This window comes from Pseudovibrio exalbescens DSM 16456, from assembly GCF_000422785.1.
Taxonomy (GTDB): Bacteria; Pseudomonadota; Alphaproteobacteria; order Rhizobiales; family Stappiaceae; genus Pseudovibrio; species Pseudovibrio exalbescens.
Map to the genome: position 1 here is coordinate 173,015 of NZ_AUGS01000002.1, position 345,726 is coordinate 518,740.

Annotated in this window: 316 protein-coding genes, 6 tRNA genes, 1 other RNA gene and 3 riboswitches (1 of these 326 running past the window's edge); of the genes, 165 read left to right on the plus strand and 158 right to left on the minus strand. The window is 55.1% G+C overall.

The genetic code is table 11. From position 1 onward, the window contains the following. Nucleotides 1–1,476, plus strand: partial view of a type I secretion system permease/ATPase gene (locus G512_RS19875; RefSeq protein ID WP_051268844.1) — the 3' portion only. 777 nt of this gene lie to the left of the window's left edge; 1,476 of the gene's 2,253 nt are visible here — the last part of the coding sequence; its start codon lies beyond the left edge, outside the window; it ends in the stop codon at nt 1,474–1,476. A gap of 95 nt (nt 1,477–1,571) precedes the next feature. Here G512_RS19875 and G512_RS0103300 read toward each other — a convergent pair whose 3' ends face one another. Beyond that, nucleotides 1,572–2,876, minus strand: a complete 1,305-nt coding sequence (locus tag G512_RS0103300) for an HlyD family type I secretion periplasmic adaptor subunit (protein ID WP_028480467.1) — start codon at nt 2,874–2,876, stop codon at nt 1,572–1,574. Nucleotides 2,877–3,106: 230 nt separating this feature from the next. Beyond that, nucleotides 3,107–3,316, plus strand: a riboswitch (cobalamin riboswitch). A gap of 160 nt (nt 3,317–3,476) precedes the next feature. Here G512_RS0103300 and G512_RS0103305 point away from each other — a divergent pair. The 4 genes from G512_RS0103305 to G512_RS0103320 all read left to right on the plus strand — a co-directional run bounded on the left by G512_RS0103305 (nt 3,477) and on the right by G512_RS0103320 (nt 8,045). Then, nucleotides 3,477–5,330 carry a TonB-dependent receptor plug domain-containing protein gene (locus tag G512_RS0103305; RefSeq protein WP_036488368.1) on the plus strand — a complete coding sequence of 618 codons (1,854 nt, stop codon included), beginning with the start codon at nt 3,477–3,479 and terminating at the stop codon, nt 5,328–5,330. Between the two features lie 65 nt (nt 5,331–5,395). Then, on the plus strand, nt 5,396–6,265 hold the full coding sequence (locus G512_RS0103310) for an ABC transporter substrate-binding protein (protein WP_028480469.1): 870 nt from the start codon (nt 5,396–5,398) through the stop codon (nt 6,263–6,265). Next, nucleotides 6,262–7,263, plus strand: a complete 1,002-nt coding sequence (locus G512_RS0103315; RefSeq protein ID WP_028480470.1) for a FecCD family ABC transporter permease — start codon at nt 6,262–6,264, stop codon at nt 7,261–7,263. Before G512_RS0103310 ends, G512_RS0103315 begins: the two co-directional genes overlap by 4 nt. Continuing rightward, nucleotides 7,260–8,045 (plus strand): ABC transporter ATP-binding protein, encoded by a 786-nt coding sequence (locus G512_RS0103320; protein ID WP_028480471.1) that lies wholly within the window; start codon nt 7,260–7,262, stop codon nt 8,043–8,045. The genes G512_RS0103315 and G512_RS0103320 overlap by 4 nt, the downstream gene beginning before the upstream one ends. A gap of 11 nt (nt 8,046–8,056) precedes the next feature. On the opposite strand, the gene G512_RS0103325 is transcribed toward G512_RS0103320, so the two are convergent. From G512_RS0103325 to G512_RS0103335, 3 genes are read right to left on the minus strand one after another with little or no spacing between them, the layout of a single operon-like run. Then, nucleotides 8,057–8,476: a Fur family transcriptional regulator gene (locus tag G512_RS0103325; protein WP_028480472.1), complete on the minus strand. Its 420-nt coding sequence runs from the start codon at nt 8,474–8,476 to the stop codon at nt 8,057–8,059. Beyond that, the gene (locus G512_RS0103330) at nt 8,469–9,299 is read right to left on the minus strand and encodes a metal ABC transporter permease (protein ID WP_028480473.1); all 831 of its coding nucleotides are present in this window, start codon (nt 9,297–9,299) and stop codon (nt 8,469–8,471) included. Before G512_RS0103330 ends, G512_RS0103325 begins: the two co-directional genes overlap by 8 nt. Next, complete coding sequence (locus G512_RS0103335) at nt 9,289–10,101, minus strand: ATP-binding cassette domain-containing protein (protein WP_036488372.1); 813 nt, start codon at nt 10,099–10,101, stop codon at nt 9,289–9,291. The genes G512_RS0103330 and G512_RS0103335 overlap by 11 nt, the downstream gene beginning before the upstream one ends. A gap of 112 nt (nt 10,102–10,213) precedes the next feature. On the opposite strand from G512_RS0103335, the gene G512_RS0103340 reads away from it, so the two are divergent. Continuing rightward, nucleotides 10,214–11,257 carry a zinc ABC transporter substrate-binding protein gene (locus G512_RS0103340; RefSeq protein WP_028480475.1) on the plus strand — a complete coding sequence of 348 codons (1,044 nt, stop codon included), beginning with the start codon at nt 10,214–10,216 and terminating at the stop codon, nt 11,255–11,257. A gap of 67 nt (nt 11,258–11,324) precedes the next feature. Here the strand turns inward: G512_RS0103340 and G512_RS19880 are convergent, their stop codons facing one another. From G512_RS19880 to G512_RS0103370, 6 genes are all read right to left on the minus strand, one after another. Next, nucleotides 11,325–12,416 carry a capsular polysaccharide export protein, LipB/KpsS family gene (locus G512_RS19880; protein WP_028480476.1) on the minus strand — a complete coding sequence of 364 codons (1,092 nt, stop codon included), beginning with the start codon at nt 12,414–12,416 and terminating at the stop codon, nt 11,325–11,327. Between the two features lie 151 nt (nt 12,417–12,567). After that, nucleotides 12,568–14,109, minus strand: a complete 1,542-nt coding sequence (locus G512_RS0103350; protein ID WP_143181376.1) for an FGGY-family carbohydrate kinase — start codon at nt 14,107–14,109, stop codon at nt 12,568–12,570. Nucleotides 14,110–14,125: 16 nt separating this feature from the next. Next, a complete protein-coding gene (locus G512_RS19885) occupies nt 14,126–15,043 on the minus strand; it encodes an ABC transporter permease (protein WP_178378246.1) in 918 nt (305 codons plus the stop codon). Nucleotides 15,044–15,113: 70 nt separating this feature from the next. Beyond that, nucleotides 15,114–16,085, minus strand: a complete 972-nt coding sequence (locus G512_RS0103360; RefSeq protein ID WP_028480478.1) for an ABC transporter permease — start codon at nt 16,083–16,085, stop codon at nt 15,114–15,116. Further along, entirely contained in the window at nt 16,078–17,568 is a 1,491-nt protein-coding gene (locus G512_RS0103365) for a sugar ABC transporter ATP-binding protein (protein ID WP_028480479.1), read from the minus strand. The genes G512_RS0103360 and G512_RS0103365 overlap by 8 nt, the downstream gene beginning before the upstream one ends. Nucleotides 17,569–17,720: 152 nt before the next feature. Continuing rightward, complete coding sequence (locus G512_RS0103370; RefSeq protein ID WP_081657351.1) at nt 17,721–18,707, minus strand: substrate-binding domain-containing protein; 987 nt, start codon at nt 18,705–18,707, stop codon at nt 17,721–17,723. A gap of 120 nt (nt 18,708–18,827) precedes the next feature. On the opposite strand from G512_RS0103370, the gene G512_RS0103375 reads away from it, so the two are divergent. After that, entirely contained in the window at nt 18,828–19,853 is a 1,026-nt protein-coding gene (locus G512_RS0103375) for a LacI family DNA-binding transcriptional regulator (RefSeq protein ID WP_028480481.1), read from the plus strand. 103 nt (nt 19,854–19,956) lie between these two features. Here G512_RS0103375 and G512_RS0103380 read toward each other — a convergent pair whose 3' ends face one another. Together G512_RS0103380 and G512_RS0103385 are read right to left on the minus strand one after the other, a co-directional pair. Next, nucleotides 19,957–21,162, minus strand: a complete 1,206-nt coding sequence (locus tag G512_RS0103380) for an acetyl-CoA C-acetyltransferase (protein WP_028480482.1) — start codon at nt 21,160–21,162, stop codon at nt 19,957–19,959. A 10-nt stretch (nt 21,163–21,172) separates the two neighbouring features. Beyond that, the gene (locus G512_RS0103385) at nt 21,173–21,907 is read right to left on the minus strand and encodes a beta-ketoacyl-ACP reductase (RefSeq protein ID WP_028480483.1); all 735 of its coding nucleotides are present in this window, start codon (nt 21,905–21,907) and stop codon (nt 21,173–21,175) included. 298 nt (nt 21,908–22,205) lie between these two features. Between G512_RS0103385 and G512_RS0103390 the strand changes: the two genes are divergently transcribed. The 6 genes from G512_RS0103390 (at nt 22,206) to G512_RS0103415 (ending at nt 28,931) form a co-directional block, all read left to right on the plus strand. Further along, complete coding sequence (locus G512_RS0103390; protein WP_028480484.1) at nt 22,206–23,141, plus strand: LysR family transcriptional regulator; 936 nt, start codon at nt 22,206–22,208, stop codon at nt 23,139–23,141. Between the two features lie 136 nt (nt 23,142–23,277). Next, nucleotides 23,278–24,864 carry an acyl CoA:acetate/3-ketoacid CoA transferase gene (locus G512_RS0103395; protein WP_028480485.1) on the plus strand — a complete coding sequence of 529 codons (1,587 nt, stop codon included), beginning with the start codon at nt 23,278–23,280 and terminating at the stop codon, nt 24,862–24,864. 43 nt (nt 24,865–24,907) lie between these two features. Beyond that, on the plus strand, nt 24,908–25,327 hold the full coding sequence (locus G512_RS0103400; RefSeq protein ID WP_028480486.1) for a MaoC family dehydratase: 420 nt from the start codon (nt 24,908–24,910) through the stop codon (nt 25,325–25,327). 47 nt (nt 25,328–25,374) lie between these two features. Further along, entirely contained in the window at nt 25,375–26,577 is a 1,203-nt protein-coding gene (gene fabV / locus G512_RS0103405) for an enoyl-ACP reductase FabV (RefSeq protein ID WP_028480487.1), read from the plus strand. A gap of 204 nt (nt 26,578–26,781) precedes the next feature. Continuing rightward, nucleotides 26,782–27,984: an MFS transporter gene (locus G512_RS0103410; RefSeq protein WP_028480488.1), complete on the plus strand. Its 1,203-nt coding sequence runs from the start codon at nt 26,782–26,784 to the stop codon at nt 27,982–27,984. An 11-nt stretch (nt 27,985–27,995) separates the two neighbouring features. Next, a complete protein-coding gene (locus G512_RS0103415; RefSeq protein ID WP_028480489.1) occupies nt 27,996–28,931 on the plus strand; it encodes an alpha/beta hydrolase in 936 nt (311 codons plus the stop codon). Nucleotides 28,932–29,190: 259 nt separating this feature from the next. On the opposite strand, the gene G512_RS0103420 is transcribed toward G512_RS0103415, so the two are convergent. After that, nucleotides 29,191–29,267, minus strand: a tRNA-Arg gene (locus tag G512_RS0103420). Between the two features lie 346 nt (nt 29,268–29,613). Here G512_RS0103420 and G512_RS0103425 point away from each other — a divergent pair. Both G512_RS0103425 and G512_RS0103430 read left to right on the plus strand, forming a co-directional pair. Beyond that, nucleotides 29,614–31,617, plus strand: coding sequence for a bifunctional metallophosphatase/5'-nucleotidase (locus G512_RS0103425; RefSeq protein WP_028480490.1), 2,004 nt, complete (start codon nt 29,614–29,616; stop codon nt 31,615–31,617). A gap of 309 nt (nt 31,618–31,926) precedes the next feature. Continuing rightward, nucleotides 31,927–32,358 (plus strand): hypothetical protein, encoded by a 432-nt coding sequence (locus tag G512_RS0103430; RefSeq protein WP_143181375.1) that lies wholly within the window; start codon nt 31,927–31,929, stop codon nt 32,356–32,358. A gap of 25 nt (nt 32,359–32,383) precedes the next feature. On the opposite strand, the gene G512_RS0103435 is transcribed toward G512_RS0103430, so the two are convergent. The 9 genes from G512_RS0103435 to mutM form a co-directional block, all read right to left on the minus strand. After that, nucleotides 32,384–33,241 carry a carbohydrate ABC transporter permease gene (locus tag G512_RS0103435; protein WP_051268848.1) on the minus strand — a complete coding sequence of 286 codons (858 nt, stop codon included), beginning with the start codon at nt 33,239–33,241 and terminating at the stop codon, nt 32,384–32,386. Continuing rightward, nucleotides 33,238–34,116 (minus strand): carbohydrate ABC transporter permease, encoded by an 879-nt coding sequence (locus tag G512_RS0103440; RefSeq protein WP_028480493.1) that lies wholly within the window; start codon nt 34,114–34,116, stop codon nt 33,238–33,240. The genes G512_RS0103435 and G512_RS0103440 overlap by 4 nt, the downstream gene beginning before the upstream one ends. 68 nt (nt 34,117–34,184) lie before the next feature. After that, nucleotides 34,185–35,474 (minus strand): ABC transporter substrate-binding protein, encoded by a 1,290-nt coding sequence (locus tag G512_RS0103445; RefSeq protein ID WP_036488375.1) that lies wholly within the window; start codon nt 35,472–35,474, stop codon nt 34,185–34,187. Between the two features lie 74 nt (nt 35,475–35,548). Beyond that, nucleotides 35,549–36,640: an ABC transporter ATP-binding protein gene (locus G512_RS0103450; RefSeq protein ID WP_028480495.1), complete on the minus strand. Its 1,092-nt coding sequence runs from the start codon at nt 36,638–36,640 to the stop codon at nt 35,549–35,551. Next, on the minus strand, nt 36,637–37,467 hold the full coding sequence (locus G512_RS0103455; RefSeq protein WP_051268850.1) for a DeoR/GlpR family DNA-binding transcription regulator: 831 nt from the start codon (nt 37,465–37,467) through the stop codon (nt 36,637–36,639). The genes G512_RS0103450 and G512_RS0103455 overlap by 4 nt, the downstream gene beginning before the upstream one ends. Nucleotides 37,468–37,551: 84 nt before the next feature. After that, entirely contained in the window at nt 37,552–38,196 is a 645-nt protein-coding gene (locus G512_RS0103460; RefSeq protein ID WP_028480497.1) for a GntR family transcriptional regulator, read from the minus strand. Nucleotides 38,197–38,336: 140 nt separating this feature from the next. Then, nucleotides 38,337–39,764: an NADP-dependent phosphogluconate dehydrogenase gene (gene gndA / locus G512_RS0103465; protein ID WP_028480498.1), complete on the minus strand. Its 1,428-nt coding sequence runs from the start codon at nt 39,762–39,764 to the stop codon at nt 38,337–38,339. A gap of 166 nt (nt 39,765–39,930) precedes the next feature. Then, nucleotides 39,931–40,875 carry an L-lactate dehydrogenase gene (locus G512_RS0103470; protein WP_028480499.1) on the minus strand — a complete coding sequence of 315 codons (945 nt, stop codon included), beginning with the start codon at nt 40,873–40,875 and terminating at the stop codon, nt 39,931–39,933. A gap of 98 nt (nt 40,876–40,973) precedes the next feature. Next, complete coding sequence (gene mutM, locus G512_RS0103475; RefSeq protein ID WP_028480500.1) at nt 40,974–41,870, minus strand: bifunctional DNA-formamidopyrimidine glycosylase/DNA-(apurinic or apyrimidinic site) lyase; 897 nt, start codon at nt 41,868–41,870, stop codon at nt 40,974–40,976. A gap of 124 nt (nt 41,871–41,994) precedes the next feature. Between mutM and ubiE the strand changes: the two genes are divergently transcribed. The 3 genes from ubiE to G512_RS0103495 all read left to right on the plus strand — a co-directional run bounded on the left by ubiE (nt 41,995) and on the right by G512_RS0103495 (nt 45,328). Then, complete coding sequence (gene ubiE, locus G512_RS0103480) at nt 41,995–42,798, plus strand: bifunctional demethylmenaquinone methyltransferase/2-methoxy-6-polyprenyl-1,4-benzoquinol methylase UbiE (RefSeq protein ID WP_028480501.1); 804 nt, start codon at nt 41,995–41,997, stop codon at nt 42,796–42,798. Nucleotides 42,799–42,804: 6 nt separating this feature from the next. Continuing rightward, the gene (gene ubiB, locus G512_RS0103485; RefSeq protein ID WP_028480502.1) at nt 42,805–44,388 is read left to right on the plus strand and encodes a 2-polyprenylphenol 6-hydroxylase; all 1,584 of its coding nucleotides are present in this window, start codon (nt 42,805–42,807) and stop codon (nt 44,386–44,388) included. Between the two features lie 277 nt (nt 44,389–44,665). After that, entirely contained in the window at nt 44,666–45,328 is a 663-nt protein-coding gene (locus G512_RS0103495) for a TetR/AcrR family transcriptional regulator (protein ID WP_028480503.1), read from the plus strand. Nucleotides 45,329–45,490: 162 nt separating this feature from the next. Here the strand turns inward: G512_RS0103495 and G512_RS0103500 are convergent, their stop codons facing one another. After that, nucleotides 45,491–46,114, minus strand: a complete 624-nt coding sequence (locus tag G512_RS0103500) for an alpha-ketoglutarate-dependent dioxygenase AlkB family protein (protein ID WP_036488378.1) — start codon at nt 46,112–46,114, stop codon at nt 45,491–45,493. 135 nt (nt 46,115–46,249) lie between these two features. On the opposite strand from G512_RS0103500, the gene G512_RS0103505 reads away from it, so the two are divergent. From G512_RS0103505 to pnp, 29 genes are all read left to right on the plus strand, one after another. Then, nucleotides 46,250–47,749 carry an FMN-binding glutamate synthase family protein gene (locus G512_RS0103505; RefSeq protein WP_028480505.1) on the plus strand — a complete coding sequence of 500 codons (1,500 nt, stop codon included), beginning with the start codon at nt 46,250–46,252 and terminating at the stop codon, nt 47,747–47,749. Between the two features lie 242 nt (nt 47,750–47,991). Next, entirely contained in the window at nt 47,992–49,914 is a 1,923-nt protein-coding gene (dnaK, locus tag G512_RS0103510) for a molecular chaperone DnaK (RefSeq protein WP_028480506.1), read from the plus strand. A gap of 414 nt (nt 49,915–50,328) precedes the next feature. Beyond that, on the plus strand, nt 50,329–51,459 hold the full coding sequence (gene dnaJ / locus G512_RS0103515; RefSeq protein ID WP_028480507.1) for a molecular chaperone DnaJ: 1,131 nt from the start codon (nt 50,329–50,331) through the stop codon (nt 51,457–51,459). 69 nt (nt 51,460–51,528) lie between these two features. Next, nucleotides 51,529–52,137 carry a class I SAM-dependent methyltransferase gene (locus tag G512_RS0103520; protein ID WP_028480508.1) on the plus strand — a complete coding sequence of 203 codons (609 nt, stop codon included), beginning with the start codon at nt 51,529–51,531 and terminating at the stop codon, nt 52,135–52,137. Between the two features lie 65 nt (nt 52,138–52,202). Beyond that, entirely contained in the window at nt 52,203–52,793 is a 591-nt protein-coding gene (locus G512_RS0103525; RefSeq protein WP_028480509.1) for an NADPH-dependent FMN reductase, read from the plus strand. A gap of 111 nt (nt 52,794–52,904) precedes the next feature. Then, nucleotides 52,905–53,474 carry an ATP-dependent protease subunit HslV gene (hslV, locus tag G512_RS0103530; RefSeq protein WP_028480510.1) on the plus strand — a complete coding sequence of 190 codons (570 nt, stop codon included), beginning with the start codon at nt 52,905–52,907 and terminating at the stop codon, nt 53,472–53,474. A 79-nt stretch (nt 53,475–53,553) separates the two neighbouring features. Beyond that, nucleotides 53,554–54,861 carry an ATP-dependent protease ATPase subunit HslU gene (gene hslU / locus G512_RS0103535; protein WP_028480511.1) on the plus strand — a complete coding sequence of 436 codons (1,308 nt, stop codon included), beginning with the start codon at nt 53,554–53,556 and terminating at the stop codon, nt 54,859–54,861. A 90-nt stretch (nt 54,862–54,951) separates the two neighbouring features. Next, the gene (locus G512_RS0103540; RefSeq protein WP_028480512.1) at nt 54,952–55,446 is read left to right on the plus strand and encodes a universal stress protein; all 495 of its coding nucleotides are present in this window, start codon (nt 54,952–54,954) and stop codon (nt 55,444–55,446) included. 166 nt (nt 55,447–55,612) lie between these two features. After that, nucleotides 55,613–56,173 carry a NifU family protein gene (locus G512_RS0103545; RefSeq protein WP_028480513.1) on the plus strand — a complete coding sequence of 187 codons (561 nt, stop codon included), beginning with the start codon at nt 55,613–55,615 and terminating at the stop codon, nt 56,171–56,173. Between the two features lie 129 nt (nt 56,174–56,302). Further along, entirely contained in the window at nt 56,303–56,983 is a 681-nt protein-coding gene (tsaB, locus tag G512_RS0103550) for a tRNA (adenosine(37)-N6)-threonylcarbamoyltransferase complex dimerization subunit type 1 TsaB (protein WP_028480514.1), read from the plus strand. Beyond that, complete coding sequence (gene rimI, locus G512_RS0103555) at nt 56,980–57,468, plus strand: ribosomal protein S18-alanine N-acetyltransferase (protein WP_028480515.1); 489 nt, start codon at nt 56,980–56,982, stop codon at nt 57,466–57,468. Before tsaB ends, rimI begins: the two co-directional genes overlap by 4 nt. Before the next feature lie 77 nt (nt 57,469–57,545). Further along, nucleotides 57,546–57,962, plus strand: coding sequence for a Fur family transcriptional regulator (locus tag G512_RS0103560; RefSeq protein WP_208974925.1), 417 nt, complete (start codon nt 57,546–57,548; stop codon nt 57,960–57,962). Between the two features lie 5 nt (nt 57,963–57,967). Continuing rightward, nucleotides 57,968–58,858, plus strand: a complete 891-nt coding sequence (locus G512_RS19890) for a lysophospholipid acyltransferase family protein (RefSeq protein WP_036488380.1) — start codon at nt 57,968–57,970, stop codon at nt 58,856–58,858. A 57-nt stretch (nt 58,859–58,915) separates the two neighbouring features. Continuing rightward, entirely contained in the window at nt 58,916–60,328 is a 1,413-nt protein-coding gene (gene miaB / locus G512_RS0103570; protein ID WP_028480517.1) for a tRNA (N6-isopentenyl adenosine(37)-C2)-methylthiotransferase MiaB, read from the plus strand. Between the two features lie 114 nt (nt 60,329–60,442). Continuing rightward, on the plus strand, nt 60,443–61,480 hold the full coding sequence (locus tag G512_RS0103575) for a PhoH family protein (RefSeq protein WP_036488537.1): 1,038 nt from the start codon (nt 60,443–60,445) through the stop codon (nt 61,478–61,480). After that, nucleotides 61,467–61,976: an rRNA maturation RNase YbeY gene (gene ybeY / locus G512_RS0103580; protein ID WP_028480519.1), complete on the plus strand. Its 510-nt coding sequence runs from the start codon at nt 61,467–61,469 to the stop codon at nt 61,974–61,976. The genes G512_RS0103575 and ybeY overlap by 14 nt, the downstream gene beginning before the upstream one ends. 39 nt (nt 61,977–62,015) lie before the next feature. Then, nucleotides 62,016–63,167 carry a transporter associated domain-containing protein gene (locus G512_RS19895; RefSeq protein WP_051268852.1) on the plus strand — a complete coding sequence of 384 codons (1,152 nt, stop codon included), beginning with the start codon at nt 62,016–62,018 and terminating at the stop codon, nt 63,165–63,167. A 36-nt stretch (nt 63,168–63,203) separates the two neighbouring features. Beyond that, nucleotides 63,204–64,823 carry an apolipoprotein N-acyltransferase gene (lnt, locus tag G512_RS0103590; RefSeq protein WP_051268853.1) on the plus strand — a complete coding sequence of 540 codons (1,620 nt, stop codon included), beginning with the start codon at nt 63,204–63,206 and terminating at the stop codon, nt 64,821–64,823. Between the two features lie 182 nt (nt 64,824–65,005). After that, a complete protein-coding gene (locus G512_RS0103595) occupies nt 65,006–65,413 on the plus strand; it encodes a helix-turn-helix domain-containing protein (protein ID WP_028480521.1) in 408 nt (135 codons plus the stop codon). Between the two features lie 127 nt (nt 65,414–65,540). Then, nucleotides 65,541–66,725: a methionine adenosyltransferase gene (gene metK / locus G512_RS0103600; protein WP_028480522.1), complete on the plus strand. Its 1,185-nt coding sequence runs from the start codon at nt 65,541–65,543 to the stop codon at nt 66,723–66,725. Between the two features lie 51 nt (nt 66,726–66,776). Continuing rightward, nucleotides 66,777–67,475: a tRNA (guanosine(46)-N7)-methyltransferase TrmB gene (trmB, locus tag G512_RS19900; protein WP_036488383.1), complete on the plus strand. Its 699-nt coding sequence runs from the start codon at nt 66,777–66,779 to the stop codon at nt 67,473–67,475. A 221-nt stretch (nt 67,476–67,696) separates the two neighbouring features. Continuing rightward, nucleotides 67,697–68,284 carry a ribosome maturation factor RimP gene (gene rimP / locus G512_RS0103610; RefSeq protein WP_028480523.1) on the plus strand — a complete coding sequence of 196 codons (588 nt, stop codon included), beginning with the start codon at nt 67,697–67,699 and terminating at the stop codon, nt 68,282–68,284. Between the two features lie 90 nt (nt 68,285–68,374). Then, a complete protein-coding gene (gene nusA, locus G512_RS0103615; protein ID WP_028480524.1) occupies nt 68,375–70,066 on the plus strand; it encodes a transcription termination factor NusA in 1,692 nt (563 codons plus the stop codon). Between the two features lie 122 nt (nt 70,067–70,188). After that, a complete protein-coding gene (locus tag G512_RS0103620) occupies nt 70,189–70,836 on the plus strand; it encodes an RNA-binding protein (RefSeq protein ID WP_073833134.1) in 648 nt (215 codons plus the stop codon). A gap of 7 nt (nt 70,837–70,843) precedes the next feature. After that, complete coding sequence (infB, locus tag G512_RS0103625; protein WP_028480526.1) at nt 70,844–73,663, plus strand: translation initiation factor IF-2; 2,820 nt, start codon at nt 70,844–70,846, stop codon at nt 73,661–73,663. A gap of 79 nt (nt 73,664–73,742) precedes the next feature. Then, nucleotides 73,743–74,162 carry a 30S ribosome-binding factor RbfA gene (gene rbfA / locus G512_RS0103630; protein WP_028480527.1) on the plus strand — a complete coding sequence of 140 codons (420 nt, stop codon included), beginning with the start codon at nt 73,743–73,745 and terminating at the stop codon, nt 74,160–74,162. A 27-nt stretch (nt 74,163–74,189) separates the two neighbouring features. Then, on the plus strand, nt 74,190–75,134 hold the full coding sequence (gene truB, locus G512_RS0103635) for a tRNA pseudouridine(55) synthase TruB (protein WP_028480528.1): 945 nt from the start codon (nt 74,190–74,192) through the stop codon (nt 75,132–75,134). Nucleotides 75,135–75,358: 224 nt separating this feature from the next. Further along, the gene (gene rpsO, locus G512_RS0103645; protein ID WP_028480529.1) at nt 75,359–75,628 is read left to right on the plus strand and encodes a 30S ribosomal protein S15; all 270 of its coding nucleotides are present in this window, start codon (nt 75,359–75,361) and stop codon (nt 75,626–75,628) included. Nucleotides 75,629–75,894: 266 nt separating this feature from the next. Beyond that, on the plus strand, nt 75,895–78,012 hold the full coding sequence (gene pnp, locus G512_RS0103650; RefSeq protein WP_028480530.1) for a polyribonucleotide nucleotidyltransferase: 2,118 nt from the start codon (nt 75,895–75,897) through the stop codon (nt 78,010–78,012). 95 nt (nt 78,013–78,107) lie between these two features. On the opposite strand, the gene G512_RS0103655 is transcribed toward pnp, so the two are convergent. Beyond that, nucleotides 78,108–79,010 (minus strand): DMT family transporter, encoded by a 903-nt coding sequence (locus tag G512_RS0103655; RefSeq protein WP_228130470.1) that lies wholly within the window; start codon nt 79,008–79,010, stop codon nt 78,108–78,110. Nucleotides 79,011–79,245: 235 nt separating this feature from the next. Between G512_RS0103655 and dapB the strand changes: the two genes are divergently transcribed. Next, the gene (gene dapB, locus G512_RS0103660; protein ID WP_028480532.1) at nt 79,246–80,061 is read left to right on the plus strand and encodes a 4-hydroxy-tetrahydrodipicolinate reductase; all 816 of its coding nucleotides are present in this window, start codon (nt 79,246–79,248) and stop codon (nt 80,059–80,061) included. Nucleotides 80,062–80,177: 116 nt separating this feature from the next. Further along, the gene (locus G512_RS0103665) at nt 80,178–80,798 is read left to right on the plus strand and encodes a 2,3-bisphosphoglycerate-dependent phosphoglycerate mutase (protein ID WP_028480533.1); all 621 of its coding nucleotides are present in this window, start codon (nt 80,178–80,180) and stop codon (nt 80,796–80,798) included. Nucleotides 80,799–80,871: 73 nt separating this feature from the next. Here the strand turns inward: G512_RS0103665 and G512_RS0103670 are convergent, their stop codons facing one another. Together G512_RS0103670 and G512_RS0103675 are read right to left on the minus strand one after the other, a co-directional pair. Beyond that, nucleotides 80,872–81,876 carry an adenosine kinase gene (locus G512_RS0103670; RefSeq protein ID WP_028480534.1) on the minus strand — a complete coding sequence of 335 codons (1,005 nt, stop codon included), beginning with the start codon at nt 81,874–81,876 and terminating at the stop codon, nt 80,872–80,874. A 60-nt stretch (nt 81,877–81,936) separates the two neighbouring features. Next, on the minus strand, nt 81,937–82,827 hold the full coding sequence (locus tag G512_RS0103675) for a prephenate dehydratase (RefSeq protein ID WP_028480535.1): 891 nt from the start codon (nt 82,825–82,827) through the stop codon (nt 81,937–81,939). Nucleotides 82,828–83,355: 528 nt separating this feature from the next. Between G512_RS0103675 and G512_RS0103685 the strand changes: the two genes are divergently transcribed. From G512_RS0103685 to G512_RS0103710, 6 genes are all read left to right on the plus strand, one after another. Next, the gene (locus G512_RS0103685; protein WP_028480536.1) at nt 83,356–83,901 is read left to right on the plus strand and encodes a c-type cytochrome; all 546 of its coding nucleotides are present in this window, start codon (nt 83,356–83,358) and stop codon (nt 83,899–83,901) included. Nucleotides 83,902–84,139: 238 nt separating this feature from the next. Continuing rightward, nucleotides 84,140–85,999 carry an extracellular solute-binding protein gene (locus G512_RS0103690; protein ID WP_028480537.1) on the plus strand — a complete coding sequence of 620 codons (1,860 nt, stop codon included), beginning with the start codon at nt 84,140–84,142 and terminating at the stop codon, nt 85,997–85,999. Then, nucleotides 85,999–87,876: an extracellular solute-binding protein gene (locus G512_RS0103695; RefSeq protein WP_028480538.1), complete on the plus strand. Its 1,878-nt coding sequence runs from the start codon at nt 85,999–86,001 to the stop codon at nt 87,874–87,876. The genes G512_RS0103690 and G512_RS0103695 overlap by 1 nt, the downstream gene beginning before the upstream one ends. Nucleotides 87,877–87,891: 15 nt before the next feature. Then, nucleotides 87,892–88,995, plus strand: a complete 1,104-nt coding sequence (locus G512_RS0103700) for a microcin C ABC transporter permease YejB (protein WP_028480539.1) — start codon at nt 87,892–87,894, stop codon at nt 88,993–88,995. A gap of 80 nt (nt 88,996–89,075) precedes the next feature. Then, nucleotides 89,076–90,185 carry an ABC transporter permease gene (locus G512_RS0103705; protein WP_208974941.1) on the plus strand — a complete coding sequence of 370 codons (1,110 nt, stop codon included), beginning with the start codon at nt 89,076–89,078 and terminating at the stop codon, nt 90,183–90,185. Nucleotides 90,186–90,197: 12 nt separating this feature from the next. Beyond that, on the plus strand, nt 90,198–91,838 hold the full coding sequence (locus tag G512_RS0103710) for an ABC transporter ATP-binding protein (RefSeq protein WP_028480541.1): 1,641 nt from the start codon (nt 90,198–90,200) through the stop codon (nt 91,836–91,838). Between the two features lie 34 nt (nt 91,839–91,872). Here the strand turns inward: G512_RS0103710 and G512_RS0103715 are convergent, their stop codons facing one another. From G512_RS0103715 to G512_RS0103740, 6 genes are all read right to left on the minus strand, one after another. Next, nucleotides 91,873–92,334, minus strand: a complete 462-nt coding sequence (locus tag G512_RS0103715) for a methyltransferase family protein (RefSeq protein WP_028480542.1) — start codon at nt 92,332–92,334, stop codon at nt 91,873–91,875. 77 nt (nt 92,335–92,411) lie between these two features. Continuing rightward, nucleotides 92,412–93,323 (minus strand): alpha/beta hydrolase family protein, encoded by a 912-nt coding sequence (locus G512_RS0103720; protein ID WP_178378244.1) that lies wholly within the window; start codon nt 93,321–93,323, stop codon nt 92,412–92,414. Between the two features lie 164 nt (nt 93,324–93,487). Continuing rightward, the gene (ftsY, locus tag G512_RS0103725) at nt 93,488–94,867 is read right to left on the minus strand and encodes a signal recognition particle-docking protein FtsY (protein ID WP_028480544.1); all 1,380 of its coding nucleotides are present in this window, start codon (nt 94,865–94,867) and stop codon (nt 93,488–93,490) included. 29 nt (nt 94,868–94,896) lie between these two features. Beyond that, on the minus strand, nt 94,897–96,165 hold the full coding sequence (gene mtaB, locus G512_RS0103730; protein ID WP_028480545.1) for a tRNA (N(6)-L-threonylcarbamoyladenosine(37)-C(2))-methylthiotransferase MtaB: 1,269 nt from the start codon (nt 96,163–96,165) through the stop codon (nt 94,897–94,899). After that, nucleotides 96,162–97,067 (minus strand): diaminopimelate epimerase, encoded by a 906-nt coding sequence (dapF, locus tag G512_RS0103735; RefSeq protein WP_028480546.1) that lies wholly within the window; start codon nt 97,065–97,067, stop codon nt 96,162–96,164. Before dapF ends, mtaB begins: the two co-directional genes overlap by 4 nt. A 125-nt stretch (nt 97,068–97,192) precedes the next feature. Continuing rightward, entirely contained in the window at nt 97,193–97,747 is a 555-nt protein-coding gene (locus G512_RS0103740) for a L,D-transpeptidase family protein (protein ID WP_051268921.1), read from the minus strand. Between the two features lie 175 nt (nt 97,748–97,922). Between G512_RS0103740 and G512_RS0103745 the strand changes: the two genes are divergently transcribed. Beyond that, entirely contained in the window at nt 97,923–98,606 is a 684-nt protein-coding gene (locus G512_RS0103745) for a response regulator transcription factor (protein WP_028480548.1), read from the plus strand. 24 nt (nt 98,607–98,630) lie between these two features. Next, nucleotides 98,631–99,143, plus strand: a complete 513-nt coding sequence (locus G512_RS0103750) for a cyclic nucleotide-binding domain-containing protein (RefSeq protein WP_028480549.1) — start codon at nt 98,631–98,633, stop codon at nt 99,141–99,143. A 78-nt stretch (nt 99,144–99,221) separates the two neighbouring features. Here G512_RS0103750 and leuD read toward each other — a convergent pair whose 3' ends face one another. Continuing rightward, on the minus strand, nt 99,222–99,827 hold the full coding sequence (gene leuD / locus G512_RS0103755) for a 3-isopropylmalate dehydratase small subunit (protein WP_028480550.1): 606 nt from the start codon (nt 99,825–99,827) through the stop codon (nt 99,222–99,224). A gap of 43 nt (nt 99,828–99,870) precedes the next feature. Beyond that, on the minus strand, nt 99,871–100,818 hold the full coding sequence (gene argC / locus G512_RS0103760) for an N-acetyl-gamma-glutamyl-phosphate reductase (RefSeq protein ID WP_028480551.1): 948 nt from the start codon (nt 100,816–100,818) through the stop codon (nt 99,871–99,873). A gap of 383 nt (nt 100,819–101,201) precedes the next feature. On the opposite strand from argC, the gene G512_RS0103765 reads away from it, so the two are divergent. Then, on the plus strand, nt 101,202–106,010 hold the full coding sequence (locus G512_RS0103765; protein ID WP_028480552.1) for an NAD-glutamate dehydrogenase: 4,809 nt from the start codon (nt 101,202–101,204) through the stop codon (nt 106,008–106,010). Between the two features lie 34 nt (nt 106,011–106,044). Here the strand turns inward: G512_RS0103765 and coaA are convergent, their stop codons facing one another. From coaA to hisB, 7 genes are all read right to left on the minus strand, one after another. Next, nucleotides 106,045–107,010: a type I pantothenate kinase gene (gene coaA, locus G512_RS0103770; protein WP_028480553.1), complete on the minus strand. Its 966-nt coding sequence runs from the start codon at nt 107,008–107,010 to the stop codon at nt 106,045–106,047. Nucleotides 107,011–107,051: 41 nt separating this feature from the next. After that, nucleotides 107,052–107,375, minus strand: a complete 324-nt coding sequence (locus G512_RS0103775; protein ID WP_028480554.1) for a phosphoribosyl-ATP diphosphatase — start codon at nt 107,373–107,375, stop codon at nt 107,052–107,054. A 61-nt stretch (nt 107,376–107,436) separates the two neighbouring features. Next, nucleotides 107,437–108,216, minus strand: coding sequence for an imidazole glycerol phosphate synthase subunit HisF (hisF, locus tag G512_RS0103780; RefSeq protein ID WP_028480555.1), 780 nt, complete (start codon nt 108,214–108,216; stop codon nt 107,437–107,439). Continuing rightward, nucleotides 108,213–108,956 carry a 1-(5-phosphoribosyl)-5-[(5-phosphoribosylamino)methylideneamino]imidazole-4-carboxamide isomerase gene (gene hisA / locus G512_RS0103785; protein ID WP_028480556.1) on the minus strand — a complete coding sequence of 248 codons (744 nt, stop codon included), beginning with the start codon at nt 108,954–108,956 and terminating at the stop codon, nt 108,213–108,215. The genes hisF and hisA overlap by 4 nt, the downstream gene beginning before the upstream one ends. A 43-nt stretch (nt 108,957–108,999) precedes the next feature. After that, entirely contained in the window at nt 109,000–109,653 is a 654-nt protein-coding gene (gene hisH / locus G512_RS0103790; RefSeq protein ID WP_028480557.1) for an imidazole glycerol phosphate synthase subunit HisH, read from the minus strand. A 41-nt stretch (nt 109,654–109,694) separates the two neighbouring features. Next, complete coding sequence (locus G512_RS0103795) at nt 109,695–110,192, minus strand: DUF2628 domain-containing protein (RefSeq protein ID WP_028480558.1); 498 nt, start codon at nt 110,190–110,192, stop codon at nt 109,695–109,697. 24 nt (nt 110,193–110,216) lie between these two features. Further along, on the minus strand, nt 110,217–110,810 hold the full coding sequence (gene hisB / locus G512_RS0103800; protein WP_028480559.1) for an imidazoleglycerol-phosphate dehydratase HisB: 594 nt from the start codon (nt 110,808–110,810) through the stop codon (nt 110,217–110,219). A gap of 228 nt (nt 110,811–111,038) precedes the next feature. Here hisB and pyrF point away from each other — a divergent pair, with 228 nt between their 5' ends. Beyond that, nucleotides 111,039–111,758, plus strand: a complete 720-nt coding sequence (pyrF, locus tag G512_RS0103805) for an orotidine-5'-phosphate decarboxylase (RefSeq protein WP_028480560.1) — start codon at nt 111,039–111,041, stop codon at nt 111,756–111,758. Between the two features lie 3 nt (nt 111,759–111,761). Here the strand turns inward: pyrF and G512_RS0103810 are convergent, their stop codons facing one another. Together G512_RS0103810 and secB are read right to left on the minus strand one after the other, a co-directional pair. After that, nucleotides 111,762–112,178, minus strand: a complete 417-nt coding sequence (locus tag G512_RS0103810; protein ID WP_036488394.1) for a hypothetical protein — start codon at nt 112,176–112,178, stop codon at nt 111,762–111,764. Between the two features lie 143 nt (nt 112,179–112,321). Further along, nucleotides 112,322–112,813 (minus strand): protein-export chaperone SecB, encoded by a 492-nt coding sequence (secB, locus tag G512_RS0103815; RefSeq protein ID WP_028480562.1) that lies wholly within the window; start codon nt 112,811–112,813, stop codon nt 112,322–112,324. Nucleotides 112,814–113,033: 220 nt separating this feature from the next. Here secB and G512_RS0103820 point away from each other — a divergent pair, with 220 nt between their 5' ends. Further along, nucleotides 113,034–114,371, plus strand: a complete 1,338-nt coding sequence (locus G512_RS0103820) for an ActS/PrrB/RegB family redox-sensitive histidine kinase (protein WP_036488396.1) — start codon at nt 113,034–113,036, stop codon at nt 114,369–114,371. Nucleotides 114,372–114,482: 111 nt separating this feature from the next. Then, a complete protein-coding gene (locus G512_RS0103825; RefSeq protein ID WP_407636261.1) occupies nt 114,483–115,043 on the plus strand; it encodes an ActR/PrrA/RegA family redox response regulator transcription factor in 561 nt (186 codons plus the stop codon). A gap of 87 nt (nt 115,044–115,130) precedes the next feature. Here G512_RS0103825 and G512_RS0103830 read toward each other — a convergent pair whose 3' ends face one another. The 6 genes from G512_RS0103830 to ffs all read right to left on the minus strand — a co-directional run bounded on the left by G512_RS0103830 (nt 115,131) and on the right by ffs (nt 119,507). After that, nucleotides 115,131–115,772 (minus strand): septation protein A, encoded by a 642-nt coding sequence (locus tag G512_RS0103830; protein WP_028480565.1) that lies wholly within the window; start codon nt 115,770–115,772, stop codon nt 115,131–115,133. A gap of 80 nt (nt 115,773–115,852) precedes the next feature. Beyond that, nucleotides 115,853–116,305 (minus strand): GNAT family N-acetyltransferase, encoded by a 453-nt coding sequence (locus G512_RS0103835; protein WP_028480566.1) that lies wholly within the window; start codon nt 116,303–116,305, stop codon nt 115,853–115,855. Nucleotides 116,306–116,310: 5 nt separating this feature from the next. Beyond that, nucleotides 116,311–116,922, minus strand: coding sequence for a recombination mediator RecR (recR, locus tag G512_RS0103840; RefSeq protein WP_028480567.1), 612 nt, complete (start codon nt 116,920–116,922; stop codon nt 116,311–116,313). Nucleotides 116,923–117,015: 93 nt separating this feature from the next. Continuing rightward, nucleotides 117,016–117,336, minus strand: coding sequence for a YbaB/EbfC family nucleoid-associated protein (locus tag G512_RS0103845; protein ID WP_028480568.1), 321 nt, complete (start codon nt 117,334–117,336; stop codon nt 117,016–117,018). 76 nt (nt 117,337–117,412) lie between these two features. Then, nucleotides 117,413–119,302: a DNA polymerase III subunit gamma/tau gene (locus G512_RS19905; RefSeq protein WP_036488399.1), complete on the minus strand. Its 1,890-nt coding sequence runs from the start codon at nt 119,300–119,302 to the stop codon at nt 117,413–117,415. Between the two features lie 107 nt (nt 119,303–119,409). Then, an RNA gene (gene ffs / locus G512_RS22340) (signal recognition particle sRNA small type) lies at nt 119,410–119,507 on the minus strand. 189 nt (nt 119,508–119,696) lie between these two features. Between ffs and nudC the strand changes: the two genes are divergently transcribed. From nudC to G512_RS0103895, 9 genes are all read left to right on the plus strand, one after another. Beyond that, on the plus strand, nt 119,697–120,635 hold the full coding sequence (nudC, locus tag G512_RS0103855; RefSeq protein ID WP_036488542.1) for an NAD(+) diphosphatase: 939 nt from the start codon (nt 119,697–119,699) through the stop codon (nt 120,633–120,635). A gap of 45 nt (nt 120,636–120,680) precedes the next feature. Then, the gene (locus tag G512_RS0103860; protein WP_028480570.1) at nt 120,681–121,298 is read left to right on the plus strand and encodes a histidine phosphatase family protein; all 618 of its coding nucleotides are present in this window, start codon (nt 120,681–120,683) and stop codon (nt 121,296–121,298) included. Between the two features lie 67 nt (nt 121,299–121,365). Then, nucleotides 121,366–122,040: a sulfate transporter family protein gene (locus tag G512_RS0103865; RefSeq protein WP_028480571.1), complete on the plus strand. Its 675-nt coding sequence runs from the start codon at nt 121,366–121,368 to the stop codon at nt 122,038–122,040. Beyond that, on the plus strand, nt 122,037–122,546 hold the full coding sequence (locus G512_RS0103870) for a GNAT family N-acetyltransferase (protein WP_051268858.1): 510 nt from the start codon (nt 122,037–122,039) through the stop codon (nt 122,544–122,546). Before G512_RS0103865 ends, G512_RS0103870 begins: the two co-directional genes overlap by 4 nt. Before the next feature lie 341 nt (nt 122,547–122,887). Then, the gene (gene sdhC / locus G512_RS0103875) at nt 122,888–123,286 is read left to right on the plus strand and encodes a succinate dehydrogenase, cytochrome b556 subunit (RefSeq protein ID WP_028480573.1); all 399 of its coding nucleotides are present in this window, start codon (nt 122,888–122,890) and stop codon (nt 123,284–123,286) included. A 13-nt stretch (nt 123,287–123,299) separates the two neighbouring features. Next, nucleotides 123,300–123,683, plus strand: coding sequence for a succinate dehydrogenase, hydrophobic membrane anchor protein (gene sdhD, locus G512_RS0103880; protein WP_028480574.1), 384 nt, complete (start codon nt 123,300–123,302; stop codon nt 123,681–123,683). Between the two features lie 4 nt (nt 123,684–123,687). After that, the gene (gene sdhA / locus G512_RS0103885) at nt 123,688–125,553 is read left to right on the plus strand and encodes a succinate dehydrogenase flavoprotein subunit (RefSeq protein WP_028480575.1); all 1,866 of its coding nucleotides are present in this window, start codon (nt 123,688–123,690) and stop codon (nt 125,551–125,553) included. Between the two features lie 24 nt (nt 125,554–125,577). Then, nucleotides 125,578–126,417 carry an FkbM family methyltransferase gene (locus G512_RS0103890; protein WP_208974926.1) on the plus strand — a complete coding sequence of 280 codons (840 nt, stop codon included), beginning with the start codon at nt 125,578–125,580 and terminating at the stop codon, nt 126,415–126,417. A 63-nt stretch (nt 126,418–126,480) separates the two neighbouring features. After that, complete coding sequence (locus G512_RS0103895) at nt 126,481–127,263, plus strand: succinate dehydrogenase iron-sulfur subunit (RefSeq protein ID WP_028480577.1); 783 nt, start codon at nt 126,481–126,483, stop codon at nt 127,261–127,263. A gap of 55 nt (nt 127,264–127,318) precedes the next feature. Here G512_RS0103895 and G512_RS0103900 read toward each other — a convergent pair whose 3' ends face one another. Then, nucleotides 127,319–127,984: an outer membrane protein gene (locus tag G512_RS0103900; RefSeq protein WP_028480578.1), complete on the minus strand. Its 666-nt coding sequence runs from the start codon at nt 127,982–127,984 to the stop codon at nt 127,319–127,321. Nucleotides 127,985–128,096: 112 nt separating this feature from the next. Further along, entirely contained in the window at nt 128,097–128,696 is a 600-nt protein-coding gene (locus G512_RS0103905) for a TetR/AcrR family transcriptional regulator (RefSeq protein ID WP_028480579.1), read from the minus strand. Between the two features lie 211 nt (nt 128,697–128,907). Between G512_RS0103905 and G512_RS0103910 the strand changes: the two genes are divergently transcribed. Beyond that, a complete protein-coding gene (locus G512_RS0103910) occupies nt 128,908–129,258 on the plus strand; it encodes a carboxymuconolactone decarboxylase family protein (protein ID WP_028480580.1) in 351 nt (116 codons plus the stop codon). A gap of 179 nt (nt 129,259–129,437) precedes the next feature. Continuing rightward, nucleotides 129,438–130,199 (plus strand): DNA polymerase beta superfamily protein, encoded by a 762-nt coding sequence (locus G512_RS19910; protein ID WP_162143360.1) that lies wholly within the window; start codon nt 129,438–129,440, stop codon nt 130,197–130,199. A gap of 96 nt (nt 130,200–130,295) precedes the next feature. Here G512_RS19910 and G512_RS0103920 read toward each other — a convergent pair whose 3' ends face one another. Further along, nucleotides 130,296–130,673, minus strand: coding sequence for an MAPEG family protein (locus G512_RS0103920; RefSeq protein ID WP_028480581.1), 378 nt, complete (start codon nt 130,671–130,673; stop codon nt 130,296–130,298). A gap of 300 nt (nt 130,674–130,973) precedes the next feature. Between G512_RS0103920 and G512_RS22000 the strand changes: the two genes are divergently transcribed. The 10 genes from G512_RS22000 (at nt 130,974) to G512_RS0103970 (ending at nt 143,592) form a co-directional block, all read left to right on the plus strand. After that, the gene (locus G512_RS22000; protein ID WP_051268862.1) at nt 130,974–131,435 is read left to right on the plus strand and encodes an arsenate-mycothiol transferase ArsC; all 462 of its coding nucleotides are present in this window, start codon (nt 130,974–130,976) and stop codon (nt 131,433–131,435) included. 177 nt (nt 131,436–131,612) lie between these two features. Continuing rightward, nucleotides 131,613–132,146, plus strand: a complete 534-nt coding sequence (locus G512_RS0103930) for an AprI/Inh family metalloprotease inhibitor (RefSeq protein ID WP_028480582.1) — start codon at nt 131,613–131,615, stop codon at nt 132,144–132,146. Between the two features lie 208 nt (nt 132,147–132,354). After that, nucleotides 132,355–133,512, plus strand: a complete 1,158-nt coding sequence (gene zapE, locus G512_RS0103935; protein WP_028480583.1) for a cell division protein ZapE — start codon at nt 132,355–132,357, stop codon at nt 133,510–133,512. A 189-nt stretch (nt 133,513–133,701) separates the two neighbouring features. Beyond that, the gene (mdh, locus tag G512_RS0103940) at nt 133,702–134,664 is read left to right on the plus strand and encodes a malate dehydrogenase (protein WP_028480584.1); all 963 of its coding nucleotides are present in this window, start codon (nt 133,702–133,704) and stop codon (nt 134,662–134,664) included. A gap of 68 nt (nt 134,665–134,732) precedes the next feature. Continuing rightward, a complete protein-coding gene (sucC, locus tag G512_RS0103945) occupies nt 134,733–135,932 on the plus strand; it encodes an ADP-forming succinate--CoA ligase subunit beta (protein WP_028480585.1) in 1,200 nt (399 codons plus the stop codon). Further along, nucleotides 135,932–136,846 (plus strand): succinate--CoA ligase subunit alpha, encoded by a 915-nt coding sequence (gene sucD, locus G512_RS0103950; RefSeq protein WP_028480586.1) that lies wholly within the window; start codon nt 135,932–135,934, stop codon nt 136,844–136,846. Before sucC ends, sucD begins: the two co-directional genes overlap by 1 nt. Before the next feature lie 177 nt (nt 136,847–137,023). Then, nucleotides 137,024–139,993, plus strand: a complete 2,970-nt coding sequence (locus tag G512_RS0103955) for a 2-oxoglutarate dehydrogenase E1 component (protein ID WP_028480587.1) — start codon at nt 137,024–137,026, stop codon at nt 139,991–139,993. Between the two features lie 65 nt (nt 139,994–140,058). After that, nucleotides 140,059–141,600 (plus strand): 2-oxoglutarate dehydrogenase complex dihydrolipoyllysine-residue succinyltransferase, encoded by a 1,542-nt coding sequence (gene odhB / locus G512_RS0103960; protein ID WP_028480588.1) that lies wholly within the window; start codon nt 140,059–140,061, stop codon nt 141,598–141,600. A gap of 90 nt (nt 141,601–141,690) precedes the next feature. After that, entirely contained in the window at nt 141,691–143,094 is a 1,404-nt protein-coding gene (gene lpdA / locus G512_RS0103965) for a dihydrolipoyl dehydrogenase (RefSeq protein ID WP_028480589.1), read from the plus strand. Nucleotides 143,095–143,208: 114 nt separating this feature from the next. Continuing rightward, nucleotides 143,209–143,592, plus strand: a complete 384-nt coding sequence (locus G512_RS0103970; protein WP_028480590.1) for a hypothetical protein — start codon at nt 143,209–143,211, stop codon at nt 143,590–143,592. Nucleotides 143,593–143,602: 10 nt separating this feature from the next. Here the strand turns inward: G512_RS0103970 and G512_RS19920 are convergent, their stop codons facing one another. The 6 genes from G512_RS19920 to fsa all read right to left on the minus strand — a co-directional run bounded on the left by G512_RS19920 (nt 143,603) and on the right by fsa (nt 148,348). Then, nucleotides 143,603–144,025, minus strand: coding sequence for a hypothetical protein (locus tag G512_RS19920; protein WP_028480591.1), 423 nt, complete (start codon nt 144,023–144,025; stop codon nt 143,603–143,605). A 66-nt stretch (nt 144,026–144,091) separates the two neighbouring features. After that, entirely contained in the window at nt 144,092–144,733 is a 642-nt protein-coding gene (gene thiE / locus G512_RS0103980) for a thiamine phosphate synthase (RefSeq protein WP_036488404.1), read from the minus strand. Beyond that, a complete protein-coding gene (gene thiM / locus G512_RS19925) occupies nt 144,733–145,533 on the minus strand; it encodes a hydroxyethylthiazole kinase (protein WP_036488407.1) in 801 nt (266 codons plus the stop codon). Before thiM ends, thiE begins: the two co-directional genes overlap by 1 nt. A 58-nt stretch (nt 145,534–145,591) precedes the next feature. After that, nucleotides 145,592–145,686, minus strand: a riboswitch (TPP riboswitch). A 64-nt stretch (nt 145,687–145,750) separates the two neighbouring features. Beyond that, nucleotides 145,751–146,710, minus strand: coding sequence for a tyrosine recombinase XerC (locus G512_RS0103990; protein ID WP_028480593.1), 960 nt, complete (start codon nt 146,708–146,710; stop codon nt 145,751–145,753). Between the two features lie 54 nt (nt 146,711–146,764). After that, nucleotides 146,765–147,499, minus strand: coding sequence for an endonuclease (locus tag G512_RS0103995; RefSeq protein WP_036488410.1), 735 nt, complete (start codon nt 147,497–147,499; stop codon nt 146,765–146,767). Nucleotides 147,500–147,694: 195 nt separating this feature from the next. Continuing rightward, entirely contained in the window at nt 147,695–148,348 is a 654-nt protein-coding gene (gene fsa / locus G512_RS0104000) for a fructose-6-phosphate aldolase (protein ID WP_028480595.1), read from the minus strand. 151 nt (nt 148,349–148,499) lie between these two features. Between fsa and G512_RS0104005 the strand changes: the two genes are divergently transcribed. The 6 genes from G512_RS0104005 (at nt 148,500) to G512_RS0104030 (ending at nt 155,860) form a co-directional block, all read left to right on the plus strand. Next, on the plus strand, nt 148,500–150,713 hold the full coding sequence (locus G512_RS0104005) for a primosomal protein N' (protein ID WP_208974927.1): 2,214 nt from the start codon (nt 148,500–148,502) through the stop codon (nt 150,711–150,713). 213 nt (nt 150,714–150,926) lie between these two features. Next, nucleotides 150,927–151,487 carry a F0F1 ATP synthase subunit delta gene (locus G512_RS0104010; protein ID WP_028480597.1) on the plus strand — a complete coding sequence of 187 codons (561 nt, stop codon included), beginning with the start codon at nt 150,927–150,929 and terminating at the stop codon, nt 151,485–151,487. After that, a complete protein-coding gene (gene atpA, locus G512_RS0104015; protein WP_028480598.1) occupies nt 151,487–153,016 on the plus strand; it encodes a F0F1 ATP synthase subunit alpha in 1,530 nt (509 codons plus the stop codon). The genes G512_RS0104010 and atpA overlap by 1 nt, the downstream gene beginning before the upstream one ends. A gap of 32 nt (nt 153,017–153,048) precedes the next feature. After that, complete coding sequence (locus G512_RS0104020) at nt 153,049–153,933, plus strand: F0F1 ATP synthase subunit gamma (RefSeq protein ID WP_028480599.1); 885 nt, start codon at nt 153,049–153,051, stop codon at nt 153,931–153,933. Nucleotides 153,934–153,957: 24 nt separating this feature from the next. Next, on the plus strand, nt 153,958–155,382 hold the full coding sequence (atpD, locus tag G512_RS0104025; protein ID WP_028480600.1) for a F0F1 ATP synthase subunit beta: 1,425 nt from the start codon (nt 153,958–153,960) through the stop codon (nt 155,380–155,382). Between the two features lie 79 nt (nt 155,383–155,461). Further along, nucleotides 155,462–155,860, plus strand: a complete 399-nt coding sequence (locus G512_RS0104030; protein WP_028480601.1) for a F0F1 ATP synthase subunit epsilon — start codon at nt 155,462–155,464, stop codon at nt 155,858–155,860. A 92-nt stretch (nt 155,861–155,952) separates the two neighbouring features. Here G512_RS0104030 and G512_RS0104035 read toward each other — a convergent pair whose 3' ends face one another. The 4 genes from G512_RS0104035 to G512_RS0104050 form a co-directional block, all read right to left on the minus strand. After that, on the minus strand, nt 155,953–156,159 hold the full coding sequence (locus G512_RS0104035) for a hypothetical protein (protein ID WP_028480602.1): 207 nt from the start codon (nt 156,157–156,159) through the stop codon (nt 155,953–155,955). 341 nt (nt 156,160–156,500) lie between these two features. After that, nucleotides 156,501–158,135: an NTP transferase domain-containing protein gene (locus tag G512_RS0104040; RefSeq protein ID WP_028480603.1), complete on the minus strand. Its 1,635-nt coding sequence runs from the start codon at nt 158,133–158,135 to the stop codon at nt 156,501–156,503. After that, nucleotides 158,135–159,184: an XdhC family protein gene (locus G512_RS19930; RefSeq protein WP_036488414.1), complete on the minus strand. Its 1,050-nt coding sequence runs from the start codon at nt 159,182–159,184 to the stop codon at nt 158,135–158,137. Before G512_RS19930 ends, G512_RS0104040 begins: the two co-directional genes overlap by 1 nt. Before the next feature lie 111 nt (nt 159,185–159,295). Then, nucleotides 159,296–160,906 carry a phosphoenolpyruvate carboxykinase gene (locus G512_RS0104050; protein ID WP_028480604.1) on the minus strand — a complete coding sequence of 537 codons (1,611 nt, stop codon included), beginning with the start codon at nt 160,904–160,906 and terminating at the stop codon, nt 159,296–159,298. Nucleotides 160,907–161,318: 412 nt separating this feature from the next. Here G512_RS0104050 and G512_RS0104055 point away from each other — a divergent pair, with 412 nt between their 5' ends. The 14 genes from G512_RS0104055 (at nt 161,319) to G512_RS0104120 (ending at nt 180,427) form a co-directional block, all read left to right on the plus strand. Next, entirely contained in the window at nt 161,319–162,017 is a 699-nt protein-coding gene (locus tag G512_RS0104055) for a response regulator transcription factor (protein ID WP_028480605.1), read from the plus strand. Between the two features lie 17 nt (nt 162,018–162,034). Then, nucleotides 162,035–163,858, plus strand: a complete 1,824-nt coding sequence (locus tag G512_RS0104060) for a sensor histidine kinase (protein ID WP_028480606.1) — start codon at nt 162,035–162,037, stop codon at nt 163,856–163,858. A gap of 2 nt (nt 163,859–163,860) precedes the next feature. Continuing rightward, nucleotides 163,861–164,316 carry an HPr kinase/phosphorylase gene (locus G512_RS0104065; RefSeq protein WP_051268865.1) on the plus strand — a complete coding sequence of 152 codons (456 nt, stop codon included), beginning with the start codon at nt 163,861–163,863 and terminating at the stop codon, nt 164,314–164,316. A gap of 106 nt (nt 164,317–164,422) precedes the next feature. After that, nucleotides 164,423–164,827, plus strand: a complete 405-nt coding sequence (locus G512_RS0104070; protein ID WP_028480608.1) for a PTS sugar transporter subunit IIA — start codon at nt 164,423–164,425, stop codon at nt 164,825–164,827. An 8-nt stretch (nt 164,828–164,835) separates the two neighbouring features. Next, nucleotides 164,836–165,120 (plus strand): HPr family phosphocarrier protein, encoded by a 285-nt coding sequence (locus G512_RS0104075; protein WP_028480609.1) that lies wholly within the window; start codon nt 164,836–164,838, stop codon nt 165,118–165,120. Nucleotides 165,121–165,318: 198 nt separating this feature from the next. After that, complete coding sequence (gene ahcY / locus G512_RS0104080; protein WP_028480610.1) at nt 165,319–166,719, plus strand: adenosylhomocysteinase; 1,401 nt, start codon at nt 165,319–165,321, stop codon at nt 166,717–166,719. A 362-nt stretch (nt 166,720–167,081) separates the two neighbouring features. After that, nucleotides 167,082–169,472, plus strand: a complete 2,391-nt coding sequence (locus tag G512_RS0104085; RefSeq protein WP_178378243.1) for an ATP-binding protein — start codon at nt 167,082–167,084, stop codon at nt 169,470–169,472. A 46-nt stretch (nt 169,473–169,518) separates the two neighbouring features. Continuing rightward, a complete protein-coding gene (gene tsaE / locus G512_RS0104090; RefSeq protein ID WP_028480612.1) occupies nt 169,519–171,030 on the plus strand; it encodes a tRNA (adenosine(37)-N6)-threonylcarbamoyltransferase complex ATPase subunit type 1 TsaE in 1,512 nt (503 codons plus the stop codon). A 33-nt stretch (nt 171,031–171,063) separates the two neighbouring features. Continuing rightward, nucleotides 171,064–171,798, plus strand: a complete 735-nt coding sequence (locus G512_RS0104095; RefSeq protein WP_028480613.1) for a nucleotidyltransferase family protein — start codon at nt 171,064–171,066, stop codon at nt 171,796–171,798. 44 nt (nt 171,799–171,842) lie between these two features. Beyond that, the gene (addB, locus tag G512_RS0104100) at nt 171,843–174,956 is read left to right on the plus strand and encodes a double-strand break repair protein AddB (protein ID WP_028480614.1); all 3,114 of its coding nucleotides are present in this window, start codon (nt 171,843–171,845) and stop codon (nt 174,954–174,956) included. Next, entirely contained in the window at nt 174,956–178,426 is a 3,471-nt protein-coding gene (gene addA / locus G512_RS0104105) for a double-strand break repair helicase AddA (protein ID WP_028480615.1), read from the plus strand. The genes addB and addA overlap by 1 nt, the downstream gene beginning before the upstream one ends. Nucleotides 178,427–178,533: 107 nt before the next feature. Next, a complete protein-coding gene (gene trxA / locus G512_RS0104110) occupies nt 178,534–178,854 on the plus strand; it encodes a thioredoxin (RefSeq protein ID WP_028480616.1) in 321 nt (106 codons plus the stop codon). A gap of 174 nt (nt 178,855–179,028) precedes the next feature. Next, the gene (gene grpE / locus G512_RS0104115) at nt 179,029–179,679 is read left to right on the plus strand and encodes a nucleotide exchange factor GrpE (RefSeq protein ID WP_028480617.1); all 651 of its coding nucleotides are present in this window, start codon (nt 179,029–179,031) and stop codon (nt 179,677–179,679) included. A 115-nt stretch (nt 179,680–179,794) separates the two neighbouring features. Continuing rightward, nucleotides 179,795–180,427 carry a trimeric intracellular cation channel family protein gene (locus tag G512_RS0104120; protein WP_028480618.1) on the plus strand — a complete coding sequence of 211 codons (633 nt, stop codon included), beginning with the start codon at nt 179,795–179,797 and terminating at the stop codon, nt 180,425–180,427. Nucleotides 180,428–180,436: 9 nt separating this feature from the next. On the opposite strand, the gene lhpI is transcribed toward G512_RS0104120, so the two are convergent. The 5 genes from lhpI to G512_RS0104145 all read right to left on the minus strand — a co-directional run bounded on the left by lhpI (nt 180,437) and on the right by G512_RS0104145 (nt 183,603). Then, the gene (lhpI, locus tag G512_RS0104125) at nt 180,437–181,399 is read right to left on the minus strand and encodes a bifunctional Delta(1)-pyrroline-2-carboxylate/Delta(1)-piperideine-2-carboxylate reductase (protein WP_028480619.1); all 963 of its coding nucleotides are present in this window, start codon (nt 181,397–181,399) and stop codon (nt 180,437–180,439) included. 31 nt (nt 181,400–181,430) lie between these two features. Beyond that, nucleotides 181,431–181,781 (minus strand): LapA family protein, encoded by a 351-nt coding sequence (locus tag G512_RS0104130; protein ID WP_028480620.1) that lies wholly within the window; start codon nt 181,779–181,781, stop codon nt 181,431–181,433. A gap of 15 nt (nt 181,782–181,796) precedes the next feature. Next, complete coding sequence (locus G512_RS0104135) at nt 181,797–182,099, minus strand: integration host factor subunit beta (protein ID WP_028480621.1); 303 nt, start codon at nt 182,097–182,099, stop codon at nt 181,797–181,799. Further along, on the minus strand, nt 182,092–183,102 hold the full coding sequence (gene sppA / locus G512_RS0104140; protein ID WP_028480622.1) for a signal peptide peptidase SppA: 1,011 nt from the start codon (nt 183,100–183,102) through the stop codon (nt 182,092–182,094). The genes G512_RS0104135 and sppA overlap by 8 nt, the downstream gene beginning before the upstream one ends. A 195-nt stretch (nt 183,103–183,297) precedes the next feature. Then, nucleotides 183,298–183,603 carry a chorismate mutase gene (locus tag G512_RS0104145; protein ID WP_028480623.1) on the minus strand — a complete coding sequence of 102 codons (306 nt, stop codon included), beginning with the start codon at nt 183,601–183,603 and terminating at the stop codon, nt 183,298–183,300. Between the two features lie 1,076 nt (nt 183,604–184,679). Between G512_RS0104145 and G512_RS0104150 the strand changes: the two genes are divergently transcribed. Further along, the gene (locus tag G512_RS0104150) at nt 184,680–185,828 is read left to right on the plus strand and encodes a GNAT family N-acetyltransferase (protein WP_028480624.1); all 1,149 of its coding nucleotides are present in this window, start codon (nt 184,680–184,682) and stop codon (nt 185,826–185,828) included. A 42-nt stretch (nt 185,829–185,870) separates the two neighbouring features. Here G512_RS0104150 and G512_RS0104155 read toward each other — a convergent pair whose 3' ends face one another. The 6 genes from G512_RS0104155 to aroA all read right to left on the minus strand — a co-directional run bounded on the left by G512_RS0104155 (nt 185,871) and on the right by aroA (nt 193,765). Then, nucleotides 185,871–187,013 carry a glycerate kinase gene (locus G512_RS0104155; RefSeq protein WP_028480625.1) on the minus strand — a complete coding sequence of 381 codons (1,143 nt, stop codon included), beginning with the start codon at nt 187,011–187,013 and terminating at the stop codon, nt 185,871–185,873. 10 nt (nt 187,014–187,023) lie between these two features. After that, the gene (locus tag G512_RS0104160; RefSeq protein WP_028480626.1) at nt 187,024–188,289 is read right to left on the minus strand and encodes a GntP family permease; all 1,266 of its coding nucleotides are present in this window, start codon (nt 188,287–188,289) and stop codon (nt 187,024–187,026) included. Nucleotides 188,290–188,421: 132 nt separating this feature from the next. Further along, on the minus strand, nt 188,422–189,639 hold the full coding sequence (locus tag G512_RS0104165; protein WP_322782949.1) for a sugar diacid recognition domain-containing protein: 1,218 nt from the start codon (nt 189,637–189,639) through the stop codon (nt 188,422–188,424). A gap of 244 nt (nt 189,640–189,883) precedes the next feature. Next, complete coding sequence (gene rpsA, locus G512_RS0104170) at nt 189,884–191,581, minus strand: 30S ribosomal protein S1 (RefSeq protein WP_028480628.1); 1,698 nt, start codon at nt 191,579–191,581, stop codon at nt 189,884–189,886. 205 nt (nt 191,582–191,786) lie between these two features. Continuing rightward, on the minus strand, nt 191,787–192,413 hold the full coding sequence (gene cmk, locus G512_RS0104175; protein ID WP_028480629.1) for a (d)CMP kinase: 627 nt from the start codon (nt 192,411–192,413) through the stop codon (nt 191,787–191,789). Then, nucleotides 192,413–193,765: a 3-phosphoshikimate 1-carboxyvinyltransferase gene (gene aroA / locus G512_RS0104180; RefSeq protein ID WP_028480630.1), complete on the minus strand. Its 1,353-nt coding sequence runs from the start codon at nt 193,763–193,765 to the stop codon at nt 192,413–192,415. The genes cmk and aroA overlap by 1 nt, the downstream gene beginning before the upstream one ends. Before the next feature lie 207 nt (nt 193,766–193,972). Between aroA and G512_RS0104185 the strand changes: the two genes are divergently transcribed. The 3 genes from G512_RS0104185 (at nt 193,973) to G512_RS0104195 (ending at nt 194,685) form a co-directional block, all read left to right on the plus strand. Then, on the plus strand, nt 193,973–194,362 hold the full coding sequence (locus G512_RS0104185) for a TIGR02300 family protein (RefSeq protein WP_028480631.1): 390 nt from the start codon (nt 193,973–193,975) through the stop codon (nt 194,360–194,362). Between the two features lie 115 nt (nt 194,363–194,477). Further along, nucleotides 194,478–194,553 (plus strand) — tRNA-Ala (locus G512_RS0104190). Nucleotides 194,554–194,609: 56 nt separating this feature from the next. Next, nucleotides 194,610–194,685 (plus strand) — tRNA-Ala (locus G512_RS0104195). A 26-nt stretch (nt 194,686–194,711) separates the two neighbouring features. Here G512_RS0104195 and G512_RS0104200 read toward each other — a convergent pair. Continuing rightward, nucleotides 194,712–196,136, minus strand: coding sequence for a cryptochrome/photolyase family protein (locus tag G512_RS0104200; RefSeq protein ID WP_028480632.1), 1,425 nt, complete (start codon nt 196,134–196,136; stop codon nt 194,712–194,714). Nucleotides 196,137–196,648: 512 nt separating this feature from the next. Between G512_RS0104200 and G512_RS0104205 the strand changes: the two genes are divergently transcribed. The 8 genes from G512_RS0104205 (at nt 196,649) to G512_RS0104245 (ending at nt 203,968) form a co-directional block, all read left to right on the plus strand. Continuing rightward, a complete protein-coding gene (locus G512_RS0104205) occupies nt 196,649–197,959 on the plus strand; it encodes an extracellular solute-binding protein (protein WP_028480633.1) in 1,311 nt (436 codons plus the stop codon). A 132-nt stretch (nt 197,960–198,091) separates the two neighbouring features. Then, nucleotides 198,092–198,973, plus strand: a complete 882-nt coding sequence (locus tag G512_RS0104210; RefSeq protein WP_028480634.1) for an ABC transporter permease subunit — start codon at nt 198,092–198,094, stop codon at nt 198,971–198,973. A gap of 10 nt (nt 198,974–198,983) precedes the next feature. Then, nucleotides 198,984–199,826, plus strand: a complete 843-nt coding sequence (gene ugpE / locus G512_RS0104215; protein ID WP_028480635.1) for a sn-glycerol-3-phosphate ABC transporter permease UgpE — start codon at nt 198,984–198,986, stop codon at nt 199,824–199,826. Nucleotide 199,827: 1 nt separating this feature from the next. Next, nucleotides 199,828–200,931 carry a sn-glycerol-3-phosphate import ATP-binding protein UgpC gene (locus G512_RS0104220; RefSeq protein ID WP_028480636.1) on the plus strand — a complete coding sequence of 368 codons (1,104 nt, stop codon included), beginning with the start codon at nt 199,828–199,830 and terminating at the stop codon, nt 200,929–200,931. Nucleotides 200,932–201,097: 166 nt separating this feature from the next. After that, the gene (gene hutW / locus G512_RS0104230) at nt 201,098–202,465 is read left to right on the plus strand and encodes a heme anaerobic degradation radical SAM methyltransferase ChuW/HutW (RefSeq protein ID WP_208974929.1); all 1,368 of its coding nucleotides are present in this window, start codon (nt 201,098–201,100) and stop codon (nt 202,463–202,465) included. 44 nt (nt 202,466–202,509) lie between these two features. Continuing rightward, nucleotides 202,510–203,010 (plus strand): heme utilization cystosolic carrier protein HutX, encoded by a 501-nt coding sequence (gene hutX / locus G512_RS0104235; RefSeq protein WP_028480638.1) that lies wholly within the window; start codon nt 202,510–202,512, stop codon nt 203,008–203,010. 212 nt (nt 203,011–203,222) lie between these two features. Then, on the plus strand, nt 203,223–203,651 hold the full coding sequence (locus G512_RS0104240; RefSeq protein WP_028480639.1) for an Hsp20 family protein: 429 nt from the start codon (nt 203,223–203,225) through the stop codon (nt 203,649–203,651). A gap of 56 nt (nt 203,652–203,707) precedes the next feature. Next, entirely contained in the window at nt 203,708–203,968 is a 261-nt protein-coding gene (locus G512_RS0104245) for a BQ00720 family protein (protein WP_028480640.1), read from the plus strand. A gap of 130 nt (nt 203,969–204,098) precedes the next feature. On the opposite strand, the gene ptsN is transcribed toward G512_RS0104245, so the two are convergent. From ptsN to G512_RS0104285, 8 genes are all read right to left on the minus strand, one after another. Next, nucleotides 204,099–204,569 carry a PTS IIA-like nitrogen regulatory protein PtsN gene (ptsN, locus tag G512_RS0104250; protein WP_028480641.1) on the minus strand — a complete coding sequence of 157 codons (471 nt, stop codon included), beginning with the start codon at nt 204,567–204,569 and terminating at the stop codon, nt 204,099–204,101. Nucleotides 204,570–204,636: 67 nt separating this feature from the next. Further along, complete coding sequence (gene hpf, locus G512_RS0104255; RefSeq protein ID WP_028480642.1) at nt 204,637–205,224, minus strand: ribosome hibernation-promoting factor, HPF/YfiA family; 588 nt, start codon at nt 205,222–205,224, stop codon at nt 204,637–204,639. 219 nt (nt 205,225–205,443) lie between these two features. Next, entirely contained in the window at nt 205,444–206,973 is a 1,530-nt protein-coding gene (rpoN, locus tag G512_RS0104260) for an RNA polymerase factor sigma-54 (RefSeq protein WP_028480643.1), read from the minus strand. 74 nt (nt 206,974–207,047) lie between these two features. Then, complete coding sequence (gene lptB, locus G512_RS19935) at nt 207,048–207,845, minus strand: LPS export ABC transporter ATP-binding protein (RefSeq protein WP_208974930.1); 798 nt, start codon at nt 207,843–207,845, stop codon at nt 207,048–207,050. 23 nt (nt 207,846–207,868) lie between these two features. Further along, complete coding sequence (locus G512_RS0104270; protein WP_036488426.1) at nt 207,869–208,420, minus strand: LptA/OstA family protein; 552 nt, start codon at nt 208,418–208,420, stop codon at nt 207,869–207,871. After that, nucleotides 208,417–209,085 (minus strand): LPS export ABC transporter periplasmic protein LptC, encoded by a 669-nt coding sequence (gene lptC, locus G512_RS0104275; RefSeq protein WP_051268867.1) that lies wholly within the window; start codon nt 209,083–209,085, stop codon nt 208,417–208,419. The genes G512_RS0104270 and lptC overlap by 4 nt, the downstream gene beginning before the upstream one ends. A gap of 177 nt (nt 209,086–209,262) precedes the next feature. Beyond that, on the minus strand, nt 209,263–209,883 hold the full coding sequence (locus G512_RS0104280; protein WP_028480646.1) for a ribonuclease D: 621 nt from the start codon (nt 209,881–209,883) through the stop codon (nt 209,263–209,265). A 239-nt stretch (nt 209,884–210,122) separates the two neighbouring features. After that, nucleotides 210,123–210,209, minus strand: a tRNA-Leu gene (locus tag G512_RS0104285). 205 nt (nt 210,210–210,414) lie between these two features. Here G512_RS0104285 and G512_RS0104290 point away from each other — a divergent pair. Beyond that, the gene (locus G512_RS0104290; protein ID WP_028480647.1) at nt 210,415–211,395 is read left to right on the plus strand and encodes a complex I NDUFA9 subunit family protein; all 981 of its coding nucleotides are present in this window, start codon (nt 210,415–210,417) and stop codon (nt 211,393–211,395) included. Between the two features lie 133 nt (nt 211,396–211,528). Here G512_RS0104290 and G512_RS0104295 read toward each other — a convergent pair whose 3' ends face one another. Then, a complete protein-coding gene (locus tag G512_RS0104295; protein ID WP_028480648.1) occupies nt 211,529–212,341 on the minus strand; it encodes an undecaprenyl-diphosphate phosphatase in 813 nt (270 codons plus the stop codon). A 151-nt stretch (nt 212,342–212,492) separates the two neighbouring features. Here G512_RS0104295 and G512_RS0104300 point away from each other — a divergent pair, with 151 nt between their 5' ends. After that, a complete protein-coding gene (locus G512_RS0104300; RefSeq protein ID WP_028480649.1) occupies nt 212,493–213,185 on the plus strand; it encodes a glutathione S-transferase family protein in 693 nt (230 codons plus the stop codon). An 18-nt stretch (nt 213,186–213,203) separates the two neighbouring features. Beyond that, nucleotides 213,204–214,361: a tRNA epoxyqueuosine(34) reductase QueG gene (gene queG, locus G512_RS0104305; protein ID WP_028480650.1), complete on the plus strand. Its 1,158-nt coding sequence runs from the start codon at nt 213,204–213,206 to the stop codon at nt 214,359–214,361. On the opposite strand, the gene G512_RS0104310 is transcribed toward queG, so the two are convergent. The 16 genes from G512_RS0104310 to rplU all read right to left on the minus strand — a co-directional run bounded on the left by G512_RS0104310 (nt 214,358) and on the right by rplU (nt 228,042). Next, complete coding sequence (locus tag G512_RS0104310) at nt 214,358–214,858, minus strand: RNA pyrophosphohydrolase (RefSeq protein WP_028480651.1); 501 nt, start codon at nt 214,856–214,858, stop codon at nt 214,358–214,360. The genes queG and G512_RS0104310 overlap by 4 nt on opposite strands. Nucleotides 214,859–214,903: 45 nt before the next feature. Further along, nucleotides 214,904–216,052 carry a divergent polysaccharide deacetylase family protein gene (locus G512_RS0104315; RefSeq protein ID WP_036488436.1) on the minus strand — a complete coding sequence of 383 codons (1,149 nt, stop codon included), beginning with the start codon at nt 216,050–216,052 and terminating at the stop codon, nt 214,904–214,906. An 83-nt stretch (nt 216,053–216,135) separates the two neighbouring features. Further along, nucleotides 216,136–217,464, minus strand: coding sequence for a S41 family peptidase (locus tag G512_RS0104320; RefSeq protein WP_028480653.1), 1,329 nt, complete (start codon nt 217,462–217,464; stop codon nt 216,136–216,138). Beyond that, the gene (locus G512_RS0104325) at nt 217,461–218,813 is read right to left on the minus strand and encodes a murein hydrolase activator EnvC family protein (RefSeq protein ID WP_143181374.1); all 1,353 of its coding nucleotides are present in this window, start codon (nt 218,811–218,813) and stop codon (nt 217,461–217,463) included. The genes G512_RS0104320 and G512_RS0104325 overlap by 4 nt, the downstream gene beginning before the upstream one ends. A gap of 220 nt (nt 218,814–219,033) precedes the next feature. Continuing rightward, nucleotides 219,034–219,516, minus strand: coding sequence for a 23S rRNA (pseudouridine(1915)-N(3))-methyltransferase RlmH (gene rlmH, locus G512_RS0104330; RefSeq protein ID WP_028480655.1), 483 nt, complete (start codon nt 219,514–219,516; stop codon nt 219,034–219,036). Between the two features lie 96 nt (nt 219,517–219,612). Next, entirely contained in the window at nt 219,613–220,020 is a 408-nt protein-coding gene (rsfS, locus tag G512_RS0104335) for a ribosome silencing factor (protein ID WP_028480656.1), read from the minus strand. 156 nt (nt 220,021–220,176) lie between these two features. Beyond that, nucleotides 220,177–220,833 (minus strand): nicotinate-nucleotide adenylyltransferase, encoded by a 657-nt coding sequence (locus tag G512_RS0104340; RefSeq protein WP_051268869.1) that lies wholly within the window; start codon nt 220,831–220,833, stop codon nt 220,177–220,179. Then, nucleotides 220,830–222,107: a glutamate-5-semialdehyde dehydrogenase gene (locus G512_RS0104345; protein WP_028480658.1), complete on the minus strand. Its 1,278-nt coding sequence runs from the start codon at nt 222,105–222,107 to the stop codon at nt 220,830–220,832. The genes G512_RS0104340 and G512_RS0104345 overlap by 4 nt, the downstream gene beginning before the upstream one ends. Before the next feature lie 46 nt (nt 222,108–222,153). Next, nucleotides 222,154–223,278, minus strand: coding sequence for a glutamate 5-kinase (proB, locus tag G512_RS0104350; RefSeq protein WP_028480659.1), 1,125 nt, complete (start codon nt 223,276–223,278; stop codon nt 222,154–222,156). Next, on the minus strand, nt 223,279–224,322 hold the full coding sequence (obgE, locus tag G512_RS0104355; RefSeq protein ID WP_028480660.1) for a GTPase ObgE: 1,044 nt from the start codon (nt 224,320–224,322) through the stop codon (nt 223,279–223,281). A gap of 147 nt (nt 224,323–224,469) precedes the next feature. Then, nucleotides 224,470–225,024: a GNAT family N-acetyltransferase gene (locus G512_RS19940; protein ID WP_051268871.1), complete on the minus strand. Its 555-nt coding sequence runs from the start codon at nt 225,022–225,024 to the stop codon at nt 224,470–224,472. A 19-nt stretch (nt 225,025–225,043) separates the two neighbouring features. Beyond that, nucleotides 225,044–225,577, minus strand: a complete 534-nt coding sequence (locus G512_RS19945; RefSeq protein ID WP_051268873.1) for a GNAT family N-acetyltransferase — start codon at nt 225,575–225,577, stop codon at nt 225,044–225,046. 60 nt (nt 225,578–225,637) lie between these two features. Then, a complete protein-coding gene (locus G512_RS0104370; protein WP_051268877.1) occupies nt 225,638–226,195 on the minus strand; it encodes a GNAT family N-acetyltransferase in 558 nt (185 codons plus the stop codon). A gap of 190 nt (nt 226,196–226,385) precedes the next feature. Continuing rightward, on the minus strand, nt 226,386–226,997 hold the full coding sequence (locus G512_RS0104375; RefSeq protein ID WP_036488563.1) for a GNAT family N-acetyltransferase: 612 nt from the start codon (nt 226,995–226,997) through the stop codon (nt 226,386–226,388). Nucleotides 226,998–227,152: 155 nt separating this feature from the next. Then, the gene (rpmA, locus tag G512_RS0104380) at nt 227,153–227,422 is read right to left on the minus strand and encodes a 50S ribosomal protein L27 (RefSeq protein ID WP_028480663.1); all 270 of its coding nucleotides are present in this window, start codon (nt 227,420–227,422) and stop codon (nt 227,153–227,155) included. A gap of 47 nt (nt 227,423–227,469) precedes the next feature. Further along, on the minus strand, nt 227,470–228,042 hold the full coding sequence (rplU, locus tag G512_RS0104385) for a 50S ribosomal protein L21 (RefSeq protein ID WP_028480664.1): 573 nt from the start codon (nt 228,040–228,042) through the stop codon (nt 227,470–227,472). A gap of 589 nt (nt 228,043–228,631) precedes the next feature. Here rplU and G512_RS0104390 point away from each other — a divergent pair. Beyond that, a tRNA-Ser gene (locus G512_RS0104390) sits at nt 228,632–228,721 on the plus strand. A gap of 607 nt (nt 228,722–229,328) precedes the next feature. Here G512_RS0104390 and G512_RS0104395 read toward each other — a convergent pair. Next, on the minus strand, nt 229,329–229,760 hold the full coding sequence (locus G512_RS0104395; protein WP_143181373.1) for a hypothetical protein: 432 nt from the start codon (nt 229,758–229,760) through the stop codon (nt 229,329–229,331). Between the two features lie 1,255 nt (nt 229,761–231,015). Here G512_RS0104395 and guaD (G512_RS19950) point away from each other — a divergent pair. The 4 genes from guaD (G512_RS19950) (at nt 231,016) to G512_RS0104415 (ending at nt 236,217) form a co-directional block, all read left to right on the plus strand. Beyond that, the gene (gene guaD / locus G512_RS19950; RefSeq protein WP_036488445.1) at nt 231,016–232,353 is read left to right on the plus strand and encodes a guanine deaminase; all 1,338 of its coding nucleotides are present in this window, start codon (nt 231,016–231,018) and stop codon (nt 232,351–232,353) included. 60 nt (nt 232,354–232,413) lie between these two features. Continuing rightward, nucleotides 232,414–233,700 carry an MFS transporter gene (locus tag G512_RS0104405; RefSeq protein ID WP_081657357.1) on the plus strand — a complete coding sequence of 429 codons (1,287 nt, stop codon included), beginning with the start codon at nt 232,414–232,416 and terminating at the stop codon, nt 233,698–233,700. 83 nt (nt 233,701–233,783) lie between these two features. Then, nucleotides 233,784–235,175: an MFS transporter gene (locus G512_RS19955; RefSeq protein ID WP_051268879.1), complete on the plus strand. Its 1,392-nt coding sequence runs from the start codon at nt 233,784–233,786 to the stop codon at nt 235,173–235,175. A gap of 154 nt (nt 235,176–235,329) precedes the next feature. Continuing rightward, a complete protein-coding gene (locus tag G512_RS0104415) occupies nt 235,330–236,217 on the plus strand; it encodes an AraC family transcriptional regulator (protein WP_208974931.1) in 888 nt (295 codons plus the stop codon). Here G512_RS0104415 and G512_RS0104420 read toward each other — a convergent pair. From G512_RS0104420 to G512_RS0104450, 7 genes are all read right to left on the minus strand, one after another. Continuing rightward, nucleotides 236,207–236,542, minus strand: a complete 336-nt coding sequence (locus G512_RS0104420; protein WP_028480668.1) for a PTS fructose transporter subunit IIB — start codon at nt 236,540–236,542, stop codon at nt 236,207–236,209. The two genes, G512_RS0104415 and G512_RS0104420, sit on opposite strands and share 11 nt — an antisense overlap. 89 nt (nt 236,543–236,631) lie before the next feature. Then, nucleotides 236,632–237,309 carry a fructose-6-phosphate aldolase gene (locus G512_RS0104425; protein WP_028480669.1) on the minus strand — a complete coding sequence of 226 codons (678 nt, stop codon included), beginning with the start codon at nt 237,307–237,309 and terminating at the stop codon, nt 236,632–236,634. A 19-nt stretch (nt 237,310–237,328) separates the two neighbouring features. Next, nucleotides 237,329–238,183, minus strand: a complete 855-nt coding sequence (locus G512_RS0104430) for an SDR family oxidoreductase (RefSeq protein WP_028480670.1) — start codon at nt 238,181–238,183, stop codon at nt 237,329–237,331. A gap of 2 nt (nt 238,184–238,185) precedes the next feature. Then, complete coding sequence (locus G512_RS0104435; RefSeq protein WP_028480671.1) at nt 238,186–239,088, minus strand: [formate-C-acetyltransferase]-activating enzyme; 903 nt, start codon at nt 239,086–239,088, stop codon at nt 238,186–238,188. After that, on the minus strand, nt 239,054–241,354 hold the full coding sequence (locus tag G512_RS0104440; protein ID WP_028480672.1) for a formate C-acetyltransferase: 2,301 nt from the start codon (nt 241,352–241,354) through the stop codon (nt 239,054–239,056). Before G512_RS0104440 ends, G512_RS0104435 begins: the two co-directional genes overlap by 35 nt. A gap of 91 nt (nt 241,355–241,445) precedes the next feature. Beyond that, nucleotides 241,446–241,766 (minus strand): PTS fructose-like transporter subunit IIB, encoded by a 321-nt coding sequence (locus tag G512_RS0104445; RefSeq protein ID WP_028480673.1) that lies wholly within the window; start codon nt 241,764–241,766, stop codon nt 241,446–241,448. A gap of 48 nt (nt 241,767–241,814) precedes the next feature. Beyond that, on the minus strand, nt 241,815–242,885 hold the full coding sequence (locus G512_RS0104450; RefSeq protein ID WP_028480674.1) for a PTS fructose transporter subunit EIIC: 1,071 nt from the start codon (nt 242,883–242,885) through the stop codon (nt 241,815–241,817). 452 nt (nt 242,886–243,337) lie between these two features. Between G512_RS0104450 and ptsP the strand changes: the two genes are divergently transcribed. From ptsP to G512_RS19965, 8 genes are all read left to right on the plus strand, one after another. After that, nucleotides 243,338–245,845 carry a phosphoenolpyruvate--protein phosphotransferase gene (ptsP, locus tag G512_RS0104455; RefSeq protein ID WP_028480675.1) on the plus strand — a complete coding sequence of 836 codons (2,508 nt, stop codon included), beginning with the start codon at nt 243,338–243,340 and terminating at the stop codon, nt 245,843–245,845. Nucleotides 245,846–245,958: 113 nt separating this feature from the next. Continuing rightward, nucleotides 245,959–246,990 carry an oxidoreductase gene (locus tag G512_RS0104460; RefSeq protein WP_028480676.1) on the plus strand — a complete coding sequence of 344 codons (1,032 nt, stop codon included), beginning with the start codon at nt 245,959–245,961 and terminating at the stop codon, nt 246,988–246,990. A gap of 8 nt (nt 246,991–246,998) precedes the next feature. Then, nucleotides 246,999–247,481 (plus strand): heme-degrading domain-containing protein, encoded by a 483-nt coding sequence (locus G512_RS0104465; protein ID WP_028480677.1) that lies wholly within the window; start codon nt 246,999–247,001, stop codon nt 247,479–247,481. 399 nt (nt 247,482–247,880) lie between these two features. Beyond that, a complete protein-coding gene (locus tag G512_RS0104470) occupies nt 247,881–248,654 on the plus strand; it encodes an SDR family oxidoreductase (RefSeq protein ID WP_036488451.1) in 774 nt (257 codons plus the stop codon). Nucleotides 248,655–248,809: 155 nt separating this feature from the next. After that, nucleotides 248,810–249,904 carry an ABC transporter ATP-binding protein gene (locus G512_RS0104475; RefSeq protein WP_208974932.1) on the plus strand — a complete coding sequence of 365 codons (1,095 nt, stop codon included), beginning with the start codon at nt 248,810–248,812 and terminating at the stop codon, nt 249,902–249,904. 50 nt (nt 249,905–249,954) lie between these two features. Beyond that, complete coding sequence (locus G512_RS0104480; RefSeq protein WP_028480680.1) at nt 249,955–251,307, plus strand: ABC transporter substrate-binding protein; 1,353 nt, start codon at nt 249,955–249,957, stop codon at nt 251,305–251,307. Between the two features lie 53 nt (nt 251,308–251,360). Then, entirely contained in the window at nt 251,361–252,269 is a 909-nt protein-coding gene (locus tag G512_RS19960; protein ID WP_051268882.1) for an ABC transporter permease, read from the plus strand. Beyond that, a complete protein-coding gene (locus tag G512_RS19965) occupies nt 252,266–253,117 on the plus strand; it encodes an ABC transporter permease (RefSeq protein ID WP_051268884.1) in 852 nt (283 codons plus the stop codon). The genes G512_RS19960 and G512_RS19965 overlap by 4 nt, the downstream gene beginning before the upstream one ends. A gap of 7 nt (nt 253,118–253,124) precedes the next feature. Here the strand turns inward: G512_RS19965 and G512_RS0104495 are convergent, their stop codons facing one another. The 3 genes from G512_RS0104495 to rocF all read right to left on the minus strand — a co-directional run bounded on the left by G512_RS0104495 (nt 253,125) and on the right by rocF (nt 256,264). Further along, nucleotides 253,125–254,096, minus strand: a complete 972-nt coding sequence (locus G512_RS0104495) for a hypothetical protein (protein ID WP_028480681.1) — start codon at nt 254,094–254,096, stop codon at nt 253,125–253,127. 166 nt (nt 254,097–254,262) lie between these two features. Beyond that, nucleotides 254,263–255,312, minus strand: coding sequence for an ornithine cyclodeaminase (locus G512_RS0104500; RefSeq protein WP_028480682.1), 1,050 nt, complete (start codon nt 255,310–255,312; stop codon nt 254,263–254,265). Nucleotides 255,313–255,343: 31 nt separating this feature from the next. After that, on the minus strand, nt 255,344–256,264 hold the full coding sequence (gene rocF, locus G512_RS0104505; RefSeq protein WP_028480683.1) for an arginase: 921 nt from the start codon (nt 256,262–256,264) through the stop codon (nt 255,344–255,346). A gap of 120 nt (nt 256,265–256,384) precedes the next feature. On the opposite strand from rocF, the gene G512_RS19970 reads away from it, so the two are divergent. Beyond that, complete coding sequence (locus G512_RS19970; protein ID WP_051268887.1) at nt 256,385–256,858, plus strand: Lrp/AsnC family transcriptional regulator; 474 nt, start codon at nt 256,385–256,387, stop codon at nt 256,856–256,858. Nucleotides 256,859–256,899: 41 nt separating this feature from the next. On the opposite strand, the gene G512_RS0104515 is transcribed toward G512_RS19970, so the two are convergent. The 3 genes from G512_RS0104515 to G512_RS19975 form a co-directional block, all read right to left on the minus strand. Then, on the minus strand, nt 256,900–257,520 hold the full coding sequence (locus G512_RS0104515; protein WP_073833102.1) for a DUF4339 domain-containing protein: 621 nt from the start codon (nt 257,518–257,520) through the stop codon (nt 256,900–256,902). 212 nt (nt 257,521–257,732) lie between these two features. Beyond that, a complete protein-coding gene (gene maiA / locus G512_RS0104520; protein WP_028480685.1) occupies nt 257,733–258,383 on the minus strand; it encodes a maleylacetoacetate isomerase in 651 nt (216 codons plus the stop codon). A gap of 29 nt (nt 258,384–258,412) precedes the next feature. Continuing rightward, a complete protein-coding gene (locus G512_RS19975; protein ID WP_051268888.1) occupies nt 258,413–258,874 on the minus strand; it encodes a MarR family winged helix-turn-helix transcriptional regulator in 462 nt (153 codons plus the stop codon). A 321-nt stretch (nt 258,875–259,195) separates the two neighbouring features. On the opposite strand from G512_RS19975, the gene fahA reads away from it, so the two are divergent. From fahA to G512_RS0104565, 8 genes are all read left to right on the plus strand, one after another. Then, the gene (gene fahA / locus G512_RS0104530; protein ID WP_028480686.1) at nt 259,196–260,467 is read left to right on the plus strand and encodes a fumarylacetoacetase; all 1,272 of its coding nucleotides are present in this window, start codon (nt 259,196–259,198) and stop codon (nt 260,465–260,467) included. Nucleotides 260,468–260,483: 16 nt separating this feature from the next. Next, nucleotides 260,484–261,434 carry an MBL fold metallo-hydrolase gene (locus G512_RS0104535; RefSeq protein WP_028480687.1) on the plus strand — a complete coding sequence of 317 codons (951 nt, stop codon included), beginning with the start codon at nt 260,484–260,486 and terminating at the stop codon, nt 261,432–261,434. A gap of 30 nt (nt 261,435–261,464) precedes the next feature. Next, nucleotides 261,465–263,066, plus strand: coding sequence for an FAD-dependent oxidoreductase (locus G512_RS0104540; protein ID WP_028480688.1), 1,602 nt, complete (start codon nt 261,465–261,467; stop codon nt 263,064–263,066). A gap of 13 nt (nt 263,067–263,079) precedes the next feature. Next, nucleotides 263,080–263,271, plus strand: a complete 192-nt coding sequence (locus G512_RS0104545; RefSeq protein ID WP_028480689.1) for a DUF2783 domain-containing protein — start codon at nt 263,080–263,082, stop codon at nt 263,269–263,271. A gap of 54 nt (nt 263,272–263,325) precedes the next feature. After that, nucleotides 263,326–263,868 (plus strand): VOC family protein, encoded by a 543-nt coding sequence (locus G512_RS0104550; RefSeq protein WP_028480690.1) that lies wholly within the window; start codon nt 263,326–263,328, stop codon nt 263,866–263,868. A 107-nt stretch (nt 263,869–263,975) separates the two neighbouring features. Then, nucleotides 263,976–265,004: a TRAP transporter substrate-binding protein gene (locus G512_RS0104555; protein WP_102868075.1), complete on the plus strand. Its 1,029-nt coding sequence runs from the start codon at nt 263,976–263,978 to the stop codon at nt 265,002–265,004. Then, on the plus strand, nt 265,001–265,513 hold the full coding sequence (locus G512_RS19980) for a TRAP transporter small permease (RefSeq protein WP_208974933.1): 513 nt from the start codon (nt 265,001–265,003) through the stop codon (nt 265,511–265,513). Before G512_RS0104555 ends, G512_RS19980 begins: the two co-directional genes overlap by 4 nt. Nucleotides 265,514–265,516: 3 nt before the next feature. Next, a complete protein-coding gene (locus G512_RS0104565; RefSeq protein ID WP_028480692.1) occupies nt 265,517–266,833 on the plus strand; it encodes a TRAP transporter large permease in 1,317 nt (438 codons plus the stop codon). 75 nt (nt 266,834–266,908) lie between these two features. Here the strand turns inward: G512_RS0104565 and G512_RS0104570 are convergent, their stop codons facing one another. Then, complete coding sequence (locus G512_RS0104570; protein WP_028480693.1) at nt 266,909–267,916, minus strand: proline racemase family protein; 1,008 nt, start codon at nt 267,914–267,916, stop codon at nt 266,909–266,911. A gap of 145 nt (nt 267,917–268,061) precedes the next feature. On the opposite strand from G512_RS0104570, the gene G512_RS0104575 reads away from it, so the two are divergent. The 3 genes from G512_RS0104575 (at nt 268,062) to G512_RS19985 (ending at nt 270,315) form a co-directional block, all read left to right on the plus strand. Then, the gene (locus G512_RS0104575; protein ID WP_028480694.1) at nt 268,062–268,511 is read left to right on the plus strand and encodes a YqaA family protein; all 450 of its coding nucleotides are present in this window, start codon (nt 268,062–268,064) and stop codon (nt 268,509–268,511) included. A gap of 115 nt (nt 268,512–268,626) precedes the next feature. Next, complete coding sequence (locus G512_RS0104580; RefSeq protein ID WP_028480695.1) at nt 268,627–269,502, plus strand: PI-PLC domain-containing protein; 876 nt, start codon at nt 268,627–268,629, stop codon at nt 269,500–269,502. A gap of 138 nt (nt 269,503–269,640) precedes the next feature. After that, complete coding sequence (locus G512_RS19985) at nt 269,641–270,315, plus strand: GntR family transcriptional regulator (RefSeq protein ID WP_051268892.1); 675 nt, start codon at nt 269,641–269,643, stop codon at nt 270,313–270,315. A gap of 30 nt (nt 270,316–270,345) precedes the next feature. Here the strand turns inward: G512_RS19985 and ubiV are convergent, their stop codons facing one another. The 3 genes from ubiV to ubiT all read right to left on the minus strand — a co-directional run bounded on the left by ubiV (nt 270,346) and on the right by ubiT (nt 272,856). Next, a complete protein-coding gene (gene ubiV / locus G512_RS0104590) occupies nt 270,346–271,242 on the minus strand; it encodes a ubiquinone anaerobic biosynthesis protein UbiV (protein ID WP_028480696.1) in 897 nt (298 codons plus the stop codon). Nucleotides 271,243–271,245: 3 nt separating this feature from the next. Beyond that, nucleotides 271,246–272,232 carry a ubiquinone anaerobic biosynthesis protein UbiU gene (gene ubiU / locus G512_RS0104595; protein ID WP_028480697.1) on the minus strand — a complete coding sequence of 329 codons (987 nt, stop codon included), beginning with the start codon at nt 272,230–272,232 and terminating at the stop codon, nt 271,246–271,248. An 87-nt stretch (nt 272,233–272,319) separates the two neighbouring features. Next, entirely contained in the window at nt 272,320–272,856 is a 537-nt protein-coding gene (gene ubiT / locus G512_RS0104600) for a ubiquinone anaerobic biosynthesis accessory factor UbiT (RefSeq protein ID WP_028480698.1), read from the minus strand. A 149-nt stretch (nt 272,857–273,005) separates the two neighbouring features. On the opposite strand from ubiT, the gene G512_RS0104605 reads away from it, so the two are divergent. From G512_RS0104605 to ggt, 4 genes are all read left to right on the plus strand, one after another. Then, complete coding sequence (locus G512_RS0104605) at nt 273,006–274,529, plus strand: UbiD family decarboxylase (RefSeq protein ID WP_028480699.1); 1,524 nt, start codon at nt 273,006–273,008, stop codon at nt 274,527–274,529. Next, nucleotides 274,526–275,095 carry a UbiX family flavin prenyltransferase gene (locus G512_RS0104610; RefSeq protein WP_028480700.1) on the plus strand — a complete coding sequence of 190 codons (570 nt, stop codon included), beginning with the start codon at nt 274,526–274,528 and terminating at the stop codon, nt 275,093–275,095. The genes G512_RS0104605 and G512_RS0104610 overlap by 4 nt, the downstream gene beginning before the upstream one ends. 139 nt (nt 275,096–275,234) lie before the next feature. Continuing rightward, a complete protein-coding gene (locus G512_RS0104615) occupies nt 275,235–275,543 on the plus strand; it encodes a hypothetical protein (RefSeq protein ID WP_073833132.1) in 309 nt (102 codons plus the stop codon). 266 nt (nt 275,544–275,809) lie between these two features. Next, nucleotides 275,810–277,525: a gamma-glutamyltransferase gene (gene ggt, locus G512_RS0104620; RefSeq protein WP_051268931.1), complete on the plus strand. Its 1,716-nt coding sequence runs from the start codon at nt 275,810–275,812 to the stop codon at nt 277,523–277,525. 110 nt (nt 277,526–277,635) lie between these two features. Here ggt and guaD (G512_RS0104625) read toward each other — a convergent pair whose 3' ends face one another. The 3 genes from guaD (G512_RS0104625) to G512_RS19990 all read right to left on the minus strand — a co-directional run bounded on the left by guaD (G512_RS0104625) (nt 277,636) and on the right by G512_RS19990 (nt 280,398). Then, nucleotides 277,636–278,961, minus strand: coding sequence for a guanine deaminase (gene guaD / locus G512_RS0104625; RefSeq protein WP_028480703.1), 1,326 nt, complete (start codon nt 278,959–278,961; stop codon nt 277,636–277,638). 136 nt (nt 278,962–279,097) lie between these two features. Then, nucleotides 279,098–279,619: a glycine cleavage system protein R gene (locus G512_RS0104630; protein WP_028480704.1), complete on the minus strand. Its 522-nt coding sequence runs from the start codon at nt 279,617–279,619 to the stop codon at nt 279,098–279,100. A gap of 203 nt (nt 279,620–279,822) precedes the next feature. Beyond that, nucleotides 279,823–280,398 (minus strand): cytochrome b, encoded by a 576-nt coding sequence (locus tag G512_RS19990; RefSeq protein WP_051268900.1) that lies wholly within the window; start codon nt 280,396–280,398, stop codon nt 279,823–279,825. 135 nt (nt 280,399–280,533) lie between these two features. On the opposite strand from G512_RS19990, the gene G512_RS0104640 reads away from it, so the two are divergent. Then, complete coding sequence (locus G512_RS0104640) at nt 280,534–281,304, plus strand: RibD family protein (RefSeq protein WP_051268902.1); 771 nt, start codon at nt 280,534–280,536, stop codon at nt 281,302–281,304. Between the two features lie 14 nt (nt 281,305–281,318). On the opposite strand, the gene G512_RS0104645 is transcribed toward G512_RS0104640, so the two are convergent. Genes G512_RS0104645 through G512_RS0104660 form a run of 4 tightly spaced genes read right to left on the minus strand, consistent with a single transcriptional unit; the run spans nt 281,319 to nt 284,486 of the window. Continuing rightward, nucleotides 281,319–282,128 carry a hypothetical protein gene (locus tag G512_RS0104645; RefSeq protein ID WP_028480706.1) on the minus strand — a complete coding sequence of 270 codons (810 nt, stop codon included), beginning with the start codon at nt 282,126–282,128 and terminating at the stop codon, nt 281,319–281,321. Next, nucleotides 282,125–283,189, minus strand: coding sequence for a glycosyltransferase family 4 protein (locus G512_RS0104650; protein WP_036488460.1), 1,065 nt, complete (start codon nt 283,187–283,189; stop codon nt 282,125–282,127). Before G512_RS0104650 ends, G512_RS0104645 begins: the two co-directional genes overlap by 4 nt. Further along, nucleotides 283,182–283,604 carry a 6-pyruvoyl trahydropterin synthase family protein gene (locus G512_RS0104655; RefSeq protein WP_028480708.1) on the minus strand — a complete coding sequence of 141 codons (423 nt, stop codon included), beginning with the start codon at nt 283,602–283,604 and terminating at the stop codon, nt 283,182–283,184. The genes G512_RS0104650 and G512_RS0104655 overlap by 8 nt, the downstream gene beginning before the upstream one ends. 18 nt (nt 283,605–283,622) lie before the next feature. Continuing rightward, nucleotides 283,623–284,486 (minus strand): zinc-dependent alcohol dehydrogenase, encoded by an 864-nt coding sequence (locus G512_RS0104660; protein WP_081657361.1) that lies wholly within the window; start codon nt 284,484–284,486, stop codon nt 283,623–283,625. Nucleotides 284,487–284,760: 274 nt separating this feature from the next. On the opposite strand from G512_RS0104660, the gene mdoH reads away from it, so the two are divergent. Further along, nucleotides 284,761–286,545, plus strand: coding sequence for a glucans biosynthesis glucosyltransferase MdoH (gene mdoH, locus G512_RS19995; protein ID WP_036488463.1), 1,785 nt, complete (start codon nt 284,761–284,763; stop codon nt 286,543–286,545). Nucleotides 286,546–286,624: 79 nt separating this feature from the next. Here the strand turns inward: mdoH and G512_RS0104670 are convergent, their stop codons facing one another. Both G512_RS0104670 and G512_RS0104675 read right to left on the minus strand, forming a co-directional pair. Then, nucleotides 286,625–287,797, minus strand: a complete 1,173-nt coding sequence (locus tag G512_RS0104670) for an OpgC family protein (RefSeq protein ID WP_073833096.1) — start codon at nt 287,795–287,797, stop codon at nt 286,625–286,627. Between the two features lie 78 nt (nt 287,798–287,875). Further along, nucleotides 287,876–289,261, minus strand: coding sequence for a tetratricopeptide repeat protein (locus G512_RS0104675; protein ID WP_028480711.1), 1,386 nt, complete (start codon nt 289,259–289,261; stop codon nt 287,876–287,878). Between the two features lie 385 nt (nt 289,262–289,646). On the opposite strand from G512_RS0104675, the gene G512_RS20000 reads away from it, so the two are divergent. Next, nucleotides 289,647–290,858: a YeeE/YedE family protein gene (locus tag G512_RS20000; protein ID WP_073833093.1), complete on the plus strand. Its 1,212-nt coding sequence runs from the start codon at nt 289,647–289,649 to the stop codon at nt 290,856–290,858. An 18-nt stretch (nt 290,859–290,876) separates the two neighbouring features. After that, entirely contained in the window at nt 290,877–291,332 is a 456-nt protein-coding gene (locus tag G512_RS0104685) for a DUF302 domain-containing protein (RefSeq protein WP_036488469.1), read from the plus strand. A 36-nt stretch (nt 291,333–291,368) separates the two neighbouring features. On the opposite strand, the gene G512_RS0104690 is transcribed toward G512_RS0104685, so the two are convergent. From G512_RS0104690 to G512_RS0104700, 3 genes are all read right to left on the minus strand, one after another. Beyond that, nucleotides 291,369–292,994 (minus strand): thiamine pyrophosphate-binding protein, encoded by a 1,626-nt coding sequence (locus G512_RS0104690; RefSeq protein WP_028480713.1) that lies wholly within the window; start codon nt 292,992–292,994, stop codon nt 291,369–291,371. Further along, on the minus strand, nt 292,994–294,265 hold the full coding sequence (locus tag G512_RS0104695; RefSeq protein WP_028480714.1) for a CaiB/BaiF CoA transferase family protein: 1,272 nt from the start codon (nt 294,263–294,265) through the stop codon (nt 292,994–292,996). Before G512_RS0104695 ends, G512_RS0104690 begins: the two co-directional genes overlap by 1 nt. A 212-nt stretch (nt 294,266–294,477) precedes the next feature. Beyond that, nucleotides 294,478–295,281: an ion channel gene (locus G512_RS0104700; RefSeq protein ID WP_228130472.1), complete on the minus strand. Its 804-nt coding sequence runs from the start codon at nt 295,279–295,281 to the stop codon at nt 294,478–294,480. A gap of 374 nt (nt 295,282–295,655) precedes the next feature. On the opposite strand from G512_RS0104700, the gene G512_RS0104705 reads away from it, so the two are divergent. The 3 genes from G512_RS0104705 (at nt 295,656) to G512_RS20005 (ending at nt 301,067) form a co-directional block, all read left to right on the plus strand. Next, nucleotides 295,656–296,807, plus strand: coding sequence for an efflux RND transporter periplasmic adaptor subunit (locus G512_RS0104705; protein ID WP_208974934.1), 1,152 nt, complete (start codon nt 295,656–295,658; stop codon nt 296,805–296,807). Further along, nucleotides 296,807–299,962: an efflux RND transporter permease subunit gene (locus G512_RS0104710; protein WP_028480717.1), complete on the plus strand. Its 3,156-nt coding sequence runs from the start codon at nt 296,807–296,809 to the stop codon at nt 299,960–299,962. The genes G512_RS0104705 and G512_RS0104710 overlap by 1 nt, the downstream gene beginning before the upstream one ends. 247 nt (nt 299,963–300,209) lie before the next feature. Further along, nucleotides 300,210–301,067 carry a hypothetical protein gene (locus G512_RS20005; protein WP_073833091.1) on the plus strand — a complete coding sequence of 286 codons (858 nt, stop codon included), beginning with the start codon at nt 300,210–300,212 and terminating at the stop codon, nt 301,065–301,067. Nucleotides 301,068–301,119: 52 nt separating this feature from the next. Here G512_RS20005 and G512_RS0104720 read toward each other — a convergent pair whose 3' ends face one another. The 16 genes from G512_RS0104720 to G512_RS20015 all read right to left on the minus strand — a co-directional run bounded on the left by G512_RS0104720 (nt 301,120) and on the right by G512_RS20015 (nt 317,197). Continuing rightward, nucleotides 301,120–301,899, minus strand: coding sequence for an ABC transporter ATP-binding protein (locus G512_RS0104720; protein ID WP_028480718.1), 780 nt, complete (start codon nt 301,897–301,899; stop codon nt 301,120–301,122). Beyond that, nucleotides 301,896–302,651 carry an ABC transporter ATP-binding protein gene (locus G512_RS0104725; protein ID WP_028480719.1) on the minus strand — a complete coding sequence of 252 codons (756 nt, stop codon included), beginning with the start codon at nt 302,649–302,651 and terminating at the stop codon, nt 301,896–301,898. Before G512_RS0104725 ends, G512_RS0104720 begins: the two co-directional genes overlap by 4 nt. Before the next feature lie 9 nt (nt 302,652–302,660). Next, nucleotides 302,661–303,881, minus strand: a complete 1,221-nt coding sequence (locus G512_RS0104730; protein WP_028480720.1) for a branched-chain amino acid ABC transporter permease — start codon at nt 303,879–303,881, stop codon at nt 302,661–302,663. Nucleotides 303,882–303,884: 3 nt separating this feature from the next. Further along, a complete protein-coding gene (locus tag G512_RS0104735) occupies nt 303,885–304,916 on the minus strand; it encodes a branched-chain amino acid ABC transporter permease (RefSeq protein ID WP_028480721.1) in 1,032 nt (343 codons plus the stop codon). Between the two features lie 112 nt (nt 304,917–305,028). Beyond that, nucleotides 305,029–306,390 carry a substrate-binding protein gene (locus G512_RS0104740; RefSeq protein ID WP_028480722.1) on the minus strand — a complete coding sequence of 454 codons (1,362 nt, stop codon included), beginning with the start codon at nt 306,388–306,390 and terminating at the stop codon, nt 305,029–305,031. Between the two features lie 355 nt (nt 306,391–306,745). Then, nucleotides 306,746–307,684: a 2Fe-2S iron-sulfur cluster-binding protein gene (locus tag G512_RS0104745; protein WP_028480723.1), complete on the minus strand. Its 939-nt coding sequence runs from the start codon at nt 307,682–307,684 to the stop codon at nt 306,746–306,748. 125 nt (nt 307,685–307,809) lie between these two features. Then, the gene (locus G512_RS0104750; RefSeq protein WP_028480724.1) at nt 307,810–308,625 is read right to left on the minus strand and encodes a methyltransferase; all 816 of its coding nucleotides are present in this window, start codon (nt 308,623–308,625) and stop codon (nt 307,810–307,812) included. Between the two features lie 143 nt (nt 308,626–308,768). Further along, nucleotides 308,769–309,278: a hypothetical protein gene (locus G512_RS0104755; protein ID WP_028480725.1), complete on the minus strand. Its 510-nt coding sequence runs from the start codon at nt 309,276–309,278 to the stop codon at nt 308,769–308,771. A 154-nt stretch (nt 309,279–309,432) separates the two neighbouring features. Continuing rightward, the gene (locus G512_RS0104760) at nt 309,433–310,128 is read right to left on the minus strand and encodes an orotate phosphoribosyltransferase (RefSeq protein ID WP_028480726.1); all 696 of its coding nucleotides are present in this window, start codon (nt 310,126–310,128) and stop codon (nt 309,433–309,435) included. 36 nt (nt 310,129–310,164) lie between these two features. Further along, nucleotides 310,165–311,220: a dihydroorotase gene (gene pyrC / locus G512_RS0104765; protein ID WP_028480727.1), complete on the minus strand. Its 1,056-nt coding sequence runs from the start codon at nt 311,218–311,220 to the stop codon at nt 310,165–310,167. Between the two features lies 1 nt (nt 311,221). After that, a complete protein-coding gene (locus G512_RS20010) occupies nt 311,222–312,493 on the minus strand; it encodes a Zn-dependent hydrolase (RefSeq protein WP_036488473.1) in 1,272 nt (423 codons plus the stop codon). Beyond that, nucleotides 312,490–313,431, minus strand: coding sequence for a dihydroorotate dehydrogenase (locus G512_RS0104775; RefSeq protein WP_028480728.1), 942 nt, complete (start codon nt 313,429–313,431; stop codon nt 312,490–312,492). The genes G512_RS20010 and G512_RS0104775 overlap by 4 nt, the downstream gene beginning before the upstream one ends. Next, on the minus strand, nt 313,425–314,270 hold the full coding sequence (locus tag G512_RS0104780; RefSeq protein WP_028480729.1) for a dihydroorotate dehydrogenase electron transfer subunit: 846 nt from the start codon (nt 314,268–314,270) through the stop codon (nt 313,425–313,427). Before G512_RS0104780 ends, G512_RS0104775 begins: the two co-directional genes overlap by 7 nt. A 9-nt stretch (nt 314,271–314,279) precedes the next feature. Continuing rightward, the gene (locus tag G512_RS0104785) at nt 314,280–315,560 is read right to left on the minus strand and encodes a TRAP transporter large permease (protein ID WP_028480730.1); all 1,281 of its coding nucleotides are present in this window, start codon (nt 315,558–315,560) and stop codon (nt 314,280–314,282) included. Further along, nucleotides 315,560–316,072 (minus strand): TRAP transporter small permease, encoded by a 513-nt coding sequence (locus G512_RS0104790; RefSeq protein WP_028480731.1) that lies wholly within the window; start codon nt 316,070–316,072, stop codon nt 315,560–315,562. Before G512_RS0104790 ends, G512_RS0104785 begins: the two co-directional genes overlap by 1 nt. A 90-nt stretch (nt 316,073–316,162) precedes the next feature. Continuing rightward, nucleotides 316,163–317,197, minus strand: a complete 1,035-nt coding sequence (locus G512_RS20015; protein WP_036488476.1) for a TRAP transporter substrate-binding protein — start codon at nt 317,195–317,197, stop codon at nt 316,163–316,165. Nucleotides 317,198–317,630: 433 nt separating this feature from the next. Between G512_RS20015 and G512_RS0104805 the strand changes: the two genes are divergently transcribed. Continuing rightward, nucleotides 317,631–318,269 (plus strand): nucleotidyltransferase family protein, encoded by a 639-nt coding sequence (locus G512_RS0104805; protein ID WP_081657373.1) that lies wholly within the window; start codon nt 317,631–317,633, stop codon nt 318,267–318,269. Between the two features lie 137 nt (nt 318,270–318,406). Continuing rightward, on the plus strand, nt 318,407–318,979 hold the full coding sequence (locus G512_RS0104810; RefSeq protein ID WP_162143361.1) for a nucleotidyltransferase family protein: 573 nt from the start codon (nt 318,407–318,409) through the stop codon (nt 318,977–318,979). A 31-nt stretch (nt 318,980–319,010) separates the two neighbouring features. Here G512_RS0104810 and pabB read toward each other — a convergent pair whose 3' ends face one another. The 5 genes from pabB to G512_RS0104835 form a co-directional block, all read right to left on the minus strand. Then, nucleotides 319,011–320,810, minus strand: coding sequence for an aminodeoxychorismate synthase component I (gene pabB / locus G512_RS0104815; RefSeq protein WP_028480735.1), 1,800 nt, complete (start codon nt 320,808–320,810; stop codon nt 319,011–319,013). 150 nt (nt 320,811–320,960) lie between these two features. Next, the gene (locus G512_RS22005; protein ID WP_051268908.1) at nt 320,961–322,442 is read right to left on the minus strand and encodes a methyl-accepting chemotaxis protein; all 1,482 of its coding nucleotides are present in this window, start codon (nt 322,440–322,442) and stop codon (nt 320,961–320,963) included. Between the two features lie 306 nt (nt 322,443–322,748). Further along, nucleotides 322,749–323,210, minus strand: a complete 462-nt coding sequence (locus G512_RS22010; RefSeq protein ID WP_051268909.1) for a MarR family winged helix-turn-helix transcriptional regulator — start codon at nt 323,208–323,210, stop codon at nt 322,749–322,751. Between the two features lie 158 nt (nt 323,211–323,368). Next, on the minus strand, nt 323,369–324,016 hold the full coding sequence (gene msrA / locus G512_RS0104830) for a peptide-methionine (S)-S-oxide reductase MsrA (RefSeq protein WP_028480736.1): 648 nt from the start codon (nt 324,014–324,016) through the stop codon (nt 323,369–323,371). A gap of 85 nt (nt 324,017–324,101) precedes the next feature. Continuing rightward, the gene (locus G512_RS0104835; RefSeq protein WP_073833129.1) at nt 324,102–324,419 is read right to left on the minus strand and encodes a hypothetical protein; all 318 of its coding nucleotides are present in this window, start codon (nt 324,417–324,419) and stop codon (nt 324,102–324,104) included. A 271-nt stretch (nt 324,420–324,690) separates the two neighbouring features. Between G512_RS0104835 and G512_RS0104840 the strand changes: the two genes are divergently transcribed. Further along, nucleotides 324,691–324,780, plus strand: a tRNA-Ser gene (locus G512_RS0104840). A gap of 71 nt (nt 324,781–324,851) precedes the next feature. On the opposite strand, the gene G512_RS0104845 is transcribed toward G512_RS0104840, so the two are convergent. Beyond that, complete coding sequence (locus G512_RS0104845; RefSeq protein WP_036488482.1) at nt 324,852–325,796, minus strand: GlxA family transcriptional regulator; 945 nt, start codon at nt 325,794–325,796, stop codon at nt 324,852–324,854. A 101-nt stretch (nt 325,797–325,897) separates the two neighbouring features. Here G512_RS0104845 and G512_RS0104850 point away from each other — a divergent pair, with 101 nt between their 5' ends. The 7 genes from G512_RS0104850 (at nt 325,898) to G512_RS0104880 (ending at nt 334,316) form a co-directional block, all read left to right on the plus strand. Then, nucleotides 325,898–326,791 (plus strand): BKACE family enzyme, encoded by an 894-nt coding sequence (locus tag G512_RS0104850; protein ID WP_028480739.1) that lies wholly within the window; start codon nt 325,898–325,900, stop codon nt 326,789–326,791. A 54-nt stretch (nt 326,792–326,845) separates the two neighbouring features. Next, on the plus strand, nt 326,846–328,399 hold the full coding sequence (locus G512_RS0104855) for an ABC transporter substrate-binding protein (RefSeq protein WP_028480740.1): 1,554 nt from the start codon (nt 326,846–326,848) through the stop codon (nt 328,397–328,399). A gap of 84 nt (nt 328,400–328,483) precedes the next feature. Then, nucleotides 328,484–329,983: a carnitine 3-dehydrogenase gene (locus G512_RS0104860; protein WP_028480741.1), complete on the plus strand. Its 1,500-nt coding sequence runs from the start codon at nt 328,484–328,486 to the stop codon at nt 329,981–329,983. A gap of 1 nt (nt 329,984) precedes the next feature. Next, on the plus strand, nt 329,985–330,941 hold the full coding sequence (locus G512_RS0104865; protein WP_028480742.1) for an ABC transporter permease: 957 nt from the start codon (nt 329,985–329,987) through the stop codon (nt 330,939–330,941). A 6-nt stretch (nt 330,942–330,947) separates the two neighbouring features. Then, nucleotides 330,948–331,769 (plus strand): ABC transporter permease, encoded by an 822-nt coding sequence (locus G512_RS0104870; protein WP_036488484.1) that lies wholly within the window; start codon nt 330,948–330,950, stop codon nt 331,767–331,769. Between the two features lie 11 nt (nt 331,770–331,780). Then, nucleotides 331,781–333,403, plus strand: a complete 1,623-nt coding sequence (locus G512_RS0104875; RefSeq protein ID WP_028480744.1) for an ABC transporter ATP-binding protein — start codon at nt 331,781–331,783, stop codon at nt 333,401–333,403. 1 nt (nt 333,404) lies between these two features. Continuing rightward, nucleotides 333,405–334,316 carry an alpha/beta hydrolase gene (locus G512_RS0104880; protein WP_036488486.1) on the plus strand — a complete coding sequence of 304 codons (912 nt, stop codon included), beginning with the start codon at nt 333,405–333,407 and terminating at the stop codon, nt 334,314–334,316. Between the two features lie 102 nt (nt 334,317–334,418). On the opposite strand, the gene nrdF is transcribed toward G512_RS0104880, so the two are convergent. The 5 genes from nrdF to pfkB all read right to left on the minus strand — a co-directional run bounded on the left by nrdF (nt 334,419) and on the right by pfkB (nt 340,056). Further along, nucleotides 334,419–335,396: a class 1b ribonucleoside-diphosphate reductase subunit beta gene (gene nrdF, locus G512_RS0104885; protein WP_028480746.1), complete on the minus strand. Its 978-nt coding sequence runs from the start codon at nt 335,394–335,396 to the stop codon at nt 334,419–334,421. 21 nt (nt 335,397–335,417) lie between these two features. Beyond that, entirely contained in the window at nt 335,418–337,565 is a 2,148-nt protein-coding gene (nrdE, locus tag G512_RS0104890; RefSeq protein WP_028480747.1) for a class 1b ribonucleoside-diphosphate reductase subunit alpha, read from the minus strand. Next, nucleotides 337,520–337,951: a class Ib ribonucleoside-diphosphate reductase assembly flavoprotein NrdI gene (nrdI, locus tag G512_RS0104895; RefSeq protein WP_028480748.1), complete on the minus strand. Its 432-nt coding sequence runs from the start codon at nt 337,949–337,951 to the stop codon at nt 337,520–337,522. The genes nrdE and nrdI overlap by 46 nt, the downstream gene beginning before the upstream one ends. A gap of 4 nt (nt 337,952–337,955) precedes the next feature. After that, nucleotides 337,956–338,177, minus strand: coding sequence for a glutaredoxin-like protein NrdH (gene nrdH, locus G512_RS0104900; protein ID WP_028480749.1), 222 nt, complete (start codon nt 338,175–338,177; stop codon nt 337,956–337,958). A gap of 98 nt (nt 338,178–338,275) precedes the next feature. Continuing rightward, nucleotides 338,276–338,466: riboswitch (cobalamin riboswitch) on the minus strand. Between the two features lie 642 nt (nt 338,467–339,108). Further along, on the minus strand, nt 339,109–340,056 hold the full coding sequence (gene pfkB, locus G512_RS0104905; protein ID WP_028480750.1) for a 1-phosphofructokinase: 948 nt from the start codon (nt 340,054–340,056) through the stop codon (nt 339,109–339,111). 198 nt (nt 340,057–340,254) lie between these two features. Here pfkB and G512_RS0104910 point away from each other — a divergent pair, with 198 nt between their 5' ends. Continuing rightward, the gene (locus tag G512_RS0104910; protein WP_143181370.1) at nt 340,255–341,466 is read left to right on the plus strand and encodes a hypothetical protein; all 1,212 of its coding nucleotides are present in this window, start codon (nt 340,255–340,257) and stop codon (nt 341,464–341,466) included. A gap of 60 nt (nt 341,467–341,526) precedes the next feature. On the opposite strand, the gene pheT is transcribed toward G512_RS0104910, so the two are convergent. Both pheT and pheS read right to left on the minus strand, forming a co-directional pair. After that, nucleotides 341,527–343,944, minus strand: a complete 2,418-nt coding sequence (gene pheT / locus G512_RS0104915; RefSeq protein ID WP_028480752.1) for a phenylalanine--tRNA ligase subunit beta — start codon at nt 343,942–343,944, stop codon at nt 341,527–341,529. A gap of 39 nt (nt 343,945–343,983) precedes the next feature. After that, nucleotides 343,984–345,066, minus strand: coding sequence for a phenylalanine--tRNA ligase subunit alpha (gene pheS, locus G512_RS0104920; RefSeq protein ID WP_028480753.1), 1,083 nt, complete (start codon nt 345,064–345,066; stop codon nt 343,984–343,986). A gap of 457 nt (nt 345,067–345,523) precedes the next feature. Here pheS and G512_RS22750 point away from each other — a divergent pair. After that, nucleotides 345,524–345,726 (plus strand): hypothetical protein (locus G512_RS22750; RefSeq protein WP_028480755.1); only part of this gene is annotated, 203 nt, incomplete at its 3' end.

Below are 345,726 nucleotides of genomic sequence, written 5' to 3' on the forward strand. Positions count from 1 at the left end.
CAGGAGCGTCCGGAGTCGACGGGCGTCTTTGCAAACCACATTTCACAGTATGAGTATGTGCGCGAGTTCTTCACGGCCAGCACCCTTTCTTTGCTGGTAGATGTGTGTTTTCTGTTCCTGTTTTTGTTTGTTATCTACCTTCTGGGTGGGTGGATGGTGATTGTCCCCGCGATTGCCGTGGTGCTTGTAATCGTCTCAGCCCTTGTACTTCAGGCGTTTGTATCCCGGTATCTGGCTCGAGCCCAATCTGATGCGGCCCAGCGACATGGTTTGTTGGTTGAAAGCCTGACGGCCATGGAGACGCTGAAGAGCCTGCGAGCAGAAGGCTACTTTCTGGCCAAGTGGGAGCGTTTCATTCAGGAGGGCAGCCGGACCCAGTCGCAGATCAAGGCTTACAGTTCGCTGGCCGTGAACATTGCTCAATTTCTTCAGCAGATGACAACGGTTTGGGTGGTCGTGGCTGGTGTGTATCGCTTTGCCGAAAACGAAATTACTATGGGCGTGATCATCGCAATTGTCATGCTTTCCGGGCGCACGGTGGCCCCTTTGGCGCAGATGACAACCATCTTGACGCGCGCGCGCTATGCTTTTGCCGCGCTCAAAACGTTGGATGACGTCATGGGCCAGCCCGACGAGCGGGTTGGTATGAAGGACTATGTCAACCGCGTAGTGCTTGACGGAGAGCTGGAGTTCCGCAACGTGTCCTTCCAGTATCCGGCTGTGGATCGAACCATTTTGAGTGAGGTATCCTTCCACATCAGCCCCGGCGAGAAAGTCGGTATCTTGGGCGCTATTGGCTCGGGCAAGACCACCCTGGCACGTTTGGCTTCCGGCCTTTATACGCCAACTTCCGGAGAGGTGCTCGTGGATGGCGTGGATGTGCGCCAATACCATCCCTATGAAGTCCGCAAGGCTGTTGGGCTCGTGGTTCAGGAGACGGATCTGTTTCGTGGGTCGCTCAAGGAAAATGTTCTGGTCGCCAAACCCGGGGCAAGCGATGACGAAATCCTTTTTGCATGCCGGATGGCAGGTGTCGATGCTTTCGCGGCGCGTCATCCCATGGGCTATGACATGCCGGTGGGCGAACGGGGCAGTTTCCTATCCAGTGGTCAAATACAATCCATTGCTCTGGCTCGGGTGTTTCTCATCTCGCCGCCAATTCTGTTTCTGGATGAGCCTTCCAGCGCGCTGGATCTGGCAGCAGAAAAGGTGCTGATCCGGCACCTGAAAGAGGCCATATGGCCGGACCAGACTCTCATTCTCGCGACCCATCGGCAGGCCATGCTGGCACTCGTCAATCGGTTGATCGTTCTGGATAATGGGAAGGTTGTAGCTGATGGACCAAAGGATCGGGTGCTTGCGGCCCTTGCCGAGCGCGCCGCAGCCCGGGCGGTGCAGGATCTGTCTGATACTTCAAATGACTTTGGCGAGGATGATGACCAGGAAGAGCCCCCGCGACAGTCAGGACAGGCATAAGGGGAGTCGCGCTTTTTGAAGCGATTACGGCGGACCCTTGAATGGATCGGTGCCACCACGGTATGACAAAGCGCTTCAAGCGATGGGCAGCTCCCTCACCTTTCACGTAAAGCTGTACTTTGCGCGGTAATCAGCGGTTCCATCAGATAGGCCAGTATGGTTTTCTCACCGGTCAGAATATCAACTTGCCCAAACATGCCCGGCATCAAGGGGTGCTTCTGACCTTCCAGTTCCAGGTAAGCGTTTTCGGATTCCACGATCACGGAATAAAACGCTTCGCCGGTATCCTCATCATGAATAACATCCGCGCCGATCGTCGTTACCGTACCATCCAGACCGCCGTAGGTTGAAAAGTCATAGGCGGTGATTTTTACCGTCGCCGGTTGCCCCGGATGTATGAACGCGATGTCCTTTGGGTTCACTTTTGCCTCGAACAACAATCGGTCGCCGATGGGCACGATTTCAAGTACGGGCGTGCCGGCACGCACAAAGGCGCCATTTGTATTGACATCAATCTTGTTCACGATGCCATCCACCGGCGCATAGGTGTCGGTTTGGGCCAATTTGCGCCGGGCGGCACGAATGCTCTCGGTAATAACCGAGAGTTCGGAAATACGCTCGGTCAGTTCATTGAGAATGTCTTCTTCTTCCTTGGATTGGATCTCGGCTTTTTGAGCTTCAATTTCGGCAAGATCCGCATCAAGCCCAACAAGGCTTTCGCGTGCGGTGCTTTGTTGACGGCGAATATCGGCAATTTCGCGATCCAGGCGCAACAAATCCGTGCGCGGCGCGATCCGTCGCTCCACCAATGGTTCCATCATGGTGCGCTCGGCCTTGGCGATTTCAAGACTCTCCTCCAGACCGGCAATGTTGGCGCGGATCTCTTGCTGTTTGCTGCGCTTGCTTTGCAGCCGCTGGTCCAGTGTTTCAAGCTGGCGCTGCAGGTTCACGCGCTTGCTGCGAAACAGGCGAAGCTCATTTTCACAAACCTGCTGCGCGCTTTCCGTAATGTCCTCAGGACATTCGAAGGTCTCATCATCCCCAACGCCCGCTACTTCAAGCCGAAGGCGTGCGATTTGTGCGCGCAAAGCGCGGCTTCGTGCTGTCAGCTCGCCAAGTGCGGCGGAGTTCGTCGTATCATCAAGCCGAAACAACAAGTCACCCTTTTTGACGCTTTGCCCTATTTCGACAAAGATCTCCTTGATGTTGCTGGTCTCGGAAGCTTGGATCACCTGCGTTCGCCCAGCTGGTATAACCGTGCCCTCGCCCCGTGTAACCTCTTCAAGCCGCGCATAAGCGCTCCACGTCAACCCAACCACTAATAAAGCGATGATGAGAAAAATGATGGCGTTTGCCATGCGCGGAGGACGGTCGTGTTGGTCGCTATCCAGAACAATCATGCGAGATCACGCTTCTTATTGTTGTTATATTTGCCCCAGCGTAATCAAAAAAGGTTTCCATGTCATTTCAACAGCGCGTCTGTCTGGCGCTCGAATCCCAAAAGGCCGACTGTCGTTGTGGAAAGAGAAATGGACGAGGATTGCGCGGATTTAGAATCAACCTAAGGACATGACAAAAAACAATAATTTAAAATCACTTAAGAAATATTGACAAATATGTGGCAATCCGGTTTCCTTGCCTCGCATTTGGTTCCCACAAGAAAGATGGGATGAAAAGGGAATGCGGTGCCAACCACTGGTGTTGAAAGCCGCAACTGCCCCCGCAACTGTAGGCGATGAGCCAAAGCTCGCAAAAGGCCACTGAGCGTCACAGCTTGGGAAGGCGGAGCATGAGGCGATGACCCGCAAGTCAGGAGACCTGCCGAATGCCGTCACTATCCCTCAACGCGGGGTGCGTTCAGGGGCGGTCTCTCCGTTCAAGTGGCAGTCGAACCGCGGTTGTTTGAAACGCGCTGCAAACTAGGGGCCAGCGCGCCGATCAACCTAACGTTAGAACTAACAAACGCAACACGGCTGTGTTGCGCATGGTGGAACTTGGACATGACGAAACGAACCGTATTGCTGGCCGGTGTGTCTCTGGCACTCCTCGGGGGCTCGGCGCTGGCGCAATCACAGGAAACGTTTGGTACGATCGAACTTGACGAAATCATCGTCTCAGCGAACAGGGCACCGTCCGAGGCTGCCAAAACCGGCTCTACTGTACTGGTCGCAACGGCCGAAGATCTGGAGCAAGCAGGAGACATAGAGCTTCAGGATTATCTTGCCCGATTGCCCGGCATCACTGTCTCTCAAAACGGCCCACCGGGCACTCAAAGCAACCTCAGGATCCGAGGTCTGGGCCTAGCGTATATTCAGGTTCGGATTGATGGCATTGATATTTCCGATCCAACCGGGACTCAAGTAGCAACTAACTTCAGCAACCTTCTTGTTGATGACATCGAGCGCATTGAAATTTTGAAGGGATCTCAAAGCGCGCTCTATGGTTCTCAGGCCATTGCTGGTGTCATTGATATCACGACAAAGCGAGCCGCCGCCGGCGAGGTTACTCAGTCTGCGCACTTGGAAGGCGGCAGCTACGCTACACTCAACGGGTCTTACGGTATCGCCGCCGGTTTTGAGCGAGGCGAGTTCTCACTGAACGCGCAGCACTTCAAGACCAACGGATTTTCGGCGTTTGACGAGGATGAGTATCCCGGTGCTGAGGCCGATGGGTATCGCAATACAACCTTATCGGGAAGAGGTTCCTTCCTGCTGACGGATCAGGTTGAGTTGTATAGCGCTCTTCGCTACTACGATACATCTGTTGAGTATGACAATGACTATTCAGGCGGCGCAAATGCGCCCGTTTCGACGGATACCATTCTATTTGGCGGGCGAACGGGTGCAAAGGTAGCGTGGTGGGATGATCGCGTATCCAGCGACATCTCGGTACAAGGGATGCAGACGGAACGCAAATACTACACTGATGATGTTTTCCAGTTCTATTTTAAGGGTAAACGCTTTTCGATCGAAAGTATCAATACCGCTGAAATCACAAGTAGTTTGGACATCACTGTTGGTACTAATTACAATAAGGAATATGCTGAAGGCACTTATGGTTTGGATGCAGATATGCATACTGCCGGTGTCTTTGGGCAGATTGACTGGTCTGCAACTGATGTCCTGAATATGTCGTTGGCGGGGCGATTGGACAACCATTCGGACTTTGGTACCTATGAGACATTCCGTTTGAGTGCTGCCTTCAATCCAGATTACCAAACCACAATTAGATCAAGTATTGGTACCGGTTTCAGAGCGCCGTCATTGTATGAACTTTATGATCCGTATGCCGGTGATAGTACTCTTGAGCCGGAAGAAAGCTTGAGTTTTGACGTAGGGGTAGAACGCTCATGGATGAGTGAACGTCTCTCCACCTCAATTGGTTACTTCTATATTGAAACTGAAAATCTGATTATTAACGATGCCGGAACGGCCTACAAATACGTGCAGGTTCCCGGAACTAGTACTAGCCAAGGTGTTGAAACGTCTGCTCAGTTCACGGTAAATGACTATCTGGCGTTAACGGCAGACTATACCTACACTTGGGCAGTTAATTCGGATGACGAGCGTCTCGCCCGAGTACCGCGCCATGACGTTGGGTTGGGTGCCGTCATTGAGCCGACTGATAACTGGCGAATTGCCCTGCAGGGTAATTATGTTGCGGATACTTTAGCAAACGATGGCACTGATCTGGAAGATTATTTTCTGTTGAACGGCAATGTGGCTTACGAGTTTGATGAAGGCCCAGAGCTGTATGTAAGAGCAGAAAACATTCTTGATCAGGATTACCAGACTGCCAAGGGTTATGGCACTGCAGGGTTTTCGGTATATGCCGGTGTAAGAGCCCAATTCTGATCTCTTCAACAAAGGCTAGGGCTCCAGACCTCTGGAGCCCTGCCAGAAAGCGGAACGGCGCGTTCGTGAAGAAACATTTTCGACGAGCACTGATTGTTGCAAGTGCGCTGGTTTTCGTGGTCTTTGCACCTGTTTCTGGTGCAATGGCTGCGGCCCAGCGGGTTGTTTCCATGAACCTGTGCACCGACCAGCTCTTGATGCTTGTTGCGGATAAAACTCAAATCGCATCCCTGTCACACTTGGCACGTGATGAAACGCTGGCTGTCATGAGCGCCCGGGCGAGGAACTATCCGGTGAACCATGGTCGGGCGGAAGAGATCTACCTCTCACGTCCCGATCTTGTGCTGGCGGGGTCCTACACTCAGTTCAACAGCATCAACATGCTGCGGGGGCTCGGTATTTCGGTAGAACAGTTTGCTCCCGTCCGTTCGCTCAAGGACATTCCGGCAAACTTGCGTCGTATTGGTGCGCTGGTTGGCCGCGAGGCCCGTGCAGAGGCCTTGGTGGCTGCGTTCCAGAGCCAGTTGGCCGAGGCTCAACGAACCGAGCGCGCTGAAAACGTTCCGGCTGCCATCTACTATGCCAACAGCTATACCGCTGGCCAGGGAACGCTTATGGATGAAGTAGTGGGTGCGGCCCGGCTTGAAAACATAGCTGATCGACTCAGCTTGACGGGAACGCGAAGTTTGCCCCTTGAACTCCTTGTGATGGAAAGCCCGGATGTTCTCGTAACCGCACGAAAGACCGGGCATCCTCCGGCGCTTGCCCATGAAGTTTTGCGGCACCCTGCCCTGCGCCGCACCATCCATCGCCAGGGGGAAGTTGCAATCCATACGAAATATACAATTTGTGGCTTGCCGTTTATAACGAGGGCAATTGAAATGCTCACGAAGGCAGGAGACGTGGTGGCAAGTCAGGCGGATAGTCGTAAATGACGGCTCGTATACCCCATTCAGCTCTGATTATCGTCTTGAGTGTCGGTGTTCTGCTCGGCTTTGGTGTTTCTCTGTCCGTTGGCCCAGCGCAGATCGGACCTCTGGAGGGGGTGAAAGCGCTGTTTGCAGCTGATGGCAGCCCACAAGCCGTCGTGATGCAGGATATTCGGCTGCCCCGCGCTATCTTGGGGGTGCTCATTGGTGCCACACTCGGGCTATCCGGGGCCGTGTTGCAAGGATATTTGCGCAATCCGCTTGCAGAACCTGGTTTGATCGGCGTGAGTGCTTCCGCCAGTCTCGGCGCGGTGATCGCCATTTATACCGGGTTTTCTCTTGTGTTTCCCCTTGCCCTGCCATTGATGGCGCTCGCGGGGGCCGCTGTTGCCGGCGGGGTTTTGAATGCTCTGGCAGGCCAAAGAGGTCATACCCTTACGCTGATCCTTGCGGGTGTCGCGATTTCGAGTATTGCAACCTCGTTGACGTCGTTGGCACTGAACTTGTCGCCAAATCCGTTTGCGGCCATGGAGATTGTGTTCTGGATGCTGGGTTCATTGGAGGACCGGTCCATGCAGCATGTCTGGTTGGCCCTTCCCTTGATGGCTATCGGCTGGGCCATGATGCTGTCGCTCGCCAAGCCGTTGGATGCCTTGACACTGGGCGAAGAAGCTGCGGCCACTTTGGGTGTGAACCTGCGCCGGCTCAGTCTTGTTGCCGTGATAGGCACAGCTGCCAGTGTAGGGGCTGCAACGGCAGTGGCCGGTGCCATTGGCTTTGTGGGGCTCGTCGTGCCGCATTTGATGCGCGGCGTCGTTGGGCATCAACCCTCCCGCCTGTTGCTTCCAAGTGCGTTGGCCGGTGCCATTATGCTCACAGTCGCAGATGTTGGTGTGCGGGTCATTGCACCTCAAAGTGGTCTTAAACTGGGAGTTCTTACTGCACTCGTCGGTGCGCCTTTCTTCCTGTGGCTGATCCTTTCCAAACGCAGGAGCTTGTTATGAGCCGGCTCAAGGTTTCCGGATTGACCGTTCATCGCGGCCAACGCGCGACACTGCGTGACGTGAGCTTTGAAGCATCCGGTGGCGAGCTGATAGGTGTGGTTGGGCCAAACGGGTCTGGCAAGTCCACCTTGATGAAGGCCATTCTCGGATTGCTCCCCCATGGAGGCGAAACCACGCTGGAGGGGGACGCCATCCAGACTCTCAGCCTCAACCAGCGGGCGCGCAAAATCGCATATCTTCCGCAGGACCGGGAGGTGGCGTGGGGGGTGTCGGTGGAACAATTGGTGGCTTTGGGCCGGGCGCCTTACACCAGTGCGTTTGGTGCATCAAATACGGCAGACCAACAGAAGGTCGAATCCGCCATGATGGACATGGAAGTGATGGATCTGCGTGCTCAGGCCGTAAATCGGATTTCGGGGGGCGAGTTGGCGCGGGTGTTGATGGCGCGAGCTCTGGCGCAAGATACGCCCTTTTTGCTGGCTGACGAACCTAATGCGGGGCTGGATCCAGCCCATCAGCTGCACCTCATGAGCATCTTACGTCGTATTGTCACCAAAGGGCAAACCATTCTGGTTTCACTGCACGATCTCAATCTGGCGGTAAGATGGTGTAGCCGGGTACTCGTGATCCGTGATGGTACATTGCAGGCCGATGGCGCACCCAAAAACACCCTGACACCTGAACTGCTGGCGAGTGTTTTCGGTATTGAAGCCTTTTGCGGCGAAGCCTCTCAGGGGGGCACGGTCATTATTCCTGTCCGTCGTCTGGACTCCGAAACCTGAAGATTCCACGGTCAGGCCTTGGCTACACAGTCCTTGCACAGACCGCGCAATTCGATCGTGGTTTTTTTTAACATGAAGCCGGTTTCTGCAGCCCAGCTAGTCAAATCTTCGGCTATTCTAGCCTCAGAAAACTCTTTCACACTGCCGCATTGCTCACAAATAGCAAAGGCGATGGATTGATGGTTCTGGCAGCTGGGATGCCGGCAGGCAACAAACGCATTCAAGCTCTCAAGACGGTGGACCAGCCCCACATCCACCAGTTTTTCCAGGGCGCGGTAGACCTGCAACGGGGCGCGAAAGCCTTGGTCCCGCAACTCGTCGAGAATGGAATAGGCACTCAATGGCCCATCTGTTTTCTCAAGGCGTTCCAGAACCAACCTCTGGTTCTTGGTCAAGGGTTTGGTGTCGTGTGTGTGCTGGTGTTCAGCCATCATTGCTCTCCTTCTGGGCGAAGGATAAGTGCCCTTTAAGCTGTTTAATCGGCCCGAAACTCAGAATAAACAGTAAAAGCGCGACCACGACAATCGAAGGCCCGGTAGGAGTGTCCCATTCCAGTGAACTGAACAACCCGCCAACGACCGCCATGGCGCCACACACGGCTGCCAATATGGCCATTTGCTCAGGTCCCCCGGACAGTCGGCGGGCCGTTGCTGCGGGAATGATCAGAAGTGCTGTGATGAGCAAAACCCCGACAATCTTCATGGAAATAGCGATGACCGTTGCCATCAACAACATGAAGATCGAGTTTGCGAATTCTGGTCTCAAACCCTCAGCTTCTGCCAGCTCGTAGCTGACGGTTGAGGCGAACAGGCTGCGCCAGATAAAGCATAGCACCACGAGAGTAAGAGCGCCGCCGCCGTAGATAATGGCAATGTCCGCCTTTGACACGGCCAGAATATCGCCGAACAGGAAGCCCATCAGATCCACCCGTACCCAGGTCATGAACGCCAGACAAACCAGCCCCACAGCCAGCGCTGAATGCGACAGCAAGCCGAGCAAGGCATCTGCCGAAATCGTGGCCCTGCGTTGGAGAGCCAGCAACAACATGGAAATCAGAGCACAAACCAGAAAGACCGAAAGCGTGATGTTGATCTGAAACAAGAACGCCAATGCAACACCCAACAACGCGGAGTGGGCAAGTGTATCGCCAAAATACGCGAGGCGCCGCCAGATGATGAAACAACCCAGAGGGCCTGCAACGATCGCAACACCAAGTCCGGCAACAAGAGCGCGGGTAAAGAAATCATCCAGCATGGCGATGCTCTTTCGGTTCTGCAGATGAGGTACCTGCCCCGGGACAGCGATCCGAAATCGTCCCATCTGAATGCATGACACGGCCATCCGCCAAGTGCGTGTGATCATGATGGTGTTCGTAGATGGCCAACGTTTCACTTGCACGAGGGCCGAATAGCTCCCGATAGGCTTGAGAGCGTGATACTGCACCCGGAGCCCCTTGACAGCACACATGACCGTTCAGGCACACGACACGATCTGTTGCCGCCATGACGATATGCAAGTCATGAGAAATCAGCAGCACACCGCAGTTCAGCTCTTGTCTGATCTCGGCAATCATTTCGTACAGCGCTATTTCACCTGTGTAGTCAACACCTTGAACCGGTTCATCGAGAACCAGAAGATTGGGGCGCCGGGCGATGGCGCGCGCCATGAGTACTCTTTGAAACTCACCGCCAGACAGGTTCTGCACTTCGGCATTGCGCAACTTGCCAACGCCAGTCCGCGCTAATGCGTCATCCACGTCCTGCGCTGACAATCGTCCGGTCAACTTCAGCAGGCGGTCCACGGTCAGAGGCAATGTCCAGTCGATCGACAGCTTTTGCGGGACGTATCCCACTTTCAGGTCAGCGCGTCGCCGTGCGTGCCCTTCAGAAGGTCGCCGGATGCCCAACGCCAGTTTGGCCGTTGTGGACTTGCCGGAACCGTTAGGGCCAATCAACGTCACGATTTCGCCGGGACTGATGGTCAAGTCCACGCCGCGTACCAACCATCGTCCGTCTGCTTTCAGGCCTGCATTGTCTAGGGTAATCAGGCTATCCATGCCCGCTCTTTCCAAAAAACATAAAAAGGAACTTGGCAAAGCATATGGCACACGTTATATCATTTCGCAATAGACGTAATAGTATAACATTAACAAAAGCTATGAGGTATATATGTCCCGTATTCTCACACCGGTGCTCGCAAGCGTCTCTTTCCTTGGACTTGTAGCGGGTGCTGCAGCCGCGCCTCAGGTCGTCACCACAATCAAGCCCATCCACTCTCTCACCGCTGGAGTGATGAAGGGTGTTGGAGCACCGACACTCCTGATTGAGGGTGCCGGGTCTCCACATGCTTATAGTTTGAAGCCTTCTCAAGCGGCGGCATTGCAAGATGCGGACTTGATTGTCTGGATGGGGCCTCAGCTGGAAACATTCTTGACTAAGCCTTTGGAAACCTTGTCCGGCGGAGCTCATACGCTAACACTGGCGCAGTCCGACGGTGTAAAGACCCTGGCCTTCCGGGAAGGGGGATCTTTTGAACGGCACAGTCATGATCACGATGAGGAAGCACATGACCATGACCATGGCGATCACGAGGACCATGATCATGAAGGTGAGCACGGCCATGAGGCGCACGATCATTCCGATCATGATGAGCATGCGGATGAGCACGCCCATCATGACCACGACCACGATCACGACGGTGTTGATCCACATATGTGGCTCGACCCAGCAAATGCCAAAGCCTTTGTCAGTGCACTGGCTGAAGAACTGTCAGAGATCGATCCGGACAATGCGGCGACGTATGAAGCCAACGCACAAGCACTGCAGGGCAGGCTGGATGGCTTGATGACACAGGTGTCAGGTGAGCTCGCGCCTGTGCAAGGAAAACCCTTCATCGTGTTCCATGATGCTTATCAGTATTTCGAAAATCGCTTCGATATCTCCGCAGCCGGCTCCATCACGGTCAGCCCAGAACGCGCGCCGGGTGCTGAACGGGTAGCTGAAATTCAGCACCGTATTGAGGAGCTTGATGTCAGCTGCGTTTTCTCTGAACCACAGTTTGAGCCCAAGATCGTTCGTGTGCTGGTTGACGGAACGCAGGCCAAGGCAGGTGAATTGGATCCGTTGGGCGCCACTCTCGATGCGGGAGAAAACCAGTACTTCGAGTTGATAAACGGTCTGGCTGCAGGTTTGACGGAATGCTTGGCAGACTGATGCTTAGCCTGGCTTTTTGATAGGGCGGCGGCTTGTCCTCTCTCGGAGGATATCGCCAGAGTTCCAATTAAGGGCGGTGGGGGCGCTGCAAATGACGGTACACCCACTGCTCTGCCTTGCGCGGCAAAAAGCTGAATGACCGCCTCGGAGTCGCCATTTGCTGCCCGCGCAAGTAGGCCACCTGCTCAATGGCTTCATGAACGTCAACTGGAGTACGTTTCCAGTGATCGAAGTAGTGCGCGTAGCCCAGATAAGCCGCGTGTATTATTTCGGGTAAGGAACGATCGCCGCGAGATATGTCATTTTTGCCAGTTTTGTCCTGAGTTTGACCCCAGCCCGCATAAAACGGCAGTCCCCAGCACCGCACCGGCACACCTGCCATCAGCGCTTCCATGCCCAGTTGGCTGGAGACGGTGAACACGGCCCGCGCCTTTTCAAAGAGTCGCCATGGCGAAACAGGATCCTGAAGCCAGACGAGGCGCTCATCCCGCCAATGGGTGCCAATATAGCCGTGTTTAAGGCCCGCCATCACATCCGGGTGTGTCTTGACGATAAGCGGCAGTCCCTCCGTTTCCTGCAGTGCCGTCTGTATCATGTCTTGGAAGTGCTCGGGTAAAGCTAAGGCACCGGGAATTGAGGCATCTCCTTGGGTTTGGTCAACAATTACAATGGCGCTTCCGTCTCTTAGCCGTTTAAGGGCGTCTGGCAATGTGTCTGGCGCGACATTGTTGTACTTTGAAATGGAGCGATCGGTTAAATGGGCGGCTACGGCCTCGGCGCTTTCGGCTTCAGTCGCACTGACATGGCCGGTTGCGATCAGATCAAACAAGCGGCTCTCTGATCGGGCGTCATAAAAGATGCCGGTCTTGTCCAGAAGCATGGAAGCGCTGGGCTCTGCAATGCCTGGTTGGACAGAACGCACGAACGCATCTTCGAAAGCCCAATATGGCAAGCCTTCTTTCTCGGCTCGCCGCCGTGCGATATTTGCCGAATCCTTGTAGCCCCATCCCCCAATGGCGATGGTGTCTGAATGGAGTGGCTGTTTGGCGCGATAAAACTGGATGCGGCATCCACTCAGGTATTCGATTTCTCGGCGGTGCGAGAGCATGCCGGAACTGAAAAGCGCAATGCTTCCTGTCTTCGAAATGTGTTTGGTCAAGTCGTCTTGCCTACGCCTATCCCCTTGAACTGCCTGTATTGCTAGCCCGTTCCGAGACCAAGATCAATTCTTGGCGGAAAACTGTAAACGGCACAAAAAAGAGGTGCGCGACAGCACACCTCCTATGTGATTGGTAGACGGGAAGCGCCGGTCACGCCTTGTATAGTGCCTTGAACGTGTCATAGCGGCGGGCGTGCATGGCAGCTCGAACTGGATCGGGCGTGCGAACATCACAGGCAACGCGTATTTTGGAAATCGCGCCTGAAACCCCCAATTCGCCATTGAGCGGCGCCAGAGCTGCTATGGCGGCTCCCAGTAGCACAGGCTCTTCAGCTTGGGAAATAACTACATCGCATCCGGTTGCATCTGCATAGAGCCCGACCAACAGCTCGGACTTTTTATGCCCTCCACTGAGATGAAGCGTGTTGATGGCATATCCATGGTCATTCATGCGATCGATGATGAGCTTGGTGCCATAGGCAATGCTGGCTGCTGCTGCCCAGTACACTTTCAAGAACGTCTCGCGCGGCTCCTCAAGTGTCAGACCCAGAATGGCACCGCGCATGTCGGCATCGGCAAACGGGGACCGATTGCCGAGCAGATCAGGCATGACATGGACGCGCCCTGCGATATCCGGATCACTTGTCATGCGGTCAAGCAGTGTTTCGGCCAACGCGCCATGACTGTTCTCTGGAGCCTTGGGATCGCCGGAAAACAGGCCGATCACATGATCCAGAAGAGCGCCGGTCAGGCTTTGTCCACCTTCATTGGCCCACATGCCGGGTGTGACCGCACCAAAATATGGCCCCCACACGCCGGGGACCTCATTGCGGGCCGGACTGAGAGCAATGTGACAGTTGGATGTGCCAGCAATAAGTGCCATTCGTTTTTCGGGTGCGTCTTCTGCGTGAAGGCCTAACGTTCCCAAAGCACCTGAGTGCGCGTCAATCAATCCAACGGCAACCTCGCAGTCCGTCGTCAATCCCAAATCGGCCGCCGCTGCATCAGTAAGCGCACCTAGCGGGGTGCCCACAGGCCTTGCCGTGTCTGGCAATTGACCTTTCGCAAGCAAATCCTCAAGCCCCATGTCCGCAAGAAAAGCGGTATTCCAAGCGTTGGCGTCTGGGTCAAAGGTCCACTTGCAGCCCAGAGTGCACACCGACCGCTCAATTGACCCGCTGCACTTGTACGTGAGGAAATCGGCAAGATCGCCCGCATAACCGAGCCGCTCCCAGAGATCGGGGCGATGGCGCTTCAACCACATGAGTTTGGGTATCTGCATTTCCGGGGACATGCGTCCGCCCAGATTGTTCAAAACGGAGCTTTGGCTTTGAGTCACCTCATCCGCCTCAGCCGTTGCCCGATGATCCATCCAAACGATGATGTCCCACAAGTCTTCACCGTTGGACAAGCACAACGGAGCGCCCGCGTTGTCGAGCAGAACGAGCGAACAGGTCGCGCTGAAGGAAATGCCCTTCACCCGAGCCGGCTCTACCCCGGTTTCATGCATCACGGCCTTCACACTGGCACACACAGCTCGCCAGATGTCGGTGGAACTTTGTTCGGCCCATTCACTTTGCGGATGGGCAATCTTGATTGCGTGTTGAGCGGTTCCGTGCATCACGCCCGTATGGTCGAACAAGCCTGCGCGGGCGCTTCCTGTCCCAACATCTACACCAATGACGTAGGTCATACTCACCTCTGGCTGTTTAGTTCTTGTTCAGGAAAGGAGATCTCAACACCATGACCAGCAGCAGAAACCCGCCCCAGATTGCGGTGGAGAGATGCTGGCTTGCACCCAAAAGGTTCATGCCGGAGGCCACGACTTGCAAACTCATCAGCCCAACGACCAGCGGCAGAACCCGACCGAAGCCACCGAACGGGTTGGCGCCAGCCAGGAAGCAGGCCAATACGGTAATGAGCAGGTAGGAATCACCGTGTCCCACACGCACCGAGTTGAAACGCGCCAGCATGAGAATGCCTGCCAAGCCGGAAATTGCACCGGACAGACCGTAGACCAGCATCAGGGTCTTGTTGACATTGATGCCGGAGTACTTCGCGGCTTCCGGATTGGAGCCGGACATGTAAATGCTGAAGCCCTCTTTGGTGTACTGCATGATGTACAACAAGATGCCGGCGGCCCCGAGAAAGATCAGCATGGGTACAGGGATGCCAAGGATGGACCCGTGGCCGATGAAGTTGAAAGCTTCCGGCATGCCGGAGATGTCGCCGCCTCGTGTTAGCAGTTCACCCAGACCGCGCAAGAAAATCATGGCGCCCAATGTCACAAGAATGGGGTGAGCGCCCACATAGGCAACCATCGCGCCGACGAGCACCCCTACACCGGCCCCGACGCCCAGCCCAACGACTAGAGCTGCGGGAACAGACGCCCAACCGGCAGACATAAGGAACCCCTTGACCAGAAAGGCAGCGGCCAATCCGCATATGTTGGCGGAGTATGTGACCGCAAGGTTGAGCCCGCCGGAAATGATCGGAACAAACATTGCCAGCGTTAAGAGCCCCAACTCCGGCAACTGGTAGGCCATGGAGCGGAAAATGCCGGGAGACAGAAAACGGGGCGCAACCACGCTGAAAAACGCCAGACAGAGGGCCAGAAAGCCGAGCATGGCCAGCAACTCCAGCCGATCACTGCTGCTCTTGCGGAAAAACTGAAGGAACCGATTGTTGTTCATGGCCCTACCCTTCCACTTTGGTGCTGCGCTTGGGCAGCAAGCGGTCGATGTTTGTTGCGGTGATTGCCATCAGGATAATGATGCCCACGATGGCCTTGAAGGCGAAGGGGGTTATGCCCAGCAGGTTCAGGCCGTTCTGGACGACGGCGAGTAGCATGACACCCAAGATGGCGCCAATGACCGTGCCCCGTCCGCCGCCAAGGACAGCACCGCCCAGAACGACAGCAGCCAGAATTTCAAGTTCACGTCCATAAAGCGCATTGGGCACTACTTCCTGAACGATGTGCGCTTGCATCAGCCCGCCAATACCTGCGCACAGGCCGAGCCAGCCGTAGGCAAAGGCTTGAATGAAGGCGATGTTGATGCCGGATCTGCGCGCTGCTTCAGGATCGGAACCAAACCCAATGATCATGCGGCCAAACCCCATCCGGGTCATGAAAAACCACGTTACGAACGCCAGAAGCACCGCCACCACGATGGGTAGATACAAACTGGCATCAGATAGTTCCAGAACCGGAATGCGGTAATAGAGCCAATCGGGAATGTTGTAGATCGACCGGCCCCGCGTGAAGTACATCAAGAGGCCGAAAAACAGATTAAATGTGCCGATGGTGACGATGATTGAAACGATTCTGAATCGGTGAATGAGAAACGCGTTCACCAAGCCCAGCATCAAGCCGCAACCCGCCGCCAAAACCAATCCAATCGCCCAGTTTCCGCCTCCCATGGACAGAACCAGAGTGACCACAACGTATTGCACTACGGAGGCGGAGATCGAAAACGAGATGTCAATCCCACCGGAAACCAGCACGACGACCAGACCCACTGCAAAAATAATGTTCACGGCCTGATTGTTCAGAAGGTCAAACATGTTTTGAACTGTAAGGAAGCTGTCGGTCGTCAGGCTGAGTAGCAGACCCAGCACCACGATAACGGCGAGCAGGGATCCTTCGACGCTTTTTAGGCGGTTAAGCATTGATGATGCCCTCCAGCTCTTCTTCGCTGACATCCGTTGTCTTGAACGACCGGGAAATACGGCCTTCTTTCAAAACAAGCGTACGGTCCGTGTTGTGGTAGATTTCGCTGGCTTCATCAGAGATGAGGATGATGGCCATGCCTTGATCTGCGAGCTGCCGGATAATCTCGAAAATCCCAGCCTTGGCGCCCACGTCCACGCCAACGGTCGGAGAGTCCAGCACAAGCACTTTCGGTTCGGTTGCCAACCATTTGGCAAGAACGATCCTTTGCTGGTTGCCGCCGGAAAGCGATGAAACCGGCAGAAGCGGATCGCTGACCTTGGTCTTGAGCTTGTCAATCCAGGTGTCGCAGAGCGCGCGAATGCTCTTGGGGCTGAGGAAAAAGCTTGGGTTTGATAGCTGTTTGAGAACAGGCGCTGCCGTGTTGTCCGCAATGGATTGCTTCTGGTCGAGGCCAAGGTTCAATCGGTCCTCGGAAACATAGGCGATGCCGGCGTCAATCGCGTCGCGATTGCTTTTGAACTGCATTTCCTGCCCATCGAGCCGGATTTCTCCGCTATCAGGTTTGGTCATGCCGAAAATGGACAAGGCGATCTCGGTCCGTCCCGAGCCCATAAGACCCGTCAAACCAAGGATTTCTCCCTTGCGAAGGTCAAAACTGATGTCCTCGTATTCACCGCGCCGTGTCAGGTGCTTCAGGACCAGAATGCGGTCCCCGTTGACCTCACCCGCACGCGGTGTCTGATCCAGCTCTTTGCCCGTCATCAGGGTCGAGAGCTTTTTTTGCGTCATTCCCTCCGTTGGAAAGGTCCCGACAAGTTTGCCGTCTCGCAGCACGGTGACGCGTTCGCACACATCCAACACCTCAGCAAGGCGGTGGCTGACGAAAACAATCGAAATCCCCTGTGCGGACAAACGACGCACGATGGAAAGCAGCGTCTCTGTTTCTTTTTGTGTCAGCGATGCGGTCGGTTCATCCATGAAGATGATCCGCGCTTCTGCTTGAATTACACGACAGATGGCAACCAGTTGGCGTTTGGCGATGCTCAGATCACCAACGCGCGCGGTCGGATCCAGTTGGACGCCCAACTCGCCAATGGTTTTGCTGGCCTGCTCGATCTTTGCCTGACTGTCGATGCCCTTCAGGGGATGCGCAACGAAGCTATCGAAACAAATGTTTTCGGCAACCGTGAGATCTGGAAACAGTGCCAGATCCTGCCAAATCACGTGAATCCCAAGGCGTTTGGCGCTTGAGGGCGAGATTTGCCCAACGGACTGCTGGCCCGAAAACTCGAAGTGCGCGCCGGGCTCTGGCTGGTACACTCCATTGATGATCTTGATGAGGGTACTCTTGCCGCACCCGTTTTCGCCTGCAAGGCAATGGATCTCGCCCGGCTGCAGTTCAAATTCGACATTGTCGAGTGCGGTAAAACCACCGAACTTTTTGGTGATCGAAGTCGCACGAATTGCAAGTTCTGTCATGGTCGCCTTCTCGGCTGCGCACAACTGTCCCGTTGGCCGGGCTTTTACCCGTCCTGCAGTTGATCGTGAGAAGTGGATGGAAGCGCGTTCGGAGCCATCTGTCTTGGACAATGACGGCTCCGAACAACAGGGTCTTGGCCCTCGGGAGTGTTTTAGAGGCCTAGCTCAGACAGACCGTCAACGGAGTCCTTGCCCAGTTCAAGAGGCTTGTTGGCGTAGATGTTCTTGCCATCCACTTCAACAGTACCCAGCACCGGCACATCATCGCCGTCCTGCACCGTGTCGCCCATAACGAGCATGGTGCCCAGCTCGACAAACGCCTTGCCCGCTTCAATTGGGCTCCACACGAAGCCGCCTGTCAGCGCATCTGAATGAACCAGACGACGGCCCTGGCCAGCGGAGAACAATCCGACAACGGCAACTTCGCCCTCAAGACCACGTTCCTGAACAGCGCGTGCTGCACCGATCGGCCCCTGGCTACCAAATGCCATTACGCCGGCAAAGTCTTCATTGGCGCGTAGCAGGTCAAGCGTCGTGGTACGGCTATCATCAACACTTTCAGCAACGCCAAAGCGGTCCGCTGCCTGCTTCATGTCCGGACACTTTTCTTCGAGCCGTGTCACGGCTGCATCTGCCCAGGCATTGTGTGCTGGAACCGTCAAACCACCAACGTAAACCGCATAACTGCCTTCACAACCGGTAGCCTTGGCGAACATGTCCGCGTGGGCTTTGCCGAAGTTTTCAGCAGACACGAGTTCAAAGTTGAAGTCCTTGTTCTGGCTTGCCTCGGATTCGTGGGTAATAACTTTAATGCCCGCATCCATGGCACGCTTCAGAACGGGTTCCAGGACCTGTGCGTCGTTTGGTACAACGCCGATAACATCAACACCGCGCGCGATCAGATCTTCAATGGCGCGAACCTGCAGGGCAGGATCTGCGCTGGTCGGACCAACCATGAAAGCGTCGACGCCGAGTTTGTCACCTGCTTCCTCGATACCTTGTTCCATGGCATTGAACCACGGAATGCCACCGACCTTAACAACAACACCGATTGTTGGTGTGTCGTCGGCCAATGCTGGCGCGGCCAACATCGACACGGAAACAGCAGCGGCACCAAGTAGCTTAGAGATAGTCTTCATTGGGTCCTCCCAAACCGTTCAAAATCAGTACTTTACACATGCACCATCGAAGGTGCATATTGCGCTTGGCCGCATTTCTTGTCAAGCATCAATCCAGAGAAATCGCGGAAGGGAGGTGATATGACTGACAGTCGAAGTGATAAACGTCCGACGATTTATGATTTGGCGAAGTTAACCAACACCTCCGCCAGTACTGTTGGCGCTGTCCTCAACGGAACCTGGAAGAAGCGCCGCATAAGCCAGAAATTGGCAGACCAGATTCGCAAGGTTGCCCGCGAACAAGGCTATTCACCCAACATGCAGGCCCGTGCTCTGCGCACCGAACGCTCCGGCATCATCGGCATGATTGTGCCCATGTATGACAACCGATACTTTGGCGCGCTAGCGCAGACCTTTGAACAGCGCGCCCGCGAGCGCGGTCTGTTTCCGATTGTTACCTGTACACGTCGTGACCCGGAACTGGAGATCGAAGCGGCACAGTCCATGCTGGCGTATCGTGTTGACCACATTGTCTGTACCGGCGCCACCAATCCGGACAAGATTGCCGAGATCTGCGGCGCACAGGGAGTAAGCACGATCAATGTGGATCTGCCGGGAACGAGCTCGCCTTCAATCATCTCCGACAATTACAGTGCGGCGCTGGAACTGACAGCGGACATTCTTGGTCGTCTCGGCTTTCCCTGTGCCGGGCGGGACAGTGATGTCGTGTTCATTGGTGGGCGAGCCCATGATCACAACACCTCGGAGCGTATTCGTGGTTTTCGCATGGCGCACGCGAATGCAGGAGCGACCATAGCGCCGGAGTTCGTGCGACCGTGTGGCTACGCAGCTCATAAAGCGGAGCGAAGCTTTGATGCGTTTGTTGAAAAGGTAGGGCGCCTGCCCAGCGGGATTTTTGTCAACTCAACCATTTCTCTCGAGGGCATCGTCAATTGGTTCAAGCGCGCGGGTTTGGAAAAGCTGGAACAGGTTACGCTTGGCTGTTTCGACTGGGACCCCTATGCCGCGCTGTTGGGGCGCAACACCACAATGGTGCGCCAGAACGTACCAGCGATGATGGACATGCTTTTTGAAGTTCTGGAAGATCCGGACAAGCGCGGCTCGGGTGTGACACAGATAATGCCGGACATTATTCGTATGCCCTGAAGGCTGCTTCAACAAAAAGCCCTTGTCGAAACGGGCGGTTTCGACAAGGGCTGGCTGGGCAGCAGCACTTGCTGCTGGGCTGGAAGAGCCGGCGATGTGGAGACTAGACTTTCTTCAAGACCACAGCAGTGCCCATGCCACCACCAATGCACAAAGAGGCGAGGCCATATGTGAGTTGGTTACGCATCATGCCGTAAAGCAGCGTTGTCACGATTCGTCCGCCAGAGGCGCCCAGTGGATGCCCGAGCGCAATGGCACCACCAGTTACGTTGGTCTTGTCCTCGAACCAGTCGAGGGTCACATCGTGCTCCTGAGTCAGGCCGTGCATGACAGCCAGCGCTTGCGCTGCAAACGCCTCGTTCAGTTCAAGGCGCTCCATGTCCGCAAGACGCATGTTGGCCCGCTGAAGAGCCTGAGCAATGGCTGGCACTGGGCCGTAGCCCATAATGGCCGGATCCACACCGCCTTGGCCATAGCTGACCAGTTCGGCGAGCGGGGTCAGACCATGTTTTTCGACGGCCGCCTCTGAAGCAAGAACAAGTGCTACGCCGCCATCGTTGATCCCGGAGGCGTTGCCCGCGGTCACGCTGCCATCCTTTTTAAAGGCAGGCTTCAACTTGGCCAAGCCTTCCATGGATGCATCAGCGCGAGGATATTCGTCCCGATCGAATACAGAAATGGCCTTGCGAGTTTTGACCTCGATCGGCGCGATTTCATCAGCGAAGACACCAGCTTCAACTGCGCTACTGGCTCGTTTCTGGCTTTGCAGCGCAAATTCGTCCTGATCATCGCGGGTCAAGCCGAACTTGTCTACCAGGTTCTCCGCGGTCATGCCCATGTGGTAGTTGTTGAACACATCTGTCAGGCCATCCTTGATCATGGTGTCTGAAAGACCCTGATTGCCCATCTTGTGGCCCATGCGGCTCTTACCCGGCAAAGCAAAGGGGGCCTGAGACATGTTCTCCATACCCGCCGCAACGACGACGTCCGCATCTCCTGCTTTGATATGGGCGGCAGCATCCATCATGGTTTTCATGCCACTGCCGCAAATCATGTTAACCGTATAAGCGGGTACATGATCCGGGATTCCGGCGTAGATTGCCGCCTGTCGACCAGGGCCCATACCCTGATCCGCACCCAAAACGTTGCCGACAATGACCTCGTCCACCTTGTCGGCTGACAGGTTGCTTTGGGAAAGAGCAGCTGCAATCGCTGTAGCGCCCAGCTTGGGTGCTGGCACTGATGCCAGCGATCCCATGAAGCTGCCAATTGCGGTGCGCTTGGCTCCTACAATGAAAATCTTTGTCATCACGATCCCCTTAAATCACCAGGCCGCCGTCAATTTTCAATGTCTGCCCGGTAATGAAGCGGGAGCGATCACTTGCCAGAAACAGAACGCCTTCGGCAATGTCCTCTGCCTCGCCCATGCGACCAAGCGGGGTTTTGCTTTTCATGTGGTCGATGACCTTTTCCGGAAGGTCTTTTGTCATTGGGGTCTTGATGAAACCGGGTGCCACGCAGTTGGCGCGGACCTGCGCACCTTTGCGAGAAAACTCTTTGGCCCAACCTTTGGTCATGGCAATCACACCGCCCTTGGTGGCAGCATAGTTGCTCTGACCAATATTGCCGTCGGTACCGACAACGGATGACATGGTGATCACGGAGCCGGCCCCGCTTTCCATCATCAGCGGTGCAATGGCTTGCGTCATGTTGAACACGCCCTTCAGGTTCACGTCCACCACGATATCCCAATCGGATTCACTCATCCGGTCGAGCAGATTGTCGCGGGTAACGCCGGCATTGTTCACCAATACGTCGACGCGACCATGATCGGCTTTCACCTGCTCCACAAAAGCGACAACGGCATCACGGTCGCAAACGTTCAGCGCGACAGGTTGCACGTTCTGGAACCGGTCACGATAGTCCTGCATGGCGTCTTCGTTCATGTCGCAGGCATACACCTGCGCTGCATGCTGATCGGCAAAGGTTTCGACAATGCAGCGACCAATGCCCTGAGCGCCGCCGGTTACGATACAAATCTTGTCCTGGAGCATAGTGATATCACCTCTTCTGAATTCCCGAGCAATTCCTGATCGCTCTGAAGTTGTTGGTGATATTCTTGACATGAGCGGCCGCGAATGATTACAGGCACCTTCGCAAAACAAAAATGAAGAAATGGGATGGCCGAGATGACCCATGAAATTCCACGTTTTAGTCTCTTTGAAAAACGATATGCCCTGCGACAATTCCCGAACTGTACGAAGCTGCTAATTCCACTAATCTTTCCAAAGGGGTGAGTGTACCCGTAAAGGATGCAAAAGAGCCAAAAAAACTAAAGGATTGCGAGGTCCCATGCTCGATAAGATCGTCTATTTTCTGCACGTCGTGCGCACTGGATCTTTTTCCGATGCCGCCCGCCTCTACGGCATTTCGGCCAGCGCCGGCAGTCGCTGGATTATCGAGCTTGAGGAGAAAATGGGTGTGAGCTTGCTCAAGCGCTCAACGCGGAAGGTTGTTGCAACCGAAGCCGGGCAACGCCTCTATGAGCGTTTCAGTGATGTCAACGCCGAGATTGAAGATATCTTCACCGAGATCACAAACTTTGGCAAGGAAGAGCGCGGCACGATCTGTGTCGCTGCCACGCCTTTGTTTGCGCGCTACTTCCTGGCCCAAATCGTGGGGGAGTATCTGCTGGATCATCCCCACGTGGATTTTCGCGTGCTCCAAACTGCGTATGAAGTGGATATGGTTGAAGAGGTAGATTTCTTCATTCGCGCCAATGCGACCTATCAAGGCTTTCAGGAGAAGGACAGCTTGCTCGTCAAGCGTTCGCTTCTGAAGTATCCGCTGGTTGCATGTTGTTCCCCAGAGTATGCCGAGCGGTACGGGGTACCCACGACGCCTGAGGATTTGCGAAAGCATAACTGCCTGTTTGCCCGTACCTTGGTCGGCGGCAACAAGTGGGTATTCGAATACCACGGTGATTGCACGGCGGTGGAAATTGCGCGGACTGTCGAGGTGGATGACAGCGAGATCATCAAGTCGATTGCCCTGACCGGTGGGGGTATAGCCTATCTGCCGATTACGTTGCTGCGCGAAGAGTTGGCTGATGGCCGTCTGATCTCGATCCTCAGCGATTACATCGATGCCGAGTTCGAGTTCAACTTGTTCTTTCGCCGTCGACGGCAGATGCCACTCATGTGCACCAACTTCAAGAATTACCTTATCCGGCGTACCCGTGAACTGGGCCACAACGAGGCAGGCGAGCAGATACTGCTCACGTGCTGATTGTCCCGTTTGTGCAATTGTCTTTTAGGTGATTGCCTGTTTTTCTTGGTTCTGAACCCTTCTATCCTTCATGCAGGAAGCAAAAAGATGGTGCGAGTTTATTGTGACTTGCATCTACATAATGAAGGGTCACGGGATGCAAGTAAAAATCTTGACTCCAGAGGGAGCGGCTGCGCTTATTGAAGATGGCGACAAGGTAATACTTGGCGGTTTTATTGGTGCGGTTGTGCCAGAAGCAATTGAGCGCGCCATTAAGGACCGGTTCTTTGAAACCGGTCACCCCAGAAATCTGGAGCTTTATTTCACGGCAGGGCAGGGCGATGGTCAGGATCGTGCCAATAATCACCTCTCCCACAAGGGGTTGGTGAAGATGGCGCTGGGCGGGCATTGGGGATTGATCCCCCGCCTTCAGGATCTGGCCAATCAGAATGAAATTGAAGCCTATAACTTCCCGCAAGGGGTTATCGCGCAGTTGATCCGTGACAGCGCGGCAGGCAAGCCCGGTACGCTTACTCACGTCGGTCTAGGCACTTTTGTGGATCCGCGCATCGATGGCGGCAAAATCAATGAGGCCACCAAGGACGACCGAGTGAAGGTCGTCGAGATGGAAGGACGGGAATACCTGTTCTACAAGCGCATTGATGCCAATGTGGCGTTGCTGCGCGGTACTACTGCCGATCGCAACGGCAACGTCACCATGGAAGATGAGTGTCTGTTTCTTGAAAATCTTGCTGCTGCGCAGCTGGTTTCCAATATGGGCGGCAAGGTTATCGTTCAGGTGAAGAGGATCGTTGACGCTGGCGAGTTGGATCCGCAACAGGTCCGTATCCCAGGCATTCACGTGGATGCTGTCGTTCTCGCCGACGATGACGCACATATGCAGACATTCGCCGAAGCCATGAACCCGGCTTATTGTGGTCGGGGTACGCGGCTGAGGCGCAACTCCGGACCGCGGCCTCTGGATGCCAAAAAAATTATCGCACGCCGCGCTGCGATAGAGTTGCGGGAAGGATCCGTGCTCAACTACGGCATCGGCGTTCCGGAAGTCATTGCCGAAGTCACGGATGAAGAAGGTGTAACGGACAAGATGATTGCAACGGTTGAGCCCGGAGCAATCGGTGGTACCCCGGCAGGTGGGTTGAGTTTCGGCGCATCCGCTTTCCCGGAGGCCATCATCACGCAGGATCAGATGTTTGACTTCTATGATGGCGGCGGCGTGGATCAGGCTTTCCTCGGGTTGGCGGAGTGCGACCGGAATGGTGACCTGAATGTCTCTCGTTTCGGAACGAAAATCGCCGGGTGTGGCGGCTTTATCAACATCACGCAGAATGCCAAGGAAGTGTATTTCTGCGGCACGTTCACGGCGGGCGGTTTGAAAGTCGATGCAGGTGAGGGGCGCTTGTCCATCGTACAGGAAGGACGCATCAAGAAGTTCCTCGCCAAGGTGCAGCAAGTGACTTTTTCTGCCGATCAGGCCCGTTTGAACCGCAAGCCGGTACTCTACATCACGGAGCGTGCGGTTTTCCGGTTGATTGATGAGACACTTGAATTGATCGAGATCGCGCCGGGCGTTGATCTGGAGCGGGATGTTTTAAGCCAGATGGCGTTCCAGCCCCGTGTCAGTGCAGATCTGAAGTTGATGGATCCACGGCTGTTTGTCGATAAGCCGCTTGGTCTGACCCTCAAACCGTTGACCGAGGAAAAGGAAGTGGCTCTGGCGTAAACCAGAGCCCCACGGTCATTGCTCTCTTACATGGAGGTCCGTCATGAGCTACACGCTGGATCAGCTCCACATCGGGCAGAAAGCCTGTTTTGAAAAGACCATTTGCGAAGCCGATATTCAGGCATTCTGCGGTATCAGCGGTGATGTCAATCCGGTACACGTCAGTGATACGGCCGCCAAGGCCAGCGTTTTTGGCAAGCGAGTGGCCCACGGCATTCTGGTGTCTGGTTTGACATCCACGGTGCTGGGCATGCAACTGCCGGGACCGGGAACCATTTATCTTGGCCAGGAAATGCGCTTCAAAGCGCCGGTTTACATCGGCGACACCATTCGGGCGGAAGTTGAGGTTATTGAAATCAATAGAGAAAAAAAGATAGCCAAGCTGCGCACCACCAGTTTCAACCAAAATGACAAGGCAGTCATTGAGGGCATCGCGACTGTTCGCCCTCCTGAACAGGCCTGACGGCCTGTTCATCGTCACATGCACAAAGCCCCAACAAAGAGTTTCTCATGATTATCAAACCTGTAATCAAAGGGCAGGTGGCAAAGACCTGCCATCCAATCGGCTGTAAAAAGGCGGTTGAAGAACAAATCGACTATGTTCGCCAAGCTGATCCGATAAAGAATGGACCAAAGAAGGTGCTCGTTTTGGGTGCATCTTCTGGGTTTGGTCTGGCCTCACGTATTTCATTGGCGTTTGGTGGTGCCAAGGCCGACACTATTGGCGTTGCTTTCGAGCGTGGGCCGTCCGAGGCCAGCGTGGGGAGCGCCGGGTGGTACAACGCCTTGTACTTCCGCGAAGCGGCTGAGCAAGAGGGTTTGATCGCCAAGAATTTTATCGGCGATGCATTTTCCGCGGAAATGCGCCAGCAGATTATCGACTACATCAAGACTGAGTTTGGCGGCACCGTGGACTTGGTGGTCTATTCACTCGCCACGGGCGTGCGTCCGGATCCGGAAACGGGGCAGAAAATCCGCTCCTCACTCAAGACCGTTGGCGAGCCGCTTACCGGATATACTGTCAATTTGGAAAAGGACTGCTTCGATGAGGGCGTTCTTGAAGCAGCCGATCCGCAGGAAATCGAAGATACTGTCCGCGTAATGGGCGGTGAAGACTGGGCCGAGTGGATCAAGGTGCTTTCGGATGCCGGAGTGCTCGCCGAAGGCTGCCAGACGGTTGCTTACTCCTATATCGGGTCGCAAATCACCCGCCGGATCTATCACGAAGGCACGCTTGGGCATGCCAAGGAGCACCTGCACAAAACCGCTGATGTGCTTGATGAACAATTGCGCAAGATAGGCGGGCAGGCTCATGTGGCCGTATGCAAGGCATTGGTGACCAAGGCCAGTGTTTTCATCCCGGCGTTCTCACCCTACATCCTCGCCCTTTTCAAGGTCATGAAGGAATTGGGTTTGCATGAAGGCTGCATTGAACAGATGCAGCGATTGTTTGCGCAGCGTCTCTATACCGAAACAGGTGAGGTGCCAGTGGACGACCAGCGCCTGGTGCGGGTTGACGACTGGGAGTTGCGCCCGGATGTACAAGAGAAAGTGCAAGTCATTCTCAACGAGATGGGGCCGGACAATTTCCCGGAATTGGGGGATTATGAGGGCTACAAGAATGACTTCCTGAAATTAAATGGTTTTGGCTTTACTGACGTCAACTATGACGAAGAAGTCTCTATTGAAAACTTCGCGTCGCGTCAGCCTTAATCCAAGTTACCATACGTAACAATTTGGCTCGGGCGCAGTTTTCCGGGCCATTTTTATTTGTTTAAGCATAAATACCTATATCTGGATTACTGTACTGTACTCAATACACCTTTCCATAATCGGGAAAATGACTTCAGAAAAAACGGTATATGCTTCGTCTTACTCCTTCGATTTAACTCAAAAGGGACAAGGGAGGTTCCCGTCATGATCCGAAAGCACATAATCGAGTTTGTGATCTTTATGACTTACGCGCTCTTTGCGATGTCATGGGTTGCAGGCAACATGATGACCACGGATATTATGGCTTACTTTCAGGTGGAGGGCGTGACCGCAGCTACCTGGATGACCAACGCCATTACCATCGCCAAGATCATTGGCAACCTGATTGCGGCTTGGTTCCTGGTCAAACTCGGCCCCAAGAAGGCCTTTGCGTTTTCCTCGCTGCTGATTGTAGCAGGTGCGCTCGGCGCCTTCGCCACCAACTATCCGCTCTACGTGTTCTCTCGCCTCATCATGGGCTTCGGCGGTGCATTTGTTATTGTCTACTTTAACCCAATTGTAGTTAATTACTTTACTCCCGAAGAACGCCCGATTGTGAATGGCTTGAATGCTGCTGCATTTAATGCAGGTAACCTTTTGGCGTTGCTGCTTACGGGAACCTTGATGGCGCATCTCGGAACCTGGCAGAACGTTGTTCTGGGAATTTCCTTGGCCAGCGGTGCGTTGTTGGTGATCTGGTGGCTTATTTCAGAAGACTTTGAACTATCCGGCCCGAAAAATGCCGCTGGTGAAGTCCAGAAGGCCTACACCATGAAAGACGGCATCAAGGACCCGGTAAACTGGCTGTTGCCATTTGCCTACTCCGGACTGCTGTTCTGCTACATCGCGGTGTTCTCCTTGTTCCCGCTGGTGCCTAACTTCGCCGTCGCTTCTCAGTACCTGGCTTCAATCATGATTGCCGCTGGCATGGTTGGCACGCTCGTTGGCATCATCGTGGCCAAGCGGTATCCACTGCGCCTGCCTGTCATGCGTTGGTGCGGTCTGGCGATGACCTGTTTTGCAGCACTGATGATCGTTACCTCCAGCCCGATCATCGCCACCGCTTCAGCATTCCTTGCAGGTTTCTTCCTGTTCGTTCCGATGACCTGTCTGGTCACGCTGCCTCAGGAACTGCCAGGCATGACACCAGGCCGTATCACAGTGATCTTCGCGATGTTCTGGTCCATTTCCTACGTCGTCGAAACCGTTCTGATGTATGTGGCAGGCGTTATGGCTGATACCACTGGTAATGTGTACTACGCCGCGGCGTTCGCAGTGGCTTGCTCCATCACCATGTTCGTTGCAACGTTCTTGCTGCCTGAAACGGGCAAGAAGGAACCGGAAGCAGCCGCGCCGGCAAAAGCATAAGGGGTGAAAAAATGCGTGAAGTCAGTCCAAAACTCGTTCCGTTTCTCGAGCAGTTCAATGAAACCGTTGCCAAGCTGGTTGCCAGTGGTTTCAAGCCCAACGCAACAAACGCACGTGAAGGTCTTGCCAATCTGACAAAGACCTACACCACCGAAAGCCCAGCGGTTGCTCTGATTCAGGACGACCTGATCTATGCCGAAGGCTACAATGTGCCTGTGCGCATCTTCAATCCGGCGCCAGATGAAGAGCTACCGGTTCTGATTTACTATCACGGCGGTGGTCACATGGCAGGTAGTGTCACGGTGTATGATCCGATCTATCGAAAGATGGCGGTGAATACAAAACACATCGTGGTGGCCCCTGAATATCGGTTGGCTCCGGAAAATCCATATCCCGCTGGCGAGGAAGACGCTTATGCCACCTTGCGTGGGGTTTGGGAAACGCTGGACCGACGAGGTATGAAGTACAAGCGCGAATTGTCTATTGCTGGTGATTCCGGTGGCGGCGCGCTGTGTACCGCAGTGGCTGCGCGGGCGCAGTTTGATGCCGGTGTTACGATCAAAAAACAGGCGCTGGTATATCCATCCGTGGACTACACCATGAGCACAAAGGCCATTGAGGAAAATGCTGTTGGCTACCTTTTGCACTCTGCGAAGTGCGCTTGGTATTTCGACAATTACTTCAAGAAGAGCGAGTGTCGTAAGGCGGCGTCGCCGCTATTTAAGGACTTTACAGCTCATCTGCCTGAAACCTTTGTGGTAACTGCTGAATTTTGCCCGCTGCGCGATGAGGGCAAGCTGTACTACGAAAAGGTCAAGGAGGCTGGCGTGCGAGCCGAGTTGTTGAACATGGATGACATGATCCACACGTTCATGAACCTTGAAGACCTCGTCAAAGAAGAATGTCAGCAAGTTTATGCGCGTGTGAACGAGTTTCTGAATAGCTGATCCTCCCAGGACAGGCCGTAGGTCTCGCGCCTGCTCCAGCCCGGCCTTTCCGCGCTTTCGAGTGCGGGAAGGCCTTTTTTGTATCAGCTCCCCGCCCTATTGCTGTGGCCATCTGGTTATGAAGGCAACCTTCCGCTTCACCGGTTCGAGGTGCCAAAGCCGCGTGCCACATTGGCAAGGCGCAATAACTCATTTCATGCGCTGCGATTGTCACGGAAACACCAGTGCGCGACTAGTCAATCAAGGCTTTTGGGGAGAATGGCGCACCCGATAGGATTCGAACCTATGGCCTCTGCCTTCGGAGGGCAGCGCTCTATCCAACTGAGCTACGGGTGCATTCGTCGGTGCGGTTGATACGCGCCGGAAGCGTTCTCGTCTTTAACCGATCCGAACCGGTTGAGCAATGTCCGAATTTCAATGAAACACCAGAATGTGGATAGCAGCCTGCTTCACAGATCCGGCATGGTCAAACAGGGGCCTTGCCAACTGCCGTAGCCCGGTTCCCAAAGCAGGGTCCATGCGCTGAGCAAACAGCACCTTTGGTGAGAGCACTTCATGCCTTTGGGACAGGTGTGCCCTTTAAACGTGCAGCTTCATAAGTTTCACCAAATTGTTGTAAAAATTTCACGCAAGTGTTGTGTGCCCGCCGTATGGCCTTCCCTTTAACAAGGGGAGTTTGTTCATGACTAAGACACTTACTCGGCGCGGGTTTCTCGCCACTTCCAGCAGTCTGGCGCTCGGCGCTGCGTTGATGCCGTCTTTCATCGTTCGGGCCAATGCCACGCCAAACCCAGGCGAACTGGCCATGGTTCCCGCAGCGCATAACCCGAATGGCGCCTTTGACCGTGTCTTCCTTCTGAAGGGGGATGCGTTGGGCGGCCCCATCAAGGCCATCGTCTCCGAAAATGGCGAACAGGTCCCGGAAGCCACGTTGTCCGAAGGCGAGCAGCGTGTTCTGCGCTTGTTGCACTTCAACGACATGCACAATCACCTGACCGAGTTTCACGGCAAGCGGGGCGATACGCATCGCTTCTCCCAAATCGTGAAAATGGTGAAAGACGCCAAGGCCAATGCGCAGGACAACGAAATCGTCCTGTTCCTGTCCGCAGGCGATGATCATACCGGATCCATCTTTGACGAATTGATGGGCTGGGCGCCAGACGAGTTCGTGGTGGATGCCGGCTATCGGGCCTACTCCGAGGCGGGTGTGGACATTTCCGTGCTCGGCAATCATGAGTTCGACCGCGGCGCGGAACAGTTGCGCATCGGTCTTGAGAAGGATTGTACGTTCCCGGTTCTGTCTGCAAACGTGTTCGGCTCCGATCACATGAAGCCGAACGAGCACTATGCGCCGGCGGCCGTTGCTGAAGTCAAGGGACTGCGGATCGGCTTCATCGGCCTGACCACCGCAATCGACACCCGTGTCGGTCAGCCAAGTGACCCCAATCTGGCTGTTGCCAGCCCGGTTGAGGCGATCAAGAACCTTTACCCGGCCGTGGAAGCGGTTTCCGATGTCGTGGTCATTTTGAGCCACTGTGGCTATGGCAAGGGCCAGCACACCAGTGGCAAGGCCGCAACGGCCCGCACCATTGGTGATGGTGATTTTGCCATCGCAGAAGCTGTTGGCCCCATGATCAAGAAGCCTGCGGTTCTCGTGGGCGGCCATTCCCATACTCTGTTGAATGAGGAGGGCATGGATCAGGGCAATATGGTGGAAGGTTTGCTGCTGACGCAGGCTTTGGCCCATGGCAAATATCTGGGTGACATTTCCATGTCCATCGCAGCCCACAAGGGGCAAGAGGGCTGGTTCAATTCCGTTGCTGTGCATCCAACGAAAAAGCGGGATCAGAGGGTTGCCTCCGATGACCCGAACTTTGCTAAGTTTGAGCAGCCGTCAGATTATGATGTGGCCTTCGAGCAGGCTGTGATCGCGCCAATGGTGGAAAAGCTGGATGAGAAACTGGCTGAAGTGATTGGCACGGTCTCGGATGATACTTTGGTGAACACAAAGCGCACGATCGCTGACCGCTATGTAGGCGAGAGCGCTCTTGCGAACTTCATGAACGATACACTCATCAAACGTTCCGGAACATTCCCGGGCGGTGCGGTTGATTTTGCCCTCTTCAATGCAACTGGCCTGTCCACGGGTATCCATCAGGGCGATCTGACTTTCCGTGAGTGGTTTGATGTCATGCCGTATGCAGACGCCGTTCATGTTGCAACAATGACTGGTGCTCAGCTTCGCGACTTCTTGAACAACAACGCCAAGCGCCTGTTGCGGCCTGAAGAAGTCCAGGCGACAGACCTTACCGGCTTCGTGTCACGCGGCTTCCTGCACTTCTCCTCTGGCATTCGCTACGAGATCGCGTTGGGTGAAAGCGCAGAGGACGCGCAGGCGATCAATATCACGCTTCATGGCAAGCCCATTGAAGAGGTGTTGGATCACGAGTTCAAGATGGCATTCAACACCTACATCTCGTTGGGCGGGTTCGGTGAAAGCTGGAACGGAAAGCCTATTGGCGGTGGTGTTGCAGGCAACATTCCAAGCATGGATGTGCGCAAGCTGTCTTTCGACCACACGGGCCTAGTCTACCGCAACGAGATTATCGCTGCGATCCGTGAGATGGAAGTGATCTCGCCGGAAACGGGCGTCGTTCTGGACGAGCGTCTGGTTGTAAAGGCCTGACTGGTCCAGAACCGGGGCGGCCTTCGAGTCGCCCCGACTTGAATCAAATCAAAACTTGCCAAGGCGGCGCTTTCCCCATTGCCCCGCCTTGCGCACAAGAAATATGACAGAGCGACGACCTGTCAGGTACGATTTCTGCCTCAATGTGCGCTTATACGCCCCGCTTCGTTTGAAACAGGCGGTTTGCCTAGCCTCAACCTGCACCCTTTGTTAACCCTGAATATGGAATAACGCTGCGCCGTCCAGCCCTTGGAGGTGACCCGCGGCGTGGGTGTTTCTGAAAGCACGACAAAGAAGATGAAGCGCACAATGCATTTTAAAACGCTTTTATCCGCAGTGGTGGTGGCCATTGGCCTTGCCTTGCCCGCAGGCGGTACAGAGGTGCCTGTCATCTGGGGCGACAAGCAGGAAATCCTTCATGTTGTCGATGAGTTGAAGCTGGCGGACGACAAGCGCATGTTGGTCCATGCCATTTTGGAGGATGCGCGCGTAACGGCGCGGCGCATCTATCAAGACGTTGGAGCGGAGCTGGGCCAGCCGACCACTTTGTTGCAACGCGTTCAAACGGCCCCTCGCTTGGCGGATTTGGAACGCGATACAATGGATGATCTTGCTTCGGTTCTGACCGAAGAGGAAATGGGCGAAGTACGGCGCAGTGCCTTGCTGGTGCATTCACGGAACCAGCAGGAAAAAAGCCGCCGCGATCAAGAGACCACGGCGGCTGCGTATCACGCGCTTTGAAAGTGGCGCCAACCGGCGCTCGAACCTATTTGATGCCCGCGCGCATGAAGCTTTGAACGAACTGTCGCTGGAACAGCAGGAAGGCGATGAGCAGCGGGCCAGACGTCATCAATGTTGCTGCGTTGATCACTGACCATTCAACGCCGGAGTCAATCGCAGCGAAGATGGAAAGCCCCACTGTTACGGGTCGAGTTTCTACCGAGTTCGTGATGATCAACGGCCACAGGAAGTTGTTCCAGTGGTGGCTCACGGACACAAGGCCGTAGGCCAAATAGGTCGGTTTGGCCAGAGGTACGTAAACGCGCCACAAAACACCCAGCGGGCTGGCCCCTTCTACTCGGGCGGCTTCGTCCAGTTCCATGGGGATGGTCTTGAACGTCTGGCGCAGCAGAAAGATGCCAAATCCTGAGGCCATGTAGGGTAGGCCGATGGCGGCAATGGTGTCGATCAGGCCCAACGTCCGGATCATCTTGTAATTCTCAACAATAAGAATATCCGGCATCACCAGAAGCTGAAGCAGCACCAGCGCGAACAGAAAGTTTGACCCCGGAAACGTGAACCGCGCAAATGCATAGGCGGCGAGCGTACACAGCACGAATTGGCCGATCAGGATCATGGTGACCAGAAGGGTGGTGTTGAGGAAATAGCGCGCAAACGGCGCTGCTGCCCACGCCTTTTCGAAGTTCTCCAGCGTGATGGGTGCAAACAGGTCAAAGTTCGCTTCATAGGCCGCCGGGTGAAAAGCCGTCCAGATGGCGTAAAGGAGCGGTGCCGCCCACAACAAGGCCAGTGTCCATGCGCCTATGGTATTGAGCAGGCGATCATAATCTATCCTGACACGGGTACGGGAAAGCCCTTCAGGGGAGGTCAGTGTCTGGCTCATCGGTAATGCACCTTCCGGTCCATGAAGAAAAACTGTCCAAGGGCGATAAGGGAAAGCAGCGCCAGAAGCACAACGGTCAATGTGGCGGCATAGGCCGTATCCCAGAACTTGAAGGCCACCTCGTAGATGTAGAACAGCAGCAGCGAGGAGGCGTTGTCGGGTCCGCCGCCGGTCATGGTGAAGATATGGTCCACCATGCGGAACGAATTGATCACGGCATTGATGGACACGAAAAGGGTGGTCGGCATCAGCAGCGGGAAAGTCACGCGCCAGAAGAAGGTCGTACGGCTGGCACCTTCAATGGCCGCGGCCTCACGCAAGGAGGGCGGAATGGTCTGCAGCGCGGCCAGATAAAAAATCATGAAAAATCCGGCCTCTTTCCAAATGGTCACCACCATCATGCAGATCAGCACCGTATCCTGCGATCCCAGCCAGCTGTTTTGCGGCAGGCCAAAAAACCCCATGCGGATCTGGTCAATCAGGCCGAAGCCCGGCGTGTAAAAGAACAGCCAGATGTTCGCGACGGCGATCAGGGGCAGCACCGTTGGCGCGAAGAAAGACATGCGCACCAGACTGCGGCCTTTCAGGCGGTCATTGACCCACAGCGCCATCAGCAGTGACAAAAAGATGGATGCGGGAATGGTGGCCAGTGCATACCAAAGATTGTTGGTCAACACCTTCCAGAAGGTGGGATCGTTGATCAGTGTTTCATAATTGCGCAAGCCCACGAACTTGGCTTCGCGGCGCCCCCGCGGTGTTGAAAAGAAACTGTTGAACACCGTTGTCAGCGCCGGGTAGTGGGTGAATGCCATCAGCATCACCATAGCGGGAAACAACAGTAGCCAGCCATAAACCCATTGCAGGCGTTTGGTCATGGGGCTTTCCTTGCAGCAACGCGGTTGGAGAAAAAAGGGAGCCAGCGGCGGCCGGCCCCCTTCAGGTGTTAGCGGTAGTCGGCCAGAATGCGATCCGCCTGCGCTTGAGCGTCCTTCAGCGCTTCTTCAGGGCTCTGCTCGCCGGTGATGGCTGCGTGCAGAGCGTCATTGAAGATGCGGGTAATGCGCTGGTTCTGATAGGTGGACAGTTCGGCAACGGCGTGTTCCAGCTGCTCACGAGCGACGAGAGCCTGCGGGAAGTCCGCCACATAAGCCTTCATTTCGTCGGTTTCCCAAGCTGCGGGAGACGGAGCCACATAGCCCGTTGCCATGGACCACTTGGCGGCTTGCTTCGGCGCAGTGATCCACTTCACGAAATCGACGGAAGCTTCCTTCTGCTCGTCGGTGGAGTCCTTGAAGATGTAAAAGTTGCCACCGCCGGTTGGGGCGCCGCGACGCTCGTTGGCTGGCAGCATGGCAACGCCGAAGTCGAATGGCGCATTGTCGCGCACATTGGTCAGGTTGCCGGTGGAGGTCCACATCATGGCCGTATTGCCTTCAAAGAACGCTTTCGGCGTGGAGCCCCATTCGATGATGCCCGGTGCCATCACTTCATGCTTGGTGGACAGATCGACCAGGTATTGCAGGGCTTCGACCACTTTCGGATCGTCAAAGTTGGTCTGGTTGCCGTCGGAGTTGGCAAGAATAACGCCGTTCTGGGTGGTCAGGCCCTGAAACAGCCAGTATGGGAACCCGGAGGATGGGATACGCACGCCCCACTGGGTCACGTTGCCGTTCTCGTCTTTCTTCACCAGCTTTTGGCCGAATTCAACCATCTCGTCCCAGTTGGCTGGTGCCTTTTCCGGGTCAAGGCCAGCTTCGGCGAAAGCCTCCTTGTTCCAGTAAAGAACCGGCGTCGAACGCTGGAACGGGATGCCGTAGGTCTTGCCACCGGTCTGGGAGTTTTCCATGAAGGCCGGGTAGAATGAGTTCAGCCATTCCTTGTCTTCAGCGGAATTCGCAATGTCGTCAAAAGCAACAATCACGTCTTCCTCGATCAGGGTAAACATGTCCACGGACAGGATCACGGAAAGCTGTGGTGGGTTGCCCCCGCGTGCGGCCGTCAGGGCCTTGGACACCGTATCCTGATAGGAGCCGGCGTAGATCGCGTCGATCTCCACGTCCGGATGCTGCTCCATGTAGGTGTTGGTCAGTTCTTCAATGGTCTGGGCGGCCTTGCCGCCAACCGCTACGGGAAAATAGAATTCCAGTTCAACAGCCTGAGCGCTTGCCAGAGTGCCGAGAGAAAGTGCAGCGGCGGATGCTGCGAGGGTTACGGACTTGAAAATGGATTTCATGGATGTATATCCTCGATTTGCCTCTAGGGTTGGGGCATTCCTGTGCGTCGGCGGTGGCATCACCGTGCGCACGTTCAAGCCGGATCGAGTTGCAGCTCTTCCGGCTTGAAACTACACCGGCGCTTGCCGGTATCCTTGTGAAAAGTCAGGGGTTTGGCCGGATCCCAGGTCAGTTTGAGATCCTCTCCCGGCTTTAGCGATGTTTGGCCCGGTACGCGCGCAACGAGCCGCTCACCGCTCACATCAAATGTTGCCAGCGTATCCGCGCCCAGATACTCCAGCGCCGCGACGCGGGCGTGAACGCCGTTTTCCTGTGACAAGTGAATGTCTTCCGGGCGCAGGCCTGCAAGGGCGGTGTCTGGGGCGTCCGGTAAAACGGCTCCCGTGTCACGGCTCGCTTCCACCAGCGCTGCCATGGAGATGATGTTCATGGGCGGCGTTCCAATGAACCGTGCCGCAAAGACCGTTTCGGGATAGGTATAAAGGTCGTGCGGGGTTGCGGCTTGCTCAATTTGTCCGTTGTTCAGCAACACGACCTGATCCGCCATGGTAATGGCCTCGGTCTGATCGTGGGTTACATAAACCATGGTCAAACCGAGTTCCTGTTGCAGCCCGCGGATCTCCACCCGCATTTCATGGCGCAACTTGGCGTCCAGATTGGACAGCGGCTCGTCCATCAAGCAGATCGGCTTTTGTGACACGATGGCGCGCCCCAGCGCCATGCGCTGTTGCTGGCCCCCTGAAAGCTGCGAGGGCTTGCGATCCAGCAGCGCGCTAATTCCCAGAATGTCGGCGGCTTTCTTCAATCGCTCGTCCCGTTCGGCGCGTCCAACGCGGCGGACCTTCAAGCCAAACAGAATGTTTTCCGCAACACTCAAATGCGGAAACAGCGCGTAGTTTTGAAACACCATGGCCAGATTGCGTTCGGTGGGCGAGGCGAAGGTGACATCCTTGCCTCCGATCAGAATTTGGCCAGCGCTTGCCTGCTCGAGACCGGCGATCAGACGCAACGTGGTGGACTTGCCACACCCGCTGGGTCCAAGCAGCACGGTGAAAGATCCGCCCGGAATGGACAGCGAAATGGAATCGACCGCCTTCAGGCCACCCCAGCTTTTGGTCAGGTGAACCAGTTCCACGCTTTTCGGGTCTGCAGTAAATGCACTCATGTTTTCCTGTCCCCGTTGCAAATCACCAGTTCTGCGGGTGAGCGGGCGATGATGGCGGCAATCTCTTCCGGCGGCTCCTGATCCACGAACACTTTCGTCACATCCGTAATCCAGCCACCACGCACATGGGCATGGCGTCCGAATTTGGAGTGGTCGAGCACCAGAAACGATTGCCGACAATTCGCAAGAATGGCTTGCCGGGCCGACACCTCGTCCTCATGGAAATCCAAAAGCGTTCCGTCCGGATCGACGCCGGCGACACCGAAAACGCCAATGTCGAACTTGTAGCCCTTGAAGAACTTTTCAGCTTGCAGTCCAAGAACGTCCCGGTCTCCATGGCGCAGCCGTCCCCCGGCAATGGTGACGTCGGTAAGGGGGTTCTTGAGGGCGGCAATCGCCACGTTGATGTTGTTGGTGTAGACCTTCAAGCCCTCGTGGGTGTCCAGTGCCTGCGCCACCATTTCCGGCGTGGTACCGATGGAAAAACCCAGGCTGGCCCCGTCCGGTATTTCGGCTGCAACCACACTGGCAATTTTCGCCTTGGCATCCAGATTGAGGATTTTGCGGGCGTTGTAGGCAATGTTGTTCGGTGTTGCCGGTTCATCAACGCCGCCATGAACGCGGCGCAAAAGGCCCAGTTCGCTCAGGCGGTTGATGTCGCGCCGGATCGTTTGCGTGGTAACTGCAAACTTTTCAGCAAGCAGTTCCACGCTGACAAACCCACGCGATTTTACCAGCTTCACGATCTCGGACTGGCGCGGGGTCAGATGTTGGTTGGAATTCGTCAGGTCACTCAAACCAGTCACACCACGTTCTATGAATTTCATATGAACATTGGCATGTTCATATGAAACTAATGTGATGGTTTGCTGAACTTTTGATTGCGCCAGAAGCGCGTTGCCACCCAGCCCTTAGGAAAGCTGGGTGAAAAACTTCAGGCGTGCCTTGTGGGCTTCGGCAATATGGTGCCGAGCTGCCTTTTCCGCTCGATCCAGATCCCGCTTTACGATTGCGTCTACAATCTCGCCATGTTCGTCAATGGCTTGTCGGCGGCGGTCATCATCTGTCAGCGTGGTTCCGGCCAGCAGCAGCAATGACAACCGCATGTGGTCAATCTGCTCCACCAGGTAGCGGTTGTGTGATGCCAGATAGAACCGGCGGTGAAACTCTCGGTTGGTCCGTATCAGACGCTCGGCATCTGCCAGATGCTCCTTGTCGGAAGCCACCATCTCCTCAAGAATTTCGATTTCGGCAGTTGACGCATGCTGGGCGGCAAGGCGCCCTGCGGTGCCCTCCAGAACTTCTCTCAGGTAATAAAGCTCGCTCACCTGATTATGGTCGAGGGAAGGAATGACCATGCCCCGGTTCGGCTCATGTACCGCAAGCCCTTGTGCCTCCAGCCGCTTCAGGCCCTCACGAATGGGGGTCCGGCTCACGCCAAACGTTTCGGCAAGTTCAGCCTCACGCAACCGGCTGCCAGGCTTGAGCTCCCGAGCCTCAATGGCTTTGATCAGTCGGCGATAGATTTCTGCCCCATTCGGCGAGTTCGAGACCACGGTCCAAGTTTCCCTTTATACCAACGACAGGCGCAAGCATCGCGTCCAGCACCCCAAAATACAACTGATTTTAGCAAAAAAGCAGGGTACCTCATCGGCCCCTGCTTTAAAATATGCTGTGCCTTGTTTTGCCAGTGAAATCAGGCGCCGCCTGCGGGCCAAGGGCCATGGAAATCGGTGCCCGGCTTGTCTGTGCGTTCAAAGCCATGCTGACCGAAGAAGTCACGCTGGCCCTGAATGACATAAGCGGCTGTCCGCTTTTGGCGCATCATGTCGAACGAGCCCATGGCGGCAGCAAGGCCGGGCATGGGTATGCCGGAGCCAATCGCCTTGGCCAGAGTTTTGCGCAGGCCGGGAGCGGCGTCCTTCATGCGCTCTGCAATGGTTGGTGCCAGATACAAAGACTGCAAATCGGGCTTCTCATCGTATGCAGATGCTATTTCATCCAAGAACCGAGACCGAATGATGCAGCCTTGGCGCCAGATCCGGGCAATGGTGCCCATTGGCAGGTTCCAGCCGTTTTCCGCCCCGCCTGCAGCCAACACGGCAAAGCCTTCCGCATACGCTGCGATCTTGCCGGCAATCAGGGCCCGTTCACAAGCGTCAATGCCCGCCTGTTTGTCGTCCCAGGTCAGCGGAGTTTCGTTGTTTGGATAGATCTCGGCGATTTCCTGGCGCAACACGCGGTTGGCCGAAATGCACCGCGAGGCAACCGCTGCGTCGATACCGGTTGCCGGTACACCAAGGGCATGGGCCTCAACTGCAGACCAACGGCCGGTGCCTTTCTGCCCAGCGGTGTCCAGAATGACGTCGAGGATCGGCTTGCCGCTTTCCTCATCAATCACATCCATCACATTGGCGGTAATCTCAATGAGATAGGAGGCCAGAGGGCCTTCATTCCACTTCTTGAACACGGCCGCCTGTTCTGCGATCGACAGGCCGAGGCATTTGGTCAACACCTCATGCACTTCAGCAATCATCTGCATATCGGCATATTCGATGCCGTTGTGCAAGGTTTTGACGAAATGGCCAGCGCCTTCCGGTCCCATCAACGCGCTGCACGGCTCGCCGTTGTGCTTGGCAGAAATGGCATCCAGAATGGGCTGGATCCGCGCATAGGCCGCATCAGAGGCGCCCACCATGATGGAAGGACCGTGGCGTGCGCCCTCAGCGCCACCGGACACACCCATGCCAACAAAGGTAAAGGGCGTGTCAGCCAGTGCGCGATAGCGGCGATTGCTGTCATGATAGTCGCTGTTACCGGCGTCGATGAGAATGTCATTTTCCTCAAGGAACGGCTTCAATGCTTCAATCTGCTGATCGACGGCCTCTCCCGCCTTCACCATCATGATGATCGGGCGCGGTGCCTTGATGGCTGCCGCCAGCTCTTCAAGGCTGTAGCAGGCGATGAACTGATCTTTCAGGTGTGCAGCGTTCTCCATGAATGCCGTGGTCTTTTCCGCGGTTCGATTGAAGACGGCAACCTTGTATCCGTTATCTGCAATGTTCAGGGCCAGATTGGCACCCATTACCCCTAGTCCGATGAGGCCGATATCCGCCTGTGTCATGTCAGAACTCCTAGCCTTGTTCTTGTCGAGAACCGTCATAGTGTGCGGTTCGGCTTTCTAGCCTTCCTGCGGCTTGTGCGCACATTCTTTTCGTCGCTGTGGCATAGGCAAAAAAAGGGGCCTTGCCAAGAGCCAAGACCCACCTTTCGTCATCGATAAACCACCGTTACAGGTTCGAGGCGGACAAAACCGCATCCGCTGCGGCCTTGAGCGATTCCGCGCTCTCTTTCAAAAGGCTTTCCTCATCCTTGGTGATGGACGGGAACAGCGTGGCCTCAATGCCTTTTGCGCCCACAACACGGGGTACGGAGAGCGCGATGTTTTTCACCCCGACGATCTCCGGGTTCACCATGCTCAAGCTGATCACGGCATGCTCGTTGTTCAGGATCGCCTTCACAATTCGGCTGAGGCCGGCGCCAATGCCGAAGTTGGTTGAGCCCTTGCCTTCAATGATGGAATAGGCTGCCCGGCGCACCTTGGTGTCGATGGTTGCCTTGATTTCATCGTCAAGCGGGCGGCCAATCTGTTCTGCAAACTTGTGAGCATTGGTGTTGCCAGCTTTGGCTCCGGACCAGATCAGGACCTCACTGTCACCATGTTCGCCCATCACTTCCGCATGAACCGAAATCGGCGAGATGCCAAGATGTTGGCCAAGGAGTGTGCGGAAGCGGGCCGTGTCCAGGATCGTGCCCGAGCCAATGACGCGCTGGGCCGGGAGGCCAGAAATTTCCTTGGCGACGTTGGTCATGACGTCAACCGGATTGGCGGCGATGACCAGAATGGCGTCTGGGGCATATCTCAAAACATTGGGAATGATTGAGCCAAACACTTCTGCGTTGCGGGCCAGCAGTTCGATCCGGCTCTCGCCGGGTTTCTGCCCAACGCCGGCGGCGATGATGACAACCTTTGCCCCGGCCAGTTCCGTGTAATCACCCGATCGCACCTTTACGGCATGCGAAAACGGGGTCGCGTGCCAGATGTCTTCTGCTTGGGCTATCGCCAGTTTGGGATTGTAGTCGACCAGAACCAGTTCATTGCCCACGCCGTTTAGAACCATCGCGTAGGCGGCCGTGCTACCAACAGCCCCAACACCAACAATACCAACTTTCATCACAGTCTCCAGAGAGTTATCCAACCTTGCCGAGGCGCTCGGGTTGGTTGATGGGATTATTAAACCTTAGTCTAGGCAAAAGACGAAGGCGTGACAAACTATCCCTGACAGGAACTGCAGAAAAACGTTGATCGACCGTTTTGAACTTCGCGCAAAATTGTACCGGAACAGTCGGATTTGCGGCACGGTGCGCCTTCCTGATCATAAACGGCAAACCGGTGTTGGAAGTAGCCCAGCGAGCCGTTGGTCTGGACATGATCGCGCAGGCTGGAGCCGCCCGCCTCGATGGCTTCCTGAAGCACATCGCGAATGGCTGTGGCCAAAAGCACGCGTTTTTCCTTCTGTTTTGGGCCGCGTCCGCAAATGCTGCTTGCCGGGGCTTTGGGGTTCAGTCCAGCACGCCACAGGGCCTCGCATACATAAATGTTGCCAAGACCGGCAATGAACTTCTGGTTCAAGAGCGCCGCTTTCAAACTGGTTTTCTTGCCCTCGAACAGGGTGCGCAAATACTCCCCGTCCAGTTCGTTGCCGAGCGGCTCAATGCCCATGCCCGCAAACAGTTTGTGCGCGTGAAGGTCAACGCGAGGGATCAGATCCATGAAACCGAACCGGCGCGGGTCATTATAGATGATCCGGCTTTCCAGCGCAGCATCCGGATTGACCAGATGAAACACCACATGGTCGTGCTGGGGCAGCTTGCTCGCAGGATAGTAGGTGTCCACCAACGGCGTGCCGGATCCGGTCAGTTCGATCCGGAACGAGCCGGACATGCCCAGATGCATGACCAGCACATCGCCGCTCTCCAAATCTCCGGTAAGGTATTTGGCCCGCCGACCCAGGCTCGTCATGCGGATGCCGGTGAGCCGACCCACAAAGTCCTCCGGGAACGGAAAGCGCAGATCGGGGCGTCGTTGTTCAACCCTCGTTATGATTGATCCTTCAAAATAGGGTGCGAGACCACGGCGAACCGTTTCCACCTCTGGTAATTCAGGCATGCTTGATCCAAGTAATGAGAGGATTCGTGCTCCGGTTGATACCGGGGCATATCTGGGCCGCAACAATAGCGCTTCGGAACATCATGTACTATGGTCCGCAGCGAATTGGAGAATAATGGGTAATATGGCGCGCGATACTTCCTCAACCACTCGCAGTTCTGTGAGTGATCCGGCAGAAATGGCCACCAGTTTCGGGTTTACAACCGTTCGGGACGGTGAAAAGCAGGCGTTGGTGGATGATGTTTTCCACAAGGTGGCTTCTCGATACGACCTGATGAACGACCTGATGTCTGGCGGCATGCACCGGCTGTGGAAGGACGCGATGGTCTCTGTTCTCAATCCGCCAACCCATGGCGCACGTCCTTGGCGCTTGCTTGACGTTGCCGGCGGTACGGGGGATATCGCCACCCGCATCGTCGAGCGATCAGACCGGACAGCCGGGGCAACCGTTTGCGATATCAACGGTTCCATGCTGGGCGTTGGCAAGGAACGGGCGCAAAAGGCGGGGCTGGGCGATCACATCGAGTTTGTGCAGGGCAATGCGGAAGATCTGCCGTTTCCAGACAACCATTTTGACGCCTATACGATTGCATTCGGCATTCGCAACGTACCGCATATCGAAAAGGCGCTGGGCGAAGCGCATCGCGTCTTGAAACGCGGCGGCCGGTTCTTGTGTCTGGAGTTTTCTCAGGTCGATGTCCCGGCGCTGGACAAGGTTTATGACCTGTTTTCCTTCCATGCCATTCCAAAGATGGGCGAGTGGGTTACTGGTGATGGCGATCCGTATGCCTATCTCGTCGAGTCGATTCGCAAATTCCCCAATCAGGAGCGGTTCGCGGAGATGATCCGTCGTGCCGGTTTCCAGCGGGTGACCTATCGCAATTACACCGGTGGCATTGCCGCACTGCACTCTGGCTGGAAGCTTTAACCCACCATGCTGAAATCCATCTTGCCGTTTTTCCGCTTGATCATTGCCGGTTACGTCATGGCGCGCGAGGGGGTGTTCGGCCTTGCCTCGCTGCCCGACATGCCGCCGGCCGCTCGTGTGGGTTTGCGGATTGTACGGCTGGTCGAGCGCCGCGGCGTGGAAAAAAAGGCCGCGGCGGCGCGTTTGTCCGATGCGTTGAACCGGCTGGGGCCTTCCTACATCAAGCTGGGGCAGTTTCTGGCGACGCGGCCCGATGTGGTCGGTCGTGAGGCGGCAAATGAACTCTCGTCCCTGCAGGATAACGTCCCGCCTTTCGACACTCGTTTCTCCATCGAAACGATCAAGGATCAGTTCGGCGTTCCCCACTCCGAGCTGTTTGAAGAGTTCCATGAGCCCATTGCGGCTGCGTCCATCGCGCAGGTGCATTCGGCCATTGTTCTTAACTCTGCCGGTGAACGTGAGAAGGTCGCGGTCAAGGTGCTGCGCCCGGCTGTGGAACGGCGGTTCCAGCGCGACCTGCAAAGCTTCTATCTGGCCGCCCGGTTCGCCGAGCGCTTCATAGCGGCCAGTCGCCGCCTGCGCCCGATTGCCGTGGTGGATACGCTGGCGCGCAGCGTGTCGTTGGAGATGGACTTCCGCATGGAAGCTGCCGGCCTGTCGGAGATGGGCGAAAACAGCCGGGAAGACAAAGACTTCCGCGTTCCGGAGGTGGATTGGAAGCGCACCTCTCGCTCCATCCTCACCATGCAGTGGGTGGACGGTATAAAGCTGACCAATCTCAAAGCCATTGAAGAATCCGGCCACGACTTGCCCGAGCTGGGCAATCGCGTCATTCAGAGTTTCCTGCGTCATGCATTGCGGGATGGCTTTTTCCATGCGGACATGCACCAGGGAAACCTGTTTGTGGAGCCCGACGGAACTCTTGTGGCCGTGGATCTTGGCATCACGGGGCGTCTGGATGTGGCCGAGCGCCGATTCTTGGCAGAGATTCTCTACGGGTTCATCCTGCGTGATTACCGCCGCGTGGCCGAAGTGCATTTTGAGGCGGGATACGTACCTGGGCATCAAGACGTGGATGTTTTCGCGCAGGCCATTCGTGCTATTGGCGAGCCCATTCACGGCCATGATGCCAGCGAAATCTCCATGGCCCGCCTGCTGACACAGCTGTTTGAGGTTACCGAGCTGTTTGACATGCACACCCAACCCCAGCTCATCATGCTGCAGAAAAACATGGTGGTGGTGGAAGGGGTCGCCCGCACCTTGAACCCACATCTGGACATGTGGCGCACGGCCGACCCTGTTGTGCGGTCATGGATACAAAGCAATCTCGGGCCCGGCGGCAAAATCTCCGATCTTGCCTCCAGCTTCGGTGTGCTCAGTCGCATGGCAACCAGCTTGCCGCTCCTTGCAGATCGCGCCAGCAAGCTCTCCGGCGAGTTGGAGACCATGGCACACAAGGGGCTGCGTTTTGATGAGGCCACCGCGCAAGCAATTGGGCGGGCTGAGGCACACCACAGCCGCTCCGGGCGCTGGGCGCTTTGGGTCATTGCCGTTTCCATGGCTGTTTTGGCCTACACTCAATTGGGCTGAGTCGGGCTTTCCCATCAACAAAAGCGCTGTGAAAACAGTTTGGCGATATGCTGCAGGCTATTGCCAAACTGTCTCTTGTTTTCCTCGAATTCTCATATAGTTACGTTGCGTTTTCAGCCTCGTTGGGGCCGGGCAGTAAGCTCCCTTACTATTTTAAGTATGAATTGTAGGCGGGTTTAAAATGCTCAAAACCTGCTAGAACGGAACTATTCAAAAGTTGCCTTAGCGGAAGCATTGTGAATAAACTGTTGGGATAAGCGCTGCGTGGAGAGAGATCGTGCCAGACCAGTCCGAATTGGGAACGCGAGCAAGACTGTTGGACAGTGCGGAACGCCTTCTGGCCGAGAAGGGGTTGGCGAACACATCAGTGCGCATGATCACGGAACAGGCAGACGCCAACGTGGCCGCCGTCAACTACCATTTCGGCAGCAAGGAAGATCTGGTTCGCGCCGTTCTGAAACGTCGCCTGCGCGATATCGACGACATGCGCATGCAGCGGTTGGACGCGTTGGAAGTTGGCGGACGCAAACCCAATCAGGAAGAGGTCGTTCGGGCGTTTCTTGAGCCGTTGATCGTTCAAGGCATTTCTCGGGAAACGGGCGAACTGGTGCCGTTCGTTGTGTTGATCCGGCAAGTGCTGTCAGACCCGGAAGCCGGCCAGAAAATCATGCAGAGTTGGGAGCCGTCCACCGTCGTGGCGCGAACGGCCCAGGCATTGGCGCGGGCCATGGGTACACAGGTTCCGACCGGCGCGCGCGCGCAACTTCTCATGATGCTGATGCATAGTGCCGCGTTGGAAGCGCTCTACGTGATCACGGGGGCAACCAAATTGCCTTACGACCAGTCCATGGAAACGGATGAAGTGGTCGAGAGCACCATTCGCTATGTCACCAGTGGCGTTGAGGCCTTTTTCAAACACGATGTTCTGGAAGAGGCCTGAGGAGTGCGCCCTTCGCGGATGACCTGAAATCCGGCCACAAAGCGTTCTCACAGGCCCCCCCTCAGGCAGGGCAGGCCTGTCCAGTTGCTCAGGCAGAGCGCGCTTCGCGGTCTGGAAGGAATACAGCGTGTCAGAGCGGATTGCAGCGCGTTGGAGCCTGCCTCAAAACGGGGTGACACGGCGCAAGGTCAGGTTCAGCCGACCGCCCCCCTTCAGCAGGGTTGAGCTGTCTGGATACACTCTGCTGATACCGTGATAGCAAAGCCGTGCAGGGCCGCCAAAGACAATGACATCACCGGAATTCAGGGTAATCGGCAAGGTCTTGCCGCCGCGCTTTGTTCCTCCGATACGGAACACGGCTGTATCTCCGAGGCTGATAGAGACCACCGGCGCGTCAAAGGTTTGCTCGTCCCGGTCTTGATGCAACCCCATCTTTGCCGCTTCACCATAATGGTTGATCAAACAGGCTTCCGGTTGTGCCGGGCAGTCAGCCACCTGCTGCCAGATATCCACCAACCGAGGCGGCATGGCCGGCCACGGGGTCCCGGTTACCGGATGCCTGTCCTGATATCGATATCCGTTGATGTCGGCAACCCAACCTAGCGGGCCGCAGTTGCTCATCTTGACCGAGAGCGGTTTGCCGCTGCGGGGCATGACGGGCTGAAACAGCGGCGCTTGTGCGACGACACCTCGTATGTCCTCCACGAGCGCGTTTTGAGCGGCTTGGTCCAGAAAGGATGGGAAGAAGTGAAAACCATCCGGCAGGTGCGTTTGGGCTTCTTGCATGCGCTCGCGTCCCCTCCTGTGTTCTAGGGCCTTATGGTGGTTGCTTCGTCCAGCATGCAGCAAGTGCCAGCGCTTGCATACCGAAGGTTGACAGGTCTTAATAGGACACGGCAGTCCGCAAACTTCAGAGGTCCCATGGATATGCTTCCTCCTGTCATCATTACCATCTTGAATTTATTTGCCGCTCTTTTTGCGCTGGCACTGGTGTTGGCTATTGGCACTCTCGTCACGCTTTACATCATAGACCGCCGCCAACATGCCGATGCCATTCGCCACAATTTTCCCGTGGTCGGCCGGTTTCGACGCCTGTTCATGACCCTCGGCGAGTTCTTCCGGCAGTATTTCTTCGCCATGGACCGGGAAGAAATGCCGTTCAATCGGGCAGATCGCAATTGGGTCGATCATGCCGCGGATGGCAGCGACAACACGCTGGCCTTTGGATCCACCAAAATTTTGACGGAGCCGGGCACTGCCATTTTCGTGAACACGCCCTTTGCGAAAATGGAAAAGGAATATGCCACACCCGAGCCGCTGCGTATTGGGCCCTACGTGCCCCAACCCTATGATCCGCCGAGTTTTTTCAATATTTCGGGCATGAGCTATGGCGCGCTGTCACGTCCCGCCGTGCAGGCTTTGTCCAAGGGGGCACACCTTGCAGGCTGCTGGATGAACACGGGTGAGGGCGGCCTGTCGCCTTACCATCTGGAAGGCGGCGCCGACATCGTTTTTCAAATAGGCACTGCAAAATACGGTGTGCGCACGCCCGACGGCGATCTGGATGAGGAAAAGCTGCGCAAGATCACCGGCTATGACGCGGTCAAGATGGTGGAAGTCAAACTGTCTCAAGGGGCCAAGCCCGGCAAGGGCGGCATGCTGCCAGCAGAAAAAGTTACGGCGGAAATTGCAGAAATCCGAGGTATTCCGGAAAACACCCCTTCGTATTCCCCCAATCGGCACAAGGAAATCGGCAGCGTTCCTGAGCTGTTGGAGTTCATTGCCCGGGTCCGGAATATCGCCGGCAAGCCGGTTGGCATAAAGGCGGTGATTGGCACATCTGACTGGTTGCATGACATGTGCGAGGAAATCCATCGCCGCGGCATCGAGTCTGCACCAGACTTCATCACCATCGATTCTGCAGATGGGGGCACCGGAGCCGCCCCCATGCCCCTGATGGATAACGTGGGCCTCACATTGCGCGAGTCCTTGCCCATGGTGGACGATATTCTCAAGGCGCATGGGCTGCGCGAGCGCATTCGGTTGATCGTGTCCGGCAAGCTGGTGGTGCCCTCAAAGGTTGCATTGGCCTTGTGTGCGGGCGCTGATTTCACGGTCTCGGCGCGAGGCTACATGTTCGCGCTCGGCTGCATTCAGGCACTCAAGTGCAATCGGAATACATGTCCCACCGGAATTACCACTCACGATCCGGCGTTGCAGGCCGGTCTGGACCCGGCGGACAAGAGTGTACGAGTGGCACGTTATTGCGAAACTGTGCGCCGTGAGGTGGAAATGATTGCCCACTCTTGCGGCGTGGATGATGCGCGCAAGTTGTCCCGCGAACATGTGCGTGTGGTGCAGGCCAACGGGTTGTCCGTTCCCTTGAGCGCTCTTTTCCCTCCGACGAAGGTGCAGGTTTGAGTTGTTTTCACAAGCGCATGTGAATTTTCCAGAAGGTGGTAACACACATATGGCAATTGACCACGTTATATGCCGGTCAGGCACTTGCGAGCGAAAACGACCCCCCTTATATACGCTGTGACGTTTCGGCCCGCACAAGGGCGGGTCAAAAAATCTGTAAGTGGGGACCGGCTGTCGCATGCAATGCAGCTTTATCCGAACGCCCTTTGGGTTCGGTCGGTCTGCCGAAAGGAGAGTAGAACATGGCAAAGGTCATTGGTATCGACCTCGGCACGACAAATTCGTGCGTATCTGTAATGGACGGCAAATCCGCGAAGGTGATTGAAAACGCCGAAGGCGCGCGCACCACACCTTCCATGGTGGCATTTACCGACGACGGCGAGCGTCTCGTGGGTCAGCCGGCCAAGCGCCAGGCAGTCACCAACCCAACCGATACGCTCTTTGCCGTCAAGCGCTTGATCGGGCGGCGCTATGATGACCCGACCGTCGGTAAGGACAAGGATCTTGTTCCTTACAAGATCGTCAAGGCCGACAACGGCGACGCTTGGGTAGAAGCGGAAGGCGAAAAGTACTCGCCCTCTCAGGTGTCCGCATTCATTCTTCAGAAGATGAAGGAAACAGCCGAATCCTATCTTGGTGAGAAAGTGGAGCAGGCGGTCATCACCGTTCCGGCTTACTTCAATGACGCCCAGCGTCAGGCCACCAAGGACGCCGGCAAGATTGCTGGTCTGGAAGTTCTTCGCATCATCAACGAGCCGACTGCCGCCGCGCTGGCTTACGGCATGGACAAGGACGACGGCAAGACCATCGCAGTCTACGACCTCGGTGGTGGTACGTTCGACGTGTCCATTCTGGAAATTGGCGATGGCGTGTTTGAAGTGAAGTCCACCAACGGGGACACCTTCCTGGGTGGTGAAGACTTTGACATGCGTCTCGTTGACTATCTGGCTGAAGAGTTCAAGAAGGATCAGGGCATCGACCTGAAGCAGGACAAGCTCGCCCTGCAGCGTCTGAAGGAAGCTGCGGAAAAGGCAAAGATCGAGCTGTCTTCTTCTTCTCAGACAGAAGTAAACCTGCCGTTCATCACCGCAGACCAGACAGGTCCGAAGCACCTGACGCTGAAGCTGACACGTGCCAAGTTCGAGCAACTGGTGGATGATCTCGTTCAGCGTACCGTTGAGCCCATGAAGGCGGCTCTCAAGGACGCTGGCATTGCCGCAGGTCAGATCGACGAGGTTGTTCTCGTTGGTGGTATGACCCGCATGCCTAAGGTTCAGGAAACCGTAAAGAACTTCTTCGGCAAGGATCCGCACAAGGGCGTGAACCCGGACGAAGTTGTGGCGATGGGCGCAGCGATTCAGGCTGGCGTTCTGCAGGGCGACGTCAAGGACGTTCTGCTTCTGGACGTAACGCCGCTGTCTCTCGGCATTGAGACACTGGGCGGTGTGTTCACACGTCTGATCGACCGCAACACGACGATCCCGACCAAGAAGAGCCAGGTGTTCTCCACGGCTGAGGACAACCAGACTGCGGTAACTATCCGTGTGTTCCAGGGTGAGCGCGAAATGGCCGCGGACAACAAGCTGCTTGGTCAGTTTGATCTGGTCGGTATTCCGCCAGCACCGCGCGGTGTGCCGCAGGTTGAAGTCACTTTCGATATCGACGCCAACGGCATCGTGAACGTGTCTGCCAAGGACAAGGGCACCGGCAAGGAACAGCAGATCCGCATTCAGGCATCTGGTGGTCTGTCCGATGCCGACATTGAGCAGATGGTGAAGGATGCCGAGGCTCATGCGGATGAGGACAAGAAGCGCAAGGAACTGGTGGAAGCCAAGAACCAGGGTGAAGCCCTGTACCACTCCACCGAAAAGTCCTTGAAGGAATACGGCGACAAGGTCAGCGCAGACGACAAGTCCGCGATTGAATCCGCTCTTGCCGCGCTCAAGACCTCCATGGAAGGCGACGACCTTGAAGACCTCAAGGCCAAGACGCAGAACCTTGCGGAAGTCTCCATGAAACTGGGTGAGGCCATGTATCAGGCTTCTCAGGAAGCTGAAGCTGGTGAAGGCGCCGACGGTGACGACGGCGATGTTCAAAAGCCGGTTGATGATGTGGTCGATGCGGACTTCGAAGAAGTGAAGGACGACGACAAGAAGTCGAACTGATCGAGCATCAACGCCCCGCGAGAGTTTCTGGCGGGGCGTCTTGCTTCAAGGTGGCTCTGGTCCGGCGCCAGATTCGACGGATCGAGCCATTTTGAGGTCTACTGAGATTTCGGGGCTTCAGGCGTTGGCAAGGATGATACCTGTTGAGCCCCGTCTGCTCTCTTGGGCTTGTACTTTCGGGAAGCGCTTGCCATATGCGGCATCAGATACTGAGCTGTGCATGTCCGGTCAGGCCAGTCACGATGAGCAGAGTTGATTGACGGGGACAGGTCCCCGAAACCACGAGCAGATGTCGGTGCGGGTGAACGCCTCACCTGTTATTGGACGCGGGCCCGGTTATCGGACCTCTTGTGAGGACGGGCAGCGCGCGGCTTCGTGCCGGACCTTTGCTGCAGTGTTGGAGCGAATTTAAGAATGTCGAAACGGGACTATTACGAGGTGCTCGGCGTATCGCGGGAGGCGGACGATAAGGCCTTGAAGAGCGCCTATCGCAAGCTCGCGATGAAGTACCACCCTGACCGCAATCCAGGGGATGAAGAGGCTGAGGCCAAGTTCAAGGAAGCCAACGAGGCCTACGACACGCTGAAAGATCCGCAGCGCCGTGCCGCTTATGACCGCTATGGTCATGCCGCGTTCGAGAACGGCGGCTTTGGTGGCGGGGCCGGTGCCGGGCCGCATGGGGCTGATTTCGCCTCGGCCATGTCCGATATTTTTGATGAGTTTTTTGGCGGCGGTGCACGCCGTGGTCCCGGTCGCGGCCGCGGGGCGGACTTGCGTTACAATCTCGATATCACGCTGGAAGAGGCTTACACCGGCAAGGAAGTCGAGATCGAGGTTCCCACTTCCATCACCTGTGACAATTGTTCCGGGTCCGGCGCAAAACCGGGTACCCAGCCCACCACCTGTAACACTTGTGGCGGGGTGGGGCGCGTACGCGCGGCGCAGGGCTTCTTTACCATGGAGCGAACCTGTCCGACCTGTCAGGGGCGCGGCGAGATCATCACGGACCCCTGTGAGAAATGTGGCGGAACGGGACGCACGACGCAGAACCGCACCTTGTCCGTCAACATTCCGGCCGGCATTGAGGATGGCACGCGCATCCGTCTGGCAGGCGAAGGGGAAGCCGGTGTGCGCGGCGGGCCGGCAGGGGATCTCTACATCTTCCTGTCCATCAAGCCCCATGAGTTCTTCCAGCGCGACGGTGCGGACATTTTCTGCCGGGTGCCGATTTCCATGACCACAGCGGCGCTGGGCGGTCAGTTCGAGGTGCCCAGCCTGGACACGGCCACCGCGCGGGTGAAGGTGCCTGAAAGCACTCAGACAGGAAAACAGTTCCGTCTGCGCGGCAAGGGCATGCCAATCATGCGCACCCACCAGCATGGCGACATGTACATTCAGGTCGTAGTGGAAACGCCAACCAAGCTTACAAGGCGTCAGCGGGAACTGCTGCAGGAATTCGAAAGTGAGTCTTCGGGGGAGAACCATCCGGAATCGACCGGGTTCTTTGCCCGCGCCAAGGAGTTTCTTGAGAACCTGAAGGGTTGATCTGAACCGCCGCGTCGTGTGTAACACAATGGTGATGATCGCATAAGTAACGCGTTGAGGGAGAAGTGCATGTCGAGCGAGATAAAGGGTCGAAAGCCGGACGCCTTGAAAAAGCTTCGAAAAGACATGCAGTTCATCCTTGAATGGGCCGAGTCTCCGCTTACGGTTGGCGCGGTTGCCCCGTCGAGCCGCTATCTGGGTCAGCTGATGGCCAGCTACATACCCAAGGATACGGATGCCCCGGTTCTGGAACTGGGTCCGGGCACCGGCGCCGTCACGAAGGCGGTGCTGGCCAGCGGCCTGGCTCCGGAGCGTGTGATCGCTTTGGAGTACAGTGCGGACTTCTGCCGAACGCTGGAAGACAAGTTTCCGCAGATCTCGGTTGTGCGCGGCGATGCCTACGATATCGGTACGTCCCTGCCAGATGTACAGCCGGGTACGTTGAGCGCCATTGTTTCCAGTTTGCCGTTGCTCACCCGGCCCTCTGCACAGCGGGTGTCATTTTTGCGCCATGCTTTGTCATATCTGGCACCGGGCGCACCCTTCATCCAGTTTTCCTATTCTCTGGCGCCGCCCGTATCCGTGAAAGGCACGGACATGACCGTCGAGCGCTCGCAATGGATATTGCGCAATCTGCCGCCCGCCCGTGTTTGGGTTTATCGCCGCCCTTGCCATTGAAGGCCTCATTGCCTGATGGTCTCATGCCAGTCAGACTCCGACGTTAACAGGAAGGAAGCCATATCATGACCCCCAAGTTTCTCGTTGTCTCCGGCTCCACCCGTGCAAAATCCTTCAATAACCAACTCGCCGCGTTGGTCGGCAAGTATCTGGCGCTGGAGAACGCGGAGGTGACGCGCCTCAATCTGGAGGACTATCCGCTGCCGCTCTATAACGGCGATCTGGAAGATGAAAAGGGTGTGCCTGAAAACGCGGTGAAGTTGAAACGGTTGTTCGAGACCCATGACGGCATCTTCATTGCCTCGCCGGAATATAACAGCTCCATTACCCCCTTGTTGAAGAACACGCTCGACTGGATCAGCCGTGTACGCGACGAGGGAGAACAGCCGCTTTCGGTCTTCCGCAAAAGCATTTATGCCGTTGGCGGCGCCTCGCCGGGCCTGCATGGCACCATGCGCGGCCTTATTCATCTGCGCACGGTGTTGGAAATCGGCCTTGGCTGCACGGTGCTGCCGGACATGATCACGGTAAACTATGCCGGCAAGGCTTTTGCCGAAAACGGAGATCTGGCCAACGAGCAGACCCAGCGCCGCCTGACCCTGCTTGTGGAGCGGCTGCACAAGGAAGCTCAAAGCCGGATGATCCGATCTGATTGAGAAATCTCGGCTCTGGCAATTGGCAGCGGCGTCTGCGCTGCATACATAAGACACCAGTGACTTGATAACGGATAGGTTTTAGAACTGCACAACAGCAGTTGGAGTATTTTGATGAGTGAACAACGTGAGCCGCAACAGTGGCATGGCACAACAATCCTCACAGTGCGCAAGGGCGGCAAGGTCGTCATCGCTGGTGATGGGCAGGTCTCGTTGGGCCAAACCGTGATCAAGGGCTCGGCCCGCAAGGTGCGCCCACTGGCCAAGGGTGAGGTCATTGCCGGCTTTGCTGGCGCAACGGCGGACGCCTTCACGTTGTTCGAGCGGCTGGAAGCCAAGCTGGAGCAGTACCCCGGCCAGTTGATGCGTGCCTGTGTTGAACTTGCCAAGGACTGGCGCACGGACCGCTACCTGCGCCGGCTCGAAGCGATGATGCTGGTGGCCGACACCAAGATCACGCTGGTGCTGACCGGGACGGGCGATGTGCTTGAGCCGGAACAGGGCGTCATGGGCATTGGCTCAGGCGGCAACTACGCGCTGTCCGCAGCGCGGGCGCTGGTCGATACAGATCTGGATGCAGAACACATTTGCCGCAAGGCCATGGGCATTGCCGCCGACATTTGTGTGTACACCAACAACAATCTTACCATTGAAACCCTGGAAGATACCTCTGGCGCTTCCTGAGAGCGCAAGGCGTGAAGGATTGTAGGAAACAGCAGGCTGGGTCGCACAGGCACCTGGCCGTGCCGGGAAAGATGATAGTATGACGAATTATTCCCCACGCGAGATCGTATCTGAGTTGGACCGATACATCATTGGTCAGCACGACGCAAAACGCGCTGTTGCCATTGCGCTGCGCAACCGGTGGCGTCGTCAGCAGCTCGAAGAAGGCCTGCGCGAAGAAGTTCTGCCCAAGAACATCTTGATGATCGGGCCAACCGGTGTCGGCAAGACCGAAATCTCGCGCCGTCTCGCCAGACTGGCCAATGCCCCGTTTACCAAGGTGGAAGCAACCAAGTTTACTGAGGTTGGCTACGTGGGCCGGGACGTGGAACAGATTGTCCGTGATCTCGTAGAATCCGGAATCACGTTGGTGCGCGAGCGCAGCCGCAAGGAAGTGGAAGCCAAAGCGCATCTGCTGGCGGAAGAACGGGTTCTGGATGCCCTCGTAGGTCAGGGGGCAAGTCCTGCAACCCGTGACAGTTTCCGCAAGAAACTGCGTGAAGGGGAACTGGACGAAAAGGAAATCGAAGTGGAAGTGCGCGCCCAGCCGCAAATGCCCAGCTTCGATATTCCCGGCATGCCGGGTGGCGGCAGCATTGGCGTCATGAATCTTTCCGATATGCTCGGTAAGGCCTTTGGCGGGCAAACCAAGACCAAGCGCACAACGGTGCGGGACAGTCACCAGCTTCTGGTCACGGAAGAATCCGACAAGCTGCTGGACGAGGAAAAGATCGTGCAGGAGGCCATCAGCCTCGTGGAGAACTCGGGCATCGTCTTCCTCGATGAAATCGACAAGATCTGTGCCAAGGATACCCGCGGCGGCGGGGATGTGTCCCGAGAAGGTGTTCAGCGTGATCTGTTGCCGCTCATTGAAGGCACTGTGGTTTCAACCAAGCACGGACCTGTAAAAACGGACCACATCCTGTTCATCGCTTCTGGCGCGTTCCATGTGTCCAAACCGTCAGATCTTCTACCGGAACTGCAAGGCCGCCTGCCCATTCGCGTCGAACTCAAGGCGCTCACCCGGGATGATTTCCGCTGCATTCTCACGGATACGGAGGCCAGCCTCATCAAGCAGTACGTGGCTCTGATGGGGACTGAAGAGCTCACGGTAGAGTTCACTGAGGACGCCATTGACGAGATTGCGACCCTTGCCGTGGATCTGAACGCCAATATCGAAAACATTGGCGCGCGCCGCTTGCAAACGGTCATGGAACGTATTCTGGATGATATCTCTTTCACTGCGCCTGATCGGGCGGGGGAAACCGTGGTCATCGACGCAGAATATGTCCAGCGCAATATTGGTGATCTGGCAAAGAATATTGATCTGTCGCAGTTCATCCTTTGATCATCGCGCCGTACTGACGTAAAAATGAGCGGGCGAGGGAGACCGGTGGGCTAATCCAGCCCGCCTGTCTGAAGGGATTGGAGCGGAACAATGGTAGCCATTCGAAAAGCCAATGAAGAGGGGCATCGACGCAAATTCCTTGTCGTTGTCGACGAAACCCCGGAGTGCGGCCGCGCCATAGTTTATGCAGCGCGCCGAGCCGCAAGCACCGGTGGGGTCGTCGTATTGCTCTATGTGATTGCGCCAGGTAATTTTCAGCATTGGCTCGGGGTGGAAGACATCATGCGCGCCGAAGCTCAGGAGACCGCGGAAACAACACTGGCCAAGGCCGCTGAACGCGTCCGGGCAGCAGCTCGCACCGAACCGGAAATGGTCATTCGTGAAGGGCAGCGGTCCGACGAGATCATGAGTTTGATTGATGCCGACGCGGATATTGCCACTCTGGTGTTGGCAGCTGGAACTTCCAAGGAGGGTCCGGGACCGCTTGTTTCGTCGATTGCCGGCAAAACCGCCGGGTCTTTTCCAATTCCGATCACCATCGTGCCCGGAAATCTGGACGATGATGCACTGGCAGCACTGGCGTAGGCGGGCATTCTCCCCATATTATGGGTAGAACTACGCAGCAGACGGAAAGTTGATTGGAAAACCGTTCTTGAAGCTGGCAGTAGCAATAGTAATTATCTAAGAGAACACGATCTGCGAGGACAGCTTTGTCATTAGAGGCTGTCTCCAACCCCTTTTGGAAGGCGCTATGTTTATCCAGACCGAAGTGACGCCAAATCCTGCGACCCTGAAGTTCTTGCCGGGACGGGTGGTCATGTCCGAAGGAACCCTGGACTTCCGAAGTGCAGAGGAGGCCGCGGTATCCCCGCTGGCGGAAAACCTGTTTTCCATCCCGGGTGTGGTTGGAATCTTTTTCGGCCATGATTTCATCACCGTAACCAAGGATGACGCCGATTGGCAGCATTTGCGGCCGGCGATCCTCGGCATGATCATGGAACATTTCATGTCCGGTGCGCCGCTTTTGCGCAACGATGCCGCTGGTGACGATGATACCGGTGACGAGTTCTTTGACGAGGGTGACGAAGACACCGTTACCATGATCAAGGACCTTCTGGAAACGCGTGTGCGCCCTGCCGTGGCTCAGGATGGCGGTGATATTACCTTCCGGGGCTACAAGGAAGGCATCGTCTATTTGAGCATGCGCGGAGCTTGTGCTGGCTGCCCGTCATCGACAGCTACGTTGAGCCACGGTATTCAGAATCTGATGCGTCATTTCATTCCGGAAGTGCAGGAAGTTAGACAAATTTAGATTTACTCTAAGGTAACTTTGGGTAAAGCCCTACCCATTAAAACTGTCGGGGATAATACGATCAAGACTTATGGGCTAGAACTTAATGGTTGCTCGACAAAAACTGCGGCGGACGGTAAGCCGAATTCTATGAAACTGCTTGCGATTGATACAGCACTGAGTTCCTGCGCTGCCGCCGTTTTAAACTTTGAAAACGGGGAGGAAACTCTTGTCGCCCAGAGCGAGGATCTGGGCCGAGGGCATGCCGAACGTATCATGAGCATGGTCTCGGGGGTGATGGCAGAGTCCTCGACAACCTTCAATGGTCTTGACCGTATTGTGGTCAATGTTGGTCCGGGCAGTTTTACCGGTTTGCGTATAGGACTATCGATTGCGCGCGGCTTTGGTCTGGTGCTTGGCAAGCCTGTCGTTCCGGTGACAACGCTCACCGCCATTGCGGCAGAAGTGCTTGTTCATCCTGCCAACGATCGGCCGTTGCTGGTGGCACTGGATGCGCGTCGCGACGAGGTCTATTGCCAGTCCTTTACTCCGCAAGCCACCCCTCTGGGGGAGGCCAAGGTGTCAACCGTCAAGGATCTGGCGCACGACTTGCCAGACAATACGTTGCTTGCCGGATCTGCGGCTTTGGCCATTGCCAAGACCTCAGGCATTGATACCGAAGCCGTTCGGAGCGAGGCAGCTCATGCAAACATTGAGTTTGTTGCTCGCCTTGGATTGAATGCGCCCGTGCCGCAGAAGGCCCCCATGCCGCTCTATCTGCGGCCGCCCGACGCCAAGCCCCAGGAAAAGGGAAGGGTCATTCGGCAATGAGCCTAAGCTGGTTCAAAACCCAGCTCCCGGTCATAGAGGAAGCCCAGCAACACGATCTGCCCGAACTTGCCAACATCCATTCTGCATGTTTCACACATGGATGGGGAACGGCGGAGCTTGCTTCGCTGTATGGCCAGATCGGTGTATTCTTCTTGGCAGCCTGGGTCGGGTCCACGCCGCAACGGCGCGAGCTTGTGGGTTTTCTCGCTATCAGATCGGTTGCAGGAGAGGCCGAAGTGCTGACGATTGCCGTTCATCCTCGTCATCGAGGGCGTGGCATCGCGCGCAAGCTGATGCATGACGGGATATTCCGCCTTTATTCCGAGCGCGCCGAAGTGCTATTTCTGGAGGTGGATGAAGCGAACACGGCGGCCGTCACGCTCTACAAAAAACTGGGGTTCAAGCAGGTCGGTGTGCGCAAAGGCTACTATTCTGCGAGCGAAGGCAGTGGGACAGCGCTTGTCATGCGCTGCGAACTCCGGTAATCGCAGGGCAGTCACATTGAACTTCGCCACGTACAACCGGCATTGAGGTACGGAATTCCATGGTTGCTGAGAACGAAATGACACTTATTGAGCTCTGCGCCCACAAGGGTATGCGCATGACCGATCAGCGCCGCGTCATCGCCGATGTCATTCAGGCAGCCGAAGACCATCCCGATGTGGAAGAGCTGTACCGGCGTGCCGTTGAGATCGATCCCAAGATCTCCATTTCCACTGTTTATCGCACGGTCAAGCTGTTTGAGGATGCAGGCATCATCGAGCGCCATGATTTCCGGGATGGACGGTCGCGCTATGAACCAGTGTCAGAAGAACATCATGATCACCTGATAGATCTGAGAACCGGCAACGTGATTGAATTCCGCAGCGAGGAAATCGAGCGCATTCAGGAAGAAGTGGCGCGCAAGCTCGGATTCAAGCTCATTGATCATCGGTTGGAATTGTACGGCGTCCCCCTGTCTGACGATAAAGAGGCCTGATCTACATGCATTCAGCCAAAGCAGTTGTCATTATTCTTGCTCTGACAATTGCAACGCTGGTCCTGATCCCCCTGCAATGGATCGCAATGCGCCTGAACCTTCGACTGCAGCGGTTTCTTCCCTTGCTATGGCATCGCATTGCGCGACGGTTGATGGGATTGCGGGTCCGCCAGCGTGGGCACATGGTGACCCATCGTCCGCTTCTGGTGGCCGCCAACCATGTGTCGTGGCTGGACATTGTCGTTTTGGGACAGACCGCACCTCTCAGCTTCATTGCGAAATCTGAAGTGGCCTCTTGGCCTGTTTTTGGCCTTTTTGCCAAGTTACAACGCTCGGTCTTCGTCAACCGCAATCGCCGCAGCCATACGGGCAAGGTAACGCGGGAAGTTGCGGATCGAATGGCCCAGGGCGACGCCATGGTGCTGTTTGCAGAAGGGACATCGAGTAATGGCAATGAGGTGCTCCCGTTTCGCTCAGCCTTGATTGGTGCTGTCCATCATGCCATGGACCAAGGGGACGGGGATAAAGCGTGGGTGCAACCACTGGCCATCAGCTATACCCACTTGCAGGGCATGCCGATGGGGCGCTTCTGGCGACCGCATGTCGCCTGGTATGGCGACATGGAATTGCCGGGGCATCTGTGGGCGCTGCTAAAGGAAGGCGGCCTTGATGTGCAGCTTACATGGGGCGAGCCCATTCCGCTGGACGGGGCGTTCAATCGCAAGCAGCTCACCCAGGCTTTGGAGCGCGATGTGCGCACCATGGCTACGGCTGCGCTGACGGGCGCAGAAAATACGCATTTCGTTCAAACGAACGCAAATGAACGCACCGCCTTCTCAAGCGGGCAAAAAACGATTAAAGCTGACGCAAACGAAGACGCGGAGGTCGCCAGTTAGGGCGGCTGTCCAAGACACCAGTTTCAGTGCCGAACTGCCGGGCACCCTGAGGACTAAATGGAACATCTGAACCAAGAAAAATCTGCCGAAGCCGACGTTCAAGCCACTCCGGAGGCCAGCGCCACGAAGGCGTCACGCAAGGTTTTCGTGAAAACCTATGGCTGTCAGATGAATGTGTATGATTCAGACCGGATGACCGACGCGCTGACCAATGACGGATATGAAGCGACCGACGCCATGGAAGAGGCGGATCTGGTCATTCTCAATACCTGTCACATTCGGGAGAAGGCCGCGGAAAAGGTGTATTCCGAGCTTGGTCGCATTCGCAAGCTCAAGGAAGAAAAAGCCAAGGATGGCAAGCAGATGATGGTCTCCGTCGCGGGTTGTGTCGCGCAGGCTGAAGGGGCAGAAATCTCGCGCCGCGCACCGGTCGTGGACCTTGTGGTTGGCCCGCAGAGCTACCACCGATTGCCCGAACTGCTGAATCGCGCCTCCAACGGATCCAAGGTTGTTGAAACAGAGTTTGATATCGAGGAAAAATTCGAACACCTCGCCAAGCCGACAAAGGAAGCGGTTCGCAAGCGGGGTGTCACCTCGTTCCTAACCGTTCAGGAAGGCTGCGACAAGTTCTGTACTTTCTGTGTGGTGCCTTATACCCGCGGCGCGGAAGTCTCCCGCAGTGTGGAGCAAATTGTCGGTGAGGCCCGCCGCTTGGCCGGCGCTGGCGTCCGGGAAGTGACGCTTCTTGGCCAAAACGTGAACGCCTGGCACGGTGAAGGTCCGGACGGACGCGAGTGGGGCCTTGGGGAATTACTGTTCGAATTGGCCAAGGTCGATGGCATCACCCGCCTGCGTTATACCACATCGCATCCACGAGACATGGATGATGCGCTGATCGCTGCACACCGTGATCTGGACATTCTGATGCCGTACCTGCATCTGCCGGTGCAGTCCGGTTCTGACGCCATCTTGAAAGCCATGAACCGCAAACACACCCGCGATGAATATTTCCGTCTCATCGACAGAATTCGTGAGGCACGTGAAGACATCGCCATGTCAGGTGATTTTATTGTCGGTTTCCCCGGTGAGACGGACCAGGACTTCCGCGATACGATGGATCTGGTGGAGCGGGTTGGCTATGCCTCCGCCTTTTCTTTCAAGTACAGCCCGCGTCCGGGAACGCCTGGGGCACTGTTGGAAGAGCAAGTTGAGGAAAGCGTTAAAAGTGAACGGCTTAGCGAGCTTCAGGCGCTTCTGGCTCAGCAGCAACAGGCATTCAATGCGTCTCTTGTCGGCCAGAACATTGAGGTTCTGTTCGAGAAAATGGGCCGCCGGGAAGGCCAGTTGGCGGGTCGGTCTCCTTGGTTGCAACCCGTTCACGTAAATGCGCCCGCCGAGCTTTACGGTGAAATGGCCACGGTAGAAATTGTCAGCAGTACAGCAAATAGTCTGGAAGCCAGACTGATTTAAGGGCATGATGAAACGGCGCGATGAGCGCAGGTTATACGGAGGCATTGATTGAAGGGCACAGCCCAAGCCAAACCTGCTTCGCAGGCGAACATGCGACCCGCAGCCGCGTCAGATATGATGCATGTGGTTCTGGCATTCGAGGACAACCGACTGGTCGGCGACCTGTTCGGTCAGTTTGATCAAAATCTGGCGCTCATTGAACAGCGTATCGGCGTTGATGCCGTGGCACGTGGCAATCAGGTCACGATCCGCGGCAGCAAGTCTGGCTGTGAGCAGGCAAAGCTGACGCTGGAGGCCCTTTATGCCCGTTTGCAAAAGGGCCACGAAGTGCATCCAGGCGATGTTGACGGCGCGATCCGAATGGCGGAAGCGGCGGAAGCGCAGTTGGAATTGCCGACCATCGAGCAGCCCAAATCGCGCTTGGCCTTCGCGCAGATATCCACGCGCCGCAAGACGCTGATCGCCCGCACACCCACGCAGGATGCCTATATCCGTGCCATGGATCGCTGTGATCTGACGTTCGGTGTGGGACCAGCCGGAACAGGCAAGACCTATCTGGCCGTAGCCTATGCGGCGGCGCTTTTGGAGCGCGGCGAGATTGACCGCATGATCCTGTCTCGCCCGGCTGTGGAAGCGGGCGAGCGCCTGGGCTTCCTGCCCGGCGACATGAAGGAGAAGGTGGATCCATACCTGCGCCCGCTTTATGATGGCCTGAGCGACATGATGTCTCCGGAAAAGTTGGAGCGCGGTTTGGAGAGCGGCATGATCGAAGTCGCGCCGCTGGCATTCATGCGCGGTCGTACGCTTTCCAACGCGGTTGTTGTGCTTGATGAAGCACAAAACACCACGTCCATGCAGATGAAGATGTTCCTCACCCGTCTTGGTGAGAATTCCAAGATGATTGTGACCGGAGATCCGTCGCAGGTGGACTTGCCACCGGGCCAGATGTCGGGGCTTCGCGAGGCCTTGAAGATCCTGAATGGCGTGGAAGGCGTCTCCACCGTACGTTTTTCCGAAACGGACGTGGTACGCCACGAACTGGTTGCCCGCATCGTTCATGCCTATGATGAAGAAGGGCGCCGTCGTTCCGAGGCACGAGAAGCCGCCAAACAGGAAGAAAAGCAGGAAGAAACCGTCAATGAGCGCAAGTGAGTTGCCGGTTGAGCTTGATCTGCTCATCGAAACCGATGGCTGGGCCGACGAGGACAAACTGCGTGGTTTGTGTGATCGGGCAATCGCGGCAGCGTTCCGCGGCGCCGCGCTTGAAGTGGTCCCGCACTCTGAGATTTCACTTGTATTCACCTGCGATGAGGCAATACAACAGCTGAACAGGGAATGGCGCGGTAAAGACAAGCCGACCAACGTGCTTTCGTTTCCCGGCGGAGATGAAGATGAACCGCCGTTTGGACCGTTGCTGGGCGACATCGTTATCGCTCGGCAAACTGTGGAGCGGGAAGCCGCAGAGATGGGTATCCCATTTGATGACCATTTAACCCATCTTCTGGTGCATGGAACACTTCACCTTTTCGGTTTCGATCACCAAATAGACGAGGAAGCCGAGGAGATGGAGCAGTTCGAGCGAGAGATCCTCGCCTCGATTGGCGTTCCGGATCCATATGCAGATGCGCCATTGAGCGCTGACACGTAACCCCGTCGGACACACGTCCACGGTACCTATGAGAAAGAGATGACAGGTTCTGAACCGCGAAGTACCGACGGAGGGGAGACCTCCTACGGAAATGATAATAACCCGGAGGACTCGAGTTCGTCCGCGCAGATAGCCGCTGACGATCAGGCCGAACCACCAGAGATCAAGCCCGGTTTTTGGGCCGGGCTGACAAATCTCTTCACGTCGTTTCGACGGCATCGCCGGAACAAGGCGGGGTCTTTGCGGGAAAACCTTGAAGACGAGCTGTCGCGCGAAACGCATGGCGATGACACGGCCTTTACGGCTGACGAGCGCGAGCTTCTTGCCAATATCCTGCAATTGCGCGGCTCTCGCGTCGAAGACGTGATGATCCCGCGGGCCGACATTCAGGCCGTGGAAGACACGGTGGCCATTGCCGATTTGATGGAATACTTCAGAGAATCCGGGCATTCCCGCATGCCGGTTTATCATGAAAACCTGGATGACCCACGCGGCATGGTGCACATCAAGGACTTGATGGCCTACATTGCCGAGCAAGCCGGGGCACCCAAACGCAATGGCCGTAGAAAGAACGGCGAGCGTCTGGAAAACGGCAGCAACGGCAAGGACACCGCAGCAGAGGTTATGAATCTGGCCACTGTGGATCTGTCCCGTCCCCTGTGCGAGACCGGGCTGGTGCGTCCTTTGCATTTCGTTCCGCCCTCCATGTCCTCTTCAGACCTGATGAAGCAGATGCAGGTAACACGCGTGCAGATGGCTTTGGTTATTGATGAGTACGGTGGCACCGATGGCCTTGTTTCGTTGGAAGATATTGTCGAGACGGTTGTTGGCGACATTGAAGACGAGCACGACGAAGCCGAAGAAGCGATGATCACTTCTTTGCGCGACGGAGTGTGGGCCGTTGATCCGCGGATCGATCTGGATGACCTGGAAGAGGAAATCAAGACTGGCTGGGACCTTGAGGAACTGGCCGAAGATGTCGACACGCTGGGCGGGCTGCTGTTTACTCTGCTGGGACGGGTGCCGGTACGCGGCGAGTTGATTTCAGATCGGCATTTGCCGGGATATGAATTTGAAGTGATGGACGCGGATCCGCGTCGTATCAAACGCTTGAAAGTTTACAAGCGCCGCCATGACCAGCGAGCGGCGGCTGTACGGACGCGAAGCAAACGTGCAGAGGCCGCCGAGTAGGCGGCCTCTTTATTTGTTGGGGCAAGTAAGAGACAGATGACAACCTTGACGCTTTTTGCCGAGCGGCTGGCGCAGCCGTTTCTGTTGTCTTGGGGGCTGAGGCGCGCCGGGCTCTGCTTTTTGCTGGGAGTCATCGCAGCTTTTTCCATGCCTCCGTTCGGTTTGTTCCCTCTGCTGATGCTGGTGTTTCCGGCGCTGGTGTGGGTGCTGGACGGTACGCGAGTGGCTGCACAGGGCGATACTCGAAAAAAGGCGCTCGGCTTCTTTGCGGTCGGCTGGTGGTTTTCCTTCGGTTTTTTCCTCGTGGGGTTGAGCTGGATTGGTGAAGCCTTTCTCGTAGAGGCCGACGTTTATGCGTGGATGATGCCGTTCGCGGTGGTCATTTTGCCAGCCGGGCTAGCGCTGTTTTCTGCGTTCTCGCTCAGTCTGGCCAGTTTTGTCTGGGGAGCAGGTCCCAACCGCGTCGTGGCGCTGGCCGTCGCGCTCACACTCTCAGATTTTGTTCGGGCGCACGCATTTACGGGCTTTCCATGGAACTCCTGGGGCTATGCTGTTGCTCAAAACGACAGTCTCATACAGCTGGCGGCCTATCTCGGCTTGTTTGGACTGTCGTTTCTCGTGGTTTTGGTGGCATCTGCCCCTGCTGCACTGTTGAATGGCAAAAAAGAAGGGCGTTCCTTGCCGCTGCTGACGGTGTGCCTACTACTTGTGATAGGGGCAACAAGTCTCGGGTTTTGGCGTTTGAACACCACCGAACTTGAACTTGATTCAGTAGATATTGTGATCATTCAACCCAACATACCGCAAAGTGAGAAATGGAAACCAGAAAACCGGAACCGGCTGTTGCCTGCGTATCTTTCCCAGACACGGGACGCATTGGCCGATAGAGAAGCGGGGGCAAACCCAACCCTGGTTTTCTGGCCCGAATCCGCATTTCCATTTCTACTGACACAGGAGCCTGGAGCGCTTGCTGCGATTGCAGACATCATTCCACAGAATACTTACCTTGTGACCGGAGGTATTCGGTCAGGCTATCAAGGCGAGGGAAACCCTGTTTTTTATAATAGTGTTTACCTCATTGATAACGAGGGAATCATAAGTGATGTTTATGATAAGGTTCGCTTGGTCCCCTTCGGTGAATACTTGCCATTGCGCACGGTTTTGCAATCTATTGGTGTGGATCGCTTGGTGCCCGCTCCCAGCGATTTCACACCAGGCTTTCGCTACAGATCGATGGACATACCCGGCATTGGCCTATTCCAACCATTGGTCTGTTATGAGGCAATTTTTCCTCAAACTCGCCTTGAGATCGCTGAAAGGCCTCAATTCATAGCAAATATAACCAATGACGGCTGGTTTGGGGAAAGTTTTGGTCCCTACCAACATCTCATACAGGCGCGTATGCGCGCCGTTGAGCAGGGAATCCCGGTGATACGTGCAGCGAACACAGGTATATCCGCAGTGATAAGTCCGCTTGGAGATATACTATCGCAAGTTGCTTTGAATTCGACAGGATCTATTAAAGATCGCCTGCCAAAACTACTGAGGCCTACACTCTATGCGAAGTGGGGTGACTGGATTTCTGTACTATTTATTCTAGGTTGTGTTTGTCTCCTATTGGTATTTGGAGCGCTTTTACCTGCTCGTAGAGATTGACGCGAGGCGGTAAATGTCGTCAACATAGGCTTGCGTGAAAGTCACCGACCAGTTCGCGAAATAGGCGAAGTGTGTTGCTGACAAAATGCACTGCCAAATAACAACGAAAGCCTCACAAGAAGGTTTTTTCAAAAAACACTGACGGTAATCGACCACAACCATGACAGAAGAGGGCCGTAGCAATGGCCAGTAAGAAGGCACCAAATCCCATCGATGTTCACGTCGGCAGTCGTGTTCGGCTGCGGCGTATGATGCTTGGCATGAGCCAGGAAAAGCTCGGTGAGAGCTTGGGCATCACTTTCCAGCAGATCCAGAAGTATGAAAAAGGCACCAATCGCATTGGCGCCAGTCGGTTGCAGCACATAGCGACGATTTTGAAAGTGCCTGTAGCATTTTTCTTTGAAGACGCGCCGGGCTCTCCTGAGGAAGCGCAAGGGGTAGGGGATAATCCGCAAACCACCTATGTCGTTGATTTTCTTTCGTCTTCCGACGGCTTGGCGCTGAACAAGGCTTTTGTGCGCATTGAAGACCCGAAGGTACGCAGGAAGCTGGTGGAGCTTGTCAAGAGCTTGGCCGGTGAGGATGCGTAGTTTTCACGATATGTGGCGACTGTGGAAACTTAGGCTTGACCTTCGGTAGGCCCTTGGTTCATTAAAGACGAGGCGACGGGGTTCCGTCGCTTCTTTTTTGTTTATCTTCCCAGAAGGACGTTTGCCAATGGCTCGTCAAAGCTATTACTTCACCTCGGAGTCCGTCTCCGAGGGACACCCTGATAAAGTATGCGACCGTATCTCGGACGCAATTGTGGATGCCTTCCTGCGCGAAATGCCGGAAGCGCGTGTTGCCGCTGAAACCATGGCAACCACAAACAAGTTGATCATCGCAGGGGAAACCCGCGGTCCCGCTTCCATTACAAAAGAATATCTGGCGCATCTGGCCCGATTGGCTGTTCGCGACATCGGCTACGAGCAAGACGGTTTCCATTGGGAAAACGTTGATATCGAAGTGCTGTTGCATGACCAGTCCGTCGATATTGCTCAGGGCGTGGATGCAGCCGGCGAAAAGGATGAAGGTGCCGGGGACCAGGGCATCATGTTCGGTTACGCATGCCGCGAGACCCCGGAACTGATGCCTGCTCCGATCCTGTATTCCCACAAGATCTTGAAGCTGCTGGCCGAGGCCCGCAAATCCGGCAATGAGCCAACGCTTGGCCCGGATGCGAAGAGCCAGGTCACTGTGCGTTATGAAGACGGCAAGCCTGTTGCTGTTTCTTCCATCGTGCTGTCGACCCAGCACATTGATCCAACAATGACGTCGGCTGATGTGCGCGACGTGGTTGAGCCATACATTCGCGCGGCGTTGCCTGCTGAATGGATCAAGCCGGAAACGGTTTGGCACATCAATCCGACGGGCAAGTTCGTGATTGGTGGTCCCGATGGTGATTGTGGCCTGACGGGTCGCAAGATCATCGTGGATACTTATGGTGGCGCAGCTCCGCATGGCGGCGGCGCATTTTCCGGTAAGGATCCGACCAAGGTTGACCGTTCTGCGGCGTATGCGGCCCGCTATCTGGCCAAGAACGTGGTTGCGGCTGATCTGGCGGACCGGTGTACCATTCAGTTGTCCTACGCGATCGGTATTGCAGAGCCGCAGTCCGTTTTTGTAGACACTCACGGTACCGGTAAAGCCTCCAATGAGGCGATCGAACGTGCTCTGCGTCAGGTCATGAGCCTTACGCCGCGGGGTATTCGTCAGCATTTGAGCTTGAACAAGCCGATCTACGAGCGTACAGCAGCCTACGGCCACTTTGGTCGTGAGGCAGAGCAGGACGGCGGCTTCTCTTGGGAGCGTGTCGATCTGGTGCATACGCTGCACCAACTGCTGGAAAAAGAATACGCTTAACTGCGAAGGAAATTCCCCGGTCGGTCTCAGGCCGACCGGGACAAAAATGCAATGACAGATCATTACTCAGGCTCTTTCTTTGGCCGCCGGGTCGGCAAGCCGTTACGGGATCGACAGGCCCGATTGCTGACCGATTTTCTACCCACCATCGCAGTTGATTTGGAACAACCGGCTCCGTCAAATCTCGCGGAGCTTTTTGATGTTCCCGTCAAAGAAGTCTGGCTTGAGATCGGCTTTGGCGGATCTGAGCACCTGCTGCATCGAGCGCGCGAAAATCCTGAGATCGGGTATATCGGTTGTGAGCCATTTCAGAGCGGCATGGCCAAGGCGTTGACGGGCATTGCCGATGATGATCTCAAGAACGTACGGTTGTTTTACGATGATGCAGTAAAACTGTTGGACTGGATGCCGGCGGGTGCGGTCGATGGCGTCTATCAGCTTTATCCAGATCCGTGGCCCAAGAAAAAACACTGGAAGCGGCGTTTTGTTAATCCGGTAAATCTGACCCGTATTGCTCGCGTTTTGAAGCCCGGTTGCCACTATCGATTTGCCAGCGACATTGATACCTATGTGGACTGGACTCTGGCTCATTGCCGGGACCATCCGGCTTTCGAGTGGACCGCAGAGCGGCCTGCAGATTGGCGCACCCCGTGGGCGAATTGGCCGGGAACGCGGTATGAGCGCAAGGCCATACGCGAAGGGCGCATCGGTCGGTATTTGACTTTCTTGCGGGTGCCGGATCGTCCTTGAACAGGAAGGACGAACACCGATGTCTGGATCGGTGTCTTTTTTGTTGCATCCCTCAGGTAAATGACTATATTGCGCTCAAGAGTTCTCATCCGGCTCGTAAAGAGCGATAGGAGAGTGGGCCCGGACGGACCCGCTCTTTTTTATTACCTGAGCCGGTCAGAAGGCTCAGGTTGATACTCAGGGGGCGTCAAGGCCACGGCCCAAAAGCAAAAAGGTGAGAAGTGGAAGATCACGATCCGAGAATTGTAAAGGAACAGGGGCTTGAAGCCCGTGTTGCCGCAATTGTTGAGCCCGTCATTGTGGATCTCGGCTATCGGCTCGTGCGTATCCGGGTGAACGGGAATAACGGATGCACGCTGCAAATCATGGCGGAGCGTTCCGACGGCACCATGAATGTGGATGGGTGCGAAGAAATCAGCAAAGCTGTGTCCCCGGCACTGGATGTGGATGACCCTATCAGCGGGGCTTATCATCTTGAGGTTTCCTCACCTGGCATTGATCGGCCGCTTGTGCGCGCCGGTGACTTCGAACGTTGGTCGGGGCATCTTGCGAAAATCGAAATGGCGGTTCCGCAAAAGGGGCGCAAGCGGTATCGCGGGGTCCTTGCCGGCGTTGAAGATGGCTGCGCATTGGTCAATTTGCCGGATGCGCCGGACACGGAAGAAAACCCGGCCCGGTTGCCTCTCGACGAGATTGGTGAAGCGCGTCTGGTTCTGACTGACGAACTGATCGAAGCGGCCCTGAGTGCCGACAAGGCGGCGAAAGCTGCGCGTGGTGAAGACGTCGACGACGACAGCTATTACCACTGAGGTGAACCGCCCTTAACGGGCAGGCTCAGTGAGCCGGAAGATTATGGACGAAGGCCTGCGGCACGCAGGCGTGGAAGGAGTTGATGAGACATGGCCATCAGCGCAAACCGACTGGAGCTGCTGCAGATTGCAGATGCGGTTGCCCGTGAAAAGTCGATTGACCGCACGATTGTGATCGATGCTCTGGAAGATGCCATCCAGAAAGCTGCGCGGTCTCGCTACGGTACCGAAACGGAGATCCGGGCCGAGATCAATCCGAAGACCGGTGAGATCCGTCTCCAGCGTTTGCTTCTGGTCGTGGAGCACGTTGAAAATGTCTCAACGGAGATCGCTCTGGAAGATGCCAAGGCGCGCAATCCGGAAATCGGGGTTGGCGACTACATCGCCGAGCCGCTTCCGCCGCTGGACTTTGGCCGCATCGCTGCTCAATCCGCCAAGCAGGTCATCGTGCAAAAGGTGCGCGAAGCCGAGCGGGATCGTCAGTACGAAGAGTTCAAGGACCGCGTTGGTGAGATCATCAACGGCGTAGTCAAGCGCGTCGAATACGGCAACGTTATCGTAGACATGGGTAAGGGCGAAGCGATCGTCCGTCGTGATGAGTTGATCCCGCGCGAGATCTTCCGCAATGGCGACCGCATCCGCGCCTATGTTCACGACGTTCGCCGCGAGCAACGTGGCCCGCAGATTTTCCTGTCCCGCACGCATCCGCAGTTCATGGCCAAGTTGTTCATGCAGGAAGTGCCGGAAATTTATGATGGTGTCATCACCATCAAGGCGGTTGCCCGTGATCCGGGATCTCGCGCCAAGATCGCGGTCCTGTCCAATGACAGTTCCATCGATCCGGTCGGCGCCTGTGTGGGTATGCGCGGTTCTCGCGTTCAGGCTGTCGTGGGCGAGCTGCAGGGTGAGAAGATCGACATCATCCCGTGGAATGAAGATGCGGCAACGTTTATCGTGAATGCGCTGCAACCGGCTGAAGTGTCGAAAGTGGTTCTGGATGACGAATCCGAACGGATCGAAGTTGTCGTGCCTAACGATCAGCTGTCTTTGGCGATTGGTCGTCGCGGTCAAAACGTGCGTCTTGCCTCTCAGCTGACAGGCTGGGGCATTGACATTATGACCGAGACGGAGGAGTCTGAGCGCCGTCAGAAAGAATTCCAGGTTCGTTCTGATCTGTTCCAGGCAAGCCTTAACGTTGACGAGATGGTCAGTCAGTTGCTGGCATCTGAAGGCTTCACCTCCATTGAGGAGGTGGCTTACGTCGACAGCGACGAAATTTCTTCCATTGAAGGGTTTGATGAAGAAACCGCGGAAGAAATTCAGGAACGCGCACGCGAGTTCTTGGAAGAGCAGGAAGCCGAGCTGCGCAAGCAGCGCGAAGAGCTGGGCGTCTCCGAGGTTCTGACCAATGTGCCGGGCCTGACGTCTGCCATGCTTGTTGCGCTTGGCAAGGACGACATCAAGACAATCGACGATCTGGCTGGATGCGCTGCGGATGACCTGATTGGCTGGACCGAGAAGCGTGATGGCGAAACGGTTCGTGTCGACGGCACCCTCTCAGGCTTCGAGCTCTCGCGGGCCGACGCTGAGTCGATTGTGATGGCAGCGCGTGTTGCAGCCGGCTGGATCGAACCGGAAGAACTCATCGAAATGAACGCGGAAGAGGACTATGACGGGTCTGACGACGCTGCGGCTGATGAGGTCGAAAGTGACGTGGGTGTTGACGCGGGCGATGTTTTCGAGCAAGAGAGCGTTGCAGAACAGGACAACACGGATAAATAAACGAGCTGATTGTGCGCGGCGGGATGGAAATCCGCGCTGCGCACCGGCACAGGAAGGCCACTCCAGCCCGCAAGGCACGGCGTTGCTGGGCAGGCACACAAACGGAATTGGGTAAGGCGTACGTGGCGAAGAAAAATGAACCGACCGAACGGAGCTGTGCGGTCACCCGCGAGGTGCTCCCGGTAACTGATCTTCTTCGGTTCGTACTGGCGCCCGATAATACCGTGGTTGTTGACGTTAAAGGCACACTTCCCGGAAGAGGTGTGTGGGTTACGGCGACGCGGCAGATGGTGGAAGAAGCGATCAAGAAACGCGTCTTCGCCCGTGGCTTTAAGGAGCAGGTAAAAGCCGAAGAAGGTTTGGCCGACCAAGTCGAGAAGGTACTGGAACAGAAGGCGTTGAGCGCGCTGTCGATCAGTCGTAAGGCCGGTGAGTTGATCACGGGCTTTTCAAAGACTGAAGGGGCTTTGAGAACCGGACGGGTGCTTGCTCTGCTCCATGCCACGGATGCTTCGGAGGATGGCATTAAGAAACTGGCGGCCATCGCCGCTTCGATGAATAGCAACGGCGGAACACATGCGGTGCTCCGTCTGTTTACCTCGGCGCAAATGGATTTGGCATTGGGCCGGGACAACGTGATACATGCTGCATTGCTGGCCGGTCAGGCTGGTCGGAATTGCCTAAACCAGGCGCAGAAGCTTGCGCGGTATAGAGGGCCTTCCGATCACTCCGGGTTAGCCGGTACAAAGGGTGCAGTAGCGCAGGACTGAAGGCAATATGAGCGATACCAAAAACACTGACGACAAACAGGGCACCGGCGAGCGCAAGACGCTTGGCCTCAAGCGAGGCGGCGTTGAGAAAGGCACTGTAAAGCAGAGCTTTTCACATGGCCGCTCGAAAGCCGTCGTCGTGGAAAAGAAGAAGCGCCGAGTCGTCGTGCCGGGCAGCGAAGGCTCAGCAGCATCTGGCGCCGCTTCAACCTCCGCGCCGTCTGCCCCGAAGCAGCAGGAAAGCCGGTCTCAGGACCAGCGCCGGGGTGGCGAGGGCCAGAAACGCGGCGAAGGCCGTGTCGGTAACCGAAATAATAACCAACGTGGCGGGCAACGCCGCGGCAATGGCGGTGGAGCCGCGCCAGGCGGTCAGCGCACGTTGACCAAAGGCGAAGCTGATGCACGTCTTGCCGCGCTGCGCGAAGCTCAGCAGCGTGAGGTGGAAGACAAGAAGCGCCGCGCTGAAGAAGAACGCCAGCGTGTAATCGCGGCTGAAAAGGCTCGCCAGGAAGCTGAAGAGAAGGCCAAGCGCGACGCTGAAGAAGCGGCTGCAAAGGCAAAGGCGGAAGCTGAGGCCAAGGCCGCTGCTGCCGCGCGCGGCGAAGAGGAAGCCGCTGCGCCGAAGGCGGAGGCCGCGCCGAAATCTGCCAAGGCGGAAGCTGGAACACCAGCCGCACCAAAGCCTTCACGTCCCATCAGGGATGGTAAGCCGCCGCGTCTGGACGGACCTCGGGGTGGTGCGCGCAAGAGTGATGCTTCCAAGCCAAGTGGTGACAACAAGCGCCAAGGACCGCGTCCTGCAGCAGCTGCTGTCGCGTCTCCGGCGGATCTTGAAAGCGCCAAGGAAAACACGGCTAAGAAGACACTCAAGCCGGTCAAGAGCCCGAAAAAGCCGCAGCCAGCTGCCAAGCCTAACCGTGGCGGGGATGATCGCCGGCGCTCCAAGCTGACAATTACAAGTGCGACGGGAGATGATGAGGGTCGGAGCCGTTCATTGGCCTCCATGCGTCGCCGCCGTGAAAAGGAAAAGCGTCAGGGGGCTCAGCAACAGGTTGTTCGCGAGAAGGTGAGCCGCGAGGTAATCCTGCCCGAAGCAATTACCATTCAGGAACTGGCGAACCGTATGTCGGAGCGCGCCGTTGACGTCATCAAGATGCTCATGAAGCAGGGCCAGATGATGAAGATCAACGATGTGATCGATGCAGATACGGCTGAGCTGATTGCTGAAGAACTCGGGCACACCGTAAAGCGGGTCTCTGAAGCAGACGTTGAAGAAGGCTTGTTCACCTCGGATGACAAGCCGGAAGACATGAAGCCGCGTCCACCGGTAGTGACCATCATGGGTCACGTCGATCACGGTAAGACCTCGTTGCTTGATGCGTTGCGAAAGACCAATGTGGTCTCGGGTGAAGCGGGTGGTATTACCCAGCATATCGGTGCCTATCAGGTTGAGCAAAACGGCCAGAAAGTGACGTTCATCGATACTCCGGGGCACGCCGCGTTTACGGCGATGCGTGCCCGCGGTGCAAAGTCGACCGACGTCGTTATCCTGGTCGTGGCCGCGGATGACGGTGTGATGCCTCAGACGAAGGAAGCGATCCAGCACGCGAAGGCGGCGGAAGTGCCGATTATCGTGGCGATCAACAAGATCGACAAGCCGGATGCAGATCCAAGCCGGGTACGTAACGACCTTCTGCGCGAAGACATTGTCGTCGAATCCATGGGCGGTGACGTGATCGATGTTGAAGTTTCTGCCAAGCAGGGCTTGAACCTCGAGAGACTGATCGAGATGATCCTGTTGCAGTCGGAAGTGCTTGAACTCAAGGCCAACCCGGATCGCTCTGCGGAAGGTACCGTGATTGAAGCCAAGCTCGACAAGGGGCGGGGTCCGGTTGCTACCGTACTGGTACAGAAGGGTACCCTGCGCGTTGGCGATATCCTGATTGCCGGCACCGAATGGGGCCGCGTCCGCGCAATGCTCGATGAAAACGGCAAGCAGGTCGAAATCGCAGGTCCATCCAAGCCGGTCGAGATCCTTGGCTTCCAGGCAACGCCCGCAGCTGGTGATATGGTGGCCGTGGTCGAGAACGAAGCCCGAGCTCGCGAAATCTCTGATTATCGCCAGCGTCAGAAGCGCGAAAAGCAAGCTGCACGCATTGCTGGTTCTCGCGGTTCTCTGGAAGCCATGATGAAGGGCCTTCAGGAAGACGGGAAGAAAGAATTCGCGATCGTGGTCAAGGCCGACGTTCAGGGGTCTGCGGAAGCAATCCAAGCCTCACTTGAAGAGTTGGGCAACGACGAAGTTGGCTGCCGCGTGATTGCGGCAGGTGTCGGTGGGATCACCGAGAGCGACATCACGCTGGCGATGGCTTCCAAGGCGCCTATCATGGCCTTTAACGTACGTGCCAACAAACAGGCTCAGGAAGCTGCCCGTCGTGAGGGTATCGAAATCCGCTATTACAGCGTGATTTACGACCTGATTGACGATGTGAAGGCCACCATGTCCGGCATGTTGGCGCCAGAGCGTCGGGAGACCTTCCTCGGGTATGCGGAGATCAGAGAGATCTTCAACATTACCAAGGTTGGTCGTGTTGCTGGCTGTTTGGTTACGGAAGGTGTGGTTCAGCGTGGGGCACAGGTTCGTTTGCTGCGTGACAACGTCGTGGTGCACGAAGGCGAATTGGGTACGCTGAAACGCTTCAAGGACGAAGTGAAAGAAGTGGAATCCGGCGTCGAGTGCGGCATGAACTTCACCAACTACAAGGATATGCGTGTTGGCGATGTGATCGAGTGCTTCCAGGTGGAAGAAGTCGCCCGCTCTCTGTAATCCGGAGCCTTGTCAACTGACACTATACGCCGGCGGGACGCCTGTCCCTGCCGGCGCATTACACTGAGAAGTAATAAGAATGGCAAAAGCACGCGATGAGTTTGCAGGTCAGCCTTCACAGCGCCAGCTGCGTGTCGGCGAGCTTGTTCGCAAGGAACTCAGTGACATTTTTTCCCGTGGGCAACTAAGTGATCCGGATCTTGATGGGGTCATTCTGACCGTGCCTGAAGTTCGCATGACGCCAGACCTGCGTTGGGCAACGGCACTTGTCATGCCGCTTGGCGGGGCAAATACCGACAACGTGGTCAAGGCCCTCAATCGCAGCGCGAAATATTTTCGGGGTCAGATTTCCCGTCGCTTGACGTTGAAATACATGCCGGATCTGCGTTTTGTTGCCGATACGCGGTTTGATGACGACGACCGCATCTCCCGTCTGCTACAGGATCCGCTGGTCAAGCGCGATCTGGACAACGAAGACGGCTCCGACACCGACGACTGATACAACAAACAACAGAGCACCCGAAGTATGGCGCGGCAGCAGCGACGTAAACAACGCTATCCGGTGAATGGGTGGCTTGTGCTTGATAAGCCCCTTAATCTCACGAGTAACGAAGCACTTGGAAAGCTCAAGCGCATCTTTCATCCCGAAAAAGTCGGCCATGCCGGTACGTTGGATCCTCTGGCCTCCGGCTGTTTGCCCATCGCCTTTGGTGAGGCGACCAAGACCGTTCCGTATGTCATGGAGGGACGCAAGGTTTATCGGTTCGAAGTGACCTGGGGCACCCAAACGACCACCGACGATTCGGAGGGAGAGGTTATGGCAACGTCGGATGTGCGCCCGGATCCGTCGGCTATTGGTGCCATTCTGCCTGACTTTACCGGCACAATCCAACAGGTCCCCCCCAAGTTCTCCGCGATCAAAGTGAATGGGAACCGGGCGTATGATTTGGCCCGCGATGGCGAAGAGGTGGAGCTTCAGGCTCGTCCCATCGAAGTGCATCGTCTGGATTTGATCGAGTGCAAGGACGAAAACCGGGCTGTGTTCGAAGCCGAGTGTGGCAAGGGCACATACGTGCGCGCGCTGGCACGCGACATGGGCGAGCGTCTCGGTACTTGCGGGCATGTCACTGACCTGCGTCGCCTTTTGGTTGGACCGTTCGGTGAACAGGAGATGGTGGACTTTGACGAGCTGACAGCAATTGCGGCTGATGGTACCTCGGAGAACCCTCTTGAAAACCCGGAGCTGATGGACTGCTTGTTGCCTGTCGAGGCCGGACTTTCCCAATTGACCAACGTGGTTGTGAGTTCTGACGCAGCGGCTCGTTTGAAGCGCGGTATGTCTATCATCCTGCGCGGTGCCAATGCGCCCCTTGGACCCGAAGAGATCTACGTGACCTCTGGTGGTACCCTGATCGCTTTCGGAGAAGTGGCACGAGGCGAGTTCAAGCCAAAACGGGTGTTTAATCTCTAGAGGGATCCAAAACAGAATTCGCTGGCAATTCGACGTGTTTTCCTCCATAGTCCCGCCGCTGGGTGAGGAGCACTTGCCCGGGCGATTTGTGCCAACCTGACCATGCTGGACGACATCTCGGCATGGCCAATGGCAGCACAAGGCTTCGATAGGAAGCAGGCCACTCCGGTGGCAAACAAGACCAAAGTCTGCTTGGCAGACTGATAACGAAAAAGGACAAAGCGATGTCGATTACTCCTGAACTCAAGGCTGAGTTGATCAAGGAATACGCCACTAAAGAAGGCGACACCGGTTCTCCAGAAGTACAGGTAGCGATCCTGACGCACCGCATCACGGCGCTGACCGAGCACTTCAAGGACCACAAGAAGGATAACCACTCCCGTCGTGGTCTGCTCAAGATGGTAAGCCAGCGCCGCAAGCTGCTGGACTACGTCAAGGGCAAGGACGTAGAGCGCTACCGCTCTTTGATCCAGCGTCTGGGTATCCGCCGCTAAGGTGGCAAAGGAAAGCGCGGCGGCTGCAAGCCCGCCGCGTTTTCGTTTCATGGGGTTGGTGGCACAGGGCAGGATTGCCAGTTCCTTCGCATCGTCGAAGAAACTCGTCGTCTTGCCTGAGAATGACCGCCCTCTCCCGACGAGAACGGCGTATGCGGGGTGTCATCATTGAGGAGCACACTGCGCACGTCAGGCAATAATATGACGGTTCCGCATCAAGGGCCCCGAGGGGGCTGGCCGCGCGGAACGAATGTTAGGAAATGAATATGTTTGATATACATCGCGTGGAAGTAGATTGGGGCGGACGGCCCCTCGTTCTGGAAACAGGTAAGGTTGCCCGTCAGGCCGATGGCGCTGTCATGGCCTCTTATGGTGAAACCAAGGTGCTCGCGACTGTTGTCGCCGCCAAGGAACCAAAGCCTGGTCAGGATTTCTTCCCGCTGACCGTGAATTATCAGGAAAAGGCCTATGCAGCTGGCCGCATTCCAGGTGGCTACTTCAAGCGTGAAGGCCGTCCGTCAGAGCACGAAACCCTGACGTCCCGTTTGATCGACCGCCCGATCCGTCCGCTGTTCGCCGATGGTTTCAAATGCGATACGCAGGTTATCATCACCGTTCTCAGCCACGATCTGGAAAACCAGCCGGACATTCTGGCGATGGTGGCCGCATCTGCAGCCCTCACCATTTCGGGTGTGCCGTTCATGGGCCCGATTGGCGGCGCGCGCGTTGGCTACATTGACGGTGAGTATGTCTTGAACCCAACCGTTGATCAGATGGAAGAAACGGAACTTGATCTGATCGTTGCGGGTACGGGCGATGCGGTTCTGATGGTTGAATCGGAAGCTCAGGAACTGTCTGAAGACATCATGCTTGGCGCAGTCATGTACGGCCATCGTGAGTTCCAGCCGGTAATTGATGCGGTCATCAAGCTGGCCGAGCAAGCTGCAAAAGAACCCCGTGAACTGAACCTGCCGGATCATTCCGAGCTCTTCGCAAAGATCAAGGAAATGGCAGGGGAAGAGCTGGGCGCAGCTTATTCCATTACCCAGAAGACCGAGCGCAAGAACGCCGTGGATGCCGTGAAGGCGAAGGTCGTTGAAGCTCTGGTTACCGACGAAGAAGGTGCACCGGAAGGCACCGTCGTGTCTGACCTGTTCAAGAAGCTGGAAGCGGAAATCGTCCGTGGCCGCATTCTGGATACGGGTAGCCGGATTGATGGTCGTGATCTGTCGACCGTCCGCCCGATCATGTCGGAAGTTGGTATCCTGCCACGCGCCCACGGTTCTGCCCTGTTCACCCGTGGTGAAACGCAGGGTCTGGTCGTTGCGACCTTGGGTACCGGTGAAGACGAACAGTATGTGGATCAGCTGGAAGGCACTCGGAAAGAAAACTTCCTGCTGCACTACAACTTCCCGCCCTATTCTGTCGGTGAAACAGGTCGTATCGGCTCGCCGGGTCGTCGTGAGATTGGTCACGGCAAGCTGGCATGGCGTTCGATCAACCCGATGCGTCCGGCACACCATGACTTCCCGTATACCCTGCGTGTGGTTTCCGAAATCACCGAGTCAAATGGGTCGTCCTCCATGGCAACCGTTTGCGGTACGTCGCTGGCGCTTATGGATGCAGGTGTTCCGCTCAAGGCTCCGGTGGCCGGTATCGCCATGGGTCTCATCAAGGAAGGTGACCGGTTCGCGGTTCTTTCTGACATTCTTGGTGACGAAGACCACCTTGGCGACATGGATTTCAAGGTTGCCGGTTCTGAAAATGGCGTGACCGCCCTGCAGATGGACATCAAGATCGACGGTATTACCGAAGAGATCATGAAGGTTGCTCTGGCACAGGCGAAAGAGGGTCGCGTTCACATCCTTGGCGAGATGGCAAAGGCCATTACCGAGGCGCGTGCCGAACTGGGTGAACATGCTCCGCGTATCGAAGTGATCCAGATCCCGGTTGACAAGATCCGTGAAGTGATCGGTTCCGGTGGGAAGGTCATCCGCGAAATCGTTGAAAAGACCGGTGCAAAGATCAACATCGAAGACGATGGCACCGTCAAGGTTGCATCCGCAGACGGCAAGGCAATCAAGGCTGCGCTGAACTGGATCAACTCCATTGCTGCTGAACCGGAAGTTGGCGTGATCTACGAAGGCACGGTTGTGAAATGCGTTGACTTCGGCGCATTCGTCAACTTCTTCGGCGCACGTGACGGCCTTGTTCACATTTCCCAGCTGGCACCCAAGAAGGTCGCCAAGGTCACTGACGTGGTCAAGGAAGGCGACAAGGTATGGGTCAAGCTCATGGGCTTTGATGAGCGCGGCAAGGTCCGCCTCTCCATGAAGGTCGTTGACCAGGAAACCGGTAAGGAAATCGTCAAGGAAGAAGAATAATCCTGACGTTTCTTGCTGATGCAAGTTGAAGAAAAGGCCAGTCCGGTTTCGGACTGGCCTTTTTTGTGGGACAGAAGCTGGCTGATTTGCCGTTGTTACTCGATCAGGGCTGCTTGTTTTCGTTGACGGCGCGCTGTATGGCGGCCGTGCAGCAAGATGAAGCATCCACTGGCAACGATAATGGCAGAGCCGGCCAGCATAGTGGCGTTCGGGCTTTCGTTGAAAACAAGCAAACCAAACACAAGTGCGAACAGCAACCGCGCATAGCGGAATGGCGTTACCACAGAAACCTCTCCGGTCCGCATGGCAAGGGTCAAGGAGTAGTAGGCGCCGATACCAATCAAGGTGGCCGAAGCAATGGCGAACCAACTGAAACCATCGGGCCATACAAAGCCACTTGAAAAGGCAGCATAACCGGCTCCCGTAGGCACAAGAACCGCAAATCCATAAACACCAAGCTGGGCATTGGAAAGAGCCGGGGGCGCTGCTCTGGTCGCCAGATCGCGGCCCGCGAAGCCGAGCATACCAATGAGGGCGAGCAGGGACGTGAGTTCGAAAGATGCGGGTGTGGGCTGTATAACGAGCAGTACGCCAGCGAATCCGATAAATATGGCGACCCATCGAGCAAGCCCCACCCGTTCCTTGAACAGCACGGCCGCACCAAGCGTGACCGCAAGCGGTGTGGCCTGCAAAATGGCGGAGGTGCTGGACAGGGTTGTAAAAGCAAGCGCAAGAATAAAAAACAGCCGTCCAGTGATCTCGAACAGGGCGCGTACCAATAGTGTGCGCGATATCGCTTCGGAAATCAGAACCTTTTCACCCTTGCTGGCTGCCATGAGCCAGAAACCCAGCATGCCTCCTGCTCCAAAAAGCATGAGGATTTGGCCAGGCGGAACCGCTGCTGCTGCAAGCTTTACAAACATATCCTCCACGGCAAAGCCAAGCATGGATAGCATCATCCAGAGGCTACCTTTCAGATTCTCCATTTGAGGTGTCATGTGCAATCCCGAGTGGTGCAGTGTGGCAGCAATGATGGAGCGAGGGGTGATGCGCTCCGGCGAGACTTTGAAACCTAAGGCATCCTTACGTTAATATCTACGTATAATTGAGAATACACCATGCGGCAGGTTCCTGCGTCGGGTGTGGCCGTTGTGTTTGATGTCAAACACGCAGACTGCTATATCCTTCTAGATCATTAGTAGAAACAGGCTCCTACAAACGCGGGGGATGAGTATGAGCGACATGCGATTGGTTGTAGTAGGTGCAGCGGGGCGCATGGGGCGCACGCTCATTCGTACTGTGACAGAGATGGAGGGCGCTGTGGTAACAGGTGCCCTGGAGAGGGAGGGCTCCGCTTTTCTTGGGCAGGATGCAGGTGCTCTGGCTCAATGTGGGGCATTGAATGTGCCGTTGACCAGCGATGTCGAAACCGCCTTCGCTGATGCCGACGGTATTCTGGACTTTACCGCGCCGCAGGCAACGCTCGAGTTTGCCAAGGTCGCCGCCAGAAAAGGTCTTGTTCACGTCATCGGCACTACCGGTATGACCTCTCAAGACGTGGAGGCTCTGACCAATGCGAGCGAAAGCGCACGCATCGTGAAATCCGGCAATATGAGTTTGGGCGTGAACTTGCTGGCCGGCCTTGTGAAAAAGGCCGCAGCTGCACTGGATGCAGACTTCGACATCGAAGTGCTTGAAATGCATCATCGCCACAAGGTAGATGCACCTTCCGGTACAGCCCTCCTTCTTGGTGAGGCGGCCGCACAGGGAAGAGAAATAAATCTTGAAACTCAATCAGTTCGCACTCGTGACGGAATCACGGGTGAGCGGAACCGCGGTGACATTGGTTTTGCCACGCTGCGGGGCGGCTCGGTTGTAGGTGAACATACGGTGATGTTTGCAGGTGAAGGAGAGCGTATAGAACTCTCGCACATTGCAACGGATCGGCAAATCTTTGCCCGGGGGGCAGTGAAGGCGGCGCTATGGGCTGCCAAGCGCGAACCGGGCCTCTACTCAATGGCCGATGTGCTCGGCCTGAATGACGGGTAGGGAGGCCGCATCCTCCTCCGCTGCGCGGCGAGGAGAGTGGTATGCAAGACGGGACGTGGAAGTGGGTTTCCAAGACACCCGCTTTCACACATACACAAGCTCCTTAGGAGAAAAACATGGAACGCCTTTTGGTTCTCGTCCGTCATGGACAGAGTGAGTGGAATCTGAAAAACCTGTTCACCGGCTGGAAAGACCCGGACCTGACGGAGCAGGGTGTCGCCGAAGCAACGGATGCCGGCAAGAAGCTGAAAGAGTTGAACATGGAGTTCGACCTGGCTTACACCTCCGCTCTGACACGCGCCCAGCACACGCTGAAGATCATTCTGGAGCAGCTGGGGCAGGAAGGTCTGCCAACAGAACGCGATCAGGCACTCAATGAGCGTGACTATGGCGATCTGACCGGCATGAACAAGGACGAAGCCCGCGAAAAGTTCGGCGAAGAACAGGTTCACATCTGGCGTCGTTCCTTTGATGTGCCGCCTCCAGGTGGTGAAAGCCTGAAGATGACCGCAGAACGCACGCTGCCTTACTACAAGGAGCACATTCTACCGAAGGTTATCGAAGGCAACCGCGTCATCGTCGCGGCACACGGTAACTCCCTGCGGTCCCTGATCATGGAGTTGGAAGGTCTGACGCCGGAACAAATCCTGGCTCGCGAACTGGGTACTGGCAAGCCAGTCGTCTACCGTCTGGATGAAAACGGTAAGGTCCTGTCCGTTCAGGATTTGGCTGACTAAAGCAGATGCCCTTGATGATGAAAAAAGGCGGCCCGGTTGGAGCCGCCTTTTTTGTTGTCTCGTGCTTGATAAATCAGAGCTCGAAGCCTGATTGTTCGGCCAGGGCCTTCAGGCCTTGCTCCGGGCGCGCGCCAACATGGGAGATGACCTCGCCTGCGCACAAGCATCCTAGCTCACCGCACTGAGAAAGATCGTATCCGCGCGCCAGCCCGAACAGGAAGCCAGAGGCAAACAGATCACCCGCGCCTGTAGCGTCTGCAATCCGCTCCACCGGTGTTGCCGGTACTTGGACTGTTTTTTCACGTGAGATGACCATTGCGCCTTCACTACCAAGTGTCAGGGCAGTCAGCCTGCAATCCTGACGTACGGCAGCGATGGCGGTGTCCAGATCAGCGGTCTCATAAAGGGCCTTGAGCTCATGCTCATTGGCAAACAGCAGGTCCACGACCTGTTCTTTGATCAGCGAGATGAACTCAGTGCGGAAACGATCAACGCAGAAGCTGTCGGACAAGGAAAGCGCGACATGACGATCAGCCTGGTGCGCAATTCGAGAAGCTTCCACAAACGCCTTCTTGGCGTCCTCCGGATCCCACAGATAGCCTTCCATGTAAGTGACTGCCGAGGCTTCAACCACATCCTTGTCGATGTCGGCCGGGCTCAAGGTCGTTGCTGCACCCAGATAGGTATTCATGGTGCGTTCGCCGTCCGGCGTTATCAGCACCATGCTGCGGCCCGATGCAAGATCACTCCCGGCCAGAGGCTCTGTCCCGAAATGAACACCAGAGCCGCGCATGTCGTGGCCGTAATTTTCACCGAGTTCGTCGTTTGAGACCTTGCCAATATAGGCGGGTTTTCCGCCCAATGAAGCAATGCCGGCCGCTGTGTTACCCGCACTGCCACCAGAAATCCGCACGGTCTGCCCCATCAGTTCATAGAGGCGAAGCGCTTCCTTGGTGTCAATCAGGCGCATGGCGCCCTTGTGCAGGTCTTGCTCGACGAGGAAGTTGTCCTCGACATGAGAAAACACATCGGTAATGGCATTGCCGATGCAAAGTGCATCATATTTCAGTTCAGACATACTCGATCCCTGTTGGGCGCCTCAGGCGCACGCCTTGATCGCACGCCTGAGGGGGCGTGGTCAGATGCCTGGGCTGGGCCGAAGCGCCCGGTTCTCTTCTGGTTCTTGTATCTTCTCGCGGAACGGGCTGGCGTTGTAAACACCTAGCACTTTCAGTTCGGCTGAATAAAAAGCCAGTTCTTCCATGGCCAGCGCAACAGACGCATCGTCCGGGTGACCTTCGATGTCGGCATAAAACATCGAGGCAAAGAACTGTCCCTCGAGCTGATACGACTCAAGTTTTGTCATGTTGACGCCGTTGGTAGCGAAACCACCAAGGCTTTTGTACAGGGCCGCGGAAACGTTGCGGACCCGGTAAATGAACGTCGTGATCACAGGTTGCCCGGTGTTTGCAGCTCTTTTGTCTTCCTTGGACAGGATGACGAACCGGGTCGTGTTATGCGCGGCATCTTCAACGTCTCGCGCCAGAATTTCAAGGCCGTAGACTTCTGCTGCCAACTCGGGAGCCAGTGCGCCCCAGGTTTTGTCCCCTCGTTCGGCCACCTGTCTGGCAGACCCGGCAGTGTCCGCCCCCACGACAGGCATGATATTATTGGCCCGAATGATTTTTCGGCATTGTCCCAGACCCATAACGTGACTTTGCACGTGTGTGAGGTCTTCCAGTTTGGCGCCCGCAGGGGCCATGAGCTGGAACCGGATCGGCATGAAATACTCGCCAATAATGTGCAAATCAGACCGGGGCAATAAGTGGTGGATATCTGCAACGCGCCCGGCCACTGAGTTTTCAATGGGGATCATGGCGAGTTCAGCTTCGCCGCTCTCCACCGCATGGAAGCAGTCTTCAAATGTCGGGCAGGGGATGGCTTCAAAATCGGGGTAGACCCGATTGCACGCCATGTGAGAGTTGGCACCCACTTCTCCTTGAAAAACGATTTTTCTCTGCTCAGACATTGTCAAACTCACTTGAATTTTCTTGGATAGTGTCTCTGTTTAACGGGTATCGGACTTGATGCGAAACAGTTTCTCGAAATGCACAGCTTGGTTTTTTCTCAGTTCCATCTGTTCCAAATCACCACTTACCAAGCCGAACTGGGGAAAGCTGTGTAAAAATACTGTGGCAAATCCGCGCAATTGGGTGTGGTTGGGGATGATGCTTTTTGACACCGCATCGTGCAAAACATGATGAGGAACAAGGCCTTGTGTCGTCTCCGCCAGGCAGCAGCAGGATGGTCGTAACTAATTATAATTATTATAACAAAGGCGAAGGTTCTGTCCTCTATCGATATGGGCAGCAGCGACCGGTCGAAGCGCGATGCGGCAATGCGTGTCTGCCAAAAGTGCTAGGAAAAACACTAATAACTCTATAGACAAAGCGCGGAATTTCCCTGTAATTTCCAGCCCAAATTTGTATCGCCAAAAATGCGTGACCTTCTGGGGGAGGTTCGCGCGTCGTAGCCAGGAATATCGGAGCTTATCGGGATGGATTCGTTTGAACTGAACAAGATTGCTGGGGCAATTTTGTTCGCCTTGGTCGCTGTCATGGGCTTTGGGGTAATTTCCGACATCATTTTTGCGCCACACCAGCCCGAACAACGCGGCTACGAGATCGCTGTTGCCACCACGGGTGAAGACGGAGCTGAGGCCGAAGCCGAACCGCAAGTTGAGCCCATTGAGGTGCGTTTGGCGTCCGCATCGGCAGATGATGGTGCCAAACAATTTAGAAAGTGTGCCGCATGCCACTCCGCCGAACAAGGTGGTGCCAACAAGGTCGGGCCTGCGCTGTGGGGCGTTGTCAATCGCGCGCCAGCCACGCACGAAGGCTTCTCTTATTCCAGCGCCATGCAGGAATTCGCTCAGACCCATGATGCCTGGACGTTCGAGCAACTGGATGAATTCATTGCAGCGCCGCGTGATCATGTCCCGGGCACGACGATGGGCTTTGCCGGACTGCGCAAGCCGCAGGATCGCGCTGCGCTCATTGCATATCTGAATTCATTGTCAGAAAATCCGGTGCCGGTTCAGTAATACGGCCAATAGAAATATCAGATTATTGAAGAGGCCGGTTTTGACCGGCCTTTTTTATTGGCTAGTCGTCATGAAATGGATGATTAATGCTTGGGTTGTACCCTTAAATTTCGTTCATGTGCGTGAAATGCATTGTTTCATGCAGGCGGGAACGCATACACTACGTTGATAAACATAAGCGTGGCCACAGAACCGCGTTAGAAGCAGTCTTCTGGTGGAACAAAATGGAGGGTAATCAGTGCGCAGCTTTTTTGCGAGTGTTGTTCTTTGTCTTACCTGCGCGCTCACAGCTTTACCGGCAAGTGCTGCCGAAAACGAGGAGCTACCTTGGCGTCATGGCGCTGCTCTTATCGGTGCACTTAAATACCCGGAAGGCTTTAAGCATTTCGATTACGTCAATCCAGAGGCTCCAAAGGGCGGAACGGCGCGCCTTGCTGGCACGGGAACCTTCGATACGCTGAATGTCGTCGCCCAAAAAGGCACCCTGCCTTTGGGAATTGGTTATATCTACGATCAATTGATGGCAGATTCACTGGATGAGTCCTCCGCGCAATATGGGCTGATTGCCGAAGCTCTGCAGTATCCCGATGACTATTCCTGGGTGAAGTATCGGCTCAATCCTGCAGCACGTTGGCACGACGGAACGCCGATTACCGCCGAAGACGTTGTTTGGTCCTTTGAGCAATGGACCACGCATAGCCCGCAACGCAAATACTATTATCGCAATGTCGTATCCGCAGAAGCGACTGGCGAGCGTGAGGTCAAGTTTACCTTTGATCAGTCTGGCAATCGGGAGTTGCCGAAAATCCTGGGGCAGCTTTTTGTCATGCCCAAGCACTGGTGGACGGGAACGAACGCTGACGGCAAACCGCGCGATATTTCTGCTGGTACCCTTGAGCCGCCACTGGGTTCGGGGCCCTACCGCATTGGAACAGTCGTGCCGGGGCGCTCTATCTCTTATGAACGCGTAGACGATTATTGGGCCAAAGACCTGAACGTGAACCTGGGCAAATACAATTTCGATGAAATTCGTTACGAGTTTTATCGTGACGAGACGGTTGAGGTTGAGGCGTTCAAAGCTGATCAGTTCGACTGGCGAATTGAGCCGACAGCAAAAAACTGGATGACAGCGTACGATGTGCCCCCAGTCCAGCGGGGCGACATCGTCAAGGAAGAGTTTGACCAACCTTCTCGCGGGCGCGGACTGATGCTTGGTTTCATAGCCAACACACGGCGGGATAAGTTGTCCGATCCGCGTGTACGCCGGGCTTTGAATTACGCATTTAATTTCGAAGAAACAAACCGAACCATTTTCTTTGATCTGTATGACCGAATTGACAGCTACTTCTTTGGAACCGAACTGGCGTCCTCGGGCCTGCCTGAGGGGCGGGAACTTGAGATCCTGAATGAGGTGCGTGATCAGGTCCCACCGGAGGTGTTTGCAGAACCGTTCACCAATCCGGTTGCAGAAGATCCACGGCAGGAGCGGAATAATCTGCGCAAGGCGTTGGAGCTGTTCAAACAAGCTGGGTACGTCCAAAAGGGGCGGCAGCTGGTGAACGCGGAAACGGGAGAACCGTTTACCCTCGAGTTTTTGTTGAATGGATCGCGATTTGAACGCATTGGGCTGCGCTATCAAGATACCTTGAAAAAGATAGGTATTGAGCTGACGTTGCGCCCGGTCGACTCGTCCCAATACGTCAACCGGGTGAGATCCCGAGACTTCGACCTGATTTATACTGGATGGGCTCAATCCCTCTCCCCAGGCAATGAGCAACGGACTTTCTGGGGTTCAAGCGCGGCGGATGTAGAAGCTTCGCAAAATTACGCCGGTGTGAAGGATCCTGCGATCGACCACCTGATTGATCGGATCATTCTTGCGACCGATCGTGATGAGCTGATTGCAGCAACGCGCGCGCTTGATCGCGTGCTGCTCTGGCACCATTTCGTTGTTCCGGGTTGGACATCTCTGGATACGCGCGTCGCACACTGGAACCGGTTTTCCCACCCAGAACAACTGCCGGAATACGCGATCGGATTCCCGGAGGTGTGGTGGTATGACGAAGCAAAGGCCGCCAAGGTAGGAGCGCCGAACTGATGATTGAACGCATATTGGTGGACCGACGTCAGCTTCTAAAATATGGCGGTGCCGTTCTGGCAACCGGGATGTTGCCGAAAGGCGTACTGGCCAAGCGGGGGCCGCAGACCAATCATGGCCTCTCCTATTTCGGTGAGTTGAAGTATCCAGATGGGTTTGAGGCGTTTGATTATGTCAACAAGGATGCGCCCAAGGGGGGACGCATTGTCACGACACCGTCCAGTTGGGTCTACAATCAGAATCCGCAAACCTTCAACACCTTCAATAGCTTTATTCTGAAGGGAGATGCTCCGCCGCGCATGGAGTTGTGTTTCGACAGTCTGATGACATCAGCCCTCGATGAACCTGACTCCATGTATGGCTTAGTGGCGCGGAGCGTCGATATATCGGCAGACGGCAACACCATTGTCTTCAATTTGCGGCCCGAAGCGCGTTTTCATGATGGGTCACGGCTGAAAGCAGCGGATGTTGCTTTCTCGCTCAATACGTTGAAGACGCAAGGCCATCCGCAGATGCTGCAGGTCTTGTCGGAAATGGACGAGGCCGTTGCGCTCTCGGAGGATCGAGTGGAGGTGCGCTTTTCGGGGCGTCAAAGCCGTCAGTTGCCGTTGCTCGTGGCGGGTATGCCGATTTTCTCCAAGACGTACTATACGACGTATCGGTTTGACCAAACCACACTGACGCCGCCCTTGTCATCCGGGCCATATAAGGTGGGCCGGCACGAAATCGGCCGCTTTGTCGAGTATGTAGCGGTTGAGGACTATTGGGCGAAAGACCTGCCGGTCATGCGCGGCCACAACAACTTCCATGTGGTTCGGGTGGACTTTTTCCGGGAACGCCAGGCGGCCTTCGAGGCCTTCAAGAAGGGCACTGTTACCTACCGTGAGGAATTTGTTTCTCGAACGTGGGCGACGGAGTACAACTTCCCGGCGCTGTTGGAAGGCCGAGTTTCGAAGCGTGTGTTCCCGGATGGCCGCCCCTCTGGTGCCCAAGGCTGGTTCTTCAACACGCGTAGGGAAAAGTTCAAGGATCCGCGCATTCGCGAGGCCATTGGCATGGCCTTTGATTTTGAATGGACTAACTCTGCGCTGTTTTTCGATCTCTACACTCGTACCGAATCCTTTTTTGAAAACTCCCCCATGAAGGCCGAAGGCGTGCCAACGGAGGCGGAGTTGGCGCTTTTGGAGCCCTATCGGGATCAACTCCCATCGCAAGTGTTTGGTCAAGCGGTAAAAGCGCCAGTTTCGAATGGTACCGGTCAGGATCGTGGTCTTCTGCGCCGTGCTCAGCGACTTCTGTTGTCAGCTGGCTGTGAGCAGCGGGATCAAGTCATGTATGGCCCGGATGGGAAACCGTTCACCTTTGAATTTCTCTCCAACTCACAGTCTTTCGAGCGTGTTGTTCTGCCATTTATCAAGAATCTGCGTTTGATGGGAGTTCAAGCGACATTCCGAGTTGTCGATCCCGCGCAGTATCAGTCTCGGCTGAACGACTTTGATTTTGACATCTGTGGACGGCGCTACGCCTTCGTAACACCGACGTTGGGCGACGGAATTCGACAGATCTGGGGATCAAAGGCGGCTTCAATTCCCGGCACCTATAATTTAGCCGGAATTCAAGACCCTGTTGTCGATGCGCTGATCGAGAAAATCCTTCAGGCGCAAACACGTGAGGACATGAATACCGCCGCACGGGCGCTGGATCGGGTCTTGAGGGCAGGTCACTACTGGGTGCCCCAGTGGTACAAGCCGACCCACAACGTTGCTCTTTGGGATATGTTCGGTATCCCCGAGACCAAGCCGACCTATGGCTTGCCGGTTGAGACAACCTGGTGGGTCGATCTGGAAAAGGCCGTCCGTATCGGCAAGGTGGACTAAGGAAAAGACTGGCATATGGGCGCTTACATTCTGCGTCGATTGCTTTTGATGATACCGACCCTGATCGGCATCATGGCAATCAACTTTATCATCATTCAGTTTGCGCCGGGTGGCCCGGTGGAACAGGTGATTGCCCAATTGCAGGGGAATGACGTCTCTGCTACGGCACGCATCTCCGGAGGCGGCGGAGACATGGCTGGCGCTGGCGAAGCGGTTGGCGGTGAGGGGATCAACTCAAAGTATCGCGGCGCACAAGGGCTGGATCCGGAGTTCATCAAGGAGCTGGAAGCCCAGTTCGGATTTGACAAGCCTCCCCTTCAACGCTTTGGCCTGATGCTTTGGGACTACATGCGCTTTGATTTCGGCGAGAGCTACTTTCGTGACATTGCGGTGGTTGATCTCATCGTGGAGAAACTGCCTGTCTCGATTTCACTGGGCCTTTGGATGACGCTGCTGTCCTACAGCATTTCCATTCCGCTGGGCATTCGCAAGGCAGTCAAGGATGGTAGTTCCTTCGATGTCTGGACTTCCGGTGTCATCATTGTCGGCTATGCGATCCCGGGTTTCCTGTTTGCCGTTTTGTTGATTGTGCTGTTTGCTGGTGGGTCATTTTTCGATTGGTTTCCACTACGCGGCCTCACTTCTGAAGGCTGGGCAGATATGTCGTGGCCGGAAAAGATCATCGATTACTTCTGGCATCTGATCTTGCCGCTTACTGCCATGGCTCTTTCAGCTTTTGCCACCACAACGCTTTTAACGAAAAACTCTTTCCTAGATGAGATCCGCAAACAGTACGTGCAAACAGCCCGCGCCAAGGGGCTGACAGAACGCAAGGTGCTGTATGGGCATGTGTTCCGCAACGCTATGCTCATCGTTGTTGCGGGGTTCCCTGGCGCGTTCATTTCGGCGTTTTTTGCCGGCTCGCTGTTGATCGAAACCATCTTCTCACTGGATGGGCTTGGGCTATTGGGCTTTGAATCGATCATCAACCGTGACTATGCGGTGGTCTTTGCCACACTTTATATCTTCTCGCTGCTGGGTCTGGTCGTGAACCTTATATCGGATCTGACCTACACCTGGATTGACCCGCGCATTGATTTTGAAAGCCGGGAGGTCTGACAGCGGATATGGATACAGAACTGCAGAACAGACTGGAAAAACAGGGGTACGAGACCATCGCTCCTCTGGCCGAAGAAACGATGCCACCACCGCGGAAAGGCTTGTCGCCGATCAACAAACGTCGGTTGGAAAACTTCAAGGCGAACAAGCGGGGCTACTGGTCCTTCTGGATCTTCATGGTGCTGTTTGTGTTGGCGTTGTTCGCCGAATTTCTGGCAAACGACAAGCCCATTCTCGTTTCCTATAAAGGGGAGCTTCTTGCGCCAATTTTCGTTGACTATCCGGAAGAAAAATTCGGCGGTTTTCTAGCGGTAACTGACTATCGGGATCCCTTCATTCAGGATGAAATCAACGCAAATGGCTGGATGATCTGGCCGCCAATCCGGTATTCCTATCGCACGGTCAATAACGAGATACCGGTGCCTGCACCTGCGCCGCCCTCTTGGATGATGGATAAGCAGGAGCGCTGTTCGCGCTATCCAATGGGTGTGGACGATCCAAATTGTGTTTCAGGGAACTTCAACTGGCTAGGCACGGACGACCAGGGCCGAGATGTCGTGGCACGGTTAATTTACGGCTTCAGAATATCCGTATTGTTTGGTCTTGCGCTCACTCTTGCTTCTTCGGTCATCGGTGTGGCAGCAGGTGCGGTTCAAGGCTACTACGGCGGTTGGATTGACCTTGGTTTTCAACGCTTTATCGAAATCTGGACCGCAATTCCCACGCTCTATCTGATCTTGATTGTCTCCTCTGTGCTAGCACCGGGTTTCTGGGTTCTCTTTACCATATTACTGGCGTTCTCATGGGTGGCGCTTGTCGGCGTGGTACGAGCAGAGTTCCTGCGTGGCCGGAACTTCGAATACATATCTGCTGCCCGCGCGCTGGGCGTTTCCAATCCTGTCATCATGTGGCGTCACCTTTTGCCCAATGCCATGGTGGCGACCCTGACCTTCATGCCATTTATCTTGAACGGCTCCATTTCAACCTTGACCGCCCTCGACTTCCTTGGTTTCGGCTTGCCGCCGGGGTCCGCTTCGCTCGGTGAAATGCTGGCCCAAGGCAAGAACAATCTACAAGCGCCCTGGCTTGGCATTACCGGTTTCCTCGTGTTGTCGATCATGCTGTCATTGCTTATTTTTATCGGAGAAGCCGTGCGCGATGCCTTCGATCCACGTAAGAGCTATCAATAGGGGAGCGGCGCCATGACCAAAACAAACCAATCCCCTTTGCTGGATGTCCGCAATCTCTCCGTCGCGTTCGCGCAGGGTGACGCGGACACGACCGCCGTGGATCGCATTTCATTTTCTATCGGAAAAGGCGAAACACTCGCCCTTGTTGGTGAAAGCGGTTCTGGAAAATCTGTCTCTGCCTTGTCCGTCTTGCGATTGCTTCCGTATCCGGCCGCGAGCCATCCAACGGGTGAAATCCTGTTTGAGGGCAAGGATTTGCTTACCGCCAAGGATGATGACGTTCGCAAGGTCCGCGGCAATCGCATCTCCATGATTTTTCAGGAGCCGATGACGTCTCTGAACCCTCTGCACACCGTCGAGAAGCAGGTGTCGGAGATACTCAAGATCCACCGTGGACTGAGCGACACCGCGGCTCGCGAGCGCGTACTGGAGCTGCTGAGCCAGGTCGGTATTCCAAACCCGGAAACGCGGCTACAAAGCTACCCGCACCAGCTGTCCGGCGGGCAGCGCCAGCGTGTCATGATCGCGATGGCGCTTGCAAATGAGCCGGACCTTTTGATTGCGGATGAGCCGACCACCGCGCTGGATGTTACGGTGCAGGCGCAAATCCTGAAACTCTTGAAGGAACTGCAACAGCGCACCGGCATGGCGATGCTGTTCATTACACACGACTTGGGTATTGTTCGGAAAATCTCTGATCGCGTTTGTGTGATGACACAGGGGAAAATCGTCGAGCACGGTACGGCCACGGAGATTTTTGAGGCGCCGCAACACCCCTATACACGACATCTGTTGGAAGCCGAACCAAAGGGCCAGCCGCCAAGAACAGATGCAACAAAGCCCATTATCATTGAGACCGAGAACCTGAAGGTCTGGTTCCCAATCAAACGCGGTTTCTTGCGCCGCACGGTGGATCATGTAAAGGCTGTCAATGGCATTGACGTGACCCTCCGAGAAGGGCAAACGCTCGGAATTGTCGGCGAAAGCGGTTCTGGCAAAACAACCTTGGGACTTGCGATACTGCGCATGATTTCGTCGCAAGGCGCTATTCGCTTTCAAGGGGCCAACATCGAACAGGCGTCATGGAAAGACATGCGCCCACGTCGCCGTGACATGCAGATCGTGTTTCAGGATCCGTTTGGTGCGCTCTCCCCTCGTATGTCGGTGGCCGACATTGTGGGCGAAGGGCTTAAAGTTCACTGGCCATCCATTTCACCCGCTGAGCGTGATTATCGTGTAGCCAAGGCTCTGGATGAAGTCGGGCTCGATCCGTCCAGCCGTTTCCGGTATCCCCACGAGTTCTCTGGTGGACAGCGCCAACGCATATCCATTGCTCGAGCCATGGTACTTGAGCCGAAATTCGTGATGCTGGATGAGCCGACTTCGGCACTGGATATGAGTGTTCAGGCCCAAGTTGTTGATCTACTGCGCGATTTGCAAAAGGCCCACGATCTGGCGTATCTGTTCATTTCTCACGACTTGAAAGTGGTCCGTGCACTTGCCAATGACGTGATCGTCATGAAGTCAGGACAGGTTGTGGAATCGGGGTCGGCCGACAAGATCTTTGACCAGCCCGAGACGGAGTACACAAAGGCATTGATGGCTGCAGCCTTCCGCATGGAGGCGGTAGAAACCTCCGCCATCTCGCAGTGACCAATGTTGGCACACTTGAGTGAAGGGCTTGGGGTCAGACCCAGCGACGTACACGACGTGCATAGTCGTCGTAGTCACTGCCAAACTTTGCTTTCAGCGCGCGTTCTTCCGGGGTGATTTGAAATTGGTTCATATAGGCCACAAACACGATGAGGCCGGTGAATGAAGCCATGCTGGATAGAAAGATTGCCCAGCCCAACAGCATGAGAAGCAACCCCATGTACATGGGGTTGCGGGTATACTGGTAAACACCAGAGGTCACCAGCTGTCGTGCGTCTTCCGGATGGTGTGGATGAAAGGTTGTTTGGGCCCGGCGAAACTCCAACAGACCGGCGATGCCCAAGGCACTGCCACTCATGACACACAGGATCAGTCCCAATAGCGCGACGGATTGTGGTAGCGGATATCCGGGAATGCTGATCGCCAGCGCCCACATGAGGGCAAAACAGATACCACCAACAACGACCGGCGGAACTTTAAGTTCTAAAAATTTCATAATGGAGCCATGCCAAAGAAAAAGCCTGCCTCCACAATAGAAGCAGGCTTTTCAAAAATGCAAGGCGTATGAACGCTTTAGTCGGTGGCTAGTGCATTGCCAATCCAGGCCGTGATTTCTGGAACAAGTTGCTGATCGATGACCTCAGGCCCTTCCGGTGCACTCCAAACATGGTCCGTATCAAGAAGAATGAGCTTTTCATCGCCATGATGGTAGTTCATCCAGGCTTCGCCAGCATAGGGCTGTGGGGCAACGACCTGATCTCGATCACCCATGACCACAAGCAGCGGTCCTGGGTAGCCGGAAATGGCGGCTACAGGGAAGGTTCGCACCATTTCTTGATAAAATGCAGCCTTCAACGTGGTTTCAGCGCCCCAAGGGAGTTGCGCCGTGATAGGCGTGTCCGCAGGCTCTTCGAGAGCCGCCTTGACCTTATCAAGACCCAATAGGCCGCTGTAGGTCATGAGGGGGTGGGTGACCGGTGCCAGCAGAACAACCGCATCTACCAGCTCGTTCTCTTGAACCGCATGGGCAGCGGCGAGCCCCCCTTGGCTCCATCCCAAAACAACGACACGCGAATCCATGAACTCGTCCTGGGACTTGATCCAGTCGATGGCAGAGGCGGCGTCTGCAATCTGGCTGGAAAATGTAGTGTCAGCCCAATCACCTGCGCTATCTCCTGAGCCGCGAAAATCGATGCGTAGGCTGTTGAAGCCTCTTTCCGCAAACTGTCGTGCCATGCGTGAAAAAACGCCTTCTTCGGTGTCTTTGACATGCAGTTCATCACGCGATCCGGTAAAACCGTGAAGCATCAGGATGATGGGTGCATTCGTAGCGGTTTCGGTTGTTTCAAGTGTACCGACGATCTCTTGCCCCGCCGATGGAAATCGTACGATGGTTTCGGCTGCACTGCTGGTTGTCAGCGTCATAAGGGTTGCAGCCACGAGCGTCGCGACGCCCATGGTGGTTTTGGCAAAGAGCGATTGCATGAGGAAACTCCCTAAAAAGCAGTTCTTGTGAAAATAGCTTAAGAACTCACGCCATATACTAGCTACAGCTGAAAGCGGCGCAAGTTGGGGGAGTCAATGATGCCGTAATGTAAGTGGCAGTATGCGCCTCATTTAACGTCAGGGTGCTTCACGCTTTAATAGGGTTATTCGGCCATGCCTGCGATGGCTTGGGCAAATTCCTTTGCCGAAAACGGCTCAAGGTCATCCATGCCCTCGCCCACGCCAATGAAGTGCACAGGCAACCCGTGCTTGGCGGAAATGGCGACAAGAATACCGCCGCGGGCAGTTCCATCCAGTTTGGTCATCACAAGTCCGGTTACGCCTGCGACCTTGCCGAAAATCTCAACCTGATTGAGTGCATTCTGGCCCGTGGTGGCATCCAGCGTAAGAAGGACGGTGTGCGGTGCCTCTGGAACCTGTTTTTTTATCACGCGGATAATCTTCTGGAGTTCGTCCATCAGTTCGGAGCGGTTCTGCAAGCGGCCAGCCGTATCAATCAGAAGAACGTCTACATCGGTTTCAATAGCTTGCTTGACTGCATCAAAAGCCAGACCTGCCGCATCGGCGCCCGTGTCGCGGGCTATGACATCGGCGCCTGTGCGATCTCCCCAGATCTTCAACTGCTCGACGGCTGCGGCGCGGAAGGTGTCTCCTGCGGCCAGCATCACCTTTTTGCCCTCGCTGGCGAGTTTGGAAGACAGTTTGCCGATCGTGGTGGTTTTGCCGGTGCCGTTCACACCGACCATAAGTACCACGTGGGGCTTGTGCCCTGTGTCCAGATTGAGGGGGAGTGCGACCGGTTCCAAAACGTTTTCAACTTCTTCGGCAAGAATCTGGCGCACTTCCTCGCCGGAGATCTCCTTGTTGTAACGCCCATCTGCCAATCGTTCCGTGATGGTCATGGCCGTAGCTACGCCAAGATCCGCCTGAATGAGAATATCTTCGAGCTCTTCAAGGGTTTCCGCGTCCAGCTTCCGCTTTGTGAAGATGGAGGTAATGCCTTCTGTCAAAGCGTTGGAAGAGCGAGAAAGCCCGGCCTTCAGGCGCTGGAACCAAGAGAGCTTTTCAGATTCTTGGTTCAGGTCTTGCCGAGGTTCTTCGGTTTCCTCAGCGCCTTCGGCTTCTGGCTTTGCTTCCGCCGTTTCAGCTTGCTGTGCGCTCTCGGTTTCGACAAGTACAGAAGAACCTTCAGATTCTTCTGATTGACCAATCGTGTTGTCAGCGCTCACTTCTACAATTGAGGCTGTCTCTGATTCAGCAGATGCTTCAGAGGTTTCGTCATATTCGGGAGTTTCGCTGTCTAGCGAAGCGTCTGTCGCGTCACTTGGCGAAGCACCGGTGGGAAGCGCTTCGACTTCTGAAACCTCGGCTGCGGAGGTCTCATCCGCATCGATTGGCGCCTCATCCGTCTGCGGTGCAGGGTCCTGACTGTCCAGCGTGTCCAGTGCCGGCTCGTCAGCCGTCTTTTCTTCCGTTTTGCCGCCAAACAGGCGTGAAAAGAAACCTGACTTTTTCTCGCTCATACCCTACTGCAGTCCTTTAGAAACAAAAATCAGAGCGGATTGCCAATGACTTCGGCAATCAGATGTCTATGGGTATGACCCTTAATCCGTGCTTTGACAAGGGAGCCTGGCGTATTCGCGTCAAGTTCCACTTCTGTGAAGAGTTCCGTTCGTCCCAGCCCCTCTTTTTCAACCAGCACTTCACGCTCTTTTCCCAGTTCTGATTTCAAGTGTTGCAGCACGGCTTCCTCACCCTTTGTACGCAAGCGTGCGGCGCGCTCCTTTATGACTGCGCGATCCATCTGCGGCATGCGCGCCGCTGGAGTGCCGGGGCGGGGCGAAAACGGAAAGACATGAAGATAGGTCAAGCCACATTCATCAACGATGCGCAGCGTGTTCTCGAACATTTCTTCGGTTTCCGTCGGGAATCCGGCAATTATATCCGCACCGAATACCACATCCGGGCGCATTTTCCGCACATCCTCGCAGAATTTTATTGTGTCCTCTCGCAGGTGGCGGCGCTTCATGCGCTTCAGGATCATGTTGTCCCCGGCCTGCAAAGACAGATGGAAATGAGACATCAAACGCTGGTCTGTGGCGATCACTTCCATCAAGGCGTCATCGGCTTCGATGCTGTCGATGGATGACAGGCGCAGCCGCTTCAGGTCGGGTACCAGCTTGAGGATTTTGGCAGTCAGTGAGCCCAGTGTCGGCGTACCGGGCAAGTCTGACCCATAGGAGGTGATATCGACTCCGGTAAGAACAATTTCACCATAGCCGTTGTCAACTAGACGCTTGATCTGATCAATGACCACGCCCATGGGGACAGAGCGAGAGTTACCACGGCCGTAGGGAATGATGCAGAACGTACAACGATGATCGCATCCGTTTTGCACCTGTACAAATGCGCGTGCGCGGCCTTCCAGTCCATCAATCAGATGTCCGGCTGTTTCCCGCACACTCATGATGTCGTTGACCCGGACCTTTTCGGTTTCTTCAATCCCGAACTGTGCCACGCGGCCATAAGATGCCCGCTCCAGCTTTTCTGTATTGCCGAGCACGAGGTCCACTTCGTTCATATCGGCGAAAGTGGCGCTTTCTGTTTGTGCGGCGCAGCCCGTGACGATGATCTTTGCCTCCGGATTTTCCCGGCGTGCTTTTCGGATCGACTGGCGGGCCTGTCGCACAGCTTCGTTGGTAACCGCGCAAGTGTTTATCAACACCGCATCCTTCAGGCCGGCCGCCTCAGCCTCGCGCTTCATCACTTCGGATTCATAGGCGTTCAAACGACATCCGAATGTTACGACATCAATACTCAATTTGCTGGCTCCGCAACCGCGTCTCCCGCTGCGGTCTTCTCGTAGGTGAGGCTGTCCAAGTCCAGCAGCCCCTCAAAATCTATCATTGTTTCACCGGTCATGAAGATGTGGCCGGTGTCCTCCCGCCAGTTGATTTCCAACTGCCCACCCGGCAGATGAACTGTGGTCTGGCGTCCTGTCTTGTCCAGACGGGCTGCAGAAACGCCCGTCGCGCACGCCGCTGTTCCGCATGCCTCGGTCAAGCCGACACCGCGCTCCCATACCCGCAGGCGAATTTCATTTGGTGCAAATACATGTGCCAGTGAGATGTTGGCGCGTTCTGGAAAAATCGGGTGGTTCTCCAGAAGTGGACCAAAACGTTCCAGTTCGTAGGCCTCTACATCGTCCACCCAGAATATGGCATGGGGGTTGCCGACATTGACAACCGAAGGTGAATGCAGCGCAGGGTCATCGACCGGCCCGACTTGCAATTCAATTCTGCGCGTATCTGCAAACTCTTCTGCAAGTGGAATGTCTTGCCATTCGAAGCGCGGTTTGCCCATATCCACGCTCACCCGCGTCTCGCTGGCTGTCGCAAATGCCTGCAACAGCCCTGCATTCGTTTCTATGGAGACTGATGGAGCATCAGCTTCGCTCATGAGCAGGCGCCCTATGCATCGTGTGGCGTTGCCGCATGCATCAACCTGGCTGCCATCACGGTTATGGATCCGCATGAATCCGCCAGCGCCCGCCGGGGATGCTTCGACGGTAATCATTTGATCAAACCCGATCCCGGAGGTGCGATCGCCAATGGCTGCAATTTGTTCACGCGAAAGGTGAAGTGGCTCTTGCCGCGCATCAAACACGACAAAATCGTTGCCCAAGCCGTTCATCTTCAAAAATGGAATGCGCGTTTGCGCCATTGTGCAAGCTACCTGTTTGCCGGATTCAAGGTCGAGCGCCCTATATGGCTGAAAAACGCTCGGATTTCTAGGGGCAAAGCCATCACAAAACAAGCGCCATATGACGTTAGGTCATGAGACGATGGTCAACCTTCAACCTGCATTATCGCCCCCGGCTTGATCACTGCGAGAAGCTGTTGCATGTGTTCCGGATAGATGGCAACGCATCCGGCCGTCGGCGGGTAACCGTCACGTGCAATATGAAAGAACACGGCGCTGCCAGCACCCGGCACGACCGGGTACATGTTGTAGTTCATGACAACGACCACATCGTAGAGACGATCTTCCCGCCACATCTTCTCATGACTGTCGTCAAACGGCACCGTGATCGGCCGATTGTAGCAGGGGTGGTCTGGCGCGTCGCACCATCCCGCGTTCTGTATCAGCGAATCATGTGGCAGATATATCGGGTCCAGTTGGACGCGGTCAGGCCGGCTGTAGACATTCAGCAGTTCGAACCGTCCCACAGGTGTCACGCCATCGCCCTCTGTTTTACGGCGACTGATGCCGGATTTCCCCAAGGCACACGGAAAAGTGAGCTCACCGAAAGCCAGTTCGCCATGATGCGGCTCAGGACCTACTGAGCGCACGCGTAGGATTTGCGGGTTTTCTGAATTGAGCGGGACGGTAATAGGCAACATGTATGGGCAGGGTGCTTTCGGCAAGAACAAGGTAATTGCGCCTTGGAATAACTTTCTCTTCACCACGGCGTGAAACAGAGTTTATGGCGCAATCTTGTTTAAGGGCTGATTTTTTCGAGCTTTTTCTCGTTTGCTCAGGTTAGTATAACTATAAATATAGTCCAAGGGTGAACTGATGACTGCACGCAAAATACTGATCGTTGACGACGACAATGACCTTCGTGATGCGCTCGTGGAGCAGCTTTCCCTCTATGAGGAATTTGAAACGGTTGAGGCGGCGACGGCAGCCGAAGGTTTGAAGGTTGCCAAGAACGATCATTTCGACCTGCTTATCATGGATGTGGGGCTACCCGATATTGATGGTCGTGAGGCTGTGAAGCTGTTGCGTAAAAGTGACTTTCGCGCACCCATCATCATGTTGACTGGCCATGACACAGACAGTGATACCATTCTTGGCCTGGAAGCAGGGGCCAATGATTATGTCACCAAGCCCTTCAAGTTTGCTGTGTTGTTGGCGCGCGTCCGCGCCCACCTGCGCCAGCATGAACAAAGCGAAGACGCGGTTTTCACCATCGGACGGTTCACATTTCAGCCCTCCGCAAAGGTGCTGGTGGAAGACAACGGCGCCAAGGTGCGGTTGACCGAAAAGGAAACCTCGATTCTGAAGTTCCTTTATCGTGCGGGCGAAAAGCCCGTGACACGCGATGTGCTCCTCCATGAAGTCTGGGGATATAACTCAGGCGTGACAACGCATACGTTGGAAACCCACATCTACCGTTTACGCCAAAAAGTGGAGCGCGACCCTTCGAATGCTGAGCTGTTGGTAACCGAGGCTGGTGGATATAAGCTTGTGCCTTAGGCTGTTCCCGAGTAATTCAAAGCTATGAGTCTTGCAAATGACATAAGCGTCCTGAAACGCGTGCCCATGCTTTCCACGTTTTCTGAAGACCAGCTGCGATTGCTGGCCTTCAGCGCTGAAAGCATGTCTGTGCCCAAGGGCAGGAATGTGTTTGAAGAGGGGGAAAGAGCCGAAGGCGGGCTGGTCATTTCTGAAGGGTCTGTGCGGCTTGAAACGGGCATGGGCGATCATGCTGTGCAGCATGGAACCTTTGGCAAGGGAACTTTGCTGGGAGAAAGCGCCCTGCTTGCTGAGGGTTTTCGACCTGTGCGAGCTGTCGCGGTAGAGGACACGACGTTGATCCGCATTCGCCGCGCTTTGTTCGCTCGCATGCTCAATGAGTTCCCCGAGATTGCTGTAGAATTGCTTCGAACGCGGGCAGCGAAGTTCACCGAAACGACTGAGGCGTTGCAGCGCGTTGCTACACGGTTGGACTACGTTGAGCGACTTGATACGGCGCGGCGGGAAGAAAACGCAAAGCGCCGTAAGTCTGATTGACACGCAGACACGTTAAAACCCCGAAGCCATCTCCGGGGTTTCTTTTTCAAACACTCTCTTAAATGACGACGCAGAGGCTTAATGCCATGGATGGCTTTGGGCCATCTTGTCTTCGTGTGCGTCAATATGAGCGGCCTTTTCGAGTGTCAGCCCAATATCATCCAAACCATTCAGCAGACAATGTTTGCGAAAGCTGTCGATTTCAAAATGAATGGCGCCCCCATCCGGTCCGCGAATTTCCTGTGCTTCCAGATCCACCGTCAGTGTCGCGTTTGAACCCCGCGAAGCATCATCAAGTAGTTTTTCATGCTCTTCGGGTGTTACGACGATCGGAAGAATGCCGTTCTTGAAGCAGTTGTTGTAGAAGATATCGGCAAAGGACGTCGAGATCACGCAACGGATACCAAAGTCCAGAAGAGCCCAAGGCGCGTGCTCACGTGAGGAACCACAGCCGAAATTATCTCCGGCCACGAGGATCTTGCTGTCTCGATATCCTTGTTTGTTCAGTACGAAATCAGGATTTTCGGATCCATCCTCGTTGGTGCGCAGTTCATGAAACAATGCCGTGCCGAGCCCTGTACGCTTGATCGTTTTCAGAAACTGCTTTGGGATGATCATATCGGTATCGATATTTACCAGCGGCAACGGGGCCGCAACCCCTGTCAATTTGTCGAATTTTTCCACGAGCAGGTTCTCCTCGGATCTCTGGAATGATGAGCCTAACGGGTTATCCCGCGGATAGGCCTTGTTTTTGGTCGATGCCCAGCATCAGGTTCAAGTTTTGTATTGCCGCGCCAGACGCGCCCTTGCCCAGATTGTCGTAGACTGCCATCAGAAGGGCTTGCGCCTTGTCGTCATTGGCAAAAACGTGGAGGCGCATGATGTTGGTGCCGTTATACGTCTCCGGATCAAGCTCTGGGGTTTTATCTAGGTGCTCAAGGGGCGCCACTTCTACAAAACCACGACCTGAGGGATAGTAGTCGGCAAGGGCGGCATGCAGCTCGGCTGCCTTCGGAATGCGGGGCAGGGTAGAAAGCTGCAGGGGCACGGAGGTCACCATGCCTTGTGCGTAGTTTCCTACGGCCGGCTGAAACAACGGCGCTCCTTTAAGCCCGGAATAATGTTGCATTTCGGGCAAGTGTTTATGATTGAAGGTCAGACCATATGGCATGTACGGGGCCGGGTGGTATTCTGCCTCGTACGTTTCCATCATCTGTCGCCCTCCACCGGAGTAACCAGAGATGGCATTCATGACGACGGGATAGTCGGCGGGCAGAAGCCCGGCGGCAATAAGGGGGCGCACACAGGCAATCAGGCCCTGCGGATAGCATCCGGGATTGGCTACGAACCGTCCCCCAGCTATGGCGGCTTCTTGATCTGATGCCATTTCGGCAAAGCCATAAACCCAGTTGGGATCCACGCGGTGTGCTGTGGAGGCGTCGATCACTTTTGTCGTTGTGTTTTTGATGAGCGAGACACTTTCCACTGCAGCCGCATCGGGCAGGCACAGAATGGCAATATCCGCTGCGTTGAGCAGCTCGGCGCGTGCGTCAAGATCCTTGCGTTTGGACGGATCAATGCTGAGCAGTTCGACATCACGTCGGCAAGCCAGACGCTCACGGATTTGCAAACCCGTCGTTCCAGCTTCTCCGTCAATGAAAACACGTGCTGTCATGGCAGCTCAACTCCTTGGCTCGAGGTAATCTTGTTCCAAGCCTTTTACACTTAACTAGCTGAATTGTCATACAGGGCTGCGCAAATGTGTAGCGGCGTGTGCTCAAGTCGCCATTGAGTGGGTCTCAATCAAAAAATACGGTGATCAACTTAGCCACCTCCCTGTACAGATGTGGCACCTCCTCTTGGACTGCGATAGCCTCCAAGGTGGAGTCTTGGCCTGAGAGCGAGGAAACGCAAACATCTCAAGGCCCTGTGGCTTGATTGTGCTGATGGGCACGACCACTTGAAGGCTCTGTTTGACGAGCTGCTTCACGGCTTCTGGGCGTTTCGTGTCCGGCGTTGTGAATGCAGTCACACAAGAACGGACGAGAGGCCCTGAAAATGTCCGATGCCGCTGCGCTCGCGAAGGAAACACTAATCGACGATACATGTGCTCTTCTCAAGGATGAGGGTGATGCTCTGCCCCGCTTTGCCTGCGATTTGTTCGCGCACGCGGATGCCGAAGACATCGCCCAATATGACTCTGAAGAGCTGTCGTTGCTGGCCAGTGCGACATGGGCAGACTTTCAGCAGCACCCACTGGGTACACAGCGGATCGGTGTGTTTGATGTAGCAGGAAAGAGACAAAGCTCGCGCCTGAATAATGTCACTATCGTCGAGATCTTGAACGATAACATGCCGTTCCTTGTGTCATCGGTCATGGGCCATTTGACAGTAAACGGATATGAGCCTCAGCTTGTGCTTCACCCGCTTTTTGTGGTGGAGCGGGACGAGCAAGGACAACTTCAAGAGTTTCATGGCACCCATGGACCCAGTGGCCCGTCAGCCCGTCGAGAAAGCCTGATCCATATCCATATTGCGCGGCTTGATGTTGAAGAACAGCGCCTGGCGTTGGAGGAAGCCCTGAAAAAGGTGCTTCAAGATGTGCGTTGCGCCGTTAAGGACTGGCAGCCCATGCGCGGGCGCCTTCAGCAAGCGATTGAAGACTATACCAATACCCGAACGCCGTACTCCAAGGCACAACTTGATGAGGCAATCCAGTTTTTGGAGTGGATGGCCGCTGACAATTTCACGTTGTTGGGTATGCGGGAGTTCATCTTCGAGGGAGGCGTTGAGCAGGGTGATCTGTCGTTCGTGCAGGGTACCGGCCTTGGTCTGCTTGCTGATCCTGAGGTGCGGGTGCTTCGTCGTGGTTCCGAATTTGTCGTAATGACTCCAGAGATACGGGATTTTCTGCTCAATCCTGAACCTCTGATTATCGCCAAGGCCAATGTGAAGAGCCGTGTTCACCGCCCTGTGCATATGGATTACATCGGCGTTAAGCTGTTCAATGAAGAAGGTGTCCTGACCGGTGAGCTGCGCATTGTTGGCTTGTTCACCTCCACAGCATACACCCGCTCAACTTCCTCAATTCCATACATCCGCCAAAAGGTGGCGCAGGTTATGAAACTCCATGGCTTCGACCCCGAAAGCCATAGCGGGCGTGCCTTGCGCAACGTGCTGGAGGAGTATCCCCGTGACGACCTCTTCCAGATTGATCAGGAAACGCTCTACGAGTTTTCCAAAGCCATTCTGCAGCTAGGGGAGCGCCCGCGCATTCGCGTTCTGTCTCGCCGAGACAAGTTTGACCGGTTTGTATCGATCCTTGCCTTCATTCCACGCGATCGCTTTACCACAAAGATTCGCCAGCGGGTTGGCGCATACATGGCAGATGTTTTCGACGGGCGGGTGTCTGCCTGGTACATTTCGTATCCGGAAGGGCCGCTCGTTCGTGTGCACTACATAATAGGTCGTGATAGCGGGGTTACTCCAAACCCTGCGCAAAACGAACTGGAAAATGCCGTTGCTCGGATCATCAGCTCCTGGGAAGATCAACTCTCGGAAGCCTTGCGGGCCATGCACGAACCAACGACGGCGCGCACCCTGTACCATCGTTTCAATGGCGCTTTTGATGGCAGCTACACCGCTGTCACCGATCCAGAGACGGCGCTTGAGGATATTCGGTGCCTGGAACAACTGGGCCGACGGCGCCCGCTTTTGATCCGGTTTTATAAACGTGATCCTGAAAATCTGCAGCAGCTCTCGCTGCGCACCTATCACACGAATAGCCCATTGGCTTTGTCGTCGCGGGTTCCAGTATTGGAAAACATGGGCTTTCAGGTCATTAACGAGCGGACCTATCGGGTAAATCCTGCTGACTGTGACATGTGTTATCTACACGACACGACGCTCACTGTAGCTGGGGAAACCCGCCATGATTTCCGTGAAGAGGATATTGAGCGCCTTGGTGCGTTATTTTTGGCTGTATGGAACGGCCTTGCCGAAAGCGACGGATATAACGCACTGGCCCTTAACGCAGGTCTCGCTTGGCGGGATATTGCTGTATTGCGAGCGCTTTCCAAGTATCTGCGACAAGCTGGTATTCTGTATTCCGAAGATTACATGTGGGGCGCGCTGAACCGCTATCCGGCCATTTCGAGGGATCTGGTTGACTACTTCCACACGCGTTTTGACCCCACGATGGATGAGGCAGCACGCGAAAAACAAAGCAGCGAACTGCGGGATCGCATCGTCACGGCGCTGGATTCAGTTGAAAGCCTCGATGATGACAGAATCATCCGCCGGTTTCAGAATCTGATTGATGGATTGTTGCGTACGAATTTCTATCAGTTGGATGATAATGGACTGCCTAAAAGCACGTTTGCGTTCAAGCTGGCACCCCACAAGCTTGAGAGTTTGCCAAAGCCTTTGCCGTATCGTGAGATGTTCGTGTACAGCCCGCGGGTGGAAGGCGTGCATATGCGATTTGGCACAGTCGCCCGTGGGGGATTGCGATGGTCGGATCGGGCTCAGGATTTCCGCACAGAGGTTCTGGGTCTCGTCAAAGCCCAGCAAGTCAAAAACGCCGTAATTGTGCCTGTGGGTGCGAAGGGCGGTTTCTTGCCGAAGCAGTTGCCAAAAGCGGGTAGCAGAGAAGAGATCTTTGCTGAAGGAACTGAGGCCTACAAAATCTTCATAGGGTCGTTGCTTGACCTTACCGATAATCTGGATGGCGATGCCATCGTTCCACCTACCGAGGTGGTGCGGCACGATTCTGATGATCCGTATCTTGTTGTTGCAGCTGACAAGGGAACGGCAACCTTTTCCGATACCGCCAACGGAATTTCGCAGGGGCGTGATTTCTGGCTCGGCGATGCATTCGCCTCGGGTGGGTCCGCTGGTTATGATCACAAGAAAATGGGCATTACCGCACGGGGAGCTTGGGAAGCAGTAAAACGCCATTTCCGCGAAATGGATCGGGATATTCAGCGGGAGCCCTTCACTGCGTGTGGCGTCGGCGACATGTCCGGCGATGTTTTCGGCAACGGAATGTTGCTGTCAAAAGCAACCCGTCTGGTTGCTGCGTTCGACCATCGTGACATCTTCATCGATCCTGATCCGGATCCGGCGGTGAGCTGGGAGGAGCGCAAACGGCTGTTTGATCTTGGGCGCTCTTCTTGGCAGGACTACGATACCTCCCTGATTTCTGAAGGAGGGGGCGTGTATTCGCGCAAGGCAAAACACATCGAATTGTCAGCTCAAGCGCAAGCCCTATTGGGACTGGCTTCTGCAAAATGCTCGCCGCAGGACGTAATGACGGCGATCTTGAAGATGAAAGCTGATTTGCTTTGGTTTGGTGGTATCGGTACCTATGTGCGGGCCTCCAGTGAAACGAACGCGGATGTGGGAGACCGCGGCAATGATTCCATTCGCGTCGCAGCATCAGACTTACAAGTGAAGGTGATTGGTGAAGGGGCCAATCTGGGTATTACCCAAAAAGCGCGTATTGAGTTCGCGCGCGCCGGAGGGCGCTGCAACTCCGATGCTATCGACAACTCGGCGGGTGTGAATTCGTCGGACATGGAAGTCAACATCAAGATCGCGCTGGGCGCAGCAGTGAAGGCGGGCCTGCTCACCTTGGACGATCGAAATGCTCTGCTGGCAGACATGACCGAGGATGTCGCCAATCTGGTTCTGAGAAACAACTACCTTCAGACCTTGTCCATATCACTGTGTCAGCGGCGCGGTTTGGAAGACACGGGTTATCAAATCCGTATGATGCGTCAGCTCGAAAGGCAGGACTTGCTCGACCGCACTGTCGAGGACCTTCCTGATGACATGACGATCGAAGAGCGGATGAAACAAGGCGAAGGTTTGTCTCGTCCTGAGATCGGCGTGCTGTTGGCCTATGCCAAGCTTACTCTCTATGACAAACTCCTGCAGAGTTCGGTTCCTGATGATGATTATCTGGCAAAGGAACTGTATCGCTACTTCCCGCCCCAGATGAGGGAGGAATACGCCAAGGAGATTGAAGGGCATAGGTTGCGCCGGGAAATCATCTCGACCATGTTGGCCAATTCCATTATCAATCGGGGCGGCCCAACTTTTGTTATCCGGCTAATGGATCAGGCTGGCGCCACAGAAGCAGAGATCGCTACGGCGTTTTCGGCGGTTCGTGATGCGTATGGACTGACTGACCTGAATGAACAGATCAACGCACTCGACACTGTTGTTTCCGGCGAGGTTCAATTGGATCTTTATGAAGCGGTACAGGATCTGGTCCATAGTCAGGTCCTTTGGTTCCTGCGCAATGTCTCCTTTGAAGACGGCATCGAGGCGGCCGTCAATCGTTTCCACACTGACGTTGAAAGCCTGTCGCCGCGGCTGGAGGCATTCCTCCCGGACGCAGATGCCAAGTCACTGACTGAAGAGACTGAAAGACTTGTCATGGCTGGAGTGACGGCGCAGATCGCGGGACGTGTCGCGCGGCTTTCTGCGGAGGTCATGATTCCGGATATCGTGTTGGTGGCGGAAAAAACGGGCCACAAAACCGAGGATGTTGCTGCCTGCTTCTTCCAACTGGCTGAAGAGTTCAGTTTCAGCCGCATTGATGAGCTAAGCCGCGATTTCAGCATCCGAGATTACTATGACGGTCTGGCGATGGATAGAGCAAGGTCCATCTTGGCTGAAGCCCATCGAACTTTGACTGCGCAGGCGATCGTGCATGCCGGTGGCTTGAACGGGTGGCTGGCTGACCGGCATGAAAAGGTTCAGCGAACCAAAATGGCTGTTCAGGAAATTTTGGAAAACGATTTGTCTGTTTCCAAGTTTTCTGTTGCCGCCAGCATGCTTGCTGAACTGGCAAACTAACTGAAAAAGGGCGCTTCGGCGCCCTTGTTCCCTATCAAATCTTGCGTAGCGCAACCGATGTGATTTTGTGCTCCGCGCCTTTGGTAATGATTAGGTCCGCGCGCGGTCGTGTGGGCAAAATGTTGTGTCGCAGGTTTTCCAGATTGATGTTCTGCCACAAGTCCTGCGCAATCTCCTGCGCCTCGGAATCCGTTACCTTGGAGAACTTGTGAAAGTAGGAGTCTGGATCCTGGAACGCTGTCTCTCGCAAACGCATGAAGCGTTGCAGGTACCAGTTTTGCAGCGCTCGTTCTTCCGCATCAATGTAGATTGAAAAGTCGAAGAAATCCGAAACGAATGGGACTGCCTTGGCATCCCGCGACAGGTTGGAAGTTTGCAGGACGTTCAAGCCCTCGACAATCAGAATGTCTGGTTGGTCAATGGTGATCGTTTGCCCTGGAATTACGTCATAAAAGAAGTGGGAATAAATCGGTGCTTGAACCGACGTTTTGCCGGCTTTGATATCTGTCAGGAATTTGAGCAGGGCCGGACGGTCATAGCTTTCCGGAAAACCTTTACGACGCATGAGGCCCTCGCGCTCCAACACAGCGTTCGGGTACAAAAAGCCGTCGGTTGTCAGAAGATCCACTTTTGGGCTTGCTGGCCAGCGCCGCATCAATGCCTGAATCAGACGGGCCGTCGTGGATTTACCCACGGCAACCGAACCAGCAACGCCGATAATGAAAGGCGTTTTGCGCCCATTCGTACCCAAGAAACGTTTGGTGGCACGGTGGAGCTTCTGTGTCGCTTCAACGTAGTAGGCGAGCAAGCGCGATAACGGCAGATAGATTGTTTCCACCTGATCCATGGAAACATAGTCATTCAAGCTCTGGACGTTGCGAATATCGTCCGCTGTGAGGGTCATCGGTGTATCCGCACGCAACTTGGCCCATTCAGCCTCCGTGAATACGGAGTAGGGGGACAAGTCCAGCTCGGACACATTGGATACGTCGTGTTTCATAGCTGCGTTGCCATTCGATTGGGCGCGCTTGTAACTGCTGACTAATCGCCAGCGCGAGAGGCCTTTTCCTGTAGTCCCGTCTGCCCGGTGCGGGATTCCAGTGTCGCCATGACATCCGACAGCGGAACATCACTTGCCTTCAAAAGTACCAGCAAGTGATACAAAAGATCGGCAGCCTCGCCCGTTAGCTCCTGTTTGTCCGGTTTTACCGCGGCTATGGCCGCCTCAACCGCTTCTTCCCCCACCTTTTGGGCGCATTTCGCAACGCCCTTTCCAATGAGCTTGCGCGTGTATGAAAGCTCGTCGTCGCTCATAGCGCGCTGCGCCACAATAGCCTCGAGGTCCTCAAGGGTAAATTTAGTCATAGGGATAGTGCCCTTTCGGTGGTTTGCACCGGTATCAAGTATACGTGGCCGGTGATCCGTCTCAGCTGTCCGTGCGCATTGGAATACCTGCGGCTTCCATGTGCGCCTTGGCTTCCTGAATGGAGTAGGTTCCGAAGTGGAAAATGGAGGCCGCCAACACTGCTGTCGCATGGCCATCGCGCACACCTTCCACCAAGTGATCAAGGGTTCCGACGCCGCCTGATGCAATCACCGGCACGCTAACTGCATCCGCAATGGCTCTGGTCAAGGAAATGTTGTAACCAGCTTGTGTGCCATCACGATCCATGGAGGTTACCAGCAACTCTCCGGCACCAAGTTCCACAGCCTTGCGGGCGAACTCGACCGCATCAATGCCTGTGGGTGTGCGCCCGCCATGGGTGAAGATTTCAAAGCGCTCATCTTCGCCTTCGGATGAAACGCGCTTGGCATCAATGGAGACTACAATGCATTGACTACCAAATTTTTCTGCCGCTTCGCGGATGAAATCCGGGTTCTTTACCGCCGCGGTATTGATGGAAACCTTGTCGGCACCGGCATTGAGCAGGCGGCGAATATCCTCTACGGCGCGTACGCCGCCGCCGACAGTGACCGGCATAAAGCAGGCGGCCGCAGTTCTTTCCACCACATCGTAAATGGTCTCGCGATCATCACTGGAAGCCGTGATATCGAGAAAGGTAAGCTCGTCTGCTCCCGCCGCATCGTAGGCTTTGGCTGCCTCTACTGGATCCCCAGCGTCAATCAGGTCAACAAAGTTGACACCCTTGACGACGCGGCCGTCTTTGACGTCGAGGCATGGGATGATGCGTGCTTTCAAGGTCATGCCAAACCCTCCCGGCTTTTCTTGATCAAGGCGAGCGCTTCAGCAGGTTCCAGACGACCATCATAGAGGGCTCGGCCGGAAATGGCACCTTCAAGAATATCGCAATCGGGTTGGATCAGTCGTTCAATATCTTCAATGCCAGCCAGGCCGCCTGAGGCAATGACCGGTATGGTAACGGCATGGGCCAGTTCGAGGGTTGAAGGAATGTTAAGACCTTTCAACACGCCGTCGCGGTCAATATCGGTGTAGATGAGGGCGGCTACCCCCGCATCCTCAAACTGTTTTGCCAGTTCGATGGCGGTCAACTCGGATGTTTCCGCCCAGCCTTCTACCGCCACTTTGCCACCTTTGGCATCAATGCCGACAGCGATACGATCAGGGTAGCGCTTGCAGGCTTCGCGCACCAATGCCGGATCACGCAAGGCAACAGTACCCAGAATGACCCGTGCAATACCTTTGTCGAGCCAGCTTTCGATATGCGCCAGGGTGCGTATTCCGCCCCCCAATTGCACTGGATTTGTCGTGGCGGCGAGAATGCTGTCAACGGCCGCTCCGTTGCGGCTTTCACCGGCAAAAGCACCATCGAGATCTACGACATGCAACCACTCGAAGCCTTGATCTTGAAAGGCTTTTGCTTGAGCGCCGGGATTATCATTGAATACCGTCGCCTGATCCATATCGCCAAGTTTCAAGCGAACGCAGTGGCCTTCCTTGAGATCGATTGCGGGAAAAATGATCATACCTGTTGTCCTTTGGACCTAAATCTTAAGGTCGAGGGCCGGTTCACGGGGCCCAGCTCAGAAAATTGGAGATCAGTTGCAGCCCCAGTTTCTGGCTCTTTTCCGGGTGAAACTGCGTTCCAATCATGTTGTCGCGCCCGACCATGGCCGTGAAGGTGCCACCGTAGGAGAAACTCGCCAGACAGTGTGCCGGATTGGATACTGCGAAATGATAGGAATGCACAAAGTAAGCGTGTTGGCCGTCCGGACCTGTCTTGATGCCGTTCAGCGTTGGGTGCGTTTCCCCATGAACGTCTATTGTATTCCATCCCATATGCGGGATTTTGAGGGCTGGGTCGTCCAATTCCATCGTGGTGACGTCACCGGGGATCCATCCAAGCCCTTCGCTTGTTTCAAACTCAAGCCCGCGCTGCGCAAGCAGTTGCATCCCCACGCAGATGCCAAAAAAGGGTCGACCACGGGCAATAACCGCTTCCTGAAGAGCCTCTTCCATTCCCGAAACAGCTTGAAGCCCACGGCGACAGTCGGCAAACGCACCCACGCCCGGCAGTACGATACGTTCAGCTCGTGCCACAACCTCCGGATCAGAGGTGACGACAATTTCGTCTCGGCGCTCATGACTATGGGCGACGTGCTCAAAAGCTTTTGCCGCAGAGCGGAGATTGCCGGATCCATAGTCAATGATTGCGACGCTCATCAAGCGTATTCCTTCTGTACTCAGATAAAAAGGTGTTCAAGCTAGGAGTTCAATGTCAGGCCAACGATGCTTTGCTCGCCGAAACGCGGCGTTATCGGGCTCCTGCGGTTCGTCGCTGTAGCTGGCTCATCTCCTTGAGAAGTAGGTCTTTCTCGGGGGGATAGCCATTTGTCGAAGAACCGAATTTCGGCTTCGGCCCGGTTATCAGCGCTGATAATGCCAAGCATCTGCCAGCCTTTGCGCTCAAGCGACCACTGACGCAGGGAGTTACCCTCCAGGGCAAACAAGATCGCAAATGCAAGATATAGCGGCACGGACATTGAGCCCGGCAGCTGCCCGACGGTGAGCTGCAGTACGGTAACCACCACCAGATAAGCCAGAAACACCCACCACATTCGACGATACAACATCCAGATGAGCGGTATAAGCAGCGCACCCCAAGACAAACCGTCCCGGACAAATGTTATTCTGCGCGCGCTGGCTTCAGTCAGTGTGTCCGCTGTCACCTCTGGCGGCGCCATCACAATAAAGGTCGCCACGTCTAGTTCTCCCCGCTATGGATGTCAGCCGCCCAACTGACCCTTGGTGGTCGGCACACGGCCCGACTGCCGCGGATCTTCTTCCATGGCAACACGCAGCGTTCGCGCTACGGCCTTGAAGCAAGTTTCCGCTATGTGATGGTTGTTTGTACCGTACAGCGTTGCGATATGCAAAGTGAACCCGGCGTTCATCGTAAAAGCCCGGAAGAACTCTTCAAACAGTTCCGTGTCGAAATTGCCAACTTTGTCCTTTGTAAACTCTACGTGCCACACAAGGAACGGACGACCGGAAACATCGAGCGCGCATCGGGTCAGCGCCTCGTCCATTGCCAGATGTGTATCGGCGTAGCGTGCGATGCCGCTCATATCGCCGAGGGCTTGTTTGAACGCCTGCCCCAGCGCGATGCCGACATCCTCAGTGGTGTGATGGTCGTCGATATGGGTGTCGCCGTTGGCGCGAATGGTCATGTCGACCAGCGAGTGACGGGAGAGTTGCTCCAGCATATGATCGAAGAACCCGACGCCTGTGTTGATGTCGTAGGTTCCTGTTCCGTCAAGGTTGATGGAAACACTGATCTCGGTTTCCTTCGTCTTGCGCGTGATGCTCGCCTGGCGCATGGCCCATCCTCAGCTTGTCTGGCAAATAATCTTTGTGAAGTCAGCAAGAGACGCGCCGTTGTAGCAGCCTGTCGGTGAACTGAAAATAGCTGAATGTGAAAAACACTGTCCCGAGGGTGAGCGGATGCGTTCCAATCGCATGAACACGGGAATAACGGCACTGGCTTTTCGGCGAAACCAGTGCTACGACCACAGCCGTTTATCGATCCCTCAGCCGCGGAGAAACCCATGTCCTTCAAACCAGCTACTGCCAAAGATCGCCTTATTCTCGCGTTGGATGTGCCGACCGTTGATGAGGCTCGAACCATTATCTCTCAAACGCAGGGCTTGATCGGCACCTACAAGATCGGCATGCAGTTGCAGTTTGCCGGGGGGCTGGCACTTGCGGAGGAGTTGGCCGCTGAGGGGCACTCCATTTTCCTTGACGTGAAACTGCTCGATATCGACAACACCATTGCCAGTGCCGTCAAGAATGTCGCCAAGATGGGCGTCAAGTTCATGACATTGCATGCCTATCCTAAAGCTATGCGTGCGGCTGTTGGTGCGCTTCAAGAGGCGGGGAACAAGGATCTTTGTTTGCTCGGTGTGACCGTTCTGACCTCAATGGATGAAGCGGACCTCAAGGCCGCAGGATACGTGGGGCCTATTGCGGATCTTGTTGTCCAGCGGGCCGCCGCAGCGGCTGAAACGGGCATGGGCGGTATCGTGTGTTCTCCAGTAGAAGCCGAGAAAATGAGAGCAGCTGTCGGCGACAAGTTGGCAATTATTACTCCGGGTGTGCGCCCTTCAGGCTCTGATGCTGGCGACCAGAAACGCATTATGACACCTGCTGACGCAATCAGGGCCGGATCGGACTACCTCGTTATAGGCCGCCCAATTGTTCAGGCTTCCGACCGGCGCGCGGCAGCGGAGGCGGTATTGAAGGAAGTCGAGGCAGCGGTAAGCTGAGAACTAGCGGATATAGAGATAGGTTGAACACAGATTCCGCTGAGTATCCTCTGACGTATCCGGAGGGGTGGGGCCACGGAAGACACGCAGTTCCAAAGCTTCCTGCCCTTCCAGCTTCACGATTTTGAATTGCAGAAAGCCCGTATTCACCCCGTTGGAGCAAAGGGTGCGCCCGCCGTTGAACTTGAGGTTGGTGGCGTTCGTGAAGGCATAGGTGGCTGTCGTACGATCACCTACCGCTTTGATGGGCAAGTGCTCTCGGTCGCTGAATATCAACTGGTTTTCGGTGATGTGCAAAGATCCTGTCACCGCTTCCGCCGTGAAGTTGAACGGACGCCATTGAGTGTTGGTCAGGTCTGAGGCAAACGAAATAGAGCTGCAACTTGCCAACATGGCAATCATGATAACAAAACGGAACAAAGGTCACCTCTTGTCTCGGTGGATTCAACGAGATGACCCTACGGAATATTGCTTTCGATTTTCCTAGAAAACACGATCACATGTGAAACAAAAAAACCGCGCTGGAGGAGCGCGGTTTTCACTAACAGCTTCCGAGCGCAAAATCAGTTTGGTTGCTGGCCGTTCTTCTTCTGCTCTTCTGCAGCACGAGCCAGATTCTGACGATAAAGAGCGGCAAAATCGATTGGGTCCAGCATCAGCGGCGGGAAGCCACCGTTGCGAGTCGTATCCGCCAGAATGTTGCGAGCAAACGGGAACAGCATGCGCGGGCATTCAATCAGAATGAACGGATGCATGTGCTCTTTTGGAACGTTGCTGATCTGGAAAACGCCAGCATAGATGAGCTCCACGGCGAACATAACCTGTTCAGATGTGTTGGCCTTGGCATTCAGGGTCAGCACAACCTCAAACTGGTCATCGCTCAGTGGGTTGGCGCCGACGTTCACGTTAATATCCAGCTTTGGCTGTTCACCCGGCTGCAGAGACTTTGGAGAGTTTGGGTTCTCGAAAGACAAGTCTTTGATGTACTGCGCCAGAATGTTCATGCCTGGAGCGGCTGCCTGGCCCTGTGCCTGAGCTTCCTGATTGTCACTCATAATATAGTTCCCGTTTCACGGTTGAGATCGGTATGTACAGCAATTCCCCTCGGCTGCACATCAAGCCTGTCGCGTGGCTAGCATGACCTCACAGCCGATACAAGGCTGTGTGTTGATTTATGCTTCCAAACAACTGGACTCTTTTGTAGTCGTACCATCAGGTATACTGCTTCTGGGCACATAACAATTCTAAAGATCCGGATTTCTGGAGCCGAGCCTGATGGCCTTCGCGACGACTGATCAATCCCGCAGCTTCGATCTGCAGGTTAAACTGGATACGCTGGTTCGCTTGCGCTGGCTGGCGATTGCTGGCCAAACCATATCGCTGATCGTTGTTTATTACGGTCTCGGCTTTCCCTTGCCCATTGGCTACTGCTACGTCTTGATTGCGGTTTCGGCGTGGCTGAATGTGATTCTCAAGATTCGCTGGCCCGCCAGTACTCGGTTGCACGAAAATGGTGCGGCTCTTCAATTGGCCTACGATATTCTCCAGTTGGCCGGCCTTCTTTACCTGACCGGGGGGCTGGGAAACCCGTTTTGCTTTCTATTGGTGGCTCCCGTAATGGTCTCGGCGACGGCGTTGTCGTTCAAGAACACCATTATGTTGGCCTCTCTGGCAGGGCTCTGCGCGACGGTGATTGGCATCTTTCACATGCCTTTGCCATGGTATGGCGGCGAAACCTTGCAGATGCCACCAGTCTATACCGTGGGGATATGGGTTTCCCTGTTATGCAGCATGTTCTTCATGGCTACCTACGCCCTGCGTATCGCAAGCGAAGCACGCCAATTGTCCAATGCGCTGGCTGCCAGCGACATGGTGCTTGCGCATCAACAGCATCTTTCTGCACTTGATGGTTTGGCAACAGCGGCTGCGCATGAGTTGGGAACGCCCCTTGGAACCATCTATCTGACAGCCAAAGAACTGGCGACGGAGTTTGAAGAGGGAGACCCGCTGCGCGAGGATGCTGAACTGGTGTACATGCAGGCACAGCGCTGCCGTGACATCCTGCAAAAGCTTACGTCGCTGTCCAGTGATACCGATCAGCATTTTCAACGCATGCCTCTTTCTCAGCTTTTGGAAGAAGTGTCACAGCCGCATCGCGGTCTTGGTATCCATATCGATGTTGTCTTGGAAGGGGATGGGCCGGAACCTGTTGGGCAACGAAACCCCGGAATTGCGTATGGGCTGGGAAATATTCTTGAGAACGCGGTCGATTTTGCCCGCCGAACGGTCGAACTGAAAGCCACCTGGGATGATGAACAAGTGGAGATCACGATTGCCGACGATGGACCTGGCTTTGCTCCGGATGTGATGGCCCGAATGGGCGAGCCCTACGTGTCGAAGCGCGGACTGGCCAAGAAAATTCAGCCCTTGGGGAAAAATAAGTTTGATAAAACAAAGGAACAGTCGGCAGGTGGCCTTGGTTTAGGCTTCTTCATTGCCAAAACATTGCTTGAACGGACGAGCGCACGACTGAGTTTTGGCAATCGGAAACCGCCTAAAACAGGTGCAATTGTTCGTATCAGATGGCCGAAAAATGCGATGGATCAATCATAAGCTGAAAAAATGCCTTAGATTAATTCTGAGGTGACTGACATGTCCATTATCGCGGAACAGGCCTTCCCAAGCTTGGGTCAGTCATTATAAGAAGGACCAAAGCAGAGCAACGTGGACCCATTGGAAATGAATGAAACTGAAACTGCACCCCTGGGCCGTCTTCTGATTCTCGATGACGATAAGGCGTTTCAGCAACGCCTTGCGCGTGCCATGGAGAAGCGCGGCTTTCACACTGAAACCGCAGATGGTGTCAAGGAAGCGCTGAGCAAAGTTGCTGCCGAAGCGCCGGACTTTGCTGTGTGCGACATGCGCCTTGAGGACGGCAGCGGCCTTGATGTTGTTGAAGCCATTCGCATGAAAAAACCGGAAGCGCGGGTCATAGTGCTTACGGGCTATGGGAATATTGCAACGGCCGTTACTGCGGTAAAGCTGGGCGCGATCGACTATTTGTCCAAACCGGCAGATGCTGACGATATTTTTGCCTCGCTAATGCGCCGCCCAAACGAGAAAGCGACACCACCAGAAAACCCGATGTCTGCAGACCGAGTGCGGTGGGAACACATTCAGCGTGTTTACGAACTGTGTGATCGCAATGTTTCTGAAACGGCTCGTCGCTTGAACATGCACCGCCGAACGCTACAGCGTATCTTGGCAAAGCGAGCACCACGCTGAGCTGCAGCGCGAACACTGTTTGCGCGCGTTATGTGTTTAGTGCAGGCTGTGAGGCATCGCAGCCTGCCAGATCTCGTGGGCGATGTTTCACTCTGCCTTTGGGGTATTATCCAGGCTGTGCTTGTTGATCAAAGGTAATTGCGCAATCGTGAATGCCATTGTGATCGGCATGAAACCAAACACTTTGAAATCCACCCAAAAGTCGGTGGAGAAGTTACGCCATACGATCTCATTGATCACGGCGAGAACGAAGAAAAAGATGCCCCATCTTAGGGTCAACTTGCGCCAACCTTCATCATCAAGCCGGAATGCGCTGTCAAACACGTAGCCGAGCAGAGATTTGCCGAACAGCAAGCCGCCCAGAAGAATGCTGCCAAACATGACATTCACGATAGTGGGCTTGAGTTTGATGAAAAGCTCATTGTGCAGATAAAGCGTCAGGGCGCCAAATACCAGCACCACAATGCCTGAAACCATTGGCATGACTGGCAAGGTGCGTATCAGGTAGTATGAAAATCCCAATGAAATGGAAATAGCGATCATGAAGGCCGCTGTTGCCAGAAAGATCGGCTGGCCCAACCCAGCCAGCACGGGGAAGCTTTCCATCAACTGTTCACCGCGCGTGTTGGCAATAAAGAACACAGCCAGAGGTCCAAGTTCCAGCGCCAACTTCAAGAATGGCGCAACTTCTTTGTGGCCCTTTTCGTTGGGCGCGTGTTCAAATTCCATCTAAAGTTCTTCCCCCTACCAGACTGTCTGATCTGGCAATGAATATTGGTCGTGTTCCGGACACCTTCAGCCTTATGGCGCTAAACTGTGTCAGTAATTTGCAGTTGGAGCAATGGGAAGGGCTTACCCTGTCCTTCTGTTCCGATCTGACAATTTTCCTGAAGCCTTGGTTTGAATAGGATGCAAGGGCGTTCAGGATTTTGCTCATTCACATCCACTTTGGTTGCGCCGTCTTCGATGATTGCATGGTTCAGCAGCGCTCGGCCAATGCCTTTGCCGCGTATATTGGCATCAATGAAAAGCATTTCGATTTTGGTATCCGCAGTGGTGACAAACCAAAGGATCGAGCCTCTCTCGTCAACGGCGCAGTTCGGTGAGACTGCATAAAAATACCTGTCGTGAACAAGCGTTTTGAGCAAACCAATGTCAGCTTCCGACAAGAAAGTATGGGTGGCGCGAACGGGTCGCTCACCGACCTCTGCAATCTCCTCATACTGATCTTCTTGCTGCTGAATTGCAGCGAGTGTCTGCATTTTTATTAGAAGTTGGTTCGGGCTCGCATCGCCTGTGACAGCGTACCTTCATCTAGATAATCTAGCTCTCCCCCGACAGGAACACCGTGGGCGAGCCGGGTCACGCGAACTCCGTCAAAGCGAGCCAGTTGGTCGGTTATGAAATGAGCTGTCGTCTGTCCCTCGACGGTCGCATTGACTGCGAGAATAACTTCACTGACGTTTCCTTCGCTCACACGCTCCACAAGCTTGGAGATGTTCAGGTCATCAGGGCCGACGCCATCTAGTGGGGACAGGGTGCCATTCAAAACATGATATTGCGCACTAAGCGCGGAAGCGCGTTCCAATGCCCATAAATCAGAAACATCTTCAACAACGATAATGACGGAGGCATCCCGTCTTGGATCGGTGCAAATGGTGCATGGATCGGAGGTATCGACCGTCCCACAGGTTGAACAAACACACACCTGATCAACGGCAACGCCCATGGCCTCGGCCAGTGGAATAAGCAGTTGGTCTTTCTTCTGTACCAGGTGCAATGCGGCCCGTCTGGCTGATCGCGGCCCGAGGCCGGGCAGTTTTGAAAGAAGCTGGATCAATCGTTCGATCTCTGGACCGGCAACGGGGCGGGTGCTCATGGGGTGTCTTCAGCTTTCAGGTCATGCGCAGGGAGCAGGTTAGGGACGGGCGTTTGGCAGCCCGCCCTGCGTGAAAGGGGCGTTTCTCGCCGCTCAAAATGGCAGTTTCATTCCCGCCGGCAGGCCCATGCCCGACATCAGTTCCTGAGTCTTTTCCTGCACCAGGGCTTCGCCCTTGGCTTTTGCGTCATTATGAGCTGCAAGAATAAGGTCTTCCAGAATTTCGGTCTCCTCTGGTTTTACCAGAGACGGATCGATTTTCAGTGCTGTCATCTCGCCTTTTCCGTTCAGCGTAACGGATACCAAACCGGCTCCGGACGTGCCCTCAACGGAGAGTTCGTTCACCTTGGCCTGCAGTTCGCCCATTTGCTCTTGCATCTGCTTGGCCTGTTTCATCATCTTAAGAAAGTCCATCGGACAACTCCTTTTCAAAGGGCAATCGAAGGTGCGAAGGCGGTCGTTGTGTCAAGGTCCGCTTTGCTCGCCAGCCTTATAGTTCTTCTTCCATATCGATGCCTTCGAGCCCGTCGTCAAGCAGAAGCGAAGGGTCGAGTTCATGCTCATCCTCATCCTTTTTGAGCACTTTGACATCAACCACCTTGGCCCCCGGAAATGCTTTCAGAAGAACCGAGACCTCAGGATCTGAGTGCGCTTCGGAAACCAACTGGCGCTGATTGGCTTCTTTTTCCTCGAAAAGCGTCGGGCGCCCTTGTTCGCGGCTGACCACGACAACCCAGCGGCGTCCGGTCCACTCTGTCAGCTTTCGCCCCAATTCTCCAGCAGCGTCCGGTGGTGCCTCTTCGGATGGTTGCACTTCAATGCGGCCCGGTTCGAAGTTTACGAGACGCAAAGAACGCTCAATGGTCACCTTCATGGGTATGTCGCGCATTCTGGCAGCGCATTCGGCGACGTCCTGCCAACTGCGCAGCGCGATCTTTTCGTCCGGCTCCGGAACTGGCGCAGATTGCGGCTTTAAAGCAAGTGCGGATCCGGTGCCAGAAACCGAATGCAAATGAGGTGCCGGTGCGTTTGTTTCGCTTGTTGGCGCACTGTTGTGCTGGTGTGAGCGATCTGCGGCGGCGGTTGCCTTGTTGGCGGTTGAGGCGGTGGGCTGGGAAGACGAAGCAGCACCGCCTGTGCTTTGTGCCTCGCCCGCCTTAAAACCCCCGGATTTTAAGAGCCTGAGCGCTTCCTCCGGATCGGGCAGGTCCGCTGAATAGCACAACCTGACCAGAACCATATCCGCTGCCGCCAGCGGCTTTGGCGCGTTTTGTGTTTCGTTGATGCCTTTAAGCAGTATTTGCCAAGACCGTGACAAGACACGCATGGAAAGCTTGCTCGCAAAATCCCGTCCGCGTGTACGTTCCGTCTCTGTTACTGTTGCATCATCGGCCGCGCGCGGAACCGCCTTGAGGCGCGTTACAAGATGCGTGAAATCGGCAAGATCCGATAGAACAACAGCCGGATCGGCGCCGACATCGTATTGGGCTTTCAGCTCTTCCAGAGCGTTGGACACGTCACCACGCATTACATGTTCAAACAAGTCGATGATACGTGAACGATCCGCCAGACCCAACATCTGGCGAACATCCTCTGCTTCAATCCTCCCAGCTCCATGAGCCATCGCTTGATCCAGCAGAGATAGCGAATCTCGGGCTGATCCTTCGCCAGCGCGTGCAATCAGCGCCAGCGCTTCCTCGGAAATCTCGATTCCTTCATTGTCGGACACGCGGCGCAGCAGGTTCTGCAGAGTGCCGGACTCAATGCGACGCAGATCAAATCGCTGGCATCGCGAGAGCACCGTCACCGGCACCTTGCGAATTTCTGTCGTGGCGAAAATGAATTTCACATGTTCTGGTGGTTCTTCCAGTGTCTTCAGCAAGCCATTGAAAGCTGCATTGGACAGCATGTGCACTTCGTCGATAATATAAACTTTGTAACGGGCATTAGCAGGCCGGTACCGTACCGCCTCGGTGATCTCTCTAATATCGCCAATACCGGTGTGTGAGGCGGCGTCCATTTCAATCACATCAACATGCCGCCCTTCCATGATGGCTTGGCAATGGATGCCCGGACGATCGAGATGGATTGTCGGCTGGTTGACTTCACCCGGGATTTCGTAGTTCAGCGCTCGCGCCAAAATCCGCGCTGTCGATGTCTTGCCCACACCGCGAACACCTGTAAGCATCCAAGCTTGTGCAACACGTCCGGTTTCAAACGCATTTTGCAGCGTTTTGACCATTGGCTCTTGGCCGCATAGATCCTCAAAGGTGCTTGGACGGTATTTTCGCGCCAGCACACGATAGCCAGCGCCATTATCACCCAACGGGGTGCTGGCTGCAGAAGCTTGGCTGGTCTGGTCTGTTTGCAAGTCGTCCATAAGGCCCCGCATTAAAAGCTGCAAAACCGGCAGCAATCATGGTCCCGGCCATTCAAGACGAAGACCGGCCGCTTGTCGAGTATGGGCGCGGGGAACAAAATAAGAAGGTGGGAGGCTGGCACGGTGACCCGTGCCGATGCTCGTTAGGGCTGCTTCCTTCCGGACCTGACCCGGTTGGCGAGTGGCTCGTCCACCACCAACCTCCCGAAGCCCTTGTATGGTGGTTTTTTGTCCCAAATGCAAGCCTGCTTCTGCCCCATGTGGACGATTTGATCGAAAGGAAAAGGCAGTTTTTGTCATCGGGGTTGCATGGGCGTGCGAGAAGGAGTTCATTGGAGCGCCGCGCAAACCCGAGGAACCAGATGCGATGAATGGACTATGGACACCGCAAGAAATGTCCCGTTTTCAATGCTTTTCCGCCAATCCGCTTGATAGGCAGGCTGCATTGAGATCCAAGCCGGGATCAATGGCGGCGTTTGCCAACCAAGAAGACGTTGTTTTTGTACTGGCGAGCGGGGGGCATTTTGTCTTTCAGAAAATCAGTGAAAAGATGACCTGCTTCCTGAGCCGTAGTTCGCTCGAGCGTTTTCTGCCCGTCTCGGATGAGCACATCTTTCTGGGGCTTGATGATGCCAGAAATCGGCGTCCCGTATTCGCGGTTCAGTTGATGCAGAATCCGGAAACATTGATGGAAGCCGTCTTTGCGGACCCTCAGTATGAGTTGATTCCGCTTCGCCAAGCTGCTGTTCAGCAACGGGTTTCCCACGAGGATTTTGGCGTGTTGGCTCAGGCCAACGCGTTGTTGAACTGGCACTACACGCATCCGCGATGTGCACGTTGCGGCGGTGACACCAAGATGGCGGAGGGCGGATACCGCCGTGATTGTGTGGCGTGTGATGCGCAACATTTTCCGCGCACAGACCCTTGTGTCATCATGCTGATTCAGAACGAACGCGGAGAAGCGTTGCTCGGCCGACCTCACAACCTGCCGGAAAACTTGTTTACTACCCTGGCTGGTTTTGTGGAGCCCGGGGAGACCTTCGAGGATGCCGTCCGACGCGAAACCTTTGAAGAATCCGGTATTCGCGTGGGTGAGGTTCGGTATGTCGCATCACAACCGTGGCCGTTTCCTTCCAACATCATGATGGGCTTTCACGGCAAGGCCATTACGACACAGTTGAACGTTGACTACGAAGAAATGTTCGATTGTCGATGGTTTGACAGAAGTGAAGTTGAGAAAATGCTCAGCGGCACTGCAGAAACTGGACTGTTTTGCCCCCCGGAAATCTCAATAGCTCATCAATTAATCAGACTATATGTCCAAGGATATTGATCTTCCCTTAGGTTAATATCTCGCGCGGTACAGGGGGAGGGCCGAATGGCTACATGCATGTATTTGACGCATCCGAATGTTGATATTGATCCGGCAGTGCCGGTAACGAATTGGGATCTGTCGGATGTGGGCATTGCTCGCTTGCGAAAGGGGTTGCGCCAGCCTTGGCTCGTCTCTGTTGATCACGTCATTACCAGCACAGAGAAAAAGGCGCTGGAAACAGGTCGGCTGATTGCCAATCACCTCGGTATAGATAGTTGGGCCGTGGAGGGACTGCACGAGAATGACCGGTCCTCTACCGGCTACTTGCCACCGGAAGAATTTGAAAAAGTGGCGGATGAGTTTTTTGAACGTCCCGCAGTGAGTATCCGTGGATGGGAGCGCGCGTTGGACGCACAAAGCCGGGTCGTCGCCGCGGTCAAAAAGGCGCTCGCCGAATTGCCAGATACTGCGTCAGTTCTGTTTGCTGGTCATGGTGGAGTGGGAAGCTTGCTGCGATGCCATCTCATGGATGCTGGCATCACGCGGAATTTTGATCAACCCGCCGGTGGTGGGTGCTATTTCTTTTTTGATCCAGAAGACTTGGAGAAAAAATCCGCAACTTCTGAAAGCACCGCATGGCGTCGTATCGAGCAACTGACCGATAAGGTCGTGAAGGCCTGAGGGGTTGTGATTGCGCGCATCCACGCCTATCTCTGATTTTGTTCCGAAATCCGAAGAGTCGTGAGTAATGTTAGCTGCCGCAATCAAGTCATTCTCTCAGGTGTTTCAGCCTGAGTATCGTGCCATTCTCTGGAAGTCTCTTGGCTTGACGATCGGTTTGTTGGCAGTGCTTTGGATTGTCATCCAAGGGCTGTTTGCTGGTTTCGTAACTCTTCCTTACCCATGGTTGGAAACTGTTCTTGGAATCCTGACGGGGCTTGGTGCCTTCATCGGTCTTGGTTTTCTTATCGCGCCGGCATCGGCCATTTTCGTAGCGTTTTATCAGGACGATATTGCGGAGCTCGTTGAACGGCATGATTACCCATTGGATCCTGCCGGCAAGGCCATGCCGCTGCTTCAGGGGCTGTCCATTGCTGCCAAGTTTCTTGGTGTCGTGCTACTGGGCAACTTGCTCGCGCTCGTTTTGCTGTTGGTTCCCGGCATCAACATATTCGCGTTTTTTGCGGTTAACGGGTATCTGCTCGGCCGGGAATTCTTTGAATTCGCGGCAATGCGCTTCATGAGTCCAGAAGATGCACGAGCGTTGCGCCGCGCCAATGGTGGTCTTGTTTTTGTTGGGGGGCTGTTGATCGCGTTGGTGCTATCGGTCCCGATCGTCAATCTTGTGACTCCCATTTTTGCGACAATCTTCATGGTTCATATGTTCAAGCGGCTGCAAGGTCGGTCGGCGGTGGTGGCATGAGCCATCGCGATACCGATCCATCAACCGCCTGCTTTCGCCCATTTGACCCTCAGCGGGATTTGCAATGGGTGCACGCACTCAATCAAGCCAATGGAGACAAGCTGTCGTTTTTGAGCACTGAAGAACTCCTCGAACTTATCGCTTCAGCCAGCTACGCGCGAGTAAGTGATGATTGCATGGCCTTTTTGATCGCCTTCGAGGAGACGGATCTTTATGACAGCCAGAACTTCAAATGGTTCCGGCATCGCTATGCATCATTTACCTACGTTGATCGGATTGCAGTTGATCCGCGTGCGCAGGGGCAGGGAGTGGCGCGATCTCTTTACGAAGATTTATTTTCCTTCTCGAAGCGTCGTCACAAGCCGTTTATTGGATGTGAGGTAAACTCAGATCCGCCAAATCCTGCATCAATGGCTTTCCACCGCTCGCTGGGATTTGAGCAGATTGGCTCTGCCGTCATCAGTCAGGGGCAAAAAACCGTTTCCTATCTGGCAAGAGCGCTCTAAGTAATCAATGAAGGCGTTGATGGAGTGTTGTTGCATTGCATATCGCGGAGTCATGAGTGCTGAATAATTTCGATTTAATTCAGAAATGAAATTCATGAGAAAAAATCTCATGTTTTTGACGCGGTAGAAAACGGGTTTTTCCTGATTCTTCCCACAGCATTTAAGTTCTCGATTCTTTGCTAACCCTCTGATTTTGTATGGTGTCTACGTTTAACGATGAAGTTAGCCGTTCGGATGCTTTGACGCACTCATCCGTTAGAGTTATTAGACACCAGTGCAACGCCTTGTTTTATTTACGCTTACGTCAACGCAAGCGAATGCAAGGGACGGGAGAGAGTTTTATGGCGAATGCTGATTTGAAGGCCAACCGGCCGTTGTCGCCTCATCTTCAGGTCTACCGTTTGATCCTGACGATGCTGATGTCGATACTGCACCGCATCACCGGCGCGGGCCTGTATTTTGGGACGGTGCTTGTCGCGTTTTGGTTGGTCGCCGCTGCATCGGGGCCGGAATACTATGAGTTTGCGAATGCCGTCTTTGGGTCATGGTTCGGTCGCCTAGTATTGTTCGGGTTCACTTGGGCCTTGATGCATCACATGCTGGGTGGTCTGCGCCACTTTATTTGGGACATGGGCCGGGGCTTCAAACTGGAAGCGGCCAATTGGATGGCAAAAGCCACCATTATCGGGTCCGTTTCCCTGACAATCCTGCTTTGGATTATCGGGTACATGGTTCGCTGAGGGGAGAGAGCTAATGACTGACATGCGCACGCCTCTTGGTAGGGTACGTGGCCTTGGTTCCGCGAAAGATGGCACCATGCACTTCTGGCGCCAGCGGGTTACGGCCGTCGCCAATGTGTTCCTGATAACCTTTTTTGTCTTTCTGATCATTTCCCTTCAGGGTGCTGACTACCAGACATTTGTCGCAACGATGCAGAATCCGCTCATTTCGGTGCTGATGCTGCTGGTCATCCTTGTCGGCTGCTATCACATGAAGCTGGGGATGCAGGTGATCATAGAAGACTATGTCCATTCCGAAGGCATGAAGCTGATGGCGTTGATGGGCAATATCTTTTTTTCATCGTTTATCGCACTAGCTTCCGCCGTAGCAGTGCTCAAGATCAGCTTCGGAGGCTGAACACATGGCTGGAACAACCAGTGAGGCTCAAGGACCGGGCACAAATGGTCGTGCCTACGAGTTCATAGATCACACCTTTGATGTTGTTGTCGTAGGTGCAGGCGGCGCTGGACTGCGCGCCACTCTCGGCATGGCCGAGCAGGGATTGAAAACGGCCTGTATCACCAAAGTCTTTCCAACGCGGTCCCACACGGTCGCGGCTCAGGGCGGTATTGCGGCGTCATTGAAGAACATGACGCCAGATAGCTGGCAGTGGCACATGTACGACACCGTGAAGGGGTCTGACTGGCTTGGCGACACTGACGCAATGGAATATCTGGCTCGCGAAGCGCCTGCCGCTGTTTACGAGTTGGAGCATTACGGAGTTCCATTCTCGCGCACGGAAGACGGCAAGATTTACCAGCGCCCGTTCGGTGGCCACATGCAAAATTTTGGTGAAGGTCCTCCCGTGCAGCGGACGTGTGCCGCCGCCGACCGGACCGGCCATGCCATTTTGCACACCCTCTATGGTCAGTCGCTCAAGAACAACGCCGAGTTCTATATTGAGTACTTTGCTCTGGACCTGATCATGTCTGATGACGGTGTGTGCCAAGGGGTGATTGCCTGGAATCTTGATGATGGCACCATTCACCGTTTTTCAGCCAAGATGGTTGTGTTGGCAACTGGTGGATATGGCCGGGCCTATTTCTCTGCAACCTCTGCACATACCTGTACCGGGGATGGCGGTGGCATGATAGCTCGCGCCGGACTGCCCTTGCAGGACATGGAGTTTGTTCAATTTCACCCGACTGGCATTTATGGCGCTGGGTGTCTGATCACTGAAGGTGTGCGCGGAGAAGGCGGCTATCTGGTCAACTCGGAAGGTGAGCGCTTCATGGAGCGCTATGCGCCCTCTGCCAAGGATTTGGCATCACGTGATGTTGTGTCGCGCTGTATGACACTCGAGATTCGGGAAGGGCGCGGTGTTGGCAAGAACAAAGACCATATCTTCCTGCACCTTGACCACCTGGACCCGGATCTGCTGGCTGAACGTTTGCCTGGAATTTCAGAGAGCGCTCGCATTTTTGCTGGCGTTGATGTTACCAAGGACCCAATTCCTGTTCTGCCGACAGTGCATTACAACATGGGCGGTATACCGACCAACTACTGGGGCGAGGTCCTGAACCCGACCGCAGAAGATCCAAATGCGATTGCGCCAGGGCTTATGGCCGTCGGTGAGGCCGGATGTGCCTCGGTTCACGGCGCAAACCGCTTGGGCTCCAACTCCCTGATCGATCTTGTCGTGTTCGGCCGCGCGGCTGCCATCCGGGCAGGCGAAGTCATCGACAGGGAAGCTCCCGTACCAACCCCGGACGAGGCGTGCTGCGACAAGATCATGGCTCGGTTCGACAAGCTGCGTCATGCAGACGGCGGCACTCCTACCGCGAAGTTGCGCGAGAAAATGCAACGCACCATGCAGGAGGATGCGGCTGTGTTCCGGACGCAAGAGAGCTTGGAACAGGGGTGCCAGCGGATTTCGGAGCTTTGGGGTGAGATGTCTGATCTCAAGGTGTCTGACCGGTCTATGATCTGGAATTCTGACCTGGTGGAAACTCTTGAACTTGAGAATCTGATGGCGAACGCGATCACCACAGTTTACGGCGCAGAGGCTCGTAAGGAGAGTCGTGGCGCGCATGCGCGTGAAGACTACAAGGACGGGCCGCTTGATGGCCGCGACGATGAGAACTGGCGTGTACACACTATCTCCCAACTTTCCGAAGACGGGAAAGTGACGCTGACCTATCGTCCCGTGATTGAGGATCCGCTGACGCCCTACGATAAGGGTGGGATCGATCCGAACAAGATCGCGCCAAAGGCGCGTGTCTACTAACCGCCGAACCGGAGTGATACGCCCGTGACCAGCACTGCGCCGCATATTGATACGCAGTCACCGTTTGGCACCTACAGGGTGAGCGAACGGGTGCGTTTTATGTGGCGCCTTGCGGATCAGCACAAGTTCTGGCGATCTGTGCGAAAGATGGTTCGCCGGGCTAGTGCAGCGCTCTATGGAGGTCCCTATGATGCGGAAGTGGAGGGGCTGCGTTTCCGGTTGTACCCAGGTGAGAATTATGATGATCGGAAGATTCTTGCCAAAGGGCGTCTCCCTGAAAAAGAAGAGCATCGGATTATCGCGGATTTTCTGACGCCGGGGAGAACCTTCGTGGATGTCGGAGCCAACGTGGGCACCTACTCCTTGTTTGCCGCGAAGGCGGGAATGAATGTTGTTTCCATTGAGGCCAACCCGGTTACGGCCGAGAAACTCACGTTCAACGCGCGGGCGAACGGCATGGCAAACTTGAAGGTCGTCGAGTGCGGTGTGGGCGCTGTACCTGGCACTTTCAGTCTGTGGTTGGAGCCCTCAAACTCGGGCTTCGCCACCATGGTCGAAGATCTCACTACTGGCGAATGGGCTGGGAACTGGAAGCCGGTTTCTGTTCCTGTTCAGCCGCTTAAGGACATTTTGGCGGAAGAGGAGGTCGAAGAAGTCGACCTCTTGAAAATTGATGTGGAAGGGTTTGAGGATAGAGTTCTTTTGCCCTTCTTGCGCGGGCGGGACAAGACGAGCTGGCCGCGTGCGATCTTGCTTGAAACCAATTGTCGCGAGTTCTGGGAGGAGGACTGTCTTCAGTTTCTGGAACACGGCGGTTATCGGGTTCATGCGCAAACAAAAGATAATCTGGTGCTCTCCCGATAGATAGGAGAGCAGAACAGGGGCCTTGACGCGAAAACAGGCCTCAGCAGACGCGGAGCAAGTAAGATGGTTCAACTAACGTTGCCTAAAAATTCCCGCATGGGAGAGGGCAAAGTCTGGGAGAAGCCGGAGGGAGCCACAAACCTGCGTGAATTCCGGGTTTATCGTTGGTCACCTGACGATGGACGCAATCCCCGCATCGATACCTATTTCGTCGATATGGACGAGTGCGGACCCATGGTGTTGGATGCGTTGATCTACATAAAGAACAACATTGATCCAACCCTGACGTTCCGCCGTTCCTGCCGCGAGGGCATTTGCGGGTCCTGCGCAATGAATATTGACGGGACCAACACGCTGGCGTGTACAAAGGGCACCGATGAGTGCACCAGCGAAGTGGTCAAGATTTACCCCTTGCCGCATATGCCGGTTGTCAAGGATCTGGTACCCGACCTGACGCGGTTTTACGCACAGCACCGTTCCATCGAGCCGTGGTTGAAAACCACCACCCCGCAGCCCGAAAAGGAATGGCTTCAGTCTCACGAAGATCGGCAGAAGCTGGATGGTCTTTACGAGTGCATTCTATGCGCATGTTGTTCCACCTCTTGCCCAAGCTATTGGTGGAACGGTGATAGATACCTCGGTCCTGCCATCCTGCTACAAGCTTATCGCTGGTTGATCGACAGTCGCGATGAGGCAACGGGCGAGCGTCTGGATGATTTGGAAGATCCCTTCCGTTTATATCGCTGCCACACCATTATGAACTGCGCTCAAGCCTGTCCGAAGGGATTGAACCCCGCCAAGGCAATTGCAGAGATCAAGAAGATGATGGTTGAGCGTCGCGTGTGACGTTTGTTACCAAAAGTATTACGAGCCGTCTTTGTACAAAGGCGGCTCGTAACAGTCAAAAAGTCTCGAAGTGGTATGAAACGCCAAGACGTACCATGTCGTTCGTTACATCTTCGCTGAAAGACGTGCTTCCGATCTGAAAGGTCTTCGATCCGAAGTCGATATGCTGGTAGTCTAGGCGCACGGCCAGACGTTCGGTTATGAAGGCTTCCACACCTGCGCCAATCATCCAACCCGTCATTTGCGCTGAGTCGCTGTTGCTGCCAAAACGCCGGTTTTCGGCCGTGATTCGGCTCGTAGCCACGCCTATGTTCGCGTATCCCAACAAGAAATCGTAGGTTATTCCGGCCCGCAGCTTCGCTGCCAGCATATAATCCGAATCGAGATCAAGGCCAGAACTTGAATGGCCGCTATACCCCCAATAGCTTGCCTCCAGTTCGGGGCCGACGAAGAAATTGTCATACACAAAATTGTAGCCAGAAAATATGCCGCCCACGGCGCCGTCATAACCACTGCTTGAATCAAAGCGGTCTTGACCACGCAAGTGGGTATAGCCGACATGGCCGCCGAGATAGGTTCCGGACCAATCGTAAACTGGTTCTTCAATCACGAAATCGGTGACGATCATGTCATCGACCGGGTCCGCTGCATGTGATGAAGTACAAAAGGACAAGGTGATTGTTGTGGCAGCCGCAAACGCAAGCACTTTTGAGCGACGCATAAAACCCTCACTTCGGATTTGACTCCGATGTTTCAGGTCGAACCCCATGTTTGACCTTACGCTAAGGTAGATGAATTCATTTTATAAAGCGTTGATGTGGTTGTCGCTGAATTTAGCGACGCTCAATGCCCTTTAGAAGCATTCGGATCACGTTGACGCATTGTTCTCGTAAAATGGAGTAGTCTGTATCACTCCATAACTGCGGAAACCGGAACTTGGTTGTAGCCGCTTGTATCGTAAGGGCTGCCTTTTTGGTGTTTCGAATTTCGAACTCATCCGCAAGAACGCCGGATTTGAGTATTGTTTCAATTGGATAGCGGGTAAGCCTCAATAACTCTTCGGTATGGCGGGGGCGTTTCTGCATGATGATTTGAAGGCAGCCCAACATGCCTTTGTGTTGCTGGATAAGTTTATGGGTCTCTTCAAGCTCCAATAAAAGAAGCATGCTCAGGCGAGCCGCCGCGCTCGCGTTGGGGTCAACAGCCGTTTCCAAACGGGCTACGAGTTTGGCTATCTCGGCATCAACCACCGCGCAAACGAGATGTAGTTTGCTTGGGTAGAAATTGTAGATGTGAGCCATGGAGATGCTGGAGCCTTGGGCTATTTCGGCAATGGACGTCTTAGAGTATCCATTTTTTAAAAAGGCAACTCGCGCCGCCCCCAAAACATCGGCTGCGCGTCCACGGGCTGCCAGAACTTCACCAATGGCCATGACATTCTCGTCGCGAAGTAAGAAACAGATGAGCAGTAGCGCTGAAACAGGGCCATTCAGGTGCGTCGCTGATGTGCCCCTAGGATTTGTTATATACGAAAAAACTCTTAAACCCTAGGCGGTTACTCAAGCAATTTGTGCGTAGTATTCCCATTGTGGAGGGCAGTGCCTCGGTTTATATTAGATCCACCTAAAGTATAAGGAGATACCCATGTCCGTTGATAACTGGAAAGAGTTCCTGTCACAGACCGATGGTCGCCTCGCCGAAATGCGCCCAGGCATTCAGGGTGTTATGAAAGGCTTCGGTGAAGTTGCCAAAAATGCGATTGCGCCCGGAGCTCTTGATTCCAAGACAAAGGAACTGATTGCATTGGCAATCGGCATCGCTGCGCGCTGCGATGGGTGTCTTGGCTATCATGCCAAAGCGGCAATTAAATACGGCGCAACCCGTGAAGAAGTGATGGAAGCCATCGGTGTTGCTATTTACATGGGCGGTGGACCCTCGGTCATGTACGGCGCAGAAGCGCTCTCCGCGTATGATACATTCAAGGACGAAAAATAACCGGGAGTCTTTTCCCGCTGATTATCCCAATCAACGGCATCGCCCGCCTGCGCTCTTGCTCTTGGCATGGCTTATGGTTAAGTCCTGCTATGAACCAAGGTGTTGGCGGGTAAGCTGTGAGCGGGCCAGAAAACGACGAGCCAAACAAGACAACAAGCTCTGCTGAGGTGAACCGGCATTTGGATCGGTTGGCCGAAGCACACTCGATTTGTATCTTGCATGCAGCGAATCCACACCTGCTTGTCCAAGGGACCGCCGCCGTTGGAGGGCTGCCGACCAGCCGCTTCGTATTTGTTCGCTCGATTGAGCATTATCTCTCCTTGTTTCCACGAGATGAGCAACTGGAAGACGAAGGAATAGATCCGACGGATATTTTGGGCTGGGATCTGCGCAAGGCATTGATTGCCACGTTGCAAGGGGACCCAACGGCTTTGGAATGGCTGCGGATCGAACCATGCGATCTTTCCCTCCCGGGCTTTCGCGATAGATTCGTCGATTTTGCTTTGGAGCACGGGGATTCGGTACGTTTTGCGCTGAGCCATTTGAATCGGCTGATGTGGTTTCATCGTCGATACAAGGGTCATCCACAGGGTGAAATGGTGCCGGAGAAGATCATTGCATTGCTGCGCCCGGCTCTTTCGCTGCGGTGGTATTCTCAACACAAGCTGGAAGGGCTGCCACCTGCCCAGTTGCGCGGTTTGCTTGATGACGTCTTCATCCGGCCTGTGTTGCGTGGAGAAATCATGGAGCTGCTGGATCGGCAGAAAAATGGCGAGTTAAAAGACCTTGAACAAATTCCACCTGCCATAGGCGAATTGTTGCTGGCAGAAATTGAAGCAGGGCCTGCATTAGCCACTCGCAAGAAGCGTCCCTTCACCAGACATATTATGCAGGAAGCCGACCGCTTTTTTCTGAAATGGGCTGTTGCTGGAAAGGGTTGAGCCAGCTGCTCATTGAAACGTCGAAGATCCAGCAGTTTTCACCAATACCTATACAGAATGCGAGTTGTAAGTGATTTACCGCGCTGAGAGACGCTGCTAACTCCAAACCGGTGTCGTGAAAATCGCGATGGTGGCGATGAAGCCGACGGACCAAGTGAGTGAGCGCAGCGGGGCTTTGTCAAGCAAGTAGCAAAGGATGTAAAGCACCCGCATGGAAATGAATAGTCCGCACAGTCTGTTGATCCATTCCGGATCGCCGCCTTGCCACAGCCCGACAATCACGGCGATGGCGAAAAGGGGAAAAGCTTCCAGACTGTTCTTGTGGGCTGACAGTGCGCGCGCTCGAAAAGGATCTGCCCAGTACTGCGGGTCACGCGGGTTCGAATTATCAAATTCACGGGACCACTTGCCGGGTAGCAGTGCCACTAGCGGAAGCAGACCGGCGGCGAGTATCAACCATACGGCTAAGGGCATGTTAAGTAACTCCTTTTCTGTTTTTATAAGGGTTTCAAGGTAATTAGGTGCGGGAAAGTATTCGGCAAGGTCTAAGCGGTATGTCTTTTTGTATGCAAGTTAAAATCGCATCCCCGGAATATCGACTGGTAAAATTAACTTTGATTTGAGTCGACTTATATTTTCCCCAGCGTCTTGGTGCGTTTTTTCAGTTTTGGTTTTGAGTGTCACAGAACCGAAGATTAACCACGTTACACCCGGCGCCAAGAAACGATGCGGTGCCCACTGATAGCACCTGCAATCAAGATATGGAGAGATTACATGGCTGTCTCAAATCTCCTCTTTGTCTGTGTCGATAATTCTTTGCTCAGTCTCATGGCGGAAGCCTATGTCAATGCAAAGTCCAACGGTCTTGTGCGTGCGTTCTCGGGAGGCCCCATGCCGGCTTCCGAAATGAACAGTTTCGGACGAAGAGTCCTGATCGACAACGGGTTTAGTACGGAGGGCCTGGAGCCGAAATCCTGGAATGTGTTTGCTTTACCCCATGCTCCGCAACCTGATTATATTGTTGAGTTGCAGAGCAATGGCGTGATGGCTGAGCAGCCTCAGTGGGACAAGGCACCTCTTGTGTCCCGTTGGCAGGTTTTGTCATCCGACGCCCGAGCACAGAGCTTGTCGGAAGCGAAAGAAACTTTCCGTCGGTTGCGCTCTTCTGTCGATCGGGCGTTGATATCTGGCCAATTTGAAAAGCCGGAGGCGCTGGCGTGGCGCAATGCCAGCTAGCTTGAGCTCGAAGTTGGTTTTGTGCCATGCTGGCAAGCGAAAGACGGAGTTGTCAAAGGCGTGCGCCGTCAACACGGAAATGGGTCACTCTGTTACCGATCTGTTTACCTTTTTCCGATCATACTGTAGACCATCATGGTTAATGCACGCTGAAATTGAGGCAGGGTGAAGGACACAATGAACCGCGGTTTGACAATTGCACTGGTTTCCGCGTTGGCCATCTCGACCATGGCCTGCCAGCGGACCACCTACACGCGCAGCTATGTATCGCCACTGCCTGCAACGCCATCAACGCCTGTTGCTGGCGACTCTCTGTCGCCACTGGATCAGCAGCCGGGTGCGGGACAAGGTGAAATTACATCGCAGCCTCTTGACGGTAATGGACAAGAGACACAGGTTGCGTCCGCACCCAGCGGTACTACGACCGGCAGCTCCGTTGGACGAACAGACCTTCTTGGCGGATGGGATGTGTCGTCGGGCGCTGATAGCTGTAAGCTCTTTATGACGTTGACCACGTGGAGTGGTGGTTATCGCGCGAACACGCGTGGCTGCTCTGATGAGAATCTGTCGCGTATCGCCGCTTGGGATCTGAATGGCAGTCAGGTTGTTCTAAAGGATTCGGCAGGCTCGGATATTGCGCAGCTTGCTGGTGGCGGCGGCTCGTTTAGCGGAACCACAAATACCGGTGTCCCGATTACCTTCCGTCGCTAAGCGCTGTACAGATTGTTGACAAGATGAAACCCGGCCTGCTTGAGCCGGGTTTTTTGTTGGGTCCGGCATGTATAATCACGCCTAAATCGATCCATCCTCATCGAATGGTCTTGATTGCGCTTCAACCTAGGTTTTAAGCCTAATTGTGTTTCCGCATGCTGGGTGGACCCACCCGGACCGAAATACAACTGATGAGGACGAGGGCCGAGTGACAGAAGCGATACCAACAACGGTAACCGTCAAGGGACGGTACCAGGCTATGGTCGATGCCGGTGAGATTGAGGCAGATGCGGCTCAGATTGCAGTCGCAAGACATCTTGATGATTTGAATGCTGCACTGACCGAAGCGCGTATTACCACAAAGAAAAGCGCTTTGGGTTGGCTTTTCGGGAAGCGAAAAACAGCGGTTGCAGCACCGAAGGGTTTGTATATCTGGGGCTCCGTCGGTCGCGGCAAAACGATGTTGATGGACTTGTTTTATCAAGTTGCGACGGAACCGAAGAAGCGCCGGTCCCATTTTCATGAGTTCATGGCTGAGACACACGCTCGTGTATTCGAAGCGCGCAAAGTTCTATCTGAAAAAAACGGGAAAAATTCAGATCCTATCCTGCCTGTCGCGGAGGCGATTGCCGAAGAAACTCGGCTTCTATGCTTTGATGAATTTACTGTAACAGATATCGCGGATGCGATGCTGCTTGGTCGCCTGTTTACCAAGTTGTTTGAGCGCGGCGTTGTAGTTGTGGCGACCTCAAATGTGGACCCTAATGATCTGTACAAGGATGGGCTCAATCGCAACCATATCCTGCCCTTTATTGAGTTGTTGCAGCAAAAGGTAGACGTTCTGAAACTTGACTCGCGAACGGATTTCAGGCTCGAAAAGCTCAGTGGCACCAAAGTGTATCTGACACCTCTAGATGATCATTCAGAGCAAGCACTTACCGATGTTTGGCGGAGTCTGACGAATAACGTTCCACCGCACAGTGAGACCTTGGAAAACCTCGGTCGGGAGATTCCGGTGAACAAAACGTGCGCTGGTGTGGCCTGGTTTACATTCGACGAACTTTGCCGGCAGCCTCTGGGCGCCTCCGATTTCCTGCGCATCGCTCAAGCGTATCACACGATCATCCTGCAGGGGGTCCCGGTTCTTGAAGCGCGCCGCCGGAATGAGGCTAAAAGATTTATCAACCTCATCGATGCGCTTTATGACAACAGGGTCAAGCTCGTCGTATCAGCGGATGCCGAGCCGAACGAGTTGTACGACGCTCCCACGGGGACGGAAGTTTTCGAGTTCGAGCGGACAGCGTCCCGCCTGATCGAAATGCGGTCCGAGGAGTACCTTGCAGACGAAGCGGGAATCGAAAACTGAATAAAACAGGAAATTTTCATTTTTGACGATTCTAAACTGGATATTTTGTCCGATTTTTGTGCCATATAAGGGAAATAACGCGGTTTGGTGATCGGTTTGCCTTGCACACCTGCGTGAAAACAGCTATCGCACGGCGATAAATAAGCGTCTTTACGGGCGTTTGAATTACTTAAACGGGAGCTGATGAATATGGCACGGAACAAGATTGCTTTGATTGGTGCGGGTCAGATCGGGGGAACACTGGCCCACCTGGCAGGGCTTAAGGAGCTGGGTGACATTGTTCTCTTCGACATCGCCGAAGGGACACCGCAAGGCAAAGCGCTCGATTTGGTCGAGTCCTCGCCCGTGGATGGTTTTGATGCCAAGCTTGCTGGGACCAATACCTATGAGGAGATAGAGGGCGCTGATGTTGTCATCGTGACCGCTGGGGTTCCGCGCAAGCCGGGTATGAGTCGCGACGACTTGCTGGAAATCAATCTGAAGGTGATGGAACAGGTGGGCGCAGGCATCAAGAAGTATGCGCCAAACGCCTTCGTCATTTGCATTACCAACCCGTTGGACGCAATGGTTTGGGCATTGCAGAAGTTCTCTGGCCTGCCTGCCAACAAGGTCGTGGGTATGGCCGGTGTTCTGGATAGCGCTCGCTTCCGTTACTTCCTTGCCGAAGAGTTCAACGTTTCCGTGGAAGACGTGACCGCCTTCGTCATGGGTGGCCATGGCGACACAATGGTTCCCATGGTGCGCTATTCAACTGTGGCCGGTATTCCGTTGCCGGATCTGGTTAAGATGGGATGGTGCACGGCCGAGCGTCTGGAAGAGATCGTTCAGCGGACCCGTGATGGTGGTGCTGAAGTCGTTGGCCTTCTTAAAACTGGTTCTGCGTTTTATGCCCCCGCCGCTTCTGCGATCCAGATGGCGGAAAGCTATCTCAAGGACAAGAAGCGCCTGTTGCCATGCGCTGCGCATCTTGAAGGCCAGTACGGCATCAAGGACATGTATGTCGGTGTGCCGTGCGTAATTGGCGCCGATGGCATCGAACGTGTTGTCGAAATTGAGTTGAACAACGATGAAAAGACGATGTTTGACAACTCAGTGAATTCGGTCGAAGGGCTGGTTGATGCCTGCAAGAAGATCCAGCCGGCTCTTGCCTAACATTTCATGTTTCTGGACGGGGCGCAGCCAAGGGGTGCGCCTCAAACACCTAGCGATAGGCACAGCATATGAATATCCATGAATACCAAGCAAAGGCCGTGCTGAAAGAATACGGTGCACCTGTTGCTGAAGGCGTTGCCATTTTTTCCGCCGATGAAGCCGAAGCCGCTGCAAAGCAGCTTCCTGGACCGCTTTGGGTCGTGAAGTCGCAAATACATGCGGGCGGGCGCGGCAAGGGCAAGTTCAAGGAGCTTGAAGCCGACGCAAAAGGCGGTGTGCGGTTGGCCAAGACAATTGAAGAAGTGGTGGCCAACGCCAAGGAGATGCTTGGTAACACACTTGTAACGGCACAAACCGGCGCTGATGGTAAGGTGGTAAACCGTCTCTACATTGAAGATGGCGCTGATATCGCCCGTGAGCTCTATCTCTCACTATTGGTAGACCGGTCATGTGGCCAGGTAGCCTTTGTGGCTTCCACCGAGGGCGGCATGGATATTGAGGAAGTGGCCGCCTCAACACCCGAAAAGATTCTAACCCTGCCAATCGATCCGCTTGAAGGCGTGACCGACGAAAAGGCTGCGCAACTGTGCGATGCGCTTGAGTTGGACGGAGACGCTCGCGCCGACGGTTTGAAGCTTTTCCCGATTCTGTATACGGCCTTCGTTGAGAAGGACATGGCCCTTCTCGAGATCAATCCGCTGATTGTCATGAAGGACGGTCACCTACGGGTTCTGGATGCCAAGGTATCATTTGATGGCAACGCCTTATTCCGCCACGATGACATCATGGCCTTGCGTGACAAGTCTGAAGAAGACGAAAAAGAGATCGAAGCCTCCAAATACGATCTCGCCTACGTGGCTCTGGATGGCAACATCGGTTGTATGGTCAATGGCGCAGGCCTTGCCATGGCGACCATGGACATCATCAAGCTCTATGGCGCTGAACCTGCCAACTTCCTCGATGTTGGTGGTGGTGCTTCCAAGGAAAAAGTGACTGCAGCGTTCAAGATCATTACTTCTGATCCAAACGCAAAAGGCATACTTGTAAACATTTTCGGCGGTATCATGCGCTGCGATGTCATCGCGGAGGGCGTATTGGCTGCGGTTAAGGAAGTTGGCTTGCAAGTGCCTCTTGTAGTTCGTCTTGAGGGCACCAATGTTGAGTTGGGTAAGAAGATCATCAACGAAAGCGGTCTGAATGTAATTCCGGCCGATGACCTTGACGATGCAGCGCAGAAGATTGTCGCTGCGGTGAAGGAGGCCGAATAATGTCCATCCTCGTCAACAAAGACACCAAGATCATCGTTCAAGGCCTTACGGGTAAGACCGGTACGTTCCATACCGAGCAGGCATTGGAATACTACGGCACCAAGATGGTTGCAGGCGTGCATCCTAAAAAGGGCGGGGAGACCTGGTCCAGTGGTTTGGAAAGTGCCGCGGAGTTGCCGATTTATGCTTCTGTGAAGGAAGCCAAGGAAGCGACCGGAGCCAACGCATCGGTGGTTTATGTTCCACCAGCGGGTGCGGCTGCGGCGATCCTCGAAGCAATTGATGCCGAGATCCCGTTCATCGTCTGTATCACGGAAGGCATTCCGGTCGCCGACATGGTGAAGGTAAAGGCTCGCCTCGATGCGTCCAACTCCCGCCTTCTAGGACCTAACTGCCCAGGTGTGCTGACCCCTGAAGAGTGCAAAATTGGCATCATGCCGGGTTCCATCTTCAAGAAAGGCTCCGTTGGCATCGTTTCCCGCTCGGGCACGCTTACTTATGAAGCCGTGTTCCAGACCACTCAGGAAGGGCTCGGTCAGACTACAGCCGTTGGTATTGGCGGAGACCCTGTAAAGGGGACCGAATTCATCGACATGCTGGACATGTTCCTGGACGACCCGGCAACAGAATCCATCATCATGATTGGTGAAATCGGCGGATCAGCCGAGGAAGAGGCCGCGGAATGGCTTCAGGAACAGGCTAAGAAAGGCCGCAAAAAGCCCATGGTTGGCTTTATCGCAGGCCGCACAGCGCCTCCAGGTCGAACCATGGGTCACGCCGGTGCAGTCATCTCCGGCGGCAAGGGGGGTGCTGAGGACAAGATTGCAGCGATGGAAGCTGCGGGTATCCGCGTTTCTCCATCGCCCGCAAAGCTCGGCAAGACGCTGGTCGAGCTTTTGAAAGAAAAAGCATAACCGTCCGCGCGCCTTGACGCGAAGCGGGAGGAAACGTGCTGGTGGCGCGTGTATGTGCCACCAGCTGGTACTGAGAGGTAGCGAGGACCCAACCACGCTGCCAGTCGCGGGTCAGGGCTGATGAGGGTTCACCAGCCCCTAGGAAAGAAGGCGGATGAAAAGTCCGCTTGATAAAACATGGCACGGCAGGACGCGAACAATGTTTTCGCTTTGACGTCGTTTCTCTACGGCGCCAATGCTTCCTATATCGAAGAGCTCTACGCTCAATTTCAGGAAAACCCACACTCACTTTCCGAAGAGTGGCAGGACTTTTTTGCCACGCTTCAGGACAATCCTGAGGATGTTGTCAAGGAGGCGCGTGGCGCTACTTGGGGCAGGAAGGATTGGCCTGTCCACGCCAATGGCGAGTTGATCTCGGCGCTTGACGGCGATTGGCCTTCGGAGAAACAGGTCAGCGACAAAATCAAAGCCAAGGCGGCCAAGTCCGGCATCGATATGGCTGAGGAGGATGTTCTTCAGGCGACGCGCGACAGTGTGCGGGCGCTTATGATGATCCGAGCCTATCGCATGCGTGGTCATTTGCATGCCGATCTGGATCCTTTGCGCCTGGCTGTGCCCGGTGATCATGAAGAGCTGCATCCTGCCACCTACGGCTTTTCAGAGGATGATTGGGACCGCAAGATTTTCCTCGACAACGTTCTTGGAATGGAGTTTGCCAGCATTCGGGAGATGCTGGACATTCTGAAACGGACTTATTGCTCGACGCTGGGCGTCGAGTTCATGCACATCTCCGACCCTGCGGCCAAATCTTGGATTCAAGAGCGCATTGAGGGGCCTGACAAGCAGGTAGCCTTTACGCCAGAAGGCAAAAAGGCAATCCTTAACAAGCTTATCGAAGCGGAGGGCTTTGAACGGTTCCTTGATGTTAAATACACCGGCACCAAGCGGTTTGGCCTTGATGGCGGCGAGGCCCTGATACCCGCCCTGGAACAGATCATCAAGCGCGGCGGGGCTTTGGGCATTGAAGAGATCGTGCTTGGAATGGCTCACCGCGGGCGTCTGAATGTTCTTTCTCAAGTGATGGGTAAGCCGCACCGTGCTATCTTCCACGAGTTCAAAGGCGGCTCCTACGCGCCCGACGACGTGGAAGGCTCCGGTGACGTTAAATACCACCTTGGTGCGTCCTCAGATCGCTCATTTGATGATAACAACGTTCACTTGTCCCTGACAGCCAATCCGTCTCACCTTGAAATTGTTAATCCGGTGGTCTTGGGCAAGGCCCGTGCCAAGCAGGACCAGTTGTCCAACTGGGTCGAAACGACGGAGGTCACCCGGACTTCTGTCTTGCCACTCCTCATTCATGGTGATGCAGCCTTTGCTGGACAGGGTGTTGTAGCGGAGTGCTTTGGGCTGTCAGCTCTGCGTGGCCACCGTACGGGTGGATCAATCCACGTGATCATCAACAACCAGATTGGTTTCACGACCAATCCACGTTTCTCGCGTTCCTCGCCGTATCCATCCGATGTCGCTAAGATGATTGAAGCGCCGATCTTCCACGTAAACGGGGATGATCCGGAGGCTGTCACGTATGCAGCGAAAATTGCGGTTGAGTTCCGTCAACGGTTTGGGCGTCCCGTTGTGATCGACATGATCTGCTACAGGCGTTACGGCCACAACGAAGGAGATGAGCCAGCCTTCACCCAGCCGATCATGTATCGCAAGATTCGCAAACACGCGACGACCTTGCAGATCTACGCCGATAAGCTCGTGAAGGAAGGTCTTGTTACGGCAGAGAGCGTTGATGAGACCAAGGCGAACTGGCGCACCCATCTGGACCGGGAGTTTGAAACCGGTATGGCCTACAAGCCAAACAAGGCAGATTGGCTGGATGGCAAATGGTCCGGGATGAAGGTCGCGAAGAATCAAGATGATCCTCGCCGCGGTAGTACAGGAATTGATCTCGACAAGCTGAAGGATATCGGCAAGAAGCTCACTGAAATCCCGAAGGATTTCAATGCTCATCGCACGATCCGACGGTTCCAGAACAATCGTGCCAAGATGATTGAGACTGGTGAGGGCATCGATTGGGCGACGGCTGAAGCACTGGCATTCGGCGGGCTGCTCAGTGAAGGTCATGCCGTGCGCTTGTCTGGACAGGACTGTGAGCGTGGAACCTTCTCGCAGCGCCATTCAGTTCTGTACGATCAGGAGAACGAGAACCGCTATATCCCGCTAAACAATCTCACAGAAGATCAAGCGCGATATGAAGTGATCAACTCCATGCTTTCGGAAGAAGCGGTCCTCGGCTTTGAGTACGGTTACTCTCTGGCCGAACCCAATGCCTTGACCATGTGGGAAGCTCAGTTTGGCGATTTCGCCAACGGGGCACAGGTTTTGTTCGATCAGTTCATCTCATCTGGTGAGCGTAAATGGTTGCGCATGTCCGGTCTCGTTTGTCTGTTGCCACATGGGTATGAAGGCCAAGGTCCAGAGCATTCGTCGGCACGACTGGAGCGCTTCCTTCAAATGTGTGCAGAAGACAACATGCAGGTGGCAAACTGCACAACACCAGCAAACTATTTCCACATTCTGCGCCGCCAGCTAAAGCGTGACATCCGTAAACCTTTGGTTTTGATGACACCCAAATCCTTGCTGCGTCACAAGCGTGCCGTGTCCAAGCTGGAAGAGATGGCGGCTGACAGCTGCTTCCACCGCTTGCTCCATGATGATGCCGAGACCAATCCGGGATCAACGGTTGCCCTGAAGCCAGATGACCAGATCCGCCGTGTGATCCTGTGTAGCGGCAAGGTCTACTATGATTTGCTGGAGGATCGCGAGAAGCGTGGTATCGACGACGTTTACATTCTGCGTGTTGAGCAGTTGTATCCGTTCCCGACGAAATCACTCTGCGTTGAAATGGCTCGCTTCAAAAACGCCGATGTGGTTTGGTGTCAGGAAGAGCCAAAAAACATGGGGTCTTGGTTCTTTGTTCAAGAATACATTGAGTGGGTGCTGGAACATGTCAACGCCAAGGTAGGTAGGCCGCGATACGTTGGGAGACCCGCTGCCGCGGCAACGGCAACCGGCTTGATGTCCAAACACCTGGCTCAGCTGCAGGCTTTCCTCGACGACGCTTTCGCCGAGTGACTTCAACGCAACATCACTATGTCCGTGAGGCCCTAGTCGGCCCTGAATTGAAAAGAGATTGAATTATGGCGACGGAAATTCGCGTGCCCACTCTGGGTGAATCCGTAACCGAAGCGACAATTGCGCAATGGTTCAAAAAGCCGGGGGACGCTGTTAACGCAGATGAGCCGTTGGTTGAACTTGAAACCGACAAAGTCACGGTTGAAGTGCCGGCTCCTGCCGCGGGTACCCTCGAAAACATTGTGGTGAACGAGGGAGACACCGTTGAAGTTGGCGCGCTGCTGGGTGCCATCCTTGAAGGAGCTGGCGCACCTGCTGCAAAAGCAGAGGAGAAGAAGGAGGAAGCCAAAACCGAGCCTTCCTCTGGCGGCGAAAGCCTCAAAGCAGCAGATCCAGTCAGTGTAGTTGTTCCATCCGCCGGTGAAAGCGTAACTGAAGCCGAAGTCGGAGAATGGTTTGTCAAGGTTGGCGATACAGTTAATGCCGATGACACGCTGGTCGAACTTGAAACAGACAAGGCGGCGCAGGAAGTACCGAGCCCAGTTGCAGGTACTGTAGTCGAAATCTCTCAGGAAACCGGGGCAACGGTTGAGCCGGGTCAGGTGCTGTGTAAGGTGGCTCCGGGCGACGGCGCGGCTGCTCCTGCTTCCGATACATCTGAAAAGGCTGCCAGCGCAAAACCAGCGGCTGCGCAACCGGCACAGTCGACAGCCATGCCGCCGGCTCCGTCTGCGGCTAAGATGATGAATGAAAAGGGGTTGTCTGCTGATCAGGTCGCGGGGTCGGGTAAGCGCGGCCAGGTACTCAAGGGCGATGTAATCGCTGCAGTTGCGTCTGGTATAAACGCTGCACCGCAAGCTTCACAGTCGCCAGCATCTGCTCGCGCCCCTTCCGCGCCTGAAGACGAGGCGCGTGAAGAGCGAGTCCGTATGACCAAGTTGCGTCAGACGATTGCTCGCCGCTTGAAAGATGCGCAGAATTCGGCGGCCATGCTCACCACTTACAACGAAGTGGACATGAAGCCGATTATGGATCTGCGCAAGCAGTACAAGGATATCTTCGAGAAGAAGCATGGCGTCAAACTCGGTTTTATGGGCTTCTTTACGAAAGCCGTCACCCATGCGCTCAAGGAAATCCCGGCAGTGAACGCCGAGATCGATGGGACGGATATCATTTACAAAAACTACGCGCATATCGGCGTTGCCGTTGGCACAGACAAAGGCCTTGTTGTACCGATTGTTCGTGATGCGGATCAGATGTCCATAGCTGAGATTGAAAAAGAGATCGGCAATCTGGGGCGCAAAGCTCGCGATGGCAAGTTGGGTATGGCCGACATGCAGGGTGGAACCTTCACCATTTCCAATGGTGGTGTTTACGGTTCTCTGATGTCCTCTCCAATCCTGAATGCGCCGCAGTCTGGCATTCTGGGAATGCATAAGATCCAAGAAAGGCCGGTTGCAATCAATGGTGAGGTCGTGATCCGCCCAATGATGTACCTTGCGCTGTCCTACGACCACCGCATCGTGGATGGCAAGGAGGCCGTGACCTTCCTTGTACGCGTTAAGGAAAGTCTGGAAGATCCACAGCGTCTGGTGTTGGATCTTTAAGCCCTTGCTGCTGCCATGCCCGGCATTCAGACGGGCATGGCATTTCTTTTCCCGTATTTCGGGCTCACGCTTTTTAATAGGGATTTAAATATGTCCTACGATCTCGTGGTTATCGGCACTGGTCCCGGCGGTTATGTGTGCGCCATCAAGGCAGCACAACTCGGTCTCAAGGTGGCTGTTGTCGAGAAACGCAAGACGCATGGTGGCACCTGTCTCAACATTGGCTGCATCCCCTCCAAAGCACTTTTGCATTCCTCTGAAGTTTTCGAGGAAGCTACTCATAATTTTGAGCAACTCGGTATCAAGACCTCCAAGCCCAAGGTGGATTGGAAGGCCATGCTGGCCAACAAGGATGGTGTAGTTGAAAGCAACGTGACGGGCATCGATTACCTGTTCAAGAAGAACAAGGTGGAGACGCATCACGGTACAGGTCGCATTCTGGCCCCCGGAAAGGTTGAAGTTACAGGCGAGGACGGTTCTAGTTCCATTCTCGAGACTAAAAGCATCGTCATCGCCACTGGGTCAGACAGTACGCCTCTGCCCGGCATCGACATCGACGAGAAGCAGGTTGTCACCTCTACAGGCGCGCTGGAACTTGAAAAAGTGCCCGGCAAACTCGTGGTCGTGGGCGCTGGTGTCATCGGCTTGGAGCTTGGATCGGTTTATGCGCGCCTTGGCTCGCAGGTGACGGTGGTTGAGTTTATGGACAAGGTTCTGGGGCCAATGGATTCGGACGTTTCCAAACAGTTCATGCGCTCTCTCAAGAAACAGGGCCTGGCGTTCAAAATGTCATCCAAGGTAACGGGTGTCTCCAAAAAAGGTCGCGGCCTTGAAGTAACCGTTGAACCTGCTGAGGGGGAAGCTCACGCCGAAACGCTCGATGCTGATGTGGTGTTGGTGGCTATCGGACGCCGTCCTTATACCGAAGGCCTTGGGTTGAAGGAAGCGGGTGTCGAGCTTGACGACCGAGGCCGGGTCAAGACGGATACCCACTTCAAGACAACTGTCGATGGTATCTACGCAATAGGCGATGTGATTGCCGGACCAATGTTGGCCCACAAGGCAGAGGATGAAGGCGTTGCTCTTGCTGAAATTCTGGCCGGGCAGGCGGGCCACGTGAATTACAACGTGATCCCGAACGTGGTCTATACTTCACCTGAAGTTGCGTCGGTTGGCAAAACCGAAGATGAACTGAAGGCAGAAGGCATCAAGTACAAGGCGGGCAAATTTCCCTTCACGGCCAACGGGCGCGCAAAAGCCATGCTCGCCACTGATGGCATGGTGAAAGTGCTTTCAGACGCTGAAACGGATCAGGTTCTGGGCGTTCACATCATTGGACATGGTGCTGGCGACATGATTCATGAGGCTTGTGTCCTGATGGAGTTCGGAGGGTCCTCTGAGGATCTGGCGCGTACCTGCCATGCCCATCCAACAATGTCGGAAGCGGTAAAGGAAGCGGCAATGGCCGTTTATGACAAGCCCATCCATATGTAACGCTTAAATATTATTGAGGGCCGGGTTCCCGGCCCTTTTTACGTTTGCTTCGACGGTTCACCTTAGGTTCATCAAACCACGGCTATAACTACTTAGTGTTGTATGGAGGGGGCGATGGCCAAGAAGAAAAGCGCAGTTGGAGATTATATTTTATACAAATCTCTGCAAAGCGATCGTCGTACAAATCGAGAGTCGGCCAGTCAAACCGGTACCCCGATTCTTGATGTGTTTGACGACAAGATTGACAGGTGGGTAGATCGTATCCCCGCCTATATGTATTTGGTTTTGGCTGCGGTTGGTGCTGCGCTCGCCTATATATTGCTCGCGGGTTCGGGATCCAGTTGGCCGGCAGAAGGTAGCTTGTTGTTCGGTGCAGTTGTGGGTCTTGCCATTATCCCCATTTTGCGAACGGCCTATGAGTTGTTCAAATATGTCATTGTCATAGCTCTCGGACTGGGCCTGTTCTTCATCTTTGCCGGTGAAAGCTTTTTCGGCTGAAGCCGTTTCACTAATCGCGTAGCAATATGAAATTGCGTTGGAGGTTCTTGGATTCATTACCATGAACCGTTGTCTTCATGAACACCTCAAGCCGGTTTTGCCCGGGGCGCACGTTCAAACGTTGTGATTTGAAGATACCGCCATATTCCAAGAGGATCAGACCGGAGTGATGGAGATAGCCATCGCTCCAGCCCCAAGAGCAATCTCGGGGCCGGCAGGAGGTTTTCACGCGTGCTTTAATGTAGGGGCTTTGGTATTCGCAGGATACCTCAAGCTCGATGCTGCTCAGATCGTGAAGCTCTGGATCCGGATTATACCACTCGCCTGCCACGAATGCCGGGCAGGCGCTGTTGTCCGACGCGGCTTCAGTCGCCTCTGAAAAGGCGATGCCCGCAGCAACAGCGGTTGAAAAAAGAAGTGCCTGTCCGATCATATTGCGCTCCCCCACACCAACGGAGATTCTGGGGGATAGAATAACCCCCAAAATCTAAGGTGTAGGTTAAGCGTAACGTTGTTTTGCGGATTTGACCAGTTTCGCAAGGTCAGCTGATGCGCTTCCAGCATCTACAGCTCCGCAAATGGCTGAAATCACTGCAACGCCATCGGCTCCGCATTCAATAACCTCGTGGGCATTGCTGTGATTGATTCCCCCAATCCCGACCACCGGCAGCGTACTTTGCTTGGTAAGACTTGCGAAACCATGCATGCCCAGATTGTCAGCATCATCTTTGGAGCCGGTCGGATAACAAGCACCAACGCCAATGTATTGCGTTATTTCTGCGTCGATTGCATCAAGGTGCGACTGGGTAGATACGGAAACTCCCAGGATCTTGTCCGGACCAATGAGCCGACGTGCATCTGCCGCACACATGTCATTTTGGCCCACATGGACCCCTTCTGCATCTGCGGCCATGGCCACATCGATGCGATCGTTGATGATGAGCGGGATACCCTTTGGGACAAGAATATCTCTTAAACGCCGTGCCAATGCGACTTGATCCCGCGTTGCGCCGGATTTATCTCGCAGTTGTACAAGGGTCGTCCCGTTATTGACTGCCGCCTCTACGATCGAAATGGGATCTTGCCCGGCACAAGCCTGAGGTCCAAGAATAAGGTAAACGGAGAGATCAAAAGCGTGCATCAGAGTTCGCCCATGTTGCCGCGCTCACGAATGAGCTTCGTATTCAGATGATAAAGTTGATTGATGATATCAGTTTGCAAGCTTGCCGGGCCGGCGGCGCCTTTGGCGGCAACTTCGCCAGCGACCCCGAGATACAAGAGGCCAAAAGCAGCTGCTTCGACAGGGTCTTTCGTGGCAGCAAGAGCGGCTCCGATCAAAGCCGTTGCCGTACAGCCAAGGCCTGTAACAGCAGGCATCATGTCGTGGCCATTTTTTACGGTCACCGTTCGGGTGCCATCGGTGATGTAGTCGGTGGGACCGGATACAGCGACGGCCGCGCCAGTTTCTTTGGCGAGTGATTTTGCGGAATCGAGGGCAGTTTCTGAGCTGTCCGTACTATCGACACCCTTGCCGCCAGTTCCCAAACCTGCCAGTGCCATGATTTCCGATGCATTGCCTCGAATGACAGCAGGTTTGAAGGCCAGCAGTTCCCTTGCCAGATTGCTCCGGTAGGTAAGAGGGCCAACAGCCACGGGATCAAGGATCCAAGGAACGTCAGCCTGTTGGGCGGCCTCACATGCCAGCTTCATTGCTTCTGCTTGTGCGGGCGTAATGGTGCCCAGATTGATCACCAGTGCACCTGCGACGGAGGCTAACTGGGGTGCCTCCAGTGGTGCATCGACCATTGCTGGGGACGCGCCCAAGGCAAGCAGCGCGTTTGCAGTTGTGTTGGCCACAACGACATTTGTCATGTTGTGTACCAACGGGCTTGAATCACGAATGGTGGTGAGTGTCTCACAGGCGCGCTCTATCAAGGTCATCAAATGTTCCTTTGTGCGCGAGGAGAGCGAAAGAGGGTCAGCTCAGGTATGTGTTTACCTGTCTGCCATGTGATCGCTCCCTTCGCTGGCATTATCCAGATCAGGTCATACGGGTATGATCTCAGCCCAACAAGGGCACCCCGGTTCACGCCATGAATCTAAGGGATCGTCCTTTTGGTTTCAATAGGCCTGCATTTTCGATGGACGATGTGGGCCATCAACGGCGCGGATGTGACTTGTCGTAGGCATCCAAGAGGCGGGCACTGTTTACTTCCGTATAGATCTGCGTGGTTGAAAGGCTCGCGTGTCCAAGGAGCTCTTGAATAGAGCGCAAATCACCTCCGCCAGATAACAGGTGGGTTGCAAACGAGTGGCGCAGGGCATGGGGGGTCGCTGTGTCTGGAAGGCCGAGCGCGCTGCGTGCTTTCTGCATGGCAAGCTGGATCATTCTCGGGTTCAATTTGCCGCCGCGTACGCCAACGAATAGCGGGCCCTTTGCCGCCAAATCATGTGGGCACTGCTCTTTATAGTCATCAATTGCATCAATCACGACCGGCAGAAGGGGCACAAGTCGTTCCTTGCCTCCTTTGCCTCGGATACGCAGTGAGGTGTCGCCATGCTTGGGGGCTGTATCCGGTGTTAGTGCCAAGGCCTCGGAAATACGCAGACCACACCCATATAGCAGCGTAAACACGGCCGCATTGCGAGCCGCCACCCACGGTGTATCTTCGAACGACAAATCTTTGCTGACAATTGCCTTGGCGTCTTCGGCCCCAATGGGCTTGGGTAAACTGCGGGGCAGGCGCGGGGTGCGTACTGCCGCAGCACCTGCTGCATTCACCTGACCGCGTTGTTCAAGAAAAGTGAGCAACGAGCGAATCCCTGCCAAGCCGCGCGCCAGTGTACGTGTTTGCGCCCCGCTCTGACGTCGGCGTGCAAGAAAGCCTCGGAAATCTGCTGGCTTCAAATCCGCCAGATCCATAATGCCCGGGGCGCCGCCCAAATGATCGGTCAAGAAGCGCAGGAATTGTTGGACGTCGCGTTCGTAGGCAATCAAGGTATGATCGGAATAGCGTCGCTCAGAGCCCAGAAAGTTGAGCCAGTCTTCGAGCGCGGCATTCAGATCCGGCTTGGCAATCACGAGCAGATCGTCGGATGAAAAGGATGAAGCTACCATCAGGATAATGTGACCCAAAACCGTCTAGGAACCGTTACCTATCAACCACCGACGCTAGAAACCAGAGGCGACGAACGGGTTTGTAGTTCCTTGTATTTCAACAATCCGGCGATCGCGTTCGAGTTCCCAAGCCGATATGGGATCTGCAACATGCCATTTTTCGAACATCTGTATTTCTGGATCGCTGAGGTTCATTCCGTAGGTACTGCGCATGTAGAAATAGGCCCGTGCGATGTCTCCTCTTATCGCCTCAGCGGGCTCCATTAAATCTTTGGCAAAGTCGATCTCAAAGTCGCAAGCGCCGTAGGATCTGGGCTCACCTGGCAATTCGGCGATCCGATAGTTTGAGCGATCCCCGTTCAATTCGCCCACTGCGGGGACCAGATTGTGAAGGTCGGCTTCCATCATCTTGAACTGAGGGTCAACTTTGCGACAGCAGCGCCGACCCTTGTAGGTCTTGCCCTTTGAAGTGACACATTCGGGATCGCCGTCTGTCCAGCAGGTGCGCCATGAGCCAAAGCGTGAGGCTGGAACAACGTGCTCCCATTCAATGCGTTTCCCACGCTTTGCGCTTTTACGCGGCGTGTAGCCACAAATGGTGCTATCTACTTGCTTCTCTTGAGAATAGTTGCAACCGCAATAAAAGCTCTTGCGTTCCTCGCTGCTGCGGTAAATTGAGCGTTCCAGATGCTTTTTCGCGGTGCTGAAAGAAAAGTCCGGTTCCGCCAATGTAGTTGCTGGAAAGAGCCAAACAATCAGAAGCCCAAGAGAAATCCGCAGGAGTGCCATCTATCTGATACCTGTTGCCATCACAAGCGCTGAGGCGCGCGCAAACAGGTGGACGCACATGGTTTAACATCGTGTTAAGGAACTGGAGTGGTTTATAAACACCCCCACTTCTTATGTGTATGACCTTTGCAATAAGCAAAAAGCGCGGCCGTTTCTGGCCGCGCTTTTTAGCTTGAAGCTTCTATGAGAAATTGTTCAGAGAATGCTCTGACCGGTTTTTTCCCAGTCCTTCATGAAGGCTTCAAGGCCCTTGTCGGTGAGCGGGTGCTTTACGAGTGATTTCAGGGTCGCAGGTGGAATTGTAGCCACATCTGCCCCGATGAGAGCGCAGTCCTTCACATGATTGACGGTGCGGATCGAGGCTGCGAGTACTTCGGTTTCAAAGCCGTAGTTGTCATAAATCTGGCGGATCTCGGCGATCAGGTCGAGACCTTCGATATTGATGTCATCGAGCCGCCCAATGAATGGAGAGATGAAAGAGGCGCCAGCTTTCGCGGCAAGTAAGGCCTGATTGGCAGAAAAGCAGAGGGTGACATTCGTCTTTACGCCTTTGTCGGCAAGTGCGCGGCACGCCTTCAGGCCGTCAAGTGTCAAGGGCAGCTTCACGCAAATATTGTCGGCAATTGCTGCCAGCTCGTTGGCCTCTGCCAGCATTGCTTCCTTTTCCATGGCAACAACTTCAGCTGACACGGGGCCATCAACAATATCGCAGATCTCTGCAATCACTTCTTTCATGGGCCGACCGGCTTTCATGATCAGCGATGGGTTGGTGGTCACACCGTCCAAAAGTCCGGTTTCCGCGAGCTCCCGAATTTCTGCTGTGTCAGCAGTGTCGACGAAGAATTTCATGCCTAATCTGGCTCCTGTTGTCGTTATCTGGCCTCGTCCCGCGGTTAGATGGGGAGGGGACCTAGAAATCTCTCTATCAAGCGCCTTCTTTCGCCTAAACTAGCCGCAATCGGCGTTTTTCAATCAACAAGCAAGCAAAAGGACCTGAGGCTTGGAAGGAACTGCGGAAATCTTTGGCGACCTGCCTTTTGAAAATCAAGGGCAAATTGTACCTGTTCTGGTGCCGGTTGCCGTTGCGGGCCCGTACTCCTACAAGGTCCCGGAGGATATGCAGGTTCGCCCGGGCTCAATCGTTCGCGTACCGCTGGGCTCGCGCAGTGTGATCGGCGCTGTATGGGACGGTGAAGCCGACAAATCCGTGAATCCAAAAAAACTGAAGTCAATTCAGCAGGTATTCAGTGCTGATCCGTTGCAAGAGGACCTGCGTCGTTTCGTTGACTGGGTGGCGAACTGGACGCTCGGCGCGCCCGGCATGGTGTTGCGCATGGTGCTTCGGTCCGAAGAGGCGCTGGAGCCGGAAAAACAGGTTTTGGGGTTCAGGCGAATTCCGGGGAAAGAGCCCGAACGCAAGACTGCGGCCCGTCAACGTGTGCTGGATCTGTTGGATGACGGAATGGCGTGGACCAAAGCAGGCCTCTCCGGAGCTGCGGGGGTTAGTCCCTCCGTCATCGATGGGTTGAAGGATCATGGGGTGTTGGAAACCACCTTGTTGCCTGCAACGCCTCCGCTGCCAGATCCGGACCCCACGCTGCCCGGCCCCACTCTGACCGATATGCAGAAAGAGGCCGCCGAGAGACTGGTTGCCGCCGTTGGCAACGGGTTCAAATGCTTTCTGATTGATGGCGTCACGGGCTCCGGCAAGACTGAAGTGTATTTCGAGGCACTCGCTGAAGCGCTCCGTCGCGGCCAGCAAACACTCATTTTATTACCGGAAATCGCATTGACGAGTCAGTTTCTGGATCGTTTCGAGCGTCGGTTTGGTGTGCGACCGGCTGAATGGCACTCTCAGGTTCCCGCGCGCCGCCGAGAACGAACATGGCGCGGCGTCGCGAATGGCGAGGTGAAGGTCGTTGTGGGTGCGCGTTCGGCGCTTTTCCTGCCGTTCTGCAGTCTTGGTCTTGCCATCGTGGATGAAGAGCATGATGGCGCTTACAAACAAGACGATCGAGTGCCCTACAACGCGCGCGACATGGCGGTGGTACGCGGGCACATCACAGGGTTCCCTGTCATTCTTGCCAGCGCCACCCCTTCGGTTGAGAGCCGGGTAAATGCACAGCTTGGTCGGTATGATCTGATCTCGCTGCCCGAACGGGCGTCCGGTGCAGCCATGCCTGAGCTGGTTGGCATCGACATGCGAACGGACGGACCAGAGCGTGGGCGATGGTTGGCCCCTTCCCTGGTCAAGGCTATGCAGGAAACCCTTACGGCTGGCAATCAGGTACTTTTGTTCTTGAATCGGCGGGGTTATGCACCGCTGACGTTGTGCCGAACGTGTGGTCACCGGTTCCACTGCGAAAACTGCTCGGCTTGGCTCGTCGAACATCGCTTTCGTGGGCGCTTGGTTTGCCACCACTGTGGCTATTCGCAGCCCATACCGGACAAGTGTCCAGAATGCGGTAAGCCTGATTCCCTCGTCGCATGTGGTCCCGGCGTGGAAAGAATCGGCGAAGATGTCGCAGATCTGTTTCCCGAAGCCCGGGTTCTTGTCTTGTCTTCCGATCTCCCAGGAGGAACTGAACGAATCAAGAGAGAGATGGACCTGATCGAACGCGGGGAAGTGGATATCGTTATTGGCACCCAGCTTGTGGCAAAGGGTCACAACTTCCCCTTGATGACACTTGTTGGCGTCATTGATGCGGATCTGGGCTTGGCGAACGGCGATCCGCGTGCGGCAGAAAAGACCTTTCAACTCTTGGCGCAGGTCACAGGACGTGCCGGGCGTATAAATGGCGGCGGCAAGGGGTTTTTGCAGACCTACAACCCGGATCAGCCGGTTATTCAGGCGTTACTCTCCGGGAACCCGGAGTCCTTTTATGATGTAGAGATTGAGTCGCGAGAGCATGCAGGGTTGCCGCCTTTTGGCAGACTCGCTGCTCTTGTCGTCTCAGGCCCCGACAGGGTGTCGGCAGAAAGTTATGCACGACATGTCGTAAGTGTCGCGCCTGTTGATAGTCCCGTCTCCATCTTGGGGCCAGCAGAGGCCGCTATGGCTCAAGTGCGTGGTCGTTTTCGGTTCCGCATATTGGTAATTGCCCGTAGAGGGTTTGATTTGCAAGGGTTTCTGCGAGCTTGGCTGCAACGCGTAAATCAGCCTAAGAACAATATTCGTCTACAGGTGGACATAGATCCGCAGAGCTTCATGTAGTCTGCCAATGCCAATACTAACCTGAGGCTGTGCGTTGGAATACTTAGCCCGTATTGCATGGCTGCCATGCCTGTGCTATGCGAAGCGCGGCTTTAAGGATATGGTATACCTTATACCTTATCCGAAAATCTGAATTACATGCGACTTTTCAAGGTGTTGGAATCTTGGCGAGTCTCGCTACCAACCTTGAATGCGCCGGAGAGCACGGATCCAGTGACTGACAACGTATCTCTCATTTCAGGCGTGGCCTTGCGTTACGCTTCCGCCCTGCTAGAGCTCGCAGAGGAGCAGAATGCTGTTGCGGAAGTCGAGGCTGCTCTCGATCGTTTTGATGCTCTTATTAAAGAGAGCTCAGATCTAGATCGCCTCATCAAGAGCCCCGTTTTTAGTGCAGACGCGCAAACTAAAGCGCTCACCCCTATCTTGGAGAAGGCCGGCATTTCTGGCCTCACCGCAAATTTTGTGAAGTTGGTTGCCAAAAATCGGCGCCTCTTTGCGATCCCAGGTATGATTTCAGCCTTCCGTTCGCTGCTGGCCGCAAAACGCGGCGAAGTTACCGCTGAGGTGACTTCGGCAACCGAACTTTCGGCTGATCACACTTCTGCTCTGCGCGAAGCGCTCAATGCTTCCACGGGCAAGGACGTTAACGTAGTAGTGAAGGTAGACCCATCCATTATTGGCGGCCTCATCGTGAAGGTGGGCAGCCGGATGATCGATACCTCGCTACGTACCAAGCTCAACTCTCTTAAGTTCGCGATGAAAGAGGTCGGCTGATGGATATTCGGGCCGCGGAAATTTCCGCCATCCTAAAGGACCAGATCAAGAACTTCGGTCAAGAGGCCGAGGTTACTGAAGTAGGTCAGGTTCTTTCAGTAGGCGACGGGATTGCCCGCGTTTACGGTCTGGACCAGGTCCAGGCGGGTGAAATGGTCGAGTTCCCTGGAGGAATCCGGGGTATGGCACTCAACCTAGAAACAGACAATGTCGGTGTTGTTATCTTTGGTAGCGACCGTGACATTAAGGAAGGTGACACCGTTAAACGGACCGGTGCCATCGTGGACGTGCCAGTGGGCAAAGGCCTGCTGGGTCGCGTTGTGGATCCTCTCGGCAACCCGATCGATGGTAAAGGCCCGATCGAGGCAGCAGAGCGTCGCCGCGTAGACGTTAAGGCGCCGGGCATCCTGCCGCGTAAGTCGGTGCATGAACCGATGTCCACCGGCCTCAAGGCGATCGACGCCCTGATCCCGATTGGTCGTGGTCAGCGCGAGTTGGTGATTGGTGACCGGCAGACCGGTAAAACCGCGATCATCCTCGATACCTTCCTCAACCAGAAGCCGCTTCATGCGTCTGATGACGAGCACGAAAAGCTCTACTGCATCTACGTAGCCGTTGGTCAGAAGCGCTCCACGGTTGCTCAGTTCGTGAAGGCTCTGGAAGACGCCGGCGCAATGGAATACTCCATCGTTGTTGCTGCTACTGCGTCTGACCCTGCGCCTCTTCAGTACCTGGCGCCATTTGCCGGTACGACCATGGGTGAGTATTTCCGTGACAACAGCATGCACGCTGTGATCGGTTACGACGACTTGTCCAAGCAGGCCGTTGCTTATCGTCAGATGTCGCTGCTTCTCCGTCGTCCACCAGGACGTGAAGCATTTCCTGGCGACGTTTTCTACCTCCACTCTCGTCTTCTCGAGCGTTCCGCTAAGCTGAACGAAGACCATGGACGTGGTTCTTTGACTGCGCTGCCAGTGATTGAAACACAGGGTAACGACGTGTCGGCCTTTATTCCGACCAACGTTATCTCCATTACAGATGGTCAGATCTTCCTCGAGACAGACCTGTTCTTCCAGGGTATTCGCCCGGCAGTGAACGTCGGTCTGTCCGTGTCGCGTGTGGGTTCGTCCGCTCAGATCAAAGCCATGAAGCAAGTTGCTGGCCCGATTAAGGGTGAGCTGGCGCAGTACCGTGAAATGGCGGCATTTGCGCAGTTTGGCTCTGATCTGGATGCCACGACTCAGCGTCTTCTGGCCCGTGGTGCGCGTTTGACCGAGCTGCTGAAGCAGCCACAGTTCTCTCCGCTGAAGACAGAAGAACAGGTCGTCGTGATCTACGCAGGTGTGAACGGTTATCTCGATAACATCCCTGTCGAGAAAGTTCGCGAGTTCGAAGAAGGCCTGCTGCGCTATATGCGTGCAGAACAGTCTGATGTTCTTTCTCTCATCTGGGAGAAGAAGGCTCTGGACGACGAACTCACCGGAAAACTGAAGGCGGCAATTGACGCTTACGTCAAGACCCTTGGTTAATCGAAGCAACGGGATAAGGAACGGGGGCGCCCATGGCGAGCCTTAAGGACCTAAAAAACCGCATCGCTTCGGTCAAAGCGACGCAGAAAATCACCAAGGCCATGCAGATGGTGGCCGCGGCTAAGCTGCGTCGTGCTCAGGAGGCCGCTGAGGCATCTCGTCCCTATGCTGAACGCATGGGGACAGTGCTCGGCAATCTGGCCGCCGGAGTACAGGGACGAGACGATGCGCCGAAGCTGATGGCAGGCACGGGCAAGGAACAGGTACACCTGCTTCTCGTCTGCACCGCAGAGCGTGGCCTTTGTGGTGGCTTTAACTCCTCTATTGCCAAGTTGGCTCGGGAGCATGCCAAAAAGCTGATTGCCGAAGGCAAGACGGTTCAGATCGTCACCATCGGCCGGAAGGGCTTTGACGCCCTGAAGCGTGATTTAGGTCAGCACATTGTTGAAAAGATCGAGCTGACTGAAAAGAAGATCGAGTTCGGACGCATCAAGCAGATCGCAGATCAGATCCTCACCATGTTTGAGGAGGAAAAGTTCGATGTCTGCACGTTGTTCTACTCGCGCTTCCAGTCAGTGATTAGTCAGGTTCCAACCGCAAGCCAGATCATCCCGGCGACATTTGATGTCGAAGACGATGACAAGGCAGCGTCCGGAGCAACCGCGCTTTACGACTACGAACCGGGCGAACAAGAGATTTTAGAAACTCTTTTGCCTCGGAACATTAGCGTACAGATTTACAGCGCGATTCTCGAAAACGCTGCGTCTGAGCAGGGTGCGCGCATGACCGCAATGGACAATGCGACACGCAATGCGGGTGAGATGATCGATAAACTGACACTGAGCTACAACCGCCAGCGTCAGGCTCAGATCACCAAGGAACTGATTGAAATCATTTCAGGCGCAGAAGCGCTCTGACCGAGTTGAGACGAGGATTTAGTGATGGCTGACATGAAAGTCGGACGGGTCACGCAGGTAATCGGCGCTGTTGTCGACGTACATTTCGATGGCGAGCTTCCTGCGATCCTGAACGCTCTGGAGACTGACAACGGCGGGAACCGTCTGGTTCTCGAAGTTGCGCAGCATCTGGGCGAAAACGAAGTACGTACGATCGCGATGGACGGTACCGAAGGTCTCGTGCGCGGTCAGGAAGTCAAGGACACCGGCGCACCGATCTCCGTGCCGGTTGGTGACGGCACACTTGGCCGTATCATGAACGTGATCGGCGAGCCGGTTGATGAAGCTGGTGCTATTCCAGCGGAAACAACCCGTGCGATCCACCAGGATGCACCGGAGTTTGTGGAGCAGTCCACGGAAGCTGAAATTCTGGTCACCGGCATTAAGGTTGTGGACCTTATCGCTCCTTACGCAAAGGGTGGTAAGATCGGCCTGTTTGGCGGTGCTGGTGTTGGCAAGACCGTTTTGATCATGGAGCTGATCAACAACGTGGCTAAGGCGCACGGTGGTTACTCCGTCTTCGCTGGTGTTGGTGAGCGTACTCGTGAGGGTAATGACCTTTACTGGGAAATGATCGAATCTGGCGTGAACAAGGAAAAGGGTGGCGAAGGTTCCAAGGCTGCTCTTGTTTACGGTCAGATGAACGAGCCTCCAGGAGCTCGCCAGCGTGTGGCTCTGACCGGTCTGACGGTTGCAGAACACTTCCGTGATCAGGGCCAGGACGTACTGTTCTTCGTGGACAACATCTTCCGCTTTACTCAGGCTGGTTCCGAGGTGTCCGCACTTTTGGGTCGTATTCCGTCTGCTGTGGGTTATCAGCCAACGCTGGCAACTGACATGGGCGCGATGCAGGAGCGCATTACGACCACAACGAAGGGCTCGATTACCTCCGTTCAGGCCGTATACGTTCCAGCCGATGACTTGACCGACCCGGCGCCAGCATCCACCTTTGCTCACTTGGACGCGACGACGGTTTTGAACCGCTCCATCGCGGAAAAAGGCATCTATCCAGCTGTGGATCCGCTGGATTCCAACTCCCGTATGCTTGACCCACGCATTGTGGGTGACGAGCACTACGAAGTTGCTACTGCCGTTCAGGAAACGCTTCAGCGCTACAAGTCTTTGCAGGACATCATTGCCATTCTCGGCATGGATGAATTGTCTGAAGAGGATAAGCTGGTTGTGGCACGTGCTCGTAAGATTGAGCGCTTCCTGTCCCAGCCGTTCTTCGTGGCTGAGGTGTTCACTGGCTCTCCAGGCAAACTGGTTGCGCTTGAAGACACCATCAAAGGCTTCAAGGGTCTGGTCAATGGTGACTACGACCACCTGCCAGAAGCTGCTTTCTACATGGTTGGTTCCATCGACGAAGCGGTTGAAAAGGCTGCCAAGCTGGCTGCCGAAGCTGCCTAAGCTCGGTCTGGCGATCGAATGAACAGAGCGACGGTTGATTGTGACCGTCGCTTGTAGAGACGGACAGAGGAAGAGCTAAATGGCTGATACGTTTCAGTTTGAGCTGGTTTCACCAGATCAACTCTTGCTTTCGGAAGCGGTGACGGCAGCTGTCGTTCCGGGTACTGAAGGTGAGTTTGGTGTTGGTGCCGGCCACTCGCCGTTTCTGTCTACCATGCGCCCGGGCGTCGTTCGCGCGACCGGTGCAAATGGAGACCAGCACGAGTATTTTGTTCGCGGCGGTTTTGCTGACGTCTCACAGTCCGGTGTGACTGTGCTGGCTGAGCAAGCCATTCCGATGAGCGAAATCAATGCGGCTTATCTCGATCAGCAGATCCAGAACGCTGAAGAGGATGTCGCCGATGCGCGCGATGACATTGAGCGCCAACAGGCTGAGCTGGTGCTGTCACAGTTGCAGGAAATTAAAGCCGCACTGTGAGAAAAGGCTTTCAAACAAAAAACCCCGGCAATTTGCCGGGGTTTTTTTGTGGGATTCCTACAAAAGCAGAGTTGTTCGACCAACCACTGCTACTAGGCAGCCAGACGCCGATTGTACGGAACAAACTTTGTTTGGCTGGCGCGGGCCTTGCGCTGTTCTGGCGTCTCATAAACAATCGTACGGTGATAGGCACAATAGGAGCCACCTTCATTCGAGTTGGTGCAAGGGAATGTGTAGTTTCCGCTGTCGCCTTCAGTCCATTTGCATTGGCCCGGGCGCGGCATAGTCAGGGCAGTCATGAGCGTGCTAGCCTTCTATTTTCTTGAACAGCTTTGAAACGGACCATCAGTCGCACGAGGTGCCGAGCGGACAGGAAGCCGTTTGCAAGCCGTATTCTTTTCATGAAATAAAATTCAAGGCGCGACTGCTTCAAGCATCGCGCCCTTGATTGATCGCGAAGATAGATAGTTCACACCAAGATTTCCAGAGGCAAATACAGCCCAATAGAGCGTCCAGGTGTCGCGGTTCAGTTAAGTAGCTGAAGAACTTTTACTCTTTTGAGCTAATATATTATAATATTTCTGCAATATGCAGGCTGCTGTGTCACAGAGCTGTTGTCATTGCCGCATTTCCGACAGAATCAGACATCTTTCTTTAGAGAATAAGCACCTGTTTTTGCGCCAAACGCTTCAAGCGCGGATGGATCATCCAAGTCGAGTCGCGCGGCACGTCCCATTTCAACCGTATAAACTGCCTCTTGGTACTTTTCCAGCAATGGACGGCCGCCGATGTCTCCTTTGAGCGTCTTGAGTTCTTCAAAAAAGCGCCCGTCCCACACAACAGGATTGCCTCTTTTGCCATTGCTGCTGGCTACGCCTATAAGTCGGCCGCTTTGTGGCTCATATCCCTCAATCAGATCGTTAATATGAGATGCAGCAATCTCCGGCATATCGCCGAGCATAATCACGGCGCAGCTTGTGTCCGCAGGTAAGCTGGATAACCCAACTGCGAGCGAGGTTGACAACCCCCTTTCCGCATTGGGATTGGAAACAACGGTTACCGGTAGACCTTGAAGGGCACGTTTGATGGCATCTATCTGCTCTCCCGCGACCACATGCACGGGGTCAGCGTGACTTTCGATTGCGCTAAGTGCAACCTTGCGGATGATGGGAACGCCTTGTACTTGGGCAAGTAGTTTATTGTGCTCGCCAGTGCGTCGCGATTTGCCCGCCGCGAGAATGACCGCCGCTGGGGGCTTGGATGCTGCGTCACTAGCTGGCTGCTTTTCGCGGGGTTGTGGCCGCGAGTAAATCTCCTTCAGCAAACCGCCAACACCCATTGCTTTGATTTGACCAGCTGTCACGGGTAAGTTTGCGAGTACTCTATTGAGAACCCAGTCAAAGCCGTTCTCTTGCGGGCTTCGCGCGCATCCAGGCGCTCCAATCACGGGCCTTCCATCCAGCATTCCTAGAAGTAGAAGGTTTCCGGGATCCACTGGCATGCCGAAGTGCTCGATCCTGCCGCCTGCCTCCACAAGGGCGGCGGGGATGACATCATGTATATCAACAATGGCCGAGGCCCCAAAGATGATATAGCAATCCACCGGGGCGTTTCTCAGATCTTGAAGTTGTTTCCGCAAGGTTTCTTTTTGGTGAGGCACTTCTATGTGAGTGCCAACGACTGAGCCCGAGGGTGCCAAGCGCTCCTCCAATGCCTTTAGGGTCTTAGCAATCGTGCTTGGTTTCAGGTGTGGCAGGCTGCTTGAAATGACAGCAACTCGTTTGTTTTCGTAGGGCGCGATTTTCAGGCTGTTTTTTACTGCATCACACGCGGCTTGCAGGTGGTGACGGTGCGCGGCGAAAGGGATGATTTTTGCCGTTCCGATCATTCGGCCTTTTGTTACCGCTGTGAACGAAGGCAGGGTTGCCAGAGTGATGGCCGGATCCACCATGTTTGCGGATAGAATGGCCTCTTCATCCAGCACGAGCATACCACTGCATTCGGCATAAATATTAACCCGTCCGGTAAAGGCCTCTCCGCACGTCGTATTTGTTCCTTGTGCGCTGCCTGCAAAAACCGTGGCTGCCATATCTTCATGCACATCCTCATCTTCAAGGCGTGCAACAGTCAAGTGGGTGACACCGGCCTGTTCAAGCCGTGTAATGTCGTCATCGTCAAGAAGGTACCCTTTTTTATAAGTTAGACCCGGGTGCTTGATTGAATGGGCCAGATAACACCCCGTGCACTGATGAATGGGTAGCTCGCCAAAAAACATCAGCCGACCTCCTTCCGCGGCTTTGGTCCGCGTAGTTCTTGAATAATCTCTGCCATGATGGCGACTGCTATTTCTGCTGGGGTGGTCGCACCGATGTTGAGGCCGATTGGCGCTTTGATACGGTCCAGTAAAGCTGGAGATGCCCCAGCTTCTGCAAGACGGTCCAAGCGCTTGGCATGTGTTTTGCGGCTGCCGAGAGCGCCAACGTAGAAGCAATCGGTCGTCAGAGCCGCCAGCAGCGCGGGGTCATCAATTTTTGGATCATGCGTCACCGCTATGAGAGCTGTGTGAGGGTCCAAAGGTGCCTTGGTGAAGACTTCTTCCGGCCATTCTGGGATCAGAGATACATGCCGAAAGCGTTCCGGCGAGGCAAATGCGGTACGCGGGTCAATGATTGACAAATCGAACCCTGCTGTACGCGCAATTGGCGTCAACGCTTGACTGATATGCACGGCACCAATAGCCACAAGTCGAACTGCAGGCGTGAAGAAGTTAAAGAATGTGTCGAGGCCATTCGCATTATGAACGCGAACTGAGCGACCGCTTCTAAAGCCTGTATTTAGGGCATCCTGATGGGCAGGGAGGCCAGCAGATTCTTCGGGTTCAATGATTTGATCCGCACCAGTAGTCAGATCAATCATCCGGCAAGCAGGTTTGCGACTTCGACGCAACTTATTCAGCTTGGAAAGCCAGTTTCCATCTTGCAATGGTTCGACCCGAACGATTATGCGGCCGCCACAAGAAAGGCCAACCTGCCAAGCCGTCTCGTCCGCAACGCCGAACTCCAACATCCGCGCGCGCCCGTCTTCAAGAGCATCCAGCGCTTCTGTTACCACCTCGCCCTCAACGCACCCCCCGGAGACAGAGCCTTCAAAGTGTCCGGTATTGTCAATGAGCAAGTGACTGCCTACAGGTCGAGGCGCAGAGCCCCAGGTTTGGATGACGGTAGCGAGCGCGCAAGTACGGCCTTTGGACAACCAGATTTCTGCGGTTTCCAATATATCCTTAAAGGCCGCGTCTCCGCAGGTGCTCTCTTGGCGTTGACCCATTTGCTCCCTCGCACTGTGCCGCATCAAATGCCGCATTGCCGCGTGATATCATAGCCTAATAAAAACGCCGGGCAGGGCCCGGCGCTATTATCCAATCGTTGTGATTGGCGACTATTCAGCCGCAGCCCGAGATCCCGGGCCTGCACTCAGAACATCCTGCTCAACTGTCTCTGCAAATTGTGTAAAGTTCTCTATGAACATGCCAACCAGTTTGGCTGCTTGAGCATCGTAGGCCTGAGGATCGCTCCAAGTCTCGCGTGGATTCAGGATTAATGGATCGACGCCATCTAAGCGTGTCGGTACAGCAAAACCAAAGCTGGGGTCTGTGCGATAGGGCGCGTCTTTCAAGGAACCATCCAGCGCAGCCCTCAATAATGCGCGGGTGTCCCTGATCGGCATGCGATGTCCAACCCCATATGCCCCGCCGGTCCAGCCGGTGTTCACCAGCCAGCAATCTACACCATGCTTTTGGATGAGCCTTTTCAGAAGTTCACCATACTCGGAGGGGTGTCGAGGCATAAAGGGGGCGCCAAAGCAGGTAGAAAATGTTGCCATTGGTTCCGTGACGCCGCGTTCTGTGCCTGCAACCTTAGCTGTGTAGCCGGACAGGAAGTGGTACATGGCCTGCGCACCCGTCAGCTTGGCGATGGGCGGCAATACCCCAAATGCATCCGCAGTCAACATGATGATGTTCTTTGGGTGACCGGCTTGCCCTGTTTCGCTTGCATTGGGAATGAAGTGGATTGGATAGGCGCAGCGTGTGTTTTCGGTTTTGGAGCTGTCGTTGAAATCAGGGCGACGCCGATCATCCACCACAACGTTTTCAAGAATGGTCCCGAAACGCTCCGTTGTCGCGAAAATTTCTGGCTCAGCTTCCCGAGATAGCTTGATGGTCTTGGCATAACAGCCACCCTCGAAATTGAAGATGCCGTTGGGCCCCCAGCCATGTTCATCATCTCCAACAAGCGTCCGGCTCGGGTCTGCCGAGAGTGTTGTCTTGCCAGTACCTGAGAGGCCGAAGAACACGGCGGTGTCCCCGTCATCGCCTGCGTTGGCCGAGCAGTGCATGGGCATGATGCCCTTGTCGGGCAGTAGGTAATTGAGCACTGTGAAAACAGACTTTTTCATTTCGCCGGCGTAGGCCGTGCCGCCAATCAGCACGATTTTGCGTAGGAGGTCACAGGCGATCACCGTTTCACTGCGACATCCATGGCGATTTGGGTCTGCCTTGAAGCTGGGAAGGTCGATGATTGTCATCTCCGGCACAAAGCGGGAGAGCTCCTCACTTTCTGGCCGCAACAACAGATTCCGAATGAAAAGCGAGTGCCACGCAAGTTCGGTGTAGACACGCACCGGAAGCGTATGGGCTGGGTCCGCGCCACCGCGCAGGTCCTGCGCAAATAGCTCCTGGCTTTCTGCATGCGCCAGCATGTCCGCTTTTAGCCTGTCAAAGTCTTCCCGGCTTATCTCAGCGTTGTTTTCCCACCAAACAGTATCGATGGTGTTCTCGTCTTTTACGACAAACTTGTCTTTGGGGGATCTGCCTGTGTGGTCACCTGTTTCTGTCAGTAGCGCACCACCGGCAGCCAATCGCGCTTCTCCGCGCTTCAGCGCTTGCTCGTAAAGTTCCGGCTCGCTTAGGTTCCAATAAAGGCCTTTCAGGTTCTTCAGCCCAAAAGCCTCACATCCACAATCGGAATTTCGTGATCCGAACTCTACCATTCTGTTGACGTCCTCAGTCACTCACCCAACTTTACCTAAAGTTTTCATGGGTCGCTGATAGGTGAGTTTGAATTGATATCTCTGGCGACGAGAGAGGACCGTAAAGTATGCCGAACAATGCAACAAGACCGGCGAAAGTTGTTAAAACGATTGAAATTTAAAATCAGTGAGTGCGAGACGATTACTTTTTTGTTAAATGGATTTAGTTGGCTTCTGGGCCGAAAATTCAAACGGGATTCAATAAGACCTTTTATCCGAAAGGCCTAGAATACGGATGAAGAAGCTGAGGCGGCTGTGGATTATATTTTCCGCTGATCCAGCCTTTTGCCTTATTTCACGAGTATTTGTCCACACTGCCTAAATCGGGTAATCATTGGGAAAAGTCATGTTTTAAGAGGATCGGGCCCCAACTATGCCGACCATTGCTCTGGTTGATGACGACCGCAACATTCTAACCTCAGTATCGATCGCACTGGAATCTGAAGGATACAGGGTCCAGGCCTACACGGATGGGGCATCTGCTCTTGAAGGGTTGCAGAACGACCCACCGGATCTGGCTATTTTTGATATCAAAATGCCGCGTATGGACGGAATGGAGCTGCTTCGCCGTTTACGTCAGCGTTCTGATCTTCCAGTCATCTTCTTGACTTCAAAAGATGATGAAATTGACGAGCTCTTTGGGCTCAAAATGGGGGCTGATGACTTTATCCGCAAACCGTTCTCTCAACGCTTGATGGTAGAGCGTGTGAAAGCGGTTCTTCGTCGCGTTCAGCCTCGGGACGCCGCCGCAGCAGGCAGTGAAGGCGATAAGCTGTTGGAGCGCGGCCATCTGGTGATGGATCAGGAGCGTCATACCTGTACATGGATGGGCAAACCGGTGACGTTGACGGTTACAGAGTTTCTCATTCTGTTCGCGCTGGCCCAGCGGCCAGGCGTCGTCAAGAGCAGGAATGCATTGATGGATGCCGCCTATGACGATCAGGTGTATGTGGATGACCGAACGATCGATAGCCATATCAAACGGTTGCGCAAGAAGTTCAAGGTAGTCGACGATGACTTCGACATGATCGAGACATTGTACGGTGTCGGCTATCGGTTCCGCGAAGGCTGATTGGAAATCAGTGGTTGATGACAACTGAGCAGGCGTCAAAAACGCACTCACATGAAGAAAACCGGGCTCGACGCGCTGCAGATGCGGCGCGTCCGCGCCTGTTTGGTTGGTTGCGCCGGCGACAGGTGCGCCGGCGTATTCTGACACGCTGGGCATCCGTGCTGGGTACCTATGTGTTTTCTTCTCTGACCCGGCGTATTCTCGTTCTTAATCTGGTGGGCCTCTTTGCCATGGTTGTGGGTATTTTGTACCTCAACCAATTTCGCGCGGGGTTGATTGACGCGCGTGTGCAGTCACTTTTAACCCAAGGTGAAATTATCGCTGGCGCCATTGCCGCCTCGGCCACCGCGGACTCAAGCCAGGTCACCATTGATCCCGAGCAACTCCTGCGCCTTCAGGCAGGTGAAAGCATCAATCCGGGCTCATCACTGAGCAGCCTTGATTTTCCCATCAACCCCGAAGTTGTGGCGCCCATTCTACGTCGGTTGATTTCGCCAACAAAAACGCGCGCCCGTATCTACGATCCAGATGGCACATTGCTGCTGGACAGTTCGCACATCTATGCGCAAACACAGGTTTTCCGGTTTGATTTGCCACCTCCGAACGAGGAGAGCGAGCCCTACTTTCAGAACCTTTGGCAAAAACTGAAGTTCTGGATGCGGCGCGGCGAGTATCCGATTTATAAGGAGTTGGACGAAGCCAGTGGCCTTGATTATCCCGAGGTCGCTGCGGCGATGGCAGGCTCACCCGCAAGTGTGGTGAGGTTGTCCCCTCGGGGCGAAATGATTGTCTCGGTTGCAGTGCCGGTGCAGCGCTTCCGTGCTGTTCTGGGTACGTTGTTGCTGTCCACTCAGGGCGGAGATATTGATGATATCGTGGCGGCGGAGCGCAACGCGATTATCAAGATCTTCGTGGTGGCGGCTGTAGTGGTCATGGTGTTGTCTGTGCTTCTGGCTGGCACAATCGCCGGACCGGTTCGGCGATTGTCCGAAGCTGCGCAGCGCGTCCGATATTCCAGTAAATCGCGCGAAGAAATCCCCGAATTCCCCGGCCGTTATGACGAAATCGGTCATCTTGCCCGTGTACTCAGGGAGATGACGAACGCGCTTTACAATCGCATGGATGCGATCGAGAATTTCGCAGCAGACGTGGCGCATGAGTTGAAAAACCCACTCACCTCGCTACGCAGCGCGATTGAAACATTGCCTCTGGCAAAGAATGACGCTTCGCGCGAGCGGCTCATGGATGTGATACAGCATGATGTACGCCGGCTTGATCGTCTGATTTCAGACATTTCGGAGGCCTCTCGCATTGATGCGGAGCTGGCCCGTGCCGATTCTGAAGTCTTTGACATGGCAGTGCTGTTACGAACGGTTGCCGACATCGCCAATGAACGGTGGGGCGAAGATGTCGCCAGGGTGCGAGTTGAGGTTGCGCCATCCAAGCTGGATCACCCCTATGAAGTGTTTGGAAAAGATGAGCGTCTAAGCCAGGTCTTCAACAACCTGATCGATAATGCTCGTTCATTTTCACCCGCTGACAAGACGATCGACATTCATGTGGAGCGCCACGGTGATCAGATCGTCGTAATGGTCGATGACTATGGACCGGGCATCAATGCTGACGCCATAGAGCGAATTTTCGAGCGGTTCTACACCGACAGACCGGCTAAAGAGGGCTTTGGCAACAACTCAGGTCTGGGGTTGTCCATTTGCCGGCAGATTGTTGAGGCTCATGGTGGTACGATTATCGCTCTGAACAGGCGGACGGAAGTTGCTGGGTCTGGCGATATCGAAGGCGCGCGCTTTACCGTTACACTGCCTGCCAAAAGAGGCGGTTGATAATGACGCATACTCATCACGGCTCCTGCATCGTTCTGGGAGAGGCTGGTGTGTTGATTCGCGGCGCATCTGGTTCCGGAAAGTCCGGTTTGGCCTTGGAGCTTATTCATCGCGAGCAAGCCGCAGGCCGGTTTGCCTGTCTTGTTGCCGATGATCAGGTTGTTCTGGAGGCGTGCACAGGCAGGGTAGTGGCGCGATGTCCAGAGGGGATTGAGGGGCTTATCGAACTGCGGGGGCACGGTCTTGTGAAAATTCCTCACCTTAAACGTGCGGTGGTGAGATTGCTTGTTGATATTGAGCCTGTTTGTAAAATAGAACGGCTGCCTGAGCCTGTGGATCAGGCTCAGGAGGTGTGTGGTGTGTCACTACGACGGCAAGCGGTACCGGCAGAAGACTTTCCTGCGGCGGTTCGGCTGGTTCAAGCAGCGCTCCAGCACCACACGTTGCCAATAGATTAGGCGATATGGTGACCTCGTGCCGATTTTCCTTGCACTGCGGCGCGGGCTCTTAGAAAGTGGGGGACCAGCACAGTGTAGTGCTGGTTCGAAATCTCGCAGGAATTGAATGATAGGTCTTGTTCTAGTCACCCATGGCCGTTTGGCCGAAGAGTTTAAGGCGGCACTCGAGCATGTTGTCGGGCCGCAGTCCGGGGTGTCGACGATTTGCATCGGCCCAGATGACGACATGGAACAGCGTCGTCAGGATATTCTTCAGTCTGTTGAACAGGTTAACGACGGCTCAGGTGTTGTTTTGCTGACGGACATGTTCGGGGGCACGCCATCAAATCTGGCTATATCCGTAATGAACGGGACCTCCATTGAGGTTGTGGCTGGGGTAAACCTGCCCATGCTCATCAAACTGGCGAGTGTGCGGAATGATCTGTCCTTGGCAGAAGCCGTAGAAGAAGCACGTAACGCTGGTCAAAAATACATTTCCGTTGCCAGTCAGGTGTTGTCTGGTCAAGGCTGAAGAGAAGAATGAATACAATTCCAGTTCTTGAACGCGAGCTTGAGATTGTCAATCAACGCGGGCTGCATGCGCGTGCCTCTGCCAAATTGGTGAAACTTGTTGAAACCTATGATGCAGAGGTCATCGTCTCCAAGGATGGTCAAAGTGTCGGCGGAACCTCAATCATGGGTCTGATGATGTTGGCCGCCGCCCCCGGGTGCTGCGTTCATGTGCGCGTTTCCGGGCGGCAACAAGATGAAGCCATGGCCGCTATTGTGGCTCTTATCGAAGATGGATTTGGCGAACGCGACTGATTTTTCGGTCGCTTTTTTTATGGCCGGATTCGCTTGCGAGTGGCGGTATAACCCTGTGTTTTTCAAATGATATAAAGAAACCTTTATATCTTTATTGCTTTCTCCTTCTCTCCTACGCTATAACCCGTGTCGAGCACGGCCCATGAGGCCGAATACCACCTCGAGGCACCTTTACAGCGTGCAAATGGGAAAGACTGGATGACTACTTTTTCAGATTACAAAGTTAAGGATATCTCGTTGGCCGATTGGGGCCGCACGGAAATTGAAATTGCTGAAACGGAAATGCCGGGCCTCATGGCCTGTCGGGAAGAATTTGGCGACAGCAAGCCGCTGAAGGGCGCGCGTATTGCTGGTTCCCTTCACATGACAATTCAAACCGCGGTTCTTATTGAAACGTTGGTTGCGCTGGGCGCGGAAGTCCGGTGGGCATCCTGTAATATTTTCTCTACGCAGGACCAAGCAGCAGCAGCTATTGCCGCAGCTGGCATTCCGGTGTTCGCCGTTAAGGGGGAGACGCTGGAAGAGTATTGGGAATATGCCGACAAGATCTTTGATTGGGGCGATGGCGAAACGGCCAACATGATTCTGGATGATGGTGGCGACGCAACACTCATGATTCTGCTGGGTGCAAAGGCCGAGAAGGATCCATCCGTTCTTGAGAACCCGTCCAATGAGGAAGAAACGGCCCTCTTTGCGACAATCAAGCGCCGTTTGGCGAAGGACCCGACCTACTACTCGAAGGTCAAGGCGAAGATCAAGGGCGTTTCTGAGGAAACGACGACCGGTGTTCTGCGTCTCTACGACATGCAGAAAAAGGGTGAGTTGCCGTTCCCGGCCATCAACGTGAATGACTCCGTAACCAAGTCCAAGTTCGACAACCGTTATGGCTGTCGTGAATCGCTGGTTGATGGCATTCGTCGCGGTACGGATGTCATGATGGCAGGCAAGATTGCTGTTGTTGCTGGTTATGGTGACGTTGGCAAAGGTTCCGCGCAGTCGCTCGTTGGCGCTGGTGCGCGTGTGATCGTTACCGAAATCGATCCGATCTGCGCATTGCAGGCGTCCATGGATGGCTTCGAAGTCAAAACCATGGAAGAGGCCGTCAAGGAAGGCGATATCTTTGTTACCGCAACGGGCAACAAGGATGTGATCACCGCCGACCACATGCGCGAAATGAAGGACATGGCGATTGTCTGTAACATTGGTCACTTCGATAATGAAATTCAGGTTGCTTCTCTGCGCAACTACAAGTGGCGCAATGTAAAGCCGCAGGTGGACATGATCGAATACCCGGATGGCAAGCGCCTGCTTCTGCTCTCTGAGGGCCGCTTGGTCAATCTTGGCAATGCAACCGGTCACCCGAGCTTCGTGATGTCTGCAAGCTTTACCAACCAGGTTTTGGCGCAGATCGAGCTGTACACCAAGGGTGAGCAGTACAAGAACGAAGTATATGTTCTGCCCAAGCACCTTGATGAAAAGGTTGCTCGTCTGCATCTGAACAAGCTTGGCGTTACTCTGACCGAGCTGACGCCGGATCAGTCCCAATACCTTGGTATTGAGAAAACCGGTCCGTTCAAGCCGGAACACTACAAGTACTAATTAACAGAATCACACGTCCCATCTCCAGATATGGTAGGTGGGGCGTGCTGCGTCACTACTAATTGTAGTGGATGCCACACAGTGCTCTAATATTTGTTTACTATTTGTAAAGAACCTCTTCTTCGCGATTCCGTATCGAGTTATCTTGGTTAGCGAATCAGTCGTGAGTGTAGCCAGTTGCGCGACTTATTCGCGGTTCGGTTTTCGGACCTTGGCGGCGGAAAAGGGGGCACAGAATGCCAGCAGGCTGGCAACAACACGCACGTCGTAACGTGCTGTGGCGAACTAGGATTCGACAATTAGCAAATCTCTTTGGTGTTGGCGCGTTCGCTTTAGTTGGTGCAGCCGGTTTCTCCCAAGCGATGGATTTTCTGCCTCAGTTCTCCGGTAACTCGGTGGATGCGCTCAAGGTTGTGTGGCTGGCGGCGATCGCTGGTGCGATCATGTTTGCGGTGGCGTCGGCCATGCTTATGGTGCGCAATCGTCGTCGCTTGGAAGGCACAATTGCCCAGCTTCGTCAGGCGCGTGCGAGCGCTGTGGCGCGTATTGATCGGCTGGAGAACATCCTCGAAACAGAAGATAGTCTGATGCTCGTATGGGAAGGCGCAGAGCGCGTTCCCGCCGTCGCTGGGCATTTGCCTGAATCGCTCAACTTTCCAGAGGGTATTGACCAGCTTCTGGAATATGAAGGTTGGCTGGAGACCAAATCGGCCGAAGCGTTGCGTGCCTACCAAGACCATCTGCGCACTCATGGTGAACCGTTCAGGCTTACACTTTGCACCACCCACGGTGTTTATCTGGAAGCGACAGGCCGTACGGCTGGAGGAGCGGCGGTTTTGCGTTTGCGTGATCTGACCGGCGACCGTCAGGCCAATGCGCGGTTGTCCGAGCAAAACGAGCGCTTGCAACATCAACTCAACGGCGTGCGCGCTCTTTTGGATGCACTGCCAGGTCCTGCGTGGCAACGCGATGAGAATGGGCATCTCATCTGGGTCAATACAGCTTATCTGGATGCAGTTGAAGCCAATACGCTCAGTGAAGTTGTTGGCAAGGGCATTGAGCTTTTGGATGCCAAAGGGCGCATGAAATTGTCCACCTTGCGCGACGTTCGGGGAATATACAGCTCGCCCATGCCAGTTGTCGCGGCGGGTGAACGCCGTGTCTACCAGGTTACGGATGTACAAAGCGACATCGCGACGGCGGGTTTGGCGCAGGATATCAGCGAGCTGGAACGCGTTCAGAACGAACTGCGGCGGACACTTGAGTTTCACACTCGCACTTTGGATGAGCTGCAAACGGCTGTGGCAATATATGGGGCCGATCGTCGGCTCAAGTTCCACAACGCGGCGTATCGATCCCTCTGGGAACTGGATCCGGCACTCCTGGAGAGTTCTCCAGAGGAGGGCGCTGTTCTGGATGCCATGCGCGCCGCACGCAAATTGCCGGAGCAGGCTGATTACCGTTCTTGGCGCGCCAAGCATTTGGAAAGCTATCAGTCGCTTGAGGCTCGGGAGTTCTGGTGGCATCTGCCAGATGGACGGACATTGCGCGTTATTGCCAACCCGCACCCACAGGGCGGTGTTACCTATATCTACGAGAACGTGACCGAACGTCTGGATCTGGAAAGCCGTTACAACGCCCTCATCCGCGTACAGGGCGAAACACTTGATCACCTGTCCGAGGCGGTCGCCGTGTTTGGGTCCAACGGTCGGTTGCGTCTCTGGAATCCGGCTTTTGCGCAAATCTGGCAGTTCTCCGAGCCTGAACTACAGAACGAGCCTCATGTCTCCAGCCTCGTTGAAAAATGTGCGCACTTGCTGCCTGACATGGATACATGGCGAGAACTGGCGGGTGGTGTTACCGGTCTGACAGATAGCCGTACCAACCTGTCAGGGCGCATGGAACGCGTTGACGGGATGATCATCAACTACGTGACTGTGCCATTGCCCGACGGTGGAACACTGCTCACGTTTGTAAACGTTACCGATACCGTGAACGTGGAACGCGCGTTGATGGAGAAGAACGAGGCACTCGAAGAAGCCGACCAGTTGAAAAATACTTTCATTCAACACGTGTCTTACGAGTTGCGTTCGCCGCTCACCACGATCATTGGCTTTGCACAACTCCTCTCGGATCAGAAGTTTGGCGATTTGTCGCCCAAACAGGCCGAGTACATGCAATACATCCTGTCATCCTCTTCATCCCTGCTGGCTATCATCAATGATATTCTTGATCTGGCAACGGTCGATGCCGGCATCATGGAGCTGAATGTTTCGGACGTGGATGTTGCGGGAACGGTCGCTGAAGCGATTGCGGGGCTGCAAGACCGATTGGAGGAGTCCCATATCGCGCTGAACACACATCTGCCTGAAAACATCGGTACGATCCGCGCGGACGAACGACGGTTGCGCCAGGTTCTTTACAACCTCATTTCAAATGCTGTGCGGTATTCTGAAGAAGGTGGGCAGGTTGATGTAAGCTGTGTTCGGGAGACTGATTTCGTGCGCTTTTCTGTCGAAGATCACGGCGTGGGCATTCCCGAAGAATTGCTGCACTCCGTCTTCTCTCGTTTCGTGGGTCGCGGAGCAGCAGGTAGCCGGCACGGCGTGGGGCTCGGCCTTGCAATCGTGAAAAGCTTTGTTGAATTACATGGCGGAACCGTCGATATCAGTTCTCGGGAAGGTGAGGGGACTACGGTCACCTGTACTTTCCCGCTGGAGCCCAAACTGTTGGATCTTCAGGCAGCAGAATAACGCGCAAAGGCGCCCGAACGGTTCCGCAAGAGGCCATCAGCACCAAATGAATATTAACCTCCACTCTCAGGCAGAGACCGAACGTCTCGCCGAAGACATTGCAGAATTTCTCAAACCCGGTGATGTCATTGCGCTTTCAGGGGATCTGGGGACGGGAAAGTCTACTTTTTCGCGCGCGCTTTTAAGGTATCTGGCACAAGATGAGGCGCTGGAAGTGCCCAGCCCTACATTCACGCTTGTTCAAACTTACGAACTGGAGCGATTGTATGTGGCTCATATGGACCTGTACCGGCTAGAAGATCCGGAAGAGGTGGAAGAGCTGGCGCTTGATGATACTCTGGAGCGCGGCGCAGCGCTTATCGAGTGGCCGGAAATGGGCGATCCGACCTTTTGGCCGGAGGCATTGGAAATCAAACTTTCTGAAGGGCCTGATCCGGATACTCGGATTGCAACACTGAAGGCGCAGGAAGCCACTTGGGCGCGACGGCTTCAACGACTGGCGGCCAGACGTGCGCTGCTCGAGAACTCGGCTTGGATGGCCCGTCCTCGTCACCATTTGAAGGGCGATGCTTCGACCCGCAGCTATCTGCGTTTTAATGGAGAGGCCGGCGGTGCGGTGCTCATGGACTATCCGCCGCGCGCACACGAGCCGATGTTGGCGTCAGGCAAAACCTATGCCCAAACCGTCTATCTTGCGCATTCAATTGATGATTTTCTCTCGATTGGTCATGAGTTGCGAGCTCGCGGTGTTCGGGTGCCGGAGATATATGCAGTGGACCGCGCCAACGGGCTGGCGCTCATGGAGGATCTGGGGGCAACGTTCATAGCTGAACAGGGACAACCCATCGAAGAGCGCTATAAGTGTGCACTTGATGTTCTGGTGCATATGCATCAGCAGAGCTGGCCTGAAATCGCACAGCATGGCCCCTCGAACCACCGGCTTGGGTGCTATGACCTTGAAGCGTATCTGACCGAGGCCGAACTGTTCCTGCAGTACTACCGCCCTCACATCGAGGGGGAGCCGGCCACAGATCACATGAAGGCGGCGTTCAGAGATGCATGGCAGCAAGCCTTGCAGGCCCTAAATGATCTTCCCCAGACATGGGTCATGCGCGACTATCACAGCCCCAATCTTCTATGGCGCTCTGACGCGAAGGGATTGGATCGTGTCGCGCAGATTGATTTCCAGGATGCGTTGATAGGTCCTATCGCTTATGACGTGGCCTCTCTGATAATGGATGCGCGGCTCACAATCGGGCCCGAGCTTCAGGAAACGCTTGTGAAACACTATTGCAAGCAGGCATCAGCATGCCTACCTGAATTTGACGAAACGACTTTCCGTTATGGCGTTGCCGTTTTGGCTGCGCAGCGAAATACCAAGATTCTGGGGGGCTTTGTGCGGCTGAATGCCGTATTTGGCAAGCCAGCTTACCTTGCACATTTGCCTCGGATCCGCGACTATCTTGCTCAGGCGTTGTCGCATCCGGGTCTTTGCAACCTGAAGTATGTTTATGACGTCATACTGCCGTCAAACCCTTTGCGGCACAGTGCTCCCTGATTCATGATGGATGTGCTTAGAAAGAATAAAGGAATGAACAACAACCAGAACCCGCGACCAGACCGAGCCATGGTCCTTTCGGCTGGCATCGGCAAACGGATGCGTCCGCTGACAGCGACGACGCCCAAGCCGCTGATTGAAGTCGCGGGCCGCTCAATGCTGGATTACACGCTGCAGCGTTTGCGCGATGCGGGCGTGGAAACGGCTGTTGTCAATGTGCATTATCTCGCTGATCTGGTGGAGATTCATGCCAAGAGGTTCAAGGGGCTGACAGTCGCCATTTCGGATGAGCGCGACACGCTTCTGGAAACAGGTGGGGGCATCAAGAAAGCCTTACCACAGCTTGGGGGCAAGCCGTTTTATGTGACCAATTCCGATAGCATATGGATTGAGGGCGTTCGCCCAAATCTGGATGTCCTGGTGGAAGCGTGGCAGCCCGAGAAAATGGATATCCTGCTTCTGATGGTGCCGAGTGTGAATGCGATTGGTTACACGGGTAAGGGCGACTTCACGATGGATGATGAGGGTGTCTTGACACGGCGCGATGAGCGCACCGTGGCGCCCTTCGTCTATTCGGGCACAGCGATCATGAAACCTGAGTTGTTCGAGAATGCTCCTGAGGGATCGTTTTCCTTGAACGTTCTGTTTGACAGGGCAATTGAACAGGGACGCTTGTTTGGTGTTGAAGGAGATGGCACATGGCTTCATGTGGGCACGCCGGAAGCATTGGTTGATGCGGAAAAGGCCATTGCAGAAAGCGTGAACTGAGCCGTACAAAGGGATCTGTTTTTGACTTCCCGAAGGCGGCTGTTTTGACCAAGCAAAACCTTTTTACCATCGCGCCATCCGTTCCGTTTTTGGAAACGCTGGTGGGCGCATTGCTATCCGGGGACTTGATCCCCGGGTTCGATGCAACCGCCAGCCCGATGGCTTTAAGTCAGGTTACCCTATACGTTCCAACCCGCCGTGCGGCCCGCACCTTGCCGTCTCTGCTTCGCTCTGCCATGGGAACGCGGGCTGTATTGCTGCCCAGGATCTTGCCGCTGGGCGATGTCGATGAGGACGAACAACTGCTTCGCTCCGAACCAGACGGCGAGCCTCTGCCTCCTGCCATGTCGCTGATGGAGCGGCGTCTTGCCATGACTCAACTTGTCTGGGCATGGAAAGGGCAATTGCGTCGTGAGCTGTTGGGGTTGGACAACAACAACACCTCCGCGTTTCCCGCCTCATCTGCGGATGCCGCCTGGCTGGCCAGCGATCTGCTTACCTTGATGGATGAGGTACAAACCGAGGAAGCCAGTTGGTCAGATCTCACCGGCCTCGTGCCGGAAAACCACGCCCAGTATTGGCAGATCACACTCGAATTTCTGCGCATCGTAACGGAACAATGGCCCGCGTTCTTGGCAGAGGCCGGGTATATTGATCCCAAGGCGCGTCGCTCGGCCTTGATCCGGCGTGCGGCGCATCAATTGAGCACGACACCCCCTGCTGGCCCTGTCATTGTTGCCGGCGCAACCGGCTCCGTACCTGCAACGGCAGAGCTGCTCAAGGCTGTCTTGAACTTGCCCAACGGGGCCATCGTGTTACCCGCGCTTGATCTGGAGATGGACGAGGTCAGTTGGGCTGCTATAAGCGGGACAGGGGATAAAGAGCCCATTCCGGGCCATCCTCAATACAGTTTGAACAAGCTGTTGCAAACTTTGGGGCGTACGCGCTCGGATGTTCAGCCACTTGGTCAGCCAGCAACGCGTGACCTTTCCATCCGCGGCAAGATTGTGAACGAAGCTCTCAGGCCTGCCGAGACAACAGACGCATGGCAGACGTTTTTCGCGAGCTCGGAAGCAGCGCTGCGTCAAAACAGTTTTTCGGGGGTCGGTGTCCTGTCTGCATCCAGCGAGGCCGAGGAAGCATTGGCTGTGGCGTTGTGCTTGCGCGAAGGAATCGAGCAGGGCAAAAAGGTTGCGCTGATCACGCCAGATCGGACCTTGTCCCGCCGTGTCGCAACTGAACTGGCGCGCTGGAGCATTGCGGTTGATGATACAGCTGGACGGCCACAGGATCAGACCCCGTCGACCATTCTCGCGCTTTTGACGGCCAAACTGGCGCTTGGCGGTGTTGATCCGGTTCAACTTCTGGCCTTGCTCAAGCACCCACTGACACGCCTCGGATTGCCCATCAAGGAAATTCGGGCAGCAGCACGCGCGTTGGAGCGTGGTGTGTTGCGTGGTCCATCGCCACGAGCAGGGTTGTCAGGCTTGCGCCAAGCAGTTTCGGCAGCCCGCAAAACGGAAGATTCCCGTCATACGCCACGTTGGAAAAAGCTCGTTGAAGCAGACTGGCAAGCCATCGACACCTTGCTGATCCGGCTGGAAGAAGCCCTGGGGCCTTTGGAGGCTCTGTTGGAGGCGGAAGGGGATGTTGATGTGCGTTACATTGCCAAACTTCACACTGATGCAGTGGTGAAAATAGCGACGCAGGAAGACGGCTCGACCGATGAATTGTTCAAAGGGGAAGCCGGTGCCGCTTTGGCGGACACGTTGACTTCGCTTCTTGATACACACGCCAGCAGCCTTGCAATTCCTGCAAGCGAGTGGCCCGGGGTATTTGCGGCACTCGTTTCAGGCAACGCGGTGCGTTCGCGTTTGCCTGCAGATCCTAGGGTTCATCTTCTGGGCCCCATGGAAGCGCGATTGCAACACTTCGATCGGGTGGTGCTGGGAGGATTGAACGAGGGCGTGTGGCCGCAGCGCACGAGGAATGATCCATGGCTCAACCGCCCCATGAAAGGCCAGATCGGGCTGGATCCGCCTGAACGCCGTATCGGTTCCTCCGCTCATGATTTCATGTGCTCAATGGGCGCGGAAGAGGTGGTCTTGTCTCGCGCTGAACGAATGGATGGAGCACCCGCTGTGGCCTCACGCTGGTTGCAGCGCATCCTGACGCTCGCAGGGGATGAAGTTCGTGACCAAATGCTGGCACGCGGCAGACCATATGTAGAAATGGCGCGAGTGCTGGATCGCGCAGAAGTGGCTGTGAAGCCCGCCGCCCGACCCGAACCTCGGCCCCCGATTGAAGCGCGGCCAAAGCAGCTATCCGTGACACGGGTCGAGACGTTGATCCGGGATCCCTATGAAATCTACGCCCGCAATATTCTCAAGCTTGAAGAAGTGGATCCGATTGGTGGTGAGCCCAACGCTGCCGACAAGGGAACGATCATTCATGATGCGCTGGCTAACTTTCTGGATGCATGGGACGGCGCATTTGATGAGACGGCTATTCGGGCCTTGTTGACGGAGGGCGGCCGGTTGTTCCGACCACTTGATGCTTTTCCGGCGATCCGGGCGCTTTGGTGGCCACGGTTCGAAAAAATCGCGGAAGGGTTCGTAGGCTTGGAATACGGACGTGCTCCAGACATTGAACAGCGTTTTTTGGAGGTGTCAGGTGGGGCAGAATTTCAGCGCTCGTCTGGGCAGGCTTTTCGTCTTACCGGGCGCGCTGATCGCATTGATTTGAAAGCCGACAATTCGCTGGAAGTCATCGATTACAAAACCGGGATACCTCCTTCTCAAAAACAGGTGGATGCATTGCTATCTCCACAGTTGCCTTTGGAGGTGGCCATGATCCGGCGTGGTGGTTTTGAAGGCGTACCCAGCGATGTGCCCATCAGTTCGATCCTCTACATTCACCTCAAGGGGGGGCGTCCTGCGCTTTCCGTAGAACGCCGTGTTCCGAAGGAACGCAGTGTGGAAGAGCTGGCGGAGGAGGCCTGGACACGGCTCGAGCAGTTGATCACCGCCTATGACAACCCTGCTAAAGGCTACTTGTCTCGTGCGCGTGTTTTGCGCGAACGGCAATTGGCGTCAGCCTATGATCATCTCGCGCGGGTTCAGGAATGGTCTCTTGGGTCCGAGGGGGGAGACGAGTGATGGATATTCCAGCCAAGACCCTTGAAAGTCAAGCCAAAGCGGCAAACCCTGTAAACTCCGCTTGGGTTAGCGCCAATGCTGGTTCCGGCAAGACTTTCGTGTTGGCACGGCGGGTGATCCGTTTGTTGCTGAACGGAACGGATCCTTCTCGCATCTTGTGCTTGACCTTCACTAAGGCTGCTGCGGCGGAAATGGCGACCCGTGTGTTCGACATCCTGTCGGGCTGGACGCGTCTGTCGGATGAGGAATTGTTCAAGGAACTTGAGGTAATTGAGGGGCATGCGCCGAGCATGGACAAGGTTGCCCGCGCGCGCCGTCTGTTTGCACGGGCCCTCGAAACCCCTGGCGGCTTGAAGATACAAACCATTCATGCGTTTTGCGAAGCCTTGTTGCATCAGTTTCCTCTGGAAGCCAATGTTGCCGGACACTTCAATGTGCTTGACGAACGCATTGCCGATGAATTGTTGGCGGAAGCGCGGGCGCGTGTTTTGCACCGTGCTGAGGTGGAGCCTGAGACGGCACTGGGGCATGCGCTTGCATTTTTGATTGAACATCTCGCAGATGCGGGCGTTGAAAGCGCGCTTTCGGAACTGATTGGCAAACGCGATGCCTTTTATCGCTGGATCGTGGCCGCCGGGTCACTGGAAGCCGCCCTGGTGGAGTTGGAGGCCAGCTTTGATCTCACGCAGGACGATACGCTGGAAGGTGTTGAAGCGGCTTTCCGTACGGAGTGCCTTCTGTCCGCCGACGAAGTGAAAGCCTATGCAGAGGCGATGCGGACAGGATCGAAAACGGATCAAGGTCGCGCCGATGCGATGCTCGCGGCTTTGTCTTGTCAAGGTGTCGGAGACTGGAAGCAGAAGTGGTTGGATATATTCCTGACGAAAAACCTTGAGCCTCGCAAAAGCTTGGCAACGAAGAAGGTTCAGGAAGCGTACCCTCATATGCTTGAACACCTCCTGCAAGAACAACAACGCCTGCAGGATCTTATCGCCAAGCAGGCAGCAGTTTTGACCGTGGCAGGCACCAAAGCGATCGTCGTTCTTTCGGATGCCGTGTTGCAGCACTACGAGAAAGACAAGATCCAGCGGGGATTTCTCGACTTTGAGGACCTCGTCGTACGGGCGGCAACGCTCTTGTCGCGTTCGGATGCCGCGCAGTGGGTGCAATACAAGCTTGACCAGGGGCTGGACCACATACTGGTGGATGAAGCGCAGGATACCAGTCCGAGACAGTGGGAAGTCATCAGCGCGCTGGCCGATGAGTTTTTCTCTGGCGATGGGGCGCGCGAGGGTGTGAGAACCATTTTTGCCGTGGGGGATGAGAAACAGTCCATCTATTCCTTCCAAGGTGCTGTTCCTGCTTATTTTGCCAAGATGCGGGCCTTCTTCCGTCAGCGCGCGACGGAGTCCCAACGAGCTTTCGAGCCGATTGAGCTGAACTTGTCCTTCCGATCCACGCCCGATGTGTTGGGTGCTGTCGACCGAGTTTTCCGAGAACCTGAAGTGTTCAAGGGTCTGTCACAGGATTCCGTAGCGCCTGTTCATGAAGCAATCCGGCGCCATGATCCCGGCTTGGTTGAGATCTGGCCCCTTGAAGAGCATCAGGATATCGAGGAACCGGAAGATTGGACTGAGCCTGTTGATCGGATTGGCGACAGCAACCCGATGATGCGGCTTGCTAAGCGAATTGCAGCCCAGATCAGTGATTGGGCAAATGCCGGTATAGCGTCACCCGGTGATGTACTTGTGCTGGTTCGAAAACGCGGCCCGTTTGTTGAAGCCTTGAACCGGGAGTTGAAGCGGCTGGATGTGCCAGCCGCGGGCGCGGACCGGTTGGTTTTGACGGATCATATCGCCGTACAGGATCTCGTTGCGCTGGGCCGGTTTATCCTTTTGGCAGAAGACGACATGTCGTTGGCGTGCACTTTGAAAAGTCCGCTGTTTGGTTTGTCAGATGACGATTTGTTCGAGATCGCGCATGAAACGCCGGGTCGCCCTCGTCCCGGAACCCTTTGGCAAATGCTGGTTAAAAAGTCGGATCATTCTGACAAATGGCGCCGTGTAAGGGCGCAGCTGGAAGAATGGCGGGATCGCGCAGATTTCGTGCCGCCTTTCGAGTTCTATGCGCGTATCCTCGGCGCGGACGGTCATCGTTTGAGCTTTCGGAAGCGTTTGGGCTCTGAGGTGGATGACGTGTTGGATGAGTTCCTGTCATTGACCATCGCGTTTGAGCAAACCGGCACACCCGGGCTGGAGGGGTTCTTGGCATGGCTGGCTGCGGCGCCAACGGAAATCAAACGTGAGCTCAATGCGGCTTCCGGCATGGTTCGCATCATGACGGTGCACGGCGCCAAGGGCCTCGAAGCACCCTACGTGCTGCTCGTTGACAACGGTGCGCCGCCTGTTTCTGCCCATCATGATCCCATCATGTTGCCTAAGTCGCGCAGCGGTGATGAGAGTGCTGCAGATGCCTTGGTGTGGCTTCCAAACAAGTCCAATAGAACGCCGTGGCATGCTGAAGCGCTTGAACAACGTCGCGCCGCACAGGAAGAGGAATACCGGCGTTTGCTCTATGTGGCGATGACCCGGGCGAAGGATCGTTTGGTGGTGTGTGGTTGGGCTCCCAAGAGGGGGGCTCATGAACACTGCTGGTATTCACTCGTTCACTGCAGTTTGAGTGATGAGAGCCGACCAGTCAGCGACGCTGCGGGAAATCAGATTGCGCTGCGCTGGACCCGTGATGGTGTCGAAAAACCGGAACCTCGGCTTGGTGAAGCTAAAAACGCAGAACAACGTGAGGCCATCGTGCTGCCCGAGTGGGTTGGTCGCCCCGTTTCATCGCCAAAGCGCCTTCGGACTCTTAAACCGTCCGCTGCATTTGAAGAAATGGACCAGAAGCAGGGCATTGAAAAACCATCCCCTGAAATGGCGCTGGAAGCCGCACGGCAACCGGAAAGCTGGCCGTTGGTGCGCGGGCGTCTGGTGCACCGGCTCCTGGAAATTCTGCCTGATTTGCCAGAAGTCGAGCGCGATGCAGCCATGACCCGCTATCTTTCGGCGGCACTGTCGGAAGAGTTTGCTGAATATGAGGGGCGCCTTCGTCAGGACGTGGTGCAGGTGCTTAACCACCCCGACTACAAATGCCTTTTCTCGGAGCAAAGTCGTGCCGAGGTGCCAATACAAGGGCTTTTGATTGACGAAACGGGCGCTGATGTTGAAGTGTCAGGCGTAATCGACCGCCTTGTAGTGATAGAAAACGAAATCTGGATTGTGGACTACAAGACCAACACACAAGTCCCGCAAACTGCCGCTTCAGTGAGTGAGGATTATGTCGCCCAGCTCGCTGTTTACCGGAAACTGCTGTCCAGCCTTTATGGTGATAAGAAAATTCGCGGCTTTTTGCTCTATACCTGTGGCCCCGTTCTCCTAGAAATAGAGGAGGCGCAGTTTTCACGTTTTGTATTTTAGGGATTTCTTATTAACAGGGTTGCTTGACGGCGCTGGTTGGCGTTCCTACCTTGAACCCAACGGACTCGCCCTGACGGGTGATGCACACATACTGAACGAGGCACGATATGGCGACTGTAAACGTCAGCGATGATACCTTCGAAACTGAAGTTCTTAAGAGCTCCACGCCGGTTCTGGTTGATTTCTGGGCGACCTGGTGTGGACCGTGCAAGATGATTGCGCCGTCATTGGAGGAAATCTCCGATGAAATGTCTGATAGCGTCAAGGTCGCCAAGGTGGACATCGATGTGAACCAGCAATCCGCGATGAACTATGGGGTTCGCTCAATCCCAACGATGATCCTGTTCAAGGATGGCGAACCGGCAGCAACGCTCGTTGGTGCGCAGCCAAAAGGCAAAATTGCAGAGTGGATCAAGCAGTACGCCTGATCCCGCTGAGGATTGCGAGATAAACCTGTTTGTTTGCAGAGTCTCCGGTCACGGCAGTGGCCGGAGGTCTTTTGTTTTAAGCAATCATCGCCTAAATAAACAGTCGAGCCTGCTGGTGCAGGAACCGTGTCTTGCATGTGCTCTTTGCTGAGCCTGTAAACGAATGGGATAAGGATGACAAACGAAAGCAAAAACCCCGAGGAGCAAGTAGCACCGGAAACTCCGGAGGTTTCGGAAAGCGCTGAAGCTGCAGAAACTCCAGTTGAGGAAGGGGTGCTCGAGTTTGAAGACCCGGCCGAAAAACTGGCCGCAGAGAATGCTGAACTGAAAGAGCGCGCCCTGCGTCTGATGGCGGAAATGGAAAACCTTCGCCGTCGGACCGAAAAGGAAGTCAAAGATGCCAAGGCCTATTCCGTGGCCGCTTTCGCGCGCGACATGCTGGTGGTCAACGACAACCTGGGTCGCGCCATTCAGGCGGTGCCGGAAGAGGCACGTGCCGAGGCCGATAGCAGCTTGACGGCGTTAATCGAGGGCGTAGAGATGGTTGAGCGTGACATGCTGAACCAGCTTGAAAAACACGGCGTCAAGCGGATCAATCCCGAAGGTGAAAAGTTTGATCCGAATTTTCATCAGGCCATGTTTGAAGTTCCCAATCCGGAAGTTCCCAACGGAACGGTCGTTCAGGTCGTTCAGGCTGGGTATGTAATCGCAGATCGCGTTCTGCGTCCGGCTATGGTTGGTGTCTCCAAGGGTGGGCCAAAGACTCCGGTGAATAACGGAGAAAAGCCCGCTGAACCCGGTTCAACTGTCGATAAAAGCGCTTAATCATTGACTTTAGTCTAATCTTACGTAAAGCGGGGCTTGTTGGCTCCGCTTTTTTATTTGGTGCAGAGCTTTTTAGGATCCGGGACACTGTCCCCTAGCAATAAAGCATCAAGCTATGATCGCCTGGCAATATCTCGACTATCTGGGTGTTGCCGTGTTCGCCATCACCGGTGGGCTGGTGGCAGCGCGGCTGCGACAGGATTTTATCGCCTTCTTGTTCTTTTGCACCCTGACTGGCATTGGCGGAGGAACGCTGCGCGATCTTCTCCTGGGGGCTCCCGTGTTCTGGACCCAGAACGAATCCTATCTCATCGTCTGTGCAGCAGCCTCGGTATTGATGTGGTTTACGGCCCATTTGTTTGAGCGCATCGACAAGCCAGTGCGGTGGATGGATGCTGTTGGCATTGCCGCCTATTGTGTAATGGGCGCGGCAAAAGCGTTGTCCATGGGTGAGCATTATTTCGTGGCTGTGCCCATGGGGGTCGCCACCGCCACATGCGGCGGTATCATTCGAGATATAGTTGCCGGGCAGCCATCTGCGATCAGCCAACGAGAAGTCTATGTTGCGGCAACGTGCGGCGGTGCGGGCACATTTGTTGCGCTCAAAGCTGCTGGCGTGGATGAGAATATTGCTGCTGCAGCCGGGTTTGCCGTTGCTATGATTCTGCGCGGCGGTGCACTGCAATTTGGCTGGTACTTGCCGGGATACACACCGTGGGGCGAGAAACGGGAACCCAAGAAGGATTGAGGGGCCTTTTCACGTGCGCATGAAGACGTGGCTGGCCGCGGCCAGATCCTCAAGTGCGGTTCCGACAGACTTGAAAAGAGTTTTTTGCGCGTAAAAACGCCGGCCCGCTTTGGTGCCTCGGCATAACTCTGACAGATCTGCGGCCACATCACTTCGAGCAATCAGATTGTTTTCCAGCGGCTTGATGATGTCACCAGCCCGGGTGAAGGCATCAGCATAGCTGTCGACGAACAGCCGGCAATCCTGTACAGCCCGATCGTCACATTCCCTCATGTGAGGCAGGTTCGCGCCCACCAGGTCCAGATGGCATCCCTCCGACAGCCATTCACCCAGCACCAGAGGACTTGTTGATAGGGTTGCGCACGAGATGATATCTGCGCCGTGAACCGCCCCTTGCAAGTTGTCAGTGGCGTGAATGTTGACGCCCGACAACTTGACCCGTTTGGCAAGACTGGCCGCCGTGGCGGTTGTGCGGTTCCAGATCAGGACCTCTTCTATGGGGCGCATGGCGCAGTGCGCTGCAATCAACAGCGGGGCAAGGCCGCCAGCACCGATCATCAATAGACGCTTGGAATCTTCACGTGACAGATAGGAGGAGGCAAGCGCAGAGGTCGCTGCAGCCCTCCAAAGCGTTAGTGCACGGCCATCCAGCACAGCCAGAGCTTCCCCCGTTTTACCGGACTGCAGCAGGTAAACACCCATTACTGTTGGCAGATTCTTACGTCTGTTCTCCGGAATGACGGAAGAAATCTTGGTTCCGATAAAACCTTTGTCGGTTGAGCCTTGCGCCTTGAAGTCGTTCCATGATGGCATGATGACGAGAGAGGCAGTGGCCTCTCCGTCCGGCCGCTCAATTGTTTCGTGGTGGGGCTGGGGAGCAATACACCCGGTTCGGAAGGCACGGCGCATTGTCTCCGCCAGATCGCGTGGAGCCATCACAGCATCTATTTCCTGAGCTGTGATAACACGCATCGCACTCTCCTGTTGGGCTGTTGTTACTCGATCAAGCTGCTTTCTTCTGATCCGGGGCGGGTAGTCCCGGCGCAGAGCCACTTTGGGCCACCTGCTTCAACCGTTCTGCTTCGTGCTTGAGTTGATCGGCCTCCCGACGCTTCAGGCGCGCTTCCTTGCGGTACCGCCCCTGTTTGGCCCAAGAGGCAATGCCACCAATAAGAACGCCGAGCGCGACACAGGCAAACAACAGCCAGAAAACGGGAATGTTGAAGCTGAAGACAGGATCTGCAGGATTGAAGGGATTAACTGAGACCGTTACGGAGTGGCGGTTCGCCACTGCCAGCGCAATCAGAACAACAGCGATGGGTATAAGCAGGAGATTCCGAAGGAACCGTGTCACATTTTTTCTCCAGGATCAGTCGTCTTCACCGTGATCGACGCCGCCGTTGAGCCGTTCCCTCATTTCCTTGCCGGTCTTGAAGAAGGGAACGTATTTCTCACTCACTTCAACTTTCTGGCCGGTACGCGGATTGCGTCCGGTACGGGCCGGCCGGTTTTTGACCGAAAACGCACCAAAACCGCGTAGCTCCACACGGTCGCCCCGCATAAGCGCCGATGTTATTTCATCCAGTATTGCGTTCACAATGTTCTCGACATCCCGTTGGTAGAGATGCGGGTTTTGTTCAGCAATTGTTTGAACCAACTCCGATTTAATCATTTTTTGCCCCCCCTTGCATAGAGCGAGATGCCGCACCCGGAGCCTGCCAAACGGATACCAAACCGTCAAGCGAACCCGTTGGGTCACCTAGTTGCTTTGCGGAATAGATGACTGCACTCAAGAAGTTTTCGATAGTAGCTGGCAATGCAGTATTGATGCCGGATTGAGCTAGCATACCGAACTCCGTTTCCTCTGATAGTTTCCAGTCGATGACCTCAAGCCCTTTGGGCACGTTCTTTTCTTGTTCCAGCCAGCGTATGGCTTCGTCTTCCCCGCCAATGGCATCAACCAGTTTGTTTTCTTTGGCTTGATGGCCACTGTACACTTGGCCGTTCGCGAGCGCTTCGGCTTCAGCAACTGTGAAACCGCGCCGATCTGCTACCAAACCAACAAACCAATTGTAGGAATCCGCCACAAGGCTCTCCAAAACGGCCTTTGCGCCAGATGTTGCCGGTTCGTAAAAATTCGGCTCTGCTTTGAGGGGTGAGCTTTTAACGGCATCCATTTGCAGACCCAACTTGTCCAGAAGGCCCTTCGCATTGCCAAATTGGAACAGCACACCAATGGACCCGGTCAGCGAGTTGTATCTGGCAACCACGTGATCGGCAGCAATGGCCGTCATGTAACCCGCCGAAGCTCCGATGGTGCCGATGCTGGCAACCACGGGCTTTTTCTCGGCTAAATCGCGCAGGGCAACGTAAAGTCCCTCACCGCCGGTCGTTGTACCTCCGGGGGAGTTGATGGCGACAATCACCCCTTTTACCGAGTCGCTCTCAGCCATCTTGGCGATCATCTCGAGGCGCTCACGGTTATCAAGGATTGCGCCGTCAATGGACAGCCGGGCGATGTGTTGTTGGGACTTGGACAGATCGCCGATCCCGGTGCTCACAAGGAACACGGTGCCCACGCCCACCACTGCAATGAGGAAACACAATATCCGCCAAAACGAAACTTTCCGCCGCAAACGGCGGCGGTCAATAACGATGTCGCTGTCCAAACTCATCGGATGCCAGGGCTCCTTTCGGCAGACTACTTTTCGGAGCTGAACGAGTGAACGGTTGCATTCCCAAGTCCAGCGAAAAACGCTGCCTAGTATGAACCAGAAAAAGTCACTTGAAAACAATCATCTGCGTCTTTTAGCGGAATCTCTTCAAGTTGCATCTCTCCAACATCTATTAATGCAAGATTTAAGGTTGTGCTATTTGTCAGGTTCACCCAACTTGCCTTTTTCATAGGCTATCGCGCGCTCCATAAGCTGACGCCAAAGGTCTTCGTAGAAATTCGCGTCCAGTCCGGCGCGCTGTGCCAGCCTGTTCACATTGTGGGCGACCTCCTCCACGCGGTTGTCGATTCGTGCTGGAAGCCCCTCTTGTTTCTTCAGTTCCGCGGCACGTTCTATGCAAGCCCAACGGTCAGAAAAGCGGGCTATGAGTTCTGCATCCAGTTCATCGATCAACTGTCGAAGCTCAGTCATGGTCTGGCAGTTTTGTGCACGTTGTGTCATCTGCGTCCTCTTTCGGTTTTGGCGTGTGTAGGTGGCACATTGAAAAACCGCAAGAGGTGTTGCTGTGGACTCTGCCAGTGCAAGGAGAGGCTTGGACAAAAAAAAGGCCGCCAAGTTCCGCAGGAGGTGGGGGGAGCTGGGAACAAGGCGGCTTTAGGCGGTCAATGGGACCAGTTGGACTTTCGTCCTTATTCAGGTCACTGTGTTTACCGGTTGCTCTGAATTCCGGCGTGTCCAGTGATCGTTCTTCCTTGGCGCGGTTGACTAGGGGCATAATCTTCCGCGCTTTGTTTGGGAGCTTCGTAGCCGGTTGCTGCAAGGACGGCGTTTGAAAAGAAGCTCCCTGTCATCCTACGGCTTCGGGCGGACCGCAGGATGTCTCGAGGCCCGTACAACTTGCCGTGCCGGGCGATGGTGAATTGCAGTGTGCATCCGGGCAAAAGCCAGACCAATCAGCAAAACCGGAAGTATCTGGATCAAGGTTTCGAGGTTTGTGCCCACAGCAGCACTCCGCGTTTATTTTTGTTGACGTAGAGATAAGGTACACAAAACGTGCCAGTCTGTAGTAGCGCATAAAACGTGTATTTTTACCGATACGCATCACTTAAATAGCGATTTGCAACTAAGGGTGTTAAAAATAACGATTCTGGCAGAGCAATATGCAAAACGCCGCCAAGAACAGGATCCAGCCTGTCGAAGCCATAGGTGCATAGTGATATTTCTTGGGCATATCTTGTTGAGAGGCTGTGGCAGTGGTGAAACAACCCTTGAGAATCAAAAATCGATAATTATTATGTGCGGCCTCAATTTAATGTGCGACGCAATAGCAACTCATAAGGGTTTTTTGCTAATTCGCGGATAAATCCTGTCGGTTTTAACGGTATTTTAGGAAAACCTGCCAGGTTCAGGGTGTTGATCCGACGAATCTATCTCGGTTGTATATCGGTCCATCGATGTCAAGAGCACCACTAGAAGCCGGGTTCTCTTGGTATCCGACCTAAGGTGATATCGACAGATCGTTTCAGCTTGTCCAAGCTGACGACAACGATTTTTTAAACGGGTTTTCCTCACCGAACATGGCTATTCAACGCCGCAGCACCAGTGCGCCCTCAGCAGATATCTCGGCAGGACAACAAACTGACAGCAGCTATACGCTGAGTGTGCTGGATACCGCCGACCAGATAGCCGCCTTGAAGCAGCCATGGGAAGCGTTGCAGGCTCGCATTGACCCGGAATCGGTTTACGGTTTGTGGGCGGTGTGTCTCGCTGCGGCAGCAACATTGCCGACGCAGCAAAAGGTCCGCGTTTTCGTTCTATGGCATGGAGAAGAACTGTGTGGTGTGTTGCCGCTGCGCCGAGTTGAGCAGGGGGGCATCGCCTATCTCAGGCCGTTGGTGCTGTACGGTCACAACACCGGAGACTTGTTGGTTTCACCTGATTGTGAGCCTCACGAAGTGTGGCGTTGCCTGTGGGCTGCCCTGAAGAAGAGTGATGGCGACTTTCTGGATCTACAGGATCTGAAGTGGAGTCAGGCCCTGCTCACCGCAATTGATCTCAATGGTCACGCGCATGTGTATACGGGCACTTGTGCCCGTATAGACTTGACGCGATCGGCCAGCTTTGAAGATTACATCCTGGACATGTCTGGAGAGTTGCGCGGCCAGCTCAAAGAGGCGCGCCGAAAACTGGAAAAGGTTGCGCCGCTGCATCATCAGGTCATCACAAGTGCGGACGAGATTTGCCTTCAGGGTGTTCCAGAGTACGCTGCCAATCTTGATGGGGCTCGCAAACGGGCCGACCGATTGGCTTTCTGGCAAAAGCTGGCAGATTTGGAAAACCCGGCTTGCCGCGTCATACTGACTGCATTGTGGCATGGAGACCGCTTGATTGCCCGCCAATGGGGCATACTTCATCAGGATCTCTACGTCGTCGGTAGTTTTTGTCGTGATCCGGCCTATCACAAATATAATGTATCGGCGCTACTCCACACCGCAAATATTCGCATGTGTTTCGATCGAGGCGTTCGAGCCATGGAGTTTGGCCATTATCTGGATGACAATGTTTTGGCCTGGACGGACGGGCTGACACCGGTTTGTTCCGTATCCTCTGCCTTGTCATTGAAGGGGTTCGTCATCGCGCGTGTGGTGCGGCCCGTCTGTGCCGCGGTTCACAATCAGTGGCATAAGAGGCGAGGATCGGTTTCAGAAAAGGAAAACCCGGCGTGATGCCGGGTTTTCGCGGAGGAGCCTTGATAGGAAGCAGCCGATTCAGGAATGGCCTTGGGAGAGAGCCATCACTGCGGCGATATTGCGCGCGGTCTGAGTCACGTTGAACTTTGCTTCCGTCAAAGCCTCTTGCAGTGAAACAGAACGTGGCACGATGCTGAAAATCGCGTCGATACCATGTTCATGAACCACATGGCTGTCCGTGGTCAGGCAACCTGCAATTCCGATAACCGGTTTGTTGGCTGCCTTGGCAATGCGGGCGACGCCCATCGGCGTCTTGCCATTTATGGTCTGGCTGTCGATACGACCCTCTCCGGTGATGACCAGATCAGCGTCCTGCACGGCCTCAGCCAAGCGAACCGCATCCATTACAATATCAATACCGGGTCGAAGTTCCGCATTGAACATTCCCATGAATGCAGCGCCGAGACCGCCTGCAGCACCGGCACCGGGCACGTCTTTCACGTCTTGGCCCAATTGGTCTTTCATGACAGCTGCATAGTGCGCAAGGTAGCTGTCAAGCTCTTTGACGACGTCCGGTGAAGCGCCTTTTTGCGGACCAAAAACATGTGAGGCGCCGTTGGGGCCGCAGAGAGGATTGGTGACGTCACAGGCAACCTCAAGCCGAACGCCTGCCAACCGTTGATCGGCACTGGAGATATCAATGTGCGCAAGGTCTTTCAACGCGCCGCCGCCAGCCTGCAATTCTGCATCATCATCATCCAGCATACGCACGCCCAAAGCCTGCGCCATGCCCAGGCCGCCGTCATTGGTGGCACTGCCGCCAATGCCGATGATGATGTGCTCCACGCCCTCGTCGAGAGCTGCCTTGACCAGTTCGCCGGTTCCGTAGGTTGAGGTCACCAACGGATCGCGCTGGTCTTGGGGTACGAGATGCAGGCCGGAGGCGGCGGCCATTTCGACCACCGCTGTTTTGCCGTTTCCCATCAGCCCAAAAAAAGCTTTTACGGGCGTTCCCAACGGACCGGTGACGGTTTTTTCCACTATCCGTCCGTTGGAAGCGTCAACCATGGACTGAACAGTGCCTTCTCCGCCGTCTGCCACAGGCAGCTTCAAGTAGTCGGCATCCGGGTAGATCTCCCGAAATCCCTCTTCAATAGCCTCGGCGACTTCCATCGCGGTGAGGCTTTCTTTGAAGGAATCGGGGGCGATTACAATTTTCATGGTCTGAAACTCACACAAAGAAACCAAAGACGCCGAAGATCAGGGTTGAGATGACGGCAATCGTCAGACCAACGGCAGATTCGTATGGCACCAGCTTAAGGCGTTCTTTGATGTCCATGTAGACGGCACCGCCAGTTGCGTGGAAAAAGCTGCCATGTGGCATGTGGTCCAGAACCGTTGCACCTGCATGCATCATGGCTGCACCTGCAAGCGAAGCAACACCCAGTTCCATGATGGTTGGCCCGAAGACATTTGAAGCAACAGCCGTACCTGCCGTGGTGGAGGCGGTCGCCAGTGACATGGTCGCGCCTGAAATCGGGGCCAGAAGATAGGACGGCAAACCGGAGGCGGCCAGCAAGTCGATCAAGCCGCTCTTGAGGCCGGAATTGGCGATGATGCCGGCTAGTGTGCCGGTGCCCAACAGCATGATGGCCACGGGCGCCATGCGAGATAGACCCGAAACCGCAAAAGCATTGGCTTCGCGGGCGCGGCCCATGGCCACGGCACCAAGGACACCACCCAATGGCAGCGCAATCAACGGATCAACGCTGATGTCAGCGAACGGACGCAGGGCCAAGAGGACGATAGCAACAAGCGGCGCCACAAGAGAAGCACTGAAGCTTGGCAGTTCGCTGTAGTCAACGGAAACAACCTCGTGCTCTTGTACCATGCCGCCTTTGGTGCGCAGGCTTTGAGCAATGAAGTAGGCCGCGACCAGACCACACAGGCCCGGGATAACACCTGCAGCCATGACGGTCGTCAACGGCACGTTGAAAGCATCGGCAGCCGCAATGGCGTTCGGGTTTGGAGACATCACGTTACCCGCCTTGCCGCCACCGATCATGGCCAGCAGAACCGCCATCTTGGACAGGTCAGCGCGCCGGGCGACTGCCAAGGCAATCGGGGAAACAGTGATCACCGCGACGTCAACGAAGACGCCAACCGCGGTCAGGATCATCGTCGCAATCGCCAGTGCCAGCAGGGCGCGGGTTTCCCCAAGCCGCTTGACAATGGTTTCTGCGATGGATGTGGCCGCGCCTGACTCGATCAGTACACCGGCCAATACGCCAGCAGCCAGAATGCGCAAAACGGATGTTGTGATGCCTTGGGCGCCGCCAATCATCAACGAGACTGTGCCAGACAGATCCACGCCGCCCACGAGACCGCCAACGAGCGCACCGATGATCATTCCGTAAGCCGGCGATACGCGTTTGAGGATCAGGACAATTGCGATCGCCAGTGCGACCAATGCCCCGAGGGTAGAAACCTCCACCATAATGTGCTCCCAGTTTTTTAAAAATGCAGAGCAAAACCTACGCTTGGCCGCCGCGCATGGCTTTAGGCGCACACACAGAGAATCTGTAAGATTTCAGGGAGAATCTTGTGCAGGTGCACGACGTGGTTTTGCTTAGCCTTGATGCAGCATGGCCAAGTAAAGCCTTGTCTTGTCGCCGATATTGGAGAAATTGAGTCCGGTTTCCTCTTCGATACGCTTCAAGCGGTAGCGCAATGAGTTGCGGTGTATGCCAAGCTCAGCACATACGCTGATGTGATCTTCGTTGTTGCGGAAAAAGCAGGCCAGTGTTTCAAGCAGTACATCCTTGCCCTCCAAAGCGCGCATGGGACGTCGTAATTCTGCGCCCCGCCATTTGCGCCCTGACAATCCATTGATAAGGACCGCAAGTGTGTGATCTTGATAAAACAACACGTGGCCTGACTTTTCGGCATCTGCATCTGAAACGGCTTCCAGCGTTGCCTTGGCTGTTTCGTAAGACTGGGAGAGGCCGGACAAACCTTGATAAAAGCCCCCAAGCGCAATTCGAATTTCGAAGTCCGTCTCGCGCCGCACCCGCTCCATCAACTTGGCAACCCGCTCGCGCTCCAGTTCTTGAGACCAACCGGTTCGGTTCAAGGTGATCGGTTTGAGGACGATGACTTCATTGCGCGCAACTGACGAAATGCCAACCAGGTTGTTGCGTTCGGGGAACTCCAGCAAATGCACAAGCCTTTGCAAATGATCCAGAGAAAGCTCCTGCCCCGGCGCAGGCAGTACCCGCACAATGCTGGCGATCCGGGGTTGGGATAGATCTATGCCCAGCCGCTCGGCTATTGTACGCAGGTGCATTTCATGCAGGTCCGGGCCTTGGACCAATTGCAATACCAGTTCCTCACGGTGGCGTTTGTCCCACTCCACGTGGTTCATCAGGGCAGCTTGCTCAATGATCAGCTCGGCGGCCATCTTTACGAGTTCCGCATAACGGCGCACCTTTTCCGGCTGTCCGGAAATGCCCACAACGCCGATGGGAGCCTCTTGAAACAGAATGGGGATGTTCACACCCGGGCGCACCCCTGTCAGGTGCTGCGCTGTGGCTTGATCAATCTCCACGGTCCGATTGTCGTTGATAGCCAGCAAGGCGCCTTCATGGCGCTGGTGCAGGCGGGTCGGGTCGCCTGACCCGATGATGAGGCCATTCCCGTCCATCACGTTTACTGAAAACGGGATGATTTTCATGGCACGGTCAACAATTTGTCGCGCGATAGATGAATTTATCTGTGTTTTTTCAGTGTGCCCGACTCTTTCCAAGCCCAGTTCACTGAGGGTGGTGTGCCCCATTTCGCCCGGCATGACAGTGACTTCCCTGCTTATGGATTGTACTTGTAGGTAACGCAGCGTTTGTCACAGACGTAATCGATGAGCAAAAATAAATCCAGAGGCCGGTTTTGATCACGCTGCGGCGGATCGTCTACAACAAGTGTGAATGATTGGGATGGTCGTTCACACGGCAGAACCACAGGGGCTGGTGTTGACAGGCCACAAAAAAAGCCCGGCTGCGAGAGCCGGGCTTTTCGTTGGTTAGGGTCTAACCAGCTTAGTCTTCTTCGCGTGCCTTCATCGCTGCTGCGAGAATGTCGCCCAGAGAAGAAGAAGCGTCGGAAGAACCGTACTGTGCAACCGCTTCCTTTTCTTCGGCAATTTCGAGTGCCTTGATGGAAACGCCTACGCGGCGGGTCTTCTTGTCGAACTGGGTCACGCGTGCTTCGAAGGTATCACCAACGTTGAAGCGGGTCGGATCCTGTTCGTGGCGTTCACGGGAAAGGTCAGCGCGGCGAACGAAAGCAGTCAGGTCGCTGTCTGCGATCTTGACTTCCAGACCACCGTCCTTGATTTCCAGAACCTCACAGTTCACGACTGCGCCCTTGCGAACGTCGCCTGCTGCTGCGGATTCAAACGGATCGGAGCCAAGCTGCTTGATGCCGAGGGAGATGCGTTCTTTTTCAACGTCAACGTCGAGAACGATCGCCTTGACAACGTCACCCTTCTTGTACTCTTCGATGACCTGCTCGCCCGGACGGTTCCAGTCCAGATCGGACAGGTGAACCATGCCGTCAACATCGCCTTCGAGGCCGATGAACAGACCGAATTCGGTCTTGTTCTTGACTTCACCCTCAACTTCAGAGTTGACCGGGAACTTCTCGGCGAAGGCTTCCCATGGGTTCTGCAGGGTCTGCTTGAGGCCAAGAGAAATACGGCGCTTTGCAGCGTCCACTTCCAGAATGACCACTTCCACTTCCTGAGAGGTGGAGACGATCTTGCCCGGATGGACGTTCTTCTTGGTCCAGGACATTTCGGAGACGTGGATCAGGCCTTCGATGCCCGGCTCCAGTTCCACGAATGCGCCGTAGTCGGTGATGTTGGTCACGCGACCAGAGAACTTTGCGTTCAGCGGGTACTTGGCGTCGATACCTTCCCATGGGTCGGTTTCGAGCTGCTTCATGCCCAAGCTGATGCGGTGTGTTTCCTGGTTTACGCGGATCACCTGAACCTTCACGGTCTGACCAATGGTCAGAACTTCGCTCGGGTGGTTGATGCGGCGCCATGCAATGTCGGTGACGTGCAGCAGGCCGTCGATGCCGCCCAGATCAACGAACGCACCGTAATCGGTGATGTTCTTGACGACGCCCTCTACGGTCTGACCTTCTTCAAGGCTCTGAACCAGCTCGGAGCGCTGCTCTGCACGGGTCTCTTCCAGAACGGTACGACGGGAAACAACGATGTTGCCACGACGCTTGTCCATCTTGAGGATCTGGAACGGCTGTGCGTTGTGCATCAGCGGAGTGACGTCACGTACCGGACGGATGTCCACCTGAGAACGAGGCAGGAAGGCAACTGCGCCATCCAGATCGACGGTGAAACCACCCTTGACCTGGTTGAAGATCTGACCGGTAACCTTTTCGCCAGCTTCGAAAGCGGCTTCCAGACGAATCCAGCTTTCTTCACGACGTGCCTTGTCACGAGACAGAACGGCTTCGCCGAGAGCGTTTTCAACGCGCTCAAGGTAAACTTCAACTTCGTCGCCAACGCTCATATCGCTGTCGCGACCCTTAGCGCCGAATTCCTTGAGTGGGACGCGGCCTTCTACCTTCAGACCTACGTCGATAACTGCGAGATCTTTTTCAATGGCAACAACGGTGCCTTTGACCACAGTTCCTTCATAAACGTCGGAAGTGGCAAACGACTCTTCCAACAGAGCCGCAAAATCTTCAGCAGCTGCGTTCATGTTTTCCATAAAAACTCCTGGTGCCATAGGTATGGCGTCGCCGGCGGGTTTGTGTTGATGTCGGTGGAGCCTCGCATGCTCGGTTCTCTAAAAGGTATTAGAAAACAACCGCTTAAAAAAGCGGGCCGGCGAAAGCGAGCCGCAAGACTCCAATTGTCTGTAATGCGGTCAGCAGACCAAACAAACGCTCAATACTCTGCTTTCCTGAAAAAGCTTAGGATTTCCGCGCGGAATCGATGATATCCACAGCCGCATTGAATGCCGACTCTATATCCATTTCTGTCGTATCAAGCAAGTGGGCATCTGCAGCTGGTTTAAGCGGAGAATCCTTGCGGGTCGTGTCTCGCTCATCACGACGTTTCAGGTCGGTCAGGATCTCGTCGAAATCCACTTCAAATCCCTTGCCGATCAGTTCGTCGGTTCGCCGACGGGCGCGGGCTTCCGGAGACGCGGTTACAAACAGCTTCGCCGTAGCGTGCGGGCACACAACGGTGCCGATATCACGTCCGTCAAGAACAGCACCTTCGCCGCTTTCAGCAAACTGGCGCTGCAACAGAACCAGTTCTTCGCGCAGGCCGCCGAGCACCGCAATGCGGGACGCCGCCTCGCCAATTTCGTGGGACGACAATAGGCCTTTGTCGAGGGTGCCGAAATCCAGATGGCGTGCGACCGAAATAGCGACCTCTTCATCACCCAGCGGAAGACCGCGGGCCAGAAGCGCGGCTGCAACGGCCCGGTAGGTCAAACCGGTATCCAGATGCCGTAGACCGTAATGCGCAGCCAGTTGGCGCGCCAAAGTGCCCTTGCCCGAAGCGGCCGGGCCATCAAGAGCTATAATCATTAAGCGTTCTCCCCCTGAAAACGAACTGTTCCGCCCAACTCCTTCAGCAGGGGCAGAAACGACGGGAAGCTGGTTGCAATTGGTGATGCATCGTCAACGGTCACCGGTTTGTCTGCGGCGAGCCCCAGCACCAGAAAGCTCATTGCGATCCGATGATCAAGATGGGTTTCAACGGTACCGCCGCCAATGCCCGTTGCCCCGCCGGTAACGGTCAGGGTGTCCTTGCCTTCGATGCACGGGATGTTGTTGGCTTCGAGCCCGCGAGCGACGGCCGCCAGGCGGTCAGACTCTTTCACGCGCAGCTCTTCCAGACCAAGCATGGTGGTGTCGCCTTGCGCAAACGCGGCTGCGATCGCCAGAACGGGATACTCATCAATCATGGAGGGCGCGCGCTCTGCGGGAACCGTCACGCCTTTGAGATTGGAGTGGCGGACATGGATGTCCCCAATTTTCTCGCCGCCGCTTTCGCGCTCATTTTCGATCGTAATATCCGCACCCATTTCCAGAAGGGTGGTGATCAGACCAATGCGTTGTTCGTTGAGCAGAATGCCTTCAACCACGACATTGGAACCTGGCACGATCAGCGCTGCGACGATGGGAAATGCGGCCGAGGACGGATCGCCGGGAACTGTTACGGATTGTGGCTTGAGCTGGGGCTGGCCCTGTAGCGTAATGACGCGTTCGCCGGCTGCATTGACCTCAACACTGAGTTCTGCGCCAAAGCCCAATAGCATCTTTTCCGTGTGGTCGCGTGTCGCCACGGGCTCAATAACTGTGGTGGTGCCGGGTGTGTTGAGCCCGGCCAAGAGCACCGCGGATTTCACCTGAGCAGATGCCATGGGCACACGGTAGGTCAGTGGCAGGGGTGTCTCAGATCCGCGAATAGATGCGGGCAAACGGTCCCCCCGACGGGCAATCACTTGCGTTCCCATCTCGCGCAGCGGGTCCAGAACCCGGCCCATCGGCCGTCTCGACAAGGATGCATCCCCAACCATGGTGACCGCGATTGGGTGACTGGCAAAAATACCCATGCAAAGGCGAGCACCCGTGCCCGCATTGCCAAAGTCGATCGGATGTTCCGGCTCCAAAAGGCTGCCTAGCCCCACGCCATCCACAGTCCAGTGTCCGTCCTCATGCTTGTGGCAGGAGGCGCCAACGGCGTTCATGGCGTTGGCCGTTGCCAACACGTCTTCCGATTCGAGAAGACCTTCAATTTTGGTTTGTCCAACAGCCAAAGCACCAAACATGAGGGAACGATGAGAGATCGATTTGTCTCCAGGTACACGGATTGTACCTGTCAGAGCCTCACCTTTCGTTGTTGTCACGATTTGCGGTGACGAATTGTGGGACATGTTCAATTCCAGGGTTGCGACTTGAAAAAAAGTAGTCCCTCCTAGCACGTTGGATCAGGACAGTCACCCTGTATTCAGTGCCGGACACTTGAGATTATTCAATGAAGAATAAACCTTTTCTGGCGCAATCCTGCGATTAATCTTTGACATGACGGGCAAGCTGAGTCTATTCGGCTCGTCAAAGTGAACGTAACGAAGGTGACAACCGTGGCAAGACCGGAACTCGGCACCAAGCGTCTGTGTGCAGCATGTGGCGCTAAGTACTATGACCTCAACCGCGATCCTATTACCTGTCCCAAGTGTGGCGAGGTATTCGATCTGGGCATTACAGTGAAGACTGCCAAGGCCGCAAAGGTCGTTCAGGCTGAAGAAGAAGAAGACGTTCTCGAGCCGCAAGGCGCTGAAATCGTCAGCCTTGAAGATGCGGATGCAGAAGTATCTGGCGGTGACGATGACGTGCCGGATCTCGACGAAGCAGGCATCGACGATGAAGACATCAGCACCGGTGACGATGACGATGTGTTCCTCGACGAGGACGACGATGATGGCGAGACGGTTCCGGGCATCGTTGTAAGCCGCGATGATGAGGAAAGCTGATAATTTCCACAGCCTGTGCAGGAACTTGGCGCAGGCTGTTTATTCTGCTTGATCATCGGAGGCGGCGAGACTATGTTCCGCCTCCATCAGAACCGAACAGGTTCCGCAGGCGACTGGGGCTATAGCTCAGTTGGGAGAGCGCGTGAATGGCATTCACGAGGTCAGCGGTTCGATCCCGCTTAGCTCCACCAGCCTCCTGCTTGATTGAAGCTCGCACTGTTTATAATGTGAGAGCAACCAGTGGAATGGGGCTATAGCTCAGTTGGGAGAGCGCGTGAATGGCATTCACGAGGTCAGCGGTTCGATCCCGCTTAGCTCCACCATTCTTCTCTGAATTTTCCTGTACCTTTTAAGATGTGCCTTCTGACAGGCTCTTGAATGCTTCAAGTGCGCGCTCGCGAGATGCCTTCACGTCTACGATCGGTTTGGGGTAGGTCTCGCCAAGCGTGACACCGGCTTCCTTGAGCACCAGTTCCGGCGCTTCCCAGGGACGGAATAGGAACTTGTCAGGCATGTGTGCCAGTTCCGGCACGTAGTGGCGGGTATAGGTACCATCCGGGTCGAACTTTTCCCCTTGCAAAATCGGATTGAAGATCCGGAAGTACGGCGCTGCATCCGCGCCACAGCCAGCTATCCACTGCCAGCCGGCGCTATTGTTGGCCAAGTCCGCATCAAACAGACAGTTCCAGAAATGCCGCTCACCAAGGCGCCAGTCCAGCATCAGATTCTTGACAAGAAAGGACCCGACAACCATTCGCAAGCGGTTGTGCATGTATCCTGTTTGCCATAGTTCGCGCATGCCAGCGTCCACCACGGGAAATCCGGTGAGGCCTTTCTTCCAGGCCTTCAAGGCAGTCTGGTCTTCCCGCCAGGGGAAGGCATCAAATTTTTTCTGCAGGTTGGTGCTGGGCAGATCGGGGTTGTTATAAAGCAGGTTATAGGAAAATTCGCGCCACCCGAGTTCACTCAGGAAATGATCGGCGTCGCGGTCGATGTCATGATGGTGAACCGCGGCCCAAACCTGATGCGGTGAAATCTGTCCGAAATGCAAATACGGTGAGAGGCGGGATACATTCGGTTTGCGTGGGTAGTTTCGGTCATCCTTGTAGCCGTGCAACCCCTCCTCCAGAAAGTCGCTCAGGCGCTTGTGAGCTCCGTCCTCGCTGATTTCCCAACTCTTGCCGATGGTTTCTCCCCAATCGCGCCGAGGTAGGAGTTTTAGTTCGTCAATGGCGGAGGCTTCCTGCTTTTCGCAGGCGAAGGTTAGTTCTTCGGGCTTGGGAAGGGGCGAGCGCGGAGCGTGTGCTTCCAGGCAGCCGCGCCGATAAAACTTGGTGTACACATGGTAGGGCGTCCCATCCTTCTTGTTCACCTCCCACGGTTCCCACAGCAGATTGCCGTTGTGGCTTTCGCAATGTGTGCCGCGTGCCTTGAGAACCGCCTTGATCTCCGTGTCCCGAGCCATCCGCCATGGTTCGTAGCAGCGGTTCCAGTACACGCCTTCTGCATTCGTCGCTTCGATCAGTTCCTCGAGTATTGGCAGGGCAGGTCCGGCACGCACCAGAAGATGGCCGTCAAGCGACTGGTTGAGCGAGCATAACGCGTGGTGTAGCCACACCTTGGAGGCGCCGCCCAGAGCAAGGTCGCCAGCGTCTTCGTCCTCTTGGATAAAGAGCGGAATCACTTTGCCAGCCATCGCAGCAGCCCGTAGCGCCGGATTGTCACCAACACGGAGGTCTTGCCGGAACCACATAATCCTTGTCGATGTGCTCAAGTGAACATTCCTTTTTCCAAGTGAACAACAGGTGCGCTCATTCGTTAGTTGGCACCAGACGCTCAGCAAACTTAGCGCGGTTCACGTGTGTGGCAATGAGTTGCGCTCAAATTCGGAAAAAATGTCGCGAATAGCGATGCCGTGGCCAGGAATGCCAGCCTGAACATTGAACAGCACACTAGGAAAAATAGGTAATGAGTCGGGAGGGGTGTGCTATTATTATGACATTTAAGTATTCATAAAATGCACCTCGTGCGTTAAAATGCATTCACTTGCGGCGTTTCATTGTAATCATTACGTTTATTCTGGCTTATTCTATTCTGTAAACACATGTAATTTAATGACTATTTGTCGAGTATTGCGAGTTTCATGGAAAGTTCAAATAACTGTCATTCAGTTGTTTCCCTAATGGGTAACATCGGCGTCATCCCGCGCACCGGGCGTAACTGGGGATTGCTTGTGTGTGCGTCGGAGAAACTGAAGCGTTTCACTTACCCGTCTGGAGTTCTGTCATGTCGTATCGCACTACAGCTGCCCGAATTGTCGCATTTGCAGCTCTCGCCACAACCTCTACCGCATCTTTCGCAGCAACCGAGATTTCCTGGTGGCACGCCATGGGCGGTCGTTTGGGCGAGGTAGTGAATGAAATCTCTGCCAATTACAATGAAGCTCAGGACGCCTGCCAGCTGACGCCAGTCTTCAAAGGCACCTATGAAGAAGCCCTGACCGCCGGCATTGCTGCGTTCCGCGCTGGCGAACAGCCGAACATCCTTCAGGTGTTTGATGCAGGCTCTGCAACGATCATTGGCGCCAAGGGTGCTGTCGTGCCCGCTGAGGATCTTTTGAACGAAGCCGGCGCCGAGTTCAACATTGAAGATTATATTCCGGGCGTTCGTTATTTCTATGCCGACGCCAATGGCAAGATGATCGGCATGCCGTTCAACTCCTCCACGCCGATCCTCTACTACAATGAGGAAGCTCTGGAAAAGGCCGGTGTTTCCGCACCAAAGACCTGGGAAGAGTTCGAGCAGATCGCACCGAAACTCGTTGAAGCTGGTTACATTCCGCTGTCTCAGTCCCATACGCCATGGATTTTCGCCGAAAACTTCATGTCGCGTCACAACTTGCCATTTGCCACCAACAACAACGGGTATGATGGCGCTGAAGGCACTCAGATCCTTGTTGATCAGGATGCCATCAAGATGCACTTCACCAAGGTGAAGGAATGGCTCGACAACGGTTACTACAACTTCTATGGCTCCGGCTGGGCTGACAACCAGAAGCCGTTCCAGGAAGGCGATGTGGCCATGTGGCTGGGGTCTTCCGGCTCCTTTGGTGGTTTGATGCAATCGACCGACTTTGATTTCTCCGCGACCTTCCTGCCTTACTGGGAATCCGTTATCGACGAAGGCGCACAAACCTTCATCGGCGGTGCAGCCCTGTTCGCCATGTCTGGCAAGTCGTCCGCTGAAAACAACTGCACGGCAGATTTCTTCAGCTACCTGACCTCCCCAGAGATTCAGTACATGTGGCACAAGGAAACGGGCTACGTGCCGGTTACCAACGCTGCGTATGACCTGGCAAAGGAAGATGGCCATTATGACCGCTTCCCGGCTGCAGAAGTCGGCATCCAGCAGCTTTCCTTGCCATCTCAGGACAACACCAAGGGCTACCGCATGGGCTTCTACGTCCAGATCCGCGACGTGATGCGCCGCGAATTCGGTCAGATCTTCTCCGGTGAGAAGACTGCCGATGAAGCCTTCAAGACCATCGAGGAAGAAGCAAACAAGCTTCTGGCCCGTTTCGAAAAGACGTCCGGCTGATCCGGTCTGACCTGTCAATGAAGTATGCCGAAGGCACGGTTTCGTGCCTTCGGTTTTCTGGCAGGTAGCGGTTCTGAAAACAAAGCCGCTTGATGATGTGTCCTGCCTTTTGTCAAACCCTTGGACAGGCTTATGAAACGAGTTCAGTTCGCCGATCCGCTAATGCCTTACATGCTGCTGCTGCCGCAGCTGCTGATTGTTGGCATCTTCTTTATCTGGCCCGCTGCGGAAGCGGTCCGCTCCTCCTTTTATTTGGAAGATCCCTTCGGTTTCGGCTCCACGTTTGTGGGCTTCGATAACTTCACAGATGCGCTAACCAGTAGTGATTACGCCAGTACCGCACGTTTCACGTTGGTGTTCACAGCGCTCACAACGTTCTTTTCCCTGTCAATCGCCCTCCTTCTGGCGGTAAAAGCCGACAGCGTAATTCGCGGGGCCTCAACCTATCGGACCTTGCTCATGTGGGTGTACGCCATCGCGCCGCCGGTAGCTGGATTGATTGGGGTAATGCTGTTTGACCAGCATATCGGTCCGTTGAAAGAGTTCGCGGGCCTTCTGGGCTGGGACATGCAAATCGGGGTGAACTACTTCGACACCGCCTTCTGCATGATCGTCATCGCGGTCTGGAAGCAGGTGCCCATCAACTTCATTTTTTTCCTGTCTGGGCTGCAAAGCGTCCCGAAATCAATTCAAGAAGCAGCGGCAATCGATTGCCGAAGCGGAGCCCGGCGTTTCTGGACAGTGACCTTCCCGCTGCTGGCCCCCACAGGCTTCTTTTTGTTGATCATCAACATCACCTACGCCTTGTTCGAAACCTTCGGGATCATCGACCTCGTGCTCAAGGGCGAGCCCGGCAACAATCCGATCACGCTGGTCTACAAGGTGTTTCTCGATGGCTTCCGCGGCAATGATCTGGGCGGTTCTTCTGCGCAGTCTGTCATTCTCATGCTGCTGGTCTTCGTGTTGACCATCGTTCAATTCCGACTGATCGAACGCCGCGTTCACTATAATTGAGGGGGACAACATGAAGCGTGAACACATTACAGACCACCTGATCCTGATTCTCGGCGCGGTGTTCATGATTGCGCCCGTTATCGTGGCCTTCATGACATCCACCCATGATGCTGTTTCGGTTTATCGAAACGGCCTGCAAATGACATGGGGCGGGCATTTCTCCGATACATACAGTGCGGTCCTGACGGAAGCCGGGGGCTTCACCAAGGAGGTGACGGGCTTCACCATGCTCAAGAACTCCATGATTCTGGGGCTGGGATTTGCCATCGGCAAAATCATCATTTCCATGTTGGCTGCCTATGCGATTGTTTATTTCCGCTTTCCACTCGCCAGCTTCTGCTTCTGGGTCATTTTCGCCACCTTGTTGTTGCCGCTGGAGGTGCGCATTCTGCCCAGCTACGAGATCGTTCAGGGCCTTGGCATGATGAATTCCTATTCGGGATTGATCGTGCCCTTGATCGCCTCGGCAACCGGAACTTTCTACTTCCGGCAGTTTTTCAAATCCGTGCCGGATGAACTGGTGGAAGCAGCCCGCATAGACGGTGCCGGCCCGATCAAGTTCTTCATCGACATTCTGGTGCCGTTGTCCAAGACGATGATTGCGGCAATCTTCATCATCATGTTCGTCTACGGGTGGAACCAGTACCTCTGGCCAACCCTGATCACAACCGATGAGACCTTCTTCACATTGGTGCGCGGGATGCGCCAGATTTTGCAGGTCTGGATTGGGGCGCAAATACCTGAAACCAATCAGGCAATGGCGCTTGCCGTGCTGGCCATGCTGCCGCCGGTTATCGTTGTGATTGTTTTCCAGTCCTGGTTTGTCAAAGGTCTGGTGGAAAGCGAGAAATAAAATGGCAGGCATCACTCTTAGCAACGTTCGCAAGACCTATGCCGGTGGAGTTGCCGCCGTGAAAGGCGTCTCCATCGATATTGAAGATGGTGAGTTCATCGTGCTGGTGGGCCCGTCGGGCTGCGGAAAGTCCACCTTGCTGCGTATGGTTGCCGGGCTTGAAGCGATCACCGAAGGCGAAATCTCCATTGGCGATCGGGTGGTCAACAAGATCGAACCTGCAGATCGCGACATCGCCATGGTCTTCCAAAATTATGCGCTCTACCCGCATATGACCGTTTACAACAACCTGGCGTACGGCCTTAAAAACCGAGGCATCAAAAAGGAAGAGATTGACCGGCGGGTTCGCGAAGCTGCGCGTATTCTTGAAATCGCGGACTACCTGGATCGCAAACCCCGTGCCCTGTCTGGTGGTCAACGTCAGCGTGTGGCGATGGGGCGTGCTATTGTGCGCGAACCAAAGGCGTTTCTGTTTGATGAGCCTCTCTCGAACTTGGACGCCAAACTGCGCGTTCAAATGCGCATTGAAATCAAGAAGCTGCAAAAGGCACTCGGCACAACCAGCCTTTATGTGACACATGATCAGCTCGAAGCCATGACACTGGCAGACCGCCTCGTCGTGCTTAATGGCGGTCAGGTCGAGCAAATCGGCACGCCAATTGATGTCTATGAAAATCCGGCCTCCACGTTTGTGGCCAGTTTCATCGGCTCACCGGCCATGAACTTGATGGAAATCGAACGGGATAACGCTCAGTGGCATCTCAGCCGGGGTGACGGTCTGTCCCTTAAGTCGGAGCTTGAAGAGCGCAGTGCCATTTTGGGTCTGCGTCCGGAAGATTTGCATATCGTTGAGGATGAGACCCAGCTTGAGGATCCACTTGTTCTCTCCCTCATCGTATCGGCCGTAGAGCCTGTCGGGGCGGAGAGCTATGTTCATGCCACCCTCGGAGAGCAGGGGCAGGAAGTGATTGTGCGTGCGCCAGGCAAGCAGCATTTTGAAGTTGGTTCTGTGCTCAAGGTGGCTGCAAAGCGAGAAAAACTCCACTTTTTCTCCTCGGAGACCGGCAAAGCCCTCACATCGACCGGTAAACTTCAGCCGGCATGATGGGCAGACAAGCCTTTTCACGCGTCAAAGCCCGGCCAATGCGCCGGGCTTTGTGTCTTTGCGCTGAAAACCTGTGTCATTTGACCGCAGAAAGCTGCTTTGCGGTTTTCTGAGAAATAACTTGATATAGAAACTCATATTTAGCCAGCTGCCGCTAGCGAACTCCATGAACAACAAGCAGGTCTTCATGAGCGCAGCGGAGCTTGAGCGATTTTTCGCAGATACATCTGGCAATCCTATCCAGCACGCCTTCTCGCGGCGGGGTGGTCACATGCCGGGCGCCTCCGGTGAGCCAGTTGCCGCAGATGCCCACCAGAGCATTTGGCGGCAAGTCCAAGACCAGCCGCGGTCTGGCCCCACGGTCATGTACCTGCATGTGCCGTTTTGCGCCAACCACTGCCTTTTTTGCGGCTTCTATCGCAACAAGTGGACTGATGACGCCTCCGCTCCCTATACGGATGCTCTCCTTCAGGAGTTGGAAATGGAAGCGACGTCCCCTGCCGCGCAATCAGCTCCCATCAACGCGGTATACTTCGGCGGAGGAACGCCCACTGCTCTTCATGCGCAGGATCTGAAGCGCCTAGTCGCGCGAATTCGTGAGCTTTATCCGCTGGCTTCAGACTGCGAGATTACGGTAGAAGGCAGGATCTATCATTTTGATAATGACAAGATCGAGGCCTGTCTGGATGCGGGCGCCAACCGGCTTTCTACCGGTACACAATCCTTTGATACCCGTGTACGCAGGCGTCAGGGCCGAAAGGTAAGCGGCGAGGAGGCGCGGCGGTTTTTTGAAGGTCTGCGGGATCGCAATCGCGCCGCCATTATATGTGATCTCATTCTGGGGCTGCCCGATCAGGACGAAGAGATTTGGCAGGCCGACCTCAAAACGGTTGTTGATTTGGGCCTTGATGGCGTGGATTTGTATACGCTTGCCGTGTTTCCGGGGGCTCCGCTTTTCAAAGCCATCGAGAAAGGCAAGATCAGTCCGGCAGCGCCTTTGCCGCATCAAGGGCTCATGTATGAAACGGGCCTCACCTTTCTTCAGCGCCAAGGTTGGCGCCAGTTGTCCTCAAGCCATTGGGCCAGCGGGACGCGGGAACGTAATCTGTATAACACGCTGATCAAATCAGGCGCACAGTGCCTCGCGTTCGGCGCGGGCGCGGGGGGCAACCTCAACGGCTACAGCTACTCGGTTCAGAGTGAGTTGGCCCATTACTATGACATGGTAAAAAAGGGTGAAAAGCCACTGGCATCGTTGGCCCGAAATGGCCCCTTGACCCCAGTCCTGAATGGTTTGGCCGCTGGCATTGAAACCATGCGGGTCGATTTGGCTGGGCTTGAACGCCACCCCGCCGTGCCGGAGGGCGTGCTGGCCTATCTGGCACCACTTCTGGACAATTGGCGAGCGGCCGATCTCATTACCGGTAACACAGTGATCCGGCTGACGACCGCGGGACGGTTCTGGCATCAGACACTTCTGACACACCTAAAGGCAGCTGTGGCGGAGTATTGTGGGCCTCATCCTGAGCCTTGACCCTGTTTTCCTCTACCAAACACAACAGATGGAGCTATTGCCTCATGACAACGGTACTTGACGACCTGAAACGCAAACTTGCTGACAATCCGGCAGGCATTTTGGAAAACATTGCCAAGGAGCATCAGGTTTGTCTGGCTGACGCCATCAAATGCTTGCCTGCGGATATGTGGCGTGAACTGAGCGGGGACCACTTTGAGCGGGTTATCAAGGAAGTTCCAGACTGGGGGCAGGTCACCACCATTGCCAACACAGGGGACATGATCTTTGAGGTCTCCGGTGATTTCCCGCAGGGCACATTTGCCCGAGGCTACTATAACTTGAAAAAGACACAGGGTGGCTTTTCTGGCCACATCAAGGAAGATGCCTGTCATTCCATCTTGTTTTTGAAGCGTCCGTTCTTTTCCAAGCTGTCTGCGTCGATCAACTTCGTCAACGAGCAGGGCAATTGCTATTTGAAGATCTTCCTTGGACGAGACGAAGGGGGCGAGCTGCGCGCCGACCAACTGGAAAAATTCCACGCGCTGTCCAACTGGGAGCACTAAGCTCCATTTCTCCAAGCTTTCCACACAACCGGCAGAATCCGGGGCTTATCAGCGCCGGATTCTGCCCACCTTGGCGGTGAATGGTGCTGACAACTTGAATCATTGCACCGATATCGCCATATTCCAAGGCAACAGAGGCAGCTTGGCTGCCCTGACAAACCGGATGCCGAGCGAGGGTCCGGACCAAGGTCGCTTTGGAAAGGACTTTGACAATGACGCGTATGTCAGCGTTTTCGAGCCCCTTCTTGTTGGGTTTCGACGATATTGAGCGTGTGCTCGATCGAGTGAGTAAGGGCGCCAATGATGGCTATCCGCCCTACAACATTGAAAGGCTGCCGGCCACGGCAGAAAAGAGCGATACAATCCGCATAACCATTGCGGTTGCAGGATTTACCCGCGAACAGCTGGAAGTCTCCGTCGAAGAGAGCCAGCTCGTCATTCGCGGTCGCCAACAGGAAGACAAAAGCAAAGAATATTTGCATCGGGGCATTGCCGCGCGCCAGTTCCAGCGTACCTTTGTTCTTGCCGAAGGTATCGAGATACTGGGCGCAGAGCTGTGCGACGGCCTGCTGTCCATCGATCTGGCCCGGCCCGAACCGGAGCGCATTGTGCGCAAGATCGAAATTTCAGCGGGTGGCTAAAGGCCTCAAAGCCTCACATCACGTGCAATACCAATCAACAAACGAAGGAGAAGGCGATGACTACGAATCCCTTCGCGGATGGCGGCATGGCCCAGGAAGCGTTTGCCGAATTTGGCACTGGAGAACTGGCTTACGTCAAAAAGGTAAGCGATGCCGATCTGCATCGCATGTTCCCCGGTGCGGACCTGGATGGCGTGGATCAACCCGTATGGGCGTTGTTGTCTGCAGATGGTTCTCCCATCTTGTTGACCGACAGCCGCGACGCGGCACTGGCCAATGCAATGGAGCAGGAGCTGGAAGCCGTTAGCCTCCATTAGGCCGGGCTTTGGCCAGCTGGTGCTGGTCCGTCACGCATCAAAAAAAGCATGTAAATAAAAGCCCCGGTACCAGATGGTACCGGGGCTTTTTTGAAACTCTTTGGCCGGTTCAGCCAACGTACTTTGAAAGTCACGCCGGTGTTGTGGGCGACGTCGTGGGCTGCGTCAGTATTGAATACAACGCGGCCGCATCCTTTGTCGCGCGCAACTTTGAAGCCACATCCTGATCACGCAGCACCCGTGCAACACGGGCCAGCGCCTTCAGGTGATCTGCACCAGCTCCTTCAGGAGCCAGCAGAGCAAAAATCAGGTCCACCGGTTGGTCGTCCAGACTTTCAAACTCAATTGGCTTGTCCAGACGAACAAACACGCCGTAGAGCCTGTCGATCTGCTGCAGCTTGCCATGGGGGATTGCCACCCCGTTGCCGACACCCGTGGACCCAAGGCGCTCGCGTTGCAGCAGGGTATCAAAAATATCCCGCTCCGGCAGACCGCACAGGGGCGCGCCCTTGTGCGCGATTTCCTGCAGCGCGTGCTTCTTGCTGTTGGCCTTGAGGCTGGGTACGACGGCCTCTGGACTCAGTAGTTCGATCAGCTCCATCTCACGATCCGTGATCACTGAAAAGCTGCAAAGCCGGCGAACCGGCTTTGCAAATAACGAAAATGTCTCATCCCGCCTCGGCGTTCGCCGCCAATCCTGGATCAATCCAGCCGATGTTGCCATCGGGGCGACGGAATACGACATTTACTCCGCCATTGCCGGCGTTCCGGAACATGACCACTGGTGCTTCAGAAAGGTCAAGCTCCATCACTGCCATGCCAACGGTCATGGTTTTCACCTTTGCCGAGGTTTCTGCGACTACAATTGGATTGTAGTCCTCAGGAACTTCTTCTTCGCCTTCCGGATCAGCCAGAACGTACGAAGTTGCTTCAAAGATGCCCTTGTCCGCATGGGCGCCGTTTTTGTGCGCTTTCAGCTTTCTGTTGTAGCGCCGCAGACGTTTTTCAATTCGTTCTGCCGCTATGTCAAAACTCTGTCGAGCATCCTGGCTATCACCGGAAGCCTGCAACACGACACCGGTACTCAGGCTTAGTGTGCATTCGGACCGGAAGCCGGAACCCTCTCGCGAAATTGTCACATGACCTGAATATGCGCCCGGGTAGTATTTCTCCAGCGCGTCTGCAATCCGGTTTTCGACGTGGATGCGAGTAGCATCACCAATGTCCACGTTTCTTCCCGAAATACGCAATGTCATGGGAACCTCATATGTTAGAAACGACTCAAAGCGGCGAAAAGCAAATCCAATTACGGAAAACCTTCCGACACTTACACAATGGACCAGCTAAAAAGAAAGTGCCACCTTTTTTGGGCCGTTGGCCTAACGCTGGCTATCTAATCTGGGGGATACTAAAAGTCAACTGAAGTCCTTGGAAACTCTTGGTCCGGTGGATCGGCCCGTTTCCCCGCCAAATCCCTAGGCTCTTGCTCGCTTTTCCCGGCGTCGTTGCACCGAGGAGGGGATTTTCATCGCCTCGCGGTATTTTGCCACTGTGCGCCGAGCGATATCCACACCGTCTTGTTTGAGCAGCTTTACGAGGGTGTCATCAGACAGGATTGCCTTGGGATCTTCGTTATCAATCAGATGCTTGATCTTGTAGCGTACAGCCTCGCCGGATAGTGCATCGCCGCCTTCCGTTGCGTTGATCGCTGACGAAAAGAAGTACTTCAGCTCAAAGATACCTCGCGGTGTGGCAATGTATTTGTTGGAGGTAACCCGGCTGACCGTAGACTCGTGCATGCCAATTGCATCGGCAATCGTTTTCAGGTTCAGCGGACGCAGATACTGGACGCCATGAGCCAGAAATCCATCTTGTTGGCGCACAATCTCCGAAGAGACCTTCAAGATTGTCTTGGCCCGCTGATCCAGACTCTTCACCAGCCAGTTGGCCGTCTGAATACAGTCGGTGAAATAGGCCAGATCCTGATCATTCTTAACAGTGCTGCTGATCTGGGAATAATAGGTCTGGTTCACCAGCACCCGTGGAAGGGTGTCGGGGTTCAATTCCACCACCCAGCCTCCATCACTACCGGGACGTACAATGGCATCGGGCACAACGGGCTGAACCGCTTCCGTGCCGAATGACGCACCGGGCTTGGGATTCAACGCCTTGATCTCGCGGATCATGTCGCTCAGGTCGTCGTCATCCACGGCGCACAGGCGTTTCAAGCTGGCGACATCGTAGCGGGCCAGCAGATCGATGTTCTCTACCAGTTGCTGCATGGCGGGATCGTACCGATCCTTCTCTCGCAACTGGATTGCCAGACATTCCGCCAGCGAGCGGGCAAACACACCACTGGGTTCCAGTGTCTGCAACGACCGAATGATCCGCTCCAGATGGGCCTGTTCAATCCCGAGCCGGTCGGCAGTTTCCTGCATGTCTATGGCCAGATAGCCATTGTCGTCCAGGCTGTCGATCAGATTCTTGGCGATCAATTGATCCGTTGGGGATGTCACGGCCAGCGAGAGCTGCTCCACCAGAAAGTCTTTCAGGGAAACATCCGAGGCTACAAAGGCCTCAAGGTTGTAGTCAGCCGTTGCTACGGTGCCATTGGCTGGCGGTTGCCATTGGTCGCCCTTCAGCGCAGTTGGATCAAGCGTGGGTTGGCTTCCATTGTCGTCGGGAAACACGTTGCCAAGGTCCGCATCCATCTGACTGGACATGTCAGAGGCGTTGGTTGCCAGCTGCGTTTCCAGCCATTCACTGTCGTCGCGTGTGGCCGAGGCGTTGTCGCTCTCGTCGCCGGAAGACGCGTCCATGTCGCCGTCGGACGACGGGTATTCTTCTTCCGCGCGTTCCAGAAACGGGTTACTTTCCAACTCGTTGTCGACATAGGACACCAGATCCAAGCTGGAGAGTTGCAACAGCTTGATCGCCTGCATCAGCTGAGGTGTCATCACCAGCTGTTGGCTTTGCCGTATCTCGAGCTTGGGTGTTAAAGCCATGCTAAATCGCGTCCTCCTGCGTCGCTCGGCTATTTGGCACGAAACATGCTTGGGAAGCTAGCACATCTTTCCGGCTAAAGAGTAAATTGTTCTCCCAAATAGAGACGGCGCACGTCAGGGTCCGCAACAATCGTATGTGGTTTGCCTTCCGTCAGCACTTCGCCCGCCGCAATAATGTAAGCCCGGTCGATCAGGCCCAGCGTTTCGCGCACATTGTGGTCGGTAATAAGCACGCCAATGCCCCGTTGTGTCAGGTGGCGCACGAGTTGTTGGATATCGCCAACCGCAATGGGATCAATGCCGGCAAACGGCTCGTCAAGCAACATGAACGAGGGACGGCTGGCGAGGGCGCGGGCGATTTCCACACGGCGACGCTCGCCGCCGGAAAGCGCAATACTGGGTGATTTGCGCAAGTGCATCACGCCAAACTCTGAGAGCAGGGAATCCAGTTCCTGTTCGCGCTTCTTGCGCTTGGGCTCCACCACTTCCAGCACGGCGCGGATGTTTTCTTCCACTGTCAGACCACGAAAAATGGAGGCTTCCTGAGGCAGGTATCCAATGCCCAGACGTGCTCGCTGGTACATGGGCAGTTGGGTAATCTCAAACCCGTCCAGCGAAATGGTGCCATGATCGGGGCGGATCAGACCGGTGATCATGTAAAAACAGGTTGTCTTGCCCGCGCCGTTTGGCCCCAGCAATCCCACAGCCTCGCCGCGGCGCACATTCAGGCTCACATGCTTGACCACCTGCCGGCGACGATAGCTCTTGCCAATGCCTTCGACTTCCAGCTTGGTGTTTTCCTCCGCCGCCTGAAGCGGTACAGCGCTGAAGGATTGAGCCGAGGCGGCCCCGGAGTGGGAGTGGGGTCTCAAAGTGTTCGATCCTTGGCCGTTTCTTAGTTGTTGTTTTGCAAGCTGTTGGGTTGCAACAGCATTTTCACGCGGCCTGTTTGCGGTGAGTCGAGGTCCACCTTGCCGGTCTTCAGGTTCACGGTCAGTTGGCTTCCCACAATCACGTTCTGTCCCTGACTCAGTACCACTTTGTCGCCGGTCATCACCATAACCTGCTTTTCCATGTCAAAGGTGGCATCATCACCGGTGGCTGTCTGGTCTTTCGAGGAAATGAAAACGCCGCCGTCTGCTTCAAGGCGGCTGATCGTCTGCTGCAGTCCGTCTTCGCCCGATGTGGACAGCGACCCGCCATAAAACACTTTCAGGCGTTCGGTTTTCAGCGTGGCATCACCTTGAGAGACCACAACGTCGCCACTGAACACGGCGCTCTTCTTGTTGTCTTCCACCTGCAAATCCGTGGCTTCGATCTGGATCGGCTCGTCGCTGTTGGCGCCGAACCCTGCAAATGCATCATCAAAGGTCTGGGCCGCTGCGCCGGTAGCTACCAGCACTGGCAGAGCCATGGAAATCAAGAGGGTTCGCAACCATGCTGTCATTGACTGTTCTCCAGAGATGACGGGTTGATCCGCATGGACACGCCGTCGCTGAACCGCATCACTCCGCTATCCTGCTGGTAGTCCATGGAGCCTGCGTGAATGTATCCACCTTCTGCCTGCACTGTCACCGCACTATTCGTCAAGATCTCGCCGCTCGTCATGTCGATATCAAGATAGTCGAATTCCGCCGTGTATCCGCCACTGTAAGTGACGGTAATGCCATCTGTCAGGTTTAAAGTCTCCGCTTCGGCATTGTAAGTACCTTTTGCGGCAACAACCTCCGCATTCTCGTCTTTTCCAAGAACAATTTTGGCGCGGATCGTGTCCAGGTCGATAATCTTGGGGTTGGTAATGCGCTGTACCGCTTCGGCAGCGGAAACGGAGTAGGATCGTTCGCCATCACTGCCGGACAGATGCGGGTTGGACATCACCAGCCCATCCACCGTCAGGCTGATGTCGCCAAGCCCCATCCCGGCAAGGATATTGCGCAAAATCACGGCACCGATCACGCCAACCGCGATCAGCGTGCCAAGCGCTGGCAACAGGAAACGCAAAAACTTGACGAGCCGGGTGTGCCGCTTGGCGGAGCGCCGCGCAGCTTCCTGCTTTTTCCTTGCTTGCTCAGACCAGACAAAGCCCTCAGTTGCTTCTGGAGCCGGTTGCACTGCACCATCCTTGGATCTGTTGTTGTTATGGTTATGATTGCCCTGAGGGCGTTGGTGCGGGTGTTTGAGGCGTCATCCACATCCCGCACCGGTAATTAATCCAAACTAATGTCGGTCCTGTTTAAATTCAATGAAGTCCGGAGGTTCTTTTGCTGAAGTGCCCTGCCAATTCAATTATCAGGAATGGGCAAAAATATCCGTTTCACCCCAGCCTGCCAGATCCAGCTTGGCGCGGGTCGGCAGAAAGCGGAAGCACTCCAGAGCCATTTCGTGACGTTCTTCCCGGTTCAACATGAACTCCAGACGCTCCTTGAGCTTGTGCAGGTGCAGCACGTCGGAGGCGGCATAGGCAAGCTGTGCGTCCGTCAGAGTGTCTGCCGCCCAGTCGGAGCTTTGCTGCTGTTTGGAGATGTCGACGCCCAGAAGTTCCTTTGACAGGTCTTTCAGGCCGTGACGGTCGGTGTAAGTGCGCGTCAGTTTGGACGCAATCTTCGTGCACCAGACCGGAGACACTTCTATATCGAGATAGGCGTAGAGCACCGCAACATCAAACCGCGCGAAATGAAAGATCTTTGGCTTCGCCGGATCCGTGAACAGCTGGCGCAGAACGGGAGCGTCAGTCTGGCCTTTCTCGATTTGCACAACGTCGGCCGTCCCGTCGCCCGGAGAAAGCTGCACAACGCACAAGCGGTCACGGTGTGGGTTCAGGCCCAGTGTTTCCGTGTCCACGGCAACGGCGTCTGCTGCGTTGTAATTCTCAAGAGAGGGGAGGTCGTTCCTGTGAAATCTGATTGTCATCGGCGCTTCTCATCTGTCTTTGCATCGTGTGTGTCTGGCACGCGCAGGTCGTTTGAAGCCTAGATGCCATCCCTGAGCAAGGGTTGCAAAGAAAAACTATGCGGTTTGGAGAGCTGCGTCGGTGAAAACCTGCTTTTTGCGATACAGGCATACGATCATGCAAAGGATCATTTGCAACAATAGCTGGCAATATACCTTGCTATCTTTTTAGTGCGCTATATTTTCTTGAGAAGAAAAGATGGTGCCCAGGAGAGGACTCGAACCTCCACGCCCTTGCGAGCACTAGCACCTGAAGCTAGCGCGTCTACCAATTCCGCCACCTGGGCACTTCCACGTTGCGCTGTTTTGTGGAGCAGCGCCGTGTCTGTGGAGGCGGTGTTTAAGGGTCATTAGGCGGGTTGTCAATCAGGCTTTTGTGAAGAAATTATTTTCATCCACAGACTGCCTTCACAGAAAGGCAACGAGGGGATAAGAGGTCCCTAGGAATACTGATTTTCTCAAAGACGCATGTCCGTGCGAGGTAGGGATACGATGGCGACGGCACTCAACGGCAAACTTGTAACGGTATTCGGCGGGTCAGGCTTTCTGGGCCGGCACATCATCCGCGCCCTTGCTTTGCGCGGGTATCGTGTGCGCGCGGCGGTGCGCCGTCCAGAGAATGCAGAGCACCTTCAACCTCTTGGAGTTGTTGGTCAAATAATGCCCGTTCAGGCCAATATCCGAAACCGGGATTCGGTCGCCAATGCGATGCGGGGTGCAGATGCCGTGATCAACCTGGTGGGTATTCTGCATCAGTCAGGAAAACAGACATTTGATGCCGTACAGGCGGAGGGCGCCGAGAATGTGGCTGCCGTTTGTGCCGAACTTGGTGTGAGTCGGGTGGTGCACCTCTCGGCCATAGGGGCCGACGAGAAGAGCAGCTCCATGTACGCCCGAACCAAGGCCGCTGGGGAAAACGCCTTCAAAAAGCACTGTCCTGAGGCAATTATTTTCCGCCCGTCCATCGTGTTCGGTCCGGAAGATGATTTCTTCAATCGGTTCGGCGCAATGGCACGCATCGCCCCGGCACTGCCACTCGTGGGGGGTGGCAAAACCAAATTCCAGCCCGTGTTTGTCGGGGACGTTGCCGAGGCAGTTGCTCGCGCTGTGGATGGTGAAGCAGTACCCGGAACTACCTATGAGTTGGGCGGGCCGGAAGTGCGCACTTTCAAGGAATGCTTGCAGATTTTGCTGAAGGTCATTCGCCGCCGTCGCCCTCTGGTCAATCTTCCCTTCAAGATGGCGCGTTTTCAGGCGCGGTTCATGCAATTGCTGCCGAACCCTCCGCTTACAGTGGATCAGGTGGAGCTGTTAAAGGCGGATAATGTGGTGAGTCAACAGGCGCAGGATGAAGGGCGCACGCTACAGGGCCTTGGCATTGCTGCGCATACGATCGAAGCGATCTTGCCCTCCTACGTGGACAAGTTCATGCCGCACGGCCAGTACGACGCGCGCCGTCCTTTGGAGGACTAACTCCGCACCAAGGACATCACCTGAAGTGATGCACGGCAGGTCATCTCAAGACAATCGAGTTGGCGCGCTTTTCAGCGCGCCCTCTGAGCTTTCAGATTGTTTGAGGGCGCAAGGGCCGGGCTTTCTGATCCGGTCAAACCGCGTTCTGGATGATCAAGCCAATAAGACCTAGGCCGCCGACGCCAATGCGCCACCAGCCGAATGGGGCAAACCCGTGTTTGCTGACGAAATCAAGAAACGTGCGGACGACAAAGTATCCGGCAATGAATGAGGCCACGAATCCGATGCCGATCAGCGTTGCATTGTCGACCGTAATCAGGTCACGATTCTTGAACAGGTCATAAGCGAAAGCGCCGCTCATGGTTGGCATGGCCAGAAAGAACGAAAACTCCGCCGCCGATCGCTTGTCCGTGCCCATGAGCAAGGAGCCGACAATGGTGGCCCCGCTCCGCGACACACCGGGGATCATGGCCACGCACTGACACAGGCCAATTTTCAGGCACAGTCCCAAAGGGTATTCGGTAATTTCGCGGTATCGAACCTCCAGCGGCATCCGGTCCACCAGCAACATGATGATGCCGCCGAAGATCAGCGTGATGCATACCAGCACCGGCGTTTCAAACAAGACCTGTTTGATAAAACCGTGGGCCAGCACCCCGATAACCACAGCGGGGAGAAAGGCGATCAGAATTCCTGCCACGAAATGGCGTGAGCGCGGATCAGTTGGAATTGTTGTCGCAAGTTGCCACAATCTTCTGAAATACACCGACAGGATCGCAAGAATGGCCCCGAGCTGAATCAGCACTTCAAACATCCGGCCATCACTTTGAAAGCCGATGAAATGGCCCAGCAACAACAGGTGACCCGTCGAAGAAACAGGCAAGAACTCTGTCAGCCCCTCCACGATGCCAAGGATGAGCGCCCCGATGATTGTTTCAGTTGTCATTGCTGAGTAGATCTCCAAATACGCCTGGCTGGGGATACGGGAGTTGTCCCCCGCTTATTTTTCGGCTGGGTGATGACGGTAAACACAAAAGGAAGAAAATTCGGTTAAAGCAGATTTAATTGGTTAACGGTTTGCCCCGAAAAAGAACCCCATGCTGAAGCTATACCACCACCCGTTTTGTCCCCATTCACGCACTGTCCGGCTCGCGCTGGGCGAGTATGGGGTGCAGTTTGATTGTACGACGGAATATCCGTGGATACGGCGTCAGGATTTCCTGATGCTCAATCCGGCCGGAACGATTCCGGTGCTAAATGAGAATGATGGCGGACCTGTGTGCGGGACGTGGGTTATCCTCGAATATCTGGATGAAACCCGCGGCTATTCCATACCGGATCGGCGCTTGTTGCCGGATCATCCCGCAAAGCGTGCCGAAGTGCGGCGGCTGATGGATTGGTTTTTATACAAGTTCCATCAGGAAGTGCTCTCTTACATTGTGCATGAGCGCATTTATAAGCAGGAGATGGCCCCCAAATATGGCGGTGGTCAGCCGGATTCCTCAGCTCTGCGCGTGGCCCGCATCAACATGGGCCATCATTTGCAATATATCGGCTACCTTGCCGGCACGCGCAAATGGCTGGCAGGGGATCAACTGAGCTTTGCCGATCTGGCTGCGGCCGCTATGCTGTCTGCTGCGGACTATCTGGGCGAAGTGCCCTGGTCGCGTGACGAAAACACAAAAAGCTGGTATGCGCGGGTGAAGTCGCGGCCAAGCTTCCGGCCATTGCTTTCCGACAAGATGTTGGGCATGCCTGCGTCGCCGACCTACGCGGATTTGGACTTCTAACCAAGCACGGACTGCCCGATGTTGACAGACCGGCAAGCCAATCGGGTCAAGAGCGATCTGATCAAGCGCGCCCATGCCCTGGGATTTGGACAGGTGCGCATTGCGCGTCCGGATGCCATTCCCCATGCCCCTGAACGGCTGCGCCAATTCATTGAGGCCGGCTATCACGCGACCATGAACTGGATGCCCGAGACGGAGGCACGCCGGTCAGATCCGCGTGTGCTTTGGCCGGAGGTGCGCAGTATCATCATGCTTGCCATGAATTACGGCCCTGATGAAGATCCGCTGGCGCTCCAGGAAAAACCGGAGAAGGCGGCAATCTCCGTTTATGCGCGCAACCGCGACTACCATGATGTGGTCAAAGGCAAGCTCAAGGAACTGGCCAACCTCGTGGCCTCACGGGGGGGCGGAGATGTGAAGGTGTTTGTCGACACGGCGCCGGTTATGGAAAAGCCTCTGGCCCAAGCTGCAGGCCTTGGCTGGCAAGGCAAGCACACCAACCTGGTGTCCCGTGAGTTGGGAAGCTGGTTTTTTCTCGGCTCCATCTTCTCGACGCTGGAGTTGCCGGTGGACGAGACCGAGGTTGACCACTGCGGGCGCTGTCGCCGGTGTCTGGATGCCTGCCCCACGAAAGCGTTTCCCGCGCCTTATCAGTTGGATGCCAATCGGTGTATTTCTTACCTCACCATCGAGCATCACGGACCGATCCCGCACGAGTTTCGGCGGCCCATGGGGAACCGGATTTACGGCTGTGATGACTGTCTCGGGGTGTGTCCATGGAACAAGTTCGCGCAAGAAGCATCTGAAGCCAAGTTGCGAGCGCGTGAGGATCTGAAAGAGCCATCCATTGCGGACTTGCTGAAGCTGGACGACGCTAGCTTCCGGCGCTTTTTCACGGGCTCTCCCATCAAGCGCGTGGGCCGTGACCGGTTCATTCGCAATGTCTTGATCGCTGCGGGCAATTCGGGAAAGGCCGAGCTTCTGGGGGATGTGATCCGCCTGTTGGAGGATCCTGCGCCGGTGGTGCGGGCCACGGCGGTTTGGGCGCTGGGTGAGTTGGGCTCACCTGCGCAGCAAGCCGACCTGCATGACGGATTGGCGCCTTCAGAAACCGCTAGAGAGGTTCAGGAGGAGTGGCAACGGCTCAAGCAGGCGGCCGGCAGGAACTCGGTCTAAGCCGTCAGGTGCGCGAACGCACGCACCACCTGCGCATAAACCTCACGTTTGAAGGGCACGATCATGTCAGGCAAGTTTGCGGCCTGTTCCCAACGCCATTCGCTGAACTCCTGATTATGTCCTTCAGGTGGGTTCAAAATGTTGATCTCGGCGTCATCTCCGTCAAACCGCATGGCAAACCACTTTTGTGTTTGGCCGCGAAATTTGCCCCGCCGCGTGCTTTGCTGCACTTCCGGGGGAAAATCATAGGCAAACCACTCGGGAGCTTCAGCCAGAAGAGAAACTGAAGCCACACCGGTTTCCTCGTAAAGTTCGCGTTTGGCCGCTTCCAGAGGGTCCTCTCCCTCATCCAGTCCGCCCTGTGGCATCTGCCAGGCAAAGGCATCGGGCACCGGAGTCTTGTCACCAAAGCGCTTGCCCACCCAGACAAGGCCTTGCTTGTTGAGAAGCATGATACCCACGCAGGGGCGATAGGGAAGGGATGTCAGGTCGGTCATGAAAGAGTCCAGAATGGCCCGGCATACCACCGGGCACATGAGTTTTTAGTGAGAGGCGTCGCCGTCAATGGCGGCGCTGATGGGGATTAACGTCAGCCCGCGATCTTCAAGGGTGCGGGTCCAGCGCGCCAGTTGTTTCAGGGTAATGGGGTAGGCCGTGGCTGATGCCACTGCCAGGCCCCGAGACCGTGCCAACGATTCCAACTGAAGCAATTGGGTTTCGATGGCCTGTTGGCTCAACTCCTCATCCACCACAACGTCGACCTTCACAAAGGGCGTCTGAGTGGTATCGGCGATTTCCTGCGAAAGAGATCGCGCCGATCCGGAGGCATCCACGAACATCAGGCCGCGCTCCTGTGCTTCCTGCAAAAACGGCGTCAGCGCTTTCCCATCGGAAAGAAACCGTTGTCCCATGAAGTTCACAAGGCCGATGTAGTTGGTTGTGCGCGCCATCACCCAATGCAGCTTGTCAGTATTCTGGGCACTGGCGGATTTGGTCAGCAAACTGTGCGGGCCTGCGTCATTATCAGGATAATCGAAGGGCTCCATGGGCACCTGCATCAGCACTTCATTGCCCTGTTGGCGCGCAGTGCTCATCCACCGGTCCACATCGGTGCCATAAGGCGACAAGCCCAGAGTGATCTGTTTGGGCAGGTTATCCAGAGCCATGCTGGAAATCGTTTCATTCAGGCCCACACCGTTAAGCAGCAGCGCAATGCGCGCCGGCGCTTCATGTGCAAGGGGAGCAATCTGAGCGTAAACATCCAGTGGGCGCACGCCATTATCTGCAGTTCGCGGCAGCGGGCCATAGGGGCCGTTCTCAATCAGTTCCTGCAGCGGCAAGTGCGGCGCATCGGGTTCGGCGCCTAATTCTGCGGCCATCTCCGGCTGCGGGCCCTTGCCGGCGTTCACTGTCTGCCGGGCCGGTTCGGCGCCGTCCGGACCGATCACATTGTCCAGCTCCCGCGGTAGCTCAACCACGGTGAAGTCGTGCTGCGTTACGCCCTTGAGGTCCGTCGACAATTTCACCGTTGCAGTTGGTTCTCCGCCCAACGGATCGTTCACAACGCCGATCCAGATAAAACCGGTGATTGCCAACAGTGTGAGCAGGGCGACCCCGATCAGGCCAAACGGCGGATGGTGATACCAAGGTTGTTTCAGCCCAAGCGGGGCTGTCAGGTCATCTCCGGGCATACCAGATCCAACGAAGTTTCAAGCATCGACTATAGGGAAAAAGGGGCCGCGCCGATCATGCAGCGCGGCCCATCGATAGGGACTTACTTGGCAGCCTGCTTGTCTGGCTGCGGTGGGAAGGCATCGTCAGAAGCTTCCCCACGCAACAGGTCCAGAGCCAGTTGCAGTTGGTTGTCCTCGCTCTTGTCACGCGGCACATAGGCCTGACTGCCGGACATTTCCTCGCCTTCCTCGGCAGACAGATGTCCCCGCAGACCGGCTTCACCCTTGGTTTCGGCACGGCCCTGCAGTTCCTCCGGCAACTCCTGCAAGGTGATGATGTCAGGTGTGATGCCCTTGGCCTGAATTGACGTGCCAGACGGTGTGTAATAACGCGCCGTGGTCAGGCGGATTGCGCCGTTTGCGCCCAGCGGAATGATGGTCTGGACCGAGCCCTTTCCGAAGGACCGGGTGCCAAGAACCGTTGCCCGGCGATGGTCTTGCAGCGCGCCAGCGACAATTTCAGAGGCAGAAGCGGATCCGCCGTTGACGAGCACGATCACCGGCTTGCCATCCACCAGATCGCCCGGCCGGGCGTTGTAGCGCTGAATTTCATCCGCGTGGCGTCCACGGGTTGAAACGATCTCACCTTGATTCAGGAAGGCATCGGAAACTGAAATCGCCTGATCCAGCAAACCGCCCGGATTGTTGCGCAGGTCAATCACGAATCCCTTGAGATTGTCCGCACCCACATCCTCGGAGATTTCGACGATCGCATTTTCAAGATTGTCGTAGGTCTGCTCGTTGAACTGGGTAACGCGGATGTAGCCCACATCATCCATGGTTTCCCAGCGTACCGCACGAATGCGGATCACATCGCGGGTCAGCGTCACCTCAAGCGGCTCCTCAACGTTTTCACGCAGAATCGTCACGGTGATGTCGGTATCGACCGGGCCCCGCATTTTCTCGACGGCTTCGTTGAGCGTCAGGCCCAGCACCTGTTCGCCGTCAAGATGCGTAATCAGGTCACCTGCCATGATGCCGGCATCGAAGGCCGGTGTGTCATCGATTGGCGCAACAACCTTTACCAGACCTTCTTCCATGGTCACTTCAATGCCCAGACCGCCAAACTCGCCGCGGGTCTGCACTTGCATGTCCCGGAAGTTTTTCGGGGAAAGGTAGCTGGAGTGAGGATCGAGATCGGTCAGCATGCCGTTGATGGCTGCTTCGATCAGATCAGCATCCACCGGCTGTTCCACGTAGTCCGAGCGCACACGCTCGAATACGTCGCCAAACAGATTGAGCTGGTTATAGGTGTCCGGCGAAGCCGCATGCGCGGGCTCGGAGATCCTGAACGGGGCTTGTGAGTAGGTCACAACTGCCGTGGCCCCAAGGACCACACCCACCAGTAAGAGTGAAACTTTCCGTATCATCCGCGAACCTTTTCGTTTTCGGCATTGGACCACCACGGCTTGGGGTCCACGGCGGTGCCATCTTTTCTAAACTCTACATATAGCACTGGCTGCTCAGATCCAAAATTAAGATTTGCAACACTGGCTACGCGGGTGTCGCCCATTCTGGCCACCGGTTCACCGGCAAGAACGAACTGACCCAACTCCACATTGATCTGATCCATGCCCGCCAGCAATATATGATATCCATTTCCAGCGTTCAGAATGACGAGTTGTCCATAGGACCTGAACTCCCCCGCGTAAGCAACCCATCCATCCGCTGGAGAGGTTATCTGGGCATTGGCGCGGGTGACGTAGGACTGACCATTCGTCTTGTTCCCAAATCCGTCAGCCACCCCATAATCCTGCAGCAATGTGCCAGAAACCGGGCGGGGCAGAAATCCTTTTGCATCCGCAAACGGAATCTGGGGGCTAAGGCGACCGGGATCGGCAAACGGGTCCGCATAGCCATAGCGACCCGATGCGTGCGCTTCATCCGACGCGCGGGCGGCGGCTGCTGCCTCGCGTGCACTGCCCACTTCGTTTTCAAGATCAGCCAGCAATTGTTTCAGCGAGGTGGCTTTTGCCGCCAGTTCCTCCGCACGCTCGCGCTCTTGCGCCAGCATTTGCTCGCTTTTTTCGCGTTTTTTCTGCTTTTCAGCCAGCAACAATTCCAGTCGGTGCTGTTCTTCGGCCAGCTTCGTTGCACCGGCGCGCAGCCGCTCATATTCTGTTTCAATGGAGGCGCGCAGCCGTGTCAGTTCGGCCAGATCGCTGGCCAGCGCTTCAGCCTCAATGCGCACATCCGGCATGACAGCGTTCAACAGAATCGCGCTGCGCACGGCAGCCAAAGCGTCCTGAGGGCGCACAGCCATGGCGGGGGGAGGGCGATGCCCGATGCGCTGCAAGGCAACCAGAACTTCCGCCAATGTCCCGCGCCGCTCTTGCAGGGAGGCGCGCACGGTATCCTCGTTCTGTTGGTGGCGCGCCAGACGGCGTTCGGTTGCGTTCATCTGCGCTTCAAGTTGTTGCATGCGCGAACCCGTCCGGATCAGTTCCTCGTTCAGGCCCTTGCGGTCACGATCAATGGTCCGAATGGTCCGGTTGATCTGCTCCAGTTTTTCCTCGGAAATCGAGATGTCGCGGGTCACATCGCGCAGTTCGCTCTCCCGCTTCAGACGGCGCTCTTCTGTCTTTTCCTCTGCGGAAACAGGGGCTGCCTCGGCTTCCTCTGCTGCATGGGAGCGGGAGACGGTTCCCGTCATGCCAACCAGCACGACAGCCACCGCCAAACCTGCAGACAAAAAGTGCGACGGGAAGGCCCTGCGCATTCGTATAGTGCTTCCTTTGCAACGCGTTTCGCGTGGACTGTGAATGACCAGCGTTAATTTAGTGTCAATTCGCAGAGGCTGTTAACCATTCACCCAGCGTGCATCCAAACAGAAGCGATGGTCTACGGCAAGTCACGAACCCTTAAAGTTTCGTAAGGAAGCAGGTGCTGGTGCGTTGCTGCTGTGGTTGGCAGCCTTGCACCCCAATGCAAGTGATGTGCTATGCCCGGTGATACGGGTGGCCACTCATGATTGTCATGGCACGGTAAATCTGCTCGGCACACAGTATCCGCACCAGTTGGTGCGGCCACGTCATGGAACCCAGTGCAATCTTGAGATTTGCCTTGGCAATCAGTTCCGGGCCATGGCCATCTGCACCCCCAATGGCAAGCACCAGATCACTGACACCACTGTCCGTCCAGTCGCGCACTTGGGTGGCAAACTGATCGCTGGACAGTGTTTTGCCGTGTTCATCAAGTACAATCAGCACGGCGCCAGCGGGCAGCGCCTTCAGCAGAGCGCTGGCTTCTTCCGCTTTGCGATCAGCCGCGCGCTGAGCGCGGCTTTCGGGTAGCTCGATGACTGCAACTGATGTAATGCCAAGGCCTTTTCCTGTTTTGCGGGCCCGATCAAGATAACGGTCGCAAAGATCCTTTTCTGCGCCAGCTTTCATTTTGCCAACGCAGGCCAAACTCACTTTCATGGAAAACGCCCTGCACAGGGGACAAAAGCCCATTGCGCTGCCTGAATTCTCAAAAAGGCAGCGATTGTGAGCGACCCCAAACCAATTACGCGGTTATTACCCGATATACTGTGTTGGTGTTGTTGTCTCTGTCGACCACATTTTCTCGACGTTGTAGAAGCCACGGACTTCCGGACGGAAAATGTGAATGATGGCATCGCCAATATCGACCAGAACCCAGTCACAGTGCGGCAACCCTTCAACGCGTGCATTGCCGTAGCCCGCGTCCTTCAAGTCGCGAAGCAGGTGGTCGGTAACCGCGCCGACGTGTCGGTGGGAACGACCGGACGCCACGACCATGTAGTCTGCGACAGAGGTCTTGCCTGCCAAGTCTAGGGAAACAATATCCTCGGCCTTGGAGTCATCAAGGCTCTTGAGGATCGATTTCAGCAGGGCCTCCACATCAGAGGTATCCTGCGGTAGAAGAGGAGCGACTGAATCCGTCCCTTCATGAGTTGCTGTCATGGTCAGCTGTGTAGCCTTTCGCCATGGTTAGAAGATAGTGCGGTTTAACCGCGGGATTGCCTCGAAAAACCGGTCTTCTCAGCATTCCTGTAAGGAAGGATAGCGCTACCGGCATTGCATTTTCAAGACACTTGTTTTGCATAGCTCTGGATGGCTTCATCCAGAGTGTTGGCCCCGCCTTATATGCGTTGACGAGGAGGCGTCAAGGGGGGCTGTAAGAAACGTCCAGGCCGGTGCCTTCAAGCTGCTGAGATTTCGTGCCTTTTCCTGAGGGATACGAGATGTCGCATAAGTCTGGCTCATGGGCGCCGACAGCGGAGCCAGCGTGGCTCCGGGGCGGTTGACAATTGCGAGAGGTACCCGTTCCACAATGCTGCGCCACGCCTGCCAGCGATGAAAACCGGAAAGATTGTCAGCCCCCATCACCCAAACAAACCTCAGCTCCGGATTGCGCGCCTGCAGCGCGGCAATAGTGCGGGCCGTATAGGGTGTGCCCAGCTGCACTTCATGGGCCGTGACCTTCATTTTCGGGTGTTTGGCCATGGCTTGAACGGCTGCCACGCGCTCCGCCAGCGGGGCCAGTTCACTGTGTTCCTTCAAAGGGTTGCCCGGTGTCACCAGCCACCAGATCTGATCAAGATCCAGCCGCCTCAGTGCCGTTTCCGCTACCAGCAGGTGGCCGCTATGGGGCGGGTTGAAAGATCCGCCAAACAGGCCGATCCGGTTACCGGGCGCGGCATAGGGCAGGCGAACCCAGTCCGCCTGTTTGCTGGTGTCGGTTGTACGCAACCGGGTATCGAAGGTGTGGTTCATGGGCGTGTCTGACCATCCCCGCGCACCACGTATTTGAAGCTTGTCAGCTGTTCGACCCCGACAGGACCGCGCGCATGCATGCGACCGGTCGCAATGCCAATTTCGGCGCCCATGCCGAATTCACCGCCATCGGCAAACTGGGTGGACGCGTTGTGCAGAACTATTGCTGAATCCACTTCATTCTGGAAACGGCGCGCCGCCGATGCGTCCTCGGTGATGATGCAGTCGGTATGGTTGGAGCTGTAGGTGGCAATGTGCTCGATCGCTTCATCCAGTCCGCTGACCAGCTTCACTGAAAGGATTGGGGCCAGATATTCAGTGGACCAATCTTCCTCCTCGACCGGTTTCACGTTGGCACACAGCAGGGCCACTTCTTCATCGCCACGAATTTCGCAGCCCTTGGCTTGAAGCGCATCGATGATCGGACGCAGGTGGGTGGTTGCGATCTTCTCGTCCACCAGCAGCGTTTCCAGCGCACCACAAATGCCGGTGCGGCGCAGTTTCGAATTAACGACAATATCGACGGTTTTGTTCAAATCCGCGCGTTCGTGAACGAAAATGTGCACCAGGCCTTCAAGGTGCGCAAACACCGGTACTCTCGCATCCTCTTGTACCCGTGCCACAAGGCTTTTACCCCCGCGCGGAACGATCACATCCAGGTTGCCTTGCAGGCCCTTGAGCATTTCACCCACCGCATCGCGACTGGTTACGGGGACAAGTTGAATGGAGTCCGCAGGCAAACCCGCTTCCTCCAGCCCGCTTTGCAGTGCCTTGTGAATAGCCAGATTGGATTTGATTGTGTCCGAACCGCCGCGCAAAATGACTGCATTGCCCGCCTTCAGACACAAGGCCCCTGCATCCGCCGTGACATTGGGCCGGCTTTCGTAAATCACACCAATCACACCCAAGGGCGTGCGAACACGAGAGATTTCCAGTCCATTGGGTCGATCCCATTTGGCCATGACGTTGCCAACCGGGTCGGGCAGAGCGGCGACCTCTTCAAGAGCTTTGGCAATGCCTTCAATCCTGTCCGCGTCAAGGGTGCCGCGATCAATGTAGGATTCCGGCTGTCCATTGGCAGTCATCCGCTCGATATCCTGAGCATTGGCTGCGAGGATATCTTGCGTTGCGGCGCGCACGGCCGTGGCCATGGCTTTCAACGCCGTGTCTTTTTGAGGCCCCGGAGCCAGCGAGAGCGCACGTGCCGCCGCGCGGGCTTTCTTGCCCATGCCATCCATCAGCTCGGGAATGTTCACATCTGCCTCAGTCACCATCGTCTATCCTCAATCCGCCGGGAGAACGGCCCGGCTCATGCAAAACCTAACATCTTTCAGAGGCTTCCAGCACGAGATCGTCGTGATGAATCATTTCAGAGCGCCCGGCGTATCCTAAAATGCTCTCGATCTCGTGGCTGTTGCGGCCAATAATCAGGCTGGCCTCTGCGAAGTCATAGGCAATTAGGCCGCGCCCGACAGCCCGTCCTTCCGCATCCACCAACCGGACTGCATCGCCGCGGTGGAAGTTGCCATCAACGCGAGTTATGCCCGCCGGCAGCAGGCTTTTTCCCCGTTTGATGGCGGAGAGGGCCCCGTCGTCAACCTGCACAAGGCCCATGAGTTCCAAATGTCCGCCAATCCACGCCTTGCGCGCCGATTTGGGCGTGGACGCTGCTGGAAACCAGGTAGCCCGTTCGCCATTGCAGATGGCGGCCAGGGGATTCATCTTCTGACCGGAGGAAATCACCATGGTTGTCCCCGCCCCAACCGCGATTTTGGCAGCGTCAATCTTGGTTTTCATCCCCCCGGATGAAAAAGCCGAGCCCGCAGCGCCGGCCATCGCTTCGATTTCCGGCGTAACCGACATCACCTCCGGCAGAAAAACCGCATTCGGGTCTTGTTGAGGAGGGGCCGTGTAAAGACCATCTACATCCGACAACAGAACAAGACAGTCCGCGCTTGCCATTGTGGCAACGCGAGCACCAAGCCGGTCGTTATCCCCGTAGCGGATCTCGTTGGTGGCAACGCTATCGTTTTCGTTGATAATCGGGACCGCGCCGATTTTCAGAAGCGTTTCAATGGTTTCCCGTGCATTGAGATAACGGCGGCGTTCCTCCGTATCGCGGAGCGTCAAAAGGATTTGCCCGGCAGTCAGTCCGCGCGCTTTCAGAATTTCCGAATAGGCCTGCGCCAATGCAATCTGGCCAACGGAGGCCGCGGCTTGAGCCTGTTCAAGCCGCAACGGGCCTTGAGGAAACCCTAATACGCCGCGCCCCAACGCAATGGAGCCCGAGGAAACCACGAGGATTTCCTTGCCCTTGTCCGCGAGCGAGCGCAGGTCGTCCGCCAGAGACTCCAGCCATGCCCGCTTCAGTCCGTTTTCATCAACCAGTAACGCCGAACCGATCTTTACGGTTATCCGGTTGAACTCACTCAATTTTCTCGTCATTTACGGCCGCCATTCCTCGTCAGGCGCGGAAGGAACGCTGTTGGCTTCTTCCTGCTTGTCCTGATCAATTGCGCGGATGATCATCCGCTGCACCGTGTCGATGTTCTCTCCGCTAGCAGAGGAGATGACAAGGGGCTTTTGGCCGCAGGCCGCTTCCAGTTCGGCAAACTTTTCATCGCGCAACTCGGGCGACAACGCATCGGCCTTGGAAAGGCACACAATCTCGGGTTTTTCCGAGAGCCCGTGTCCATAGGCTTCCAGTTCACCGCGGATGACGCGATAAGCCTCGGCCGGATCTTCGCCGGAGCCATCCACCAGATGCAGAAGCACCCGTGTGCGCTCAACGTGCCCCAAGAAGCGGTCACCCAAACCTGTGCCCTCGTGAGCGCCTTCAATGAGGCCTGGAATGTCCGCCAGAACGAAACCGCGCCCATCTATTTCGCAAACGCCCAGATTCGGGTGCAACGTCGTGAAGGGATAGTCGGCGATCTTGGGCTTTGCCGCAGAAACCGCGGCGAGGAACGTGGACTTGCCCGCGTTTGGCAAACCGACAAGGCCTGCATCGGCAATGAGTTTCAGGCGCAGCCAAACCCATTTCTCCTCGCCATCCTGACCGGGATTTGCATGTCGAGGTGCCTGATTGGTTGAGGTCTTGAAATGGGCATTACCGAAGCCGCCATTGCCACCGCGCAGCAACAGAACCCGCTGGCCCACTTCAGTCAGGTCAGCCAGAATGGTCTCGTTATCCTCTTCAAGAACCTGCGTGCCCTTGGGGACGCGCAGCACCATGTCTGCGCCACGGGCGCCGGTTCGGTTGCGGCCCATGCCGTGGGCGCCGGTCTTGGCTTTGTAGTGCTGGGCATACCGGTAATCGATCAGGGTGTTCAGTCCCTCAACGCATTCGATCCACACATCACCGCCACGACCACCGTCGCCGCCGTCCGGACCGCCTTCTGCCACATATTTCTCGCGGCGAAAGCTGACACAGCCCGCGCCGCCATCACCGGATTTGATAAAGATTTTTGCCTGATCGAGGAACTTCATTTTCTATCTCTTTAAGACCGTGTGCGGACGTCTTTGTGTTACCTCTTGAATCCTTGTGGCGAAAGCTCGGTGTTCAGGAAAAGGGCCAAAGAACGGTACATTTCGTGTTGGGGTGCCACCCGAATGCTGACGACCGTGTTTAAACGGTTATGCGTCGGATGTGTCAAGTTTTTCCGCCAAAAACTGCACACGGGTCAACTCAAACCGGGTGCTTGGAATTTCGGCACCGGGGCGTGCGCGACTGGTCTCGATGCTCTGACCGGCAGGGCGAAACCCAACCTTCTGCAAAACGGCCTGAGAGGCCGGATTGTCGTTGAATGCATGCGCTCGCAGGGCGTCTACTGTTGGATAGGCATTGAAAATGTGAGCCAATGCCACTCTGGCGGCCTCGCTCATGTAGCCTTTGCCCCAGAACGGCTGTCCCAACCAATAGCCAAAACTGTTGCTCCCTGCGAGCCCATGGGCGCCAATGACGCCCACGAGACCGGTACCGTCATCTATCGCCCAGTTAATCGTGTCGGACAGATCGACTTTCTCGTTAAAGGTGACCCATTCTCTTGCATCTTTATCCGTATAAGGAAATGGGATGGGGCCAAGCATACGAGAAACCCGCACATCACCGAGATAGTCGGTCAGATTGACAACGTCATCAATGCTGAACGGCCGTAAGATCAAACGCGAAGTTTTCAGTGTTGGCAACATGAGTGGGCTCCTTTGCGTGCTACCCCAAGCGGAAAAAGGTTTCGCGTGGCAAAATGTAATGATTTTCCTCGATCTGCCTGCCGCCCCGAGCCCGGCAGCGCTGCGTCCCCTTTCCACACCATGAAAAACCCAGCTTGGTCAACAGGTGGATTGAGCCGCTATTGTCAACATACGCCCCGGCCTTCACTGCAGCCGCGCCCAATTCTTCAAAGGCATGGCGCAACACGGGGCGAACGGCTTCGCTCATGAGGCCTTGGCCCCAATATGGCTGGGCAAGCCAATAGCCTAGCGTCCACGTCTCGGGCGCAGGGTGTCGCAGGACGACTGCTCCAATCACCTCTTTTTGATAGTCAAGCAGCCACGTGTGAACGTTTGGGTGCTGCTTTGCCTCGATCCATTCCACGGCATCTTTTTCAGAATAAGGAAACGGCACCACCGCCAACCTCTTGGAGACTTCGAAGTTGTTGAGATGCCGCGCAATAGCCCGTGCGTCCGTCAATCGAGGGGCGCGCAACATCATGCGAGACGTGGACAATTCGGAGGTCAAGGCCATGAGAGAATTTCTTTTCAAGTAATAACGGGCCGCCCAAGTCTCTATGGGGCAGGATGCGATCTAAAGGGGATTGGAGGCGTGAAAGCGATGCTTTGGAAGGAGTAGCACGTGGTTTTCTACGTGTTCGTTCAGTGGTTTGCTGAAGCGGACACATTCTCCCACCTGCTGAAAGCCGAGCTTTGCAAGCACGCGCTGAGACGCTGTATTGTCTTTGAAAACCCGCGCCGCGAGAACATCAAATGATGAATGCGCAAAGAAGTGACCGATTGCGGCCCGAGCCGCTTCACTGGCATAGCCCTGTCCATGGGCGGCAGGTGTCAGCCAATAACCGAGTGTTGGCCATTCGGGGTTATCCTTGAGATCTCCCGGCGCTGTCACGTCAACGCCGCCGATCATCTCGTTATTCAGGAAAATGGAAAACGAACCAAAACCCGGATCGGTTGTTGTTGTGCTTTTGACGTTTATGTTCTCCTGAGCTGTCTGCCAATCAGCGGGCCACGTGGGACCGGTTAGCCATTTGACAACGTCATATTGGGTCAGGCCCTTGTCCCAAAGGTCTTGCAGGTGGTCGGCTATGAGCGGTCGAAGTGACAAGCGTGCGCTTTCTAGTGCCAACATCGCGGGTCTCCGGGGCGGGGGATGGCAGCCACTATCATGCATGATGTGGTTGCAAATAAAGGCAGGAGCGCCGTTAAGTGGAACAAGGCACCAGCCCGTACCCTGCGCTGAAGGGTGGTTGTCAATTTCCTCAGCGCGAGGTTCAAGGCAGGAACCTCATTCCACCTGAAACAGGCAGGTGTTGGTCAGGTCAGGCGGCTTGGCCCCAGGCCTTGAGCGCCTTCCAGGTGCTGCGTGTCAGCGAAAAACGGTCCACGTTCACAAGACCGCTGTTGCCGGACATGCGCATCTTGGATTGTTCGCGAAATTGGAAGCCACACTTCTCCAGCACTCGTCTGGAAGCCGGGTTGTTTACATGGCAGCTTGCCGTCAGTGTGGAGATCCCCCCGTCGGAAAAGGCAAAGTCGACCATGGCGTGAGCGGCTTCCGTCGCATAACCCTGTCCCCAGAACGGTTCCCCAATCCAGTAGCCCAGATGGCAGGCGCCGCCGTCTTCCATGGACGGGGCATAGCCGATGGCGCCGATGAACCGACCGGTGTTCTTCATGCGGATGGCAAAAAGCGTATTGCCCATGTGGCCCGCTTCGCTGCGTTTCACCAGCGCTTTGGCGTCTTCAAGTGTGAAGGGGTGGGGCATGCTGGCCACCATATCGGTCACCCGGCGGTTATTCGCCAGAAAGATGATATCGGCCAGATCGTCTTGACGCGAGGCGTTGATGGCCAGACGCGCCGTGTCCTGCGGCTCATGTGCGGCCGCACTGTAACTGCTTTCCTCTAAGCTATCCTCATATTCGACAACCATGTTCTTTTCTCCGGCACAAGCCCTGATGTCAGGGCAAAATAAAAAGGGAAGATGGCGTCCCATCTTCCCTTTTTCTGATCTTTTTTAGATCGGAGGCCGGATTTCCATCCCGCCGGGTCGATGAGACGCCGACGGTTTGGAAACTCACGTCGGCTTTACTCTGCGGCTAGCGCCACTGGCATCACATTAATGAATGTTCGGCCATTGCGTTTTGTTTCAAAAGTCACTTTGCCTTCTGCGGTCGCAAAGATGGTGTGGTCTTTGCCCATGCCAACACCTGCGCCCGGGTGCCACGTTGTGCCACGCTGACGAGCAATGATGTTGCCTGGAATGACAGCTTCACCACCGAACTTCTTGATGCCAAGACGACGACCAGCTGAGTCGCGACCGTTGCGGGATGAACCGCCAGCTTTTTTATGAGCCATAACGAAGTACTCCTCGTTTAATCTCTTAAGGACAGGTTAGGCGGCAATTACTTGCCTGCCAGTTCCTTGGCCTGTTCAACCCAGTTATCGCGTTCGAAACGACCCTTCAGGCCGGCTTCTTCTTCAACGCGGGCGATGTCTTCAGCAGAGAACGCTGCGATCTGAGCGTATGTGGTAACGCCCGCAGCATTCAGCTTCTTTTCAATTGCAGGGCCAAGGCCGCTCAGCTTCTTAAGGTCGTCTGCGCCTTCAACAGCAGGGGCAGCGGCTTCCTTGGGAGCTGCAGCTTTTTTGGCCGGCTTTGCGCCACCGGTCAGGATATCAGTGATCTTCACGGTCGTGAAGGACTGACGATGACCATTGCGGCGACGGGAATTCTGACGACGACGCTTCTTGAACACGATGATCTTGCGATCACGAGCCTGTTCAACAACTTCAGCTACAACCGAAGCGCCTTCTACGGTTGGCGCACCAATGGTGGTATCTGCGTCGTTACCTACCATCAGGACTTCGTCAAAAGTGACGGTTTCGCCTGCTTCAGCAGAAACTTTTTCGATCCGCAACAGATCGTCTGCAGCGACGCGGTACTGCTTACCGCCGGTCTTAATAACTGCGAACATGTCTAGCACGTCCTTCTTTTAAAATTTAGCGCGCCCTGTGGCGCCGCACGAATGCGGACTTTGGCAACTGATTCCACTTTCTCAGCTCAGGGAACCATCCTCAATTCAGAGGAAATCGGTCGCAAACTTCAGTAGCTTGACTGAAAGGCGACAACGATGTCTAGCCTCGGACAGCGCGGTCCAGCGGATTACCCCGCCTATTAAGAGCAGGCGCAATATACGGATGGCGCCAGTAAAGTCAACGTGAAAAGCCCGGATTTGCGCGCGGTTTGTTGAGTTTTCCGGGTATAGTGTTCTGCATTGCCTCAATAATGGGAGGTTGGCGGGGCCTTGAGGGGCATATTGTTCGCGATCGTGGTTCTGCCATATCGTTTTACAGGGACTATCTTTTCAAAAACAGCTGCACGTGATGGTGTAACTATCGAAATGCCACCCGTTGGAAAAAGCAGGAGCCCGTATGCTTCGGCCGAAAGCAGAACCGCTCTAAAACAGGCTTGTGTGTTTTGCCGTTTTCCACTGCATCGGGACTTGTCGAATGAAAACGCCTTCTATATGTTCCGCGCAAATCTTGGACCACACGCCAAAATATGGAGAGTTGCCGGAGTGGTCGAACGGGGCGGTCTCGAAAACCGTTGAGCACGCAAGTGTTCCGAGGGTTCGAATCCCTCACTCTCCGCCATAATCTCGATTCCATTTTGTCAAGGTATTGTTTTTGTAATGCTCATTGGGGCACCACTTAGGGTGGCTGCTACATGGTCTTTTTCCGATTAGCCTCTGAGGCGTTGCAAGCAACCCTATCGATCGATTTTTCACACTTGCCGAAACTCATTTAGGTTGTAAGCCCAAATTTAATTAGGTCAGAAAATTGCAGGAAAGTTGTATTATTCTTTGCGAGTAAATTCCTCAGAACTTCCAGAGTTTATGTTAGGAAAGAAGGAAAGTGTGCACGCAAAAATGATTTTGAACAGTGGCTGTAGTCTACTGCTTCGAATTTCCCTAGCGGGTATGGGCTTAGGGAAACCTGCTCTTGCTTTTAGTCGTTTTAGGCCCCGCAAATAGGTAGCGGAGTATTCTTGCTTGATCTCGCTGTTGTTGGGCGAATATGGTGTTGTGTGTGTGTCAAACCGGCCGCCTTTATTGTTTGAGCCAAGATTGACAGCATGTGTTTATAGAAGTTTGCCATTCTTAATGGCTAATGTCGTTCAGAAAATTTATTCATCTATCCGCCAAAATTCCGGAACCCGACTTCCTTACTTAGAATAGTTTTTTTCTCAGCTGGATTTCGCTCACTGGCAGTCGAAGATAAATGTTGAGGCTTTGTCGATTGGTGTCTCAAGACGGTGCTGGGAATAAAAAAGTTTCTTATTCGCGAGGTCAAATGTGTAGAGTGAGTGCACCATGGCTGCATATTTTACCAACACGCTGATGGAATGCTCCCCGACCCCTACAACGGAGACTTCTGCGCCATCTGCTCGTGAGCTCTGGTAGCCTCTAACATCTTTGTAGAGAATGTCGATCTCTTTGGTTTCGCTAACTGTAAGCGCTATCAAACCGGTTGTGTCTGACTGCCAACCTGCGTCGTCGTCGCTAAAGAATTCGCTTGAGTTGAAAAAGGAATAGCCCTTACCTACCGGGCATTCTGCCAAACTGGCTGCTTTCGTGCTCGCGAAAGGGAAGAAAAGCAATACGGCAGCGGCTAGCGAAACAGCTTTTTGCATCTTAGCTCGATCTATCATTATCAGTGTGACTTGGTGACTATGTGTCTTTTCTAGCTACAAGGAGTTTCTTTAGAATCTCTGCTGGTTAGATATGTCTCTGATTAAGCGGAGCCCTAGGACTAGGTTAGTATCCCGCCCACCAACTTTCCGCCAATGTTAGGCGCCAACGGTAAGCCCAATTCTTCTTTATTGATATCTCATGTTGCTTGCTTCAGGCCGAACCATTCCGATCGGTTTTTGGGTGTTCATCGGGAGAGCCCATAGTAAGACTATAATGGTAAGTCTGTTTTGTTTTCTCCCCATTCCTGCTTTCACGCGCCTAAATTGTATCAAGCATTTCTTTGCGCACGATAGGCTGTGCACTGCTGCTTAATAGCAATTTAATTGGCGTGATTAACAGTTCATGTGATTACGCGTGAAGGCCGCGAGCACCTAGACAGTATTGCCCTTGAGGGTGTGACCAGTTCTTTAGAATGCATTCGTTCATTAGCTAGCTTGGCTCAAGTTGTGAGTCATTGCAATGTGTGGTGTAAACAATCTCGTTTGGGTCCTTCAGGTATCATTAATTGCGCATTTTAGTGAGGCTTTCTTCTGGTAGTTGGGTTTTCTCATTAACTTGCTGGATACAAGTAGCGAGCAAGGTGGTTTGCGTCCGTCTACTTATCGTGATCTTGCAAGTGCTGTGGGTTGGGGCGTGCAGCGTTTGCCGATTCTTTCATTTTGCACTGCTGATGATGCGCTGGACTCAGACAAATAGGCGATAAAATGCAGGAATGGTTCAGTAAGAATACGTGGTTATTGATATTGCATTCTTATGGGACAGTTTTGATTAATCACTATTTCTGATGATAGGGTACGAGGCGGTCGCTGCAGCGTAAGCCGAGACTCTGATTTTCAGTGCTCCGCCGTTGATAATTTAATAATGTTATTCAACAGGTTAGTTATGAGCTGGAATGATCGTTCTTTTTGGCGGTGGAGAGTTGGGTTTTATCCTACGTTTTGTCACTGATCAATTTCTCCGGGCGCTAATCAGCTTCTGCATCTCTAGGAGATTCACTTATTGACCGACGCGCTGATATCTTCTTATCGTTGATCTTGCCTCGGCCATGGTCTCGCATCTTGAAGCGAGCATGAGGCCGGTTCGGGGCCGTAAAACCGCTGTAAAAAAGCGAGAACGGCGCTGCCCTCCCTCAGGCGGATCACCACTCGACATAACAGCCTACCTGTAACCGTTTTGACAGACGGAGGCTCGGCTATGTCTAAAATAGCAATTCGAGGAACCTACCTCACCTACACGGGTGACCCCTTCAAGTCCGCAGTTGATGACGTGATGAAGGTGGAATCCGATGGTATCATTCTGATTGAAGACGGCAAGATCAAGGACATGGGACCTGCAGCGCAGATGCAGGCGAAGCTCCCAGTCGAGATCGAAGTGATAGAGTACAAGGACTCTGTCATCATGGCCGGCTTTATCGATAGCCACGTTCACTATCCGCAGACCCAGATCATTGGCGCCTATGGTGAACAGCTCATCGAGTGGCTTAACAACTATACCTTTGTTGCCGAACAGCAGTTCCGTGACAAAGCCCACGCGACCAAGGTTGCAGAAGTCTTCCTGCGCGAGCAGCTGCGGGCGGGCACGACATCCGTTGCAACGTTCTGCACGGTTTACCCGGAATCCGTGGACGCGTTTTTTGAGGTGTCCGAGCGATACAACATGCGCAACATCGCCGGCAAGGTGATGATGGACCGCAATGCCCCACCTGCGCTCACCGATACGGCCAAACAGGGATACGACGATTCAAAGGCGCTGATCGAAAAGTGGCATGGTCGTGGGCGTCAGATGTATTCGGTCACGCCGCGTTTTGCGCCAACTTCCACGCCGGAACAGCTGGAAGCAGCAGGTGCGCTGTGGCGTGAATCCGAAGGCACCTTCATGCAGACCCACGTTTCCGAAAACGTGAATGAAGTGGCATGGGTGAAGGAGTTGTATCCGGAACATGAAGGATACCTCGACGTTTATGACAAGTTCGGCCTCTGCGGCGAGCGAGCACTGTTCGGCCACGGTATCCACCTGACCGAGAAGGAGCTTGCCAGACTGTCCGAAACGGGTGGCACCATCACCCATTGCCCAACATCCAACTTCTTCCTGGGTTCAGGGTATCTGAATGTACACAATGCCAAGAAGCTCGAACGCCCTGTTCGTGTCGGTTTGGCAACCGATCTGGGCGCAGGCACCAGCTTCTCCATCCTGCAAACACTGAATGAGACATACAAAGCAGCACAGTTGAACGGAAATGCCTTGTCGGCGGGCCATGCTTTCTATCTGGCAACCCGCGGCACAGCAGAGTCCATGTGCATCGACGACAAGGTCGGTCACCTTGCGCCGGGCATGGAAGCTGACATCGTGGTTCTCGATCTGAAACCAACACAGATCATGGATTTCCGCATGTCCTTCGCCAAGGACTTTGAAGAACAGCTGTTCATCCTGATGACACTGGGTGACGACCGCAACACCCGCGCGACCTACGTCGCCGGCAAGCTGGTCTATGACCGTGGAGAGCTTCCGGTCACCGCTCGTTTCGCTGCTTAATCCAATTTGGTGAGACCGGGCCGCGCGCCCGGCTCCTCACCCTGCTCACAGGAGCAAAGTATGTCTACCGTAAATAATGCAGATATGGCCCGCACCGAGCCCAAGCTCGGCGGTGCCAATGCGTGGCTTGTCTGGGTCATCGCAACAACTTTCGTGGTCTTCCTGTTTTCCATTCAGACGGGCTACGCCATTGTGAACTCATCCATGCAGGCGTCTACCGGTGTCACCGTGGCTCAGGTCGGAATCATCGCAGCCACCTACACATGGGTCTTTGCGTTCTGTCAGTTCTATGGCGGGGCGATCCTTGACCAACTGGGCGCGCGGCGTGTGCTGCCAATTTCCGTGGCTCTGGTCACTGCGGGCACGTTCTTGTTCGCCAACGCATCTGGCTTTGGCATGCTTCTGCTGTCTCAGACAGTTCTGGCCATCGGTTCCTGCACAGGGTTCGTTGGTGCCGGGTATGTGGGCGGCAAATGGTTTGGCATGGCCAAATTTGGCGTGATGTTCGGCCTTGTACAGGTCGTCGCAGCGGCAACGTCATCCTTTTCTCAGAACTTGATCGGTATGGCGCTGGACGTTGTGGACTGGCGTGCACTGTTCAACTATGTCGGCTTTTTCGGCATAGGGCTGACGGCAATTGCCTTCCTGTTCGTGCGTGATCCGGAACCCGTTCACCCAGAAGCCAAGTCTTTCGGTGCGTTCTTCGTGTCCGTTACCAAGGCGCTATTGAGTGTTGCCAAGAATGTTCAGGTTCTGATTGCCTCTGCTTACGGCGCTGCCACCTTTGGTGCCATGCTTGCTCTAGGCGTGATCTGGGCGCCAAAAATCGTCATGGCTCATGGCATCGAAGCGGGCACGGCTTATCTGGCCACGTCCATGCTTTGGATCGGCTTGGCCGTCGGGTCCGCAATCGTGCCATCTTGGTCCGAGCGCAACCATTCCCGTAAACTCCCGAACATGATCGGCACCGCAGTGCAGTTGGCATCCCTTGCTGCCTTGCTCTACATCCCGAACCTGGGTGGCATTGCATGCATCGCGTTGTTGTTCATCTTCGGCTTCGCAAATGCATCTCACATGCTGGCGTTCTCCGGTGCCGCGGACGTTGTCCCGGTCGAGAAGATCGGCACCTCAGCAGCAGTAGCAAACGGCAGTATGTTCATCTTCGGTGGTATCTTGATGGGAATGCCCGGCGCACGCTTCGGTGAAGCCGCCGAAATGGGCCTTGAAGGCATAGGCGCATCACAGTTTGCCATGTTGCCAATCACTGTTGTTCTAGTCGCTGCCCTTGTCCTTACCGTGGTGATGAAAGAAACCCACCCGGCAAAGAATAAGGGTGCCAAGGAATGAAGAAATAACCATCAAAGGGTGCTCCAATCGGGGCGCCCTTTGTTGCTTTGAGCGAACCAAACCGTACACAAGGGGGGAAGGGCATGACAGAAACAGCTGGTCATCCCCAAACTGAAACTTATCGCAGTACTCAAAGCCAGATTGACTTTAGGGGGAGCGGCCGCGCTTGGCTCAATTGGGGGCTGGGCGTGGCTTTTGTCGTTGTCGTATTCATCATGCAATCGGGCTACGCCATCACGAACAAGTCGGTGGCGGCGGATTTGGGCTTGTCGCTCACGCAGGTCGGCTTGGTTGGGTCTGTCTACACATGGGTGTTTGCCATTGCCCAGTTCGGATCCGGGTCCATGCTGGACCGTCTGGGCGCACGGCGGTGCTTGCCCTTGGCGGCGGCATTACTCACCGTGGGGGCAGTGGTCTTTGCCTTGGCCACAAGTTACTGGATGCTGATTGCTGGGCAGGTTTTGATGGCGCTGGGGGGCTCCTTTGGTTTCATCGGTGCCGGTTTCATCGGGGGCCAGTGGTTTGACCCTCTCAAATACGGCTTCATGTTTTCATTGGTACAGTTCGCAGCGTCTACAGGCGCGTTGGTTGGTCAGCGAAGCATTTCATTTCTGATTGAAAACCTCGGCCTGACATGGCCTGTTCTGATTGGTGGGATCGCGGTTTTGGGAGCGCTTGTTACGGTCCTTATGCTGTTGGTTTTACGCGATCCGCCAGGTGCGGAAGAGAACCGTGAAGGGTGGCAGGGTCTGCGCAGCTTCATAGACAGCATTCTGACAGCTGTCAGCACGGTCGCCTCGGTGCGGGCCGGCTGGTTGAACGCACTGATTGCCGGTGCCACCTTTGGCTCTCTCTTTGCCATGGGTGTCGTATGGGGGCCGCGCTTGATGATGGCTGCCGGAATGCCGGATGGCCAGGCTTACTCTGTGGGCTCACTCTGCTGGCTGGGGCTTGCAACCGGCGCTCCCTGCATCTCCTGGCTGTCTGATCGCCTTGGCAAGCTTGTCAAGCCGATGGCTGTGGCTTGTGCCTTGCAGCTTGTTTTCCTTGGTGCCGCGTTGATCTGGGCGCCCGTATCTCCGGTACTGGCGTCGGTTCTGCTGTTTGCTTTCGGATTTTGTGCCGGTGGCTCCATGCTGCCTTTTGCCATCGCGGCCAAGCTGGTGCCGGGAAAGCTGGTAGGCACGTCGGCTGCTTTGGTCAATGCCGTGCAGTTTATAATTAGCGGCATGTTGATGGCGTTGCCTGGCCAGATACTGGCTGGTGCAAGCAATGTCGTTCCCGCCCAGAACATTGTGGCAGAGCCAACCTACGGGGATTATCAGGTCGCCATGCTGGTATTCCCCGGTGCATTGCTGCTCGCGTTGATCCTGAGCTTTTTCCTGCATGAGCCATACAGTGAAGCGGACCGCGCTCACCTTGAAGTGGAGGCTAATGAGATCGCCGCCATGATTGAAAAACGCAAGATCGGTTGAAACAACCTCCCAGCCGAGTGAAAGGCCATGAACGGATAAGCTGTTCATGGCTTTTCTTGTTTCTTGTTTGTGCTCTTGTGTGCAGGAACATAGGCAGATCGCTTCTTGTTCTGTTAAAACGGACAGCGAGGTCGAGAGGCAAAGGGGATCAGCGGTGCGAACAGAACCGGCGAGCGGACCGGCAAACCTGACAGAACGGTTCGAAGCGTATGCCGAAACGCCGCATACCATCCGTAGAGTATTTTACGCGGGCAATTTACCCGCGCCGCCGCCTTTGGCTTATCAGGTCCATTTCCCGCGCCTCGAAATGGTGTTGGATGGTCAACTGCTCATGGAAGTGGGAAACAACACCGGCGAAGATACCCAGCACCTTATGACGCGTGGTTGTGCGCTATACATTCCGGCAGAGAGCTGGAACAAACCGGTACTCACCCATCCGGTAGAAACTCTGAGCATTTTGATTGGCAAGCAAAGCTTTGGCCTCAGCATTTTGAAGTGGAATGGGGAAAATTACGAGACCGCACTGAAGCACAACATCATGCGACGAGGACCGCGTACCGGCACATTTATCGTTCAGGCGCTGGAGGAACTGAGTTGGCATGTTCAGGATCAACAAACCGCGCGACTGCTTGTGGCCTCGCTTTTGAGCCATATCAGCGAGTTGACCCACTCACCTCCCGAAGCCCCTTCCAAGAGCAAGGCTTTGTTTGAAGCTGTCCGCGGTTATCTCGAACAGCATTATCACGAGCCGCTCACGCGGGATTCCGTTGCCAAGCACTTTTACATCTCGTCGAACTACCTTTCCCAATTGTTTGCAAAGGAGGGAAAGGTAAAATTCAATGAATACCTGAACCATATTCGTCTGGAGCGGGCAAAATATCTGCTCAAGGAGTATGATATGAAGGTGAAAGAGGTTGCTCACAGATGCGGATTTTCTGACAGCAATTACTTCTGCAGACTGTTTCGGGCACAAACTGCGCGCTCGCCATCAGAATACCGGACTCACTACCGAAGCAGGGTCAAGGCTGAGGCTACAGACTGATCTTTGTCGCAGGTGGTGCGTGTCGAATTTTCTCCAGCGCCTCAAATACGTGAGTAGGGTCTTTCAGAAAGGCCGTTATGGTTGCTCGCACCAACCGGCAGTCCTGAAAACGCTCGCTGCCCTCGATGTTGATATCTGCAACAATCACGACGACATCTGCGTTCGCAATCATGTCAGCCGACAAGGCGTTTTCGGAGCCAAGTGCCCCTTGAGTTTCAACAGTGATGGTGTGGCCGGCCTTCTTGGCCTTTTTCTCCAGAAGCTCTGCAGCCATGTATGTATGAGCTACACCGCTTAAACATGCCGTAACACCAACAATTTTCATAGTTGCGCCCACAAACCATAGAAACCCAACGGGTATCATCCCGCTGGGTTTCTGTCATATGCGCTAAATCAATTGGACGCAACTATCGCTTAAATGACATCAAGAACTGTGGTTTCCGCGCCGTACACGCTTTCCCAGTCGCTGGTGAAACCGGCAACACTCGAGTCCGTAAGGGGGTGTATCAGGAGCTGGTCGAACACATCCGGAGCGATCGTGACCGATTGGGCACCGGCTTTCGCGATCTCATGGACCTGTTGAACGTTTTTGAACGAGGCGGCGAGCACTTTAGCTTCTAACTGATAAACGTCGATCAGATGAGCAATTTCGGCAGCGACCTGAGTGCCATCGGCGCAAATGTTATCCAGACGGTTCACATAGGGTGCCAGAAACTCCGCCCCGGCCACTGCGGCCATCAGCGCTTGCTGTGGCGTAAGAATGGCTGTTGCAGTGATACGGAAGCCAAGTGCCTTTAGTTCCTTAATGGCTTTGATGCCTTGCTGGGTGACGGGCACCTTGATGATGATTTCTTCATCGATCTCGCGCATGGCCTGCGCTTCCCTAACCATCACCTCGGCTGTTTTGCCCATGACCTGAGCGTGGAGCATCCGATCTTTGCCGATGACGGCCCGAATATCGCGGATGATATCCGCGAAACTCCGCTTTTCCTTGGCGATGATGGAAGGGTTCGTGGTTACGCCAGCAAGCGGATACAGGTCAACGGCCTTTTTGATCGCTTCGATGTCTGCGGTGTCGAGCATATAAATCATGGTAGCCTCATGTGGTCCTTTAGTAGCCGAATTCTCTTAGGCATTTTGTCAGGGCAGCCTTGCTCTCGGTAAAGCGGATGCCTTGTTCTGCAAGTTTGGAGGTGTCTAGTCGCACATCTCGCGTTTTGGGGGCTTCAGCAGGTTCTAAAAGCACGTCAAGGCGTTCACCTTGCCCGAGCTCCTTGAGAATATGCTCCGCGATTTCATAACGGCTGGCTGGGTTATGAGCACCCGTATGATACGTCCCATAGGGAATTTCAAAAATCTGCGGGAATTGATCAATCAACTCATGCACATAGGTTAAGCCACGGAACTCGTTGCGCCGTTCCCTCATCTTGGCGCCGCCAATCAGCGCTTGCATCGTGTTCCAGAGCACATTCGGGTTGATGCTGGTCTGGCGTTCAGGCAAGCCAAACAACCAAGTAAAGCGCAGAATCCACATTTCTTCGAGGATCTGTTTCAGCCGGCCCTCTGCTTCCAGCTTGTTCAGCCCATATACAGTGTCGGGTACAGCTTCATGGTCTTCGCAGTACGGCCCAGCTTCCTCGTTGCCATTAAACACCTGCTCCGTGCTGATAAAGACGAGTTTCGATCCGACTGCGCGGCACGCCCGGCCCACGTTTACCGCGCCGGATACATTGACCTTGTGCGCCACATCAGGATGTTTGTTGCAAAAGTCTGTAACCGCAATGGCGGCGGCGTGAATGACATAGTCCGGACGGAGTTCATCAAACAGGGCGTCAACCATCTCGGCGTTCGTGATATCCAGTTGCTCAACATCGGTTGCGGTGATGGCGAACCTGTCTTGATATGTCTTGATGAACCGGGTTCCGAAAAAGCCGTTTGCGCCGGTAATGAGGATTTTCTTCTTCATGGTCACCCACCAATGTTTACTGTGTAACCGCGTGCCTCGACGCGGCGTCTTATGGCTTCGATTTCGGTGTCGGTTGGCACCGGCACATCCTTGAACTCATAGTCCATCCCGAAGATTTCATACTTGTTGGCGCCGAATTGATGGAACGGCAGCAGATGAACCTCCTGCAGGTCAAAAGCACTCAGGAAGTCGAGAATGGCGTCGATATTCTCGAAGCTCATGGTGTAGCCAGGAATCAATGGAATCCGCGGGACAACATGTGTGCCTTGGTCGACCAGCTGTCGGAAATTATCCAGACAGCGTTGTAGGTTGATGCCGACAACATCCTTCGCGACTTTCGAATCCATGATCTTGAAATCATAAAGAACCTCGTCACAGAACTGCCCAAGCTCCAACAAGAGCGTTGTGTTCCCGTGCCCTGTCGTTTCTATAGCCGTGTTGTAACCCAGCCGTTTCAGTCGCTTCAAAAGCTCCAAAGCAAAGGGCGCCTGCGTGAGCACCTCACCTCCGGATAGCGTTACCCCGCCACCCGAAGAGCGGTAGAACACCTCGTCCCTCTCGATTTCGGCCATCAGCTCATCAAGTGTCATGTCCGTGCCGACCAACTCGAGGGCACCTGTGGGACACTCGTTCACGTCATTTGAGCAAACTGCACAGTGACGGCACTTGGCCTCTCGGCGAATGATCTGTTGCTTTGAGGACCGGGACTCGGGATTGGAGCACCAAGGGCACCGCAAGGGACATCCCTTGAAGAACACAACAGTACGGATGCCCTCGCCATCATTGAGCGAATAGCGCTGGATATTGAATACCCGCCCGGTAGAAGGGGGTGGCGTTCCCTCAACCGCAGCATCGTGACATCTGTTTGGATTACAGCTCATGGGCCGTTCTTCTGATGATGTCATCTTGGATTTCCTTGGATAGCTCAACGAAAAAGGCGCTATATCCGGCAACCCGAACCACGAGACCAGCAAAGTCCTCTGGACGCTTCTGAGCGTCACGCAAGGTTTCAGCGTTCAGCACGTTGAACTGAATGTGCTGTAGTTTCAGTTTCATGAATGCGCGTAAAAAGTCGCCAAGCTTGGTTAGCCCCTGTTCGCCTTCAAGGGTGGATGGAGTAAATTTCACGTTCAAAAGGCTGCCGTTGGACAGCAAATAGTTGTCCAGCTTACTCACGGACTTGAGAACAGCAGTGGGGCCTTTGTGGTCTTTTCCCAGCATGGGCGAGAGTCCGCCGTCCGCCAACTGTTCGCCTTTCAAACGACCATCCGGTGTTGCGCCAACGACTGCACCTAGGGGGACGTGAGCCGAAACCGTGTAGGAGCCGGGGGTGAAAACTCCGCCGCGCGGGTTTGTGTATTGCTCCACTTCCTTGCAGTAGAACCGCAGAATATCTGCACCATAGGTATCGACGCCGTCGATGTCGTTGCCGTACTTGTCGTAGCGATTCATCAAGCGGGCGCGGATCTGCTCGCCTCTTTCGCCATCAAAGTTGCTCTCCAGAACGTCGATGAATTCTTTGAAAGTCGCGCGCTTTTCTTCGAACACGAACTGCTTAAGTGCGGCTAGGGAGTCCGACAGATTGGCAATGCCGATCCCCTGAACCCCGGAGAAGTTGTAGCGTGCACCGCCATAGGTAATGTCCTTGCCGTTTTCGATACAGTCGCTGATGAAGGACGATAGCAGGGGCACGGGTGCCCAGTCGCGATGGCCGATGTCACAGATATTGGACCCTTCGGCCATCAACTTGACGTAGTGGCGAATGTCCTGCCGGATTTCCTCGAGCAGTTGCTCGAAGGTTATCTCCGCGTTGTCCTTGTTGCGGTCCAGCACCAACTCCATCACCTTCAGGAGATTGAACATGGCGATGTCATGCAAGCCGTAGGTCTTGCCTGGAATTGAAAGCTCCACGCAGCCTACAACGGAGTAGTCGCGAGCGTCTTCCAGCGAAACACCGCGGTTGAGGAAAGCAGGCACAACCACTTCGTCATTGAAGATCTGCGGAATGCCGGTACCCATTCGGATTGTTTCAGTTGTTTTGCGCAGGAACTCACGGTCGATCAACTCATTGACGCGTACGCCCAGGTTGGGCTGAGGCAGCCGGATGCTCTGATATGCGTCAAGGCACAACAGCGAAAGCTCATTGACGGCGCTGCGGCCAGTCTCTGTCAAACCGCCCAACAAAATGGTGTAGCCTGTCGGGAAACCTGCGAAGAATTTTGCGCTACCGGTTGAGCGCAGCAGAACCACATCATTGGTCTTGATCCAGAGGCTTTCCAGATACTCTTTCAGGAGCGCCGGGTCTTCTCCGTTGGCAAGAGACGCTCGATAAAACGGCAGCATATACTGATCGAACCGGCCCAGTGAGAGGGAGCTGGCATTGGATTCGTATTGCAGGATCACGTTCATGAACCAGAACAACTGCACCGCTTCGTAAAAGTCCTCGGGCTTTTCGGTGACGATTTTCGCGGAAATCGATGCGATTTTCAGCAATTCCTCGGCTCGGGCTTTATCGTCGCAATCGTCTGCCATTTTGCGCGCCAATGCTTCATAGCGGCGAATATGTCGAATGGAGGCTTCCAGAAGAATGACAACAGCCTTGTAAAAGTCATTCTCGCTGTTTTTCGCGCTTAGGACTTTCAACTCATCCAGAAGGGTTCCGAGACCATTGCCAAGAAGGCGGTCGAAGTCGATGATAATGTGCCCCTGACCTTTGTCGGTCTGGTTCACGCTGAAAATCTTGTGGCGGGTTGCTTCTTTAATTTCCTCGGGAAACTGGGCATTGATGAAGTCTTTCATGGAGCGCTTGGACCAGTATGGTAGCAGCTGCTCACGATAGATTTTCTTGTCATCCTCGCTAATGAAGAACTTGTCCTGGGGGCGGGTTTCGAAAGTGTCCAGTTCCTTGTCCAGCCAGTAGGGATCCATTTCCGGGGACATGATGCCTGCGCGTGGCTTGACTGTTCTGTTGCCAGCAATCAGTTCATCAGGGCGGATCGAAATCTCGACATTGTCCAGAATGTGAGCGGTCGCCAACGCCCGCCGAACCAGTGTGTGTTCGCCTTCGGTCTGCTTGTGGCTTTCGGTATACAGAAGAGCGCGTTCGAGAGAAATTTCGCGTTTGGCTTCAAACAAGGCGGCCTTGAGGCGTTCAATTCTTGGAGTGCTCATCTAAAGCTCCCGGATGGCTTCGTAATCTGGTGTAGGCAAAGGAGAGGTGGGGGAGTGGGGAGCCGTGGCTCCCCACGAGGCCGTCTTGGGATTAGGCAGCCTTGTTAAGATGGGCTTCAATCTTGTCCATTACGGCAGCCGCGCGCTTGACAGCATCGCTGACACCGATGCGCACGACCACTTTGCCTTCAAAACGTTCTTGACCCTTGATGTCGATATCCTTTGTCAGGATGACGACGTCTGCTGCTGCAATGTCTTCTGCGGTCAGTTCGTTCTCAATGCCGATGGAGCCCTGAGTTTCGACCTTGCATGCCCAGCCCTTGGCCTTTGCGGCCTGTTCGACTGCTTCAGCAGCCATGTAGGTGTGAGCGACGCCGGAGGGACATGCGGTTACTGCGACTACGTTTGTCATGATCTTCGCCTTTTTTGTTTGATGTGCTTTGTGTGGGAGCCGTGCAGATCAACCGAACTCGATATCGAGGTCGCCGTCGTCTGCTGCTTCCTTGGTCGGTGACTCCTTGCGCATGGACTTGAGAGCGTTCACCAGTACGGCAGTGACAACGGCACCAACAGTCAGGGCGACAATGAACCCAATGCGGCCATCAACCACTGGCAGCACGATCAGGCCACCCCAGGCTGCAAAGCACTCAACACCGAGAACCGCAGCAGTTACTGCACCACAAGCGGTACCAATCATGATGGAAGGCAGAACCCGCAGAGGGTCAGCAGCAGCAAACGGAATTGCACCTTCGGTGATGCCTACAGTGCCCATAAGGAAGGAAGCGCGACCGGCTTCTTGCTCAGAAGGTTCATAGAGCTTCTTGTTGATGAAGGTAGCCAGGCCCATGCCGATGGACGGAACCGCAACGGACACCGCGCTGATGCCGGCCACGTTGTAGATGCCTTCACCCACACACATGATGACAAAGGCGTATGCTACCTTGTTGACTGGCCCGCCCATATCAAAGGCGATCATCAAACCCATCACGATGGCAAGAACAACGATGCTGGAATCCTGCATACCGCGCAGGAACTCGGTAAGAGACGCCGTGGCCATGCCGATTGGTTCGCCAATACCCCATACCATGACACCGGCCGTAATGAACGTACCGACGATTGGAATTACGAAGATCGGCATGATTGAGCGGGCAAACGCGGGCACTTTGATCTTCTTGAGATAGTGCACGATGATACCAGCCAGAAGGCCGGCGAAAATCGCGCCGAAGAAGCCAGTATTGTACATGTTGGCGCCAATGAACGCGCCGATAGCTGCCGGTGCCAGTGCGGACCGGTCCGCAATGGAGTAACCAATATAGGCTGCCAGGATTGGCACCATGAGCTGAAAACCGGCAACGCCGATGAAGAACAGATCATGAAGCCAGGTGCCTTCCGCCGGAACAGCGCCCTCACCATAGAGCATTACCGAGGCTGCGAGCAGAATACCACCAGCCACAACAAACGGGATCATGTAGGACACGCCTGTCATGAGATGTTGTCGGGTATTCTTGAGTATTACTAGTAGATCATTCATCTGATTATCCTCCCCAGAGAATATGAGCGAATAGCGATCGGTCTTTTCCAAGCGGTCCCGACCTCTGTGAGGCCCTTGGAAATCAAGTTGAGTATGTTGGATTCTGTGCTACTCAAGTAGAGGACAAAAACACTATTTACTGGATAAATGTTAGATATATAAAGGATGGAGAAATACGATAAATAACGTAGGTAGTAACAATTACAAGAAATATATTTTATTAACTAATTGATATAATTTACTAAATAATGACGCCGTTATGGTGATGCAGATTTCATCTCCGTTGCGTGCTCTGAAGTATGTAGTAATTCTAATGTATCTAAGATCTCTGTGGTATTCTAACAAATGTCCAGCAAAACGAAGTTTTGTCCAATAGAGACACCGGTGGTTCCCGGCTACAGTTGGATCAACAGCTTGACCCAGAGCTATCTTTTGATTCTGAGGGACACAAAATGAAAACATTCTCCTTTACTTGTGAATTGCCGAATGGTGTCCATGCGAGACCGGCTAATCACGTAGAGACGCTGTGTAACAACTATTCTTCTGAAATAAAATGGACCAATGAGCGCACCGGTATTACTGGCAACGCCAAGAGCGTTCTATCCTTGATTGGTACGGATACCCTTTTTGAAGACACTTGCACCATCTCCGTTGAGGGCTCGGACGAGAATGAAGCGTTTGAGAAGGTCAAGCAGTTCATAGAGACTGAGTTTGAACACTGTGATGCGCCTTTGGAAACCGCGAATGAAGACGATGGTGAGTTCGTGCCCTTGCCACGCAACTTCGCCAATCTGAAGGCGGAGCACATCAGGGGGCGCGCTGTCAGTGGCGGTTTTGGACGTGGCAAACTCGTGCGCGTCGGGGCTGTTGATTTTGATAGCTTGACGGATCTGCCGCCCGTTGCCGCTATAGAGGAAGAGAAGAACCAGCTGGAAGCGGGATTTGAAACTCTTTCCCGGTCGTTCAAGGTGCAGCTTGCAAGCGCCGCGGCCACTGAGGCGGATGTGGTAAAGGCGCATTTGGCCATCGTGAACGATATCGAATTCAAGGCAACGCTTGATGCAAAGATGGCAGAGGGCAAGGGCGCTGCAGAAGCTGTTATTGCAACTGCAAAGCATTATACCGCGCAGCTGAGAAACTCCGCCAGTGCCTATATGCGTGAGCGTGAGCTCGACATTCGCGACGTATGTTTTCAGCTTCTCCAGGCGATTTATGGAGAGGACAAGTTCTCCAACTCGCTGGCTCTAACCGGTCCGACCATCTGTCTGGCAGATGACCTGACACCGAGTCAGTTTCTGGAGTTGGATAAGAGCCTTCTCAAGGGATTGATACTGACACGCGGTGGAAGCACTTCACACACGGTCATTCTGGCGCGGTCTTTCGCCATCTCGACCCTTGTTGGCGTGGATGAGACCAAACTGGGCGATCGCTTGGGCTATGAAGTCATGGTGGATGGTGATCTTGGTCTGGTGGTCACAGAGATCACAAAGCCGGTATCCCGTTACTACGAGCAGGAACAACGGGTTCAGGACACTGTGCGCGAACGACAGGCGGCTTTTCGTGATCAAAAGGGAATGACAGCTGATGGCAAACCAGTGGAACTTGCCGCAAACATTGCACACTCCATAGAAGCCGGTCCTGCGTTCAGGAACGGTGCCGAAGCCATCGGCCTGTTCCGCACTGAAATGCTGTACATGGACCGCACCTGTGAGCCGGATGAGGATGAGCTCTACAACATCTATTGTCAGGCCATTGAGGATGCTGATGGAAAATCCATCATCATCCGCACCATCGACATCGGCGGTGATAAGCCGGTCGACTATCTTCAGATTCCGGCAGAAAACAATCCGTTCCTCGGATATCGTGCCGTACGCATCTACGAAGAGTTCATTGACCTGTTCAAGGCGCAATTGCGTTCGATCTTGCGTGCTTCGGCACATGGGTCGCTGAAGATCATGATCCCCATGATTTCCTCCCTTGAAGAGATCCTGTGGGTGAAGGATATCTTGGCGGAAATTCGTCAGGATTTGCGCAAAGAGCATATCCCGTTCGACGAGAAAATCCCGCTGGGCATCATGGTTGAAGTTCCGTCTGTTGCCTTCATTATCGACCAGTGCTGTGAGGAGGTCGACTTCTTCAGTATCGGAAGCAACGATCTGACCCAGTATCTGATGGCCGTTGACCGGGATAATGCCAAGGTAACTAAGCACTACAACAGCCTGAATCCGGCGTTTTTGCGCACGCTTGATCACATTGTCACTTCGGTCCACCGCCATGGCAAGTGGGTCGGCCTGTGTGGTGAGCTGGGTGCGAAGGGATCTGTCCTGCCATTGCTCGTTGGCCTCGGTCTTGATGAAATCAGCATGAGCGCTCCCAGCATTCCGGCAACCAAAGAGCGTGTCTCCAAGCTTGATAGTCGCCAATGCCGTATCTTGCTGAACAAGGCCATGGACTGCCGAACCTCTTTGCAGGTGGAACACCTTCTTGCTCAGTTCCGCATGGAACAGTCTGATGCGCCTCTCGTCTCCAGAGATTGCATCATGCTGGATGCCGACCTGCGCTCCAAGGAAGAGGTTATCAAGACATTGTCGGATAACCTCTTTCTTGCGGGGCGTTGCCGCTACCCCAACAGCCTTGCGGATGACCTTTGGGCTCGCGAAGATGTGTTCTCTACTGGCCTTGGTTTCGGGTTCGCTATACCGCATACAAAATCCGAGCATATCGAACAGTCCGCGATCAGCGTTTCTCGTTTGGCAAAGCCAATCCAGTGGGGTGATGAAGAGGCGCAGTTCGTCATCATGTTGACCCTGAACAAGCATGCGGCAGGGGATCAGCACATGAAGATTTTCTCCAAGCTGGCGCGCCGCATAATGCAAGAGGAGTTCCGCAGCAAGCTCATGAATGCTGCATCTGTCGCAGAGGTTGAAAACACGCTGAAGAGCGAGTTGGAACTCGCCTGACCGCGATAAGGTGATGGGGGCTCGGTCTCCTCCCACGGGGTCCTCGTTTTCTTGGCAGTCCGGCGTTTGGCCGGGCTGCTCTTTTTCAAATCCGGGAGCAGGAGGATGGACGCATGACACCAATCAAAACGGCGCTGATCGGATTTGGCATCTCCGGACAATCTTTTCAGGCTCCGATTTTGCAAGCGCTGGGTGAGTATGAGTTGACCAGCGTCGTCTCAAGCAATACTGAAAAAGTTCATGCTCAGTTGCCGTCCGCAGTCGTTTATCCATCCATTGATGAGCTGCTTGCAAAAGGCGATGAGGAGTTGGTGGTCATTGCGACCCCAAATGAACTACATGGCCCGTTCGCCGAAAAAGCCTTGCGTGCTGGCAAGCATGTGGTGGTGGAAAAGCCCTTTACGATCGACAGTGCAGAAGGCAAGCAGATTGCGGCCTTGGCGGAAGAGCAGGGCAAAAAGATCAGTGTCTATCACAGTCGCCGATTTGACGGTGATTTCCTCACTATCCAGAAGCTGATCTCAGAAGGGCACCTTGGCGAGGTACATACCTTGTTCTCCAGCTATAACCGCTATCGTCCTGTGGTGAAGGATCGGTGGCGGGAGCAGAATATTCCCGGCGCCGGAATTTTGTATGATCTCGGGTCTCATCTTATTGATCAAGCGTTGGCCTTTTTCGGGCCCCCTAAAAGCGTGACAGCAACCTTGCGAAACCAGCGTCCCGGCGCGCAGGCTGTGGACCACTTTCATATCTGCCTTGGTTACGACCAAAGGGACGTCATTCTGCATGGCAACAATCTCAGCACGACTGAAGGCCCGCGCTTTCAGGTCTATGGCTCGGAAGGTGCTTTCATCAAATATGTAATGGATAAACAAGAAGACCTGCTTCGCGAGTTGAAGGGGCCCGGCTGCGAGGGGTGGGGCGAAGACCCTGAGAGCGCATGGGGCGTCTACACTGATGCCAGCGGGAAAGCCGTTGCTGTGCCAACCGAACGCGGTTGCTATGAGCGGTTTTACCTTGAAATGGCTTCAGCTATCCGTGGTGGGGGCGAGGTGCCCGTGATGCCGCAAGAAGCAATCACCACAATCAAGATCGTTGAAGCGGCTTATGCCAGTAGCGCCGCGCACAAAACCGTTTTCCTTTAGGGGGGGATATGTCAGAGCTGTTGGAGAAGTTGCTCGAGCAGGAGAGCCGATTGCAGTTCGCTTGGTTTTCTCACCAACGGGCCTGGGACCTTGGAGTTGCGCTGAAAACGGCAGCAGAAGCTGAAGGCGCAAGTGTTGCCATTGATATTACACTGAATGGTCTGACGTTGTTTGCCTTTGTCCTGCCCGGTGCGCGCGGTGACAATCTTGAGTGGGTCAGGCGCAAGAAAAACTCGGTAACCCGCTATCATCACAGCACTTGGTATCTGGCCAACGCCTACAAGGCCAAGGGCAAGAACATGTATGAGGGGTCCGGCGTGGATCCGAAAGACTATGCCTGCCACGGCGGTGGTTTTCCTTTAACTGTCCGGGGCGTGGGTGTTGTTGGCTCGATTACGGTTTCCGGTTTGCCGCAGGAAGACGATCACCGTCTCATCGTGGAGGTGCTTGAGAGCTTCCTCGATGAGGGCGAGAAGGCATGCGCTGACTAGCCAGAGCCTTCCTGCCCGCGTCCCCTCGTTTTTCTTCGCCTGTACGAGGGGGCGCAAGCACTACGACTGGATGCGAGCCAGTTCATGGCGACGGGAAATTTCCTATATATCTAATTTATTGCTCATCGTTGGTTTATTACCGTCGGAATTGGCAGCTAAAATGCCTTTCATCGCATCGCGGGGCGCCATTTTGTGGGTGTGTGGTGCGTATCTCGGGGATCCGAGAAAAATGGTTTCTTTTGCGTGGTGACGCAATCTAGTTCTCTTGTTGTCTGATCACCGTCGAAAACGGGGCGAAGTTCGTGCAGACTGAGTTCTTGGGTTGGCCTCCTTTCCGTCTACGTAACATCGCGTGAATCTGCTAGGCATGATGCAACAGTGGTAAAAACGGAGAGGGACATGAGCGAAATCAAGGGTAAGTGCGTCATCATTACGGGGGCCAGCCGCGGAATTGGTGCAGCTACTGCGCGCTATCTTGCCGAACAGGGCGCGAAGGTTGTTTTGGCTGCGCGAAACAGCGAGGCTATCGGAGATCTTGCTCAGGAAATCATTGCGACCGGTGGTGATGCCTCGGCCTTTCCATGTGATGTGAGCGATTATGACGAAGTGGCCGCGCTGGTTCAGCATTGCCTTGATACGTTCGGCAAGATCGATGTTCTGGTGAACAACGCCGGCGTCATTGAACCAATCGCGCCGTTGATTGAAAGCGATCCCCACGAATGGTCAAAGGTGGTCGATATCAACTTGAAAGGCGTTTACTACGCCATCCGTTCCGCAGCCCCGCACATGGTCAAGCAAGGGAGCGGCACCATCATCAACATCAGTTCTGGTGCGGCCTACATGCCCCTCGATGGATGGAGCCAGTACTGCACAACCAAGGCTGGCGTTTTGATGCTAACCCAGTCGGGCCACCATGAATTGGCAGCTCAGGGTGTTCGTGTAATGGGGTTATCGCCCGGGACTGTTGCCACCAACATGCAGGTGACCATCAAGGCCTCTGGGATCAATCCGGTTAGTCAAATGGATCCGTCGGTTGATATACCCGCCAAATGGGTTGCAAAGGCGATTGCTTTCCTGATCGGTCCCGGCGGTGACGACTATGTGGGACGTGACTTTTCCTTGAAAACCGATGAAGGGCGAGTCGCTGTTGGGCTGCCGGGGCTGGCCGGGTAGCCGTGCCCAATCTTGCATCTGCAAAGGGCGTTGGACAATCAACGCTCTTCACGCGTTATCACAGGGGTTTTACTGTACCCTTCCAAGCGCTGTGCCTAGTCTCCGCCGCATCATGGACTGGGCATGGAGTGAGGTACTGAATAGGGCATGGGCAGGTGTTGAAGGTTCACCCGAGCGAAACTGATCAGATCCGTCAAGGTACACGCATTACGTTGGAGGGCCTCTCCAAACAATATGCTGACCAAACCGCCGTGCATCACATGAACCTTGACGTAGCTGGCGGTGAGTTCGTTGTATTGCTCGGACCTTCTGGATGCGGAAAGACCACAACCCTTCGTCTTGTCAGTGGGCTCGATACACCCAGTGCTGGCGATATCGCCTTTGATGGTCATACCGTTGCAAATCTCCCAGTGCAGCAGCGCAACGTCGGGCTGGTCTCGCAACGCTTCAATCTGTTCCCCCACATGCGGGTTTATGACAACGTCGCATTCGGGCTTTCCGTAAGGGGGGTAGGGGCGAGCGAAATCCGCGAACGGGTGCATGTTATGCTGGAAGCGGTTCAACTCGTCCCTTATGCAGACCGTTTTCCTTCTCAGCTCTCTGGCGGCCAGATGCAACGCGTCGCGATTGCCCGCACGCTGGTTACTGAGCCGAAAGTTCTGCTGCTTGATGAGCCATTCGCCAGTCTGGATACCTCGTTGCGCATGGAAATGCGCTCTTTCCTCAAGGAACTCCAACGCGATATGGGCATGACGACACTGCTGGTCACCCATGATCAGACGGAGGCTATGGATCTGGCCGATCGGATAGCGGTCATGTTCGATGGACATCTGGCGCAAGTTGGCGTGCCTGAGGATGTTTATCACCATCCGATCTCGGAGCGCGTGGCCCGGTTCATGGGCGCTTCGAATATAGCGCCCGCCACTATGGTGAGTCCCGATTGTATCGACACACCATGGGGGAAGCTTCAAGTAGCGAAGGCTGATGTGGGTGCGGGAAGCTGCAAAGCGATGGTGCGATATGAAGCAATCGGCATTTCTTTGGACAAAGAACCGCTTTTGAACGGACCGGCCAACCGGCTTTCAGGCACCATCACGTCCATTGAGTTCTTGGGGCCAGTCAAGCGTTGCACCGTCCAGGTGGGGGCCGAATGCTTGATTGCCGACCAACCCTCGACCAGCTCTTTGCAAGTTGGGCAACCTGTAGCGGTACTTATTTGCCCCGACCACATTGGCCTTTTGAGGAAATAGGAAATGCCTGAGTGCATTCTGATTTCCGGCAAATCCTGAAGGGAGATTCGATGCAAAACCTGAAGAAGATGGGATGGAGCGCTGCACTTTTGACAGCGCTGCTTAGCGCTGGCAGCACCCATGCCATGAGTGATGATGAGTTTCGAAACGAGTTCCTAGCCGGATCTATGGCGTGGAGTGAGGTGGAAAGCCGAGCCCAGGAAGAGGGAACCGTCAACTTCTACTACTGGGGTGGTAGTGACATCATCAATTTATGGATTGATCAGGTCGCCAAACCGGCTCTTGCTGAACGTGGCGTGACGCTAAACCCTGTTCGAATCTCTGCCACAAAAGACACCGTTGATGTCATCATCGCGGAAATCGCATCCGGGAAGGGCTCGGGTGAAGGGTCCGTCGACATGGTGTGGGTGAATGGCGAGAACTTCTTCACACTAAAACAGCAAGGCGCGCTGTGGGGCTCATTTGCCCATAAGCTGCCGAACTCTGCAAATTTCGAATGGGATGAAACGGATCCACGCTCACTTCTCAACCTTCGCGATTTCGGCACGCCAACCGAGGCCATGGAGATGCCGTGGTCGGGAGAACAGTATGTCTGTGCAGTGAATCGTGCCCACGTAACGCAATCGGAAACACCCGCCACCTTTGCGGACTTGAAAGCCTATTTGGAGCAGAACCCGGGCAAATTCACCTACGTGAAGCCTCCGCATTATCTCGGCAACACGTTTGTGCAATCCGTTCTGTATGCCCACAACCCTGAGGGCTCCGGGGCTGATCCCTTCCAAAACTCTCTTGAAGACCTCGGGGTAGAGCGCCTCGCCACTCTCATTACACCGGGTTTCGAGTATCTCAAGGAGCTTGATCCGTTGCTGCTGGGCGGGCCACAAGGAAATCCGCGCTATCCGGAAAGCTCTTCCGAGCTGGATAATCTGTTCTTGAACTCAGAGGTGCATTTCAACTGCAAGTTTGGGCTTTATGGTGTGCACACTGGGCTGATCACGGGCACCTATCCCGAAAGGGCAGAGGAAATGATCTTTCCGAAGGGCAACATGATCAAGAACAAGAATTATTTGGCAGTTCCGCTCAACAGCCCGAACCCGGCCGCGGCCTTGGTCGCGATCAACTACTTCTCCTCGGTGGAAGCGCAGGCCTCCATGATGGCTCAGGCTGGCATGCCGGCAGGTGTTGACATGTGGACCCTTTCGGCGGCTGATCAGGCACGTATTACCGAGGCTGCGCCACCTCACTACGGTGTCACACAGGCAGAACTGGATGCCAACATCGCGCCAGATACTAACGCCAGTCTTGTTGATGTGATCGAAGGCACGTGGCTTGAAGTGATTGAGCGTGGTTCGAACAAACCAATCAAGCAAGTAGTGGCTGATGTTGTTGCAGGTCTGAATTGAATGAGTAACCCATTTGGGCGAGCCCGATTGCTCGCCCATCCCGTGTGAGGCAGATGACCACATCGCATCGCTATTCCAAAACTCGGACAACCTTTGGTCTGTGGCAGCTCATTCAACTGGCTCCGGCATTGTTGGTGGTGGTCGGTCTGTTTGGCGGCGCACTTGCGTTGGCTTTGCTGCAAAGCTTGGGCTTTGCCCCCTGGTTCGGTATCAACGAGTTTCCCAATCCCAACTACTTTTTAGCTCTTTGGTCAGAACCGGACTTTTGGCGTTCTCTTTGGTTGACGCTGTATTATGGCCTTGCTTCAACGGTAGTCGGTCTGGTGATCTCGGTACCGTTGGCGTTGACGTTTGAACGCAGATTTCGCGGCTCGAAAACACTGTTGGCGCTGACGCGGCTACCCTTGATGATACCCTACACGGTGGGCATTGCCCTCGCGCTTCTCATGCTGGGAAATGGGGGCATCCTATCGCGCTTGGCTGCCGGTCTGGGACTGATTACCGATCCTGGCGAGTTTCCACGCGTGCTTCAAACACATTGGGGTTGGGGTGTTATTGCCGTCTATGTGTGGAAGCAGGTGCCGTTCATGACCTTGGCCTTGTTGGCTGTGCTCATGGGAATCGGTCAGGGCACACGAGAAGCCGCGCGTATTTTGGGAGCGAGCCAGGTTCAGGTGTTCTGGCGGATCACTCTGCCGCAACTCATGCCGGGCGTTGTCTCAGCCTCGCTCATTTGCTTTGCGTTCAACGTGGGGGCGTTTGAGGCCCCGTTCATACTGGGCGGCGGGCATCCGGAGACGTTGCCCGTGCTGGCTTGGCGGTATTTCAATGATGCAAATTATACCTACCAGCTTCAGGGAATGGCAGTCATTGTCTCTCTGATCTTGGTGTCTGGTAGCATTCTGGTAGGCTATCTCGCGATAGTTCGACGGTTCGAGCGGGTGCGAGGAAAAGCTCCATGACAACTCAGGGCCTGCGTCGTCTATCTGTAGGGCAGAGGCTTTTCGTTCTCGCCGTGCTGGCTTTCACGGTTGGGCCGTTCGCCCCTCTATTGATCCAAAGCTTTGCATTTCGTTGGGCTTGGCCGGATTTGATGCCATCGGTTTGGTGGTTCGAACAACGCCAGATTTCGCCGTTCCCTTTGGCGTGGGACTATGTTCTTTCACCCACCTCTCAGGTGTTGGAAGCCACAATCAACACCGTGGGAATTGGTGTTGCAGTTATGGTGGTGTGCCTCATCATTTGTTTGCCAGCCGCACGGGTATTGGCGCGCGGGCATTTCCGAGGAAAAAGGCGCTTGGAGTTTGTGTTCTCGTTGCCGCTGTTGGTGCCGGAAGCGGCTATTGGAATCGCACTTTTAATGATCTTCATCGGTCTTGGGATTTCCGGCACGTATCCCGGTGTGATCGCTGTGCACCTCATCCCTACTGTACCCTACATGCTACGTATGCTGACCTCCGTGTATCAAGGGCTGGATGCGGGCTATGAAGATTGTGGTCGCGTTCTTGGCGCCAACGAATGGCAGGTGCTTACCAGGATAACGCTGCCCCTTTTGCTGCCTGGGGTTCTGGCGGGTGCGTTGTTTACTTTTCTGGTTTCTACCAATTTGTTTTTGCTAACGTTTTTTATTGGTCAAGGTAAGATTGTCACGCTGCCGACCTTGCTGTTTTCGCAAATCTCGGGCGGGGCCATGGGCGCCACGGCGGCAGGGATCGCGTTGATAGCGTCCATACCGGGTTTGATCCTGCTGGTCCTCTCGGATCGGCTGATCCGGGAGGAGGCTTTTGCGTTGGGCATTGGTGACACCTAGCAGCGTGTCAGGCGCGCGCTGGGCGATAGAAAATCCGCTTGAACCGGTCTTCCGGTAGCATCAGCATCACTCGGCTGATCAGGATCATTGCGATGACAGTAAAGACAAACCGCCCGATCAGCACCCCGGAATAGTGTCCACCGAAGGCCATCATGACCAACGGATCTTCAATCAAGCCGTGGCAAAGCCCCATGAAGCTGACGGAAAGCACCACGTCGCGTGGGCTTAAATTACCTGCTTGCGCTTCACGAATGATCAGTCCGCCGCCATATGAAAGGCCTAGCAATACGCCGATCATGGTGATGTTGGTCGCTTTGGGGCTGATCCCCATAAGGCCGAGGAGCGGCGCAAACAAGCGCGTCAGCCAGCCTGTAATGCCGGTGATTTCCAACAGTTTCAAAAACACGATCAACGCCAAAATGATCCAGAACAGTGAAAAGAGCAGGGAGGCGCTGGACCATGCCCATTCAAGCCATGTCTCATCAGCCTGGGGTACGACGGGAAGCCAGCTCAGGTCGAGCGGTTGTTGCAGCCAGTTACCCGCAGCGTAAATAAGGTTAAGGATCACACCATACGCCATGGCCACGACTAGGCGCAAACCGGCTGAAAACACAAAACTCACGCCGGCTTTGCGGGAGATGCCTTGCTCCAGTGGCAGCGCATGCGCAATCAACACCATGGACAGAAGCACGGTGACTTGAGCGACAGTCATTTCCATGCCGGGCAACAAACCCATCATCGCTGCCAATGCGCCGTAGTTGTTCACCAGCAATCCGGTGGCAAAAACAATTCCTGTCTCGGCAGGCAGCCCCGCCACGCTCATGACGGGACTTAAAATGGCAGCCAGATGCTCCACGGCGCCAAACTCAATGCCAATGCGCACAAGGATCATGATAGGCACCATGACCTTGACCATATCGATGAAGAGCGAAATGGCGTCCTTGCCTAATTTGAGAGCAGCGATAAGAACGGTTTGCATGAAAGGCATCCCTGCGCGTGGGGCTGATGGAAGGAGACCTAGGTGTACTGAAGCAAAAACTGGAGTGCAAGATAGTCAGGCTTGCGAAATTGGCCCGCCAGAGATGAGGCCAGCTAAAGGCTCGAGGCGCGCCAAGGGACACAGCGCGCCCGATTTGGAGGTGGGGTCAAATGCCGTTTTCCACGGCCAGTTTGGGCCCCACCGGCTTGGTCAGCAGGCCGAACAGGTCTCGTGGATCAGTCGGATCAGCTACCATGTCCAGGGTATCATAGAGCCCGGTTGCGACCGCCCGGTCGTGCAGGTAGCGCAAGGCTGAGAAGTCTTCTGTGGCAAATCCGACAGAATCGAACAGGGTGATCTGGCGATCGTCATCTCGGCCCTTGGCCTCGCCTCGGATCACTTGCCAGAGTTCATTCACTGGGTAGTCATCGTCCAGCTGCTGAATTTCCCCTTCAATGCGTGTTTGCGGCGGATACTCGACGAAAATCTTTGATCGAAGCAATACGTCTTTGTGCAGCTCTGTCTTACCGGGACAATCACCGCCAATCGCGTTGATATGCAGCCCACTCCCAACCATGTTGTCGGTCAAGATGGTTGCGTTTTGTTTGTCGGCGGTAACCGTTGTTATGATGTCAACGCCGGCGACGGCTTCTTCCCCGCTGGTACAGGCCGTCAGGTTGAATCCACGTCCATTCAGATTGCGCATCAGCTTTTCAGTTGCTTTCGGGTCGATGTCATAAAGACGCAGATCGGTAATGCCCAGCAGTTCCTTGAACGCGATTGCCTGAAATTCCGACTGCGCGCCATTGCCAATCATGGCCATGCTTTTCGAACCTGGACGCGCAAGGACCTTGGCAGCAACGGCTGATGTGGCTGCGGTGCGCAGTGCAGTGAGCACCGTCATTTCCGATAGCATCAGCGGGTAGCCGGTATAAACATCCGCCAGCAAACCGAACGCGGTAACGGTCTGGAGCCCTTCCTTGGTGTTCTTGGGATGACCATTTACATATTTGAAGGTGTAGTGCTCTCCATCACTGGTTGGCATCAGCTCGATCACACCTACTTTGGAGTGACTGGCAACCCGCGGGATCTTGTCGAACAGTTCCCAGCGTTTGAAATCCTCCTCCACGTAGGAGGCGAGGCCTTGCAGAAACTCTTCGATACCCTGATCGCGTACAATTTCCAGGATGTTGTCGACGCTGACGAATTTTACCATTTACGTGTCCCTTTCGTAGGATGACCGCACCTCAGGTGGGGCGATCCAGAATTCTCTTCCCAAACAGGCTTCCCACCAGATCGACCATGAGCCGAGCAGTCTTGCCCCGCTCATCAAGAAACGGGTTCAACTCGACCAGATCGATCGAGGTGACAAGGTTGCTGTCATGCAGCATTTCCATGATGAGATGAGCTTCACGGAAGGTGGCTCCTCCCGGTACGGTCGTGCCCACTGCGGGTGCTATCCCGGGATCAAGAAAGTCCACATCAAAGCTGAGATGAAGCCGGCCGTTGGCCTCCTTCACACGGTCAAGGAAGGTGCGCAACGGAGCTATGATCCCATGTTCATCAATGCTGCGCATGTCGTGGGCCACCACGCCGGCTTCAGCCAATGCTGTTCTTTCTGCCGGATCCACTGAGCGAAGTCCCATCATGCACAAATTCCCCGGCTTGATGGGGGCCTTGAGCGCGGGCAGGTACGGCGTGAAACTGGCATGGCCGGTAAAATAGGCTGTAGGTGTGCCGTGCAAATTGCCCGTTTCACTGCTTTCCAGACTATGAAAGTCCGGATGCGCATCCAGCCAGAGTACGAATTGCTCTTGCCGGGCGTCAGCGGCTTGCTGAGCAATGCCGGAAATTGTTCCAGCTGCCATGCTGTGATCGCCGCCAAGAAAGATCGGCAAGCCGCCGATTGCCAAGGCCGTATGCGCGGCTTCGCAGAGAACCCGCGTCCACGCACCATATTCTGCCAAATGATGAAGTTGTGTGTTTGGGTGGGAAAGCGGCTTTTGCTCCTCAATGCTTAGGTTGCCGTGGTCTTCCACCTCGTAGCCAAGCGTTTCCAACATCTGCGCAAGGTTGGCCGTGCGATACGCATCCGGTCCCATCAGGCAGCCTCTTACGCGAGACCCTTCCTGAACTGGAGCGCCATAGAGCAGAATTGGTTTCGCCATCTTCTTCCTCTGCATAATGCCTATGATGGGTATTATGCGGCTTCCCGTGGCGATAAAAAGAGACCATAGTGCTCAAAGTGTCGGCTACACCTCTCAAAACGATAAGGTCTCTTGAGCGATATGGATAAGATAGACAGGCAGCTGATCGCGTTACTACGTAGAAATGGGCGTGCGAGTGTTTCCGATATGGCAGTGGAACTGGATCTTGCCCGAGCCACTGTGCGCTCCCGGCTGGACAAGCTTCAGGAAAGCGGTGAGATTCTTGGCTTTACGGCCGTTCTGCGCACCGATGTTCATGATCAACCGGTTCGCGGTATCATGCTGGTGAAGATTGAGGGCAAGGGAGCGGAGAAGATTATCGCTCGCCTCAACAGGATGCCGGAGGTGTCTGCAGTCCATACAACCAACGGCAATTGGGACCTGATATTGGAGATTGGCACCGAAACCCTCACCCAGCTCGATGAAGTGCTGGCCGACATCCGTTTGATTGATGGCGTGGCGTCCAGTGAAACGAACCTGCTTCTGTCGACAAAGCGCAGCGGGTTGAAAGCATCCTCATTGCGCTTTGATGGCTTTCGAGAGGCCGATGGATAGAAGGGGGCCGGATGGCGTTCTGGCCCGCTTTGAAAAGCGGACTAAAAGGCCATCCAGTAAATGAAGAAGGGCGTTGGATACATGGCCACCGAAAGCAAAGGCAACAACAGGTGTTGATTGGCGGCCAGCCGCTTACGCGCAATGAAGTAGGCGGGCGGAAAGATGATGAATAACGGCAGACCGAATTTAACGCTGTCCTCATAAATTGCCTTCAACGCCTTGCTGTCAATGCGATGGAAGCAGGCGCTCAAGACGGGGTAGGCCATCAGGAAATAGGCCGGCAGCAGGTAAATGCGAAAATCATCCGCAGCCGCCGGAATGATGGCACCCAGCAACAGCGCAAACAGCGCGCTGATGATTGGCGAAAAAGCCATCAACCAGGCAAGCGAAGGCGCTACCTGCCGCGGGGGCCGGTTTGATTCCGCTTCTGCCTTTGCCGCCTCATCGGCTTCCTGCAGAAGCGTCATGAGGCGTTCGACTTCATATACCCGTCGCCATACAGGCCCGAGCTCACGAGACCACACACGAGTTGACCGGCTCAATTGGCCGGACGTGATAAGCTCCAGAAATTCAGGCTCGTCAATTGGCCCGACATTTTCCCCGTCTTCCTTGTAGAACCAACGAACGGGCTTACCCTGACTCGGTAGATCGCTGTTACTCACAGGGGGCGTCCTTGCGTTCAAGGTCACCGTCCTCCTTTATCATCAGTAAGTCTTGGCGACCCTATCGCCTGTTTGACAGTCTACTGACGATGCACCGATACCAAGATTTTACTTGGTTTATTTTTGTAGAAAGCAGCAGGTCGGAGTGTGCCGCAAACCCGCACTTTTTACAACTCCCATGCAGAGGATCAAGAGCAACTGTGATGTATACCTCAAGTTTTTTCGCGGGGTTCGTTGCTCGGATAAGCTGCGCGAAAGGCATCTTGCTCACTGAGGAACTCGGCAATCCGGTTGATGTTGCGCAAATCGCTGCGATCAGCCCCCCAACGATCCGCATTGTAGATCTGGGGCATCAGGCATATGTCGGCCAGCGAAATGGCGGATCCGAAGCACACCTCACCGTCACTGCCGAACTGCGCCAGCAGCCCTTCAAAGGCCACAAGGCCGTCACGGATTTTCTCGCGCATCCATCGTGGTTTGATGGCTTCATTGCCGCCAGCCAGATCGACGATGCTCTGTACTACGTTGAGATTGCAGATCGGGTGGATGTCCATCGCGATCACTTGTGACAACTGACGAACACGCGCCCGTTCAAGAGGATCCTGCGGGAGCAAGGGCGGATTCGGGTAAAGGTCATTCAGATACTCTATGATGGCCAGCGACTGCGTGAGCCGTATGCCGTCAATTTCCAGTGTCGGCACAAGCCCCTGCGGGTTCATCTCTGTGTATGCCGGGGCTTGCTGGCCGCGCTCAAGCAGGTTTACTTCTTCGCATTCAAAGGCTAGCCCTTTCAGGTGCAAGGCAATTCGCACCCGGTAGCTCGCTGAAGAGCGCCAGTAATCATAGAGTTTAATCTCAGGCATAATTCCCTCCCCACCGAACAAGGCTGCCCTCAACCGCTATGTTCGGCCATTTTCAACGTTTCTTCCGCTTTGTGTTTGACCCGCGCCATGAGTTTTTCCAGAACGCGCAGTTCGTCATCGCTCAGATCAGAGATCAGCTGCTGTTCCACATCCCGAACCAGCGGCACCAAGTCCTGAAAAACGCGATTTCCTTCTTCTGTCAGTCGAAGCACGGCACGCCGCCTGTCATCTCCGTCGATGTCGCGCTTCAGCAGCCCTTTCTTGCGAAGAGATTGAACCGCGCGAGACACGTTGACCTTGTCCATGCTGGATTTTTCGACGATCTCCTTGGCGGACAGGGCGCGATTGCTGCCCAAAATGGCCATGGTCCGCCATTCCGACACCGCCAGCCCGTGCCGTTCAGTGTAGACGCGCGTCACGGCGGCACTTACCGCGGTGGCAAACACGCGGACACGGTAGGGAAAAAAGTCACGAAGGTCGAAGTCGTGCATTCCTCGGTAGATCCTGCTGGGCGCTTCTCAACGGATTGCGCAGATGAAACTTGCGGCATCCCGCCGCAGTCTTGAGCCATAATAGTAACATATGAAACTAAAAGTCAATTTGAGCGATTATTGAAAAAATTGACGGATATTGAGGGTTTCCTAGCGTTTTCAGGCACTAAAGGCGCTGAATACGGTGTTGTAGACAATAGGCTAATATCTCACAGCGTGAGTCTAGATTGACAAAGTTTCATCTGTAACTATCATGATACGCACTAGTCCTTTCAGGGGCAATCCGTAGGTTGTCCGCCCAAACCAGAAGCGAGTTTTTTGATGAAAAGCTGGGTTGAAAGCGCCAATCAAAGCGACAGTCATTTCCCGATTCAAAACCTTCCTTACGGTGTTTTCTCCGTTGACGGTCACGCGCCTCGTTGCGGGGTGGCTCTGGGTGAATTTGTCATCGACCTTTCTGAGCTCGAAGAGGCCGGTCTGGTGTCTGCAGGTGGGTCCGAGCATGTGTTCAACCAGCCCGCCCTGAATGAGTTCATGGCGTTGGGCAAGCCCGCATGGGATCAGGTCCGCGACAGGCTTGTCGCTCTGTTCAAGGCTGACGGTGATCCGGCACTGAAGGAAAATGCTGCACTGCGCGACAAGGCAATGGTGCTTCAATCTCGCGCGACCATGCATCTGCCGTTTCACGTCGCTGAGTACACCGATTTTTATGCGGGGCGCCAGCATGCGTTCAACGTGGGCACCATGTTCCGCGGTCCGGAAAACGCGCTGCCGCCAAACTGGCTTCATATCCCGATCGGGTACAATGGCCGTGCGTCCACCGTGGTCGTTAGTGGTACGGACATCGCCCGTCCGCTTGGCCAGAAAAAAGCGCCAACCGACGAGATGCCGCGCTTCGGTGCCTGTGAGCGTCTCGACATCGAGTTGGAAATGGGGGCTGTCGTGGGTCTGCCGAGTGAGATGGGTCGTCCCATCTCGGTGCAGGAAGCTGATGGCATGATCTTCGGCTATGTCTTGTTGAACGATTGGTCCGCGCGCGACATTCAGGCTTGGGAATACCAGCCGCTTGGGCCTTTCCAGGCCAAGGCATTTGCAACCTCCATCAGTCCTTGGGTTGTCACCAAGGCAGCCTTGGAACCGTTCCGCACTTCAACTCCGCCCCGTGAAAAAGAGCTGCTGCCTTATCTGCGTGAACCGGGTCCGATGCTCTACAATATTGAGCTGGAAGTCCTGATGCAGCCGGAAGGGGCGGACAAGCCAACCCGCATCGCCAAGACGAATTACAACAACATGTACTACTCCGCAGCTCAGCAGTTGGCTCACCATGCGGTGAGTGGCTGCAAGATGAGCACGGGTGACTTGCTCGGCTCAGGCACTGTTTCTGGGCCTGAGAAGACAGAATACGGCTCGCTACTTGAACTGACTTGGGGCGGCAAGGAGCCGCTTGAACTGGAAACCGGTGAAACCCGGCGGTTCATTGAAGATGGCGACACACTCACTCTAACAGGTTGGGCGCAGGGCGATGGATATCGCATTGGCTTCGGCGAATGCGTTGGCACCATTAAGCCTTCACCTGATTTCGACCCTCGCTAAGGGGGAGGGAGACCAAATGACCAAAGCATTTGCATCAACCGGCGACATGGAAAAAAAGACCATCTCCTTTACGGAGATCGGCCCGGACCTTTACGCGTTCACTGCAGAAGGCGACCCGAATACCGGTGTTATCATCGGCGACGACAGCGTCATGGTGATGGACGCACAAGCAACGCCTGTCATGGCGAACCTCGTCATCGAGAAGGTGCGAGAGGTTACCGACAAACCCATCAAATACGTCACGCTCAGCCACTATCATGCTGTGCGTGTGTTGGGTGCGTCCGCTTACAATGCCTCTGAAATCATCGCCTCAGAAAAATGTCAGGCCATGATCTATGAGCGTGGTCAGGAAGACTGGGACTCTGAATATGGCCGCTTCCCGCGTCTGTTCGAAGCTGCGGACAGCATTCCGGGCCTCACTTGGCCCACCATGACGTTCAAGGATCGCATGACCGTCAACATGGGCAAGCGACGTGTGGAGCTCATGCATCTGGGGCGGGCCCATACTGCTGGCGATATTGTGGCTTGGGTGCCCGATGCCGGCGTGATGTTCACCGGTGATATCGTTGAATACCACTCCGCTTGCTATTGCGGTGATGGGCACTTCAAGGATTGGGGAAACACGCTGGATGCAATCAAGGCCTTCAACCCGGATGCCATTGCGCCAGGTCGTGGTGACGCATTGGTCGGCGACACGATGGTGAACGCCGCCATCGAGAACACCCGTGACTTTGTCGAGAGCACTTACCGTCCGATTGAACGCGTGGTCGCTCGTGGGGGATCCCTGAAAGAAGCATGGGATGCCTGCCGTGCCGAATGCGATCCCAAGTTCAAGGACTACGCCATTTACGAGCATTGTCTGCCGTTCAATGTGGCTCGCGCCTTTGACGAAGCGCGCGGCATCGATACTCCGCGGATCTGGACCGCAGAACGTGACCGCGAAATGTGGGCACAGCTTCAGGGATAACACTTTGAATGCTGTTGGGAGGCAGCAAGCATGACCAAAATTTTTGAAGTGCCACTTTATCCCTATGTCCGCACGGCGGATCAGGATGCCGCTACACCGGCACGGCATAAGGTACTCATCGTCGGGGCAGGGCCAATTGGCCTTGCCGCGGCAATCGATCTGGCCATGCAGGATGTTCCTGTGGTCGTGGTGGATGAGAACGACAAGGTGAGTTGGGGGTCCCGTGCGGTGTGCTATGCCAAGCGACCGCTGGAAATTCTTGATCGCATGAAGTGTGGCGACAAGTTCGTTGACAAGGGTGTCCAGTGGAACATCGGCAAGGTGTTCTTCGACGAACGGCAGGTCTACCAGTTCGATCTTTTGCCGGAGGATGGGCACAAACGCCCCGCCTTCATCAACCTCCAGCAATACTATCTGGAAGAGTATCTCGTCGAGCGTGTTCAGCAGCTCAAGGCCGAGGGAAAATCCATTGAAATCCGCGGCAACAACAAGGTCACCCAGGTCGAGCAAAAGGATGGCTTTGCTATTGTGACCATGGAAACGCCGGAGGGCTCCTATTCGGTGGAGGCCGATTGGGTCATCGCCTGTGATGGGGCCAGTTCGCCGATCCGCCAAATGCTGGATCTGGATTTTCGCGGGCGTGTATTTGAGGACAACTTCCTCATTGCCGATGTGGTCATGAATGCGGACTTCCCGACCGAGCGTTGGTTCTGGTTCGATCCACCGTTCAACAAGGGGCAATCTGCTCTGCTTCACAAGCAGCCGGACAATGTATGGCGCATCGATCTTCAACTTGGCTGGGACATCGACAAGGAAGAAGAGCAAAAACCGGAAAACGTTATCCCACGCCTGAAAGCCATGCTGGGCGAGGACGTCGAGTTTGAACTTGAATGGGTGTCCATCTACACCTTCCAGTGTCGCCGTATGGAGCAATTCCGCCACGGTTCCGTTATCTTTGCTGGCGACAGCGCGCACCAAGTATCCCCGTTTGGCGCACGTGGAGCCAACAGCGGCTTGCAGGATACCGATAACCTGTGCTGGAAGCTCAAACTGGTCATGGACGGCAAGGCGCCCGAAAGCCTGCTGGATACCTATGATCAGGAGCGGGTTTACGCCGCAGATGAGAACATCTTGAACTCATCCCGGTCGACGGATTTCATCACGCCTAAAACAGAGATGAGCCGCATTTTCCGGAATGCCGTGTTGGACTTGTCCGAGGACACAGCCTTTGCCCGGCCATTGGTAAATTCCGGTCGGTTGTCCATGCCAAGTACCTATGATGGTTCCCCTCTGAACGGGCCAGATCATCCGGACATGCCCGAACGGTCTCGCCCGGGCGCGCCTGCAAGTGATGCGCCCGTCGAAGGCGGATGGCTGATGGATCAATTGGGCAACGGTTTTCAATTGTTGGCGATCAATGCAGACACACCGGCCGAGCTGGATGTTGCCGGCATCAGGATCACAAGCGTTGCACACAGCGCCGAACCGGGATCGCATCTGGCCGAGCGCTACTTGGGAGACGCCCCAACCGCAGTGTACTTGATGCGGCCCGATCAGCATGTGGCAGCGCGGTGGGAAACCTACAATGCTGCGGAAGTTGAAAAGGCGCTCATGCGCGCCATTGGCCACTAGGGAGGAGGCTGAAATGGCAACGCTCAATACTGCTGCCAACATCAAGGATCCTGATGGCTTTTATGAAGAGCTGCTGGCCTTGCATCTGGATAAATCCATGGAGGAAAGCCAGGCCCTCAATGCCAAGCTGATCCTGATACTCGCCAACCATATTGGCGACCGAGACGTCCTGCGTGAAGCCTTCAAGCTGGCCAGAGACGCCTGATCAACCAATGGGGCCTGTCGGTTCCAGAGGGTGACGAGACAAGGGAGACGACCTATGAAAATTGAGCATATTCACCACGTTGCGTACCGTTGCAAGGACGCCAAGGAAACTGTTGAGTGGTACACCAAGAACCTCAACATGGACTTCATTCTGGCCATTGCGGAGGACAAGGTGCCTTCGACCCATGAGCCGGATCCCTACATGCACATCTTCCTCGATGCTGGTCAGGGTAACGTGCTGGCGTTCTTCGAGTTGCCAACCAAGCCTGAGATGGGACGAGATCCGAACACGCCAATTTGGGTTCAGCACATTGCATTCAAGGTGAAGGATCGCGAGACCTTGCTGCAGTTCAAGGAAAATCTTGAGAAGAATGGCATTGAAGTATTGGGTGTTACCGACCACTCCATCTTCCATAGCATCTACTTCTTTGATCCCAACGGGCATCGTATCGAACTGGCCTGCCCGGATCCGGCAGAGGAAGAAATGCTTAAGAAGCTGGATGCCGTGAAGTGGGACATGCTGGAAGAATGGAGCCAGACCAAGCGGGCACCAAAGCATGCGGACTGGATGCACAAGAAAGAACTGAGCAGCGATTGATCTGCCGAACACCGCGAGCGGCGGAAACCCTGCCGCTCATACGCGGGCTGGTTGGCTCGTGACACTACCTGACATCAGGCTTGCTGTTTATTGGGAGGAGAATAAACATGTTTTTTAAGAAAACGGCACTTGCCGCCGCAGTGGCCGGGCTGCTGGCCCCTTTCGCTGTGACTGGACAGGCCTCTGCTGAAACGCTGGTGCTGTCGTCTTGGCTGCCGCCAAAGCATCCGATTGTCGTCAATGCCATCAAGCCATGGGCTCGCGAGGTGAGCGATGTCACCGATGGGCGTGTGCGCGTGCGTGTTCTGGCAAAGCCGGCGGGCGCGCCTCCAGCGCATTTCGACATGGCGCGCGATGGCATTGCTGACATCACCTATGGTCTGCATTCGTTCACCAAGGACAACCGTTTCCAGCGGTCTCGTATTGGTCAGTTCTCCTTCATTGGCGATGATGCTGTGTCCGGATCCAAGGCTTTCTGGGAAGTCTATGCCGGTGACTTGGAGGCCCAGAAGGAGCACGAGGGCACCAAGCTCCTTGGTTTGTTCGTTCACGGGCCCGGCCTGCTTCATAACAACGTGCGCAAGATTGAACAGCCATCCGATCTCGAAGGCCTGAAAATCCGTGTGCCGGGCGGCTACATTGCGGATTTGATGAGCGATATGGGTGCCAACAGCATCTTCATGTCTTCGGGCGAAGTCTATGAGACTCTGTCTCGCGGTATCATCGATGGCGTGACGTTCACTTATGAGGCGCTTACGGCTTTTAACCTTCTGGATCATGTCCAGTATTCCATGAAGGTTCCCGGTGGCATCTACAACACGACCTGGTTCCTGGTAATGAACGAGGACAAGTGGAACCAGCTCTCTGAAGAAGACCGCGCCGCAATTGAAGCTATTTCCGGTCCTGCTTTTGCCGAGCGCGTGGGCACGGCGTGGAACGATGCGGATACCAAGGCGATCGAGGCCATCAACGAGGCCGGCATCGAAATCTACGAAGCGCCTCAGGGCATGGTTGATGCAATTCGCGAAAAGGCCACGGGCTATGAAGGCGCGTGGGCCGAGGCTGTGGCCACAGATGGGTATGACGGCGAAGCTGCGCTCAGCAAGCTGCGCGAGTTGACCGGGGTTTCACAGTGAGCCGGGCCACCACCCATAGTCGGGGCGCGCGTCACGCGCGCTCCGTCTCCCAGATGCTGGATCTGGGATTAGGGTTGGGTTGCATTTTCCTGCTGGCAGGGCTGACGCTGCTCACACTGGTGGATGTCGTCGGGCGATATTGGTTCGATGCGCCGGTTCGCGGTGCGTTCGAGGTAACGCAGCTCATGTTGGGCGCGTTGGTGTTTGCCGCTCTGCCTCTGACAACCAAAGCCCGTGAGCACGTGGAAGTCGACTTGTTCTACTTCATCATGCCTCCAGTGGTGCAGGGTTTCATGAGGTTCATCTCTGCCCTGATGTCCATGGCTGTTCTTTTCATTTTGGCATGGCGTTTGGGCGTTCGTGCGCACGAGTTGGCTGCAGATGCTGCCGTGACCAATGCCCTTAGCCTTCCGTTTGCGCCGCTGGCATGGCTTGCTGCTGCCTGTGCCCTGTTAAGCGGCCTTTATGCTCTGCAACATCTGTCCACTGCCTTGCGCAGAGGGTACTGATCCATGTTCGAATCCCTCGTCGGCTTTGCCGCTCTTCTTTTGCTGATCTTTTTGCGCGTACCCATCGCTTTCGCGATGATTGCGGTGGGGGCCGTCGGGTTTGCCTCCATGCGCGGCTGGAGCGCCACATGGTCCATGATCAGCTCCATCGGCTTTGAAACCAGCCTGTCTTATTCGCTCTCCGTTGTCCCCCTGTTCATCTTGATGGGCAATCTGCTCACGATTTCAGGAGTTAGCCACGGTCTGTATGCAGCAGCCAACCGGTTGCTGGGGGGCGCCCGCGGCGGATTGGCCATGGCATCCGTTGTTGCTTGCGGGGGGTTCAGCGCAGTATGTGGTTCTTCCCTGGCGACGGCCGCAACCATGTCAAAGGTCGCCATGCCATCCATGCGCAAGTATGGCTACGCAGACAGCTTGGCGTCCGGGTCAATTGCGGCCGGCGGCACATTGGGCATTTTGATCCCGCCTAGTGTGATCATGATCATTTACGGGCTGCTGACCGAAACAGATATCGGCAAGCTGTTCGTGGCGGGAGTTCTGCCCGGCATTCTTGGGCTTGTCCTCTACATGCTCGCAATTTACATCACCACGCTGATCAAGCCGGAACTGGCTCCTAAGGCCGAGAACAACGAGCCATTCAGCACCCGTGAGAAGTATGGTGTACTGTCCGTGCTGGGTCTTTTCTTGTTGATCATGACCGGCATTTACGGTGGGTTCTTCACGCCGACGGAAGCGGCGGGCATCGGGGCGGGAGCTGCATTCCTCATCGCGCTGGGTATGGGAGGCTTGACGGTCAAACGGCTGTTCAGCGCCGGGCTTGAGAGCGCACGCACCACGGCGATGATTTTTGTCATCATCATCGGGGCGGAAGTGTTCTCAAACTTCATCAACTTCGCTGGGTTGCCCTATTACTTGTCTGATCTTGTCTTCGAAATGGATCTGAACCCGTACTTGGTCATTCTGGCGATCGTCCTCATCTACATTGCGCTGGGCTGCGTTTTGGAGAGTCTTTCCATGATCCTGCTCACCGTGCCGGTTTTCTATCCGGTGATCATGGAGCTGGATTTTGGGGTTGCCGCACTGGCCGACCCGGAAGCGGTGCTGATCTGGTTTGCCATCATTGTCGTGGTTGTGACTGAGATCAGTCTGATTTCACCCCCTGTTGGCCTGAATGTGTTCGTCTTGCGCAATGTTCTGCGCGACGTGTCATTGGGCACCATCTTCAAGGGCGTGATGCCGTTCTGGCTCTCAGACATTGTCCGGTTGTTGTTGTTGATCGCGCTGCCTTCCATCTCCCTGTGGCTTGTGGGAGCCATGTAGCTGCCGAGCCTTAATAGACTCAAGCTGAAGCCCCCGCCCCGTTTAGTGTTGGCGGGGGCTTATTTGTTGGCCGCCTCAGCGCGGCAGAAACCCGAAGCCGACAGGATCGTCTTCTTCGTAAAGAAATGTTGTGCGTCCCGTATAGTGTGCCTTGCCGGAAACACGTGCACGAATGGCTTCGAAGGGACCGCATGCGGTCAGGTCGGCCACGGCACCTTTGAATGTCGTGCCAATGCAACTTTCAAAAACACGCACCTGTCCCGGCTCGATCAAGTCGCGGGCATATTGAGCAGCCAGACGGGCAGTTACCCCTGAACCGGTTGGGCTTCGGTCCACCTGACTATCGGCGAACACGCAGATATTCGCGGTTGGCTGGTCGCTGAAAGCATCGTTGCCATCTGTCAGTATAGTGCCATAAAGGTAGGCCAGATCCGCCTCTTCCGGGTGTTCCAGCTTCACGGCCTGACGAATGGCTGCACTCACCTCGTTGGCCGCCTCCACCAGATCGCGGGTTGTGGAGCGGCGGACATCCAAACCAAAGTCGCTTGCCTTGGCCAGCCCGTAAAATGCGCCGCCGTAAGACACATCAACGGTGATCTGGTCTTCGAGGCTGGCAGGCGCAATAACAAGGTCCTTTGAGTGAACGAATGCTGGCACAGAGACGAATGAAACCGCGCCCGCCGTACCATCCTTGACCTCGACATGCGCCGTGACCAATCCGCAGGGGCACTCAATCCGCACTTCGGTAACCGGTTCGCACGCGGGCACCAAACCAGCATCCACGGCATAGCGACCCAAGGCGATCACGGCGTGACCACACATGGTGCTGTACCCCTGATTGTGCATGAACAACACAGCCAAATCCGCATCCGGCAAGGCGGGCGGCACCAGAACAGCCCCATACATGTCGAAGTGGCCACGCGGTTCGAAGATCAGGAACTTGCGCAAATAATCCAGATTTTCCGAGACATACCGTCGTTTGGCCAAAATGGAGTGGCCTTCAATGGCAGGATAGCCCTCCCGGACAATTCGGATAGGCTCACCCGCGGTATGCATGTCAACTACAGACAGATTTGGCAACATCACAACAGGGTCTCGCTTTCAGGTTCTGTCGTATATCACTAAAGCGGTTTCCCGTTGTTGTGAATGACTTTTTCACGAACGAAATAGCCGCTGCAGTCCGTTCTGCCCTGTGGTACCCAACGGCGATCCAAATTCTGCCGGGGCCATGCGTGCACTAATGGACGTCTATCTAGGTATCTTCGTTACATCCTTGCTGTCGGCCACCTTGTTGCCGGGCACTTCCGAGGCCGCATTGGCAGCGCTGATCGTCCTCAAACAGGCGGATATCACCGTGCTCGTGGTAATTGCCACCGTTGGCAATGTGCTCGGCTCTTGCATCAACTGGGCATTCGGTCGGTTCCTTTTGCACCTCAGGCACACTCGTTGGTTTCCAGTCAGCGCCAGTCATTATGATCGCGCTGTCGGTTGGTTCGATCGGTTCGGCAAATATACGCTGCTGTTCGCCTGGGTACCCGTGGTTGGAGATCCGCTGACGGTTGTTGCTGGCGCGCTTCGGGTCAACATCGTCACATTTCTTGTTCTGGTCACTGTTGGCAAAGCGGCCCGGTATGCATCCATCGCTACAGCATTGATTTTGTGGCAGCAGGGCTTTTAACCTTGATATATGGCCTTTGGGATTCGGGGGTGTGTTGCCAAAGGTGTTGCGACTAGCCAGCGCATCGTTTGTGTTGTGCTCGCAAGACAGAGACAGTTCGGAAAGAGGGCGTCGCATGGACCTACAGTCCGTCGCTTTTGAAAATGCGCCACGCACTGCATGGCACCGGTTGTGCAACTATGACGAGGGAGGAGCGCTCGTCTTCAGTCGAAATGGTTTGGGGGGTGCCATGCCGCGGTGTTCGGCAACAGCAATTTCACACGCCATAGCCGCAGGTGTAGATGGCCTAGATGTGGACTTGCACCGCGATGCCCAAGGGAATTGGGTTGTGCTGGATGAACCGCAACTCGATCACCAATCCGATGGGATCGGTTTGATTGGTGAACTCGAGCCAGAGAAATGGCGTCAAATCCATTTGGGATGGACAGACGAGAACGGCTTTGGATTTGGTTTCGATGAAAGGATCGTGGATCTGAACCGCCTGCTGGAAGTGATCGATCACAAGGCGATCCTTTGTTTGCGCCTTCACGGCGGAACCGTGCAGGACTACGAGCAACTGACGGACACGCTGGTCATGGCGGGCTGGAGCGACGGTATTGTCTACCGGTTGGATGCAGGGACCATCGGCTCGCTTGCCGCGTTGATTGAAGCCCCGTTCTTCCAAAGCGTTCCCGTCATGATGAGCAGTACCGCACAGCAACTCGAAGCAAACCCTCAATTGGCTGATCTGCGCGTACATGCGCATGAAGTGTCGTTTCAGCATTTTACTGAGCTCTACAAGGCGCTCTCGATATGCCGAACCAAAAAAGCGCGGGTTTGCGTCAACGCTGGTCACATTGAAGAGCGTTTTGGGGCGACGGATTTGCAGTATCGTCGGGCCTTGTGGCGCAGTTTGCTTGACGCAGGGGCTTCCATACTGACAACCCGAGATGTGCTCCCTGTTTTGCGTGCCTGCGAGGACTGGGGCCTGCACAAAAGAAAAAACCTTTGAAATCAATCAGTCATGCCATATTAGTAATTGCTGAATTTTGTGGTTTCTACTTTGACGCGTTAAGGGTTTCGACGACCTGACGTGGCTCCGCAAACTCTTATATTGCTGCAAGGAAAATAACGAAAACCTAGCGTGACGATGCCTGCAATCAGCTCCAATGTTGGTCTTGCCTATGTGCGATTGAAGGAGGCGATCCTCTCCGGAAAGTTGCCACCAGATACCCGGTTGCTTGAACAGCAGGCGGCAGACTACCTCAATATGAGCCGGACGCCTGTTCGAGAAGCCATGTTGCTTTTGGAAAAGGACGGACTGGTGCACCTGAAACCGCGACACGGCATGGAGGTGCTGAGGTTCGGCCGTGAGGATATCCGGCAGATCTACGAGATCGTCGCGGCGTTGGAGCCGTTGGCATCGCGTCAATTGGCAGACCGACGCCCTAATCTAACAGATTTGAAGCCGCTTCAGGATGCGATGGAGATGATGTCCATCGCACAACGCCAGCGGCAAAACGCGGTTTGGGCGGCGGCAGACCGAAAGTTCCACCAACAGATTTTGTTTCTGAGCGGGTATGACAGGATGTATCCCATCCTTGATCAACTGTGGGATCAAACATACCGGGCGCGCATGTGTTTGCTGGAACGTACCGAGGATAACCAGTCCGCAACCCATGAACACAAGGACTTGTACGAGGCGATCCAATTCGGGCAGGGAGAGCTGGCCTATGCACGCCACAAGATGCATCTGGAGAACGAAAGCGCGCGTTTGCTGGCTGCATATGATGACATGCATCGCGCACAACAGCCCGCTGAATGAACAGAGTCTCAGCGGGCTGAAGCGGACGTTTTAATCTGCAACCCACAAATGGCCCGGCTTGCCCTTGGTGTAGCCATTGGCCAGTTGTCCGGGTAGGGGCAGGCTGGTGAGTTGGGCTTCACATTCTGCGCTATCGATACGGCCCGTTGCCAACGCGCGGAACGTCTTGGCAACCGACACCATGTCCACAGAATGGGGAGACAGGCGCAAACGCTTGATGTGTTTTTTCTCGATTTCGCTTTGGGTCAACGTGGTGGCATGCACGGTGTTCGACAGGGTCTGAATGCCATTGACCGCCAAGAAGTTCTGATCGTCGAGCGTTGTCACATCCATTCCGTCTGGATCTTGATCACAAATGAACTGGCAGTTGTCCTTGTGGAGTTTGTGCGCTCGCGCGTGATAACACCGAGCTGAAACCGCCAGGGGCAACCGACCGAACGCAAACAGTTCCATCTCGATCTCTGGCAGAGCCTTCGCGATGACTTCCACAGAGCTCAGCGGCAGCTCCACAGGTGGGCAAACGCCCTCCATGCCCATTCGGGCCAAAGTCTGGGCAGCACCCTCATTGTAAATGTTCATGAACGGCCCGGCGACGAACCGTTGCCCCTTTCGTGCCGCCACACCGGAGAAGTCGTTCACTTCCACCAAGCCGTCCCAATCGCTCAGGGCATCGATGGACTTGCGGTCCCGAACAGTAACGGGCAGGGCCAGCGTGGATACCACCACCGTCTTCCCTGCAGCCTGAAGGCGTTCAATGATCTGCGGATATACCTTGTCAGAGAACGGCATGCGTTTGCCGCAGACAACTTCTCCAACATATACACGCTCGATGTCGCTCTCATCGGCAATGCGGGCATAAAAGTCCAGCAGCTTTTCATTGGGCCAGTTAAAGAAGACTGGTCCCAGGGCTAATTCGATGTTTGTCATGTCTTACCGCCAAATCTTCTTGTAGGCACCGGTGGTCTCGCGGCCGCCTTCGGTCATGGAGGCCAGCATGGCCGACACTTCTGCTTCGGATGTACGTCCCTCACTCAAGCCATCAACGGCGGTGCGGAAGGCTTTCACAACCTGAGAAATGTAGGCCTTGCCACGTTGGCGGCCTTCAATTTTCACTGCTGTCACACCAGCCTTTTGCAGCTTCGGCAACAGGCTCGCTGCATTGAGGCTAACCGGATCTTCAAACAGGTAACTGGTCTCGCCCTGGGCGTTGAAGCGTCCCTTGCACAAGGTTGGGTAGCCGGCAGTTTCACCCTGACTGAAGCAGTCGATTGTGAACCCGCCCAATCTCGCCGACAACGTCGACCCATTGTCATTATAGTCTACATCGCCGGGAGGCGAGCAAACCCCGGTCAGATTGGGTGACTTGCCTGTCGCGTAGGAAGACAGAGCGCAGCGTCCTTCGGTCATCACACAGAGGCCGCCAAATACGAACACCTCGGTCTCGACGTCGATTTCCTTGTTCAGCTTGACGATCTCTTCAACTGACATCACGCGCGGCAGGACGACACGGCGCACGCCGAAGGTATCAGCGTAGAAATTGACTGCTTCCGGCGTTGCTGCGGCAGCTTGAACCGACAGGTGCAGACGCAAGTTGGGATGGTTCTCGGCAGCGTAGTCCAGAACAGCCAGATCGGCCGCAATGATCGCATGGGCACCTGAAGCGGAAACCGCATCCACGGCTTTTTTCCAAAGGTCCAGATCACCGGCGCGGCCAAACGTGTTCACCGCAACCAGCACATCAGCGTCATACCGGCGTGCAGTTTTCACGCCTGCATTCAGTTCTTTCTCGGAGAAGTTCAATCCCGGAAAGTTACGGGCGTTGGTTTCATTGCGGAAGCCGCAATAGATGCTGTGCGCACCGGCTTCGGCAGCAGCCTTCAGCGCGGCAGGCGTGCCTGCGGGGCACACCAGCTCCATGGTTCTGGAGGCAGTTGTGGTGTCCTGTTGCATAGGGTCAGGTCCTTGAATTCAGTGAGGTCACGCGCGTGACAAATGAGCTGATACTCAGGCGTTGACTTCAGGCGCGTGCAGATATCGGCGCATAGCAGAAAATGTTTTGTCTGCGGTCGAGTCCAGATGGTCGCGTAACGCGCCCTTGAACCCGAGTAGCTCGGCAGGTGTCAGGTCTGCTTCTTCCATCGTGTTACGCAGGGCAAGCACGGCGTCCGTGTCTCCGTCAATCACGAGGTCGCGGGTAAAGAACAAGGCGTCTCCGTCGTACGTGCCGTCCACCAGCCCAAGCAGCAGGATCAGCGGGCCAGAGATCCGTGCAGTGCCCTCAGGCATGTTTTTGCGCGCGATCATCTCGACACTGGCATGCTTGCCGTTTGGTATCAGGCGAAAGACATGTGGCAAATCGACCGGATTGATAATGAAGTGTGCATGGCGGTACTCATCCAATCGTTCGAACAGGTCGGGACGCTGATGCGCCAGACGGCGAACGGCTCGTGTGAGTACAAACCCCAAGGGCGGTGGCGGCGCAAACCGCAGTGCCTGTTGCAGAAACGGGGGGAACAAGCCGCGTTCGGGTTGGAATGTCATGCGAAAGCCTCCTTAAGCTTATCTTCCGTAAAAGCGGATCGCCAACCCTTCATTGATAGAGGTCAAGGACCCACCGCGGATCTGCCCTCAAATGGAGGTAATGAAAGTTCAAATTGCCGCAGCGCCTACCCTGCGGTTCTGGATCCTGTATGTACAAACGCACGAAGCCCCAGTTTGAAACGCTTGGCAGCTTTCTCCACTATCTCGAGGCCCGCGATCAACTCTGTACCGTTGCGCCCGATGTGTCGTTAAACGTTGAGGCGACGGAAATTCATCGACGCGTCATTGCGCAAGGTGGACCTGTTTTGAAGTTCACCGCGCCGGTAGCCACAAATGGTGTAAGGCCGCGCCTGCCATTGGTTACCAACGTGTTCGGAACACGAGAGCGGGTTGCCGCCGGACTCGGCTGCGATGTGGCGGACCTGCCCCGTCTTGGAGAGTTGCTCGCGTTTCTGCGCTCCCCAAAGCCACCTAAAGGCTTGAAAGGGGTGTGGGATGCCTTGCCGGTGGCCAAGGCTGCTTGGGACGCGCGGCCCAAAATGCTTGGCCGGTCCAAGGTCTTGCAAGATATGCCCCTCGATCTTGAGCAACTTCCGGTTCAAACGTGTTGGCCGGGGGATGCCGGTCCGCTCATCACCTGGGGCATTGTGATCACCCGGCCACCCGGTCCGGATGATCCCACGACGTACAATCTGGGGATTTACCGCATTCAGGTGATTGGCAAGAAAACCGCGATCTTGCGCTGGTTGGCCATGCGGGGCGGGGCGGCGCACCATCGCCTTTGGGCCGATCTTGGCAAGCCCATGCCTGTGGCGACAGTCATTGGCGCTGATCCGGCCATGGTGTTGGCAGCCGTCTTGCCGACGCCGTCAGATGTCAGTGAACTGACATTGGCAGGCTTGCTCGGCGGTCGGCGCCCCGATCTGGTGCCCTGCAAAACGTTGCCGCTGCATGTTCCCGCCAGTAGTGAAATCGTGCTGGAAGGCTTTGCTCAACCCGAAGAAACCGCCATTGAAGGCCCCTTCGGAGACCACACCGGTTATTACAACGAAGCGGAACCCTATCCGCTTTACACCCTGACCAGCATTCGTGCACGAGAGGACGCTGTTTATATGAGTACCTTTACCGGTCGCGCCCCTGACGAGCCCGCTGTCCTGTCGGAAACCATGAATGATGTGTTTCTGCCTGTACTCAAGCAGCAATTGCCCGAGGTGGTGGATTTGTGGCTACCGCCGGAGGCTGCCTCCTATCGGATTGCCGTTCTCAAGATCCGCAAAAGCTACGCCGGGCAGGCTAAGCGTGTGATGATGGGCATGTGGTCACTTCTGCCCCAGTTCACGATGACAAAAATGATCATCACGGTGGATGAGGACATCGACTGCCGGAACTGGAGCGATGTGATGTGGGCAGTGGCGACACGCATGGACCCATCTCGGGATTTGACGGTACTTGACCGAACCCCGGTTGATACGTTGGACTTCTCCTCGCCGCTCGAAGGACTGGGCGGAAAACTGGGCATTGACGCCACAACGAAGGTTGGTTCTGAAACATCGCGCGACTGGGCACAACGCATCGTTATGCCTGAAGAAATGGCCAAGGCAGTGGAGCAGCGCTGGGATGAGTTGTTCCCCAATGGGCTGCCGGGACCAAAGACAGGGGAGACACAGGAATGAGCCGCAAGATTGTTGTAGGCGTTACGGGGGCTTCAGGGGCAGTTTTGGCGTTTGAAGCGCTGAAACTTCTGGAGGCCATGGGAGTGGAAACGAGATTGGTCATCAGCCGAGGGGCTGCATATACCATTCAGCATGAACTGGGTGATGACGGCATGGACCGTCTTTGCGGTATGGCAACCACCGTTTATGAACCCGAGAACATGATGGCGCCGATTGCCAGTGGGTCATCGCCCGGTCATGGCATGATCATCGTGCCTTGTTCCATGCGCACGCTATCTGCCGTGGCTTATGGGTTGGGCGACAGTTTGCTCACACGTGCCGCTGATGTGACGCTGAAGGAGCGCCGGCCTCTGGTCATGGTAACGCGTGAAGCGCCGTTGCATTTGGGGCATCTGGAGGCAATGGAGAAGGTGACCCGCATGGGCGGTATTATCTGCCCGCCGGTGCCGCCATTCTACTCCATGCCGGAAACGCTTGAGGGTATGTACACTCAGATCGCCGCTCGAGCCGTTTCCACGCTCGGGTTGGAGCGTGTGGCTGCTTTGAAGAGTTGGGAAACACCGTAGGCCCCTCTTTTTTCAGGGGCTATCCGGATATATCGAACTTGCGGCATTGCGCTCAGAGCTTTTTAACAGCCACACCGTAGGATCTGGTTGCGAAAACCAAGATGCCTATCAAGGGCGCGATACATCCGGAGATCCCATCATGAAAATCCTCAGTCGTTCCGCAAGTTTGATCTGCGCTTCCCTGCTGTTCATTTCGTCGGCGAGTGCGGCCATTACCGTTGTCAACGAAGATCCCAGCATCTGTGAGATTCAGGTGGTTGTCGGGGCCAATGCGCCGGAAGGTCGGGTCCAGAATCTGGGGCAGCTTGAGGCGGACGAACGGCGCAGCTTTGACGCCTCCAAATTGTGTGTGCGCCGTACACTCGGCGACTCATGCGAGCCGGCCTATTCCGACTGGAAATGCTGTGAAGCCGAGGAAGGCGCGGACGCGCTTTGCCTGGTTCCCTGAGCCGTCAGGTTCGATTTTCCTCTTCTCCCCGCTGACAGGACGGTCGTCGAATAGGGCGCATGGCTTGTGCTCCACCGCCTCCATGGTCCCGTGCGGGTGTGCCCCTCCGCAGTTCTTGCGTAATTATACTTAAAGTTGCAAGATGATCGCTTAGCGGCGTGCCTGCGCCGAGGTGCGTACACGCCGTGCCGATAAAATTGCGGACAGGAGGGGATACTTTGAGAAAATTGTTTTACGCCGTGTCATTGGCGGCTGTCACCGGGCTGATGACAGGGTCGCTATCCTGGGCCCAGCAGGCGGCAGATGGCGTTGCACCGGAAATGAGCCATACTGCGGGTGCCACCAAGACTCTTGTTCGTGCCGATGAGTTTATGGTGTCCGCAGCCAACCCCTATGCAGCGCAAGCGGGCCAAGATGTATTGGGCAAAGGCGGCAATGCCATTGACGCCATGGTCAGTGTGCAATTGGTTCTCGGTCTTGTCGAGCCACAGTCCTCCGGCATCGGTGGGGGCGGTTTCCTAGTGTACTATGATGCGCAGAATAACCGACTGACTACATTTGACGGGCGTGAAACGGCCCCGCGTGCGGCCACGCCGCAGCTCTTTCAAACCGAAGACGGTGAGCCGCTGAAGTTTTTTGATGCGGTAGTCGGCGGGCGGTCTGTTGGCACGCCCGGCATCGTTCGTTTGTTGTATGATACACACAAGGAATACGGGGCATTGCCATGGGCGGACCTTGTCCAGCCTGCCATTGATCTGGCCGAGCAGGGTTTTGAAGTCTCGCCGCGCCTGAATGAGCTTGTCACCCGTGATCAGGAGCGCCTGTCTCGTTTTAAAGCCACGCGAGACTACTTTCTGCCCGGCGGCAAGCCTTTGGAGGTCGGCAGCATTCTGACCAATCCGGCCTATGCAGCCACCTTGAAGGCAATTTCCGAAGGCGGGGCGGATGCGTTTTACAAGGGCCCAATTGCCGCGGACATTGTGGAGGCAGTGCGTACTGTCGAGAATAATCCAGGTGTTCTCAGTCTTGAAGACTTCAGCTCATATCAGGTGAAGGAACGCACGCCCGTTTGTGCCGAATACCGTCGCTACGAAGTGTGTGGCATGGGGCCGCCATCCTCTGGGGCTCTCACCCTTGGTCAGATACTCGGCATGGCAAACCAGTTTGATCTGGCGGAGTTGGGTCCCGAAAATCCGCAGGCATGGCGCATTATCGGTGATGCGTCTCGGCTGGCCTTTGCAGATCGGGGCCGCTACATGGCCGACAGTGACTTTGTGCCAATGCCCAGCTCGGGTTTGGTCAACAATGGCTATCTTGCGGCACGCGCCGAGCTGTTGCAGCGAGAAGACGCCCTGCCAGGAAAAGCCGTTGTTCCCGGCACCCCCACATGGGATCATGCTCATCTGCTTGCGGATGATGAAAGCATCGAGCTGCCTTCGACCACACACTTTTCCATCATTGATGCCGCTGGCAACGCCGTTTCAATGACGTCGTCTGTCGAAAACGGCTTCGGGTCCCGGCTCATGAGCAATGGTTTCATTCTGAATAACCAGCTCACGGACTTCTCGTTCCGCTCGCACAAGGATGGTGTGCCGATTGCGAACCGTGTGGAGCCAGGCAAACGTCCGCGCTCGTCCATGTCGCCCACAATTGTCCTGCAAGACGATCAGCCCTACATGCTGATCGGTTCGCCCGGTGGCAGCCGCATTATTGGTTACACAGCCAAGACCATCATTGCCCACATTGACTGGGGCATGGACATTCAGGAAGCCATTGAGTTGCCCCATGCCGTCAATCGGTTCGGCACCTTTGACGTGGAACAAGGCACTGGCGCAGAAATGCTTGCACCGGCGTTGGCTGAGATGGGGTTTGAGGTCAACCTGCGTGATCTGAACTCGGGTCTGCACGGCATAGTCATAACGCCAGAAGGCCTTGAAGGAGGAGCCGATCCCCGCCGTGAGGGTGTCGCGATCGGTAGGTAACCGTCATGACAATAAAAACCGTCGGTGAGTGGTATACTCACCGACGGTTTCATCCCGATATGACGAAGAAATTCGTCTGAAGCACGGGCTGGTTCTTGCTCCAGAAAGCGTCACGACGGTTTTTCGTAGACTTTTTTGCCGTTTACGTAAGTAGCTGCAATGGCGCGGTCATCTCCAAGGATCATCTGGGTAAACAGCGCTTCGGTCAGGGTGTCCGCGTAGCTCATGCGATGCCGGATCAGTTCCGTGGAATGCATGTCTATCACAGTAATGTCTGCCTCCATGCCGGGCATCAGATTCCCGATCCGGTCCTCCAGATAAAGGGCCTTGGCTGATCCCACCGTGGAAAGATAATAGGCTTGTGCCGGATGCAATGAATACCCGCGCAACTGTGCAATTTCGTAGGCTGTGCGCATGGTGGACAGCATGGAAAAGCTTGATCCTCCGCCCACATCGGTTGCCAGCCCCACGCGGAAAGGGTGTGCCCCATAATGGGCTTCCTTCACATCAAACAGGCCTGAGCCGATAAAGGTGTTGGAGGTCGGACAATGGGCAACGCCTGTACCACTCTCGCTGATAACGGCCCGTTCCCGGTCAGACAGGTGAATTGCATGGCCCAAGATGCTGCCTTTGCCCAACAGGCCAAAATGCTCATAAACACCAACGTAATCGGTGTGGTCTGGATAAAGGGTTTTAACCCACTCTATCTCCTTGAGGTTTTCCGAGGTGTGGGTCTGCACCAGTGTTCCGGGATGCTCCTTCCACAAAGCCCCTGCCGCCTCTAGTTGCTGGGGTGTTGAGGTAGGGGCAAACCGCGGCGTGATGCAATAGAGGTTGCGCCCCTTGCCATGCCAAGCCTCAATCAGCCTCTTGCTGTCGTCATAGCCAGACTGGGCCGTATCCCGCAAGTTGTCAGGGGCGTTGCGGTCCATCAGCACCTTGCCGGCGATCATCCGCATGGAAAATGTGGAGGCGGCTTCAAACAGAGCCTCGGCCGATTCCGGATGTACCGTGCAGTAGACAGACGCGCTGGTAATGCCATTGCGGAAGCTTTCGGCCAGATACACATTTGCGGCGGCTTGGGCGTAGGCTTTGTCGCGGAATTTGGCCTCAGCCGGGAAAGTGTAGGTGTTTAGCCATTCAATCAGTTGCGTCCCGTAGGATGCAATCACCTCGCTTTGAGGATAATGTGCATGGCAATCGATGAAGCCCGGCAGAATGAGTTTACCGCTGTGGTCTTCAATAATCGTGCCTTCGGGCAACGTGCCCATCAAATCGTCTGCCTGCCCAACGGCATGGATAAGACCGTCTTGAATGACAATCAGGCCATCTTGCCAATCGGTTATGGCACTTGTCGGATCTTCGCAGAAGGGACTCGCGTTAAACTGCAGCACATGGCCGCGCAAAGCGCGGGGCACGTCTGATCTACCTGTCATCGGCCTGCCTTTTGTCTGTGTTCTCAGATGATGGCACATTAGCCCAGAGGTTGCGTGACCTGCCAGTGCATCTACGGCGCTTTTGCAGCAAAAACCTATGAAAGGTGCCGGAGGTAAACGCAGGTCACACGTTTAATCATTGGGTTGGCGCGATTGAAATCTCAATCATGAGGTCGCCAGCAATGGCCTCAAGCGCTTGGGACAGGGCTTCAGGCGTCACCGAATCGGGCAGTACCACTTCTGCGGTGGCCTTGAACAACAGCTCTCCACTCATGGAGCCGGGTTCTACAATGGATTCAAGTGTTTCGATATTAACACCCAGTTCCGCAAACACGGCAGAAACGCGGCTGATCATGCCAGGTTGCTCCTGTCCAATCAGAGACACCACCGCAGGTGTTCCTTCGATCCCGTCGCCCGCACTGGCATCATGAAACGTGATCGTGAGACCTTGATCGGTCAGGGAGGCAATGTCCTCGATCAGATCTCGCTCCTTGTCTGGCGCAACGGAGACACGCAGAATTCCGGCAAAATGGCCGCCAAGGCGGGATAGGGAGCTATCAATCCAACTGGCACCGTGATCGGCGATTTTTGCGGACAATAATCCGACAAGTCCGGGACGGTCATCCGCAAGGACTGTGAGTATCAATTCCTTGTTCATTCTCGGTCACTCCAATTGGCCTTTCGGCGTTCACTATCGCATCCGGCTGGGCGCAAACCATGGTAGCGCCTCGCCATACTACTCAAACAGGCTTGCACCTGTTGGTAAAGGCAAGCTTGGCAGGAATTGACCGAGGAAGTGCTTGCCACAGGGTTCAGCGTGAGATGGCAACTGCCTGTCTTGTTGTCTTTTTCACGCGCGCGCTATCTCCCCTGCGGTGTGGATGCATCGGCTGCCGCTGTGTTGGTTCCGGTTGTCATGCGCTGAAAAACGCCGTCCTTGGCGATAAGCCAGTGATACAGCGCGCCTGCGATGTGCAAGACAATGGCGACCGCCATCAAGATGCCGAGTGCGGTATGGAAAGAGAACAAGACCTCAGATAACGCTTGGTCCTTGGCAACGATTGGCGGCAGAACAAACAGATTGAATACCGAAATTGGCGCGCCGAATGCTGAAGTGGCAACCCAGCCAACCAATGGGTTGACCAGCAGGATCAGGTAGAGCAGGCCTTGGGTTGATTGGGCCAGTGTGCGTTGCCAGATCGGCAGACTGGACGGTAAAGGCGGCGCGGGTACGACAAAGCGGTACATCAACCGTATCGCCGTGATTACGAACAACACCACGCCCATGGAGCGGTGGAAGTCGAACAATGTATTCTGCAGGGCTCCCGAGCCGATGTTAACCATCACAATACCTGCGGGCACCATCGTAAGAACACCCGCTGCGGTGATCCAATGAATGACACGTGCTGTAACACTATAAACCTGTGGTGACTGCATTTCCGTCCCCTGGTCTGGAATGGGTGATTGCTCTCCCGTTTCTTAAGAACTCGACAGCTCTCTATTCATAATATACCACTAATGTAACGTAGCGTCATTGAGCATGTGTACTCAGGTTTATCAAGGGACTAATCAATGAATATTCAGCGGCCGTTGGCTAAGTCTGTCGCAGGCGTTCTGACCCCCGCTCAATGGCAAGAAATACTGAAACTCAGGGATACAGCGCGCGTTCCGGAACAGGATGGGTACGTTCAAAGCTTTGCCTCATTGTGTCAGGCGTCTACGCAAGTTCTGGTTGGACAGCTCGGGCAATCCGTCGACGGGAGAATTGCCACCGCGTCCGGAGACTCCTTTTATATCAACTGTGAGGAGGCCTTGGATCACCTCCACTGTCTTCGAGCTTTATGTGATGCGGTAGTGGTTGGTGTGGGGACGGTTGTAGCGGATAATCCGCAACTGACCGTTCGGCGAGTTGAAGGACCGCAGGCCACCCGCGTGGTGATTGATCCGAACGGGCGCATCCCATTGGAAGCCAGGCTTCTACACGACAAGGCGGCTCCAACCATCATATTGACGCGCGAGGGCGTCACGATGGACGTGCCCGAACATGTCGAGGTGCGCCATGTCAGGCCCGATGAAAATGGTCGGCTGTGTTGCGAGGCCATCGCGGCGGCGTTGACGGATTATCGACGCATTCTGATAGAGGGCGGAGCTTGTACAGTGTCACGGTTCCTGCAGGCCGGTTTGTTGTCACGGCTTCACGTCCTGGTGGCCCCACTCATTATCGGATCCGGTCCGACCGGCATTCAATTGCCGCCGCTCAATCGGTTGGCTGATGCGCCGCGGCCTGCCGCCTCCATGTATCAACTTGGCATCGACTGGCTGATGGATCTTGATTTGCAGTAGGATGGGGCGCTGTATTACGGGCGTGGAAGTGCGACCAGATCCGTATGGCCGACCACTACCTTGCAGTCTGCGCTCTGGCTGAGCGAGATCCGTTCTCGTTTCCAGTCCTCGGCGAGTTGAGTTGGGATGCCCATTTCAACGGCCGCACCGGACCATCCCCGAACCAGATCTCGTAGAAGCGCCCCATGTTGGCCCGTCAGCACCCAATCAGAAGGGGCCGTTTGGACGTCGTATCCATATTGTTTGAAAAGCGCAGCGCAGGTATCTGCTGCTGTGGGCCCCAGCGCGAGGCCAAAGCCTTTGTCCGTGCGTTGGTGCATGTTGACCGCTTCGATTAAGACAGCGTCATGTCGGTGTTGAGGGGCAAATGTCACGGTTCCGTTGTAGCTGAGAGTTGCCAGAAACGGCAGGCGAGCCGCTGTAATTGCCTTCACCAGCTGTGTCATCCAGCTACGGCTTACCAGATCGAGAAAGGCGGTCGTGACAAGACCATCGGCCTTCGAAAAGTGGTTGAATGAACTTGGATCGCTCAGGTCGGCAAGTTGGCAGGTAACTTGAACATTGGCCTCCGGTGGTGGCTGGATCTCTTCCAGAAGCGCCTGATCGTGGTCCATTAGTGTCCAGTGCTGCGGCTTGGGGAGCTTGTCACGCAACACGGCGAGGTTTGCGCCGGTACCACTTGCAAGATCAATGAGCCTTAAGGGAGCCTCATTTTCGCGACCGGCCGCCAAGAACGAGAGAAAGGCCTCTTCGATTTCAGGGTTGCGCGATTGACGGTCCACCTCGCGTCTCAGTGCAAGCCAATCAGCAGCAAAGCCGGTCATAAAAGTGCCTCCAGCGTGTTTGACAGCAGGGCGCCCTGCTCGGACCATGTCGGCAGAGCCGAACCTGCGGCTGCCGCCCCCTGCGCTTTTTCCGCGCGTAATCTTGTATCTACTAGCATAAGTTTTAAAGCTTGGCGAAAACTTGCGGCTTGACCCTCGGAGCAGAACAAGGCTGCCGCAGCCGGTACAGTGTTTCTGACTGCGCCGCGGCCGCTGGCCACGATCGGCAAGCCTGACAGCAACGCTTCGGCAAATGCCATGCCGTAGCCCTCATAGTGACTTGCCAGGGCAAAAATCGATGCGCGGTCGTAAAACCGGCTTAATTCGTGATCGGCCACCGAGCCATGAACGGTTACTCGCTGCTCAAGGTGATGCTCGGCGATCAGGTCTTGCAAGCGCTGGGCGAAGGCTTCGTCACATCGCGTATCGCCAACCAGATCGAGGTGCCAGTCAAGATCCGTCAGGCCGCTCAGCGCTTCCACCAACACGTCTTGACCCTTGCGTGGAATAAGCGAGCCGACACAGAGCAGCGATGGCGGCTCGGAACGTAAGTCCGGAGGATCAGGCCGTGGAAGCGGATTCGTACCGGGCAGGATCGCACGCAGCGCGGATGTGGGAACATCGAAGGTGTCCCGAACTTGTGCGAGGGTGGCGCTACTTGTGGTAATGACGCGCCGTGTATATTGCAAAGCCTCTTTCTCGCGTTGGAAAAAGGCCTCCGCAACATCCGAGGAAAGTCCGTCCTCCAGATAGAGCGGGTGATGGACCAGCGCGACCAGTTTTAGCCGCTGCTGATGCTCCCTTGCGATTTCTGGTATGACACCAAAGGCAAGGCCATCACAAACCACGATCTCTTGATCGGGCAGGGCGCGGAACCGAGCTTCCGCATCAAGCCGTGCCAGGCCGCCACATAGTGGAAACTCATCGGACAAAGCAACGCGCGAGACGGCCCACCCCAAGCGCTCAAGCTCGTTCATCATTCGGCGGTCATAGCGATAACCACCCGTTGGGCGATCCAACGACCCCGGATAAACGAAGCTGAGACGCCGTGATTTAATCATGATGGATTTCTGAGGCCGTGAGCGGTGCTTCAAAGGACGCGTTTGCCACATCGGATTCACTCAAGGTGACACAGATGCGATCCAGTTCCGAAGGCTCCCGGCCTAACTTGTGCAAGTACACCGCGTCACAAATTCTCTGAAAGATATACCCCGCCATATATTCTGTTGTTGTCACCACACCCTGAAACTGAGGCAGCTCATCGAGGTTTTGGTAGTTGAGGGGTTCCAGCACTTCTTCCAGTGCAGACATGGCCTTGCCCATATCGACGACAAGTCCGTTTTTATCCAGGTTTTGTGCAAAAAAACGCACACGAACGCAATAAGTCGCGCCGTGTAACTGTTGCGCCGGTCCGAACACATCCCGTGGCAAACTGTGGGCAATCATGATGCGATTTTTGACTTCAACGGTGTACATGCGTCCTCCCTGTCCGGTTCAGGTATAGGCCAATGGCTGGCACAATGGGGGTTGCGCGCTACTGAAGACTGCCGGTAGATCCCGCGGCGCGTCTTCAAAGCGGATCGGTTCTGCAAGAAGCCGGTCCAAGATTGAATTGTTTAACAGTTTCAAGGCGGTTTCAAGTCGTTCCCGATGAGTGACGCGGTGGCGCATCGGCTTGGCTACATGGCCAACTTGGGAACTGATCAATTGTAGCCGCCGTGCGTGAAAATCTTCACCCAGATAGACCGGCACGGCCTGTGTGCCGTACCAGGATAGTTCGACAACAGGGCCCTCGGTACGAGCGCACCTGAGTGCAGCGGCAAGGCCGCCTCCCGTGCCGCTACAATGAAATACACTATCAAATTCAGTAGGTTCGGGCGGATTTTCAGAAAATGTACAGCCGAATGCAGTGGCAATGTCCGCGCGGCTGGGTTGGCAGTCGATGAGATGAACTCGTGTCTCGGGTATCTGCTTGCACAAAAAAGCAATCAGGCTGCCGACGGCTCCCGCGCCGACGATCGCAACTCGTTGCGCAGGCAGTATTTGTGCATCCCAAACCGCATTCAGCGCAGTTTCCATGTTGCTCGCCAAAACAGCGCGCAAGGGGGGGACATCTTCTGGCACATCGACCACTTGATCGCGCGAAACGGTACATACGTCCTGATGAGGATGGAGCACAAAACAGAGTGCGTCCGTATCAGATCGCCGGCCGACCAGACTGTAGCCGTATTTGACTGGAAAGGGGAAGGTGCCTGCCTGCATGGGCGCCCGCATGCGATCCCATTGTGAGGGGGGCACCTGACCGCGATAGACCAGAGCTTCCGTACCGCGACTTATGCCACTAAAAAGTGCAGTCACGCGAACTTGGTGGCTATTCGGTTCGGGGGTTATTTCTTCTTTTATTTCAATATTTTGGGGGGACTTGTACCAAAGTGCCCTTGCGTTATAAGTCATGCTTTTTTACGTAGTGTGCCTTCGGTTTTGCAAAAAGATGCCCTAGAGAAAGCTAAGAAAGACAATCTATACGAATCTAAACTAGAGTAGATACCGCCAATATACAGGGTGTGGTCTACAATCCAAATGACCATACCATCGGAGAATTATCTCCCACCCTCATTGAGGTAGTCTGACTGTGCAAGCCCACCGTCCCCCAAGCATAACCTGTCGACGTGTCATCTTCGGTCTGCTCGTTCTGTTCAGTTTGGCCGTAATGGCTTCTCTCATGGCCTTTGTACTGGCTCCGGGCGGGTTCAATGGCGTCAAACTTGCGCTGCTGACGTGTTTCCTGATTACGTTGCCGTGGTTGGTGGTTGGTTTCTGGCATGCGGTTATCGGCTTTGGCATTATGGTTTTTGCGCGTGATCCTGCGGGTCTCACATGTCCGATTGATCCGGCCGGCGCGTCTCAAGGCATTCCTGAAAGGGCGACAGCATTGTTGTCCTGCATTCGCAATGAAAATGTGCAGGAGGTCGAGCGGAAACTGGATGCGATGGTGTCCGGTTTGGTGACCCGTAGCGTAGAAGAAGGTTTTGCTCTCTACGTACTCAGCGATACAAGCGATGATCGGATTGCCGAGGAAGAGGCAGAGATCTTTGAGGCCATGCGTCAGCGGTGGCACGGACGCATCAGCGTTGTGTACCGGCGGCGCACGGTAAATACTGGCTACAAAGCCGGTAATATAGCCGATTTTTGTGCTCGTTGGGGGCATTTGCACCGCTACGCAATCACCCTGGATGCAGACAGTTATCTCGCCCCTGAGACACTGGTGGCCTTGGTTCAGCGAATGGAAGCCAATCCGCAAGTGGGCATCTTGCAGACGCTGGCCGTCGGTTTGCCCAGCAAGGCGCTATTTGCCAGGGTGTTCCAGTGGGGCATGCGCCTTGGGATGCGCTCCTACACGCTGGCCGCTGCTTGGTGGCAGGGCGATTGCGGACCCTACTGGGGGCACAATGCAATCCTTCGCTTGGAACCGTTCCGCACGCAGTGCATGCTGGATCCATTGCCCGGTCGAGGTCCGCTCGCTGGGGCGATTTTGAGCCATGATCAAATCGAGGCCGTTTTGATGCGCCGGGCCGGGTTCGAGGTGCGGGTATGGCCGGTTGAGGACGGGAGTTATGAGGAAAATCCTCCTAACCTGATTGAATACGTGCGTCGTGACCTGCGGTGGTGCCATGGGAACCTTCAGTATGTGAAGCTGCTGACGCTCAAAGGCCTGAAGCTCGTTAGCCGTATACAGCTTCTTATGGCAATTCTGATGTACGTCAGCTCCATAGCGTGGATGGCGTTTATCGCAATCACGGTTTACGCATCGCTTGCCGCGCCACCGGAAACCCTGCAATTCGATAGTGGGCTGGGAATGGTCATGTTTGCGGTGGTGATGACCATGGTCTTTGCACCCAAGGCGTCCTCCCTTTGCTACGTCATGATGAGTACAAACCGGCGTAAAGGGTTTGGAGGCGGTGCGAGAGTTGCAATAAGCGCAATTTGTGAGGTTGTCTTTACCATGCTCCTTGCGCCTTTGATGGCAATCACCCACACCCTGTTTGTTATCATGCTGTTTGCGGGTGCCCGTGTAGGCTGGCAGCGACAGGAGCGCCTGCCCAAAGGCGTTGGCTGGGCCATGGCCATGAGGAAGTTCTGGCCGCAGTTCGGGTTGGGATGTCTTGGCATTTGGTGGGCGAGCCAGTTTCCGCTTGCCATGCAATGGCTGTTTTTGCCAATCGTGACAGGCCCGGCCCTTGTGTTGCCCCTTACGGTTTTCTCGTCAATGCCCTCCCTCGGAGCGATCGCGGATCGCTACGGCTTCTGGAGGTTGCCTGAAGAAAGAGAAAAGCCCGCCGAATTTCGGCTGTTGGAAAACGGAGGGCTTGCTGCTGAAGACCTGCAACAATCAGGGCCTGCGGTTTTGCCTCGATAATGGTGAGATGCTGACGGTCGCTGGCTCTGTCGTGATGTGATCATTGCCACAGAACGAGATGTGGCACATTTTTTCTTAGCTAGACTTTCCGTGGTCCGCGCCAAGGATTTCCTTTGTACCAAGCGACTACATAAGCCACGGCCACAAGGCCGGCAAACCCTGCGAAGTTGGTAAAAAGCTCAGTGAGCATCGTTTTGCCCCCTAATGCCTCATCCCGAATGATGGAAAGGGTTTGGGCGAGAACAAGGCTGGCCAGAAACACTGCCAGTGATTGTTGGCCTACTTTCTGTACGACCTTGACAATCTGACCCCACCATCCGGAGGACAACAGGCGATTGCCCGCTTCACCGACAGCTATCCAAGACAAATAGGCTAAGGCAAGAAAATGGGCGTATCGGAATAGTCCGAATTCTGTCTTGGCGGTGAAGGGCCGCAGATCCCGTGCAATTTCCAGAAGCACTGGGTAGACGTGGAAGAGACGGAAATAGGAGAACGGTACTGACAGCACCAAAACGGCAATGGCGATGTAAATCAGTGAACGGGAGACTGGCGGTGCTGGTATCCAGCCGCGCATGAACGCAAAACCTGTAAAAAACAGCAGTTGCCAAGCGAAAGGATTGAAAAACCAGCGTCGATCTGTCCACGGTTCTGCAGGTAAATCAAGATAGCGAAATGTAGCTGCCAGCCAAAGTACCCCCATCACGCCAAACACTGCAGGCACGCCGCCCAACTTGTGGGCAAGCATCATCACCGGCATCAACGCCAGGATGACCAGGTACATGGGCAGAATGTCAAAGTAATTCGGCACATAGGTGAGTGTGAGCATGCCCGGAATGTTGAACACCGGGTCTTCGAAAAGGTGCCAGAGATTCAGCCGGCCTACATAGTCAAAGCCGACAAGGCCGTGGATCTGCAAGAAGGCCAACCAACCGGCGAGAAGCAAGAGCAGGGCAATATGGGCCCAATAAACCTGCCAGACACGGAAGGAGACTCGAGCAGTTCCCATCCACCAACCTCGTTCTTCAAATACCTTTCCAAACGCGATGGCCGATGCCATGCCAGAGCAGAATACGAATATTTCTGCGGCATCAGAAAATCCGAACCGCGCAGGGATCCAGAGCGTCCACGTATTGCCGGGCGTATGGGCCACAAAAATGATGAACATCGCCAGGCCTCGAAAGAAATCGAGCCGAGGATCTCGGGGGCGGATGGTCGTGGCTGCGGTGGCCGCCGTCGGTTGGTGCTTGTTCAACTGCTGGGTCTTTGTATGTGTGGTTGTGATGAAACTACTTACAAGTTACGTTAAGAAAGGCTTGAAATAAACCGCTATTTACCTTGGAGTAGCGCGCAGGTTCGCATCCTGCATAACGGTGCTGGCTTTGGACATGCTGCCAGCACGGCCGGACCGGCTTTTGGCGTAATTGTCAAATGCGCCCCGCAATGTAGTTCGTTCCGCAATCAAGGCCTGTGCTTCCTCCGCCAAACCGGCATTGAGGGCCGCTTCAATCAGCAAACGGAAAAAGACATCGCGCTGGGCATGACTTCCGCCAATCTCTTGCAGATGTTCGTGCGCCGCTTTCAAATGTACGAAGGCCGAAAAGTAGTTGTTGCGATTAAAGTCCAGAATACCCTCAGCCGCCGGTAAGCCGGACCGTGCGGTGATCGCCCCCAACTCGCCCAGCCCTTGCTCTGCAGTTGCCTGCATCCGCTTGAGCATCGAGTCCGCATCCCTGAGGTGATTGCTGCGTGCCAGCGCCATCAGGTAGTGCAAGTCCGCAAACACGTTGCACCCATCATTCATTCTGCGCGTGGAAAGTGCGGCCAGCTCTTCCCATCTTCCACCAACATTCACACCTTCCAGCTCGAGCCGCATTAACATGGAGGCACCATTGGAAATGTCTCGGTAGTCGTCGGTATGGTCAGCACGTATCTTGGAATCGTAAAGGTCAAGGACTCGGTCGGTATTCCCCTTGTCCAGATGCAGCAGGCCCAAATGCCACCAAACGTGGTAGCCGAAGTTATTGCAATGGGACCAGCCTTGCGGGTGGGCATCAAGCCATTGAATGCCCTGATCGCTTTCTCCGCACATGTCATAAACATGCGCCACGGCATGAAGTCCCCAGGCATCATCGGGCTGGTGTTCCACTGCTCCGCGCCCTGTGCGTTCTGCAGCGCCATACTCTCCGGTTTCTTCAAGGGCGAATGCGTGACACCCCTTGATGAAGCCATAAGCGGCATGGTTCGGAGTATAGGCATTCAGCACCGTTTCTATGGACCGGCGCATTTGAACGGGTTGACCCAGAACAAAGCGAATGGCGTGAATGAGTTTCACGAGCAGTGCGTCTTCCGGAAATTCGACAAGGGCAGTGTCGAGTTCATCAGCTGCACGACTTGGCCAGCCCTTTGTCCAATGGCGCAGCGCCTGTACATAGGCGGTCTCTCGGCGCGTCAAAGGCGTTTCAAGGCTGCTCTTCTCGGCAAGTGTAAGAGCTTCTTGGGCCACAGCCAACAATTCCGAGCGTCCAAGAAGCAGGTTGAAAAACCCACGGGCGGCTTGCGCCAAAGCAAATGATTGATCTTCCTGTAATGTTTGCGTCAAGTATTCGGGTGTAGCAGCCCCATGCGCAAGAAATGCCATGACGGTTTTGTTCCATGGTGGCACCGCATCTGCGTTGGTGACTGTCACGTCGTATCCGAATTGGTCAGTCACTCGCATGGGCCGATTCCGTCAATTGCGTGTGTGGTACATGAAAACAGGTGGGTGTGTCGCAATTGGGAAACTCCCACTTTCAAGCGCCAGCCAACATTCCGAAATTGAGAGATGACTAGCAAAACACAAACTGGTGTGTGCGTTGTGTTCAGTATGAACCGGACCAACCGGGCGGGCCAACACCCGAAAAGCCCGTGGGTAACGAAGGGTTTGCACATAACATTTTGAAAACTATGTAGTTTTGTGGTGGTGTTTTTGCGGTTTTGTGAAATGCAACTGTGTATAAAGTTTATTATTTCAATCACATTTGTCACTTGGCGTTAGTTTAGTCTTTTTCATCTTTAGTTGATGTGCTGGAGTTCACTAGAAAGCAACAAGATGAACAGGACAGATGGTTCCAGCGCATGACACCCCATCGACCGAGCCTGCACCAGAGCCTCAATGGGCCGTTATCGGTGTTGGGTTGCTTGTCATGTTGTTTCTGGGTCTCTCCGCATTGCGGGTTGGCGAAAATGCCACATTTCCTGCGGTTCTCATTGGAATAGCTGCCGGTGTCAGCCTGTACAAGGCCAGCTTTGGTTTCACGGGCGGGTGGAGACTGGCTGTCGAAGAGCAGCGCACCCGACGCTTCCGGGCGCAGTTGGCTCTCATCTTGCTGGTATGCGTGATCAGCTTCCCTTTGCTTGAACATGGTTCACATATTGGATTGTCAACCGGAGGTTTCGTGTTCCCGTTTGGGATCAGTGCTGCCATCGGTGCTTTCTTGTTTGGTATCGGCATGAGGATGGCGGGCGGCTGCGGTTCCGGGACTCTCTTCACCCTTGGCGGTGGGTCAATGCGCATGCTGGTGACACTTGGCAGTTTTGTCGCTGGATCCGTTGTGGCAACGGCCCATTTGCCGCTGTGGCGTGAATTGCCGGCGCTTCCGGCTTTTTCTCTGGTTTCTGCGTTCGGTGCTGGGTGGGCGTTGTTTTTGACGGCGTTAACTCTTGGTGTTGTCGCATTGATTGCAATTGGAATTGAGAAGCATCGCTATGGAGAACTGGAGACTTCTGATACGCATGCCCCGCAACAAACGGGGGTGTGGTCTCCGGAGCGTGGTGCAATGGCGCTGGCGCTTACTTGCATCGCGACATTCATGTTCTTGGGGCGCCCTTGGGGCATTACATCCGGCTTCTCCTTGTGGGGCGCAAAGGTCCTTCATGCTGTTGGTATTCCAGTTGAGAACTGGCCATATTGGGAGGACCGGATGGCGGCGGTGCATGCCCCGCTGTTTGCTGATACCACCTCGCTGATGAATCTGGGCATTATGGGCGGAGCGCTGATGGCCGCTGGTCATGCGGGCCGATTTCGGCCCACGCTGAACCTTTCGCAGACCGACCTGATGCTGGCGGCAGCCGGAGGCATGTTCATGGGATATGGCGCGCGTCTGGCGTATGGCTGCAACATTGGAGCTTACATTGGTGGTATTACCAGCGGATCTTTGCATGGTTGGTTATGGCTGGTGTGCGCGCTTACTGGTTTTTGGGTGGTGAGCCGAGCAAGCACTTTCGTGTACGGTCGGCGCGTAGGCTGTGACGAAGCAACCAGTAATCCCAGATAGAGAAATGGGAGCAAGCTCATGTACCTTATGCGAGTGATCTTCTTGTGCTGCGGACTCGTTTTGGCGGGTTTGCCCAGTCATGCCGGGCAAGGATTTGATGCTCCCGAGGGATGGCGCGTTGTTGGCACAGAGAAATCCTATGGGGATTTGGTGGAGGACCTCAAGGCAGCCATATCGGCCGAGGATATGGGAATCGTAACACAAGCCAGTGCATCTGTTGGGGCCGAGCGGCAAGGCATCGCAATCCCGGGCAATACCGTGATTGGTGTATATCGCAATGACTTTGCGCGGCGCATGTTGGCAGCCTCGGTTCCGGCTGGAATTGAAGCCCCCATTCGGTTTTACGTGACCGAGAATGCGGACAAAACGGCTACGTTGTCATGGAAACCCCCGAGCTTTGTGTTTGAGCCCTACATCGATAGTGGCGGTGATGAGTTGATTGGCCTTGCGCAGGAGTTGGACGTCATTTTTTAGCGCATTGCGGACAGAGCAATCAAAAATGAGTAGGGTCTACAACAGATCGTCATAGGCGCGGCGGTCGATGCGGCAGGCCAGAATGGTGAAGGTATCGCGCTTCAAAGCCGCTGTTGCCTCTCGCGCAAGTGTGTCCGTATCTTCAATCCAGACACCATGGCCGCCAAAGGCATGGGCGAGTGCGGGAAAGTTCGTTTCTTCGAAGTCAACGCCGAGGTTTGGATGTTGAGATTTGCGTTGCTTGAGCTCAATCAATGACAGGCTGCGGTCTACCAAAACGCAGAGAATGACGGGCAACCCCGCATCGCGTAGTGTCGCCAGTTCACCAAGGCCCATTTCCAGCCCTGCATCGCCGACGAACACCAACACCGGCGTTTCCGGGGATGCCATCTTGAACCCGGCTGCCAATGGCAAGGCGCAGGCCATGGTGCATAATGCAGAACTTTGCAGCATGTGCCGAGGCGCGGGACAGCGCCATATCTGGCTGGCCAGAATACGATGGGCGCCGCTGTCCGCTGTTGTCACTGTTGTTTGGGGCATTACACGGCGCAAGCAGTGGATCACGCTTGCTGGTCCCCATCCGGATGGCTCAGGTGCAAAGGCTTCATTCAGGTTCCGCTGCACCTGTTGCAGAGCCAATTCAGGCTGCCGTTCTGTTAGTTCTGTGCATGCCTGCGCCAGAGCACACAGTATCGCCTTGATGTCTCCGATGACACTACAGTTTACCCGGTGCATTCCGTGGGTCCGCTCCACGGGGGAGATATCGATCACTTCGGTTGTTTCAGGCCAAGGGTTGCGCCAGTTAATGCGCATTTCGATGGGGTCGTAGCCGATCAATAGAACGAGATCTGCGGCCGCTACTTCAGGCAACAAAATGTGGTCCGCCTTTGGCGACAAACCAGCCCCGCCCAAAGACAGCGGATGAGACTCGTCCATGAGACCCTTGCCCTTGTAGGTGGTGATCAATGGCAGGCCCATCTTTTCACAAAGGGTACGCACGGCATCACCTGCACCGGCGTTCACAGCATCAACACCGGCAATGGCCAAAGGTCGTTTGGCGTTGGCCAGGCGGCCGACCACATCTCGGATCACGGTACAGTCAGGGGTCGAGCGTACTGCGGAGGGTAGGTGGCTTGGCTGAATGGTCTCTTCGGTTTCCATCTCCGCAACAGAAATGGGAACGTCAATGTGCACCGGACCAGGTTGGCCGGAAAGTGCGAGCGATATGGCCTTGTCCATGATCACGTTCAATGCGCCGGTTGTGGCCCGAAAGCTTCCCTTCACCACAGGGGCGAGCAACTCCTGATGATTGAAGATCTGATGGGTGTAAGTTTGGGCATCGACGCTGTCTACGCAGCCGCTGAGAAAAATCAGCGGCACCTTGTCCTGAAAGGCATTGGCCACGGTGTTAACGGCATTTGCCACGCCGGGGCCGATGGTAGCCAACAAGATCGCAGGGGCGTCCTCTCCCTTTGTTGCCATTGCATGCCAACTTCCCTCAGCCATGAAGCCACCGGCATTCTCGTGTTTTACCAGTGAAAACCGGATTCCCGCTTTGTCCAGCGCATCCATGAGGGCGAGAACTTCTCCGCCGGGAATGCCGAACGCATAACGGGCACCGGAAAGAGCCAGCTTGCTTGCAATCAGATCAGCACCGCGCATTACTTGTCCTCTTCCATTTCAATGATGTGTGCATTGGCCAGGCCCTCGAGGCTTGCGGCATCAAGTTCCAGCAGATCGCTCAGAACCTGTCGTGTATCGGCGCCGCGTATGGGTGGGGCATGGCGATAGGTGACGGGTGTCCGGCTCAGCTTGATGGGACTGCCAATCAGGTCCATATGCCCATCACGGGCAGCAGGATGGGCCATGGAAATCCGCATTTCTCGATGCAATATCTGCGGATCGTTGAATACATCATCCAGATTGTTGACTGGCCCACAGGGAACCCCGGCGGCTTCGAGGCTTTCGATCCAGTCCTTGCGGCAGCGTTGAACAGTGATTTGGCGCAACAAGGGCACAAGTTCCCGGCGGTTCCGCACCCGGTCCGCGTTGCGAGCAAAGCGATCATCCGTGGCAAGATAACCGGTTCCGGCAACCGCACAGAAACGTTGAAACTGGGTGTCATTTCCGACGGCAAGAATGAAGTCCCCGTCTGATGCCGGGAATGTCTCGTAAGGGACAATGGTGGGGTGTCCATTGCCCAGACGTCCCGGAACCACGCCCGAAACAAGATACCCAACGCCTTGATTGATAAGCCAAGCGATCTGTGTGTCCAGCAAGGACATGTCAATATGTTGTCCCTGATTGGATTTGTGGCGCTCATGCAGGGCCGCAAGCACCGCGTTGGCTGCATACTGACCGCACACGAAATCTGCTATGCCAACACCGACTTTGGTCGGGCTGCCCCCATCTTCATCTGTTTGGCCGGTCAAAGACATGATGCCGCCCATTCCCTGGATAAGGAAATCATAGCCGGCACGGTGTGCATAGGGGCCGGTTTGCCCGAACCCGGTAATGGAGCAATAGATGAGACGCGGGTTGATCAAGCTCAGCGCTTGATAGTCCAATCCCTTTCGTTGCAGATCGCCAACCTTGAAGTTTTCAATGAGGATGTCGGCTTTTTTTGCCAAAGCCTTGACCAGATCCTGCCCCTGCCGTGTCGACAGATCCAGCGCAACAGATTGTTTGTTGCGATTGGCAGACAGGTAGTACGCACTCTCGGATGTGTCTTCTCCTGCCTCATTCTTGAGAAAGGGCGGCCCCCATCCCCGTGTGTCATCCCCCTTGAAAGCCCGCTCTATCTTGATAATCCGCGCACCGAGATCGCCCAGCATTTGCGAACAGGTTGGTCCCGCCAAGATGCGTGAAAGATCGAGCACAATCAGCCCATCCAAGGGGCCGCATGTCGAGGATGGTTGGTCTGGATGTGACACGTTTGGGCCCCCAAGGTTTTTCGCATGGGCTTGAAAGAACCCACATGCTACCGGCTTTCATGATGGGGTGCGGTCGCTTTTCTTCACGTTTTCGGGAGCGGTGCTGCCCCAGCTCATCTTCTTGACGGATGTTTTGAAACCTCGCAACCCTTGCTAAGCCGGAGGTGCCGGGGCAGCCCCTTTTTTATAACTGACGTTGCGTTTTCAAATGACTAATTCCAATCCCCTTCAGTCGGGATATTCAGGGTTTCGCCGCAGTGTTTGCAGTGAACAGCATCCGGATCGTGTCGGTTGAGCCCACAGCTTGGGCAAGTGTACTTGACCTTTGCGGGACGAAAAATGGTCTGGATCAGTCGTAGAAACAGGGCCACACCGAAAATCATGATCAGTATCGTAACAAAACGGCCCATGGTGTCCGACATGGTGATGTCGCCAAAGCCGGTTGTGGTCAATGTGGTCACAGTGAAGTAAAGAGCATCCATGAAGTTGTTGATTGAAGGGTTCAAGTGCCCTTCAAGCACATAAACGACTGCAGAAACAACAAACACGAAGACGATGAGGTTGATGGCTGAATGGATGATTTCTTCATTGCGCCGGAACCATTTCGACATCTCTCTCAGTTCGCTTACCATGCGGTATGACCGCAACAGGCGCAGCATGCGCATCACACGCAAGAACCCCAGATTATCAACGAAGGCTGATGCGAACAGCGATGCGATTACGATCAGGTCCGTAATGGCGGTAATCTCCAGCGCGGCTCGCCAAGGGCGCATGGTCATGAATAGGCGCAGGATATAGTCCGCCAACAAAACAACGCCGATAATGTAGTCCAGCGTGTGGTTTTGTGACTCGATACCCAATGTTGCGGCATAGACAAAGTAACTGATGGTTATCAGATCAAACCCCAATAGCCCCAGACGCCAAGCATTGGAGTAGGGCTCGGAGCCGAAGTACAGCTTGCGCAAACGGGTGCGAGCAACCTCAATGATGCTTTTCTGGTGATCGTCTTCTGTCACTGTGCCACCTTTTCTGACTACTGTGTTTATGCAGTCCTCAAGCTGTATAATCGACTCACCTTGGTAGTGATTGAGCAGTAAACTCTCTGGTTGCGCATCCCCAGCATATCACGCAGTCTTACAGCCGTAAGTGCTCTAAGTGTATTTGCTTCATCTCTATGCTTTGGGGGTTGATATTCGCCAAAGAATGTAGAGGAATATCGATTATGTGATATTGATCACGGGACAGGAGGCGACAGTTAAGGTAAACGGCGCAACAGTGCCGAACTTATGAGACGTTTCCAGCCTCTAGGGCTTTTGTACAGCACCTGTTTCATGCGGAGTTTTTGCCCTTCCAACGCAATTTGCCGCACATCCTCAATGTGAGTAAAGATATGACGACTCTGGACCTTCTCCCAACCCCCAAGAGAAAAAGCGGTTTTGGCGAACGCATGTCCGCGCTCTTGGCAGCAAGCATCATGATCGGTGGCTTGTCAGGCTCCGCACTGGCCCAACAGGGGCAGCCACCAGCGCCTGCGGTGATCGTTGAAGAAGTGAAGGAGCAGGTTGTTTCTGAAGAGCGAATTTTCGCAGGGCGAACAGAAGCCGTCAGTCGTGTGGACCTGATCGCGCGCGTCGGGGGCTTTCTGGAGCCTTTGAAGTTCAAGGAAGGGCAGCGGGTCGAAAAGGGGCAGGTCCTGTTTGAGATCAATCAGGAGCCCTATCAATTTGCCGTGGAGCAGCGCCAGGCCAATCTGGAGAGTGCGCAGGCCAAGGTGGATTTGGCCAAACTGGATTTCGACCGCAAGCAGCGTTTGGTGGATCGAGATGCTATTGCGGTTTCAGAGCTGGATGTGGCGAGAGCGACATTGAAGGAAGCAGAAGCAACACGGGCGTTGCGAGAGGCTGATCTTGAACTGGCCAAACTTGATCTGAGCTATACCGAAATCAGATCCCCCAGCAATGGGATTGTAGGCAGCGCAACCTTCAAAGAGGGTGCATATGTTACCGCGGCGAGCGGGACCTTGGCCACAGTAACCGGGCTTGACCCAATCCGTGTTTCGTTCCCTGTGCCGCTGGATTTGATCATTCAGGCACAGCGCAATGATATGCAGAATACCTCCAACTTGCGTCTTCGTATTCGCCTTAGCGATGGCAAGTTCTACGGTCATGAAGGAACGTTGGAGTATTTTGATGCGACGGCCAATCCGGGAACTGACACCGTAACTGCACGCGCCGAGTTCCCGAACCCCGACAGGATGCTGTTTGATCGGCAGTTGGTTGATGTGGTCGCCGCAGAAAGGGATGCGCAGCCTCAACTCGTTATTTCTCAGGCCTCCATGCTTTTGGACCAAGAAGGACCATATGTCCTGATCGTCAACGACAAGGATGAGGTTGAGCAGCGCCGGATCACCATTGGACAGCAGGTGCAAGGGATCGTGGTTGTAAACAGTGGCCTGGAGGCAGGCGAGCAGGTCATCACCTCGGGTATCCAGAAAGTACGGCCCGGACAGGTTGTTAACGCACGTCTGGCAGGTCAGTCCTGATGATTTATGATGTTTTTATCCGCCGGCCCCGGCTGGCACTTGTCATTTCAATTCTGATTGTCGTCATCGGGGTCATATCCATGTATGTGATCCCTGTCTCGCAATACCCAACCATTGCACCACCGACTGTCCAGGTAAACGCTGTCTACATCGGTGCCGATGCATTGACGGTCGAACAAAGTGTGGCGCAGCCAATTGAAAGCTCCGTAAACGGTGTGGATGGCATGCGCTACATGAAGTCAAGTTCTTCAAGCGACGGCACTTACAGCCTCACGGTGTACTTTGACCTTAATACCGATCCGGATATTGCAGCGGTAAATGTGCAAAACCGTGTGAGCAAGGTTGAATCCAAGCTGCCTCAGGAGGTGCGCGATCAGGGTGTAACGGTGCAGAAAAAGGCCGGCGACATGCTGCAGGCCTATACCTTTTATTCGCCCAACGGTACGCACGATGGCCTGTTCCTGTCCAACTACGTCACCATCAACATTCTCGATGAACTGAAGCGTATTCCGGGCGTAGGGGATGCTCAGGCACTGGGCGCCTATGACTACTCCATGCGTATCTGGGTCGATCCGGACAAGTTGCGAGCGCTGAACCTGACGGCAGATGATGTGATCCGAGCGGTCCAGGCGCAGAACAAGCAAGCCGCGGTTGGGCGTGTAGGGGCTGCACCTGTTTCCAATGATCAACAGTTGCAGTTGACCGTCACCGCCAAGGGTCGACTGGAATCTCCAGAGGAGTTCGGGGCGATTGTTCTGCGCGCCAACCAAGATGGTTCTTTGGTCCGGTTGTCCGACGTGGCGCGCGTTGAGCTGAGTTCTGCGTCGTTCGATTGGAATGTGGAATTCCAGCAACGTCAGTCCACAATGGTCGGGGTATATCTGTCACCGGGGGCGAACGCGGTGGCGGTGTCCGAGCTGGTGAATGACCGTCTTGAAGTGTTGGCAGAGCGCTTTCCGGAAGACCTGACATACCTGTCGGTTTTCGATACCTCTCTCTTCGTGAATGAGATGATCTCGAAGGTAATCCATACTTTGATTGAGGCTTTCGTTCTCGTGACGGTGGTGGTGTTTGTCTTCCTCGGCCGGTTCCGCGCCACGCTTATTCCACTCATTGCGGTGCCTGTGGCCATCATCGGGGCCATCGCGGTTGCTTACATCATGGGGTTCTCGGCAAATACCATTTCATTGCTGGCGATGGTGTTGGCAATTGGTATCGTGGTTGATGATGCCATCATCGTGGTCGAGAACGTTGAGCGGGTGATGCATGAAGAACCGCATTTGACGCCGGCACAGGCCACCTCCAAAGCGGTGGGTGAGATTGCGGGGCCGGTGTTGGCCATTACGTTCGTGCTCCTCTCGGTGTTCGTACCTGTTGCATTCCTGCCTGGTTCCTCCGGTGTGTTGTTCCGTGAGTTTGCCGTGTCCATCTCTGCCGCAATGGTATTGTCGGCGGTGAACGCTTTGACCCTGTCGCCCGCCTTGTGCGCAATCATGATGCGTCCTGGTGAACTGACGGGGATCATGGCGAAAATCACCAATGCCATCGATCGACTTGGTGAGGGGTATGCGGCAATCATCCGGCGTATTGTTCATTTGTCGGTGGTGTCGTTGCCAGCGGTCGCGATCTTCGCAGGCTTGGGCTATTGGATCGTCAACAACACGCCGGACGGGTTTGTTCCCGCCGAAGACAAGGGCTATGCATTGGTTCTTGTCAATCTTCCGCCGGGTGCGTCGCTGAACCGAACTGAAGCGGTGATGAAACAGGCAGACGAAATCATCCAGCAGGACCCGGCTGTCTTTGCCACCACGCTGGTTTCCGGTTTCGACTTCCTGGGCGGCGGCGGTACCAGTCCGAACGCTGGTGTCATTTTCGTCAAGTTGAAGGATTATGGCGAGCGTCCAACCGCAGACCTCAGTTCCTTCGCGTTTGTTAACCGCATGTACCCGGCGCTGCTGGGCATTCCCGAAGCCACCTTCTTCCCGGTCAACCCTCCGGCTATTGATGGTTTGGGTTCCGTGGGCGGCTTCGAATATGTACTTGAGGCATTGGAAGGTCAGGCACCCTCCGACATGGCGGCTGTAGGGCGCTCGCTTCAGGTCTCAGCGAACCAGCATCCGGCGATCTCCGGTTTCTTCACCACCTTCGATGCGGAAACACCGCAGGTTCGGGTAGAGCTGGACCGGGATCGGGCAATGGTTCTGGGGCTGAACATTGCCGAGGTCTACCGCGCCCTGCAAACCATACTGGGCGGCTACTACGTGAACGACTTCAACCTGTATGGCCGCACTTGGTCTGTGCGTTTGCAGGCGGAAAGTGACGCGCGTAACGAAATTGATGATATCCGCAAGATCAATGTTCGTTCGTCGACTGGCGAAATGGTGGAGTTGTCTTCTGTCGTGGATACGGAACTGACCCGCGGACCCAAGTCGATCACGCGTTACAATAACTATCGCGCGATAAGCTATAACGGCAATCCATCGCCGGGTCTGGGATTGGGCGAAGCCATGTCAGCCATGGAAGAGGTTTCTGCCGAAACACTGCCCGCCGGCTTTGCCTATGAATGGACCGGTATTGCGCTGGAACAAAAAGAGTCGGCCGGACAAACCGCGATGGTGCTCGGATTGGCCTTCCTGTTTGCTTACTTGTTCCTCGTTGCGCTCTACGAAAGCTGGAACACGCCCATACCAGTCCTGTTATCGGTGGCTCCGGCGATTGTCGGGGCTCTGGCAAGTCTGTGGATCTTCAATCTGAGCTTCGACCTGTATGCGCAGATTGGTCTGGTGATCCTGATCGCGCTGGCAGGCAAGAATGCAATTCTGATGAATGAGTTCTCTCTGGAAAAGCGCATTCACGGCATGTCCATCTATGAATCCGCGGTAGAAGGGGCTCGTCTGCGTTTCCGCCCTGTGATGATGACATCCTTGGCGTTTTCTGCGGGTCTTGTCCCGTTGGTTGTGACGTCTGGACCAGGTGCAGGTGCCATGGTGGCTGTAGGCATTCCAGTGCTCGCCGGCATGGTGACGTCGTTCACGATTGGCATCTTCATGATTCCAACGCTGTACACCGTGTTCCAGTGGATGCGGGAGAAAACCGGGTGGACGCCTGCACAGGGTTTGGCGGCAGCGGGTGAAGACCCGGACGCGAAGCTTTGAACGAAGCGCACAACCTGTTGAAACCGGCGGGGATTTCCCGCCGGTTTTTCATGTCAATACTAGGTTTGTTAATAGGTCGTTCTGAAGGGGCTACAGGGTGGTCCGGGGGCTCTAAACTGGCTGTATGTTGAACGCCTTGAGACATGCCTCCTACAGAATTGCTCCAGCGCGCCGGTCTGAGCTGGCGTGTCGTTATGTTTCTTCACGAGGTCTGCTGAAAAGCTGCAGGGCGCATAATGCAGTGCCAGTGTCGTCGTCACCTCGGGTGGATGTGGACATAGCCGCTGACTTGTCATCAGGCGGCACGATTTATGTGTGTACCGATGCCCTCCCGGTTTTCGCAGCAACTGTTTTGCCAAAGATCGCGACGCCCTTTACCTTGGTGTCAGGTGATAGTGACCTACCAGTCTCACTGGAGGGATTGGGTCGGGAAACACTAAAGAAACTTCTGGAGAACAGGTATCTTCAGCAATGGTTTGCGCAGAACCTGGCCTATGCGCACCCCAAATTGGCGCACCTGCCCATCGGCCTCGACTATCATACGGTTACTGCAAAAGCCCGCCATCCATGGGGCGGGTTTGAAACGCCTTTGGCCCAGGAGCGGGCGCTTGACGGGGTGCGGTCCAAAGCCTCGGCGTTGCAGGAGAAGAAGCCGTTTGGCTATTGTAATTGGCACCATTCCATCGGCAATGGAGATCGCGCCGCGGTATTGAAGGCTCTTGATCAAAGTGCCGTCTATCTCGAGCCAGCCCGCGTTGAACGGAAACGGAGTTGGGCGCGCAATGCAGACTTCTTTTTTACCATCAGCCCCTTTGGACAGGGTATGGACTGCCACCGCACTTGGGAGGCTTTGCTTCTGGGTTCGGTTCCTGTTGTGCCAGCTTCGCCGTTGAAGCCGCTTTTCAAGGATCTTCCCGCGGTGGTCGTTGAGGACTGGCGTCAGATAACACCGGGATTTCTGGCGGAGCAGAAAGAAAGGATTCTGGATGCAACCTTTGACTTTTCGCCGCTGTTTTTGAGCTATTGGCAAGCACGGTTCGTGCAAAAACGTTACCGGTCCTTGCCAAGGATGGAGTATGCCCAGTTTCTCCTTTCAACGGAGTAACACCCGTCACAGCAAGCCATGACGGGCATTGATATGGGCCGGTTAAAAGCGCCTAGATAGCCAGATAGTTTTGACGCAGCTCTTCGTTGTCCAGCACCTCTTGCGCGGTGCCATCGAAGACAACCTCACCCATGTCCAGAATGACAGCGCGGTCAGCCAGATGCAGAGCAGCTACAGCGTTTTGCTCTACGATGACCGTTGTAATGCCGAGCTCCTTCACGTTCACGAGAATACGCTCGATCTCCTGTACGATCACTGGCGCCAGCCCTTCATACGGTTCATCCAGCAAAAGAAGCTTTACGTCACGAGCCAAGGCCCGCGCAACGGCCAGCATCTGCTGCTCTCCGCCCGACATGGTTACGGCGTCCTGCTTGGCTCGCTCTGCCAGTCGAGGGAAGTGGTCATAAATTCTGTCTAGGGACCATCCGTGAGGACCGGCGATTTGCGCAAGCTGCAGGTTCTCCTCGACCGTCAGGCCCGGAATAATGCGGCGGTCCTCGGGAACCAACTGGATGCCGCTTCGGGCAGCTTGGTAGCTCTCCATTTCATGGATCGGCGCATGGTCCAACCATATCTCGCCGCGACGAAGCTGGGGATCTCCTGCACGGGCGATTGCGCGCAATGTGGAGGTCTTGCCGGCCCCATTGCGGCCAAGGAGGGCGAGGATCTCGCCCTCGCGTACATCAAACGACACGCCTTGCACAATGTAGCTTTCGCCATAGTACGCATGAAGGTTCCAAGCTGAAAAGTAGGCGTGTGCCCCGCCTTGAGATCTTTTCGGGGGCACAGAAGGGGCATGGCGTCCGGCAAACTGGTCTTCAAACAACGTCATATGTGCACTCCTCCCAGATAGGCTTCCTGAACGCGCGGATCTCCTTTTATGTCCTCGGGTTTGCCTTCAACAATCACGGTGCCTTGCGCCAGCACACTGACCTTGTGGGCCAGCGAAAACACCACGTGCATGTCGTGCTCGATGACGATCTTTGTGATGCCGCGTTCACCAATGCTTTTCAGCAGGTCAATGGTGTTGTTGGTATCAGCACGGGACATGCCGGCGGTGGGCTCATCCAGCAACACGAGCTTGGGGTCCTGAACAAGGCACATGGCCAATTCAAGACGCCGCTTGTCACCACGTGACAGGGAAGAAGCGATTGTATGGCGCTTGTCTGCCAGTCCCAGGTCCTCCAGGATGCTCTCCGCCTTGTCCTGCACTTCCGTGCGGCGCAGAACGCCGCTCCATGCGTTGAAGCGGAAGGATCCATCCTGGGTGGCCAGTGCTGGAATTATGACGTTGTCCAGAATGGATAGATCTCCGAAAATTTCCGGGGTTTGAAACACCCGTGAAACCCCGGCCTGATTGATCTCATGGGGTTTGATGCCGATGAGGTTCTTTCCCATGAAACTGACGGAACCCGTATCAGGCGTCAAACGACCGACAAAACAGTTGAGCAGCGTTGACTTTCCAGCGCCATTCGGGCCGATAATGGCATGCACATCACCCTGTTCAACCGAGAGATTAACCTCGTTGAGTGCCTTCAAGCCGCCAAAGCTCTTGTTGACACCTTTAACCTCAAGTATTTGCATCGGTGTCTCCTATTCTGCCGCTTTGGCATTGTTGGCAAGCGCGCTGGACCCACCCGCACGCTCATCGTCGGTGGTACGCCGCCGTTTGAACAAGTTCACGAGACGCTGAATGCCCTCCATGATGCCCCCGGGAAGAAAGATCACCACCAGCATGAACATGATGCCCAGAGTGAGGTGCCAGCCTTTGCCTATGAACGGATAAACAACGGCAATGAGAACGTTCTCAATGCTGTCCGGCAAAGCGGCGAACCATTGATGCAGCACATTTTCGTTGATCTTGGAAAAGATGTTCTCGAAGTACTTGATGAAACCCGCGCCAAGAACAGGCCCGAAGAGTGTGCCAGCCCCGCCGAGGATGGTCATCAGCACCACCTCGCCACTGGCCGTCCATTGCATGCGCTCAGCACCGGCCAATGGATCCATGGCCACCATGAGACCGCCTGCCAAGCCGGCGTAAACGCCGGATATGACAAAGGCCGCAAACGTGTATGGCTTGGAGTTGAGCCCGGTGTAGTTCATCCGCTGTTGATTGGATTTGACGGCCTTGAGCATCAATCCGAACGGAGAACGGAAAATGCGAATGGCTGCATAGAACGCCACGATCATGACAACGGCGCACAAGTAGTATCCCGCGTTGAAGGTAAAGGCCCAGCCGCCCAACGTCAGTTCATAACTGTCTCGCATGGCAATGCCAAACAAGTTTGCTGGCGGTATGGAGCCCTCTACCTGAGACACGCCAAGAATACGCGGATCATTGAGCCCAAGCTGCAGGCCGGTTTCGCCATTGGTGATGGGCGTCAGCACCGAATAGGCCAGGCTGAATGACATCTGCGCAAATGCAAGGGTCAGGATGGAGAAGTAGATTCCGGACCGACGCAGGCAAATGTATCCGACCAATACCGAGAAAAGTCCGGCGACGACCATCGACATCAGGATTGCCGGAATAACGTTCATCGACAACAGCTTCATCATCCAAACGCCGGCGTAAGAGCCGACACCCAGAAATGCAGCATGACCAAACGACAAATACCCGGTCAGGCCAAACAGTATGTTGAACCCGATGGCAAAGATGCCAAAGATCACAAAGCGCTGCATCAAGTCTGGATAGCCCGCATTGAACTGCGCCAATTGCGAGCCAACGGGAAACGGGTTCAGGATGAACGGCGCGAACAGGGTCATGAACACGACGATAAAAAGGAGTGTGGTGTCTTTCTTGTTCAGTCCAAGCATTGCTTAATCCTCCATCACGCCTTTGCGTCCCATGAGACCGCGTGGCCGGGTGAGCAACACGATGATGGCAACAAGATAGATGATGATCTGGTTGATGCCGGGCAGCAGCGCCACAACCTGCGCCATGGAAGCAAAACTCTCCAATATACCCAGCAGGAAGCCGGCTAAAACGGCGCCGGCGAGCGAGCCCATGCCGCCCACAACCACAACAACGAAGCTGAGGACCAAAAAATCCATGCCCATGTGATAATTGGGTGAGTTGATGGGGGCATACATTACGCCGGCAAGTCCTGCGACGATGGCAGCGATCGCGAACATGATCGTGAAACGCTTGTTGATGTTGATGCCCAGAAACCCAACCGTTTCGCGATCTGCCATTCCGGCACGAACAACCATGCCAAATGTCGTGTAGCGCAGGAAGCAGAAAACAGCGGCGATGATGACGGCGGCAAAGCTGAAATAAACCAGTCTCCAATAGGGATAGATGATCTGGCCTGGTTCGAGGCCGAGCGAAGCACCAAAATCGAAACTCCCGGCGAAGGCGGGTGGAGCCGGTGTCGGGATGGGATTTGCGCCGAAAAAGTATTTGATGATTTCTTGCAGGACGATGGCCAGACCGAAGGTCACGAGGATCTGGTCAGCGTGTGGGCGGCGGTAAAAATGTTTGATCAACCCACGTTCCATGATGAGCCCGACCATGACCATGACGGGGATCGCAAAGAGGATCGATAAGGGTACCGACCACTGAATGATCGCCATGCCGATTTCCGGTCCGAACCATGATTCCACATAGGGCGTTTCCACTTTCAGCGGATTGCCCAAAAAGTCGGTGCGGTCCGGATCGATGGTCGTGAAAGAGAGTGAGAGGATGTTGTTAAGGGTTACGGCGCAAAACGCACCGAGCATGAACAGTGCGCCATGGGCAAAGTTCACCACACCCAATGTCCCGAAAATCAATGTAAGGCCAAGCGCGATCAGCGCGTAGGCCGAGCCTTTGTCGAGACCATTCAGAATCTGCAGGAGTATAGCGTCCATATGTCCGACCATTCGTCGTGATTGGAGGTGTTCCGCTTAAGGAGCGACAGAATGGCCCGGCTCTTTCCGCAGAGCGAAAAGAGCCGGATCGATTTGGGTGTAACCGAGGGCGTTATGCGCCAGGGTTACAAGTCCCGAGCGCACCGCCCGCGAACTGCGGGTGATCTGGATCATAAGTGACCTGATCAACCGGTGTGACTTCAACAATCTCGAGAAGGTCAAACTCTGAGCTTGGGTTTTCCTTACCACGCACGACCAGTACATCTTTGAAGCACTGGTGGTCTGCGCCACGGTAAAGCGTCGGGCCATTGCCAAGGCCGTCAAATTCGAAGTCTTCAAGAGCTTCAACAACAGCACATGGATTAAAACTGCCCGCGCGGGCCACAGCATCTGCGTAAAGCAGTGTCTGCACGTAGCATGTATGCGCGGCCTGGCTCGGCGGGAAGCCATACTTGGTGCCAAAGGATTTCACAAAGGCTTGGGAACCTTCGTCCTGCAGTGACCAGTGCCAGTTGGTGGAGCCGAAGATGCCTTTGACGTTTGCGCCAGCGCCCTTTGCCATCAAGCGCGAGTACAGCGGCACCACAATTTCGAAGTTCTTGCCATTCACGACCCGATCACGCAGGCCAAACTGCACGGCATTGGTGAGTGAGTTCACCATGTTGCCGCCGTAGTGGTTGAGAACCAGCACGTCTGCATCAGATTGCAGAACGGGTGTGATATAGGCGGAAAAGTCCGTCGCGGCCAAGGGCGTCTTGACGGTCTCGACCGTTTCCCATCCCATGGCTTCAGTTGCGCTTTTGATCGCTTCTTCGGTTGTGTAGCCCCAGTTGTAATCCGCGGTCAGATGATAGGCCTTGCGATCTGAGCCGTATGCATTGTTCAGAACGGGGGCCAATGCGGCGCCGGACATGTAGCTATTGAAAAAATGACGGAAACCGTTGGCGCGCTTATCTTTGCCCGTGGTGTCGTTGGAATGAGTGAGGCCGGCCATAAAAATGACGCCTGCCTCTTGGCAAAGCGCCTGAACCGCTACAGCCACACCGGATGACGATCCTCCGGTAATCATAACCGCGCCGTCTTTCTCAATCATGGACTTGGCCGAGGCCCGGGCGGCATCCGATTTGGTTTGGGTGTCGCCGGTCACGAACTGGACTTTGTTGCCAAGAATACCGGTCCCTTCTAGCGCTTGAGAACTGAAGGTATTCAACATGCCGCCATCGCCTTCACCGTTCAGGTGTTCAACAGCCAGTTGATAGGCGCGCAATTCATCGGCGCCTTCATCCGCATAAGGCCCGGTCTGCGGCACGTTGAAACCCAACACCAGCTTGCCAAGCTTGGCGGGGTCGTTCACGAAGGCGCTTTGCGACCATGCTTTACTGGTGAAAATGGTGGGGGTTGCTAGAACAATACCGCTTGCAGCGGTCGTTTTCAGTAAGTTGCGGCGGCTGATAGTCCCGCGAAATCCGCTCATGTATTCCTCCCAGGAAGGCTGTGTGTGCCTGATATGCGTGCGTCCCCGTGGCCGAGAACCTCCCACCGACCACATAGATTCCGCAGAGGTAGTCTGCGAACGCTACGGCAGGTTACGCAGCGTTGAAATTATCGATTAGAAAATTCTGTTCGCAATTGAACTTATGGATCTAGACGAAAGAACAATTCGTTTATTTGTAGAAAATGCGGGAAATATTTCTTGGGATGTGCATTCAGTTATCATTTATTAGCCGAATGGCTATCATCTCTTCTTCGACGAATAGGTGATTGAGCTTCAAGGCTCAGAAAAACTGAGTATTCTGGATAGGAAAACTTCGGTTTTCTCGTAGCTGCGGCTACACCGTCCGTATTGGGTCCAGAAGGGGTATAGGCCTTAGGGTGCAGCCTGTTTGCTTGGCCAACGTTTTTGTAGCCTGCAGCACAGGGAACGTACCGGCCGCATGAACCGCGTCATATTCTGTGAGATCTGGAATCAGTTCTTGAAAATGAAGAGGTAGGTCGGCTGCATCACTATCGAATACTGCGATCTTCACGTTTCTTTTGTCGAGTAGGGAGAAGGCTGGTTGTAACTCGTTGCGTTCTGCCAGAGCCTGATCAACCAACACGATTTTGGGGCGCAAGGGTTGCCCGCGCGTTGCTGCCATTGCGAGTGCCCAAATCGCGCTTATCCCTTGCTCGTTGGCAATGAGGATCAGGCGTTCGTCCTCAAAGCGCAAGAAAGAGGTCCCAAAAGGCCCGAAGAGTTTGATTGCCTTGCCGTCCTTCAGCGGGTTACGCGGACGGTGAAGTCCATCAAACAGGGTTTCAGGCCATAAGTGAAACGTTATGGTGTTGAATTCGGGCGGGCGGGCCATCGAGAAACACGGGAACACCTGAACTTCAAAGCCCGACTTCCACTGCGCCTTGAAATATTGACCTGTCATCCATGCGGGCGAACCTTGGAAACGGACATCAAACTCAATGAGATCCTCGCTCAAAGGCTCAAAGTGACAGACACGCCCGCGCCATTCCACGGGCTCGGCCTGGCCATCCCATTCGATATCGCAGTCTGATTGCGGCTTTGTCTGACATGCCAGAACCGTAGCTTTCAGCTCGGTCCCGGCGGCGTCGACGTTGCCGTTCATCACGCTGACGCGACAGGCCTCGCACAAACCGCTCTTGCAATCGTGCGGCACATGGATATTTGCGTCCAGAGCTGCATCAAGCAGGGTTTGTCCCGACGCAGCCCGACAGGCTTTGCCGTTGAGTTTCAAAAGATGAGCTGGCGCGGTCATTTAAAAACCCCGAGGTGGGTCGAGAGACACCGATACAAGAGCAAACAGGGGTTCTATATCACAGCGCGCCACGGCGAAAAACACCGTTGGCGCGATCTGTGTGTTTTTAGTCAAATGCGATCTATTCAGCTCTGTTTCCGGGCAAGGTACAAATGGCCGGGCACCGGTTGACCTTGTTCATATCGAACTATGATTGGGTTGCTTTCAAGGCAGGTGAATCCATTGGCCTCAAGGAGAGCGGTTACATACTCTTTCCGATGCGCAAAACGCTGGAACTGGCCGACCCGAAATGACGCGGAGCCGAACGTATCATCAGGTTGTGTCTCACTGGAAAACGCCAGGATTCCGTCAGCGGCACAATGCCGTGCCAGTCCGGCAAAGAAAGCTTCAAGGTCGCCCATGTAGGGCAGGACGTCAGTGGCGACAATCAGATCCCATTGCGGTGCGTCGATTGCGCTAAGGAAGTGAACGAGTTCGCTGACATAAAGCGCATCATAGACTTCTTTTTCATCTGCGATCTCAACCATGCCCTCGGAGATGTCGACGCCTGTCCTGTCTTCGGTCACGTCTTCCAGGGCTTCGCCGGTGAGGCCTGTTCCACATCCCAAATCCAGCAGACGGGCATAGGGACCTGGGGCGATCTCATCCAGACGAGCACGAACTTGAAGAGGCACGGAGTAGCCCAATTGGTCAACAAGCACGGAGTCAAACACCTCCGCATGTTGATCGAACAGCGTACTTACATATGCATCAGGGGCCTTTGGTGGCGTCGATCCTCGTCCCATGCTGGCCAGACGGACAGCCGCGCCACCATGATCAGCCGGATCCAGTCGAAGCACTTCCGCATACGCCTCGGCCGCCTCGTCAAGTTTACCTGCCTTTTCAAGATCAAGGGCGCGGTTATAGGCCTCGGCGAGGGCGTCATCATCAATACTGCTCATTAGATCGGATCCGTGCCAGTGGTTGTAATGTCACCGGCTATAGGGGATAGCTGTCTCGAATGCAAACGGCGGCTGGGTTTGTGTATGGGCGCGCCGCCGCGCCGAATGGGTCTTTAGCGTGTCAGATCGTTCTGATGCGGCTTTTACTGGCCGCGCAACGCATTTTGCCGAATGAGGATGAAACGCCCGACAACCGCATGTGGTCCGTCTTCCGCATAGATTATTTCAAGGGTGTCGGTGTTCAAGAAGCGACCGCTCAGGTAACCACCATCAGGATGTTGAACCAGATGGAGGGTCTCTCCATCATAGCCAAGGGTGCCGATCATTGGTTGATACGCACGGTGGGTCTCCGATGCGCCATCATGTCCCGGCCCTTTTTCCGGATCATTGTCCCAGTGCACAACGCCTTCCACAAGCGGTCCATTCTGGCTCTCGAATTCAAGCGAGAAGCGGCCTGTGTGCTCAGAGGTCGTGTCACGGTGCCAGTATATTGCGTCGTGCTTTACGGCGGTCCATAGCCCAAGAACGTTCGGAATCGGAGGGGCGCGATTGGTTCGTACAGATGTGATTTCCGAAGCGTCTGCCAAACCGGCGCTGGTCAGACAAAGCATCCCGAACAATGCACCAATGAAAATTTGCCAGAATCGACGCATGCAGCCTCCGCTCTCGACGGTTAGGCTACCGATTGGCAAAGGTCTGACTATCCCAGCCGATGGAGGGCTAAATTCAGACTAGTCGATTATCTGGGGCAAAAAAGAGAACGCGGCGTGAAGACGCCGCGTCAAAGCAGGATCACAATCCGTGAGATCAGATTGAAATTTCCGTCACGCCGCCATGGTTGCCTGACCATTCCAGCGGGTTGGTGAGAAAGCTCTCAACTTCCTTCAAGGTTGCTGTGTCGAAGTAGTTGTTCTTCTGGCAAACGCGCAACACATCCCACCATGTGCACAAGTAGTGCAGGTTGAGGCCGTGATCGGCCAGCTTTACCTTGGTCTCCGGGAAGATATCGTAGTAGAAAACGACGAGAGTATCGGTGACTTCTGCACCTGCACGGCGCAGTGCTTCACAGAACTTGATCTTCGAGCCGCCATCGGTTGTGAGATCTTCCACCAACAGGATGTGGCTGCCCTCTTCAACATGGCCTTCGATCTGTGCGTCACGTCCAAAGCCTTTCGGCTTCTTGCGGACATACTGCATCGGCGCATTCATCTTGTCTGCAATCCATGCAGCAAATGGAATGCCGGCAGTTTCGCCGCCTGCAACGGCGTCAAACTGCTCAAACCCCACATTGCGCAGGATTGTAGCGGTGGCGAAGTCCATCAGTGTGTTGCGGATACGCGGATAGGAAATCAGCTTCCGGCAGTCGATATAAACCGGGCTGGCCAGACCAGAGGTGAAGGTATAAGGCTCCTCCGGGCGAAAATGGACGGCTTTGATTTCCATCAGCATTTTCGCGGTGATTTCCGCCATCAGTTCAGGCTCTGGGAAAGAATTGGAAAACATGAGGCTTCCTCTAGTCAGCAGTTCTGGCCAGAGTGCCTATCTTGATTTTTCGACTTTCCAGAAAAGTTCAAACCCGGGATCAAAAACAGTTACCGGGCCGTCCTCACTCCAGATTTGCCGCGGAAAACTGATAGGCGCATTGCTCTTGACCAGGTCAATTGTGTTATCGTTTGGAGCCATGCCATAAAAGGCGGGCCCATTCAAGGAGGTGAACGCTTCAAGTTTGTTCAAGGCTCCTTCTTCAGCGAAAACATGTGCCAGACAACTCATCGTATTGATAGCCGTAAAAATGCCTGCACAGCCGCATGCACAGATTTTATTCGCCTCCGTATGGGGCGCGCTGTCCGTACCCAAGAAGAAGCGCGGGTTACCGGACACTGCAGCTTTGCGCAGCGCCAGCCGGTGTTCCTCTCGTTTGGCAACAGGCAGGCAATAAAAGTCCGGCTTGATGCCTCCCACAAGAATATGATTCCGGTTGATGATGAGATGGTGTGTTGTGATGGTGGCTGCGAGTGTGTCATCCCCCGCTTCCGCGTAGGCCACACCTTCCTTTGTGGTGATATGCTCCATCACGACCTTGAGGCCGGGGATGCGCCTACGAATGGGATCTAGAACCCGGTCAATGAAGACCGCCTCCCGATCGAAGATGTCCACATCATGATCGGTGACTTCACCGTGCACCAGCAATGGCATGCCCAATTCGGCCATGCGCTCAAGAACGGGGATGATCTTCTCGATATCGCGAACGCCGCTTTGGGAATTTGTTGTGGCACCTGCCGGATAGAGCTTCACGGCCGATACCAAGCCCGATGAAAACGCAGTGGTCAGATCCTCGGTGTCCGTGTCCTCGGTTAGATACAAGGTCATCAACGGTGTGAAGTTATGGCCATCTGGCAGGGCGGCCATAATGCGCTCCCGATAGGCAGACGCATCTGCGGCTGTCACCACCGGGGGCACGAGATTAGGCATTACGATTGCCCGCGCAAAGGTCTCGCTGGTGTGAGGAAGAACGGCCGTCAGCATGTTGCCATCGCGAAGGTGGAGGTGCCAGTCATCTGGCTGTCGAATGGTCAGTCTGCTGATCTCGGTCATCCTAATTCTCCATCAGGTAGCTGTAGAATATCTCTGTACCGACCATAAAATCGGAAATCTCCATCGCTTCAAGTGGATTGTGCGAGCCATTCCGGTTGCGAACGAAAACCATCCCGGTTGAAATGCCTGCATTGGCGAAAACCGCTGCGTCATGCCCCGCGCCACTGGCCATCTGGAATGGATCATATCCCAGATCGCCCATCGCGGACGACAGCCCGGCGACAATGCGGGAATCACACAGCGCAGGCTCTACACAATGCTCATCATCCAGAACGAACCGGACCCCGCGATCTTCCTCGATGGTCGTCATTTCCTGCGCCAGCATCTCACGCATGCCTTGCAAAACGGCCTTGCTTTGGCTGCGTACGTCGAGCGAGAAGCTGACCTCATCCGGAATGCGTGTCATGGCATGGCGTTCGGGGTCTGTGCCCACAATACCGCTGGTCAAAACAAGATCGTTCCCTTTTTGCAGCAACGTAAGCCAGCTGTCATCCAGTCGCGTGAGAAGATCTGCAAGGGCAAAAACAGGATCATGTCGGTATGCCCTTGGAACCGCACCGGAGTGTCCTGCCTCACCGATGCACCGGATGTTGCGGTGTCGGAAATTACCTCGAATGCCTGTTACGATTCCGGCTGGCAGCTTTTTCTCGATCAGCAGCGGACCCTGCTCGATGTGCAGTTCCAGATACTCCAATACTGATGATGGAGATAGGAGTGGTTCGCCTTGTTCAATTGGTTCCAGAACAATGCCCATATCGTGCATGTGCTCTGCGAGAGTGCGCTTGTCGCCCTTGTGGCGTGCATTCAACTCTTCAGCGTTCAAGCGCCCCAAGAGCGCCTTTGAGCCTATGTAGCAGGGCCCGAACCAAGCGCTTTCCTCACCGCGCAATGCGATCACTTTCACAGGGCGCTTGAAACGAACGCCAGTTTCCTTTGCCTTGAGCAAGCAAAGAAGGCCTGCGAGGATGCCGGCCAGCCCGTCAAAGTTGCCACCTTGCGGCACACTGTCAATGTGTGAACCGATCAGAACGAACTGAGTGGCCTTCGCGTCTTCTCGCAGCGAAAATACCGCGTTCTCTGCTGCGTCGTACTCTACATGCAGGCCGCGTCCTTCTGCGAATTCCTCAAGGTACTTCAGAGAACTGGTTTCCATGTCGGAATAAGCCGGACGGCTCACGCCCTCCACATCCCGAGTCTCCCGTCTGAAGTGATCAAACAGCTTGCGGGCGAGCTTTTCGTCCGGCTCGCTGAAGCGTCGATTGGTCGGAGTCATGAAGTTGCCTCCAGAAACTGACTATCTGCTGCCTCACCATCTCGAACGGAACCGATGATTGAGGACAGATCAGCCAGTCCTTCCTCTTCCATGTATGTGGTCAGTTGGTCTACCAGCGCCGTCATGGCGGTGGGATTGATGAACGTTGCAGTGCCAACTTGCACGGCGCTGGCGCCTGCGATCAAATACTCCAACACATCATTCAGTGTCGTGATTCCACCACAGCCAATTACGGGAATGTTGGCAGCCTTGGCGCATTGGTAGGTCATGCGCAGGGTAATTGGTTTGAGGGCAGGGCCGGAAAGCCCGCCCATAAGGTTACCCAGCTTGGGTTTGCGGGTGCGCACATCAATGGCCATGGAGAGCAAGGTGTTGGCCACCACTAGTGCGTCTGCTCCTCCATGCTCCGCTGCCTGTGCAACCTCAATGATTTCGCCGGTGTTGGGCGTAAGTTTGGCCCACAAGGGTAAGTCTGTCGCCCCGCGCAGCTTCTCCATCACGGATAGTGTTGTGGAGGGGCGCATGGCGAACGCCTTCCCATCTTCCTCGATGTTCGGGCAGGAAATATTCACCTCAATGGCGGAAACACCGGGGACACTTACTTGTTCGCACAACTCGGCAAACTCGTCGGCCGTGCCAGCCGAAATCGATGCAACGAATGGCGTGTCGTATTCATGAAAGAATGGCACGGTGTTTTGAAGGAAGTAGTCAACGCCCTTGCTCGGAATGCCAATTGAATTGAGCATGGATCCCCGCACTTCGCAAACGCGTGGTGTCGGGTTGCCGCTTCGCAACTCGCGGGTAATGGTTTTTGCAACCAGAGCTCCGAGACGGTTCAGGTCCAGCACATCAGAAAGGTCTTCAGAGAATGTGCCAGATGCGGGCATGATCGGGTTTTTGAGTGTCAAACTGCCTACGGATACGGAAAGGTCTACCATCCCATTGCCTCCTGAAGGTCAAATACGGGGCCTTCCTTGCACACGCGCAGCTGAACGATGTCGTCCCCTTTGCGGAAAGGGCGAACGCAACACTGGCACATGCCCAGACCGCATGCCATTTGTTGTTCCAACGCGATTTCACCGGGGATGTTGTGCTTTTTACCCAGTTCCTGCAAAAGCTTGAGCAGTCGGTTGGAGCCGCAGGTGTAAAACGCATCCACGCCTTCTTCGGCGATACGAGCCTCGATCAGGCGGCGGAGATTGTCGACGGAAGACGAGCCGTCCTCATCCGTTACACTGATGACTTCCGTACCCAAGCGGCGAAAGTGTTCGGTAGACAAAAGCGCCGCTTCTGAACGGGCACTGCAAATGGCGGTCAGCTTGCGCCCAAGCCGGGCTGCTTCCTGTGCCAATGGGGCTAGTGTTGCAAGGCCGACGCCGCGCGCCACTAATAGCAAGTTGTTCCAATCTGGCTTGATGGAATAACCGACGCCGAGGGGGCCCAGGACGTTGAAGCTGTCGCCTGGTGTCAACGTCGCCATGGCTTTGGTGCCTTCTCCCTCCACCTTGTACAAGAAAGCCAGCTCTCCGACTTCTTCGTCAAAGCTGTAGATGCTCATCGGCCGGCGCAGATAGGGCTGGTGCTGATCGGTCACGGGGCAAAGCAGATGGAAGAACTGGCCGGGTTGGCACTTGAGAATATGGCGGGGCGCGTCGAGAACCAGCAGGCGATAGGCGTCGTTGGCCAAGTCATTGGACTTGACGGTGCATACTGCCTCAAATGCCTTTGGGCCGGCCTCGGTGGAATCCGAAGCCGGTGAATGAACCTGACCTGTCATTGTTAAGTCCTATCCGAATATGAGGCGTGGAATGAATAAGGAGATATCCGGAACGTAGGTCACAATCCCCAGTACAACGAGGTTGGTGACCACAAACGGCCAGACACCGCTGATAATCGTCGCCACGGGCTTGTGGAGCGTGGAAGAGGCGACAAATATATCCAGTCCAAACGGCGGTGTTATCATGCCCAGACTTATGTTCAGCGTCACGATCATACCGAAGTGAATTGGATCAATACCGAGGCTGAGGGCGACTGGATACAACGGCGGGACCAGCAAGATCAGCGCGGAGTTCGGATCAATGAACATGCCTGCGATGAGAAAGCACAGGTTGATGATCATGAGAAACATGATCGGCCCTGCGTTGATATCAGCGAGAAAACCCGTGATGAACGCGGGCACTTGAGCCAATGTCACAAAGAAGGCCAGCACACCGCCGAAAGCCAGCAGGATGAAAATGACCGAGGTTTGGATCGCACTTTGTTCTGTGAGGTGAAACAGATCCTTGATGGTCAGGTGTCGATAGACAACCATCTCGACGAAAATCGCATAAACAACACTGGTAACCGCGGCTTCGGTCGGAGTGACATAGCCGGAATAAATCCCACCAAGAATGATCACGGGCATGCCAAGGGCCCAGCCGGCGCGCTTCAAGCTGGTCCACCGTTCTGCCCAGGTCGTGCGTTCATATGTCTTGATCGGCGAACGATGGGCTTGCCACATGACCATGACCGCAAAGGCGAGGCCGAGTAGCAGGCCAATAGCCAAGCCCCCTGCAAACAATTGCGCGACTGAGGTTCCCGTCATCCAGCCATAAATGATCATGGTAATGGACGGTGGGATCAGCAGTGCTGTCTCGGCGCTGGAAACAATGAGTCCAGTGCTGAATTTGTCGGAAAAGCCGGTTTCACGCAGACGCGGGTAAACCATGCGTCCCATGGCAGCCACCGTCGCCGGGGCCGAGCCGGACACTGAGCCAAACAGCATGGAAGCACCGATGGTCGTGTGGCCCATGCCGCCACGGGTATGGCCTACCAGTGTCTGAATAAAATCCGTGAGGCGTCGCGCAATCTGACCTGCGCCCATCAACTGGGCTGCAAAGATGAAGAATGGAATGGCGAGCAACGTGGTGTGGTTGATGCCACCAACAAGCTTTTGAACGAAAACGGCCTCGGGGATGTGGCCGTAGAACATCTCCTTAACCGCCAGAGTTGGCAGGCCAAGAACAAGCAGCATTTCAAAGCCGAGAACAAGCAGAACGGCGGCGAGAACGATGGGGATGAAAATCATTACAGGGACTCGCTTTCTTCTGCCGAAGGTGCATTGGCGAAGCGATCTATGACGCCGAACAGGTTCAAGGCATACCGCAGTCCAAGAAGAGAAAAACCGATTACAGGGGCGAGATAAATCCACCCCATTGGCAAGTCGAGGGTAGGACTCTTCTGACCTGTGCCAAGGACGAAAATCATGAGACGATAACCGAGCAAGGCAACGTAAAAGGAGATCAGAACTCCGCATGCATCGACGGCTCTGATAAGCCATTTGCGCTTTGCTTCAGGCAGTTTGTTGCGAATTGTGTCGATGCTGACATGACGGCCGCGCTCCAAAGCCAAACCCAGCCCGCAGAAAACGAGAAACAGGTTAAGCAGGCGCACAGCTTCTTCAATCCATGCGAAATGGGCTGTGTACGAGCTGGCAAGCTCACGAACCAGTACGTTGGAAAAGAACAGGAAAACCATCACGAGAAACAGCGTGACGATGGTTGTTCGTTCCGCCAGGCGGAGCAGGTTGAGCGCTTTCACGATCTATCTCCTGGACAAGTCGAGGCTGACTTGAAAAGCAAGAAGGGCGCCGCATACCAAGCCGCGCCCCTCCCTAGTGGACTTGATTGATTACTGCGCTGAAACGTCAGCAAAAGCCTTTTCGTAGATGTCGATCAGCTTCTGACCTTCATCACCTGTTGCTTCAAGGTAAGCGTCACGAGCCTTTGGGTACATCATCTCGCGCATTTCCGCACGTTCAGCATCGCTGAGTTCGCGAATGGATGTGCCGCTTTCCTTGATGACTGCCAGAGCTTCGTCGGCAGCTGCCGCCTTATGGGCAACCAGCTCCGGAATGACTTCCTCGAAAGTGTCCGTGATAATGGTCTGATAGTTCTCAGGCAAGGACGCCCACCATGCCTGGTTGAACAGCACCACGTCTTCGAATGCGCCGTGGTTGGTAAGGACCATATGATCCTGAACTTCATAGAACTTCATGCGCTGAATGGTGTCCAGCGGGTTTTCCTGGCCGTCAACAACGCCTGTTTGCAACGATGTATAAACTTCGTTGAAAGGCAGAACGATGGCTGAAGCGCCAAGTGATGTGAACTGGCTGATCAGGATTTTGGAGTCCATGACGCGGAATTTCTGGCCTTCAAAGTCAGCCGTTTTTTCCAGCGGCTGATTGGAGGTCATGTGTTTCCAGCCATTAGGCCACACTGCAACGCCTTTGACGCCGCGGCTATCAAAGGTCGCCAGCAGCGCTTCTCCGAACTCACCACCACGAATTTTCTGCGCTTTTTCCGTGTCTGTAGGCATCAGGTAGGGAATGTCGAGAACGGAAACCGCTGGGTTGAAGCCACCAAGGAAACCGGCGGGTGAAACGGTGCCCTGAATGATGCCGAGCTGCACGCCCTCTGTCATTTCGCGCTGGTTACCAAGCTGGCCCTGCGGAAAGATCTGGAACTCAACCGCACCATCTGTGCGTTCCTTGACGAGATCAGCCACTTTTTCCAGCATGATGTGCCGGGACTGGGCAGTGGATTCAAGGTGTCCAATCTGGGCTGTGTAGTCGGCTGCATTAACTGACGATACGGCAGCAAAAAACGCTCCGGACGTGATTGCGCAGGCAATCGCGGACCGGGCTACTTTGGAAAAGTGCGTCATGATTTCCCCGATACAATATATGAAGGCGTTGGCACATCTACACGAACCGATCCTTCTGTCAACATTGTTGAGAAGAATTGAGCTAATTTAGCGCATTCCCTCGTTTGCTGGCTACGTGAAACTGCATATATTCATAGTGTTTGGGGGGTAAAAAGAAAAGTTTTTTCTCATTATATTCATTGAGAAATTCAGCAATAAAGGTTCAAATTACTTAGCTTCATGTCAATTGGCAACAAGCTGCGAATCCTGAGTGCCTTTTTTCCACGCTGAATATTGCTCAATAATGGGGCACTCTGCCAATTTGAGTATCAGCTTGCTTTGCCAGTGCACGCATGCGTGTTTTTGGGTTTGTTGCTTGGAAAGGCGGGTGGAGTGATTGAAGTTCTTATTATCTGCCCGCATCATGCCTCGCGATAAGACTGGCGAGGGGCAGATGACGCACGAGATACTGACCAAGTTCCCCAAGTATGGTGATCCGACACTGAAAAGAGCAACGGAAGAGCAACTGGTTGAGTTCCTGCGCGAGCTCGTCGTCGCCAATCCAGTGCTGACGGAACTATTAGCAACGGCCGAACGCCTTGAATTGCCAGATGCATGGATTGTTTCTGGCGCAATCTATCAAAACGTATGGAATGCTCTGCTCGGTTATCCGCAAGGTTACGGGATTAAGGACTATGATCTGATTTACTTTGATGGATCAGATCTGTCGTGGGAGGCGGAAGATGCAGTCATCCGCCGGGTTGAGGCGGCCACCCAAGCAATGAACATCCCCGTTGAGGTTCGCAATCAGGCTCGTGTTCATCTGTGGTTCCCGGAGCGGTTCGGAACCTGTTATCCGCGATTGAGCAGCGCGACCCAGTCGTTGGAGTTTTATGCCTCCAAGACCCACGCAGTTGCCGTGGCGAGGACACCAGAGACGGGGCAGATCAAGGTGCATGCGCCTTTCGGTCTGAGGGCTGTTTTTGAAATGGAGCTCGTACCGAACTATAGAATAGATAACAAGGCCACCCATCTTGAAAAGTCGGCACGGCTGAAACGTCTCTGGCCACCCGTCAAGATAGTTGATTGGTAGCGAGTTCGGGCCCGGTTTGCAGGAGGCCTTCTGTGACGGAGAAGTCTCTGTCGCCAACAATGAGAGCGAAAATGCCCACGCATCCTGTGTCTCAGTCAGGTGTAAATTCTGATCTTGTCCGATTGGATCCAGCACGGTTGGCCGATCCGCAGGCGACTTGTGAATATGAGCGCCAATGTGTGCTCAAACTTCTGATGGCAAGTACGCCGGGAATGATGGGGGCGCTACGCGGGATTCGATCCATTGGGTTGCGAGATTGGTGCGTCAGCGGCCGTACCCTGACCTACGTGGTGTATTCGTCTCTCCTCGGCGCGCCGGCACACCAGACGCGCATGCCGCTGAGCGTGCTGTGCTACGAACCCGAACCTGCCGCCCTTGGGGTGGAACCGAAGGTCATCCAAAATTTGCGCCGTGTCGTGATGGATGAACGCTTTGATCTGCAAATTGTAAATGTGGCCAAGGAACGATCGCAACTGGTGGGAAACATTGTCTCCTGTGTCGATGAAGCGGTCCTCTACAGCCCGTTAAAGGCTTTGGCTGCTGGTGTCCGTTTGGGAGCTGATGGCTCGCTGAATTGCGTGGCGCCCTTTGGCCTCACGTCGCTGTTCAAAGCGGACCTTGCTCCAAATCCTTTTGGCCAAAACGATACTCTATACCTGCGGGAAGTGAACTTGTTTCAGCGGCTGTGGCCGGCAGGGTTCACCTGCTAAGGCTGAAGCTCTGAGCACAAACCCGTCAACCTCAGGATTGAAGGGGCAATAGTCGGACGGGAACCAATCCACGTAGACTGTTGCCAAGGTATATTGCGGATGCGTGTTGGACCATGTCGGGTGTTATGTCGGCTTCCTCAGCGTAGCCATAATCCACCAGGCCCGCTCGAAACGTTCCCGGTAATAACCCGTGGTGCAAATGCGGCGTTAGCAATTTGCCATCTAGCTCAACAAACAGGTTTGTGAAGCTACCTTCGGTAATGAAACCATCCTCGTTGCAAAACAGCACCTCACGGCATCCCCATCTACTCTGATAGGCTGCGCGCGTTTGATCATAAAACTGACGGTGGCTGGTCTTGTGAAAGAGAAAACGGTTCTGTGCGCAGACCGGTTCTTTGGCTATGCACACTGTCCATTGCTCTTCGTCTTCGTGAGCCAAGACGGTCGGCGCTATTGAGATGCATCCCTGATCATCCAGATCCAGCCGGACGCGATGCGGCTTTGCTGGCCACTGTTCGGCCGCAGTGCACAGCGCGCTTTCGGCGTTGTAGGCATCAAAGGGAAAGTCGAAATAGGCAGCGCTCTCCATCAGGCGCCGCAAGTGCCGCTCCAACAGAAAAAAGCCGTCTTCAGGTGTCCAGCGCATCGTTTCGAACAGCGTGAACGGCTCAACGGGTTCAGCGAAGACCTGCAACTTCAACAGACATTCATCGTACTCAGGCGCGGCGCCGGAATCATAAACCACGCCGGAACCGGTGCCGAGGGTTCCCTGGCCGTCTTCATCTACAACCAGTGTTCGGATGGCTATGTTGAAACAGAAATCCCCAGAAGGGTCGATGCTGCCGATGGAGCCGGTGTAAACGCCGCGGGGCGTTGCTTCCAGATCAGAGATGATCTCCATTGCGCGCAATTTGGGCGCACCGGTAATCGAGCCACAGGGAAATAAACGCTGTATTATCCGCGGTAGTCCTACACCATCGCGCAATTGACCTGTCGTGGTAGATGTCATTTGAAACAGACTGCGATATCTTTCGACCTCGCACAGGGAGGGAACGCAAACACTGCCGGGCTTGGCGATGCGGGACAGATCATTGCGCATCAAATCAAGAATCATGGTGTTTTCCGCGCGGGATTTGGCATCGTTTGCGAGCCATTGCGTGATCTTGCGATCCTCCGCGACCGTTCTTCCGCGGGCAGCGGTTCCCTTCATGGGCTTGCAGGTCAGATTCTGACCCTCTCGCTTCAAGAAAAGCTCCGGCGAGATGGAAAGCACCAGATAGCCGTCAATCTTCATCAAGGCGGCATAGTCAACCGGCTGTTGAAATAACAGCTTGCGGAACAGGCTGATCGGATCTCCTTCCAACATCGCTTCGGCACGCATGGTCAGGTTGATCTGATAAATGTCCCCTTGTGCGAGATGCGTTTGTGTGGCGCGGAAAGCCGCGTCGTATTCCGATCGGCTCAGGTCAAATCCCTTGATGTGGAGTGCTGTCCCCCGAGTGTTGTCCATGGCGGCGTCAAGCCAGGCGTCAAGTTCTTGCGCATTCAGCTCTTGGGGGGGCTTATAGGCACCAAACCATGCGAGCGGCAGCGTTGAAGAAGAGAGTGGGCGAGATGTGAGCTTCGGTTCGAAAGCCCAGCCGAATTCGTAGGAAAAGAAACCGGCCAGATGAGCCCCAGAGGCGCGCAGGGAGTCTAGTCGCTGCAGGTACTTGTTGGCTTCACTCAGCTCTGTGCATCTCACAACCGTGCCTGGAGATTTGTAAAGCCGTGCCCCACACCGGCTTTTCCGGTCTACCAGTAAAACCGTGCCTTCATCGAAAACTGTCATTGACCCCAACGCACACTTGCCCCGCCAAATGGGCAGCGGAAGAACAGGAACAGCGCGGCATATAACAGAGCCTGATGCTTGAGAGCAACTGCAAGACAAGGTGCCGGACGTGTTTCCTCAAGGATACTATGTCTGGCCGTCGTACGGTCCTTATGTCAGGTCATCGATGAACCGGGAAAGCCGAGCTTGCAAACTAACCAGGCGTTCATCCAACGCGAAGGCCTCTTGCTTCATGTGTTCGGTTGCACTGGAGGCTTGTGAGACCGCATTCCCAAGTGGTTCCAGATCCGAATAAACAGCATGAGTGCTTTGGGTCGCTGCGAAAATGCTTTGAGATATTTCTTTGGTTGCCCCGCCTTGTTGGTTGATGGCTCCAGATATTGCATCAGCATTTGCGTTGACGTCATCAATCGTGGCGGTGATGGAGCCAATGGCTTCGACGGCTCGTTTCGTCTGGCTTTGAATTGCGGTGATGTGGGTGCTGACCTCATCGGTGGCTTGGGATGTTTGGGTCGCCAATCCTTTTACCTCAGAAGCAACCACAGTAAAACCGCGTCCAGCTTCGCCTGCTCTGGCCGCTTCGATAGTGGCATTCAATGCCAGCAAGTTGGTCTGATCTGCTATCGCGTGGATCAACGTTATGACTTGTCCAACGCGGTTTGCGGCCTCGGACAGCTCGCTCATCGTGGCCTCCGCCTGTTTGGCGCTCTCGTTGGCACGACTAATCATGCTGTTGGTATTGACGATTTGACCTGCGATTTCATTTATGGAGGTTGATAGCTCTTCGGCTGCTGCAGCGACGGACTGAACGTTTCCGGATGCCTCTCCTGAAGATTTTTGGGCTGCCTCTGAGCATGTCATGGCTTTGGTGCTGAGAGACGCTAGTTCTTCAGTTGCAGTAAGAAGGGCTGCGGCATGTCTGCCCAAGGCGACCATAAGATCATTGGTTTCTACATTGAAAGCGGTGACAATTTCAGAGCCCGGTGCGCCAGCTTCCATGTTCGCCGTTTGATGGTGTTTCTGGTGCGCTGCAGCTTGGCAGGTCGCGAGTTCGGTTGACGTTGCAGCCAGAGTGTCTTCAGCGGCGGTAAGTTGCGCATTGATCTTGCTACAGGTAGCTGTCAGCAGGAAAGCCTCCGCCCATATCAGACCAACATCCATAAGCAGATGTGCCATGCTGGATCCGCTTTGCGAAGACCACGTCGTCAGCAGAGAGCCTGTTCCTAAAAAATGTAATGTTGCAATGAGTGCAAAGACCAGAATTGGGCGTTTGTCTAACCAGACAAGCATCATCGCAAGGCCAATATAAAACAACACGCGCGTGTTGGCGCCAAAGGTCGATCCAAACTCGGCAGGGTCGCCCGCAATAAACAGCAGGGAAACCAATAGGGGCAAACAAGTCGCCACACTGGTTCGCGTAAGAACATCAGGAGCTGTGCGGAGCCAAAAGCCTGTTGGAATCGCGGCTAGCAGCATCGCTGTGCCGGCCAGCAGGCTCAATGCGTCATGTCCGTTGGTCCAGGCTGAGGTGATGACAAGGAGCACCAAGATCCAAGAGACGGCCACAAAAATGCGAGTAAAACTGTGTTCAGGGGATGCTGGGGAGCTTGCACGATGCGCGGACGTTGTCATCTTCGGACCTCTGTCATGTACCATGACCACAGTTGACGAGAGTGAGGTGGAATGCAGCCTCGTTAAAACACAACCGACTCCGCTGGGAGCGTACGCTCCGTGCCTTGTCTCAGGCTGCATATATTGAACAGGCTTCACGTTTTGGGGGGCGGGCACGGCCAACAGTGCCAACTACAGCCCTAGCGAGAAGACGTTCAAGAAAAAACCCGCAGGGCAATGGCCGCTACGGGTATGTGGCAACAAGTATGTTTGTTCCATCAAGTGTAAAGAGTTTTTGCGAAAGGCGGCTTAAATATTAATTGTCGCTCAAGCAGGCTCGGCAAGGGGCTCGACTTCCGCGAAGCAAAAGCGTTGGCAAGTTGTGTCTTCGGTTTGGTTTAGTATCTTTTGAAAGACCTCGTTAAGGCGCTCGAGATCCTTCTCATCAATTTCATTGAGCAATGCTGTTGCAGCCTCCCACCGAGCTTTCGCTAGATCTGTGGCACGGCGTTTGCCGCGGGCTGTCAGCTCGACCATGACTTCCCGGCCGCGGCGACGTTGGCGCCGAACCAGCCAATCCTTCTCCAGGCGGTCAATCAACCGGACTGTAGCTGAATGGCTCAAACGCACTTCTGCTGCGATTCCGCCGATGGAAATGCTGGTGTGGCGCTGGATTGTAAGAAGAGCGGCTACTGCACTTGCGGATAGGTCTCCATAAGTCTGAAGACTTGTATCTTCGAGTAGCGTGCTGATAGCGGTTAACTTGTTTGCGACTTGATCAACTAACATTTGAAAACATTTCTGGAAATTGGTGCATCTGAGTTTGTTGATGACGAAAATAAATTAAAATTTTATATATTACAATAACCTTGTTCAATCTTGGGTGGTGTTTCCTTCCGATACGGAACATTTACCAATAGGTGTGTGTAGGTTCAAAGTTGGTGGCTTTAACCCGGAAAGGCCACGCCAATGCCCTTGAGACCGCAGTATCCCTCTGGATGTTTGGCAAGATATTGCTGATGATAGTCTTCCGCCCAGTAAAAATTATGGGCCATTTTGAGTTCTGTGGTAATCGTCCGCTTTATACTTTCGGACCGTAGCGCCTTTTGAAACAGTATTAGTGATTCTTCGGCAGCTGTTAGCTGATCTTCGTCCATTACATAAACTGCTGATCGATACTGGCTGCCAATGTCATTTCCCTGACGCATGCCCTGTGTGGGGTCGTGGTTTTCCCAAAATACTTTCAGAAGATCCGTCAGGGGGAGGTGGGCCGGATCAAATACAATCTTCACAACTTCTGTGTGGCCGGTTCGTCCAGTTGAAACTTCATTGTAGGTCGGGTTAGGGGTGGTTCCGCCTGCATAGCCAACACCTGTCACGTGAACACCCGGTAGCGGCCAAAAGAGGCGTTCAGCGCCCCAAAAACAACCCATCCCGACTACCAGCTCTCGTAGGCCCTCGGGATAGGGGCCATTTATTGGAATGCCAGAGACCTGGTGATTTCCAGGAGAGGTGAGTGGTGTGTCTCGGCCAGGCAGGCTGCCCTCTGCGGTCTGCTTGCTGAACCGGTTGGCCAGCAGTGTCATGAAAGACATTTATCCCTCCCCGTATTTTTCCATGCTTCAAAGCTGGCTCAAATCGAGCAAAAATCAAGCACGGCATATGACAGCGGCGGAAAAATCAGAGCAGGGAGGCGCGGAGTTTCCGCCTGCGGTCGCCATACCAGATCAACAGCAGGCCCAATGGTGTGAAGATTACCCATGCCGGATACTGGAGCAGGCCTTGCAAAATGGGATCCCATAAGAAAGGCGAGATGTGGCGCTGCACACCTGCTTGGGCCGCGTTCAACGTGCCAGGAGAAATGTCGAACCAAACCTGCCCCATCGGAGTAATGACCCAAGCCGACGCGGCGATGCTGCGGGTGCAATCAACCACGAACGACACAAGGGCAATGGCAATGAACCAAAGTCCGAGCACTCTAGCCAGGAAACTGAACACGTTTGCACTCCGTAATTGTTGCTTGTCTCGCCACCACTGATAGCGCATGTGGGGTCATCGTGCCCTTTAATCATGAACAACGAAACTCAACATCCGGTGAATGCGTTCCTTCTTAACAAGTTCACACGACGAGCGGCCGTCCCTCAACTGTCATGCGCAGTTCACAGGTTGGGGAAAGGTGAAGCCTTTTTGAAAATAAGTGCTTGCGCCCTACAAACGCTTTTACTATACCCCCTCTCACACCGCCGGCGCACAGCTGGTGTCGTGATGCGGAGAGGTGGCCGAGCGGTCGAAGGCGCACGCCTGGAACGCGTGTAGGCGGGAAACCGTCTCCAGGGTTCGAATCCCTGTCTCTCCGCCATTTTTATTATACCTTCCCTGAAAACCGATACCTCATTTCTCAGTCATCCTTGAGCATATCGCACTGATGCCTCACGGTGTTTGTTCTGGCAGAAGGGCCGCTCGTGTTTCTCTGATCGTCTCACCAAAGTGTTGTTTGTATGCTCTTGAAAGAGCGGCAGCGGATGTAAAGCCGGTGCGGGTTGCGATACCAACCGTTGGCAGACGTGTCTCCATAGCGAGCGCGCGCGCATGACCCAGCCTGGTTTGGCGATAGTAGCGGCCGGCTGGCATGCCAAGTTCTCGCCGAAACAACCGCTCCAGCGTGCGCAGCGAAACAGCTGCGTGTTCTGCAATGTCCTCAAGAGAGCGTGGAGCATCCATGGTGCGTTGCATGAGCCTGACGGCCCGGCCAAGCTGAGGCGAAAGCGCTGCGGTTTCTGCACGCTGGCGTTCGACAGGATCATAGACAAACAGCGCTTTTACATCGTAGGCAGGGGCCTCTCCCACGGTGTTTCGGATCATGTCCAGTGCCAGGTCCATTACGGCTGTCGCGCTGCCTGCCGTCAAACGATCTCCATCCACGACATACCCATCTGGCCGCAGCTTGACATTGAGAAACTCTTCTCGAAAGGCCTCGGATTCTTGCCAGTGAACGGTAGCTTCACGCCCCTCCAGCAAGCCGGCCGCAGCCATGACCCAGGCGCCCATATCCAAGCCAATGATCGTATCCACATGACGGGCTGCACCGCGTATTTCTCCAAGAGCTTCAGCGCGGGAAGCCGCACGAGCGCCATAACCAGCGACAAGCACCAGCGTGTCGGCCCCTTCAATCTCTTCTAGCGGCACATCGGCTTGTAACTGCATGCCGGATGAGCTGAGGACGCTGGCACCACCAGGGGTAGCAATCGACCAAGTGAAAATCGATTCTCCGGCCAACAGACAGGCAGCACGCAGCGGCTCTACAAAACATGCCAGCACCATGTTGGAGAAGCCATCCAGTGGCACGATGATGAGATTTTGGGGCGATATTGGCATAATAGATCAATTATATGACAGAAATTGCAAAATATAAACCGGCTACAAGCCCCTAAGGTCTGTGCGTCTACCGAAAAACACCCAAAAAGCTGGAGCACCCATTGAACTGGAAAACGTTTATTACCTGTGCGGTAACTGGATCGGGACAAAGCCACACCAAGAGCGATCGTGTGCCGGTAACGCCTCAGGAAATTGCTGATGCGTGTATCGAGGCTGCCAAAGCCGGCGCGGCTGTAGCCCATGTTCACGTGCGGGATCCAGAAACAGGGGCCCCTTCGCGTGATCCGGCACTTTACCGCGAGGTCGTCGCTCGTGTCCGCGAAAGCGAAACCGATGTGGTGCTGAACCTGACAGCCGGAATGGGCGGCGATATTGTTCTGGGTTCGGCCGAAGCGCCCCTGCCGCTGAATGAAGATGGCACGGATCTGATTGGCGCCAGTGAGCGTGTTGCCCACGTGGAAGAACTGTTGCCGGAAATCTGTACCCTGGATTGCGGCACGATGAACTTCGCCGAAGCCGACTACGTGATGACCAACACGCCCGGCACGCTGCGTGCCATGGCGAAGCGTATTCAGGATGCAGGCGTGAAACCGGAGATCGAGGTTTTCGATCTGGGTCATCTGTGGATGGCGCGCACCTTGGTTGAAGAGGGGCTGATTGATGACCCGGTACTGTTGCAGTTGTGCATGGGGATCCCTTATGGAGCACCAGCGGATACCAACTCGCTGATGGCCTTGGTCAACAATATTCCGGCGGGTTGGCAGTATTCCATGTTCTCCATCGGGCGGATGCAACTGCCCTACGTGGCGCAAGCGGTATTGAACGGCGGCAATGTGCGCGTTGGTCTTGAAGACAACATCTGGCTCGACAAGGGCGTTCCCGCAAGCAATGGCGACCTCGTTGAGCGCGCTGAAACCATCCTGTCCGCCATGAACGTGAAGCTCATGACGCCGGCAGAAGTACGCGAAAGCTTGAACCTCAAGAAGCGCTGGTAATAGGCGGAAACGGCAAACGCGCGTCACCCGCGCGCTTTCAGAAAGGAAGAGTGTATGACTTTGAGCAACCTGAACCGTCGCAGCTTTTTGCAGCTGTCGGCGGCAACCGGCCTGACCCTCGGCACGGGCATTCATGCCTTTGCCAAAACACCGCAGCCGAAGCGCGGCGGCTTGTTGCGGATCGGCCATTCAGGCGGCGCAACCTCCGACACGATTGATCCGGCAACCTATGCGGCCGGTCCGGTGGTCACCGCCATGTTGGGCGGGGTATGCAACAACCTCGTTGAGATTGATGCCGATGGAAACCCTGTACCGGAGCTGGCAGAGAGCATCGAACCGAGTGCGGACGCCAAAACCTGGACGTTCAAGCTGCGCAAGGTCACCTTCTCCAATGGCAAGCCTCTGACCGCTGATGATGTGATTGCGTCTTACAATCATCACCGCAGCGAAGATTCCAAATCAGGTGCCAAGAGCTTGCTGGCGCAGATTGAGAACATCCGCGCCGACGGTGATCGGGTGGTGGTGTTTGAACTCAAGAGCGGCAACGCGGACTTCCCATATGTTGCAGCGGATTACCACTTGGTCATTATGCCGGACAACGGCAATGGCAAGATCGATTGGGAAGCGGGCATCGGCACAGGTGGCTACACTCTGGAAGAGCATGAACCGGGGGTGCGTGTGCGCCTGAAGCGCCGCGACGACTACTGGAAGGAAGACCGCGCCTGGTTTGATGAAGTGCTTCTGCTGACAATCAACGATCCGACAGCACGTCAGAATGCGCTGGTCACAGGTGAGGTAGATGTCATCAACACCGTTGACGTCAAAACCGTTCACCTTCTGGAACGTCGTCCGGGTATCGAAACCGTCGAGGTTACCGGCACGGCGCACTACACCTTTCCGATGCATTGCGATAGCGCCCCATTTGATGATCCAAATGTTCGTCTGGCGCTCAAGCACGCTATCGATCGTCAGGAAATGGTGGACAAGCTGCTGCGCGGCCATGGCCGGGTTGGTAATGATCACCCGATCGCACCTGCAAACCGTTTCTTCGCCAAGGATCTTGAGCAGCGAGTTTATGATCCGGAGAAGGCCAAGCACTACATGAAAAAGGCTGGTCTTGATAGCTTGGACGTCACGCTTTCTACCTCGGAAGCAGCGTTCAACAGCGCTGTTGATGCTGCCGTTCTGTTTCAGGAAACAGCTTCCAATGCCGGCATAAACATCAACGTCAAGCGTGAACCTGCAGATGGGTATTGGTCCAACGTCTGGCTGAAGAAGCCGTTCTGCATGAGCTATTGGAATGGTCGTCCAACTGAAGACTGGATGTTCAGCCTTGTGTACGCCAACGACGCCAAGTGGAATGAGAGCCATTGGCAGAATGAGCGCTTCAACAAGCTGCTGATGCAGGCACGGGCGGAGCTGGATGAAAGCCGCCGCGCGGAGATGTATCGCGAAATGCAGATCCTGTGCCGCGATGATGGGGGCACCATCATTCCGATGTTCACCAATCACATCGACGGCAAGAACGACAAGGTTGCCCACGGCAAGGTGGCGAGCAACCGTTTCTTCGACGGCTGGAAGATCGTCGAACGGTGGTGGCAGGCTTAACACGAGCCCCGTCTGGCTTCGCCGCTTGTTTGTGGCGAAGCCAGTTCCCCACTCAATTCAAGATACAATTCGAAAGATACACACATGACATGCCCTATCGACCAGGCTGCCGTCATTGGAGGCGGAGTCATTGGTGGCGGCTGGGTAGCCCGCTTCCTATTGTCTGGCGTCAACGTCGCCCTTCATGATCCAAATTCAGATGCCCGCCGCACGGTGGAAGCCATGCTGGATAATGCGCGCCGTGCGCATCAGCGCCTTGTTGATACGCCGCCTGTGACAGAAGGTGTGCTGACCTTTCACGATAGCGTGGAAGAAGCCGTCGCCGGTGCAAGCTACATTCAGGAGAATGTACCGGAGCGGTTGGAAATCAAACATGACGTGATCGCAAAGATCGAGGCAGGTGCCGCTGCAGACGCTCTGATCGGCTCTTCCACCTCTGGCTTCAAGCCGTCGGAGCTGCAGGCCAAAATGCAGCATCCAGAACGCCTCGTCGTCGCGCACCCTTTCAATCCGGTGTATTTGGTCCCGCTCGTTGAAGTCGTCGGCAGTGACGTTAACACTGCAGCGACCACGGAGCGTGTAAGTCAGATCCTTGCAGGCCTGAGTATGCATCCCCTTGTGGTGCGCCGTGAAATCGAGGCCCACATCGCTGATCGTCTTTTAGAAGCAGTCTGGCGTGAAGGCCTTTGGCTGATCCACGACGATATTGCCACCACGCAAGAAATTGATGATGCGATCCGTTATGGCTTCGGGTTGCGCTGGGCCCAGATGGGGTTGTTCGAAACCTATCGGATCGCAGGCGGCGAAGCCGGCATGAAGCACTTCATCGAGCAGTTTGGCCCAGCATTGGCCTGGCCATGGACCAAGCTGATGGATGTGCCCGAAATGACCGATGAGCTGGCTCAAAAGATTGCCGACCAATCCGATGCGCAGTCCGGACAATACTCCATTCGTGAGCTGGAACGCATTCGTGATGACAATCTTGTCGGCATTTTGCAGGCGCTGAAGAGCCGCCGCTGGGGTGCGGGTGAAACACTGGCGCGCTGGGAGGAAGAACACTGCCCGTCTCAAGGCAACCCGTCAGATGACATTGATCCGGCACAGCCGCTGGCTCTGTATCAGACACGCGTAAAGGATGACTGGATCGACTACAACGGTCACATGACCGAACACCGATACCTGCAGGTGTTTGGCGATTCAACAGACGCCTTCCTCGCCTACATCGGCATGGACAAAGCATACCTTGAAAGTGGCCACTCAGTTTACACAGTGGAATCCCATTTGCGCCATACGGCCGAAGTTGGCGTTGGAGCGGTCATTTTTGTCACGACGCGAGTTTTGGGATGTGATGCCAAACGCGTTCGTATTCTCCATGAGATGACTGACGAAGACGGGCAGGTTTTGGCTACGGCGGAGCATATGCTCTTGCATGTGAACACGAATACCTCCCGAGCATGTCCGTTCCTGCCGCAATTGGCCGAACGTCTTGCCGCACTTGCGCCGGGGCAATCCAACCTTGAAGCACCAGCTTACGCCGGAGCCGGCATCCGCATGATTGGCTGGGCCAACAAGGAGGTCGTGTAACGTGCATCCGCTCCTCAAGATGATCTTGCAGCGAATTGCGCTTGGTCTCTTTACGCTCTTCGCGATCTCACTCGTTGTGTTTCTCGCGGTCGAGCTGCTTCCCGGGGATCTGGCGGAACAGATCCTCGGACAGTCGGCGACCCCGGAAACGGTCGCCGCGTTCCGGGCGGAGTTGGGCCTTAATATGCCCGCCCATGTTCGCTATCTGGATTGGCTGGTGGGCATCGTTCAGGGTGATTTCGGTCGGTCTTTGGCAAATAACCGCGAAATCGCTGAACTCATCTCCGTACGGCTGGGTAATACGCTGTTTCTTGCTTGTTATGCCGCAGCCATTGCGGTTCCCCTGTCCATCAGTCTCGGCCTGCTGGCGGCGTTATTGCGCGGCGGGATTTTTGACCGGGTGATCAATATCGTCACCCTGTCTTCGGTCTCCTTCCCGGAATACTTCGTGGCCTACATTCTGTTGCTGTTCCTTTCGGTGCGCATGAGCATGTTCCCGTCGATTGCAGACTTCGGGTCCGAAGCAAGTCTTCTTGAGATGATGTATCGCACCTTTTTGCCTGCACTGACGTTGGTGCTGGTGGTGACGGCGCACATGATGCGCATGACGCGTACGGCCATCGTCAATCTGTTGGCTCAGCCGTACATTGAAATGGCGCGTCTGAAGGGGGCATCGCCTGCACGGATCATCGTTCGTCATGCGCTGCCAAACGCGTTGGCACCCATCATCAATGTGGTGGCCCTTAATCTGGCCTATCTCATTACCGGGGTTGTGATTGTAGAAGTCGTGTTTGTTTATCCCGGGCTCGGCCAGCTCATGGTTGATAGTGTCGCGTCCCGTGACATTCCTGTGGTTCAGGCAACATGTCTGGTGTTCGCTGGGGTCTACATTCTCCTCAATCTGGTTGCCGATATTCTGTCGATCGCGACCAACCCGCGACTGTTGCACGGGAGGTAAGGTGATATGAAAATCGGCGTTTTGAAAGACGCACCCAAAACAGCCATTTTGGGTCTGGTCATCATCCTCATTTATGCGGTTCTGGGCATTTTTGCCGGTCAGATTGCACCGCACGGCGAAACCGAAATTGTCGGTATGGAGTTCGAGCAGTGGGGCGGTGAGTTTCTGCTTGGCACCGACAATCTGGGTCGAGACATGTTGTCTCGCCTGATTTACGGTGCTCGCAATTCGGTTGGTATCGCATTGGCCACAACGGCGTTAGCTTTCAGCATTGGTTCCGTGCTCGGTCTTTTGGCCGCAACACTGGGTGGCTGGGTGGATCAGTTCCTGTCCCGTTTCGTGGATATGCTGATTGCCATTCCCGCACTCTTATTTGCCTTACTGTTGCTGACAATTTTCGGAACCGGCATTGTCAACATGATCGGCGTGATTGCGGTTTTGGAAATGACCAGGGTCTTCCGCCTCACAAGGGCTGTTGCCATGAATGTTGTTGTCATGGACTACGTCCAGGCGGCGCGATTGCGCGGCGAGGGGCTTTGGTGGCAGATACGAGCGGAAATCCTCCCCAACATCGCGGCACCATTGGTGGCTGAGTTCGGTCTCCGCTTTTGCTTTGTCTTTCTGGCAGTTTCCGCGCTTTCGTTCTTGGGGCTTGGCATCCAACCGCCGACGGCGGACTGGGGCTCAATGGTCCGTGCCAACGCGGCGCTGATTACCTTTGGCGACATCACACCGCTCTTGCCGGCTGCGGCCATCGCTGTGCTGACCATCAGCATTAACTTCGTCGTGGACTGGGTGCTGCACTGCGCCTCTGGCCTGAAAGACTAATGAGGTGAGCCGTGGATGATATACTATTGAAAATTCAGGACCTGCGCATTGAAGGGCGTCAGGGAAAGACTTGGTTCACCATTGTGGACGGGATTAATCTTGAGCTTCGAAAAGGAGAAGTGCTTGGGTTGATCGGCGAGTCCGGAGCGGGCAAATCCACTCTTGGTCTTGCTGCTATGGGCTATAGCCGTGATGGTACCCGGATAGCCGGAGGCTCGATCAATTTTGATGGCACCGATCTTTTGAGCCTGACTGAAGCAGGCAGACGCGATCTGCGGGGCCGTCGCATCGCTTATGTGGCCCAGTCAGCCGCCGCCTGTTTCAATCCGGCGCATCGGTTGATTGATCAGTTCACTGAAGCCCCCGTGCAGATTCACGGTCTGGAAGACAAGGCGACGTCAGAAAAGCATGCGCGTGAGTTGTATGATCAGATGCATCTTCCTGACCCTGATGGCATCGGGCTGCGTTATTCGCATCAAGTCTCTGGTGGACAATTGCAGCGTGCCATGACCGCGATGGCCATGTCCTGCAAACCGGACTTGATCATCTTTGACGAGCCGACAACTGCGTTGGATGTGACAACCCAGATCGAGGTGCTCACGGCAATTCGGGAAGTAGTGCGCAAGTTCAATACGGCTGCGATCTACATTACCCATGATCTTGCGGTGGTGGCCCAGATGGCGGATCGCATCAAGGTGCTGCTGCAGGGGCAAGAGGTCGAAGAGGCGCCGACCGAAGAAATGTTGGCTGCACCGAAAGAAGACTACACCAAATCTCTTTGGGCGGTTCGCAGCTTTCGGTCCGAGCCCAAGCCAAAGCCGGGACAGGATGACGTGCCGGTGGTGCGGGTCGAGAATGTTACGGCAGAATACCGGCCCGGAGAGCCCGTGGTAAAGGATCTGTCCTTTGATATTCACCATGGGCGAACCGTGGCTGTTGTTGGTGAAAGTGGCTCCGGTAAATCCACGGCTGCAAAGGTCATGACAGGCTTGTTGCCGCCGGTTGAAGGGCGTTTGTTGCTGGACGGAAACGAGTTGCCGCCGTCGCTGGCAAACCGGACCAAGGATCATTTGCGTGAAGTGCAGATGATCTATCAGATGGCGGATACGGCACTTAATCCCAAACAAACCATCCGGCGCATCATTGGGAGGCCAATTCAGTTCTACCTCGGGCTTCAAGGCAAGCAACTGGAGGAACGCATTCGGGACCTGCTTGACGCCATCGAGCTGGAGCCTGACACTTACATCGATCGGCTGCCTTCCGAACTGTCCGGCGGACAGAAGCAGCGCATCGGCATCGCTCGAGCACTCGCGGCAGAGCCGCGTTGCATCATCTGTGACGAGGTGACCAGTGCATTGGACCAACTTGTAGCGGAGGGTATCTTGCGACTGTTGAAGCGCTTGCAGGACAAGCGGGGCCTGTCCTACATGTTCATCACCCACGACCTAGCAACCGTTCAGGCCATTGCCGATGATGTTGTCGTCATGCAAAAAGGCAGGGTTGTTGAGCAGGGACCAAAGGAAGATATGTTCCAACCACCCCACCATCCATACACCGACACCTTGTTGCGTTCGGTGCCTCAGATGGAACCGGACTGGCTTACCCGTACCCTGCAAAAACGTGAGGAGGCCTGAGGTGTCCCAGATCACCGATCCTGAGGTTCTTGCGTTTATTGAGCGCACGGAAGCTGCCTATCCAGCGGAAGCAAATCTGGCAACGGCAGAGGACAATCGGCGCGCCTACGACATCATGTGCGCCGAGTTCCGCGCCCCGCGTCCCGCCTCCGTCCGGGTGAGAGATGAGACATGCAACGGTGTCCCCATCCGGCGTTATAAGACGTCAGGTGACGTGGACAGGCCGTTTGTCTTGTATGCCCACGGTGGGGGCTTCGTTGTCGGGTCTCTGGAGAGCCATGATGATGTGTGTGCCGAAATGGCAGACAAGACAGGGTGTGAAGTGGTGGCAGTTGATTACAGGCTTGCACCGGATCATCTGCACCCCGCACAACTGGATGATGTAACGGCCGTTTGGTTGGGTCTGGTTTCGCAGGGACGAGCAGGCTTTGTCTGCGGGGATAGCGCAGGCGGCAATCTTGTGGCCGGTTTGTGTGTCAGATTGCGGCGCTTGCGGGAACCGATGCCGGTTGGTCAGATCCTGATTTATCCGGGACTTGGCGGGGATATGACTGCCGCGTCTTATTTGGAGAATTCTGAAGCCCCGCTGCTGCGCACGGAAGATTGCGTCTATTACGCCACTGTCATTACTGGCGGCGATGCCGAGGTGAGGGAAAATGATCCCGAGCTGTGCCCTTTGCAGGCAAGTTCTCTGGCAGGCCTGCCTGAAGCCTTCGTTGTTACGGCTGATGTGGATCCACTGCGTGACGACGGGGCCATTTTCGTGCGCCGTCTGTTGGCGGAGGGTGTAGCGGCTGAGTGGCGCAACGAGCCGCAATTGCCGCATGGCTATTTGCGCGCCCGTCATATGTCATCCAGAGCCCGCAACAGCTTTGACACGATTTGCGATTGGATCAAACGCAAAGCGAACTGAACCAAAGACGAAAACTCACGTGTAAGCCACGATAAAAAAGGCCCGCCCTCATATGTTGGGGCGGGCCTTTCGGTTTGTAAGAACTCAGCTTGAACCGCGGTTTTAGAAGTCCCAGTCTTCGTCTTCTGTCGCGATTGCCTTGCCGATGACGTAGGATGAACCAGACCCGGAGAAGAAGTCGTGGTTTTCATCTGCGTTCGGGGACAAGGAGGCCATGATGGCCGGATTTACCTGACAGATGTTTTCCGGGAACAGGCCTTCATAGCCCAGATTCTGCAGCGCCTTGTTGGCGTTGTAATGCAGGAAGTGCTTCACATCTTCCGTCAAGCCGATGCCGTCATAAAGGTCTTCTGTGTACTTGACCTCCAAATCATAGAGATCCAAAAGCAGGGAGAAAGCAAAATCCTTGATATCTGCCTGCTCGCTTTCGCTCAGTTGAGCGAGGCTCTTTTGGAACTTGTAGCCGATGTAGTAGCCGTGAACGGCCTCATCGCGAATGATGAGTCGGATCAAGTCAGCTGTATTGGTCAGTTTGGCGCGGCTGGACCAATGCATGGGCAGGTAAAACCCGGAGTAAAAAAGAAAGCTCTCCAGGAAAACACTGGCGATCTTTTTCTTCAACGGATGGCTTGCTGCCCGGTACTCCTTGAGGATCAAGCGGGATTTGCCCTGAAGGTGCTCGTTTTCCTCCGACCAACGGAACGCCTCATCCACTTCCGCCGTCCGGCACAAGGTGGAAAACACCGAAGAATATGAGCGCGCATGAACCGCTTCCATGAACGCGATGTTGGTAAGAACAGCTTCCTCGTGAGGTGTCAGAGCATCGGGCATCAACGTTGGAGCGCCAACCGTATTCTGGATCGTGTCCAGAAGAGTAAGGCCGGTAAACACGCGAATGGTCAGCTTCTGCTCATCCGGTGTGAGCGTGGCCCAGCTCTGGATGTCGTTGGACAGCGGCACTTTCTCGGGTAGCCAGAAGTTGGAGGTCAACCGGTTCCAGATTTCCAGATCTTTTTCATCCTGCAACCGGTTCCAGTTAACGGCGCGCGCAGCCGGTTCAATGGTGCTATGGATCGTCATTTTACGTTGTTATCCTCTCGGTTACAGGCTGCAGGCAACACAGCCCTGCACCTCGGTGCCCTCAAGTGCCATCTGGCGCAGGCGAATGTAGTAGATTGTCTTGATGCCCTTCTTCCAGGCGTAGATTTGGGCCCGGTTGATGTCGCGCGTAGTTGCCGTATCCGGGAAAAACAGCGTCAGCGACAAGCCTTGATCAACATGCTGGGTAGCGGCCGCGTAGGTGTCGATCAGCGCCTCGGGGCCGATCTCGTAAGCGTCGCGATAGTACTCAAGATTGTCATTGGTCATGTAGGGCGCTGGATAGTAAACGCGACCAATTTTGCCTTCCTTGCGGATTTCGATCTTGGAAACGATTGGGTGGATCGAGGAGGTGGAATTGTTAATGTAGCTGATGGAACCGGTCGGAGGCACTGCTTGCAGATTGCGGTTGAACAAACCGTCTCTCATGACGGCTTCCTTCAAGGCAACCCAGTCGGCCCGCCCGGGGATCGTGATGCCGAACTTTTCAAAGAGAGCTGCTGCTTGTTCGGTCTCTGGCAGCCAATCCCGATCGACGTACTTGTCGAAGAACTCACCGGAGGCGTAGGCTGAATCCTCAAAGCCTTTGAAGCTAGTTCCGCGTTCTCGTGCCAAGGCGTTTGATGCCCGCAAGCAGTGGAACAATACGGAACAGAAATAGATGTTGGTGAAGTCGAGGGCTTCCGGGCTGCCGTAGTGAATGTGCTCACGGGCAAGAAACCCGTGCAGGTTCATCTGACCCAGCCCGATTGCATGACTTTCGTCATTGCCGCGACGTACAGACGGCACGGAATCAATGGCGCTCATTTCGGAAACCGCCGTCAGTGCGCGAATGGCCGTTTCGACAGTCGCGCCAAGATCTCCGCCATCCATGGTTCGGGCGATGTTCAATGAGCCCAGATTGCACGAAATGTCTGTGCCCAGATGCTTATAGGACAGATCCTCGTTGAAAGTGCTCGCCTCGTTCACCTGCAGAATTTCGGAACACAGGTTGGACATGGTGATGCGCCCCTTTACAGGGTTCGCATGGTTCACCGTGTCTTCGAACATGATGTACGGATAGCCGCTTTCGAACTGGATTTCTGCCAGCAACTGGAAGAACTCACGTGCACGCAGCTTCTTTTTGCGAATGCGTGGATCGTCTACCATCTCGCGGTATTTCTCGGTGACCGAAATCTCGGAGAACGGCACGCCGTAGACCTTCTCGACATCGTGAGGCGAGAACAAGTACATATCCTCATTGGCCTTGGCCAAGTGGAACGTGATGTCGGGAATCACAACGCCCAACGACAATGTCTTGATGCGGATCTTCTCGTCCGCGTTCTCGCGCTTGGTATCCAGAAAGCTCAGGATATCCGGGTGATGAGCGTTCAGATACACCGCACCGGCACCTTGCCGCGCACCCAACTGGTTGGCATAGCTGAAGCTGTCTTCCAGCAGTTTCATCACTGGCACAACACCCGAAGACTGGTTCTCCACCCCCTTGATCGGGGCGCCAGCTTCACGCAGGTTCGTCAACATCAAGGCCACACCGCCGCCGCGCTTGGAGAGCTGCAGCGCCGAATTGATGGACCGTCCGATTGACTCCATGTTGTCTTCCAGCCGCAGCAAGAAACAGGAAATCAACTCGCCGCGCTGTTTCTTGCCAGCGTTCAGGAACGTTGGTGTGGCAGGCTGGAACCGGTTGGAGATGATCTCGTCCATGAGCCGCATGGCGAGTGTTTCATCTCCCTGCGCCAATGTGAGAGCAACCATCACGACGCGGTCTTCATAACGCTCGAGATACCGCTTGCCGTCGAATGTTTTCAGCGCGTAGCTGGTATAGAATTTGAAGGCGCCCAGGAACGTCGGGAACCGGAACTTGCGTGCGTAGGCTGCGCTGAACAGCTCTTTAACAAACGCCGGATCGTACTGCTCCAGAACCGGGGCTTCATAATAGTTTTCGCGCACCAGATAGGAGAGCTTTTCCTCCAGCGAATGGAAGAAAACCGTGTTCTGGTTCACGTGGTCCAGAAAATACTGCCGCGCGGCCCGTCGGTCCGCGTCAAACTGGATGCGACCTTCACTGTCGTAAAGGTTCAGCATGGCATTCAGGGCGTGATAATCTAGGCCTTCTGAAGCCTGTGGTTTGTCGAGTGTTGATGTTGCCAAAACAGTTCTAGTCCCTTGCGAACCCGTTCAATATCGTTGTTCGTGCCTGCCAGCTCGAACTTGTAAAGACAGGGGCACTGACACTTTGCTGCGATCACGGCCCCCGCATGAGCAAAGTAAATGCCGAAATTTCTATTCCCGGACGCAATCACGCCCTTCAGTTGGGCGCGGTTGGATTCCTGATTCAGGAAGCGGATCACCTGCTTGTGCACGGCCCCTCGTCCCTCGCCGTCAGCATAGGTAGGGGTCACCAGCACAAACGGGCCTGGTGCGGCAGGCATGGGCTCTGAAGCCCGCGCCGGAATGCGCACCGCTGGCAAACCCAGCCGTTCCATGAACCGGTGTGTGTTCCCCGACGGGCTGGAAAAGTAGACCAGTGCGCTCAATGTCTCAGGCCAATCCGCCGATCTTGTCGGGACGGAAACCTGCCCAATGCTGGTCACCCGCTACAACTACGGGCACCTGGCGGTAGCCCAGTTCCTCGACGGTGGCGAGTGCATCCTCGTTTTGTGTCAGATCTATCACGTCGTAGGACAGGCCTGCACTGTCGAGTGCGCGTGTGGTCGCCGTGCACTGAACGCAGGCTGGTTTTGAATATACAGTGATGCTCATGTTTCTAATCCCCAAGATAGGGGGAAGGGCGTGCACGACCACGGGGCCGAGCATATGCTGGCCACCGGAACTCACGCACACGGACCCTCCGCCCGATGTCGTCATATGTCGCCTCGGCAGGTCTCCTGACTTCCAACTCGAGCATTGCTGCGCCGCCTTCCCGTAGTGAAACGCACGACAGTGGCAATTTGGGCAGCAACTTGCCGGTAACAGTTGCGGGGGCAGTGCTGGAGTTACACCAGCTTCCCTCTTAGCTCGACTCGCGAGAACCAAAGACACTGCATATTGTGGTCATTGCGGCGTTGCAGTCAATATGTGGACCGGGAGTTCCCACATGCCTATTTTGTGGAATTCTAAACTGGGGTGAGCGCAGCCTATGGACGTCGGCAGTAAACTTTGAACGCGTTTCCGCCGTCACGGGGGCAGGGTCAGTTTCTTTTTCCGTCTCTGCCCTGCAGACTTCTGCGGGTTTCTTGCGCCAGCTTCCGAATCTGTCTGTTCGGAATGCCACTCATTTGCATAGCGGCCCGCTGCTTGAGCCCGTTTTCTGACTGCGTGAAAGGGTTACCAAGTCCGGCTTGATGCAGATCAGTGCATGGCTGCCATCTGCATCCGGCATAAGCCGGTGGTCTGGACAGCCCCTGATCTAAGAAAAGGTAAGAGCAGATTCGACACTCAAAGGGCAAGCTGGTTTGCCTGTTCTCCCCAAACTAGCTCGTGCCTCGCGCCCGCCCGGGAGTGGGTATGGGCTGGGATGAGTCGGTCCAGAACAAATTGGGACGCGGAAGCTGGCTTTATCTTGTGTTGGAACTGGGCGGTTCTCAGTTAACAACAGTCCATGCAAGACAAATTGCATTGTTGGACCGTAGATTTGGTCCTGAAGTAAAGCGGTCAGCGTGTCCGCTGCATTTCAATGAAAGGAGGGGGCGCATCAGATCGGTGAAAGTCTCACGAGAGTTTCCAGTTCTGCAATTTGCGCTGGCTCTGGAATGCGCGGGCCGATTTCTCCTAGGGCTCCAATGGAAAAGGCAATTGCTGTGCGTGACATTTCCTCCAGCGACTTGCCTTCAACGTGCCCATGCACAACGCCAGCGACCATGGCGTCGCCAGCACCAACCGTTGTCACGATTTTGGGTGCCTCGGCAAGGGCGTGATAGGCGCCCTCCTTGGTGCAGAAAACGGCGCCTTGGTGGCCCATTGAAACAACAACCATGCTTATGCCGTCCTCCACTAGGGTACGTGCAGCATCTGCCACGTCTTCTGGCGAAGCCAGTGGAGCCAGGAGATATTCACGCAGCTCCTGTACGTTGGGTTTGATGACGTCTGGTTTGGCGGCAATTGCTTCCTTCAAGGGGCCGCCACTGGTGTCAACCACGGTCTTGCAGCCTGTCATGCGCGCCCATTTGATGAATCTGAGGTAACTGTCATCGGACAGGCCGAGAGGTAGGCTTCCGGACAAGATGAGCCAATCCAGCCCATCGATGGCAGCCATCATCAACGCCCGCTCGACAGCTTCCAAATCGTGTGCCGAGGTCTGCGCCCCTGGGAAGTTCAAGTCTGTGATGCGGTTTGTCGGCGGATCAATGATCTTGATGTTGGTACGCGTAGCGCCCTTGATGCGCGTAAAAGCATCTTCAATACCAACACGCTGAAAGTGCTGCGTGAACATGGCTTCGTTATCTTCCCCCAGCAAACCGAGGCCTACCACTGGATGGCCGAAACGAGCCAGAAACGAGGCAACGTTTATGCCCTTCCCGCCGGCGTCGGACTGAGTGGATGTGGCCCGGTTGACTGAGTCGAGCGAAAAGCCCGGCGCGACCACGGTCTGGTCGATGGCTGGATTGAGGGTCAAACTGGCAATACGTTGAACTGCACTCATGGGGCTTTTCCTTGGAAACTGCGCTTTAGGACTATTCTACGATGCTCCCTGAGGTTTTCACCTGCGGAGCTTTGCGGACATGCTGGGCCAAGACTGAGGGCCTTTGCGGGTATGTTTACCTCACCTGCAATCCTGACTACGTTAATGCCTTGGGGCGCGGTACGCTGGCGCCAGCCAATGCGGAAGCGGAGTGTCCTCATGCAACGTTTATTTCTGATTATGCTGATCTGTTTATGCCCGTTTTTATCCTCCGGCGCGAGCGCGGAGGCGGGTCGCGAGATGCCACCAAGCCTGAAGAACAGCGAGCGGTGGCTGGTTGTAGCAGCGCGAGAAGACAAGCAGGAAGCCATCCAAATGGCTCGAGAAGTCAGCTATTTCCTGCCGCAAACCTTTGTTGTTCATGCGAAAAATGGCTGGTTCGCGATTGTTGCAGGCCCTGTGGAACTAACCTCCATGGAAGCTGTACGGGAAAAGGAGTATGCCTCCGCCTTGCCGGATGATGCCTATCTGTCGAAGGGTGCCAATTATCAAGAGGTGGTCTGGTCTTCACCGCGCATTGTGCGCGTTGATCTGGACGATAGCACGTCGGTCGAGGCACAACTTGAATCGCTGGTGGTAGAAGCAGTGCGTCAGGATGCCGAGGGTGCGCCCAGCACAGGCGAGGACTATGTGCAAACCCGTTTGGAAATAACTCTGAGGGATGTGAACGGCACCCTCCTGCAGACCCTGCCCACGCCCCTGGATTCCTACGCTTCCTTTGGTAACTCTCTGGAACTTGTGCGCATTTCGCCGGAAACGCCTTATCCGCAGGTCCTAATCCGCCGATTTACCGGGGGCGCTCATTGCTGCTTCCAGACCTCAATCCTGACCTCGGCAGATGGGAACAGCTGGGATTTGGTGGAGGCCGGGAATTTTGATGCCGGGGCCGACTACCGGCTGGTCGACCTGAACTTTGATGGCACCCTGGAGCTGCTGACCATCGACCAGACATTTCTCTATTTGTTCGCCCCATATGCTGCGAGTTTCGCGCCGCCGGAAGTGCATGAACTGGTCGGATCAAAGATTGTCAATGTCAGTGCACAAGCCGATTATCGTGCCGAGTTTGTCAATGAACTGAGAGACTTGGAGGGCATCGCCGAAGAAAGCCCAGACCTTTGGGAGATGAACGGATTTCTGGCGGCATGGGGGGCAATCAAAACCCGCTTGGGGGATTTTGTTCCCGCCTTGGCCAAGATCACACAGCGCCATGGTCCAGCCCATGACTTTGGCGTCCGTGTGTGCCCCGATGGCAGAAATATTGACAAGTGCAGCTATGAAGAGGCGGTGCTTCTGCCCTTCCCCGCAGGGTTCACGCTGCATTTGGTTGAGCAAGGTTATCTGACTGGCGATCCCTATCGCACCGCACAGTAGCTCAAGAAAAACGCGGCTTCAGAGGAAGCCGCGTTTCTATTTATTTTTTGTGTCAGTACCTTAACCGCGCAGAACGCCGCCTGTCGCCTTTTCGACCGCTTTCACGATCTTTGCGGAGACGGCTTCGATATCCTCATCTGTCAGCGTTTTCTTCGTTGGCTGCAACATGACGTCAATCGCCAACGAGCGCTGGCCTTCCGGCACGCCTTGCCCCTCGTAGATATCGAAGAGGTTGACGTCCACGATCAGGGCCTTGTCAGCCCCCCGCGCGGCGCGCATCAACTTTTCAACCGGAACATCCTTGTCGACAACAAAAGCGTAGTCACGGCGTACGGGCATAAGATCGGGAGCGACAAACGCACCCTTGGATTTGGTGGGCTTTTTCTTTGGCTGCGGAGCGGCGTCCACGAACATTTCAAAAGCCACCAAAGGCCCTTCAATATCAAGGTCTTCCAGTGTCTGCGGGTGGATCTCGCCGAAATACGCCAGCGTGTTCTTTGGTCCCATTTTCAGCGCGCCGGAACGGCCCGGATGGTAATAGGAGGGGGCATCGGTGAACACCATCAGCTTGTCCGGCGCAACGCCAATCGCTGTCAGAGCAGCCTCTGCATCCGCCTTGGCATCGAACACGTGAACCGCATCGGAGTTACCAGACCAATGCCGTCCCGCTCCGTCAAACGAGGCTGTGCCCCGACGTATGCCGGCAACCATAACCTTTTGATCTTGCTCACCATCTCCAAAGAAGACCTGGCCTACTTCGAACAATGCGACATCCGGGAAGCCACGGTCCGCGTTGCGCTGGGCGGCGGCGAGCAGGCCCGGCAGCAGCGATGGCCGCATGTCGGACATGTCCGAGGAGATGGGATTAGCCAGCTTCAGCTCCGCTTGGCCACCACCGAAAATTTCCGCGTGCGCAGCGGGGATAAACGACCACGTGACGGCCTCATCCATGCCGCGGGCAGCCAGCGCGCGGCGGGCATGGGCACGCCGAACCTGACTGGTTGTCAGCACTTTTTGTGAAACAGGTTCCATGCGCGGTAGCGTGGTGGAAGGCACCTTGTCCACGCCAACCATGCGCATAACTTCTTCCACGAGATCAGACTTGCCATGCACATCTGGCCGCCAGGTGGGGGGAGCAACTTTTACCACATCGCTGTTTCCGGTTACCCAGAAACCGAGCATGGTCAGAACAGCCTTGATTTCCGCGTGGGACAAGTCCAGTCCGGCAAGGCGTTTCACCTCGGAATAAGGGAAGTCGATGACCCGGTGCGACTGCGGGATTTCCCCGGTCAGTTTGGCTTCACTGGGCTGGCCGCCGCAGAAGTCAATCGCCAATTTCGTCGCCAAATCAAGGCCTTCCATTGTGTAGGCCGGGTCTACACCGCGTTCGAAGCGGTAGCGAGCATCGGTAGATATTCCCAGTTTGCGGCCGGTGCGCGCAATGGTCAGAGGGTTCCAGAGCGCCGCTTCGATGATCACGTTGGTGGTGTTTTCATCGCAGCCACTCACTTCGCCGCCCATGATGCCGCCCAGAGATTCCACACCGTTGTCATCTGCAATGACAACGTCGGTTTCATCTACCTGGTAGGTCTTACCGTCAAGGCCGATAAGTTCCTCGCCCTTCTTGCCGTAACGCACCACCAGATCGCCAGAAACCTTATCCGCATCAAACACATGCAGGGGCCGACCCTGGTCGAAGGTGAGGTAATTCGTGATGTCCACGAGGGCATTGATTGGACGCAGGCCAATGGCAATCAGCCGCTTTTGCAGCCATTTCGGGGACGGGCCATTCTTTACACCGCGCACGACCCGATAGCCGAATGCCGGACAATCTTCAATGTTGTTACCCAGTTCAATGCGCACGCTCACATTTGCGTCCGCGGACGCGTTCAAATGCGTTTTTTGCGGATTTTTGAGCGCGCCGAGCCCGGATGCAGCCAGATCCCGTGCAATGCCATAGACGCCGGCGCAATCGGGACGGTTGGGGGTCAAGCCGATCTCGATAACCGGGTCGTCGAGGCCGGCATATTCCACATAGCGTACGCCGACGGGAGCATCCTCCGGCAAGTCGATAATACCGTCGTGCTCGTCGGAAAGCTCCAACTCGCGTTCGGAGGCCATCATGCCGAAGCTCTCCACATCGCGAATCTTGCCAACAGACAGCGTAACATCAAGGCCCGGCACATAATCGCCCGGCTTGGCAAAAACGCCGCGAAGGCCGGCACGTGCGTTAGGCGCCCCGCAAACCACCTGCACGGGTTCCCCGTCACCGGTGTCCACTTTCAGAACCCGCAAACGGTCCGCATTTGGGTGCTGCTCGGCTTCCAGAACGCGAGCGATACGGAAGGTGCCCAAGCGGTCTGCCGGGTTGGTGACTTCCTCAACTTCCAGACCAATCATGGTCAGCCGCTCAAGGATCTCTTCAAGGCTAGCGTCGGTCTCAAGATGGTCCTTGAGCCAGGAAAGAGTGAATTTCATGTCTCTTCTCTTTAATAGCGTGCGATCAGGACCGCGGGGTTATCGGGAAAGGCCGGCCATCAGGCTGGGCACATCGAGCGGGCGGAAGCCATAGTGTTTCAGCCAGCGCACATCGGCGTCAAAGAAGGCCCGCAGATCAGCCATGCCGTACTTGAGCATGGCCAGACGGTCGATGCCCATTCCCCACGCAAAGCCCTGATAAACATCAGGATCCAAGCCGCAGTTGCGCAGAACATTCGGGTGAACCATGCCGCAACCCAGAATTTCCATCCAGTCGTCGCCTTCGCCGATCTTCACTTCAGCGCCAGAGCGGTCGCACTTCACGTCCACTTCCATGGACGGCTCGGTGAACGGGAAGAAGCTGGGACGGAAGCGCAGTTCCACATTGTCCACTTCGAAGAAGGCTTTCAGGAACTCTTCCAGTGTGCCCTTCAGGTGCCCGATGTGGGTGGTCTTGTCGATCACAAGGCCTTCCATCTGGTGGAACATGGGCGTATGGGTCTGGTCGCTGTCGCAGCGATAGGTGCGCCCCGGAATGACAATGCGCAGCGGCGGTTCCTGCGTGCGCATGGTGCGAATCTGAACCGGAGAGGTGTGGGTGCGCAGCAACAGGCGCTCGCCATTTTCCTTCTCGTTAAAGAAGAAGGTATCATGCATCTCACGGGCCGGGTGGCCTTCCGGGAAGTTCAGTGCTGTGAAGTTCAGCTCATCGGTTTCAATATCCGGACCTTCGGCAACGGAAAAGCCCATATCGGCAAAGATGGCGCAGAGTTCTTCCGTCACCTGAGAGACAGGGTGAATGTGCCCCGTTTCAGCCGGAGCAGGGCGCAGCGGCTGGGTCACATCAATGGTTTCGCTGGCAAGGCGCGCCTCAAGCGCTTCTTTTTTCAAGACTTCCTTGCGTGCAGCAATGGCATCGGCCACGCGGGTCTTGAGCCCGTTCAGGGCCGGACCCATTTCCTTGCGCTCTTCCGGTGACATTTTACCAAGGGTCTTCATCTTTTCAGAGACAGACCCCTTCTTGCCAAGGGTCGCAACGCGCACGTCTTCCAGTGCAGCCTCGGTTGCTGCCGCTTCAATGGCGGCGGTGATCTCGGCTTCGAGAGTTTGAAGGTCGGACATAATCCCTCAAAGGTTTGCAGCTTCGCCCCGCAGGGCGCTCAATTAATGAAATTCGTCGGAGTGTGTTTTAACAGAAATGCCAGCGCTTTCCAGTGCTACGCCTTCAGCTTTTGCCAGTTTTTGCCGCAGCCCTTGGTTTCCGTCGCCCCCGGGGAGCGAAAGGAAAAGACCCGCGTAGTGCGCGCCATGACTGACCAACCGGGGCAGGGCGCCAGATCCGCGCTTGGCGGAGTGGCATCAGGCCGGCAACCGCTCTCGGCTTCAGGCGAATGGCCGATCAGTCAAATGGTTGGAGACTTCAAGGGAGCTGGATAAGCAAAAGGCATTCCTGCGGCGCGGTGGGCAGACTTAGTGCCTCAGCCACGCCCGTCGGTAAATCGCCCACACGCCGGCCCGTCGTGAATACGCAAGCGCAGATCATCTGTTGTGCGGGCAGGGGGCATTCGTCAAGCCTTTGGTGGTTAAGCGTGAGGCGAACCTATCAGAGCTTCAGGCGCAGGGGCAAGATGTTTTGTGGTTTCTGGATCGAGGGCCGGGATTGACGGATGGAAAAGGGTACGTCTTTCTGGATCCCGGATGTGCGCTTCGCTTCTCCGGGATGACGTTGGGAGTGTGGGGCAAGGTCGAGTTTTCAACCTCTGGTGTCATCCCGCGCTTGAC

Bases quoted from the DNA above. Each gene is read 5' to 3' on its own strand.
- G512_RS0103300 (WP_028480467.1), bottom strand. From the start codon at position 2,876: ATGATTGTTCTGGATAGCGACCAACACGACCGTCCTCCGCGCATGGCA.
- G512_RS0103305 (WP_036488368.1), top strand. From the start codon at position 3,477: ATGACGAAACGAACCGTATTGCTGGCCGGTGTGTCTCTGGCACTCCTC.
- G512_RS0103315 (WP_028480470.1), top strand. From the start codon at position 6,262: ATGACGGCTCGTATACCCCATTCAGCTCTGATTATCGTCTTGAGTGTC.
- G512_RS0103320 (WP_028480471.1), top strand. From the start codon at position 7,260: ATGAGCCGGCTCAAGGTTTCCGGATTGACCGTTCATCGCGGCCAACGC.
- G512_RS0103325 (WP_028480472.1), bottom strand. From the start codon at position 8,476: ATGGCTGAACACCAGCACACACACGACACCAAACCCTTGACCAAGAAC.
- G512_RS0103330 (WP_028480473.1), bottom strand. From the start codon at position 9,299: ATGCTGGATGATTTCTTTACCCGCGCTCTTGTTGCCGGACTTGGTGTT.
- G512_RS0103335 (WP_036488372.1), bottom strand. From the start codon at position 10,101: ATGGATAGCCTGATTACCCTAGACAATGCAGGCCTGAAAGCAGACGGA.
- G512_RS0103340 (WP_028480475.1), top strand. From the start codon at position 10,214: ATGTCCCGTATTCTCACACCGGTGCTCGCAAGCGTCTCTTTCCTTGGA.
- G512_RS0103350 (WP_143181376.1), bottom strand. From the start codon at position 14,109: ATGACCTACGTCATTGGTGTAGATGTTGGGACAGGAAGCGCCCGCGCA.
- G512_RS19885 (WP_178378246.1), bottom strand. From the start codon at position 15,043: ATGCTCGGCTTTCTGGCCCTCTGTCTGGCGTTTTTCAGCGTGGTTGCG.
- G512_RS0103360 (WP_028480478.1), bottom strand. From the start codon at position 16,085: ATGCTTAACCGCCTAAAAAGCGTCGAAGGATCCCTGCTCGCCGTTATC.
- G512_RS0103365 (WP_028480479.1), bottom strand. From the start codon at position 17,568: ATGACAGAACTTGCAATTCGTGCGACTTCGATCACCAAAAAGTTCGGT.
- G512_RS0103370 (WP_081657351.1), bottom strand. From the start codon at position 18,707: ATGAAGACTATCTCTAAGCTACTTGGTGCCGCTGCTGTTTCCGTGTCG.
- G512_RS0103375 (WP_028480481.1), top strand. From the start codon at position 18,828: ATGACTGACAGTCGAAGTGATAAACGTCCGACGATTTATGATTTGGCG.
- G512_RS0103380 (WP_028480482.1), bottom strand. From the start codon at position 21,162: ATGACAAAGATTTTCATTGTAGGAGCCAAGCGCACCGCAATTGGCAGC.
- G512_RS0103385 (WP_028480483.1), bottom strand. From the start codon at position 21,907: ATGCTCCAGGACAAGATTTGTATCGTAACCGGCGGCGCTCAGGGCATT.
- G512_RS0103390 (WP_028480484.1), top strand. From the start codon at position 22,206: ATGCTCGATAAGATCGTCTATTTTCTGCACGTCGTGCGCACTGGATCT.
- G512_RS0103395 (WP_028480485.1), top strand. From the start codon at position 23,278: ATGCAAGTAAAAATCTTGACTCCAGAGGGAGCGGCTGCGCTTATTGAA.
- G512_RS0103400 (WP_028480486.1), top strand. From the start codon at position 24,908: ATGAGCTACACGCTGGATCAGCTCCACATCGGGCAGAAAGCCTGTTTT.
- fabV (WP_028480487.1), top strand. From the start codon at position 25,375: ATGATTATCAAACCTGTAATCAAAGGGCAGGTGGCAAAGACCTGCCAT.
- G512_RS0103410 (WP_028480488.1), top strand. From the start codon at position 26,782: ATGATCCGAAAGCACATAATCGAGTTTGTGATCTTTATGACTTACGCG.
- G512_RS0103415 (WP_028480489.1), top strand. From the start codon at position 27,996: ATGCGTGAAGTCAGTCCAAAACTCGTTCCGTTTCTCGAGCAGTTCAAT.
- G512_RS0103425 (WP_028480490.1), top strand. From the start codon at position 29,614: ATGACTAAGACACTTACTCGGCGCGGGTTTCTCGCCACTTCCAGCAGT.
- G512_RS0103430 (WP_143181375.1), top strand. From the start codon at position 31,927: ATGCATTTTAAAACGCTTTTATCCGCAGTGGTGGTGGCCATTGGCCTT.
- G512_RS0103435 (WP_051268848.1), bottom strand. From the start codon at position 33,241: ATGAGCCAGACACTGACCTCCCCTGAAGGGCTTTCCCGTACCCGTGTC.
- G512_RS0103440 (WP_028480493.1), bottom strand. From the start codon at position 34,116: ATGACCAAACGCCTGCAATGGGTTTATGGCTGGCTACTGTTGTTTCCC.
- G512_RS0103445 (WP_036488375.1), bottom strand. From the start codon at position 35,474: ATGAAATCCATTTTCAAGTCCGTAACCCTCGCAGCATCCGCCGCTGCA.
- G512_RS0103450 (WP_028480495.1), bottom strand. From the start codon at position 36,640: ATGAGTGCATTTACTGCAGACCCGAAAAGCGTGGAACTGGTTCACCTG.
- G512_RS0103455 (WP_051268850.1), bottom strand. From the start codon at position 37,467: ATGAAATTCATAGAACGTGGTGTGACTGGTTTGAGTGACCTGACGAAT.
- gndA (WP_028480498.1), bottom strand. From the start codon at position 39,764: ATGACACAGGCGGATATCGGCCTCATCGGACTAGGGGTAATGGGTGCC.
- G512_RS0103470 (WP_028480499.1), bottom strand. From the start codon at position 40,875: ATGAAAGTTGGTATTGTTGGTGTTGGGGCTGTTGGTAGCACGGCCGCC.
- mutM (WP_028480500.1), bottom strand. From the start codon at position 41,870: ATGCCTGAATTACCAGAGGTGGAAACGGTTCGCCGTGGTCTCGCACCC.
- ubiE (WP_028480501.1), top strand. From the start codon at position 41,995: ATGGCGCGCGATACTTCCTCAACCACTCGCAGTTCTGTGAGTGATCCG.
- ubiB (WP_028480502.1), top strand. From the start codon at position 42,805: ATGCTGAAATCCATCTTGCCGTTTTTCCGCTTGATCATTGCCGGTTAC.
- G512_RS0103500 (WP_036488378.1), bottom strand. From the start codon at position 46,114: ATGCAAGAAGCCCAAACGCACCTGCCGGATGGTTTTCACTTCTTCCCA.
- G512_RS0103505 (WP_028480505.1), top strand. From the start codon at position 46,250: ATGGATATGCTTCCTCCTGTCATCATTACCATCTTGAATTTATTTGCC.
- dnaK (WP_028480506.1), top strand. From the start codon at position 47,992: ATGGCAAAGGTCATTGGTATCGACCTCGGCACGACAAATTCGTGCGTA.
- dnaJ (WP_028480507.1), top strand. From the start codon at position 50,329: ATGTCGAAACGGGACTATTACGAGGTGCTCGGCGTATCGCGGGAGGCG.
- G512_RS0103520 (WP_028480508.1), top strand. From the start codon at position 51,529: ATGTCGAGCGAGATAAAGGGTCGAAAGCCGGACGCCTTGAAAAAGCTT.
- G512_RS0103525 (WP_028480509.1), top strand. From the start codon at position 52,203: ATGACCCCCAAGTTTCTCGTTGTCTCCGGCTCCACCCGTGCAAAATCC.
- hslV (WP_028480510.1), top strand. From the start codon at position 52,905: ATGAGTGAACAACGTGAGCCGCAACAGTGGCATGGCACAACAATCCTC.
- hslU (WP_028480511.1), top strand. From the start codon at position 53,554: ATGACGAATTATTCCCCACGCGAGATCGTATCTGAGTTGGACCGATAC.
- G512_RS0103540 (WP_028480512.1), top strand. From the start codon at position 54,952: ATGGTAGCCATTCGAAAAGCCAATGAAGAGGGGCATCGACGCAAATTC.
- G512_RS0103545 (WP_028480513.1), top strand. From the start codon at position 55,613: ATGTTTATCCAGACCGAAGTGACGCCAAATCCTGCGACCCTGAAGTTC.
- tsaB (WP_028480514.1), top strand. From the start codon at position 56,303: ATGAAACTGCTTGCGATTGATACAGCACTGAGTTCCTGCGCTGCCGCC.
- rimI (WP_028480515.1), top strand. From the start codon at position 56,980: ATGAGCCTAAGCTGGTTCAAAACCCAGCTCCCGGTCATAGAGGAAGCC.
- G512_RS0103560 (WP_208974925.1), top strand. From the start codon at position 57,546: ATGACACTTATTGAGCTCTGCGCCCACAAGGGTATGCGCATGACCGAT.
- G512_RS19890 (WP_036488380.1), top strand. From the start codon at position 57,968: ATGCATTCAGCCAAAGCAGTTGTCATTATTCTTGCTCTGACAATTGCA.
- miaB (WP_028480517.1), top strand. From the start codon at position 58,916: ATGGAACATCTGAACCAAGAAAAATCTGCCGAAGCCGACGTTCAAGCC.
- G512_RS0103575 (WP_036488537.1), top strand. From the start codon at position 60,443: ATGATGCATGTGGTTCTGGCATTCGAGGACAACCGACTGGTCGGCGAC.
- ybeY (WP_028480519.1), top strand. From the start codon at position 61,467: ATGAGCGCAAGTGAGTTGCCGGTTGAGCTTGATCTGCTCATCGAAACC.
- G512_RS19895 (WP_051268852.1), top strand. From the start codon at position 62,016: ATGACAGGTTCTGAACCGCGAAGTACCGACGGAGGGGAGACCTCCTAC.
- lnt (WP_051268853.1), top strand. From the start codon at position 63,204: ATGACAACCTTGACGCTTTTTGCCGAGCGGCTGGCGCAGCCGTTTCTG.
- G512_RS0103595 (WP_028480521.1), top strand. From the start codon at position 65,006: ATGGCCAGTAAGAAGGCACCAAATCCCATCGATGTTCACGTCGGCAGT.
- metK (WP_028480522.1), top strand. From the start codon at position 65,541: ATGGCTCGTCAAAGCTATTACTTCACCTCGGAGTCCGTCTCCGAGGGA.
- trmB (WP_036488383.1), top strand. From the start codon at position 66,777: ATGACAGATCATTACTCAGGCTCTTTCTTTGGCCGCCGGGTCGGCAAG.
- nusA (WP_028480524.1), top strand. From the start codon at position 68,375: ATGGCCATCAGCGCAAACCGACTGGAGCTGCTGCAGATTGCAGATGCG.
- infB (WP_028480526.1), top strand. From the start codon at position 70,844: ATGAGCGATACCAAAAACACTGACGACAAACAGGGCACCGGCGAGCGC.
- rbfA (WP_028480527.1), top strand. From the start codon at position 73,743: ATGGCAAAAGCACGCGATGAGTTTGCAGGTCAGCCTTCACAGCGCCAG.
- truB (WP_028480528.1), top strand. From the start codon at position 74,190: ATGGCGCGGCAGCAGCGACGTAAACAACGCTATCCGGTGAATGGGTGG.
- rpsO (WP_028480529.1), top strand. From the start codon at position 75,359: ATGTCGATTACTCCTGAACTCAAGGCTGAGTTGATCAAGGAATACGCC.
- pnp (WP_028480530.1), top strand. From the start codon at position 75,895: ATGTTTGATATACATCGCGTGGAAGTAGATTGGGGCGGACGGCCCCTC.
- G512_RS0103655 (WP_228130470.1), bottom strand. From the start codon at position 79,010: ATGACACCTCAAATGGAGAATCTGAAAGGTAGCCTCTGGATGATGCTA.
- dapB (WP_028480532.1), top strand. From the start codon at position 79,246: ATGAGCGACATGCGATTGGTTGTAGTAGGTGCAGCGGGGCGCATGGGG.
- G512_RS0103665 (WP_028480533.1), top strand. From the start codon at position 80,178: ATGGAACGCCTTTTGGTTCTCGTCCGTCATGGACAGAGTGAGTGGAAT.
- G512_RS0103670 (WP_028480534.1), bottom strand. From the start codon at position 81,876: ATGTCTGAACTGAAATATGATGCACTTTGCATCGGCAATGCCATTACC.
- G512_RS0103675 (WP_028480535.1), bottom strand. From the start codon at position 82,827: ATGTCTGAGCAGAGAAAAATCGTTTTTCAAGGAGAAGTGGGTGCCAAC.
- G512_RS0103685 (WP_028480536.1), top strand. From the start codon at position 83,356: ATGGATTCGTTTGAACTGAACAAGATTGCTGGGGCAATTTTGTTCGCC.
- G512_RS0103695 (WP_028480538.1), top strand. From the start codon at position 85,999: ATGATTGAACGCATATTGGTGGACCGACGTCAGCTTCTAAAATATGGC.
- G512_RS0103700 (WP_028480539.1), top strand. From the start codon at position 87,892: ATGGGCGCTTACATTCTGCGTCGATTGCTTTTGATGATACCGACCCTG.
- G512_RS0103705 (WP_208974941.1), top strand. From the start codon at position 89,076: ATGCCACCACCGCGGAAAGGCTTGTCGCCGATCAACAAACGTCGGTTG.
- G512_RS0103710 (WP_028480541.1), top strand. From the start codon at position 90,198: ATGACCAAAACAAACCAATCCCCTTTGCTGGATGTCCGCAATCTCTCC.
- G512_RS0103715 (WP_028480542.1), bottom strand. From the start codon at position 92,334: ATGAAATTTTTAGAACTTAAAGTTCCGCCGGTCGTTGTTGGTGGTATC.
- G512_RS0103720 (WP_178378244.1), bottom strand. From the start codon at position 93,323: ATGCAATCGCTCTTTGCCAAAACCACCATGGGCGTCGCGACGCTCGTG.
- ftsY (WP_028480544.1), bottom strand. From the start codon at position 94,867: ATGAGCGAGAAAAAGTCAGGTTTCTTTTCACGCCTGTTTGGCGGCAAA.
- dapF (WP_028480546.1), bottom strand. From the start codon at position 97,067: ATGGCGCAAACGCGCATTCCATTTTTGAAGATGAACGGCTTGGGCAAC.
- G512_RS0103740 (WP_051268921.1), bottom strand. From the start codon at position 97,747: ATGTTGCCTATTACCGTCCCGCTCAATTCAGAAAACCCGCAAATCCTA.
- G512_RS0103745 (WP_028480548.1), top strand. From the start codon at position 97,923: ATGACTGCACGCAAAATACTGATCGTTGACGACGACAATGACCTTCGT.
- G512_RS0103750 (WP_028480549.1), top strand. From the start codon at position 98,631: ATGAGTCTTGCAAATGACATAAGCGTCCTGAAACGCGTGCCCATGCTT.
- argC (WP_028480551.1), bottom strand. From the start codon at position 100,818: ATGACAGCACGTGTTTTCATTGACGGAGAAGCTGGAACGACGGGTTTG.
- G512_RS0103765 (WP_028480552.1), top strand. From the start codon at position 101,202: ATGTCCGATGCCGCTGCGCTCGCGAAGGAAACACTAATCGACGATACA.
- coaA (WP_028480553.1), bottom strand. From the start codon at position 107,010: ATGAAACACGACGTATCCAATGTGTCCGAGCTGGACTTGTCCCCCTAC.
- G512_RS0103775 (WP_028480554.1), bottom strand. From the start codon at position 107,375: ATGACTAAATTTACCCTTGAGGACCTCGAGGCTATTGTGGCGCAGCGC.
- hisF (WP_028480555.1), bottom strand. From the start codon at position 108,216: ATGACCTTGAAAGCACGCATCATCCCATGCCTCGACGTCAAAGACGGC.
- hisA (WP_028480556.1), bottom strand. From the start codon at position 108,956: ATGATCATTTTTCCCGCAATCGATCTCAAGGAAGGCCACTGCGTTCGC.
- hisH (WP_028480557.1), bottom strand. From the start codon at position 109,653: ATGAGCGTCGCAATCATTGACTATGGATCCGGCAATCTCCGCTCTGCG.
- hisB (WP_028480559.1), bottom strand. From the start codon at position 110,810: ATGCGCCAGGCGAGCATCACGCGCAAGACGAAGGAAACCGAGATCAGT.
- pyrF (WP_028480560.1), top strand. From the start codon at position 111,039: ATGTCCTTCAAACCAGCTACTGCCAAAGATCGCCTTATTCTCGCGTTG.
- secB (WP_028480562.1), bottom strand. From the start codon at position 112,813: ATGAGTGACAATCAGGAAGCTCAGGCACAGGGCCAGGCAGCCGCTCCA.
- G512_RS0103820 (WP_036488396.1), top strand. From the start codon at position 113,034: ATGGCCTTCGCGACGACTGATCAATCCCGCAGCTTCGATCTGCAGGTT.
- G512_RS0103830 (WP_028480565.1), bottom strand. From the start codon at position 115,772: ATGGAATTTGAACACGCGCCCAACGAAAAGGGCCACAAAGAAGTTGCG.
- G512_RS0103835 (WP_028480566.1), bottom strand. From the start codon at position 116,305: ATGCAGACACTCGCTGCAATTCAGCAGCAAGAAGATCAGTATGAGGAG.
- recR (WP_028480567.1), bottom strand. From the start codon at position 116,922: ATGAGCACCCGCCCCGTTGCCGGTCCAGAGATCGAACGATTGATCCAG.
- G512_RS0103845 (WP_028480568.1), bottom strand. From the start codon at position 117,336: ATGGACTTTCTTAAGATGATGAAACAGGCCAAGCAGATGCAAGAGCAA.
- G512_RS19905 (WP_036488399.1), bottom strand. From the start codon at position 119,302: ATGGACGACTTGCAAACAGACCAGACCAGCCAAGCTTCTGCAGCCAGC.
- nudC (WP_036488542.1), top strand. From the start codon at position 119,697: ATGTCCCGTTTTCAATGCTTTTCCGCCAATCCGCTTGATAGGCAGGCT.
- G512_RS0103860 (WP_028480570.1), top strand. From the start codon at position 120,681: ATGGCTACATGCATGTATTTGACGCATCCGAATGTTGATATTGATCCG.
- G512_RS0103865 (WP_028480571.1), top strand. From the start codon at position 121,366: ATGTTAGCTGCCGCAATCAAGTCATTCTCTCAGGTGTTTCAGCCTGAG.
- G512_RS0103870 (WP_051268858.1), top strand. From the start codon at position 122,037: ATGAGCCATCGCGATACCGATCCATCAACCGCCTGCTTTCGCCCATTT.
- sdhC (WP_028480573.1), top strand. From the start codon at position 122,888: ATGGCGAATGCTGATTTGAAGGCCAACCGGCCGTTGTCGCCTCATCTT.
- sdhD (WP_028480574.1), top strand. From the start codon at position 123,300: ATGACTGACATGCGCACGCCTCTTGGTAGGGTACGTGGCCTTGGTTCC.
- sdhA (WP_028480575.1), top strand. From the start codon at position 123,688: ATGGCTGGAACAACCAGTGAGGCTCAAGGACCGGGCACAAATGGTCGT.
- G512_RS0103895 (WP_028480577.1), top strand. From the start codon at position 126,481: ATGGTTCAACTAACGTTGCCTAAAAATTCCCGCATGGGAGAGGGCAAA.
- G512_RS0103900 (WP_028480578.1), bottom strand. From the start codon at position 127,984: ATGCGTCGCTCAAAAGTGCTTGCGTTTGCGGCTGCCACAACAATCACC.
- G512_RS0103905 (WP_028480579.1), bottom strand. From the start codon at position 128,696: ATGGCCATTGGTGAAGTTCTGGCAGCCCGTGGACGCGCAGCCGATGTT.
- G512_RS0103910 (WP_028480580.1), top strand. From the start codon at position 128,908: ATGTCCGTTGATAACTGGAAAGAGTTCCTGTCACAGACCGATGGTCGC.
- G512_RS0103920 (WP_028480581.1), bottom strand. From the start codon at position 130,673: ATGCCCTTAGCCGTATGGTTGATACTCGCCGCCGGTCTGCTTCCGCTA.
- G512_RS22000 (WP_051268862.1), top strand. From the start codon at position 130,974: ATGGCTGTCTCAAATCTCCTCTTTGTCTGTGTCGATAATTCTTTGCTC.
- G512_RS0103930 (WP_028480582.1), top strand. From the start codon at position 131,613: ATGAACCGCGGTTTGACAATTGCACTGGTTTCCGCGTTGGCCATCTCG.
- mdh (WP_028480584.1), top strand. From the start codon at position 133,702: ATGGCACGGAACAAGATTGCTTTGATTGGTGCGGGTCAGATCGGGGGA.
- sucC (WP_028480585.1), top strand. From the start codon at position 134,733: ATGAATATCCATGAATACCAAGCAAAGGCCGTGCTGAAAGAATACGGT.
- sucD (WP_028480586.1), top strand. From the start codon at position 135,932: ATGTCCATCCTCGTCAACAAAGACACCAAGATCATCGTTCAAGGCCTT.
- G512_RS0103955 (WP_028480587.1), top strand. From the start codon at position 137,024: ATGGCACGGCAGGACGCGAACAATGTTTTCGCTTTGACGTCGTTTCTC.
- odhB (WP_028480588.1), top strand. From the start codon at position 140,059: ATGGCGACGGAAATTCGCGTGCCCACTCTGGGTGAATCCGTAACCGAA.
- lpdA (WP_028480589.1), top strand. From the start codon at position 141,691: ATGTCCTACGATCTCGTGGTTATCGGCACTGGTCCCGGCGGTTATGTG.
- G512_RS0103970 (WP_028480590.1), top strand. From the start codon at position 143,209: ATGGCCAAGAAGAAAAGCGCAGTTGGAGATTATATTTTATACAAATCT.
- G512_RS19920 (WP_028480591.1), bottom strand. From the start codon at position 144,025: ATGATCGGACAGGCACTTCTTTTTTCAACCGCTGTTGCTGCGGGCATC.
- thiE (WP_036488404.1), bottom strand. From the start codon at position 144,733: ATGCACGCTTTTGATCTCTCCGTTTACCTTATTCTTGGACCTCAGGCT.
- thiM (WP_036488407.1), bottom strand. From the start codon at position 145,533: ATGACCTTGATAGAGCGCGCCTGTGAGACACTCACCACCATTCGTGAT.
- G512_RS0103990 (WP_028480593.1), bottom strand. From the start codon at position 146,710: ATGGTAGCTTCATCCTTTTCATCCGACGATCTGCTCGTGATTGCCAAG.
- G512_RS0103995 (WP_036488410.1), bottom strand. From the start codon at position 147,499: ATGGCACTCCTGCGGATTTCTCTTGGGCTTCTGATTGTTTGGCTCTTT.
- fsa (WP_028480595.1), bottom strand. From the start codon at position 148,348: ATGAAATTCTTCGTCGACACTGCTGACACAGCAGAAATTCGGGAGCTC.
- atpA (WP_028480598.1), top strand. From the start codon at position 151,487: ATGGATATTCGGGCCGCGGAAATTTCCGCCATCCTAAAGGACCAGATC.
- G512_RS0104020 (WP_028480599.1), top strand. From the start codon at position 153,049: ATGGCGAGCCTTAAGGACCTAAAAAACCGCATCGCTTCGGTCAAAGCG.
- atpD (WP_028480600.1), top strand. From the start codon at position 153,958: ATGGCTGACATGAAAGTCGGACGGGTCACGCAGGTAATCGGCGCTGTT.
- G512_RS0104030 (WP_028480601.1), top strand. From the start codon at position 155,462: ATGGCTGATACGTTTCAGTTTGAGCTGGTTTCACCAGATCAACTCTTG.
- G512_RS0104035 (WP_028480602.1), bottom strand. From the start codon at position 156,159: ATGACTGCCCTGACTATGCCGCGCCCGGGCCAATGCAAATGGACTGAA.
- G512_RS0104040 (WP_028480603.1), bottom strand. From the start codon at position 158,135: ATGTTTTTTGGCGAGCTACCCATTCATCAGTGCACGGGGTGTTATCTG.
- G512_RS19930 (WP_036488414.1), bottom strand. From the start codon at position 159,184: ATGGGTCAACGCCAAGAGAGCACCTGCGGAGACGCGGCCTTTAAGGAT.
- G512_RS0104050 (WP_028480604.1), bottom strand. From the start codon at position 160,906: ATGGTAGAGTTCGGATCACGAAATTCCGATTGTGGATGTGAGGCTTTT.
- G512_RS0104055 (WP_028480605.1), top strand. From the start codon at position 161,319: ATGCCGACCATTGCTCTGGTTGATGACGACCGCAACATTCTAACCTCA.
- G512_RS0104060 (WP_028480606.1), top strand. From the start codon at position 162,035: ATGACAACTGAGCAGGCGTCAAAAACGCACTCACATGAAGAAAACCGG.
- G512_RS0104065 (WP_051268865.1), top strand. From the start codon at position 163,861: ATGACGCATACTCATCACGGCTCCTGCATCGTTCTGGGAGAGGCTGGT.
- G512_RS0104070 (WP_028480608.1), top strand. From the start codon at position 164,423: ATGATAGGTCTTGTTCTAGTCACCCATGGCCGTTTGGCCGAAGAGTTT.
- G512_RS0104075 (WP_028480609.1), top strand. From the start codon at position 164,836: ATGAATACAATTCCAGTTCTTGAACGCGAGCTTGAGATTGTCAATCAA.
- ahcY (WP_028480610.1), top strand. From the start codon at position 165,319: ATGACTACTTTTTCAGATTACAAAGTTAAGGATATCTCGTTGGCCGAT.
- G512_RS0104085 (WP_178378243.1), top strand. From the start codon at position 167,082: ATGGATTTTCTGCCTCAGTTCTCCGGTAACTCGGTGGATGCGCTCAAG.
- tsaE (WP_028480612.1), top strand. From the start codon at position 169,519: ATGAATATTAACCTCCACTCTCAGGCAGAGACCGAACGTCTCGCCGAA.
- G512_RS0104095 (WP_028480613.1), top strand. From the start codon at position 171,064: ATGAACAACAACCAGAACCCGCGACCAGACCGAGCCATGGTCCTTTCG.
- addA (WP_028480615.1), top strand. From the start codon at position 174,956: ATGGATATTCCAGCCAAGACCCTTGAAAGTCAAGCCAAAGCGGCAAAC.
- trxA (WP_028480616.1), top strand. From the start codon at position 178,534: ATGGCGACTGTAAACGTCAGCGATGATACCTTCGAAACTGAAGTTCTT.
- grpE (WP_028480617.1), top strand. From the start codon at position 179,029: ATGACAAACGAAAGCAAAAACCCCGAGGAGCAAGTAGCACCGGAAACT.
- G512_RS0104120 (WP_028480618.1), top strand. From the start codon at position 179,795: ATGATCGCCTGGCAATATCTCGACTATCTGGGTGTTGCCGTGTTCGCC.
- lhpI (WP_028480619.1), bottom strand. From the start codon at position 181,399: ATGCGTGTTATCACAGCTCAGGAAATAGATGCTGTGATGGCTCCACGC.
- G512_RS0104135 (WP_028480621.1), bottom strand. From the start codon at position 182,099: ATGATTAAATCGGAGTTGGTTCAAACAATTGCTGAACAAAACCCGCAT.
- sppA (WP_028480622.1), bottom strand. From the start codon at position 183,102: ATGAGTTTGGACAGCGACATCGTTATTGACCGCCGCCGTTTGCGGCGG.
- G512_RS0104145 (WP_028480623.1), bottom strand. From the start codon at position 183,603: ATGACACAACGTGCACAAAACTGCCAGACCATGACTGAGCTTCGACAG.
- G512_RS0104150 (WP_028480624.1), top strand. From the start codon at position 184,680: ATGGCTATTCAACGCCGCAGCACCAGTGCGCCCTCAGCAGATATCTCG.
- G512_RS0104155 (WP_028480625.1), bottom strand. From the start codon at position 187,013: ATGAAAATTGTAATCGCCCCCGATTCCTTCAAAGAAAGCCTCACCGCG.
- G512_RS0104160 (WP_028480626.1), bottom strand. From the start codon at position 188,289: ATGGTGGAGGTTTCTACCCTCGGGGCATTGGTCGCACTGGCGATCGCA.
- G512_RS0104165 (WP_322782949.1), bottom strand. From the start codon at position 189,639: ATGCCGGGCGAAATGGGGCACACCACCCTCAGTGAACTGGGCTTGGAA.
- rpsA (WP_028480628.1), bottom strand. From the start codon at position 191,581: ATGGAAAACATGAACGCAGCTGCTGAAGATTTTGCGGCTCTGTTGGAA.
- cmk (WP_028480629.1), bottom strand. From the start codon at position 192,413: ATGATTATAGCTCTTGATGGCCCGGCCGCTTCGGGCAAGGGCACTTTG.
- aroA (WP_028480630.1), bottom strand. From the start codon at position 193,765: ATGTCCCACAATTCGTCACCGCAAATCGTGACAACAACGAAAGGTGAG.
- G512_RS0104205 (WP_028480633.1), top strand. From the start codon at position 196,649: ATGTCGTATCGCACTACAGCTGCCCGAATTGTCGCATTTGCAGCTCTC.
- G512_RS0104210 (WP_028480634.1), top strand. From the start codon at position 198,092: ATGAAACGAGTTCAGTTCGCCGATCCGCTAATGCCTTACATGCTGCTG.
- ugpE (WP_028480635.1), top strand. From the start codon at position 198,984: ATGAAGCGTGAACACATTACAGACCACCTGATCCTGATTCTCGGCGCG.
- G512_RS0104220 (WP_028480636.1), top strand. From the start codon at position 199,828: ATGGCAGGCATCACTCTTAGCAACGTTCGCAAGACCTATGCCGGTGGA.
- hutW (WP_208974929.1), top strand. From the start codon at position 201,098: ATGAACAACAAGCAGGTCTTCATGAGCGCAGCGGAGCTTGAGCGATTT.
- hutX (WP_028480638.1), top strand. From the start codon at position 202,510: ATGACAACGGTACTTGACGACCTGAAACGCAAACTTGCTGACAATCCG.
- G512_RS0104240 (WP_028480639.1), top strand. From the start codon at position 203,223: ATGACGCGTATGTCAGCGTTTTCGAGCCCCTTCTTGTTGGGTTTCGAC.
- G512_RS0104245 (WP_028480640.1), top strand. From the start codon at position 203,708: ATGACTACGAATCCCTTCGCGGATGGCGGCATGGCCCAGGAAGCGTTT.
- ptsN (WP_028480641.1), bottom strand. From the start codon at position 204,569: ATGGAGCTGATCGAACTACTGAGTCCAGAGGCCGTCGTACCCAGCCTC.
- hpf (WP_028480642.1), bottom strand. From the start codon at position 205,224: ATGACATTGCGTATTTCGGGAAGAAACGTGGACATTGGTGATGCTACT.
- rpoN (WP_028480643.1), bottom strand. From the start codon at position 206,973: ATGGCTTTAACACCCAAGCTCGAGATACGGCAAAGCCAACAGCTGGTG.
- G512_RS0104270 (WP_036488426.1), bottom strand. From the start codon at position 208,420: ATGACAGCATGGTTGCGAACCCTCTTGATTTCCATGGCTCTGCCAGTG.
- G512_RS0104280 (WP_028480646.1), bottom strand. From the start codon at position 209,883: ATGACAATCAGATTTCACAGGAACGACCTCCCCTCTCTTGAGAATTAC.
- G512_RS0104290 (WP_028480647.1), top strand. From the start codon at position 210,415: ATGGCGACGGCACTCAACGGCAAACTTGTAACGGTATTCGGCGGGTCA.
- G512_RS0104295 (WP_028480648.1), bottom strand. From the start codon at position 212,341: ATGACAACTGAAACAATCATCGGGGCGCTCATCCTTGGCATCGTGGAG.
- G512_RS0104300 (WP_028480649.1), top strand. From the start codon at position 212,493: ATGCTGAAGCTATACCACCACCCGTTTTGTCCCCATTCACGCACTGTC.
- queG (WP_028480650.1), top strand. From the start codon at position 213,204: ATGTTGACAGACCGGCAAGCCAATCGGGTCAAGAGCGATCTGATCAAG.
- G512_RS0104310 (WP_028480651.1), bottom strand. From the start codon at position 214,858: ATGACCGACCTGACATCCCTTCCCTATCGCCCCTGCGTGGGTATCATG.
- G512_RS0104315 (WP_036488436.1), bottom strand. From the start codon at position 216,052: ATGCCCGGAGATGACCTGACAGCCCCGCTTGGGCTGAAACAACCTTGG.
- G512_RS0104320 (WP_028480653.1), bottom strand. From the start codon at position 217,464: ATGATACGGAAAGTTTCACTCTTACTGGTGGGTGTGGTCCTTGGGGCC.
- G512_RS0104325 (WP_143181374.1), bottom strand. From the start codon at position 218,813: ATGCGCAGGGCCTTCCCGTCGCACTTTTTGTCTGCAGGTTTGGCGGTG.
- rlmH (WP_028480655.1), bottom strand. From the start codon at position 219,516: ATGAAAGTGAGTTTGGCCTGCGTTGGCAAAATGAAAGCTGGCGCAGAA.
- rsfS (WP_028480656.1), bottom strand. From the start codon at position 220,020: ATGACAGCAACTCATGAAGGGACGGATTCAGTCGCTCCTCTTCTACCG.
- G512_RS0104340 (WP_051268869.1), bottom strand. From the start codon at position 220,833: ATGAACCACACCTTCGATACCCGGTTGCGTACAACCGACACCAGCAAA.
- G512_RS0104345 (WP_028480658.1), bottom strand. From the start codon at position 222,107: ATGGTGACTGAGGCAGATGTGAACATTCCCGAGCTGATGGATGGCATG.
- proB (WP_028480659.1), bottom strand. From the start codon at position 223,278: ATGACGAGAAAATTGAGTGAGTTCAACCGGATAACCGTAAAGATCGGT.
- obgE (WP_028480660.1), bottom strand. From the start codon at position 224,322: ATGAAGTTCCTCGATCAGGCAAAAATCTTTATCAAATCCGGTGATGGC.
- G512_RS19940 (WP_051268871.1), bottom strand. From the start codon at position 225,024: ATGTTGCCAACACTGAAAACTTCGCGTTTGATCTTACGGCCGTTCAGC.
- G512_RS19945 (WP_051268873.1), bottom strand. From the start codon at position 225,577: ATGGCCTTGACCTCCGAATTGTCCACGTCTCGCATGATGTTGCGCGCC.
- G512_RS0104370 (WP_051268877.1), bottom strand. From the start codon at position 226,195: ATGTTGGCACTAGAAAGCGCACGCTTGTCACTTCGACCGCTCATAGCC.
- G512_RS0104375 (WP_036488563.1), bottom strand. From the start codon at position 226,997: ATGGTTGTCGAATATGAGGATAGCTTAGAGGAAAGCAGTTACAGTGCG.
- rpmA (WP_028480663.1), bottom strand. From the start codon at position 227,422: ATGGCTCATAAAAAAGCTGGCGGTTCATCCCGCAACGGTCGCGACTCA.
- rplU (WP_028480664.1), bottom strand. From the start codon at position 228,042: ATGTTCGCAGTTATTAAGACCGGCGGTAAGCAGTACCGCGTCGCTGCA.
- G512_RS0104395 (WP_143181373.1), bottom strand. From the start codon at position 229,760: ATGCAAAAAGCTGTTTCGCTAGCCGCTGCCGTATTGCTTTTCTTCCCT.
- guaD (WP_036488445.1), top strand. From the start codon at position 231,016: ATGTCTAAAATAGCAATTCGAGGAACCTACCTCACCTACACGGGTGAC.
- G512_RS0104405 (WP_081657357.1), top strand. From the start codon at position 232,414: ATGTCTACCGTAAATAATGCAGATATGGCCCGCACCGAGCCCAAGCTC.
- G512_RS19955 (WP_051268879.1), top strand. From the start codon at position 233,784: ATGACAGAAACAGCTGGTCATCCCCAAACTGAAACTTATCGCAGTACT.
- G512_RS0104420 (WP_028480668.1), bottom strand. From the start codon at position 236,542: ATGAAAATTGTTGGTGTTACGGCATGTTTAAGCGGTGTAGCTCATACA.
- G512_RS0104425 (WP_028480669.1), bottom strand. From the start codon at position 237,309: ATGATTTATATGCTCGACACCGCAGACATCGAAGCGATCAAAAAGGCC.
- G512_RS0104430 (WP_028480670.1), bottom strand. From the start codon at position 238,183: ATGAAGAAGAAAATCCTCATTACCGGCGCAAACGGCTTTTTCGGAACC.
- G512_RS0104435 (WP_028480671.1), bottom strand. From the start codon at position 239,088: ATGACATCATCAGAAGAACGGCCCATGAGCTGTAATCCAAACAGATGT.
- G512_RS0104440 (WP_028480672.1), bottom strand. From the start codon at position 241,354: ATGAGCACTCCAAGAATTGAACGCCTCAAGGCCGCCTTGTTTGAAGCC.
- G512_RS0104445 (WP_028480673.1), bottom strand. From the start codon at position 241,766: ATGACAAACGTAGTCGCAGTAACCGCATGTCCCTCCGGCGTCGCTCAC.
- G512_RS0104450 (WP_028480674.1), bottom strand. From the start codon at position 242,885: ATGAATGATCTACTAGTAATACTCAAGAATACCCGACAACATCTCATG.
- ptsP (WP_028480675.1), top strand. From the start codon at position 243,338: ATGAAAACATTCTCCTTTACTTGTGAATTGCCGAATGGTGTCCATGCG.
- G512_RS0104460 (WP_028480676.1), top strand. From the start codon at position 245,959: ATGACACCAATCAAAACGGCGCTGATCGGATTTGGCATCTCCGGACAA.
- G512_RS0104465 (WP_028480677.1), top strand. From the start codon at position 246,999: ATGTCAGAGCTGTTGGAGAAGTTGCTCGAGCAGGAGAGCCGATTGCAG.
- G512_RS0104470 (WP_036488451.1), top strand. From the start codon at position 247,881: ATGAGCGAAATCAAGGGTAAGTGCGTCATCATTACGGGGGCCAGCCGC.
- G512_RS0104480 (WP_028480680.1), top strand. From the start codon at position 249,955: ATGCAAAACCTGAAGAAGATGGGATGGAGCGCTGCACTTTTGACAGCG.
- G512_RS19960 (WP_051268882.1), top strand. From the start codon at position 251,361: ATGACCACATCGCATCGCTATTCCAAAACTCGGACAACCTTTGGTCTG.
- G512_RS19965 (WP_051268884.1), top strand. From the start codon at position 252,266: ATGACAACTCAGGGCCTGCGTCGTCTATCTGTAGGGCAGAGGCTTTTC.
- G512_RS0104495 (WP_028480681.1), bottom strand. From the start codon at position 254,096: ATGCAAACCGTTCTTATCGCTGCTCTCAAATTAGGCAAGGACGCCATT.
- G512_RS0104500 (WP_028480682.1), bottom strand. From the start codon at position 255,312: ATGGTAAAATTCGTCAGCGTCGACAACATCCTGGAAATTGTACGCGAT.
- rocF (WP_028480683.1), bottom strand. From the start codon at position 256,264: ATGGCGAAACCAATTCTGCTCTATGGCGCTCCAGTTCAGGAAGGGTCT.
- G512_RS19970 (WP_051268887.1), top strand. From the start codon at position 256,385: ATGGATAAGATAGACAGGCAGCTGATCGCGTTACTACGTAGAAATGGG.
- maiA (WP_028480685.1), bottom strand. From the start codon at position 258,383: ATGCCTGAGATTAAACTCTATGATTACTGGCGCTCTTCAGCGAGCTAC.
- G512_RS19975 (WP_051268888.1), bottom strand. From the start codon at position 258,874: ATGCACGACTTCGACCTTCGTGACTTTTTTCCCTACCGTGTCCGCGTG.
- fahA (WP_028480686.1), top strand. From the start codon at position 259,196: ATGAAAAGCTGGGTTGAAAGCGCCAATCAAAGCGACAGTCATTTCCCG.
- G512_RS0104535 (WP_028480687.1), top strand. From the start codon at position 260,484: ATGACCAAAGCATTTGCATCAACCGGCGACATGGAAAAAAAGACCATC.
- G512_RS0104540 (WP_028480688.1), top strand. From the start codon at position 261,465: ATGACCAAAATTTTTGAAGTGCCACTTTATCCCTATGTCCGCACGGCG.
- G512_RS0104545 (WP_028480689.1), top strand. From the start codon at position 263,080: ATGGCAACGCTCAATACTGCTGCCAACATCAAGGATCCTGATGGCTTT.
- G512_RS0104550 (WP_028480690.1), top strand. From the start codon at position 263,326: ATGAAAATTGAGCATATTCACCACGTTGCGTACCGTTGCAAGGACGCC.
- G512_RS0104555 (WP_102868075.1), top strand. From the start codon at position 263,976: ATGTTTTTTAAGAAAACGGCACTTGCCGCCGCAGTGGCCGGGCTGCTG.
- G512_RS0104565 (WP_028480692.1), top strand. From the start codon at position 265,517: ATGTTCGAATCCCTCGTCGGCTTTGCCGCTCTTCTTTTGCTGATCTTT.
- G512_RS0104570 (WP_028480693.1), bottom strand. From the start codon at position 267,916: ATGTTGCCAAATCTGTCTGTAGTTGACATGCATACCGCGGGTGAGCCT.
- G512_RS0104575 (WP_028480694.1), top strand. From the start codon at position 268,062: ATGCGTGCACTAATGGACGTCTATCTAGGTATCTTCGTTACATCCTTG.
- G512_RS0104580 (WP_028480695.1), top strand. From the start codon at position 268,627: ATGGACCTACAGTCCGTCGCTTTTGAAAATGCGCCACGCACTGCATGG.
- G512_RS19985 (WP_051268892.1), top strand. From the start codon at position 269,641: ATGCCTGCAATCAGCTCCAATGTTGGTCTTGCCTATGTGCGATTGAAG.
- ubiV (WP_028480696.1), bottom strand. From the start codon at position 271,242: ATGACAAACATCGAATTAGCCCTGGGACCAGTCTTCTTTAACTGGCCC.
- ubiU (WP_028480697.1), bottom strand. From the start codon at position 272,232: ATGGAGCTGGTGTGCCCCGCAGGCACGCCTGCCGCGCTGAAGGCTGCT.
- ubiT (WP_028480698.1), bottom strand. From the start codon at position 272,856: ATGACATTCCAACCCGAACGCGGCTTGTTCCCCCCGTTTCTGCAACAG.
- G512_RS0104605 (WP_028480699.1), top strand. From the start codon at position 273,006: ATGTACAAACGCACGAAGCCCCAGTTTGAAACGCTTGGCAGCTTTCTC.
- G512_RS0104610 (WP_028480700.1), top strand. From the start codon at position 274,526: ATGAGCCGCAAGATTGTTGTAGGCGTTACGGGGGCTTCAGGGGCAGTT.
- G512_RS0104615 (WP_073833132.1), top strand. From the start codon at position 275,235: ATGAAAATCCTCAGTCGTTCCGCAAGTTTGATCTGCGCTTCCCTGCTG.
- ggt (WP_051268931.1), top strand. From the start codon at position 275,810: ATGACAGGGTCGCTATCCTGGGCCCAGCAGGCGGCAGATGGCGTTGCA.
- guaD (WP_028480703.1), bottom strand. From the start codon at position 278,961: ATGACAGGTAGATCAGACGTGCCCCGCGCTTTGCGCGGCCATGTGCTG.
- G512_RS0104630 (WP_028480704.1), bottom strand. From the start codon at position 279,619: ATGAACAAGGAATTGATACTCACAGTCCTTGCGGATGACCGTCCCGGA.
- G512_RS19990 (WP_051268900.1), bottom strand. From the start codon at position 280,398: ATGCAGTCACCACAGGTTTATAGTGTTACAGCACGTGTCATTCATTGG.
- G512_RS0104640 (WP_051268902.1), top strand. From the start codon at position 280,534: ATGAATATTCAGCGGCCGTTGGCTAAGTCTGTCGCAGGCGTTCTGACC.
- G512_RS0104645 (WP_028480706.1), bottom strand. From the start codon at position 282,128: ATGACCGGCTTTGCTGCTGATTGGCTTGCACTGAGACGCGAGGTGGAC.
- G512_RS0104650 (WP_036488460.1), bottom strand. From the start codon at position 283,189: ATGATTAAATCACGGCGTCTCAGCTTCGTTTATCCGGGGTCGTTGGAT.
- G512_RS0104655 (WP_028480708.1), bottom strand. From the start codon at position 283,604: ATGTACACCGTTGAAGTCAAAAATCGCATCATGATTGCCCACAGTTTG.
- G512_RS0104675 (WP_028480711.1), bottom strand. From the start codon at position 289,261: ATGCGAGTGACTGACCAATTCGGATACGACGTGACAGTCACCAACGCA.
- G512_RS20000 (WP_073833093.1), top strand. From the start codon at position 289,647: ATGGTTCCAGCGCATGACACCCCATCGACCGAGCCTGCACCAGAGCCT.
- G512_RS0104685 (WP_036488469.1), top strand. From the start codon at position 290,877: ATGTACCTTATGCGAGTGATCTTCTTGTGCTGCGGACTCGTTTTGGCG.
- G512_RS0104690 (WP_028480713.1), bottom strand. From the start codon at position 292,994: ATGCGCGGTGCTGATCTGATTGCAAGCAAGCTGGCTCTTTCCGGTGCC.
- G512_RS0104705 (WP_208974934.1), top strand. From the start codon at position 295,656: ATGACGACTCTGGACCTTCTCCCAACCCCCAAGAGAAAAAGCGGTTTT.
- G512_RS0104710 (WP_028480717.1), top strand. From the start codon at position 296,807: ATGATTTATGATGTTTTTATCCGCCGGCCCCGGCTGGCACTTGTCATT.
- G512_RS0104720 (WP_028480718.1), bottom strand. From the start codon at position 301,899: ATGACGTTGTTTGAAGACCAGTTTGCCGGACGCCATGCCCCTTCTGTG.
- G512_RS0104725 (WP_028480719.1), bottom strand. From the start codon at position 302,651: ATGCAAATACTTGAGGTTAAAGGTGTCAACAAGAGCTTTGGCGGCTTG.
- G512_RS0104730 (WP_028480720.1), bottom strand. From the start codon at position 303,881: ATGCTTGGACTGAACAAGAAAGACACCACACTCCTTTTTATCGTCGTG.
- G512_RS0104735 (WP_028480721.1), bottom strand. From the start codon at position 304,916: ATGGACGCTATACTCCTGCAGATTCTGAATGGTCTCGACAAAGGCTCG.
- G512_RS0104740 (WP_028480722.1), bottom strand. From the start codon at position 306,390: ATGAGCGGATTTCGCGGGACTATCAGCCGCCGCAACTTACTGAAAACG.
- G512_RS0104745 (WP_028480723.1), bottom strand. From the start codon at position 307,684: ATGACCGCGCCAGCTCATCTTTTGAAACTCAACGGCAAAGCCTGTCGG.
- G512_RS0104750 (WP_028480724.1), bottom strand. From the start codon at position 308,625: ATGAGCAGTATTGATGATGACGCCCTCGCCGAGGCCTATAACCGCGCC.
- G512_RS0104755 (WP_028480725.1), bottom strand. From the start codon at position 309,278: ATGCGTCGATTCTGGCAAATTTTCATTGGTGCATTGTTCGGGATGCTT.
- G512_RS0104760 (WP_028480726.1), bottom strand. From the start codon at position 310,128: ATGTTTTCCAATTCTTTCCCAGAGCCTGAACTGATGGCGGAAATCACC.
- pyrC (WP_028480727.1), bottom strand. From the start codon at position 311,220: ATGACCGAGATCAGCAGACTGACCATTCGACAGCCAGATGACTGGCAC.
- G512_RS20010 (WP_036488473.1), bottom strand. From the start codon at position 312,493: ATGACTCCGACCAATCGACGCTTCAGCGAGCCGGACGAAAAGCTCGCC.
- G512_RS0104775 (WP_028480728.1), bottom strand. From the start codon at position 313,431: ATGGTAGACCTTTCCGTATCCGTAGGCAGTTTGACACTCAAAAACCCG.
- G512_RS0104780 (WP_028480729.1), bottom strand. From the start codon at position 314,270: ATGACAGGTCAGGTTCATTCACCGGCTTCGGATTCCACCGAGGCCGGC.
- G512_RS0104785 (WP_028480730.1), bottom strand. From the start codon at position 315,560: ATGATTTTCATCCCCATCGTTCTCGCCGCCGTTCTGCTTGTTCTCGGC.
- G512_RS20015 (WP_036488476.1), bottom strand. From the start codon at position 317,197: ATGACGCACTTTTCCAAAGTAGCCCGGTCCGCGATTGCCTGCGCAATC.
- G512_RS0104805 (WP_081657373.1), top strand. From the start codon at position 317,631: ATGACGCACGAGATACTGACCAAGTTCCCCAAGTATGGTGATCCGACA.
- pabB (WP_028480735.1), bottom strand. From the start codon at position 320,810: ATGACAGTTTTCGATGAAGGCACGGTTTTACTGGTAGACCGGAAAAGC.
- G512_RS22005 (WP_051268908.1), bottom strand. From the start codon at position 322,442: ATGACAACGTCCGCGCATCGTGCAAGCTCCCCAGCATCCCCTGAACAC.
- G512_RS22010 (WP_051268909.1), bottom strand. From the start codon at position 323,210: ATGTTAGTTGATCAAGTCGCAAACAAGTTAACCGCTATCAGCACGCTA.
- msrA (WP_028480736.1), bottom strand. From the start codon at position 324,016: ATGTCTTTCATGACACTGCTGGCCAACCGGTTCAGCAAGCAGACCGCA.
- G512_RS0104845 (WP_036488482.1), bottom strand. From the start codon at position 325,796: ATGCCAATATCGCCCCAAAATCTCATCATCGTGCCACTGGATGGCTTC.
- G512_RS0104855 (WP_028480740.1), top strand. From the start codon at position 326,846: ATGACTTTGAGCAACCTGAACCGTCGCAGCTTTTTGCAGCTGTCGGCG.
- G512_RS0104860 (WP_028480741.1), top strand. From the start codon at position 328,484: ATGACATGCCCTATCGACCAGGCTGCCGTCATTGGAGGCGGAGTCATT.
- G512_RS0104870 (WP_036488484.1), top strand. From the start codon at position 330,948: ATGAAAATCGGCGTTTTGAAAGACGCACCCAAAACAGCCATTTTGGGT.
- nrdF (WP_028480746.1), bottom strand. From the start codon at position 335,396: ATGACGATCCATAGCACCATTGAACCGGCTGCGCGCGCCGTTAACTGG.
- nrdH (WP_028480749.1), bottom strand. From the start codon at position 338,177: ATGAGCATCACTGTATATTCAAAACCAGCCTGCGTTCAGTGCACGGCG.
- pfkB (WP_028480750.1), bottom strand. From the start codon at position 340,056: ATGAGTGCAGTTCAACGTATTGCCAGTTTGACCCTCAATCCAGCCATC.
- G512_RS0104910 (WP_143181370.1), top strand. From the start codon at position 340,255: ATGCAACGTTTATTTCTGATTATGCTGATCTGTTTATGCCCGTTTTTA.
- pheT (WP_028480752.1), bottom strand. From the start codon at position 343,944: ATGAAATTCACTCTTTCCTGGCTCAAGGACCATCTTGAGACCGACGCT.
- pheS (WP_028480753.1), bottom strand. From the start codon at position 345,066: ATGTCCGACCTTCAAACTCTCGAAGCCGAGATCACCGCCGCCATTGAA.